The 449,395-nt window shown below is 65.2% G+C and carries 410 protein-coding genes, 4 tRNA genes, 2 pseudogenes and 1 riboswitch (2 of these 417 running past the window's edge); of the genes and pseudogenes, 233 read left to right on the plus strand and 183 right to left on the minus strand.

Going from position 1 to position 449,395, the window contains the following annotated elements; genetic code table 11:
• Together ACEN9P_RS20665 and ACEN9P_RS20670 are read left to right on the plus strand one after the other, a co-directional pair.
• Nucleotides 1-374 carry the end of a hypothetical protein gene (locus tag ACEN9P_RS20665; RefSeq protein ID WP_477663003.1) on the plus strand. The gene continues 469 nt to the left of window position 1, outside the view, so the window shows 374 of its 843 coding nt (coding positions 470-843); the start codon falls outside the window, past its left edge; its stop codon occupies nt 372-374.
• Nucleotides 371-712: a hypothetical protein gene (locus ACEN9P_RS20670; protein WP_477663004.1), complete on the plus strand. Its 342-nt coding sequence runs from the start codon at nt 371-373 to the stop codon at nt 710-712. The genes ACEN9P_RS20665 and ACEN9P_RS20670 overlap by 4 nt, the downstream gene beginning before the upstream one ends.
• A gap of 15 nt (nt 713-727) precedes the next feature.
• Here the strand turns inward: ACEN9P_RS20670 and ACEN9P_RS20675 are convergent, their stop codons facing one another.
• Nucleotides 728-1,441 carry a YebC/PmpR family DNA-binding transcriptional regulator gene (locus tag ACEN9P_RS20675; RefSeq protein ID WP_074575234.1) on the minus strand — a complete coding sequence of 238 codons (714 nt, stop codon included), beginning with the start codon at nt 1,439-1,441 and terminating at the stop codon, nt 728-730.
• Between the two features lie 211 nt (nt 1,442-1,652).
• On the opposite strand from ACEN9P_RS20675, the gene ACEN9P_RS20680 reads away from it, so the two are divergent.
• Nucleotides 1,653-1,961, plus strand: a complete 309-nt coding sequence (locus ACEN9P_RS20680; RefSeq protein WP_477663005.1) for a plasmid stabilization protein — start codon at nt 1,653-1,655, stop codon at nt 1,959-1,961.
• A gap of 91 nt (nt 1,962-2,052) precedes the next feature.
• On the opposite strand, the gene ACEN9P_RS20685 is transcribed toward ACEN9P_RS20680, so the two are convergent.
• The 5 genes from ACEN9P_RS20685 to ACEN9P_RS20705 all read right to left on the minus strand — a co-directional run bounded on the left by ACEN9P_RS20685 (nt 2,053) and on the right by ACEN9P_RS20705 (nt 6,125).
• A complete protein-coding gene (locus ACEN9P_RS20685) occupies nt 2,053-3,042 on the minus strand; it encodes an energy transducer TonB (protein WP_477663006.1) in 990 nt (329 codons plus the stop codon).
• Nucleotides 3,043-3,062: 20 nt separating this feature from the next.
• The gene (locus tag ACEN9P_RS20690) at nt 3,063-3,566 is read right to left on the minus strand and encodes a CreA family protein (protein ID WP_477663007.1); all 504 of its coding nucleotides are present in this window, start codon (nt 3,564-3,566) and stop codon (nt 3,063-3,065) included.
• 119 nt (nt 3,567-3,685) lie between these two features.
• On the minus strand, nt 3,686-4,786 hold the full coding sequence (locus tag ACEN9P_RS20695) for a DNA alkylation repair protein (protein ID WP_477663008.1): 1,101 nt from the start codon (nt 4,784-4,786) through the stop codon (nt 3,686-3,688).
• 35 nt (nt 4,787-4,821) lie between these two features.
• Entirely contained in the window at nt 4,822-5,136 is a 315-nt protein-coding gene (locus tag ACEN9P_RS20700; protein ID WP_477663009.1) for a chaperone modulator CbpM, read from the minus strand.
• Nucleotides 5,133-6,125: a DnaJ C-terminal domain-containing protein gene (locus ACEN9P_RS20705; protein ID WP_477663010.1), complete on the minus strand. Its 993-nt coding sequence runs from the start codon at nt 6,123-6,125 to the stop codon at nt 5,133-5,135. Before ACEN9P_RS20705 ends, ACEN9P_RS20700 begins: the two co-directional genes overlap by 4 nt.
• A gap of 176 nt (nt 6,126-6,301) precedes the next feature.
• On the opposite strand from ACEN9P_RS20705, the gene ACEN9P_RS20710 reads away from it, so the two are divergent.
• Entirely contained in the window at nt 6,302-7,726 is a 1,425-nt protein-coding gene (locus tag ACEN9P_RS20710; RefSeq protein WP_495620327.1) for a coniferyl aldehyde dehydrogenase, read from the plus strand.
• Nucleotides 7,727-7,736: 10 nt separating this feature from the next.
• On the opposite strand, the gene ACEN9P_RS20715 is transcribed toward ACEN9P_RS20710, so the two are convergent.
• A complete protein-coding gene (locus tag ACEN9P_RS20715) occupies nt 7,737-8,615 on the minus strand; it encodes a CAP domain-containing protein (RefSeq protein ID WP_495620328.1) in 879 nt (292 codons plus the stop codon).
• Nucleotides 8,616-8,779: 164 nt separating this feature from the next.
• On the opposite strand from ACEN9P_RS20715, the gene ACEN9P_RS20720 reads away from it, so the two are divergent.
• The 4 genes from ACEN9P_RS20720 (at nt 8,780) to ACEN9P_RS20735 (ending at nt 11,022) form a co-directional block, all read left to right on the plus strand.
• Nucleotides 8,780-8,998, plus strand: a complete 219-nt coding sequence (locus ACEN9P_RS20720; protein ID WP_477663207.1) for a YgaP-like transmembrane domain — start codon at nt 8,780-8,782, stop codon at nt 8,996-8,998.
• Complete coding sequence (locus tag ACEN9P_RS20725; protein ID WP_477663206.1) at nt 8,995-9,546, plus strand: RNA polymerase sigma factor; 552 nt, start codon at nt 8,995-8,997, stop codon at nt 9,544-9,546. Before ACEN9P_RS20720 ends, ACEN9P_RS20725 begins: the two co-directional genes overlap by 4 nt.
• A 112-nt stretch (nt 9,547-9,658) precedes the next feature.
• A complete protein-coding gene (locus ACEN9P_RS20730; RefSeq protein ID WP_477663205.1) occupies nt 9,659-10,405 on the plus strand; it encodes a hypothetical protein in 747 nt (248 codons plus the stop codon).
• 38 nt (nt 10,406-10,443) lie between these two features.
• Entirely contained in the window at nt 10,444-11,022 is a 579-nt protein-coding gene (locus tag ACEN9P_RS20735; protein WP_477663204.1) for a hypothetical protein, read from the plus strand.
• An 11-nt stretch (nt 11,023-11,033) separates the two neighbouring features.
• On the opposite strand, the gene ACEN9P_RS20740 is transcribed toward ACEN9P_RS20735, so the two are convergent.
• Nucleotides 11,034-11,861 (minus strand): AraC family transcriptional regulator, encoded by an 828-nt coding sequence (locus tag ACEN9P_RS20740; protein ID WP_495620329.1) that lies wholly within the window; start codon nt 11,859-11,861, stop codon nt 11,034-11,036.
• 112 nt (nt 11,862-11,973) lie between these two features.
• Between ACEN9P_RS20740 and ACEN9P_RS20745 the strand changes: the two genes are divergently transcribed.
• Together ACEN9P_RS20745 and ACEN9P_RS20750 are read left to right on the plus strand one after the other, a co-directional pair.
• On the plus strand, nt 11,974-13,233 hold the full coding sequence (locus ACEN9P_RS20745; protein ID WP_477663202.1) for an MFS transporter: 1,260 nt from the start codon (nt 11,974-11,976) through the stop codon (nt 13,231-13,233).
• Between the two features lie 105 nt (nt 13,234-13,338).
• On the plus strand, nt 13,339-14,115 hold the full coding sequence (locus tag ACEN9P_RS20750) for a MipA/OmpV family protein (protein WP_074575224.1): 777 nt from the start codon (nt 13,339-13,341) through the stop codon (nt 14,113-14,115).
• A gap of 20 nt (nt 14,116-14,135) precedes the next feature.
• Here the strand turns inward: ACEN9P_RS20750 and ACEN9P_RS20755 are convergent, their stop codons facing one another.
• The 8 genes from ACEN9P_RS20755 to ACEN9P_RS20790 all read right to left on the minus strand — a co-directional run bounded on the left by ACEN9P_RS20755 (nt 14,136) and on the right by ACEN9P_RS20790 (nt 21,930).
• A complete protein-coding gene (locus ACEN9P_RS20755) occupies nt 14,136-15,014 on the minus strand; it encodes a sugar phosphate isomerase/epimerase family protein (protein WP_495620330.1) in 879 nt (292 codons plus the stop codon).
• A complete protein-coding gene (locus ACEN9P_RS20760; RefSeq protein ID WP_495620331.1) occupies nt 15,011-15,925 on the minus strand; it encodes an NAD(P)-dependent oxidoreductase in 915 nt (304 codons plus the stop codon). The genes ACEN9P_RS20755 and ACEN9P_RS20760 overlap by 4 nt, the downstream gene beginning before the upstream one ends.
• Before the next feature lie 4 nt (nt 15,926-15,929).
• Nucleotides 15,930-16,631, minus strand: a complete 702-nt coding sequence (locus ACEN9P_RS20765) for an SDR family NAD(P)-dependent oxidoreductase (protein ID WP_477663198.1) — start codon at nt 16,629-16,631, stop codon at nt 15,930-15,932.
• 11 nt (nt 16,632-16,642) lie between these two features.
• Nucleotides 16,643-17,608, minus strand: coding sequence for a Bug family tripartite tricarboxylate transporter substrate binding protein (locus ACEN9P_RS20770; protein WP_495620332.1), 966 nt, complete (start codon nt 17,606-17,608; stop codon nt 16,643-16,645).
• 65 nt (nt 17,609-17,673) lie between these two features.
• The gene (locus ACEN9P_RS20775) at nt 17,674-18,864 is read right to left on the minus strand and encodes a dihydrodipicolinate synthase family protein (RefSeq protein WP_495620333.1); all 1,191 of its coding nucleotides are present in this window, start codon (nt 18,862-18,864) and stop codon (nt 17,674-17,676) included.
• Nucleotides 18,865-18,874: 10 nt separating this feature from the next.
• Entirely contained in the window at nt 18,875-20,038 is a 1,164-nt protein-coding gene (locus tag ACEN9P_RS20780) for a Gfo/Idh/MocA family protein (protein WP_477663195.1), read from the minus strand.
• A gap of 101 nt (nt 20,039-20,139) precedes the next feature.
• The gene (locus ACEN9P_RS20785; RefSeq protein WP_477663194.1) at nt 20,140-21,120 is read right to left on the minus strand and encodes a tripartite tricarboxylate transporter substrate binding protein; all 981 of its coding nucleotides are present in this window, start codon (nt 21,118-21,120) and stop codon (nt 20,140-20,142) included.
• Between the two features lie 159 nt (nt 21,121-21,279).
• Entirely contained in the window at nt 21,280-21,930 is a 651-nt protein-coding gene (locus ACEN9P_RS20790) for a TetR/AcrR family transcriptional regulator (RefSeq protein WP_477663193.1), read from the minus strand.
• 143 nt (nt 21,931-22,073) lie between these two features.
• On the opposite strand from ACEN9P_RS20790, the gene ACEN9P_RS20795 reads away from it, so the two are divergent.
• Both ACEN9P_RS20795 and ACEN9P_RS20800 read left to right on the plus strand, forming a co-directional pair.
• Entirely contained in the window at nt 22,074-22,382 is a 309-nt protein-coding gene (locus ACEN9P_RS20795; protein ID WP_074575817.1) for a hypothetical protein, read from the plus strand.
• Nucleotides 22,383-22,531: 149 nt separating this feature from the next.
• Nucleotides 22,532-24,250 carry a thiamine pyrophosphate-binding protein gene (locus ACEN9P_RS20800; protein WP_495620334.1) on the plus strand — a complete coding sequence of 573 codons (1,719 nt, stop codon included), beginning with the start codon at nt 22,532-22,534 and terminating at the stop codon, nt 24,248-24,250.
• 95 nt (nt 24,251-24,345) lie between these two features.
• Here the strand turns inward: ACEN9P_RS20800 and ACEN9P_RS20805 are convergent, their stop codons facing one another.
• The 7 genes from ACEN9P_RS20805 to yedA form a co-directional block, all read right to left on the minus strand.
• Nucleotides 24,346-25,983 carry an ABC transporter substrate-binding protein gene (locus ACEN9P_RS20805; protein ID WP_477663191.1) on the minus strand — a complete coding sequence of 546 codons (1,638 nt, stop codon included), beginning with the start codon at nt 25,981-25,983 and terminating at the stop codon, nt 24,346-24,348.
• 135 nt (nt 25,984-26,118) lie between these two features.
• Complete coding sequence (locus tag ACEN9P_RS20810; protein ID WP_495620335.1) at nt 26,119-27,132, minus strand: peptide ABC transporter ATP-binding protein; 1,014 nt, start codon at nt 27,130-27,132, stop codon at nt 26,119-26,121.
• Nucleotides 27,129-28,145, minus strand: a complete 1,017-nt coding sequence (locus tag ACEN9P_RS20815) for an ABC transporter ATP-binding protein (protein WP_495620336.1) — start codon at nt 28,143-28,145, stop codon at nt 27,129-27,131. Before ACEN9P_RS20815 ends, ACEN9P_RS20810 begins: the two co-directional genes overlap by 4 nt.
• Nucleotides 28,146-28,155: 10 nt before the next feature.
• The gene (locus tag ACEN9P_RS20820; protein WP_007873180.1) at nt 28,156-29,055 is read right to left on the minus strand and encodes an ABC transporter permease subunit; all 900 of its coding nucleotides are present in this window, start codon (nt 29,053-29,055) and stop codon (nt 28,156-28,158) included.
• A complete protein-coding gene (locus tag ACEN9P_RS20825) occupies nt 29,052-30,062 on the minus strand; it encodes an ABC transporter permease subunit (RefSeq protein ID WP_477663188.1) in 1,011 nt (336 codons plus the stop codon). The genes ACEN9P_RS20820 and ACEN9P_RS20825 overlap by 4 nt, the downstream gene beginning before the upstream one ends.
• A 424-nt stretch (nt 30,063-30,486) precedes the next feature.
• On the minus strand, nt 30,487-30,945 hold the full coding sequence (locus tag ACEN9P_RS20830; protein ID WP_036840065.1) for an SWIB/MDM2 domain-containing protein: 459 nt from the start codon (nt 30,943-30,945) through the stop codon (nt 30,487-30,489).
• A 108-nt stretch (nt 30,946-31,053) separates the two neighbouring features.
• A complete protein-coding gene (yedA, locus tag ACEN9P_RS20835; RefSeq protein ID WP_477663187.1) occupies nt 31,054-31,977 on the minus strand; it encodes a drug/metabolite exporter YedA in 924 nt (307 codons plus the stop codon).
• Nucleotides 31,978-32,069: 92 nt separating this feature from the next.
• On the opposite strand from yedA, the gene ACEN9P_RS20840 reads away from it, so the two are divergent.
• Nucleotides 32,070-32,561, plus strand: a complete 492-nt coding sequence (locus ACEN9P_RS20840) for an Lrp/AsnC family transcriptional regulator (protein ID WP_007873193.1) — start codon at nt 32,070-32,072, stop codon at nt 32,559-32,561.
• 129 nt (nt 32,562-32,690) lie between these two features.
• Here ACEN9P_RS20840 and ACEN9P_RS20845 read toward each other — a convergent pair whose 3' ends face one another.
• The 3 genes from ACEN9P_RS20845 to ACEN9P_RS20855 all read right to left on the minus strand — a co-directional run bounded on the left by ACEN9P_RS20845 (nt 32,691) and on the right by ACEN9P_RS20855 (nt 34,433).
• Complete coding sequence (locus tag ACEN9P_RS20845) at nt 32,691-33,506, minus strand: sulfite exporter TauE/SafE family protein (RefSeq protein ID WP_007872126.1); 816 nt, start codon at nt 33,504-33,506, stop codon at nt 32,691-32,693.
• Between the two features lie 367 nt (nt 33,507-33,873).
• Complete coding sequence (locus ACEN9P_RS20850) at nt 33,874-34,197, minus strand: cell division protein ZapA (protein WP_477663186.1); 324 nt, start codon at nt 34,195-34,197, stop codon at nt 33,874-33,876.
• Nucleotides 34,194-34,433 (minus strand): DUF904 domain-containing protein, encoded by a 240-nt coding sequence (locus ACEN9P_RS20855; protein WP_074575200.1) that lies wholly within the window; start codon nt 34,431-34,433, stop codon nt 34,194-34,196. The genes ACEN9P_RS20850 and ACEN9P_RS20855 overlap by 4 nt, the downstream gene beginning before the upstream one ends.
• A 46-nt stretch (nt 34,434-34,479) precedes the next feature.
• A riboswitch (cobalamin riboswitch) is annotated at nt 34,480-34,768 on the plus strand.
• Between the two features lie 83 nt (nt 34,769-34,851).
• Here ACEN9P_RS20855 and ACEN9P_RS20860 point away from each other — a divergent pair.
• From ACEN9P_RS20860 to ACEN9P_RS20955, 20 genes and pseudogenes are all read left to right on the plus strand, one after another.
• Nucleotides 34,852-36,792, plus strand: coding sequence for a TonB-dependent receptor domain-containing protein (locus ACEN9P_RS20860; protein ID WP_495620337.1), 1,941 nt, complete (start codon nt 34,852-34,854; stop codon nt 36,790-36,792).
• 18 nt (nt 36,793-36,810) lie between these two features.
• Nucleotides 36,811-38,151 carry a cobyrinic acid a,c-diamide synthase CobB gene (locus ACEN9P_RS20865; RefSeq protein ID WP_495620338.1) on the plus strand — a complete coding sequence of 447 codons (1,341 nt, stop codon included), beginning with the start codon at nt 36,811-36,813 and terminating at the stop codon, nt 38,149-38,151.
• Nucleotides 38,148-38,999, plus strand: coding sequence for an ABC transporter substrate-binding protein (locus ACEN9P_RS20870; protein ID WP_495620339.1), 852 nt, complete (start codon nt 38,148-38,150; stop codon nt 38,997-38,999). Before ACEN9P_RS20865 ends, ACEN9P_RS20870 begins: the two co-directional genes overlap by 4 nt.
• On the plus strand, nt 38,996-39,580 hold the full coding sequence (cobU, locus tag ACEN9P_RS20875; protein ID WP_495620340.1) for a bifunctional adenosylcobinamide kinase/adenosylcobinamide-phosphate guanylyltransferase: 585 nt from the start codon (nt 38,996-38,998) through the stop codon (nt 39,578-39,580). Before ACEN9P_RS20870 ends, cobU begins: the two co-directional genes overlap by 4 nt.
• Nucleotides 39,581-39,585: 5 nt before the next feature.
• Complete coding sequence (locus ACEN9P_RS20880; protein ID WP_495622208.1) at nt 39,586-40,461, plus strand: ABC transporter substrate-binding protein; 876 nt, start codon at nt 39,586-39,588, stop codon at nt 40,459-40,461.
• Complete coding sequence (locus ACEN9P_RS20885; protein ID WP_495620341.1) at nt 40,458-41,549, plus strand: FecCD family ABC transporter permease; 1,092 nt, start codon at nt 40,458-40,460, stop codon at nt 41,547-41,549. The genes ACEN9P_RS20880 and ACEN9P_RS20885 overlap by 4 nt, the downstream gene beginning before the upstream one ends.
• Nucleotides 41,546-42,331, plus strand: a pseudogene (locus ACEN9P_RS20890) (ABC transporter ATP-binding protein); the annotation flags it as partial. The gene ACEN9P_RS20885 and the pseudogene ACEN9P_RS20890, both read left to right, overlap by 4 nt.
• Before the next feature lie 27 nt (nt 42,332-42,358).
• Nucleotides 42,359-42,928, plus strand: a complete 570-nt coding sequence (cobO, locus tag ACEN9P_RS20895; RefSeq protein WP_495622209.1) for a cob(I)yrinic acid a,c-diamide adenosyltransferase — start codon at nt 42,359-42,361, stop codon at nt 42,926-42,928.
• 4 nt (nt 42,929-42,932) lie between these two features.
• Complete coding sequence (locus ACEN9P_RS20900) at nt 42,933-43,796, plus strand: ABC transporter substrate-binding protein (protein ID WP_495620342.1); 864 nt, start codon at nt 42,933-42,935, stop codon at nt 43,794-43,796.
• 21 nt (nt 43,797-43,817) lie between these two features.
• Nucleotides 43,818-44,879: a cobalamin biosynthesis protein CobW gene (gene cobW, locus ACEN9P_RS20905; protein WP_495620343.1), complete on the plus strand. Its 1,062-nt coding sequence runs from the start codon at nt 43,818-43,820 to the stop codon at nt 44,877-44,879.
• 16 nt (nt 44,880-44,895) lie between these two features.
• Nucleotides 44,896-48,714, plus strand: a complete 3,819-nt coding sequence (cobN, locus tag ACEN9P_RS20910; RefSeq protein ID WP_495620344.1) for a cobaltochelatase subunit CobN — start codon at nt 44,896-44,898, stop codon at nt 48,712-48,714.
• Nucleotides 48,711-49,778, plus strand: a complete 1,068-nt coding sequence (locus ACEN9P_RS20915; protein WP_495620345.1) for a magnesium chelatase ATPase subunit I — start codon at nt 48,711-48,713, stop codon at nt 49,776-49,778. The genes cobN and ACEN9P_RS20915 overlap by 4 nt, the downstream gene beginning before the upstream one ends.
• The gene (locus ACEN9P_RS20920; RefSeq protein WP_495620346.1) at nt 49,757-50,449 is read left to right on the plus strand and encodes a vWA domain-containing protein; all 693 of its coding nucleotides are present in this window, start codon (nt 49,757-49,759) and stop codon (nt 50,447-50,449) included. Before ACEN9P_RS20915 ends, ACEN9P_RS20920 begins: the two co-directional genes overlap by 22 nt.
• 33 nt (nt 50,450-50,482) lie before the next feature.
• Nucleotides 50,483-50,878: a DUF1636 family protein gene (locus tag ACEN9P_RS20925; RefSeq protein ID WP_495620347.1), complete on the plus strand. Its 396-nt coding sequence runs from the start codon at nt 50,483-50,485 to the stop codon at nt 50,876-50,878.
• A gap of 65 nt (nt 50,879-50,943) precedes the next feature.
• A complete protein-coding gene (locus tag ACEN9P_RS20930) occupies nt 50,944-51,135 on the plus strand; it encodes a CbtB domain-containing protein (protein ID WP_495620348.1) in 192 nt (63 codons plus the stop codon).
• 20 nt (nt 51,136-51,155) lie between these two features.
• Complete coding sequence (locus tag ACEN9P_RS20935) at nt 51,156-51,989, plus strand: CbtA family protein (protein ID WP_495620349.1); 834 nt, start codon at nt 51,156-51,158, stop codon at nt 51,987-51,989.
• Nucleotides 51,990-52,042: 53 nt separating this feature from the next.
• Entirely contained in the window at nt 52,043-52,711 is a 669-nt protein-coding gene (bluB, locus tag ACEN9P_RS20940) for a 5,6-dimethylbenzimidazole synthase (protein WP_495620350.1), read from the plus strand.
• Nucleotides 52,708-53,727 (plus strand): adenosylcobinamide-phosphate synthase CbiB, encoded by a 1,020-nt coding sequence (gene cbiB, locus ACEN9P_RS20945; RefSeq protein WP_495620351.1) that lies wholly within the window; start codon nt 52,708-52,710, stop codon nt 53,725-53,727. Before bluB ends, cbiB begins: the two co-directional genes overlap by 4 nt.
• On the plus strand, nt 53,724-54,743 hold the full coding sequence (locus ACEN9P_RS20950) for an aminotransferase class I/II-fold pyridoxal phosphate-dependent enzyme (protein ID WP_495620352.1): 1,020 nt from the start codon (nt 53,724-53,726) through the stop codon (nt 54,741-54,743). Before cbiB ends, ACEN9P_RS20950 begins: the two co-directional genes overlap by 4 nt.
• On the plus strand, nt 54,740-56,194 hold the full coding sequence (locus ACEN9P_RS20955; RefSeq protein WP_495620353.1) for a cobyric acid synthase: 1,455 nt from the start codon (nt 54,740-54,742) through the stop codon (nt 56,192-56,194). Before ACEN9P_RS20950 ends, ACEN9P_RS20955 begins: the two co-directional genes overlap by 4 nt.
• Here ACEN9P_RS20955 and ACEN9P_RS20960 read toward each other — a convergent pair whose 3' ends face one another.
• From ACEN9P_RS20960 to ACEN9P_RS20980, 5 genes are all read right to left on the minus strand, one after another.
• Nucleotides 56,195-56,626, minus strand: a complete 432-nt coding sequence (locus ACEN9P_RS20960; protein ID WP_495620354.1) for a hypothetical protein — start codon at nt 56,624-56,626, stop codon at nt 56,195-56,197. It abuts the gene before it with no gap.
• 88 nt (nt 56,627-56,714) lie between these two features.
• On the minus strand, nt 56,715-58,589 hold the full coding sequence (locus tag ACEN9P_RS20965; RefSeq protein WP_495620355.1) for a sensor histidine kinase: 1,875 nt from the start codon (nt 58,587-58,589) through the stop codon (nt 56,715-56,717).
• A gap of 13 nt (nt 58,590-58,602) precedes the next feature.
• On the minus strand, nt 58,603-59,292 hold the full coding sequence (locus ACEN9P_RS20970; RefSeq protein ID WP_495620356.1) for a response regulator transcription factor: 690 nt from the start codon (nt 59,290-59,292) through the stop codon (nt 58,603-58,605).
• A gap of 235 nt (nt 59,293-59,527) precedes the next feature.
• Nucleotides 59,528-61,486 (minus strand): sensor histidine kinase, encoded by a 1,959-nt coding sequence (locus ACEN9P_RS20975; protein ID WP_495622210.1) that lies wholly within the window; start codon nt 61,484-61,486, stop codon nt 59,528-59,530.
• A 12-nt stretch (nt 61,487-61,498) separates the two neighbouring features.
• Nucleotides 61,499-62,194, minus strand: a complete 696-nt coding sequence (locus ACEN9P_RS20980) for a response regulator (protein ID WP_495620357.1) — start codon at nt 62,192-62,194, stop codon at nt 61,499-61,501.
• A gap of 409 nt (nt 62,195-62,603) precedes the next feature.
• Between ACEN9P_RS20980 and ACEN9P_RS20985 the strand changes: the two are divergent.
• The 3 genes and pseudogenes from ACEN9P_RS20985 to ACEN9P_RS20995 all read left to right on the plus strand — a co-directional run.
• Nucleotides 62,604-62,657: pseudogene (locus tag ACEN9P_RS20985) on the plus strand (ESPR-type extended signal peptide-containing protein); the annotation flags it as partial.
• Nucleotides 62,658-62,825: 168 nt separating this feature from the next.
• Nucleotides 62,826-67,694, plus strand: coding sequence for a beta strand repeat-containing protein (locus ACEN9P_RS20990; RefSeq protein WP_495622211.1), 4,869 nt, complete (start codon nt 62,826-62,828; stop codon nt 67,692-67,694).
• A 278-nt stretch (nt 67,695-67,972) separates the two neighbouring features.
• On the plus strand, nt 67,973-68,578 hold the full coding sequence (locus ACEN9P_RS20995; protein WP_495620358.1) for a LuxR C-terminal-related transcriptional regulator: 606 nt from the start codon (nt 67,973-67,975) through the stop codon (nt 68,576-68,578).
• Nucleotides 68,579-68,608: 30 nt separating this feature from the next.
• Here ACEN9P_RS20995 and ACEN9P_RS21000 read toward each other — a convergent pair whose 3' ends face one another.
• Genes ACEN9P_RS21000 through ACEN9P_RS21010 form a run of 3 tightly spaced genes read right to left on the minus strand, consistent with a single transcriptional unit; the run spans nt 68,609 to nt 72,792 of the window.
• Complete coding sequence (locus ACEN9P_RS21000) at nt 68,609-69,286, minus strand: response regulator (protein ID WP_495620359.1); 678 nt, start codon at nt 69,284-69,286, stop codon at nt 68,609-68,611.
• A gap of 8 nt (nt 69,287-69,294) precedes the next feature.
• A complete protein-coding gene (locus ACEN9P_RS21005) occupies nt 69,295-71,505 on the minus strand; it encodes a CHASE domain-containing protein (protein WP_495620360.1) in 2,211 nt (736 codons plus the stop codon).
• A gap of 3 nt (nt 71,506-71,508) precedes the next feature.
• The gene (locus tag ACEN9P_RS21010) at nt 71,509-72,792 is read right to left on the minus strand and encodes an ABC transporter substrate-binding protein (RefSeq protein ID WP_477663162.1); all 1,284 of its coding nucleotides are present in this window, start codon (nt 72,790-72,792) and stop codon (nt 71,509-71,511) included.
• A gap of 523 nt (nt 72,793-73,315) precedes the next feature.
• Here ACEN9P_RS21010 and ACEN9P_RS21015 point away from each other — a divergent pair.
• The 4 genes from ACEN9P_RS21015 to ACEN9P_RS21030 all read left to right on the plus strand — a co-directional run bounded on the left by ACEN9P_RS21015 (nt 73,316) and on the right by ACEN9P_RS21030 (nt 92,168).
• Complete coding sequence (locus ACEN9P_RS21015; RefSeq protein ID WP_495620361.1) at nt 73,316-85,291, plus strand: YDG domain-containing protein; 11,976 nt, start codon at nt 73,316-73,318, stop codon at nt 85,289-85,291.
• 855 nt (nt 85,292-86,146) lie between these two features.
• Nucleotides 86,147-88,783 (plus strand): two-partner secretion domain-containing protein, encoded by a 2,637-nt coding sequence (locus tag ACEN9P_RS21020; protein ID WP_495620362.1) that lies wholly within the window; start codon nt 86,147-86,149, stop codon nt 88,781-88,783.
• 250 nt (nt 88,784-89,033) lie between these two features.
• Nucleotides 89,034-90,713, plus strand: a complete 1,680-nt coding sequence (locus ACEN9P_RS21025; RefSeq protein ID WP_495620363.1) for a ShlB/FhaC/HecB family hemolysin secretion/activation protein — start codon at nt 89,034-89,036, stop codon at nt 90,711-90,713.
• An 879-nt stretch (nt 90,714-91,592) separates the two neighbouring features.
• Nucleotides 91,593-92,168, plus strand: a complete 576-nt coding sequence (locus ACEN9P_RS21030; protein ID WP_477664723.1) for a toxin-activating lysine-acyltransferase — start codon at nt 91,593-91,595, stop codon at nt 92,166-92,168.
• Between the two features lie 648 nt (nt 92,169-92,816).
• Here the strand turns inward: ACEN9P_RS21030 and ACEN9P_RS21035 are convergent.
• On the minus strand, nt 92,817-93,365 hold the full coding sequence (locus ACEN9P_RS21035) for a hypothetical protein (RefSeq protein ID WP_495622230.1): 549 nt from the start codon (nt 93,363-93,365) through the stop codon (nt 92,817-92,819).
• A gap of 342 nt (nt 93,366-93,707) precedes the next feature.
• Between ACEN9P_RS21035 and ACEN9P_RS21040 the strand changes: the two genes are divergently transcribed.
• A complete protein-coding gene (locus ACEN9P_RS21040) occupies nt 93,708-106,478 on the plus strand; it encodes a hypothetical protein (RefSeq protein ID WP_495622212.1) in 12,771 nt (4,256 codons plus the stop codon).
• Between the two features lie 58 nt (nt 106,479-106,536).
• Here the strand turns inward: ACEN9P_RS21040 and ACEN9P_RS21045 are convergent, their stop codons facing one another.
• The 9 genes from ACEN9P_RS21045 to ACEN9P_RS21085 form a co-directional block, all read right to left on the minus strand.
• A complete protein-coding gene (locus ACEN9P_RS21045) occupies nt 106,537-106,875 on the minus strand; it encodes a pentapeptide MXKDX repeat protein (protein WP_495620364.1) in 339 nt (112 codons plus the stop codon).
• Between the two features lie 108 nt (nt 106,876-106,983).
• Nucleotides 106,984-107,778 (minus strand): molybdopterin-dependent oxidoreductase, encoded by a 795-nt coding sequence (locus tag ACEN9P_RS21050; RefSeq protein ID WP_495620365.1) that lies wholly within the window; start codon nt 107,776-107,778, stop codon nt 106,984-106,986.
• A gap of 31 nt (nt 107,779-107,809) precedes the next feature.
• The gene (locus tag ACEN9P_RS21055; RefSeq protein WP_495620366.1) at nt 107,810-108,406 is read right to left on the minus strand and encodes a cytochrome b/b6 domain-containing protein; all 597 of its coding nucleotides are present in this window, start codon (nt 108,404-108,406) and stop codon (nt 107,810-107,812) included.
• A 162-nt stretch (nt 108,407-108,568) separates the two neighbouring features.
• Nucleotides 108,569-110,671, minus strand: coding sequence for an SdrD B-like domain-containing protein (locus tag ACEN9P_RS21060; RefSeq protein WP_495620367.1), 2,103 nt, complete (start codon nt 110,669-110,671; stop codon nt 108,569-108,571).
• Complete coding sequence (locus tag ACEN9P_RS21065) at nt 110,668-111,495, minus strand: COG1470 family protein (RefSeq protein ID WP_495620368.1); 828 nt, start codon at nt 111,493-111,495, stop codon at nt 110,668-110,670. The genes ACEN9P_RS21060 and ACEN9P_RS21065 overlap by 4 nt, the downstream gene beginning before the upstream one ends.
• Nucleotides 111,492-111,977 (minus strand): hypothetical protein, encoded by a 486-nt coding sequence (locus ACEN9P_RS21070; protein WP_495620369.1) that lies wholly within the window; start codon nt 111,975-111,977, stop codon nt 111,492-111,494. Before ACEN9P_RS21070 ends, ACEN9P_RS21065 begins: the two co-directional genes overlap by 4 nt.
• Complete coding sequence (locus tag ACEN9P_RS21075; protein WP_495620370.1) at nt 111,974-112,552, minus strand: hypothetical protein; 579 nt, start codon at nt 112,550-112,552, stop codon at nt 111,974-111,976. Before ACEN9P_RS21075 ends, ACEN9P_RS21070 begins: the two co-directional genes overlap by 4 nt.
• Nucleotides 112,553-112,719: 167 nt before the next feature.
• Nucleotides 112,720-113,370, minus strand: a complete 651-nt coding sequence (locus ACEN9P_RS21080) for a hypothetical protein (RefSeq protein ID WP_495620371.1) — start codon at nt 113,368-113,370, stop codon at nt 112,720-112,722.
• Nucleotides 113,371-113,391: 21 nt separating this feature from the next.
• Nucleotides 113,392-114,039 (minus strand): hypothetical protein, encoded by a 648-nt coding sequence (locus ACEN9P_RS21085; RefSeq protein WP_495620372.1) that lies wholly within the window; start codon nt 114,037-114,039, stop codon nt 113,392-113,394.
• A gap of 225 nt (nt 114,040-114,264) precedes the next feature.
• On the opposite strand from ACEN9P_RS21085, the gene ACEN9P_RS21090 reads away from it, so the two are divergent.
• Nucleotides 114,265-114,831 (plus strand): VTT domain-containing protein, encoded by a 567-nt coding sequence (locus tag ACEN9P_RS21090; RefSeq protein WP_495620373.1) that lies wholly within the window; start codon nt 114,265-114,267, stop codon nt 114,829-114,831.
• Here ACEN9P_RS21090 and ACEN9P_RS21095 read toward each other — a convergent pair.
• The 6 genes from ACEN9P_RS21095 to ACEN9P_RS21120 all read right to left on the minus strand — a co-directional run bounded on the left by ACEN9P_RS21095 (nt 114,812) and on the right by ACEN9P_RS21120 (nt 118,958).
• On the minus strand, nt 114,812-115,057 hold the full coding sequence (locus tag ACEN9P_RS21095; RefSeq protein WP_477662680.1) for a hypothetical protein: 246 nt from the start codon (nt 115,055-115,057) through the stop codon (nt 114,812-114,814). The two genes, ACEN9P_RS21090 and ACEN9P_RS21095, sit on opposite strands and share 20 nt — an antisense overlap.
• Nucleotides 115,054-115,572, minus strand: coding sequence for an O-acetyl-ADP-ribose deacetylase (locus ACEN9P_RS21100; RefSeq protein WP_477662681.1), 519 nt, complete (start codon nt 115,570-115,572; stop codon nt 115,054-115,056). Before ACEN9P_RS21100 ends, ACEN9P_RS21095 begins: the two co-directional genes overlap by 4 nt.
• Before the next feature lie 52 nt (nt 115,573-115,624).
• Nucleotides 115,625-116,356 (minus strand): amino acid ABC transporter ATP-binding protein, encoded by a 732-nt coding sequence (locus ACEN9P_RS21105; protein ID WP_139201082.1) that lies wholly within the window; start codon nt 116,354-116,356, stop codon nt 115,625-115,627.
• Nucleotides 116,334-117,101 (minus strand): amino acid ABC transporter permease, encoded by a 768-nt coding sequence (locus tag ACEN9P_RS21110; RefSeq protein ID WP_074579902.1) that lies wholly within the window; start codon nt 117,099-117,101, stop codon nt 116,334-116,336. Before ACEN9P_RS21110 ends, ACEN9P_RS21105 begins: the two co-directional genes overlap by 23 nt.
• Before the next feature lie 20 nt (nt 117,102-117,121).
• Entirely contained in the window at nt 117,122-117,889 is a 768-nt protein-coding gene (locus ACEN9P_RS21115; RefSeq protein ID WP_477662682.1) for a basic amino acid ABC transporter substrate-binding protein, read from the minus strand.
• 178 nt (nt 117,890-118,067) lie between these two features.
• Nucleotides 118,068-118,958 carry a dienelactone hydrolase family protein gene (locus ACEN9P_RS21120; RefSeq protein WP_495620374.1) on the minus strand — a complete coding sequence of 297 codons (891 nt, stop codon included), beginning with the start codon at nt 118,956-118,958 and terminating at the stop codon, nt 118,068-118,070.
• Between the two features lie 322 nt (nt 118,959-119,280).
• On the opposite strand from ACEN9P_RS21120, the gene ACEN9P_RS21125 reads away from it, so the two are divergent.
• From ACEN9P_RS21125 to ACEN9P_RS21140, 4 genes are all read left to right on the plus strand, one after another.
• Nucleotides 119,281-120,087 carry a DUF2726 domain-containing protein gene (locus ACEN9P_RS21125; protein ID WP_495620375.1) on the plus strand — a complete coding sequence of 269 codons (807 nt, stop codon included), beginning with the start codon at nt 119,281-119,283 and terminating at the stop codon, nt 120,085-120,087.
• A gap of 88 nt (nt 120,088-120,175) precedes the next feature.
• Nucleotides 120,176-120,457 carry an HNH endonuclease gene (locus ACEN9P_RS21130; RefSeq protein ID WP_477662685.1) on the plus strand — a complete coding sequence of 94 codons (282 nt, stop codon included), beginning with the start codon at nt 120,176-120,178 and terminating at the stop codon, nt 120,455-120,457.
• The gene (locus ACEN9P_RS21135; protein ID WP_495620376.1) at nt 120,454-123,279 is read left to right on the plus strand and encodes a 7TM diverse intracellular signaling domain-containing protein; all 2,826 of its coding nucleotides are present in this window, start codon (nt 120,454-120,456) and stop codon (nt 123,277-123,279) included. Before ACEN9P_RS21130 ends, ACEN9P_RS21135 begins: the two co-directional genes overlap by 4 nt.
• A gap of 11 nt (nt 123,280-123,290) precedes the next feature.
• Entirely contained in the window at nt 123,291-124,883 is a 1,593-nt protein-coding gene (locus tag ACEN9P_RS21140; protein WP_495620377.1) for an alkaline phosphatase D family protein, read from the plus strand.
• Here ACEN9P_RS21140 and ACEN9P_RS21145 read toward each other — a convergent pair.
• The 5 genes from ACEN9P_RS21145 to mfd form a co-directional block, all read right to left on the minus strand.
• A complete protein-coding gene (locus ACEN9P_RS21145; RefSeq protein WP_495620378.1) occupies nt 124,880-126,001 on the minus strand; it encodes a 2OG-Fe(II) oxygenase in 1,122 nt (373 codons plus the stop codon). The two genes, ACEN9P_RS21140 and ACEN9P_RS21145, sit on opposite strands and share 4 nt — an antisense overlap.
• 16 nt (nt 126,002-126,017) lie before the next feature.
• A complete protein-coding gene (locus ACEN9P_RS21150) occupies nt 126,018-127,436 on the minus strand; it encodes a TolC family outer membrane protein (protein WP_495620379.1) in 1,419 nt (472 codons plus the stop codon).
• Nucleotides 127,437-127,575: 139 nt separating this feature from the next.
• Nucleotides 127,576-129,435 carry an ABC transporter ATP-binding protein gene (locus ACEN9P_RS21155; protein ID WP_495620380.1) on the minus strand — a complete coding sequence of 620 codons (1,860 nt, stop codon included), beginning with the start codon at nt 129,433-129,435 and terminating at the stop codon, nt 127,576-127,578.
• A gap of 115 nt (nt 129,436-129,550) precedes the next feature.
• The gene (serB, locus tag ACEN9P_RS21160; protein WP_495620381.1) at nt 129,551-130,261 is read right to left on the minus strand and encodes a phosphoserine phosphatase SerB; all 711 of its coding nucleotides are present in this window, start codon (nt 130,259-130,261) and stop codon (nt 129,551-129,553) included.
• Nucleotides 130,258-133,746: a transcription-repair coupling factor gene (gene mfd / locus ACEN9P_RS21165; protein ID WP_477662692.1), complete on the minus strand. Its 3,489-nt coding sequence runs from the start codon at nt 133,744-133,746 to the stop codon at nt 130,258-130,260. Before mfd ends, serB begins: the two co-directional genes overlap by 4 nt.
• A gap of 128 nt (nt 133,747-133,874) precedes the next feature.
• Here mfd and ispD point away from each other — a divergent pair, with 128 nt between their 5' ends.
• Together ispD and ispF are read left to right on the plus strand one after the other, a co-directional pair.
• Nucleotides 133,875-134,606, plus strand: a complete 732-nt coding sequence (gene ispD / locus ACEN9P_RS21170; protein WP_477662693.1) for a 2-C-methyl-D-erythritol 4-phosphate cytidylyltransferase — start codon at nt 133,875-133,877, stop codon at nt 134,604-134,606.
• 56 nt (nt 134,607-134,662) lie between these two features.
• On the plus strand, nt 134,663-135,148 hold the full coding sequence (gene ispF, locus ACEN9P_RS21175) for a 2-C-methyl-D-erythritol 2,4-cyclodiphosphate synthase (RefSeq protein WP_495620382.1): 486 nt from the start codon (nt 134,663-134,665) through the stop codon (nt 135,146-135,148).
• Here the strand turns inward: ispF and ACEN9P_RS21180 are convergent, their stop codons facing one another.
• Complete coding sequence (locus tag ACEN9P_RS21180; RefSeq protein ID WP_477715171.1) at nt 135,149-136,525, minus strand: sensor histidine kinase family protein; 1,377 nt, start codon at nt 136,523-136,525, stop codon at nt 135,149-135,151.
• A 220-nt stretch (nt 136,526-136,745) separates the two neighbouring features.
• Nucleotides 136,746-137,483, minus strand: a complete 738-nt coding sequence (gene ompR / locus ACEN9P_RS21185; RefSeq protein ID WP_007866319.1) for an osmolarity response regulator transcription factor OmpR — start codon at nt 137,481-137,483, stop codon at nt 136,746-136,748.
• 388 nt (nt 137,484-137,871) lie between these two features.
• Between ompR (ACEN9P_RS21185) and ACEN9P_RS21190 the strand changes: the two genes are divergently transcribed.
• Nucleotides 137,872-138,585 (plus strand): SIMPL domain-containing protein, encoded by a 714-nt coding sequence (locus ACEN9P_RS21190; RefSeq protein WP_477662696.1) that lies wholly within the window; start codon nt 137,872-137,874, stop codon nt 138,583-138,585.
• Nucleotides 138,586-138,618: 33 nt separating this feature from the next.
• Here ACEN9P_RS21190 and ACEN9P_RS21195 read toward each other — a convergent pair whose 3' ends face one another.
• Complete coding sequence (locus tag ACEN9P_RS21195) at nt 138,619-139,080, minus strand: multidrug/biocide efflux PACE transporter (protein ID WP_477662697.1); 462 nt, start codon at nt 139,078-139,080, stop codon at nt 138,619-138,621.
• Between the two features lie 130 nt (nt 139,081-139,210).
• Between ACEN9P_RS21195 and ACEN9P_RS21200 the strand changes: the two genes are divergently transcribed.
• Nucleotides 139,211-140,122 carry a LysR family transcriptional regulator gene (locus tag ACEN9P_RS21200; RefSeq protein ID WP_495620383.1) on the plus strand — a complete coding sequence of 304 codons (912 nt, stop codon included), beginning with the start codon at nt 139,211-139,213 and terminating at the stop codon, nt 140,120-140,122.
• 73 nt (nt 140,123-140,195) lie between these two features.
• Here the strand turns inward: ACEN9P_RS21200 and ACEN9P_RS21205 are convergent, their stop codons facing one another.
• Nucleotides 140,196-140,822, minus strand: a complete 627-nt coding sequence (locus ACEN9P_RS21205) for an outer membrane beta-barrel protein (protein ID WP_477662699.1) — start codon at nt 140,820-140,822, stop codon at nt 140,196-140,198.
• A gap of 244 nt (nt 140,823-141,066) precedes the next feature.
• On the opposite strand from ACEN9P_RS21205, the gene ACEN9P_RS21210 reads away from it, so the two are divergent.
• Genes ACEN9P_RS21210 through ACEN9P_RS21220 form a run of 3 tightly spaced genes read left to right on the plus strand, consistent with a single transcriptional unit; the run spans nt 141,067 to nt 144,090 of the window.
• A complete protein-coding gene (locus ACEN9P_RS21210; protein ID WP_495620384.1) occupies nt 141,067-141,912 on the plus strand; it encodes an N-formylglutamate amidohydrolase in 846 nt (281 codons plus the stop codon).
• Nucleotides 141,913-141,958: 46 nt separating this feature from the next.
• Nucleotides 141,959-142,996 (plus strand): histone deacetylase family protein, encoded by a 1,038-nt coding sequence (locus tag ACEN9P_RS21215; RefSeq protein WP_477662701.1) that lies wholly within the window; start codon nt 141,959-141,961, stop codon nt 142,994-142,996.
• A complete protein-coding gene (locus tag ACEN9P_RS21220) occupies nt 142,996-144,090 on the plus strand; it encodes an NAD(P)/FAD-dependent oxidoreductase (RefSeq protein WP_495620385.1) in 1,095 nt (364 codons plus the stop codon). The genes ACEN9P_RS21215 and ACEN9P_RS21220 overlap by 1 nt, the downstream gene beginning before the upstream one ends.
• Before the next feature lie 6 nt (nt 144,091-144,096).
• Here ACEN9P_RS21220 and ACEN9P_RS21225 read toward each other — a convergent pair whose 3' ends face one another.
• Complete coding sequence (locus tag ACEN9P_RS21225; RefSeq protein ID WP_436154227.1) at nt 144,097-144,879, minus strand: 3-hydroxybutyrate dehydrogenase; 783 nt, start codon at nt 144,877-144,879, stop codon at nt 144,097-144,099.
• Nucleotides 144,880-144,997: 118 nt separating this feature from the next.
• On the opposite strand from ACEN9P_RS21225, the gene ACEN9P_RS21230 reads away from it, so the two are divergent.
• From ACEN9P_RS21230 to rimO, 5 genes are all read left to right on the plus strand, one after another.
• Nucleotides 144,998-145,903 (plus strand): alpha/beta fold hydrolase, encoded by a 906-nt coding sequence (locus ACEN9P_RS21230; RefSeq protein WP_495620386.1) that lies wholly within the window; start codon nt 144,998-145,000, stop codon nt 145,901-145,903.
• Between the two features lie 28 nt (nt 145,904-145,931).
• The gene (locus tag ACEN9P_RS21235) at nt 145,932-148,193 is read left to right on the plus strand and encodes a RelA/SpoT family protein (RefSeq protein WP_477662704.1); all 2,262 of its coding nucleotides are present in this window, start codon (nt 145,932-145,934) and stop codon (nt 148,191-148,193) included.
• Between the two features lie 247 nt (nt 148,194-148,440).
• Nucleotides 148,441-148,517: transfer RNA gene (locus ACEN9P_RS21240), tRNA-Val, on the plus strand.
• Nucleotides 148,518-148,790: 273 nt separating this feature from the next.
• On the plus strand, nt 148,791-149,282 hold the full coding sequence (phaR, locus tag ACEN9P_RS21245) for a polyhydroxyalkanoate synthesis repressor PhaR (RefSeq protein WP_051001938.1): 492 nt from the start codon (nt 148,791-148,793) through the stop codon (nt 149,280-149,282).
• 98 nt (nt 149,283-149,380) lie between these two features.
• The gene (gene rimO, locus ACEN9P_RS21250) at nt 149,381-150,790 is read left to right on the plus strand and encodes a 30S ribosomal protein S12 methylthiotransferase RimO (RefSeq protein ID WP_477662705.1); all 1,410 of its coding nucleotides are present in this window, start codon (nt 149,381-149,383) and stop codon (nt 150,788-150,790) included.
• A gap of 132 nt (nt 150,791-150,922) precedes the next feature.
• Here rimO and ACEN9P_RS21255 read toward each other — a convergent pair.
• A tRNA-Leu gene (locus ACEN9P_RS21255) sits at nt 150,923-151,007 on the minus strand.
• 166 nt (nt 151,008-151,173) lie between these two features.
• On the opposite strand from ACEN9P_RS21255, the gene rnr reads away from it, so the two are divergent.
• Nucleotides 151,174-153,486, plus strand: a complete 2,313-nt coding sequence (gene rnr / locus ACEN9P_RS21260; protein ID WP_495622213.1) for a ribonuclease R — start codon at nt 151,174-151,176, stop codon at nt 153,484-153,486.
• Between the two features lie 61 nt (nt 153,487-153,547).
• Nucleotides 153,548-154,105, plus strand: a complete 558-nt coding sequence (locus ACEN9P_RS21265; RefSeq protein WP_074579926.1) for a YggT family protein — start codon at nt 153,548-153,550, stop codon at nt 154,103-154,105.
• Nucleotides 154,106-154,117: 12 nt separating this feature from the next.
• Here ACEN9P_RS21265 and ACEN9P_RS21270 read toward each other — a convergent pair whose 3' ends face one another.
• From ACEN9P_RS21270 to ACEN9P_RS21280, 3 genes are all read right to left on the minus strand, one after another.
• Entirely contained in the window at nt 154,118-155,611 is a 1,494-nt protein-coding gene (locus ACEN9P_RS21270; RefSeq protein ID WP_495620387.1) for an NAD(P)H-hydrate dehydratase, read from the minus strand.
• A 47-nt stretch (nt 155,612-155,658) separates the two neighbouring features.
• Nucleotides 155,659-156,918, minus strand: a complete 1,260-nt coding sequence (locus ACEN9P_RS21275) for a D-amino acid dehydrogenase (protein ID WP_477662707.1) — start codon at nt 156,916-156,918, stop codon at nt 155,659-155,661.
• A gap of 127 nt (nt 156,919-157,045) precedes the next feature.
• Complete coding sequence (locus tag ACEN9P_RS21280; protein ID WP_495620388.1) at nt 157,046-158,398, minus strand: amidase; 1,353 nt, start codon at nt 158,396-158,398, stop codon at nt 157,046-157,048.
• A gap of 169 nt (nt 158,399-158,567) precedes the next feature.
• On the opposite strand from ACEN9P_RS21280, the gene rpsB reads away from it, so the two are divergent.
• From rpsB to ACEN9P_RS21380, 20 genes are all read left to right on the plus strand, one after another.
• On the plus strand, nt 158,568-159,317 hold the full coding sequence (gene rpsB / locus ACEN9P_RS21285; RefSeq protein WP_413329170.1) for a 30S ribosomal protein S2: 750 nt from the start codon (nt 158,568-158,570) through the stop codon (nt 159,315-159,317).
• 125 nt (nt 159,318-159,442) lie between these two features.
• Nucleotides 159,443-160,357, plus strand: a complete 915-nt coding sequence (gene tsf, locus ACEN9P_RS21290; RefSeq protein WP_477662709.1) for a translation elongation factor Ts — start codon at nt 159,443-159,445, stop codon at nt 160,355-160,357.
• A gap of 63 nt (nt 160,358-160,420) precedes the next feature.
• A complete protein-coding gene (gene pyrH / locus ACEN9P_RS21295) occupies nt 160,421-161,131 on the plus strand; it encodes a UMP kinase (RefSeq protein ID WP_036838012.1) in 711 nt (236 codons plus the stop codon).
• Nucleotides 161,132-161,179: 48 nt separating this feature from the next.
• A complete protein-coding gene (frr, locus tag ACEN9P_RS21300; RefSeq protein ID WP_007866405.1) occupies nt 161,180-161,740 on the plus strand; it encodes a ribosome recycling factor in 561 nt (186 codons plus the stop codon).
• Nucleotides 161,741-161,767: 27 nt separating this feature from the next.
• On the plus strand, nt 161,768-162,508 hold the full coding sequence (gene uppS, locus ACEN9P_RS21305) for a polyprenyl diphosphate synthase (RefSeq protein WP_477662710.1): 741 nt from the start codon (nt 161,768-161,770) through the stop codon (nt 162,506-162,508).
• Nucleotides 162,508-163,368 carry a phosphatidate cytidylyltransferase gene (locus ACEN9P_RS21310; protein WP_495620389.1) on the plus strand — a complete coding sequence of 287 codons (861 nt, stop codon included), beginning with the start codon at nt 162,508-162,510 and terminating at the stop codon, nt 163,366-163,368. Before uppS ends, ACEN9P_RS21310 begins: the two co-directional genes overlap by 1 nt.
• Before the next feature lie 7 nt (nt 163,369-163,375).
• Nucleotides 163,376-164,563, plus strand: coding sequence for a 1-deoxy-D-xylulose-5-phosphate reductoisomerase (gene ispC / locus ACEN9P_RS21315; protein WP_495620390.1), 1,188 nt, complete (start codon nt 163,376-163,378; stop codon nt 164,561-164,563).
• A gap of 1 nt (nt 164,564) precedes the next feature.
• Entirely contained in the window at nt 164,565-165,941 is a 1,377-nt protein-coding gene (rseP, locus tag ACEN9P_RS21320) for an RIP metalloprotease RseP (protein WP_495620391.1), read from the plus strand.
• Nucleotides 165,942-165,954: 13 nt separating this feature from the next.
• Nucleotides 165,955-168,252 carry an outer membrane protein assembly factor BamA gene (gene bamA, locus ACEN9P_RS21325; protein ID WP_477662714.1) on the plus strand — a complete coding sequence of 766 codons (2,298 nt, stop codon included), beginning with the start codon at nt 165,955-165,957 and terminating at the stop codon, nt 168,250-168,252.
• Entirely contained in the window at nt 168,252-168,758 is a 507-nt protein-coding gene (locus tag ACEN9P_RS21330; RefSeq protein ID WP_007866425.1) for an OmpH/Skp family outer membrane protein, read from the plus strand. The genes bamA and ACEN9P_RS21330 overlap by 1 nt, the downstream gene beginning before the upstream one ends.
• A gap of 49 nt (nt 168,759-168,807) precedes the next feature.
• A complete protein-coding gene (gene lpxD / locus ACEN9P_RS21335; protein ID WP_477662715.1) occupies nt 168,808-169,869 on the plus strand; it encodes a UDP-3-O-(3-hydroxymyristoyl)glucosamine N-acyltransferase in 1,062 nt (353 codons plus the stop codon).
• The gene (fabZ, locus tag ACEN9P_RS21340) at nt 169,866-170,306 is read left to right on the plus strand and encodes a 3-hydroxyacyl-ACP dehydratase FabZ (RefSeq protein ID WP_007866435.1); all 441 of its coding nucleotides are present in this window, start codon (nt 169,866-169,868) and stop codon (nt 170,304-170,306) included. The genes lpxD and fabZ overlap by 4 nt, the downstream gene beginning before the upstream one ends.
• A gap of 155 nt (nt 170,307-170,461) precedes the next feature.
• Complete coding sequence (gene lpxA, locus ACEN9P_RS21345; protein WP_495620392.1) at nt 170,462-171,256, plus strand: acyl-ACP--UDP-N-acetylglucosamine O-acyltransferase; 795 nt, start codon at nt 170,462-170,464, stop codon at nt 171,254-171,256.
• 5 nt (nt 171,257-171,261) lie between these two features.
• A complete protein-coding gene (gene lpxB / locus ACEN9P_RS21350; RefSeq protein ID WP_495620393.1) occupies nt 171,262-172,464 on the plus strand; it encodes a lipid-A-disaccharide synthase in 1,203 nt (400 codons plus the stop codon).
• Nucleotides 172,436-173,053: a ribonuclease HII gene (gene rnhB, locus ACEN9P_RS21355; RefSeq protein ID WP_477662718.1), complete on the plus strand. Its 618-nt coding sequence runs from the start codon at nt 172,436-172,438 to the stop codon at nt 173,051-173,053. The genes lpxB and rnhB overlap by 29 nt, the downstream gene beginning before the upstream one ends.
• Nucleotides 173,054-173,061: 8 nt before the next feature.
• Nucleotides 173,062-173,856 carry a TrmH family RNA methyltransferase gene (locus tag ACEN9P_RS21360; RefSeq protein ID WP_495620394.1) on the plus strand — a complete coding sequence of 265 codons (795 nt, stop codon included), beginning with the start codon at nt 173,062-173,064 and terminating at the stop codon, nt 173,854-173,856.
• A gap of 265 nt (nt 173,857-174,121) precedes the next feature.
• Nucleotides 174,122-175,303 carry a glutamine-hydrolyzing carbamoyl-phosphate synthase small subunit gene (carA, locus tag ACEN9P_RS21365; protein WP_477662720.1) on the plus strand — a complete coding sequence of 394 codons (1,182 nt, stop codon included), beginning with the start codon at nt 174,122-174,124 and terminating at the stop codon, nt 175,301-175,303.
• Nucleotides 175,296-178,526, plus strand: a complete 3,231-nt coding sequence (carB, locus tag ACEN9P_RS21370; RefSeq protein ID WP_477662721.1) for a carbamoyl-phosphate synthase large subunit — start codon at nt 175,296-175,298, stop codon at nt 178,524-178,526. The genes carA and carB overlap by 8 nt, the downstream gene beginning before the upstream one ends.
• A 147-nt stretch (nt 178,527-178,673) precedes the next feature.
• Nucleotides 178,674-179,150 (plus strand): transcription elongation factor GreA, encoded by a 477-nt coding sequence (gene greA, locus ACEN9P_RS21375; protein WP_074579943.1) that lies wholly within the window; start codon nt 178,674-178,676, stop codon nt 179,148-179,150.
• A gap of 9 nt (nt 179,151-179,159) precedes the next feature.
• Nucleotides 179,160-179,609, plus strand: a complete 450-nt coding sequence (locus tag ACEN9P_RS21380) for a DUF4149 domain-containing protein (protein ID WP_495620395.1) — start codon at nt 179,160-179,162, stop codon at nt 179,607-179,609.
• Between the two features lie 5 nt (nt 179,610-179,614).
• On the opposite strand, the gene folD is transcribed toward ACEN9P_RS21380, so the two are convergent.
• The 3 genes from folD to ACEN9P_RS21395 all read right to left on the minus strand — a co-directional run bounded on the left by folD (nt 179,615) and on the right by ACEN9P_RS21395 (nt 183,791).
• Complete coding sequence (gene folD, locus ACEN9P_RS21385) at nt 179,615-180,460, minus strand: bifunctional methylenetetrahydrofolate dehydrogenase/methenyltetrahydrofolate cyclohydrolase FolD (RefSeq protein WP_495620396.1); 846 nt, start codon at nt 180,458-180,460, stop codon at nt 179,615-179,617.
• Between the two features lie 87 nt (nt 180,461-180,547).
• The gene (locus ACEN9P_RS21390; protein ID WP_007866460.1) at nt 180,548-181,174 is read right to left on the minus strand and encodes a response regulator transcription factor; all 627 of its coding nucleotides are present in this window, start codon (nt 181,172-181,174) and stop codon (nt 180,548-180,550) included.
• Between the two features lie 49 nt (nt 181,175-181,223).
• A complete protein-coding gene (locus tag ACEN9P_RS21395; protein WP_495620397.1) occupies nt 181,224-183,791 on the minus strand; it encodes a PAS domain S-box protein in 2,568 nt (855 codons plus the stop codon).
• 348 nt (nt 183,792-184,139) lie between these two features.
• Here ACEN9P_RS21395 and aceE point away from each other — a divergent pair, with 348 nt between their 5' ends.
• From aceE to lpdA (ACEN9P_RS21415), 4 genes are read left to right on the plus strand one after another with little or no spacing between them, the layout of a single operon-like run.
• Complete coding sequence (aceE, locus tag ACEN9P_RS21400) at nt 184,140-186,863, plus strand: pyruvate dehydrogenase (acetyl-transferring), homodimeric type (RefSeq protein WP_477662725.1); 2,724 nt, start codon at nt 184,140-184,142, stop codon at nt 186,861-186,863.
• Nucleotides 186,864-186,915: 52 nt separating this feature from the next.
• Complete coding sequence (gene aceF / locus ACEN9P_RS21405) at nt 186,916-188,580, plus strand: dihydrolipoyllysine-residue acetyltransferase (protein WP_477701010.1); 1,665 nt, start codon at nt 186,916-186,918, stop codon at nt 188,578-188,580.
• Nucleotides 188,581-188,588: 8 nt separating this feature from the next.
• A complete protein-coding gene (locus ACEN9P_RS21410) occupies nt 188,589-189,179 on the plus strand; it encodes an Ntn hydrolase family protein (protein ID WP_477662727.1) in 591 nt (196 codons plus the stop codon).
• Nucleotides 189,176-190,993, plus strand: coding sequence for a dihydrolipoyl dehydrogenase (lpdA, locus tag ACEN9P_RS21415; protein WP_495620398.1), 1,818 nt, complete (start codon nt 189,176-189,178; stop codon nt 190,991-190,993). Before ACEN9P_RS21410 ends, lpdA (ACEN9P_RS21415) begins: the two co-directional genes overlap by 4 nt.
• Before the next feature lie 59 nt (nt 190,994-191,052).
• On the opposite strand, the gene soxA (ACEN9P_RS21420) is transcribed toward lpdA (ACEN9P_RS21415), so the two are convergent.
• The 8 genes from soxA (ACEN9P_RS21420) to ACEN9P_RS21455 all read right to left on the minus strand — a co-directional run bounded on the left by soxA (ACEN9P_RS21420) (nt 191,053) and on the right by ACEN9P_RS21455 (nt 197,987).
• Complete coding sequence (gene soxA, locus ACEN9P_RS21420; RefSeq protein ID WP_477662729.1) at nt 191,053-191,829, minus strand: sulfur oxidation c-type cytochrome SoxA; 777 nt, start codon at nt 191,827-191,829, stop codon at nt 191,053-191,055.
• The gene (soxZ, locus tag ACEN9P_RS21425) at nt 191,826-192,149 is read right to left on the minus strand and encodes a thiosulfate oxidation carrier complex protein SoxZ (RefSeq protein WP_495620399.1); all 324 of its coding nucleotides are present in this window, start codon (nt 192,147-192,149) and stop codon (nt 191,826-191,828) included. Before soxZ (ACEN9P_RS21425) ends, soxA (ACEN9P_RS21420) begins: the two co-directional genes overlap by 4 nt.
• Complete coding sequence (locus tag ACEN9P_RS21430; protein WP_477662731.1) at nt 192,149-192,625, minus strand: SoxY-related AACIE arm protein; 477 nt, start codon at nt 192,623-192,625, stop codon at nt 192,149-192,151. The genes soxZ (ACEN9P_RS21425) and ACEN9P_RS21430 overlap by 1 nt, the downstream gene beginning before the upstream one ends.
• Before the next feature lie 7 nt (nt 192,626-192,632).
• The gene (gene soxX, locus ACEN9P_RS21435) at nt 192,633-193,091 is read right to left on the minus strand and encodes a sulfur oxidation c-type cytochrome SoxX (RefSeq protein WP_477662732.1); all 459 of its coding nucleotides are present in this window, start codon (nt 193,089-193,091) and stop codon (nt 192,633-192,635) included.
• The gene (locus ACEN9P_RS21440; protein ID WP_477662733.1) at nt 193,088-195,304 is read right to left on the minus strand and encodes a xanthine dehydrogenase family protein molybdopterin-binding subunit; all 2,217 of its coding nucleotides are present in this window, start codon (nt 195,302-195,304) and stop codon (nt 193,088-193,090) included. Before ACEN9P_RS21440 ends, soxX (ACEN9P_RS21435) begins: the two co-directional genes overlap by 4 nt.
• A complete protein-coding gene (locus tag ACEN9P_RS21445; protein WP_074579955.1) occupies nt 195,301-195,804 on the minus strand; it encodes a (2Fe-2S)-binding protein in 504 nt (167 codons plus the stop codon). Before ACEN9P_RS21445 ends, ACEN9P_RS21440 begins: the two co-directional genes overlap by 4 nt.
• Nucleotides 195,805-195,957: 153 nt before the next feature.
• Nucleotides 195,958-197,064 (minus strand): winged helix DNA-binding domain-containing protein, encoded by a 1,107-nt coding sequence (locus ACEN9P_RS21450; RefSeq protein ID WP_495620400.1) that lies wholly within the window; start codon nt 197,062-197,064, stop codon nt 195,958-195,960.
• Nucleotides 197,065-197,075: 11 nt separating this feature from the next.
• Nucleotides 197,076-197,987 carry a glycosyltransferase family protein gene (locus tag ACEN9P_RS21455; protein ID WP_477662735.1) on the minus strand — a complete coding sequence of 304 codons (912 nt, stop codon included), beginning with the start codon at nt 197,985-197,987 and terminating at the stop codon, nt 197,076-197,078.
• Between the two features lie 155 nt (nt 197,988-198,142).
• On the opposite strand from ACEN9P_RS21455, the gene ACEN9P_RS21460 reads away from it, so the two are divergent.
• From ACEN9P_RS21460 to ACEN9P_RS21470, 3 genes are all read left to right on the plus strand, one after another.
• Nucleotides 198,143-198,301 carry a hypothetical protein gene (locus ACEN9P_RS21460; RefSeq protein ID WP_477662736.1) on the plus strand — a complete coding sequence of 53 codons (159 nt, stop codon included), beginning with the start codon at nt 198,143-198,145 and terminating at the stop codon, nt 198,299-198,301.
• 244 nt (nt 198,302-198,545) lie between these two features.
• Nucleotides 198,546-200,252 (plus strand): ShlB/FhaC/HecB family hemolysin secretion/activation protein, encoded by a 1,707-nt coding sequence (locus ACEN9P_RS21465; protein ID WP_495620401.1) that lies wholly within the window; start codon nt 198,546-198,548, stop codon nt 200,250-200,252.
• 61 nt (nt 200,253-200,313) lie between these two features.
• Nucleotides 200,314-204,297 (plus strand): beta strand repeat-containing protein, encoded by a 3,984-nt coding sequence (locus ACEN9P_RS21470; protein ID WP_495620402.1) that lies wholly within the window; start codon nt 200,314-200,316, stop codon nt 204,295-204,297.
• A gap of 65 nt (nt 204,298-204,362) precedes the next feature.
• Here ACEN9P_RS21470 and ACEN9P_RS21475 read toward each other — a convergent pair whose 3' ends face one another.
• A complete protein-coding gene (locus tag ACEN9P_RS21475; RefSeq protein WP_477662739.1) occupies nt 204,363-205,049 on the minus strand; it encodes a C40 family peptidase in 687 nt (228 codons plus the stop codon).
• 284 nt (nt 205,050-205,333) lie between these two features.
• Between ACEN9P_RS21475 and ACEN9P_RS21480 the strand changes: the two genes are divergently transcribed.
• Nucleotides 205,334-206,434, plus strand: a complete 1,101-nt coding sequence (locus ACEN9P_RS21480) for a PQQ-dependent sugar dehydrogenase (RefSeq protein ID WP_495620403.1) — start codon at nt 205,334-205,336, stop codon at nt 206,432-206,434.
• Here ACEN9P_RS21480 and ACEN9P_RS21485 read toward each other — a convergent pair whose 3' ends face one another.
• From ACEN9P_RS21485 to ACEN9P_RS21495, 3 genes are read right to left on the minus strand one after another with little or no spacing between them, the layout of a single operon-like run.
• The gene (locus tag ACEN9P_RS21485) at nt 206,435-206,917 is read right to left on the minus strand and encodes a RidA family protein (protein WP_477662741.1); all 483 of its coding nucleotides are present in this window, start codon (nt 206,915-206,917) and stop codon (nt 206,435-206,437) included. It abuts the gene before it with no gap.
• Between the two features lie 53 nt (nt 206,918-206,970).
• On the minus strand, nt 206,971-207,606 hold the full coding sequence (locus ACEN9P_RS21490) for a LysE family translocator (RefSeq protein ID WP_495620404.1): 636 nt from the start codon (nt 207,604-207,606) through the stop codon (nt 206,971-206,973).
• 51 nt (nt 207,607-207,657) lie between these two features.
• Nucleotides 207,658-208,026, minus strand: coding sequence for a hypothetical protein (locus ACEN9P_RS21495; RefSeq protein ID WP_495620405.1), 369 nt, complete (start codon nt 208,024-208,026; stop codon nt 207,658-207,660).
• Nucleotides 208,027-208,216: 190 nt separating this feature from the next.
• On the opposite strand from ACEN9P_RS21495, the gene ACEN9P_RS21500 reads away from it, so the two are divergent.
• Nucleotides 208,217-209,698 (plus strand): aminotransferase-like domain-containing protein, encoded by a 1,482-nt coding sequence (locus tag ACEN9P_RS21500; protein WP_495620406.1) that lies wholly within the window; start codon nt 208,217-208,219, stop codon nt 209,696-209,698.
• 125 nt (nt 209,699-209,823) lie between these two features.
• On the opposite strand, the gene ACEN9P_RS21505 is transcribed toward ACEN9P_RS21500, so the two are convergent.
• Nucleotides 209,824-210,474 (minus strand): LysE family transporter, encoded by a 651-nt coding sequence (locus ACEN9P_RS21505; protein WP_495620407.1) that lies wholly within the window; start codon nt 210,472-210,474, stop codon nt 209,824-209,826.
• Nucleotides 210,475-210,801: 327 nt separating this feature from the next.
• On the opposite strand from ACEN9P_RS21505, the gene ACEN9P_RS21510 reads away from it, so the two are divergent.
• The 8 genes from ACEN9P_RS21510 (at nt 210,802) to ACEN9P_RS21545 (ending at nt 214,952) form a co-directional block, all read left to right on the plus strand.
• Complete coding sequence (locus ACEN9P_RS21510; protein ID WP_495620408.1) at nt 210,802-211,113, plus strand: hypothetical protein; 312 nt, start codon at nt 210,802-210,804, stop codon at nt 211,111-211,113.
• 21 nt (nt 211,114-211,134) lie between these two features.
• The gene (locus ACEN9P_RS21515) at nt 211,135-211,413 is read left to right on the plus strand and encodes a hypothetical protein (RefSeq protein ID WP_495620409.1); all 279 of its coding nucleotides are present in this window, start codon (nt 211,135-211,137) and stop codon (nt 211,411-211,413) included.
• A complete protein-coding gene (locus tag ACEN9P_RS21520; RefSeq protein WP_495620410.1) occupies nt 211,392-211,643 on the plus strand; it encodes a hypothetical protein in 252 nt (83 codons plus the stop codon). The genes ACEN9P_RS21515 and ACEN9P_RS21520 overlap by 22 nt, the downstream gene beginning before the upstream one ends.
• 169 nt (nt 211,644-211,812) lie before the next feature.
• A complete protein-coding gene (locus ACEN9P_RS21525) occupies nt 211,813-212,037 on the plus strand; it encodes a hypothetical protein (protein WP_495620411.1) in 225 nt (74 codons plus the stop codon).
• A gap of 72 nt (nt 212,038-212,109) precedes the next feature.
• Nucleotides 212,110-212,913: an MlaE family ABC transporter permease gene (locus tag ACEN9P_RS21530; protein ID WP_477662748.1), complete on the plus strand. Its 804-nt coding sequence runs from the start codon at nt 212,110-212,112 to the stop codon at nt 212,911-212,913.
• Nucleotides 212,914-212,936: 23 nt separating this feature from the next.
• Complete coding sequence (locus ACEN9P_RS21535; RefSeq protein WP_477662749.1) at nt 212,937-213,965, plus strand: MlaD family protein; 1,029 nt, start codon at nt 212,937-212,939, stop codon at nt 213,963-213,965.
• Nucleotides 213,962-214,636 (plus strand): hypothetical protein, encoded by a 675-nt coding sequence (locus ACEN9P_RS21540; RefSeq protein ID WP_495620412.1) that lies wholly within the window; start codon nt 213,962-213,964, stop codon nt 214,634-214,636. The genes ACEN9P_RS21535 and ACEN9P_RS21540 overlap by 4 nt, the downstream gene beginning before the upstream one ends.
• Before the next feature lie 10 nt (nt 214,637-214,646).
• Nucleotides 214,647-214,952: a hypothetical protein gene (locus ACEN9P_RS21545; protein WP_495620413.1), complete on the plus strand. Its 306-nt coding sequence runs from the start codon at nt 214,647-214,649 to the stop codon at nt 214,950-214,952.
• 6 nt (nt 214,953-214,958) lie between these two features.
• Here the strand turns inward: ACEN9P_RS21545 and ACEN9P_RS21550 are convergent, their stop codons facing one another.
• Entirely contained in the window at nt 214,959-215,198 is a 240-nt protein-coding gene (locus ACEN9P_RS21550; protein ID WP_007866853.1) for a hypothetical protein, read from the minus strand.
• 151 nt (nt 215,199-215,349) lie between these two features.
• Between ACEN9P_RS21550 and ACEN9P_RS21555 the strand changes: the two genes are divergently transcribed.
• Together ACEN9P_RS21555 and ACEN9P_RS21560 are read left to right on the plus strand one after the other, a co-directional pair.
• Nucleotides 215,350-215,784 (plus strand): nuclear transport factor 2 family protein, encoded by a 435-nt coding sequence (locus ACEN9P_RS21555; protein ID WP_495620414.1) that lies wholly within the window; start codon nt 215,350-215,352, stop codon nt 215,782-215,784.
• Nucleotides 215,785-215,806: 22 nt separating this feature from the next.
• Nucleotides 215,807-216,265 (plus strand): MerR family transcriptional regulator, encoded by a 459-nt coding sequence (locus ACEN9P_RS21560; protein ID WP_495620415.1) that lies wholly within the window; start codon nt 215,807-215,809, stop codon nt 216,263-216,265.
• Here the strand turns inward: ACEN9P_RS21560 and ACEN9P_RS21565 are convergent.
• Nucleotides 216,262-216,822 carry a TetR/AcrR family transcriptional regulator gene (locus ACEN9P_RS21565; RefSeq protein WP_495620416.1) on the minus strand — a complete coding sequence of 187 codons (561 nt, stop codon included), beginning with the start codon at nt 216,820-216,822 and terminating at the stop codon, nt 216,262-216,264. The genes ACEN9P_RS21560 and ACEN9P_RS21565 overlap by 4 nt on opposite strands.
• A 100-nt stretch (nt 216,823-216,922) precedes the next feature.
• On the opposite strand from ACEN9P_RS21565, the gene ACEN9P_RS21570 reads away from it, so the two are divergent.
• The 19 genes from ACEN9P_RS21570 to ACEN9P_RS21660 all read left to right on the plus strand — a co-directional run bounded on the left by ACEN9P_RS21570 (nt 216,923) and on the right by ACEN9P_RS21660 (nt 235,047).
• Nucleotides 216,923-217,390 carry a nuclear transport factor 2 family protein gene (locus ACEN9P_RS21570; protein ID WP_495620417.1) on the plus strand — a complete coding sequence of 156 codons (468 nt, stop codon included), beginning with the start codon at nt 216,923-216,925 and terminating at the stop codon, nt 217,388-217,390.
• A gap of 121 nt (nt 217,391-217,511) precedes the next feature.
• Nucleotides 217,512-218,036 (plus strand): hypothetical protein, encoded by a 525-nt coding sequence (locus tag ACEN9P_RS21575; RefSeq protein WP_477662756.1) that lies wholly within the window; start codon nt 217,512-217,514, stop codon nt 218,034-218,036.
• Nucleotides 218,033-219,289 (plus strand): Hsp70 family protein, encoded by a 1,257-nt coding sequence (locus tag ACEN9P_RS21580; RefSeq protein WP_495620418.1) that lies wholly within the window; start codon nt 218,033-218,035, stop codon nt 219,287-219,289. The genes ACEN9P_RS21575 and ACEN9P_RS21580 overlap by 4 nt, the downstream gene beginning before the upstream one ends.
• A gap of 177 nt (nt 219,290-219,466) precedes the next feature.
• Nucleotides 219,467-219,793, plus strand: a complete 327-nt coding sequence (locus ACEN9P_RS21585) for a helix-turn-helix domain-containing protein (RefSeq protein ID WP_495620419.1) — start codon at nt 219,467-219,469, stop codon at nt 219,791-219,793.
• Nucleotides 219,790-221,142, plus strand: coding sequence for a type II toxin-antitoxin system HipA family toxin (locus ACEN9P_RS21590; RefSeq protein WP_495620420.1), 1,353 nt, complete (start codon nt 219,790-219,792; stop codon nt 221,140-221,142). The genes ACEN9P_RS21585 and ACEN9P_RS21590 overlap by 4 nt, the downstream gene beginning before the upstream one ends.
• 70 nt (nt 221,143-221,212) lie before the next feature.
• The gene (locus ACEN9P_RS21595) at nt 221,213-221,665 is read left to right on the plus strand and encodes a DUF2721 domain-containing protein (RefSeq protein WP_007866882.1); all 453 of its coding nucleotides are present in this window, start codon (nt 221,213-221,215) and stop codon (nt 221,663-221,665) included.
• Between the two features lie 192 nt (nt 221,666-221,857).
• Nucleotides 221,858-222,385 carry a hypothetical protein gene (locus ACEN9P_RS21600; RefSeq protein WP_495620421.1) on the plus strand — a complete coding sequence of 176 codons (528 nt, stop codon included), beginning with the start codon at nt 221,858-221,860 and terminating at the stop codon, nt 222,383-222,385.
• 724 nt (nt 222,386-223,109) lie between these two features.
• Nucleotides 223,110-223,733 (plus strand): isochorismatase family protein, encoded by a 624-nt coding sequence (locus tag ACEN9P_RS21605; RefSeq protein WP_495620422.1) that lies wholly within the window; start codon nt 223,110-223,112, stop codon nt 223,731-223,733.
• Between the two features lie 14 nt (nt 223,734-223,747).
• Nucleotides 223,748-224,101, plus strand: coding sequence for an energy transducer TonB (locus ACEN9P_RS21610; protein WP_477661623.1), 354 nt, complete (start codon nt 223,748-223,750; stop codon nt 224,099-224,101).
• Between the two features lie 169 nt (nt 224,102-224,270).
• Nucleotides 224,271-224,672, plus strand: coding sequence for a DUF2059 domain-containing protein (locus ACEN9P_RS21615; RefSeq protein WP_477661624.1), 402 nt, complete (start codon nt 224,271-224,273; stop codon nt 224,670-224,672).
• 87 nt (nt 224,673-224,759) lie between these two features.
• Entirely contained in the window at nt 224,760-225,263 is a 504-nt protein-coding gene (locus tag ACEN9P_RS21620) for an anthrone oxygenase family protein (RefSeq protein ID WP_495620423.1), read from the plus strand.
• A 367-nt stretch (nt 225,264-225,630) separates the two neighbouring features.
• A complete protein-coding gene (locus ACEN9P_RS21625) occupies nt 225,631-225,975 on the plus strand; it encodes a hypothetical protein (protein WP_477661626.1) in 345 nt (114 codons plus the stop codon).
• A gap of 130 nt (nt 225,976-226,105) precedes the next feature.
• A complete protein-coding gene (gene arr / locus ACEN9P_RS21630) occupies nt 226,106-226,501 on the plus strand; it encodes an NAD(+)--rifampin ADP-ribosyltransferase (protein ID WP_495620424.1) in 396 nt (131 codons plus the stop codon).
• A 229-nt stretch (nt 226,502-226,730) separates the two neighbouring features.
• Nucleotides 226,731-227,657, plus strand: coding sequence for an acrylyl-CoA reductase (NADPH) (acuI, locus tag ACEN9P_RS21635; protein WP_495622214.1), 927 nt, complete (start codon nt 226,731-226,733; stop codon nt 227,655-227,657).
• 30 nt (nt 227,658-227,687) lie between these two features.
• Nucleotides 227,688-229,601, plus strand: coding sequence for a propionate--CoA ligase (locus ACEN9P_RS21640; RefSeq protein WP_495620425.1), 1,914 nt, complete (start codon nt 227,688-227,690; stop codon nt 229,599-229,601).
• 21 nt (nt 229,602-229,622) lie between these two features.
• Nucleotides 229,623-231,095 (plus strand): pentapeptide repeat-containing protein, encoded by a 1,473-nt coding sequence (locus tag ACEN9P_RS21645; RefSeq protein WP_495620426.1) that lies wholly within the window; start codon nt 229,623-229,625, stop codon nt 231,093-231,095.
• A gap of 220 nt (nt 231,096-231,315) precedes the next feature.
• On the plus strand, nt 231,316-231,780 hold the full coding sequence (locus ACEN9P_RS21650) for a (2Fe-2S)-binding protein (protein WP_477661633.1): 465 nt from the start codon (nt 231,316-231,318) through the stop codon (nt 231,778-231,780).
• 11 nt (nt 231,781-231,791) lie between these two features.
• Nucleotides 231,792-233,942, plus strand: a complete 2,151-nt coding sequence (locus ACEN9P_RS21655) for a xanthine dehydrogenase family protein molybdopterin-binding subunit (RefSeq protein ID WP_495620427.1) — start codon at nt 231,792-231,794, stop codon at nt 233,940-233,942.
• A gap of 55 nt (nt 233,943-233,997) precedes the next feature.
• Nucleotides 233,998-235,047: an XdhC family protein gene (locus tag ACEN9P_RS21660; protein ID WP_495620428.1), complete on the plus strand. Its 1,050-nt coding sequence runs from the start codon at nt 233,998-234,000 to the stop codon at nt 235,045-235,047.
• Here ACEN9P_RS21660 and ACEN9P_RS21665 read toward each other — a convergent pair.
• Nucleotides 235,044-237,176, minus strand: a complete 2,133-nt coding sequence (locus ACEN9P_RS21665) for an O-linked N-acetylglucosamine transferase, SPINDLY family protein (RefSeq protein ID WP_495620429.1) — start codon at nt 237,174-237,176, stop codon at nt 235,044-235,046. The genes ACEN9P_RS21660 and ACEN9P_RS21665 overlap by 4 nt on opposite strands.
• A 63-nt stretch (nt 237,177-237,239) precedes the next feature.
• Here ACEN9P_RS21665 and ACEN9P_RS21670 point away from each other — a divergent pair, with 63 nt between their 5' ends.
• The gene (locus ACEN9P_RS21670) at nt 237,240-238,250 is read left to right on the plus strand and encodes a glycosyltransferase family 4 protein (protein WP_495620430.1); all 1,011 of its coding nucleotides are present in this window, start codon (nt 237,240-237,242) and stop codon (nt 238,248-238,250) included.
• Here ACEN9P_RS21670 and ACEN9P_RS21675 read toward each other — a convergent pair.
• The 3 genes from ACEN9P_RS21675 to ACEN9P_RS21685 form a co-directional block, all read right to left on the minus strand.
• Nucleotides 238,247-239,641, minus strand: a complete 1,395-nt coding sequence (locus tag ACEN9P_RS21675) for a FecR family protein (RefSeq protein WP_495620431.1) — start codon at nt 239,639-239,641, stop codon at nt 238,247-238,249. The two genes, ACEN9P_RS21670 and ACEN9P_RS21675, sit on opposite strands and share 4 nt — an antisense overlap.
• A gap of 71 nt (nt 239,642-239,712) precedes the next feature.
• Nucleotides 239,713-241,179 carry a FecR family protein gene (locus tag ACEN9P_RS21680; RefSeq protein ID WP_495620432.1) on the minus strand — a complete coding sequence of 489 codons (1,467 nt, stop codon included), beginning with the start codon at nt 241,177-241,179 and terminating at the stop codon, nt 239,713-239,715.
• Between the two features lie 45 nt (nt 241,180-241,224).
• Nucleotides 241,225-242,559: a surface lipoprotein assembly modifier gene (locus ACEN9P_RS21685; RefSeq protein ID WP_495620433.1), complete on the minus strand. Its 1,335-nt coding sequence runs from the start codon at nt 242,557-242,559 to the stop codon at nt 241,225-241,227.
• Between the two features lie 256 nt (nt 242,560-242,815).
• Here ACEN9P_RS21685 and ACEN9P_RS21690 point away from each other — a divergent pair, with 256 nt between their 5' ends.
• From ACEN9P_RS21690 to ACEN9P_RS21755, 14 genes are all read left to right on the plus strand, one after another.
• Complete coding sequence (locus ACEN9P_RS21690) at nt 242,816-243,199, plus strand: ArsR/SmtB family transcription factor (RefSeq protein WP_477661641.1); 384 nt, start codon at nt 242,816-242,818, stop codon at nt 243,197-243,199.
• A 17-nt stretch (nt 243,200-243,216) separates the two neighbouring features.
• On the plus strand, nt 243,217-244,560 hold the full coding sequence (gene soxC, locus ACEN9P_RS21695; protein WP_495620434.1) for a sulfite dehydrogenase: 1,344 nt from the start codon (nt 243,217-243,219) through the stop codon (nt 244,558-244,560).
• On the plus strand, nt 244,547-245,692 hold the full coding sequence (locus ACEN9P_RS21700; protein WP_495620435.1) for a c-type cytochrome: 1,146 nt from the start codon (nt 244,547-244,549) through the stop codon (nt 245,690-245,692). The genes soxC and ACEN9P_RS21700 overlap by 14 nt, the downstream gene beginning before the upstream one ends.
• Before the next feature lie 129 nt (nt 245,693-245,821).
• A complete protein-coding gene (gene soxY / locus ACEN9P_RS21705) occupies nt 245,822-246,289 on the plus strand; it encodes a thiosulfate oxidation carrier protein SoxY (protein WP_477661644.1) in 468 nt (155 codons plus the stop codon).
• 34 nt (nt 246,290-246,323) lie between these two features.
• On the plus strand, nt 246,324-246,635 hold the full coding sequence (gene soxZ / locus ACEN9P_RS21710) for a thiosulfate oxidation carrier complex protein SoxZ (RefSeq protein ID WP_007871154.1): 312 nt from the start codon (nt 246,324-246,326) through the stop codon (nt 246,633-246,635).
• 64 nt (nt 246,636-246,699) lie between these two features.
• A complete protein-coding gene (gene soxA / locus ACEN9P_RS21715) occupies nt 246,700-247,506 on the plus strand; it encodes a sulfur oxidation c-type cytochrome SoxA (protein WP_477661645.1) in 807 nt (268 codons plus the stop codon).
• Nucleotides 247,507-247,523: 17 nt separating this feature from the next.
• Nucleotides 247,524-248,183: a sulfur oxidation c-type cytochrome SoxX gene (soxX, locus tag ACEN9P_RS21720; protein ID WP_477701019.1), complete on the plus strand. Its 660-nt coding sequence runs from the start codon at nt 247,524-247,526 to the stop codon at nt 248,181-248,183.
• Nucleotides 248,184-248,258: 75 nt separating this feature from the next.
• A complete protein-coding gene (gene soxB / locus ACEN9P_RS21725) occupies nt 248,259-249,977 on the plus strand; it encodes a thiosulfohydrolase SoxB (protein WP_495620436.1) in 1,719 nt (572 codons plus the stop codon).
• 244 nt (nt 249,978-250,221) lie between these two features.
• Nucleotides 250,222-253,110, plus strand: coding sequence for a 2-oxoglutarate dehydrogenase E1 component (locus tag ACEN9P_RS21730; protein ID WP_477661648.1), 2,889 nt, complete (start codon nt 250,222-250,224; stop codon nt 253,108-253,110).
• Nucleotides 253,111-253,161: 51 nt separating this feature from the next.
• Entirely contained in the window at nt 253,162-254,433 is a 1,272-nt protein-coding gene (odhB, locus tag ACEN9P_RS21735; protein WP_477661649.1) for a 2-oxoglutarate dehydrogenase complex dihydrolipoyllysine-residue succinyltransferase, read from the plus strand.
• A gap of 11 nt (nt 254,434-254,444) precedes the next feature.
• Nucleotides 254,445-254,918, plus strand: coding sequence for a hypothetical protein (locus tag ACEN9P_RS21740; RefSeq protein ID WP_495620437.1), 474 nt, complete (start codon nt 254,445-254,447; stop codon nt 254,916-254,918).
• Between the two features lie 5 nt (nt 254,919-254,923).
• On the plus strand, nt 254,924-256,351 hold the full coding sequence (gene lpdA, locus ACEN9P_RS21745; RefSeq protein ID WP_495620438.1) for a dihydrolipoyl dehydrogenase: 1,428 nt from the start codon (nt 254,924-254,926) through the stop codon (nt 256,349-256,351).
• Nucleotides 256,352-256,370: 19 nt separating this feature from the next.
• Nucleotides 256,371-257,474: a cell division protein ZapE gene (gene zapE, locus ACEN9P_RS21750; RefSeq protein ID WP_477661652.1), complete on the plus strand. Its 1,104-nt coding sequence runs from the start codon at nt 256,371-256,373 to the stop codon at nt 257,472-257,474.
• The gene (locus ACEN9P_RS21755) at nt 257,471-258,136 is read left to right on the plus strand and encodes a hypothetical protein (RefSeq protein ID WP_477661653.1); all 666 of its coding nucleotides are present in this window, start codon (nt 257,471-257,473) and stop codon (nt 258,134-258,136) included. Before zapE ends, ACEN9P_RS21755 begins: the two co-directional genes overlap by 4 nt.
• Here ACEN9P_RS21755 and ACEN9P_RS21760 read toward each other — a convergent pair.
• Complete coding sequence (locus tag ACEN9P_RS21760; RefSeq protein WP_477661654.1) at nt 258,122-258,910, minus strand: PP2C family protein-serine/threonine phosphatase; 789 nt, start codon at nt 258,908-258,910, stop codon at nt 258,122-258,124. The genes ACEN9P_RS21755 and ACEN9P_RS21760 overlap by 15 nt on opposite strands.
• Nucleotides 258,911-258,994: 84 nt before the next feature.
• On the opposite strand from ACEN9P_RS21760, the gene ACEN9P_RS21765 reads away from it, so the two are divergent.
• Together ACEN9P_RS21765 and yoaA are read left to right on the plus strand one after the other, a co-directional pair.
• The gene (locus tag ACEN9P_RS21765; protein ID WP_007871178.1) at nt 258,995-259,198 is read left to right on the plus strand and encodes a DUF465 domain-containing protein; all 204 of its coding nucleotides are present in this window, start codon (nt 258,995-258,997) and stop codon (nt 259,196-259,198) included.
• On the plus strand, nt 259,198-261,204 hold the full coding sequence (yoaA, locus tag ACEN9P_RS21770) for a DNA repair helicase YoaA (protein ID WP_495620439.1): 2,007 nt from the start codon (nt 259,198-259,200) through the stop codon (nt 261,202-261,204). The genes ACEN9P_RS21765 and yoaA overlap by 1 nt, the downstream gene beginning before the upstream one ends.
• On the opposite strand, the gene ACEN9P_RS21775 is transcribed toward yoaA, so the two are convergent.
• Nucleotides 261,167-261,991: an outer membrane protein assembly factor BamD gene (locus ACEN9P_RS21775; protein ID WP_477661656.1), complete on the minus strand. Its 825-nt coding sequence runs from the start codon at nt 261,989-261,991 to the stop codon at nt 261,167-261,169. The genes yoaA and ACEN9P_RS21775 overlap by 38 nt on opposite strands.
• Nucleotides 261,992-262,008: 17 nt before the next feature.
• On the opposite strand from ACEN9P_RS21775, the gene ACEN9P_RS21780 reads away from it, so the two are divergent.
• From ACEN9P_RS21780 to ACEN9P_RS21890, 23 genes are all read left to right on the plus strand, one after another.
• A complete protein-coding gene (locus tag ACEN9P_RS21780; RefSeq protein ID WP_495620440.1) occupies nt 262,009-263,043 on the plus strand; it encodes an RluA family pseudouridine synthase in 1,035 nt (344 codons plus the stop codon).
• A 122-nt stretch (nt 263,044-263,165) separates the two neighbouring features.
• On the plus strand, nt 263,166-263,999 hold the full coding sequence (gene scpB, locus ACEN9P_RS21785) for an SMC-Scp complex subunit ScpB (protein ID WP_495620441.1): 834 nt from the start codon (nt 263,166-263,168) through the stop codon (nt 263,997-263,999).
• 3 nt (nt 264,000-264,002) lie between these two features.
• On the plus strand, nt 264,003-265,604 hold the full coding sequence (locus tag ACEN9P_RS21790) for a pseudouridine synthase (RefSeq protein WP_477661659.1): 1,602 nt from the start codon (nt 264,003-264,005) through the stop codon (nt 265,602-265,604).
• 125 nt (nt 265,605-265,729) lie between these two features.
• Nucleotides 265,730-266,155, plus strand: a complete 426-nt coding sequence (gene ndk / locus ACEN9P_RS21795; protein WP_007871196.1) for a nucleoside-diphosphate kinase — start codon at nt 265,730-265,732, stop codon at nt 266,153-266,155.
• Between the two features lie 80 nt (nt 266,156-266,235).
• On the plus strand, nt 266,236-267,384 hold the full coding sequence (gene rlmN / locus ACEN9P_RS21800) for a dual-specificity RNA methyltransferase RlmN (protein WP_477701021.1): 1,149 nt from the start codon (nt 266,236-266,238) through the stop codon (nt 267,382-267,384).
• Nucleotides 267,381-268,199, plus strand: a complete 819-nt coding sequence (pilW, locus tag ACEN9P_RS21805; RefSeq protein ID WP_477661661.1) for a type IV pilus biogenesis/stability protein PilW — start codon at nt 267,381-267,383, stop codon at nt 268,197-268,199. The genes rlmN and pilW overlap by 4 nt, the downstream gene beginning before the upstream one ends.
• Complete coding sequence (locus tag ACEN9P_RS21810; protein ID WP_495620442.1) at nt 268,192-269,238, plus strand: helix-turn-helix domain-containing protein; 1,047 nt, start codon at nt 268,192-268,194, stop codon at nt 269,236-269,238. The genes pilW and ACEN9P_RS21810 overlap by 8 nt, the downstream gene beginning before the upstream one ends.
• Nucleotides 269,239-269,258: 20 nt before the next feature.
• The gene (gene ispG, locus ACEN9P_RS21815; RefSeq protein ID WP_238541138.1) at nt 269,259-270,515 is read left to right on the plus strand and encodes a flavodoxin-dependent (E)-4-hydroxy-3-methylbut-2-enyl-diphosphate synthase; all 1,257 of its coding nucleotides are present in this window, start codon (nt 269,259-269,261) and stop codon (nt 270,513-270,515) included.
• A 5-nt stretch (nt 270,516-270,520) separates the two neighbouring features.
• Nucleotides 270,521-271,873: a histidine--tRNA ligase gene (hisS, locus tag ACEN9P_RS21820; protein ID WP_477661663.1), complete on the plus strand. Its 1,353-nt coding sequence runs from the start codon at nt 270,521-270,523 to the stop codon at nt 271,871-271,873.
• 95 nt (nt 271,874-271,968) lie between these two features.
• Nucleotides 271,969-272,661, plus strand: a complete 693-nt coding sequence (locus tag ACEN9P_RS21825; RefSeq protein ID WP_495620443.1) for a YfgM family protein — start codon at nt 271,969-271,971, stop codon at nt 272,659-272,661.
• Nucleotides 272,658-273,812, plus strand: a complete 1,155-nt coding sequence (bamB, locus tag ACEN9P_RS21830; protein ID WP_495620444.1) for an outer membrane protein assembly factor BamB — start codon at nt 272,658-272,660, stop codon at nt 273,810-273,812. Before ACEN9P_RS21825 ends, bamB begins: the two co-directional genes overlap by 4 nt.
• A 31-nt stretch (nt 273,813-273,843) precedes the next feature.
• Nucleotides 273,844-275,187 carry a ribosome biogenesis GTPase Der gene (gene der / locus ACEN9P_RS21835; protein WP_074574081.1) on the plus strand — a complete coding sequence of 448 codons (1,344 nt, stop codon included), beginning with the start codon at nt 273,844-273,846 and terminating at the stop codon, nt 275,185-275,187.
• 69 nt (nt 275,188-275,256) lie between these two features.
• Nucleotides 275,257-275,508, plus strand: coding sequence for an RNA chaperone Hfq (gene hfq, locus ACEN9P_RS21840; protein WP_007871209.1), 252 nt, complete (start codon nt 275,257-275,259; stop codon nt 275,506-275,508).
• Nucleotides 275,505-276,686: a GTPase HflX gene (gene hflX / locus ACEN9P_RS21845; protein WP_477701065.1), complete on the plus strand. Its 1,182-nt coding sequence runs from the start codon at nt 275,505-275,507 to the stop codon at nt 276,684-276,686. Before hfq ends, hflX begins: the two co-directional genes overlap by 4 nt.
• Nucleotides 276,687-276,743: 57 nt before the next feature.
• Complete coding sequence (gene hflK / locus ACEN9P_RS21850) at nt 276,744-278,162, plus strand: FtsH protease activity modulator HflK (protein ID WP_477661667.1); 1,419 nt, start codon at nt 276,744-276,746, stop codon at nt 278,160-278,162.
• Nucleotides 278,163-278,173: 11 nt separating this feature from the next.
• The gene (hflC, locus tag ACEN9P_RS21855) at nt 278,174-279,076 is read left to right on the plus strand and encodes a protease modulator HflC (protein ID WP_007871219.1); all 903 of its coding nucleotides are present in this window, start codon (nt 278,174-278,176) and stop codon (nt 279,074-279,076) included.
• A 6-nt stretch (nt 279,077-279,082) separates the two neighbouring features.
• Nucleotides 279,083-279,271, plus strand: a complete 189-nt coding sequence (locus ACEN9P_RS21860; RefSeq protein WP_477661668.1) for a DUF2065 domain-containing protein — start codon at nt 279,083-279,085, stop codon at nt 279,269-279,271.
• Nucleotides 279,272-279,388: 117 nt separating this feature from the next.
• Complete coding sequence (locus ACEN9P_RS21865) at nt 279,389-280,579, plus strand: ATP phosphoribosyltransferase regulatory subunit (RefSeq protein WP_495620445.1); 1,191 nt, start codon at nt 279,389-279,391, stop codon at nt 280,577-280,579.
• 54 nt (nt 280,580-280,633) lie between these two features.
• Nucleotides 280,634-281,977 carry an adenylosuccinate synthase gene (locus tag ACEN9P_RS21870; RefSeq protein WP_495620446.1) on the plus strand — a complete coding sequence of 448 codons (1,344 nt, stop codon included), beginning with the start codon at nt 280,634-280,636 and terminating at the stop codon, nt 281,975-281,977.
• Between the two features lie 89 nt (nt 281,978-282,066).
• Complete coding sequence (locus ACEN9P_RS21875; protein WP_074574087.1) at nt 282,067-282,591, plus strand: phosphoribosyltransferase; 525 nt, start codon at nt 282,067-282,069, stop codon at nt 282,589-282,591.
• A gap of 156 nt (nt 282,592-282,747) precedes the next feature.
• Nucleotides 282,748-283,227 (plus strand): hypothetical protein, encoded by a 480-nt coding sequence (locus tag ACEN9P_RS21880; protein ID WP_495620447.1) that lies wholly within the window; start codon nt 282,748-282,750, stop codon nt 283,225-283,227.
• Between the two features lie 126 nt (nt 283,228-283,353).
• On the plus strand, nt 283,354-284,544 hold the full coding sequence (locus ACEN9P_RS21885; RefSeq protein WP_495620448.1) for a PLP-dependent transferase: 1,191 nt from the start codon (nt 283,354-283,356) through the stop codon (nt 284,542-284,544).
• 79 nt (nt 284,545-284,623) lie between these two features.
• Nucleotides 284,624-284,809 (plus strand): hypothetical protein, encoded by a 186-nt coding sequence (locus ACEN9P_RS21890; protein ID WP_477661673.1) that lies wholly within the window; start codon nt 284,624-284,626, stop codon nt 284,807-284,809.
• 82 nt (nt 284,810-284,891) lie between these two features.
• Here the strand turns inward: ACEN9P_RS21890 and ACEN9P_RS21895 are convergent, their stop codons facing one another.
• The 3 genes from ACEN9P_RS21895 to ACEN9P_RS21905 are packed head-to-tail and all read right to left on the minus strand — an operon-like array spanning nt 284,892 to nt 287,742.
• Nucleotides 284,892-285,989 (minus strand): SMP-30/gluconolactonase/LRE family protein, encoded by a 1,098-nt coding sequence (locus ACEN9P_RS21895; RefSeq protein ID WP_495620449.1) that lies wholly within the window; start codon nt 285,987-285,989, stop codon nt 284,892-284,894.
• Nucleotides 285,986-287,053, minus strand: a complete 1,068-nt coding sequence (gene mnmH, locus ACEN9P_RS21900; protein WP_477661675.1) for a tRNA 2-selenouridine(34) synthase MnmH — start codon at nt 287,051-287,053, stop codon at nt 285,986-285,988. Before mnmH ends, ACEN9P_RS21895 begins: the two co-directional genes overlap by 4 nt.
• Nucleotides 287,050-287,742: an arylesterase gene (locus ACEN9P_RS21905; protein WP_495620450.1), complete on the minus strand. Its 693-nt coding sequence runs from the start codon at nt 287,740-287,742 to the stop codon at nt 287,050-287,052. The genes mnmH and ACEN9P_RS21905 overlap by 4 nt, the downstream gene beginning before the upstream one ends.
• A gap of 49 nt (nt 287,743-287,791) precedes the next feature.
• Here ACEN9P_RS21905 and ACEN9P_RS21910 point away from each other — a divergent pair, with 49 nt between their 5' ends.
• Complete coding sequence (locus ACEN9P_RS21910) at nt 287,792-288,511, plus strand: ABC transporter ATP-binding protein (protein ID WP_495622215.1); 720 nt, start codon at nt 287,792-287,794, stop codon at nt 288,509-288,511.
• Nucleotides 288,512-288,542: 31 nt separating this feature from the next.
• Here ACEN9P_RS21910 and ACEN9P_RS21915 read toward each other — a convergent pair whose 3' ends face one another.
• Nucleotides 288,543-290,804 carry a protein kinase domain-containing protein gene (locus ACEN9P_RS21915; RefSeq protein WP_495620451.1) on the minus strand — a complete coding sequence of 754 codons (2,262 nt, stop codon included), beginning with the start codon at nt 290,802-290,804 and terminating at the stop codon, nt 288,543-288,545.
• Between the two features lie 35 nt (nt 290,805-290,839).
• Entirely contained in the window at nt 290,840-291,718 is an 879-nt protein-coding gene (locus tag ACEN9P_RS21920) for a c-type heme family protein (protein WP_495620452.1), read from the minus strand.
• A gap of 207 nt (nt 291,719-291,925) precedes the next feature.
• On the opposite strand from ACEN9P_RS21920, the gene rlmB reads away from it, so the two are divergent.
• The gene (gene rlmB, locus ACEN9P_RS21925; protein WP_477661679.1) at nt 291,926-292,675 is read left to right on the plus strand and encodes a 23S rRNA (guanosine(2251)-2'-O)-methyltransferase RlmB; all 750 of its coding nucleotides are present in this window, start codon (nt 291,926-291,928) and stop codon (nt 292,673-292,675) included.
• A gap of 12 nt (nt 292,676-292,687) precedes the next feature.
• On the opposite strand, the gene ACEN9P_RS21930 is transcribed toward rlmB, so the two are convergent.
• The 4 genes from ACEN9P_RS21930 to ACEN9P_RS21945 form a co-directional block, all read right to left on the minus strand.
• Nucleotides 292,688-293,281: a chromate transporter gene (locus ACEN9P_RS21930; protein ID WP_477661680.1), complete on the minus strand. Its 594-nt coding sequence runs from the start codon at nt 293,279-293,281 to the stop codon at nt 292,688-292,690.
• On the minus strand, nt 293,278-293,853 hold the full coding sequence (locus ACEN9P_RS21935; RefSeq protein ID WP_477661681.1) for a chromate transporter: 576 nt from the start codon (nt 293,851-293,853) through the stop codon (nt 293,278-293,280). The genes ACEN9P_RS21930 and ACEN9P_RS21935 overlap by 4 nt, the downstream gene beginning before the upstream one ends.
• A gap of 146 nt (nt 293,854-293,999) precedes the next feature.
• Complete coding sequence (locus tag ACEN9P_RS21940) at nt 294,000-294,977, minus strand: bifunctional helix-turn-helix transcriptional regulator/GNAT family N-acetyltransferase (protein WP_495620453.1); 978 nt, start codon at nt 294,975-294,977, stop codon at nt 294,000-294,002.
• An 80-nt stretch (nt 294,978-295,057) separates the two neighbouring features.
• The gene (locus ACEN9P_RS21945; protein WP_477661683.1) at nt 295,058-295,417 is read right to left on the minus strand and encodes a cupin domain-containing protein; all 360 of its coding nucleotides are present in this window, start codon (nt 295,415-295,417) and stop codon (nt 295,058-295,060) included.
• Between the two features lie 76 nt (nt 295,418-295,493).
• On the opposite strand from ACEN9P_RS21945, the gene ACEN9P_RS21950 reads away from it, so the two are divergent.
• The 7 genes from ACEN9P_RS21950 to ACEN9P_RS21980 all read left to right on the plus strand — a co-directional run bounded on the left by ACEN9P_RS21950 (nt 295,494) and on the right by ACEN9P_RS21980 (nt 300,803).
• Complete coding sequence (locus tag ACEN9P_RS21950) at nt 295,494-296,342, plus strand: AraC family transcriptional regulator (protein WP_495620454.1); 849 nt, start codon at nt 295,494-295,496, stop codon at nt 296,340-296,342.
• Nucleotides 296,343-296,457: 115 nt separating this feature from the next.
• On the plus strand, nt 296,458-296,922 hold the full coding sequence (locus ACEN9P_RS21955) for a hypothetical protein (protein WP_495620455.1): 465 nt from the start codon (nt 296,458-296,460) through the stop codon (nt 296,920-296,922).
• A 135-nt stretch (nt 296,923-297,057) separates the two neighbouring features.
• The gene (locus tag ACEN9P_RS21960; protein ID WP_495620456.1) at nt 297,058-297,465 is read left to right on the plus strand and encodes a hypothetical protein; all 408 of its coding nucleotides are present in this window, start codon (nt 297,058-297,060) and stop codon (nt 297,463-297,465) included.
• A complete protein-coding gene (locus tag ACEN9P_RS21965) occupies nt 297,455-297,862 on the plus strand; it encodes a hypothetical protein (RefSeq protein WP_477661687.1) in 408 nt (135 codons plus the stop codon). Before ACEN9P_RS21960 ends, ACEN9P_RS21965 begins: the two co-directional genes overlap by 11 nt.
• Complete coding sequence (locus ACEN9P_RS21970) at nt 297,859-298,134, plus strand: hypothetical protein (protein WP_495620457.1); 276 nt, start codon at nt 297,859-297,861, stop codon at nt 298,132-298,134. The genes ACEN9P_RS21965 and ACEN9P_RS21970 overlap by 4 nt, the downstream gene beginning before the upstream one ends.
• A gap of 117 nt (nt 298,135-298,251) precedes the next feature.
• Nucleotides 298,252-298,659, plus strand: a complete 408-nt coding sequence (locus tag ACEN9P_RS21975) for a GNAT family N-acetyltransferase (protein WP_477661689.1) — start codon at nt 298,252-298,254, stop codon at nt 298,657-298,659.
• A 266-nt stretch (nt 298,660-298,925) separates the two neighbouring features.
• Entirely contained in the window at nt 298,926-300,803 is a 1,878-nt protein-coding gene (locus ACEN9P_RS21980; RefSeq protein ID WP_495620458.1) for a PAS domain-containing hybrid sensor histidine kinase/response regulator, read from the plus strand.
• Between the two features lie 13 nt (nt 300,804-300,816).
• On the opposite strand, the gene ACEN9P_RS21985 is transcribed toward ACEN9P_RS21980, so the two are convergent.
• Nucleotides 300,817-301,032: a hypothetical protein gene (locus ACEN9P_RS21985; protein ID WP_495620459.1), complete on the minus strand. Its 216-nt coding sequence runs from the start codon at nt 301,030-301,032 to the stop codon at nt 300,817-300,819.
• Between the two features lie 346 nt (nt 301,033-301,378).
• Between ACEN9P_RS21985 and ACEN9P_RS21990 the strand changes: the two genes are divergently transcribed.
• Both ACEN9P_RS21990 and ACEN9P_RS21995 read left to right on the plus strand, forming a co-directional pair.
• Entirely contained in the window at nt 301,379-301,687 is a 309-nt protein-coding gene (locus tag ACEN9P_RS21990) for a hypothetical protein (protein WP_477661693.1), read from the plus strand.
• A gap of 126 nt (nt 301,688-301,813) precedes the next feature.
• On the plus strand, nt 301,814-302,977 hold the full coding sequence (locus ACEN9P_RS21995; protein WP_477661694.1) for an alpha/beta fold hydrolase: 1,164 nt from the start codon (nt 301,814-301,816) through the stop codon (nt 302,975-302,977).
• A 54-nt stretch (nt 302,978-303,031) separates the two neighbouring features.
• On the opposite strand, the gene fabG is transcribed toward ACEN9P_RS21995, so the two are convergent.
• The 3 genes from fabG to ACEN9P_RS22010 form a co-directional block, all read right to left on the minus strand.
• Nucleotides 303,032-303,775 (minus strand): 3-oxoacyl-ACP reductase FabG, encoded by a 744-nt coding sequence (gene fabG / locus ACEN9P_RS22000; RefSeq protein WP_495620460.1) that lies wholly within the window; start codon nt 303,773-303,775, stop codon nt 303,032-303,034.
• Nucleotides 303,776-303,816: 41 nt separating this feature from the next.
• Complete coding sequence (locus tag ACEN9P_RS22005) at nt 303,817-305,964, minus strand: 3-hydroxyacyl-CoA dehydrogenase NAD-binding domain-containing protein (RefSeq protein ID WP_495620461.1); 2,148 nt, start codon at nt 305,962-305,964, stop codon at nt 303,817-303,819.
• A 118-nt stretch (nt 305,965-306,082) separates the two neighbouring features.
• The gene (locus ACEN9P_RS22010) at nt 306,083-307,291 is read right to left on the minus strand and encodes an acetyl-CoA C-acetyltransferase (RefSeq protein ID WP_477661697.1); all 1,209 of its coding nucleotides are present in this window, start codon (nt 307,289-307,291) and stop codon (nt 306,083-306,085) included.
• Nucleotides 307,292-307,414: 123 nt separating this feature from the next.
• On the opposite strand from ACEN9P_RS22010, the gene ACEN9P_RS22015 reads away from it, so the two are divergent.
• Complete coding sequence (locus ACEN9P_RS22015; RefSeq protein ID WP_477701023.1) at nt 307,415-308,578, plus strand: acyl-CoA dehydrogenase family protein; 1,164 nt, start codon at nt 307,415-307,417, stop codon at nt 308,576-308,578.
• 66 nt (nt 308,579-308,644) lie between these two features.
• Here the strand turns inward: ACEN9P_RS22015 and ACEN9P_RS22020 are convergent, their stop codons facing one another.
• Together ACEN9P_RS22020 and ACEN9P_RS22025 are read right to left on the minus strand one after the other, a co-directional pair.
• The gene (locus ACEN9P_RS22020; RefSeq protein WP_477661699.1) at nt 308,645-309,688 is read right to left on the minus strand and encodes an OmpA family protein; all 1,044 of its coding nucleotides are present in this window, start codon (nt 309,686-309,688) and stop codon (nt 308,645-308,647) included.
• 204 nt (nt 309,689-309,892) lie between these two features.
• Nucleotides 309,893-310,297 (minus strand): GFA family protein, encoded by a 405-nt coding sequence (locus tag ACEN9P_RS22025; protein ID WP_074574115.1) that lies wholly within the window; start codon nt 310,295-310,297, stop codon nt 309,893-309,895.
• A gap of 68 nt (nt 310,298-310,365) precedes the next feature.
• On the opposite strand from ACEN9P_RS22025, the gene ACEN9P_RS22030 reads away from it, so the two are divergent.
• Nucleotides 310,366-310,893, plus strand: coding sequence for a MarR family winged helix-turn-helix transcriptional regulator (locus tag ACEN9P_RS22030; protein WP_495620462.1), 528 nt, complete (start codon nt 310,366-310,368; stop codon nt 310,891-310,893).
• Between the two features lie 22 nt (nt 310,894-310,915).
• Here the strand turns inward: ACEN9P_RS22030 and ACEN9P_RS22035 are convergent, their stop codons facing one another.
• From ACEN9P_RS22035 to ACEN9P_RS22065, 7 genes are all read right to left on the minus strand, one after another.
• The gene (locus ACEN9P_RS22035; protein WP_175456022.1) at nt 310,916-311,086 is read right to left on the minus strand and encodes a hypothetical protein; all 171 of its coding nucleotides are present in this window, start codon (nt 311,084-311,086) and stop codon (nt 310,916-310,918) included.
• Nucleotides 311,087-311,177: 91 nt separating this feature from the next.
• Entirely contained in the window at nt 311,178-312,374 is a 1,197-nt protein-coding gene (locus ACEN9P_RS22040; protein ID WP_495620463.1) for an ROK family protein, read from the minus strand.
• A gap of 16 nt (nt 312,375-312,390) precedes the next feature.
• On the minus strand, nt 312,391-313,188 hold the full coding sequence (locus ACEN9P_RS22045; protein WP_477661702.1) for an ATP-binding cassette domain-containing protein: 798 nt from the start codon (nt 313,186-313,188) through the stop codon (nt 312,391-312,393).
• Between the two features lies 1 nt (nt 313,189).
• On the minus strand, nt 313,190-314,377 hold the full coding sequence (locus ACEN9P_RS22050; protein ID WP_495620464.1) for a sugar ABC transporter permease: 1,188 nt from the start codon (nt 314,375-314,377) through the stop codon (nt 313,190-313,192).
• A gap of 92 nt (nt 314,378-314,469) precedes the next feature.
• The gene (gene xylF / locus ACEN9P_RS22055; protein WP_495620465.1) at nt 314,470-315,486 is read right to left on the minus strand and encodes a D-xylose ABC transporter substrate-binding protein; all 1,017 of its coding nucleotides are present in this window, start codon (nt 315,484-315,486) and stop codon (nt 314,470-314,472) included.
• 265 nt (nt 315,487-315,751) lie between these two features.
• On the minus strand, nt 315,752-316,801 hold the full coding sequence (locus ACEN9P_RS22060) for an Ldh family oxidoreductase (protein ID WP_495620466.1): 1,050 nt from the start codon (nt 316,799-316,801) through the stop codon (nt 315,752-315,754).
• A 305-nt stretch (nt 316,802-317,106) separates the two neighbouring features.
• On the minus strand, nt 317,107-319,065 hold the full coding sequence (locus ACEN9P_RS22065) for a PhoX family protein (RefSeq protein WP_495620467.1): 1,959 nt from the start codon (nt 319,063-319,065) through the stop codon (nt 317,107-317,109).
• Nucleotides 319,066-319,333: 268 nt separating this feature from the next.
• Here ACEN9P_RS22065 and ACEN9P_RS22070 point away from each other — a divergent pair, with 268 nt between their 5' ends.
• Complete coding sequence (locus tag ACEN9P_RS22070) at nt 319,334-320,002, plus strand: DsbA family oxidoreductase (RefSeq protein ID WP_495620468.1); 669 nt, start codon at nt 319,334-319,336, stop codon at nt 320,000-320,002.
• On the opposite strand, the gene ACEN9P_RS22075 is transcribed toward ACEN9P_RS22070, so the two are convergent.
• Nucleotides 319,999-320,346 (minus strand): MoaF N-terminal domain-containing protein, encoded by a 348-nt coding sequence (locus ACEN9P_RS22075; protein WP_477661708.1) that lies wholly within the window; start codon nt 320,344-320,346, stop codon nt 319,999-320,001. The two genes, ACEN9P_RS22070 and ACEN9P_RS22075, sit on opposite strands and share 4 nt — an antisense overlap.
• A gap of 202 nt (nt 320,347-320,548) precedes the next feature.
• On the opposite strand from ACEN9P_RS22075, the gene ACEN9P_RS22080 reads away from it, so the two are divergent.
• Both ACEN9P_RS22080 and ACEN9P_RS22085 read left to right on the plus strand, forming a co-directional pair.
• Entirely contained in the window at nt 320,549-321,277 is a 729-nt protein-coding gene (locus tag ACEN9P_RS22080; RefSeq protein WP_495620469.1) for a glutathione S-transferase, read from the plus strand.
• Nucleotides 321,278-321,448: 171 nt separating this feature from the next.
• The gene (locus ACEN9P_RS22085; protein ID WP_477661710.1) at nt 321,449-322,399 is read left to right on the plus strand and encodes a ferritin-like domain-containing protein; all 951 of its coding nucleotides are present in this window, start codon (nt 321,449-321,451) and stop codon (nt 322,397-322,399) included.
• 103 nt (nt 322,400-322,502) lie between these two features.
• On the opposite strand, the gene ACEN9P_RS22090 is transcribed toward ACEN9P_RS22085, so the two are convergent.
• The 6 genes from ACEN9P_RS22090 to ku all read right to left on the minus strand — a co-directional run bounded on the left by ACEN9P_RS22090 (nt 322,503) and on the right by ku (nt 327,325).
• Nucleotides 322,503-322,832, minus strand: a complete 330-nt coding sequence (locus ACEN9P_RS22090; protein ID WP_477714628.1) for a hypothetical protein — start codon at nt 322,830-322,832, stop codon at nt 322,503-322,505.
• On the minus strand, nt 322,829-323,005 hold the full coding sequence (locus tag ACEN9P_RS22095) for a hypothetical protein (RefSeq protein WP_477661712.1): 177 nt from the start codon (nt 323,003-323,005) through the stop codon (nt 322,829-322,831). The genes ACEN9P_RS22090 and ACEN9P_RS22095 overlap by 4 nt, the downstream gene beginning before the upstream one ends.
• Before the next feature lie 92 nt (nt 323,006-323,097).
• Nucleotides 323,098-323,310 carry a hypothetical protein gene (locus tag ACEN9P_RS22100; protein WP_495620470.1) on the minus strand — a complete coding sequence of 71 codons (213 nt, stop codon included), beginning with the start codon at nt 323,308-323,310 and terminating at the stop codon, nt 323,098-323,100.
• Nucleotides 323,311-323,405: 95 nt separating this feature from the next.
• The gene (locus ACEN9P_RS22105; protein ID WP_477661714.1) at nt 323,406-323,684 is read right to left on the minus strand and encodes a hypothetical protein; all 279 of its coding nucleotides are present in this window, start codon (nt 323,682-323,684) and stop codon (nt 323,406-323,408) included.
• Nucleotides 323,685-323,830: 146 nt separating this feature from the next.
• Nucleotides 323,831-326,392 carry a DNA ligase D gene (ligD, locus tag ACEN9P_RS22110; RefSeq protein ID WP_495620471.1) on the minus strand — a complete coding sequence of 854 codons (2,562 nt, stop codon included), beginning with the start codon at nt 326,390-326,392 and terminating at the stop codon, nt 323,831-323,833.
• A 24-nt stretch (nt 326,393-326,416) separates the two neighbouring features.
• A complete protein-coding gene (gene ku, locus ACEN9P_RS22115) occupies nt 326,417-327,325 on the minus strand; it encodes a non-homologous end joining protein Ku (protein WP_495620472.1) in 909 nt (302 codons plus the stop codon).
• 185 nt (nt 327,326-327,510) lie between these two features.
• Here ku and ACEN9P_RS22120 point away from each other — a divergent pair, with 185 nt between their 5' ends.
• The 14 genes from ACEN9P_RS22120 (at nt 327,511) to ACEN9P_RS22185 (ending at nt 343,269) form a co-directional block, all read left to right on the plus strand.
• Nucleotides 327,511-327,972 carry a CHRD domain-containing protein gene (locus ACEN9P_RS22120; RefSeq protein ID WP_495620473.1) on the plus strand — a complete coding sequence of 154 codons (462 nt, stop codon included), beginning with the start codon at nt 327,511-327,513 and terminating at the stop codon, nt 327,970-327,972.
• Nucleotides 327,973-328,168: 196 nt separating this feature from the next.
• Nucleotides 328,169-329,752: an FAD-dependent oxidoreductase gene (locus ACEN9P_RS22125; RefSeq protein ID WP_495622216.1), complete on the plus strand. Its 1,584-nt coding sequence runs from the start codon at nt 328,169-328,171 to the stop codon at nt 329,750-329,752.
• Between the two features lie 17 nt (nt 329,753-329,769).
• Nucleotides 329,770-329,964, plus strand: coding sequence for a hypothetical protein (locus tag ACEN9P_RS22130; RefSeq protein WP_477714620.1), 195 nt, complete (start codon nt 329,770-329,772; stop codon nt 329,962-329,964).
• Nucleotides 329,965-330,013: 49 nt separating this feature from the next.
• Complete coding sequence (locus tag ACEN9P_RS22135; RefSeq protein WP_495620474.1) at nt 330,014-330,988, plus strand: Bug family tripartite tricarboxylate transporter substrate binding protein; 975 nt, start codon at nt 330,014-330,016, stop codon at nt 330,986-330,988.
• A 43-nt stretch (nt 330,989-331,031) separates the two neighbouring features.
• The gene (locus tag ACEN9P_RS22140) at nt 331,032-331,493 is read left to right on the plus strand and encodes a MarR family winged helix-turn-helix transcriptional regulator (protein WP_477661718.1); all 462 of its coding nucleotides are present in this window, start codon (nt 331,032-331,034) and stop codon (nt 331,491-331,493) included.
• Between the two features lie 24 nt (nt 331,494-331,517).
• Entirely contained in the window at nt 331,518-332,825 is a 1,308-nt protein-coding gene (hmgA, locus tag ACEN9P_RS22145) for a homogentisate 1,2-dioxygenase (RefSeq protein ID WP_495620475.1), read from the plus strand.
• A 29-nt stretch (nt 332,826-332,854) separates the two neighbouring features.
• The gene (gene fahA / locus ACEN9P_RS22150; RefSeq protein ID WP_495620476.1) at nt 332,855-334,129 is read left to right on the plus strand and encodes a fumarylacetoacetase; all 1,275 of its coding nucleotides are present in this window, start codon (nt 332,855-332,857) and stop codon (nt 334,127-334,129) included.
• Nucleotides 334,130-334,197: 68 nt separating this feature from the next.
• Nucleotides 334,198-335,376 (plus strand): cytochrome P450, encoded by a 1,179-nt coding sequence (locus tag ACEN9P_RS22155; RefSeq protein WP_495620477.1) that lies wholly within the window; start codon nt 334,198-334,200, stop codon nt 335,374-335,376.
• A gap of 42 nt (nt 335,377-335,418) precedes the next feature.
• On the plus strand, nt 335,419-335,763 hold the full coding sequence (locus ACEN9P_RS22160; protein ID WP_477661722.1) for an antibiotic biosynthesis monooxygenase family protein: 345 nt from the start codon (nt 335,419-335,421) through the stop codon (nt 335,761-335,763).
• 159 nt (nt 335,764-335,922) lie between these two features.
• Nucleotides 335,923-338,304 (plus strand): YgiQ family radical SAM protein, encoded by a 2,382-nt coding sequence (locus tag ACEN9P_RS22165; RefSeq protein WP_495620478.1) that lies wholly within the window; start codon nt 335,923-335,925, stop codon nt 338,302-338,304.
• A gap of 72 nt (nt 338,305-338,376) precedes the next feature.
• A complete protein-coding gene (locus ACEN9P_RS22170) occupies nt 338,377-339,990 on the plus strand; it encodes a tetratricopeptide repeat protein (RefSeq protein ID WP_495620479.1) in 1,614 nt (537 codons plus the stop codon).
• Nucleotides 339,991-340,084: 94 nt separating this feature from the next.
• Nucleotides 340,085-341,173 (plus strand): rhomboid family intramembrane serine protease, encoded by a 1,089-nt coding sequence (locus ACEN9P_RS22175; RefSeq protein ID WP_477714612.1) that lies wholly within the window; start codon nt 340,085-340,087, stop codon nt 341,171-341,173.
• Nucleotides 341,174-341,321: 148 nt separating this feature from the next.
• Nucleotides 341,322-342,173, plus strand: a complete 852-nt coding sequence (locus tag ACEN9P_RS22180) for a hypothetical protein (protein WP_495620480.1) — start codon at nt 341,322-341,324, stop codon at nt 342,171-342,173.
• A 190-nt stretch (nt 342,174-342,363) separates the two neighbouring features.
• Nucleotides 342,364-343,269, plus strand: a complete 906-nt coding sequence (locus ACEN9P_RS22185; protein ID WP_495620481.1) for a DMT family transporter — start codon at nt 342,364-342,366, stop codon at nt 343,267-343,269.
• Here ACEN9P_RS22185 and ACEN9P_RS22190 read toward each other — a convergent pair.
• Nucleotides 343,266-344,135: a CoA transferase gene (locus tag ACEN9P_RS22190; RefSeq protein ID WP_495622217.1), complete on the minus strand. Its 870-nt coding sequence runs from the start codon at nt 344,133-344,135 to the stop codon at nt 343,266-343,268. The genes ACEN9P_RS22185 and ACEN9P_RS22190 overlap by 4 nt on opposite strands.
• 241 nt (nt 344,136-344,376) lie before the next feature.
• Between ACEN9P_RS22190 and ACEN9P_RS22195 the strand changes: the two genes are divergently transcribed.
• Genes ACEN9P_RS22195 through ACEN9P_RS22210 form a run of 4 tightly spaced genes read left to right on the plus strand, consistent with a single transcriptional unit; the run spans nt 344,377 to nt 345,775 of the window.
• On the plus strand, nt 344,377-344,925 hold the full coding sequence (locus ACEN9P_RS22195; protein ID WP_477661731.1) for a hypothetical protein: 549 nt from the start codon (nt 344,377-344,379) through the stop codon (nt 344,923-344,925).
• 27 nt (nt 344,926-344,952) lie between these two features.
• Nucleotides 344,953-345,168, plus strand: a complete 216-nt coding sequence (locus ACEN9P_RS22200) for a helix-turn-helix domain-containing protein (protein WP_007865201.1) — start codon at nt 344,953-344,955, stop codon at nt 345,166-345,168.
• A 21-nt stretch (nt 345,169-345,189) separates the two neighbouring features.
• Nucleotides 345,190-345,390, plus strand: coding sequence for a hypothetical protein (locus tag ACEN9P_RS22205; RefSeq protein ID WP_074574140.1), 201 nt, complete (start codon nt 345,190-345,192; stop codon nt 345,388-345,390).
• Nucleotides 345,391-345,445: 55 nt separating this feature from the next.
• Nucleotides 345,446-345,775 carry a TfoX/Sxy family protein gene (locus tag ACEN9P_RS22210; RefSeq protein ID WP_477661732.1) on the plus strand — a complete coding sequence of 110 codons (330 nt, stop codon included), beginning with the start codon at nt 345,446-345,448 and terminating at the stop codon, nt 345,773-345,775.
• Between the two features lie 23 nt (nt 345,776-345,798).
• On the opposite strand, the gene pobA is transcribed toward ACEN9P_RS22210, so the two are convergent.
• Nucleotides 345,799-346,968, minus strand: a complete 1,170-nt coding sequence (pobA, locus tag ACEN9P_RS22215; RefSeq protein WP_495620482.1) for a 4-hydroxybenzoate 3-monooxygenase — start codon at nt 346,966-346,968, stop codon at nt 345,799-345,801.
• Between the two features lie 113 nt (nt 346,969-347,081).
• Here pobA and ACEN9P_RS22220 point away from each other — a divergent pair, with 113 nt between their 5' ends.
• Nucleotides 347,082-347,924, plus strand: coding sequence for an IclR family transcriptional regulator domain-containing protein (locus ACEN9P_RS22220; RefSeq protein ID WP_477661734.1), 843 nt, complete (start codon nt 347,082-347,084; stop codon nt 347,922-347,924).
• Nucleotides 347,925-347,939: 15 nt separating this feature from the next.
• Here the strand turns inward: ACEN9P_RS22220 and ACEN9P_RS22225 are convergent, their stop codons facing one another.
• The 10 genes from ACEN9P_RS22225 to ACEN9P_RS22270 all read right to left on the minus strand — a co-directional run bounded on the left by ACEN9P_RS22225 (nt 347,940) and on the right by ACEN9P_RS22270 (nt 356,681).
• Nucleotides 347,940-348,788, minus strand: a complete 849-nt coding sequence (locus tag ACEN9P_RS22225) for a DMT family transporter (RefSeq protein ID WP_495620483.1) — start codon at nt 348,786-348,788, stop codon at nt 347,940-347,942.
• 26 nt (nt 348,789-348,814) lie between these two features.
• Nucleotides 348,815-348,943 carry a hypothetical protein gene (locus ACEN9P_RS22230; protein ID WP_495620484.1) on the minus strand — a complete coding sequence of 43 codons (129 nt, stop codon included), beginning with the start codon at nt 348,941-348,943 and terminating at the stop codon, nt 348,815-348,817.
• A 19-nt stretch (nt 348,944-348,962) separates the two neighbouring features.
• The gene (locus ACEN9P_RS22235) at nt 348,963-349,694 is read right to left on the minus strand and encodes an ABC transporter ATP-binding protein (protein ID WP_413330489.1); all 732 of its coding nucleotides are present in this window, start codon (nt 349,692-349,694) and stop codon (nt 348,963-348,965) included.
• Nucleotides 349,694-350,443 (minus strand): ABC transporter ATP-binding protein, encoded by a 750-nt coding sequence (locus ACEN9P_RS22240; RefSeq protein ID WP_413330488.1) that lies wholly within the window; start codon nt 350,441-350,443, stop codon nt 349,694-349,696. Before ACEN9P_RS22240 ends, ACEN9P_RS22235 begins: the two co-directional genes overlap by 1 nt.
• Nucleotides 350,436-351,458 (minus strand): branched-chain amino acid ABC transporter permease, encoded by a 1,023-nt coding sequence (locus ACEN9P_RS22245; RefSeq protein WP_495620485.1) that lies wholly within the window; start codon nt 351,456-351,458, stop codon nt 350,436-350,438. The genes ACEN9P_RS22240 and ACEN9P_RS22245 overlap by 8 nt, the downstream gene beginning before the upstream one ends.
• Nucleotides 351,455-352,318, minus strand: coding sequence for a branched-chain amino acid ABC transporter permease (locus tag ACEN9P_RS22250; protein WP_477661738.1), 864 nt, complete (start codon nt 352,316-352,318; stop codon nt 351,455-351,457). Before ACEN9P_RS22250 ends, ACEN9P_RS22245 begins: the two co-directional genes overlap by 4 nt.
• 9 nt (nt 352,319-352,327) lie before the next feature.
• Nucleotides 352,328-352,957: a LysE family translocator gene (locus ACEN9P_RS22255; protein ID WP_495620486.1), complete on the minus strand. Its 630-nt coding sequence runs from the start codon at nt 352,955-352,957 to the stop codon at nt 352,328-352,330.
• Nucleotides 352,958-353,150: 193 nt separating this feature from the next.
• A complete protein-coding gene (locus tag ACEN9P_RS22260; RefSeq protein WP_495620487.1) occupies nt 353,151-354,338 on the minus strand; it encodes an ABC transporter substrate-binding protein in 1,188 nt (395 codons plus the stop codon).
• Nucleotides 354,339-354,534: 196 nt separating this feature from the next.
• Nucleotides 354,535-356,112 (minus strand): benzoate-CoA ligase family protein, encoded by a 1,578-nt coding sequence (locus tag ACEN9P_RS22265; RefSeq protein WP_495620488.1) that lies wholly within the window; start codon nt 356,110-356,112, stop codon nt 354,535-354,537.
• Between the two features lie 77 nt (nt 356,113-356,189).
• On the minus strand, nt 356,190-356,681 hold the full coding sequence (locus tag ACEN9P_RS22270; RefSeq protein ID WP_477661742.1) for a flavodoxin domain-containing protein: 492 nt from the start codon (nt 356,679-356,681) through the stop codon (nt 356,190-356,192).
• A gap of 137 nt (nt 356,682-356,818) precedes the next feature.
• On the opposite strand from ACEN9P_RS22270, the gene ACEN9P_RS22275 reads away from it, so the two are divergent.
• The 3 genes from ACEN9P_RS22275 to boxB are packed head-to-tail and all read left to right on the plus strand — an operon-like array spanning nt 356,819 to nt 360,872.
• Nucleotides 356,819-357,706, plus strand: coding sequence for a helix-turn-helix transcriptional regulator (locus ACEN9P_RS22275; RefSeq protein ID WP_477661743.1), 888 nt, complete (start codon nt 356,819-356,821; stop codon nt 357,704-357,706).
• A 40-nt stretch (nt 357,707-357,746) separates the two neighbouring features.
• Nucleotides 357,747-359,438: a 2,3-epoxybenzoyl-CoA dihydrolase gene (boxC, locus tag ACEN9P_RS22280; RefSeq protein ID WP_495622218.1), complete on the plus strand. Its 1,692-nt coding sequence runs from the start codon at nt 357,747-357,749 to the stop codon at nt 359,436-359,438.
• Nucleotides 359,439-359,447: 9 nt separating this feature from the next.
• Nucleotides 359,448-360,872 carry a benzoyl-CoA 2,3-epoxidase subunit BoxB gene (gene boxB / locus ACEN9P_RS22285; protein ID WP_477661744.1) on the plus strand — a complete coding sequence of 475 codons (1,425 nt, stop codon included), beginning with the start codon at nt 359,448-359,450 and terminating at the stop codon, nt 360,870-360,872.
• Between the two features lie 14 nt (nt 360,873-360,886).
• On the opposite strand, the gene ACEN9P_RS22290 is transcribed toward boxB, so the two are convergent.
• Genes ACEN9P_RS22290 through ACEN9P_RS22305 form a run of 4 tightly spaced genes read right to left on the minus strand, consistent with a single transcriptional unit; the run spans nt 360,887 to nt 363,827 of the window.
• Nucleotides 360,887-361,366 carry a DUF4188 domain-containing protein gene (locus tag ACEN9P_RS22290; RefSeq protein WP_495620489.1) on the minus strand — a complete coding sequence of 160 codons (480 nt, stop codon included), beginning with the start codon at nt 361,364-361,366 and terminating at the stop codon, nt 360,887-360,889.
• Nucleotides 361,367-361,412: 46 nt separating this feature from the next.
• Nucleotides 361,413-361,799: a DUF488 domain-containing protein gene (locus tag ACEN9P_RS22295; protein ID WP_495620490.1), complete on the minus strand. Its 387-nt coding sequence runs from the start codon at nt 361,797-361,799 to the stop codon at nt 361,413-361,415.
• A gap of 52 nt (nt 361,800-361,851) precedes the next feature.
• Nucleotides 361,852-363,327 carry a TRAP transporter large permease subunit gene (locus tag ACEN9P_RS22300; protein ID WP_495620491.1) on the minus strand — a complete coding sequence of 492 codons (1,476 nt, stop codon included), beginning with the start codon at nt 363,325-363,327 and terminating at the stop codon, nt 361,852-361,854.
• Nucleotides 363,324-363,827 carry a C4-dicarboxylate ABC transporter substrate-binding protein gene (locus tag ACEN9P_RS22305; RefSeq protein WP_477661749.1) on the minus strand — a complete coding sequence of 168 codons (504 nt, stop codon included), beginning with the start codon at nt 363,825-363,827 and terminating at the stop codon, nt 363,324-363,326. Before ACEN9P_RS22305 ends, ACEN9P_RS22300 begins: the two co-directional genes overlap by 4 nt.
• A gap of 155 nt (nt 363,828-363,982) precedes the next feature.
• On the opposite strand from ACEN9P_RS22305, the gene ACEN9P_RS22310 reads away from it, so the two are divergent.
• Nucleotides 363,983-364,059: transfer RNA gene (locus ACEN9P_RS22310), tRNA-Pro, on the plus strand.
• A gap of 97 nt (nt 364,060-364,156) precedes the next feature.
• On the opposite strand, the gene ACEN9P_RS22315 is transcribed toward ACEN9P_RS22310, so the two are convergent.
• The 3 genes from ACEN9P_RS22315 to ACEN9P_RS22325 all read right to left on the minus strand — a co-directional run bounded on the left by ACEN9P_RS22315 (nt 364,157) and on the right by ACEN9P_RS22325 (nt 365,619).
• Entirely contained in the window at nt 364,157-364,597 is a 441-nt protein-coding gene (locus ACEN9P_RS22315; RefSeq protein WP_413330475.1) for a response regulator, read from the minus strand.
• A 131-nt stretch (nt 364,598-364,728) separates the two neighbouring features.
• Nucleotides 364,729-364,805, minus strand: a tRNA-Arg gene (locus tag ACEN9P_RS22320).
• Nucleotides 364,806-364,914: 109 nt separating this feature from the next.
• Nucleotides 364,915-365,619 (minus strand): glutathione binding-like protein, encoded by a 705-nt coding sequence (locus tag ACEN9P_RS22325; protein ID WP_495620492.1) that lies wholly within the window; start codon nt 365,617-365,619, stop codon nt 364,915-364,917.
• Nucleotides 365,620-365,675: 56 nt separating this feature from the next.
• On the opposite strand from ACEN9P_RS22325, the gene ACEN9P_RS22330 reads away from it, so the two are divergent.
• On the plus strand, nt 365,676-366,362 hold the full coding sequence (locus ACEN9P_RS22330; protein ID WP_074574159.1) for a hypothetical protein: 687 nt from the start codon (nt 365,676-365,678) through the stop codon (nt 366,360-366,362).
• 4 nt (nt 366,363-366,366) lie between these two features.
• Here ACEN9P_RS22330 and ACEN9P_RS22335 read toward each other — a convergent pair whose 3' ends face one another.
• From ACEN9P_RS22335 to ACEN9P_RS22355, 5 genes are all read right to left on the minus strand, one after another.
• A complete protein-coding gene (locus tag ACEN9P_RS22335; RefSeq protein WP_495620493.1) occupies nt 366,367-367,626 on the minus strand; it encodes an acyl-CoA dehydrogenase family protein in 1,260 nt (419 codons plus the stop codon).
• A gap of 59 nt (nt 367,627-367,685) precedes the next feature.
• Nucleotides 367,686-368,777, minus strand: coding sequence for a phosphotransferase (locus ACEN9P_RS22340; protein ID WP_495620494.1), 1,092 nt, complete (start codon nt 368,775-368,777; stop codon nt 367,686-367,688).
• 25 nt (nt 368,778-368,802) lie between these two features.
• The gene (locus tag ACEN9P_RS22345) at nt 368,803-369,528 is read right to left on the minus strand and encodes a Crp/Fnr family transcriptional regulator (RefSeq protein WP_007872449.1); all 726 of its coding nucleotides are present in this window, start codon (nt 369,526-369,528) and stop codon (nt 368,803-368,805) included.
• Nucleotides 369,529-369,678: 150 nt separating this feature from the next.
• Nucleotides 369,679-370,458, minus strand: a complete 780-nt coding sequence (locus ACEN9P_RS22350) for an oxepin-CoA hydrolase, alternative type (RefSeq protein WP_007872452.1) — start codon at nt 370,456-370,458, stop codon at nt 369,679-369,681.
• Between the two features lie 147 nt (nt 370,459-370,605).
• Nucleotides 370,606-372,126, minus strand: coding sequence for a 3-hydroxyacyl-CoA dehydrogenase (locus tag ACEN9P_RS22355; protein ID WP_495620495.1), 1,521 nt, complete (start codon nt 372,124-372,126; stop codon nt 370,606-370,608).
• A 57-nt stretch (nt 372,127-372,183) separates the two neighbouring features.
• On the opposite strand from ACEN9P_RS22355, the gene ACEN9P_RS22360 reads away from it, so the two are divergent.
• Entirely contained in the window at nt 372,184-374,238 is a 2,055-nt protein-coding gene (locus tag ACEN9P_RS22360) for a hypothetical protein (protein ID WP_495620496.1), read from the plus strand.
• Between the two features lie 31 nt (nt 374,239-374,269).
• On the opposite strand, the gene ACEN9P_RS22365 is transcribed toward ACEN9P_RS22360, so the two are convergent.
• The 3 genes from ACEN9P_RS22365 to lexA all read right to left on the minus strand — a co-directional run bounded on the left by ACEN9P_RS22365 (nt 374,270) and on the right by lexA (nt 376,650).
• On the minus strand, nt 374,270-375,277 hold the full coding sequence (locus ACEN9P_RS22365) for a D-2-hydroxyacid dehydrogenase family protein (RefSeq protein ID WP_477661756.1): 1,008 nt from the start codon (nt 375,275-375,277) through the stop codon (nt 374,270-374,272).
• 167 nt (nt 375,278-375,444) lie between these two features.
• Entirely contained in the window at nt 375,445-375,813 is a 369-nt protein-coding gene (locus ACEN9P_RS22370; RefSeq protein ID WP_495620497.1) for a hypothetical protein, read from the minus strand.
• A gap of 132 nt (nt 375,814-375,945) precedes the next feature.
• Nucleotides 375,946-376,650: a transcriptional repressor LexA gene (gene lexA, locus ACEN9P_RS22375; RefSeq protein WP_007872461.1), complete on the minus strand. Its 705-nt coding sequence runs from the start codon at nt 376,648-376,650 to the stop codon at nt 375,946-375,948.
• Between the two features lie 130 nt (nt 376,651-376,780).
• On the opposite strand from lexA, the gene ACEN9P_RS22380 reads away from it, so the two are divergent.
• Both ACEN9P_RS22380 and ACEN9P_RS22385 read left to right on the plus strand, forming a co-directional pair.
• Nucleotides 376,781-377,725: an asparaginase gene (locus ACEN9P_RS22380; protein ID WP_495620498.1), complete on the plus strand. Its 945-nt coding sequence runs from the start codon at nt 376,781-376,783 to the stop codon at nt 377,723-377,725.
• 72 nt (nt 377,726-377,797) lie between these two features.
• Nucleotides 377,798-379,474: a M14 family zinc carboxypeptidase gene (locus tag ACEN9P_RS22385; protein ID WP_495620499.1), complete on the plus strand. Its 1,677-nt coding sequence runs from the start codon at nt 377,798-377,800 to the stop codon at nt 379,472-379,474.
• Nucleotides 379,475-379,529: 55 nt separating this feature from the next.
• Here the strand turns inward: ACEN9P_RS22385 and adk are convergent, their stop codons facing one another.
• The 6 genes from adk to ACEN9P_RS22415 all read right to left on the minus strand — a co-directional run bounded on the left by adk (nt 379,530) and on the right by ACEN9P_RS22415 (nt 383,439).
• Nucleotides 379,530-380,186 carry an adenylate kinase gene (gene adk, locus ACEN9P_RS22390; RefSeq protein WP_413330465.1) on the minus strand — a complete coding sequence of 219 codons (657 nt, stop codon included), beginning with the start codon at nt 380,184-380,186 and terminating at the stop codon, nt 379,530-379,532.
• A 191-nt stretch (nt 380,187-380,377) separates the two neighbouring features.
• The gene (kdsB, locus tag ACEN9P_RS22395; RefSeq protein WP_477661760.1) at nt 380,378-381,136 is read right to left on the minus strand and encodes a 3-deoxy-manno-octulosonate cytidylyltransferase; all 759 of its coding nucleotides are present in this window, start codon (nt 381,134-381,136) and stop codon (nt 380,378-380,380) included.
• Complete coding sequence (locus ACEN9P_RS22400) at nt 381,133-381,315, minus strand: Trm112 family protein (RefSeq protein ID WP_007872480.1); 183 nt, start codon at nt 381,313-381,315, stop codon at nt 381,133-381,135. The genes kdsB and ACEN9P_RS22400 overlap by 4 nt, the downstream gene beginning before the upstream one ends.
• The gene (lpxK, locus tag ACEN9P_RS22405) at nt 381,296-382,288 is read right to left on the minus strand and encodes a tetraacyldisaccharide 4'-kinase (RefSeq protein ID WP_495622219.1); all 993 of its coding nucleotides are present in this window, start codon (nt 382,286-382,288) and stop codon (nt 381,296-381,298) included. The genes ACEN9P_RS22400 and lpxK overlap by 20 nt, the downstream gene beginning before the upstream one ends.
• A gap of 87 nt (nt 382,289-382,375) precedes the next feature.
• A complete protein-coding gene (locus ACEN9P_RS22410) occupies nt 382,376-382,804 on the minus strand; it encodes an ExbD/TolR family protein (RefSeq protein ID WP_495620500.1) in 429 nt (142 codons plus the stop codon).
• Nucleotides 382,801-383,439: a MotA/TolQ/ExbB proton channel family protein gene (locus ACEN9P_RS22415; protein WP_477661761.1), complete on the minus strand. Its 639-nt coding sequence runs from the start codon at nt 383,437-383,439 to the stop codon at nt 382,801-382,803. Before ACEN9P_RS22415 ends, ACEN9P_RS22410 begins: the two co-directional genes overlap by 4 nt.
• A 344-nt stretch (nt 383,440-383,783) precedes the next feature.
• Between ACEN9P_RS22415 and xseA the strand changes: the two genes are divergently transcribed.
• Both xseA and ACEN9P_RS22425 read left to right on the plus strand, forming a co-directional pair.
• Complete coding sequence (xseA, locus tag ACEN9P_RS22420; protein WP_495620501.1) at nt 383,784-385,103, plus strand: exodeoxyribonuclease VII large subunit; 1,320 nt, start codon at nt 383,784-383,786, stop codon at nt 385,101-385,103.
• Between the two features lie 81 nt (nt 385,104-385,184).
• Nucleotides 385,185-385,766, plus strand: coding sequence for a Fe-Mn family superoxide dismutase (locus tag ACEN9P_RS22425; RefSeq protein WP_007872493.1), 582 nt, complete (start codon nt 385,185-385,187; stop codon nt 385,764-385,766).
• 78 nt (nt 385,767-385,844) lie between these two features.
• Here ACEN9P_RS22425 and ACEN9P_RS22430 read toward each other — a convergent pair whose 3' ends face one another.
• Both ACEN9P_RS22430 and ACEN9P_RS22435 read right to left on the minus strand, forming a co-directional pair.
• Nucleotides 385,845-386,339, minus strand: a complete 495-nt coding sequence (locus ACEN9P_RS22430; protein WP_495620502.1) for a DUF192 domain-containing protein — start codon at nt 386,337-386,339, stop codon at nt 385,845-385,847.
• A 95-nt stretch (nt 386,340-386,434) separates the two neighbouring features.
• Nucleotides 386,435-386,758: a cell envelope biogenesis protein TolA gene (locus ACEN9P_RS22435; RefSeq protein WP_477661764.1), complete on the minus strand. Its 324-nt coding sequence runs from the start codon at nt 386,756-386,758 to the stop codon at nt 386,435-386,437.
• 205 nt (nt 386,759-386,963) lie between these two features.
• On the opposite strand from ACEN9P_RS22435, the gene icd reads away from it, so the two are divergent.
• From icd to sbcB, 5 genes are all read left to right on the plus strand, one after another.
• Nucleotides 386,964-388,217 (plus strand): NADP-dependent isocitrate dehydrogenase, encoded by a 1,254-nt coding sequence (gene icd, locus ACEN9P_RS22440; protein WP_413330455.1) that lies wholly within the window; start codon nt 386,964-386,966, stop codon nt 388,215-388,217.
• A gap of 160 nt (nt 388,218-388,377) precedes the next feature.
• The gene (gene clpS / locus ACEN9P_RS22445; protein ID WP_477714569.1) at nt 388,378-388,755 is read left to right on the plus strand and encodes an ATP-dependent Clp protease adapter ClpS; all 378 of its coding nucleotides are present in this window, start codon (nt 388,378-388,380) and stop codon (nt 388,753-388,755) included.
• A gap of 69 nt (nt 388,756-388,824) precedes the next feature.
• Entirely contained in the window at nt 388,825-391,161 is a 2,337-nt protein-coding gene (gene clpA / locus ACEN9P_RS22450; RefSeq protein ID WP_007872500.1) for an ATP-dependent Clp protease ATP-binding subunit ClpA, read from the plus strand.
• Between the two features lie 109 nt (nt 391,162-391,270).
• Nucleotides 391,271-392,728, plus strand: a complete 1,458-nt coding sequence (gene cls / locus ACEN9P_RS22455) for a cardiolipin synthase (RefSeq protein WP_495620503.1) — start codon at nt 391,271-391,273, stop codon at nt 392,726-392,728.
• Between the two features lie 19 nt (nt 392,729-392,747).
• On the plus strand, nt 392,748-394,217 hold the full coding sequence (gene sbcB / locus ACEN9P_RS22460; protein ID WP_495620504.1) for an exodeoxyribonuclease I: 1,470 nt from the start codon (nt 392,748-392,750) through the stop codon (nt 394,215-394,217).
• Between the two features lie 645 nt (nt 394,218-394,862).
• On the opposite strand, the gene ACEN9P_RS22465 is transcribed toward sbcB, so the two are convergent.
• The gene (locus ACEN9P_RS22465) at nt 394,863-395,966 is read right to left on the minus strand and encodes a saccharopine dehydrogenase family protein (protein WP_495620505.1); all 1,104 of its coding nucleotides are present in this window, start codon (nt 395,964-395,966) and stop codon (nt 394,863-394,865) included.
• Nucleotides 395,967-396,120: 154 nt separating this feature from the next.
• Here ACEN9P_RS22465 and ACEN9P_RS22470 point away from each other — a divergent pair, with 154 nt between their 5' ends.
• Nucleotides 396,121-396,552, plus strand: coding sequence for an Lrp/AsnC family transcriptional regulator (locus tag ACEN9P_RS22470; protein WP_477664842.1), 432 nt, complete (start codon nt 396,121-396,123; stop codon nt 396,550-396,552).
• A 35-nt stretch (nt 396,553-396,587) separates the two neighbouring features.
• Here ACEN9P_RS22470 and ACEN9P_RS22475 read toward each other — a convergent pair whose 3' ends face one another.
• The 4 genes from ACEN9P_RS22475 to trhO form a co-directional block, all read right to left on the minus strand.
• Nucleotides 396,588-397,409, minus strand: coding sequence for an alpha/beta fold hydrolase (locus tag ACEN9P_RS22475; RefSeq protein ID WP_495620506.1), 822 nt, complete (start codon nt 397,407-397,409; stop codon nt 396,588-396,590).
• Between the two features lie 26 nt (nt 397,410-397,435).
• Nucleotides 397,436-397,882, minus strand: coding sequence for a DUF2628 domain-containing protein (locus tag ACEN9P_RS22480; RefSeq protein WP_477664844.1), 447 nt, complete (start codon nt 397,880-397,882; stop codon nt 397,436-397,438).
• Between the two features lie 81 nt (nt 397,883-397,963).
• Nucleotides 397,964-398,629, minus strand: a complete 666-nt coding sequence (locus ACEN9P_RS22485; RefSeq protein ID WP_495620507.1) for a glutathione S-transferase — start codon at nt 398,627-398,629, stop codon at nt 397,964-397,966.
• A gap of 8 nt (nt 398,630-398,637) precedes the next feature.
• The gene (gene trhO, locus ACEN9P_RS22490; protein WP_495620508.1) at nt 398,638-399,585 is read right to left on the minus strand and encodes an oxygen-dependent tRNA uridine(34) hydroxylase TrhO; all 948 of its coding nucleotides are present in this window, start codon (nt 399,583-399,585) and stop codon (nt 398,638-398,640) included.
• A 275-nt stretch (nt 399,586-399,860) separates the two neighbouring features.
• Between trhO and ACEN9P_RS22495 the strand changes: the two genes are divergently transcribed.
• Nucleotides 399,861-401,084 (plus strand): extracellular catalytic domain type 1 short-chain-length polyhydroxyalkanoate depolymerase, encoded by a 1,224-nt coding sequence (locus ACEN9P_RS22495; RefSeq protein ID WP_495620509.1) that lies wholly within the window; start codon nt 399,861-399,863, stop codon nt 401,082-401,084.
• Here ACEN9P_RS22495 and ACEN9P_RS22500 read toward each other — a convergent pair.
• From ACEN9P_RS22500 to ACEN9P_RS22510, 3 genes are all read right to left on the minus strand, one after another.
• Nucleotides 401,056-401,934: an alpha/beta hydrolase gene (locus ACEN9P_RS22500; protein ID WP_477714560.1), complete on the minus strand. Its 879-nt coding sequence runs from the start codon at nt 401,932-401,934 to the stop codon at nt 401,056-401,058. The genes ACEN9P_RS22495 and ACEN9P_RS22500 overlap by 29 nt on opposite strands.
• A gap of 62 nt (nt 401,935-401,996) precedes the next feature.
• Complete coding sequence (locus tag ACEN9P_RS22505; RefSeq protein WP_495620510.1) at nt 401,997-402,308, minus strand: EF-hand domain-containing protein; 312 nt, start codon at nt 402,306-402,308, stop codon at nt 401,997-401,999.
• Nucleotides 402,309-402,373: 65 nt separating this feature from the next.
• Nucleotides 402,374-402,907, minus strand: a complete 534-nt coding sequence (locus ACEN9P_RS22510; RefSeq protein ID WP_495620511.1) for a hypothetical protein — start codon at nt 402,905-402,907, stop codon at nt 402,374-402,376.
• A gap of 284 nt (nt 402,908-403,191) precedes the next feature.
• Here ACEN9P_RS22510 and ompR (ACEN9P_RS22515) point away from each other — a divergent pair, with 284 nt between their 5' ends.
• Nucleotides 403,192-403,941: an osmolarity response regulator transcription factor OmpR gene (gene ompR, locus ACEN9P_RS22515; RefSeq protein WP_495620512.1), complete on the plus strand. Its 750-nt coding sequence runs from the start codon at nt 403,192-403,194 to the stop codon at nt 403,939-403,941.
• Between the two features lie 10 nt (nt 403,942-403,951).
• The gene (locus ACEN9P_RS22520) at nt 403,952-405,268 is read left to right on the plus strand and encodes an ATP-binding protein (protein ID WP_495620513.1); all 1,317 of its coding nucleotides are present in this window, start codon (nt 403,952-403,954) and stop codon (nt 405,266-405,268) included.
• Between the two features lie 106 nt (nt 405,269-405,374).
• On the opposite strand, the gene ACEN9P_RS22525 is transcribed toward ACEN9P_RS22520, so the two are convergent.
• Nucleotides 405,375-406,049, minus strand: a complete 675-nt coding sequence (locus ACEN9P_RS22525; protein WP_495620514.1) for a porin family protein — start codon at nt 406,047-406,049, stop codon at nt 405,375-405,377.
• 239 nt (nt 406,050-406,288) lie between these two features.
• Complete coding sequence (locus ACEN9P_RS22530; protein ID WP_495620515.1) at nt 406,289-406,912, minus strand: NADPH-dependent F420 reductase; 624 nt, start codon at nt 406,910-406,912, stop codon at nt 406,289-406,291.
• A 108-nt stretch (nt 406,913-407,020) separates the two neighbouring features.
• On the opposite strand from ACEN9P_RS22530, the gene ACEN9P_RS22535 reads away from it, so the two are divergent.
• The 4 genes from ACEN9P_RS22535 (at nt 407,021) to ACEN9P_RS22550 (ending at nt 410,556) form a co-directional block, all read left to right on the plus strand.
• Entirely contained in the window at nt 407,021-407,950 is a 930-nt protein-coding gene (locus tag ACEN9P_RS22535) for a LysR family transcriptional regulator (RefSeq protein WP_495620516.1), read from the plus strand.
• A gap of 83 nt (nt 407,951-408,033) precedes the next feature.
• Nucleotides 408,034-408,948 (plus strand): ketopantoate reductase family protein, encoded by a 915-nt coding sequence (locus ACEN9P_RS22540; protein WP_495620517.1) that lies wholly within the window; start codon nt 408,034-408,036, stop codon nt 408,946-408,948.
• A gap of 218 nt (nt 408,949-409,166) precedes the next feature.
• Nucleotides 409,167-409,919, plus strand: a complete 753-nt coding sequence (locus tag ACEN9P_RS22545; RefSeq protein ID WP_495620518.1) for an SDR family oxidoreductase — start codon at nt 409,167-409,169, stop codon at nt 409,917-409,919.
• A gap of 232 nt (nt 409,920-410,151) precedes the next feature.
• The gene (locus ACEN9P_RS22550) at nt 410,152-410,556 is read left to right on the plus strand and encodes a cupin domain-containing protein (RefSeq protein WP_495620519.1); all 405 of its coding nucleotides are present in this window, start codon (nt 410,152-410,154) and stop codon (nt 410,554-410,556) included.
• Between the two features lie 12 nt (nt 410,557-410,568).
• On the opposite strand, the gene ACEN9P_RS22555 is transcribed toward ACEN9P_RS22550, so the two are convergent.
• Nucleotides 410,569-412,341, minus strand: a complete 1,773-nt coding sequence (locus ACEN9P_RS22555) for a PEGA domain-containing protein (RefSeq protein WP_495620520.1) — start codon at nt 412,339-412,341, stop codon at nt 410,569-410,571.
• 549 nt (nt 412,342-412,890) lie between these two features.
• Here ACEN9P_RS22555 and ACEN9P_RS22560 point away from each other — a divergent pair.
• Together ACEN9P_RS22560 and ACEN9P_RS22565 are read left to right on the plus strand one after the other, a co-directional pair.
• A complete protein-coding gene (locus ACEN9P_RS22560) occupies nt 412,891-413,703 on the plus strand; it encodes a formate/nitrite transporter family protein (RefSeq protein WP_477663650.1) in 813 nt (270 codons plus the stop codon).
• 63 nt (nt 413,704-413,766) lie between these two features.
• Nucleotides 413,767-415,512: a bifunctional protein-serine/threonine kinase/phosphatase gene (locus ACEN9P_RS22565; protein WP_495620521.1), complete on the plus strand. Its 1,746-nt coding sequence runs from the start codon at nt 413,767-413,769 to the stop codon at nt 415,510-415,512.
• 8 nt (nt 415,513-415,520) lie between these two features.
• Here the strand turns inward: ACEN9P_RS22565 and ACEN9P_RS22570 are convergent, their stop codons facing one another.
• The 3 genes from ACEN9P_RS22570 to ACEN9P_RS22580 all read right to left on the minus strand — a co-directional run bounded on the left by ACEN9P_RS22570 (nt 415,521) and on the right by ACEN9P_RS22580 (nt 418,344).
• A complete protein-coding gene (locus ACEN9P_RS22570; protein ID WP_477663652.1) occupies nt 415,521-416,021 on the minus strand; it encodes a hypothetical protein in 501 nt (166 codons plus the stop codon).
• 329 nt (nt 416,022-416,350) lie between these two features.
• Nucleotides 416,351-417,442 carry a Bug family tripartite tricarboxylate transporter substrate binding protein gene (locus ACEN9P_RS22575; RefSeq protein WP_495620522.1) on the minus strand — a complete coding sequence of 364 codons (1,092 nt, stop codon included), beginning with the start codon at nt 417,440-417,442 and terminating at the stop codon, nt 416,351-416,353.
• A 446-nt stretch (nt 417,443-417,888) separates the two neighbouring features.
• Complete coding sequence (locus tag ACEN9P_RS22580) at nt 417,889-418,344, minus strand: EVE domain-containing protein (RefSeq protein WP_495620523.1); 456 nt, start codon at nt 418,342-418,344, stop codon at nt 417,889-417,891.
• A 433-nt stretch (nt 418,345-418,777) separates the two neighbouring features.
• Between ACEN9P_RS22580 and ACEN9P_RS22585 the strand changes: the two genes are divergently transcribed.
• The 4 genes from ACEN9P_RS22585 to ACEN9P_RS22600 all read left to right on the plus strand — a co-directional run bounded on the left by ACEN9P_RS22585 (nt 418,778) and on the right by ACEN9P_RS22600 (nt 423,360).
• Entirely contained in the window at nt 418,778-420,343 is a 1,566-nt protein-coding gene (locus ACEN9P_RS22585) for a hypothetical protein (protein WP_495620524.1), read from the plus strand.
• 80 nt (nt 420,344-420,423) lie between these two features.
• Nucleotides 420,424-421,281, plus strand: a complete 858-nt coding sequence (locus ACEN9P_RS22590; RefSeq protein WP_495620525.1) for a hypothetical protein — start codon at nt 420,424-420,426, stop codon at nt 421,279-421,281.
• 301 nt (nt 421,282-421,582) lie between these two features.
• Nucleotides 421,583-421,906, plus strand: coding sequence for a metalloregulator ArsR/SmtB family transcription factor (locus ACEN9P_RS22595; protein WP_477714543.1), 324 nt, complete (start codon nt 421,583-421,585; stop codon nt 421,904-421,906).
• A 32-nt stretch (nt 421,907-421,938) separates the two neighbouring features.
• Complete coding sequence (locus ACEN9P_RS22600) at nt 421,939-423,360, plus strand: DUF2867 domain-containing protein (protein ID WP_495620526.1); 1,422 nt, start codon at nt 421,939-421,941, stop codon at nt 423,358-423,360.
• Nucleotides 423,361-423,397: 37 nt separating this feature from the next.
• Here ACEN9P_RS22600 and ACEN9P_RS22605 read toward each other — a convergent pair whose 3' ends face one another.
• The 15 genes from ACEN9P_RS22605 to ACEN9P_RS22675 form a co-directional block, all read right to left on the minus strand.
• Nucleotides 423,398-424,072, minus strand: a complete 675-nt coding sequence (locus tag ACEN9P_RS22605) for an alpha/beta hydrolase family protein (protein ID WP_495620527.1) — start codon at nt 424,070-424,072, stop codon at nt 423,398-423,400.
• A gap of 33 nt (nt 424,073-424,105) precedes the next feature.
• A complete protein-coding gene (locus ACEN9P_RS22610) occupies nt 424,106-424,339 on the minus strand; it encodes a hypothetical protein (RefSeq protein ID WP_495620528.1) in 234 nt (77 codons plus the stop codon).
• Nucleotides 424,340-424,379: 40 nt separating this feature from the next.
• Nucleotides 424,380-424,589 carry a hypothetical protein gene (locus tag ACEN9P_RS22615; RefSeq protein ID WP_495620529.1) on the minus strand — a complete coding sequence of 70 codons (210 nt, stop codon included), beginning with the start codon at nt 424,587-424,589 and terminating at the stop codon, nt 424,380-424,382.
• A 20-nt stretch (nt 424,590-424,609) separates the two neighbouring features.
• A complete protein-coding gene (locus tag ACEN9P_RS22620) occupies nt 424,610-425,887 on the minus strand; it encodes an amidohydrolase family protein (RefSeq protein ID WP_495620530.1) in 1,278 nt (425 codons plus the stop codon).
• A gap of 11 nt (nt 425,888-425,898) precedes the next feature.
• Nucleotides 425,899-426,636: a GNAT family N-acetyltransferase gene (locus tag ACEN9P_RS22625; protein ID WP_495620531.1), complete on the minus strand. Its 738-nt coding sequence runs from the start codon at nt 426,634-426,636 to the stop codon at nt 425,899-425,901.
• On the minus strand, nt 426,636-427,568 hold the full coding sequence (locus tag ACEN9P_RS22630; protein ID WP_495620532.1) for an ABC transporter permease: 933 nt from the start codon (nt 427,566-427,568) through the stop codon (nt 426,636-426,638). The genes ACEN9P_RS22625 and ACEN9P_RS22630 overlap by 1 nt, the downstream gene beginning before the upstream one ends.
• Nucleotides 427,565-428,635, minus strand: coding sequence for an ABC transporter permease (locus ACEN9P_RS22635; protein ID WP_495620533.1), 1,071 nt, complete (start codon nt 428,633-428,635; stop codon nt 427,565-427,567). Before ACEN9P_RS22635 ends, ACEN9P_RS22630 begins: the two co-directional genes overlap by 4 nt.
• Entirely contained in the window at nt 428,632-430,209 is a 1,578-nt protein-coding gene (locus ACEN9P_RS22640) for an ABC transporter ATP-binding protein (protein WP_495620534.1), read from the minus strand. Before ACEN9P_RS22640 ends, ACEN9P_RS22635 begins: the two co-directional genes overlap by 4 nt.
• Nucleotides 430,184-430,627, minus strand: coding sequence for a VOC family protein (locus ACEN9P_RS22645; protein ID WP_477714532.1), 444 nt, complete (start codon nt 430,625-430,627; stop codon nt 430,184-430,186). The genes ACEN9P_RS22640 and ACEN9P_RS22645 overlap by 26 nt, the downstream gene beginning before the upstream one ends.
• A 1-nt stretch (nt 430,628) precedes the next feature.
• Nucleotides 430,629-431,582 (minus strand): 5'-methylthioadenosine/S-adenosylhomocysteine nucleosidase, encoded by a 954-nt coding sequence (locus ACEN9P_RS22650; RefSeq protein WP_495620535.1) that lies wholly within the window; start codon nt 431,580-431,582, stop codon nt 430,629-430,631.
• 24 nt (nt 431,583-431,606) lie between these two features.
• Nucleotides 431,607-432,611 carry a BMP family protein gene (locus tag ACEN9P_RS22655; protein WP_495620536.1) on the minus strand — a complete coding sequence of 335 codons (1,005 nt, stop codon included), beginning with the start codon at nt 432,609-432,611 and terminating at the stop codon, nt 431,607-431,609.
• Between the two features lie 172 nt (nt 432,612-432,783).
• The gene (upp, locus tag ACEN9P_RS22660) at nt 432,784-433,428 is read right to left on the minus strand and encodes a uracil phosphoribosyltransferase (RefSeq protein ID WP_495620537.1); all 645 of its coding nucleotides are present in this window, start codon (nt 433,426-433,428) and stop codon (nt 432,784-432,786) included.
• Nucleotides 433,429-433,482: 54 nt separating this feature from the next.
• A complete protein-coding gene (locus ACEN9P_RS22665) occupies nt 433,483-434,775 on the minus strand; it encodes a URC4/urg3 family protein (RefSeq protein ID WP_495620538.1) in 1,293 nt (430 codons plus the stop codon).
• Entirely contained in the window at nt 434,768-436,075 is a 1,308-nt protein-coding gene (locus tag ACEN9P_RS22670) for a GTP cyclohydrolase II (RefSeq protein WP_477663670.1), read from the minus strand. Before ACEN9P_RS22670 ends, ACEN9P_RS22665 begins: the two co-directional genes overlap by 8 nt.
• 115 nt (nt 436,076-436,190) lie before the next feature.
• Nucleotides 436,191-437,717 carry a helicase HerA-like C-terminal domain-containing protein gene (locus ACEN9P_RS22675; protein WP_495620539.1) on the minus strand — a complete coding sequence of 509 codons (1,527 nt, stop codon included), beginning with the start codon at nt 437,715-437,717 and terminating at the stop codon, nt 436,191-436,193.
• A gap of 78 nt (nt 437,718-437,795) precedes the next feature.
• On the opposite strand from ACEN9P_RS22675, the gene ACEN9P_RS22680 reads away from it, so the two are divergent.
• The 11 genes from ACEN9P_RS22680 (at nt 437,796) to ACEN9P_RS22730 (ending at nt 447,213) form a co-directional block, all read left to right on the plus strand.
• Nucleotides 437,796-438,521, plus strand: a complete 726-nt coding sequence (locus ACEN9P_RS22680) for a YebC/PmpR family DNA-binding transcriptional regulator (RefSeq protein WP_074574214.1) — start codon at nt 437,796-437,798, stop codon at nt 438,519-438,521.
• 14 nt (nt 438,522-438,535) lie between these two features.
• A complete protein-coding gene (locus ACEN9P_RS22685; RefSeq protein WP_495620540.1) occupies nt 438,536-438,817 on the plus strand; it encodes a hypothetical protein in 282 nt (93 codons plus the stop codon).
• Entirely contained in the window at nt 438,814-440,115 is a 1,302-nt protein-coding gene (gene purD / locus ACEN9P_RS22690) for a phosphoribosylamine--glycine ligase (RefSeq protein WP_074574215.1), read from the plus strand. The genes ACEN9P_RS22685 and purD overlap by 4 nt, the downstream gene beginning before the upstream one ends.
• A 52-nt stretch (nt 440,116-440,167) precedes the next feature.
• The gene (gene hemF / locus ACEN9P_RS22695; protein ID WP_495620541.1) at nt 440,168-441,085 is read left to right on the plus strand and encodes an oxygen-dependent coproporphyrinogen oxidase; all 918 of its coding nucleotides are present in this window, start codon (nt 440,168-440,170) and stop codon (nt 441,083-441,085) included.
• Nucleotides 441,082-441,714 (plus strand): nicotinate (nicotinamide) nucleotide adenylyltransferase, encoded by a 633-nt coding sequence (gene nadD, locus ACEN9P_RS22700; protein WP_495620542.1) that lies wholly within the window; start codon nt 441,082-441,084, stop codon nt 441,712-441,714. The genes hemF and nadD overlap by 4 nt, the downstream gene beginning before the upstream one ends.
• A gap of 29 nt (nt 441,715-441,743) precedes the next feature.
• Nucleotides 441,744-442,559: a ribosome silencing factor gene (rsfS, locus tag ACEN9P_RS22705; RefSeq protein WP_495620543.1), complete on the plus strand. Its 816-nt coding sequence runs from the start codon at nt 441,744-441,746 to the stop codon at nt 442,557-442,559.
• A complete protein-coding gene (rlmH, locus tag ACEN9P_RS22710) occupies nt 442,556-443,023 on the plus strand; it encodes a 23S rRNA (pseudouridine(1915)-N(3))-methyltransferase RlmH (RefSeq protein ID WP_007871802.1) in 468 nt (155 codons plus the stop codon). The genes rsfS and rlmH overlap by 4 nt, the downstream gene beginning before the upstream one ends.
• A gap of 127 nt (nt 443,024-443,150) precedes the next feature.
• The gene (locus tag ACEN9P_RS22715) at nt 443,151-443,753 is read left to right on the plus strand and encodes a Maf family protein (protein WP_495620544.1); all 603 of its coding nucleotides are present in this window, start codon (nt 443,151-443,153) and stop codon (nt 443,751-443,753) included.
• 30 nt (nt 443,754-443,783) lie between these two features.
• Nucleotides 443,784-445,283, plus strand: a complete 1,500-nt coding sequence (gene rng, locus ACEN9P_RS22720; protein ID WP_495620545.1) for a ribonuclease G — start codon at nt 443,784-443,786, stop codon at nt 445,281-445,283.
• A 14-nt stretch (nt 445,284-445,297) separates the two neighbouring features.
• Entirely contained in the window at nt 445,298-446,041 is a 744-nt protein-coding gene (locus ACEN9P_RS22725) for a polysaccharide deacetylase family protein (RefSeq protein ID WP_477663678.1), read from the plus strand.
• Nucleotides 446,038-447,213 (plus strand): glycosyltransferase family 4 protein, encoded by a 1,176-nt coding sequence (locus tag ACEN9P_RS22730; protein WP_477663679.1) that lies wholly within the window; start codon nt 446,038-446,040, stop codon nt 447,211-447,213. Before ACEN9P_RS22725 ends, ACEN9P_RS22730 begins: the two co-directional genes overlap by 4 nt.
• Before the next feature lie 13 nt (nt 447,214-447,226).
• Here the strand turns inward: ACEN9P_RS22730 and ACEN9P_RS22735 are convergent, their stop codons facing one another.
• Nucleotides 447,227-448,099, minus strand: a complete 873-nt coding sequence (locus ACEN9P_RS22735) for a glycosyltransferase family protein (protein WP_477663680.1) — start codon at nt 448,097-448,099, stop codon at nt 447,227-447,229.
• Nucleotides 448,100-448,117: 18 nt separating this feature from the next.
• Nucleotides 448,118-449,395, minus strand: partial view of a lipid A export permease/ATP-binding protein MsbA gene (gene msbA, locus ACEN9P_RS22740; RefSeq protein ID WP_495620546.1) — the 3' portion only. Its footprint extends 495 nt past the window's final position; the window shows 1,278 of its 1,773 coding nt (coding positions 496-1,773); its start codon lies off the right edge, out of view; its stop codon occupies nt 448,118-448,120.

The raw sequence follows: 449,395 nt of genomic DNA on the forward strand, positions 1-449,395 counted from the left end.
GGCGCCTGGGCGATTTGCGGCTGGAATGCAGGGTGGGCATGGAGGCCGGCCTGGTCTCACGCAGCGGCGGTGTGGTGGACCGCATTGCCGGCGCGGTGTTCGACACGCCGGCCTATTGCGACAAAAAAGTGCCGCTCTACCTGTTCTTTTCCGAGCGCCCGCTGTTCAGCGTCACACTGGCGGCCGGCGCGCGCCGGGAAGTCCTGCCCCTGGCCATGCTGTACGCCGCCGCGAGCGACGACCCCAAGCTGGACAAGGACCTGCCCGACTGCGACTGCGAAGTGCTGGTGGACCGCACCTACTTCCTGCCGCTGGGCGACCGCAGCTGGCCAGACGACACGCTGGTCGAGTTTGACTACATGGAGGGCGGATGATGGTGCCGGGCAAGCTGCTGGCCTGCATCGGCCTGGCGGTGCTGGCGGGCTGCGCGGCCACGCCTGAGGAAACGCGCCCGCCTTTTCGCGACAGCCAGCTGTCCATGCAGGGCGCGCAGGCCATGGTGATCCCCGGAACCAGCAGCAAAGCCGAGGTCAGCGCCGCGCTGGGCCCCGCCACTGTGGTCCGCTTTGACAGCGGCTACGAAGTCTGGGCTTACCGGGAGAAGCCTCCCAAAAGCGAAATACCGGGCGCCGAGTTTGTGGTCCTGTTCACGCCGGCAGGCGTCGTGCAGAAAACCCGGATACGGCCCCGTTATGAGGTGCCCGCGAACTAGACGGCAGTAGCTGGTTCAGTCGCCCAGGCCCACAAAGATGTTCTGCACGTCATCGTTGGCATCGACGGCCGCCAGGAAGGCTTCGACTTCTTCGAGTTCGGCGGCGCTCAGGCTGGCCGGGCTGATGGGGTTTTTGGCCTTGTAGCCCAGCTTGGCCGACAGCACGGTAAAGCCTTGCGCGGGCAGGGCGCGGCTCACGATGTCCAGGTCGGCGTGGTCGGTCAGAAAGGTTGTCGTGCCTTCTTCATGGCCAGGCTCAAAGTCCTGGGCACCCGCTTCAATCGCGGCGAGTTCGGGGTCGGCGCCGGCAACTTGCGGCTCGGCTTCAATCATGCCGACGTGGTCGAAGTCCCAGGAGACCGAGCCCGAGGTGCCCAGGTGCCCCTTGCGGAACAGCACGCGGATTTCCGAGGCCGTGCGGTTGAGGTTGTCGGTCAGGCATTCGACCATGAGGGGCACGCGGTGCGGCGCGAAGCCTTCATAAATCACATGCTCGAAATGCACGGTGTCGCCGGTCAGGCCGGCGCCTTTCTTGATGGCCCGCTCCAGGGTGTCCTTGGGCATGGAGACCTTGCGGGCCTGCTCCACCACCAGGCGCAGGCGCGCGTTCGAGGCCGGGTCCGCGCCGTTGCGCGCCGCCACCATGATTTCCTTGGCCAGTTTGCCGAACAAGCGGCCCCTGGCATTCGCGGCCAGTTCCTTGCCTTTTGCTTTCCACTGCGCGCCCATGTCTGTTCTTCCTTGCTGTTGTTGTATCCGGGGTGGGCCCTGCGGCAAGGCGTAAATCACACGCCGCGGGACCGGGGGGGTCTCCGGTTATACACCCATACGGCGCGGCCGGGACAGTAGGACGGCACCGACGCGAATTTCAGTCGCTTTCCGCCAGAGTGCCGGTGGCGCGGCGCTAAGTTGGACACTTGTCAACATGAAAGGAGCTGACATGCCAAGAGGTGACAAATCGGCCTATACCGACAAGCAAAAGCGCAAGGCGGAGCACATCGAGGAAGGCTATGAGGACCGCGGCGTCGGCCAGGAAGAAGCCGAGAGGCGCGCCTGGGCCACGGTGAACAAGGAAACCGGCGGCGGCAAGAAGTCCGGCTCGGGTCGCGGCAAGGCGGAAAACCATGCGCCTTCGCGCAAGGGCGGGCGGCTGGGCGGCGCGGCGGCTGCGTCACGCAGCGCGGCCGAGCGCTCGGCTTCGGCCAGAAAGGCTGCGGCGACGCGCAAGCGCAACGCCGCTTCGAAATAGGCTAATAAGCCGATCAAGCGCCCGGCTTACTTGACCGGAACGGCCGCGACGCTGCTGCGCGAAGCCGTTCGGGGGGCGACCGCAGTGAGCCTCAGTAGGGCCGAAGGTGAAGAATCATCTGGCTCGGGACTATTCCGTTTGCGTCCCGCGGCATGATTGATACTTTCTGCAAGGCTCTCAATACCGCCTCATCCCACGCCTGAATCCCACTCGATGCCACCAGTTTTGTTTCCACTATGCGGCCGTCGTCGGCGAGACGCAGTTGCACCTGGGTAGTGGGATTTCCCTGGATGGGACCCGTCAGGACGATATGCGACTTGATGGCCGCCGAGATTTTTGCCCCGTAGCTTTGTGCTGCCGCCAGGTACGGCAAGCCTGCTTTCGTCGTGCCGATCTTGATTTCAACAACCCGGTCTCTGGCTCGACCATCCGCGCTGTCCGCACCGGCTTGCAGCCGCGAGCGCGTGGCGACAGGAATGCTCGGGTCAAGTCCCGCTTCCAGCAGGTAGCGATGTACAAGGTGGCCGCGCGCCTGCGCCAAGCTGTCGGACCAGGGGAGCAGGCTTTCCAGGCTGTCGGTGCCTGTGATCAGCGTGACCGAGTTCACGGCCGAGGATTTGTTGATCGCGGCAATCAGCTCGGCGAGTTTTTCGAAAGCAGTGGGCGGGGGGTAGGCGTCAAAGATGTTGAAAAATACGTCGGCCTCCAGCCTTGCGCTCAAGGCCTGGCCGGCTTCCGGCTTTTTCTGGAGTGCGATAGAGGGAACCCCAGGCAGCGGCAGTGAACTGAGCCTGGCCACGGCCGGTATATAGGTCTCCCGCACGTGTGCGCAGCGAAAGGCAATCTCCCGCAGCGTGTCGAGCGTCGCATCGGGCACACGATCGGGGCTGCAGTCGGCCGCGCTTGCGGGTACCTGTGGTGAGCTCGATGCATTGTCGCCGGCGATAAACAGGCCCCTCTGGATCTTTAGGTCCAGCAACTGGCGTACTTGCTGGTTCTCGTCAGGGAACTGCCCGTGGGCGGCCTGGCAGAAGGCCAGGCACAGCGTGGAAACCAGGATTGGGTGGGAAAGAAGTTTCACGGCTGGGGCGCAAGTCAGGCCTACTTGACCGGGATCACGGTACCGGCCGGCACCGGAACGGCCGTGACGCTGTTTTGCGGCGAGCCTTCTATGACGCGGTCCGAATAGGTCAGGTAGACCAGCGTGTTGCGTTTGGTGTCTATCATGCGCACCACGCGCAGCCTCTTGAAGACCAGCGAGATGCGCTCGCTGAACATTTCTTCCTGCTTGTCCAGTGGCTTGTCGCCAAAGCTGATGACGCCGGTCTGCCGGCAGGCGATGGAGGCCTCGGCCTTGTCCTCGGCCAGGCCGAACGCGCCTTTGAGGCCGCCGGTCTTGGCGCGCGACACATAACAGGTGACGCCGGCGACCTTGGGGTCGTCATAGGCGTCGACCACGATCTTGTGGTCCGGGCCTATGAACTTGAACACGGTGTCCACCGCGCCGATTTCCTCGCCGCCCGCGCCTCCGCAGGCGGACAGGAGCAGCAGCAGGCCCAGCGTGCTGAATGCGGGGCGCAGGTGCCGTAGGTATTGGGTGCTCATGGGATATCCCTCCTGGTATGTGTTGGATGCTGTGGGCTCGCGCGGCCCGGGTTTCTAATGTACAAAACCCGCACGCCGTGCAAACCGCCCCTGTGCAAGAAGGGCAAGCAAATGTCAGCTCAAGGCTTCAAAAGCTCAAAAAAGCCGCTGGCGAGGCGCTCGCCATTGACCATGATGTCCACTTCATGGCGGCCCGCATGGTGCACGCGTGTCGTGAAGTCGCGCACCACCTGGCTGCGCGAAAGGCGCAGGCTCTGGCCCGGCGCCAGGTCCAGTTCCTTGAGCTTGAAGACCTTGGCCGAGCTGCTGCCGGCCTTTTTGACGTAGTGGATGGCGTAGTCCACCACCAGGCGCTGGCTCTGGCGCGAGGTGGACTGCAGCGTGAACGACAGCTCCAGCCGCTCGCCCAGGCTGAGTTTTTTCGGGCAGACGGAAAATCCGCTGATGCTGACGGCCGCCTTTTTGCCCGCGCCAATCACGCCCAGCGCCTGTTTGTCGCCCCGCTTGATCAGCGTGCGCAGCGCATGCCGCGCGACCCACGCGGTATGCGGGTTCTCCAGCGGCCAGCTTTTCAGGCGCCCCAGCACCCACTCGGGGTGCAACTTGGTGATGTCGTTGAGGTGGTTGGCCACCGACTTGCGCACATAGAGGCTGCCGTCGGCCTTGAGCGCCTCCAGGATGGGCGCGGCCAGCTCAGGGTCGGCCATCAAGGCCTCCAGCCTGAAAGACCAGGGCAGGCGAGGGCGGCTGCCTTCGCTGGCCAGGCGCCGCACATGCTCGCTCTGGTCCTTGGCCCAGGTTTTCATCACGGCCAGCGTGCGCTCGGGGTCCTGGCGGATGAACTCGCGGATGGCGAACTCCGAGCTGCCGAAGGCGGTGAAAAATTTGAGCGCCTCCATGGAGGTGTCAAAGTCCTCGCGCCCGTACAGGCCCACATAGTCCGGCAGCACCAGGGTCACAAAGCCGCTGTTGATGCGCGGCGCGAGCTTGCGCAGTATGGCGATGCTTTTGCGGTAGTCGGTGGGCAGCGTGGCGTGCAGGCATTCGCTGGTGCGCCGCAGGCGCTGCATCAGCGACAACGCGTCCAGTCCGGGCAGCGCCAGTGCCAGGAATTGCTTGCCGTCAAAACGCGGGTAAACCGCCGCGGTCTGCGCCGCGATGTGGCGGTAGCGCGCGGGATCGAAGATGTTTTTGAGGGCGGGCGCGGCGGTGTCGGGCATGGCGACCGATTCTGCCACCGCGCGCTTTTCCTGGCTTAAAGGTTTTCCAGCCGGCTTAGCTGCGCGCGCAGGCTGTCCAGTTCGTCCATCAGCTCCAGTGCCAAGGCCGCGCCGGCCGGATTCACGCCCAGGTCACGCTGCAGGCGCACGGCCACCGTGGCGCGGTGCAGGTGCACGCCGGTGAAGCGCCAGACCTCAGGCGCCGGGCCCAGGGGCGCGAGTACGCCTTCCTGCACCAGGTCCATGATGAGTTCCGACTGCGCGGCGCAAGCCCGGCAGAGGTCGTCGAGCGTGAGTTCCTCCTGCTCTTCCAGGATGAAACCGGCGAGGTAGCGAGTGGGGGTGTTCATGCCTTGCCTCCGGGGTTTTGCAGGCCGGCGCGCGGCCTGAAGGCCTTGAACGTCGCCGCCATGTTTTCATACGCTTTCTTTGCCGCCTCCGTGTCGGCGGCCGGCAGGACGACCTGCAGCACAAAATAAAAGTCCCCGGGCGTCTTGGCCGGCAGCCCACGCCCCTTGAGCCTGAGCTTGCGCCCGCTGGCCGAGCCCGGCGGGATTTTCAGCTCCACCTCGCCCGTGGGCGTGGGCGCTTCCACCTCGGCGCCCAGCGCGGCCTCCCAGGGCGCGACGGGCAGGGTCATGTAGACGTCGTGGCTTTCGGCGCGGTACAGGGCATGCGGCAGGAATTCGACGTCCAGGTAGAGGTCGCCGGCGCTGCCCTTGCCGATGCCGGGCGCACCCTGGCCCGCCAGGCGGATGTGCTGGCCGGCGCGTATGCCCTTGGGAATCACGAATTCGATGGTCCGGTCCTGCATCGTCACGCTGGTTTCGTCCTCCACCGGCATGCGCAGCTGCAGCTTGCGTGTCGCGCCGCTGTACGAGTCGCCGATGTCGATCTGGATTTTGGCGTGCTGGTCCTGGCCGTGCATGTCAAAGCCGTGGCCGCCGCGCATGCCGCCAAAGCCGCCCCGGGCTTGCGGCTCGCCGCCCATGCCGCGGAAGATGGCGTCGAAAAAATCGCTGTGGTCAAAACCTTCGGCACCGCCAAAGTGGCCGCCGGCGGCGCCGCCCGAAGCCCGCCCCGGGTTCCAGCCCGGCGGCGGACGGAAGTCCTGCCCGGCCTGGTAGTCAGCGCCCAACTGGTCGTAGGCGGCGCGCTTTTCAGGGTCGCGCAGCACCTCGTAGGCTTCGGCGATTTCCTTGAAGCGCGCCTCGGCGTTTTTTTCCTTGCTGACGTCCGGGTGGTATTTGCGCGCCAGCTTGCGATGGGCTTTTTTGATCTCATCGGGCGTGGCGTCGCGCTCCACGCCCATGACCTTGTAGTAATCCTTGAATTCCATGAAACACTTTCATCAGGGATGGGTTAGCTGCCAGCCATCTTGGCGCATAAACGCCGGCCCGGCTGTCAGCCGAATACGTCAGGTTTTATATAGGGGCGGCGGCCTCAGGGTCAACCCGCAGTCGCGCTGGAGTTGCGCCCCTACTGCGCGGGCCCGGTGCTCCCTATCATGGCCGGATGATTTCCAGCACCCCCCGGACAGCACTTCGCACCCTGTTTGACGCCCAGCACCAGGCCAGCCGCGCACAGGCCGAAGTGCCGCTGGCGCTGCGCCGGGACCGCCTGCTGCGCATACGCGCCTTGCTGGACCAGCACGGCGCCGAACTGGCGCAGGCCGTCAATGCCGACTTCGGCGTGCGCTCGCCGCAGCTCACCGAAATCGCTGACATTTTTGTGCTGCGCTCGCTGCTGTCCAGCACGCTCAGGCAGCTGTCCCGCTGGATGAAACCCGTCAAGGTGCGCACGCCGCTGTATCTGCAGCCCGCGCGCGCCTATTTGCAGCGCCAGCCGCTGGGCGTGGTGGGTGTGATCTCACCGTGGAACTATCCGGTGCAGCTTTCGCTGGGCCCGGTCATCACCGCGCTGGCCGCGGGCAACCGCGTGATGCTCAAGCCCAGCGAACTGACGCCGCGCACCTCGGAACTGCTGGCTACGCTGCTGGGGCAATCCTTTGCACCCGACGAGCTTTGCGTGGTGCAGGGCGACGGCCAACTGGCCGCCGAATTCGCCGGCCTGCCGTTTGACCACCTGTTTTTCACAGGCTCCACCGCCGTGGGCCGCAAGGTGGCCGAGGCCGCCGCCGCCAACCTGACGCCGACCACGCTGGAGCTGGGCGGCAAGTCCCCCTGCATCATCGATGCCTCCTGCGACATCGACAAGGCCGCCATCAAGATCGCGCACGGCAAGCTGCTCAACGCCGGCCAGACCTGCATCGCGCCCGACTACGTGCTGCTGCCCCGGGGCAGCGAAACTGCGTTCGCCGAGGCTTTTGCCCGCGCCGTGGCGACCCTGTTTCCGACCATCGTCGGCAACCCCGACTACGCAGCCATCATCAGCCCGCGCCACCTGGAGCGGCTGCAGGCGCTGCTGGCGCAGGCCGAAGGCGAGGGCGCGCGGGTGCAGGCCATAGCCCCAGGTACGGCCGGCGTGGGTGCGGCGTCACGCCAGATGGCACCGGTGCTGGTGTTCGACGCCCCCGCCGGCTCGAAACTGATCAGCGAGGAAATCTTCGGCCCCATACTGCCGGTGATTCCCTACACGGCCATCGACGAAGCGATCCGCTACGTCAACGCCAGGCCGCGGCCGCTGGCGCTGTACTGGTTCGGCACCGACGCCGGCTCGCGCGACCATGTGCTGGCGCGCACCGTGAGCGGCGGCGTCACGGTGAACGACACGCTGATGCACATCGCCCATGAAAACCTGCCCTTTGGCGGCGTCGGCGACAGCGGCTGGGGCGCCTACCACGGCGAAACCGGCTTCCTGCGCCTGTCGCAGCAAAAACCGGTGATGCTGCAGTCCAAGTGGGCACGCGGGGATTTGTTTTACCCTCCGTATGGCAAGCGCTTCGAGCAGGTCATGGGCTTGCTCAAGCGCCTGATCTAGCGCCTGGCCGTCAAGGCGCCGTCCCAAACACCTGCGCCCAGTAGATGCCCGCGCTGCTTTGCGGGTTCACCACAAAGGCGGCCCCCATTTCGCTGAAATCCGGCGACATGATGTTGGCGCAGTGGCCGGGGCTGTTCATCCAGCCGCGCACGGCCGCATCGGCGCTCAGCTGGCCTGCGGCGATGTTCTCGCCGATGGCATGCCAGGCGTAGCCGGCGCGCGTGGCCCGGCCGTCCACCGTGCTGCCGTCGCGGCCGGTGTGGCTGAAGTAGTCGTGGCGCGCCATGTCGCCCGCATGGGCGTTTGCAATGCCGTACAGCGTGGGGTTCAGCCGCAGCGGCGGCGCCGGCGCAAAAGCCTTGTCGCCGCAGCGCTGCGGCCGGGAGCGCGCTTCGTTGACCAGCGCCAGCACCCGACCCTGCACTTCGCCCGCCTGCGCCGCCGCAGGCGGCGAAAAGGGCGCCGCCAGCACCACCCAGGTTTGTGTGCCGCGCTGGTGGAAGCCTGCCTCCACCAGTTCAGCATGCAGGGCGGCACCGCAAGAGCTGCCGAGTGCTTTTTGTGTCAGGGCCGCGGCCCCGCCGGCGCCGCGCACCGTGATCTGCAGGGTGCTGACGGCGCGGTAGCCCACGGTTTTGAGCGCGCTGTCGAGCTTGCGGCCATCCGCGACCAGCGCCGCGGCCTGCGACAGCGCGGCATCTTCACGCAGCGGGGCGGCCGGGCGGCTGCCTTTTGCGCAACCTTCCTGGCGCAAAGTGTTCAGCGCGTGCAGCAGCGCCGGGTGGCCCTGTGCCGCGGGCTGCGCCTGCGCCGGACCGGTGGCGGCCAGCAGAAAGGCCAGCACCGCGCAGCCAGCCGCGTATGGCCAGGCGCCCTGTGTTTTCCCCAAGCTGCTTTGGATAGGCATGGGCCATGATAGCCAGCCGTGCCACACGCGCGGCACGCGTTCCCGGCATAGCCACGGCGAGCCGATAAGATAATTTTGAAAAATCCGAACCCTTTTTGCGCCAACAGGCCTCTTTGTCAGCATCCACCACAGCCAAGGAGTTCCTGATGTTTTTCCTGCAACGAAATCTTCCCGCCTGGGAGCGGGCTCTGCGCCTGGGCGGCGCGCTGCTGCTGGCCTGCGCCGGCTTGCTGTGGCTGCCGGCAGGCTGGCCCACGGCGCTTGCCCTGGCCAGCGCGGCGGGGCTGGGCCTGACGGGTATCGCCGGCTTTTGCCCCGCTTGCGCACTCGTCGGCCGCAAGCCCGCAGCCAAGGGCAAACCATGAAAGCCAGCGCCCAACTGGTCGACGCCGCGCGCGGCGGCGACACCCAGGCCATTGCCCAGCTGCTCACGCAGTGCCAGCCCGATCTCAAGCGCTTTGCGCGCCGCACCTGTTCCAGCGCCGAGGACGCGGAAGACGCGGTGCAGGCCGCGCTGTGGCAGCTTTACCGCAAGATAGGCGCACTGCGCACCGCCGCGACCTTTGCCGTCTGGCTGTTTCGCATTGTCGAGCGCGAATGCTTTCGCCTGTTTCGCGGCCGCAAGGCCGCGCAGGGCCAGGAGGGCGTCGATGTGGAAGCTGTCGCGGCGCAGGCGCTGCCGCTGGATCTGCGGCTGGATTTGAGCCGCGCCATCGCCGCCTTGCCTGAGGCCTATCGGGAGGTGCTGATCCTGCGCGACGTCGATGAACTCACGGCGCCCGAGGTGGCGCAGCAGCTGGGCCTGGGCGTGGAGGCGGTCAAGAGCCGGCTGCACCGGGCGCGCGCCATGGTGCGCGAGCGCCTGATGGCCAGCGGCTACTGGAACAAGGATGGCGGCATCGGCGGCCAGTGATGAGCACCGGCTACCGATCGTCCCCGGAACGTCCACCGGCGGTCGAAAGCATGGGGTAGCTGTCTTGGCAGCCCCTTAGAATGGCCCCCAAAATAACCTGGAGGGGTGCGCCATGCCTTTTGTCGGATTGGGATTGCATTTCATGGTGGCGGTGTTCTTCGCCGTCCACGCCCTGCGCAGCGGCCAGCAGCTGTACTGGCTGATCATCCTGTTCTCCTTCCCCCTGCTGGGCAGCATCGTCTACTTCCTGGCGGTCTACCTGCCGGACTCGCGGCTGGAACGCGGCGCGCGCAAGGTGGTGGCCGCTGCCGCGAAAACGCTCAATCCCACGCGCGAGCTCAAGGAGGCGCATGCCGCCTTCGACTACACGCCGACCGCGCAGAACCAGATGCGGCTGGCCGCCGCGCTGCTCGAAGCCGGCCAACCCCTGGAGGCCGCCCAGAGCTACGACGCCTGCCTCAAGGGCCCGTTCGCATCCGACCTGGAGATCAGGATGGGTGCCTCGCGCGCTTATTTCGCCTGCGAGCGTTATGCGGAGGCGATTACCCACCTGGAGTTCATTCGCAAGACCGACGCTGGCTTCCGCGCGGAACAGGTTTCGCTGCTGCTGGCCCAGGCGCTGGCGGGCGCCGGCAGGGGCGTGGATGCCAGGGCGGAATTCGAGTCCGCCGTGGAGCGTTTCGGCAGTTTCGAAAGCCGCGCCGAATACGCCATCTGGGCCGCGACCACCGGCGACACCGCCACCAGCGCGCGCCTGCAAATTGAATTGCAGCGCTCCATGGACCGCTGGAACCGGCACACCCGGGAGCTCAACAAGCCCTTGCTGCGCCGGCTGAATGCGGCGTTTGACCGCCGCTGAAGGCCGCATGCCCGGGCCTTGTCGCTGACCGGCATTGCATGCGCCTGGGACGCCCTTCGCTGAAAGTCCGCCTGCTGGTAATGCTGGCGGCAGTCCCCTTGATCACCTGGTTCGCGGTCAGGCCCGTGCGGGTGGTCGCGCCAAGCCTGGTGGGCGTGAGCTGCCTGAATGCGTCGGTCTGCGTCGACGACCCCACCCGGCAGGTAGAGGCCGCCGGCCTGTACGCGGAGGCCGTGGCTTTTGTGCCGGAGCTGCTGGGTCCCTTCAAAAGCAAACCCCGCGTCATTTTTTGCGCGACGCAGGCCTGCGCCGACGCGTTCGGCCTGGGTGCGCGCGCGGCGGTCACTGTGGGCACCTGGGGCACGGTGATAGGCCCGCGCGCCTGGGAATCCTTTTTTGTGCGCCACGAACTGATCCACCATGCGCAGGCCGAGCGCCTGGGCACCTTGCGCCTGCTGTTCAAGCCGCAATGGTTTGTGGAGGGCATGGCCTATGCGCTGAGCCAGGACCCGCGGCAGCCGCTGACCGAGCCTTTTGAAAGCCAGCGCAGGCGCTTCCTGGCCTGGTATGGCGCCGTCGGCAAGCAGGGGCTGTGGCAGGCGGCCCGGGAGCTTTAGGCCCGCTGCGCTTATTTCTGGAAGTGACTGGGCGGCTGCCCCATCGCCGCCTTGAACATCGCGGTGAAGGCGCTGTCGCTGGCATAACCGCTGGCCGCCGCTACGGCGCTGACCGACAGCCCGCGCGTGAGCAGGGGCAGGGCGTGGGCCAGGATGGCTTGCTGGCGCCACTGCTGGTAGCTCAGGCCCAGCTCGTCGCGGAACAGCCTGGCGACGGTGCGCTCGCTGGCGCCGGTGTCCGCCGCCCATTCGGCCAGGGTGGCCCGCTCGGACGGCGCGCGCAGTACCGCCTCGCACAGGGCGCGCAGCCGCTTGTCGCCGGTTTGCGGATGCGGCATGGGCACGCCCAGCGCCTGGATGTCGGCATGCGTGAGTTCGTCCAGCACCAGGCCGCTGAGCAGTTGCTCGCGGGAGGGGGCCAGTGGGTTCCCTGGCGAGGCCGCGTCCAGCGCGCTGATCGACTCGCGCAGCAGCGGCGACACCACCAGCACGCGGCAGCCGCTCCAGCCCTTGGGCGTGGCGCTGGCGTCGATGTAAAGCGTGCGGAACTCGGCGGCCTCCAGCACGGTGATGTGGTGCAGCGCGCCGGGGGCGATCCACACCGCGCGCGAGGGCGGCACGATGTAGGTGATTTCGCCGCCCGCGCCGTCGCTTTCGGCCGTGACCTGCACCACGCCGGTGGCGCAGTAGGCCAGTTGCGCCCAGGCATGGGAATGCGGCTCGAAGTGGGTGTCGGCCGGCATGGAGCGGGCGCGCACGCGCACCGGCCGCTTCGGGCTGGGTGTGAAGCTGTCGGTGTCGCCTACCGGCATCAAGCGAAGGGCGGCGTTACGCGGCATGGTGGATCGCGGCTTGGGCGGCTTGGGCGGGTTGAAGGGGTTTGTCTGAAATTCGATGAATCATGGCTATTTGTCGCATTTCAGCAGGCAAGGCCAATACTACGATAGCGCCATGAATACTTCAAGCACAGCGGCCACGCCCGCCGGCAACGCGATTTCACTCAAACAGGACGCCAGCGTGATCGGCCTGGTCGGCACCGCCCACCTGATCAGCCACTTCAGCCAGCTGCTGCTGGCGCCGCTGTTTCCCTGGCTCAAGGAGGCCTTCAACGTCAGCTATGCCGAGCTCGGCTTTCTGATGACCCTCTTTTTCGTCACCTCTTGCGCGGTGCAGGCCTTGTCGGGTTTTGTGGTCGACAAATTCGGCCCGCGGCCCATCCTGTTCGGTGGCCTCACTTTGCTGGGCCTGGCGGCCTTCGGTTATTCCATCAGCACCAGCTACTGGATGATGGCCGGCTTTGCCGTGATTGCCGGCATAGGCAATGGCGTGTTCCACCCGGTCGACTACACGCTGCTCAACCGCAAGGTCAGCGCGCCGCGCCTGGGCCATGCCTACAGCGTGCACGGCATCACCGGCAGCCTGGGCTGGGCGCTGGCCCCGGCCATGCTGGTGCCGCTGACCTTCGCGTTTTCCTGGCGCGTGGCGCTGGCCTGTGCAGGTGTACTAGCCTTTGTGGTGCTGGCCGTGCTGGTGGCCAACCGCGACAAGCTGACCCTGACCGTGACGGCACCGGCCAAGGGCGCGCCGGCGGCCGACAGTTCGCTGGGCTTTTTGAAGATTCCCGCGGTCTGGATGTGTTTTGCCTTTTTCTTCTGGTACGCGATCGTGCTCAGCGTGGTGCAGGCCTTTGCGCCCGAAGCCGCGCGCCACCTGCATGAGGTGCCGCTGCCGCTGGTTGCCATGTGCCTGACCATCTATATGGTGTGCAGCGCCGGCGGCATGGTGTTCGGCGGTTTTCTCGCCTCGGACCCGGCGCGCTGCGAACGCATCGTGGGTATGGGTTTTGGCGTGGCGGCCGTGTTCGCGCTGTTGCTGGCCCTGGGCAGCTACCCGGCCTGGGTGGTGCCGGTGCTGTTCGGCGTCATGGGTTTTGCCTCGGGCATCGCCGGGCCCTCGCGCGATTTGCTGGTCAAGCGCTCCACACCTGAAAACGCCTCGGGCCGGGTCTACGGCGTGGTCTACGCGGGCCTGGACATAGGCCAGGCCGTTTCGCCGCTGGTCTTCGGCGCCATGATGGACCACGGCCAGTACCGCGGCGTGCTGCTGGGCCTGGCGCTGATGCAGGCGGTGCTGATCGCCAGCGCCTTCAATGTGCGCCGCGTGCGCCGCACGGCGCTGCCGGCGGCGGGCCGGCTGCCCACGGCCGTCTAGAAAGCCGGGGCCGGGCCGCGGCCTGTGTGCGCGGCAGCAACGGTTTTTGGGGGGAGTTGTGCGCACCCGTGGCCTGAAAAGGAGGCCAGGCCTATACTGATTTGCATGACTCTCGATAGGCATGCAACCAAGTTTTCGGCCTGCGCCTTGCTGGCCGCAGGCCTGCTTTTGCCCACGTTGGCCGCCGCACAGATCGCGCCGCTGAAGTACGAATTGACCGGCGACCTGGGCGGCGCCGTCTACGGCACGCAAAGCGTGATCCGCAGCAAGGGCAGTGAAACCCGTTTGCTGCCCTACGGCTTTTTTGACTACGGCCGGCTCGCCGTGCGTGTGGACACCCTGAGCCTGAAGACCGTCAAATTCGGCTACGGCTACCTGGAGTTCGCGGGCCGCGTCAGCCAGGACGGCTGGCGCGCCGACACCGCCGCGCTGTCGGGCCTCAAAGACCGCAAGACCCCGATTCCGCTGGGCATAGGCACTTTCCAGGAAACGCCTTACGGCGCCTTGTTCCTGAACGCCTTTGTCGATGCCAACAAGTCGCACGGCAGCCTGCTGGAAGCCACGTACGCGGCGGAGTTCAAGGTGGGAAGCTGGTCCTTCTTCCCGCAGCTGGGGCTGGAGTACAGCAACGCCAAATACAACAACTACCTTTATGGCGTCAGCGCGGCGGAGTCGGCCGCCAGTGGGTTCTCGGTCTACAACGCCGGCGCCTCGACCTCCCCGGTGCTGGGGCTGGGCGTGGACGTGCCGCTGGGCGAACCCTGGACGCTGACCATGCAGGTGCGCCGCAAATGGCTGGATTCCTCGGTGCGCAACAGCCCGCTGATCAGCCGCCGCACGCAGGATACCGGCTTTATCGCGGTGTCCTACCGCTTCAGGTAAGCGGTCCCTCAAGAGCCCTTCTAAACCGCCGACTTGTGCCGGGCAATGCAGGTATCCAGCACCTCGCCGCTGTCCCGCTGCCACCAGTTGCCCGCCGAAAAAATCTCCACCTCGCTATAACCCGCGAAGCCCTGGGCTTCCACCCAGCCGCGGATTTTCGGGATGTCGATCACGCCGTCGCCCATCATGCCGCGGTCGTTGAGCAAATCGGTGGTCGGCGTCAGCCAGTCGCAGACGTGAAAGGCCAATAGCCGTTCCTTGCCGGCGCGCTGGATCTGGGCTTGAAGCTTGGGATCCCACCAGACGTGGTAGACGTCCACCGCCACGCCGAGCGCGCCGCTTCTGGCGGGGTCCAACGCATCGCAGACGTCCAGCGCATGTTCCAGGGTGTTGATGCAGGCGCGGTCCGCAGCGTACATGGGGTGCAGCGGCTCTATCGCCAGCGGCATGTTGCAGGCCCTGGCGTATTCCAGCAGGGTGGCGATGCCGTCAAACACCTGGCTGCGCGACAGCGCGATGTCCTTGTGCGCAGCCTTGCCGGCCAGCGCGCCGGGCAGGCCGCCCACCACCAGCACCAGGCAGGCGGCGTTCAGCTCGCAGGCTTCGTCGACGGCGCGGCGGTTGTCGTCGTGCGCGGCTTTGAGGCCCGCCGCATCCGCCGCGGGAAACATGCCGCCACGGCAGTAGCCCGAGAGCTGCAGCCCATGGGTTTTGACCAGCTTTGAAATGAGCTGCAGGCCGGCGGCGGCCACCTGGTCGCGCCAGGGCGAGATCGCGCGTATGCCGCGCGCCGCGCAGGCTTCGAGGATGTCCGCCAGCGGCTGCTCGAGACCGCGGTGCTTGCGCACGGTCGCGGTGTTGATGGAGAGCCAGCGATGGTCTTGGGAAAAATTTCTCATGGCGAAGTTTGATTCGGATCGGTGGGAGGTGGCGCGGTCTTGCGCCGGCGCAGTTCGCGGATGATGGCCGCGTTGTCGAGTTCGCCGTCACCGGCGGCGACGGCCGCGCGCAGCAGGGCTGCATGCGTTTCGGACAGCGGCAGTTGCTGCCCGGCGGCCGCGGCGCTGTCAACCATCAAGGCAAGGTCCTTGAGGTGCTGGCGTATGCGCGACTGCGGCGCGAAGTCGCCATCCACCATCATCCGGCCCTTGGCCTGGGCCGCGCCGGACGTCGCCGGGCTGGCCAGCACCAGTGCCAGGAATTGTTCGGGCGCGATACCCAGGCTTTCGGCAAAGACCATCCCTTCGGCCAGCGCCGCGCGGTTCAGGCCCAGCACCAGGTTGGTGGCCAGCTTGGCCCTGGCCCCCATGCCGGCGCCGCCCACGTGGAAACGCTGGCCGGCCATGGCGGCCAGCACGGCTTCGCATTGCCGCAGTGCCTGGGTTTCACCGCCCAGCAGCAGCGTGGCCTCACCCGCGGCAATCTGCTGGCTGGAGCCCGAGAGCGGCGCTTCGATAAAGGCAATGCCGCGCGCGGCCAAGCGAGCGGCCAGCGCCTCAAGTTCATGCGGCATGCCGGTGGAGCAGTCGATGATGCTGCGAACGCCGGGGACGGACAGCAGGCCGGCCGGCCCTTCAACCACGCTGAGCACATCGGCGGTATCAAACACGGCCAGCACCACGCAGGAGGCCGCGCCGGCGACTTCGGCCAGAGATGCGGCGGCAAGCCCTCCCTGGCCCGCCAAAGCGGCACGGGCTTCTTCATGCAGGTCAAAGCCCGTGACCTTAAACCCGGCGGCGGCCAGGCGCCGCGCCAGTGCCGAGCCGACCAGGCCCAGGCCGACAACGCCTATGGAGTTTTCCTTTGCCATGGATTCACGCCGCGAGCGACGCGCCTCCGCAGATCTGGATGTCCTGGCCGGTGATGGCCGCCGCATCAGGCGAGAGCAGAAAAGAGACCAGCGCGGCGATCTCCGCCGGCCGTATCAGCCGGCCAAGCGGCGGCAGTTTGGGCGGGACCGCGGCGCGCGCTGGGTCGGCCAGCATGGCGGTTTCGGTGGCCGCCGGTGACACCACATTGACGGTCACGCCCGAAGCCGCGGTTTCCGCGGCCCAGCTGCGCGCCAGGGCCACCAGCGCCGCCTTGGTCGCCGCATACTGGCTGCGGCCGGCCATGCCGCGCGCCACGCGGCTGCCGACCAGCACCACGCGGCCTGCACCGGCCTGCGCCATGGCAGGGACCACCCGGTTGGCGATGCGCGTGACGGCATCGACATGAAGCTGCCACATCAGCTGTGAATCTTCGCTGGACAGCTCACCGAGCCGGCCCACGCGCAGCACGCCGGCGGCATGGACCAGGGCCTGCACGGTACCCGCCGAGCGCAGGGCGCGTTCCGTGGCTTCAACCTCGCACAGGTTGACCTCGGTGGACGAAAACGCCGGGTGCACGATGCGCGCGGGCGCGATGTCCAGGCCAATCACGTCCCAGCCCCGGTCCAGCAGGGCCTGGGCGATGGCCAGGCCTATGCCCGAGCTGCTGCCCGTCACGAGTGCGCGTTTCACCTCTTCAGCGGCCATGGCGGGAAACCTTATTCGACACGGATGTTGCCGTCCGTGATGATTTTCTGCGAACGCGCCATGTCGGTGTTCTGGAATTTCGCGAAGTCCTCCGGGGTGCCGGGCGTCAGCACCAGACCTTGCTGTATGAGTTTTTCGCGCATCTCGCCGGCCAGCGCCTTGCTGGTCTCGGCGTTGAGCTTGTGCGTGATTTCGGCCGGCAGTCTGGCCGGTGCCCACAGGCCGTACCAGCTGTAAAACTCAAAGCCGGGAATGGTTTCGGCCACCGTCGGCACATCGGGCAGGCTGGCTGCGCGCTTGTCGCCGGTGACCGCGACGACGCGCAGCATGCCGCTCTTGTGGTACTGCAGCGAGCCGAGGATGGGGTCTATAAAGCCGTCGATCTGGCCGCCTATCAAATCCTGGAACGCGGGCGCCGTGCCCTTGTAGGGCACCACGGTGTATTCGATGCCGCCCGCGCGCTTGAGCAGCTCGGTTGAAAGATGGCCCGCCGAGCCTATGGAGCCGACCGCGAAGGTCATTTTCCCGGGATTGGCCTTGGCGTAGGCGATCAGCGATTTCACGTCGGTGACCGGCAGGTTTTTGTTGATGGCCACCGACAGCGGCGCCTTGGCAACCAGCGCGATGGGCGTGAAGTCCTTGACCACGCCATAGGGCACGGACTTCATGGTCATGGGCGCGGTCGTGAAGGTGGAGGCGTTAAAGAGCAGGGTGTAGCCGTCGGCGGGCGCCTGCGCCACCACGCCTGCGCCTATGGTGCCGTTGCCGCCCGCGCGGTTTTCCACCACAAAGGGCTGGCCCAGCTGTTCGCTGAGTTTTTGCGCGAGCTGCCGGCCCACCGCATCCAGCGTGCCGCCGGGCGGGAAGGGGATGATGACCTTGACCGGCCGGGAGGGGTAAGCCTGCGCCGCGGCGCCGAAGGCTGCGGCTGCCAGGCCGGCGGCCAGGGTGGCCTTGAGGAAAGTGCGTGTCTTCATGCTTGTCTCCAGGGTTTGTAATGAGAGGCTGGCGGAAGCTTCTGGCGGCTTCTTTGCTATGTTTCCTACTGAATTCCGTGCAGCGACAACAGCGTCTTCATGCGCTGGGTGGCGAGTTCGGGGTGTTCAAGCAGGTTGGCCGCATCGGCCAGGCGGAACAGTTCCGCAAAGTGCTGCAGCGAACGTGTGCTCTGCTGCCCGCCCACCATGGTGAAGTGGCTTTGGTGGCCGTTGAGCCAGGCCATGAAGACCACGCCGGTTTTGTAAAAACGCGTGGGCGCGGCAAAGATGTGGCGCGACAACGGCACCGTGGGGCCCAGGATGGCGTGGAACTTCTCCACATGGCCCTGCGCCAGTTCGCCGAGTGCGGCGCTGGCGGCCGGTGCGATGGCGTCGAAGATGCCCAGCAAGGCATCGCTCTGGCCGTGCGTCGCTTCCTTGCCGAAGCCGTCGCCGGCAATCAGCTCGGCGTAGTTGAAGTCGTCGCCGGTGTACATGCGCACCCCGGCCGGCAGCCTGCGGCGCATCGCGATTTCCTTGTCCTTGTCGAGCAGCGAAATCTTGATGCCGTCGACCTTGCCTGCATGGGCGTTGATGATGCCGAGCGCGGTGTCCATGGCTTTTTCCACATCGCCGCTGCCCCAATAGCCGGCCAGGGCCGGGTCGAACATGTCGCCCAGCCAGTGCAGCACCACGGGCTGCCTGGCCTGGCTGAGGATGCGGTCGTAGACACGTTCGTAGTCGGCCGGGCTTTTGGCCACGCGGGCCAGCGCGCGCGAAGCCATCACGATGAGCTTGCCGCCCAGCTTCTCAATCGCGGCCATCTGCGCTTCGTAGCCGGCGATGACCTCATCGACGGTCCTGACGTTTTCCAGCACCAGGTGGTCGGTGCCGCAACCGGAAGCGACGAACGCGCCCGGCACGTCCTTGGCGGCGTCCAGCGAGCGGCGTATCAGCTCCAGCGAGGTCGGCCAGTCCAGGCCCATGCCGCGCTGGGCGGTGTCCATGGCCTCGGCCACGCCCAGGCCCAGCGACCACAGGTGGCGGCGGTAGGCGATGGTGGCGTCCCAGTCGATGGCGCAGGCCAGCCACGGGTCCACCGCCGCCAGCGGGTCGGCCACCACGTGGGCGGCGGAATAGGCGATGCGGTTGAACGTCAGCCCCGCGGCGGGTTTGACGGGCGTGCTGCCGCGCAGCGTGTAGGGCTTGAGGCCGCCGCTATCGCCGGCATGGGGCAAGGTCAGTGTCAGTGCCATGGCGTGCCCCTCACACTTTCAGCGGCGGCACGTCTATCCAGCGCCGCTCTTTCCAGCTTTGCAGGGCCGCCTCGACCAGTTGCACGCCCTTGGCGCCTTCGGGCAGCGTCCACTTGTAGGGTTCGTTCTCGACCACGTGGCGGATGAAATGCTCCCACTGGATCTTGAAACCGTTGTCGTAGGTTTGCGAGTCAGGCACTTCCTGCCATTGGTCGAAGAAATTCATCATCTGCTTCTCGTCGGGGTTCCACACCGGGCGCGGCGTGGTCACGCGCGATTGGGCGCGGCAGCTTGAGAGGCCCGCTACGGCCGAGCCGTGTGTGCCGTCCACATGGAAGGTGACCAGGTCGTCGCGGCGCACGCGGGTGGCCCAGGACATGTTCATCTGGGCGATGACCGGCTCACCGTTGTGGCCAGTGAGTTCGGCCGTGGCATAGGCCGCGTCGTCGGCGGTGGCCTTGTAGGGTTTGCCGGCTTCGTCCCAGCGTTCAGGAATATGGGTGGCACCTATGCAGGAGACGGACTTGACCTCGCCGAACAGGTTGTCCAGCACATAGCGCCAGTGGCACATCATGTCCAGGATCATGCCGCCGCCGTCTTCGCTGCGGTAGTTCCAGCTGGGGCGCTGTATGGGCTGCAGGTCGCCCTCGAACACCCAGTAACCGAACTCCAGGCGCACCGACAGCATGCGGCCGAAAAAGCCGGCGCGGCGCAGCATGTCGAGCTTGCGCAGGCCGGGCAGGAAGAGCTTATCCTGCACCGCACCGTGTTTGAGGCCGGACTTTTCAGCCAGGCGGGCGATCTCGACCGCCTCGTTGAGGTTGGTGGCGATCGGTTTTTCGCAATAGACATGTTTGCCGGCGCGTAGGGCCTTGGCCAGCAGGGTGGGGCGCATCTGCGTGGTGCCGGCATCGAAGAAGATCGTGTCGTCCTTGTTTTTCAGGGCTTCGTCGAGATCGGTTCCCCAGCGCGAGAGGCCATGGGCCTTGGCCAGGGCCTCGATCTTTTCGGCGTTGCGGCCTATCAGGATGGGGTCGGGCATGACCTTGTCGCCATTGGAGAGCGTCACGCCGCCCTGTTTGCGTATCGCGACGATGGAGCGGATCAGGTGCTGGTTCATGCCCATGCGTCCGGTGACGCCGTGCATGATGATTCCTAGTCGTTGGGTGGCCATGGGGTCCTTCTCTCTTGGGTTTGGGTAATGCGGCGGCCGCACCCTGGTCCGGCCAGGGGTGTTCAAGGGGGCGGGGAGGCTGCGGGGAAACTTGCCGGGTGTTACTGGGTGGGTTGCATGCCGGCGGCCTTGACCAGCACGGCATTGCTCTTGATTTCGTCCCTGATGTAGGCGTCGAACTGCTCGGGCGGGAGCGTCCATGCATCGGCGCCCAGGGCGGCGAAGCGCTCCTTGACTTCGGGGGTGTTCAGGGCCTTGGCCACCTCGTCGTGCAGGCGGTTGACGATGTCGCGCGGCGTCTTGCCGGGGACCATCATGCCGATCCAGAAATTGAACTCCGAACCCGGAACGCCGGCTTCCGCCGTGGTGGGAACCTGGGGCAGGGCGCTGGCGCGTTTGGGCGAGCCGACCGCAAGGGCGACGAGCTGGCCGTTCTTGATCTGGCCGATCACCGGCGCGATGGGCGAGAAGTAGTAGTCGACACGGCCGGAGATCACTTCGGTCACCGCTTCGCCGGAGCCCTTGAAGGGAATGTTGGTGGCTTCGATTTTTGCGGCGAGCTTGAATTTTTCGGCGTTCAGGTGGGTGGCGCTGCCTTGGCCGGCCGATGCGAAGTTCATGCTGCCGGGCTTGGCGCGCGCGGCGGCCAGCAGTTCCTGCAGCGTCTTGATGTTTTTGGACGGCGACATCACCAGCACATTGGGTGTGCTGGAAATCGGTGTCACGCCCGCGAAGTCGGCCGCGGTGTCAAAGGGCAGCTTGGTGAAGGTCGAGGGGCTGACCGTGTGCGAGGACGAGTGGATCATGATGGTGTAGCCGTCCGGCGCGGCCGTGGCCACGGCCTGCTGGCCTATGGTGCCGCTGGCGCCGCCGCGGTTGTCGATCACCAGCGTCTGGCCCATGCTCTGGCTCATCTTGTCGGTGATGGCGCGGGCAATGATGTCGGTGGTGCTGCCGGCGGCGAAGGGCACGATGACCCGTATCGGCTTGTTGGGATAGGCGCCCTGGGCGCCGGCCGTCAGGGGTGGCAGCGCCGCCAGGCAAGCCAGGCAGGCCAGGGCGGCGCGACGTGTGAAGTTCATGTGCTTTGTCTCCTGAAAGGGGTCATTGAAGGGCTGCCAAAGGCCTGTCCATGCCGCCGGTGTTGTTGGGATACCGGTGCGCAGTTTACGCCTAATTCACCATTAAGTGAATTACGAATTGTAAAAACAGCCTTGTCGCCGCGTCAATGACGGCCAGGATCAGCTTCTAAGGACATACCCTAGGATCACTTCGCACATGTGCGAGAGCCGCTCATGGCGGGCTTTGGGCGCCATCAGGTCGCGCCCGAAGATGGCCGACAGCGTGTGGTTGTTCGACAGGTAGAAATACGACATCCCGGCGATGGACACGTAGAGCTGCACCGGGTCGATGCCGCCGCGAAACAGCCCCTGCGCCCGCCCGCGCTCGAGGATTTCCGCCAGGGTCTGGACCAGCGGCGAGTTCATTTCCTGCACCCGGCTGGACATGGCCAGGTGCCGGCCCTGGTGCAGGTTTTCACTGTTGAGAAGCGTCAGGAATTCGGGGTGGGCGATGTAGTACTCCCAGGTGAATTCCGTGAGGCGGCGTATGGCCTGCGCCGGCTCCATGTCGCGCAGGTGCAGTTCCGTCTCCGCCGCGCGGATGTCGGCGTAGGCGTTCTCCAGCACCGCCAGGAAGAGCTCGTCCTTGCTCTTGAAGTAGTAGTAGATCAGGCGCTTGTTGATGTCCGCGCGCTCGGCGATCCGGTCCACCCGCGCGCCGCCCAGCCCGTGCTGAGCGAACTCGTCGCGGGCGGCCAGCAGGATGGCCAGTTGGGAGCGGTCGGCATCGCGCGAGCGGGGTTCGGCGGGCTTTGTTTTGAGGGGCGGCATGGCGAGAATTTAACTGTTTGGTGAATTAAGGCAAGAAATCTTCCAGCGATAGCGCCGTCGGATGTACACAGGGTGGAAGGGTACCTCCATAATTGGACAGGTACCGGCCATCCGCGCCGGCGCCCTGGGCAAAGGAGATGGCCATGAGCAATTCAGACACGCCTAAAGACGGCGACTTCGCAAACTGGATAGACCAGAAGGCCGAGGCGCTCAAATTTCAGTTGGGTGAAAAATTCCCGGTGCCGCCGCCTGAGCTGCATTCTCCCTCGGTGCATGTGGAGACCGGCCGGCAGAAGCTGGAAGAAGTGCTGCTCGAGCACGAGGAGCCCACGGAAGAGTTTCTCGAAGAGCTCCGGGCCCTGGAAGGGGCGCCGCCGCTCAGTGACGAAGAGCTGGCTCGCCAGGCCCTGGAAGCCGGTGGTGGTGACGGCGACGCGGCAACACCAGAATAAGCACAGCGACCGACCTCCTGGAGGTCTTCATCCCGGCCGGGGCCGCGGAACCGGCTTTGGCAGGCCGCAGGCGCAGCGGCCCCCTCGGGGGCGGCGACTCACACGAAGTGGTGGAGCGTGGGGGCTGTATTCAACGGCACAATAGCCTGATGACTGCACAACTTGCCGGCCATCTTTTAGTCGACTGCCTTCTGGCCCAGGGCGTCACCCACGCATTCGGCGTGCCCGGCGAAAGCTACCTGGCCGTGCTCGACGGCCTGCATGCGCGCCGGGACAAGATTCAGTTCGTCACCTGCCGGCAGGAGGGCGGCGCGGCTTTCATGGCCGAGGCCCACGGCAAGCTGACCGGCCGGCCGGGCGTCTGCATGGTCACGCGCGGCCCGGGCGCCACCAATGCCTCCATCGGCGTGCACACGGCCTTCCAGGACTCCACGCCCATGGTGCTGCTGGTGGGCGACGTGGCGAGTGACTGCCGCGACCGCGAGGCCTTCCAGGAGGTGGACTACTTCAATTTCTTCGGCCCCAGCACCAAGGGTTTTGCCAAACGCGTGGAGCGCATCGACGAAGCCGACCGCATTCCCGAGTACGTGGCACGCGCCTTCGCCACCGCGATGAACGGCCGCCCCGGCCCGGTGGTGCTGGTGCTGCCCGAAGACATGCTGACCCGCATGACGGCCGCGCAGCCGCTGCCGCGCGTGGAGGCGGTGCAGGCCTGGAGCGACCCGGGCTCGCTGCGCACGCTGCGCGAGATGCTGCTCAAGTCCGAGCGCCCGCTGATCATCGCGGGCGGCGGCGGCTGGACGCCGCAGTCGGCGCAGGCGCTGCAGCGCTTTGCCGAAAACTGGAAGCTGCCGGTGGGCAATGCCTTCCGCTTCCAGGACACTTTTGACAACCACCATCCGCTGTACGCCGGCGACGTGGGCATAGGCCTCAATCCCAAGCTGGCCGCGCGCGTCAAAGCCAGCGACCTGATCATCGCCATAGGCCCGCGCCTGGGCGAGATGACGACCGGCGGCTATACGCTGCTGCAGGCGCCCCGCCCCGCGCAGAAACTGGTGCACATCCACGCCAGCGCCGAGGAGCTCAACCGTGTTTACCAGGCCGACCTGGCGATCAATGCCACCATGAATGCCGCGGCGCGCTCGCTGGAGGTGTTGACGGCGCCGGTGAGCGTGGCCTGGGAGGCCTGGACGGCTTCCGCCAACGAGGACTACCTGGAGAACCTCAAGCCCACGCCTTCTGCTAACCTGCCGGGCGACATCGATATGCCGGCCATCGTCGGCCTGCTGCAAAAACATTTGCCGCCTGACGCGGTGCTGACCAACGGCGCGGGCAACTTCGCGAGCTGGGTGCATCGCTTCTTCAAACACCACGGCCTGGTCAAGGGCCACAAGACGCAGCTGGCGCCCACGGTGGGCGCCATGGGTTACGGCGTGCCCGCTGGCATCGCCGCGGCCGTCACGACGGGCCGGGTGGCCTTCACCATCGCGGGCGACGGCGACTTTTTGATGAACGGCCAGGAGCTGGCCACGGCCGTGCAGCACGGCGCCAAAAGCATCATCGTGCTGCTCAACAACGGCATGTACGGCACCATACGCATGCACCAGGAAAGGGAGTACCCGCGGCACGAAAGCGGCTCGCGCCTGAACAACCCGGACTTCGCGGGCCTGGCGCGCGCCTACGGTTATGCCGGCGTGCGCATCACGCGCACGGCCGAGTTCGAGGCCGAATTGCTGGCGGCGCTGGAACGCAAGCAAGGCACGGTGATCGAGGTGACGCTGGACCCGGAAGTCATCACCACGCGCGGCACGCTGTCGTCCATCACCGAAAGCGCGCTGGCCAGGGCGTTGCTGCAGTCGCAGCAGTAGCCCAACCTGTGCTGTGGACATAAAAAAGGCCGGGGTGACCCGGCCTTTTTTTGTGGGCGGCGGCTTCATCGCGAAGCCGCCTTGTGCACCCAGGATTACTCCTTGATGTCCACAGCGTAGAAGTTGTGGCGGCCGAAGGGGCTGTTCTTGTAGCCGATCACGCTCTTGCGCACGGGCTTGAGCTGCACCGCGTGGGCGATGGTGAACCAGGGAGCCTGTTCCTTGAAGATGACCTGGGCCTGCTGGTAGAGCTTGTTGCGCTCCGCGGGGTTGGTCACGGTCTTGGCTTTCAGGACCAGGTCTTCATAAGGCTGGTAGCAGAACTTGGCGATGTTGGAGCCGCTGGCCGACTGGGCCGAAGCGCAGCCGAGCAGGGTGTACATGAAGTTGTCAGGATCGCCGTTGTCGCCGGTCCAGCCCAGCATGCCCATCTGGTGCTCGCCGGCCTGCAGGCGCTTGCGGTACTCGCCCCATTCGAAGCTCTTGATTTCGGCGGTCACGCCGACCTTGACCAGGTCAGCCTGCATCAGCTCGGCAATGCGCTTGGCATTCGGGTTGTAGGGGCGCTGCACGGGCATGGCCCACAGGTCGGTGGTGAAGCCGTTCGGGAAACCGGCCTGGGCCAGCAATTTCTTGGCGGCTTCGGGGTTGTACTCGTCGTCCTTGATGGCGTTGTTGTACGCGGCCATGGTCGGCGGGATCGGGTTCTTGGCGGCGACGCCGGTGCTCAGGTACACGCCCTCGACGATGGCTTTCTTGTTGATCGCCATGTTGATGGCCTTGCGCACGCGCACGTCGTCAAAAGGCTTCTTGGTCGTGTTGTAGGCGAGGTAGCCCACGTTCAGGCCGGCCTGCTCGACGATGGTGACGTTGGGGTCCTTGCGGATCGCGTCCAGGTCGGCGGGGTTGGGGTAGGGCATGACATGGCATTCACCCTTTTGCAGCTTGGCCCAGCGCACCGACGCGTCAGGCGTGATCGAGTACACGAGGTCGTCGATCTTGGCCTTGCCGCCCCAGTACTGCGGGAAGGCCTTGTAGCGGATGATCGCGTCTTTCTGGTACTGCACCAGGTAGAAGGGGCCGGTGCCGACCGGGTCCTGGTCGATTTTTTCCGGCGTGCCGGCCTTGAGCATGGCGTCGGCGTATTCCTTGGACTGCACGGCCGCGTAAGGCATGGCCAGGTTGGCCAGGAAAGGCGCTTCAGGCTTGTCCAGCGTGATCTTGACGGTGAGGTCGTTGACCTTTTCCACCGACTTCAGCAGCTTGGGCATGCCCATGTCGCTGAAGTAGGAGTGGTTGGGGCTGGTGACCTTGAAGAAGGCGTTGTCTTCTTTCCACTGGCGTTCGAACATGAACAGCACGTCGTCGGCGTTGAAGTCGCGCGTCGGCTTGAAGGCCTTGTTGGAGGCGTGCCATTTCACGCCCTTGCGCAGATGGAAGGTGTAGGTCAGGCCGTCGGCGGAAATGTCCCATTTTTCGGCCAGGCCGGGGACGACCTTGGTGCCGCCGTATTCGAATTCGACGAGGCGGTTGTAGACGGGTTCGTTGGCATCGAACGAGGTACCCGTGGTGTTGACGCCAGGGTAGAAGTTCTCGGGGCTGCCTTCAGAGCAGAACACCAGCGTCTTTGCGGAGACGGGTGAAAGTGCCAGCAGCGCTGGCAGGGCGACGGCGCACAGCAATGCGCGCTTGACCGGGCGTAGCCGGCTTGCACTTGGTTTGGTCTGAATCATTTGACGATCCCTTTGGAGGTTAATGCTGCTTCGCAGCGGGGCTTGCGGCCAGATTGCGCAACATTTGTGACGTTGAGCGTTCTGGTCATTAAAAAACGTGGCCTGGAAACCATGCAGGGTGTGCACGGTTTTGGGTCACGCAGTGAGAAAGTTTTCAGCATAGTGGCATGCAACCTGCCGGTCCGCAACTTCGCGCAGCTGCGGCCTTTCGGCGCGGCAGCGGTCGGTGACATGCGGGCAGCGGGTCGAGAAGACGCAGCCGGTGGGCGGGTTCAGCGGCGAGGGCAGCTCGCCCTTGAGCACGATGCGCTGCCTGACGCCGGTGCTGCCGGCCAGGCCTGGCGTGGAGGCCAGCAAGGCCTGGGTGTAGGGGTGCAGGGGCCGGTTGAACAGGGCGTTTTTCTCGCCTTGCTCGACCGCGTGGCCCAGGTACATCACCAGCACATCGTGGGCGATGTGGCGCACCACGCCCAGGTCGTGCGAGATGAACAGGTAGGCCAGGCCCATGGACTGCTGCAGGTCGGCCAGCAGGTTGAGCACCTGGGCCTGGATGGAGACGTCCAGCGCCGAGACCGGCTCGTCGGCCACCACCACCGTGGGGTTGAGCATCAGCGCGCGCGCAATCGCAATGCGCTGGCGCTGCCCGCCCGAAAACATGTGGGGGTAGCGGTCGTAGTGCTCGGGGCGCAGGCCCACCATGGCCAGCATGGCGCGGGCCTTGGCGGCGCGCTCCTCGGCATTGAGGCTGGTGTTGATCTCGAGCGGTGCCTCCAGGATGGCGCCGATTTTCTTGCGCGGGTTCAGCGAGCCGTAGGGGTTCTGGAACACCAGCTGCACGGCCTTGCGCAGGCCCTTGCGTTCTTCCTGGGCGCCGTTCACCGCATCGATGCCGGTGATGGTCAATTCGCCACCGGTCGGGGTTTCGATCAGCGAGACCATGCGCGCCAGCGTCGACTTGCCGCAGCCCGACTCGCCGACCACGGCCAGCGTCTTGCCGGCATGGACCGAGAAGGACACGCCGCCCACGGCCTGCAGGTGGTCGGACTTGCGCATGAAACCGCGGCGGATCTCATAGACCTGCCTCAGGTTTTTGGCCTCGACGACGGGGCCTGTGGGCAGGGTGGGGTTGGTGATGGCAGCGGTGCTCATTGCGCGGCCTCCACCAGCGGGGTGTCGCGTTCGATGTTGGCCTGCCGGCTGGGATCGCCCAGCGGGTAGTGGCAGCGCACCATGCCGTCCTTCCAGGCGCGCAGCAGCGGGCGCTCGTTGCGCGAATGCTCGGTGGCATAGGCGCAGCGCGGGGCGAACAGGCAGCCCTTGGGCCGGTCGTAGAGGCCGGGCACCATGCCGGGAATGGTCGCCAGGCGCGCACTGCCGTCGCTGCGCTCGGGCAGGGCCGACAGCAGGGCTTCGGTATAGGGGTGCTGGGGCGTGTTGAAGAGGGCGTGCGCGGCCTGCTCTTCCATGATCTGGCCGGCGTACATGACCGCGATGCGCTGCGCCATTTCGGACACCACACCCATGTTGTGGGTGATCAGCACCAGGGCCATGCCGCGCTCCTTCTGAAGGCTGCGCAGCAAATCGAGGATCTGCGCCTGGATGGTCACGTCCAGCGCCGTGGTCGGCTCGTCGGCGATCAGCAGGCGCGGGTTGCAGGCGATCGCCATGGCGATCATCACGCGCTGGTTCATGCCGCCCGAGAGCTGGTGCGGGTAGGCCTTGAGCCGGCTTTCGGGAGAATTGATGCCGACCTGCTCGAGCAGCTCTATGGCCTTGCGCGTGGCGGCTTTTTTGTCCATGCCGAGGTGCAGGCGCAGGGTCTCGGTGATCTGGAAGCCGACGGTGAAGCAGGGGTTCAGGCTGGTCGTCGGTTCCTGGAAGATCATCGCCACGTCCTTGCCGATGAGCTTGTTGCGTTCGCCTTGCGACAGCTTGAGGAGGTCGTGGCCGGCAAAGCGCAGCTTGTCGGCCTTGACGCGGCCGGGGTAGGCCACCAGGCCCATCAAGGCCATCATGGTGACGCTTTTGCCGGAGCCGGATTCGCCGACGATGCCCAGGACTTCGCCTTCTTCCAGCGACAGGCTGATGCCGTCGACGGCGTGCATGACGCCGTTTTGCGAGGGGAACTCGACGGAGAGGTTTTCTATTTCTAACAATGCCATACGAAATCTTTCAGCGCTTCAGCTTGGGGTCGAACGCGTCGCGCAGTCCGTCGCCCAGCAAATTGAAGGCCAGCACAGTGATCAAAATTGCGAGGCCGGGGAAGGTGACCACCCACCAGGCGCGCAGCACGAATTCGCGGGCATCGGCCAGCATGGTGCCCCATTCGGGGGAAGGCGGCTGCGCGCCCAGGCCCAGGAAGCCCAGGGCGGCCGCGTCCAGGATGGCGGTGGACACGCCCAGCGAGGCCTGCACGATCAGCGGCGCCGTGCAGTTGGGCAGGATTTCGCTGAACATCAGGCGGATGCGGCTGGCACCGCTCATGCGCGCGGCGGTCACGTAGTCGCGCGAGGTCTCGGCGATCACCGCGGCGCGCGTGATGCGCACGTAGTGCGGCAGCACCACGATGGCCACGGCCAGCATGGCGTTCATCAGGCCGGGGCCGAGGATGGCGACGATCACGATGGCCAGCAGCAGGCTGGGCAGGGTCAGGATGATGTCCATCAGGCGCATCACCGCGATCTCGAAGATGCCGCGGAAAAAGCCCGCGAGCAGGCCCAGCACCGTGCCGACGATGACCGACAGCGCCACCACGGCAAGGCCTATGACCAGCGAGAGGCGGGCGCCGTACATCAGGCGCGAGAGGATGTCGCGGCCTATGGCGTCGGTGCCCAGGGGGTAGGTCCAGGAGCCGCCCGCCTGCCAGGCCGGCGGCTTGAGGAACACCGAGTTGTCGGTGATGTTGGGCGCGTGCGGCGCCAGCAGCGGCGCGAACAGCGCGACCAGCAGCACGCCGACGACGATGGCCAGGCCGATCACGGCGCCGTTGTTGGCGCTGAAGTAGTTCCAGAATTCGCGCAGCGGATGCGGCGGCGCGGGCGCGGTAGCGGGTTTCAAGGTGGCCGTGCTCATCGCTGGTGCCTGATGCGTGGGTTAATGATGCCGTAGGTGATGTCCACCAGCAGGTTGACGGCCATGACGATGGCGCCCAGCAGCAGGATGCCGCCCTGCAGCACGGGGTAGTCGCGGCGGCTGATGGCTTCGATCAGCCACTTGCCGACGCCCGGCCAGGAAAAAATGGTTTCGGTCAGGATGGCGCCGGTGAACAGCACGCCGACCTGCAGGCCGATCACGGTGACCACCGGGATCAGCGCGTTGCGCAGCGCATGCAGGGCCACCACTCGCAGGTTGGACAGCCCCTTGGCGCGCGCGGTACGGATGTAGTCCTCCCCCAGCACCTCCAGCATGGCCGAGCGCGTCATGCGCGCGATCACCGCCAGCGGGTTGGTGCCCAGCACGATCATGGGCAATATCAGGTGCGAGGCCGCCGACCAGAACGCGCCCTTGTCGTCCGAGAGCAGCGAGTCGATCAGCAAAAAGCCGGTGGTGGGCTCGATGAAGTACTGCACCGACAGCCGGCCCGAAACCGGCGTCCAGCCCAGTTGCACCGAGAACAGCAGGATCAGCAGCAGGCCCCACCAGAAAATCGGCATGGAGTAGCCCGTGAGGGACACCCCCATGACGCCGTGGTCGAGTATGGAGTTTCGCTTGACCGCCGCCAGGATGCCGGCCGGTATGCCGATCAGCAGCGCGAACAGGATGGCGCACAGGGCCAGCTCGATGGTGGCCGGAAACAGCGTGAGGAACTCGCGCAGCACGGGCTCCTGCGTGATCAGCGATTTGCCGAGGTCGCCCTTGAGCACGCGGCCGATGTAAATGCCGTACTGCACCATAACGGGCTGGTCCAGGCCGTATTCCTTGAGCAGCTGGGCATGGCGCACCGGATCGATGCCGCGTTCGCCCGCCATGGTTTCAATCGGGTCTCCCGGCACCATGCGGATCAGGAAAAAAGCCAGCAGTGTCATCCCCAGGAAGGTGGGAATGATCAGGCTCAGACGGGTAAAGATGAAGCGCAGCATTATCGCGAGATGGAAAAACGCGGGATGCTAAAGCAGCGTGCAACGCATGCAGGGAAATTTGCGTCGCGAAGGCGACAGGTGGGGCGCGCGGAAATATCCGCCGCCCCGGTCTTCAAATGCAGTGGCATCAACATGGGGAATCTTGTCTTGTCTAGTCAGGCCCGGGGCAGTGCCGCGGGGAATTTTTTATCTTAGCAACATTAGCTTCATTTTTCGGCACTGCCGCCGCCGGCGGGCTACCGAGTAACCCTATGGCATCAGCATGCCTACAGTGGCGCTTGCGGCGCTAATGAAGCCTGCCTGGAAGGCAAAAAGAGTAATGCAGGATGCGTGCCAGAGGGCATGTGCCGCGCCTTGATGCAGGAAGAAGCGGGCACAAAAAAAGGCCGGTGAAACCGGCCTTTTCGAAATCGGCAAAAGCCGATTACTTGACGTGCTTGCCGATCAGGCCAGCCATCTCGAACATCGACACTTGCGCCTTGCCGAAAACGGCGCGCAGTTTTTCGTCGGCGTTGATCATGCGCTTGTTGATCTTGTCCTGCAGGCCCTTGGATTTGATGTAAACCCACAGCTTGCTGACAATCTCGGTGCGTGGCAGAGGCTTGTCGCCCACCACGGCTGCCAGTGCGGGGCTCAAGGTCAGCGCTTTCATGAACGCTGCATTGGGCGTGCGCTTTTTGGCGGGCGCTTTTTTCGCTGCTGGCTTTTTGGCCGCAACCTTCTTGGCGGGAGCTGCTTTCTTCGCGGCTACCTTTTTCGCGGGCGCTGCCTTTTTCGCAGGAGCCTTCTTCGCTGGAGCTGCTTTCTTCGCAGCTACTTTCTTTGCCGGAGCAGCCTTTTTAGCAGGCGCTTTTTTAGCCGGAGCTTTTTTTGCAGTTGCCATGATTGATTTTCCTTCTAGAAGTTGATAAATCACCACCCGGATAACTACTTCCTTGTGGCAATGCGGATGCTACTGGAGAAAAACGCAGTTTCCTAGCGAAAAACCACTTTATTTGCGCCTGGATGTTGCAGATTTACCTCTGAAAATCAGGAAAACGCCCATGAGAATCACGCCGCAGGCGGCCCATTCGCCCCCTGTGACCCGCTCTCCGGCGAAAAAAGCACCCAGGAAAATCGCGATCAAGGGGTTCACAAAGGCGTAGCTGGTGGCCACCGCAGGGGAGGCATTGGCCAGCAAATACAGGTAGGCGCTGAAGGCGATCAGCGAGCCGAACACCACGAGGTAGAGCCAGGCGAGCAGCGCCTCGGGCTGCGCCGGCCAGTTCGCGGCGGCCTCGCGGTGCTCACCCAGTGCAAGAGAAATCAGCATCAACACCGCGCCGCCGCACAACATTTCGCTGGCAAAACCCGCGGGACCGGAGGCCAGCGGCAGGCGCGTGGCGGACAGCACCGAGCCCAGCGACCACAGCAGCGTGGCCCCCGCGATGCAGGCCAGGCCCACCGGCGCCGCACCGAAACTCGCGCCCCGCACCAGCATCAGCACGCCGGCCAAGCCCACCGCCATGCCGATGAACTCCAGCCGGCTGGGCCGCTGGCCCAGCAGCAGGCCCCAGGCCGACACCAGCATGGGCACGATGGCGATGAAGGTGGCGATCAGGCCGGAGCCGATGTGGACCTCGGCCGAGGCCGTCAGCCCCATGCCGCCGCCCAGCATCAGCGTGCCGATGACGGCCGCGTGGACCCATTCGCGCCGGCTGGGCAGCTTGTGGCCGCGCGCCAGCACCCAGGCCATCAGCAGCACACCGGCCGCCAGGAAGCGTGTGCCCATCTGGAAAAACGGCGGAAAGCTGAGCAGCGCGAAGCGTATCGCCAGGTAGGTCGAGCCCCAGACCAGGTAGCAGGCGAGCAGGGCAGGGATCAGCAGCGCCGGCGCCTTGCCGGCGGCGGGGGAGGAGAGGGTGGTGGAAGTCATGCCGGGATGTTAGGTTGCCCTGCGCGCCCGGGCCATGCAAAATTAACGGCAAAACCGCAAGCGGCCTTTGAATTTAAAGCTTGAAACCCACTATGACCGAAACCACCGAATGGGACCACTACGACAGCCGCATCCTCGGCGAGCTGCAGCGCGATGCGCGCATCACCATGGCCGAGCTGGGCCGCCGCGTGCACCTGAGCCAGCCGGCGGTGACCGAGCGCGTGCGCAAGCTCGAGCTCGGCGGCGTGATCAAGGGCTACCGGGCCGAGGTCGACCTGGCCCGCCTGGGTTACGGCATACGCGCCATCGCCCGCGTGGGGCGGGTCGAATACGCCCGCGTGGTCAAGCTGATCGAGCAGACGCCCGAGGTCATCAATGCCTACAACGTCACCGGCGAGGACAGCTGGGTGCTGGAAATCGCGGTGATCGACGTCGCCCACCTGGACGCGGTGGTGACCAAGTTCTGCATCCTCACCGAGACCTCAACGTCCATCGTGCTCAATGCCCCGCGCGAAAACGCCGTCGTGCTGCCGGCGCGGCGTGAAGACATCAAGCCCGTGATCAAGAAGGTTACGGGGAAATAGGCCCATCGGCCAAGCCGCCACCCATACCAGCCAGGGCCGCGGAACCGGCTTTGCCGGGCCGCAGGCGCAGCGCCCCCTCGGGGGGCAGCGCATTACACGGAGCCGAAGGCGAAGTGAAAAGCGTGGGGGCTAACCCCTTATGCCTTTGTAGAGCATGTAGGCCGCCAGGACGTAGAGGATGCTCGCAAACACCCGCTTGAGCTTGCCCACGGGCAGGTTGTGCGCGGCCTTGGCGCCCAGCGGTGCCGTGAGGAAGCTGCACACGGCGATCACCAGCAGCGCCGGCAGCCAGATGTAGCCGAAAGAGTTGGCCGGCAGGTCCTGCACGCTCTGGCCGCTGATCACATAACCCAGCACATTGGCCACGGCGATCGGAAAGCCCAGCGCCGCCGAGGTGGCCACCGCGCTGTGGATGGCCACGTTGCACCAGGTCATGAAGGGTACGCTGATGAAGCCGCCGCCCGCGCCGACCAGGCCCGACAGAAAGCCGATAAAGCCGCCGGCCGCGAACTGGCCCGCCGTGCCCGGCATCTGCCGCGTCGGTTTGGGTTTTTTGTCCAGGAACATCTGCGTGGCGGAGAAACTCACGAACAGGCCGAAGAAGATCGCCAGGTAGGAGCCCTTGAGCAGCGCGAACACGCCCAGGCTGCCGATGATGCTGCCGATTACGATGCCGGGCGCCAGCCGCTTGACGATGTCCCAGCGCACCGCGCCGCGCTTGTGGTGCGCGCGCACGCTGGAGATCGAGGTGAAGATGATGGTGGCCATGGAGGTGGCGATCGCCATCTTGACGGCCAGGTCCGGCGCCACGCCGCGGTTGGACATGATGATGGTGATGAAGGGCACCATCAGCATGCCCCCGCCTATGCCCAGCAGTCCGGCGAGAAACCCGGTGCCCACGCCCAGCAAGGCCAGTTCAACAATCAGGAGGGGTTCAAGCATCATGGGACGTCAGGCATGTGGCCGCGGGCCTGCCGCGCTTCGCGGGAAGCGCTGCGGCACACGGTGGGGTTGGAGGGGGGACGGAGGGCGCAAGGCGATGGCGGGAATAAGGTGTCTGCGAGTGCCACTGGACCGTCATCCTGAACCGGGGTTCAGGTGGGCGAGGGCAGTCGGGTTTCGGGTTCGTCTGACGCGAGACGATCACACCTGCCGGACAATTTACCAAGCCCGTGCTCGTAGAGCATTGGTTCAAGGAAATATAAAGCCCAATACGCATCGCAGACGTCTTCATTGTAGGCCTTCGCGGCCTCGCGCGGGGCGATGTGAAGAGATCCGCGGCGGGATGCGGGGGCAAGCACCGCTGCCGGCTTCAAAGTAGGCGGCCGTCTATGCCCAGGGCGGTGTCCAGACGCTGCAGCAGGGCCGCGAGCTGCGGGCTCTCGGCATTACCGGCAGCGGCCGGCGCTGCCGCCGGCACGGGAGCGGCGCCCGGCGTGCGCTCGGGAAGCTCGAAGGCCAGGTTCAGCGCCGCCAGCACGGCGATGCGGTCACGCGCCTTGATTTTTCCGGCGTCGCGGATCCGGCACATGGCCATGTCGACGCGGTTGACCGCGTCCAGCATGCGGGCGTCGCCGTTTTCGGGGCAGCCCAGCAAATAGCTTTGGCCCATGATCTGTACTTCGAGCTGCTTCATGACTCGCTTCCCGCGGTGGTTTTATGGCCGTGGCCGCTGCTTTCGGGCAGGCGTTCGAGCAGGGCATCGACACGGGCGCGGGCCGCGCCCAGGCGCGACTTGAGGGAGTCGCGCTCCTGCGTCAGCAGGCCGACCTGTTCGGCCAGCAGCTCGTTGGTGCGCTGCAATTCCTCGTAGCGCAGCAACAGGCGCTCGACGCGTTCGGTGATCTGGTCGATTTGGGTTTGGTTCGCCATGGCAAGCCCGATTGTAGGGTTTGCGGCCTGAACTGGGGAAGGGCCGCGTAGAATCGCCCCTGTTGGTGCCCGCAGTGTGGTTCACATGCTGCAGTTCAACGGGAAGCAGGAGAGCGTCAAAGCCAGGCATACCGGGTCAAGCCCGAAGGCCGGCGCCCAGACCTTCAACCTGCGCTGCCCCCGCAACGGTAAAACGGACGAATGCGCTTTCCCGGCCTCACGGCCAGGGCGCATTCAGCTTTCATCATCAGCCACTGAGCGTCTTGAACAAGCGTTTGGGAAGGCGATGGAGGCGGTTCCGTCAGCCCGGATACCGGCCAACAAGGTGAACGCGCACGTCCAGTCCCTGGACTGGGTGTTTGTAACGCTCACACACCGGCGGGGAAGCCGGTGAGGGCCCATTGCTGACTGTTGATTCATGAAAATTGCTCCCCACGCACGCCTGGCCGTGCTCCCGACGGCGCTGGCCGCCGCATTCCCGCTGGCCTCTCTGGCTTTTCTGGCGGCTTCTCCCGCCCTGTCGCAGACCACCCCAGCCGCGCAAACCGTTGTTGCGCCGCAGCTCAAGGAAATGGTGGTGAGCGCCACGCGCAGCGCCCAGCCCATCGGCGACGTCGTTGCCGACGTCACCGTCATAGACCGCGAAACCATTGAACGCGCCGGCCCGGTCGGGCTGGCCGACATCCTGGTGCGTGTGCCGGGCATACAGATCACTCGCAACGGCGGCACTGGCGCGAACACCAGTGTGTTTGTGCGCGGCGGGGAAAGCCGCCACACCCCCGTCTTCATCGACGGCGTGCGGGTGGAGTCGCAGGCGACGGCCGGCGGCGCCTCCTGGAGCAACATTCCGCTGTCGCTGATCGACCGCATCGAGGTCTTGCGCGGCCCCAGCAGCGCCGTCTACGGCTCGGACGCCGTGGCCGGCGTGATCCAGATCTTCACCAAGCGGGGCGAAGGCCCTTTCTCGCCCTCCGTGTCGGTGGGCTACGGCTCGTACAACACCAGCCGGGTCGAGCTTGCCGCCAGCGGCTCGGCGGGCGCTTTCGACTACGCGCTGGGCCTGAGCCAGGGCCAGAGCGATGGTTTTAACGCGCGGACCATCGCCGGCCAGAACCCCGATGCCGACGGCTACAAAAGCCTGGGCGCCAACGCCAAGCTCGGTTTGCAGGTCAATACCGACCACCGCATTGAAGCCAACCTGATGCAAAGCCACACGGACTCCCAGTACGACGGCGGCCCCACCCGCGACTACCGCCGCATCGCCGACCTGCAGACCCTGGGCCTGCAGTGGGAGGCCAAATGGTCCGACCGCTACAGCACCAAGCTGGCCCTGACCCAGGGCACCGACTCCGGCGAAGAGGGCCTGAACGGCTCGACGCCCCAGATTTCCTACGACAAGAGCACCATCAGCACGCTGCTGTTCCAGAACGAATACCGCCTGGGCGCCCACCTGCTGAGTGCCGCGCTGGAAAGCCGTCGGGACGTGTTCCGCCTGGTCGGCTCCGCGGTCATACCGGGGGGCGCGAGTGTGCTCAACAAGAACCGTTCCCTGGACGGCGTGAGCCTGGGCTACGGCTGGAGCGGCGGCGCGCACACCGTGCAGCTCAACGCCCGCCACGACAGGGACAGCGAATTCGGCGGCAAGACCACCGGCTCCGCGGCCTATGCCTTCGCGCTCACGCCGCAGTGGAAGGTGTCCGCCTCCGCGGGGACGTCTTTCCGCGTCCCCACGCTGTACCAGCGCTTCAGCATTTACGGCACCTCGACCCTCAAGCCCGAGTCCGGCCGCAGCGTGGAGGCAGCGCTCAAATACAGCCAGGGCACATCGCAGTACGGCATCACGGTGTACCGCAACCGCCTGACCAACCTGCTGAGCTTTGTCACGGGCAACGGCCCTTGCGTGAACGGCGGGCCGCCGACGGTGCTGGCCAACCGCGGCTGCTATGCCAATACCGCGCAGGCCCAGTACACCGGGCTGACGCTCACGGCGGCCGAGACCGTCGGCAATGTCCGCATCCACGGCTCACTCGATTTGCAGAATCCCAAGAACCGGATCACCAACCGCACCCTGCAGCGCCGCTCGCGCCAGTACGGCACGCTGGGCGCCGAAATGCCGCTGGGCGGCTGGCAGCTGGCGACCGACCTGGTGATGGCCTCGCACGCCTTCGACAGCGAGACCAGCAACGTGGTGCTGCCCGGCTACTCGGTCATGAACCTCAGCGCCACGACGGCGCTGTCCCCCGACTGGAAACTGGTGGCCAAGCTGGAGAATCTGACCGACAAGATTTACCAGACCGCCAACACCTATGCCACCGCCCGGCGTAATCTCTACGTCGGTGTGACCTGGGCACCCCGCTAAACCTTTATCCCTCCATCCATGCCACAAACCGTCCGCTGTCCCGCCATCCTCGTTGCCGCCCCGGCCTCCGGCCAGGGCAAGACGACGGTGGCCTGCGCGCTGGCACGGCTGCATACGCGCCAGGGGCGGCGCGTGCGGGTCTTCAAGTGCGGGCCGGATTTCCTGGACCCGTGCTGGCACGCCCTGGCCAGCGGCGCGCCGGTGTACCAGATGGACCTGTGGATGACCGGCGAGGCCGATTGCCGGGCGCGCCTGCATGAGGCCGCGCAGGAGGTGGACCTGATCATTGTGGAAGGCGTGATGGGCCTCTTTGACGGCGAGCCCAGCGCGGCCGACCTGGCGCAGCGCTTCGGCCTGCCGGTGCTGGCGGTGGTGGATGCCTCGGGCATGGTGGCGACCTTTGGCGCGCTGGCCTTCGGCCTGCAGCACTACCGCCCCCACATGCCCTGGGCCGGGGTGCTGGCCAACCGCGTGGCCAATGCGCGCCATGCGGCCATGCTGCAGGCCAGCGTGGCGCCCGAGCAGTGGCTGGGCGCGGTGCTGCGCGATGCCGCCATGAGCCTGCCCAAGCGCCACCTGGGCCTGACCGTGGCCGCCGAGGTGACGGATGCCATGGAGCGCCTGGATGCCGCGGCCGACGCGCTGGCCGACACGCCGCTGGGCCGGATGACGCTGGAGGATTTGCAGCGCTGGGCGGTGGACTTCGCGGCCCCCGAGACCCCTGCGCCCATAAATCTGGCGCTGAGCGGCAAGACGATTGCCGTCGCGCGCGACGCCGCCTTTTGTTTTATCTACGCCGCCAACCTCGACACCCTGCGCGCGCTGGGCGCCGAGCTGGTGTTTTTCTCGCCGCTGGCCGACGCGGCGCTGCCCGCCTGCGACGCGCTGTGGCTTCCCGGCGGCTACCCCGAGCTGCATGCGGAGACGATTGCCGCCAACACCGCGCTGCGGGACAGCCTGGTCGCGCACGTCGCTGCGGGCAAGCCCGTCTGGGCCGAGTGCGGCGGCATGATGGCGCTGTTTGACACCCTGGTCACGCTGGACGGCCGGCGCCATGCGCAGTGGGGCGTGCTGGCCGGTGAGGTGAGCATGCAAAAGCTGCTGGCCGGCCTGGGCCCGCAGCAGCTGCAACTGGCCGGCGGCACCTTGCGCGGCCATACCTTCCATTACTCGACCACGGCCACGCCTTTGCAGCCCGTGGGCCGTACCTCGCGGCCCGGCACTACCCCGGCGCCCGACGCGGGCGAGGCCGTGTGGCAGCATGGCGCGGTGCGCGCCAGTTATTTCCACGCCTGGTTTCCCTCCTGCCCCGAGGCCGTGGTGGAACTATTCAGCGCGCCTGCCGGAGTGCCCGCATGAGCGCCGACCTGCTGCATTTCAACCCCGGCCCGCAGCGCATCGTCTGCCTGACCGAGGAGACCACCGAGTGGCTCTACCTGCTGGGCCAGGAAGGGCGCATCGTGGGCATCTCGGGCTACACCGTGCGACCCAAACGCGCGCGCGACGAGAAGCCGCGCGTCAGCGCCTTCCTGAGCGCCAAGCTGGACAAGATCATGGAGCTGCAGCCCGACTGCGTGCTGGGCTTTTCGGACCTGCAGGCCGATATCGCGGCCGACCTGGTCAAACGCGGCGTGCAGGTCACCATCTTCAACCAGCGCAGCGTGGCCGAAATTTTTTCCATGCTGTTCCAGCTCGCGGCCATGGTGGGCGAAGCGGAGCAGGGCGCACGGCGCATCGCGCAGATGCAGGACGGCCTGCGCGTCATGCAGGCGGCCGTGGCGGCCAGGGTGGCCGCCGGCGCGCGCCGCCCCAAGGTGTTTTTTGAAGAGTGGGACAGCCCGCACATCAGCGCGATCCGCTGGGTGTCCGAGCTGCTGGGCATCGCCGGGGGCGACGATTGTTTCCCCGAACTGGCCGCGCAGTCTCTCGGCAAGAACCGCATCATCGCGGATGGCGCCGAGATCGTCCGCCGCAACCCCGACATCATCCTGGGCTCCTGGTGCGGCAAGAAATTCCGGCCCGAGAACGTGGTGGCGCGCGAGGGTTGGAGCGCCGTGAATGCCGTGCGCCACCAGCAGCTGTTTGAAATCAAATCCCCCGATATCCTGCAGCCCGGCCCGGCCGCGCTGACCGACGGCGTGGCCAAGATGCACCAGATCATCCTGCAGTGGATGGATGCGGACCAGTCCGGAGCGTTCAAGCCATGAGCGAATTGCACATCGCCCGCAGCGAACTGGTCCTGGGCGGCCAGAAAAGCGGCAAGTCGCGCCGGGCCGAATTGCTGGCTGGGCAGTGGCTCGCGCAGTCTCCCGGCCACCGTGCGGTCTTTATCGCCACCGCCAGGCCCTGGGACGAAGAGATGCGCGAACGTATACGCCGCCACCAGCAGGACCGCGCCGAGCGTCTGCCCGGCATGGCGACCGTGGAAGAGCCGGTTCAGCTGGCCCACGCCCTTGCCCGGCACAGCGCCGCCGACACCCTGGTCGTTGTCGATTGCCTGACGCTGTGGCTCACCAACCTGCTGATGCCCGCGCCGGGCCTGGAACTCAAGGACCCCGCCCAGGCCGCGCGTGAGCAGGCGGCCCTGCTGGCCAAGGCCGTCGCCTCCGCCCCCGGGCCACTGGTGCTGGTCGGCAATGAAATCGGCCTGGGCGTCATTCCCCTGGGCCGCGAAACCCGTGCCTTTGTCGATGCGCTGGGCCTGCTGAACCAGCAGGTGGCAGCCGCCTGCGAGCGTGTGACCCTGATGGCCGCCGGTCTGCCGCTGACCTTGAAAGCCCCTTTGTGAATTTTGTGAAACGCATCGCCTTTCTTTTGTTGCTGCTCAGCCTCGCCCTGGCTTCGCCCGCGCGCGCGCTGCAGCTGACCGACGACCGCGGCGCCACCATCACACTGGCCCGGGCGCCGCAGCGCATCGTCAGCCTGCTGCCTTCGCTGACCGAGACCGTCTGTGAGCTGGGCCGCTGCCAGAACCTGGTCGGGGTGGACCGTTATTCCAACTTCCCCGCCAGCGTGCAAAAGTTGCCCCAGGTCGGCGGCGGGCTGGACCCGAATATCGAGATGATCGTCGCGCTCAAACCCGATGTGGTGCTGCTGGCCACCTCTTCGCGCGCGGGCGACAGGCTGCGGGCCCTGGGCCTCAAGGTGGTGGCCCTGGAGCCCCGCAGCCATGCCGACGTGCAGCGCGTGATGCTCAAGCTGGGCCAGCTGCTCGAAGTGCCCGATGCCGCGCGCATCTGGCGCGCGGTCGACGCCGGCGTCTCGGCCGCGGCCCAGTCGCTGCCGCCCAGCATGCGCGGCACGCGGGTCTACTTCGAGGTCAACCAGGGCCCGTATGCGGCGGGGGAGTCGTCTTTCATCGGCGAGACGCTGGCGCGCCTGGGCGTCAAAAACATCGTGCCGGCCAGGCTCGGGCCCTTTCCCAAACTCAACCCCGAATACATAGTCCGCGCCAATCCCGACCTGATCATGGTCGGCCAGCGCAGCGCCGACGGCCTGCAGGCACGGCCCGGCTGGCAAGGCATGCGCGCGTTGCGCGAGCAGAGGGTTTGCATCTTCCCGACCGAAGAGGCCGATGTGCTGGTGCGCCCCGGCCCGCGCATGGCCGAGGGCGCGCGCCTGATGGCCCGCTGTTTAGCCGATAAAGCACCCAAGGGGGCCAAACCATGATGCAGGCCCGCGTGTGGTGGCTGGTCTGGGCCGGTGTGCTGGGCGCGCTGGCCCTGGTGGCGCTGGGCATCTGCGTGGGCAGCGCCGGGCTGGAGAACCTGATCGGGCCCTTGCTCAATCCCGCGCAGGATCCGCCGCAAACCGCGATGGCGCAGCAAATCATCTGGCAGATCCGCTTGCCGCGCACCCTGGGCGCCTGGGCTGCCGGCGCCTTGCTGGGCCTGGCCGGTGCGGTGGCGCAAGGCTTGTTCCGCAACCCGCTGGCCGATCCCTACCTGCTGGGCAGCGCCTCGGGCGCCTCGCTCGGTGTGGCACTGGCCTTGGCCGCCCTGGGCGGCGGCGCCGGCATGTTGGGAGGATCGGTAGGTGGAAGCATGATGAACGGCGGCGTGGCCGTCAGCGTCTTCTCCAGCAGCCTGTGGGTGCGCCTGGGCCTGACCGGCGCGGCCTTCCTGGGCGCGGTGTTCGCGGTGATGCTCACACTGGTGCTCTCGCGCGGCGTGGGCCATACCCTGCGCCTGCTGCTGGCCGGTGTGGTGGTGGGCGTGGTGCTGGGCGCCATGACACACCTGGTGCTGCTGTTTTCGCCCGAATCGCTGCAGGCCATGCAGGCCTTCATGCTGGGCTCGACCGCTTTTGTCGGTTGGACCTCGTGCGTCCTCATGGCCAGCGTCTGGGGCGTTTGTGTGCTGGCCGCCTGGCTGCTGGCACGCGTGCTCGACGGCCTGAGCCTGGGCGACGCCACGGCCGTCAGCCTGGGCCTGCCGGTGGCGCCCATGCGCGCGGCGCTGGTCGCGGTGCTGGCGCTGGCCACGGGCACCGCCGTGGCACAGACCGGGCTGATCGCTTTTGTCGGCCTGGCGGCGCCGCACCTGGTGCGCTCCGTGGTCAAGACCACCCATGCCCACCTGATGCTGCTGTCCAGCCTGATGGGCGGCGTGCTGCTGATGGCCGCCGACACATTGGCGCGCGGGCTGATGGCGCCGCAGGAGCTGCCCGTGGGCATGCTCACCGCGGTGCTGGGCGGCGGCTACCTGCTGTGGCTGATGCACCGCAGCAGCAGCCTGGGCGGAGGGCGCGCGGCATGAGCACGGTGACCCATCCCATCGCCCTTGGCGCGCAGTCCATCTCGGCCAGCCTGGGCCATGGCGTGCAAAGGCAGCAGGTGCTGCACGGCATAGACCTGGACATCGCCGCGGCACGCTGGACCAGCATCGTGGGCCCCAACGGCGCGGGCAAGTCCACCTTGCTCAAGGCACTGGCCGGCGTGCTGCCGCACAGCGGCAGCGTCGCGCTGCTGGGCCAGCCCCTGCAGCAGCTGCCGCATCGCGAGCGCGCCCGCCAGCTGGCCTGGCTGGGCCAGAATGAAACCTCTGCCGATGATTTGACCGTGTGGGACGTGGCCATGCTGGGCCGGCTGCCGCACCAGGCCTGGCTGGCGCCGCCCAGCGCGGCCGACCGTGCGGCGGTGGAGCAGGCCCTGCGCGCCACCCGCGCCTGGGACTGGTGCCAGCGCGCGCTGGGCCAGCTGTCGGGCGGCGAGCGCCAGCGCGTGCTGCTGGCCCGGGCCCTGGCGGTGCAGGCCCAGGTGCTGCTGATGGATGAGCCGCTGGCCAACCTGGACCCGCCGCACCAGGCCGACTGGCTGGACGTGGTGCGGGCCCTGGTGGCCGAGGGCAAGACCGTGGTCAGCGTGCTGCACGAGATCACCATGGCGCTGCAGGCTGACAGCCTGGTGGTGATGGCCGAAGGCCGCGTCACCCACCAGGGTCCCTGTGCCGACCTGGCGACCCACCGGGCCCTGGAAGATGTCTTCGACGGGCGCATTGCCGTCCACCCCTTGCAAGGGCAGTGGATCGCATTGCCCAAAGTTACCCAACCTCCCAAGAGGGCTCCCATGCAAATTGAAACCCCACCTTCGGCCACCCCCTACGAAAAACCCACCGGCGAGCGCCGCGGCCTGATCCTCATCAACACCGGCCACGGCAAGGGCAAAAGCACGGCGGCCTTCGGCCTGGCCTTGCGCGCCCACGGCCGCGGCAAGGCCGTCAAGGTCTACCAGTTCATGAAGGTGCCCAGCGCGCGTTTTGGCGAGCACCGGCTGTTCGAGCAACTGGGCATCCCGATTGAAGGCCTGGGCGACGGCTTCAGCTGGAAGAGCCGCGACCTGGAGCATTCGGCCCAGCTGGCGCTGGACGGCTGGGCCCGGGCCGAGGCCACCATACGCGCGGGCGAGCACTTCATGGTGGTGCTGGACGAAATCATGTACCCGCTGCGCTACGGCTGGGTTCCGCTGGAAGCCGTGCTGAGCTGCCTGCGCGAACGCCCGCCGCATGTGCATGTGGTGCTGACCGGCCGCAATGCGCCGGCCGAGCTGGTGGAGCTGGCGGATACGGTGACCGAAATGACGCTTATCAAACACCATTTCAAGGCGGGTGTACCCGCCCAACGCGGCATAGAGGATTAAGACCTTGTTCTCCTCCGCTTCCTATTCGGCCATGCGCCTGTTGCCTTCCGCGGCATCGCTGGCAACCCTGGGGCTGCTCTCAAGCCTGGCGGTGGCGCAGGGTGTGCAGCCGGTGTCACGCATTGTCACGCTGGCACCTTCGCTGACCGAGGCCGTGTGCGCGCTGGGCCACTGCGCGCAGCTGGTGGGCACGGACCGCCATTCGACCTGGCCCAATTCGGTGCAGGTGCTGCCCAAGGTGGGCGGCCTGGAAGACGCGCAGATCGAGCGCATCGTCACGCTGCGCCCGAATATGGTCCTGCTGGGCCCGCGCAGCCGCGCGGGTGAAAGGCTCAAAGCCCTGGGCGTGCCGGTCATGACCTTTGACGCGCGCACCCATGCCGACCTCAAACGCATGCTGCTCAAGCTGGGCGACACGCTGGGCGAGCCGGCGCGTGCCACTGAACTGCTGGCCCGCATGGAGGCCGAGCTTGACGCCGCGGCCGCCCGCATGCCCGCCGCCCTGCGCGGGCGCAGCGTGTATGTGGAAGTGGGGGCGGGCTCGTCCGCGGCCAGCGACAAAAGTTTTATCGGTGAGACCGTCGCCAGGCTGGGCCTGGTCAACGTGGTGAGCGGCGAGCTGGGCCTGTTCCCCCGCATCAACCCCGAGCTGCTGCTGCGCCGCCCGCCCGACATCATCATCGGCCCGCGCGCCACGCTCTCCAACCTGTCGGACCGCCCCGGCTGGAGCGCGCTGCCCGCGGTGCGTCAGCAGCAGCTGTGCCTGCTGGACACCGAGCGCATGGACCTGCTGTCGCGCCCCGGCCCGCGCCTGGGCGAGGCCGCGCAAATGCTGGTGGAGTGCCTGGCGGCGCTGCCGCCCCGTTAATTTTTTCAACCGAGACACATCATGCAAACCCGAAAAATTCCCGCCACCATCGTCACCGGCTTCCTGGGCAGCGGCAAGACCACGCTCTTGCGGCATCTGCTGGCCAATGCGCAGGGCCGCCGCATCGCGGTCATCGTCAACGAGTTCGGCGAGCTCGGCATAGACGGCGAACTGCTGCGCGGCTGCGGCATAGGCTGCGACGAGAACGGCGAAGAAAACGGCCAGCTTTATGAACTGGCCAACGGCTGCCTGTGTTGCACCGTGCAGGAAGAGTTCGCGCCGGTCATGGAAAAACTGGCCGCGCGCCGCGACCAGATCGACCACCTGATCATCGAGACCTCGGGCCTGGCCCTGCCCAAGCCGCTGGTGCAGGCTTTCCAGTGGCCCACGCTGCGCAACACCTTTACCGTCGATGCAGTGGTGACCGTGGTCGACGCACCCGCGGTCGCCGCCGGCGACTTTGCCGACGACCCGGTCGCCGTGGACGCCCAGCGCCGCGCCGACGACAACCTGGACCATGAGTCGCCGCTGCACGAGCTGTTTGAAGACCAGCTGGCCACGGCCGACCTGGTGGTGGTGCACAAGACCGACGGCTTGACGGCCGGGCAACTGGCCGGCGTGGAAACCGCGATCCGCGCCGAGACCGCGCCTGGTGTCAAGCTGGTGCAGGCCCAGCACGGCCGCATTGACATCGGCGTGCTGCTGGGCCTGGAGCGCGCGGTGGAAGACGTCATCGACCAGCGCAAGACCCACCACGACGAGGAAGAAGACCACGACCATGATGCTTTCGATTCGGTGCAGGTGGCGCTGGACGTGCCCGGCCGTGACGCGTTGCTGGCGGCGCTGCGCGGCGTGGTGGAGCGCCATGAAATTTACCGCGCCAAGGGCTTTGTGGCCTTGCCCGGTTCGGCCATGCGCCTGGTGGTGCAGGGCGTGGGCAGCCGTTTCGACAGCTACTTCGACCGACCCTGGCGCGACGGCGAAGCGCGGCAATCGCGGCTGGTGCTGATCGGCTCCGGGCTCAATGCCGCGGTGTTGCAGGCCGAACTGGGCGCGGCACTGGCGGCGCCTGTCGCGGCATAACGGCAAATAACACGCCATGCATCTGCTCTCCACCCGCCCCGGAGGCCACGTTGAAGACGGTGGCCAGGGTGTGGTGCGCGTGGAGCAGACGCCCGGCGACATTGTGGTGCTCAGCGCGGCCGACACCACGCTGTCCCTGCTGGCCGACGCGGCGCAGCAGCTGCCCGCAGGCTTTCCCGCGGTGCGCCTGGCCAACCTGATGTGGCTGCGCCAACCCGCCTCGGCCGATATGTATGTCGACGAGGTGCTGCGGCATGCGCGTGTGGTGGTGATAGACCACCTGGGGGCCGCCAGCGACTGGGCTTATGTGGTGGAACGGGTGCGCGAGCTGGCGAGTGCGCGCGGCCAGTGGCTGGCCCTGTTCTCGGGCGATGCCGCTGAAGACCTGCAACTGCTGCTGCGCAGCACCGCCCCGCATGAAGACTGCCGCGAGCTCTGGCGCTGCCTGCGCGAAGGCGGCCGCGACAACGCCCGCACATTTTTTGAGCTGATAGGCCATGCCGCCTTCGGCCTGGGCCCGCGTCCCGCGCCGCCCGAAGTGCTGCCGCCCGCCATGGTCTACCAGCCGCTGGAGAGTCCTCCTTGGCGGGACGGCGCCCCCGCGGCGCTGCTGGTGTTTTACCGCGCCCATCTGCAGGCCGGCAACACGGCAGTCTTTGATGCCATGCTGGCCGCACTGAGCGCTGAAGGCCTCAACACCGTGGCCGTGGCGGTCGATTCGCTCAAGAACCCGGCCAGCCTGGCGCTGCTGCGTTCGCTGGCCGCTGAACACGGCGTGGGCGTGGTGCTCAACGCCACCAGCTTTGCCATTACCGCACTCGACGGCGACGACGTGGACAGCGTGCTGGGTGCGCAGATGGAAGCCCTGGCCGGCGATGCCCCGGTGCTGCAGCTGATCACCGCGGGCTGCTCGCAGGAGCAGTGGCAGGCCGACCCGCACGGCCTGGCGCCGCGCGACCTTGCGATGCAGGTGGTGCTGCCCGAGGTGGACGGCCGCATAGGCACGCGCGCCATCAGCTTCAAAGGCCTGGCCTGGCGCTGCGAACGCACCGAGGTGGACGTGGTGCGCTACCAGCCCGAGCCTGAACGCATGGCTTTTGTGGCCGGGCTGGCGCGCCGCTGGTGCGCGCTGCAAAACAAACCCAACGAGACCAAGCGCGTGGCGCTGGTCCTGGCCAACTACCCCAACGACGACGCCCGACTGGCCAATGGCGTGGGCCTGGACACCCCGGCTTCCACCGTGGCCTTGCTGCGCGCCATGCGGGAGGCGGGCTACGCGACGGGCGAATTGCCCGAAGGCGGTGACGCCTTGATTGCCGCGCTGGTGGCCGGTGTCACCAACAACCTGGACGCCAACCCCATGCGTCCCGCCGGGCAAAGCCTGGCCATGGCGGACTACCTGCAGGATTTCCGCCGCCTGGATGCGGCCAGCCGTGATGCCGTCAACGCGCTATGGGGCCCGCCCGAACAGGACCCGATGGTGCGCGGCGGCCGTTTTATGGTCTCCGGCCATCGCTATGGCCATGTGTTTGTCGGCATACAGCCCGCACGCGGCCGCGACCTGGACCTGGTGGCGACTTACCACGATGCCGACTTGGTGCCCACGCACAACTACCTGGCCTTCTACTTCTGGCTGCGCCGCCAGTTCGCGGTGGATGCCGTGGTTCACGTGGGCAAACACGGCAACCTCGAATGGCTGCCCGGCAAAAGTGTGGCCTTGGGCGCGGCCTGCTGGCCCGATGCCATCCTGGGCCCGCTGCCGCACCTCTATCCTTTTATCGTCAACGACCCCGGCGAGGGCAGCCAGGCCAAGCGCCGCACGCAGGCCGTCATCATCGACCACCTGATGCCGGCGCTCACGCGCGCGGAGACCTACGGCCCGCTGCAAAAGCTGGAGCGGCAGATGGACGAGTACTACGAGGCCCTGTCGCTGGATCCGCGGCGCGCGCGGCGCCTGCGCGAGGACATCCTCGCGCATGTGCTCGCCGAAGGCCTGCATGCCGACCTGGGCTTTGCCAAACCCGCCGACGACGCGGGGCGCGAGGCGCTGCTGCAGCGGCTGGACGCTTACCTCTGCGAGATCAAGGAATCCCAGATCCGCGACGGCCTGCACATCCTGGGCGCATCGCCACAGGGCCGTCAGCAGGTCGACACGCTGGTGGCGCTGGCGCGGTTTCCGGGCGGCGCGGCCGCCGGCCAGCGCAGCCTGCTCGCGGCGCTGGCCCAGGACCTGAAACTGGAGGGCGTGGACGGCTTTAACGCACTGAGCCCCGAGTGGGCCGCGCCCTGGAACGGCCCACGCCCCGCCTTGCTGCAGGCGCAAAGCGAGGAGGCCTGGCGCCATGCCGGCCACACACGCGAGCGCCTGGAGTTGCTGGCCCGCCAGCTGGTAGCCGGCCATGTGGTGGCCGGTGCGGCATGGGATGAAGCCGCCTGGCCGCAGGGCACGCCGGTGCTGCGGCGCATGCGCGAGGTGCTGCGCCCGCGCCTGGACGCCTGCGGCCCACAGGAGATTGCCCAGTGCCTGCGCGGCCTGGCCGGCCGTTTTGTGCCGGCCGGCCCCAGCGGCGCGCCGTCTCGCGGCCGGCCCGACGTGCTGCCCACGGGGCGCAACTTTTATTCGGTGGACACGCGCGCCGTGCCCACGCAGACCGCCTATGCCATGGGCGCGGCGGCCGCCGAACGTGTGGTCGAGCGCCACCTGCAGGACCACGGCGAGATGCTGCGCTGCCTGGGCCTGTCGGTCTGGGGCACCAGCACCATGCGCACCGGCGGCGAGGACATCGCCCAGGCCTTTGCCTTGCTGGGCGTGCGGCCCAAGTGGGCCGAGGGCAGCAGCCGTGTGGTGGACATCGAAGTGCTGCCCATGGCCATGAAGCACCGGCCGCGTGTGGACGTGACCTTGCGTGTGTCGGGTTTCTTCCGCGACGCCTTTCCCAATGTGATAGACCTGTTCGACACCGCGGTGCGGGCCGTGGCCGCGATCAGCGAAGAGGACGAACCCGACGAGGTCAATCCGATCCGCGCCCGTGTGCGGCGCGAAGCGCTGGAGGCGCAGGCCAGGGGCCTGAATGCCGAGGCGGCCGAACGCGAAGCCAGCTGGCGCGTGTTCGGCCCGCGCCCCGGCGGCTACGGCGCCGGACTGCAGGAAGTCATGGCCAGCGGCCGCTGGAATGATGGCGCCGACCTGGCCCAGGCCTATCTGCGCGCCGGCGCTTTTGCCTACGGCCAGGGCGGGCATGGCGTGGCCGCGCGCGGCAGTTTTGAACAGCGCCTGGCCGGCCTGGACGCCGTGCTGCACAACCAGGACAACCGCGAGCACGATGTGCTCGATTCGGACGACTACTACCAGTTCCAGGGCGGCATGGCGGTGGCCGTCGAGGCCCTGACCGGCGAGCCCGCCGCGCTGTACCACGGCGATTTCAGCGTGCCCGGCGCGCCGCGCATACGCACGCTGGGCGAGGAAGTGGCGCGCGTGGTGCGCGCGCGCGCCGTCAACCCCAAGTGGCTGGAAGGCGTGCGCCGCCACGGCTACAAGGGCGCGTTCGAGATGGCGGCCACGGTGGACTACCTGTTCGCCTTTGACGCCACCACCGGCGTGGTGGGCGACCACCAGTACGCGCTGGTGGCCCAGGCCTATCTGCACGACGACACCAACCGCGAATTTCTGCGGCAGCACAACCCGCTGGCCTTGCGCAGCATCGGCGAGCGCCTGCTCGAGGCCATGCGGCGCGGCCTCTGGGAAGCACCGGGTGAGCACCGCGACCGCATTGAAGAGCATTTGCTGGCGCTGGAGCGCCGGCTTGAAGAACACGGAGAAGGACCCCTGGCATGAACCATCCTGAACTGAGCATTCCCGTCGAGCCCGCCGAGCGCGCGGCCTTTCCGTTTACCGCGCTGGTGGGCCAGCCGCAACTGCAGCGCGCGCTGCAGCTCGCGGCCATAGACCCGGGCATAGGCGGTGTGCTGATCAGCGGCCCGCGCGGCACGGCCAAATCCACCGCGGCGCGCGCGCTGGCGGCGCTCTTGCCCGGCGCACCCTTTGTCACCTTGCCGCTGGCCGCCAGCCTGGAGCAGCTGGTGGGCACGCTCAATGTGGAAGATGTTCTGCGCGACGGCCGGGTGCGCCTGGCGCCTGGCCTCCTGGCGCGCGCCCACGGCGGCGTGCTCTATGTGGACGAGGTCAACCTGCTGCCCGACGCGCTGGTCGACGCCTTGCTGGATGCGGCCGCCAGCGGCGTGAACACGGTGGAGCGCGACGGCATTTCGCGCCAGCATGCCGCGCGTTTTGTGCTCGTGGGCACCATGAACCCGGAGGAGGGCGAACTGCGCCCGCAGCTGCTGGACCGCTTCGGCCTGTCGCTGGTGCTGGCCAACCCGGTGGACGCCGCACAGCGCACCGCCATCCTGCGCGCGCGCCTGGGCTTTGACGAAGATCCCGCCGCCCTGGCGCAGCAACATGCGCAGGAGCAGGCCGCCTTGAGCGCCGCGCTGGTGGCCGCCCGCGCCGCGCTACCGAGCCTGGCCTGGTCCGACGAGGTGCTGCAGCATGCGGCGGCTTGCGCGATCGCCGCCGGTGTGGACGGCATGCGCGCCGACCTGGTGATGCTGCGCGCCGCGCGCGCGCTGGCGGCGCTGCAAGGGCGCGGCGAAGTCACGCCGGCCGATGTGGATGCGGTGGCCGAATTGGCGCTGGCGCACCGCCGACCCGAGGGCCGTGCGGCCCAGCCGCCCGGTGCAAGCGGCCAGGCGCCACAAACCCCGCAAGCCCCCGAGCGCCCGCAAGAAAAGCCGCCTGCGGCATCCGTACCGCAAGGCGACTGGGGCGCGCTGCCGGCCCAGCCCGAAGGCACGGCCAAGGTCCAGGCGATCGCGGGGTGGCCGCCAAAAAAAGCCTAGGCCACCGCAGCCGCCGCCCGCGCAAAGGGACCGGCAGCTGGCGGTGGCCTCCCTCGCACACGCCTCTCACAACAGCCGCGACGCCCGCTGCCCGGCAGCGCAGCGCCGCCATCGCCTGGCTGCCCACGGTTGTGGCCAAGGGGCAGTCGCCGCTCAAGCGCGAGCACCTGCGCCGCCAGCCCGTGGCGCTGCGCCCCAGCCGGCTGCATTGCATCGTGCTCGACACCTCGGGCTCCATGCGCCGGCACGGCCGCCTGGCCCTGGCCAAGGGCCATGCCGCGTTCATGATCGAGCAGGCCGCGCGCCTGGGCGACGAGGTGGCGCTGCTGCGCTTTGGCGGGCAGGGCGTGGAACTGCTGCTGCCGCCCGGCCCCGCGCGTGCCGCCGGCAGCCAGCGCCTGCGCCCCGTGGGCGGCGGCGGCGGCACGCCGCTGGCCGAGGCCCTGGCGCAGGCCGGCCGCCTGTTGCAGCGCAGGCTTCAGCGCAACGGTCCCATCGAATGCTGGCTGTGGCTGCTGACCGATGGCCGCACGCTGGAGCAGCCGCTGGCGCCGGCCGCGCAGCATCTGGTGATCGTGGACTTTGACGATGCCAGTAAACCCCTGGGCCGCTGCGCCGCCTGGGCGGCCCGCTGGGGCGCGGAGCACCACCTGGCGCTGCCCGCCGCATAAACCCTCCATTCACTTTGACCGAATCCCACACCGATGCCCGATACCGAAATCATTGTCTGCACCACCTGCCGCCCGGCTGGCGCATCGCGCGAGCTGCCCGCCCATGGCCTGGCGCTGTTCGAAGCCGTGCAGGAGGCGCTGCTGGTCTGCGAGCCGGGCACCGGGCTGCACAAGGGCCTGCAGCTGCGCGGCCTGGCCTGCATGAGCGGCTGCTCGCGCGCCTGCACCGTGACGCTGCAGGCGCAGGGCAAATTCAGCTATTACTTCGGCGACCTGGTCCCCGACGCCGAAACCGCGGCCCAGGTGATTGCCTGCGCGCAATTGCACAAGCACAGTGCCGACGGCAACCTGGCGCGCAACACGCGGCCCGAGCGCCTGCGCGGCGGCATACTCGCGCGGCTGCCCCCCGTCGGCCTGGGCTCGACATGACGGCCCGAATCCATTACGTTTGCATCCATCAAGTTTCTTTTTTCACCCACCCCAAGGAGATCGCCATGACCGAACCGACAACGCTGACCCACAGCCCTTCCGACGTCCTGAACCCCGGCCTGACCGTGCTGCGCCCGCTGCTGGGCGCCGCCGCGCTCGGCCTGGTCGTCCTGTACGGCGTGGCTTTTGCCGAAAGCCCGCTGGCCCACAACGCCGCGCACGACGTGCGCCACATCACCGTCAAACCCTGCCATTGAGCAGCCCCCGGGAGACATCCATGATTTTTCAACGACTGATCTGGGCGGCGCTGGCCACCGCGGTGGTGGTGGGCAGCCTGCAAACCGGCGTGCAGCGCTGGCAGGCCGCTCCGCTGATTCTGGCGGCCGAGGTGTACGAGGAACAAAAGGCCGAGGCACCCAAGCCCGCCGAAGCGCCCGCGGCCCACGTGCACGCCGCGGGCACCGCCCCGCATGAACATGAACATCCGCAAGGTGCCGCCAAGGAATGGGAGCCCGCCAACGGCGCCGAGCGCACCGGCTGGACCTGGGTGGCCAATATGCTGCACGCCTTTAGCATGGCGCTGCTGCTGTTCGCCGTCATGGGCGTGTGGCTCTACCGGCGCGGCGCCGCGGTGGCCTCGCTGCGCCTGGCCGGCGTGGTGGCGGCGGCCGGCTGGCTGAGCTTTCATTTCTGGCCCTCGCTGGGCCTGCATGCGGAAGTGCCCGGCATGGAAGCCGCACCCCTGCAGGCCCGCCAGCTCTGGTGGGTGCTGGCGGTGGCCAGCGCGTCCGGCGCCTGCGCCGTGGCCGGTTTCTCGCGCGCGTCCTGGCGTTGGCTGGTGGCCGCGGCCCTGCTGGCGCTGCCTTTTGTGGTGGGCGCGCCCAAGCTGCAGGGCGATGCCCTGGCCGGCTTCGGCCCTGAAGCCCACGCCGCGCTCGAACAGCTGGGTGCGCAGTTCATCTGGGCCACCACCTGGGTGTCCCTGTCGTTCTGGGTGAGCCTGGGGCTGGCGGGCGGATGGGCTTTCCAGCGCTGGGTGCGCCCGGCTTTGCTGGCGGCGCTGCAGCGCGCCGATGCGCCCGCCGTGGTCGCCGTGCAAGCTCCGCAGTGAGTGCTCCGGCGGGTTCTGTGTCCACCGTCGGGGCGGGCCCGGTCGATCCGGCCGTGCCCGCTCACGCCTTTAGCGCCGCCGAGCAGCAAGCGGTGTACCGGGCCATCCACGAGCGGCGCGACATGCGCCACTTCAGCGGCGGCACGGTGGCCGACGAGCTGCTGCAGCGCCTGCTGTCGGCCGCGCACCATGCGCCCAGCGTGGGCTTCATGCAGCCCTGGCGTTTTATCCGTGTGCGCAGCCGGCCCCTGCGCGAGGGCGTGCATGCGCTGGTTGAGCAGGAACGTGTGCTCACGGCCAAAGCCCTGGGCGAGCGCGAAGACGAGTTCATGAAACTCAAGGTACAGGGCGTGCTGGACGCCGCCGAGGTGCTGGTGGTGGCCCTTCCGCCGGGCCGCGAGCAGCATGTGTTCGGCCGCCGCACCCTGCCCGAGATGGACCTGGCCTCGGCGGCCTGCGCCATCCAGAACCTCTGGCTTGCGGCCCGTGCCGAAGGGCTGGGCATGGGCTGGGTGTCCATCTTTGATCCGCAACAGCTCGCCGCGCTTTTGCGCATGCCCGAAGGCAGCAAGCCGGTGGCCGTGCTGTGCCTGGGGCCGGTGCAGGCCTTTTACGAGCAGCCCATGCTGCAGGCCGAAAAGTGGGCGCGCCGCGCGCCGCTGGCCGACATGGTGTTTGAGGACCTTTGGGGTGCCGCGCCTTCTTCCCCAGAAGCGCCATGATGGCCTGGACCGGCCTCTACCTTTTGCACAGCCTGCCTTATGTCGCCGGCTGCATGGTGCTGGCCCTGGGCCTGGCGCTGTGGATAGACAAGTACATGGGCGAGCCGCCTTCGCCCGTCCATCCGGTGGTCTGGATGGGAAATTACCTCAAGGCCTGCGGCAGCGTGACGGTGCGCCGCGCGCCGCCGGCGGCATTTGTGCTGGGCGCGCTGGCCTGGTGGCTGGGCGCGGCCCTGGTGGGCGCCATCGCCTGGGGCGCGCAGGCGCTGGTGTTCTGGCAACTGGCCGGTTATGCCGCGGCGCCGGCCTGGCAGGCCGCCATCGACACCGCGCTGCTGGTGGTGCTGATGGCCTGGCTGCTCAAGTGCATGCTGTCCTGGCGCATGCTGCGCGAAGAGGTCGGCGCGGTGGAACTGGCGCTGGGCCAGTCGCTGGAGGCCGGGCGCGAGCGCCTCTCGTGGCTGGTGAGCCGCGACACTACGCAACTCAGTGCCAGCCAGGTGCGCGAAAGCGCGATTGAATCGCTGGCCGAAAACCTCAACGACTCGGTGGTCGCGCCCATCTTCTGGTTTGTGCTGCTGGGCCTGCCGGGGGCCGCCGTCTACCGCTTTGCCAACACCGCCGATGCCATGTGGGGTTACCGCGGCATTTACCGGGGCAAGAACTGGGAGTGGGCCGGCAAATGGGCCGCGCGCGCGGACGATGTGCTGTCCTGGCTGCCGGCGCGCCTCACGGCTTTGCTGCTGGCGCTGGCGGCACGCGGCCTGCCTTTTCACGCCTTGTGCCGCGAAGCGCGCAGGACGCCTTCGCCCAACAGCGGCTGGCCCATGGCGGCCATGGCGCTGGCGCTCGGTGTTTCGCTGGGCAAGCCGGGCGTCTACATATTAAATCCCCGGGGACGGCCGCCCGAGGCGGCGGACACCGCGCTGGCCCAGGGCCTGGCCGCCCAGGCGGTGTTTGCGCAGGTCTTTCTTGCCATGGCGGCGATGCTGCTGGTGGCGATGGCGGCGGCATGAGCGCCAAGCCCTCTCGGATCCATGGCGGGCCCGACGGCCTGGGTGTGCCGCTGCATGATTTTTCGACCAACAGCAATGCCTGCGGGCCATGCCCCGCGGCGCTGGCCGCCGTGCGGCAGGCCGACGCCACGCGTTATCCCGATGCCGGCTACACCGCCTTGCGCGCGCGGCTCGCGGCCTTTCATGGGGTGGGCCAGGCGCGTGTGCTGCCGGCCGCGAGCGCCAGCGAATTTATCTTTCGCATCACGGCCCTGGCGGCGGGGCAGGGCGCGCGTGCTGTCTGGCTGCCGCCCCTCAGTTATGGCGATTACGCGCAGGCGGCTGCCGCGCATGGCCTTGCCATCACCAGCAAGCCCGGCAATGCGCAACTGCTCTGGGCCTGTGAGCCTTCCAGTCCGCTCGGGGCTGCGCAGGATGGTTTGAGCGCGCTGGCCGATGGCCGCCAGGAACAGGCGTTGCTGGTGCTGGACCGTGCTTACGAACCCTTGCGGCTCAGCGCCGCGCCCACATTAACGAAGTGGCAACTCGACAGCGTCTGGCAGCTCTGGACACCCAACAAGGCGCTGGGCCTGACGGGCGTGCGCGCGGCCTACGCGATTGCGCCACTGGAGCAAGAGGGCAGCGCCGCCGCACTGGAGCAACTGTGCCCCTCCTGGCCCGTGGGTGCGCATGGCGAGGCCATGCTGCAGGCCTGGGTCGGTCATGAGGCGCAGGACTGGCTGGCTGCCAGCCTCAAGACTTTGCGCGAATGGAAGGCCAGGCAAATCGCCGTCTGCGAATCCCTGGGCTGGCACTGCCTGCCCAGCGAGGCGAATTTTTTCTGCGCGCAGCCGGCCTTGCCTGAGGGCTTGGGCCTGCAAGAGGCGCTGGCCGCGCTGCGCATCCAGGGCATCAAGCTGCGCGACACCACCTCCTTTGGCCTGCCTGGCCATGTGCGCCTGGGCGTGCAGCCGCCCGCTGTGCAGGATGCGCTGCACAATGCATGGCAACAACTCTCTTCTCAAACCCGTTCATGAGCGCAAAAAGTGTGATGGTGCTGGGCACCACCAGCGGCGCCGGCAAAAGCTGGCTGACCACCGCGCTGTGCCGTTACTACGCGCGCCAGGGGCTCAAGGTCGCGCCCTTCAAGGCGCAGAACATGAGCAATAACGCCAGGGTGGTGTCTAAAGGTGAAATCGGCAGCGCCCAATACTTCCAGGCGCTCGCGGCCAGGGCCGTGCCAGACGTGCGTATGAATCCGCTGCTGCTCAAGCCCGAAAAAGACACCCAAAGCCAGGTCGTGCTGATGGGCCAGGTCAATGCCGAGCTCTCGCGCATGGAGTGGCGCGGCCGCAGCGCCTCGGTCTGGCCCGTGGTTTCGCAGGCGCTTGACGAATTGATCGCCGAGAACGATGTGGTGGTGATGGAGGGCGCGGGCTCGCCCGCCGAGATCAACCTCAAGGCCAGCGACATCGTCAATATGCGCGCGGCCCAGCATGCCCATGCATCCTGCTTGCTGGTGACCGATATAGACCGCGGCGGTGCCTTTGCGCACCTCTACGGCACCTGGGCCATGCTGGACGAAGCGGAGCGAAAACTCATCAAGGGTTTTGTGCTCAACAAATTCAGGGGCGACGCCAAACTGCTGGCGCCCGGACCGCAGATGCTGCGGGACATGACAGGCATTCCCACGGTCGCGACGCTGCCGATGTGGTGGCAGCACGGCCTGCCCGAAGAAGACGGTGTGTTTGATGACCGCAGTGTGGCCAGCGGCGCTGTGACCCGAACCGTTGCGGTGATTGCCTATCCGCGCATCAGCAACCTCGACGAATTCCAGCCGCTCAAAAACGTGCCCGGCCTGCGCCTCAAGTGGGTGCGCAGCCCGGCCGATCTTATGGGCGCCGATTGGGTCATATTGCCCGGCTCCAAACACACCAGCGGTGACCTGGCCTGGCTGCGCGCCCAGGGGCTGGACCAGGCCGTGGCCGCGCACGCGGGGCGCGGCGGCGCCGTGCTGGGCATTTGCGGCGGCCTGCAGATGCTGGGCGAGGCGCTGATAGACCCGCACGGCATAGACGGCAATGCGCCCGGCCTGGGCCTGCTGCCGGTGGTCACGGTGTTTGACGAAGCCAAGACCGTGCGGCACCGGCAGGCCGCTTTCACGCCGCTGCGCGGGCTGTGGGCCGGCTTGTCGGGTGTGGGTGTGCAGGGTTATGAAATCCACCACGGCCAGACCGCGCCGCATTCGGCCATGGCGGCGGCCGGTGATATCGCGCATGCGGTGATGCCCGAAGGCCTGGCCTGGCAGAACCAGGCCGGCAATGTGCTGGGCCTGTACCTGCACGGCATGTTCGAGGACCCGCGCGTACTGCAAGCCTTGTTCGGTGCGGCCGTGCCCACGCTGGACTCGGTGTTTGAGGGGCTGGCCGACTACATCGCCGGGCATTTCGCGCCCGGCGTCTTGCAGTCACTGATCATCGACCGCTGATCACTGCACCCGCTTGAGCGGCCCGAAGCAGGCCTCGAGTGACGCGGCCTTGCAGACGATGAACTGGTCCTGTTTGGGGCTGAACTGGATAAAACGAATCACGCTTTCGTCACCGTCCGCATGCAGGTCGCCCGAGCAGTCGCGCTTGCCGTTGCTGCTGGTCACGGTTTCGGTCAGCGGGTAAAAGCCCGTCGTTGTGGGCTTGGCCGGCACCTGGTAGTCGCCCTGGGTGACTTCCTCACCGCTGGTGCCCAGGCGCCTGCCGTCGGTGCGGTATTGCCAGGTTTCGGTGCAGGTCTTGCCGGGCAGGGTCCAGCTCCAGGTGCCCACAATCGGATGGGCTGTGGCGGGGCCAGGGCTGGCAGGCTGGGCCTGCGCGAAGGCGCAGCACAGCAGGGCGGAAAGAATGCATGATCGCAAAAAAAGGTTCATGGCGGCGTGTGGGCTCCAAAGGCTATTCCGCGATTATGAAGACGCGGTGTAAAGCGCCGGCGGGCCGTGCAGCCAAAGCCCTTGCCCGCTACGGGCGTTTTTCCGGCAGCCTCAGCGTCAGCGTGGTGCCCGCGGCCGAGGAGTGCAGCAAGAGCTCCGCGCCTATGGCCTGGGCGCGGCGCTGCTGGTTGGCCAGGCCCTTGCCGCCGCCGGCCAGCGCCTCGCTGATGGAAAAGCCGCCGCCGTTGTCGGCGATGATGACGCTGACATAACCGTCTTCGGCGCCCGTCATCACCCTGATCTGCGTGGCGCGGGTGTGCTTGAGGGTGTTGGTGAAGGCCTCCTGCAGGATGCGCAGTATGTGCAGCGCGTTGCGCGGGTTCAGCCAGTCCAGCGGCGGCACGTCGGAAACCTCCCAGCGCAGCGAGATGCCGGCGCCCGCCAGGCGTGGGCCCAGGCGAAAGCGCAGCGTGGCCAGCAGGAGCAGCAAATCGGCCTCGACCGGCTCCATCGAATCTATGGTCAGCTTGAGGTCGTCTATGCAGCCCTTGAGGACCTCGGCCACCTCGGCCTCGCCGAGCCTGCCTCCCTCGACCACGCGCAGCGCGCTGACCAGCGAGGAGCCCAGGCCGTCGTGCATGTCCTGCGTGAGGCGCTGGCGCTCCTGGCTCAGCAGCTCGCGCTGCTCGACCTCGCGTAGCCTCTCGTAACTCGCTGCGAGTTCGGTCTCGCGGTTCTTGAGGCTTTCTTCCAGCCCGGTATTGAGCTGCTCCACGGTGGCCAGGGCGCCCACATACTGGCGGAACATGATCACCACAAACACGCCGAACAGCAGCATGGCCGCGTAAGGCGTGAGGTAGTAGCTTTCCAGGTCGACCACGTACTTGAGGCGGGCCCAGTCGTAGACGCCGAACACATAGTTGACCAAAAAGGCGGTCGACAGCATCTTCGCGTCCAGCGAGCGGCTGCGCCATGAATGCCACAGCCCGATGACCGCGATGACCGTGGCCATGCTGATCAGCAGCAGGTGGGCATAGGGCCGCAGCGCCAGCAGGCTGGGGAAGACGGAGGCAAAGGGCAGCGTGACGATGGAAAACACCACAGCCATCGCCAGCATCACGCGGCTGGTCCGGGGCATGGCGCGGCCGTGCAGGAACTGCAGGAAATAGTGGGTGACCAGCGACTGCCACATCAAGGCATTGAGGGTCAGCCAGATAAACCAGGCGTCGCTGACGATGAGTTTTTCGGGGCCCAGCTGGAAATGCCAGCGGCGCGTGGCGTTCAGCACCGCCATGGCGAACAGGTAAAGGCTGGCGGGCTGGCGGCGCACCACCCAGACCGCCAGCGAAAACAGCCCCACTGCGAGGAAGGCCGCGCTGCACATAAAGGGCAGCTGGTTGGCCAGCCAGTCGCGCCTGCCGGCCATTTCGACCAGGCTGTCGGAGTCTCCCGCATAGAAGGAAGAAATCCCGGCCTCGGGCGAGGGCAGGCTGTCCAGGCGTATCAACAGGGTTTTCGGCGGCGGGCTGTCGGCGGTCAGGTTCAGCGGCAGCAGCAGCGCGGGGTGGCTGAAGAGGTTCCAGACCGGGCTGCCGGTGGAGCGGTAGCGCAGCCGGCCGTCGGCATACACCGCGATCTGGCCGGCCGCGAGCCAGCGTATCAGGTAGAAATGCTGGGGGCCCTTGCTGCCTTGCAGCTCATCGAGGTGTATGCGCAGCCAGGTGGTGACCACCGGCCGTTTGCCGGTGTCCGAAGCCGCCGGTGTTTCAATCACGCGCGGCAATGCCACCTGTGTCCAGCTTCCGGGCAGGGCGCTGTCGTCGACCGTGGCCGCCAGCGGCTTGAAGCTTGCCGCTTCTTCACGCAGCATCTCGGCCTGGGTGTAGTGCGCGACAGTCCCCGCGGCCCAGGCGGCGGGGCCGCAGGCCAGCAGCCAGGCGCACAGCAACAGCCAGCGAAGCATGCCCCCGCGCACCTCAGGCCGCCAGAATGCCCTGGTTCCTGGCTTCATAAATCGCTTCGGCTCGCGAATTCACATTGAGCTTGCTGTAAATGCGCCGCACATAGGTCTGCACCGTGTGCTGCGACACCTGCATCAGGCGGGCGATCTCATCGGCGGTAAAGCCTTTGGTGATCAGCTCCAGCACTTCCTTTTCGCGGCTGGACAGCACGGCCTGCTCGCCGGCGGCTGGGGCCGGCGCGGCTGCCGGCACCACCGGAGGCGCGGCACGAAAGCGCATCAGGATCTGCCGGGCGATCAGCGGGCTGATCGGGCTGCCGCCGCCGTGCAGGCTGCGGATCTCGTGCAGCATGTTCTCGGGCTCGCTGTCTTTGAGCAGGTAGCCCGATGCGCCGGCTTCTATGGACTGCAGCACATGCGCTTCGTCGCCGAAGGCCGTGCACACCATCACCGCGCAGGTCGGCCATTGCGCGTGCGCCGCGCGTATCACGTCGATGCCCGAGCCGTCGGGCAGGCCCAGGTCCACCAGCAGCACATCGGCGGGCGCGTTTTGCAGGGACTGCAGGCCCTGCGCGCGCGTGCTGGCCAGGCTCATCAGGCGTATGTCGGGCGAAGCCGTGATGGCGGTCACGATGGCGTTCTGGAAAAGGACGTCATCCTCCACGAGCGCCACGTGGATCGGGGACGGGCTTGGGCTGGGCTGCATGTCGGTTCCTGCGTTGGCGCATGCCTTATGCATGCATGGACGTGCTACCCGCGGGACGGGAAGCGGACGGCCGGAAATATTGCCATTGTGCTTCAAGGGCGGGCCATTGCGTGTCCCCATATCTAGGGACAGTTTGGATGCCGTGCGGTGCGGAATTCCGGCCTTGTCGCCGGAAAGAGGGATAACAGCGTATCGGCGGATGACGGTGTTAACGCTTTTGTTGCAATCGGCGGAATCACATGGTTGCGGGGCGCTTTTCCGGCAGGCGCAAGGTTAGCCGTGTGCCGGCTGCCGATGATTCAAACGCCACATCACCGCCTATGGCCTGCGCGCGGCGTCGCTGGTTGGCCAGGCCCTTGCCGCCGTTGCCTGGCGCTTCCTCCACCGCAAAGCCCTTGCCGTTGTCGGTGATGCCGACGCACACCCAGCCGTCGCCCGCGGCGGTGGTTACGCGTATTTCGCTGGCCTGGGCGTGCTTGAGGATGTTGGCGAAAGCCTCCTGCAGGATGCGCAAAATGTGCAGCGCGCTTGAAGGGTCCAGCCAGTCCAGCGCGGGGAGTTCCTGAACTTCCCAGAGCAGCGTGATGCCGGTGCCTTCCAGCCGGGGCTCGAGCCGGAAACGCAGTGTGGCCAGCAGCAGCAACAGGTCGGCTTCAACCGGCTCCATCGAGTCGATGGCGAGCTTCAGGTCGTCCATGCAGTCCTTGAGGGTCTGCTTCACGCGTTCGTCGCTCATGCCGCCGACTTCGACGGAGCGGATGGCGCTGATCAGCGTCGAGCCCAAGCCGTCGTGCATGTCCTGCATCATGCGCTGGCGTTCGTGGCTCAGCATCTGCTGCTGGGCGATCTCGCGCAGGCTGCGGTGGCTGGCTTCAAGTTCGGCTTCGCGCACCCGCAGGCGCTCGGCCAGGCTGGCGTTGACCTGCTCGACCTCCGCAATGGCGCCGGTGTAACGGCGGTACATCACGTAACCGAAGACGCTGAAGGTGATCGCGTTGGTATGCGGGCCCAGATACCAGTTTTCGGGGCTGATGAAATTGTTCTGTACCAACCAGTCGGTCGCGCTGAAGAGCGTGGCCAGCACCGTCCCGATGGCCACTACCATGGCGTCGCGCGAGCGCCCCCAGGCGTTGACGATGCCCGCCATGCTGACGCTCACGCCCATCAGTGCGGCCACCACGTACAGCATGGGCGTGGTCCTCGGCGTGTTGGGCAGGGCCGGCCACAGGGGCAGGGTCAGCAGGGCCATCAGCACGGACGCGGTAATCAGTGCCCGCGTCAGCCACAGTTGCCGGCGTCGGTGCAGCAGGCCGATTGAAAAGTGCACCACCGTGACCAGCCAGAACAGCGAGTTGACGGTGAACCAGGCAAACCAGTCGTTGGCAATCGGGAAGTTCACATAAAAATGCAGGCCCCGGATGAAGGACATGGCCGCCAACACAAAAAACAGCAGGTAGCCCGGCTCATGCCGGCGCCGCAGCCACACCAGCAAGGCGAAGATGCCGACCGCGAGGAAAGCCGAGCTGAACATGCCCGGCAATTCCTGCTGCAGCCATTGGCGGCCGTGGTAGCGCCAGCTGATGGCATCCACCGGGCCCAGCCACAGTGACGACAGCGCCACCTGCGTCGCAGCCGTGTGCTCGATGCGCAGCGTGATCTCGCGCGGCGGGCGGCCATCGGGTGATTTCTCCAGCAGCACCCACAGCGGCGTGTGCGGGCTGTTCCATAACGGGCCTTGCTGCTGTGCGGTGTGTATCAGGTGACCGTCGGCGTACACCGCGAGGGTGCCGTCGGTGCGCACGCGGGCCGCATACAGCGCCAGCGGCGCGGACGATGCCGGGACCGGCGGCACGGTCAGTCGAAACCAGCTGGTGCGTGTGACGGGTGTCACGCCGGCGGATGCTGCAGCCCGGGCCTGTCCCAGCACCGAGACGGGCAAGGCGTGCGGCAGCGCAACGGGCTGCCAGTGGTCCAGCAGGGTTTGGCCGTCCAGGGTGAGCGGTGGCGAGGTGAAGCCCGCATCGGTTTGCACCTGCCAGTCAGCCTCGGTGAGATGCAGGGCCGCCGCGCTGGGGGAAGCACCCGCGCGGGTGTCCGCAGAGTCGCAGGCGACAAGACCCGTCAGCACCGCGGCTGCTGCCAGCAGCGCTACGCGGGGCAAAAAACGCAGGAGCCGGTGGTAATAAAAGGGCATGCGCACGGGCAACTACTGCGACAGAATGCCCTGGTTCCGGGCTTCGTAGATCGCTTCAGCCTTGGAGGTGACCTTGAGTTTGCTGTAGATGCGCCGCACAAAAGTGCGCACCGTGAAGGGCGACAACTCCATCAGCCTGGCGATTTCCACCGCGGTGAAACCTTTGGTGATGTAGTCCAGCACTTCCTTTTCACGCGCCGACAGCAGCGAGGACGCGTCGATATCGGCGGGCGTCGTGCCGGCGCCAGCTGCCGTGCTGCGGCGAAAACGCGCCAGCACCTGCCGGGCGATGATGGGGCTGATCGGGCTGCCGCCGCTGGCCAGGCTGCGGATCTCGGCCGCCATCTTCAGCGGTGAGCTGTCTTTCAGCAGGTAGCCGGCAGCGCCGGATTCGATCGACTGCATCACATGCGTCTCGTCGCCAAAATTGGTGCTCACCATGATGCTGCAGGCCGGCCACTGCTGGGAAGCCGCGCGAATCACGTCGATGCCTGAGCCATCGGGCAGGCCCAAATCAACCAGCAGCACATCGGCCGGCGGTTGCTTGAGCATCTGCAAGCCTTCGGCGCGGGTGCCTGCCGCGCCCACCAGGCGCATGTCAGAAGCGCCCTGCACCACGCGACTCAGCGCTCCGCGAAAGCTCGGATCGTCCTCGACGATGGCGACGTGGATTACGGGCAGGTCTTGTTCAGCGGGAGGTGCATTCATCAGGCGACATTTTGCGACGGTTTCGGTCGCACGACTCGCTATTCGTGTAGATTGTTTGTTCTACATGCAAGCCGGTAACCGGTGGCTGGTCACCGGCAAGGCCTGTTCGCTGTCCCGTCGGTGCCGGAATCAAGCCACCCGGACGATCCATGTGCTATTTTTTTGATAGCGATTGGCGCCCATTTCTGCTGGTCTAAGGTCCAATATTGTGTCCGGGAGGGGGTCCTGAGGATATCTGGGTGTAGCGCATATGTGCGACAGACAGCGACTTTCGTGATTCGTACGATGATTGCCGGTCAGCCAGGCGTTTCACAACAGCCGGGGGCGCTGGCCCGACTGATTGGCGAGCAACCTGGTTCGCTGCAAGTCCCGCCCGTCAACGAAAGCTTCCATGAAAAGCCACGCCAGCATGAACCGTATTTACCGCCTCGTCTGGAACACTGCCCTGAGCCTGTGGGTGGCTGTGGCTGAGAACGCCAGAGGCAAAAGCAAGGGCGGCACGGCTCGCCCAAGTGTGGATTGCAGTTCGGTTCATCAAGGTGATGGCGGGCATGGAGGCGATGGTGGTAGCGGGTTCACGCTTAACGCCGTCTGCAAGGCGGCTCTCGGTGTTCTGTCATCTCTCTTGCTTATGGTTCCGCAGGCGCACGCTGCAGATGCGGCCAATGCGGCCGTCGTCGCCGGCGCAGGCACCGTCGCCACCGCGGGCAATCTCACCACGATCAACCAGGCGACGCAGAGGCTGGCGATTGACTGGACTTCACTGTCCACCCGTGCCAATGAGGCTTTGGTATTCAACCAGCCCAACGCGCAGGCGATTGCACTGAACCGCATCACCGGCAGCAGCCCCAGCGAGCTGCTCGGCAGCCTCACGGCCAATGGCCAGGTGTTTATCCTGAACCCGAACGGAGTGCTGTTTGGCGCCGGCTCCCAGGTCAATGTCGGTGGCCTTGTTGCATCGACCTTGAACATGAGCAATGCCGACTTCATGGCTGGCAACAACGTGTTCACCGGTTCCGGCGGCTCGGTGGTCAACCAGGGCACGCTGAACGCAGGGCAGGGCGGCTACCTGGCGTTGCTGGCCCCCGAAGTGCGCAACGAAGGTGTGATGACCGCTACGCTGGGCACTGCGCTGCTTGCCGCTGGCAACAAGGTCACGCTGAACCTCGACAACGGCAGCCTGCTGGGCTACAGCATTGACCAGGGCGCGATCAATGCCCTGGCCGAGAACAAACATTTGATCCAGGCCAACGGCGGGCAGGTGCTGCTCTCGGCCAGGGCCCTGGACAGCCTGACCACCGGCACCGTGAACAACACCGGTGTGATTGAAGCAAAGACGATGGCCAACAAGGCCGGCCGCATCATGCTGATCGGCGACATGGAACACGGCATGGTCCGTATCGGCGGCACGCTGGATGCCAGCGCCCCCGATGGCGGTGACGGCGGCTTTATCGAAACCAGTGCCGCGAACTTCAAGATCCTGCCGGGCTTCAGGGTCAATACGCGGGCGCCGCAAGGCAAGAACGGCAACTGGCTGCTGGACCCGGCCACGATGACCATCGCGGGCGGCTCCGGTGCGGCGGCCAACACCATTTACGAGGACACGCTTGAAGCCGCGGGTTCCGACATGACCATCCAGGCCACGGATTCGATCAACACGACGGGCAACTTCAGCAATGCCGATGTGGAAATGCCCAGTGGCCTGAACCTCATCATCAAGACCACCGGGGCCAGCGGTACCGGCATAGACCTCACGGGCAGCGGGGACGGCACCGCCCTGACCTTCAAGGTCTCCGGCGGCGGCACGATTAACGTGAACACAGCCTTGGCCTCCCAGTCCATCAAGAGTTCCGGGCTGGCCGTGACCGGCGGCGCCGGCACGATCACCGTCAACTCCGCCGGCGCGCTGGATATCAGCAACGCGGTTGTGCAGACTGCCGGAGGCGCCATCTCGTTGACCGGGGCGGGCCAGGCCGGAAACTCGGGCGTGCTGGTGTCCCAGAGCACGGTGAACGCCGGCACCGGCGCCCTCACCATCAACGGCATCACGGCGGACACGGCGCAGTACGGCATCCTGCTGGACCGTGCCACCCTCATCAGCGGCAATGCCAACATCAACAGCGCCAGTTCAGCCATCAAGCTGGCGGGCAGCAGTTTGACCAGCAGCGGAAACATCAGCATTGACGCATCCAACACCAATTCAGGCAATCACGCGGTCGAGCTGGTCAACAGCGGGGCCACACAGACCAACGTCAGCACCACCGGCGGTGGCACCATAAACATCACCGGCAAGCTCAAGAGCGGCGGCGCCGCTGCTGTCGCCGCCAGCGGTTCGGCGGCAGGTGTGGCCATCGCCAACTCCAACGTGGCAGGCGGCGCCGGCACCGTCACCATCATCGGCGAGTCGGGCTGGGGCACCATCATTGCCCAGGCGGCCCGCGGGGTGCGGCTGGACTCACTGGCCAAGGTCACAGGTACGGGCAACATCGCCGTTACCGGCAATGCACACACCACGTCGACGGCCCACAGCGTCGCCGTTGAGCTGGGCACCGGCTCCGAGGTGTCCAGCACCGGCGGCAACGTGGAGGTCAGGGGCCAGATGCTCAGTGCCCTCGCCGCCGCCGCGGATACCAAGGGCATCATTGCAAAAGGCAAGCTGCAGTCCGGCGCGGCCAGTCGCATCTTGCTCGACGGCGTCGCTGATATGGACGATGGCACGACCGGCATCGGCATCCTGGTCGATGCCGGCGCCGACCTGATCGCGGGCACGGGCGGGCTCTCCGTTTCAGGTGCTGGGCAGGGCCTCTCGACAACGGCAACGTTCACGGGCATCTCCATGGCGGGCGGCAGCCTCAGCTCGACCGGTGCGATCAGCATGGACGGCCGCGGGAATTCGGCGGTGGTACACGCTGCCGGTTCCCAGGGCCTGAGCCTGACCGGCGGCAGCATCAACTCCAACGGCGCGGCCATGTCGCTGCTCGGGTCGGGTATGGCGCCGGCCTCGCCGGCCACCAACTTTGACCTGAACATCAACGGCACCGGCATCAACAGCGGGGGCGGGGATATGGCGCTGCGCGGTGAGCGTGTCAACATCGGCAGCGCCGTCAACGCGGGCGCGGGCAGGGTGACGATCAATACGGTCAGCAGCTTCCGGCCGATCACGCTTGGCGGGGCGTCTGAAACCGCCGCCATGAACCTGAGCAACGACGAGCTCAACCGGATCACCGCTTCGGCGATCGCGATCGGCCGCATCAACAACACCGGCGGCATCGCCATCGGCAACACCGGCGGCGCGATCAACCTGGCCAGCTCGCCGACCCTGAGCCTGATCAACGACAACCTCACGGGCTCGATCACCCAGACGGCGGCCATCACCGTCGCCAACCTCAACGCCAATGCACGAAGCGTCGTCCTGGCCAACACTGGCAACCAGATCAGCCAGGTCAGCGGGCGGGCCTACGGCACGGGCAATTTCCAGGTCCGCTCCGCCTCTGCGCTGTCTGTGGGAACGGTTGACGGAACGGCCGGCATCACCAACTCCGGCACCGGTGCTGTCGCGCTGACCAGCAGCGGCGCCCTGACGCAAACCCAGGCTATCGTCGCCAATACCTTCCAGGCCAGCAGCTTCGGGGGCATGACACTTTCCAACGCAGGCAACCGGATCCAGAATTTCGGCGGCCTCAACAACGGCACATCAGGCGGCATCACCCTTCGCAACACCGCCGCCAACGCCAGCTTCCTGGCCGACATCAACGGCGTCGGCCGCATCGACATCGCCAACACCGGCTCCATCACCCTGGGAGCGGGCTCCTTTTCCAATAACAACAACGCCACAGGCACGACTGCGGGCACCGCCGCCATCAGCCTTGTGGCCACGGGCAGCATCAATACGCCAACTCCCTCATCCCCCGGGTCGCACCTGATGAACGCCAACGGCGGCTCGATCTACCTGGAGGCGGGCAACGGCAGCATAGGCAACAGCGCCGCCAACGCCCTGAGTATTTCAGCGACGGGCCCCATCGTTGCAGTGGCCAGCGGCGCCGGCTCGCAGGTCAACCTGAGCCTGGTTGGCAACAGCGCCCTGGAAAACATCAGCGCGACGAGCGCCGTCAACGTCAGCATCAACGGGGCCGGCAACCTCGCGGTCAAGACGGTGGCCGGCAGCTCGGTCACCCTGGGCGCTGCGGCTGGCGCCATCACCGATGCCAACGGCGCCGCCAACAACATCAGCGCCACCACGCTCAATGCGAATGCCATGAACGCCATCACGCTGGGCACCAACGTGACCGGCCTGCAAACCCTGGCGACCACGGCCGCCGCGGGCGACATCAGCCTCACCGCCGCCAATGCGCTGAGCAGCAGCAACCTCGCCATCAGCACCGATGCCGGGTCCGTGCAGACGGTCAACCTCTCATCAGGCGCCGGTATCACGGTCGACAATGCCTTCGGCAATGCGCAGGACAAGCTCAAGCTGACCACGACTGCTGGCAATATCGCCATCAACGGCGCGCTGACGGCGAGCGAGCTGACGCTGAGCACCGCCGGCACCAGCACCCAAACCGCAGCGATCACCGCCACTGGCCTGGAGCTGCTGGGCGCCGGCACGCACACGCTCAACAACGCGGGCAATGCGGTCACGACGCTGGCGGGCAACACCGGCAATGCAGAGTACACGCAGGCCGGCGCGCTGGCTGTCGGCACGGTCAACACGGCAGGCCTCACCGCCAGCGGGAAGGTGCTGGTGCGCACCACAGGGGCGGCCAGCGACCTCACCCTGAACAACGGCGTGACCTCCGGCAGTGCGACCAATGATTCGCTGGTACTGGCCGCCGGGCGCAACTTTGTGAACAACGCGGGCGCCGGCGCGCTCAACCCAGGAGCGGGCCGCTTCCTTGTCTATTCGACCAGTCCTGTTGCCAGCACCCTGGGCGGCATGGTTTCCACCGGCAACGCTTTTGGCCGCACCTTTGCGGGCAACCTGCCGTCGGACGCCTCCATGACCTCGCTGAGCGGCAACCGCTTTGTCTACAGCTTTGTGCCTACGCTCAATGTGAGCGGCGACAACCAGCGCAAGGCATATGGCGGCGCCGACCCGGTACTGACCTACACCGTCAACAGCGGCCTGGTGGCGGGCGACACCGCGGCCAGCGCGCTGAGCGGCGCCTTGTCGGCGCCCACTGGCGCCGCCGCGACCGGCCCCGCACATGCGATTACGCAGGGCACGCTGGCATCGGCCCTGGGTTACAGCATCGCCTATACCAGCGGCACCTTGACGGTGACGGGTGTGCCGTCCCCCGCACCTTCACCGACGACGCCTTCTCCCGGCGTGGGCGCGGCGCTGGAGGGGGCTTATATGACCGCGCTCAACACCATTGCCGGCACGGACAAACTCCTGGGCAACAGCATCGACAGCGAATCGAAGGTGCTGGATGACGCCGCGCTTATCAAGGCGCTGAATACGGCTGCTGCCGAGGCCGAGGGGCAGGACAAAGCCGAATAGGCCGCGCCGTTTTTGAAGGCCGCTGGCCCCCATCCCAACCTTCCCCCAGAGGGGGAAGGAGTACATGCAGCTCTTACTCCCTCCCCCCGCTGGGGGAGGCTAGGGTGGGGGCTTGCCGCAGTGTCACCAGAACTGGGGACAGACAGTTCAGCGGCCCTTTGCCACAGTAGGGCAGTCATCAAGTCCGGCGCCGGGCCGTGTCCTTGTTGCCCAGGCCTGGAGAAGCTGGATTGAACTGCTGCCCCACCACCGTCTTGCTTGCCGGAGGCGACGCGCTGATGCGTGACGGCCTCAGGATGCTTTTGTCCGGCCAGGCCGGCTTTGAGGTCGTCGCCGAGACCGGCGACGGCGAGGCCGTGCAGGCGCTGGTGCACCGGCTGTTGCCCCAGCTGGTGCTGTTGGACATGGACCTTCCCGGCGCGCCAGGCCTGGAAATCGTGGCCGCCATCAGGGCCGGCTTCGGCGGTGCCGTCAAGGTGCTGCTGCTGACCGGCGAGCTGCAGCCCGCTATCCTCAGGCGGGCGCTATTGGCGGATGCCGACGGCTATGCGCACAAAAGCGAGGACGGCGACGAGTTGCTGTGCGCGGTGCACGCCGTGCTGGCCGGCCACCAGCATGTCAGCCGCGGCATCGCGGCGGTCTTTTTGCCGCGCTCCCTTCGCATGGAGAGGGCCGGTGAAGCGCAGACGGCCACGCCGCGCCAGCGCGAGATCATGTCGCTGGTGGCGCACGGCCTGGGCAACCGCGAGATCGCGAAGCTGCTGGCCATCAGCGTGCTCACGGTGCGCACCCACCGGCAAAACCTGATGGAGAAATTCCGGCTGCACAACGCGGCCGAAATAACCGCCTGCGCTGTGCGGCGCGGCTATTACACGCCGCACTGAAGGGGGCCTGCCGGAGCAAGACCCGGCAGATCAAGCCGGAACGTAATAACCCCTCTGCACCGCATAGGCAGTAATCTCCGCCGCATTCCGCAAAGAAAACTTCTCCATCAAGTTCTGCCGATGCGTCCGTACTGTCAGCACACTGATCGCCAGCAACTCGGCAATCTCGCGGTTGCTCAGGCCGCGCGCCACCAGCGACATGATCTCGCGTTCGCGAGGTGTCGCGACCAGCTTGTCGCCGGCGTAGTCCACCAGCCGCGCGCGCGGCGAAAAGGCCGCGGCGATATTGCGGCTCACATACTGCCGACCGGCCAGCACGGCATGCACAGCCTGCAACAGCTCGGCGCTGTCCTCGCTCTTGTGCACATAGCCGTCGGCACCTGCCGCCAGTGCCTGCCTGACGGAGTCGGCCTGCAGGTCGCCGGTGAGCACCAGCACCTTGACGGCTTCACCCAATTCGGCCTTGATGCTGGCGGCGATCTTCACGCCGTGCTGGCCGGGCAGTCCCAGGTCCAGCAGCAGGAGCTGGGGAGTGAACTGCCTCACCAGTGCTTCGACTGCCATGCCGTCGCCGGTTTCCGCGACAACCTCAAAACCTGGCTGGGTGCCCAGCAGCATCTTCAGGCCGTCGCGCATCAGCACATGGTCTTCCGCAAGAAGGATTCTGGTGGTCGCGATGGTGGAGGGGGTGGAGAGGATGGATGTCATGGTGATGCTCATTGAATGCTTTTCATCAACGCGGCCAGCACGCGCGGCTCCACCGGCTTGTAGAGCAGGCGCAAGCCGTTGCGGGCCGCCTCGGCAACCGTTTCGGCGGAAGTATCGCCGGTGATGATGACGGCGGACACCTGCCGGCCCAGGCGGCGCTCCACCGCCTCGACGATCTCGGTGCCGGTGACGCCATTGCCCAGGTGGTAATCCGTGAGCACCAGTGCCAGCGAGTCCGCCAGATCGGCCGCGGCGTTGATCGCCTCCCCCAGCGTGGCGGCCACACGCACCGGGTGGCCCCATTCGGTCAACAGGCGCTGCATGGACTCGCGCACCTCGGGGTCGTCGTCAACCACCAGCACGCTGCCGGTGAAATGGTCGCGCAGGTCCGCGGGGACCGTGGTCGCGAGCTCGGGCGCCGCCGCGCGCGGCAGCATGACGGAAAACACCGAGCCCTTGCCGGGCGTGGAGCGCACATCGACCTGCCCGCCCAGCAAGCGCACCGAGCGCAACACAATGGCCAGGCCCAGGCCCAGGCCGTGCTCGCGGTCGCGCGCCACATTGGGCACTTGGTAGAACTCGCCGAAGATGCGTGCGCGCTCCTCGTCGGCGATGCCTATGCCGGTGTCAAACACCTGGAACTCCAGCATGTTGCCGCGCGGCCTGCATCCGACCAGGATGCGGCCCTGCTCGGTGTAGCGCACCGCGTTGGCCACCAGGTTGGACAGCACACGCGCGAACACCAGCGGGTCGGTGTCGACCCAGAGGCCACGCGGCGCAAAGACCTTGAAACCCAGGCCCTTGGCCCCGGCCGGCCCGGCGAAGGCGTTGTTCAGTTCCGCCAGCAGTTGCGCCACCTCCACCGGCCGCCGCGCCACTTCCACCGTGCCGCTGTCCAGCCGCGACAAATCAAACAGGCCGTTGAGCAAGCGGCCCAGCCCGTTGAGCGCCAGCTGCAGGCGCTGCGCGATGTGGCTCACTTCCGTGCCGGGGATCTGCGCGCGCCCGGCCATGGCCTGCAGCGTGGCCACGAACAGGCTCAGCGCCTGTATGGGCTGGCGCAGGTCGTGGCTGGCGACCGCCAGGAACTGCGACTTGGCGCGGCTGGCCGCTTCGGCATGCTCCTTGGCGCTACGCAGGTTTTCAGCGGCGCTGAGCGCGCGCAGGCGGCGGCGCAGCAAAACCCAGGTCAGCAGCGCCGCCATCACGCTGGCCGCGGCGCCCAGGCGGGCCACCAGCTGCAGCTTGCTGATGGCGATGGCGGTGGTGAAATTGGGCAGGGAGCGCGCCGTCAGCGTCCAGCCGTAGCCGCCCACCTCCACCTGCTGCGTCGCGTAAAACAGCTTGACGGCCGACTCGCCGCCCACGCGGTCGCTGTAGGTGTCTATCAGCTGGTCATCGTCCTGCCCCGCGCCGTCGTAGACCTCGACGGTGATGTTGGCGCGCTCGCCCAGGATGTTGTCCATCAGGCCGTCCATGCTGAAGGCGGCGTAAATCCAGCCCACGATGTTCGCGCGGCGCTCGGCCAGCGTGCCCTGCGGTTTGCCGTTTTTATAGACCGGCAAATACATGCGGTAGCCGGCCTGGACCTGGGCCGCGTCTTCCTCGGGCAGCCTGACCTTGTTGGACACCGCGATGCCGCCGCTGTCGCGCGCGGCCTCCATCGCGGGCCTGCGCGAGGGCTCGGCGAAATAGTCGGTGCCCAGCGTGCTCAGGAAGGAGGAGCCGGTGGGCTCGAAGTACAGCGCCGAGGTGCTGGCGCCGCTGTCGCCGGGTGCTTGCACCGTGTAGGCCGGGAAGCCCTGGCTGCGCACCGTCGCGATGTGGCGCTCGCGCTCGCTGGTCGGCACGATGAGCGCGAAGCCCATGCCCTGCAGGCCCGGGTGGTTCTGGATGCGCAGGTTGGCGACAAAAGACTGGAAGTCGCCGCGCTGCACCTGGTCGGAGGTGGCGAACAGGCCGTGCGTGGCGCGCAGCGCCTGCTCATAGGCCAGCATGCGCTCGCGGAAAAGGCTGGTGGTCTCGCGCACCCGCGCATCGAACTCGCCCTGCAGCACCTGCTCGATCTCCCGGCGCTCGCGCTCCCAGAAATACCAGGCGGCGGCCAGCGCCAGGCCCAGCACCACACAGGGCAGCAGGTAGCTGAAAAAGCGCAACCGCCTGAGCGCCGCGGGCCGGGCTTTGGGCACGCCGGGTGAAGAAAGCACTTGATCTGCCATGGGTTAACGCTGGTAGGGCAGCAGGATGCGCTCGGCCTCGGCCTGCGCGTCCTTCAGGGCCTGTTGCGGCGTCTTGGCGCCGGTAAGCGCCGCCGCCAGGCCGGCGTTGAGCGCGCGCGTCACACGCTGGTTCTCATGCGTGGAAAGCTCGGCCACGGCCTGCTGCAGCTGGTCGCGCGCGATGGCCGCCTTCGGGAAGTCCATCACATGGTCCCTCATGGTGCGTGTCTCCCAGGCGGCCGGGCTGACGGCGATATAGCCCGAATCAATGCTCCAGCGCGCGGTGCGCTCGGGCGCGACCATCCACTGGATGAAGCGGAACGCGGCTTTTTGCCGCTCCGGCGTGGTTTTGCGGAACACATAAAAATTGCCGCCGCCCGTGGGCGAGCCGCGGCGCGTGTTGCCGGGCAACATGCCCACGCCGAAGTCAAAACCGGCTTTGGCCTTGAGGTTGCCCAGGTTGCCGCTGGTGGTCCAGATCATCGCGGCCTTGCCGCCCAGGAAGTCGTTGGGCGTGCCGCCCCATTCGACGATGCCCGGCGGGTGCACCTTGCGCTCGCGCGACAGGCCTACCCAGTATTGGAGCGCCTCCACCACGGCGGGCTTGTCGAAATAGGTGCGGGTGCCGGCCGCGTTCATGAGTTCGGCGCCGTTGCCCGTGGCCAGCCCCTGGAACAGCCAATAAGGAAATCCCGAGGACGGTATCTGCACGCCCCACTGCGTGGTGTTGCCCTGCGCATCGCGCCGGGTCAACTTGCGGGCGTAGTCGGCCATCTCGGCCCAGTCGGCGGGCGGCCGCTCCGGGTCCAGGCCGGCCTGTTTGAAAAGCTCCTTGTTCCAGTAGAGCAGTATGGTCGAGCGCTGGAAGGGAATGCCCCAGGTCTGGCCGGCGGCACGGCTGTTGTTCATCAAGGCCGGGTAAAAACCGCGCAGCCAGGCCACATCGTCGGCGTTGGCGACCAGGTCGTCGAACGCCACGATGGCATTGGCGTCGATCAGCGTGTACATGTCGACGGCAAACAGCACGGCCGCGTCGGGGGGCGTGCCGCTCTTGTGCGCCGTCAGCGCCTTGACGATGGAGTCCTTGTAGGTGCCGGTGTAGACGGGCTTGACACGGATGTCGGGATGGCTGTTTTCAAAATCGGCCGCCAGCGCCGAAATGCTTTTGGCGACGGGACCGCCCACCGCGATGGGGAAATAAAAAGAGATCTCCGTCGGCTCGGCACGGCCGGCGCCCGCAACAGCCAGCGCCGCCAGCAGCAGCGCGGCTTTCAGAATATTCGACATAGCGCTTCCCGGCCCTCGTTATTGTCTGCCCGCGACTTCCCGCCGGCTTGCCCCGGCGGTGCATGGCTGCCGCCGTTGCCACACAGCATACACAGCACCGTGCAAGCACCATGCCAACAATCATGCGCGTACACCCTCCGGGTCGCAGGCATGGTATGCCGGGCTGGCGTTGCTGTCTGTCCCCAGTTTTGGGGACAAGCCATAGCACTCTCCCCACTATCTCCACCCATCAACCCACCACTACTGCATCGGCAGTATTGCCGCCAACAAGCTTGTTACACAGAATCGCCCGCATGTGATCAGAGTCCATGCCTCCCGCCATCCGGTGAAGAGTTGAAGAGGTAATGAAAGTGCGCGGCCCGAAAGGGAAATTTTCACATGGGCGCGGCCGCGGTGTCCCCATAACTAGGGACATACAGGCGGGGAGTGGACTTTTACGATTTGCACGTTTTGTCACAGGCGTGCGCCTCGCGCGCGCCTGGCCAGTAGTCGCCTTGGTCCTATTTTTTCGGAAGTCCTCATCATGAAAAGCCACGCCAGCATGAACCGCATCTACCGTCTTGTCTGGAACGCCGCCCTGAGCTTGTGGGTGGCTGTGGCGGAAAACGCCAAGGGGCGCAGCAAGGGCGGTTCGGCGCGCGGCAGCGTGCAGTGGGATGACGTAGAGGCGCAAGCAGGAAGTGATGGCGGCGGCGCGGGCTTCAGGCTCAATACCGCCTGCCGGGCGGCATTGGTACTGCTGGCTTCGCTGGCGGTGCTCACGCATGAAGCGCATGCGGCCGATGCGGCCAATGCCAGTGTGTCGGCTGGTAGCGGCAGTGTCTCCACGCTGGGTAACACCACCACGATCAATCAGGCCAGCCAGCGGCTGGCGATTGACTGGACCTCGCTGTCCACCGCGGCCAATGAGGCGCTGCGATTTAACCAGCCGAATGCGGCGGCCATTGCGCTGAATCGCATCACCGGCAGCAGCCCGAGTGAATTGCTGGGCAGCCTCACGGCCAACGGCCAGGTGTTTATCCTGAACCCCAACGGCGTGCTATTTGGCGCGGGCTCGCAGGTCAACGTCGGCGGGCTGGTGGCTTCGACGCTGTCCATGAGCAATGCCGACTTTATGGCCGGCAACCATGTGTTCAGCAACAACGGCGCGAGCGGTTCCGTGGTGAACCAGGGCACGCTGACGGCGGCCAACGGCGGCTATATCGCCTTGTTGGCGCCCGAGGTGCGCAACGAGGGCGTGATAGGCGCGACGCTGGGCACGGCCCTGCTGGCGGCCGGCAACAAGGTCACGCTCAATATCGACAACGGCAGCCTGCTGGGCTACAGCATCGACCAGGGTGCAGTCAATGCGCTGGCCGAGAACAGGCAGCTCATCAAGGCCGACGGTGGGCAGGTGCTGCTCTCGGCCAAGGCCATGGACAGCCTGACCACGGCCACAGTGAACAACACCGGCGTCATTGAAGCCAAAACGATTCAGAACAAGGCCGGCCGCATTTTGCTGATGGGCGACATGGAGGCCGGAACGGTCCATGTGGGCGGCACGCTGGATGCGAGCGCTCCCAATGGCGGCGACGGCGGGTTTGTTGAAACGTCTGCCGCGCATGTCAAGGTGGCCGACAGCGCCAGGATCACTACGCTGGCCGCTGAAGGCAGTGGCGGCCGCACCGGAAAATGGCTGATAGACCCGAACGACTTCACCATCTCCGCCACGGGCGACATGTCTGCCACGGCCGTCCAGGCCGCCCTGACCGGCGGCAATTTTGAAATCGCCACCGCCACCATGGGCACGGCCGGCGGCAACGGCGACATCCATGTCAACCAGGCCATCAACCGGACGGACAGCAACACCTTCACCTTGACCGCTGAGCGCGACATCAATATCAACCAGGCTATCGGGAAAAGCGCTGGAGGCGCGGCTGGTTTGACAATGACCGCCGCGGGCAATATCGGTTTTAACGCCAATGTCACTTCCTCCTCCGGCGCCCTGGCGCTGACGGCCAACGCCGGCGGCGACATCACCGGCGGCGGAACCCTGAACACGAACACCGGCGCGATAGACATGACGGCCGGCGGCAGCATCGGCGACCTGGGGCAGATCAATGCAGGCAGTTTGAAGCTGAAAGCCACCACGGGTGAACTGATCGTGAATAGCGGCGTGGACTGGCGAGCCAGCTCCTTCGACCTGTACGCGGGCACGAACATCCGGGGAAGCGACCCCAACTCCGCCGCCAACGTCATGGTCTTGGGCAACGGCAACTTCACTGCGTCAGCGGGCAACACGGGCAACGGCCGAATACGCGTGAACGCCTCCAGCGGCGCCATAGGCACGCTCAACCTGACTTCGCAGGGAACGGGCGGCGGCGGGCAGATCGATTTCAGCAGCGACTCGGCCGTCGGCAACCCGCTCATCACCGCCGCCCATGACGTGAGCGTCAGCGTGAGCGGCAACCTTGACTTCAACGCCCTGACCCTGACGGGCGTCAACCAGAACGTCAACATGGCGGCCAACGGCGGCACTCTGACGCTGGGTGCCTTTAATGCCGGAACGGGCAACCTGACTTTGTCGGGCGGCTCCATTGCCATGGGCGGCGCCCTGAGCGCCAAAGACCTCAGTCTGAGCGCGACCAACGGCCTGAACATCAACCAGGACCTCACGGCGACCGGCAACCTGGCGCTCGCCGCGAGCAATGCGGCCATCCAGCAAACCGCCGGTGCCCTGGTGGTAGGCGGTGCGACCAGCGTCAACGCCGGCGCGGGCCAGGTCAGCCTGACCGGCGCCAACAGTTTCACCGGCGCGGTCAGCGTCAGCAACCTTGGCGCGAACAATGTCGCCATCAACGCCGGCAGCGGCTCGCTCACGCTGGGCGCCTCATCGGTCGGCAGTGGCACGCTGGCTCTGAGTGCGACCGACGCCGCCGCGGGCGACATCACCATCGCCAACGGCGCAACCGTCAGCGCCAATGGCGGCAATGTGCAGCTCACCGGCCGCGACATCACCTTCAACGGTACAGGCGCTGTCACCACCACGGGCGACGTCTATCTGGCCGGGCGGAACATCCGGCAGGGCGGCACCGGCGTTGCCGTCACGGCCAACAACCTGGCGATACGCTCCAGCGGCTACGTCGGCAACAGCGGCGCTGCGGACAAGCTCAATACCCAGGTGAACAAGCTCTCTGCCGTGGCGCCGGGCGCGATCTCGGTGAGCAACACCGGCGCGCTGACGGTTGACACCGCCACTTTCGCGGGTTCGACGGTTCCGGGCGGCGCCATCGCCGGCGTGAGCAGCACGGGCGGTGCGATCTCGCTGGCTACCGTCGATACGGGCGGGGCGACGGACAACCTGACACTCAACCAGGCCGTGAGCACCATCGGCGGCAGCGCCAACACCATCACGCTGGCAGCCGACGACCACTATGCGCAAAACGCGCTGACGGTGTCCACCGTGGGTGCGAACGTGGCCATCAGTGCGGGCCGTACCCTGACGGCCACGGGCAGCGGAGGCGCCGCCATCAGGACTTCGGGCGCGGCCAGCAGCATGGACACCAACGGCTCGGACGCCGGCAACATCCAGCTCAGCACCAGTGGTGCCAATGGCGGCTCGATCACCGTGACTGGCGACCTCGCCGCGCAAGGCACCAGCGGAAATGCGGGCAGCACCACGGCCAGCAACAATGCCACTTCCGGTGGCAAGGGCGGCAATGTGAGCGTGACCACGGCCACCGCCGGCGCCGGCATCGCCATCTCGGGCAATGTGCTGGCCAATGGCGGCAATGGCAGCGGTGGCGGCACCAACTTTGCCTGGATGTTCGGCACGGGCGGCAACGGCGGCAACATCACGCTGAGGAACACGGGCAACAGCGGCGCCGGCAGCATCAGTGTGGGCAATCTCTCCGCCCAGGGCGGCCAGGCGGGATACATCGGCAATGGCGGCAGCGGCGGCACCGTCCTGGTGACAACGGCCGGCACGGGCGCGGCTTCCATCACCACGGGGACCATAGGCACCTGGGGCGGCAAGTACGTCGCCAACTCCCAGCCCGGCAGCAACGGCGGCAATGCCGGCAACGTCACGCTGGGCACGGTGGGCGCGGGCGCCACCATCCAGTTCGGCAACCTTGACGCGCACGGCGGCGCGGGCTCGCTCAACCGGGTCAACACCAACTACGGCAGCGCGACCATTGTGTCGGGCACCGGCGGCACTGTCAGCATCACCACCACGGGCGCCAATTCCGACATCACCGGCAGCGGCAATGTTTCCAGTTATGTCGAAAATGCCGGTTGCAGCAACGGCGCCACTTGCTCCATAGGCGCCGCGGGCAATATCACCCTGAATGCCAGTAACGGCAGCGTCAGCCTGGCCGGTAACGCCAATGCCAAGGGTGGTAATGCCCTGGGCGGCGCCGCCGTGGCCAACAACGGCGGCGCGGGCGGCAGCGTGACCGTGATTGCCGGCAACGCCAACCACAATGTCTCGATTGGCGGCATTGACGCGACGGGCGGAACCGCCCTGGCCGGCGGCACCGCAGGCGCCAGCAAGGCGGTGGTCGTGACCGCCGCGGACGGCTATGTGCAGCAGGTGCCCGGCAGCTGGTTCAACGGCTCCTCGGTGGCCGTGTCGGCCAACCGCGGCATAGGCGCCGGCACGGGGGCGGGCGACCTGAGCCAGCGCCTGGGCATCATCCCGGTGACGGGAACGGCGCGCAATGCGATCAGCGGCGTCTTCACGGCCACACGCCAGGGCAACACGCGCGTTATCTACGGCGGCGGCAACGTGTCTTTGGCCGGCACCCAGGTGCAGAACCTGTTCACGACGGGCGACATCGACATTGCCACCAGCAATGGCTCGCTCACGGTGAACGGCCTGGGCCGCAACGGCGCCGGCAACATCAGCCTGAGCGCGGGTGGCGGAAACGACCTGACCATCAACACCAGCGGCACGCTGTCGGCCGTCAACGGCAATATCCGGCTTGAAGCCGGGCGTGACGTCATCTTCTCGAACAACGCAAGCGCCCAGACCACGACCGGCGACATTTACGTTTCTGCCGGCGCGAACGTCCAGCAGGCCGGTACCTCCACGGCGTTGACCGCCAACAACCTGGCGGTCCGCGCCGGCGGCTACATCGGTGACGGCGCGGGCGGTGACAACGCGCTCAATACCAGTGTCAATGCGCTCTCGGCCGTGGCCGGCAGCAACATTGGCATCAGCAACAACAATGCGCTGGTAATCGACCAGGTGACGTTTGGCGGTGGCACCGTTCCCGGCGGCGCGATCAACGGTGTGTCGACCACGGGCACCGGCAATGTCGCCGTCGGCACCACGGGCGGCGCGCTGACGGTGACGGCACCTGTTTCCGTGGCCGATGGCACGCTGGCCCTCAGCGGAACGACTGACCTGGCACTCAACAACACCGTCAGCAACCCTACACGCGCGGTGCAGCTCACCGCCGGCAGCGGCAGCATCAGCGGCACGGGCCAGGTGACGGCTGGCGCGCTGACGGCCACCGCGGCCACCGGCATCAGCCTCGGAGCCGATGCGGCGGCACTGACCGCCACCAGCACTACAGGGCCTATCGCCGTGACTTTGGCCAACGGTGGCGGCATCGAAAATGTCGCCACCACCGGCACGGTGGACCTGACGGCCACGGCCGGCAGCCTGGATGTGAAGACTGTTTCCGGTTCAGACGTGACGCTGACCGCTTCGGCCGGTGCGATCACCGATGCCAACGGCGGCACCAACAACATCACGGCCACGACGCTGACCGCCTCGTCGCGGGACGGCATCGCGCTGGGCGCCAACACCACCGGCTTGCAGAGCTTTACCACCACGGGTGCCAGCGGCGACATCGCCGTGGCCACCGACAATGCGCTGGACACCGCCAACTACAGCATCAGCACCGACAGCGGCTCCGCGCAAAACGTCAGCCTAACGTCCAACTCCACCTCGGGCATCACGGTGGGCAATGCCTTTGCCTCCACCAACGACAACATCAGCCTGACCGCCACGGCGGGCGACATCAGCCTGGGCAGCGCCATCGGCGCCGCGGGCCTGGCGCTCAATGCCCAGGGCAGCATCAATGCGCCGGCGGCCATCAACGTCAGCGGTGTGTTTGAACTCAAGGGCGGCACTTTCAGCCAGGTTGGCACCTTGCCCACATTCTCCGCAGGTGACTTCCGCATCAGCGGCGGAACCTTTGTGCGCGCGCTGGGTGGTGACGGCCTGAGCACCAACACGGCCTACCGGATTGCCGACATCTACGGCCTGCAGGGCGCGGGCTCCGACGGCATGCTGGACAAGAACTTCAAGCTGGCCAACAACATTGATGCCAGCGGCACCGTGAACTGGAATGCGAGTGCGGGCTTCAAGCCGATAGCCGCCGGTACGCTATTTACCGGCAGCCTGGACGGCGGCGGCCATGTGGTCGACCAACTGGTCATCAACAGGCCTGGCGACAGCAACGTTGGTTTAGTCAGTTACCTGAATGGCGGGACGGTCTCCAACCTGGGGCTGACGGGCGGCAGCGTCACCGGCAACGGCTCTGTAGGCGCGTTGGTGGGCAGCGTCATTGGGACGATCACCAACAGTCATAGTTCGGCGACCGTGAACGGCATGCAGATCGTGGGCGGGTTGGTCGGCGCGAACAATGGAACCATCAGCAACAGCTATGCAAGCGGCAGTGTGACCGCCGGGAATGATGTGGGGGGCTTGGCGGGAGTCAACAACGGAACCGTGAGCGGCAGCTACGCCACCGGCACCGTGGTCGGTACCAATGCCAATGCCGGCGGGCTGGTGGGATCCAACAACAACGGCGGCACCATCGCCAACAGCTATGCCAGTGGCGCTGTGAGCACCAGCAGCGACAATACGACGGGTGGCCTTGTGGGCACCAACAGCGGCACCATCACCAACAGCTATGCCACCGGCGCTGTGGCGGGAACCTCCAGCGCAGGCGGCTTGGTGGGCTTGGACAACAGCGGCACGGTGACCGGCAGTTTCTGGGACACCCAGACCACTGGCCAGGCCACCACCGCGGGCGGCGGCACGGGCATACTCACGGCGGACATGATGAAGGCCCAGACCTTTATCAACGCCGGCTGGAACGCCAGCAACGTAGGCGGCGACGGAACCATCTGGCGCATCTATGAAGGCAACACCGGCCCGCTGCTGCGCAGCTTCCTGACTGCGCTGAACCTGGGCGACACCAGCTTGACCTACAACGGCGGCACGCAGACGGGCCCCGTCATCGCCGTCGTTGGCGTGTCGGGCAGCAACGCCAGCGGGCGCAATGCGGGCAGCTACCGCACGGGCTATTACTCGAACCAGCAGGGTTACGACATCATCGGCGGCGGGCTGAGCATCGCCAAAGCCGACCTGACGCTGAGCAGCAGCAATGTGACCAAGACCTACGACGGCACGCTCTCAGCCGCCGGCACGGCGGTGGCCGCGGCGGGCACGGCACTGCTGGGCGGCGACACCGCCAGCGGCGGCAGCTTTGCCTTTGCCGACAAGAATGCGGGCACGGGCAACAAGACGGTGACAACGGCCGGCGTGACGGTCAATGACGGCAATGGCGGCAACAACTACAACGTCAGCTATGCCGACAACACGACCAGCACCATCAACAAGGCCAACCTGACGCTGTCCACCAGCAACGTCACCAAGACCTACGACGGCACGACCAGCGCGACGGGTGCAGTTGTGGTGACGGCCGGTACGGTGTTCGCCGGCGACAGTGCCACGGGCGGAACGTTTGCCTTTACCGATAAGAATGCCGGCAGCGGCAACAAGACGGTGACGACAACAGGCGTAACGGTAGGCGATGGCGTGAACAACGCCAACTACAACGTCAGCTATGCCGACAACACCACCAGCACGATCAACAAGGCCAACCTGACGCTGTCCACCAGCGACGTCACCAAGACTTATGACGGCACGACCAGCGCCACAGGCGCGGTGGTGGTAACGGCCGGCACGGTGTTCGCAGGTGACAGTGCCACGGGCGGAACCTTTGCCTTTACCGACAAGAATGCGGGTACCGGCAACAAGACGGTGACGACAACAGGCGTGACGGTGGGCGATGGCGTAAACAACGCCAACTACAACGTCAGCTATGCCGACAACACCACCAGCACGATCAACAAGGCCAACCTGACGCTGTCCACCAGCGACGTCACCAAGACTTATGACGGCACGACCAGCGCCACAGGCGCGGTGGTGGTAACGGCCGGCACGGTGTTCGCAGGTGATAGCGCCACGGGCGGAACCTTTGCCTTTACCGACAAGAATGCGGGTACCGGCAACAAGACGGTGACGACAACAGGCGTGACGGTGGGCGATGGCGTGAACAACGCCAACTACAACGTCAGCTATGCCGACAACACCACCAGCACCATCAACAAGGCCAACCTGACGCTGTCCACCAGCAACGTCACCAAGACCTACGACGGCACGACTGGCGCGACAGGCGCGGTGGTGGTGACGGCCGGCACGGTGTTCGCCGGCGATAGCGCCACGGGCGGAACCTTTGCCTTTACCGATAAGAATGCCGGCAGCGGCAACAAGACGGTGACCACGACGGGCGTGACGGTAGGCGATGGCGTAAACAACGCCAACTACAACGTCAGCTATGCCGACAACACGACCAGCACCATCAACAGGGCCAACTTGACACTGTCCACCAGCAACGTCACCAGGACCTACGACGGTACCACCGGCGCGACAGGCACGGTGGTGGTAACGGCAGGCACGGTGTTCGCCGGCGACAGCACCACCGGCGGAACCTTTGCCTTTACCGACAAGAATGCCGGCAGCGGCAACAAGACGGTGACCACGACGGGCGTGACGGTGGGCGATGGCGTAAACAACGCCAACTACAACGTCAGCTATGCAGACAACACGACCAGCACCATCAACAGGGCCAACCTGACGCTGTCCACCAGCAACGTCACCAGGACCTACGACGGTACGACAGGCGCCACAGGCGCGGTGGTGGTAACGGCCGGCACGGTGTTCGCAGGCGACAGCGCCACGGGCGGAACCTTTGCCTTTACCGACAAGAATGCGGGTGCCGGCAACAAGACGGTGACGACCAGCGGCGTGACGGTGGGTGACGGCGTAAACAACGCCAACTACAACGTCAGCTATGCCGACAACACCACCAGCACCATCAACAAGGCCAATGTGACGCTGTCCACCAGCGACGTCACCAAGACCTACGACGGCACGACCAGCGCGACGGGTGCAGTTGTAGTGACGGCCGGTACGGTGTTCGCCGGCGATAGCGCCACGGGCGGAACCTTTGCCTTTACCGACAAGAATGCCGGCAGCGGCAACAAGACGGTGACCACGACGGGCGTGACGGTAGGCGATGGCGTGAACAATGCCAACTACAACGTCAGCTATGCCGACAACACCACCAGCACCATCAACAAGGCCAACCTGACGGTGACGGCCAATGCGGTGACCAGGACCTATGACGGCACGCTGAGCGCCACGGGTACCGGTACTGTCGCTACCCTGGCAGGTGCCGGAGCGGGTGAGGTTGTGAATGCCGCTGGTAGCCAGGCTTTCCTGGACAAGAACGCTGGTACCAGCAACAAGACGGTGCGCGCCAGCGGCGTGACGATCAAGGACAGCGGCAACGTGGACGTCACGGGCAACTACAACATCGCCTATGTCGACAACACGACCAGCACCATCAACAAGGCGAACCTGACGGTGACGGCCAATGTGGTGACCAAGACCTATGACGGCACCACCAGCGCCACGGGTACAGGCACGGTGGCCGCGCTGGCCGGGGCTGGCGCGGGTGAGGTGGTCGATGCCGCCGGCAGCCAGGCCTTCCTGGACAAGAACGCTGGTGCTGGCAACAAGACGGTGCGCGCCAGCGGCGTGACCATCAAGGACAGCGGCAATGCCGACGTGACGGGCAACTACAACATCGCCTATGTCGACAACACGAGCAGCACCATCAACAAGGCCAACCTGACTTTGTCGACCTCCGACGTCACCAAGACCTATGACGGCACGACCGGCGCGGCAGGTGCGGTGGTGGTAACGGCCGGCACGGTGTTCGCAGGTGATAGCGCCACCGGCGGCAGCTTCGCCTTCACCGACAAGAATGCCGGCACGGGCAACAAGACGGTGACGACCTCGGGTGTCACGGTGGGTGACGGCGTGAACAACGCCAACTACAACGTCAGCTACGCCAACAACACGACCAGCACCATCAACAAGGCCAACCTGACGCTGACGACCAGCGACGTCACCAAGACCTATGACGGCACTCTGGCCGCTTCCGGCACCGCAGCGGTAGCCAGCGGCACCGTGTTCAGCGGCGACAGCATCTCGGGCGGCAGCTTCGCCTTTACCGACAAGAACGCCGGTGCGGGCAACAAGACCGTGACGACCAGCGGGGTGGCGGTCAACGACGGCAATGGCGGCAACAACTACAACGTCAGCTACGCCGACAACACCACGAGCACCATCAACAAGGCCAACCTCACGGTGACGGCCAATGCGGTGACCAAGACCTATGACGGCACCTTGAGCGCCACGGGAACGGGCTCGGTCGGTGTGCTGGCGGGCGCCGGTGCGGGCGAAGTGGTCAACACCGCCGCCACGCAGGTCTTTACCGACAAGAACGCGGGCAGCGGCAACAAGACGGTGCAAGCCAGCGGCCTGACCATCAAGGACAGCGGCAACGTCGATGTCACGGGCAACTACAACATCGCCTATGTCGACAACACGAGCAGCACCATCAACAAGGCCAACGTGACCTTGTCGACCTCCGACGTCACCAAGACCTATGACGGCACGACCGGCGCAGCGGGCACGGTGGTGGTGACGGCCGGCACGGTGTTCGCCGGCGATAACGCCACGGGCGGTACCTTTGCCTTCACCGACAAGAACGCCGGCACGGGCAACAAGACGGTGACGACCAGCGGCGTGACAGTGGGTGACGGCGTGAACAACGCCAACTACAACGTCAGCTATGCCAACAACACGACCAGCACCATCAACCAGGCCAACCTGACGGTGTCCAGCAGCAACGTCACCAAGACCTATGACGGCAACACGACGGCAGCGGGCAGCGCGACCGTGACCGGCGGCACGCTGTTCAGTGGCGACAGCCTGACGGGTGGCAGCTTCGCCTTTACCGACAAGAACGCCGGCAACGGCAACAAGACGGTGATGGCTTCGGGCGTGACGGTGGGCGATGGCGTGAACAACGGCAACTACAACGTCAGCTACGCCGACAACACCACCAGCACCATCAATCCCTTTGCGGTGAGTGTTTCGGGCACGCGCAGCTATGACGGCACGGCCAACGTGGCGGCCGGCGTGCTGAATATCGGCCCGCTGGTGGGCAGCGAAACCCTGGGCATCACGGGCACGGCCACCATGGCCGACAAGAATGTGGGCACCAACAAGGCGCTGACGGTCACCGGCCTGAACCTGGTGGATGGCAGCGGCCTGGCCAGCAACTACACCTTCACGGGCGGCACGCAGCAGGCCAGCATCACCCAGGCCAGCCTGACGGTGGGCAGCAGCAACGTCACCAAGACCTATGACGGCAACCTGTCGGCGGCAGGGGCGGCTACCGTCACGGCGGGTACGCTGTTCAGCGGCGACAGCCTGACCGGCGGCAGCTTTGCCTTTATCGACAAGAACGCCGGTACCGGCAACAAGACGGTGACCACTTCGGGTGTCACTGTGGGTGACGGCACCAACAATGGCAATTACAGCGTCACATACAGCAATAACACGACCAGCACCATCAACAAGGCCGACCTGACGGTGACGGCCACGGGCGTGAACAAGGTGTATGACGGCAGCACGGTGGCCGCGGTCACTTATGGCGACAACCGCGTGGCCGGCGATGTGGTCGGCATCACGGGAACCGCCACCTTCGCCGACAAGAATGCCGGCACAGGCAAGGCCGTCGGCGTGAACGGTATCAGCACTTCAGGCGCCGATGCCGGCAACTACAACCTGCTGAACACCAGCACAAGCACCACGGCCAGCATCACGCCCAAGGCGCTGACGGTGACGGCCAACGGCGACACCAAGCTGTATGACGGCTCGGCTTACCGAGGCGGCAACGGCGTGAGCTACAACGGCTTTGTGGCGGGCGACACCTCGGCTGACATCGGTGGTGCGCTGGCCTATGGCGGCTCCTCGCAGGGGGCCGTGGCCGCGGGCAACTATGTGATCACGCCAGGCGGGTTGAGCTCGATCTCGGGCAACTATGCGCTGGGCTTTGTGGATGGCGCGCTCAGCATCACGACCTCCAATGCCAGCACCGCGGCGCTGGGGAATGCGGCGCTGGTCAGTTCCTATGACGCGGCCTTGCAAGCCGTTGCCGGCCTTGGCGGCTCGTCGGGTGGCGGCTTTGGCGGTGGCGCTGGTGGTTTTGGTGGCGGTGGTTTCGGCGGTGGCGACGCCGCTGCCGATGCGTTGGCGGCGGCTGCTGCTGAAGCCGGCAGGACCGGCGAGGAGTGAAGGCCGGGTCTTGCTCCGGCTGGGCGCGCTCTTCCTCCTCCTCCTTCCTCTTCTTAGGTCTGCTGGCCGGGGGTAGCCCGGCGGCTACTCACTTTTCTTTTGCTTCGCCAAAAGAAAAGTAAGCAAAAGAAAAGGCGACCCTGGTTCCTGCGTCCCCTTCGCTTCGCTACGGGGCAACCTGCGGTGCTCGGTCCAGTCGGGGTCAAAAACAACTCGCCTTCGGCTCAAACAAGTTTTTGCCCTGATCCGTCTGGACCTCCGCTCCTCGGCGCATCCACAAGGGGGTGGGACCGGAATACCAAACAGCCAAATACCTAAGAAACAAGGACACGCCGTGGCGTGTCCTTGTTTGTATTTGTCTTCTTTGTGTTTTTGTCTTCTGTCCCCGTTCCCGATTGCCCCGTCCTGGCTGGGCCGAGGAGCGCAGAGACAAGCGGATCAGGGCCGGCGTTGTCTGAGCGAAGCGAGTTTAGCCGGACCCCGCTTGGCTCGAGCACCGCAGGTTGCCCCGTAGCGAAGCGTAGGGGACCCAGACTGCGGGTCGCCTTTCTTTTGGGTACTTTTGGTGTTTGCGTAACTTCGCTGCGCGAAGTGAGCAAACCCCGCGCGCGCAGCGCGCCTTTGGCGAACAAAGAAAACCCGCTTTGCGGGTTTCGCCAAAAGTGCCTCGCCCGCCGGGGCGAGACCCGGCCAGCAAGCCTCAGCAGAGAGAGATAAAAAGAGAACAAGAGAAGGAGGGGGAGGAGGGGAGGCGCGCCCGCCGGAGCAAGACCCGGCTCAATTTCATTTGTAATGTTCCCCCTCTGGGCGAGCAGCACCAAGAGGCATACCATCGCTGGCAGGCAAGGAGGAATCATGAAAAGCCACGCCAGCATCAACCGCATCTATCGCCTGGTCTGGAACCCGGTTTCCAGCAGCTGCGTTGCCGTGGCGGAGAACGCCAGGGGCCGGGGCAAGGCCGCCGCTTCCCTGGCGATGGCCGGCCTGGCGCTTGCCCTGGCTTGCCTTGCGCAGCAGGCCAGGGGCGCCGATGCGGCCAATGCCAGTGTTGCCGCGGGCACGGGCAGTGTCGCCACGCTGGGCAACACCACGACGATCAACCAAGCCAGCCAGCGCCTGGCGATCGACTGGACCCGCCTGTCAACCCGCGCTAACGAGGCGCTGGTCTTTAACCAGCCAAATGCCTCGGCCATCGTCCTGAACCGCATCATCGGCAGCAGCCCGAGTGAGCTGCTCGGCAGCCTGACGGCCAACGGCCAGGTGTTTATCCTGAACCCCAACGGTGTGCTGTTTGGCGCGGGCAGCCAGGTCAACGTCGGCGGCCTGGTGGCTTCGACGCTCGGCATGGGCAATGCCGACTTTATGGCGGGCAGGCATGTCTTCACGGGTTCGGGCGGCTCGGTTGTCAACAAGGGAAACTTGAACGCGGGGCAGGGCGGTTACCTGGCGCTGCTGGCGCCTGAAGTGCGCAACGAAGGCGTGATGACGGCCTCGCTGGGCACAGCATTGCTGGCGGCCGGCAACAAGGTCACGCTCAAGCTCGACAACGGCAGCCTGCTGGGTTACAGCATTGACCAGGGCGCCATCAATGCACTGGCTGAGAACAAACAGCTGATCCAGGCCAATGGCGGCCAGGTGCTGCTGTCGGCCAGGGCCATGGACAGCCTGACGACCGCCACGGTCAACAACACCGGCGTGATTGAAGCCAGGACGATACAGAACAAGGCCGGCCGCATTTTGCTGATGGGCGATATGGAGAGCGGCACGGTCAATGTGGGCGGGACGCTGGATGCATCGGCACCTACGGGGGGCAGCGGCGGCTTTGTCGAAACCAGCGCGGCCCACGTGAAGGTAGCCGACGGCGCCGTCATCACCACGCTGGCCGCAAGCGGCACGCACGGCACCTGGCTGATTGACCCGACAGACTTCAGCATCGCGGCGGGCAGCGGCGGCCTGACCGGCAGCGGCATAGGCGCGACGACGCTGGGCAACAACCTCAACCTGGGCAACGTTGCGCTGGCAACCAACAATGCGGGCGGCAGCGAGGCCGGCGACATCCATGTCAACGCCGCCGTAACCTGGAACGCCGGCACCACGCTGACCCTGAGTGCCTGGCGCAACATCAACATCAATGCCTCCATCACCTCGCAGCACGCCAACGGCAAGCTGGCGCTGGAGTACGGGCTGGGCGCGCCCAACGCGGGCAACACGGCGACTTACAACGTGCGCGCCACGGTCAACCTGCGGGCCGGAGACAACTTCAGCACCCGGCTGGGCAGCGATGGCGTGACCGTGCCGTACAAAGTCATCACCAGCCTGGGCGCGGCCGGCAGTACCACCGGCACCGACCTGCAAGGCATCAACGGCAACCCCACGGGCAACTATGTGCTGGGCGCCGACATCGACGCGAGTGCCACGGTGAACTGGAACGCCGGCGCGGGCTTTGACACCTTGGGCGGCGTGGGCGCGCCCGGCATTTTCGAGGGGCGTTTTGACGGCCTGAACCACAGGATCAGCAACCTGTTCATCAACCGCCCTGGCGACAACTTTGTCGGCCTCTTTGGCCTCACACAAAGCACCAGCATCCAGAACCTGGGGCTGGTGGGCGGCAGCATCACCGGCGGTGACTTTGTGGGTGCCATCGCGGGGCAGGGCTGCTGCACCACCTTCCGCAATGTCTACAGCACGGCAACGGTGCGGGGCAGCGACTATGTCGGCGGCCTGGTGGGCGAACTCAGCGACGGCGGCATCACCGACGCCTACGCCGGCGGCGCCGTGACGGGCAATGACAGGGTCGGCGGGCTGGTGGGCAGCTCGCTGGACGGCACCATCACACGCGCCTACAGCACCGGTCGCGTCAGCGCCACCGGCATGGTGGGCGGGCTGGTGGGCGAGGAGTTCGGCACCGCGGTGACCCGCGACAGCTATTGGGACATCGACAGCTCGGGCCAGACCGGCAGCGCGGGCGGCACGGGCAGGGCCAGCGGCCAGATGCTGCAGGCCGCCACCTTCAGCGGCTGGGACATCGCCACGCAGGGCGGCACCACGGCCACCTGGCGCATTTACGAAGGCCAGACCGGCCCGCTGCTGCGCAGCTTTTTGCAGCCGCTCACGCTGCCCGATACCAGCGTGGTCTTTAACGGCGCGCGGCAGTCGGGCGTTGGCGCGCCGGGCGTCGCGGCCGCCAGCGGCGTCAACCTCGGCATCTACAGCCCCTGGTCCGGCCAGCAAGGGTTTGACATCACGGGCGGCAGGCTGATCATCCGGCCCGCGGAGCCGGGGCCTGTCTTCGTGATGGACGAGGCCTACCGCAGCGCCATGGTTTACCTGGCCGGCGTGGGCCGCCCGGCAAATGCCCAGGCCGGCCGGGACCCCTGTGCCATGGCCGATGCCTTGTCCGCCGCCGGGGTGGAGGCGGGCGACGAGGCCGGCCAACAGGCCCTGGCCGTGCTGCAAGGGGCTTGCCGTGGTGCAAGGCCTCGAGGCTCCTGATGCGCCTGCGCCAGTGCGCTTTCCACGTCAAAGCCCTGGGCGTTGTCGTCTATGTCGCTAAAAATAGGGACATACAGGCCGGCCGCGCTCTGCGACAGTGCGGGAGCGGCGCATCTGCTGCATTTGCAGTATGGCGGCGCGGTTCGGGAATACAGAAAATCGTGGGATGCCGGGAGGACATGGCTGGCGGCCCTGGGGTGGCGGCCGTTGCCGTGTGAAGCCGCGTGAGCGTTCAATCGAAATGACAAAGATGAAATTCAATTCCTTGCCTCTTTCCACCCTGGCTTCGGCGGTCCTGCTGGCAACGCATGGCGGCGCCTGGGCCCAGACGCCACCCGATGCCGGCCAGGTGCTGCGCGACCTGCGCCAGGCGCCGGGCCTGCCGCCGCAGCAGGCGGCGCCGCTGCAGCGCATCGAGGAATCGCCCGACCTGAGCCAGCAGGGCCAGGCCAAGGTGCTGGTCAAGTCCATCGCCATCACCGGCAACCAGGAAATCCCCACGGCGGAGCTGCAGCCCCTGGTGGCCGGCCTGGTCGGCGCCGAACAGTCGCTGAGCCAGCTCAATGCCGCCGCGCGCCGCATCACCGCCTACTACCGCAGCAAGGGTTTTGCCGTGGCCCGGGCGTTTCTGCCCGCGCAGGACATCACCGACGGCGCCGTCACCATCCGCGTCATCGAAGGCCGCATCTCCAGCCACAAGATCAACAACCAGTCGCTGCTCAGCGATGAGCGCGCCCAGGCCTACCTGGGCCAGGTCAAGGATGGCGACGTCATCAAGAGCGACCAGATAGACCGCGGCCTGCTGCTGCTGCAGGACACGCCCGGCGTGAGCACCTCGCGCGCCACCTTGCAGCCCGGCGCCAGCGTGGGCACCTCCGAGCTGCTGATTGAAGTCAACCCGGCCCAGCCCTACAGCGGCAGCGTGGTGGCCGACAACTATGGCAGCCGCTACACCGGCGAGTTCCGCCTGGCCGGCACCTTCAACCTGGTGAGCCCGCTCAGGATAGGCGACCAGCTCACGGCCAATGTGCTGACCGCCGGTTCGGGCCTCAGTTTTGCGCGCCTGGCCTACCAGCTGCCCGTGGGCAGCGACGGCCTCAAGGTGGGCGCGGCCTATTCCGACATCCACTACAAGCTCGGCAAGGAATTTGAAGCCCTGCAGGCCCACGGCACGGCCACCAGCAGCAGCGTGTTCGCGAGCTACCCCTTTATCCGCAGCCAGTTCAAAAACCTCAGCGGCACGGCCTCGTACGAAGACAAGAGCCTGAAGGACTATGTGGACGGCACCGCCACCTTCACGCCCAAAAAAGTCCGCGTCACCAGCCTGGGCCTGTCGGGCAGCCTGCAGGACGCGCTGGGCGGCGGCGGCATCACCAGCCTGGACCTCAGCATCGCCTTCGGCAACCTGAGCATCAACTCGCCCACTGCCCTGGCCATAGACGCGGCCTCGGCCCAGTCCAACGGCAGCTACACACGTTTCAGCTACGGCGCCAATCGCCTGCAGCGCTTTACCGACAGCACCTTTCTGGCGCTCTCGGTGGCCGGCCAGACCGCCAGCAAAAACCTGGACTCGTCGGAAAAATTCTCGCTGGGCGGCATCAATGGTGTGCGCGCCTATCCGCAGGGCGAGGCCAGCGGCGACGAAGGCTACCGCGCCACGGTGGAACTGCGTCACAACGTCATGCCCAATGTGCAGGCCACGCTCTTCTACGACGTGGGCAAGGTCACCATCAACCGCAATCCCTTCGGCGCGCCGGCCTCCAACAGCCGCAACCTGGCCGGTGTGGGTGTGGGCGTGAATGCCGCCCTGGGCCCGGTGCAACTGCGCTCGTCACTGGCCTGGCGCACCGACGGCGGTTTGCCTACGTCGATCCCCGCATCGGCGGCCAAGCGGCCTACGCTGTGGATGCAGGCCTCGGTCGCTTTCTGATTTAGTTCCCTCCCCCGCTGGGGGAGGGTAGGGTGGGGGCCAGCGGCGTTCCAATCACGCACGGCCAAGCATCAAGCATCGCCAGCCCCCATCCCAACCTTCCCCCAGCGGGGGAAGGAGCAGAAACCAAACTCCCTGACTTCACTCCCTTTCCCTCTGGGACAGGCCAGGGGTGAGGGCTGGCGGCGGCGCTGAAAAGTAGCGCGCGGAAGTCTCCAGCACACGCCGCGCATTGAGCTCCATATCAAAACAGGGCGGCCGCGGCGCCTGCACATAAAAAGGCCAAGGCGCCGCGAGCGCGCGGCCTGTTTGCGGGCGGGCCGGCGGCGTGGCGGCCCGGGGCTGGGGTGGGTGGGAAAGCTGCATGTCTGTCTGTCCTTGGCCCCGGGTGCAGGGCAGTTTTGTTGTTCTCCAAGAGCCTTCATCGTACTGTATGAACATACAGTTATGGCCCCTGATTTACCCCTGGAAACAATGACCCGAGCGCCCGCGGATGGCGCCGGGCGCGCAGCTCCGTTCAGCGCTGCCGGGGTGCCATCCCTTTAAGTCAGTTTTGTGAAAAATTCACAAAAAATCGTTACCACTTTGTCCGCCAAAACACAAAGTGGCCCCCTGATTTTTCCTCGCCTGCCTATTCTTGGTTCATATGAGTAGAACTTAAAAGCTAATAACAAATAGAACCATGGCTTTTGAGTAATGGAAAAGGCGTCTCAATTAAGGATTTGTACAACTTAAGAATGAGATGGGTATTGACCAGGCAGCAAGGAGACCGGCATGAGTACTTTGTTAATACCTCTCTTCTCTGGGGGCCGGTGCTTTCCCCTCCATGCATGGCACGGCGCCTCTGCCGCCCGCCCATCTTCCTGAAGGAGGCCGGCCATGAGCACGCCCCACACCTTCCCCGCGCCCGCCGCTGACAAATTTGCCATCCTCGGCAAGCTGGCCTGGCTCTGGATGAACTCCCCCCTGCACCGCGACTGGACGGTGGACCTGCTCAGCCGCTTCGCCCTGCCGCCCATCGAGCTGGGCCAGTACCTGCTGCTCGAGCGCGGCGGCATGCCCGTAGCCTATTGCAGCTGGGCCCACTTGAGCAGCCGCGCCGAGGCCGCCTACATGCTGGACGCCGGCAATATCCCCCTGGCCGACTGGAATGGTGGCGACCACCTGTGGTTCGTCGACTGGGTCGCGCCTTTCGGCAAGGCCGACTCCTGGGACATGAAAAAGCGGCTGGAAGAAAAATTCCCGACCTCGGTGGCGCGCGCCCTACGCGTCAAGCGGGGCAGCCGCAGCGGACGCGTCATGGAGTTCCGCGGCCGGCACATCGAGCCCCAGGCCGCGCGGCAAATCCTGGCGCGGCATTTTCAGGACTTCCTCGCGCATTTTGATAAAGCGCGAAAGCTGCAGGCAAAAAAACCGGGCGCGGAGGCGCTGCATCCCGACAAAACGGCGGCCTGAGCAGGCCTTGAAACCCGTCATCCATTTGAAACCCGTCATCCCCATCCGGAGGCCGCCATGCCACTGACCAATGCCGAACTGACAGAGCTTCTTCGCAGCGGCCGCTTGCCGCAACTTGGCGAGCACACTGCTCTTGAAATTTTCGCGAAGTTGATGGAGGGGAGCAATCCCTACGGGACCTACAGCATGGTGGATCGCGTGGCGAATGTGTGGGTCCGGACTTATTCAGTGATAGGCCTTGACAGGTTCAGGGCGCGCCTGGACAGGACTGTAGAAAGGCCACCCGGGTTTATTGGTCCCTTGGAGCCCCTGGTGCCGACGAGCTTGCGCGAGGGTTTGAAATATCTATTCGAAATGCAAACCAGCCTGCTGTTTCAGCACTTCTGGACCTTGACGGCGTTCTCCAGCATTGGGTGGGCCGCGAACCGGCCTGGGATGTACTCGGGTTTTGCGGGCGAAAACGACTATCTGACAGACCTGGGCATACTCGCAACGACCCGGGCAAGCATCAATGCCGTCCTCGAAGGCGCGCTGCTGCTTGCGGATGGCTTGCGATACCGGGAAATCATGTCCCCCAAGGCCCTTCCGGAATTTGCAGCGGGAGTTGCAAAACAGAAAGAAGCGTTGAACCTTGCCGATGACGGATTGTCAATAACCCGCAACGAGGTAGACCAACACTACTGGGTCAATGGCAACTATCCGGGTCGCCCGTGGCAGCAAGGGCGCAGACCGACGGTCCTCAATCCGGACGTCCCAGAGCATGTACGTCAAAACTTTCAAGCCGCGGAGGAACATGCCACTAAGTTTAGAGCAGAGGTCAAGAGTTACCTGAAAGAGGCCGAAGAGATCCATCTTGCTGTCGAGAAGCATATCGAAAAAACCAAGATGAACCGCAGCTTCCTCAGCGTTGCCACCTTCACCGGCTTTGTCTTGAATGGGATGCTCGCGACGGCCATGGCATCGATGATGATTGACCATGCGTTGGGGGATCATCCGGAATATAAGGGTGAGCACGGCGACAACAAAAGAGCCGTTGACCAGGCTGTAGGGTCCCTGCTGCTGATCTCGGCCGTGGCCAGTATCTTCACCAACGGACCCAAAGCTATCGCCGCCCTGGGCGCTGGCTTGAAGAGCCAAAACATGCTCCGGGATCAGGACAAGGAGAAAGGTCTTCTCTCCAAATACAAACTCACCCAAGGGCTGGTCAAAGAAAAATACGAGGGACTGAACAAGGTCAACAAAGGATTCGCGATCGCCGGAACCGCGTTTGGAGTTCCCAACGCGCTATTCAGCTTGCTGGCTATTTCGCCCAACCTGGGGAACGATGCCTATAGCTCCCAGGAAAAAGGCATAGTCGCCGCGGAAATGCTGACCCAGGCCACCGCCATGACCGTCATGGTTGGCTCCAATATCTGGTTGGCGCACGTCATCGGGAACGGACTGGAACTGACTTCGCCACTGACTTCGGCGAAAGGAAAGGCCATTGTCAGTGGGTTGAAGTTCCTGGGCCCCTTAGCCGGTGGCGCCGTCGCCGGCATGATGACGGCGTTCAGTCCCCTGGAGATTTATGGCCTGACTCAGCAGTCCAAGTATGCCGACCAAGTCGAAAAACTGGGCAAGAGCATGCTGTCAGCTGGCTATCAGGGCACCGCCATGCTGGCGGACCTTTATCGTGACAAGACCTCTACTGAATGGGGTTTTTTTGCGGGCACCCAGGCTTTGTCGATTGTTGGAACCCTGGCTTTTTATGCGGCATTGGCGACCCCCATGGCGTCCGGTGCGGTCCTTGTCGACTTCGTGGCCGGGATTGTCAGTGGTGTGTTGCAGGGTATCAAGCAGACCGCCCTGGAGGCTATCGCGAGAGACTACATCGACCAAATCAAGCGTAAGGGCGGAAGCCTCAAGTTTTTTGGTGAAGACCTGAAAGCGTCGGCCAATCAGGTCTTCCGTAACAGTGACATGTTCGGGAAATTGCAGACTGCCTTCGATGTCGACCAGGTCGTGGCGGTTTCCAGTCCCAAGCTGACTTCAGCCTCCCTGCAGCTGGCCGCGATCACCAAAAATGGCGCGGATCTGAAAACCGTGGACAGCTTTATCAGAAGTTTCGTGGAAGGCACGGCGGACTGGGGCGAAAAACTGACCTTTAATCCAGAGAGAGGCGAGCTGACACTCTCCGCGACCAGGGAGAGCCAGGTCCTGACCTTTCTCAACCCGCTGCCGGCATCCGGCACGGAGGAGCGCTGGCGTGTGCGAACCGGCAAGAAGGCCTACACCAGCACACTTCGGATGGCGTTCAACACGAGTTCAGACCCCAATAAAAAAGACGTTGCCCTGTGGACGATCACTGATGGCAATGCCTCGAGCAGTGCGTCCAGCACCATGGATCTGCGCAACGTGGTGACCCAGGCCACCAACTTTGACAAAACAAAAACCACCAGCGTCTTGCTTGACGTCAACGGCTACGGAGGGGACGACACCGTCATCGCCGGCGCGGCCAGGCTGAATTTCGACGGCGGCGACGGAATCGATTCCGTCTCGTATGCGGGATTGACAGGCGTGAGCATCAAGGTCCAAACGACTTCGACGGGTTATTCGGTCACCAAAACTCTGGCGCAGACCAAGGCTTACCAGGAGGAGGTCGGCGAGAGCACGGTTGTTTACGGGAAGAGGACCGAGAAAGTCCAGTTCCGGGATTTCAAGTTGGATACCTTGAGCAATCCAACAATCATCGACACGCTGAAGAATGTTGAATACGTCATTGGGGGAGACGGGACCGACATGATCGATGGCAATTCCCAGGGCAATCACATCAGTGCCGGTGAAGGGAATGACACGATCAGGGCCGGCGGCGGTAGTGACGTCGTGGACCCCGGGCGGGGCGCTGACACCGTTAACCTCGGTCGCGGCGACGATTGGGTCCGGCAGGAAATGAAGCGGCCCCGCGACCCGTCCTCTCCCCCGCCAAGCCCGGGGGGCGTGCGCGGCCAGGCTATGGATGCCATGGGCGTCATCATGGATGTGATCGACGGCGGCGATGGTGTGGACACGGTGGACTACAGCATGGACGGCATGGAGGGCCGCGTCCAGGCCGATCTGGCCACGGGAATCGCGACCAGGACATTTCATGGCACGGCTGCCAATGTCGGCGCCAAGGGCCAATATGTTCGTATCTACCACTCGGACAATGAGTCGGGCGCGCTGGTGCTCACGGAGCTGGAAGTGTATGCGGATGGCAGAAATGTTGCCCAAGGCAAGGCCAGTTCCTACGGTGCCGACAGTGGCGGTAACGACAGCACGTACAAAAACAACCCCAATGCGTTGACCAATGGCGCCAAGGGCGGCCTCTGGAACGGCAATAGCAACAGCCTCAGCAACATCGCCTATGCCAACTCTTTGGGTGCCAAGCCCTACATTGAGCTGGACCTGGGGAATGCCTACGACATCGAGCTGCTCATGCTCTGGGGCGTTGGGGACGCTACCGGCAACGCGAATGTTTTCGGCAGGAATAACCCGAGCGACAAGCTGCGCATCTATGTCTCGGCGGCGCCGTTTTCCGCCTCATCGACCTACGACACCCTGGCGGCCGATCCTGCCGTGACCAAGGTCAATGATGTGGACCTCGTGGACAAGACGGAGTCCCCCCTCACCTATACCGACAGCTTGACGGGCGTCGAAAACCTGATTGGCGGTTCGCTGGGCGACAGCCTCGCGGGCAACGTGAAGGACAACGCCCTTGCCGGCGGGGCCGGCCGCGACCGTTTGGTGGGACGCGAGGGCAACGACATGATGGCGGGCGGCACCGGCGCGGACAGCATTGACGCCGGCCCCGGCGACGACGTGATCCTGCAGGACCTGGAGCGCGTCTGCGATACCCTCAACGGGGGAGAGGGCAGGGACCGCGTGGACTACAGCGGCGGCACGGCGGCGGGCTTCATCGACGCCGACCTGGGCGCACAGCGCGTCACCAAGACCGTCGCCATGACCGTCGCCGGCGCCCTCGTCACGGCCAGCGCCACCGATATGCTGCAAGGCATCGAGGACGTGGTCGGTTCTTTGATGGGCGACGTCATTGTGGGCAACGATGGGGCGAATGCCCTGGTGGGCATGGCCGGCACTGACCGCCTGGAGGGCGGCCGGGGTGCGGACACCGTTGATGGCGGCGAGGGCGACGACACCCTGGTGCAGGGCATGGACCGGGCGGGCGACACCCTCGACGGCGGCGAGGGCCAGGATACGCTGCGCTACGTGGTCGATGACGCGGACTGGGCGGTGCGAAACTCGGCAAGTATCGCCGTCGACCTGGGCGAACAAAAAGCCACCAAGGTGTTTTACGGCACGGCCGCCAACGTCGGGTCTGTGAATGCGGCGGGCCAGTACACGGCGTTCACGGGCAGCTATATCCGCATCTACCACACGGATGCCACTTCGGTTTTGGCGCTGACCGGCCTGCAGGTATTTGCGGGCGGGGTGGATGTGGCGGCCGGCCGCGCCAGTTCGATCGGCGTGGACAGCGGCAGCATTGTGGGCGGTGAGGTCAATAACACCCGGGCCCTGACCGATGACACCGTGGGCGGCGCCTGGAACCTGGGGTCGGGAAGCGTCAGCAACCTGGCCTCTGTGGGGGGCACCAAGCCCTATGTGGAACTGGACCTGGGCAGCGCGCAGGCCATCGACTCGATCGCGCTGTGGGGGGTGGATGGCCATGCGGACTGGGGCAACAAGCTGCGGGTGTTTGTGTCGAACGCGGCTTTTGCGGCGTCGGCCACCTACCAGAGCCTGTCGGCCAACGCGGGCGTGAAGAAGGTCGACGTGGCGCAGGTGGACACACAGGCCAGCACCACCTATATCGACACGCTGGCCCATATCGAGGGCGTGGAGATATTCAAGAGGGCGCCCCTCAACAGCCCCGGCAGCGCCGCCACTACCCGCGGCAACCTCACCTTGACCGGAGACGTCCTCGACAACACGCTGGTCGGCGACACGGGCAACGACACCATCGCGGGCAAGGAAGGCAATGACGTGCTGATAGGCTGGATGGGCAAGGACAGCATTGACGGCGGCAGGGGCAACGACGTGATCGTGCAGGATATCGAGGCCTACGTCGCCGGGAGCAACGGCGTGTGGGACGTGCTGGAGGGCGGCGAGGGCATAGACAGCGTCAGCTACAACTACACGGAATTCGCCAACGGAACGCGCCCCGTGATGGGTGCCGTGGGGATTAACGCCAACCTGTCGACGGGTCGGGTGATCAAGTATTCGGGCGCCGGATTCACGGTGTACGACTCGGTGAGCAATATCGAGAACCTGGCCGGCACCGCGCTGGCCGATACCCTGACAGGCTCCGCCGTGGGAAACGCGTTCGATGCGGGCGCCGGCAATGACGCCGTCGACGGCGCGGACGGCAACGATGTGCTGTCCGGCGGCGCGGGGGCGGACACGGTGCATGGCGGCGCCGGCGACGACCTGGTCATGCAGGACATGGAGCGGGGCAGGGACACGCTGTACGGCGACGATGGTACGGACACGCTGGACTACAGCACGGACGGCATGGCCGGCCGCATCGTCGCCAGCCTGGCCACGGGGTTGGTCGAGAAGGTGCTGTACGGCACCAGTGCCAGGGTGGGTGCGATGGGCCGCTACATCCGTATCTACCACTCGGACACGGCAAGCGCGACGCAGGAGGTGGCGCTGACGGGGCTGAAAGTGTATTCGGACGGTGTTGATGTGGCGGCCGGTAAGTCGAGTTCGACCGGTGCGGACGGCGGCAGCGGCAATGCCATCAACAACAATCCCCAGGCCCTGACCGATGGCATAGTGGGTGTTATTTGGAACGGGCTCTCGCAGGTCAGCAGCAATATCGCCTGGGCCGGCGGCGCCAAGCCCTACATCGAACTGGACTTGGGCGGGCCGCAGTTCATCGATTCGATTGCCTTGTGGGGAGTGGCCGGCAACACGGCCTGGAGCAACAACCTGCGCGTCTATGTGTCGGAAGTCCCGTTCACCGCGGCCGCGACGTATGCCGGCCTCGCGGCCGACGGGGATGTGGCCAGGGTCGACGTGGCGGTGGTGGACACGGCCGCCACCACGGCGGTACGGGACACGGTGGCAAGCATTGAGAACGTGACCGGCACGGCGATGGGCGACACCATCACGGGTGACGGCAACGCGAACGCGCTGGACGGCGGTGCGGGCGACGACTCGCTTGTCGGCGGCGCCGGCAACGACACGATGGACGGCGGCAAGGGAAAAGACACGCTGTCGGGCGGCACAGGCGACGACCTGTTCCTGCAGCAGGACATGGAGCGGCTGAGCGACAGCTTCAGGGGCGACGCCGGCACCGACACGGTGGACTACGGCGCCATGAACCTGGAAGGGCTGTCGACCCAGGGCATCCGGGCCGACCTGGCGGCGCAGACCGTCAGCAGGATTTTTGAGGGCACGGCCGTCAATGTGGGGGCGAGGGCGCGCTATATCCGCATTTACCACAACGATGCGGTGGCGAGGGAGTCCACCCTCGCGCTGACGGGACTGAAGGTGTACGTCGCGGGCGTTGATGTGGCCGCCGGCACGTCCAGCTCGATCGGGGCCGATGTAGGCAGCGTGAGTGGGGTCGAGGTCAACAATCCGCGGGCCTTGACGGATGCCGCCCTGGGCGGGGCCTGGAACGGGCAGTCGGGGGCCATCAGCAATATGGCCGTGGTGGCGGGGAACAAGGCTTACTTCGAGCTGGACCTGGGCGATGCGCTGGATATTGACTCGATCGCCCTGTGGGGCCTGCAGAGTGACATTCTTCCTGGGGCGGGACAAAACCTGCGTATCTACCTGTCGGAGGTGGCGTTCGTGTCGTCGGCCACGGCCTATGCCGACCTGGCGGCCAGCGCGGCCGTGACCAAGGTCGACCTGGCGGCGGTCGACACGGCCGCGGCCACGACGGTCGTGGACACGCTGAGCGGCATCGAGAACATCATTGGCACGCCGCTGAACGACACGCTCACGGGCGACGCCAACAACAACCGGCTTGAAGGCATGGGCGGCGACGATGTTGTGTCCGCGGGGGCGGGCAACGACACGCTGGCCGGCGGTGAAGGCAATGACACGCTGGTCGCCGGGGCGGGCACGGACAGCCTCATCGGTGGTGAGGGTGTGGATACGGCGGACTACAGCCTGGGCGGCATGACCGGCGCCATTGTGGCCAACCTGGCCCTAGCGGCGAACCAGGTCACCAAAGTCGTCTCGGGAACAACGTATTTCGACACGCTCAATGGCGTCGAAAACCTCATCGGCACCTCTTACGCCGACACGCTCACAGGCAATGGCAATGCCAACATCCTGTCCGGCGGCGTGGGCTACGACACCATCTATGGCGGGGCGGGCAACGACACCCTGTTCGGCGGCGACGGCACCGATGCCGTTAATGGCGGCGAGGGCGACGATACCCTGAGCGGCGATGCGGGCAATGACAGCCTGGCCGGCGATGCGGGCAATGACAGCCTGAGCGGCGGCGCGGGCAACGATGTCCTGAACGGCGGGGCCGGCAAGGACACGCTGTCGGGCGGCGCGGGTGCGGACCTTGTCAACGGCGATGAGGGTGACGATCTGATCCGGCAGGATTTCGAGAGATTCAATGACCGCCTGAATGGCGGCAACGGCACCGGCAGCGACACGCTGGACTACAGCGGCAACGGCGCGGCCGGCAGCGTCAATGCCAACCTGGGCACCAATAAAGTCTATAAGTTCGTGGCCGGTGCGACCTATACCGACACGCTGAGCGGCATCGAGAACCTGGTGGGCACCGCGCTGGCCGACACCCTCACGGGCGACAACAACGCGAACGCATTGTTTGCCGGAGCAGGAAACGATACCGTCAGCGGCGGCAGCGGCGATGACACACTGGACGGCGGCGCGGGCGCGGACATGGTGAAGGGAGACGACGGCGACGATGTGATCCTCCAGCGGAACATGGAAAGGGCGGCCGACACCTTCAATGGCGGAGCCGGCATGGACACGGTGGACTACAGCGGCGCAAACCTGGCAGGGCTGACGACCCAGGGCATCCGGGCCGACCTGTCGGCGCAGACCGTCACGAAGATTTTTGAGGGCACGTTCGCCGGCGTGGGGGCAAGCGGCCGCTATATTCGCATCTACCACTCTGCGGACATCCACCGCGACTACCGGCAAAGCCTGGTGCTGTCGGAGCTGAAGGTGTACGCGGGCGGCGTCAACGTGGCCGCCGACAAAGTCTGTTCGGTCGGTGTTGACCTTGCCAGCAGTGGCGACGGCGATTACCACAGCAATCGCTACGCGCTGACCGATGGCGTGGCCGGCGGGCCCTATTCCGACAATGCGGGGGACTCAGTCCTCTACAACGCCGTGAGGGTGGATGGCCTCACCGGCTTTATTGAACTGGATCTGGGCAGCGTGCAGGCCATAGACTCAATCGCGCTCTGGGGCCCGTCGGACTTTACCGGCTGGTCCAGCCAGCTGCGCATCTATGTCTCGGAGACGGCGTTTGTTTCGTCGCCCACGGCCTATGCCGACCTCGCGGCCAACCCGGCTGTGGCCAAGGTCGATGTAGGGACGGTGGACTGCGTGGCAACTGCAACGTTCACGGACACGCTGGACAGCATAGAGCGCGTGGTCGGCACGGTGCGAAATGACACCCTGATGGGCGATAACAACGCCAATATCCTGTGGGGTGGCGCGGGCAATGATGTCCTGGATGGCCGCTACGGCAACGACGGGCTTTATGGCGACGCGGGCAATGATGTGCTGTATGGGCGGGCGGGCAATGACACCCTCGACGGCGGCGAGGGCATGGACACGCTGGATTTCAGCACCCCGGGCAACATGCCCGAGGTGTCTTCGCTCCAGGTCAACCTGCTGGCGGGCACGGCCACAGGAGCAGTGTGGGGCACCACGTTCACCGATACGCTGGCCGGCCTGGAGAACGTCATAGGCAGCTGGGACGCCGACATGCTGCGGGGCAGCGACGGGAACAACGTGCTGATAGGCGGCAGTGGGGCGGACACGCTTTGCGGCGAGGACGGTGAGGACCGCCTGCTGGGAGGCGCCGGCGGCGACAGCCTGGACGGCGGTAAAGGCGACGACCTGCTGGACGGCGGAGCCGGCAGTGACACCGTGAACGGTGGCGACGGCGATGACTCCCTTAAACAGATCATGGAGCGCGTCAGCGACACCTTCGACGGCGGCAGCGGCATGGATACGCTGGACTACACCCTGATGGACGACGGCGCCAGGGCGTCGACGGCCATTGTGGCCGACCTGGCCGCGGGGACGGTCCAAAAGGTGATTTTCGGCACCAGCGCCAATATCGGGGCGGAAGGGCGCTATGTACGCATCTACCACACCAGCACGGATTGGAACACCCTACAGACGCTGGCACTCAATGGCCTGAAAGTGTTCGTGGGAGGACAGGATGCGGCCGCCGGGAAGACGAGCAAGATAGGCTACGGCTGGAACTACAGGCCGGACGGCACGATAGACGACAACTCTGACTTCAATGCAGCGGCGCTGACCGACGGCCAGCTGAACGGCCTTGGCAACAACGCCAGGTCAGGCCGTGGGCCAACTGACGTGGCCTATGTAAAAGGCTATATGCCTTTTATTGAGGTCGATCTGGGCGATGTCCAGTTCATCGACTCCATCGCCTTGTGGGGTGTCAGGGGACATGAAGCCTGGAGCAATGACCTGCGCGTGTATGTATCGGTCACTCCGATTGCCGCGAAGGGGCCTGGACCCGATGCGCACACCCCCGACGATACCCGGATCACCCAGGAGGTCGTGCTGGGTGGGGCGATAGACACGCTTCCCGCCACACCCTACCTCGGCTTGTTGGCGGCCGCAACAGGAATCTACACGGACCAGGTGGCGAATGTAGAGAACATCAATGGCACGGAGGGCGACGACCTCCTGGCGGGCGACGCCAAGGACAATGGACTGGCCGGCAATGGCGGCAACGACACGCTCAGGGGCGCGGCCGGGAATGACTTACTGATGGGCGGCAGCGGCAACGACAGCCTAAGCGGCGGCGACGGCAGCGACCGCTTGTCCGGCGGGGCGGGCGCGGATGTCGTCAAGGGAGAAAATGGGGACGACCTCATCATCCAGGACGTCGAAGGCGTCAGCGACACGCTCGATGGCGGCGCAGGCCGGGATGCGGTGGACTACAGCGTGCTTGGCATGGGCGGCGCCATCGTGGCGCGGCTGGACCTGGGGTGGGTCACCAAAGATTTTGGCGGGGTACTCTACACCGACAGCGTGAGCAACCTCGAAGATCTGACCGCCACGGTGCTTGACGACATGGTCACGGGCAACGACCAGGCGAACAAGCTGCTCGGAAACGATGGTGATGACGTGATTGCCGGCGGACGCGGCGACGATATTCTGGCTGGTGGCGCGGGCGCGGACAGTGTGGCGGGAGGAGACGGCAACGACGTGGTCCTGCAGGACATGGAAGACGTCAGTGACATGCTCGACGGCGGCGCCGGTGACAACACGGTGGATTACAGCGCCGGCGAAGCGGTGGGCTTTATCCGCGCCGACCTGGCCGCCGGGACGGTCATCAAGGTCTTTGCGGGAACAAGCGCCACCGACACCGTGATCGGCTTCAAGAACCTGTATGGGACTGGGCTTGATGACTCCATTGCGGGAGACAACAACGCGAATGAGCTGTACGGGAATGCGGGCGACGACGTGATTTCGGGCAAGGGAGGCAACGATGCGCTGGCCGGCGGGACTGGCGCGGACCAGGTCAGCGGCGGCGACGGCGACGACGTGATTCTGCAGGACCTGGACAGGGTGGCGGACACGCTCGACGGCGGCACCGGGAACGACACGGCGGATTACAGCGCGGCCAACCCAGCGGGCCTGACGACCGTGGGCATCCGGGCCGACCTGGCAGCGGGAACCGTCGTGAAGATTTTCCAGGGCGCGGCCGTCGGCGTCGGTGTGAAGGGGCGTTATCTTCGCATCTACCACTCGGACATGGAGAGTGAGGCCCTGGCGCTGGCGCTCACCGGGCTGGCGGTGTATGCCGGCGGGGTGGACGTGGCCGCGGGCAGCCGGAGTACGGTTGTTGCCGGCGCCGATGCCGGAACCCTCGTCAATACCCACCTGCACAGCCCCACCGCATTGACGGACAACAGATTTGGCGGAAGCTACGAAGTGGGTGAGACTGGCAGCAATCTGGCGTATGCCGATGCCGGCGCTACGGGCTCCAGGCCCTATATCCAGGTTGACCTTCGCAGTGTGCAGTCCATCGACTCGATCACGCTGTGGGGGCGCGCGAATGCGACGGCCCAGAGCCAAGAGTCGGAGCAGAGCAATATGCTGCGCGTCTATGTGTCCGAAACAGAATTTGTTTCCTCGGCGACCGCCTATGACGACCTGGCCGCCAACCCGGCCGTCACCCACGTGGATGTGGAGGAAGTGGATACCTTCGCCAGTACGACTTTCATCGATACGCTGAAGGATATAGAACACCTGGCCGGCACGCTGCTGGACGACATCCTCACGGGCGACGGCAAAGCCAATACGCTGGCCGGCGGCGCGGGCAATGACACCGTCAACGGCGGCGACGGCAACGATGTGATGCTGCAGGGCATGGAACGGGGCAACGACGTGCTCAATGGCGGCCCCGGTGTTGACACCGTGGACTACAGCACGGGCGGCATGGCCGGCCGTATCGAGGCCAACCTGGCCAACGGAACAGTCTACAAGGTACTGAGCGGCACCTCGGTTGCCGTCGGCGCGAAGGGGCGTTATATCCGCATCTATCACTCGCACTTGGAGAGCACAACCCTGGCGCTGGCGTTGACGGGGCTGAAGGTGTATGCCGGCGGGGCGGACGTGGCCGCGGGCAACCTCAGCGTAGTTTCGGTTGGCGCCGACGGCGGCAACCTTTACAACGCCATCTTCAATCCCGCGGCGCTGACCGATGGCGTGGTGGGCGGCATCTGGAACCAGCAACAGGGGAACCTGAGCAACCTGGCCCATGTGGGAGGCAACAAGCCCTACCTCGACGTCGACTTGCGCAGCGTGCGAGCCATTGATTCGATCGCGCTGTGGGGGCGCGCGGATGTGCCGGCGGAGAGCAACAAGCTGTATATCTATGTGTCGGAGGTGGCGTTTGCGTCCTCGGAGACCGCGTATGCCGACCTGGCGGCCAACCCGGCTGTCAAGGGTTTTGATGTGGCGGTGGTGGACACGGCGGCAAGCACGACTTTCACAGACACGCTGAGCGGCATAGAGAACGTGACCGGCACACCGATGTATGACAGCCTCACGGGCGACGGCAACGCCAATGAGCTGTCCGGCGGCAAGGGTAACGACACGCTGATCGGCGGCGCCGGTGATGACCGTTACCGGTTTAACCTGGGCGATGGGCGGGACATCATCACGGAAGCCATCGCGCAAACCGGGGGCCGTGACCGCATTGTGTTTGGCGCCGGCATCAGCGCAACTCAGCTTACCGCCAGCCGGGCCAGCGGCCAGGTCACACTCACTGTCACGGCCAGCGACAGCATCCGTTTTGCCGCGCCGGCCCTGGGCAGTTATGCGCTTGAAGAGTTCGAGTTTGCCGACGGCGGCGTGAAGGACGCCGCCTGGCTCCGCATCCTGCTTAACACCGCGCCCGCCGGCGCGAACAAAACCGTCCCCATGTTCGAAGACGGCAGCTACACGATCACCGCCACCGACCTGGGCTTTAGCGACGCCGATGCCGGCGACAGCCTGAGCGCCGTGCGCATCGACAGCCTGCCGGCCGCCGGCAGCTTGACACTCAACGGCGCCGGCGTGGCGGTGATGCAGGTTGTCAGCGCCGCCGACCTGGCCGCCGGCAAACTGGTGTTCAGGCCGTTGGCCAACGCCAACGGCAACAACTACGGGAGTTTTAACTTTTCGGTCAAGGACTCGTATAGCGCCTTTGCCGCAAACCCCAACACCCTGGCGTTCAATGTCACGCCGATCAACGACGCCCCCACAGGTGGAATCACTCTGATGAAGGGCGGTACGGCCGTGACGGGCAGCACGACCGTGCGGCAGGGCGACACCCTGAGCATCTCCAGCACTCTGTCCGATCCGGACGGCCTGGGCGCCTTTAACTACCAATGGCAAAGCTCGTGGAGCGGCGATACCTGGGCCGACATTGCGGGGGCCACGGCTGCCAGCCTCACGCTCACGCCCAACCTGGCCGCCTTGAAGGTACGTGTGTCCGTCAGCTACACCGATGGTGGCGGCACGCCGGAAACCAAGGTCAGTGCGGGCACCTGGGCGGTCAACCTGATATTCGGCACGTCCGGCAACGACACGCTGGATGGCACGCCAGGAGACGACCAGCTCGAGGGCCGGGGCGGAGACGACAGGCTGTTCGCCAGCGCCGGGAATGACATGCTGGACGGTGGATCGGGCATTGACACCGCCGACTACAGCCGCTCTGCCTTCGCCTTCACAGGCGGAATCCGGGCCTCCCTCAATCCCTACTATGCCCCCCTCCAAAGCAACCCCGACCCCACATGGAGTAGCAGGGTCATCAAGGTGGTTTCGGTCGGCGGTGTGGATACCGTTTTCACTGACTACCTGAAAATAAACAGCATAGAGAATCTGGCCGGCACGCCGTTTTCCGACACCTTCCTGGGCAATGGCGATGCGAACGTGTGGTACGGTAGCCGGGGCAACGATACGGTGGACGGCGGTGCGGGCATAGACACGGTGGACTACAGCCGCAACATAAGCTTAGGTGGGGATATAGGTATTCTCATGGTGGATCTGTCCTTGGGCTACGCAGCGAAGATGACTTCCAATGGTTTCAGTTTGGGGGTTGACACACTGGTCGGTGTGGAGTGTGTGGTGGCCACGGACGGCCACGACTCTCTGGTAGGGGATGCCAATGCGAACGTGTTCACTGGCGGAAAGGGCAATGATGCGTACCAAATGGGGCGCGGGGCGGATGTGGTGCAGGAAAACGATGCGACCGCCGGCAACTGGGACATGCTGGTGTTCGGAATGAACGCCGACCAGCTGTGGTTCCGCCGAAGCGGCAACAACCTGAAGATCAGCACCATAGGCACCAACGACGAGGTGACCGTGCGCGACTGGTACCTGGGCGATGCCTACCACGTTGAGGAGATGACGGTTCCTGCGCCAGCAGGCGTGAAATCCCTGCTTCATACCAACGTCGAAAACCTGGTGCAAGCCATGGCCGCTTTCGCGCCGCCACCCGCCGGGCAAACCACGTTGCCGCCGGAGTACCAGGCGGCACTTGCCCCCGTGATCGCGGCCAATTGGCATTGATAAGGTGGTTGGGCCGCGGCGCGTGCGCCGCGGCTTTTTTTCTTCTTGCCTGTTTTTTTTATTTCTTCATCGCATCCTTGCCCATGGCATCTTTCGCCATGGCATCTTTTTGCATGCCGTCCTTGGCCATCGCGTCTTTTTTCATCTTGTCTTTTTTGGCCATGGCCATCTTGTCGCCGTCATGCTTCATGCCGTTTTTCGCCATGGCATCTTTTTTGGCCATCGCGTCTTTGGCCATGGCGTCCTTCTTCATGCCGTCCTTGGCCATGGCGTCCTTGCTGGCCATCGCATCCTTGCCCATGGCGTCTTTTTTCATGGCGTCCTGCGCCAGGGCGCTGCCGCCGGCGGCGAGCAGGCAGGCGGACAGGAGGGCGGCGGTCAAAGTTTGGGTGTTCATGATGGTGTTGTCCTTGATGAAAGAGTGTTGGAAAAGTTGTTGAAGAAAAACGGCGGGCACCCTGAGCTGAATGCCTTATCGCCGGTGTTGCGGGGCACCTGAGCGGGCTCAGCTGCCTCCGAACCAGTTGTAGCCCTGGTCTTCCCAGTAGCCGCCAGGGTAGGTGTTGGTGACAAAAATCGCCTGGATGTGTTTGGGGTTCTTGTAGCCGAGCTTGGTGGGCATGCGCAGCTTCATCGGGAAACCGTATTTGGGCGGCAGCACCTGGCCGTCGTACGTCAGCGCCAGCAGGGTTTGCGGGTGCAGGGCGGTGGCCATGTCTATGCTGGTGAAGTAGTCGTCGGCGCATTTAAAGCCCACGTATTTGGCCGTTGTGTCGGCGCCCACCCTGCGTAAAAAGTGGAAGAAGGGCACACCACCCCATTTGCCGATGGCGCTCCAGCCCTCGACGCAGATATGGCGGGTGACCTGGTCGGCCTGGGGCATGGCGCGCAGCTCGGGCAGCGACCATTTGCGCCTGTCGGCGACCAGGCCGGCGACTTCGAGGCGAAAGCTTTCTTCGTCCACCTCACGCACCTCGTCTTCGCCGTAGTAGGCGTTGAAGGGAAAGGGCCGGGTGATCATGGAATCGGGGTAGGTGGGGGCCAGGCGGCTCGGGTCGAACAGCAGCCCTTGCACGTCGTCGTTGAGGCGCGAGATGCGGCTCAGCGCGGTGTTGACGGATTCGCTGTCGTCGAGCACGCAGCCGCTCAGCATGGCCAGGCCGCCCAGGCTGAGCGAGCCGCGCAAAAAGTTGCGACGGGCGGTCGAGAGCTTGTGGGCCGAGGCGATGCGGTCCACGGCTTCCTTGAGGACGGCATCGCCGTCTATGTGCTGAAGGCGCCTGGGGCGTTGGATGTTCATGGTTGGTTCCTTGAGGTGTGCGGGCCGGTGTTCAGCGGCCGCGCAGCATGTAGACCAGGGTTTTGGGCACCAGGGCCACCATGACCAGGTGCACGGCGACAAAGCCGGCCAGCGCGGCCATGGTGAAAAAGTGGACCAGGCGCGCGCCTTCATAACCGCCCATGAGTTCACGCAGCAGGGGGAATTGCACGGACTTCCAGAGCACCAGGCCAGAGAGCACGATGAGCACGCTGTCGGCCATCACAAAAAGATAGGCCAGGCGCTGCACCATGTTGTAGTGGCGCGGGTCTTCATGGGCCAGCTTGCCTTTGAGGGCGGCCAGCAGGTCGGCCGTGATGCCTTTGATGGACAGCGGAAAAAATTTGCGGAACAGCCGCCGCGTGAAGAGGTTGAAAGCCAGGTAAAGCATGCCGTTGAAGAAGAGCAGCCACATGGCGGCAAAGTGCCACTGCAGCGCGCCGCCCAGCCAGCCGCCAAGGGTCAGGTCTTTGGGAATCGTGAAGCCGAGGAAGGCGGTGGCGTTGTAGATGCGCCAGCCGCTCATCATGAGCAGTACCACAGCCAGTGCGTTGAGCCAGTGCATGGCGCGCAGCCAGCCGGGGTGTATGGCGTTCGGTCTTGTTTTCATCAGGTGCTCCTCGGGGTGCCGCAAGGCCCGGCTGCCTGGGAAGAAGCAGGAAGCCGGGATTTCCGCCGCAGTTTTGCTGCGTGTTGGGCTTTGGTCGGGCGAGCCTGGCGTTTCTTACATGATGGCGAAATTTATTTGCCTGCCGGCTGCGGTAGCCGCTCTTCAGCGTTCGCGCTGCACGGCGAAGTCAAACGAATGGGCCTGGCGCACCAGCACCGTGGTCTTGGCGGGCTCGCGCAGGACCGGGCCCCAGGGCAGGGGAATGTTGTCGGGTGAGACTTCGATGAGGTGTTCGCCGGCCGCGACCGCCGGGAATTCATAGCGGCCCTGGGCGTCGGTTTGCGCGGCATAGCGGCGGTCCAGGATGACGGTGACGCCGGGCACGCCGGCTTCGGAGGCTTCGCGGCTGCCGTTGGCGTCGGCGTCAAAAAAGACGGTGCCGGCCAGGCTGCCGGCGCCTGTCCCGGGCAAGCCGCCCAGCGGGGCGCTCGCCATGCCGGCATGGTCCTGGTAGCGCAGCAGCAGCTGCAGGCTGCGGTTGGCCTGGGGGTTGATGGGTGCTTGCAGTGTCGCGGCGGTCAGGGCCGATACGACCAGGGCCTGCGGGGCTTCCTCGCCGCGCGACTCGGTGTAACGCAGGCTGAGCGACCAGTTGCGGGCCGCCTGCCAGTTCAGGCCTATGTTGGTATTGAGCGATTCGCCGCCGCCGCCGCTGCGCGTGCCGCGCAGGGAAGCGTCCATGGACCACTGGGGCCAGGGCGACAGGGTGGCGAGCAGGCCCCAGACCAGGCCGGTGCCGGGGTTGCTGCCTCCGCCTAAACGCTCCAGGGCCAGGGAGGTGCTGAGCAGGGTGGTCCACAGCGCCGGCCAGCTGTGGTCCACGCCCAGCCGCAGGCTGCGGCTGCCGGATGTTTTGGCGAGGTCGGCGCGCCATTGGGTCTGGCCCCAGTCGCCGCTGCGGTTCCATGAGAGCTGCAGGGCCTGCCCGGGGCTGCTGATGGCGCGAAAGCTCAGGGCCGCGCCCAGGGCGTTGTGGGTGTCCAGCAGGTAGCGGCCGTTGAGGTTGACGAAGGCGCTGCCGCCGGAAGCGATGCTGCCCGCCTGGCCGCCGCTGACGCTGTCGCTCAGCTCGGCGGCAAAACCGGCCTGCCACCTTCGTGTGGAAGTGTCGGCCTGCCAGTACAGGCCTTGCAGGTCGCCGGCCAGGCCCGTCGTGCCCCAGCGCAGCTTGGGTTCGAAGCGAAAGAGGCCGGCCGCCTGGCGCCAGCGTTCGCTGCGCCAGGCGGCGTCCAGCCAGAGGCCGGTGGCGCCGCCGCTGCGGGTGCTGCTGCTTTGCACGAGGTTGCCTTGCAGGCGCAGGCCGCCCACACGCTCGTTGGCCGCGCCATAACCGGGGGCGAGGCCGGATCCCCAGGGGGAGGGGCCTTCCCAGGACGCGGCGGCGAACCAGGCGCGTGTGTCCTGGCTCAGGCCGGAGGTGGCGCTGTCGGGGATGTTTTTGCCCTGGATGAGCTGGAATGCGATGTCGCTGCGTCCAGCGGCTGCGAATGCCGCGCGGGTGGGCAGGCGAAATTGCGCGCCGGCCGAGGTGACAGTGCTGGTGGAGGTTTCAAAGCCGGCGCCGTCCATCCCGCTGAACAGGCCCGCGCGCCCGCTGGCGGCGTTCAGGTCCAGGGTGTCCTGCAGGTACCACTGGCCGCTGAGGCCGTGGATGGGCGTTGTCGGCAGCGACACCCGGCCGGTGCCGCGCGCCAGCCGGGTGGCGATGGTGTTGACGTTGCCCGCGTGGTGGTTGGCGAACCACCCGCCGTCCAGTGGCAAGGCGCGCTGGTCCACGCGCCAGTCGTGTTGGCCTCCCGCGGCCTGGGAGGCGTAGCCGCCCGAGCCCTGCTGCGCGAGCCCTGCATGGAATGAGAGGGCGCCGTGGTTGGGGGTGTCCAGGTATCCGCCGAGGTCGATGGCGCGGGTGGCGGTATTCCCGCCCGATTGCTTGAAGACCGAGTAGTCGGCATGCCAGCTGCGCGGCCAGCCGCTTTCGTTGTAGCTGCTGGCCTTGAGCTGCAGGCCGCCGTCGAGTTCGGGCTGCCCGTCCATGACGCGGTCAAGGTAGGGAACGGGGGAGGGCGAGGCCGCGGCGGGTGTGGCGGCCGTCTGGCCCTGCGCCACCGCCGCCGCCAGGCCGGCGCAGATTGCCGCAAGCGCGCGGCGGCAGCATGGGGGACAAGAATAGAGGAGGGCGGCCGGCGTTTGCGCCTGCCGTGTCATGGCGCGAAGCGCTGTTCGAAGTCCTGCACCTGGCCTTTACCCCATTCAAGCTTGCCGCGCACGGTGACGGGATAGCGGACGGCCGCGGCGCTGTCCGGGTCGCCGGGGCGTGTGGCGCTGAGGGCCACGCTGCGTGTCTCCCCGGGCAGTATGGGCGTGTTGGCGGGGGAAAATTCGAGCGCGGTGTTGGCGGCGTCGGTGCCGGTCAGGAAGCCGCCGATGCGGCCATGGGCCGCGCCGCTGTTGCGCACCTGCAGGACCGGCGTGGGCTGGCCGTTCAGGGTCTGGACGCCGGCGCCGGCGATGCTCAATTGCGGCGCGGCGCCCGCGATGGCCGCATAGACCACGATGCCCAGGCGGGCCGAAAAGGGAATGGGCGGGCCCGATGCCATGCGCGTGAGCTGCTCCTGGCCTTCGAGCAGGATGGCGAAACGGCACTCGCCGGCCGGCGCATCGGCCGGCACGCTGACTTCAAAACGGAAGCGGTAGGGGCGCCCGCCCGCCATGATGAGTTCGCGCCGCTCGATGGCAACCCAGGGCCGGCAGCTGCCGGGCTGCAGTTCGTCGAGAAAGGTGACGGCGTTGTCCATGCCCAGGCGCCAGTCGGCGGTCTTGATGGCCAGGCTGGTGGAGGCGGGCGATGCGTTGGTGATTTCAATGACTTGCCGGCTTCGCTCGCCGGGCTTGAGTTCGAGTTCAAAACGCGGGGGCGACACCGCCAGCGCGAATTCGCCGGCCGCGGCGCAGGGTGCGGCCAACACCAGGGCCAGGTAAAAAAGGCCTGCCGCGCAGTGCCGGGCAAGCGCCAACCGGGGACTGTTCATGGGGTATCCACCTCGAAATAAAACTGCAGGGCCTGCGCTGAAACCAGGGCCCTGCCGTCGGTGCTGAGCGTGAGCTCTATGGTTTCTTCCAGTGATGCCGCACTGGCGAGGCCTTCAAACACCAGCGCGCGCGCGCCGCTTCGCAGGTTGCCCGGCAGCAGACGGCCCTGGGTGCGCCAGCTGGCATGCACGGGCTCACCGGCCACGGGCGCCAGGCCCATATACAGCTTGACGGGCTGGTTCAGCCAGCGCGAGAGGTTCAGGCGCAGGGCCACGCGCAGGCTGGCTTCCACCGAGTTGTCGGCCGCGCGGCCCGGCACCAGCTGCCGCCAGCGCATGGGAACGACACCCTGGCTGACGACGGTGCCGCTGTCATCCACGCGCGCCGTGCCGGCCGCCGTTGATTGCGCGGCACACAGGCAGGCCGCCAGCAGGCAAGGCGCGAGAAAGGTGCCCGCCAGGCGCGGCGGCCGGGCCATCATGGCGCCGTCAGGGTGTAGCTGACCCTGCCGGTGAAACTGCCGGATCCCACCAGCTGGGTGTTCGCGTAGCTGAACTGCAGGCAGCTTTCAAACCAGGTGTTGCGCGAGATGCCCAGCAGGGTTTGCGATGCGCCGCCGACAAATGTGCCGTTGGCAATCGTGGTTCCCGAGTCGGCGGTGCCGGCGGAAACCCAGGACACCGTGCTGAAAGCAATGGTGTTGCCGCTGGCGTTGGTCAGTGAGGCCGGAGCCGTCGCGGTAAGAGCGGCGCTGGAGGCCCCCATACCCGGTGCGCGGTAGAAGCCGCCCACATACACCTGCGCGGGCACCGTGCAGAACGCACGCCCGTTGTAGGGGCTGGCCGTCACGGTGCTGTCGCTGCTCATGGCAAGGGAGCCGCCCCCCAGGCTGGCCGCGGGAACGGTGACGCTCACGCGGTTGATGGTGGTGTTGTTGCCGGGCGTGCCGCCGGAACTGAAGTTGCCCCCTGTCATGGTGCCGGCACCCACTTGCAGAAACAGTGAGCGGGTGCCGGGCGTGATGCTGACGGAAAAGGCCTGGGCACCGGTGCACATCAGCGCGCTGCATAGATAGATGAGCCCGCTCCAGCGGGACTGGCTGGCGCAGCAAGGGGAATGTGCAAAGGCAAGTAGGGCTCGCATGCGCATCGCTTTACGCCGGACTGTCAGCCGGCAAAAGAATGGCCTCGTGAATGGAGGCCATTGGAAGAGGTGGCGAAAACTCAGAGCTGGGTGGCGGTGTAGGTCACGCGGCCGTTTTTGGCGACCGTGCCGCCGTAGGTGCCGGCGGCGGGAATGCCTGTGTTGAGGTAGCTGTAGGTCCACTTGCCTTCGACACGGACCAGGCGGTTGGTGGCGGTCAGGGTGGAGGCCGTGCCTGCACCGCCGGAAGCGCCGGTGTTGAAGGCGGGATGGGTGATGGCCGCGTTGGTGAAGCCAGCGGTGGTGGCGGCCAGGGCGCCGCCCGTGACGCCGATCTGGCTCCAGGGAATGGTCTCGCCGGCGGTACCGGTGGTCAGCGGGCCGGTGGTGGTGGAGTTCAGGCTGACGTTGCCGCCGTTGCCGTAGACCCGCACCGTTACGGCGCCGGCCGTCAGGTCGCCACCGACGCCGGCGATGGCGCCGGCGTCGCCCACATTGGCCGCGGGCACCGTGAATGTCGTTGAATCAATGGTGCCGTCGGTCGCCGTGTTGCCGGAACTGGTGCCGACGCGCAGAAACAGGACTTGCGGAATGACGATGCTGAAGTCCACCCGCCCCGTGGCGGTCGAGCCGGTGGTTGCCGGCGCGGTGTAGGTGGATTCAGCGTGGGCGGGGACCGCCAGCGATGCGGCGAGGCCCAGGGCGCTGAGGGGAAGCAGTATTTTTTTCATGAAGGCTCCTGTTGTTGATGCTTAGAGTTGGGTGGCGGTGTAGGTCACGCGGCCGTTTTTGGCGACCGTGCCGCCGTAGGTGCCGGCGGCGGGCAGGGTGGTGTTGAGGTAGCTGTAGGTCCACTTGCCTTCGACACGGACCAGGCGGTTGGTGGCGGTCAGCGTCGTGGCCGTGCCGTTGCCGCCGGAGGCGCCGGTATTGAAGGCCGGATGGGTAATTGCCGCATTGGTGAAGCCCGAGGTGGTGGCGGCCAGGGCCGCGCCCGTGACGCCGATCTGGCTCCAGGGAATGGTTTCGCCGGCCGTGCCGGTGGTCAGGGGACCGGTGGTCGCCGAATTGAGGCTGATGTTGCCGCCGTTGCCGTAGACCCGCACGGTCACGGCGCCGGCCGTCAGGTCGCCGCCGACACCGGCGATGGGGCTGGCGTCGCCCACATTGGCCGCGGGCACGGTGAAGGTGGTGGCGTCAATGGTGGCGGTGGTCGAGGTGTTGCCGGCGCTGGTGCCGACCCGCAGAAACAGGACTTGCGGAATGACGATGCTGAAGTCCAGGCGTGCCGTCGCGGTCGAGCCGGTGCTTGCGGGACTGGTGAAGGTGGATTCGGCATGGGCCGGCATCGCGATCAGGCCGGCGAGGCTCAGGCTGCTGAGTCCAATGATTTTTTTCATGAAAATTCCTCGGGAGGAATGGAAGGCAAACGGGGATGGCGCAACTGAAAAAACACGGAATCGAGATTAGCGATATTTGTTGCGAAGTTGTAAGCAATGGTCCGTGGAAAGACAATCTTTGCTTTTTGGGGCGCGAGTTTTGCGGCTCGTAGAGCCCGGCTGCGGGGATGGCGGGCGCCTAGAATCGGCTGGAAACTTCCGGCCAACGCGACAAACCCTCCCCAGATGCACCGCTTCAAACGCCTCGTTGCCGTGCTGGCCTTCCTGGGCCTGTTGCTGGCGCTGTTCCAGCTCTCGGGGCTGCGGGACAACTTCAGCCTGGTGTTTTTGCACCAGAAGTTTCTGGACAACGAGGCCAGCGGGCTGCTGATCTTTATTGCGCTGTTCGCGCTGGGCAACCTGGTCCAGATCCCGGGCTGGATATTCCTGGCGGCCGCGGTGCTGGCGCTGGGCGAAGCCTGGGGCGGCGTGGCGACCTATCTCGCGGCGGTGGTGTCCTGCGCTTTCACCTTCTGGCTGATACGCCTGCTGGGCGGTGATGCCCTGCGGCAGATCAAAGGCCGCTGGGTGCAGGGCGTGCTCGCGCAACTCGACGCGCGGCCTGTGGCCGGCATTGTGCTGCTGCGCACCTTGCTGCAGACGGCGCCGGCGCTGAACTATGCGCTGGCGATGTCGGGTGTGAAGTTTCGCGACTATCTATTAGGGACCCTGCTGGGCCTGCCGCTGCCGATCGCGGTGTATTGCGTGTTTTTTGACTACCTGGCGCGGCTGCTCAAGGTGCCGGGGTATTGAGGGGCTTGCGGGGAGCCCGCCGGCGGATGAAGCGAAGCAGAATGGCCAGCGCCAGGACCAGCAAAATCCCGGCGAGGATGAATTTTCCCACCGCCGCGGCGACAGCCGCCGTGGTGACAAACCCGAAGCCGACCACCATCTCGAGCAGGTACAGCCCGCTTTCAAAGAGCTTGCCTAGCCAGCTTTTAGACCAGAACATGTTGTTTGTGCGTTGCGGCAAGCTCAAGCCGCCGCACCCGCAAGCAGGCGCTCATAAACCGCGAGGTCCTGCGCCGAGAAGCAGCAGAACACCACTTCTTCCACGCAGGAGGGTTGTTGCAGGGCTTCGCGCACGCTGGCCACAGCGACCTGGGCGGCCAGTTCGATGGGATAGCCGTAAATGCCGGTGCTGATGCTGGGGAAGGCCAGCGAAGCGACACCTTCGGCGGCCGCGATCTGCATGGAGCGCCTGTAGCAGGAGGCCAGCAATTCAGGCTCGCCGTTGTTGCCGCCGCGCCAGACGGGGCCCACGGTGTGGATGATGTATTTGGCGGGGAGGCGATAACCTTTCGTGAGCTTGGCCTCACCGGTTTTGCAGCCGCCCAGCAGCCGGCACTCATGGACCAGTTCGGGGCCTGCGGCGCGGTGGATCGCGCCGTCGACACCGCCGCCGCCCAGCAGCGATGAATTGGCGGCGTTGACGATGGCGTCAAGCTGCAATTTGGTGATGTCGGCCTGGACGGCCCTGAGGGGGGCGGGCATCGCGCGTCTTCCGGCTGCTTTGTCTGAAGATGCGCGCGAGCCGTCCGCCGGCTTACAAGACCTTGCTCAAAAAGCGCTGGGTGCGCTCTTCCCTGGGGTTGTCGAAGATTTCGGCCGGCGAGCCTTCCTCGATCACCAGGCCTTCGTCGATGAACATCACGCGGTCGGCCACCTGGCGGGCAAAACCCATTTCGTGGGTGACGACCACCATGGTCATGCCTTCTTCGGCCAGGGCCTGCATGACGGCCAGCACCTCGCCGACCATTTCGGGGTCCAGCGCGGAAGTGGGTTCGTCGAACAGCATGATGCGCGGCTGCATGGCCAGCGCGCGGGCAATCGCCACGCGCTGCTGCTGCCCGCCGGAGAGCTGGTTGGGATAGGCGTCTATCTTGTCGAGCAGCCCGACCTTGATGAGCAGCTCGCTGGCGCGGTTGCGCGCTTCCAGGGCGGTGAGCTTGCGCACCTTGGTCGGGGCCAGCGTGATGTTTTCCAGCACGGTCTTGTGCGGGAACAGGTTGAAGCGCTGGAACACCATGCCGATTTCGGAGCGCAGGGCGTCGACGTCGGTCTTGGGTTCATGCACCGAGACGCCGTGCACCAGCACCTCGCCGCCGCTGGCCTCTTCCAGGCCGTTGAGGCAGCGCAAAAAAGTGCTCTTGCCAGAGCCGGACGGGCCTATGACGCAAACAACTTCGGTGGCCTTGATGGCGCAGTCGATGCCGCGCAGCACCGGCGTGTGGCCAAACTGCTTGGTCAGCCGGTTAACGCGAATCACCTCGTCCATAACGAGCCTCCAGTTTCTTGACAAGGTAAGCCAGGCCCAGCGTCAGCACCCAGTACATGACGGAGATGGTGAGGTAGGGTTCCCAGTAGCGTGAGTAGGCGCCGGCGACGGTGCGCGCGGCGTAGGCGAGTTCGGCAAGGCCGATGGCCGAAATCAGCGACGAGTCTTTCAGCAGCGAGATCGCGTTGTTGCCCAGGGGCGGCAGCATGCGGCGAAAGGCCTGCGGCAGCACCACGTGGTACATGGTGCGCGGGAAGGACATGCCCAGCGAACGCGAGGCCTCGACCTGGCCCTTGTCGATGGACTGGATGCCGGCGCGGAAGATCTCGGAGATATAGGCGCCGGCATTGAGCGTGAGGGCCACGATGCCGGAGAGGAAGGCGCCGTAGTTCTGCTTGATGTTGCGCGCGGCTTCACCCGAGATGACCAGGCCGTCGGACGGGTTGATGAACAGCGGCAGCACGGCGAAGTGGATCAGCAGGATCTGCACGAACAGCGGGGTGCCGCGGAAAAAACTGACGTAGACGGTGGCCGGCCAGCGCAGCGCGTATTTGCAGATCGCGCGCGCGGGCGAATGGCGGGACTCCGCCACGCGCGCCATGCCGATGGCCAGGCCCAGCAGCGTGCCCTGCACGATGCAGATCAGCGTGACCATGATGGTCATCTGCAGGCCGCGCCAGAACAGCACGCCGTATTCCGCGATGATGTCGGCCCGAAACCAGCCGAACCAGAGGACTTGCTCCATAGCGGGGAGGTCTCAGCGGTTTATTGCGCGGGCAACGCGGGTGCGTCGGCCTGGAACCATTTTTTGTAGATGGTGGCGTAGCTGCCGTCGGCCTTGACGGCGGCCAGGCCCGCGTTGAGCTTGGCCAGCAAGTCCTTGTTGCCCTGCTTCACGACGATGCCGAAGTATTCCTTGGGAAAGCTCGCGTCGCTGACGGTCTTGAGCTGCTTGTGCTCCTGGGTGCGGAAGGCGATCACGCCGTTGTCGCCGATGGCGGCGTCCAGTCCGTTGTTGGCCAGCTCGGAGATCACCACGGGGGTGCTTTCAAAGCGGCGGATGTCGGGGTTGGTCTTGCCGAACTCGCGGGAAGCCATGTCGTCGCCGGTGCTGCCGGTGACCACGCCGATTTTTTTGCCGGCCAGGTCCTTCAGGCCCTTGGCGGTGCTGTTGCTGTGCACGGCGATCAGCTGACGCGCTTCGAAGTAGGGGGTGGTGAAGTCGTAGGACTGCTTGCGCTTGTCGTTGATGGTGACGCCGGAGATGACCAGGTCCACGTCGCCGTTGTTCAGGGCCGCGAAGATGCCGGTCCAGGGGGTGTTGACGATCTTGATCTGCAGGCCGGCTTTCTGGGCGATGGCCTTGATCATGTCCACGTCGTAGCCGACGATTTCCTTGGTCGGGCTTTCATAGGCAAAGGGGCGGTAGGTGGCGCTGGAGCCGACGACCAGCTCCTTGTTCTGTGCGTGGACAGTACCGAGCGCGAGGGTGAGCAGGCCGGCGGTGGCGGCGATCTTGTGCAGGAAATTCATAGTCAGTGTCCAGAAAAGGAAGGGGAAAAGTGCTTGCCGGCCCGTGGGGGGCGGCGAAAAGCGAAAGTAGCCAATGGTAACGCCTGCAAAAGCCGTGCCCGGCGGCCGGCGGGCAGGGTTTTCGCGAAGAGGGGGACGGGCGGCGGGGAAAAAGCGCCTAAAGGAGCGCCTCCGCGGGTCAGGCCCTGAGTTGCCGGTTGAAAAACGCGATGGTGCGCTCCCAGGCCAGCTTGGCGGCGGCCGCGTCGTAGCGCGGCGTGGTGTCGTTGTTGAAGCCGTGCTGGGTGCCGGGGTACTGGTAGGCGGTGTAGCTGGCGCCGGCCGCCTTCAGGGCCGCCTCGTAGGTCGGCCAGGAGGCGTTGATGCGCTCGTCGACCGCCGCGAAATGGATCAGCAGCGGGGTTTTGACCTTGGCGGCGTCTTCTGCCGGGGGCTGGTTGCCGTAAAAAGGCACGGCGGCGTTGAGCTCGGGCAGGCGGGTGGTCAGGGTGTGCGTCATGCCGCCGCCGTAGCAGAAGCCGACCACGCCCAGCTTGCCGCTGCAGTCGTCCCTGGCCTTGAGCCAGGTGACGGCGGCCACGAAGTCCTCGACGCACTTGCGCTGGTCCAGTTTGGCGAACAGCTCGCGTGCCTTGTCCTCGTCGCCGGGGTAGCCGCCCAGCGGCGTCAGGGCGTCGGGCGCGAAGGCGAGAAAGTTGTCCAGCGCCAGGCGGCGTGTGATGTCTTCTATATGGGGGTTGAGGCCGCGGTTCTCGTGGATGACCAGCACGGCGGGCAGCTTTCCAGTGGCGTTGGCCGGTTTCGCGAGGTAGCCCTTGACGGTGCCGGTGCCGGCGGAAGAGGGGTAGCTGACGGTCTCGGTCTTGATGCGCCGGTCGTCCCTGGCGACCTGCTGCCCCGCGGCAAAGTTGGGGCTCAAGGCGGCCAGCAGGGCCGTGGCCGTCATGCCGGCGGTGGCGAACTTCTGGGCGCGCTCCAGGAAGCCGCGGCGGTCCAGGGTGCCGTGCACATAGGCGTCAAACAGAATCAGCAGTTCCTGGTCAAAGTCCTGGGCGGTCTTCATCGGCATGGCTCCCGCAAAAAAGCCCAGCATAGCGATTCAGGCGCCGCCTGGCAAAGGGTGCCGCGCGCGCGACACGGCGGCGGTGTTGTGCACGGGCCGGTTTGCTATGAAACAGATAGCTGCCGGCGCCCGCGCCGGCTGGGCCGGGAAGCCCTGTTGTGCGCCCGGCCGGTGGAAAGCCGGGAAAAACCTGCTTTAATAGCGGCTTGGGCCGCCGTGGCTTCAATTGACACGGCGGGCTTTCTGTGACTCACTGGGCCGACCGGGGCCACCCAGCCGCGACTGCCTTCAGGCGGCCGCGCCCCAAAATCACGAGGAGAACCGCATCTTGAACCTGATTTCATGGCTGATGGCATTGCTGGGCGTGGCCGTGGGCGCGCTGGCCGGCATCCTTCTGTACGCCCGCTGGTTGCGGCAACAGGCGAGTGAAAGGCTGCGTATCCCCAAAAAATGGCCGCTGGCCGCGCGCGGGATCGTGACCGACGACGAACTTGAGGTCTGGAAATGGCTGCGCAGCGCTTTTCCCGAGCATGCGGTCATGCTCAAGCTGCCGGTGCTGCGCTTCACCATCCCGACCGAAAAAGACAAGGACAAGGAAAAAAACAAGGAAAAGAAGGAGCGCCTGCTTGAATTGCTCAACGGCGTGTACACCAGCTTCACCATTTGCACGCTGGATGGCACGGTGGTGGGCTGCGTCGACCTGCGCGGCAAGCGCGACGTGAGCCGCGCCAGCCGGGAGCTCAAGGAGACCCTGCTGTCCGATTGCGGCATCGCCTACACCACCATCAAGGCCGGCCGGCCGCCCACCGTGAGCGCCATGCGCGCGGCTTTCCTGGGCGAAATCCCCGAGGAACTGATGGAGGAGCACCAGGAAACGCGCGGCGGCGACAGCAGCTTCCACGCCGACCTGGAGTCTTTCACCCGCGAGCGCAAGCGGGCCGCCAAAGACGCCGCGCTCAAGGAACTCAACAAGGAAACCAAGCAGGAGGCCGCCCAGGCGGCCGCCAACCGCGACATCGGTTTCAACCCGGACGGCACAGGCGGCCTTCGCATCGACAAGAACAACCGCTTTGCGACCAACTGGGAAGACTCCTTCATCGAGCCTGCGGACGCGCGGCCGGCCAAGCTCGAATAGGCAGGGGGTTCATGAGCTCGGCCTTCCAGCGGGCGTCGGCCCCGGCACGCCCCCGGCCCCCGCGACCCGTCGCCATGAAAACACCATCGTGAGCAGGCTGGGCCATACCCGGGACAAGATCTACAAGACCGTGGCGCGGCAGCTGCACGGCGTGGTGCCCTGCTGGGTCTGCGGCGAACATGTCACGCCCCAGGCCGCCACGCTGGAACACATCAAGCCCTTGAGTGAAGGCGGCAACAGCCACGTGGAAAACCTCGCCATCAGCCACGAAGTCTGCAACGGCCAGCGGCACGCCGCCGGTGCGGTGCCGGCTTCGGCGGCCGTGCCGGGGCGGGTGCTCAGGCGCGCCGACTCTGGCGTTTCCGCATGAGGCGAGCCTGGTTGCGCGGTGCGTGGCTGCTGCCGGCCGTGCTGCTGGCCAGCCTGGTATTTCCAGCCGCCGCGCAAAAGCCGAAAGCGCCGGCAACGGCAACAGCAAAGGCGCAAGCGCCCGCCGCCACTGTGGCGCAGGCCGACGCCCCTGCCGATACCGGCCATGAACTCGCCATAGGCCGCGAAGGCCGCTATGTGCTGTCGCGTTCTTTCTCCTACCTGGAGGATGCCGGCGGCGAACTGGTGCTGGCCGATTTGCTCAAACCCGAGGCCCAGGCGCGCTTCCAGCCGGTGCCGCAAACCGGCCCGGCCACCAATTTCGGCCTGACCCGCTCGGCCATCTGGCTGCGCGTGACGCTGCGCCCTGAGCGCGACGCGCCGGCCGACTGGATGCTGGAGCTGGCCTACCCGCCGCTGGACCGGCTGGAGCTGTATGCGCCTGACGGCAAGGGCGGCTTCAGCCGGCAGGTGGGCGGCGACCTTTCACCCTTCGCTGAGCGGGCTGTGGTGCATCGCAACCACGTGATGCCTGTGCGCCTCAAGCCCGGCGCCGCTTCCACGCTTTACCTGCGCGTGAGTTCGGGCGGCACGGTGTCGGCCCCGGTGAACCTGTGGCAGCCCGCGGCGCTGTGGCGGCACGACCAGGCGGAGTACGCCACCATCAGCCTGTACTTCGGCCTGCTGATAGGCCTGCTGCTGTACAACCTGCTGCTGTTTTTTTCGGTGCGCGACCGGGCCTACCTGATTTACGTCGCCTTTGTGGCCTGCATGGCCGTCGCGCAGGCGGCGTTGACCGGTTTCGGCGCGCAGTTTTTGTGGCCGGGCCAGCTTTGGTGGAACAGCGTGTCCCCGCCCACCGGCATGGCCGCGACGGCGGTCTTCGGCCTGCTGTTCGCGCGCAGCTTTCTGTCCAGCGCGCTCAGGATGCCGCGCCTGGACCGGCTGATGCAGGCCCTGGTGGCGGGCTGGCTGCTGACCTTGCTGGCGGCGCTGACGCTGCCGTATATCGTGTCGTCGCTGATGGTGACGGTGCTGGCGGTCTTCAGCGTCGTCACCCTGGTGGTCGTGGGTGTGCTGAGCGTGCGCTCCGGCCACCCGGGCGCCAAATACTTCCTGGCGGCCTGGGCGCTGCTGCTGGTGGGCGTGGTGACGCTGGCGCTGCACAACACCGGCGCGCTGCCGTCCCATGCGCTGACGGCCAACTCCCTGCTGATCGGTTCGGCCCTGGAGATGGTGGTGCTGTCTTTCGCGCTGGCCGACCGCATCAACGTCACGCGCCGCGAGAAGGAGCAGGCGCAGGCGCGCATCATGGCCGAGCACGCCATGGTCGAAGCCCTGAGCGTCTCGCAGGAAAATTTCCGCACGCAGCTCAAGGAGCGCGAGATGATCCTGGAAAACTCCATCGTCGGGATCGCCTTCCTGACGCCGGACGGCCGCTTTCGCTGGGCCAACCAGGCCATGCTGGAGGTCTTCGGCGTGGGCAGCGATCAGCTGACCTCGATGGAGCCTTTCTACCTTTCGCGCGAGGAGTACCTGCGGGTGGGCGGCGAGGTGGCCGCCTGCGTGAGCCGCGGCGAGAACTACGAGGCCGAGATCCAGGTCAAGCAGCACGACGGCACGCTGATCTGGGTGTCGCTGTCGGGCAAGGCGGTGAGCGAGCGCGACCTGAGCCAGGGCACGGTCTGGGTCATCATCAACATCACGCGGCGCAAGGAACTGGAAGCGCAACTGGTGCGCACCTCGTCGGAGCGTGAAGCCATCCTCAACAGCGCGCTGGTGGGCATCGTGCTGTCGGTGAACCGCCGCCACGAATGGGTCAACGAGAAATTCGCGCAGATGATGGGCAGCCCGCGCGAGGCGCTGATGGGCCAGCCCTCGAGCTACATCCACCCCGACCTGGCCACCTGGGAGCAGTTCGGCAAGGAGGCGCGCGAGGCGCTGATCGCCACCGGCAGCTATATCAGCGAGCGCCAGCTGAGGCGCCGCGACGGCCAGCTCTTCTGGGTGCAGATGGCCGGCAGTTGCGTGCAGCCCAGGGAACCCGAGTCGGGCGTGATCTGGGCCTTCCTGGACATCACCGAGCGCAAGCAGTCGGAAGAGGACACGCGCGAGGCGCTGGAGCAGCAGCGCGCGCTCAATGAGCTGCGCACCCGCTTCGTGGCCATGACCAGCCACGAGTTCCGCACGCCGCTGTCGGGCATCCTGTCGGCCGAGGAGCTGCTGCGGCATTACGGCAGCCGGCTGCCAGAATCCGAGAAGCTGGAAATCCTCGACAGCATCGCCGCGGGCGTCAAGCGCATGACGCGCATGCTGGACCGCGTGCTGATGCTGGGCAAGGCCGATGCGCAGATGCTGGAGTTTGAGCCGCACCCGCTGGACCTGCAGGCGCTGTGCCAGCAGCTGGTCGAGGAGGCGCGCATGCAGCAGCCCGGCAGCCTGTGCGAGCTGCGCCTGGACTACACGGCCGGAATCGGCCAGGGGCTTTACGACGAGAAGCTGCTGCGCCATATCTTCAGCAACCTGCTGTCCAACGCGGTCAAGTATTCGCCGCTGGGCGGCCTGGTGCTGTTCCGCGTTCGCAGCGAGGAAGACATGGTGATCCTGGAAGTCGAGGACCAGGGCATAGGCATTCCCGAAGACGAACTGCCCCACCTGTTCGAGTCTTTCCACCGCGCCAGCAACGTGGGCACCATCCAGGGCACGGGCCTGGGCCTGGCGATCGTGCGCAACGCGGTCGACATCCACGGCGGCACCATAGACGTGCGCAGCAGCGCCGGTTCGGGCACCACCTTCACGGTGCGCCTGCCGGCCAGGCACTGAAGGCAGCGCGTATGAACACGCCGCTCGTGATCCAGAGGCGCCGGCTGCTGCAGTCGCTGGCGGCGGCGGGTGCCGGCCTGTACCTGCCGGGCAGGGCGGCCGCGCAGACACGGCTGGCCGGCGATCCCTTCACGCTGGGCGTGGCCAGCGGCTCGCCCACCCACGACTCGGTGGTGCTGTGGACGCGGCTGGTGCTGGACGGCGATGAGTCCTTGCGCCTGCAAGCCGGCCCGGTGGCTGTGCGCTGGGAGGTCGCGCATGACGAGGGCTTTACCCGCATCGCGCAGGCGGGCCAGGCGCAGGCCGTGGCCGGGCTGGCGCATTCGGTGCACGTGGAGGTTGAGGGCCTGGAGCCCGACCGCTGGTATTTCTACCGCTTCGCCGTGGGCCATGCCGTGAGCGCCACCGGCCGCACGCGCACCTTCCCCGCGCTGGGCGCCGAGGTGGCGCGCCTGCGGCTGGCCTATGCCTCCTGCCAGCGCTGGGAGCACGGCTACTACAGCGCCTACCGGCACATGCGGGCCGAGGACCTGGACCTGGTGATGTTCCTGGGCGACTACATCTATGAATACCCCAACGCCGGCCAGGCCGTGCGCAAGCCCACCGGCGGCTGGGTGCTGACGCTGGACGACTACCGCGCGCGCTATGCACTGCACAAAAGCGATGCCGACCTGCGGGCCATGCACGCGGCCTGCCCCTGGCTGGTGACCTGGGACGACCATGAGGTGCAGAACGACTATGCGGGGACGTCCCCGGGCTACAGCGGGCCGCCGGTGGCCGATTTTGCGGCCCGGCGCGCTGCGGCCTACCAGGCGTTTTACGAACACATGCCGCTGCGCGCCTCGGTGCTGACCCGCGCCATAGCGGGCCTGGCCGGCGGCGCCGAGATGCGCATTTACCAGCGCCTACCCTATGGCCGGCTGGCCTCGCTCTATATGCTGGACGCGCGCCAGTACAAGGACGCGCAGGCCTGCACGCGTGAGGGACGGGCCGGCTCCAGCACGCTGAACCCGGCCAACTGCCCCGCCTGGAAGCACCCGGCGCGCAGCATGCTGGGCGCGCAGCAGGAAAGCTGGCTGGATGCCGAATGGGGCAGCGCCGCGGCCAGGGCCGGCGGCTGGAACCTGGTGGGCCAGCAGTCGCTCTTCGGCCAGCGCGATTTCCGCCCGGGGCCGGGCCAGGTGCTGTGGAACGACGGCTGGGACGGCTATGCGGCGGCACGCACGCGTTTCACTGATTCGCTGCGCAGGCATGCCGTGGCGAATCCGGTGCTGCTGGGCGGCGATGTGCACGAGAACTGGGTCGGCCACGTCAAGGCTGACTATGCCGACGCGGCCAGCGCGGCCGTGGGTACCGAGTTTTGCGGCACCAGCATCAGTTCGCGCTCGACGGACAAGGCCAGAACCCCCGAGGTCCTGGCCGAGAATCCGCACTTTGTGTTTGCCGACTCGGAACGCAGGGGTTACGGCGTGGTGGAGCTGACGCCGGCCATGCTGACGGCCACGCTGCGTGTGGTCGACGACGTCACGCGCGCCGACAGCGGGGTGCAGACCCTGGCGAGGTTCGCGGTGCAGGCCGGGCGGCCGGTGCTTGAAAAAGCCTAAGCTTTGTAAGTCGCTGAAAGGCCCTTGTCCAGGAAGGCATTGTTGGCCTCGCGCACCTTGGCGGCCTCGTCGTCATAGAGGAAGGGCAGAAAGGCATAGCGCCGTCCGCGCGTCACCGTGGAAACGGCGTGCAGCAACGAGCAGGAAAACACCAGGGCGCCGCCCGCCGGGGGTTTGAAGGACCTGGGGCCGTATTCCGGGAAGCTGACTTCGCCGCCCTCGAAGTCTTCGTTGAGGTTGATGGACACGGCAAAACGCCTGTGGGCCGTCCCGCGGGTGGTGTTGTCGCGGTGGGCGTTGAAATGCGCTTGCTGGTCGGCGCGGTAGCAGCCGATGATGTAGCGCTCCATGCGGGTGGCCTTGAACTGGTGCACCTTGGTGATCTCGGGAATGATGCGGCGCTGTATCCAGGCGCGCGCCGCCTTCACGACGGCGAGGTCGGTGATGTCGTAGTCCTCACGCCGTTTGTGCCCGTGGTCGTGGGCCAGGACGGTTTTGCCGTTCTCCTCGCGCATGAAGCCCGATTCCTGGCCCCCATGGGTTTCGTAAAGGGCGATGAGTTCCCGGCAGAAGCCCGGCGGGAAGACGTTCGGCAGCATGAGGATGGGGGCCTGCAACTCCATGCCCGCGAAGCGCGAGGGCGGCGGCAGGCCGGCCAGGCAGGACAGAAGCGCCTGCATATCGCCGGAACCCGCCAGGGGCAGTACTTTTAATATCCTGAGGGTCGGATCCAGCACAAAACACAGGCGGCGGATGCCGGCCCGCTTTTGCGCCATGTCGGCATCGTGCGGCACCACGCCATAAAGCTCGCTCACCTGCGCGTCAAAGTCCCAGAGGAAGCGGTAGCCGGGATAGCGGTCGGCGACGCGTTTTTCGCTTTCATCGCCCGGGTCCAGGCTGACGCCGAAAAAAGCGCAGTGCGCGTCGTTGAAGATGTCCCGCCGCTCCAGGGCCATTTCTATGGCCGTCCGGCCCAGGGGCTCGGCGGCGCTGGCGAAAAAGCACAGCACGATGTAACGCCCGGCCGCGGCATGGATCGAGTAGCGCGGATTGGCGAAGGATCTTTGCCGGAACCAGGGCGCCGGATCGCCCGCGAGAAGGTTGAAGTATTTGCCCATCTGTTTTCGGGGATTGCTAGGGGTTGCCTGCTTCCAGCAGCGCGTTGATGGCGTTCAGGTCCGCCTCGCCCAGCGTGGCGTTCGCGGCCTTCAGGCGCAGGCCCTGGAGCAGGGTCTCGGCGCGTGCCTTGTGCCAGTCGCGCTGGGCCGCGAACAGCTGCTGCTCGGCATTGAGCACGTCCATGTTGATGCGTGTGCCGACGAGGTAACCCACCTTGTTGGCGTCCAGCGAGCTTTTGCTGGAGGTGATGGCCGAGGCCAGCGCCTCGGTTTGCGCCGCGCCGTTGACGACGCCCGCGAAGGCCTGGCGCGCCTGGGCCACCGCTTGCCGGCGCGCCGCTTCCAGGTCTTCCGCGGCCTTGCCCTTCAGGGCCACGGCTTCGCGCACGCGCGATTGCACACCGCCGCCGGCGTAGAGCGGAATGGTCAGGCTCATGCCGACCTGGGTGGCGCGTGATCGCACCGAAATATCGGACGGGGAGGTGATGCTGCCCGAGGTGAAGTTGCTGCCGTAGGATGCCGTCAGGTCCAGGGTGGGCGAATGCGCCGCCTGGTTTTTGGCGATTTCGTGGTCGGCCACCTCCAGCGTTGCCTGGGCGATGCGCACCTGGATGGATTGTTCCCGCGCGCTGTCCAGCCAGGGCTGCAGGCCCGCCGGCTCCGTGCGCGGCAGGGAGCCGTCCGCGCGCAAGCCCGCCAGGCGGGCATGGGAAATCCCCAGGATGCGCGTCAGCTCGGCCAGCTTGTTCTGCAGTTCATTGCCGGCCACCACCGCCTGGGCGCGCGCCAGGTCCAGCCGGGACTGGGCCTCATGCACATCGGTCACGGTGCCGGTGCCGCCTGCGAAGGTGCGGCGGGCCAGGGCACGCTGCTGCTCCATCGCGGCTGTCTGCAGGTGGGCCACACGCTCGGCCTCCTGGGCGACCAGTATGTCGAGGTAGGCTTGCGCGGTGCGCAGGATCAGCTCCTGTTCGGCCAGCCGGAACTGCGCCTCGGCCAGCAATTCCTGTTGCCCGGCCTGGTCCAGCGCCGCCGATGCGGTGGCGCGCCACAGGGGCTGGCTCAGCTGCAGGTTCCAGCTGCGGGTATGCACGTCGCGCGCCACGGCAGGCAACTCGCTGAAAGAAGCTTGCCCGGCTTGCCGGCTGGCGGCGCCGACCAGGTTGACCGCGGGCAGCAGCGCGGCGCGCGCCTGCGGCACCCGCTCGCGCGCCGCCTGCAGGGTGTAGACGGCGCCGAGGTAAACGGGGTCGCGTGCCTGCGCCTGGCGGTAGACCTCGAGCAGGTCGGCGGCCGGCGCGCGGAAGGAGGCCAGCAGCAGCGGCAAGCCGGCCAGCCACAGCCGGCTACTCCAGGCATTCGGTGCGCGCAGTGGGTTTGATGTTTGACGTGTGAAGCGCGGCGTATGCACCGGCTTTGGTTCGGGGTCCTGCACCTCGACCTCCCTGCTGTAGTGTTCAAATTTGAACCATACGGGAGGCCATGGACGCTTCTGCCGGCAATTGTCCGCAGCCGGACTTTCATTGCGGGAAATACCCGCGCGGAACGCAGCGAACGCGCCGGTGCGCGGGGGTTCAGGCGGCGAGTTCGGCTTCTTCTTCGAGGTTGTCGCTCAGGAAGCCGCCGCTCTGGTGGGCCCAGAGGCGCGCGTAGAGGCCGCCATTGGCCAGCAGCGTGCGATGGTCGCCTTCCTCGACGATGCGGCCCTGGTCCAGCACGATGAGGCGGTCCATGGCGGCGATGGTCGACAGGCGGTGCGCGATGGCGATCACGGTCTTGCCCTGCATCAGGGTGTTGAGGCTGCCCTGGATGGCGACCTCGACCTCGGAGTCCAGCGCGCTGGTGGCTTCGTCCAGCAGCAGGATGGGCGCGTCCTTGAGCATCACGCGCGCGATCGCGATGCGCTGGCGCTGCCCGCCGGACAGCTTCACGCCGCGCTCGCCGACGTGCGCGTCGTAGCCGTGGCGGCCGTGTGGATCGGTCAGGTCGGTGATGAAGTTATCAGCCTCGGCGCGCCGTGCGGCCAGGCGCATGTCGTCGTCGCTGGCGCCGGGGCGGCTGTAGGTGATGTTGTCGCGCACCGAGCGATGCAGCAGCGAGGTGTCTTGCGTCACCATGCCGATGTGGCCGCGCAGGCTGTCCTGGGTAACGTGGGCAATGTCCTGGCCGTCGATCAGGATGCGTCCGCCATCGAGGTCGTAAAACCGCAGCAACAGGTTAACCAGTGTCGATTTGCCGGCGCCGGAGCGGCCTATCAGGCCGATTTTCTCGCCGGGCCTGACGGTCAGCGTGAGCTTATCGATCACGGACTTGTTTTTGCCGTAGCTGAAGTCCACGGCCTCAAAGCGCACTTCGCCGCGCGGCACGTCCAGCGCGGCTGCATCAGGTGCGTCCACGATGGTGTGGGGCCGCGACAGCGTGTTGATGCCGTCCTGCACGGTGCCCACGCTTTCAAAGAGGCTGGTGGTCTCCCACATGATCCAGTGCGACATGCCCTGCAGCCGCAGTGCCATGGCGGTGGCCGCGGCCACCGCGCCCGCGCCGACCTGGCCCAGGTGCCAGAGCCACAGCGAGGTGCCGGCCATGCCCAGGATCAGGCCCATGCTGAGCGTGTGGTTGACGATTTCAAACGCGCTGACGAGGCGCATCTGGGTATAGCCGGTCTTCATGAACTCCCCCATCGCGTCGCGCGCGAAGCCGGCCTCGCGCCGGGTGTGCGAGAACAGCTTGACGGTGGTGATGTTGGTGTAGGCATCGGTGATGCGGCCCGTCATCAATGAGCGGGCGTCGGCCTGCTGCTTGCCGATACGGCCCAACCGCGGCACGAAGTAAAAGAGGCTCGCGATGTAGAGCGCCAGCCAGACCAGGAAGGGCGCCACCAGTTTCGTGTCGAAGGCCGCGGCCAGCACCGTCATGGTGGCGATGTAGACGCCCATGGCCACCAGCACGTCGGCCAGCACGAAGAGCGTGTCGCGCACCGCCAGCGCGGTCTGCATGACCTTGGTGGTCAGCCGGCCGGCGAATTCGTCCTGGTAGAAGGACATGCTGTGCCCCAGCATGAGGCGGTGAAAATTCCAGCGCAGCCGCATCGGGAAGTTGATGGCCAGCGTCTGGTGCTTCACGGTGGTCTGCAGCGCCACGGCCGCGATGCTGGCCACCACGAGGAGCGCAAGCCAGCCCAGCGCAGTGCCGTGCTCGGCCCACAGCTTGGCGGGTGCCGTCGCACCCAGCCAGTCGACGATGCGGCCCAGCATCGCGAACAGCAAGGCCTCAAACACCGCCAACACCGCCGAGAGCAGCGCCAGCAGCAGGATGTAGCCGCGCGCGCCTTCGGTGCAGGCCCACAGAAAGGCCATGAAGCCCTTGGGCGGCAAGGCGGGGTCGGCGTCAGGGTAGGCGGGAAGCTGGCTTTCGAATCGTTTGAAAAAACCCATGGATGTCGGTGTCTTTGGTTTCAGGTGTCTGCTTATAAGGTGTTATGGCTGCAGGAGGGTTGATTTATTGGGGAAGGATTGATGCGCATCGCGCGATGCCGGCCACGCGGGCAGGTCAGCTGAAAAGCTCCAGCAGGCGGTCCAGGCCGCCTTCATTGATGGCCACCATGGCCTGCTCGCGCACGCGCGGCTTGGCGTGGTAGGCCACGGACAGGCCGGCCACGCCCATCATGGGCAGGTCGTTGGCGCCGTCGCCCATGGCGATGGCCTGCAGCGGGTTGATGCCCAGCTTGCCGCAGGTCTCGAGCAGCATTTTTTTCTTTTCCGCGCCGTCGCAGATGTCGCCCCAGGGCTGGTCCACCATGCGGCCGGTGAGAAAACCGTCCTCCACCTCCAGCGCATTGGAGCGTGTGTAGTCGATGCCGAGCTCGTCGCGCACGCGGTCGGTGAAAAAAGTGAAGCCGCCGCTGACCAGCAGCACCTTCATGCCGGCCTGCTTGCAGGCCTTCACCAGCTCCGCCGCGCCGGGATTGAGCTGGAGGCGCTCGCGGTAGACCTGCTCCATGCTGGCCACGCTGACGCCCTTGAGCAGGGCCACGCGCTGGCGCAGGCTTTCCTTGTAGTCGGTGATTTCGCCGCGCATGGCCGCCTCGGTGATGGCCGCCACCTCGGCCTTGCGGCCGGCGGCATCGGCGATCTCATCGACGCATTCGATGTTGATCAGGGTGGAGTCCATGTCGAAGGCGATCAGCCTGAAATCGACTAGCTTGAGCTCGGGTGTGGCGACGTTGACGACGAGGCCGGGGGAGATTTCTGCGGGAGTCATGCGGGCGTGGTTTCCTTGGTGGGTTGTCCGAGTGAACGCAGGACGTCGCGCACCAGCTGGGCGCGGTCCTTGGGGTTTTCGAGCTCGCGCTCTATGCGCAGCTTGTCGTTGCCGGCCAGCCGGATGTGCCGGTTCTTCTGGATCAGCTGCATGATGGCCATCGAGTCGATGGGCGGGTCCTTCTTGAAGGTGATGCTGATGGCGCCGGGCGCGGCATCGACCTTGACCACGCCGTAAGGCCTGGCGATCACGCGCAGGCGGTGCACGTCGATCAGCGTCTGCGCCTGCGCCGGCAGCTTGCCGAAGCGGTCGACGATTTCCTCGAGCAGCGCGTCGATCTGGTCGGTGTTCTTGGCGGTCGCCAGCTTCTTGTAGAAAGACAGGCGCAGGTGCACGTCGCCGCAGTAGTCGTTGGGCAGCAGGGCCGGGGCGTGCAGGTTGATTTCGGTGGTGACGCTCAGCGGCGAGAGCAGATCAGGCTCGCGCCCGGCCTTGAGCGAGGCCACGGCTTCGCTGAGCATCTCGTTGTAAAGCTGGAAACCGACTTCCAGCATGTTGCCGCTCTGGTTTTCGCCCAGCACCTCGCCGGTGCCGCGGATTTCCAGGTCGTGCATGGCCAGGTAAAAGCCCGAGCCGAGTTCCTCCATCTGCTGGATGGCCTCCAGCCGCTGGCTGGCCTGCTTGGTCAGGCCCTCGATGTCGGGCACCATCAGATAGGCATAGGCCTGGTGATGGCTGCGGCCCACGCGGCCGCGCAGCTGGTGCAGCTGTGCCAGGCCGAAGCGGTCGGCGCGGCTCATCACGATGGTGTTGGCGGTCGGCACATCGATGCCGGTTTCGATGATGGTGGAGCACAGCAGCAGGTTGTGGCGCTGGGCGATGAAGTCCTTCATCACGCGCTCGAGCTCGCGCTCGGGCATCTGGCCGTGGGCCACGGCGATGCGGGCTTCGGGCAGGATTTCTTCGAGCTTTTCGCGCCGGTTCTGGATAGTCTCGACTTCGTTGTGCAGGAAGTAGACCTGGCCGCCGCGCTTGAGTTCACGCAGCACGGCTTCGCGGATCACGCCGTTGTTTTCGCTGCGCACAAAGGTCTTGATGGCCAGGCGCCGCTGCGGCGCGGTGGCGATCACGCTCAGGTCGCGCAGGCCTTCGAGCGCCATGCCCAGCGTGCGCGGAATCGGCGTGGCCGTGAGCGTCAGCACATCGACCTCGGCGCGCATCGCTTTCATGGCCTCTTTGTGGCGCACGCCGAAACGGTGCTCTTCGTCGATGATGAGCAGGCCCAGGCGCTCGAACTTCACGTCCTGGCTCAGCAACTTGTGCGTGCCGACCACGATGTCGACCGTGCCGTCGCCCAGGCCCTTGATGGCGGCGCTGATTTCCTTGCCGGAGCGGAAGCGGCTCATCTCGGCGATCTTGACCGGCCATTTGGCGAAACGGTCCACCAGCGTCTGGTAGTGCTGCTCGGCCAGCAAGGTGGTGGGCGCCAGCAGGGCCACCTGCTTGCCGCCGGTGACGGCGATGAAGGCGGCGCGCAGCGCGACCTCGGTCTTGCCGAAGCCCACGTCGCCGCAGACCAGCCTGTCCATGGGGCGCGGGCTGATCATGTCCTGGATTACGGCGTGGATGGCGGCGCGCTGGTCGGCGGTTTCCTCAAAGCCGAAATCGTTGGCAAAGGTTTCATAGTCGCCGGGCGAGTAGCGGAAGGCATGGCCTTCGCGCGCGGCGCGGCGGGCGTAGATGTTGAGCAGCTCGGCGGCCGAGTCGCGTATCTGTTCGGCGGCCTTGCGTTTGGCTTTTTCCCACTGTCCGCTACCCAGCTTGTGCAGAGGGGCTTCTTCGGCGCTGACGCCGGTGTAGCGGCTGATCAGGTGCAACTGGCTGACCGGTACGTAGAGCGTGGCCTTGTCGGCGTATTCGAGGTGCAAAAACTCCTGCAGCAGTGGCGTGCCGTCGGCATTGGTGCCTTGGCCCAGGTCCATGTTGATGAGGCCGCGGTAGCGGCCTATGCCGTGGGCGCTGTGCACCACCGGGTCGCCGACGTTGAGCTCCGAGAGGTCCTTGATCAGCGCCTCGACGTCGCTGACCTGTTCCTGCTTTTTGTTGCGGCGGCGCACGGTGGCGCCGGCGGCAAACAGCTCGGTCTCGGTGATGAAATCGATGCCTTCTTCCAGCCAGCTGAAGCCGGTGTTGAGGGCGGCGGTGGCGATGCCCAGTTTTTCGTCGCTGGCCTGGAAGTCGGCCAGTGAGTCAAAGGCCGGCGGGCTGACGCTGCTGGCGCGCAGGAAGTCCAGCAGGCTTTCGCGCCGGCCTTCGCTTTCGGCCAGCACAAGTACACGGTGGGCGGTGTTGCGCACATGGCCTTTGAATTTGGCCAGCGGGTCTTCGGCGCCGCGCACCACGGCCATTTCACCGAGTTTTTGGAACTGGGCGTTGTCGGCCACGTCTTCCACCGTGGCGCGTATCGCCAGCTGGGCGTAGTCGTTGGCGCGCGCGTAGAACTGCTCGGTGCCCAGGAACAGGGACTCGGGCGGCAGCGCCGGGCGGTCGGGCGCATCGCGCACCAGGCGGTAGCGGTCCTTGGTGTCCTGCCAGAAGCGCTGGAAGGCCGGCTCCAGGTCGCCGTGCAGCACCACGGTGGCGTCATGGCCCAGGTAGTCGAACACCGTGGCGGTTTCTTCGAAGAACAGCGGCAGGTAGTACTCGATGCCGGCGGTGGCCACGCCGTTGCCCATGTCCTTGTAGATGCGGCTCTTGGTCGGGTCGCCGTCCAGCAGTTCGCGCCAGCGGCTGCGGAATTTGGCGCGCGCATCGTCGTCCATGGGAAATTCGCGCCCGGGCAGCAGGCGCACTTCGGGCACGGGGTAGAGGCTGCGCTGGCTGTCGGGGTCGAAGGTGCGGATGCTGTCGATCTCGTCGTCAAACAGGTCGACGCGATAGGGCACGGGGCTGCCCATGGGGAACAAGTCGATCAGCCCGCCGCGCACCGCGTATTCGCCGGGGCTGACCACCTGGGTGACGTGGCTGTAGCCGGCCAGTGTGAGCTGGGCTTTGAGGCGCGTTTCGTCGAGCTTTTGTTTGACCTTGAAATGGAAGGTGTAGCCGGCCAGGAAGCTGGGCGGCGCCAGCCGGTACAGCGCCGTGGTGGCGGGCACGATGACCACGTCGGCGCCGGTTTCCTTGTCGCGCTGCTGGATGCGCCACAAGGTGGCCAGGCGCTCGCTGATCAGGTCCTGGTGCGGCGAGAAGGTGTCGTAGGGCAGGGTTTCCCAGTCGGGAAACAGCGCGCAGCGCAGGTCGGGCGCGAAGAAGGCGATCTCGTCCATCAGGCGCTGGGCCGTGGTGGCGTCCGAAGTGACGATGGCGGTGAGCTTGCCGGCGGCTTTCTCGCGCGTGCCCAGGCGTGCCAGCAGCAGGGCATCGGCGGAGCCGGCGGGCTGGGGCAGGGTGTAGCGTTTGCCGGAGGCGAGTGGGGGTAGCTGCATGAATCGGTGCGACGGTGAGGGCGGGTTCAGTCAATCGGAAATGATTCGGCAAAAGCCAGGCACCCCAAACCATCCGGAGTGGGGTGCCTGCATATTTAGTCTTGGATTTTAGAATCTATGATGAAGTTATGACGACAAGCCCTGCCAATACCCGTCCTGAACCCCGTTTTTTTGTGCTGATCCCCTGTGCGGGGCAGGGAAGCCGGGCCGGAACGGCCAAAGCCAAGCAATACCAGCTGATTGACGGGCTGCCCATGGTGAGGCATACCGTGCAGGCTTTCCGGGCGCTGCCGGATACTTTTGCCGCCGTCTGGGTGGTGATTTCGCCGTCTGACGATGACTTTCTCGAGGTGTTTCCTGATTTCAACCTGGGCAATGAAGTCCTGCTGGTGGGCGGGGGCGCCACGCGGGCGGCGACGGTGCTCAACGGCCTCAAGGCCATGGTGGAGCAGCCCGGCGGCGCGGCCCTGGGCGACTGGGTGCTGGTGCACGATGCGGCGCGCTGCCTGGTCACGCCCGAGCAGATCAAGGCTTTGATCCGCGAATGCCGCAACGATGCGGTGGGCGGCCTGCTGGCGCAAAAGCTGCCCGACACGCTGAAAACCGAACGCGAGGGCCGTGTGGCCTCCACCCTGGACCGCAGCGACAAATGGCTGGCGCAAACGCCGCAGATGTTTCGCATCGGGGCCTTGATCGACGCCTTGCGGCAGGCCGGGGATGCCGTCACCGACGAATCCAGCGCCATGGAGGCGGTGGGCTTTTCACCCCGGCTGGTGAGCGGCAGCGCGCAGAACTTCAAGGTCACCTATCCCGAAGATTTTGCGCTGGCTGAAGCCATTTTTGAGCGGCGCAGGAAATAGCACATGGCGACCCCGTCAACCCCATTCGACCTACTTCTTTTTTGTAAGGCCCCACGATGACCGCCATGAACTTTCGAATCGGTGAAGGCTGGGACACGCATGCCCTGGTGCCTGGGCGCAAGCTCATCATAGGCGGGGTCGATATTCCGCACGCCGTAGGCCTGCTCGGCCATTCGGATGCCGATGTGCTGCTGCACGCGATCACCGATGCGCTGCTGGGCGCGGCGGGGCTGGGCGATATCGGCTCGCATTTTCCGGACACTGACGCGCGCTTCAAGGGCGCGGATTCCTCGGTGCTGCTGACCGAGGTGGGGCGGTTGCTGGCCGAGCGCGGTTGGAAGATCGTCAATATCGACAGCACTGTGATTGCCCAGGCGCCCAAGCTCGCTCCGCACATTGCCGCGATGCGCGGCAATATCGCCGCCGCTTTGGGGCTGGACGCCGGGCAGGTCAATGTGAAGGCCAAAACCGCCGAGAAGCTGGGGCCGGTTGGCCAGGGCCTGAGCATGGAGGCCCGCGCCGTGGTGCTGCTGCAGGGCTGACTAGCTCCGCCGCAGCTTGATGTGCGCGGCCAGTCCGCCCGAACCGGTGTTGGCCAGGCCGAACACGCCGCCCATGCGGTGAACGGTTTTTTCCACGATCGCCAGGCCCAGGCCCGCACCGGTGGCGGCGGTGCGGGCGGCATCGCCGCGGAAAAACGGCCGCGTGAGTTTTGAGAGGGTTTCGGGCGCCACGCCCATGCCGTGGTCGCGCACCTTGATCAGCACCCACTGGTCGCGGGCCTTGGCGGCGATGTCGACCAGGGCAATGCCGGTTTCCGGCGTCTTGCCGTAGCGCCTGGCGTTTTCCAAGAGGTTGGCGATCACGCGGGACAGCTCGACCTCGTCGGCCAGCACCGCCATGTCATCGGGGATGGCGACGGTCACGCGCATGTCCTCGTAGTCGGCCACGGCATAGACCGCGGCATCGACCACCGCATTGAGCGAGACGCGCTCCAGCCGCGGCGGCTCGGGCCGGGCGTAATCGAGGAATTTGTCGATGATGGCGTCCAGCTGGGTGATGTCGGCCGCCATGTGTTCGCGCGCGTCGGGGTCGGTGACGCTCATCTCGGTTTCCAGGCGCAGGCGCGCCAGCGGCGTGCGCAGGTCGTGCGAAATACCGGCCAGCATGATGACCCGGTCCTGCTCGATCTTGGAGAGCTGCTCGGCCATGCGGTTAAAGCCGATGTTGACTTCGCGGATCTCGCTGGTGGCGACCTTCTCGTCGAGCAGGCTGGCGTCGAAATCGCCGTCGCGCATGCGGCTGGCTGCGAAAGACAGCTGCTTGAGCGGCCGGTTGATCAGCCGGGCGATAAAGGCCGCTCCCGCCAGCGACAACACGGCTGCCGTGATCAGCCAGATGACCCAGGTGCTGTTGCGAGACGGGCCTATCTTGGATGGGTCGGTGAGCAGCCAGTAAGAGTCGCCGTCGATGGCAAAGCCCACCCACAGGCCCTTCTGGCCGTTGACGCTGCTGGCTACGACGGTGCCGCTGCCCAGCCGGGCCCTGAGCTCTTCGGCGGTGCGCTCGCCGAGCTCGTCGCTTTCGAACAGCTCGAACTTGTCCTTGGGTTCGCGCGGCGTGATGCGCACGCGCTCTTCGTCGGCCAGGGTCTTGATCAGCGAGACGCGGGCGATGGCGTCGGAATAGCGCAGCGCGGCCCGGCTCAGGTTGACGAGGGAGGCCAGTTGCTGCGCGCTCTGGATGGCGCGCGGCTCGGATTCAAGCGCACGGAAGGTCTGCAGCCAGGCCACGATGGAGCCGAACAGCAGCAGGGACAAAAAGAAAAATGTCCGCCAGAACAGGCTGAAGCCGCGCCGCGGGCGCATCTCCAGCGGTGCCGGTGCGGTTTCAAGAGGGGCCGGGTTGGTGGCGTCCATAAAAAGTGGGTACGTGCCGGGTGGGCGGGCTGGAAATGGACGTTAGCACGATACGCTCGCGTCACGGCGGACAAGCTGTAGCCGCCTGTTGCAGGCGCGCGTCAGTGAATTCTCCAACCAGCATGAGCCGCGGGACTGGCTTTGCCAGACCGCAGGCGGGCGGCCCCCTCGGGGGGCAGCGCATTACACGAAGCCGAAGGCGCAGTGAAAAGCGTGGGGGCTAGTTAGTGCCGTCCGGCACGAACACGTAGCCTATGCCCCAGACCGTCTGGATGTAGCGGGGCACCGCCGCATCGACTTCGATCAGCTTGCGCAGGCGCGAGACCTGCACGTCCAGGCTGCGGTCAAAAGGCTCGAACTCGCGGCCGCGGGCCAGCTGCGCCAGCTTTTCGCGCGACAGCGGCTGGCGCGGATGCCGCACCAGGGTCTTGAGCATGGCGAACTCGCCGGTGGTCAGGGGCAGTTCCTCGCCGTTTTTGTGCAGGGTCCGCAGGCCCATGTCGAAAGAGAAGGGCCCGAAGGTGATGACTTCCTGGTCGCTGGACGGCGCGCCGGGCACTTCGGCGGTGGGGCGGCGGCGCAGCACGGCGTGGATGCGGGCCAGCAGCTCGCGGGGATTGAAGGGCTTGGCGAGGTAGTCGTCCGCGCCGACTTCCAGGCCGACGATGCGGTCCACGTCTTCGCCCTTGGCGGTCAGCATGATGATGGGGGTGCGGTCGTTGGCCGCGCGCAGCCGGCGGCAGATGGACAGGCCGTCTTCGCCGGGCATCATCAGGTCCAGGACGATCAGGTCGACGGCGTCCCGCAGCATGATGCGGTTCAGGGCCTTGCTGTCTTCGGCCAGGATGACTTCGAAACCCTCCTGGGCGAGGTAGCGGCGCAACAGGTCGCGGATGCGGGCATCGTCGTCAAGGATCAGGATTTTGTCGGCACGGGCGTTAGGTTGGGCTTGGGTCATAGTCGTCTGGTAATTTGTAACAGAGCCATTTTGAAGGCTGAAAACACGAGATGTCTCGTTTTTCAGTCGGTTTGACACACTGTTACAAAAGTTGCGGCGCTGTGCAACTGTGAGCGCGGCTGCAGGCCTTGTTGTCGCAATGCTCCTACAGGCATAGGCGAAATCACATGCAAAAATGGGCGGCCGCTTCTGCGCACCTGTTGCTGCAGGGCGTTACCCGCCGTAAACAGAAACCGGCCAAGCCCAAAAACGGGCATAGGCCGTCGTCACCTTGGGGCTCCGAATGACTTGCAAAAGCCATAAAAAGCGCGCCAGCCCTGACGGATGTTTATGGGTTTTTTCTCTTTTTCAGCCCAGCGCTGAGAACACCCCTCGAAAGGTTTTTCTGATGCGAACTCCCACCCTGATCGCCGCATGCGCCCTGTTTGCCGGCGCCGCGCTGGCCTCCAGCGCCATGGCCCAGACCCTGCAGCATGAAACCCTGCAGAACGTGGCCCAGCTGTCGGCCAGCGGTTCCGTCGAGGTGCAGCAGGACCTGCTGTCAATTTCCCTGAGCACCACGCGCGACGGCAGCGACGCCGGCGTCGTGCAGAGCCAGCTCAAGCAGGCCCTGGACAGCGCGCTCACGCAAGCCAAGCAGGCGGCCGCGCCGGGCCAGATGGACGTGCGCACCGGCAATTTCAGCCTCTACCCGCGCTACGGCAAGGACGGCAAGATCAACGGCTGGCAGGGTTCGACCGAGCTGGTGCTGGAAGGCAAGGACTTTCCGCGCATCACCGGCACGGCGGGCAAGATCCAGACCCTCACCATGAGCAACGTGAGTTTTGCCCTGAGCCGTGAGCAGCGCGCCAAAGTCGAGGGCGAGGCCCAGGCCCAGGCGATAGAGCGCTTCAAGGCCAAGGCCGGTGAAATCGCGCGCGGCTTCGGCTTTTCCAGCTACAGCCTGCGCGAGGTCTCCATCAACGCCAACGACCAGGGCAGCCCGCCGCGCCCCCGCATGATGGCGATGGCCAAGGCTGAAATGGCCGATGCCGGCGTCCCGGTGGAAGCCGGCAAGAGCACGGTGCTGGTCAATGTGTCGGGTTCGGTGCAGATGAAGTGATGAAACGGGGCGGCCAGGGCCGCCCCGGACCGCTCAGGCCGCCGAGGCGCAGGCTTGCTGCTTGCGGCGGCGATGGCGGGCGACGACCTTGGCGCGCAGGTGGTCGTATGCCCAGTTGAAGCCGAAGGTGTAGGGCAGGAAAAACAGCACGATCGCGATGTCCAGCACAAAGGCTTCCCACAGGCCTATGTCCAGCCACCAGGCGGCCAGCGGCACCACCGCCATGATCAGGCCGATTTCAAACAGCACGGCATGCACGGCACGCGCCGCCAGGGTGCGTTCAAAACCCATGCGGCGCTGCGCCCGGTCGAACAGGGCGTTGAACAGCATATTCCAGCTCATGGCCATGAGAGAGACCATCAGGGTCAGCAGGCCCATGTGCGCCAGCGAATAGCCGAGCAGCCAGGCGCCCAGGGGCGCGCAGATGGCGATGGCCAGGACTTCAAACCCGAGGGCGTGGAAAAAACGTTCTTTGAGGGATTTCTGCAGACTCACGATGCACTTCACTTTCTGACTGTTCGGGCCCCATCAGCATGGATGCTGGGTGGCCATGAGGGTATTTTCATCGTTATTTCGAATACATTAAAATCAATAACTATCGTAAAAATAGATATAAAACCGTCCTATGCGCCACTCCCCGGAAGCCCTGACCGCTTTTGCCGAGGCTGCCACCCTGGGCTCGTTTTCGGCCGCGGCGCGCAAGCTGGGCAAAAGCCAGTCCACCGTCAGCAGTGCCATCGCCAACCTGGAAATTGACCTGGGCATCACGCTGTTTGACCGCAGCAGCCGCAAGCCGGCCCTGACGGAGCACGGCAGGGTCATGCTGGGCAAGGTGCAGGAAATCCTGGCGGCCAGCGACCGGCTGGACCGCGCCGCCAGCCAGCTGGGCGGCGGCATGGAGCCCAAGCTCAGCGTGGTCTGGTCCGACACCTACCAGTCCGACCGGTTTGAGGAAATGCTGCTGGCGTTCGAGCAGCGCTTTCCGGACCTTGAGTTCGAATGCCTGATTGCCGAGCACGGCGACCTGGTCTCGCTGGTGCAGACCGGCCGTGCGCACATAGGCGTGGTGGCCGCGCAAAACGCCTACCCGCCGGACATCGGCTCGGCCACCATTGCCGAGCAGTCTGAAATCACGCTGTTTGTGGCCACAGGCCACCCGCTGGCCGGCATGAAGGACATCACGCCCGAGCTGCTGGCCGGCTTCAGGGAATTGCGGCTGGATACATATATAGAGGGAGAGCAGGGCGCCCAGGGCCTGCCCCAGTCGCGCCGCGCCTGGTCGGCGCCCAGCTACCTCATGCTGATGGAAATGGCGGTGCTGGGTTTTGGCTGGGCGGCGATTCCGCGCTGGATGGTGACGCGTTTTGCCACCGGCAAGCTCAGCGAGCTCGACGCGCGCGGCTGGCCGCGGCGCGTGCCCGTCGATGCCGTGTGGTCGCGCCAGCGTTCCCTGGGCCGCGCCGGCACCTGGCTGTTGCAGGAAATGCTGGCACCCGCCGGGCCCGCAAATCCGGCCGCGATCGCGGGCGGGATGTGAAAAAGCCCGCAGCCTGGGCGGGCATGCGGGCGGGTGGCGACGGGCGCGGCAAGCGCGCCTGCGTCAAGGCTTGTCAGAAGCGGTAGCGCAGGCCCAGGCTGGTGGTGCTGACGCGTTCCTTGCCGGTGCCGACGAACTTCAGGTTATGTTCGTCCCATGCCAGCACGGCCGACAGGGCCGGGGTAAAAGCCCATTCGGCGCCTATGCCGTAAGACACGCCCCAGTTGTTGTCGCTGCCGGAGGCCAGGCCGGAAGCCGGCGAGGCGGACACGCGGGTGTGCCCGTAGGTCGTTCCCAGCTTGCCCAGCAGGTTGAAGGAGTTGCTCAGCGGCAGGCGTCCGACCAGGCTCAGGCTGATGCCTTGCGCTTCGGTCTGCCCGCCGCCGCGGTTGGCCTTGCCGAAATCGGTGTAGCCCAGTTCCAGGCCGAAGTTGTTGTTGAAGTAGCTGCCGCCGTAGAGGTTGTACGAGGTGTCCTTGTTGTCAGACGGGAAACCGCCGGCACCGCTGGGCAGCGAGAAGTCCGACTGGCCCACGTTCAGGCCGAAATAGCGCGAGCCCGGCGCATAAAAGGAATAGTTGCTGCTGCTCGACATGCCGGTGCTGGAGCTCGAGCTGCTCTGGGCTTGCGCGCCGGTGGCGGCCGCCAGCGCGGCCGCGGCCAGTAAGGTGGCGGAAAAGGTTTTTGTCAAAGATGGCATGGTGCTTCCTTCAATGGATTTCAATGGATGAATGGGCGGCGTCACGCTTGTGGCAAAACGGCCGCAAGTTGTTGATTTCCGTCGTGAAATTTAAGATGCGCCCGGGTGCACTTTTGTGGGTGCAAAAGTTAAATCCCTGTAGGACAAGCGGAAGTTTGCCCGCGGAGTTTGCGCACAGCAGGACGCAGTGGCGCGGCGCAATGCGGGGCTTCTGAGCCGATTTTTGCGGTGCTAAAGTCAGGGCATGCCGCTCATTACCTACCTGCCCGGAAGCACAGCGCTGGTCCTGGATTCTCCCCACAGCGGAACGGTCTATCCGGCGGATTTCCGGCACGCCTGCGAACTCGCCGTGCTGCGCAGTGCCGAAGACACCCATGTCGAAAAACTCTACGACTTTGCCCCCGCGCTGGGCGTGCATTGGGTGGAGGCGCACTTTCCGCGCAGCTACCTCGACGCCAACCGCAACACCACGGAAATGGACGTAAGCCTGCTGGACGGGCCCTGGCCCGGACCGGTGGAGACCGACCCCAAAATATTGTCCAAGGTGCGCCTGGGCAAGGGCCTGATCTGGCGCACCACGGATGAAGGCGTGCCGCTGTACGACCGCAAGCTGGGCGTGGCGGAAATCCAGGCGCGCATAGAGCAGTGCTGGAAGCCCTACCACGCGGCCGTTGCGCGCGCGATTGACGCCGCCCATGAGGCGCACGGCTACAGCATCCACATCAACTGCCATTCCATGCCCGCGGTGGCCTCCAGCAGCGCCACGGATTTTCCGGGCGAGGCGCATGCCGACTTCGTGGTGGGCGACCGCGAAGGCACGACGGCCAGCAAGGCCTTGTCCAGGCTGGTGTGCGAACACCTGAAGGCGCGCGGCTACAGCGTGGCCTACAACCACCCCTACAAGGGCGTGGAACTGGTTCGCCGCTACAGCCGGCCCGCCGAACACCGGCACAGCATCCAGCTCGAAATCAACCGCAAGCTGTACATGGATGAAAGCAGCTTCGCGCTGACACCCGGCGCCGAATCGCTCAAGGCCAGTTTGCGCTCGCTGGTCGAGCGGCTGCTCAACACCGACCCTCGCGCGATGTGAAGCCCGCGGGCCGCCGTCTGCATTTTTGCCCAACCCCTACGCCGCCATGCTTACCTTTTTCAGCGACAGCCACCATGCCCATGCCCCGCAGCACGAATTTTTCCGCGGCGAGCGTGTGCCCTGTTTTGAAACACCGGCGCGCGCCGAATATGTCAAAGCCCGTTTGAGCGAACGCGGCCATGTGCTGCAGACGCCGGATGCCGACAGCCGCGCGGTGCTGGCCCAGGTGCACAGCGCCCGCTACCTCGCGTTTCTAGAGCATGCCTGGCGCGACTGGGTGCAACTGGAAGCCGGCAACGAACAGCGCCAGCCCTTTCCCTCGGTATGGCCGGTGCGCTCGCTGCGCAGCGACGTGGAGCCGCTCAACTTCACCGCGCGGCTGGGCTTGTATTCGATGGACAACGGCACGCCGCTGTCGGCCGGCACCTGGCAGGCCGCCAAGGCCGGCGCGGATGCCGCCGCCAGCGCCGCGGCTTTGCTCACGGCAGGCGAGCGCGCCGTGTTCTGCTGCAGCCGCCCGCCCGGGCATCACGCGGGGCCAGACTTCATGGGCGGCTATTGCTTTTTGAACAACGCCGCGGTGGCCGCCCAGGCATTGCGCGATGGCGGCGCGGCGCGCGTGGCGGTGCTGGACGTGGATTACCACCACGGCAACGGCACCCAAAGCATTTTTTACGACCGTGCCGACGTACTGTTTGTGAGCCTGCATGGCGACCCCATGACCGAGTACCCGTTTTACCTGGGCCATGCCGACGAGACCGGCACGGGCGAGGGCGCGGGCTTTAACCTGAACCTGCCGCTGCCGGCGGGCTGCACGGCGGCGCGCTGGTTCGAGGCGCTGGAAGCGGCCTGCCTGCGCATCGCCGGCTTCAAGCCGCACGCGCTGGTGGTGTCGCTGGGGCTGGACACCTTTGCCGGGGACCCGATCTCCAAATTTGCGCTGCAGCCGGACGACTTCATCCGCCTCGGCGAACGCCTGGGCAAGCTGGGCCTGCCCACGGTGTTTGTGCTCGAAGGCGGCTACGCGGCTGCCGAACTGGGCACCAATGCGGTCAACGTCATTGAAGGTTTTGAAGGCCGCTGATGGACAAAGTCGATTGTGTGGTGATAGGTGCGGGTGTGGTGGGCCTGGCCGTGGCGCGTGCGTTGGCGTTGCGGGGCAGGGAGGTCATGGTGCTGGAGGCCGCCGATGCGATAGGCACGGGCACCAGCTCGCGCAACAGCGAGGTGATACACGCCGGCATCTATTACCCGCAAGGCTCGCTCAAAGCCCGGCTGTGCGTGGAAGGCAAGGAACTGCTGTATGCCTACTGCGCCGAACGCGGCATAGGCCACAGGCGCTGCGGCAAACTGATTGTGGCGACCAGCCAGGCGCAGGTCGCGCAGCTGCAGGGCATACGCGACAAAGCCGAGGCCAACGGGGTGAACGACCTAGTGCTGCTGACGCGCGAAGAAGCGCGGGCGCTGGAGCCGCAGCTCGAATGTGTGGCCGCACTGCATTCACCCAGCACCGGCATCGTCGACAGCCACGGCCTGATGCTGGCGCTGCAGGGCGACCTCGAGAACGCGGGCGGGCTGGTTGCGCTCAATTCACCGCTGGCCCGGGCGGAATGCCTGCAGGGTGCCATCCATCTCACAGCGCAAGACGGTACGGCGCTTGAAGCCACCACCGTCGTCAACGCCGCGGGCCTGCGGGCCCAGCAACTGGCCGGGCGCTTTTCCGGCTTATCCCCGCAGCATGTGCCGCCCAGCCACTACGCCAAGGGCAACTACTTCACGCTGCCCGGGCGCTCACCGTTCAACCGCCTGATCTACCCCGTGCCCGAGGCCGCCGGCCTGGGCGTGCACCTGACGGTGGACATGGGCGGCCAGGCCAAGTTCGGCCCCGATGTGCAGTGGGTGGATTCGCCCGACGACCTGGTGGTGGACCCGGCGCGGGGCGAGGCTTTTTACGCCGAGGTGCGCAAGTACTGGCCGGCGCTCGCCGATGGGGCGCTGACGCCGGGGTATGCCGGTATACGGCCCAAGATCCAGGCGCCCCATGAGGCCGCCAAGGACTTTCTCATCCAGGGGCCCCGCGATCACGGCGTGGCGGGCCTGGTCAACCTCTTCGGCATTGAATCGCCGGGGCTCACGAGTTCGCTGGCGATCGGTGATTACGTGAGCCGGATGCTGTAAAGCCGCTTACTGCGCCGCCCAGCCGCCGTCCATGTTCCAGGCCACGCCGCGCACATTGTTGCCGGCCGGTGAGCAGAAAAACACCGCCAGCGCGCCCAGTTCTTCGGGCGTGGTGAACTGCATCGAGGGTTCTTTTTCGCCCAGCAGTTGTTTGGTGGCCGCCTCGTTGCTGATGTTGCCGGCGGCGGCCTTGGCGTCCACCTGTTTTTGCACCAGGGGCGTGAGCACCCAGCCGGGGCAGATGGCGTTGCAGGTGACGCCCGTGGTGGCGTTTTCGAGTGCGGTGACTTTGGTCAGGCCCACGATGCCGTGCTTGGCGGCTACGTAGGCGGATTTTTCGGCCGAGCCGACCAGGCCGTGGACCGAGGCCACGTTGATGATGCGGCCCCAGCCCTTGCCGCCGTTGGCCGCCAGCATGGCGGGCAGGGCCAGGCGGGTGGCATGGAAGGCGCTGCTCAGGTTGATGGCGATCACGGCGTCCCAGCGCTCGACCGGGAAGTTCTCGACGCGCGCCACGTGCTGGATGCCGGCGTTGTTGACGAGAATGTCGACCTGGCCGAACTGCGCGGCGGCGTAACGCATCATGTCCTCGATGTCGGCGACCTTGCTCATGTCGGCGCCGTGGTAGGCCACGCGCGCGCCCAGCGCTTCCACTTCGGCCTTGGGGCCATCCACGTCGCCGAAGCCGTTGATCACGATGTTGGCGCCCTGCGCCGCCAGCGCTTTGGCGATGCCCAGGCCTATCCCGCTGGTCGAGCCGGTGACGAGGGCTGTTTTACCTTTGAGCATATTGTTTCTCCGGATGATTTACGATGGTTGAACTGGGATCCCGAACCTCGCGCCGTGCACCTGGCGCCGGGCTGATTTCTCAAGCAATTATCAAGCCTTTGAATTGAACCGCCGCACCATGACCCAACCTACGCTGAACTACGTAAACTGCCCCGATGCCGGCGGCGGCCACCGCATGGCTTACTGGCAGTGGGGCCGGCCGGACAGTGCGCACCTGATCGTCTGTGTGCACGGCCTGTCGCGCCAGGGGCGCGATTTTGACGTGCTGGCGCGGGCGCTGTCCGGGCAGGCCGATGTGCGCGTGGTCTGCCCCGATGTGGTGGGCCGCGGTGAAAGCGACTGGCTCAAGGACCCCATGGGCTACCAGCTGCGCACCTATGCGGGCGACATGCTGGCCATGCTGGGCCAGTTGCACGCCCAGGCGCCGGTGGCCTCGCTGGACTGGGTGGGTACCAGCATGGGTGGACTGATCGGCGTGGCGGTGTGTGGAACGCCCAACCTGCCCTTGCCGGTGCCGGTGCGCCGGCTGGTGCTCAATGACGTGGGGCCGTCCATCGAGTGGCAGGCGATTGTGCGCATAGGCACCTACCTGGGCCAGGCCGGCCACTTCGGCTCGGTGCAGGAAGCGGCCGATGCGATGTGGGCGATCTCCCAGAGCTTCGGCCCGCACACGCCCGAGCAGTGGCTGGCGCTGTCGCGCCCCATGCTCAGGCGCGTCTCCGAAGCCGCTGACGCCAAGTGGCGCCTGCACTACGACCCGGCCATCGCCGTACCCTTCAAGCAGGAAACCGAGGAATCCGCGCGCCAGGGCGAGGCCATGCTCTGGCAGCTCTACGACAATATCAAGGCCGAAACCCTGGTGATACGGGGCCGGCAATCCGACCTGCTGAGCCCGCAGACAGCCCTGGCCATGACGCAGCGCGGGCCGCGTGCCCGCGTGGTGGAATTCGAAGGCGTGGGACATGCGCCCACGCTGATCGCGCCCGACCAGCTCGCCGCCGTGACGGGCTTTTTGCTGGGCTGAGGCCGCGCAACCATTTGACTGAAGTTTCATGAAAAGCAATGTGGTCGGGCCCGGTGGCCCGACAGCCTCCCAGGGGGCGAATGCCTCCATCGTGACCGCCACGGCCGACAGCCTGCCCGACCAGCCGCATGCGCTGGCCCGCGCCCGCGCGTTCGCCGAGCCCCTGATCGCCAGCGAAACGCATGACACGGGTGAAAACATCCTCGCCCATGCCGACGCGGTGGCGGCCATCCTGAAGACCATAGGCGGCTCCGAAGCCATGCAGGCGGCCAGCTACCTGGTCTATGCCTGCCAGCATTTGAACAAGCCGCAGGAAGTGATCACCAAGGCCTTCGGCGCCAACTATGCCGCGTTGGCGATGGAGACCACCAAGCTGGTCCAGGTGCAGCGCCAGGCACGTTCGGCGAATGCGAAAGCCCAGCTGCTGGACGACCCGGCCGCGCAGACCGAAAACGTGCGCAAGATGCTGCTGGCGTTTTCGCGCGACCTGCGGGTGGTGATGCTGCGCCTGGCGTCCCGCCTGCAGACCCTGCGCCACTATGCCGCGACGCGCCAGACCGCGCCGCTGCCGCTGGCCTACGAGTCGTTGCATGTTTTTGCGCCGCTGGCCAACCGCCTGGGCATCTGGCAGATCAAATGGGAGATGGAAGACCTGGCCTTCCGTTTCCTGGAGCCGGAAACCTACAAGCAGACGGCACGCCTGCTCGACGAAAAGCGGGTGGAGCGCGAAGGCTTTATGGAAGCCCTGCGCGCGCAGCTGGAGCGCGAACTCAACCAGAACGGCATTGCCGCGCTGGTGCAGGGCCGGCCCAAGCACATCTACAGCATCGTGAAAAAAATGCGCGGCAAGTCGCTGGACTTCGAGCAGGTCTTTGACATACGCGCGCTGCGCGTGATCGCCGCCGATGTGAAGGGCTGCTATGCGGCGCTCGGCTACGTCCATTCGCGCTTCACGCCGGTGGACGGCGAGTTCGACGACTACATCGCCAAGCCCAAGAGCAACGGCTACCAGTCGCTGCACACCGTGGTGCGCGACGAGGCGGGCAGGGCGGTGGAAATCCAGGTGCGCACCCAGGCCATGCACGACCATGCCGAGCACGGCGTGGCGGCGCACTGGGCTTACAAGGAGGCCGGCACCAAGGGCTACGGCGGCGTTTCGGCCAGCAGCGAGTACGACGCCAAGATCGCCGTGCTGCGGCAACTGCTGGCCTGGGAGCGCGACCTCTCAGGCCCGGCGGCCCAGCGCGCGCGCGACGACAAGCAGGGCTTGTTTGAGGACCGTATCTACGTGCTGACGCCTGATGCCGCCATCGTGGAGCTGCCGCAGGGCGCGACCACGGTGGACTTTGCCTACAGCGTGCACACCAGCCTGGGCCACCGCTGCCGCGGCGCGCGCATCGACGGTGTCATGGTGCCGCTCAACACACCGCTGCAAAACGGCCAGACCGTGGAGGTGATCACCGTCAAGGAGGGAGGGCCCTCGCGCGACTGGCTCAACCCCGAACTCGGTTTTCTGAGCAGCCATCGTGCGAAGTCCAAGGTGCGTGCCTGGTTCAACGCGTTGGCCATGGAACAGACCGTGGCCAGGGGCCGCGAGGCCGTGGAAAAACTGCTGCAGCGCGAAGGCAAGACGGCGATGAAGCTGGACGACCTGGCGGCGCAGCTCGGCTTCAAGGCGGCGGATGATTTGTTTGAGGTGGTGGGCAAGGACGAGTTGTCGCTGCGCACGATAGAGAACATGCTCAGGCCGCCCGAACCGGTCCTGAGCCAGGACGATTACGTGCTGGCAAAAAAAGCCCGGGCACCCAACCCGAACGCCAAGAAGGCGGCGGGCGGTGTGCTGGTTGTCGGCATGGGATCCCTGCTCACGCAGCTGGCCAAATGCTGCAAGCCCGCGCCGCCCGACGAGATCCTCGGCTTTGTCACCAAGGGCAAGGGCGTCAGCATTCACCGCAGCGACTGCAGCAACTTCCGCAACATGGCCGCCGGCAGCCCGGACCGTGTGATCGAGGTGCAATGGAATTCGCCCAAGACACCCGACGGCGCGGTCTACCCGGTGGACGTCGCCGTCGAGGCGGCCGACCGGCAGGGCCTGCTGCGCGATATTTCCGAAGTCTTCGCCAAGGAAAAGATGAACGTGATCGGCGTGCAGACGCAGTCGGTGAAAGACAACCGCGGCGGCACGGCCTGGATGACTTTCACCGTGGAAGTGGCGCAATCAGGCCGCCTCAACCAGGTGCTGGCCGTCGTCGCCGAGGTGCCGGGCGTGCGCTCCGCGCGCAGGCGCTGAGTTGCGAGTTGCGTTGGGAATCTGTTTTCACCAGCATGAGCCGCGGAACCGGCTTCGCCGGGCCGCAGGCGCAGCGGCCCCCGAGGGGCTGGAGCCCGCGGCTCCAAGCCTGCCTGCGCAGGCTTGGACGGGCGACAGAGGCGAAGCGTCTCGCGAGCCGCGGCCTGCAAGGCCTCGGGAGCGACACGAAGTGCGCGACCGTGGGGGCCAAATTTACGTGCTATACTGCTAGCTTCGAACAGTCCTTAGGCGCGTAGCTCAGCTGGTTAGAGCACCACCTTGACATGGTGGGGGTCGTTGGTTCGAGTCCAATCGCGCCTACCAATTCCCTCGAAACGGTTCCTGTCCAGGCCTTCGCATCCATGATGCGGGCCCATCACACAGGGTAAACCAAGGGGATTGTGTACATCAGAATTCCTAGAATGTATTGAACCCCGGCGCCTGGTCGCTGGCCGTCATTCAGAGGAGAAATCAGTGCCAAAAAGCAAATCCACCAGCCCGGCATCCGGCCTTCCGCCTTCACAGGGCGATGCGGCTGCCGACGGTAATTCCGGCGCCAGAAGCGGCCGGGCTGCCGGCAAGGCTGCGGCGTCCCGCGTGATCAAGAAGTACCCGAACCGGCGGCTCTACGACACCGAGACCTCGACCTACATCACGCTCACCGAAGTGCGGCAACTGGTGATGGAGAGCGCCGATTTTGTGGTGCGCGATGCCAAGACCAACGAAGACCTGACGCGCAGCATCCTGCTGCAGATCATTCTCGAGGAAGAGACCGGCGGCGCGCCCATGTTCACGGAGGCCGTGCTGGCCAACATCATCCGTTTTTACGGCAACGCGATGCAGGGCTTCATGGGCGCCTACCTGGAGAAAAATGTCCAGAGCTTCATGGACCTGCAGGTCAAGATGGCCGAGCAGTCCAAGGGGCTGACACCTGAAATGTGGGCGCAGTTCATGAATGCGCAGTCGCCCATGATGCAGGGCATGATGGGCACCTATGTGGAGCAATCCAAGAACGTTTTCACGCAGATGCAAGAGCAGATGCAAAAGCAGAGCGAGCAGATGCTGCAAGCTTTTGGCTTGAAAAAGTGAACTGAACGCGGGGCCTTGTGCCCGCGCGAATACAGGCCGTTGAAGGCCATCCGGGGTTCACGGTTCGCCCTGACGCTTACCCTGAGACAATAGACCCCATGAGCGACGTAATTTCCCCCTCCGCCCCTGCCAACGCCAAGGCCGCGCCCCGCGTCGGTTTTGTCAGCCTGGGCTGCCCCAAAGCCCTGACCGATTCCGAGCTGATCCTCACGCAGCTGAGTGCCGAGGGCTACCAGACCTCCAAGACCTTTGAAGGCGCGGACCTGGTCATCGTCAACACCTGCGGCTTTATCGACGATGCGGTCAAGGAAAGCCTGGACACCATAGGCGAGGCGCTGGCCGAGAACGGCCGGGTCATCGTCACCGGCTGCCTGGGCGCCAAGGCCGGCGAGGACGGCGGCAACCTGGTGCGCCAGATGCACCCCAGCGTGCTGGCCGTGACCGGCCCGCACGCCACGCAGGAAGTCATGGATGCGGTGCACCTGAATTTGCCCAAACCGCACGATCCTTTTGTGGACCTGGTTCCCAACGCTTTCGGTGTTGCGGGCATCAAGCTCACGCCCCGGCACTACGCCTACCTGAAAATCAGCGAAGGCTGCAACCACCGCTGCACCTTCTGCATCATCCCTTCGATGCGCGGCGACCTGGTGTCGCGGCCCATAGGCGACGTGCTCAACGAGGCGCGTGCACTGTTTGAGGGCGGCGTCAAGGAATTGCTGGTGATCAGCCAGGACACCTCGGCTTACGGCGTGGACGTGAAATACCGCACCGGTTTCTGGGACGGCAAACCCGTCAAGACGCGCATGCTGGAGCTGGTGCAGGCGCTGGGCGAGATCGCCGAGCCCTATGGCGCCTGGGTGCGCTTGCATTACGTCTATCCATACCCCAGTGTGGATGAGGTGCTGCCGCTGATGGCCACCGGCAAGGTGTTGCCGTACCTGGACGTTCCGCTGCAGCACAGCCATCCGGATGTGCTCAAGCGCATGAAGCGGCCGGCCAGCGGCGAGAAAAACCTCGAGCGCATTGCGCGCTGGCGCGAAATCTGCCCCGAGATCGTGATCCGCAGTACTTTTATCGCCGGTTTTCCCGGTGAGACCGAGGCTGAGTTCGAGCACCTGCTTGATTTCATGCGCGAAGCCAAAATCGACCGTGCGGGATGCTTTGCCTACAGCGCCGTGGAAGGCGCCACGGCCAACGACATTCCGGGCATGCTGCCCATGGAATTGCGTGAAGAGCGGCGCGCCCGTTTCATGGCCGTGGCGGAGGCGGTGTCCAGCCAGAAGCTGCAGCAGCGCATAGGCGCGACCATGCAGGTGCTTGTGGACTCTGCGCCCGCGATGGGCCGAAAGGGTGGTATCGGGCGTTCTTATGCCGATGCGCCCGAGATCGACGGCGTGGTCAAGCTGCTACCGCCCGAAAAAATCAGCAAGACGCTGAAAGTGGGCGAATTCACCCGGGCCCGCATCGTCGGAACCCAGGGCCACGACCTGGTGGCCGTGCCTGTTTGATCAAGCCGACTCACGAGAAACCGGGCTGCAAGGCGGGGCCCGGAAACAAAAAAAGCCACTGGGTCACAGTGGCTTTAATCTTGCTTTCTTCCAGAGCTCGTTTCAGAGTCTGGCAAAGCTGTTTGGTGTATCTGGTGCCCGGGAGAGAACTCGAATCTCCACATCTTGCGATACACGGACCTGAACCGTGCGCGTCTACCAATTCCGCCACCCGGGCACAGCTAGCAGTGTACCATTACTTGAACGCATTCTGAGGCCCCGGCCCACAAATTTTCCTGAAATATTTCGGCTGCATACTCAAAACCAGCAGCCCCAACAAAAAGAGACTTTTTATCAAAACAACTCATTCCCATACGGGCGGATCGTCCGCCCATTCCTCCGGTCTGCTCGCTGAATTCGAGGGCACCGTTTCCGGCCACCGCGACGGCCATGGTTTCGTATTGCGCGACGACGGCGAGGCCGATATTTACCTGCCGCCCAATGAAATGCGCGCGGTGCTGCACAAGGATCGCGTCAAGGCGCGCATCGTGCGGCATGACCGCAAAAACCGGCCCGAGGGCCGCGTGACCGAGATCATCGAGCGCTCCTCCAACCCCATCATCGGCCGCCTGTTGCAGGAAAGCGGCGTCTGGCTGGTCGCGCCCGAAGACAAGCGCTACGGCCAGGACGTGCTGATCCCCAAGGGTGCCACCGGCACGGCCAAGGCCGGCCAGGTGGTGGTGGTGCAACTCACCGAGCCGCCGGCGCTGTTCGGCCAGCCCGTGGGCCGCGTCAAGGAAGTGCTGGGCGAGATCGACGACCCCGGCATGGAAATCGAAATCGCGGTGCGCAAATACGGTGTGCCGCATGAATTCAGCGACGAGGCGCTCGCCTTGGCCCGCGCCTTGCCGGATGCCGTGCGGCCCGCCGACAAAAAGCACCGCATCGACCTGACCGACGTGCCCTTGGTCACCATAGACGGCGAAGACGCCCGCGACTTTGACGATGCCGTGTATTGCGAGCCGGCCAAGGTCGGCCGCGGCAAGGGCTGGCGCCTGCTGGTGGCGATTGCCGACGTGAGCCACTATGTGGAAACCGGCAGCGCCATCGACATCGACGCTTATGACCGCGCCACCAGCGTGTACTTCCCGCGCCGCGTGATTCCCATGCTGCCGGAGAAACTCTCCAACGGCCTGTGCTCGCTCAACCCCAACGTCGAGCGCCTGTGCATGGTCTGCGACATGCTGGTCAACGCCAAGGGCGAGGTCCACGCCTACCAGTTCTACCCGGCGGTGATGTTCAGCCATGCGCGCTTCACCTACACCGAGGTCGCCGCCATCCTGGCCAACACACGCGGCCCCGAAGCCGCGCAGCGCAAGGCGCTGGTGCCGCACTTGCTTGACCTGCATGACGTTTACCAGGCCTTGCTCAAGGAGCGCGGTGTGCGCGGCGCGGTGGACTTTGAAACCACCGAAACGCAAATCGTCTGCGATGAAGCGGGGCGCATTGAAAAAATCGTGCCCCGTACCCGCAACGTGGCCCACCGCCTGATCGAGGAGGCCATGCTGGCCGCCAACGTCTGCTCGGCCGACTTCATCTCGCAGAGCAAGCACGTGGGCCTGTACCGCGTGCACGAAGGCCCGACGCCCGAGAAGAAGGAGATGCTGCGCAACTACCTGAAGGCTGCCGGCGTCGGCATGACCATCGGCGACGACCCGGAGCCCGGCGAGTTCCAGCGCATCGCGCTGGCCACCAAGGACAGGCCGGACGCGCAGCAAATCCACTCCATGCTGCTGCGCTCCATGCAGCAGGCCATCTACACGCCGATGAACAGCGGCCACTTCGGCCTGGCTTACGAGGCCTACACGCACTTCACCAGCCCGATCCGGCGCTACCCCGATTTGCTGGTGCACCGTGTCATCAAGGCGGTGCTCAACAAGGCCAAATACCAGTTGCCGACCCTGCCCACCCCGGGCGAGGCCGAGGCCAAGCTGTCCAAGCGGCTGGCCTCGCGCGTCAAGGAACCCACGCAAAAGCCCAAAAAAGCCAGCGCCGACGAACTCGCCTGGCAGGCCGCCGGCCTGCATTGCAGCGCCAATGAGCGCCGTGCCGACGAAGCCAGCCGCGACGTCGAGGCCTGGCTCAAATGCAAGTACATGCGCGAACACCTGGGCGAGGAGTTCGGCGGCGTCGTCACGGCGGCCACCGGCTTCGGCATCTTCGTCACACTGGACGCGATGTATGTCGAGGGCCTGGTGCATATCACCGAGCTGGGCGGCGAATACTTCCGCTTCGATGAAGCACGCCAGGAACTGCGCGGCGAGCGCACCGGCATCCGCTACGCCATCGGCACGCGGGTGAGGGTGCAGGTCAGCCGGGTGGACCTGGACGGCCGCAAGATCGACTTCCGGCTGGTGAATGAAGGCCAGGACCTGGTCGGCCGCGCCATGAAGGACAAGACCGGCGGCCATGCCACGGAACTACCGGCCCAGGAGCGCGGCGCCGCGCGCCATGCCGCCGAGCCCCGGACCGGCAAGGCCGGCAAAAAACCGGCCGGCAAGCGCACGGAAACCCGCTCCGGCAGCCGTGGCAGCAGTTCGGGCCGCAGCGCCGGCAGCGAGCGCACGCCCAAGTCACCCATCCAGGCGCTGAAGGCCGCCGTCAAGAAGGCCGCCGGCAGCGCCGGGCGCAAGCAGGGCAAGAAGCCTCGCCGCTAGGCGTCCAGGAAATAGCCATGGATTGTTTTCCCCATCTTCTCTCGCGCAGGGCGGGCCGCGCATGCTGATCCGCATCCTGTCGTTTCTTCTTGAAACCATTTTTTTCCTGCTGATTGCCGCGGCCCTGCTGCGCGCCTGGATGAACTGGGTCCGGGTCAACATGAGCGCCCAGCCGGGCAGCTTTGTCATGGCCTTGACTGATTGGCTGGTCAAGCCGCTGCGCCGGGCATTGCCCAGGTCGCTGGCGCAGTCGCGGGTGGACTGGGCCAGCGTGATCGCCGCCGCCGTGCTGGCACTGGCCTATGCCTTGCTGTGGGCCCTGCTGTTCGGGCTGCTGCTGGGTGCGCTTGAGTGGGCGCCCGTGATCCTGCTGACGCTGCTGTCTTTTGCGCTCAAGATGCTGGTGCGCGTGGCGTTGCAAACCCTGTTCATCCTGGTGCTGGGTTTTGCCATTCTTTCGTGGGTGCAGCCCGGCTCCCCGGCCTACGCCTTGCTGGGCCGCCTCACCGAGCCCGTGCTGGCGCCGTTGCGCCGGGTGATCCCCGTCGTGGGCGGGGTCGACATCTCGGCGCTGGTGCTGATCGTGCTGCTGCAGATTGCCTTGATGGTCCTGGTTTAGCGGCCTGGCGATCTAGGCGTTGGCCAGCGCCGACGCCGTCAGCGCCTGCCCGCCGGCGGGCCATTCATCGGCCAGGCGGCCGTGGGCAAACACGGCGCCGCATGCCGCTTCAAAAGCCTCAACTCCCCCGGCCATGCGCGCCCCCAGCATGCCGGCCAGCACATCGCCCGTGCCCGCCGTGGCCAGCAGGGCGTTGCCGCTGCTGTTGATGGCGCTGGCCTGTCCAGGCGCGGCGATCACGGTTCCTGAACCCTTGAGCACCACGACGCACTGAAAGCGCTCAGCCAACTGGCGGGCGTGAACCAGGCGCTTGGCTTGCACTTCTTGGGCGCTGATCTCGGCCAACCGGGCGGCTTCGAGCGGATGGGGTGTGAGCACCGTCGCATAGCCGCGGCGGTGGCGGGCCGCGAGCTGGGTCTGCAGCTGGGTGTCCCCGGCGATGGCGTTGAGCGCGTCGGCGTCCAGCACCAGCCGCGGCGCGGCCGACAGCACCTTGGGCAGCACGGCGCGCACGGCATCGCCGCCGCCGCAGCCGCACACCACCACCTGCCGTGCCAGGTCCAGCGCCTCCGGGGCGCGGAACATCAATTCGGGTTGCTGGGGATCCGTGCTGAGCACCGGGCTGCCGAGCAGTGCCACATACACACGGCCCGCGCCCGCATGCAGCGCGGCCCGCGCGGCCAGCAGGGCGGCGCCCGCCATATGGCTGCGAGTTGTGGATTCCCCGCCCAGCACCGCCACGTCGCCAAAGCTGCCTTTGTGGCTGGCATGCGGGCTGGCATGCCTGGGCGCGCGCGAAGCCCGGTCGGCGCCCAGCAGCCAGGCATTGGGCGCCGGCGCGCCGGCGGTCGCTGTGCCCAGGTCGTCAAACCACACCTGGCCCGCATAGTCGCGGCCGTTCGCGGTGAACAGGCCCGGCTTCAGGGTCAAAAGGCTCAAGGTAAAGACATCTGAGGCTATGGCGGGCCCGGCGTTGAAAGTCCCGGTGTCGGCGTCCAGGCCGGTCGGCAGGTCCACCGCGAGCCGTGGGGCGGTACCGGCCTGCATACGCGCCAGCCATTCCCGCATCAAGGCCGAACCCGTCCGGGCCGGGTCCAGCGTGCCGCCTATGCCTAGTAGCGCGTCTATGCAGAAATCGAAGTCCTCGGGCGGCTGCGCGGCCATGGGCACGCCGGCGGCCAGGGCCCGTTCGCGCGAGGCCTGGGCATCGGGCGGCTGGCCGGTTTTTCCGGGTGGCAGGCCGGTCCAGGTCAGGCTCACGTTTTTGCCCCAGCGGTGCAGGTGCATGGCGGCCTCGAAGCCGTCGCCGCCGTTGTTGCCGGGGCCGCAGGCGACCCAGATACGCCGCGCGTGCGGCGCCAGGGCCAGCGCCAGGCGCGCGACCGACAGGCCGGCTCGCTGCATCAGCGTGTGCGGCGGCAGGCCGGTGGCGGCCAGCCGTTCAAATTCGCGGGTGGCCGCCACGCCGTGAAGCGGCTCGCTGAGGGCACTGGAAATTTTTCGCATGGCCCGATTGTGCGGCCGCGGGCGCAAAAAAGCCCGGCGGACCGGGCTCAAGCCAGGCGCGCGACGCCCAGGCCTTCCATGTCGATGTCGGTGTTTTTGCCGGCCATGAGGTCGGCCAGCGCGCGCGCGCTGCCGCAGCTGAGCGCCCAGCCGCTGGAGCCGTGGCCCAGGTTGAGCCAGAGGCCGGGGATGCCGCTGTCGCCGATGACGGGCGGCCCGTCGGGCAGCATGGGGCGCGCGCCTTTCCATTCCTGCACGCTGGAGCCGGTGTTGGAGAGCTGGGCCGCGCCGGGAAACCAGTCGTGCAGAACCTTGTAAAGGGTTTGCAGCGAGGCGGCGCGCTTGTTGTCCAGCGATCCGCCGATTTCGGCACTGCCGGCCACGCGCACGCGGTTGCCCATGCGCGAAATCGCAACTTTGTAGCGCTCATCCATCAGCGCGCTGCGCGGCGCGTTCAGGGGTTCGCGAATCGGCGCGCTGATGGAGTAACCGTAGACCGCTGCCATCGGGATCTTCAGGCCCAGCGGCCGCAAGAGTTGCGCCGAGGCCAGGCCCGCGCACATGACCACCCGGTCGAAGCCGCGCGGCGTGCTTTCACCGACGATGGCCAGGCTGGCGGGTTGCGCCTGCTCCAGCCGGGCCACCGTGGTGTTGAACTCAAAATTCACGCCCAGGCGCTGGGCCTCGTTCTTCAGCAGCAGCGCGAACTGCCGGCAATTGGCCACCTCATCGTTGGGCAGGTGCACGGCGCCCAGAAAGGGTGTGTCGGGGTTCAGTGCCGGTTCGATCTTGAGGACCTCCTCGGGGCCGATTTCCTTGAAGGCCACGCCCGCGTCGCGCAGCACCGCCAGGCCGGGTTGCACCAGCTTGCTGTCTTTTTCGGAACGCAGCAGCACCATGTAGCCGGGGCTGCCGTCGTATTCGAGCTGCAGCTCGGCCGTCAGGTGGTGCAGCCTTTCGCGGCTGTAAAAAGCCAGGCGCTGCATGCGCGCGCGGTTGGCCAGGTAGGTGTCCAGCTTGCAGGCGCGAAACCACTGCCACATCCACGCGAGTTCGCCGGCCGACAGCGGCAAGCCGAGCTTGACCGGGGCGTGGCGGCTGAACAGGTGGCTGAGGACCTTGCGCGGCATGCCGGGCGCGGCCCAGGGCGTGACGTAGCCGGGCGCGACCAGGCCGGCGTTGGCAAAGCTGGTTTCCTCGGCCGCTGCGCCGCGGCGTTCGAACACCGTGACCTCATGGCCGTCCAGTGCCAGTTCGTAGGCGGTGGTGATGCCGATGATGCCGGCGCCAATGACGGCGATCCTCATGCGAAGGCTCCGCGGCTGCGTGGCTTGGGCGTGGGACGCTTGGGTCGGGAAATCTTGTGGTGCATTGTTTTTTTTATGGATGAGCAGGCCGCGAGCCCGATCAGGAGGGAAGAGGGGTTTGCGGCGGTTATTGTTGTAGCGACTGCGCCAGGGCGGCTTCCACTTGCAGAGCCAGGTCCAGCACCGCGTCGTCATGCAGGGCCGCGTGCCACAGCATCAGGCCCACGGGCAACTGGCCGGGCGCGTGGCAGGGCAGGGAAATCGCGCAACCGTCGAGCATGTTAACCACGGAGGTGTTGCGCAGCAAAAGGCCGTTGACCCTGAAAAACTCGGTGTCGTCATTGAGCAAGCCGGCGATGGGCGGCGCGACCAGGGGTACGGTGGGCGACAGCACGGCGTCAAAGCCGTCCAGGCGCGCTTCCATGCGGCCTATCCAGTCCTTGCGCGCCGCCAGCAGGTCGATGTAGTCGGCCGCGCTCATGGCGGCGCCGCGCAGTATGCGCAGCGCGACACGCGGGTCGTAGCCGGCCTGGTGCTCGGCGATCAGCTTGCGGTGCCAGGCGTAGCTTTCGGCCGCCGACAGGCCGCCGGTGGCGTTGATGGCCGCCAGCTCGGTGATTTCCCCGAGTGGGATCTCCACGATCTTCGCGCCGGCCTCGCGCAAGACCTGCAGGCTGCGTTCAAAGGCCTGGGCCACGGTACGGCTCAGCGCGTCCTGCATCAGCGTGCCGGCCACGGCCAGGCGGTATCCGGACAGGGGCTTGCCGGTCAGTCCGACCTGGCGCGCCGCCAGCACCTCGTGCACGGTGATGGCGTCGCGCACCGAGCGCGTCAGGGCGCTCACGGTGTCCAGGCTGGTCGACAGCGGCACGGCGCCCGCGGTCGGCACCAGGCGGGCCGTGCTTTTGAAGCCGACGATGCCGCACAGCGCCGCGGGAATGCGGATGGAGCCGCCCGTGTCCGAGCCCAGGCCTACCAGGGCGGCGCCGGTGGCCACCGACACCGCCGCGCCTGACGAAGAACCGCCCGGGATGCGCGCCGTGGCCGGGTCGGCCGGATTGGCGGGCGTTCCGTAATGCGGGTTGATGCCCACGCCCGAAAAGGCGAACTCGACCATATTGGTGCGGCCCACCAGTGCCGCGCCGGCGGCCCTGAGCCGGGCCACCGCGGGGCAGTCGGCCTGGGCCGGGGCGGCTTGCGCCAGCACGTTGGAGCCGGCGGCGGTGACCTGGCCGGCCACGTCGAACAGGTCCTTGATGGACACCGGAATCCCGGCAAGCGCCAGTCCGGCATCGCCGGAGGGCGTGTTTTTCAGCGTTTCAGCCGGGTTTGCCGGCGAACCGGGCATAAAAACATGGCGGCAGGCCTCGCTTTGCGCGGCCAGGGCGGCCTGCGCCAGGATGTCCGTGGTTTGCACATGGCCTTCCTGGAGTGCCAGGCGGGCGGCATGGAGGTCGCCGGGGAAGGGGGGCTGGCTCATGGGATGGGAGGGGGCTCAGGAGAGGAGGGCGGAGGGATGTTATACTCGACAGGCTTTGCAAATGACGATTTTGTTGTTTGCAATGCAAATCGCAAATCAGCCACCCAAGGTGTTGTCCCGACAAGGGCGATAAGCGCTGATTTTAGACACAACCTTTTGGAGTATTTTTATGTCGACCACTATGCGCGAAATGCTGGAAGCAGGCGTTCATTTCGGACACCAAACCCGCTTCTGGGACCCCAAGATGGCCCCCTACATCTTCGGCCATCGCAACCGTATTCACATCATCAACCTGGAAAAATCGCTGCCGATGTACCAGGAGGCGATGAAGTTCGCCAAGCAGCTGTCCGCCAACCGCGGCACCATCCTGATGGTGGGCACCAAGCGCCAGGCCCGCGAAATCGTCGCCACCGAAGCCAAGCGCGCCGGCGTTCCCTATGTTGACCAGCGCTGGCTGGGCGGCATGCTGACCAACTTCAAGACGGTCAAGACCTCGATCAAGCGCCTGAAAGAGATGAAGGCCCAGCAGGAAGCCGGCCTCGAGTCCATCAGCAAAAAAGAACAGCTGACCTTCAAGCGCGAAATCGAAAAGCTTGAAAAGGACATCGGCGGCATCCAGGACATGAACGCCCTGCCGGACGCCATCTTCGTGATCGACGTGGGTTTCCACAAAATCGCGATTCTGGAAGCCAAGAAGCTCGGCATCCCCCTGATCGGCGTGGTTGACTCCAACCACTCGCCCATCGGCATCGATTACGTGATCCCCGGCAACGATGACTCCTCCAAGGCTGTGGCGCTGTATGCCCGCGGCATCGCCGACGCGATCCTGGAAGGCCGCGCCAACGCCGTGAACGACGTTGTCAAGGCGGTTTCCGCCGAGAGCTCGGACGAGTTCGTGGAAGTGGACAACGCAGCCTGATAGTTTTCGGCTCTGCGCCAGACGCGAAAAAGGGGCTCGCGTAGCCCCTTTTTCACAACTTAAACACCAAGAAGGGGTGGGCCCTGTCGGCCCGTCCCCGTGAACACGATAAACGGAGAATCAAAATGGCAATTACTGCAAGCATGGTCGCTGAACTGCGCGCCAAGACCGACGCCCCGATGATGGAGTGCAAGAAGGCACTGACCGAGGCAGAAGGCAACTTCGAAAAAGCCGAAGAAATCCTGCGCGTCAAGCTCGGCAGCAAGGCCGGCAAGGCCGCTTCCCGCGTCACCGCCGAAGGCGTGGTGGCTGCGCATCGCGAAGGCGATGTGGGCGCGCTGGTTGAAGTCAACTGCGAAACTGACTTCGTGACCAAGAACGACAGCTTCCTGGCTTTCACCAAAGGCGTGGTCGAAGGCATCGTCAAGAACAACCCAGCCGACGTGGAAGCCGTGGGCGCCATGCCCCTGTCGCTGGACGGTTTCGGCCCCACGGTCGAAGACGTGCGCAAGGGCCTGATCGGCAAGATCGGCGAAAACATGAGCGTGCGCCGCTTCAAGCGTTTTAGCGGCAGCAAGCTGGCTTCTTACCTGCACGGCACGCGCATTGGCGTGGTGGTGGAGTTTGAAGGCGACGAAGCCGCCGCCAAGGACGTCGCCATGCATGTGGCCGCGATGAAGCCCGTGTCGCTGTCCAGCGCCGAAGTTCCCGCCGAACTGGTTGCCAAAGAGCGCTCGGTGGCCGCTGCCAAGGCCGCTGAAGATGCCGCCAAGGCCCAGGCCGAAGGCAAGCCCGTGCAATCCGCTGAAATTGTTGCAAAGCGTATCGAAGGCGGCGTGCAAAAATACCTGAAGGAAGTCAGCCTGTACAACCAGACTTTCGTCAAGAACGACAAGCAGACCGTCGAGCAGATGCTCAAGGAAAAAGCGACCACGATCAAGTCCTTCACGCTGTACGTGGTGGGCGAAGGCATCGAGAAGAAGGTCGACGATTTCGCCGCCGAAGTCGCCGCCCAGGTCGCAGCCGCCAAGGCCGCTTAAGCACTCAGCCTAGCCGGAAGGCCGCTAAACTCCCCTTCACTTCAACCACAGAAAGCCCCTCACATGCCAGCCTACAAGCGAATCTTGTTAAAACTGTCAGGTGAGGCCTTGATGGGGGACGATGCCTTCGGCATCAACCGCGCCACCATCGTGCGCATGGTGGAAGAAATCGCCGAGGTCACCCGCATGGGTGTCGAGGTGGCGGTGGTGATTGGCGGCGGCAATATTTTCCGCGGCGTGGCGGGCGGCTCGGTCGGCATGGACCGCGCCACCGCCGACTACATGGGCATGCTGGCCACCGTGATGAATGCCCTGGCTTTGGGTGACACCATGGACAAGGCCGGCCTCATCGCCCGCGTGATGTCGGCCATCGGCATTGAGCGTGTGGTCGAGCCCTATGTCCGCCCCAAGGCCTTGCAGTACCTCGAAGAGGGCAAGGTCGTTATTTTCGCGGCCGGCACCGGCAATCCTTTTTTCACCACCGACACGGCGGCAGCGCTGCGCGGCGCCGAGATAGGCGCCGAGATCGTGCTCAAGGCCACCAAGGTCGACGGTGTGTACACTGCGGACCCCAAGAAAGACCCGAAGGCCACGCGCTACACCAACATCACCTTTGATGAAGCCATGGGCAAAAACCTCGAGGTCATGGATGCCACCGCCTTCGCGCTGTGCCGCGACCAGAAGCTGCCCATCAAGGTGTTCAGCATCTTCAAGCACGGCGCGCTCAAGCGCGTGGTACAGGGAGAAGACGAGGGAACGCTGGTTCACGTCTGAGCCTGCAGGGCTTGCTTTTTTTCGCTATAAAAATCCGGAGATCCGACCATGAGCATTGCTGACGTCAAGCAGCTGGCAGAGCAAAAAATGCTGCAGTCCATCGACTCGTTCAAGAACGGCCTGACCAAGATCCGCACCGGCCGCGCCAACCCCGGCCTGCTCGACACCGTGCATGTCGACTACTACGGCTCCATGGTGCCGATCAGCCAGGTTGCCAACGTGTCGCTGCTCGACGCGCGCACCATCAGCGTCTCGCCCTGGGAAAAGGGTATGGGCGCCAAGATTGAAAAAGCCATTCGCGACTCTGACCTCGGGCTCAACCCTGCGGCGCAGGGCGACCTGATCCGCGTCCCCATGCCGCCCATGACCGAAGAGCGCCGCAAGGAGCTCACCAAGGTCGTGCGTTCCGAGGGCGAGCACGCCAAGGTCGCGATTCGCAACCTGCGCCGCGATGCCAACGACGGCATCAAGAAACTGGTCAAGGAAAAACTCGCGTCCGAGGACGATGAGCGCCGCGCCCAGGACGACATCCAGAAGTTCACCGACCGTTTCATTGCCGAAGTCGACAAACTGGTCGCCGGCAAGGAACAAGACATCATGGCGGTTTGACGCTTCAGCGTCTGGCCTGAATTGTCCATGGCCACCACCTCCCATCCGGTCCCGCACCACATTGCCATCGTCATGGACGGCAATGGCCGTTGGGCGACCAAACGGTTTTTACCCCGCATCGCAGGCCACAAGCAGGGCGTTGATTCGCTGAGCCGCTGCGTGCGCGCCTGCCTGGAGCGCGGCATCGGCGTGCTGACGGTGTTCGCGTTCTCTTCGGAAAACTGGAACCGGCCTTCCGAAGAGGTGTCGGGACTGATGGAGCTGCTGGCCCTGTCGCTGGCCAAGGAAGTGCCCAGCCTCAATGAAAACGGCGTGCAGCTGCACTTCATCGGCGACCGTGAGCGGCTCTCCGACAAGGTCAAGGCCGGCCTGGCAAAGGCCGAAGGGGATACCTCTGCCAACAGCCGGCTGGTTTTGAATGTCTGCTTCAACTACGGCGGCCGCTGGGACATCGCGCAGGCCGCGCAGAAGCTGGCCAGCCGCGGCGAGGCCATCACCGAGCTGTCGCTGGACCGGGCCATGGCGATGGCGCACGTGCCCGACCCGGACCTGCTGATACGCACGGGCGGCGAACTGCGCATCAGCAACTTCCTGCTGTGGCAGGCGGCCTATTCGGAGCTGCATTTTTCCGACAAGCTCTGGCCCGAGTTCGATGAGGCCGCACTGGATGAGGCGATTGCCGTTTTTCGCACCCGCGAACGGCGCTTTGGCCAGACCTCCGCGCAGGTCAGCGGCCAGGGCAACAACCACAATGCAAAGGCGGCTTGATGCTTAAACAGCGTGTCATCACGGCGATTGTCCTGCTGGCCATCCTGCTGCCCGCACTTTTTTACTCCACCCCCCAGCCCTTTTGCGCCGTGGCGCTGCTGCTGATCGCAGCGGGTGCCTGGGAGTGGGGCCGGCTCAACGGCTACGGGCAGGGCGTTTCGCTGGGGCTGGGCCTTGTGAGCGTGGCGGCCTGCGCGCTGTCCTGGTACGCCGGCCTGCTGGATAAGTCCTTGCCCATGCTCTGGGCCGCCGCCGGCGCCGCCTGGGTGCTGGCCGGCGGCTGGTTGCTGCGCAAGGGCGTGGCCGGCTGGCCGCACATTCCCAAGGCACTGCGGCTTACTGCGGGGCTGGTCGCGCTGTGGCTGGCCTGGCTGGCCGTCGCCCAGGCGCGTGTCGCCGGTATCAATTTCCTGCTGTCCGTGCTGCTGCTGGTCTGGGTGGCCGATATCTTTGCCTACTTCGCCGGGCGCACTTTCGGCGGCCGCTTCAGCAAGGGCAAGCTCGCGCCTTCGATCAGCCCAGGCAAAAGCTGGGAAGGCGTCTGGGGCGGCATGGCCGGTGTGGTCGCGCTGTCGCTCGCCTGGGCCTATGCGGGCACCGCTTCGGGCGGCGCCGGCTTTTGGGGCGAGGCCACGCTTTACAGCCGGCTGGTAGCCAACCACGGTTTGTGGGTCATGCTTTTGGCGGTCATTTTCCTGGCAGCCATGAGTGTGGTGGGCGACCTGGTCGAATCGCTGATCAAGCGCAGCGCGGGCGTCAAGGACTCCAGCGGCCTGCTGCCCGGCCACGGCGGGGTGCTGGACCGCGTTGACGCCCTGTTGCCCACGTTGCCCCTGGCGATGATGCTGGTCACCCTTTAAGTCCGCCATGTCCTTCAGCAAGCAGCGCATCACCGTTCTGGGCTCCACCGGGTCCATAGGCGTCAACACGCTGGACGTGATCGCGCGCCATCCCGAGCGTTTTGAAGTGTTCTCGCTCAGCGCGGCGACCCAGGTCGACCTGATGCTGGCCCAGTGCGCCCAGTTCAAGCCGCGCTATGCCGTGATGGCGAGCGAGCCGCATGCCCGCCAGCTGGCCGACAAGGTCAAGGCCCACCAGTTGCCCGTGCAGGTGCTGTCGGCGCCCGATGCACTGGAAATGATCGCCTCGCATGAGTTGGTGGACACCGTCATGGCGGCCATCGTGGGTGCGGCGGGCCTGGCGCCCTGCATGGCGGCGGCCCGCACGGGCAAACGCCTGCTGCTGGCCAACAAGGAAGCGCTGGTGGTAGGCGGCGAAGTCTTCATGCAGGCGGTGCGCGCCGGCGGCGCCAAGCTGCTGCCCATAGACAGCGAGCACTCGGCCATCTTCCAGTCCCTGCCGGAAGACGCCGCGACCTGGGGCGAGCGCGTCGAAAAAATCATCCTGACCGCTTCCGGCGGGCCCTTCCGCACGCGCGACGCCGCCAGCCTGCGCCATGTCACGCCCGACGAGGCCTGCGCCCACCCGAACTGGGTGATGGGCCGGAAAATCTCGGTCGACTCGGCCACCATGATGAACAAGGCCCTGGAGGTGATCGAAGCGAAGTACCTGTTCGGCCTGGCGCCGCAGCAGATCGAGGTCGTGATCCATCCCCAGAGCATCATCCATTCCATGGTCCAGTACCGCGACACCTCGGTGGTGGCGCAGCTCGGAACGCCCGACATGCGCGTTCCCATCGCCTACGGCCTGGCCTGGCCGGACCGGGTGGTGTCGGGGGCCAAGGCCCTGGATTTCAGGTCGCTGGCCACCATGACCTTCGAAGTGCCCGATGATGCGCGCTTCCCGGGGCTGCCGCTGGCCTGGGAGGTGCTGAACGGCCCCGTGGGCAGCACCGCCGTGCTCAATGCGGCCAATGAGGTGGCCGTCGCCGCCTTTCTTGAAAAACGCATACGTTTTGACCATATTCACCATGTAAATCACGCAACTTTGGAGGCCCTGGCGCCCTCAGAGGTAAGTGATATTGAAGGCCTGCTCGGTCTGGATGGGCAGGCTCGCCGCCTTGCCCTTCGCATTGCCGGACAACTGGAGCCCTGACATGCTGACCCTGGTTTCTTTCGTTGTGACGCTGGGAATCCTGATCGCCGTGCACGAATACGGACACTACCGCGTGGCCGTGGCCTGCGGCATCAAGGTCCTTAAGTTTTCGATTGGATTCGGCAAGCCGATTTACAGCTGGAAGCTCAAGAACAAGTCCACCGAGTTTTCCATCGGCATGCTGCCCCTGGGCGGCTACGTCAAGATGCTGGACGAGCGCGAAGCGCCCGTCGACCCGGGCGAGCGCCACCTGGCCTTCAATACCCAGCCGCTGAAATCGCGTGCCGCCGTGGTGGCGGCAGGCCCGGCGGCTAACCTGCTGCTGGCCGTGCTGCTGTACGCCATCCTCAACTGGAGCGGCCTGCAGGAGCCCAAAGCCGTGCTCGCCAGTCCCGTGGCTGGATCGCTCGCGGAAAAAGCCGGCCTGCGCGGCCAGGAAACAGTGGCGCAGGCGGCTTTTGAAGGCGATGAACTCCAGGACGTCCGCTCTTTTGAGGACTTGCGCTGGCGCCTGACCCAGGGCGCACTTGACGGCCGTGACCTCACACTGGTGCTGGGCGCAGACACAGCCGGCGCCGGGCAAATGGTGCGTTTGCCGCTCAGTCGCCTGGGCGCTCCCGAAGCCGATGCCCAGCTGTTCCGCAAAATCGGCATCCTGGGGCCCTGGACCCGCCCCGTGATCGGGGATGTCATGCCCGGGGGCGCGGCCGAAAAATCCGGCCTGCATGCCGGCGATGTGGTGGTACGCATTGGCGATACCGCCATCGTGGACGGCCAGCATTTGCGTGAAACCATACGGACCTCGGTTCCGGTTTCCAGCACGGGCGGGGCTGCGGTAGCGCCCCAGAACTGGCAGGTCGTTCGCGCCGGCCGGACGCTGGTACTGCAGGTGACCCCGGAGCTCAAGACCGTGAACGGGACGCTGGTGCCCCGTATCGACGCCTATGTGGGGACCGCGCCTGAACTCGTGACGGTGCGCTACGGCTTTGTTGACGGCCTGTGGCAAGGGGCGGTGCGCACCTGGCAGGTGTCCGCGCTCACGCTGCGCATGATGGGGAAAATGCTGACCGGCCAGGCCTCGCTCAAAAACCTCAGCGGGCCGCTCACGATTGCCGACTATGCGGGTAAATCGGCGAGCCTGGGCTGGAGCTATTACCTGACCTTCCTGGCGCTGATCAGCGTGAGCCTGGGCGTCCTGAATTTACTCCCGCTGCCGGTTCTGGATGGGGGGCACCTGATGTATTATCTTTGGGAGGGGATCACTGGCCGAGGCGTGTCTGACGCCTGGATGGACCGGTTGCAGCGCGGTGGCGTTGCGATCCTGCTGGGCATGATGTGTGTTGCCCTGTTTAACGATGTCACCCGGCTCTTGGGCTAATTCCATACATTTCATGCAAAAACAAATAAATCGCTTCAAAGTTCGCGCAGTTTGCGCCATAGCCGCCGGTCTTTTTGCAGCCAGCACCGCCTGGGCGGTTGACCCTTTCACGGTGCGAGACATTCGGGTTGAAGGTTTGCAGCGCGTGGAGCCTGGAACCATTTTTGCGTCGCTTCCCTTTCGTGTCGGCGAAACCTACAACGACGACAAGGGCTCAACCGCCATCCGTGCGCTGTTCGGCCTGGGTCTGTTCAAGGACGTGAGGCTGGAAGTCAGCGGCGACGTGCTGGTGGTGATTGTGGAAGAGCGCCCGACCGTGGCCGACGTGGATTTCGTCGGAACCAAGGAATTCGAAAAGGACGCGCTGAAAAAAGCGCTGCGCGAAGCGGGCGTCGCCGATGGCCAGCCTTTCGACAAGGCGCTTGCCGACAAGGCCGAGCAGGAGCTCAAGCGCCAGTACATCAACAAAAGCCTCTATGGCGTCGAGGTGATCACCACCGTCACGCCGATTGAGCGCAACCGCGTCAACCTGACCTTCAGCGTGGTGGAGGGCGAGGTCGCGAAGATCAAGGAAATCCACATCACCGGCAACAAGGCGTTCAGCGAGTCCACGCTGCTGGGCCTGTTTGACCTGGACACCGGCGGCTGGCTCAGCTGGTACACCAAGTCCGACCGCTACTCGCGCACCAAGCTCAATGCCGACATCGAGACCCTGCGTTCCTACTACCTGTCGCGCGGCTATCTGGAATTCAAGGTCGACTCGACCCAGGTTGCGATCTCTCCCGACAAACAAAGCATTGCCATCACCGTCAATGTGAGCGAAGGCGAGCGTTTTGTGGTGTCGGGCGTCAAGCTCGAAGGCAATTACCTCAACAAGGAAGAAGAGTTCAAGACCCTGGTGAAGATTGAACCGGGCGAGCCCTACAACGCCGACCAGGTGGCCGAAACCACCAAGGCCTTCACCGACTATTTCGGTACCTTCGGATTTGCGTTTGCGCGCGTCGAGGCGGTGCCCGAGATCGACCGCAGCAACAACCGCGTGGCCTTTGTGATCCAGGCTGACCCCTCCCGCCGCGCTTATGTGCGCCGCGTGAACGTGGCCGGCAACAACCGCACGCGCGACGAAGTCGTGCGCCGCGAGTTCCGCCAGTTCGAGTCGTCCTGGTATGACGGCGACAAAATCCGCCTTTCGCGCGACCGCGTGGACCGCCTGGGCTACTTCACCGACGTCAACATAGACACGCAGGAAGTCCCCGGCACCCAGGACCAGGTCGACGTGACGATGAGCGTGACGGAAAAGCCAACCGGCAACCTGCAGCTCGGCGCGGGTTACTCCAGCGCGGACAGCGTCTCCCTGCTGTTCGGCATCAAGCAGGAAAACGTCTTCGGTTCGGGTAATTACCTGGGTGTTGAGATCAATACCAGCAAGTCCAACCGCCAGATTGTGCTGAGCACCATAGACCCTTATTTCACGGCCGACGGCATTTCGCGCACGATCGACGTTTATGACCGCACCTCCAAGCCGCTTTCCGGCCAGGGCGGTGATTACAGCCTGAAAACCCGCGGCGCCAGCATCCGTTTCGGGGTGCCGTTCACCGAGAACGATACCGTCTATTTCGGCAGCGGTTACGAGCAATTGACCATTGTCCCGGGCACCAACCTGCCGGCCAGCTACCAGACCTATGCCAATCAATTTGGTTACAAAAGCGACTCGATTCCCCTGACGATCGGCTGGTCCCGCGACAGCCGGGACAGCTCCCTGGTTCCCACCACGGGCCGCTACCAGCGCGTGTACGGCGACTGGGGTGTGGCCGGCGACATCAAGTTCGTGCGGGCCAATTACCAGATCCAGCAGTACATTCCACTGAACAAGCAGTTCACCGTCGCCCTGAATGGCGAGTTCGGCTGGGGCAAGGGCCTGAACGGCCAGCCCTATCCGCTGTTCAAGAACTACTACTCGGGCGGCCTCGGATCGGTGCGCGGTTTCGAGCAGGGCTCCCTGGGCCCGCGCGATGCGTCCGACCTGGCCATTGGCGGACCGAAAAAACTGACCCTGAACGCCGAACTGGTCGCACCGTTTCCGGGCGCGGGCAATGACAGAACCCTGCGTTTGTTCGGTTTTGTCGACGCCGGCAACGTGTTCGGGGAAAAAGAGCAATACAAGCTGAATGACCTGCGTGTCTCAACCGGCGTCGGCATCAGCTGGATTTCCCCGTTGGGGCCTTTGCGGCTCGCCATTGCCACGCCCCTGCGTAAAAAGCCAGGCGATAGAATAGAGCGGTTGCAATTCCAAATCGGTACATCTTTCTAATGAAGCATCTTTCACACAAAATTTTCCTCGGCCTTGTTGTCGCGTTGGCGGGCTTCTCCGCGAGCGCGCAGGAGTTCAAGGTTGGTGTCGTCAATCTGGACCGGATTTTCCGCGAAGCCAATTCCGCCAAAGCCGCCCAGACCAAGCTCGAGCAGGAATTCAGCAAGCGTGAAAAAGAGCTGAACGACCTGGCGAACCAGCTCAAGACGCTGTCCGACAAGTTTGAGCGCGAGGCGCCCACCCTGGCCGAAAGCCAGCGCAACACGCGGCAAAAACAGCTGGTGGACCAGGACCGGGATTTCCAGCGCAAGCGCCGCGAATTCCAGGAAGACCTGAACACCCGCAAGAACGAAGAACTCCAGCAGGTGATTGAGCGTGCCAACAAGGTCGTGAAAACCCTGGCTGAAACCGAAAAGTACGACCTGATCCTTCAAGAGTCGGTGTACGTCAACCCCAAACACGACATCACCGACAAGGTGATCAAGGCGCTGAACGCTGCCCGTTGATGGCGGGGGTGTTCACCACGACCACCATCGCCAAAACGGCAGGCGCAGTGTGACACTCCGTCTTGCCGATATCGCCCAGTTCCTCGCCGGCCTCAATGCCGAATTGATCGGCGACCCGGGCCTGCAGATTGAGCGGCTCTCCACCCTGGAGGCCGCCGGCCCCCAGGACCTGAGCTTCCTCAGCCATCCCAAATACCTGGCCAAGCTGGCGCAGTCCGCGGCGGCCTGCGTCATCGTGGCGCCGGCCGCGCGGCAGGCCGCTGTGTCCCGGGGCGCCTGCATCGTGGTGGACGACCCCTATCACGCCTTCGCGCTGGTCACCCAGCTCTGGAAGCAGCGGCATGCCCCGCAGGCCGCGCCGCAGATTCACCCCAGTGCCTTCATTGATCCCACGGCTTCGCTGGCCCCCGGCGTGTCGGTGGGCGCGTTTGCCTGCATAGGGGAGGGCGCGGTCATAGGCGAGGGCGCCCGCATCGCCGAGCACTGCGTCATCGGCAGGGGCGCGCAGGTCGGCACCGGCAGCCGCCTGTCGGCGCGCGTCACCCTGGCGGACGGTTGCCGCATGGGTGCGCGCTGCATTGTGCACCCGGGCGCAGTGATAGGCGCCGACGGTTTCGGTTTCGCCTTGCACCAGGGGCAATGGGTCAAGATAGAGCAACTGGGCAGCGTGTTGATAGGCGACGACGTGGAAATCGGGGCCAACACCTGCATTGACCGCGGTGCCCTGCAGGACACCGTGCTCGAAGACGGCGTCAAGCTCGACAACCTGGTGCAGATCGGCCACAACGTGCGGGTGGGCAAGCACACCGCCATGGCGGGCTGCGCGGGTGTGGCGGGCAGCGCCACCATAGGCGCCCACTGCACGGTGGGCGGCGGTGCCATCGTGCTGGGCCACCTGAGCCTGGCCGACCATGTGCATGTGTCGGCGGCGTCCGTCGTGACTCGGTCTATCCTCAAGCCTGGAAATTACACCGGGCTCTTTCCCATCGACGACAATGCTGTCTGGGAAAAAAATGCCGCGACCCTCAAGCAGCTCCACACATTGCGCGAGCGCCTGCGGCTGGCTGAAAAAGCCATTCTGAACTCTGGACACATTGAAGAAAAATCATGATGGATATCCACCAAATTCTCAAGCAGCTTCCGCACCGCTATCCCATCCTGCTGGTGGACCGCGTACTCGAAATTGAAAAAGGCAAAAGCATCAAGGCGCTCAAGAACGTCACGATCAACGAGCCGTTTTTTATGGGCCATTTCCCGCATCACCCGGTCATGCCCGGTGTGCTGATGCTCGAGGCCATGGCGCAGGCCGCCGCCTTGCTGGCCTTTGAAACCCTGGGCGTGACGCCCGACGACAAGACGGTGTATTACTTCGCGGGCATAGACGGCGCGCGCTTCAAACGCCCCGTCGAGCCGGGCGACCAGTTGATCATGGACGTCACCCTGGACCGCATGAAGGCCGGTATTTTCAAATTCAAGGGCGTGACCCGCGTCGGCGACACCGTCGCCTGCGAGGCCGAACTGATGTGCACCATGCGCACCATTGCTTGAATGACCCCCACGCTTTTCGCTTCGCGTAATTCGCTGCCCCCCGAGGGGGCTGCTGCGCCTGCGGTCTGGCGAAGCCAGTCCCGCGGCCCCGGCTTGAAGGGGGATCTGCCCGTGCGGCTTTCGGCCGACCTATTCGCCGAACATTTGAGTTTGTCATGACAGCTATACATTCCACCGCACTGGTTGACCCGCAGGCCCAGCTCCATGAGTCGGTGAGCGTCGGGCCCTACACCATCATCGGGCCGCACGTGAAGATAGGCGAGGGCACCACCGTCGGCGCGCACTGCGTCATCGAAGGCCACACCACCATAGGCCGTGACAACCGCATTTTCCAGTTCAACTCGCTGGGCGCGATTCCGCAGGATAAAAAATACGCCGGCGAGCCCTGTGAGCTGGTCATTGGCGACCGCAACACCATCCGCGAGTTCTGCACCTTCAACATCGGCTCGCCGGGCGACACCGGCGTGACGCGCGTGGGCAACGACAACTGGCTCATGGCCTATGTGCACCTGGCGCATGACTGCTCGGTCGGCAACAACACCATTTTTGCCAACAACTCCCAGCTGGCCGGCCATGTGCATGTGGGCGATTGGGTGATCCTGGGCGGCTTTACCGTGGTCCACCAGTTTGTCAGGCTGGGTGCGCACAGCATGACGGCCATGTGCTCGCTGCTGTTCGCCGACCTGCCGCCTTTTGTCATGGTGCAGGGCCAGCCCGCCGAAGCACGCTCCATGAACTTCGAAGGCTTGCGCCGGCGGGGGTTTTCGCCCGACCGTATTTCCGCCGTCAAGGCCATGCACAAGGCCTTGTACCGTGACGACCTCACGCTGGAGCAGGCGCGCGCGCGCATTGCCGAACTGACCGGGAAGCATCCGGAGGCTGCGCCTGATGTGCAGATGATGCTCTCCTTCCTGGAGCACACCTCGCCGCAACGCGGCATCGTCCGGTAAGGCCTATGTCTCTCGAGACCAGCCCTCTGCCAGCCCGTGGAGAGGCTGGCGGCCCCACGGCAAGGCCCCAGGTGGCCATGGTCGCCGGGGAAACCTCCGGCGATCTGCTGGCGGGCTTGCTGCTTGACGGCCTCAAGGCCCGCTGGCCGGCGTTGTCTTCCAGCGGCATAGGCGGCACGCAGATGGCCAGGCGCGGGTTTGAAGCGGCGTGGCCCAGCGAAAAGCTGGCCGTGCGCGGTTATGTCGAGGTGCTGCGCCACTACCGCGAGATCGTCGGCATACGCGAACAGCTCAAACAGCGCCTGCTGGCACAGCGTCCCGATGTTTTTGTCGGTGTGGATGCACCCGACTTCAACCTGGACCTGGAGGCCGCGCTGAAAGCCCAGGGCATCAAGACCGTGCATTTCGTCTGCCCCTCCATCTGGGCCTGGCGCGCCGACCGCGTCGAAAAAATCCGCCGCAGCGTGGACCACGTGCTGTGCATCTTTCCCTTCGAGCCGGCCCTGCTGGCCGCCCACGGCATCGCCGCGACCTATGTTGGCCATCCGCTGGCCAACGTCATTCCCCTGCAGCCCGACCGTGCCGCCGCCCGGCGCGCGCTGGGCTTGCGGGATGAGGACACCGTGATTGCCATCCTGCCGGGCAGCCGGAAGTCGGAAATCCAGTACCTGGCCCGCAGGTTTTTCGCGGCCGCCGCCCTGATCCGGCGCGCGCAGCCGGCCGTTCGCTTCGTTGTACCCGCCATTCCCGCCTTGAAGGCCGCCATCGAACGCATCGCGGGCGAAGCCGGCATGCGGGACCAGCTGCAAATTCTCGAAGGCCAGTCGCACACCGCGCTGGCCGCCTGCGACTTCACGCTGATCGCCAGCGGCACCGCCACGCTGGAGGCGGCGCTGTTCAAGCGGCCCATGGTCATCGCCTACAACATGAACTGGCTGTCCTGGCAGATCATGCGGCGCAAAAAACTGCAGCCCTGGGTGGGCTTGCCCAATATCCTGTGCCGCGACTTTGTGGTGCCCGAGTTGCTGCAGGACCAGGCCAGCCCCGAAGCGCTGGCCGCGTCCGTCCTGCAGTGGGTGGAGGCAAAATCGTCGGCACCTGACAAAATAGCGGCTGTCGAGCAACGATTCGCCGCGCTGCATACCGAACTGCGGCGGGATACTTCAACATTAGCGACCGATGCGATCCAGCAAATTCTTGAAAGCTGAGCAAACCGCGCTGTCCTGGGACATTCCCGGGCTGGTGGCCGGTGTTGACGAAGCGGGGCGCGGCCCCCTGATGGGGCCGGTCGTGGCCGCCGCCGTCATTCTTGACGAGTTGAACCCGATCAAGGGGCTGGCCGACTCCAAAAAGCTCACGGCCCTGCGCCGCGAACGGCTCTATGACGAAATCCGCGCCAAAGCCCTGTGCTGCTCGATTGCCCAGGCCAGCGTGGAAGAAATCGACAGCATCAACATCCTGCAGGCCACCATGCTGGCCATGAGGCGCGCGGTGGAGGGCCTGCGCCTGAAACCCAACAAGGTGCTGGTCGACGGCAATCGCCTGCCGACGCTGGCGATTTTGTCGGAAGCCATTGTGGGCGGCGATGGGCTGGTGCCCGCCATCTCGGCGGCCTCCATCCTGGCCAAGGTGCACCGTGACCGCTGGTGCGCCGAGTTTCACCTGGAATACCCGCAGTACGGCTTTGCCGACCACAAGGGTTACGGCACGGCCGAGCACCTGGCCGCTTTGCGCGAGCACGGCGCCTGCCCGCAGCACCGCAAGTCCTTCGCGCCGGTGGCCGAGGTCCTGCGGTGAGTTCAGGCTTGGCCCCCTCCGGCGGGGCGTCCACCGAAGCCACGCACCTCACCTCGCGCGACAACCCGCTGATCAAGGACTTGCGCAAGCTGTCCCAGGACAGCACGGCCTACCGCAAGCAGGGGCGCGTCTGGCTGGAAGGCGACCACCTGTGCCGCGCGGCGCTGGCGCGCGGACTCAAACCTGCGCTGGCCGTTTTCGCCGAGTCTTATTGGCCCGCGGCACCCGCGGAATTTACGCGGGCGGCGGCCAAAAGCATCGTGATCCCCGACACCTTGCTGCCCGAGATCAGCGGCCTGGAGTCGCCCGCGCGCATGGGTTTTGTCCTGGGCCTGCCCGCAGTGGCCGGCCTGCGGCCCAATGCGGCCTCGGTGATCCTGGACCGGGTGCAGGACGCCGGCAATGTCGGCTCCATCCTGCGCAGCGCGGCGGCCTTTGGTTTCGGTCAGGTCATCGCCCTCAAGGGCACGGCGGCGCTGTGGTCGCCCAAGGTGCTGCGCGCCGGCATGGGCGCCCACTTTGCCCTGCAGCTGGTGGAAGGACTGGAGCCCGAGGCCCTGGCGTCCCTGGCGGTGCCCATCGTCGTCACCAGTTCGCACCACGGCGGCTTTTTGCACCAGCAAAAACTCCCCATGCCCTGCGCCTGGGCCATGGGCCACGAAGGGCAGGGCGTCAGCGACGAGCTGATGGCCAGGGCGGCGCTCAAGGTCCGCATAGACCAGCCGGGCGGCGAAGAGTCTCTCAATGTCGCCGCCGCCGCCGCGATTTGCCTGTACGCAAGTTCGTCGGTGAAGAACTCTTAATTCCAGCCGGGGCCGCGGAACTGGCTTTGCCAGGCCGCAGGCGCAGCGGCCCCTCTCGTGATGAAAGGGGCAGGGAGATGCCGCAGGCTCACGCAGTGAGCGACCGTGGGGGCCACGGCCTAGGCTATAATCAGTGGCTTTTCAAAACACAGCTTCGCCCGAGCGCATACAAAGCCACCACCCTCTCAAAAGCAGCCTGCAAGAGTCTTGACCGAGACGTATCTTGTGCACGCTTGGGCGAACCGTAACCAACCCGGAGAACCCAGTGCTTTTGTCTCTACAGGGAAACACCCCTCACGCCATCCTGGCGCTCGCAGACGGCACGGTCTTTATCGGCAATTCGATTGGAGCCGCGGGCTCCACGGTCGGCGAAGTGGTGTTCAACACCGCGATGACCGGCTACCAGGAAATCCTCACGGATCCGAGCTACTGCCAGCAGATCGTCACCCTCACGTACCCGCACATCGGCAACTACGGCGTCAATGCCGAAGACGTCGAGGCCGAAAAAGTCCACGCCGCAGGTCTGATCATCAAGGACTTGCCGCTGCTGGCCTCGAATTTCCGCAAATCCATGACCCTGTCCGAATACCTGGTCAAGGAGAAAACCGTCGCCATCGCCGGCATAGACACGCGCCAGCTCACGCGTCTGCTGCGCACCAAGGGCGCGCAAAACGGCTGCATCCTGGCCCTGCCCGCGGGCGAGGCGGTGAGCCAGCCCGCGATCGAAAAAGCCATCGCGGCCGCCCGCGGCGCGCCCAGCATGGCCGGCCTGGACCTGGCCAAGGTCGTCTCGGTCAAGCAGACCTACGAATGGACGCAGACCGAGTGGAAACTCGGCGCGGGCTACGGCGTGCAGATCACGCCCAGGTTCCACGTCGTGGCCTTCGACTTCGGCGTGAAGAAAAACATCCTGCGCATGATGGCCGAGCGCGGCGCGCGCATAACCGTGGTGCCGGCGCAAACCCCCGCCGCCGACGTGCTCAAGCTCAAACCCGACGGCATCTTCCTGGCCAACGGCCCGGGCGACCCGGAGCCTTGCGACTACGCGATCACCGCGGTGCGTGAACTGATCGAAACCGGCATCCCGACCTTCGGCATCTGCCTGGGCCACCAGATCATGGCGCTGGCCAGCGGTGCCAAGACCTTCAAGATGAAGTTCGGCCACCACGGCGCCAACCACCCGGTCAAGGACCTGGACAACGGCCGGGTCAGCATCACCAGCCAGAACCACGGTTTTGCGGTCGATGAGAAAAGCCTGCCCGCCAACCTGCGGCCCACGCACGTCAGCCTGTTCGACGGAACGCTGCAGGGCCTGGCCCGCACCGACAAGCCGGCGTTCTGCTTCCAGGGCCACCCGGAAGCTTCGCCCGGCCCGCACGATATTTCATACTTGTTTGACCGTTTCACCGCGCTGATGGAACAGGCCGGGGAGAAGAAGAATGCCTAAGCGCACAGACATCAAAAGCGTCCTCATCATAGGCGCCGGCCCCATCATCATCGGCCAGGCCTGCGAGTTCGACTACTCCGGCGTGCAGGCCTGCAAGGCGCTGCGCGAAGAGGGCTACAAGGTCATCCTGATCAACAGCAACCCCGCCACGATCATGACCGACCCGGCCACCGCCGACGTCACCTACATCGAGCCCATCACCTGGCAGACGGTTGAAAAAATCATCGCCAAGGAGCGTCCGGACGCCATCCTGCCGACCATGGGCGGGCAGACCGCGCTCAACTGCGCGCTGGACCTCTGGCACAACGGCGTGCTCGACAAGTACAAGGTCGAGCTGATTGGCGCCAAACCCGAGGCCATCGACAAGGCCGAAGACCGCCTGAAGTTCAAGGATGCGATGACCAAGATCGGACTGGGTTCGGCCCGCTCCGGCATCGCGCACAGCATGGACGAAGCCTGGGCCGTGCAAAAGAGCGTCGGCTTCCCCACCGTGATCCGCCCCAGCTTCACGCTGGGCGGCACCGGCGGCGGCATCGCCTACAACTCCGAAGAATTCGAAGTCATCTGCAAGCGCGGCCTCGAAGCCTCGCCCACCAATGAGCTGTTGATCGAGGAATCGCTGCTCGGCTGGAAAGAGTACGAGATGGAAGTCGTGCGCGACACCGCCGACAACTGCATCATCGTCTGCTCCATCGAAAACCTGGACCCGATGGGCGTGCATACCGGCGACTCCATTACCGTCGCCCCGGCCCAGACGCTGACCGACAAGGAATACCAGATCCTGCGCAACGCCTCGCTGGCCGTGCTGCGCGAGATCGGCGTGGACACCGGCGGCTCCAACGTGCAGTTCTCCATCAACCCGGTCGACGGCCGCATGGTGGTGATCGAAATGAACCCGCGCGTCTCGCGTTCCTCGGCGCTGGCCTCCAAGGCCACGGGCTTCCCGATCGCCAAGGTCGCGGCCAAACTGGCCGTGGGCTACACGCTGGATGAGCTGCGCAACGAGATCACGGGCGGCGCCACCCCCGCGAGCTTCGAGCCCAGCATCGACTACGTGGTCACCAAGATTCCGCGCTTCGCGTTTGAAAAATTCCCGGCCGCCGATTCGCGCCTGACCACGCAGATGAAGTCCGTCGGCGAGGTCATGGCCATGGGCCGCACCTTCCAGGAGTCCTTCCAGAAAGCGCTGCGCGGCCTGGAAGTCGGCGTGGACGGCATGAACGAGAAAACCCAGGACCGCGAGGTGCTCGAGAAAGAACTCGGCGCGCCCGGCCCGGACCGCATCTGGTACGTGGGCGATGCTTTCGCACAGGGCATGAGCGTCGACGAAGTGTTCGCGCTGACCAAGATCGACCCCTGGTTCCTCATCCAGATCGAGCAGATCGTCAAGATCGAGCTGGAGCTCGAAACCACCTCGCTCGACAAGATTGACGCCGTCACGCTGCGCGCACTCAAGCAAAAGGGCTTTTCCGATCGCCGCCTGGCCAAGCAGCTCAAGACCACCGACACGGCCATCCGCGAAAAGCGCCGCGCGCTGGGCGTGCGCCCGGTCTACAAACGCGTGGACACCTGCGCCGCAGAGTTCGCGACCAACACCGCCTATATGTATTCGACCTACGAGGCCGAGGGCAGCGAATGCGAAGCCGCGCCCACCGACAAGAAAAAAATCATGGTGCTGGGCGGCGGGCCCAACCGCATCGGGCAGGGCATCGAGTTTGACTACTGCTGCGTGCACGCTGCGCTGGCCATGCGCGAAGACGGCTACGAGACCATCATGGTCAACTGCAACCCCGAGACCGTCTCCACCGACTACGACACCAGCGACCGCCTGTATTTCGAGCCACTGACGCTGGAAGACGTGCTCGAGATCGTCGACAAAGAGAAGCCATTGGGCGTGATCGTGCAGTACGGCGGCCAGACGCCTTTGAAGCTGGCGCTGGACCTCGAAGCCAACGGCGTGCCCATCATAGGCACCTCGCCCGACATGATCGACGCGGCCGAAGACCGCGAACGTTTCCAGAAGCTGCTGCACGAATTGAAGCTGCGCCAGCCGCCCAACGCCACGGCGCGCACCGAGCCCGAAGCACTCGAAAAAGCCGCCGCGCTGGGCTACCCCCTGGTCGTGCGCCCCAGCTACGTGCTGGGCGGCCGCGCCATGGAAATCGTGCATGAGCAGCGCGACCTCGAGCGTTATATGCGCGAAGCGGTCAAGGTCAGCCATGACTCGCCCGTGCTGCTGGACCGTTTCCTGAATGACGCCATTGAATGCGACGTCGACTGCCTGCGCGACCCCGAGGGCCGCACCTTCATAGGCGGCGTGATGGAACACATCGAGCAAGCCGGCGTGCACAGCGGTGACTCGGCCTGCTCGTTGCCGCCGTACTCGCTGAGCGCGGAGACCGTCACCGAAATCAAGCGCCAGACCGCGGCCATGGCTGAGGCGCTGACGGTGGTGGGCCTCATGAACGTGCAGTTCGCGATCCAGAACATCGATGGCAAGGACGTGATCTACGTGCTGGAAGTCAACCCGCGCGCCTCGCGCACCGTGCCCTTCGTCAGCAAGGCCACCGGCATCCAGCTGGCCAAGGTGGCGGCGCGCTGCATGGTCGGCCAGTCGCTGGCGTCCCAGGGCATCAAGGACGAAGTCACGCCGCCTTACTTCAGCGTCAAGGAAGCGGTCTTCCCCTTCGTCAAATTCCCCGGCGTGGACACGATTCTCGGCCCCGAGATGAAATCCACCGGCGAGGTCATGGGCGTGGGCAAGACCTTCGGCGAAGCCTTCGTGAAGTCCCAGCTGGGCGCGGGCACCAAGCTGCCGACTTCGGGCAAGGTCTTCCTGACCGTCAAGAACAACGACAAGCCGCGTGCCGTGGAAGTCGCGCGCGCGCTGGCCGCGCAGAAGTTCGAGCTGGTGGCCACCAAAGGCACGGCGGCCGCCATCCAGGCGGCGGGCATTGCCTGCACCGTGGTCAACAAGGTCACCGAAGGGCGGCCGCACGTGGTGGACATGATCAAGAACAACGAGATTGCCCTGGTCATCAACACCGTCGAAGAGCGGCGCAACGCGATCACCGATTCGCGCCAGATCCGCACTTCGGCGCTGCTGGCCCGCGTGACGACCTACACCACGATTGCCGGCGCCGAAGCGGCCGTGGAGGGCATGAAGTACCTGGATAACCTGCCGGTCTATTCCGTGCAGGAACTGCACGCCCAGTTGGCCTGAAAGGGCCTGAAAGCCCGGGCCCGGCCACCGGTTTTTCCCGGATTTCGCCGAGCCCGATTTGCATTAAACTTGTTTCATTGAAGTTTTGAATTCAAGCGCCGCCGCCAGGTGACTGGTGGCGGTTTCGCTTTTGCAGGAGCAAAAAACATGGCCACCATCCCCATCACCAAACGCGGCGCGGAAAGCCTCAAGGCGGAACTGCACCAGCTGAAAACCGTGGACCGCCCCTGGGTCATCAATTCGATTTCCGAAGCGCGCGCCCAGGGCGACCTCAGCGAAAACGCCGAATACGATGCCGCCAAGGACCGCCAGGGCTTTATCGAAGGCCGCATCCAGGAAATCGAAGGCAAGCTTTCCGCCGCGCAGATCATCGACCCGTCCGAGCTGGACGCGGGCGGCAAGGTTGTGTTCGGCTCCACCATAGAGCTGGAAGACGAAGACACCGGCGACAAGGTGACCTACCAGATCGTCGGCGAAGACGAGGCCGACATCAAGCTGGGCCGCGTCAACATCAGCTCGCCGATCGCGCGCGCGCTGATCGGAAAGGACGAGGGCGACACGGCCGAAGTCCAGGCACCGGGCGGCATCAAGCGCTACGAAATCATTGCGGTGATGTATATCTAGGTTTTACCGATGAAGCAGCGCTTCACCGTGATGGTGGCTGCCCTCTGGTGGGGCAGCCTGACCGCTTTGGGTTTTGTGGTGGTTCCCATGCTGTTCGCCAACCTGGGCACGCCCGCCGCGGCTGGCGCCATGGCCGCCAAGCTCTTTACCGCGCAGACCTGGCTCAGCACGGGCTGCGCTATGCTGCTCTTGCTGGTGCTCAATAAAAAAGACGATGCGGCCCTCGCTTTGCAGGCGCAGGCCGCCATGAAATTCGTGGTCGCCGGCTTGCTGCTGGCCTTGCTGGTGGAGTTCGGCATCGCGTCGCGCATCGTCAGTGCGCGCGCCGAAGGCGGCAACCTCAAGCTCTGGCACGGACTGGGAACGGCCCTCTATGTCGTGCAGTGGCTGTGCGCCGGGCTGGCGCTGTGGCGCCTGGTGCCGGCATCGCAAGCCGGCCAGCCGCCCGCCGCGGACTAAGCGGGTCAGCCGCGCTCAGCGGCTTCCAGTGTATTGACCAAGAGCATGGTGATGGTCATCGGGCCGACACCGCCGGGCACCGGCGTGATGTAGCCGGCGACTTCCTTGACACCCTCAAAATCCACGTCGCCGCAAAGCTTGCCTTCATCATTGCGGTTCATGCCCACGTCGAGCACGACGGCGCCGGGCTTGACCATGTCGGCCGTCAGCACATTGCGTTTGCCGACGGCGGCCACGACCACGTCGGCCTGCAGTGTCATGGCCTTGAGGTCCTTGGTGGCGCTGTGGCAGATGGTGACGGTGGCGTTTTTTTGCAGCAGCATCAGCGCCATGGGCTTGCCGACGATGTTGCTGCGGCCTATCACCACGGCATGCTTGCCCTTGAGGTCGTAGCCAATGCTCTCCAGCATCTTCATGCAGCCGTAAGGCGTGCAGGGCCAGAAGCCGGGCTGGCCGACCATGAGTGCGCCGGCGCTGGCGACGTGAAAGCCGTCCACGTCCTTGGCCGGCGAGATGGCCTCGATAACCTTGTGCGCGTCGATGTGCGCGGGCAGCGGCAGCTGCACCAGGATGCCGTGGATGGCCGGGTCCTTGTTGAGCGCGTCCACGCGTGCCAGCAGGTCGCCTTCGCTGAGGGTGGCAGGGTATTTTTCGAGCACCGAATGCAGGCCGCTGTCTTCGCAGGCCTTCACCTTGTTGCGCACATAGACCTGGCTGGCCGGGTTTTCGCCCACCAGCACCACGGCCAGGCCCGGCGTGACGCCGCGCGCGCGCAGGGCGGCGGCCCGCCGGGCGACATCGGCGCGCAATTGTTTGGAGAGGGCGTTTCCGTCAATCAGCTGGGCGGTCATTTTTGAATCGGGTTTTTAAAGTAAAAACGCCCGCTGGTCCAATCAATACGGGCGTCAAGGGCTATCGGAAGGACAGCGAAAGAGCGGTCAGCCTTTGGGCGCGTTGGACCCCAGGGCAATTTTGAGCAGGTCGGCCACGGTGTTGGCGTTGAGCTTTTCCATGATGTTGGCGCGGTGCGCCTCCACCGTCTTGATGCTGATGCCCAGGTCGTCGGCGATCTGCTTGTTGAGCCGGCCGGCCACGATGCGCTCGAGCACCTGGGCTTCGCGCGAGGTCAGCTTGGCCAGCAGGGCGTCGCGGCTGGCGGACTGCTGGAACTCGCTGAAGGCTTCCTTGGCCTGCTCCAGCATGCGTTCGACCAGGTTGACCAGGGCTTCTTCCTGGAAAGGCTTCTGGATGAAATCCATCGCGCCTTTTTTCATGGTGTTGACCGCCATGGGCACGTCGCCGTGGCCGGTGATGAACACGATGGGCAGCGGCGACTTGCGCTCGACCAGGCGGTCCTGCAGTTCCAGCCCGGTCATGCCGCCCATGCGGATGTCGACGATCAGGCAGGCCACTTCGCGCGGGTCGTAGCGGGAAAGGAAAGTTTCGGCCGAGTCGTAGCAGCGGACGCGGTAGTCCTTGCCCTCGAGCAGCCACTGCAGCGAGTCGCGCACGCCCTCGTCATCATCAACGACGTAGACGGTACCTTTTTTGGGAATCAAGCTCATGCCAAACTTTCTTTCGTGAACTTCTCAAGAGACGGTTCTTGAAGGGCTTTCAGTGAACGCCTGCGTTCCTGGCTGCCGCGCCGTCGCCGGCTGGCGCCGTTGGCAGGATCAGGGGTGTCACAGGGATCCAGAAGGTAAACCGGCACCCCACCACTTCGTCCCCATTGTAGAGGTTCTCTGCCTCCATTCTTCCCTGGTGGGACTCGACGATGCTGCGGCACAGCTTCAGGCCTATGCCCATGCCTTCGGCTTTGGTGGAGTAGAAGGCCTCATAGAGCCGGCCCATGACTTCGGGCGACAGGCCGCGCCCGGTATCGAGCACCGAAAACTCCACCACGGCCTGGTCTTCGATCTGCTTGGGCACCACGCGCAGCTCGACGCTGCGGCGCGCTGTGGGCAGGTGGGCCTGCTCGATCGACTCGGCCGCGTTTTTCATCAGGTTGATCAGCACTTGCTCGATCAGTATGGGGTCCACCATGATTTCAGGCAGGCGGGCCGCGATGTAATGGCTCAGGCGCACATGGTGGCGGCGCAGCTCGATGTCGGCCAGCTCCATGGCATTGCTGACCATGGTGGCCACGTCGGCCGCCATGCGGTTGGGCTCGCTGCGTTTGACGAAGGAGCGTATGCGCTGGATGATCTGGCCGGCGCGATGCGCCTGCTTGGCGGTCTTGTCCAGCGCGATCAGCAGGTCTTCGTTGCTGATCTGCTTGCCCTTGATGCGCGAGACCATGCCGTTGCAGTAGTTGTTGATGGCCGTGAGCGGCTGGTTCAGCTCGTGCGCCACGCTGGAGGCCATCTCGCCCATGGTGATCAGGCGGCTGGCGGTCTGGGCCCGCTCGTTCTGCTGGGCGGCCTGTTCCTCGGCATGGCGCCGCGGCGTGATGTCGGTGGCGATCACCATCTGGGCCAGGCGGCCGTCCACCCAGGTCAGGTAGCGCGAACGCACTTCCAGCCATTTGCTGAGTTCGGGCACGTAGATTTCGGCGTTTTCCGTCTGCGCCGCCGTCAGCGTATCGGTCGGGAAGCCGGCCAGGCCGTCGACCGCGTCCAGCGTGTCGTCGGTGGGCACGGCGCTGGGCACGCCGGCCTGCGCGATCAGGTTCAGGTGGCCCGACACCTCGCCGCCAAACCAGGAGCGGTACAGCTTGTTGGCGAACAGCAGCTCTTCGCTGCCCAGCGGCGCCACGGAGACGGCCGCGTCCAGCCCTTCAAGCACCGTGGTGAAGCGCTCGTAGGAGGCGGTCAGTTCCTCGCGTATGCGCTTGGGCTCGGTGATGTCCGTCATGGAGGTCATCCAGCCGGTCTGCTGGCCGCGCGGATCGATCAGCGGCGAGACGTACATGCGGGCGTCGAAGATCTGGCCGTTCTTGCGCTTGACGCGCACCTCGAAACCGCCCGGCGGCGTGCGGCCGTGCAGCTCGTCGTCCAGCCGCTGCATCAGGGTGTCGATCTCGCCTTCCGGCCAGTGCGGAAACGGCGGCGTGCGGCCCACCAGGTCGCCCTCGGTCAGGCCCGTCATCTGGCAGAAGGCCGGGTTGACGTAAGTGATGCGGCCCTGCAGGTCGAGTGCGCGCATGCCGGTCAGCATGGAGTTTTCCATGGCGCGGCGGAAGTTGGTCTCGGCGATCAGCGCCTGCTGGGCCTGCACGCGGCGGCGCGTGTGGCGCCAGGTGCCCAGCAGCATCCACACCGTGAGCGCGCTCAGCGCGCTGACCAGCCAGAAAAAGCCGCTGCCCACCACGCCCAGCGAGGCGCGGTAGCCCTCGGCGCGTATCAGCAGGCCGTTGCCGACCGGTGAGACCGGTATCTCGTATTCGGCCGCGCCGTCGGACCAGGGCAGCAGCCGGGCCGCGGGATTGCGCGGCGGCGGCAGGTTGCCCGCCAGCACCTGGTTTTTGTCGTCGATCAGGGTCACCGCGTATTTGGCGGTGACCTCGGTCGGCACGCCGAAGCGCAGCAGTCCGTCGATGGAGTATTCGCCCATGATGACGCCGGCGAATTTGCCCTGGTCGTCCAGCGGCACCTGCAGCTGCAGGGTGGGGGCGTTGTAGCCGCCGGCTTCCTTGGGCGTCAGCGGCCGCGAGTACACCGGCTGGCGCAGGTCCCTGGCCAGCTCGTAGGTGCCGTCGGTCTCGCCGACCTTGAGCTGTTCGCCCACGCCGCGCAGCTGGCTGCCGTTGGCGCTGGGTGATACATAGGCCACCTTGATGCGCCGCTTGCTGTCCACCCAGGTCACCGCCATGAGTTCGGGGTACTGGTTGACCAGCGACTCGGCCTGGGTGATGAATTCTTCGGTGTCGACCTCCTTGTTGGAGACGTCGCGGCCTATGCGCATGAGCTGCTCCTGCCGCTCCAGCAGCCGCAGCCGAAGCCGCTGCTGCGCGTATTCCACGTCGCGTTTGACGGCCTGCTGCTCGCGGTCGATTTCCTCGATGCGCAGGTAGCCGAAGGCGGCGATCACGGCCGCCAGAAAGAGCGCGACGGCCAGCAACGGGCCCAGTGTGATGAAGCGGTCCTGGCGCGACGGCGACTGCCGCCGCCACCAGCGGCGCCACAGGGCCAGGGGAGCGGGGGTCACCGCGGATTCGGCGAGGGCAGGGGCTTGCTGGGTCATAGGAGGAATGGTGCAGTTTAAGGGAGATGCCTCGTACGAGGCAGGGTTGTCCCTGATTCTTGAAGGTGAAGCGCGGCGCGGCGATGCGGCGGCCATGCCGCGGGAATGTCGCGTAAGCGGCTTGCCCCGGGCCCATGGATGCGACGTATGCTTACTTTTAAATTTCTTAATGTGAAATCAATAAGCACTATTTGAAATCTCACAAATATTATGAGAAACTAGGGACTTGAATCTAATTTGCGTTTACAACACGTTTAGACCCAAGTTGGACACAGGCACTGTGAGTGGCCGGGCAAGAGGCCGCATCGCAGCGTAAACAAGCTTTATCAGGCTACTCAGGAGACAAAAATGGCTGCCAATCCCACCCAAGCCGGCGACAACTTGCGCGCCGCCGCCAACGACGCACTGGACAAAGACAGCCAGGAAACCCGAGAGTGGATGGACGCCTTGTCCGCCGTCATCGAAAGCGAAGGCCCGGAGCGCGCCCACTTCCTGCTGGAGCAACTGCTGGAGCACGCCCGCCAGAAAAGCATAGACATGCCTTTCTCGGCCAACACCGGCTACGTCAACACCATCGAGACCGACCAGGAAGAGCGCTCGCCCGGCAACCTCGAGATCGAGGAGCGCCTGCGCGCCTACATGCGCTGGAACGCCATGGCCATGGTGGTCAAGGCCAACCGCCTGCACCCCGCCGACGGCGGCGACCTGGGCGGCCACATCGGCTCCTTCGCCTCGCTGGCCAGCCTGTTCGGCGCCGGCTTCAACCACTTCTGGCACGCCGAGAGCGAAAACCACGGCGGCGACTGCCTCTACATCCAGGGCCATGTGTCGCCCGGCGTCTATGCCCGCGCCTACCTTGAAGGCCGCCTGACCGAAGAGCAATTGCTCAACTTCCGCCAGGAGGTCGACGGCAAGGGCCTGTCCAGCTACCCGCACCCCAAACTCATGCCCGAGTTCTGGCAGTTCCCCACCGTCTCCATGGGCCTGGGCCCGCTGATGGCGATCTACCAGGCGCGCTTCCTCAAATATCTGCATGCCCGCGGCATCGCCAACACCGAAAACCGCAAGGTCTGGGCCTTCCTCGGCGACGGCGAGATGGACGAGGTTGAATCCATGGGCGCCATCGGCCTGGCCGCGCGCGAAAAGCTCGACAACCTGGTCTTCGTCATCAACTGCAACCTGCAGCGCCTGGACGGCCCGGTGCGCGGCAACGGCAAGATCATCCAGGAACTCGAAGGCGAGTTCCGCGGCGCCGGCTGGAACGTCATCAAGCTGCTGTGGGGCAGCAACTGGGACCCGCTGCTGGCCCGCGACAAGGACGGCGCGCTGCGCAAGGTCATGATGGACACGCTGGACGGCGACTACCAGGCCATGAAGGCCAATGACGGCGCCTATGTGCGCAAGCATTTCTTCGGCCAGGACCCGCGCACGCTCGAGATGGTCGCCAAGATGAGCGACGAGGACATCTTCAACCTGCGCCGCGGCGGCCACGATTCGCAAAAGGTCTATGCCGCTTTCCACAAGGCGGTCAACCACAAGGGCCAGCCCACCGTGCTGCTGATCAAGACCGTCAAGGGCTTCGGCATGGGCAAGATCGGCGAAGGCAAGAACAACGTCCACCAGACCAAAAAACTGGCCGACGAGGACATCAAGGCCTTCCGCGACCGCTTCAACATCCCCATCCCCGACAGCAAGCTGGCCGACATCCCCTTCTACAAGCCGGCCGACGACACGCCCGAGATGCGCTACCTGCACGAGCGCCGCAAGGCCCTGGGCGGCTACCTGCCGCACCGCCGCGTCAAGGCCGACGAGCAGTTCACCGTGCCCGCGCTGGAGACCTTCAAGTCGGTGATCGAGCCCACGGCCGAAGGCCGTGAAATCTCCACCACCCAGGCCTATGTGCGTTTCCTCACGCAGCTGCTGCGCGACCAGGCCCTGGGCCCGCGCGTCGTGCCCATCCTGGTGGACGAGGCCCGCACCTTCGGCATGGAGGGCCTGTTCCGCCAGATCGGCATCTACAACCCCGACGGCCAGAAATACACGCCGGTCGACAAAGACCAGGTGATGTACTACAAGGAAGACAAGCAGGGCCAGATCCTGCAGGAAGGCATCAACGAGGCCGGCGGCATGAGCAGCTGGATCGCGGCGGCCACCTCCTACAGCACCAACAACCGCATCATGGTGCCCTTCTACGTGTACTACTCCATGTTCGGTTTCCAGCGCATCGGCGACCTGGCCTGGGCGGCCGGCGACATGCAGGCGCGCGGCTTCCTGCTGGGCGGCACCTCGGGCCGCACCACGCTCAACGGCGAAGGCCTGCAGCACGAAGACGGCCACAGCCACATCCTGGCCGGCACGATTCCCAACTGCATCAGCTACGACCCGACCTTCGCGCATGAAGTCGGCGTGATCCTGCACCATGGCTTGAAGCGCATGGTCGAGAAACAGGACAACGTTTACTTCTACCTCACCCTGCTCAATGAGAACTACGCCATGCCCGGCCTCAAGCCCGGCACCGAAGAGCAGATCATCAAGGGCATGTACCTGTGCAAAGAGGGCGCCAAGCTCACGCCGCGCGTGCAGCTGCTGGGCTCCGGCACCATACTGCGCGAATCCATCGCCGCGCAGGAACTGCTCGAAAAGGAATGGGGCGTTGCCGCCAACGTCTGGAGCTGCCCGAGCTTTAACGAACTGGCCCGCGATGGCCAGGGCGCCGAGCGCTGGAACCTGCTGCACCCGGCCGAAAAGCCCCAGGTGTCCTTCGTGGCCCAGCAGCTTGAAAAGCACACCGGCCCCGTCATCGCGTCGACCGACTACATGAAGGCCTATGCCGAGCAGATCCGCCCCTTCATCCCCAAGGGCCGCACCTACAAGGTGCTGGGCACCGACGGCTTCGGCCGCAGCGACTTCCGCAGCAAGCTGCGCGAGCACTTCGAGATCAACCGCCATTACATTGTTGTGGCGGCCCTCAAGGCGCTCAGCGAAGAGGGCACGGTGCCGGTCGCCAAGGTGACCGAAGCCATCAAAAAATACGGCATCAATGTCGACAAGATCAACCCGCTTTACGCTTGAGTTAAAACCCTGACGTAGACGCACAGACGCCTGAAGCAAACGGAGACAAGATATGGCAGTGGTAGACATTCAAGTTCCAGATATCGGGGATTTCGACGAAGTGACCGTGATCGAATTGCTGGTCAAGCCCGGCGACACCGTCAAGGCCGAGCAGTCGCTGATCACCGTGGAGTCCGACAAGGCCTCCATGGAAATCCCCTCCAGCCACGCGGGTGTGGTCAAGGAACTCCGGGTCAAGCTGAGCGACAAGGTCAAGCAGGGCTCGGTCGTGCTGACGCTGGAGGTGGCCGGCGCCGAAGCCGCCGCACCGGCTCCCGCCGCAGCGGCCAAACCGGCCGCCGCGCCGGCAGCCCCCGCAGCCGCTTCGCCCGCACCGGCGCCTGTAGCGGCCCCTGCGGCCTCCGGCCCGGTTGAAGTCCGTGTGCCCGACATCGGCGACTTCAAGGACGTGTCCGTCATCGAAGTGCTGGTCAAGCCCGGCGACACCATCAAGGCCGAACAATCGCTGGTCACCGTCGAATCCGACAAGGCCTCGATGGAAATCCCGTCCTCGGCCGCCGGCGTGCTCAAGGAACTCAAGGTCAAGCTGGGCGACACCGTCAACATCGGCGACCTGCTGGCCATTCTGGAAGGTTCTGTCGCCGCGGGCGCAGCGCCCGCTGCGGCACCGGCCCCTGCGCCAGCACCTGCTCCCGCCGCAGCAGCGGCAGCCGCGCCCGCACAGGCGGTCGCATCGGCTCCCGCCAGCCAGCCGGCCCACGACCCCACCACGGCGCCGCAAGGCAGCCTGCCGCATGCCTCGCCCTCGGTGCGCAAGTTCGCGCGCGAGCTCGGCGTGCCACTGGCCGAGGTCAAGGGCTCCGGTCCCAAGGGCCGCATCACGCAGGACGACGTGCAGGCCTTCACCAAGTCGGTCATGGACGGCAGCATCCGCACCCAGGCGCAGGCCGCCAAGGCCCCGGCGTCGTCGGGCGGCGGTGCCGGCCTCGACCTGCTGCCATGGCCCAAGGTCGACTTCACCAAGTTCGGCCCGGTCGAGCGCAAGGACATGTCGCGCATCAAGAAGATCAGCGGCGCCAACCTGCACCGCAACTGGGTGATGATCCCGCACGTCTGCAACCACGACGATGCCGACATCACCGAGCTCGAAGCCTTCCGCGTGCTCATGAACAAGGAAAACGAGAAAGCCGGCATCAAGATCACCATGCTGGCCTTCCTGATCAAGGCCTCGGTCGCCGCGCTCAAGAAATTCCCCGAGTTCAACGCCTCGCTCGACGGCGACCAGCTGGTGCTCAAGCAGTACTACAACATCGCCTTCGCCGCCGACACCCCCAACGGCCTGGTCGTGCCCGTCATCAAGAACGCCGACCAGAAGGGCATCGTGCAGATCTCGCAGGAGATGGGCGAACTCGCCAAGAAAGCGCGCGACGGCAAGCTGAGCCCGGCCGACATGTCCGGCGCCTGCTTCACGATCTCGTCGCTGGGCGGCATAGGCGGGCGCTACTTCACGCCCATCATCAACGCGCCGGAAGTCGCCATCCTGGGCGTCTGCAAGAGCTCGACCGAGCCGGTCTGGGACGGCAAGGCCTTCCAGCCGCGCCTGATGCTGCCGCTGTCGCTGAGCTGGGACCACCGCGTGATCGACGGCGCCGCCGCCGCGCGCTTTAACGCCTACCTCGGACAGATCCTCGCCGACTTCCGCCGCGTCCTCCTTTAATCCAGAAGATGACAACGCTTGTAGTCGTCAAAAAGGCGGGGCAGGTTGCCATCGCCGCCGACACGCTGGTCACCTTCGGCGACACCAGCCTGGGCCACCGCTTCGAGGCCAACGGCAAGATCTTCAAGGTCGACACGCCCGCCGGCATGAGCTACGTCGGCATGGCCGGGACGGTGGCGCATTTCCCGGTGCTGCGCAAGGCCATGGCGGCCCTGCCCAAGGACCAGCTCAAGCTGGGTTCGCGCGACGAGGTCTTCGACACCTTCGTCAAGCTGCACCCGCTGCTCAAGGAAACGTTTTTCCTGCAGACCAAGGAAGACGACAACGACCCCTACGAGTCCAGCCAGTTCACCGTCGTCATCGCCAATGCCAGCGGCATCTACGGCCTTTACAGCTACCGCGAAGTCTTCGAGTTCAAGGAGTTCTGGGGTATAGGCTCGGGCCGCAGCTTCGCGCTGGGCGCCATGCACGCCGCCTGGGACAAGGCCAAGACCGCGCGCGAAGTGGCCATGGCCGGCCTCAATGCGGGTTGCGAGTTCGACAAGAACTCCGCCGGACCCGTCGACATATTCACCCTTAAATTGAAAGCCTCCAAATGAGCGCATCCAGCCTGGTAGACATCAAGGTGCCGGACATTGGCGATTTTGACGAAGTGTCCGTGATTGAAGTGCTGGTCAAGGCCGGCGACACCATCAAGGCCGAGCAAAGCCTGATCACCGTGGAAAGCGACAAGGCCTCGATGGAAATTCCGTCCTCCGCCGCTGGCGTGGTCAAGGAAGTCAAGGTCAAGCTCGGCGACAAGGTCAAGCAAGGATCGGTCGTGCTGACGCTGGAAGCGTCCGGCGCCGCTGCACCGGCGCCTGCACCTGCACCCGAGAAGAAGGCTGCCGCCCCGGCCGCAGCCGCGCCCGCCCCAACGGCCGCCAGCTTCAGCGGCTCCGCCGACCTCGAATGCGACGTACTGGTGCTGGGCGCCGGCCCCGGCGGCTACTCGGCCGCCTTCCGCGCCGCCGACCTGGGCCTCAAAGTCGTGCTGGTCGAGCGTTACGCCACGCTGGGCGGCGTCTGCCTCAACGTCGGCTGCATTCCCTCCAAGGCACTGCTGCACGTGGCCGCCGTGATGGACGAGGTCAAACATTTCGATAGCCTGGGCGTGAGTTTTGGCGAGCCCAAGCTCGACATCAACAAACTGCGCACGCACAAGGAAAAAGTCGTCGGCAAGCTCACCGGTGGGCTCACGGCGATGGCCAAGATGCGCAAGGTCACCACCGTGCGCGGTGTGGGCCAGTTTGTCGGCGCCAACCACCTGCAGGTCGAAGAAACCGCTGGGGCAGAGGGCCAGGAAAAGACTGGCAAGAAGCAGACCATCGCCTTCAAGAACTGCATCATCGCTGCGGGTTCGCAAGCCGTGCGCCTGCCTTTCATGCCGGACGATCCTCGCGTGGTGGACAGTACCGGCGCATTGGCCCTGAAGGAAGTCCCCAAGCGCATGCTGATCCTGGGCGGCGGCATCATAGGCCTTGAAATGGGCACTGTGTACTCCACCCTGGGCGCGCGCCTGGACGTGGTCGAAATGATGGATGGCCTGATGCAGGGCGCCGACCGCGACCTCGTCAAGGTCTGGCAGAAGATGAATGCGCCGCGTTTTGACAACATCATGCTCAAGACCAAAACCGTGGGCGCCAAGGCGACCAAGGCCGGGATTGAAGTCACTTTCGAAGGCGAGGGCGCCCCGGCGCCTCAGACCTACGACCTGGTGCTGCAGGCCGTGGGCCGCACACCCAACGGCAAGAAGATCGCCGCCGAGAAGGCCGGTGTCAGCGTAAGCGACCGCGGCTTTATCCCCGTCGACATCCAGATGCGCACCAATGTGCCCCACATCTTCGCCATCGGCGACATCGTGGGCCAGCCCATGCTGGCGCACAAGGCCGTGCACGAAGCGCATGTGGCCGCCGAGGTCATCGCCGGTGAACTGCAGGGCAACAAGGAACTGGCCAGCGCCGCCTTCAATGCCCGCGTGATCCCCAGCGTGGCCTACACCGACCCCGAAATCGCCTGGGTGGGCCTCACCGAAGACCAGGCCAAGGCGCAGGGCATCAAGGTCAAAAAGGGCTTGTTCCCCTGGACGGCCTCCGGCCGCGCCATCGCCAACGGCCGCGACGAAGGTTTCACCAAGCTGCTGTTCGACGACAGCCCCGAAGCCCACGGCCACGGCAAGATTCTGGGCGGTGGCATTGTCGGCACGCACGCCGGCGACATGATCGGCGAGATCGCGCTGGCCATTGAAATGGGCGCCGACGCCGTCGACATCGGCAAGACGATCCACCCGCACCCCACGCTGGGCGAAAGCATGGGCATGGCCGCGGAAGTGGCGCACGGCAGCTGCACCGACTTGCCGCCGGCGCGCAAGTAAGCCGCGTATCACGCACAAAAAGCCCGGGCATGCCCGGGCTTTTTGCTTTGAAGGGCGGCTCAAGGCCGCACGCCCGGCGCCTCCATGGCCATGCCTTTGGCGCGCGCCTTGAGGTAGAGCTCCAGTTCCACCAGTTCCTGCGCGCCATAGGCAAAGGGTTCGGCGCGCACGCCGCTCATGCAGCCGCGCAGGCGGCGCTGCAGCGAGCCCATGGCCTGCCATTCGAGGCGGTACACCGGGTAGCCCGTCGGGTGCGCTTCGGGGATCAGGCTGCCGGCCAGGCGTTTGCCGGGCAGGCCGTCGTGGCATTGCGCGCAGGACAGGTTGAGCTGGCCCATGCGCTGCGTGAACAGCTGCTGGCCGCGTTGGCGGAAGGGTTCCAGCCTGGCATCGTCGGGCGGTGCCAGCGGCAGGCTGCGCGATTGCAGTGCGACATAAGCTTCCAGGCCCAGCAATTCCTGGCTTTCGGGGCGCAGCGGCGCGGCCTGCTGGTGCTGCTGGCGGCATTGGTTGATGCGCTGGCTCAGTGTGACGGGACGGCCCAGGACGGCATCAAACGCCGGGTAACGCGCCGCCACGCCGCGCATGCTGCTTGGCGCCGCCGCGTGGCAGCTGAGGCAGGCCTTGCCGCTGGTACCCGCCGGCTGCTTCCACAGTGCCTCGCCGTCCTGCACCCACAGCATGCCGGGGTTGAGCGCGTCGTCTTTCTGCATGGCCTGGGTGGCGGCGCCCATGTCTTCAAAGCCCGAGCGGCGGCTGTCCTTGCCGGCGGTGTTTTGCGCGCAGGCATTTCCAAGGGATAAAGACAGCAGAAGGCAAACCAGGATGCGCGTCATGCCGTGACGGCCAGCAGGATGCTTTCCGCCTGCGAAAAACCGTTGTCGCCTTCCCAGCTGAGCACCAGCGTGCCGCTCTCGGTGGCCACGGTATGGAAGGCGATGTAGGGATTGGCCGAGACGGCCGAAAACAGCTCGGCGCTGAAGACCAGCTCACCGTTGTAGCGGCAGCTGAAGGTCTGGATGATGTTGCGCGGCAAGACCTTGCCGTCCTCGCCGGCGCGAAAGCCGGTTTCCATGGGGTGGCCTATGGTGGCGCGTATCTCTATGACCTCGCCGCGCCTGGCGGTGGAAGGGGCGTTGATCAGGGTACGGGCCATCAGGGATCACCTTCTATACAGGCTGCGAGCGTGACGATGACGTTGACCGTGTGCGACCAGTAGCTGCCGTCGCTCATCTGTGCGACGGCCACCAGCTGCTGCGAGGTGGCCAGCCGTATGCGCGTGCTCACGCTGGCCTTGCCGGTGCGCGGACCCAGCGTGAAGCGGGCCACGTCGCGCTGGGGATTTTTCTCATTGAAGACGGCGATGCTTTTGACATGGTCGGCGGCCGTCATGGGGCTGTCCACCGTGACGGTGATGGGCACCACATTGCCGTTGTCCACCAGTTCGGCAATGTCGAGCTTGACCTTGCCCGCGCGAACCGGCGCGCCCTGGGTGTAAGCCGCCACGGCCACCGCCAGGTCGCCCGCGGCGGCGGACGCGGGACGCAGCACCACCCCCATGGCCAAGCCGGTGGCGCCGGCCAGGATGTGGCGCCGGCGGGGCAGGGCGGGTGGGTGCAGGGGCAGCGTCATGGCCGTCTCAGTTTCGCAGCGTGCGCAAGAAGGCCACCACGTCTTCAATTTGCTGTGGGTTCATGATGGGTTTGCCCTGCCAGGCGGTGCCCACGCGCACCAGGCCCTCACTGCGGTAATAGGCCGGCATCATGCTGGCCGGGTTCAGGCGCTGCGCGTCGGCGATGCGCAGGCGCAGCTGGCCTTCGCTCCAGCGCGAGCCCGCGCCCGCCAGGTCGGGCGCCAGGTTGCCCTGGAAGCGCTCTTCGGGAATCGGCCCGCTGTGGCACAGCAGGCACAGGCCCAGTTGCCGGCTCGCGACGATGGCACGGCCACGCGCCGGGTCGCCGGGTGTGGCCGTCAGTGCCTGCGGGATTGCGTCGCCGACCACCTGCAACGGCGGCTGCGGCTGCGGCGGCTGTTGCGCGAAGCCGGTCCAGGGCGCCACCATCATCATCCCGCCGGCGATGGCGCCTTGCCAGTTCATGCCTTCTTGAGGTCGTGGTTTTTCAGCGGCAGCTCGCGTATGCGTTTGCCCGTGGCCGCGAACACGGCATTGAGCACCGCCGGCGCGGCGACCGCGATGGTCGGCTCACCCACGCCGCCCCAGAAGCCGCCCGAGGCCACGATCAGGGTTTCCACCGCGGGCATGTGCTGCATCTGCACCACGGGGTAGGTGCTGAAGTTGTCCTGCTCCATGCGGCCGTCTTTTTGCGTGCATTCGCCGAACAGTGCCGCGGACAGGCCGTAGGCGAAAGAGCCTTCGACCTGGGCCTCGATCTGCTGCGGGTTGACGGCGTAACCCGGATCGGTGGCCGCCACGATGCGGTGGACCTTGAGCACACCGTCCGGGCTCACCGACACCTCGGCGCAGGCCGCCACATAGCTGCCGAAACCCATGGTCTGGGCCAGGCCGCGGTAGACCTTCTGGCCGCCCACGTCGGGCGGCGCCACGCCCCACTTGACGCGCTCGGCCACCGCGTTGAGCACGGCCAGGTGCTTGGGGTGGTTGCCCATGAGCTTGCGCCGCAGGGCCAGCGGGTCCTGCTTGGTGGCGAAGGCGATTTCGTCGATGAAGGACTCGAGGTAGATGGTGTTCTGGTTCAGGTTCACGCCGCGCCAGAAACCGGGCGGCACGCTGGGGTTGCGCATCGCATGGTCTATCAGCAGGTTGGGAAAGCTGTAGCCTATGGAGGCCTCGGGCCCCGGCGCGTTCAGGCCCTGGAACTGCACCGGGTCCAGCCCGTTGCGGATGTTTTGCGGCGCCACGCCGGCCAGGATGGACTGGCCCGAGATGCGCATGTGCAGGGCCGTGACATTGCCCTGCGCGTCCAGCCCGGCCTGCAGCTTGCATTGCGTCACCGGGTGGTAGCGGCCGTGCAGCATGTCTTCCTCGCGCGTCCACAGCAGCTTGACCGGCACGCCCGGCATTTGTTTGGCGATGTCCACGGCCTGGCGCACCCAGTCGTGCACCGCGCCGCGGCGGCCGAAGCCGCCGCCCAGGTGGATTTTGTAGACCTCGCACTTGGCGACCGGCAGCCCGGCGGCTTCGGAGGCCGCGGCCAGCGCCGCCTCGCCGTTCTGGGTCGGCGTCCAGACCTCGCAGCGCTCGGGCGTCCAGCGCGCCGTGGCGTTCATGGGCTCCATGGTCGCGTGGTTCTGGTGCGGGTAGGCGTACACCGCTTCTATGCGCCTGGCCGCCGAGGCCAGCGCGGCCTTGGCGTCGCCGTTCTGGTTGCCGACCACCGCGTCGTTCGCGTCCAGCCCGGCCTTGAGCATCTGGGCCACGCTGGCGCTGGAGTTGGCGGCATTCGGGCCGTTGTCCCATTCGATGGGCAGCGCGTCCAGCGCGGTCTTGGCGCGCCACCAAGTGTCGGCCACGACGGCCACCGCGCTGTCCCCGACCGCCAGCACCTTCTTCACGCCGGGGCGTTTTTCGATCGCGGCGGCATTGAAGCTTTTGACCTTGCCACCGAACACCGGGCAGTCCTTGATGGCCGCGTTGAGCATGCCGGGCAGCTTGAGGTCGGCGCCGTAGACCTGCTTGCCCGTGACCTTGTCCTGCGTGTCCAGGCGCGCCAGGCGCTTGCCCACGAGTTTCCAGTCCTTCGGGTCCTTGAGCGTGACGTCGGCCGGCGGCGCCAGCCTGGATGCCGCGACCGCGACCTTGCCGTAGCTCACGCTGCGGCCGCTTGGCGTGTGCGTGATGAGGCTGTTGGCGGCGCGGCATTCGGACACCGGCACCTTCCATTCATTGGCCGCGGCCTGCACCAGCATCATGCGTGCGGTGGCGCCGCCCTTGCGCACGTAGTCGTGCGATTCGCGTATGCCGCGGCTGCCGCCAGTGGAGAAATTGCCCCAGGCCCGGTTGCGCGCGAGGTTTTGCCCCGGTGTCGGGTATTCGGTGCTGACTTTCGCCCAGTTGCATTCCAGCTCTTCGGCCACGAGCTGCGCCAGGCCGGTCAGGCTGCCCTGGCCCATTTCAGAGCGCGCGATGCGGATCACCACCGTGTCGTCGGGGCGCACCACGACCCAGGCATTGATCTCCTGCGTGTCGGCGCCTTGGGCCGCGGCCTTGCCGGCGAAGGGAATGTGGAAGGCGACCACCAGGCCGGCCGATGCGCCTGAGGCCAGGAAGCGGCGGCGCGACAGCCGGGGCGATGCCAAAGCGGAAGAGGAGGGCAGGGTGGTGGTGCTCATGTCGTGCTCCCGTCGGTGTGCTGGATGGCGAGCGCCGCACTCTTGGTGTTGCCGCCCGCGGCAACGACCTTGATGGCGGCGCGTATGCGGTTGTAGGTGCCGCAGCGGCAGATGTTGGTCATGGCCTCGTTGATGTCGGCGTCCGTCGGATTCGGCTTGGCCTTGAGCAGCGCCGCCGCCGCCATCACCATGCCGCACTGGCAGTAGCCGCACTGCGGCACGTCCAGCGCCACCCAGGCTTTTTGCACCGGGTGCGAGCCATCAGGCGACAGGCCTTCGATGGTCACGATTTTTTCGGCCGCGCCGACGGTGGAGACGGGCCGCACGCAACTGCGCGTGGGCACGCCGTCGATGTGCACGGTGCAGGCACCGCAGGCCGCGATGCCGCAGCCGTATTTGGTGCCGGTGAGCCCGAGCTGTTCGCGCAGGACCCACAGCAGCGGTGTGTCGTCCTCCACTTCAAACTCACGCACGGTACCGTTGACGTTCAGCTTTGCCATGGATGCGCTCCTCACAATTGAAAGAACCTGGATGGGCCGGAAGATAGTAGCGCCGGCGCATGTCGAATGCACCAGGGACTTCTATACCTGAGTAATGTGCTGACCCCGACAGCCTTGAAAAGTTTGACCGGGTAAACCCTTGTGATGAAGGCCTCAGCTGACTTCCGCCAGCGGCAAGCCCATGAAAGCCGCATAGCGCTGTGCGGCCAGCCGCAGCGCGCTGGCGCTGCCGCGCGGCAGCGGCGCGAAGGGCGCGGCGGAAATGCTGAGCCCGCCTTTTTTGGCTTCCGCCTGCCAGGTGCCGGCCACGCGCCCGCCAAGCAGCAGCGCGGGGCGGAACAGGCCGTTGGGCGTCATGAGCTTGCCGGCATGCGCGGTGTCGATGATGGCCTGGCGGTCGGTGTAGCCCAGCACATATTCGTCAAAACCCGCCAGCAGCTGCAGCAACGGCTTGCCGGCTGGCTGGGCAGGCGCCTGCGTGTGTTTGGACCACCAGACGGTGCCGCCCTCAAACAGTGCATGCGCGAGGCCGGGTGCGGCCATCTCCAGCGCCGCCCGGGCTTCGCCGGCCGCCAGCCCGGACCACCAGCTGAAGTCCGCCAGCGTGGCGGGGCCGTGGCTCGCAAAATAACGTTGCGCGAGTTTTTTCAGCGCGTCTTCGCGGGGCAACTCGGGCTGCGCTGGCAACCACTCATCGAGCAGTGCGTAGCGGGCCTGCTTGCCCTGCGGATCGCCGAGGCAGATCAAGCCCGTCTGCGCCGCGCGGTACAGGATGCGCCCGCCGCGATGGCCCTCGGTGTCTATGCGACGGCGCGCGAGTGACGTGAAAAGTTCCTCGCGCGTCAATTGCTGGCCGCCTTGCAGGCATTGGCGAATGGCCGGCAGGATTTTGCGGAAGGCGGCCTCATCAAGATTCACCTCGCGGTAGGCGGCCGCGGTACGGGTCAGCAAGGCCGGCGCGGCCAGGGCCAGCAGCCAGCGCAGGTCGGCGGCGGCCGTCAGGTGCAGCGTGCCGCGCAAGACCCAGCTGCGCACCACCTTGCGCTGCGCCAGCGCCTCTTCAACGGACGCGTCGGTGGTGGCGGCGTCGTGCGGCATGCGCGATGCGACGGCCCATCGCGAGTGGGCATATTCCTGCGCCTGCACCGCGCCCATCCATTGCACGGCCTGGTCGATCCGCTTGAAGCCGGCTGGCTTGGACGGTGTGGCGGCGAGGCGGTGGCTGGCCAACCGCAGCGCGATCAGCTCTTGCCGTGACATCTCCGCCATGCTCAGGCCATGCTTTCAATCATCGCCAGCATGCGGCTTTGCCAGGCTGCCGGCGAAAAACGCTCGCGCAGCAGCATTTGCGATGCGCGCACCATGGCTTCGCGCCGCGGCACATCGGCCAGCAGTTCCGCGCAAGCCTGCGGCAGGTCTTCAAGTTCCGCCAGCACCATGTGCTCGCCGGGAACGATGCCGAAATCTTCCCAGCCTTCAAAACTGTCGGAGACCACCGCCGTGCCGGCCGCCCAGGCTTCAAAGGTGCGGAACTGGTCGAAGTAGCGCAGCTCGGAATCGGCATGCACATTAAGGCTGATGCGCGCGCCGGCGCGGCAGGCGTCGCGCGCCGTGCCCCAGAGGCCGCTCCGGATGAACTCGGCCTTCAGCGGCCCTGGGCTCGCCAGGAACAGGCGCTCGGCTTCGCGCCGCCTGGCCGTGTCGCCGCCCAGCATGACGATGTCCCGCGTCCTGTCCGTTTCAGGCAGCGGCGCGTGCAGCTGTTTGTCCGCGACCAGGTAGGGCAGGCGCAAGCTTGTGAGGGCTGGGAAGTGCTGGGCCAGATAGCGCTCCATGGACGCATCCATGGCCATCACGGCATGCAGGCCGGGCGCGATCGCGTCGAAGAGTTCGGCCTTGTGCCGGTGCACTGTGGCTGAGGCGTTGCGCGTCAGCGGGTCGAACATCCAGAGCACATGCTTGCCGTGACGCGGCATGCCGTGTTTGGCAAAGCGCTCAAAGGCGTAGATGCCTGCGACAAGCAGGTTGACGTCGCAAGGGCCCACATCGGGCAAGGGCGCATCGGTGCTGTGGCCCAAGTCGATGAACTCGACCTCGTGCCCGGCTTGCAAGAGAACGTCCATCCACAGGCGGATGGCGCGGCCGAACAGCGTGTCTATGTCGGTGTAGAGGTGGATTTGCAATGCAGGTCTCGTTCTTCTTGTTTGCCTTCGCCGTTTAGACATTGAACAGGCTCTTATAGCGCAATTTTGCGACGTGCCAGGGAGAGCGGAACAGCGCGAGTAATTCACTGCGGCCGGCCGGGTAGCTGCTGTGCATCGCAGAGGGCTTTTTCGCATTGGCTGAAACGCTTGTGACGCCGGCCGGGCTCAAAACGGCCGGCGACGGGGTTAACGGCGGCTTTCACAAAAACTTTACACAGCAGTTCAAGTTTTTTCCGGACCATCCGGGCTCGCTCGAGGCTGCGGAAAAAAGCAATGCAGTAAGCCGCAAGTAGCAGAAGACATCCAAAAAAATTCAGAAATCCAGAAAAAAGTCAAAAAGTGTAAGTAACAAGAATTCGTTGCCAAAAATTCAGGGGTGACTTGCTGCCAAACGCGGCTGGTTATTAATCACTTTTTCTTCCTTGTATCGAGTTTCACAATTGGTTACCGTGAACTAATTCACGAAAAATGCTGCTTTATAAGTAAAGCAGTTGGTCCGGAAGTTTGTAACTCTCGATTTTTCAGTGGGATGCAGCAATGAAGCGTACTGATGGCGCAGGCATGCACGAAGTTCTTTCTTTTGCCCTTGCCTTGCATTTGGCACTTCCGGCCGTCGCTCTGGCACAACAGCAGCCCTCCACCATCGATCCGGGGCGCCTTCGCGAACGCTTCGACATCCAGCCCGAAGCCGCGCCCGCGCCCCCGCCGGCACAACTCAAGAGCGAGGCCGCCGAGCCTCTGCCGGATTCGCTCAAGGCCATACGCGTCACGCTCAAGGAAGTCCGCATCGAGAGCGCCACCGTGCTGCCGGGCAATGCGCTGCAGGTGCGCGCCGACAGCTACACGGGACGCGAAATCACGGGCGCGGACGTCCTCGAACTTGCGTCCTCGCTGACCGCGATGTACCGCAACGCGGGCTACATTCTTTCGCTGGTCGTGGTGCCGCCGCAGTCGCTCGCGGACGGCACGCTGACACTGCGCGTCGTCGAGGGTTACATCGCCCGCGTGAACGTCCAGGCCGGGCCGGGCGTGAGCGCCCATGTGCAGGAACAGCTCATGCGCCTGGGCGAAAAGATCCAGGCCTCCAGGCCCATAGAGGGCCCGGTGCTGGAGCGTTACCTGCTGATCGCCAATGATTTTCCCGGCGTGGAACTGCGCAGCGTGCTCGCGCCTTCGCAGGCGCCGGGGGCGGCCGACCTGACCCTGGTTGCCAACGTCAAGACGGTGGAGGGCTTTGCTTCCATCGACAACTACGGCTCCAAATACCTCGGACCCACCCAGCTGACCCTGGGCGTGGTCGGCAACCAGCTGCTGGGCGTGAACGACCAGTGGCGTTTTGTCGGCGTGGGGACCGGCAACTCCGAGATGGCCTATACCCAGCTTTCCTACAGCCAGGTTGTCAGCACCGAAGGCCTGCGGCTTTCCGCCGCTGTCTCCCGCGCGCGCACGCAGCCCGGGGACGTGCTCACGCCGTTTGATGTGCACGGCAGTGCCGACACGGTGTCGCTGTCCGCCGCCTATCCCTTGCTGCGCGGCCGCAACGAAAGCCTGACCGCGCGCGCGGCCTACGACCATTCCGACGTGCACACCGAGGTGCTGGGCACCCGCGTGATCGAAGACCGCATACGCGCGCTGCGCCTGGGCCTGAGCTGGCGCGTGCTGGACAGCCTGGACGGGCAGAACGCGCTGGACGTCGATTTCAGCCAGGGGCTGGGCGGCACGCAGGAGTCCGATGTGCTCAAGAGCCGGGTGGGCGCCAAGGGCGTGTTCAACAAATTCAGCTTTGACTACGAGCGCTCGCAGTTTGTCGGATCGAATTTCTCCTTCACCGTGGGTGTGGGCGGGCAGTGGGCCAACACGCCGCTGCTGTCGTCGGAGCAATACGCGCTGGGCGGGCGGCGCTTCGGCCGGGCCTATGAGCCGGCGGAGCTCGTGGGCGAACGCGCGCTGGCCTTTCGCATCGAGCCGCGCTACGCCGGCGGCGGCGCCGGTATGCCGGGGCTCAAGTCCTGGCAGCTGTTCGGCTTCTACGACATCGGCAAGGTCTGGAAGGTCGGCAGCGTCACGCCCGGAACGCCCGCCAGCCAGAGCCTGGCCTCCGCCGGCCTGGGCCTGCGGCTCTTTCTTGAAAAAAACGTGGTCGCCACGATCGAGGCGGCTTGGCCCTTGACCAAATCCATCGCGAGCTACCAGTCGGGCGGCAAAGACCCGCGGCTGATGGGCTCGCTGCTGGCGCGGTTTTGATGATGTTCACTGGATCCGTCCCTGTTGTGCTTTGTCTTTTTTGCGTTCAAGAGGTGATTCCATGCAAGCCAAACTCCCTGCCCAGCGTCTGCGTCCCCCCGAACGGCGGCGGTCGTCCTTCGCACTGAAAACCCTTCCCGCCGCGGCGGCGCTGTTGTTCGCGCCGCCCGGCTGGACCGTGGACATCGTGGGCGCGGCGGGCTTGCCGCAAAACGGCACGGTGTTTTCGGGCTCGGCTTCGGGCTCGGTGGCGGGCAACCAGATGACCATCACCCAGGCTTCCAACCGGGCCGTGCTGGACTGGGGTTCCTTCAACATCAATCCGGGCAAGTCGGTTGAGATCGTGCAGCCCAACGCTGCGTCGGCCATCCTCAACCGCATCAACGGCGACACCAATGCCACGCGCATCATGGGCAGCCTGTCGGCCAACGGAATGGTGATGCTGATGAACCCCAATGGCGTGATGTTTGGGCCGAATGCCACGGTGAATGTGGGCTCGCTGATCGCCACCACAGGCACGATTGACGCGAACAACTTCATGAGCACCGGTGGCGCGCAGATCACGGGCGCTGCGGGCAGCATCACCAACCAGGGCAGCATCACTGCGCAAGGCGGTATCACCGTGCAGGGCGCCGGCCTGGTGGCATTGGTTGCGCCTTCGGTGAGCAACCAGGGCAGCATCATCGCGACCGGCGGCACGATTGCCCTGGCCGGCGCCACGGCCGCCACGGTGTCTCTCAACGGCGGGCTGTATGAATTCGCCATCGCCGGCGGGGCGACCGGCAGCAGTGTGTCCAACGAGGCCGGCGCCAGCCTGAACGGCGCGACCTTGCGGCTGGGCGTGGGCGACGCGGCCAACCTGCTGTCGGGCGTGATCAACCTCGAGGGGGTGCAGCAGGCCAGCAATGCCATCGTCGTGAACGGCAACGCGGTGGTGCTCAAGTCGGCGCTGCAGGCGCCCAGCGTCAGCGGCAATTCCAACCATATCGACGTCTATGGCGGCGCGCGCATCCAGGATGCGGTGAACATCGCCAAGACCGGCACACCCGGGGCGGGCGCGGCCGTGGACGTGCACGGAGGCACATACACCGAGCAGGTCACCCTGAACAAGGCCAACCTGACGCTGACGGGCATGAATGGGGCCAATATCGACGTGCTCGAGGGAAAAACCGGAGTAGACATCACCGCGAATGGCGTAACGGTTGAAGGCATGCAGGTCACAGGCCCCTACAGCCAGAACTTCGCTGCCGTCAACTGGACAGGCCTGAGCACGACGGGGGTGAGGATTGCGTCAGGCGTGACCGGCGCGACCGTACGCAACAACACCATCAAAAATATCCGAACCGGGATTCAGGTCACCAACGCAACTGCCAATATCACTGGAAACCTGATTGAAAACACCAAGGGCGCCATTCTTGTGCGTTCGAACAATGTGACCATGTCGGGCAATTCCAGAGGGTTGTTGGGCAATGAATGGGACATCGTTTTTCTGGACGGCGTAGCGAACGGCTCCTATTTTGTGTCTCCGCATGTCAGCGAAGCGCAGTATGGGGCCGGCGTGATGGCCATGTCTGCGGCCAACGGTGACATGCATATTCTTGATCGCCGCTACGGCGTCAACGGGCTCCTGGGCTCCACGCCGCAATTTGGCAACCGCTCGCACGTTACCGTCAGTTCGGGCGCTAATTTCACCGCCGCCGACGACTTCAACCTCGGCAATGGCCTTGGTAACGACCGGCAGCCACTGGGCACTATCCAGGCCGGCATGAACGCCGTGGTTGCGGGAGGCACGGTGAATGTGACAGCAGGGACCTATGTCCAGCCCTCAACCCTCGTCATCAACAAGAGCCTGACTCTGTCCGGGGCCGGCGAGTCCGCCACCGTGATTGATTCCCGTGGTGTCAGTGGCTACGGCATACAGGTCAAGGCCGACAACGTGAATCTGCAGAATTTCACGCTTTACGGGCCCAGCGCCAACGTCGCTTCGGCCTACGGCATCAAGGTGGCGCCTGCAGGCGGCGCCTCGGCCCGGCTGCACAACTTCACGATCCGCAACGTGACCAGCCGCGGCGCGGGCCGGGCCGAGCTGGACCTCAACGGCGTGGACGGCGCGACCATCGACCATGTCACGGCCAACGGCGCGCCCGTGGGCAATGACGCGGGCAGCACGCAGGGCGCGGGCATCCAGCTGACCGACAGCGCCAATGTCACCATCAGCAATTCGACCACACGCAACAACGACTGGGGCGGCCTGGCGCTTTACCAGGCCAACCGCTTCTACGACCAGCAGATGAACAACATCACGGTGGCGAGCAACAACAGCTTCACCGAGCGCAACCCGGTCTATATGCAGGACGAGTCGGCCAGCAACAACTTTGGCACGCTCAGCATCGCCGGCTTCGATTTCGCGGTGCGCAACGCCAGCAGCGCGGGCAACAACAACCAGTACACCTGGCTGCAGGCCTCGCAGCAAAACGCGTTTGACTATGCCGTCAACCTGGGCAGCTCCGCCTCCAGCTATGTGCAGGGCTGGAACGGCGCGCAGGCCACGCAGGACTTCCACGTCGGCATTGGCAGCCTGCTGGGCGGCGGCACGCAGGCCCTGTCCATCAACACGGCGCTGGGCAACGCGGGCAACGGCGCCAACATCCGCGTGGGCTCCGGCACCTATGCCGAGAACGTGGTGGTGAACAATCCCTACAACCTCTACTTCAGCGGCAGCACCCTGCACAGCCTGGTGCTCAATGGCGGTGCTGGCGGCTCCGGCATCGCCGGCACGGTGACGGCCGACGGCGCTGGCGGCATTGTGTTCAATGCCGCGGCCAACTTGCTGGGCGACACCACGCTGGCCACCCTGGGCGCCGATATCTCGCTCAACCGCGACATCCAGAACGCCGGCGGGACGGCTCGCGCGCTGAGCCTGCTCGCCGGCTCCGGCACCAGCCGCGGCAATGTGCATATGCTGTCGGGCGGCACCGAGGCCAATGCGCTGGGCCAGTTCGAGGTGGTGTCCAACGCCTTCAGCCTGGACAGCACGCTCTGGGTCAAGGGCTATGGCATCAATGCGCTGGGCAATGTGGCGTTGAGCAACCACACCCTGCGCGGCCAGGACGCCAGCGCCACCAACACCCTGAACGCCGGCGGCGACGTCAGCGGCTCCACCATCAGCCAGGGTGCCGTCCAGGTCACCAGCGGTGGTGACGTCTCGGCCAATGTGACGGCCAGCGAAGTGGCGGTGGCCGCAGTGGGCGACGTCAGCGGCACCACCACCAGCCAGGGCAATGTGCAGATCAGCAGCACCACCGGCGACATCAGCGGCAACATCAGCGGCAGCAATGTGACCGTGCAGGCGCAGGGTGACATCAGCGCCACCACCACCAGCCAGGGCAATGTGCAGGTCAGCAGCACCACCGGCAACGTCAGCGGCAGCATCAGCGGCACCAGCGTGACCGTGCAGGCGCAGGGTGACATCAGCGCCACCACCACCAGCCAGGGCAATGTGCAGATCAGCAGCAGCACCGGCAACATCAGCGGCAACATCAGCGGCAACAACGTGGTCGTGCAGGCGCCGCAGGGCGATGTAAATGTGGTGGTGGTGGCCTCGGGTTCCGCCTCGCTGGCCGGCGACTCGGTGGTGGCCAACGTCGTGGCGCCCGTCGTGTCGGTGGCCGCCGTCGGCGAGGCCCAGGTGACAGGCTCGTCCTCCCAGGTCACGGTGACGGCGACCAGCGGCAGCGTCAGCGGCAATTTCGGGCAGGTGACGAATTCGGGCGGCGGCCTGGTCAACGTCAACGGCAAGCCCCAGGGCAATCAGCAGCTGTCGTCCAATGCTGAAAACAACCGCGTGATCCCGTCCGGCAGCAACCTGGCCGAAGGCGCCCCGGCCGAGCAGCCCGTGCTTCAGCTGGCCAAGGCTGCCGGCCTGGTGGGCGATACCGAGGTGCGCACGGTGCGGAGCTCACCGTCCGGCGCCGGCGAGGCCCTGGACAACGGCCAGGCGGTCGAGCTCGACATGTCGCCTAAAAACGAGCGGGAGAAGGAGTAAGAGAAGGAAGGCCCCGGGGAGATCCGGAGAAGGGCGAAGGGGAGACGGGGCGAAAAAAAACCGGCTCAGCGCCGGTATTGTTCCTGTGTCTGCTGTACCTGCAGGCTGGCGGCGAGCGGCGGGGTCGCGGTTTGCGCGGCCTGGATTTCGGGGACGCGGGCCGCCGCCTGGGAAAGCGGCAGGGCCGCCGTGCGCTCGGTTTCCGGCAGGGGGGTGCCCGTTGCCTGCACGCGACGGGCGCCGTCAAAGCGGCGCTGCCAGTAGCTCACACCCATGCTTTCGACGCGCACTTCGGCGCCGGGTTTGGGAGAGTGGATGAATTTGCCGTCGCCGACATAAATGCCGACATGGCTGAAAGCGCGCCGCATGGTGTTGAAAAACACCAGGTCGCCGGGCTGCAGCTCGTTTTTCTCGATGCGCTGGGTGGCCGCGGCCTGTTGCTCGGCCCGGCGCGGCAGCAGCAGGCCGACGCTTTGTTCGTAGATGGCGCGCACAAAGCCGCTGCAGTCGAAACCGGTTTCCACCGTATTGCCGCCGCGTTTGTAGGGAACCCCCAGGAAACCCATGGCATTGACCACGAGCTCGGACGCTTTGTTGCTGACGCTTTGGCGGACCTGGCCGATTTGCGTGAGCAGGCCTTTGTCGGCCAGCAGCTTGTCCATGTCATCGTTGGAGTTGCCCGGCGCCGCATGCACGCCGGCTGCCAGCAGAGCGGCAGAGGCAATGATGAGGGCAGGGGCAATTTTTCGCATGGCGCCTAGGATACTTGACAGATCTGTCCTACGTCAACCTCAAGTGGCTTCTTGATAAGCTTTACAAACCATTGATTTGTAACGAGTTTATCTACGGGAAAACCCCTTTTTACGCTCCAGGTCCTATGTTTGCATATGAAAAAGGCGCATTGGCGGGCTGCCAGGGCCCGGTGCCGTGGCCCGAACCGCGGCCGCCGGCTCTGGTTTGATTCAGGGAGTGAAATATGAACAAATTCAACGCTGTATCTACAAAGTTTGCTCTTGTTTTAATAGCAATTTTCACGATGGGCGCGCCTGTCCAGGCCCAGGCCGTCCGCCTGGAAACCGTGGCCAGCGGCCTGGAAAACCCCTGGGGCCTGGCTTTTTTGCCGGGCGGCCGTTTTCTGGTGACCGAGCGCCCTGGCCGCTTGCGGGTGGTCGCGGCTGACGGCAGGCTTGGGCCGCCGGTGGCCGGGCTGCCGGAAATAGCCGCCGGCGGGCAGGGCGGGCTGCTGGACCTCATCACCGACAGTGACTTTGCCCGTAACCGCACGGTATTTTTCTGCTTCTCGGAACCCGGCCCCGCCGGCCGCGGTAACAGCACGGCGCTGGCACGGGCGACCCTGAGCACCGACGAGGGCCGGCTGGAAAACCTCAAAATCATCTTCAGCCAGAAGCCCAAGGTGGCCAGCAGCGCGCACTTCGGCTGCCGCATCGTCGAAAGCCGGGCCGCCGCGGGCAGCGCCGCGGACGGCAAGCTTTTTCTCACGCTGGGCGAGCGCTTTTCGCGCAAGGAAGACGCCCAGGCGCTGGACAACCACCACGGCAAGATTGTGCGCATCCACAAGGACGGCTCGGTACCGCAAGACAACCCCTTTGTCGGCAAGGCCGGGGCCCTGCCTGAGATCTGGAGCTACGGCCACCGCAATGCCCAGGGCGCGACGCTGGCACCCGACGGCACCTTCTGGATGCATGAGCACGGACCGCAGGGCGGTGACGAAATCAACCTCCCCAAGCCCGGCGCCAACTACGGCTGGCCCGTCATCACCTATGGCGAGAATTACGGCGGCGGCAAGATAGGCGAGGGCATCACCGAAAAAGCCGGCATGCAGCAGCCCCTGCACTATTGGGTGCCGTCCATCGCGCCTTCGGGCATGGCCTTTTTGAGCAGCGAGCGCTACGGCAAGGCCTGGCAGGGCAACCTGTTTGTCGGCTCGCTCAAGTTCGGCTACCTGGACCGCATTGAGCTGTCGGCGCCTTTTGCCGGCAAGGTGGTGCGCGAAAGCAAGCTGCTCGCCGAGCTCGGCGAGCGCATACGCGACGTGCGCCAGGGCCCGGACGGGCTGCTGTATGTGCTGACCGACAACAGCAACGGAAAACTCATCCGCTTGCTGCCGGGGAACTGATCAGTTCGGCGTGACGGCCGCGATCAGGTCCAGCTCGACCGCCGCGTTCTTGGGCAGTTGCGCCACGCCCACCGAGGTGCGCGTGTGCGTGCCGGCCCCGCCCAGCACCGCATGCAGCAGGTCTGACGCGGCATCGGCCACCTCGCTTTGCTGGCTGAAGTCGGCCGCGGACTGTGTGTACACCGTGACGCGCAGGATTTGCTGGATGCGGTCCAGGCTGCCCAGGCTTTGCCGCAGCAGCACCAGCGCGCGCATGGCGCAGACCCTGGCGGCCAGCTGGGCCTGGGCCAGCGAAACGTCGGCACCAACGCGGCCGGTGACCACCACGGTGCTGCCCACGCGCGGCACCTGGCCGCTGACGTAGACCACGTCGCCGTGCCGCACGGTGGACACGTAGTTGCCGCCTATCTTGAGTTCACCCTCAAAGCTGTAGCCGAGGGCGGTTTCCTGGGCGGCAAAACGGGCATCGCGTGAGTCTTCCATGGGAGAGGCTTTCTGAGGGTGGTTATATAGAGGGGGATGGGAATCCAGGGGAATCAGCTGGGGCTTTTGAGCCGCAGCAGGCTCAGCCCCAGCAGGCCGAAGGCGCCGCCGCAGAGGCGGTTGAACAGCCGGGCCCGGCGCGGCGTGCCGAACCAGCGGTGCGTGTGGCGCGCCAGCAGCACGTACACCATGTGGGAGCTCAGCACACAGGCGGCAAACGCGCTGGTCAGCGCCAGGAACTGCGGCAGCACGGGCGCTTCGGGATGGATGAACTGCGGAAACAGCGCGGTGAAAAACAGAATGCTTTTCGGGTTGGTCAGCGCCACCAGCAGGCCCTGGCGGAACAGCGCGGCATTGCTTTTGCCGGGCTGCGATTGCTCCGGTAGCGGCGTGTCGAACATCGACGTCTTGCTGGTCCACTGGCGCCAGCCGAGGTAGACCAGGTAAACCGCGCCCACGGCCTTGAGCACCGCGAACAGCCAGGCCGAGGTGTGCAGCAGCGTGCCCAGGCCGGCCATCGCCGCGGCCGACACCGAGAACACGCCCAGCACATTGCCCGCCGAGCTCCACAGCGTCTTGCGCGGCCCCCAGGCCACGGCATTGGAGACCGCCAGCAAAATGCCCGGCCCGGGGCTGACCGCGGTCACAAGTGAAATGGTGATGAACAAAAGCCAGGCGGAAGTGGTCATGGGCGTGGGTCAAGAGTGGAGGGAACGAAGATCGAATTTAGCGCGGCGGCCTCAAACCGGCTTGGCGCTGCGGTATCGCCCGCGCGCGGCCTGGGTGATTTCCGACAGCCGGCCCAGCCATTGTTGGGCCGCCGTCGCCAGCCTTTGCGGCAGCGTCACGCGGGCCGGCTGGTTCAGGAGGCAGGCCGCGCCGCCGTGCTGGGCGGTGACCGTGACCCAGCCATCCTCGGCGACGGTGTGTGATTGCCCGGGTTCCAGCGCCGCGGCGTCGCGAAACACCTGCTCGCCCAGCCAGCGCGGCGCACCTGTCACCAGCAGCGTGCCCGAGGTGCTGATCAGCGCGCTGCCGGACTTGCTGTGGAAGAACAGGGATTCACCGGCGTCAAGCTCAAGGTGGCGTGGGGCGGGGCGGTGCTGCATGGCGGCTCCAATCAGGGGTGGTCGGTCGGGGAGGGCATGGCTGCAAGATTAAGGAAAGCGCCCCATTCCCGACAGATGCACATAAGCTCTTTCTGTATCGGTACAGAAGGCTAATTCCTTATCTGTTATGGTCTGGTTTTGCCCCATCTGTGGCTGTGTCGCCGCAGCCCCTTCACGGATCATTCAGCCCATGGACGTGTCACCCCTGGCCCCCGCCCCCGCGCAAGCTCCTTCGCAGCCGCTTTACCTGCGGCTTTCCAGCCATTACCGGCAGGCGATCCAGTCCGGCGTGCTTTTGCCCGGCGAACGCATGCCCTCGGTCAGGGCGCTGACGCGGCTGCACCAGGTCAGCCTGTCGACCGCGGTCGAGGCCTGCCACACGCTGGAGGACGAAGGCCTGCTCGAGGCGAGGCCGCGGTCCGGCTACTTTGTGCTCAAGCGCCGGCGCACCGACCTGCAGCCGCCCAGCGAGCCCGAGTCCGGCCGCAAGCTGGACCCGGCCCAGTACGTCGGCGTGCACGACCGCGTCTCGGACTTTGTCGCCAAATGCGATGTCTACCCGCTGGTCACCAACCTTGCGGGCACCTATGGCACGCCCGCGATGTATCCGGCCGAGGCGCTGAAAAACGCCGCCACGCGGACCCTGCGCAAACACCCCTTTTTGCTGGTGAGCGCGCCCGACTTCCTGCACGACTCGCCGCTCAATGCCGTGCTGGCCAAGCGCGCCCTGGAAGCCGGCATGCAGCTCGCGCCCGAAGACATCCTGGTCACCCACGGCTGCATAGAGTCGCTCAACATCGCCCTGCGCGCGGTGGCGCAGCCGGGCGACACCGTCGCGGTGGAATCGCCCACCTACCATGGCCTGCTGCAAATCCTGGAAAGCCTGGGCCTGCGCGCGCTGGAGATTCCCACCAGCCCGCAGCAGGGCATTTCCGTCGAGGCGCTGGACCTGGCCCTGCGCACGCACGACAGGATTCGCGCCGTGGTGGTCATGCCCAACTTCCACAACCCGCTGGGCAGCGTCATGCCCGATGCCGAAAAAGAAAAGCTGGTGCGCCTGTGCGAGCGCCAGCGGATCGCGGTGATCGAAGACGACACCTACGGCGCCCTGGGCCCCGACGACATTCCCCTGAAGGCCGCAAAGGCCTGGGACCGCGATGGCTCGGTGATTTACTGCGCCTCGCTGCGCAAGACCCTGGCGCCTGGCCTGCGCCTGGGCTGGGTCGCCGGCGGCCGCTGGCAGGCCCGCATCCAGATGATCAAGTACGCGCAAAGCCGCGCCAATGAAGTCCTGGCCCAGTACACCGTGGCCGAGTTCATGGCCTCCAGCGCCTACGACCGCCACATGGCCAGGCTGCGCCGCATGCTCAATGTCCAGCGCGAGCAGATGGCCGAGGCCATCGCGGCCCACTTCCCGGCCGGCACCCGGCTGTCAGTGCCCAGGGGCAGCATGATGTTGTGGGTGGAGTTGCCGGCTGGGACATCGGCGCAGGCCGTCTTCGACATCGCCATACGCCAGGGCATACGCGTCGCGCCGGGTTCGATGTTTTCCAACTCGAAGCGTTTCGACAACTTCTTGCGCATCAGCTGCGGCGAGCCCTTTTCCAGCCAGGTCGACGGGGCGCTGCGCACATTGGCGGCGATTGTCTCGGCCCAAGCCCCAAAGGCCTGACGCTCGAAGGCTTAGAGCCGCTCACAAAACCCAGCGGAGCGGTCCTGGCTAGGCGCGACGCCGCAGACAGTGCATCAGCACGGCAAGGCGGCGCAACAACGCCAGGAGGGTTTTGTGAGTGGCTCTTAGTGCACCGCCGCGTGGCTGCGCTTCACAAAGAACAGGCCCGCGCCCACCGCCATCAGCATGCCGCCGAACACCCGGTTCTGCAGCCGGATCGCGCGCGCATTCCTGAACAGCGTCTGCAGCCGGCTGGCCGCAAAGGCATAGCCGTGCATCACCACGGTATCCACCGCCACCGTGGTCACGGCCATCACCAGCAGCTGCGGCCATAGCGGCCGGCTGGGGCTGATGAACTGCGGCAGCACCGCCACCATGAACAGAATGCCCTTGGGGTTGGTCACATTGGTCAGCAGGCCCGTGAGGAAGCGGCGTTTCGCCGAGAGGCTGTTGCTATCGGCCACGCCGGCCTCGCCATCCGCCGTGAGGCCGTTCGACGAGCGCCACTGCGCCCAGCCTATGTAGATCAGGTAGGCCGCGCCCAGGATTTTGACGACGCTGAAGGCCAGCTCCGACGCCACCAGCAGCGAACCCACACCCGCACCCGCCACCAGCAGGATCACCACCAGCCCGATCTGCAAACCGGCAATCGTCGCGCGCGTGCGCCGCATGCCAAAACTCAGACCATGGCTCATGGCCAGCACGGCGCCCGAACCCGGGGACAGCGCGATCAGGATGGAGGCGAGGAAGTAGGCGGTCCAGGTGTCTAGGGCCATTTTTGAAGCGGTGGTGGGATGAAGAAAGGGAAGGCGGTGAACGCGGCGGGCCGTGAAGCGCCTTGATGGTACACGGAGGAGGTTGGCCCTTGCGGCTGGCGGGTTTGTGTCCGGGGTTCTTTGGGCCCAGGTCTCCGCGCCGGCATGCGAGGCCGCTTATTTAGAAACTTTCAGCCGAACATTGTCCGGTTGCGGACGAACTGGCCCAGATGACCAGTGGTTGATTCGCATAATCCAACAAAAATTCGACCCTGCGTTTGAGGCTAGACGCTGAATGCATCTCGTCTACCGGCAGGCATTGCTTCAAAAAACCAAGTGACGAGAGCTATGAGTGATCACAATATTCAAAAAATCCATGGTGAGATCCGGCAAATCTTGCTAACCAAATGGGATGTTATTGGGGTTGGCGACAATCCGAACTTGCAAGATGAGTACGACAGCTATCTATCGAACATCTTTCACCTCGCTAATCAGCAACAGAGTCCAGAAGTCGCAGTTGAAAAAGAGCTTCAGCGAATTGAGCGTGATCTAGGGATGTTCTGCGAAGCGGAAATTCGTAGAGCTGCTGCGGCAGAAATTGTTCGGCTGGCGCAACATCGATTAGGACGCCGTCTCCAAAACAGTATTGCGTCTTCATAATCGGCCGCAGAATATTTCCTGATGGAACAAGAGTGCCAAAGTGAGAAAAAAATGAGCGATTGGCGTTTGCAGGGGCAGGAAAAGTATCTAAAGGGCGTTGTACTTCAAAGGAAGAAGTACCGGCGCTATAGAGAGGGATGGGAACATGACCACTGTGAATTTTGTGGGGCGGAATTTTCTTTAGAAACACCCGATGCGCTCCAAGCCGGGTATGCAACTCAAGACAATTATCATTGGATTTGTGATGCCTGTTTCGTAGACTTCCAAGACCTGTTTGATTGGAAGGTGCAATCGTCCTGAACGTCAAACTGCCAGTCAAAAAGAAAAATCCCGCATATACGGCTTTTGGTGATGAACGCCATGTGCCGCAGTTCGACGCAAGCAAAAGAGTTCGCTTTTTGATGGTGATGCCACCAGCGGCGAACATTGTCCTTAAATCGGTAATTCCGACAAGCGCGAATTTCCTAGCGATTGATCATGCAGTGTTGAATTGCGCCGAAGTCTGCCCCGAGTTTTCCATCAAATCTTGACTCACACTCTTTGTGAGCAGAATGTGCTCACGATGTGGATGAGTCTTGAGTCAGATGCAAAGTTGGATTAACAGTCGAGGCGGTGAAATACACATGTTCACTAGAGATCTCATGGAGTAGGTGGCCAGTACTGACCTCGGCGGAGAACCTCAAGGAGCCAGGTGTCCGTTTGCTCAGGCTGGAGCTGGACGGCGTAGCCGGTGTGTTGCGCCTGGAATTTGAACTGGATTCCGTGGCCAAGGCTTCCTGGGTGAGCGCGGCGCTGAACGCGGGTTATGAAACCCGGCCCTGGCAGCTGGAAAGCGTGACAGGCGCCGCGGGCGGCAGCCCGGCGGGCTTTGCACCCGCGCCGGCGCTTCGGGGCCTGTGGACGGCGCAGCTCCCCAAACTTTAAGCCCACAACCTACACCCCCACAGGCAAAAGCCGCCTGGACGCCACCGGCCTACCCGCAGGTATCATCCCCGGATGGCTTCCAGGGGATACGCGCAAAGTCGACTCACGCAAACCGGCCGTGCCGCACAGCTGTGGGTGATCGAGTGGTGGCGGCTGGTGCACCTGGGGGCGATCATCCTGGTGCTGACGCTGTCGCCGTCCAGCTACAGCCCGCAAAGCCGGGCGATTCTGGCGCGGCACATCTACGTCAACACCGCGCCGATTCTTTTGTGGTTCACGGTGCTGTGCGCGCTGGTGACGGTGGTGCTGACGCGCATCGTGCTGGTGACGGCGCTCAGCTATGGGCTGTCGCAGTATGCGTTGCAGGTGGTGATACGGGTGCTGGTGCTGGAGCTGATCCCGCTGACGGCCGCGCTGTTTGTGGCGCTGCGCTGCACGATTCCCGACGGCGCCGAACTGACGGCCATGCAGGCCAGCGGCGAGCTCGACGAAATGCGGCGCCAGGGGATTGAGCCGGTGCGGCGCGAGGTGCTGCCGCGTGTGGTGGCGGGCATGTTCTCGGGCATCACGCTGGCGGCGCTGAGCTGCGTGGTGGCGCTGGTGGTGGCCTATATCGCGACCTACGGTTTTGCGCTGTCGGGCCTGGCGGCCTATACCCGGCTGTTCGGCCAGGTGTTCAGCCCGGCGGTGACGCTGATCTTTGTGCTCAAGACATTGTTTTTCTGCCTGGCCGTGTCGCTGATTCCCATGGCCTCGGCGCTCTACGGCATGTCCGAGGCCAGCGTGCGCACCAGTGCCGAGATGCGTGGGTTGGTGCGCATGTTCGCGGTGATCCTGCTGATTGAGGTGGCATCGCTGGTCGGCAATTACTATTGACCCCACAAGAAGAAAACAAACCCATGAGTTCACCCCACGACAATCCCAACCCGCCGCCCGGCAGGCCGGACCCGCTGCAGCCGGCGCGCGAGGCCCAGCAGTCCTCGCCCGCGGAAATCCGCAGCCTGGAGTTCAAGGCCAGGCTGCTGCTGCTCTTCATGCTGCTGCTGGTGTGCGGCTCGGCGCTCTACGTGATGTATGCGCGCGGCGCGTTTGAGTCCACCCAGCGCCTGGTGCTGATCGCCGACGATTCCGACGGCGTGGTGGTCGGCATGGACCTGACCTTCTCGGGTTTCCCCATAGGCCGGGTCAACCGCGTGGAGCTGGCGCCGGACGGCAAGGCCCGCATCCTGGTCGACGTCGCCGCCAAGGACGCCCACTGGCTGCGCACCAGCAGCGTGTTCACGCTGGTGCGCGGCTTGGTCGGCGGCACCGCCATACGCGCCTACACCGGGCTGCTCAACGACCCGCCGCTGCCCGAGGGGGCGGAGCGCACCGTGCTGCTGGGTGATGCCGCCGCCGAGGTGCCCAAGGTGATCGCCGCGGCCAAGGACCTGATCGAAAACCTCAACACCCTGACCGGCGAGGGCGGTTCGGTGGGCGCCAGCCTGGCCAACCTGAAAACCCTGACCGACAGGCTCAACGGCCCGGGCGGGGCGCTCACGGTGCTGCTGGGCAGCGAGGCCGAGGCCAAAAAATTCGCCGCCACCCTGGACCGCACGAATGCCTTGCTCACCAAGCTGGACGGCCTGGCCGCCAAGACCGACACCCAGGTCTTCGGTGACAAGGGCCTGATGCCCGAAACCCGCGCCACCGTGGTACAGCTCAACACCATGTTGGGCGAGGCCCGCACCAGCCTCAAAAAGGTCGATGCGCTGCTGCAGGACGCCCAGGCCGTGACCCGCAATGCCAAGGACGCCACGGCCGACCTGGGCGCGCTGCGCGCCGACGTGGAGGCCAGCCTGCGCAAGGTGGAAGGCCTGATCAACGAGATCAGCCGCAAATGGCCTTTCGCCAAGGATGCGAGCCAGGCGGAGATGAAACTGCCATGAACATCAGCACCCTGAAACCCGCCGTATGGCTGGCCGCCGGGCTGCTGGCCGCCTGCTCCAGCGGACCGCGCGCTCCGGACTGGCAGTTCGAAGCCAAGGGATCGATGGACCGCTCTGTCGCCGCCTATATGGAAGGCAACAGCCGCGTCGAGATGGCCGAGCTGGAGCGCGCGCGCGGCCAGCTCACGCGCTCGGGCCGTGCCGATCTGCTGGCCACGGCCGAGCTGCTGCATTGCGCGACGCGTGTCGCCAGCCTGGTGCTGGACGAGCCCTGCAGCGGCTTTGAAAAACTGCGCCCCGATGCCACCGAGGCGCAGCGCGCCTATGCGGACTACCTCAGGGGCCAAGCGCTGCCGCCGCAGGCCATCGCGCTGCTGCCTGAAACCCAGCGCGCCGCCGCGGCCGGCAATGCGGGCGCGCTGGCCGGCATCAGCGATCCTCTGTCAAAACTGGTGGCCGCCGGCGTGCTGCTGCAAACCGGCAAGGCCGATCCGGCCGTGATCCGCCAGGCGATAGACACCGCCTCAACCCAGGGCTGGCGGCGCCCATTGCTGGCCTGGCTGGGCGTGGAGCTGCGACGGGCGGAGCAGGGCGGCAATACGGCCGAGGCCGACCGCCTGCGCCGCCGTATCGAACTGACGCAAAACACGCCAGCGCCTGCCAAGCCGTGAGGGAAACACTGTGAGTTACCGGCTCAGGCTGTACGCTTATGAAGATGCGTCCGAGGGAGAACTGCAGGCGGCCGAACAGCGCTTTCGCACGGCGCTGGAGGACGCGCTGGGCCATGAAAGCCTGGTGCTGCCGGTCTACAACGCCTATATGCGGCTGGTCGCGACCTATGGCGAGTCACCGGCGGAAGATGTGCTGTCGGCCGACGAACTGGAGGTCTTCAGCCAGTGGCAGGCGGCGGAGCTGGCGGCCGTGACGGCTGCCCTGGGCCCGCACCGTTATATGGGCGATGCGCAGTTCGAGATTCGCCCGGCTTAGACCGGTTCAGGGTGAGCGGCTCAGGCGCGGCGAGGCCAGGGCCTGCAACTGGTCGGAAATCGCCGTCTCCACACCGGGGAGCTGCTTGAACAGCTGGGCTTTTTCCAGCGTGGCGTGCAGCTGCCGCAAATCCTTGCTGCTGGTGGTGGCCTTGATCTGGGCGATGGCCGCCGTCGTGTTGCCGCTTTTGAGCACCGCCAGCATTTTGCTGACCCATTCGCTGGCGGCCGGTCGTTTCTGGTTCATGCGGGCATTGTAGGGTTGGCCTCAAGGCGGCAGTGTTTTTTTCCATGGCAGCGCTTGACCTTGAGTGCACTCAAGGACTTTTAATCCCTGCAAGCCCTCGCGACCTGCGGGGCCCCACGCCCGGTGCGACGGGCATTCCAGGAGATTCCTCATGAGCACAGCATCCACCACCGAAGCCAACCGGCAACGCATACGGCAGGTCATGGCCGAACTGGACAAAGGCAATGGCAAGCCCTTTGTCGAGGCCATGGCCGACGACGTTTCATGGACCATTCCCGGCGACACGCCGTGGTCGCGTACCTACAGCGGCAAGCAGGCGGTCGTCCATGAACTGCTGCGGCCGCTGTATGCCCAGTTCGCCACGCCTTATGTCAGCAGCACACGCCGCGTGATGGCCGACGGCGACATGGTTGTCATCGAATTCGACGGCCGGGTCACGACCAAAGCCGGCAAGGCCTACAACAACCGCTACTGCTATGTCTGCCGCATGGAGGACGGGCGAATCAGGGACTTGATGGAGTACCTGGACACCGCGCTGGTGAACTCGGCGCTGGAGGCGCCGCCATCGCAGGCGCTTGCCGCCTGAGCGGCAGGTTCTATAGTGATGCATGGCTGAAACCTTCCTGATCGGGCAACTCGCCGCACGCACCGGGCGCAGCGTGCACACCATACGCTGGTACGAGGCGCAGGGCCTGATCCCGGGCGTGGCGCGCGACGGCGGGCGGCGCCGCGTCTACGGCGAGCTGCACATCAGCTGGCTGGAGCTGATGGACAGGCTGCGGCGCACCGGGATGTCGATTGCCGAAATGCGCGAATACACCGCGCTGGTCAAGCAGGGCAGCGGCACGCTGGCCAAACGGCAGGCGCTGCTGTCGGCCCACCGGGAGCAGGTCAGGGACATGATTGCCGAGTGGCAGCTGGCGCTCAAGCTGCTGGACAGCAAGATCGATTTTTATGACGAATGGGTGGCTTCGGGCAAACGGCCGGCGGTCAAGGTGGCGCAGCGCGCGGGCACGGCGCTTACGTCCCGGCCCAAGGTGAAAACGCGCCGGCCTGCGAAGGCCTAACCGGCGGGAGCCTCCAGCGCATCCAGCAGTACGCGCAAGCCGGCCAGCGCCGCTTCGCCGCCTTCCATCTGCGCCCGCACGATGGCGCCGTCCACGGCCAGCGCCGCCGCGCCGGCAATGGCTTGCTGGCGCGGGCCGGCCGGCAGCAGGCCGGCAATGGCCTGGCGCATCTCGTTTTTATGGTTTTGCACGATCTGCGCGACGCCGGGCAGGGCGCCCGCTTCGGCCGTGGCATTGATGAAGGCACAGCCGCGAAACAGCGGGTCGGCAAACCATTCGGCCAGCGTGGGCGCAAGCGGCGCCAGGCCGCCGCCGGCTGTTGCGCCGTGCCGCCCCAGGGCATCGACAAACCAGGCCATCCAGCGCTCGTGGCGGTAGTCCAGGAAGGTGCGGATCAGCTCGTCCTTGCTGGGAAAACACCGATAGAACGTGAGCTTGGCCACGCCCGACTCGGCAATGATGCGGTCTATGCCGGTGGCGCGCAGGCCGTCGCGGTAGAACAGGTCGTGCGCGGTCAGCAGGATGCGCTCGCGCGGGGAGGGGGCTGAAACGTCCATGGCCCGATTGTAGACAGGTCTGTCTACCTGTGCCAGAATTCCGGTAAGTAGACAGACTTGTCTACTTTTCTATCCCCACCACCCTTCAAAGGATGCATCCATGGAAACCCGGCCACCGCTCCCGCCCTTCACCCACGACACCGCCGTGCAGAAAGTCCGCGCCGCCGAAGACGGCTGGAACACGCGCGACCCGCAGCGCGTGTCGCTGGCCTACACGGCGCAAAGCCGCTGGCGCAACCGCGCCGAGTTCGTCACCGGCCGCGAGGAAATCGTCGGGCTGCTGTCGCGCAAATGGGCGCGCGAGCTGGACTACCGCCTGATCAAGGAGCTGTGGGCCTTTGGCGGCAACCGCATTGCCGTGCGTTTTGCCTACGAGTGGCATGACGATGCCGGGAACTGGTTCCGCTCCTACGGCAATGAAAACTGGGAATTCGACGAAACGGGCCTGATGGCGGTGCGCCACGCCAGCATCAACGACCTGCCCATCAAGGCGGCAGATCGCAAGTTTCACTGGCCGCTGGGGCGCCGGCCCGACGACCACCCGAGCCTGAGCGACCTTGGCTTGTGAAGGGGTGGGGGCGGGGCTGTAGAATCCGTGTCCCCCATGCGCACCGTGTTGTTTGAAGGCGGTGCGTGACCTGAATTTGCCCCCGGCCTGCCGCCGGGGCGCCCGACCCGAGTGATCCGCCTTGACTGACTCCCACACCCCGCCGGCCGGCCCGGACGACGAATCCGCCCACGACGACCAAGCCGTTCTCCAGGAGCCGCGGCTTTGGCGCGGCGACGGCTGGACGGCCAAGGTCATCAAGAATGAGGACGACGACGGCTGGGCCGTTGCCATGATCAAGGACGGCGAGCCCGAGCCCGCGCTGGTCGGCCCCTGGACCATGGGGCGCGACAAAAAGAATCCCAAGCCGCTGGACGGCCCCGCCTTCAGCACGCTGGTGAAAACCGCCTCGGAATTCGTGCGCAGGCACGAGCAGCAGCTGCACGCCACGCTGCACCAGAGCATCACGGTGACCGCCCATGCGGCGCGTGTCACGGTGACGCTGGACATCGTTCCCGACGAGGACAACCCGCACGGCCTGCTCAGCGCCGCCGACGAGGCCGGTGAACAATTGGCCCAGGTGCGCGTGGCGCCTTCCTTCAAGCTCAACCGCGCCAGCGCCGTGGCCTGGGCTGAAAGCGGCTTCGCCAAGCCGGCCGGCCGGTGAGCGCGCCCCAAGCCTGCGGCATAGACTTCGGCACCTCCAATTCGACGGCGGGCTGGAGCCGGCCCGGCTTGCCCGCGCTGCTGCCGCTCGAGGGTGGCAAACCGACGCTGCCTTCCGTGGTGTTTTTCCATGCCGAGGACGAGCATGTGAGCTACGGCCGCGCGGCGCTGGCCGACTACCTGGCCGGTTATGAAGGGCGCTTGATGCGCTCGCTCAAAAGCCTGCTGGGCACGGCCATGATCGACGACCACACCGAGGTCGGCGGCCGCGCGCTGCCGTTTCGCGTGCTGCTGGCGCAGTTCATCGGCGAGCTCAAACACCGCGCCGAAAGAGCCGCCGACCAGTCCTTCAGCCAGGCGGTGCTGGGGCGCCCGGTGTTCTTTGTGGATGACGACCCGCAAGCCGACAAAAAAGCCGAAAGCACGCTGGCCGAGATCGCCCACGCGGTCGGCCTCAAAGACATTGCCTTCCAGTACGAGCCCATCGCGGCGGCCTTCGACTACGAATCGCAGATCCGGCGCGAAGAACTGGTGCTGGTGGTGGACATAGGCGGCGGCACCTCGGACTTCGCGCTGGTGCGCCTGTCGCCGGAGCGCGCGCAAAAGGCCGAGCGGCGGGATGACATCCTGGCCAGCGGCGGCGTGCACATAGGCGGCACCGACTTCGACAAATACCTGAGCCTGGCCAGCGTCATGCCCACGCTGGGCCTGGGCAGCCGGCTGGTGAGCGGGCTGGAGGTGCCCTCGGCCCAGTACTTCAACCTCGCGACCTGGCACACCATCAACCAGGTCTACAGCAAGAAGTCCTGGACGCAGATCAGCGACATACGGCGCGGCGCGGTCGACAAGGACAAGCTGGACCGCCTGCAGAACCTGGTGCGCGAGCGTGCCGGCCATTGGCTGGCGATGCAGGTCGAGGCGGCCAAGATCGCGCTGTCCGATGCGCCCGAGACCGTCATGGACCTGGGGCGCATCGCCCCCGGCGAGACCCTGACTTTGCACCGGCCCGACTTTGATGGCGCCATCGGCGAACTGGTGGGCACGGTGTCGCGCACTGTCCTGGGCCTGCTCAAGGACGCCGGCGTTGACCCGGACGCCATAGACACGGTGTTCTTCACCGGCGGCTCCAGCGGCGTGCCCCTGCTGCGCGAGCAGATTTCCGCCTTGCTGCCCCAGGCGCGCAGCGTGGAGGGCGACCGCTTCGGCAGTATTGGCGCAGGGCTGGCGCTCGACGCGGTGCGCAAATACGGCTAGCAGCCGGCGGCAAGACGCTGCTGGCAACAGCTGCAGCCTCAAGCTCATAAAACGATATTTAACTATCAGTTCACCATGAAAAGATAGTTAAGTATTGATTTAAAGTATCAAAATAGATAAAATACTATCGTTAATTTAAAAAACGATATTTTTCTATCTATGAAAACATTGTCTGAAATGGCGATCCTCCTTGAAGCGGAGCGGCAGCGCCTGATGCTGGACTACCAGGCCCTGGCCGAAAGGACGGGCCTCACACCCCTGGCGGTACGCAACGTGCTCCAGGGGCGCAGCGCGCCGCGCATCACCACCTTGATGGCGATTGCCGACCAGCTGGGCCTGGAGGTGCTGTTGCTGCCCAAGGTGGCGGCCGCCGGCCTGCAGGCACACAGCGTCCAGGAGCCTGCGCCGCCCGTCTTGTCGCGGGTGGACCGCATCGTGGCCGAGACCTCGCAGCTCGCCGCTGCCGCCGCAGGCGGGAAAAGGACCAAGGGCGAGCGGCCATGAACGTCCTGGCGCTGGATATCTACCTGGGCTCCCTGCGCGCCGGGCTGCTGTTCCAGTACGGCACGGGCAGCACGGCGCTCACGCGTTTCATTCCCGACGAGGCCTTCTGGTCGAATCCGGCATCGCCGGTGTTCTCCTGGGCCGCCACGGACGACGACGCGCAGCGCCGCGAGATTTTCTGGCGCAGCTACGTCAACACCCCGTTCTTTAATGCCGAAGGCGGCCGCCTGCCGGCCTTTTTCCAAAACCTGTTGCCCGAGGGGCCGTTGCGCCGCCACCTGGAGCAACTGCGCGGCTGCGGGCCCAACGACCATTTCGACATGCTGGCCGCCTGCGGCACCGACTTGCCGGGCAATGTCTACGCCTACCCGGCGCACCTCGATGCCCAGGCGCTGGCCGGTGTGGTCACCCAGCACCATGACGCGCTGGAAATGTCCGTCACCGCCGAGCCCTTGCCCGACGCAACCTCGCTGTCCGGCGTGCAGCCCAAGCTCGCGCTGGTGCAGCAGCAGGGGCGCTATGTGGCGCGCACCCGCGACGCGCAGGGCATACACATCATCGCCAAGCTGCCCACGGCGGAGTTTGCCCTGTTGCCCGAGGTGGAGGAGCTCTCGCTGCGCCTGGCGCGGGCCGCGGGCGTGGACGTGTGCGAAGCCTGGCTGGCGCCCCTGGACGAGATCACGGCCGGCCAGCCTTTTGTGCTCGGCGAGAGCCGGCATTTCCTGGCCGTCAAACGTTTTGACCGCGGACCCCAGGGGCATATCCACTGCGAGGATTTCGCGCAGATCCTGCGCATACAGCCCGAAGAAAAATACACCCACCCGGCCGCGAGTTACGCCGCCATGGCCAGGACGCTGCGCGAAGGCATGAGCCTGCCGGCCCAGGTGGGCGAGGGCGCCGCGCAAGAGCTGGTACGCCGCGTCATGGTCAATGAAATGCTGGGCAACTACGACGCCCACGTCAAGAATTTCGGCGTGCTGTACCGCGACGGCCGCACGCCCGAACTGTCGCCGGCCTACGACGTGGTCGCCTATGCGGCCTACCTGGGCGGGCGCGGCCATGCGCTGCGCTTTGTGCCCGGCGGCGAAAAGCAGGCCAGGCTCACGGCCCAGACCTTGCGCAGCTTTTGCAATGCCACCGGCATGTTTGAAACCCGCGTGCGCGGCGTGCTCAATGAGGCGGTGGGAAGGGCTTGCGAGGCATGGCCGCAAATGATTGAGGCCAGCAGCCTGCTGGAGCGGCAAAAGCAAAACCTGCTCAAGCACTTCGAGGCCTGCGACGCGGTGAAGAGCTGGCGGGCCCGGCGCGCGGCGGGCGCCAGGCGCAGGGCGGCGTCCATGCCGCCATGAAACAGCGGCCCTTGCGCAGCCCGCATGACAAAATACCCCATCGCCAACCCATGACGCCCGGAGCCCCTGCATGAATTTCGCGCCCGACCTTGCCACGGTCACCCACGGCATCCAGCTGGCCGTGGCGCCGGTGTTTCTGCTCACCGCCGTCTCGGGCATGATCGCCGCCGTGGCCGGCCGCCTGGCCCGCATCATCGATCGCGCGCGCTTTCTGGAAAACCGGCTGGAAGCCGGCGGCGTCGAAGATACCCGCGCGCAGCGCATGTATGCCGAGCTGCGCGAACTTCGCCACCGCGGCTGGCTGGTCAACATCTGCATCGCCTTGCTGACTTTTTGCGCCATCCTGATCGGCAGCACCATCATCCTGCTGTTCCTCGGCGAGACCAGCGAGTTGCCCACCTTGCGGATCGCGACGGTGTGCTTTCTGTCGGGCGTGGTTTGCTTCCTTCTGGCCCTGGTGTGTTTTCTGGCCGAGACTTTGCTGGCGACTCGATTGCTGAAATTCGCGGAGCCTTCGAGCTAGGGCTGCGCTGCCTGAATGTGAGCAAATGTAGGACGCGGCTTCAGCTTGTTGCCCTACAGGCCTTTTCCTTTCCCGATGGCGAGAATGGGTAAAGCCCCGTCAACGGCCGGGCAAGCCCTCCGTTGAACAGTCAGGCATGCGGCCAACGCCCTGTTTGCTGCAAGCCCTTGTCAAAACCACCGGAGAACCATAATGAAAACCACCACGATGACACGCAGCCTTGCACTGCTGATGGCCGCGACCCTGGCCTGTTCCACGAGTTTTGCCGAGAAACCCGAATGGGCAGGCGGCGGCAAAAACAAAGGCAACAAGCACGAGCAGCAGGCGGAGCAGTCCGACCAGGGCAACCAAGAATCGGGCGGCAAAAAAGCCAAGAAAAACAAGCAGGCCGCCGAGGTCAAGGTCGGCGGCTATTTTGTGCCGCAGCAGCGTGTGGTGGTCCAGAACTACTACGGCAAGCAGTTCAAGGCCGGCCATTGCCCCCCGGGCCTGGCCAAGAAAAACAACGGCTGCCTGCCCCCAGGCCAGGCCAAGAAATACGCCATAGGCCAGCCGCTGCCGCGCGACATCGTGTACTACCCCGTGCCTGCGGCTGTGGTGGTGCAGCTGGGTGCTCCGCCCGTGGGACACAAGTATGTGCGGGTTGCGACCGACATTCTGCTGATTGCGGTGGGGACGAGTATGGTGGTGGATGCCATTCAGGATTTGGGTTCAATTTAGGCTTTTTAGGTCGCTTCTTGTTCCGACGGGCGCTTCCCCTGCGGAGAGCTGCTGGCCGGGGTTGCCCGGCGGCAACTCACTTTTCTTTGCTTCGCCAAAGAAAAGTAAGCAAAAGAAAGGCGACCCTGGTGTCTGCGTCCCCTGCGCTTCGCTCCGGGGCAACCTGCGGTGCTCGGTCCAGGCGGGGTCTCGCTCGAACTCGCTACGCTACGCTTCGCTCAGACAATCGCGATCCCTTATCCGCCTGGACCTCCGCTCCTCGGCGCATACACAAGGGGTAGAGACAAGAAATACCAATACCAAATACCTGAAGAAACAAGGACACGCCATGGCGTGTCCTTGTTTGTATTTGTCTTCTTGGTTTTCTGTCCCCGCTCCCGATTGCCCCGTCCTGGCTGGGCCGAGGAGCGCAGACGTAGGCGGATCAGGGATCGCGCTTGTCTGAGCGAAGCGAGTTTGCGCGAGACCCCGCCGTAGTCGAGCACCGCAGGTTGCCCGTAGCGAAGCGTAGGGACCCAGACTGCGGGTCGCCTTTTCTTTGGTGACTTTCTTTTGGCGAAGCAAAAGAAAGTTACTTGCCGCCGGGCAACCCCGGCCAGCTGAACCAAGAAGAGGAAAGAGGAGGATGAGGAGGAAGAGCGCGCAAGGCCGGAGCAAGACCCGGCCAGCCAACCCTTGCCCTTACATTAACCACCATTCCCCAATTATTTCCAGGAACCCCTCCATGCTGCTCGACGCCGACGACTCCCAACTGGTGCTGGTGGACTACCAGTCCCGCCTCATGCCCGCCATTTTTGAGAACAGCCTGGTGCTGGCCAATGCCGTGAAGCTGGCCCGCATGGCCAGGCTGCTCGAAGTGCCGGTCTGGGGCACGGCCGAAAATCCCGGCAGCCTGGGCCCTCTGGTGCCCGAAGTCCAGGCCGCCATCGCCGCCGCCGGCGGCCGCGTGCTGGACAAGATGTCCTTCAGCGCCGTGGCCGACGGCCTGTCCGACCTGCTGCGCCCGCCGGTGCGCCAGCCCAGCCAGGGCCGCAATGCGCGCAGCCTGCCCAAACACCTGCAAAAACCCGCGCCCGAGCCGGAAGAGGGCCGAAGTACCATCGTCATTGCCGGCTGCGAAGCCCATGTCTGCCTGCTGCAGACCGCGCTTGACCTGCTCGAGGAAGAGTTCGATGTCTGGGTGGTGACCGATGCCTGCAGCTCGCGCAGCGAACGCAACCGCGACGCGGCCTTTGACCGGCTGGCTGGCAACGGCGCCGAACTGGTGACCACCGAGATGGTGGCGTTCGAGTGGCTGCGCACGGCTGAGCATGAGGCCTTCAAGGATGTGCTGGGGTTGGTGAAGTGAGGCAGGCCGGCTTCGTGCTTGCTTATGCCATGCGCTTGTCATGGCTGGTTCTTTTGATGCTTGTGGCGAGCTGTGCCTCCGGCTCGGACGAGATTGTGCAGCCCGCGAGTCAGGCAAATTCGCCCAGGCCTGGATACCCCACCATCTCCAGGCGCCTTGGGGAGCAGGGCCGCGTGACCTTGCGGGTGCAGGTGCTGGCCAGCGGCGACCCCGGCGAGGTGCAGCTTCAGAAAAGTTCAGGCTTTGACAGACTGGACGCGGCTGCGGTGGCGGGCATGAAGAAGTTCAAATTCAACCCCGCACGAACCCGGTCGGGCCGTGCCGTGGATTCGTGGTCTATCCAACCGATCCAGTTCATCCTTGATTGACTGAGCCGTTCATTCACTGCTAAAACTCGCATGTTCCGCACCGTCCCAACACTCCTTCACCTACCCATTCGCCATGCGTAACTCATTCCTTCTTTCCCTGCTGCTGTCCGCCTCCATCGCCTGCTCTGCGGCGCCTGCGTCGACCGAGTCCATCAACACACTTCTCACCGTGACCAAAACCGAGGCGCTCATCGCTGGCATGCACGGCCAGGTTGACCAGATGATGGGCCAGGCGCTGGGGCAAATGCTGGGTGGCCGGCAACTCTCGCCGGAGCAACAACGGATGATCGACGCTGCGCGCAGGGAGTTCTCCATCGTCATGAAAGAAGACCTTTCATGGAGCCGGATGCGGTCGATGTACATCAGCATCTACCAGGAGACTTTCACCCAGGAGGAGATCGACGGGCTGATTGCCTTTTACCGCAGCCCGGCCGGCGCTGCCTTTGTCGACAAAATGCCTCTTGTCATGCAGAAGTCCGCCCTCGCCATGCAGGCGCGCATGCCGCAGCTGATGGAAAAAATGAAAGCCGCGATGCAAAAGGCGATGGCCGAGGCGGGCGTCGCGCGATAGTTTGCAGGCGCGTCGCGCGTGGATTGCCGCCGTGGCCGGGCGGCAGTACAGTAAGCCCTCCAATTCCGCACCGACCTGCGAGGGCCCATGCCATCCACCCACGTCCTGCTGTTTGCCCTGACCTTGCTCGCGGCCCTGGGCAGCGCGCTGATTGCCGGCATCTTCCTGGCGTTTTCCAACTTTGTAATGAAGGCCCTGGCCCGCGTGGCACCGGCCTCGGGTATCGCGGCCATGCAGTCCATCAATGTGGTGGTGCTCAATCCCGGTTTCCTGGGCCTGTTCATGGGCACGGCCCTGGTGTGCGCCGTGCTGGTACTGGTCGCCCTCTGGCACTGGCAGGCGCCCGGCGCCTTCTGCCTGGGGGCGGGCAGCCTTCTTTATTTACTGGGCACCTTCGGCGTGACCATGGCCTTTAATGTCCCGCGCAACAACGCGCTGGCGCGGCAGGATGCGGCCAGCGCCGAGGCCGCCGGCTTCTGGCGCGGCTATGTGGCCGGCTGGACGATGTGGAACCATGTGCGCACGCTGGCGGCGCTGGCCGCGGCGGTATTGCTGCTTTATCCGCTGGTCCGGTTTCCGGCCGGCGCATAGCCCGAAGGGGAGTGCGCTGTGGCGTGTGGGCTGGTTGATGTTGTCCAATCGGGGCCGGCTGATGCCAAGCGCCATGGCAGCGGATGAAAAAACTGTAGTCCGCGCACCTCAAGCTTCTTGGGGCTGACGCTATAGTGCAGGTACCGTATCCTGCTCCCTCAGCTGATCAAGCAGGCAGATGGACTGCAGCGGAGGGGTGCCGGGTTTCATGGGCTTATTGATACCGGCATAAAAATGCGGCGTATTTGCTGCAATGCCAATAAACAAGAGGGTTCCGGGAGGGTTCGATGTCCAAGTTAAACCGCAGCCGCCAAGTTGTATCGCAGGGTTTGCAGATTAAATTACGCTAATTAGCGCATTTGAGACTATGACTTCGCTCGGCGCATTTTTACTTTCCTGGTTTGGTGCAGTTGCGGTCGCGAGCGTCGTTCTTGGCTGCGTCGTTGCGGCATCAAGAAGTGCCAAGGTCAGGTTCGCTTCGATTGTTCTGATCGGTGCCGCGTGGTCTTCGCCATTCTTCGCTCTGTTCCTGAAATTTGTATTCGAGGGAACAGTCTTTGAAATTGGCCCCCCATTCACAAGGCATCGGGGAAATGACGTGGCCTATGTAGCCCTCGCCGTGCTATTTGGCGCAAGCATACTCTGGGCTTCCATTCTGGCGGCGCGCTCCGACGCGGCAAGCCCGGCGATTGCAAAGACACCTGGCGAATAGAGGCATGCGCTTTAAAACGCCAATCGACACGGACCCACTACAGCAGTGGGCGGCTTTGCCGCAAACGGTGGTGGCCTGGTCATCTTCGTCAGGCACCCTCAGCATCGCCCCCGTTTTCCCTTAACAACCCATGGCAGCTTTAGACTCCGGCCCTTTTTTCCATGGCACGAAAGCCCAATTGCAGCCAGGCGATTTACTGAGGCCAGGCTTTACGTCGAATTACGACGAAAGCGTCGTGATGAATCACATTTATTTCACGGCCATCGCCAAAGGCGCGGGGCTTGCCGCGGAAATAGCCAAAGGCAGCGGCGGGCCGCGTGTCTACGTCGTTGAACCCACGGGGGAGTTTGAGAACGATCCCAACGTGACCGACAAGAAGTTCCCGGGTAACCCGACGCGGTCCTATCGAAGCAAGCTGCCTTTAAAAGTGGTGGGCGAGCTTCAATCCTGGGAGCCGTATGACCCGGAGTTCATTCAACAACTGAGGGCCCGCGTAGAGAATGGCATGGGCAAAATCATCAATTAATGTGGGGGCGCCCTGTGAAACAAGTCCTCGCCTCTTCAGCCGGATCTTGAGCTGTTGAACAGGAGCTGTGGGTGCTCGTCAGCCTCCTGAAAGCCCGTTATCCATAATTAAGAATTCAGTTTTGCTGGTTTCTCAGCGTTTCTGGCCCTAAGAGAAGCAACCCTCTGGAGACAACACCGTGTTCAAGTCCCTTTTGCTCAGCAAGTCCGAGGCCGGGTTTTCGGCCGCCATGGCCGACACCGATGAAGCCCAGCTTCCCGCCGGCGACGTGCTGGTGCAGGTCGAATATTCCACCCTCAATTACAAGGACGGCCTGGCCATCACCAACAAGGGGCCGGTGGTGCGCAGCTGGCCCATGGTCGCGGGCATTGACGGCGCAGGCACGGTGCTCGAATCCACCCACGCGGGTTGGAAGGCCGGCGACCGGTTTGTGCACAACGGCTGGGGCCTGGGTGAAACGCGCTGGGGTTTGATGGCCGAACGCGCGCGCCTGCAGGGCGACTGGCTGGTCAAGCTGCCGGCGGCCTTCACCACTCGCCAGGCCATGGCCATAGGCACGGCCGGTTATACCGCCATGCTCAGCGTGCTGGCGCTGGAGGCGCACGGCATTAAGCCCAATGACGGCGAGGTGCTGGTCACGGGCGCTACCGGCGGCGTGGGCAGCGTGGCGGTGGCCTTGCTCGGCAAGCTGGGCTACAGCGTGGTGGCTGCCACCGGCAAGGCCAGCGAAGAGGCTTACTTGAAGCAGCTGGGTGCCAGCAGTGTGATGGACAGGGCCGAGCTCTCGGCGCCCGGCAAGCCGCTGCAAAAAGAACGTTGGGCCGCGGTGGTCGACGCCGTAGGCTCGCACACCCTGGCCAATGCCTGCGCGCAGACGCGCTACGGCGGCGTGGTGACGGCCTGCGGTCTCGCCCAGGGCGCGGATTTCCCGGCGACGGTGATGCCCTTCATCCTGCGCGGCGTGACGCTGTGCGGCATAGACAGCGTGATGGCGCCGCTGGCAAAGCGCCAGCAAGCCTGGGAGCGCTTGGCCCGCGACCTGGACCCGGCCAAACTGGAAGCCATGGTCGAGGAGGTGCCGCTGGCCCGTGCCGCCGAAAAAGCGGCCGACTTGATGTCAGGCAAAGTGCGCGGCCGTGTGGTCGTCAAAATCTGAAGAATCCCAAAAATAAAACGGAGACAAGACATGACGAGTTACGCAGACTTTTACCGCCAGTCCATAGAGCAGCCCGAGGCCTTCTGGACCGAGCAGGCGAAATTGATCGACTGGCACAAGCCCTTCACCCGCGTCTGCAACGACGACAAGCCGCCTTTTGTTCAGTGGTTTGAGGGCGGGCAAACCAATCTGTGCCACAACGCGGTCGACAGGCACCTCAAGGATCGGCCCGACCAGGCCGCGCTGATCTACGTCTCCAGCGAAACCGGTGCCGAAAAAACCTACAGCTTCCGCGAACTGCATGCCGAGGTGCAGCGCATGGCCGCCAGCCTGCTGACCATGGGCGTGGTCAAAGGCGACCGTGTGCTGATCTACATGCCCATGATCCCCGAGGCCGCCTTTGCCATGCTGGCCTGCGCGCGCATAGGCGCCATCCATTGCGTGGTGTTCGGCGGTTTTGCCAGCGGATCGCTGGCCTCGCGCATCGACGATGCCACGCCGCGCGTCATCATCAGCGCAGACGCCGGCTCGCGCGGTGGCAAAGTCGTGGCCTACAAGCCGCTGCTTGACGAAGCGATTCGCCTGGCGAAACACCAGCCCGAAGCCGTGCTGCTGGTGGACCGCGGCCTGGCGCCCATGCCCATGGTGGCCGGCCGCGACCTGCATTGGGAAACCCTGCGCGCCAAGTACATGCACGCCCAGGTGCACTGCGAATGGCTGGATTCCAGCGCCATCAGCTACACCATTTACACCAGCGGTACCACCGGCAAGCCCAAGGGCGTGCAGCGCGACACCGGTGGTTATGCGGTGGCGCTGGCCGCCAGCATGAAACACATCTTCGACGGCCGCGCCGGCGAGACCTATTTTTCGACCAGCGACATTGGCTGGGTGGTCGGCCACAGCTACATCGTCTACGGCCCGCTGATCGCCGGCATGGCCACCATCATGTACGAAGGCCTGCCCACACAAGGCATGGACCAGCAGCCCAACGCCGCGATCTGGTGGAGCCTGGTCGAGAAATACAAGGTGACCGGCATGTTCAGCGCGCCCACCGCGGTGCGCGTGCTCAAAAAGCAGGACCCGGGCCTGCTCAAAAAACACGACCTCTCCAGCCTGCGCGCCTTCTTCCTGGCCGGCGAGCCGCTGGACGAACCCACGGCGCGCTGGATCAGCGAAGGGCTCAACGTGCCCATCATCGACAACTACTGGCAGACCGAATCAGGCTGGCCCATCATCACCATCGCCAATGCCGTCGAAAAAAAGCCCAGCCGCTTCGGCAGCCCCGGCGTGCCCATGTACGGCTACAAGGTCAAGATACTGCACGAGTCTACCGGTGAGGAGCTGACCCAGCCCAATGAAAAAGGCGTGGTCGTCATCGAAGGCCCGACACCGCCGGGTTTTATGCAGACCATCTGGAAGGACGACGCGCGCTTCGTCAACACCTACTGGAAGAGCGTGCCCGGCAAGATGGTGTATTCCACCTTTGACTGGGGCATACGCGACGAGGACGGCTACTTTTTCATCCTGGGCCGTACCGACGACGTGATCAACGTCGCCGGCCACCGCCTGGGCACGCGCGAGATCGAGGAAAGCATTTCAGGCCATGCCGGCGTCGCCGAGGTGGCGGTGATCGGCGTGGCCGACCCGCTCAAGGGCCAGGTCGCCATGGCGTTTGCCGTGCCCAAGGATTCGAGTGCGCTCACCGACAACGCGGCGGCGATGAAGCTCGAAGGCGAAATCATGAAACGCGTGGACGGCGACCTGGGCGCTGTCGCAAGGCCGGCGCGTGTGCACTTCGTATCGGCCCTGCCCAAAACCCGCAGCGGCAAGATGCTGCGGCGTGCGATCCAGGCGGTGTGCGAGGGCAGGGACCCGGGGGACTTGACGACCATGGATGACCCGGCGGCGCTGCAGCAGATTCGGGATCGGGTGGCCTTAAGTTAGTTCACACAAAGAAAGCGCTAGATGTCCGAACTGTTAGAGCTAAAACTTGCCAATAGGCCTGGCGACAACGACCTCTTGGCCTTTATGGGCTTTCCCAATCAACAATTTCCGCAAAGCATCACACCGAAAAGAGTTAAGGAAATTGCTGAAGAGAAGGGGCAGTCTCTTTTGGCTGATCTCATCGCTCGATCAACTGACACCGCGAGTACGCATAGTTTTATCAGTGCTCGTTCGAATCGGCATGGTCAAACAGTAATTTTGAATACACGCGCAAACGTCGTTAAGAGCTATTTAGAGGGGTGCTCAAAGCTGCAGATGTGTATAGATTGTTTTGAATGGATGGAATTGGATAAACCTCAAATCCAAGCAGAGCTATCAGGACTGCAAGTTGTCGGAGATGTTGACGCGAAGGCAAGTGGTCTAAAAGTAAGGGCCCGGGCAACTTCCTTTGATGGAGATTTCAATTTGTCGACGGAGGGAGTCGTCGAATTAATGTTTGAGGGTGCCAACCTCAAGAAGGTTGCCATTAGCTGTCTACCAAATGGGAGTTTATTGATATTCGAAAAAGGTAGTGTTCTAAGCGGTGGGCTCTATATTGCATCCTCAGACGATGGGTCGCGTTCGTCTTCAGGTCGAGGCAAGGTATCGATTTTTAGCAATCCCGGCACTACCCTAGGTGGGGAACTGGTAGTGTCCAGTTGCCTAGTTGATAGCATGGTGTTGAACGGTTGGACGATAAACGAAGACATTCGATTCTCAGACTGCCTCATTGCAAAAATCGGCCTAACATCCGCGACATTGAAAGGGAAAGTATCGTTTAGTCGATGCGATTTCTCAGATGAGCCCGCACTGTTTTTGAACTCATCATTCGGAAAGCCTACCTCGTTCACAAGATGCAGCTTTCGAAAGGCACCTGACTTTCATGGAGCGAAATTGCACCAGAACACCAGATTTTTAAGTTGTACCTTCGACGCAGCTGGAGCAATTTGGAATCCAAAATGCGATTCGGTTGATGTTGCTGCGTATCGGGTACTCAAAGGACATTTTGGGCAACAAAAGGATTCTCGACAGGAAATTGTTTTTTACGCCCTTGAGCAGCGCGCTGAGCGCTATATATCCAAAGCAGACCCTGTGGAAGTGGCGATTTCGTGGGTGCAGGATTTTGTATCTGGCTATGGACAGTCGATTTCTCGAGCAGTTGTAGTTTTTTTTGGATGGAATGCCTTGTTTGCTACAGCGTTCCAAGTTTTGGGAGCAAATTTCATCAAGGTGAAAGCTTCAGGATCAATTGAGAGATTTCCGGGAGTCGCATTGGCTTTGCAAAATGCATTTAATCCATTAGCACTCTTTTCTGAAAAGGGGCTAGTCGAGCTGAACTCTCTTCTGGTGTACCTGATTTCTCTTACTCAGGCGCTCGGGTCGCTGGGCATCGTTGCTTTGATCTTGTTGACTATCCGAGGGAAATTCAGAAAAGGCTCATCTTCTGAGAGCTAAGTTAATGTGGGTACGCTAGCTTGGCCTGACTAAAGAATCGGGTTGTACAAGTTACTCGGATGTCTCATCTTGAGAAAACTTCTCGACACTTTGTTTCAGCCAAGGGTTTCTACCCGGATACCCCCTTGTGCCCGGTCGTAGCATCAGTCGCGCAAGGCCCTCGGGTAGTAGCTGACTGATTTCTGGGGGCCCTGCCATATTCCAAAAAAGGGGACTCCAGATGACAACCAAACTCAACGTGAACGGCCGGGCCGTTTCCGTCAATGCCGAACCCGACACACCCCTGCTGTGGGTGATACGCGATGAGCTGGGCATGACCGGCACCAAGTTCGGCTGCGGCGCGGCGCTGTGCGGCGCCTGCACCGTGCACCTCAACGGCAATCCTGTGCGCTCCTGCCAGACGCCGCTGTCGGCGGCGGCGGGGCAGAAGGTGGCGACAATTGAAAGCCTGTCGCGCAACAACACGCACCCGCTGCAGGTGGCGTGGATCAAGCATGACGTGCCGCAGTGCGGCTACTGCCAGTCGGGCCAGCTGATGAGCGCGGCGGCCCTGCTCACGGCCAACAAGAACCCGAGCGACGCCGACATCGACGCCGCGATGAGCGGCAATATCTGCCGCTGCGGCACCTACCCGCGCATCAAGGCGGCGATCAAGGATGCCGCTTCCACCATGCGCAAAGCCTGAGGAGAACGATCATGACTACCAACACACTGGTCTCCCTTGATCGCCGCAGCTTCCTCAAGACCTCATCGGCCCTGACCGTCGCGGGCAGCGGGCTGATGCTGGGCGTCACGCTGGGCGTGCCCTCGGCCGTGCAGGCCGCCGGCACGCTGTACACCCCGAATGCCTGGGTACACATTGCTGACGACAACACCATCACGCTGATCTCGGCCCGCTCCGAGATGGGGCAGGGCGTCTACACCTCCATGCCCATGCTGATCGCCGAGGAGCTCAACGTCGACATCCGCAAGGTCAAGGTCGCGATCGCGCCGCCGGGCAAGGTCTACACCAATGCCTTGCTGGGCGCGCAGATCACCGGCGGTTCGACCTCGGTGCGCGACGGCTGGGAGAAGCTGCGCATTGCCGGCGCCCAGGTGCGCAGCATGCTGGTCTCCGCGGCGGCGGCCAAATGGAATGTGGACGCTTCGACGCTCAAGGCCGAGAACGGCATGGTCATAGGCCCCAAGGGCAAGAAGGCGACTTACGGTTCGCTGGCCGAGGCTGCGTCCAAACTGCCGGTGCCCGAGAAGGTGGCGCTCAAGGACCCGAAGGACTTCACCGTGGTCGGCAAGCCCACCAAGCGGCTGGACACGCCAATGAAGGTCAACGGCACGGCGGAGTTCGGCATCGACGTGAAGCTGCCGGGCATGGTGTATGCCAGCCTGCAGCAATGCCCGGTGATAGGCGGCAAGGTCACCAGCTTTGACGCCGCCAAGGCCAAGGCCATGCCCGGCGTGATCGACGTGGTGCAGATTCCCGACGGCGTGGCGGTGGTGGCCGACAGCTACTGGCATGCTTTCAAGGCGCGCCAGGCGCTGACGGTGCAGTGGGACGAAGGCCCGGTCGCGGCCATCAGCAATGCCAGCATGCTGGACGGCATACGCAAGGCGGCCGACAGCGGCAAGCCGATTCCCATCGTGGCGCCCAAGGGCGATGCCGCCGGCGCGATGAAGGGCGCGGCCAAGACGCTGAAGGCCGAGTACGTGTCGCCGCTGCTGGCGCATGCCACGCTGGAGCCCATGAACTTCACGGCCGACTACAGGAACGGCAAAATCCTGCTGATAGGCCCGACGCAGTTCCAGCAGGGCGCAGAAGGCAGCGTGGCCGCGGCGCTGGGCATCAAGCCCGAGGACATCACGCTGAAGACCACCTTTCTGGGCGGCGGCTTCGGCCGGCGGCTGGAGCTGGACTTTATCGTGCAGGCGGCGCAGATCTCCAAGGCCGTGGGCAAGCCGGTCAAGCTGCTCTGGAGCCGCGAGGACGACACCACGCACGACTTTTACCGGCCCATGGCGGTCAACCAGCTTTCGGCCGGCCTGGGGGCCGACGGCAAGCCGGTGGCGCTCACCTTCAAGGTGACGTCGCAGTCCATCACGCAGCGCGCCTTCGGCCTGCCCAAGGACACGCTGGACCCGTTCATGGCCGAGGCCGGCGTCATGCCTTACGACATCCCGAACACCCAGTACGACCTGGTGATCCACGACAGCGGGCTGCGCGTGGGCTACTGGCGCTCGGTGAGCCATGCGCTCAATGCCTTTGCCAACGAGAGTTTTGTGGACGAAATGGCGCTGGCCGCGGGCAAGGACCCGTATGCCTACCGCATGTCGCTGCTCGAGAAGCAGCCGCGTTTTGCCAATGTGCTCAAACTCGCGGCCGACAAGTCCGGCTGGGGCACGCCGGCGCCGGCCGGCCGCAGCCGCGGCATCGCGCTGATGGAGGGCTACGACACCTATATGGCCCAGGTGGCCGAGGTGTCGGTCAAGGACAACCAGGTCACGGTGCACAAGATCACGGTGGTGGCCGACCTGGGCCGCATGGTCAATCCCGACACGGTGCAGGCGCAGATCCAGTCCAGCATCGTCTTCGGCCTGTCGGCGGCGCTGAACAACCAGATCACGCTGGACAAGGGCTGGGTGCAGCAGAGCAATTTCGGCGACTACCCGGTGCTGCGCATGCACGAAGCACCGGTGATGGACATTACGCTGGTGCCCAGCACCGAAAAGCCCGGCGGCATCGGCGAGCCGGCGACGGCGCTGGTGGCGCCGGCGGTGGCCAATGCGGTGTTCGCGGCCACCGGAAAGCGGGTGCGCACGCTGCCGCTGAACGACAACCTGGCCAAGGCATGAGGGAATTGGCGATGGGCCGAGGCGTAAATGGGCACGGGCTGCTAGCATCCGGCGCATGGACAACATAGACCTCGAAGTTCTGAAAACCTCCTCGCAGTGGCTGGCCGCGGGCCTGCGCTGCGAGCTGGTGACCGTGCTCAAGACCTGGGGCTCCAGCCCACGGCCCGAAGGCTCCATGCTGGCGATCTGTGAAGACGGCCGGGTGGTGGGTTCGGTCTCGGGCGGCTGCATTGAGGACGACATGATTGACCGGGCGCGCCGCGAGGGCCTGGACCGCGCGCGGCCGGCCATCGTCACTTACGGCGTTTCGGCCGACGAGGCACGCCGCTTCGGCCTGCCTTGCGGCGGCACCATAGAGTTGGCCATAGAGCCGCTGTCGGCGGCCAGCCAGGTGGACGAGCTGCTGCGGCGCTTGCAGGCCGGCGAGCTGGTGGCGCGCCGGCTGGACCTGCATACCGGCGCGGTCACCTTGGGCACGGCCCAGCCCAGCCAGTCCATGCAGGTGTCCGAAGCCGCGCTGGTGACCCTGCACGGGCCGCGCTGGCGTTTGCTGATCATTGGCGCGGGGCAGCTCTCGCGTTTTGTGGCGCAGATCGCCCAGGGCATGGACTACGCCGTGACGGTGTGCGACCCGCGCGAGGAATACCGGGACAGCTGGCAGGTCGACGGCGTGGAGCTGGCCACCGGCATGCCCGACGACGTGGTGCAGGCCATGAAGCTGGACGCGCGCTGCGCGGTGATCGCGCTCACGCACGACCCCAAGCTGGACGACCTGGCGCTGATGGAGGCGCTGCGCTCGCCGGCTTTTTACGTGGGCGCGATCGGTTCGCGCCTGAACAACCAGCGCCGCCGCGAGCGCCTGGCCGAGCACTTTGACATGACTGAAGAGGAACTGGGCAAGCTGCACGGCCCCATAGGCCTGTATATCGGCAGCAAGACGCCACCCGAGATCGCGATTTCCATCCTGGCCGAGCTCACGGCGGTGAAAAACCAGGTGGCCTTGCCGCGCGCTGTGGGCATCGCTGAAGCCAAGGCCCAGGCCGGCCTGGCGCCCACGGGCGAGGTGTGTGAGCTGCCCGTGCCGGCCGGCAAGCCGGCTGTTTAGGCCGGAGCCACATCAAAGGCCGTGGGCGGCAGCCCGGCGCGTGAGCGCTCGGCCATCGCGGCCCAGGCCGATTCCCATTCGCGCACGCGTGCCGGCAGGTCAAACAGCGGCGCCGCGGCCTTGCCCGCCTGCAGGCTTTGCCGCAGCTGTTGCAGGGCCTGCGGGTCGCGTCCCAGGCGCAGGGCTTCGGCCACATAAGCCGGCCGGCTCTCCATCACGCATTGCGGCAAACCCGCCGCGCGAATGATGCTGCCGCCCAGGCGCGAAGCCATGCTCTCGCCGGCGCAGCTGAGAGCCGGAACCCCCATGCGCAAGGCGTCTTCCAGGCCCAGGTTGGCGTTAAAGCGCAAGGTGTCCAGGAACAGGTCGGCATGCCGGAGGCAGGCCAGGGACTGGGCGCGCGTGAGCCTGTGGGTAAAGATGAGGCGGCTTTCATGCACGCCGGTGGCATTGGCCTCGCGCACCAGGTTGGCGGCGATGGCCAGGCTGTAGGCAGGCAGCCACAGCACCGCATCGGGCAGCGAGCGCAGGATTTTCATCCAGGCGGCGAAGCTGGCGGGGTCCAGCATGACCGAGGGCACGGTGGCGCACAGCACCAGCGCGTCGGCCGGCAGGCCGGCTTGCTCGCGGCTGTCCCAGCCGGGTTCCGGCGTCTCGTCATGGGCGGCCAGCCAGCAGCTGTGCGGCAGGCGCACGACGGCGCCGTAGGGCGCGAGGTCCAGCCCGTCGGGGTGCACAAAGCGGTCGGACATGTTGTAGTCGCAGGGCCTTGGCGGGTTGTGGCGGTGCCAGGTGAGCTGGCGCAGCTGCACGGGCGCGACGCGCAGCTCGGGTATCTCGGGCCGGCACCAGGCGGTGTCGAAGGCCATGTCGACAAACAGGTCGAGCTGGTCCAGGCGCATGCGGCCGGCGGCCTCGACGTCCGACATATGGGCGATCTCGGTGACGCTGGCGGCATGCGGCTTGAGCATCTCGGCGTGTGCAAGCTCCGGGTGCCGCGTGGGCGAGTAGACATGGATGGCAAAGCGGCTGCTGTCGTGCAGCGCGAGCTGGCGTTTGAGCGCGTGGGCATGGCGCTCGTCGCGCAGGCTTTGTACCGCCATGCCGACCTGGATGCGCTCGTCGCGCCGGCCCACCGGCGCGGCGCGGCGCGCGAAGGGCGGCAGGGCCGTTTTCACGCTTTCGCTGATTTTCGCGACCGAGACATTGCGCACCTGGGCGAGCTCGTTCTCGTCCATGTCCAGCATCAGGCCGTAGAACTGCGCGTCGCGCCAGTCGCGGCGCCGGCCGGTGCGCAGGCATTCGTCCAGCATCTGGCGCAGCGTGGCCGTGAGGCGTTCGTTCTCCCGCCAGTCGCAGACCGTCATGGCCTCATAGACCTGGCCGCAGTAAAGCTGCCGGGCGTCGGGGAGCTCGCCCTGCGGCAGCCGCAGCTTGTGGTCCAGGTAGGCCGGTGCGATGGCGCGGCCCAGGAAGTCGCGAAAGTAAGCCAGGGTGTCGGCATCAAAGCGCTGGCTGGCTTCGCGGGATGCGTCGAAGTCGCCATTGAAGGCCAGCACGGCCGCGCCGCGTATGCGTATGTCCAGGTCGTGCGGAAAGCGCAGGGCCGCCGCTTCGAGCGCGGCCAGCGCCTCGGGGTAGCGCCGGGCGCCGCACAGGTAGTCGCTGAGGTTGACGTGGTAGGGCGCGTGGCCGGGGTCTTGCGCCAGGCATTTGCGGGCGCAGGCCAGCGCGGCCTCCCACTGGCCCTGCGCGGCGGCCATCAGCCCGACGTTGTTGAGGGCGCGCGCATGCAAGGGGTCCAGCGCCAGCGCGCGCTGGTAGGCCATGCTGGCGCGGGCCAGGTCGCCGCAGCTTTCGGCGGCGATGGCCAGGTTGGCCGCGCCGTCGGCGGTCTGCAGCAGCGCGGCCTCGACCGAGAGCAGCGCCTTGTAGGCGGCCGCGGGCCGGGAGAGCGCGGACAGCAGCGTGGCGCAGGCCGAGGCGGCGTTGACGTCATCGGGTGCCAGCGCCAGGGCCTGCTCAAACGCGATCAGGGCCTGCTCGAGCCGGCCCTCGGCATGCAGCTGCGCGCCGCGCTGCATCCAGCTTTGGCTGTCTTCGGGAGCGCTCGCAGGCGTGTTGTGCATAGCCCGGATTATGTGGCAGCGGCCCCCTGGTCAACGAGGGATCGCAGGGATAATCGGCGCAGCATGAATGCTCCCTCCGCACAGCCCACCACCCTGCACCTGCTCGGACGTTTCAGCGAGGCCTTTACCGGCGCGGAACGCGAGCTGCTGGACATACGCCGCCTGCTGGAGGGCCGCCGGCCGGTCAAGCTCTGGTCCGACGTGCCGCCGCATCCGGCCTACGCGGGGCAGGGCATCGCGACCATACAGCCCTTTGCCCAGCAGTTTCCCCGGGGCGGCACCTTGCTGATCGCCGGCGTGCACATGCGGCCCGGCATCTGGCTCAAGTACGCCGGTTTTGAAAAAATCATCCTGTTCTACAACCTGGCCAACCACGCGCAGCTGTTTGCCGCGATGGAGGCCTTGCGCGACAGCACGGGCCTGGACCCGGAGCTGGTGTTCGTCTCCAGGATGCTGCAGCTCAGCGTGGGCCTGCCCGGCCGCATTGCGCGCAGCCTGATGGACCTGCAGCCTTTTCTCGCGGTGGCGGATGAGCGTTTCGCGCGGGCAGCGGACCGGCCTTTTACCGTGGGCCGCGTCAGCCGCGACGCGCCGGACAAACACCATCCGCAAGACCCGGCGCTCTACCGCATGCTGGCCAGCCGCGGCTTCAAGCTGCGCATCATGGGCGGCACTTGCCTGGCGGATGCATTGCAAGGTGCCGAGGGGATTGAGCTGCTGCCGGCCGGTGCTGAAAGCGCGGCCGATTTTTACCGCTCGCTTGACGCCTTCTTCTACCGCACGGGGGCTTCCACGGAGGCCTACGGCCGGGTGGTGGTGGAGGCCATGGCGGCTGGGTTGCCGGTGGTGGCCCATGCCCGCGGCGGTTATGCCGAAGTCATGGAACACACGGTGTCGGGCCTGCTGGTCCAGTCCCAGGAGGAGGCCTATGACGCGGTGACGCGGCTGGCGGGCGACGCCGGGCTGTGCCGGCGGATGGGCGAGGCGGGCAGGGCGCAGGCGCTGGCCGTGCATGGCCCCGAGGCCACGCAGCGCGAGATCGCTTTCTACCTCGAATCTGCTGCGGCTTCTTAAGGCGCCTGGAAGATCGCAGTGCCGGAATACGAGCCGGCGGGCGACAAGCTGCCGGTGTAGACCAGGCCGGCGCGGTTGGCGTTCGAGCCGGTGAACATGCCCTTGACGGCGCCGCTGCCGCTGGCAAAGCTGGAGCTCGAGAAGTAGACAAAGTTTTCCACCACGTTGCCGAAGGAGGTGTTGATGTTCACGCTGAGCATGGGCCCTCCGGCCTGGACCGGGTCGAAGTTGACCGAGAAGGTCGCGCTGTTGAGCGTTCCGCTGGTGCCGGTGTAGGACGTGGGTGCCGAACCGCCGATCAGGGTGTAGCTGGAGATGCCCACGGTGGTGGGCAGGACCGGCGTGGCCTGGCCCACGATGTAGTGCAGCTGGGCCAGGTTGGTGGCACCGTTCTTGGAGCCGCTGGCCCAGTTGCCCCAGCCGATGAAGTCGTTGTTGGCCATGGAGCCGAATGAGCCGGCCGCAGTATTGACGGTGGGCGTGAAGACGTTGCCTGACGACTCGAATTCGCTGACCTTGCCGGTGTTCATCACGACGGAGGCGGACGCCACCGGGCCGGTGAAGCTGCCGTTGGGGTCGGAGGTGACCGGCGGAAAGTGGTAGTGGGCGACAGCCGTCAGGTTGGTGAAGGTGCCGGTGTTGGGGTCGGGTGGCGGGGGCGGTGGGGGAGGCGCGGACGGCGTGGGGGGGGTTGGCGTTACGGGCCCAACGGACTTGACCAGCTCGGGTTTGCCCTTGTCGTCGACCTTGTCGCCCACGGTGACCGGCTCGCGTTCCGGTGCGGGCGTGGGAACATTGGCCCGCACGTTGGTGCGCACGGGCGCATCCGTGCTGTTGACGACCCGCACCGATTCGCCGGCCGTCAGGCCCACGCAGCCGCCGGCGTTGCAGACCTCGATGGCATCCAGCTCGGTCGTGACGCCCAGCGAACCGTCGGGGTTGTAGCCCACATTGAAGCCGGAGCCGCGTATGCCTATGGTGGCCGTGGTGGTGGTGACCTTGTAGTTTTCGCGGTTGCGCTTGCCGATCAGGCCGGTGATGGCGCGCATGCTGCCGCGCAGCAGGTCAACCAGGAAACGGTCTTCCTTGGGATCGGCCTTGTCGACATAGTTGGCCACCTTGAATTCGGTGTTGGGCTGCAGGGACACCAGGCCGCCGTCGGTGAAGCGCACTTGCGCGCGCCCGCTGGCGCCGGTCAGTATGGCCTGGCCGCTTTCGATGTCCTTGCCTTTGACCAATGCCGTGGTGGCGCCGTCCGCGCGGCGCACGTTGACATCGCCGGAGATGAACTGGGCCACGCCGGCGGAAGGCGCGGCAAAAGCCTGCAGCGGGTAAATGGCGGCCAGCGCCATGGCCAGGGCGGTGTGTTGGAGCTTGATATGCGGGGTCATGGTGGTTTCTCCGGGTATTTTTTGGCGGTTCGCACTGGGCTGCTGTGGGGGAGCTACGGGGGCGGCCCTGCTCAGAGCGGCGGTCTCAGGACCAGGTTGGTCTGCTGGAAAACGGCCGCGCCTGAAACCTGGCCGGTGCTGGGGCCCGTGCCGGTTACCGACGGGGCGCTGTAGACCAGCGCGGCGCGGCTGGCATTGTTGCCGGTGAAAAAGCCGGTGACATTGGTGCCCGAGGTGTTGGTGATTTTCGAGTTGTTGATGTCGACGTTGCTGCTGATGCCGTAGTCGTTGCCGCCGAAGCGCGTGGTGAGGTCCAGGCTGCCATAGCCCTGGCCCGGGCTGTAGGCGCCGAAGTTGGCGACCAGCGAACCGCCGACAAGCTGGCCCGCGCCCAGCAGGCTGGAGAAAGCGGTGCCGCCGGCCAGCTGGTAAGTGCCCTGCATGTTGTCGGCCGGCATCTGGGCCGTCGGCGTCGGCCGGCCCATCACGAAGTGAACGGATTCAATCGCGGTGGTCGAGCCCGACACGATTTTTTGCCCCGTCACCCAGCTGCCCCAGCCGACGAAGTCGGGATCGGACGGCACGCCCAGCGCGCCCTTTTCCATGCTGGTGAGGCCGGGCGTGCTGCGGAACTGGGTCCGGACGTCGCGGCTGTCTATGCTGTCGAAGTCGATAGGCTTGCCGCTCAGAAAGCTGGTCAGCACGGCGGTGCCGGCCTCGGGGTAGTAGCTTTCGACCACCGAGCTGGTCGTCGTGCTGTCGGTGAACGCAACCGCCGCGGCCAGGTCGGTGAACACCTGTTTGACGGGCGCCGGTGTGACGGGCGTCTGCTTGGGAGGGGGTGGAGGAGGGGGAGGGACAACGGTGGGTGTGCCCTTGTCGTCGACCTTGTCGCCCACGGTGACCGGCTCGCGTTCCGGTGCGGGCGTAGGCACATTGGCCCGCACATTGGTGCGAACCGGTGCTTCGGAGCTGTTGATGACCCGCACCGACTCGCCGGCCGTCAGGCCCACGCAGCCGCCTGCGTTGCAGACCTCGATGGCGTCCAGCTCGGTCGTGATGCCCAGGGAGCCGTCGGGGTTGTAGCCCACGCTGAAGCCTGAGCCGCGTATGCCTATGGTGGCCGTGGTGGTGGTGACCTTGTAGTTCTCGCGGTTGCGCTTGCCGATCAGGCCGGTGATGGCGCGCATGCTGCCGCGCAGCAGGTCGACCAGGAAGCGGTCCTGCTTGGGGTCGGCCTCGTCGACATAGTTGGCGATCTTGAACTCGGTATTGGGCTGCAGGGACACCAGGCCGCCGTCGGAAAACCGCACCTGGGCACGGCCGGCCGGGCCCGTCAGTATGGATTCGCCGCTCTCCAGCGGCTTGCCCTTGGCCAGGGGCTCAGCCTTGCCGTTGGTGCGCAGCACGTTGACGTCGCCGGCGATGAACTGGGCGACGCCGGCCGAGCCGGCGGCGAAGGACTGGGCGGGGAAGGCCGCCGCAACCACGACCGACAGGGCGGCGCGTCTGAGGGGAAATTCCCGTCGGGTTTTCATGGGGCTGTCTGGGCGGGGGCGGGCGTGTTCAGTCGGCACCGCGGTTCAGAAATCGCGGCGCACCGTCACCGAGAACAGGCTGCGCTTGTAGTCGGAAATCGCGACGTTGGATTTCACCGAGGTCAGGGCCAGCTGGGGCGTGACGCGCCACAGCTTGGCGGGCACCCAGTTCAGGCCGATGTTCAGGTTCCACTGCTTGTCATGGCGGGTGACGAGGAAGAGCGGGTCGGCGCCGCCGTATTTGCGGTCTTCATAAGCGAGGCTGCCGAACAGCGCCAGCGCGTCCGAAAGCGTTTTCTGGATGCCGGTGCGCAGGCCGACAAGGTCATGGCCCAGTTGCGGTACGCCCGCGGCGTGCTCTTTTTCCGTGCCGACGTAGCCGCCCGCGAAGACCACGATGTTGCTGTCGCGGAAGGCATGGGCATAGGAGGTGCCGACCACCGTGCGGGTCGCGTCGCGCAGCGACTGGCCGGGGTAGCTCAGGTCGCCCCACTGGATGTAGGTGCTCCACTGGCGAAAGCCGTCGATGCGGTAAGTCCATTCGCCGACCAGGCCCAACTGGTCGCGGGCGCGCGAGCCGGCCACGGTGTAGGTCCCGGCCTGCACCACGCCCGAGAACTCGTGTTTGTCGTAGCGGTAACTGGCGCCGAAATTGACATCGACCTGGCCGGTGTTGAAGTCGTTGTATTTGCTGTTGACGCGGGCGTTGCCGTAGACGTTGCCGATCAGCGACCAGCGCGGATCCACCACGTAACGGGCCGACAGGCCGCCGCCCAGGCTCATGAAGGCGTCTTTGGTTTCGACGCCGGCGGGATTGAGCGTGAAGATCAGGCCGCCGAAAGCGGGCACGGCCACGTTCGGGTTGCCGGGGCCGCTGTTGATGTTGGTGTCGTAGCCTACGCTGGCTTCCAGAAAGGGCTTGACCGACGAGCGGGCGGCTTCCTCGGTGCGGTCTATGGCCTGCAGGAACTGGTCGATGGTGGCAGCGGCCTCGGCCGGGATGTTGTCCTGCTTGGTTTCCAGCAGCACTTGCCGCGAGGCCTTGGTGTCACCGACGGAGAACAGCGCGCGGCCGAGTTCGGCGCGTGCCCGGGAGTTGCTGGGCTGCACGGCCAGCACGCGTTCCAGGGCGAATACCGCGCGGGTGTACTGGCCGGTCTCGTTGGCGGCAATGCCCAGCACGGTGTCGAAATCCGGGTCGCCCGCGCGCGCCGCCTCTTGCGGCTCCAGCAGGTCGAAGGCTTTTTGCGCCTGGCTTTGGTCCAGCAGGCTGCGGGCGTTGCTGACCAGTGCGTCGACTTCCGCGTGCGCCGGGCCGTTGGCCAGGATGGCAAGAAGAACAGTGATCCCGCCCGAGAAAAGTTTGTTTTTTGAATACATAAGTATTATTTTATAAAGGTCCCAGGTAACAACCCGTAAGCAACAAAAGTTTTATATCACGCGGGGATGACTTTCAGGGGTTTATTACACCTGCTACAGAGGGAGGAAGTGCGGCGCGGCAACACCTTTTTCGGGCTTTGGCACCGACTTGGTGATATTCACCAATTTCAGGGGGCGGCCAAGGGTATTCACGGGGGACGCCCTCCTGGTTTATCGGAATAATATTAGCCATTGCTTATATTAAGAAGAAGTCACTATGGACGAGATGATCCAGGCCAGTGCCCAGGTGGAACGGGGCCGGGTGTTTGAGCTGGCCGCCGAGCTGTTCGCCGTACTCGCCACGCCCATGCGTTTGCGCGTGCTCAGCGCCCTGTGCGAACGCGAAAAATCCGTCAACGAGTTGCTGGCCGAGATCGACACCACCCAGCCCAATCTTTCCCAGCATCTGGCCGTGCTGTACCGCACCGGTGTGCTGGCCAAGCGCAGGGAAGGCACCCAGGTGATTTACCGGGTGCAAAGCGAAAAAGCCGTGGCGCTGTGCCGCAGTGTCTGCACCCAGATCGCCATCGAACTGGACGAGCCGGGCGCGCTGCCGCCGGGGCAAAGCCTGTCGCCGCGCCCCGGCCTGCAGGACGCCTGAACCGAAAGACGCCACCCATGCTGAACAGATTCCTACAGCGCGCGCCCGAAAACTTTCTTTCGCGCGAGCAGATACAAGAAGTGCGGGCAGGGCGCCGCGGCTTTCTGGGGGGCGCGTTTGCCGCCGGGGCCGGCACCGTGGCCGCGGGCCGGGCCGTCGCGCAGGGCGCGGCGATGCCCGCCGAAGGCGAACCTGAAATCCTGAACCTTCCGCCGCACAGCAAGGGCCTGGGCCAGCCGGTGGCGGCTCGCGGCTACGGCCTGCCCAGCGAGTTCGAGAAAAACCTGCAGCGCCGCGAAAGCCCGGGCCTGACGCGCGTGAGCCAGGCCAGCGTGAGTTTTTGCCCCTTACAGGGCCTGTTCGGCATCATCACGCCCAGCGGCCTGCACTTTGAGCGCCACCACCAGGGCTGGTGGGACATAGACCCCTCCAAACACCGGCTGATGCTGAACGGCTCCGACGAGGCCATGCTCAAGCGCCCCATGGTCTTCAACATGGACGAGCTGATGCGCTTGCCCAGCGTGAGCCGCATGCACTTCATCGAGTGCGGCGCCAACACCGGCATGGAGTGGGGCAATGCCGCCGTCCCGACGGTGCAGTACACCCACGGCATGCTGAGCTGCAGCGAATTCACCGGCGTGCCGCTGCGTACCCTGCTGGAGCTTTGCGGCGCCGACCTCAAGCGCGCCAAATTCATCCTGGCCGAAGGCGCCGACGGATCGGGCATGACACGCACCATTCCCATGGGCCTGGTGATGAGCGGCGAGGTGCTGGTTGCCTACGGGCAAAACGGCGAGATGCTGCGGCCTGAAAACGGCTACCCGCTGCGGCTCATCGTGCCAGGCGTGCAGGGCGTGAGCTGGGTCAAATACCTGCGCCGCATCGAAGTGGGCGACATGCCTTACGGAGCCAAGGACGAAACGATTCACTATGTGGACCTGCAGCCCAGCGGCCTGCACCGGCAGTACACCAGCATCCAGGAAGTCAAAAGCGTGGTCACCTCGCCCAGCGGCGGCCAGGTGCTGCTGCAAAAAGGCTTTCACAACATCACGGGCCTGGCCTGGAGCGGTCGCGGCAAGATACGCCGGGTCGATGTCTCGGTCGACGGCGGGCGCAACTGGATGCAGGCGCGGCTCGAAGGCCCGGTGCTGGCCAAGTGCCTCACGCGTTTTAACGCCGACTTCGTCTGGGACGGCAAGCCGGCGATTTTCCAGAGCCGCGCGGTGGACGAAACCGGGCAGATCCAGCCGAGCTACAACGAGCTGCGCAAGGTGCGCGCCTCGCGCAGCATCTACCACAACAACGCCATCCAGTCGTGGTCGCTGGAAGAAAACGGCGAGGTGAAAAATGTCCAGGTTTAAACGCGCCCGGTGCTCGCTGCTGGTGCTCGTCTGCCTTTGCACGATGGGCACGGCATTCGCGCAAACGCAAGCCGCCGCGCGGCAGGCGGCGCTGGCCGGCGTCGGCCGGACCGCCACTCCCGCCGAAGTCAAGGCCTGGGACATCGACGTGCGGCCCGATTTCAAGGGCCTGCCCAAGGGGCAGGGCTCGGTGCGCCAGGGTGAAGTGCTGTGGGAGGCGCAGTGTGCCTCCTGCCACGGCAGTTTTGCCGAGTCGTCCGAGGTGTTCACGCCGATCGCCGGCGGCACCACGGCGCAGGACGTGAAAAGCGGCCGGGTCGACGGCCTGATGCCGGGCGCCAACCAGCCCAACCGCACCACGCTGATGAAAGTCTCCACGCTGTCGACGCTGTGGGACTACATCAACCGCGCCATGCCCTGGACCGCGCCCAAGACGCTGACGGCCGATGAGGTCTATGCCGCGACGGCCTACATCCTGTTCCTGGGCAATGTGCTGCCGGAAGACTTCACGCTGTCGGACGCCAACATTCGCGAGGTGCAGGAGCGTCTGCCCAACCGCAATGGCATGACGACGGCGCACGCGATGTGGCCCGGCAAGGAACTGGGCGGCACGGCCAGGCCCGACGTGCAGGGCTCGAACTGCATGGTGAACTGCAAGGCCGAAGTGGTGGTCAAAAGCTTTTTGCCCGACTACGCGCGCAACGCCCATGGCAACCTGGCCGAGCAGTCCCGCGGGGTGGGCGAAAGCCGCGGGGTGGATACGACGCGGCCGGCCTCGGCCGCGGCGGCACAATCGGGCAGCGCCGTGGCGCAGGCCGAGCGCGCGCCCGCGGCAATCCCGGTGGCGGCCGTGGTGAAGACGGCGGCCTCCGGCGCCGCGTCCGTGATGCCGCTGCTGCAGAAAAATACCTGCGTGGCCTGCCACGGCATGGACAACAAACTGGTGGGTCCGTCCTTCAAGGATATAGCCAACAAATATAAGGACCGTGCCGACGCGGTGAATTACCTCTCGGGCAAAATCAAGGCGGGCGGGCAGGGCGTCTGGGGTGTGATTCCGATGCCGCCGCAGGCTTTGAGCGCGGCGGAGTCGGCGCAGATTTCCCAATGGCTGGCGCAGGGCGCGGCGAAGTAGAGGCGGCGGGCCGGCGGTGTTTTTTTGAGGCATGCCTGGGAGAAATACCCTCCCGGATTTTTCGGTTTTTGGTGTCCAATCGGGCTAAGTTTTTAAGACATTCAAGTTATATAAAAGAGGAGTTCAACCATGGAACGTCGTGATTTTTTGGCCAGCAGTTCCGGTGCCACGGCGCTGGCGCTGGCAGCCGCCTCGGGCCTGAGCCCGGCCTACGCGCAAAACGCCCCGGGCTGGAACAAGGCCGCTTTTGAGAGCAAATCCCTGGCCGACGCGGCCAAGGCCATGGGCGCCACCAGCGCGCCGGTTGAAAGCAAGGACCTGCTGCTGCAGGCGCCCGAGATCGCCGAAAACGGCAACGTGGTGCGCGTGGGCGCCCAGAGCAATATCGCCAATACCACGCAGATCGCTCTGGTCGTTGAAAAGAACCCCAGCGCGCTGGCCGCCATGTTCGAGATCCCGGCCGGCACCGATGCCAATGTCTCGACCAATATCAAGATGGGCCAGTCCTCCAATGTCTACGCGCTGGCCAAGGCCGGCGACAAGTACTTCTATGCGGTGAAGGAAGTCAAAGTGACCCTGGGCGGCTGCGGCGGCTGAGCCTCGCGACCCTAACGACTGAAAGGAACAAGATATGTCAGACCCAATGCGGATCCGGGCCCAGGCCCAAGGCGATAAAACCACGGTGCGTGTGCTCGTGAGCCATGAAATGGAAAGCGGCCAGCGCAAGGATGCCGCCGGCAAGACCGTGCCGGCCTGGTTCATCCAGAACATCAGCGCCACCTGGAACGGCAAGACCGTCATGAGCGCCCAGTGGGGCACGGCCGTCTCCAAAAATCCCTTTGTGCAGTTCAGCTTCAAGGGTGGCAAGGCCGGCGACAAAATCGCTGTGAGCTGGACCGACAACCACGGCGACAAGCGCACCGACGAGGCCGTCATTTCCTGAGTTCCCCGCCGGTTTGCGCGCCGCGGCCCCGGCCGCCCACAACGATATTTGAGGAGAGAGCACGATGAAATTGAGCCTGTTTGGGCTGGCGGCCCTGGCCGCCGTATCAGCCTTGCCGCTGCCGGCGGCGGCGCAAAAGAGCACGGCCGAAGGCATTGCCGAATACCGCGCCATGCTGGCCGACGGCAACCCGGCCGAGCTCTACGAAGCCAAGGGCGAGGCTCTCTGGAAACAGGCGCGCGGCCCGAAAAACGCCTCGCTGGAAAAATGCGACCTGGGCAAGGGGCCGGGCGTGGTCAAGGGCGCTTTTGTCGAGTTGCCGCGTTTCTTCACCGACACCCAGCGCGTGCAGGACCTGGAGTCGCGCCTGCTGACCTGCATGGAACAGTTGCAGGGCTTTAGCGCCGCCGAGATCGCCAAGACCCCTTTCGGCGCGGGCGAGCAGAAATCGATCGAATCCCTGGTGGCCTATATCTCGGCCGAGTCGCGCGACATGGCGTTCAATGTGCCGCAGTCGCATGCCAAGGAAAAACTGATGTACGAAGTCGGCAAGAAGGTGTTTTACCTTCGCGGCGGCCCGTATGACTTTTCCTGCGCGTCCTGCCACGGCGAGGACAACAAGCGCGTGCGCCTGCAGGACCTGCCCAACCTGACCAAACAGCCCGGCGCCGGCAACGGCTTCGGCGCCTGGCCGGCCTACCGCGTCTCCAGCGGCGACCTTTGGAGCATGCAGCGCCGCCTGAACGACTGCTACCGGCAGCAGCGCTTTCCCTTCCCGGGCTACGCCTCCGATGCCACCATCGCCCTGGGCGTGTACATGGGCGTCAACAGCAAGGGCGGTGTGTCGATCGCGCCCGCCTTGAAACGTTAATCCGGCAGGACATCCCCATGAACACTTCCTACACACAAGCAGCGCTGTCCGCGGCGGGCCTGGCTTTCGCGGCTTTTTTCCTGTCCAGCTGCGCCACCGCGCCCACGGCCCAGCAGGTCGATGAAGCCACCCAGCAGGTGCTCAAAAGCTCCTTCCGCGAGCAGGGCATCGCCAAGATGGACCGGCTGACGCTGGACGCCTCCAACCAGGCCTGCTCGGAAGCGGCCGGCAAGCCGCTGGACGAAAAACTGGCCAAGTCCATTGAAGAGGCCAACCTGCAAACCGTGAAGCCGCCTTCGGACGGCAAGTACCTGGGCAACTGGAGCGAGGGCGAAAAAATCGCGCAGAACGGCCGCGGCCTGACCTGGAGCGACAAACCCGGCGAGGCCAACGGCGGCAGCTGCTACAACTGCCACCAGATCAGCAAGGCCGAGCTGTCTTTCGGCTCCATAGGCCCCAGCCTTTACAACTACGGCAAGCTGCGCGGCGTGAGCAACCCGGCTTCGCCCGAAAGCAAGCCCATCGTGGACTACACCTGGGGCAAGCTCTGGAACGCCAAGGCCTACAACGCCTGTTCCGACATGCCCCGCTTCGGCCACGCGTCCATCCTGAGCGAGCAGCAGATCCGCGACGTGATGGCGCTGCTGCTGGACCCGAACTCACCCGTCAACAAGTGACCCGCGGCGCTCCGGCGCCCGGACCGACCGCAACCTGAAAGCATGCCTGGCGCGCCGGGCAGGATGACCAACGCCATGAATCTCTCCCGCCGCGAATTCGCAAGTGTCATGGCGGCCGCCCTGGCCGCCGGTTTCCCCCTGCAGCGCGAGGCCGGCGCCGCCCAGGCGGCGGGCCTGTACGAGCTGCCGCGCAGCGGCAATGTGCACCTGCTGCACATGACCGACTGCCATGCCCAGCTGCTGCCGATTTATTTCCGCGAGCCCTCCGTCAACCTGGGCGTGGGCGCCATGCGCGGGCAGGCGCCGCACCTGGTGGGCGAGCACCTGCTCAAGGCGGCCGGCCTCAAGTCGGGCACGCCCCAGGCCCACGCGCTGACTTTCCTCGACTTTGAACGGGCCGCGCGCCAGTACGGCAAGGTGGGCGGCTTCGCCCATCTCGCCACCCTGGTCAAACAGCTCAAGGCCGGGCGCCCCGGCGCCTTGCTGCTCGACGGCGGTGACACCTGGCAGGGCAGCGCCACCGCGCTCTGGACGCAGGGTCAGGACATGGTGGACGCGGCCAAGCTGCTGGGCGTGGATGTGATGACCGGCCACTGGGACTTCACCTACGGCGAGGAGCGCATCAAAAAAATCGTCGAACAGGACTTCGCCGGCAAGGTCGATTTCATCGCGCAAAACGTCAAAACCAGCGACTTCGGCGACCCGGTATTCAAGCCCTACGTGATCAAGGAAATGAACGGCGTACCGGTGGCCATCGTCGGCCAGGCCTTTCCCTATACGCCGATTGCCAACCCGGGCTGGCTCACGCCCAACTGGACCTTCGGCATCCGCGAAAGCGAGATGCAGGAGACCGTCAACGAGGCGCGCGCCAAGGGTGCCCAGGCCGTGGTGCTGCTGAGCCACAACGGCATGGACGTGGACCTCAAGATGGCTTCGCGCGTGAGCGGCATAGACGCGATCCTGGGCGGCCATACCCACGACGGCGTGCCGGTGCCCGTCATCGTTAAAAACCCGGGCGGCCAGACCATCGTGACCAACGCCGGCAGCAACGGCAAGTTCCTGGGGGTGCTGGACCTTGAGGTCAAGGACGGCAAGGTGGCCGGCTTCAATTACCGGCTGTTGCCGGTGTTCGCCAATCTGTTGCCGGCCGACGCAGCCATGAACGAGCTGATCGCGAAGGTGAGGGCGCCTTACACCGCCAAACTCGGCGAAAAACTGGCAGTGACAGAAGGCACGCTCTACCGGCGCGGCAATTTCAACGGCAGCTTCGACCAGCTCATCCTCGATGCGCTCATGAAGGTGCGCGGCGCCGAGATCGCGTTCTCACCGGGATTCCGCTGGGGCACCTCGCTACTGCCCGGCCAGGCCATCACGCGCGAGCATGTGATGGACCAGACGGCCATCAGCTATCCCTGGACCACGCTGACCGATATGCGCGGCGACATGATCAAGACCATCCTGGAAGACGTGGGCGACAACCTGTTCAATCCCGACCCGTACTACCAGCAGGGCGGCGACATGGTGCGTGTGGGCGGCCTCACCTATACCTGCGAGCCCGGCGCCAAGATGGGCGAACGCATCCAGGACATGCGCCTGGGCGGCAAGCTCATTGAAGCCGGAAAGACTTACAAAGTGGCCGGCTGGGCGCCGGTGGCCGAAGCCAGCAAAAACGCCGGCCCGCCGGTCTGGGAGGTGGTGGAGAGCTACCTCAAGATGCAAAAAGTCATCAAACCCGTCAAGCCCAACACGCCAAAGCTGCGAGGCGTGGCGGGTGATCCGGGCCTTGCCGCCTGAGTTTTTGCCCCAATCTGTCAAACAGCTGTCAACGCCGGGCATGTGAAGGCTTGTAAAAGTCCATTCAAGATACGCATAACCACGGTCTTTCGGCTGTCACAGTTCGGTGGCACAATCTGGGGTGTTTCTGAAGGCCCTTCCTGCCACAGTCGCATCCGCTAATCGGTCCAGCCGTGTTGCGGAAGGTTAATCAACCAGCTTTAACCAGCTAATGTTTCCTTAAGGGAAACGGAGGTCAGCGGATATGAGTTCCAGCCCGACGGCATCGTCCGTCTATTCAGCCTATCAAGGCAATACCTACCTCTTCGGCGGCAATGCGCCCTATGTCGAAGAGATGTACGAAAACTACCTCGCCAACCCCGGCAGCGTGCCCGACAACTGGCGCGAGTATTTCGACGCACTCCAGCATGTTCCCGCCGTGGACGGCAGCAATGCCAAGGACGTTCCGCACCTGCCGGTCGTCAATGCCTTCGCCGAGCGCGCCAAGCAAGGCCAGACCAAGGTCGTGGTCGCCAGCGGCGCCGACTCCGAAATGGGCCGCAAGCGCACGGCCGTCCAGCAGCTGATCGCCGCCTACCGCAACGTCGGCGCACGCTGGGCCGACCTGGACCCCCTCAAGCGCGCCGAACGCGACAAGATTCCCGAACTGGAGCCCTCGTTCTACGGCTTCAGCGACGCCGACCAGGAAACCGTGTTCAACACCAGCAACACCTTCTTCGGCAAGGACACCATGAGCCTGCGCGAGCTCATGAACGCGCTGCGCGAAACCTATTGCGGCACGATTGGCGCGGAATACATGTACGCCACCGACCAGAACCACAAGCGCTGGTGGCAGCAAAAGCTCGAATCGATCCGCAGCAAACCCAATTTCGCCAAGGAAAAGAAGCTCCACATCCTGGATCGCCTGACGGCCGCTGAAGGCCTGGAGCGTTTCCTCCACACCAAGTACGTCGGCCAGAAGCGCTTCTCGCTGGAAGGCGGTGAAAGCTTCATCGCCAGCATGGATGAACTGATCCAGCAGGGCGGCATCAAGGGCGTGCAGGAAATCGTGATCGGCATGGCGCACCGCGGCCGCCTCAACGTGCTGGTCAACTCCCTGGGCAAGGTCCCGGCCGACCTGTTCGCCGAGTTCGACCATACCGCCCCTGAAGACCTGCCCAGCGGCGACGTCAAATACCACCAGGGCTTCAGCTCCGACGTGACCACCCCCGGCGGCCCGGTCCACCTGACCCTGGCCTTCAACCCCTCGCACCTGGAAATCGTCAACCCCGTGGTGGAAGGCTCGGTGCGCGCCCGCATGGACCGCCGTGCCGACCCGCAGGGCAAGCAGGTGCTGCCCGTGCTGGTGCACGGCGACGCCGCCTTCGCAGGGCAGGGCGTGGTCATGGAAACGCTGGCGCTGGCCGAAACCCGTGGCTACTTCACGGGCGGCACGGTGCACATCGTGATCAACAACCAGATCGGCTTCACCACCAGCGACCCGCGCGACAGCCGCTCGACGCTGTACTGCTCCGACGTCGTCAAGATGATCGAGGCACCGGTGCTGCACGTCAACGGCGACGATCCCGAAGCCGTCGTGCTGGCCACCCAGCTGGCGCTCGAATTCCGCATGGAGTTCCACAAGGATGTCGTGGTCGACATCATCTGCTTCCGCAAACTGGGCCACAACGAGCAGGACACCCCCGCGCTGACCCAGCCGCTGATGTACAAAAAGATCGCGCAGCACCCCGGCACGCGCAAGCTGTACGCCGACAAGCTGGCGGCCCAGGGCATGGGCGACACGCTGGGCGATGACCTGGTCAAGGCCACGCGCGCGGCGCTGGACGCCGGCAAGAGCACCTTCGACCCGGTGCTGACCAACTTCAAGAGCAAGTACGCGGTTGACTGGACCCCTTACCTCGGCAAGAAGTGGACCGACGCCGGCGACACCGCCATCCCCATGGCCGAGTGGAAGCGCCTGGCCGACAAGATCACCGCCATCCCGTCCACCGTGGCGCCGCACCAGCTGGTCAAGAAGGTGTACGACGACCGCGCCGCCATGGGCCGCGGCGACATTCCCGTGGACTGGGGCATGGGCGAGCACATGGCTTTCGCTTCGCTGGTGGCCAGCGGCTACCCGGTGCGCCTGTCCGGTGAAGACTGCGGCCGCGGCACCTTCACGCACCGCCATGCCGTGATCCACGACCAGAACCGTGAGAAGTTCGACACCGGCACCTATGTGCCGCTGCAGAACGTGGCCGACAACCAGGCCCCCTTCGTCGTCATCGACTCCATCCTGTCCGAAGAGGCGGTGCTGGCGTTTGAATACGGCTACGCCTCCAACGACCCCAACACGCTGGTGATCTGGGAAGCCCAGTTCGGCGACTTCGCCAACGGCGCGCAGGTCGTGATCGACCAGTTCATCGCCTCGGGCGAGGTGAAGTGGGGCCGCGTCAACGGCATCACGCTGATGCTGCCGCACGGCTACGAAGGCCAGGGCCCCGAGCACAGCTCGGCTCGCCTGGAGCGCTTCATGCAGTTGTCGGCCGACCTCAACATGCAGGTGGTGCAGCCCACCACGGCCAGCCAGATCTTCCACGTGCTGCGCCGCCAGATGGTGCGCAACCTGCGCAAGCCGCTGGTCATCATGACGCCCAAGTCGCTGCTGCGCAACAAGGACGCGACCTCGCCGCTGTCCGAGTTCACCAAGGGCGCTTTCCAGACCGTGATCCCCGAGAACAAGGAAGAGATCAACAAGAAGGCCGACAAGGTCAAGCGCATCATCGCCTGCTCGGGCAAGGTCTATTACGACCTGGCCAAGAAGCGCGAGGAAAAAGGCGCGGACGACACCGTCATCCTGCGCGTCGAGCAGCTCTATCCCTTCCCGCACAAGGCCTTCGCCACCGAGCTCAAGCGCTACCCGAACGCCACCGACATCGTGTGGTGCCAGGACGAGCCGCAAAACCAGGGTGCCTGGTTCTTCGTGCAGCACTACATCCACGAAAACATGCTTGATGGCCAGAAGCTGGGCTACTCAGGCCGTGCCGCCTCCGCGTCGCCGGCCGTGGGCTACTCGCACCTGCACCAGGAGCAGCAAAAGGCGCTGGTGGATGGCGCCTTCGGCAAGCTCAAGGGCTTTGTGCTGTCCAAGTAAGGCCGGCCACTTCACCATACAGAACACAAGAACGTACACGAAAGAAACAACATGGCTATCGTAGAAGTCAAAGTCCCCCAGCTGTCCGAGTCCGTGGCCGAGGCCACCATGCTGCAGTGGAAGAAAAAAGTCGGTGAAGCAATCGCCATCGATGAAATCCTGATCGAAATCGAAACCGACAAGGTCGTGCTCGAAGTGCCCGCGCCTTCGGCCGGCGTGCTGACCGAGCTGGTGGTTGCCGACGGCGGCACCGTGGTGTCCGACCAGGTGATCGCCAAAATTGACACCGAAGGCAAGGCGGGCGCTGGTGCACCCGCCGCCGCTGCGGCGGCCGCACCGGCTGCCGCGGCAGCTTCGGCCCCGGCTCCTGCCGCCGCTCCCGCAGCGGCGGGCGGCTCCATGGCCGGTGTTCCCATGCCCGCCGCCGCCAAGCTGATGGCCGACAACAACCTGGCCGCCGGCTCCGTGCCGGGCACCGGCAAGGACGGCCGCGTCACCAAGGGCGATGTTCTGGGCGCAACCGCCGGCGGCGCCAAGCCCGCCGCTGCCGCGATTCCCACGGGCGCGCCGACCACGGCCCTGCCGCAGGTCGCGGCTTCGGCCAAGCCCGCCGACCTGGGCGAGCGCCCCGAGCAGCGTGTGCCCATGAGCCGCCTGCGCGCACGTATCGCCGAGCGCCTGTTGCAATCGCAAGCCACCAACGCCATCCTGACCACCTTCAACGAGGTCAACATGGCCCCCGTCATGGAAATGCGCAAGCGCTTCCAGGAAAAGTTCGAAAAAGAACACGGCGTGAAGATCGGCTTCATGAGCTTCTTCGTCAAGGCGGCTGTGCATGCCCTGAAGAAATACCCCGTGCTCAACGCCTCGGTCGACGGCAATGACATCGTCTACCACGGTTATTTCGACATCGGTATCGCCGTCGGTTCGCCGCGCGGCCTGGTGGTGCCCATCCTGCGCAATGCCGACCAGATGAGCTTTGCCGACATCGAAAAGAAGATCGCCGAATACGGCGCCAAGGCGCGCGACGGCAAGCTGGGCATTGAGGAAATGAGCGGCGGCACCTTCTCGATCTCCAACGGCGGCGTCTTCGGCTCCATGCTGTCCACCCCCATCATCAACCCGCCCCAGTCGGCCATCCTGGGCGTGCATGCGACCAAGGACCGTGCCGTTGTGGAAAACGGCCAGATCGTGGTGCGCCCGATGAACTACCTCGCCATGAGCTACGACCACCGCATCGTGGACGGCCGCGAAGCCGTGCTGGGCCTGGTGGCCATGAAGGAAGCGCTGGAAGACCCCGCACGCCTGCTGTTCGACATCTAAGACTGTCGTCGATGCGCCGCCTCGTCGCCTGCCTGGCTTGCACCTTGAGTGTGGGCCTGGCTGCGGCCGCGGCGCCGGCCGGCGACAACTGGAGCGGCCATTACGGGCTGCAGTGGCTCAGCGTTGCGCAGGCAGGGTCCCGGGTGGTACTGGCAAAAGCGCCGGATGCCGACCCCGGGAAGCTGGTTGAACAATACCAGTCGGACCTGGTCCGCTGGACCATTGCCGATATGCGGACCCCCACCGAGACCGTCACTCTGCGCCGCTTCCTGGCGGAGGAGTACGAGGGCTTTGGTTGGGCAGCGCTGCATGCCGCCGGCCGGATTGAATGCCTCGATGCCAGGCATCTGTTTGTCTGCAGGACCACGCCCGGCACGACCGTGAAAATCGGCCGCGATGGCCCCCAGCAAGAAAGCCTGCTGGCGAGCACCGGTGTATTTGGAATCGTCCTCCACGCGGGGGCGTTTGAACTCAAGAAGGAATAGAAAACATGTCTAAACAATTCGACGTCATCGTCATCGGCGGCGGCCCCGGCGGCTATATTGCCGCCATTCGCGCAGCGCAGCTGGGTTTTAACACCGCCTGCATCGACGAGTGGAGAAACGCCAAGGGCGGCCCCGCACTGGGCGGCACCTGCACCAACGTGGGCTGCATTCCCTCCAAGGCGTTGTTGCAGTCGTCTGAGCACTACGAGCAAGCCGGCCACCACTTCGCCGACCACGGCATCGAGGTCAAGGGCCTGGGCCTGGACGTCGCCAAGATGCTGGGCCGCAAGGACACCGTCGTCAAGCAGAACAACGACGGCATCGTCTACCTGTTCAAGAAGAACAAGGTCACCTTCTTCCACGGCCGCGGCTCCTTTGCCGCCGCCAAGGACGGCCTCTACGACGTCAAGGTCACTGGCGCAGCTGAAGAAACCATCTCCGGCAAGCACATCATCGTAGCCACCGGTTCCAATGCCCGTGCATTGCCCGGCGCGCCGTTTGACGAGGAAAACATTCTCTCCAACGATGGCGCACTGCGCATTGGCGCGGTGCCCAAGAAGCTGGGCCTGATCGGCTCCGGCGTGATCGGCCTGGAAATGGGCTCGGTCTGGCGCCGCCTGGGCGCCGACGTGACGGTGCTCGAGGGCCTGCCGACCTTCCTGGGTGCGGTGGACCAGCAGATCGCCAAGGAAGCCCACAAGGCTTTCACCAAACAAGGCCTGAAGATCGAGCTCGGCGTCAAGGTCGGCGAGGTCAAGTCTTCCAAGAAAGGCGTGTCGGTCGCCTATGTGGATGCCAAGGGACAGGCGCAGACGCTGGAAGTCGACAAGCTGATCGTCTCCATCGGCCGCGTGGCCAACACCATTGGCCTGGCGCCTGAAGCCGTGGGCCTCAAGCTCGACGAGCGCGGCGCGGTGGTGGTCGATGATGCCTGCAAAACCAACCTGCCCAATGTCTGGGCCATCGGTGACGTGGTGCGCGGCCCCATGCTGGCGCACAAGGCCGAGGAAGAGGGCGTTGCAGTGGCCGAGCGCATTGCCGGCCAGCACGGCCACGTCAACTTCAACACCATTCCCTGGGTGATCTACACGAATCCCGAGATCGCCTGGGTGGGCCAGACGGAGGAGCAGCTCAAGGCTGCCGGCCGCGCCTACAAGGCCGGCACCTTCCCCTTCATGGCCAACGGCCGCGCGCGGGCGCTGGGCGACACAACCGGCATGGTCAAGATGCTGGCCGACGCCGCCACGGACGAAATCCTGGGCGTGCACATCGTCGGGCCTTTCGCCAGCGAGCTGATCGCCGAATGTGTGGTGGCCATGGAGTTCCGCGCCAGCAGCGAGGACATCGCGCGCATCTGCCACGCGCACCCCTCGCTCAGCGAGGCGACCAAGGAAGCCGCGCTGGCGGTGGACAAGCGCACGTTGAACTTCTGATCTGGTCGGGCACGGGTCCGTGGCTCAACCGGTACGCGCGGCGTATGACGCCGAACTGGCGGCGCGGGGTTATGTCAGCGACCCCGCGCAGCTGCGCGCCGTCGAGGCGCTGGAACGCTGCGCCTCTGAATGGGCGGATTTCAAGGAGCAGCGCTCCAACGCCTTCAAGAAGCTGATCAACCGGCCCGACATTCCGCGCGGTGTCTACATGTACGGCGGGGTAGGGCGCGGCAAAAGCTTTTTGATGGACTGCTTTTTCGGGGCCGTTCCGTTGCGCCGGAAGGTCCGGCTGCATTTTCACGAGTTCATGCGCGAGGTGCACCGTGAACTGCAGGACCTGCAGGGCACGGCCAACCCGCTCGACGAGCTGGGCCGGCGCATTGCCAAGCGCTATCGGCTGATCTGCTTTGATGAGTTCCACGTGGCCGACATCACCGACGCCATGATTCTTCATCGCCTGCTCTCGGCCCTGTTCGAGAACGGCGTGGGCTTTGTCACCACCTCCAACTTCCACCCGGACGAGCTCTATCCCAACGGCATGCACCGGGACCGCGTGCTGCCGGCCATTGAGCTGCTCAAGGCCAACCTGGAGGTCCTCAGCGTCGACAACGGCACCGACTACCGCAGGCGTACTCTGGAGCAGGCCAGGCTCTATCACACGCCGCTGGGGCCCCAGGCCGATGCCGAAATGACGGCAACTTTCAACGCGCTGGCGGAGTCCCAGGATGAAAACCCGGTGCTGCAGATCGAGTCCAGGCAGATCCAGGCCAGGCGCAAGGCGGGCGGGGTGGTGTGGTTCGACTTCAAGACGCTGTGCGGCGGGCCGCGTTCGCAGAATGACTACCTGGAGATCGCGACCCAGTTCCATACCGTGCTCTTGAGTGACGTGCCTTACATGCCCTTACGTATGGCCTCCGAAGCCAGGCGTTTTACCTGGCTGGTGGATGTGCTGTATGACCGGCGGGTCAAACTCATCATGTCGGCAGAAGTCGCTCCCGAGGCGTTGTACACCGAGGGCCCGCTGGTGCACGAGTTCCCCCGCACCGTCTCCCGGCTCAATGAAATGCAGTCCAAGGAATTCCTGGCGCTTGACCGCCGCAACGTGGATACCACCCTCACATGAAAAAATTCGCCGCCGCATGCTTTCTCGCCACCCTGGGCGTGCTTGCGAGCGCGCAACCCGCGGCGCAACAGCCGGCCGCGCCCGCCGAGGCCCCCCGTAGCATCGATGCCGAGCGCGCCAGGATCAGCGCGGAACGCGCCCGGCTGGAGGCGGGTTTCCTGGCCGAAGACGCCGAGTGCTATAAAAAATTCGCCGTCAACAGCTGCCTGGGCAAGGTCAACGAACGCCGCCGCGAAGTGATGGGCGACCTGCGCCGCCAGGAAATCCTGCTCAATGATGAAGAGCGGCGCAACCGCGGCGCCGAGCAGATCCGCAAGACCGAGGAAAAGGCTTCACCCGAAAACCAGCAGGAAGCCGCCGACCGCCGGGCCAAAGCCGCAGCCGACTACCAGTCACGCCTGGAGCGGGAAAAGAAAAAGAACGAGGACCGTGCCGCCGCCAAGGCCGGTGAGCAGGGCAACAGCGATGCCAGCGCCGCCAGGCTCAAGGGCAGCCAGGACAAATCCCAGGCCAGAGTCGGCAAACAGGCCACGGCGGCGGAAGAAGCAAAAAAATACAACGACCGCGTGAAAGAGGCGCAGGAGCGCAAGGCCCAGCACGAAAGCGACCGGCTCAAGCAGACCAAGCCGCCGGCCAAGTCCCTGCCTTTACCCCAGGACTAAGCGGGGCGGTGGCTCAGGCGCCAGGGGTTCGAGCTTGACGATCACCAGCGAGAGGTTGTCGCCGCCGCCGCGCGCACGCGAGCGGGCTTTCTGGATCAGGAACTCGGTGGCTTCGCGCGGTGAGAGCATGGACAGGGCGGAGCCCATTTCGCTGGCGCTGAAATAGTGCCAGACGCCGTCGCTGCAGGCCAGCAGCACGTCTTCCGGGCGCAGCTGGGGGATGAAGTGATGCGTGATGGGTGGAGCGTCTTCAGTGCCCAGGCAGCCCATCAGGATGTTGGACTGGGGATGGACATTGGCTTCCTCCTCGGTGATCTCGCCCTTGTCGACCAGCGTCTGCACGTAGGAATGGTCCACCGTCCGGTGCACCAGTTTGCTGCCCTGGTAGTGGTAGATGCGGGAGTCGCCGGTGTGCACCCAGTGGCAGTCGCCGCCCGGATTGATCAGGAAGGCCGCCAGCGTGCTGTGGGGTTCCTGTTCGGCCGAGATCGCCGTGAGCTTGATCACGATGTGCGCTTCCTCGACGATCTGTTTGAGCATGGCGGGGGCGTCGTCGGTCTCCGGCGCGTAGCGGTCAAAGAGCTGCTTGGCGGTCAGCATGACCTGGTCGGAAGCCTTGCGTCCGCCGCTGCGGCCCCCCATGCCGTCAGCCACGATGCCCAGCATGCAGCCGGGAATCCGCGAGTGGCTGAACAGGTTGACCTGGTCTTGCTGGTAGTCCCGATCCCCTTTATGGATACCGGTGGAAGCTGTGATTCGATAACCTTTGGACATTGTGTGGTCGTTCGGGCGCGAGGCTCGATTTATGGTCGCAATCGACGTATTATCAAGCGAAGCGGCGCGTACGGATAAAAAACCTTGGACTTAAATTTACATTCCCCGGAACGGCAGCTGATTGAACTCAGGATGGAGCATGCGGACCTCAACGCGCTGGTGGACATCGCGGCGCACACCATGCCCATCGACGAACTGCTGCTCAGGCGCCTTAAAAAACGGCGCCTGCAGCTGCGTGACCAGATCGCTCAACTCGAGTTGTCGCTGGACCCCCCCGAGCCCGCCTGATGACGCTTGCGCTTGAAGTCGAAGAGGCTTTTGCGCCCGGCGGCGTGCTGTCGCGGGCGGCCGAGCACTTCACGCCGCGCAGCGGGCAGACCGAGATGGCCCTGGCCGTGGCCCGCGCCATCGAGGGCGCCTACCCCCTGGTGGTCGAAGCCAGCACTGGCGTGGGTAAAACTTTTTCCTACCTGGTCCCGGCGCTGTTGAGCGGCGAGCGCGTGCTGCTATCGACCGCGACCAAGGCCTTGCAGGACCAGCTGTTCGGCCGCGACCTGCCGCGCCTGGTCGAGGCGCTGGGGCTTCCCGTCAGCACGGCCTTGCTCAAGGGGCGGGCCAGCTACCTGTGCCTGCACCGCATGGAGATGGCCCGCCAGGAGGCCTACCTGCCCGACGGTGTTTCCGTGCGCGCCCTGGCCAGGATTGAAGAATGGTCCAAGGTGACGCGCACCGGCGACCTGGCCGAGCTGCCGGGGCTGGACGAACGCTCCCCCATGATCCCGTTGGTGACCTCCACGCGCGAAAATTGCCTGGGTGCCCCATGCCCGCGTTTTCGGGCCTGCCACGTGAACCTGGCCCGCAGGGAAGCCATGGCGGCCGACGTGGTGGTGATCAACCACCACCTGTTTTTCGCCGACCTGGCGGTGCGTGAATCCGGCGTGGCCGAGCTGCTGCCTTCGGTGCGCATCGCCATCTTCGATGAGGCGCACCAGCTCAACGAAACCGGCGTGCAGTTCCTGGGCACCAACCTGACCACCGGCCAGCTGCTGGATTTCGCCAGGGACATGCTGGCCACCGGCCTGCAACTGGCGCGCGGCCTGGTCGATTGGCAGGAGGTGGTGTCCGCCGTCGAGCATGCCGCGCGCGAGCTGCGCCTGTGCGCCGGCAAGCAATACCCCGGAACCAAGCTCAGGTGGGTGGACGAATCCCCCGAGGGCCTGGATGCGGACGAATGGAACGGCGCTTTGCAGGCCGTTCACGCCTCCTGCGAGCAGGCCTGCGCGGCCCTGGATACGGTCAGTGAAATCGCCCCCGACTTTGTTCGCTTGCATGAGCGTGCTACGGAACTGGCCGAACGCGCCCGGCGTTTTGTCCATGCTTGTGAGCCGGGCTGCGTGCGCTGGGCCGACGTGGGCACCCAGCTGCGGCTGGTTGAGTCGCCGCTGGATATTTCCAAGGCCGTCAAAAGCAAGGTGCTGGGTGCGGGCAATGGCACCGATAAAACCTGGGTGTTCACCTCGGCCACGCTGGGTGACGACGACAAGCTCAGCTGGTTCACTCAGCCTTGCGGGCTGGAGGAGGCCGAGGTTTTGCGCGTCGGCAGCCCTTTTGACTATGAACGCCAGGCGGCGCTCTACGTGCCGCCGGCCTTTCCCAAGCCAGGCGATCCCGCCCACACGGTGAAGGTGGCCGAGTCCGCCGCCAGGTGGTCGCGGCACCTGGGCGGCCGCACCATGGTACTGACCACCACGCTGCGGGCCTTGCGCACCATTGGCGACGCGCTCAGGGAGGCTTTCCGGGAGTCTTCCGACATGGAGGTGCTGGTGCAGGGTGCCATGCCCAAGCGCGTGCTGATAGAGCGCTTTCGCGAGGGCAACGCCAACGGCGGCAAGGGCTGCGTGCTGGTGGCGTCGGCCTCGTTCTGGGAGGGCATAGACGTGCCGGGCGACGCGCTGCAACTGGTCATCATCGACAAGCTGCCTTTTCCGCCGCCCAATGACCCGCTGGCTGAGGCCCGCTCCAAACTGCTGGAGTCACAGGGGCGCAGCGCGTTCAATGATTATTTTCTGCCCGAGGCGGCCGTGGCGCTCAAGCAGGGCGCCGGCCGGCTGATACGCCGTGAAACCGACGAGGGCGTGCTGGTGGTGTGCGACAGCCGCCTGGCCTCCATGGGCTACGGCAAGCGCTTGCTGAGGGCGCTGCCGCCCATGCGGCGCCTGGCGTCAGAGCAGGAACTGACGGACAGGCTGGAGGCCCTTACCAGAACTTGTACCAGGGATTGTCTGCAGCCTTGAAGCCTTTGGTGAGGTAGGGGCTCTGCGGATAGTTCTTTTCCATGATGCGGCGGGTGTCGTCGCGCAGCTCGGCCATGCCCAGGGCATCATAGGATTTGTAGAGGATGTAGACGGCTTCTTCCAGTGCGGGCACGTCGCGGTAGTCGGCGATCGCGGTCTGCGCGCGGTTGATGGCAGCCACATAGGCGCCGCGGGAATAGTAGTAGCGCGCCACATGCACTTCCGATTGCGCCAGCGAGTTCACGATATAGCTCATGCGCAGGCGGGCATCGGGCGTGTACTTGGATTCGGGGAAGCGGGTTACCAGCTCCCGGAATGATTCAAACGATTCCTTGGCGGCCTTCTGGTCGCGTTCGGACAGGTCCTGGCGCGAGATGAAACCGAAAATGCCCAGGTTGTCGTTGAAATTGACCAGGCCCTTGAGGTAGAGCGCATAGTCGAAAGCGGGGCTGGCGGGATGCAGCTTCATGAAGCGGTCCAGCGTCGCGATGGCCTGGGCCTGCTCGCCGCCCTTGTACTGGGCATAGGCTTTTTCAAGCTGGGCCTGCTGGGCCAGCGGGGTGCCCGCCGCGCGGCCTTCGAGCTTTTCATACAGGGGAATCGCCTTGTCGTAGGCGCCCGAGCTCGCTTCGTCCTTGGCTTCGGCGTAGATCTTGTTGGGGCTCCAGGTGGCCGTCTTGTCGGGAGCCGGTGTGCTGGAGCAGCCGGCGATCACGAAGGACAGGGCGCAAACGGCTGCAAGAAGCGGCATTGCATTGGGAACAACCGATAATTTGGTGGAAAACATTGCAATCGACCTTCTTGATGACTGATTCAGAACAAAGCAAATTGATTATATCGGCCGCTGCTGCGCCCGAAAGCGTCCTGGACGAGGCCCAGGAGGAGGGGGACACGGCGGCCGAGATGGAATTGCGGCAGGTGACGGTTCCCGCCGAGAGCCACGGCAGCCGGCTTGACCGCGCTTTGGCCGCCATTGTGCCCGAGTTCTCGCGCACTTATCTGCAGCAATTGATCGAAGGCGGCATGGTGAAGCTGGCCGGTGCGCCGGCGACCAAGGCCTCGGCCAAAGTCAAGGCCGGGGATGAACTCCTGATCGAGTTGCGCCCCACGCCGCAAAGCCAGGCTTTCAAGCCCGAGGCCATGGCACTGGACATCGTGTTTGAAGACGCTCACCTGATGGTCGTCAACAAACCGGCGGGGCTGGTGGTGCACCCCGCACCGGGCAACTGGAGCGCAACCCTGCTCAACGGCCTGCTGGCGCATGACTCCCAGGCCGTGTTCCTGCCGCGCGCCGGTATCGTCCACCGCCTCGACAAGGACACCAGCGGCCTGATGGTGGTCGCGCGCCAGCGAACGGTGATGGACCAGCTGGTCGGCCTGATCGCCGCCCGCGAGGTAAGCCGGGAGTATGTGGCCCTGGCCCACGGCGCCTGGCAGGGCGCAAAGACCCGCCAGGTCGACGCCCCCATAGGCCGGGACCCGCGCAACCGGCTGCGCATGGCGGTGGTGGACCTGGAGAAAAACGCCGGCAAGACGGCCTCCACGGTGGTGTCGCTGCTGCAGGGCACCGGCAAGCACTGCCTCGTCAAGTGCAAATTGCATACCGGGCGCACCCACCAGATCCGGGTCCACATGGCGCTTCTGGGCCATCCGCTGGTGTCCGACGAGCTTTATGGCGGGGCACTCGCCGGGGGCCTGGGCCGTCAGGGCCTTCACGCCTGGCGCCTGGCCTTCAACCATCCCGTCACGGGCAAGGCCATGGAGTTCCGGGCCGAGCCGCCGGCCGACCTTCAGGCCGCCATAGCCGGTTTGGGCCTGATATACAATCAAATTCAGTAGTCTCCAGCTACCTGCACCATGGCTCCTGACCAGGAGATTGCGCATGGATGCATGCGCGAACAAGCGCCGAACCTACGTTTTCCCGGCCTTTTTTTCCGCCCTTTTTCGGAACGACCACAATCATGAATACGACGGATGCAAAGCGCGTCCTCGAAACAGCACTTATTTGCGCGCAGCAACCGCTGCCATTGCGTGAAATGGGTGTGCTGTTCAACGGGGTACTGACTGCCGACAGCCTCAAGCTGGTACTTGAAGAATTGCAGAACGACTGGTCGGGCCGTGGCGTGGAACTGGTGCACGTTGCGACAGGCTGGCGCTTTCAAAGCCGGCCCCAGATGCGCGAGTACCTGGACCGGCTGCACCCGGAAAAACCCCCGCGCTACAGCCGTGCAACGCTGGAAACGCTGGCCATCATCGCCTACCGCCAACCCGTGACGCGCGGCGACATGGAAGACATTCGCGGCGTGACGATCAACAGCATGATCCTCAAGCAGCTGGAGGATCGCGGCTGGGTCGAGGTCATAGGCCATCGCGAGACCGTCGGGCGGCCCGCGCTGTACGCGACCACCCGGCAATTCCTGGACGACCTGGGGGTGGAATCGCTGGACCAGCTTCCGGTCATGGAAAGCAACGCCTCAACGCCGGCCGCCATGCTTGAGCAGATCGAGTTCGGCATGGCCGGACTGGCGGACGGCGAGGCGCAACTCGAAGGCCTGGAGCTTGCCGTGCAGGCGCAGGATGCCGACCTTGTGGAGGGGCCAGCCGGCGTGAGCGAATCCCCGGAACCGGACGCCGTGGGCGAAGCCCATGAGCCGGCTGGCGATGCCGAGGCGGCTGACATTGAAATGCCCGAACCCGTGGAAGCGGCTACCGAGGCCTCGCAGCCGCAGGCCCATGGTGATGGCGATGCCGAGGCTTCCGGGCAGGATGACGTCGATTTCCCCGTACGAATGTAAAAAATGACCCAACAAGATCCTCCCGTCTCGCAACCCGTGGAAGTGCCCGCTGGTGAAGACCAGGTCAAGACGCTGCCCCAGGAGCAGCCCGCGCAGGAGGCTCCCGAGCTGATCACGCCGGCGCAAGCCGATGCGCCGCCGCCCGCGCGGCCTGCCAGGGGACGCAACGCCGCCCCCGCCGCCGGCGCGATACGCTTTGAAGACGTGGTGACGGGGCAGTTTGACGCCGACGAAGAAGACGTCGCCCTCGCGCCGCCCAAGCGCGTGCTGTCGCCGCAGCCCGAGACCCCCAAGCTGCACAAGGTACTGGCGCAGGCCGGCCTGGGTTCGCGCCTGGAGATGGAGCAGTTGATCCTGGAAGGGCGGATTTCAGTCAATGCCGAGCCGGCCCACATCGGCCAGCGTATCCAGTTCGGCGACACCGTGAAAGTCAACGGCAAGCCCATCCGCGTGCGCATAGACCCACCGCCGCCGCGCGTGATCGCCTATCACAAGCCCACGGGCGAGGTCGTCACGCACGACGACCCGCAGAACCGCCCGACGGTTTTCCGGCGCCTGCCCAAGCTGTTCCAGGGCAAATGGCAATCGGTGGGGCGGCTTGACCTGAACACCGAAGGCCTGCTGCTGCTGACCAGTTCCGGCGAATTGGCCAACAAGCTGATGCACCCGCGCTTCGGCCTGGAGCGCGAATACGCGGTCCGCGTGCTGGGCGCCCTGAACAACGAAGAGAAAAACCGCCTGCTCGACGGCGTCACCCTGGACGACGGCGTCGCCCAGTTCGGCTCCATCGAGGCCGGCGGCGGCGAAGGCGCCAACTGCTGGTATCGGGTCACGATTTCCGAAGGGCGCAACCGCGAAGTGCGGCGCATGTTTGAGGCGGTCGGCCACGCCGTGAGCCGCCTGATCCGCATCCGTTACGGGGCCATGGTGCTGCCGCGCGGCCTCAAGCGTGGTGCGTTTGTTGAGCTGGACGAGCGCGACATCTGGGCCCTGACCAATGCCGTGGCGCGCTCCGAATCCCGCGCCGATCCACGCGCATCCGCGGCAGGCCCCCAGGCGGGCGCGCCGGGCGGCGAAGGTGGCGAGCCGCGCCAGGGGCGGGGCCCGCGCAGGAACGAGCGGCCGCGCGGCGGGCGCGACCGGTTTGCTGCGCCACCGGCGGAGCTTCCTTCCGGGGCCAATGCGCAGGGCGGTGCCGACCAGGAGCCCGACGACTCGCAGCCGCCGCTTCCGCGAAACGATTCCGCGCCTCGCGGCAACCGGCGCCGTGGCGGAAAAGGCCGCGGCCAGGGCGGCAATGCCGGTCCCGGCCCGCGCAACGGGCCGCCTCCCGGCAATGGCATGCAGGGGCAAAAACGGCGCGACGACCGCGGTGACCGCGGCGACAAGCTTCCCGGCGGCGCCCAGCCCGACCCCATGAAAACCTCGTTCGGCTATATCGGCGCGGACACCTTCACGCGGCAACGCCAGGGCCAAGGCCAGCAGCGCCGCGGCGGCTCCGGCATGGGTGGTGGCGGCAATGCCGGCGGCCAGCGCCGTGGGGGCGGAGGCGGAAACCGGGGTGGCGGCAATCGCGGCGGTGGCAACCGTGGCGGAAACCGCTGAGCACCGCAGAAGCACTTTGAATCACAGGGTTGATCTGCGGTGGAAAGCCCGCAGGTTAAAATCATGGGCTTTATTCAATTTTTGAATAATTTAAAAATCCAAAAAATCTCAGTTAAGGAACTTTCATGGCTATCGAACGCACCCTCTCCATCATCAAACCCGACGCAGTGGCCAAAAACGTGATCGGCCAGATCTACGCGCGTTTTGAAGCCGCCGGCCTGAAGGTTGTGGCCGCCCGCATGGCCCACTTGTCGCAAGGCGAAGCCGAGGCTTTCTACGCCGTGCACAAAGAGCGTCCTTTCTTCAAGGACCTGGTGTCCTTCATGATTTCCGGCCCGGTCATGATCCAGGCGCTGGAAGGCGAGGGCGCCATCCTGAAGAACCGCGACCTGATGGGCGCCACCGACCCGAAGAAGGCCGCTCCCGGCACCATTCGCGCCGACTTCGCCGACAGCATTGACGCCAATGCCGTGCACGGCTCCGACGCCGCGGAAACCGCCAAGGTGGAAATCGCCTTCTTTTTCCCCGGCATGAACGTCTACTCGCGTTAAACCATGTCCGACCCCATGCTTCGCTACCCTTTGCCGGGGCTGTCGCTTGCCTGGGGCGGTTCAGCCGCTTGCCTGCTGCGATGACGGCCAACCTTCTTGACTTCGATCTCGATGGTTTGGCCGCCTTCTGCGAGCGGCTCGGTGAAAAGCGCTTTCGCGCCACCCAGCTTTTTCGCTGGATCCATCAAAAAGGGGCGACCGATTTCACGCAGATGACGGACCTCGCGAAGTCCCTGCGCGAAAAGCTCACCGGTTCGGCCCATATCCAGGGACCCAAGGTGGTCTCCCGCCACGATTCCGCCGACGGCACCGTCAAATGGCTGTTTGACGTCGGTGCGGGCGATGTCATTGAAACCGTTTTCATCCCGGAAACCGACCGCGGCACCCTGTGCATTTCCTCGCAGGCCGGCTGCGCCGTGGGCTGCCGTTTCTGCTCGACGGGCCATCAGGGCTTCAGCCGCAACCTGACCACCGGGGAAATCATTTCCCAGCTGTGGTTTGCCGAACACTTCCTGCGCCAGCACCTGGGCCGCGAAGACCGCGTGATCTCCAATGTGGTCATGATGGGCATGGGCGAGCCCTTGCAAAATTACGGGCAACTGGTTCCGGCCCTCAAGGTCATGCTGGACGACCACGGCTACGGCCTGTCGCGGCGCCGCGTGACGGTCTCCACCTCCGGCGTGGTGCCCATGATCGACCGGCTTGCGGGCGATTGCCCGGTGGCCCTGGCCGTCTCGCTGCATGCGCCCGAAGACGCGCTGCGCGACAACCTCGTGCCGCTGAACAAAAAGTACCCCATCGCGGAGTTGCTGGAGGCCTGCACCCGCTACCAGGCCTCGGCCCCCCGGGACTTCATCACCTTCGAATACTGCATGCTGGACGGCGTGAACGACCAGCCCGCGCATGCGCGCCAGCTGGTGGCGCTGGTCCAGGCGCACGCGGCGCGCGGCCTGTCCTGCAAATTCAACCTGATTCCCTTCAACCCTTTTCCGGCCTCGGGCCTCAAGCGCTCCGACATGCCGCAGGTCGCCGCATTTGCGAAAATCCTGATGGACGCGGGCATTGTGACCACGGTGCGCAAAACCCGGGGAGACGATATCGATGCGGCTTGCGGGCAACTCGCGGGCGATGTGCAGGACCGCACGGGCGTGGAGCAGCGCATGGCCGCCCAGCGGCAGGGTATGCTCGGGGGAATTAAAGTCGTTGTGGCCAAGGGGATGGGTGTATGAGGTTTTTCTCCAATGTGTTCTGGTTGCCGGCGTGCTCGCTGGTCGTGATGCTGGCAGGATGCGCCAACCAGCAAGGCGCTCCCGGGGCGGCTGGGGCTTCCAGCGGCCGCGCCGACATCATCACCGAATCGGATGAGCCCGACGGCCGCCGGCGCGCAAGGCTCAGGCTTGAACTGGCCTCGGGCTATTTCGAGCAGGGCCAGACCAATGTGGCGCTCGACGAAATCAAGCAATCGCTGCAGGCCGACCCGAGCTTCGGGGATGCCTACAACCTGCGCGGCCTGGTGTATATGCGCCTGAACGACACCCCGATGGCCGAGGACAGCTTTCGCCGCGCGCTCGCGCTGAACGCGCGCGATGCGGACGCGGCGCACAACTACGGCTGGCTGATGTGCCAGCAAGGGCGCTACAACGACGCCCTGCGCTTGTTCGGCCAGGCGGTGTCCAATCCCAACTATGGTGGCAGGGCCAAGACGCTGATGACGCAGGGGGTCTGCCAGGTTCGCGCGGGGCAGCGCGCCGAAGCCGAGCAAAGCCTCATGCAATCCTACGAGCTGGACGCGGGCAATCCCGTCACCGGCTACAACCTGGCCCATCTTTTGTATGAGCGCGGCGAATTGACCCGCGCCCAGTTCTACATTCGCCGCATCAACAACAGCGACTTGGCCAACGCCGAGAGCCTGTGGCTGGGCATCAAGACCGAGCAAAAGCTGAACAACCGCAACGCGGTGCTGCAACTGGGCGACCAGCTGAAAAAGCGGTTTGCGCAGTCCCGCGAAGCGGCGGCCTATGAGAAGGGCGCTTTCAATGAGTGAGCTTGACCCGGTACCCCTGGGGCCCTCGAGCAGCGAAGCGGCACCCTCCGGCTTCAGCCACAGCGGCATGCCGGCCCCCGGCGCGACGGCCGGCAGCCTGCTGCGCGAGGCCAGGGAAGCTGCAGGCATACACATTGCCGCGCTTGCGGTGTCGCTCAAGGTCCCCGTGAAAAAACTCGAGGCGCTTGAGCAGGACCGCTTCGACCTCTTGCCCGATGCGGTTTTCGTGCGGGCGCTGGCCTCCAGCGTGTGCCGCACCCTCAAGCTCGACGCCGCCCCGGTGCTGGGCCTTCTGCCCCAGACCAACGCGCCCAAGCTGACCTACCAGGGAACGAGCATCAATGCCCCGTTCCGCTCGCCGGGCGAAGGCCCCGGGCCTTCGATCTGGACCCAGGTTTCCAGGCCGGCCGTCCTGGCGGGCCTGCTCCTGCTGCTGGCGGCCCTGGTCCTGATTTTCCTGCCGGCCGTCAAGCATGACGGCAGCAGCGGCAAAGCCGAAAGCGCCGACGCGACCATGCCGCCGGGCGGTGCTGATGCGGGCAAGCCCCTGCCTGTGGCCATTGCCGGCTCCGGCCTTGCCAAACCTGCCACCCCGGCCGAAGCCTCCAACGCGCCCGATGCAGCCGCCGGCACCGCGGCAACGGCGGCTTCCTTGTCCATCGCGGCGCTTCCGCCGGCGGTGGTCAACCCCGCGCCGCCGGCAGCCAGCGCCTCCGCACCTGCCGCCGCAGCCGTGGCACAGGCAGCTCCTGCGGCACCAGCCGCGCCGGCTCCCGTCGCCGCCGCCTCGCAGCCCATGCCTGCGGGCATCGTGACCTTCAGTGCCAAGGGCGAATCCTGGGTGGAAGTGACCGATGCCAGGGGCACGGTCGTGCTGCGCCGCACCCTGACGGCCGGCGAGGTCGCCGGCGCATCCGGCGTATTGCCCCTGGCCGCCGTGGTCGGCAAGGCCGACCTGACGCAGGTGCAGGTGCGCGGAAAGGCCTTCGACCTGAACGCCGTCGCCAGGGACAACGTTGCCCGCTTCGAGGTGAAATAGTGCCGCAGGCCAGCCTTCCCATTGAATCCGCCTTTCCCAAGGCGCGGCGTTCCCTGCAGGCGCAGGTCGCCTGGGGCTCGCGCATCGTCACCGTCGGCGGCGACGCGCCGGTGCGTGTGCAGTCCATGACCAACACCGACACGGTGGACGCCATAGGCACCGCCATCCAGGTCAAGGAGCTCGCGCTGGCGGGTTCCGAAATGGTCCGCATCACGGTCAACACGCCCGAAGCTGCCCAGGCCGTGCCCTATGTGCGCGAACAGCTTGATCGCATGGGCATAGATGTGCCCCTGATCGGCGACTTCCACTACAACGGCCACCGGCTGCTCACCGACTATCCGGACTGCGCCCAGGCATTGTCCAAATACCGCATCAATCCCGGCAATGTCGGCAAGGGCGACAAGCGCGACCGCCAGTTCGGCCAGATGATAGAAGTCGCCATGCGCTGGAACAAGGTCGTGCGCATAGGCGTGAACTGGGGCAGCCTGGACCAGGAACTGCTGGCCAGCCTGATGGACGAAAACAGCGCGCGCGCGGTGCCCTGGGATGCCAAGCAGGTGATGTACGAGGCCTTGATCACCTCCGCGGTGGAATCGGCCCAGCGCGCCGAGGAAATGGGCATGCCCCGCAGCCAGATCATCCTGTCCTGCAAGGTCAGCGGCGTGCAGGACCTGATCTCGGTCTACCGCGAACTGGCCAGGCGCACGGACCACGCCCTCCACCTGGGCCTGACCGAAGCCGGCATGGGCACCAAGGGCACGGTGGCCTCGGCCACGGCGCTGTCGGTTTTGCTGCAGGAAGGCGTGGGCGACACCATACGCGTCTCCCTGACCCCGCAGCCGGGCGAGGCCCGCACCCAGGAAGTGGTGATCGCCTCCGAAATCCTCCAGGCGCTGGGCCTGCGCACCTTTGTGCCCAGCGTGACGGCCTGCCCCGGATGCGGCCGCACCACCAGCACCACCTTCCAGGAGCTGGCCAAGCAGATTGACGACTTCCTGCGCGCCCAGATGCCTGTCTGGCGCGAGCAATACCCCGGCGTCGAAGGCCTCAAGGTCGCGGTGATGGGCTGCATCGTCAACGGCCCGGGCGAGAGCAAGCATGCCGACATCGGCATCAGCCTGCCGGGCTCCGGCGAAGCACCGGCCGCGCCGGTGTTCATCGACGGCGAGAAAAAGCTGACCCTGCGCGGCGACAACATCGCGCAGGAGTTCCAGGTCATCGTTGAAAACTACATTGAAAAACGCTTTGGCACGCACGCCGTCGCTGAAGCTGTCTGATACCCATGGCTGAAAAAACAATAGCTGCCGCGACGGCGGAGAAGCCCGCTTTGGCGAAGACGGAAAAACTCCTGGCCGTCAAAGGCATGAACGACATCCTGCCGCCCGAATCGGCGCGCTGGGAATGGTTCGAGGCCAAGGTGCGCGCGCTGATGGCGCGTTATGCCTACGCCAATGTGCGCACCCCCATCGTTGAACCGACGGCGCTGTTCGTGCGCGGCCTCGGCGAGGTCACCGACATCGTCGAAAAAGAGATGTACTCCTTCGTGGACTCGATGAACGGCGACAGGCTCACGCTGCGGCCCGAGGCCACCGCCGGCATCGTGCGCGCCATGGTCGAGCACAACGCGCTGTACAACGGGCCCATGCGGGTCTGGTCCGCGGTGACATTGTTCCGCCACGAACGGCCGCAAAAGGGGCGCTACCGCCAGTTCCACCAGATCGACGTCGAGGCCCTGGGCTTTGCCGGGCCCGACGTGGACGCCGAGCAGATCCTGATGTGCCGGGCGCTGCTGCGCGACCTGGGCATTCCCATGGAGCACGTGCGGCTTGAGCTCAACAGCTTGGGCCAGCCCAGCGAGCGCATGGCGCACCGCGCTGCGCTGATCGCGCACTTCGAGGCGCATGCCGAGGTGCTCGACGAAGACGCCAGGCGCCGGCTGCACAGCAACCCGCTGCGCATCCTGGACACCAAGAATCCCGCCATGCAGGCCGTCGTCGAAGCGGCGCCGCAGCTGATGGATTTCCTCGGCGAAGCCTCGCTCGCCCACCTGAACGCGGTGCGCGCGGTGCTCGACGCTGCCGGGCTGGCCTACCGCATCAACCCGCGCCTGGTGCGCGGCATGGACTACTACAACCTCACCGTGTTCGAGTGGATCACCGACAAGCTCGGCTCGCAAGGCACGGTTTGCGGCGGCGGGCGCTACGACGGCCTGTTCGAGCAACTGGGCGGCAAGCCGACGCCGGCGGTCGGCTGGGGCATGGGCGTGGAGCGCATGCTGCTGCTGCTGGAGGCGGTCGGCGTGCTGCCGCCCGACAACGCACCCGACGCCTATGCCATCCTGCCGTCGGCCCAGGCCTTGCCCGCCGCCATGGCCGCCTGCGAGGCGCTGCGCGGCGCCGGCATCAAGGTCCAGATGCACGGCGGCACGGCCGAGGGCATGGGCAGCATGAAATCCCAGTTCAAGAAGGCCGACGGCAGCGGCGCGCGTTATGCGCTGATTTTCGGCGATGACGAACTGGCCCAGGGCCGGGTCGCCGTCAAGCACCTGCGCGGCGAAAAAGACCAGGCCCTGCAGGCCCAGGTCCTCCAGCCGCTGGACGATGTGGCGGCCTGGGCCCATACCCTGCGCGGCTGAAGCGGCCGGCCGCGCCCGGCGGGGCGCCTCTCGCTGGCCTCTACAATCACCCCAACTCAATCCGCGCCGTCACCGGGCAGAACAAGAAGACTTTTATGGCAAAACACCTCGATTTGGAAGAACAGGAACAGCTTGACGAGCTCAAGCACTTCTGGAAACAGTACGGTGACATGATCACCTGGGCGCTGATTGTCGTGTTGGGCGCCTTCGCGGCCTGGAATGGCTACCAGTACTGGCAGCGCAACAAGGCGGCGCAGGCCGCGGTCATGTATGAAGAGGTCGAGCGTTCCGTGCAGTCGGGCGACGTCGCCCGCATAGACCGTTCCCTGGCCGACATGAAAGAGCGTTTCAGCGGAACCGCTTATGCCCAGCAGGCCGGCTTGCTGGCCGCCCGGGCCTACTACGACAAGGGCAATGTCGACGCTTCGCGTGCCGCCCTGAACTGGGTTGCCGAAAAAGCCTCCGACGAGGGCTACCAGGCCATCGCGCACCTGCGCCTGGCGGGCCTGCTGCTCGAGAAGAAGGCCTACGACGAGGCGCTCCAGCAGGTTTCGGGCAGCTTCCCCAAGGGATTCACGGCGCTGGCCGCCGACCGCCGCGGTGACATCTTCGCCGCCCAAGGCAAAAAGGCCGAGGCCAAGGCGGAATATGAGAAGGCCTACAAGGAGCTCGACGAGCGCGCCGAATACCGCCGCCTCGTCGAAGTCAAACTCAATGCGCTGGGTGTAGACCCTGCCGCGCAGGCCAAATCCGTAACCGCAGCATCGACTACCGAGGTGAAGAAATGATCCGTCCGTCCTTCAGGCCCCTGGCCCATGCCGTGCGAGTGCCGGCCCTCATCCTGCTGGCCGCCACCCTGGGTGGCTGCTCGATGTTCGGCAGCGGCCCCGCCAAGCCGCAGCCCGCTGAACTCCAGCCGGTGACGGCCCTGGTGTCGGCCCGCCAGACCTGGACCACGCGCGTCGGGCAGGTGAATTTCCCGCTGGATACCGGTGTTGCCGGCAACAGCGTCGCGGTGGCCAGCGGCGACGGCACCGTCGCCCTGATCGACGCCCAGACCGGCCGTGACGTCTGGCGCCTTGCCCTCAATACGCCTTTGGCGGCGGGCGCCGGCAACGACGGCAAAGTCGTGGCCGTGGTCACCAAGGCCAATGAAATCGTCGCCCTGCAGGACGGCCGCGAACTGTGGCGCCAGAAGCTGGGCGCCCAGGCCTTCACCGCGCCTTTTGTGGCCGGCGCGCGCGTGTTTGTGCTGGCGGCGGATCGCTCGGTCAACGCCTTTGACGGGCAGACCGGGCGCAAGCTCTGGACCCAGCAGCGCCCCAATGAGCCCCTGATCCTGCGCCAGTCCGGCGTGATGCTGGCCGTCGGCGACACCCTGGTGGTGGGCCTGGCCGGCCGCCTGGCGGGCCTGAATCCTTCCACCGGCAGCATCCGCTGGGAAGCCCCGATCGCGACGCCGCGCGGCATCAATGACGTGGAGCGCCTGGTCGACCTGGTCGGGCACGTCAGCCGGCAGGGTGACGTCGTCTGCGCGCGGGCCTTCCAGGCCAGCGTCGGCTGCGTCAACGCCGCGCGCGGCAACCTGCTCTGGACCAAACCCGCCAATGGCGTGCAGGGCCTGGACGGCGACGACCGCTTTGTGTTCGGCGCCGAAGCCGACGGCAATGTGGTTGCCTGGCGCCGCACCGACGGCGAGCGCGCCTGGACCACGGACCGCCTGCGTTACCGCAGCCTGACCGCGCCGCTGGTCGTGGGGCGTTCCATTGCCATCGGCGACTTCAGCGGTTACCTGCACCTGTTGTCGCGCGAAGACGGCTCCCTGCTCAACCGCCTGCCCACCGACGGCACCGCCATCGCCGCCACCCCCGTGCTGGTGGGTAATACGCTGATTGCCGTGACCCAGGGCGGCGGCGTTTACGGCTTCCAGCCCCAATAAAGGGCCTAGCGGCCCCGCCAGAAACTGATTGATGAAACCTGTCATTGCGCTAGTCGGCCGCCCCAACGTGGGCAAGTCGACGCTTTTCAACCGGCTGACCAAGACGCGGGATGCGATCGTGGCCGACTTTGCCGGCCTGACGCGGGATCGTCATTACGGTAACGGCAAGCTGGGCCCGCACGAGTACATCGTGATCGACACCGGCGGCTTCGAGCCCGACGCGGCCTCCGGCATCTACAAGGAAATGGCCAAGCAGACCCGTCAGGCGGTCGCCGAGGCCGATGTGGTGGTGTTTGTGGTCGATGCCCGCGCCGGACTCAACGCGCAGGACCACGACATCGCCAAATACCTGCGCAAGCTGGGCAAGCCCACGGTGCTGACGGCCAACAAGGCCGAAGGCATGACCGAAGGCGTGCAACTGTCCGAGTTCTTCGAACTGGGCCTGGGCGAGGTGCTGCCGGTTTCTGCCTCACACGGCCAGGGCATGCGCACGCTGGTCGACACGGCCCTGGCGCCGCTCAACCTGCCCGACCCGGAAGAAGAGCCTGAGCCGCAGGACCCCTCCGTCATCCGCCTGGCCGTGGCGGGGCGCCCCAATGTGGGGAAATCCACGCTGATCAACACCTGGCTGGGCGAAGAACGCCTGGTCGCCTTCGACCTGCCCGGCACCACCCGCGACACCATTTCGGTGCCGTTTGAGCGGGCAGGGCAGAAGTACGAGCTCATAGACACCGCCGGGCTGCGCCGCAAGGGCAAGGTTTTTGAGGCGATTGAGAAGTTCTCCGTCGTCAAGACCCTGCAGGCCATTGAAAACGCCAATGTGGTGCTGCTGCTGCTGGACGCCACCCAGGGCGTGACCGACCAGGATGCCCACATCGCCGGCTATATCCTGGAAAGCGGCCGCTCCGTGGTGGTGGCCGTCAACAAGTCGGATGCGGTGGACTCCTACCAGCGCGAGCTGCTGGAGCGCTCCATCGAAACCCGGCTGGGTTTTCTGAAGTTCGCCTCCATCCACGCGATTTCGGCCATCAAGCGCCAGGGCCTGGGCCCGGTCTGGAAGTCCATCGTGCAGGCCCATGCTTCGGCCAACCGCAAGATGTCCACCCCGGTGCTGACCCGTCTGCTGCTCGAAGCGGTGCAGTTCCAGCAGCCCCAGCGGTCCGGCGTGTTCCGCCCCAAGCTGCGTTACGCCCACCAGGGCGGCATGAACCCGCCCATCATCATCATCCACGGCAACTCGCTGGAACATGTCACCGAGTCCTATAAACGCTACCTTGAAGGGCGTTTTCGCAAGGAGTTCGACCTGGTCGGCACCCCCTTGCGCATCCAGATGAAAAGCTCGCACAACCCCTTTAAGGACAAGGAATCGGCCTAGGACTACATGACCCGGCGCGAGCGCTGTGGTAAGGTCAGGTTCTATTAACTTTTGAACACGGAAAATATCGTGAGCAATAACAAAGGCCAGCTCTTGCAGGACCCATTTCTCAACACTTTGCGTCGCGAGCATGTTCCTGTCTCCATCTATCTCGTCAACGGGATCAAATTGCAGGGCCAGATCGAGTCTTTCGATCAATACGTGGTTCTGCTTCGCAACACCGTGACCCAAATGGTCTACAAGCATGCGATTTCCACCATCGTTCCCGGCCGCGCGGTGAATTTCGCGACCAGCGAGTCTGAAGAAAGCCCCGCCAGCTGAGTTCGTCCGATGCTCCGGTGAAACCGAAACCCCTTGTGCTTCTCGTGGGGGTGGACCTCGGTTTGCCGAACTTTGATGCTGACCTGCAGGAACTGGGTTTGCTCGCGCAAACAGCGGGCCTGCAGCCGGTTGCGCGCGTCACCTGCAAGCGCAGGGCGCCCGACGCCGCGCTTTTCATTGGCAGCGGCAAGGCCGACGAAATCAAGCTGCTGGCGTTGGACACCGGCGCCACCGAGGTGCTGTTCGACCAGTCCCTGAGCCCGGCGCAGCAGCGCAACCTCGAGCGCCACCTGGACATGCCGGTCAATGACCGGACCCTGCTGATCCTGGAAATCTTCGCCCAGCGCGCGCGCAGCCACGAGGGCAAGCTGCAGGTCGAGCTGGCCCGGCTGCAATACATGTCCACGCGCCTGGTGCGCCGCTGGTCCCACCTGGAGCGGCAAACCGGCGGCGCCGGTGTGCGCGGCGGCCCCGGTGAAAAGCAGATCGAGCTTGACAAACGCATGATCGGCGACGCCATCAAGCGCACCAAGGAGCGCCTGGCCAAGGTCAAAAAGCAGCGGCAAACCCAGCGCAAGCAACGCGAGCGCCGCAATTCCTTCACCATTTCCCTGGTCGGCTACACCAACGCGGGCAAGTCCACGCTGTTCAATGCGTTGGTCAAGGCGCGCGCCTATGCCGCCGACCAGCTGTTCGCCACGCTGGACACCACCACGCGCCAGCTTTACCTGGGCGACGCCGGGCGATCCGTCTCGCTGTCGGACACCGTGGGTTTTATCCGCGACCTGCCGCACGGCCTGATAGACGCCTTCGCCGCGACCCTGCAGGAGGCCGCAGACGCCGACTTGCTGCTGCATGTGGTGGACGGCGCCAACCCCGACTACCTCGAGCAGATCGAGCAGGTGCAGCGCGTGCTTTCAGAGATAGGCGCGGCCGAAGTGCCGCAAATACTTGTCTTCAACAAGCTGGACGCCATTGAAAAGGACAACATGCCCCTGCAACTGCAGGACATGTTCGAACTCAGGGACGCGTTTGAGGGCTCCAGCCGAAGCGCTGAACGGGTGTTTGTGAGCGCCCGGACAGGCGAGGGCCTGCCGCTTCTGCGCGCCTTGCTGGCTGCCTACGCGGCCCATTCGCCGGCCGAGGAAATCCCCCTGGCCGCCGAGGACCTTGCCTGATATGGCGAATTCATTAGGCACAATGTCGGTGTAATGAAAAAAAGTGAGTTTGATCCCATGAATCTGAACCCCGTGCTGCAGACTTTGACGACCTTGCCGGGCCGGCTCAGGCAACGCGCCCAAGGCATGTTCAACCTCAATGATCCGCGCTGGGGCCGGGACGACGACAAGGCCTCGTCCGACGACAGCAAGCCGGAGGCGCCCCGGGACGACAAGCAGCCGCAGCGTCCCCCCAACCGTCCGCAAGGGCAGGGCCCCAACCAGGGACCGCCCGACCTCGACGAGCTCTGGCGCGACTTCAACCGCAAACTCGGCGGGCTTTTCGGCGGCGGCAAAAACAACAACCCCAACCGCGGCGGTTTCGGCCGCGGCAATGGCGGCGGAAATAACGGGGGCTTCCAGCCCGACATGAAAAGCGCCGGCATAGGCGTCGGCCTGATCGCCAGCGTCGCCGTGCTGATCTGGCTGGGCACCGGCTTTTTTATTGTCCAGGAAGGCCAGCAGGCTGTCATTACCCAGTTCGGCAAATACCACTCCACCGTGGGCGCGGGCTTCAACTGGCGCCTGCCTTATCCCGTGCAGCGCCACGAGATCGTCGTCGTCACGCAGATCCGCTCGGTGGACGTCGGCCGCGACGTCATCATCAAGGCGACCGGCCTGCGCGACTCGGCCATGCTGACCGAGGACGAAAACATCGTCGAGATCAAATTCGCCGTGCAGTACCGCCTGAACGACGCGCGCGCTTACCTGTTTGAAAGCAAGGATCCGGCCGCCGCGGTGGTGCAGGCCGCCGAGACCGCCGTGCGCGAAGTCGTCGGCAAGATGAAGATGGACTCCGCGCTCGCCGAAGAGCGCGACCAGATCGGGCCGCGCGTGCGCGCCCTGATGCAGACCATCCTGGACCGCTACAAGGTCGGCGTGGAAGTGGTCGGCATCAACCTTCAGCAAAGCGGCGTGCGACCGCCCGAGCAGGTGCAGTCGGCTTTCGACGACGTGCTCAGGGCCGGCCAGGAGCGCGAGCGCGCCAAGAACGAGGCCCAGGCCTACGCCAACAACGTGATCCCGCGCGCGGTCGGCTCCGCCTCGCGCCTGAAGGAAGAGTCCGAGGCCTACAAGGCCAAGATCGTGGCGCAGGCCCAGGGTGACGCGCAGCGCTTCCGTTCCGTGCTGGCCGAATACCAGAAGGCGCCCCAGGTCACGCGCGACCGCATGTACACCGACGCCATGCAGCAGGTGTATACCAACGTCACCAAGGTGCTGGTCGAGTCGCGCCAGGGCAGCAACCTGCTGTACCTGCCGCTGGACAAGATCATGCAGATGACGGCCCAGGGCGATGCCGCCGTTTCAGGCGAGACCCCGCTGATCCCCGGCTCGGCTTCGTCGTCCACGGTGCCCGCCGCGCCCACCTCCAGCCTGCCACCCATCGATGCCCGTTCGCGCGATTCCGCCCGCTCGCGCGACCGTGAAACACGCTAAGGAAGACGATCGTGAATAGAGTTGGATTTATTGTTTCCTCGCTGCTGGTCGTCCTGGCATTGCTCAGTTCCACGCTGTTCGTGGTCGACCAGCGCCAGTTCGGCGTGGTCTATGCCCTGGGGCAGATCAAGGACGTGGTCACCGAGCCCGGCCTGCACTTCAAGATGCCGCCGCCTTTCCAGAACGTCTCGTACATTGACAAGCGCCTGCTGGTGCTCGACAGCGTCGACGCCGAGCCCATGCTGACGGCCGAAAAGCAGCGTGTCGTGATCGACTGGTACGTGCGCTGGCGCATCACCCAGCCCAGCGAGTACATCCGCAATGTCGGCCTGGACGAAAAAGCCGGCGCCAACCAGCTGAGCCGCGTGGTTCGCAACGCCTTCCAGGAAGAGATCAACAAGCGCACCGTCAAGGACCTGCTCTCGCTCAAGCGCGAAGCGCTGATGGCCGACGTCAAGCGCGAAGTGCTGCAGGCCGTGCAGGGCGCCCAGCCCTGGGGCGTGGACGTGGTCGACGTGCGCATCACGCGCGTGGACTATGTGGAAGCCATCACCGATTCGGTCTACAAACGCATGGTGGCCGAGCGCCAGCGCGTGGCCAATGAGCTGCGCTCCACCGGCGCGGCCGAAGGCGAAAAAATCCGCGCCGACGCCGACCGCCAGCGCGAGGTGACCATCGCCAACGCCTACCGCGACGCGCAGAAGGTCAAGGGCGAGGGCGATGCCGAAGCCGCCCGCACCTATGCCGAGTCGTTCGGCCGCGATCCGCAGTTCGCCCAGTTTTACCGCAGCCTGGATGCCTACAAGGCCAGCTTCAGCAAGAAAAGCGACGTGATGGTGCTGGACCCGTCCTCCGACTTCTTCAAGGCGATGCGCGGCCCCGGCTCAGGCAGCGCCGCACCCGCCAAAAAATAAGCCGGCGTGGACGGCAACACCTTCTGGCTGGCACTGGCCCTGATGCTGGTCATCGAGGGCCTGTTGCCCTTCATCTCTCCCGGCGGCTGGCGCCGCATGTTCGAGCAGATCCTCACCCTGGGCGACGGCCAGATCCGCTTCTTCGGGCTGTGCAGCATCGCGGCGGGCGTCGTCCTGCTGGTGCTGCTGAGCTGATTTCACATCAACAGTCCGGGCACTATTTCTCTCCGGGGGCCTTATCAGCCTCCGGCAAGCCGAAAACCGGCCTCAAGCCCGGTAAAATGCTGTTTTTAACAGCCCACGAAAATCACAATGCCCGCCTGGTCGTCATCATGGCAATTGCCCGATCAAATTGCCGATGTCCTGCCCTCCGAGGCGCGCCACATCGAAGAGCTGCGCCGCCTGTTCCTGGACACCGCCCGCAGCTACGGCTATGAACTCGTCATGCCGCCGCTGCTCGAGCACCTCGAGTCGCTGCTGACCGGCACCGGCGAAGCGCTGGATTTGCAGACCTTCAAGCTGGTCGACCAGCTCTCCGGCCGCACCCTGGGCCTGCGCGCCGACACCACCCCCCAGGTCGCCCGCATCGACGCCCATTTGCTCAACCGCAACGGCGTGGCGCGCCTGTGCTACTGCGGCCCGGTGCTGCACACCCGCGCCGACCGGCCCCACGCCACCCGCGAGCCGCTGCAGTTCGGCGCTGAAATCTACGGCCATGCCGGCCTCGAGGCCGACCTCGAAGCCCAGCAGCTGGCGCTGCAGGGCCTGAAGGCCGCTGGCGTCACGGCATTGAGCGTCGACATGGCCGACGTGCGCATCGTGGGCAGCCTGCTGGCCGGCGCCACCGTCAGCGCTAAGACCCTGGCCTTGATCCACACCGCGCTGGCCGCCAAGGACGCGAGCGAGCTCGACAGCCTCACCGCCAGCCCCAAGGACGGTATTTCCGCCGAAGCGCGCGCGGGACTGAAAGCCTTGCTGCAGCTCTACGGCGACGAAAAAGTCCTGGCCGAGGCCGAAAAAGCCTTGCCGCCCTCGACGGGCCTCAAGGCCGCGCTGCAGAACCTCCAATGGCTGGCCGCCCACACCCGCGGTGAAAGCGGCGAAGTCAAGGTCAGCTTCGACCTGGCCGACCTGCGCGGTTATGCCTATTACAGCGGCACGCGCTTTGCCATCTACGGGCAGGGCGCCGAACTGGCGCGAGGCGGCCGCTATGACGAGGTCGGCGCCGTGTTCGGCCGCAACCGCCCGGCGGCCGGCTTCAGCCTGGACTTGAAGGAACTCGTCAGCGTGCTGCCGCCCCGGCCCCTGAAGGCCGCCATACGCGCGCCCTGGAGCGAGGACGCCGGCCTGCGCGCGGCCATCGCGCGCCTGCGCGCCGGCGGCGAAACCGTGGCCTGCGTGCTGCCCGGCCACGAACACGAAGTCAACGAATTCGATTGCGACCGCGAACTGGCCAACGCTGCCGGTCGATGGGTGGTCCAGCCCCTGAAGAAAGCCGCGTGAGGGCCCCGTGCCCCCGTCCGGCTTGATCCCAACACACCTTAACGAGAATTGAAGATGACAAACAAACAAACCGCAGACGCGGGCCGCAATGTCGTGGTCGTGGGCACCCAGTGGGGCGACGAAGGCAAGGGCAAGCTGGTCGACTGGCTGACCGAGATGTCGCAGGGCGTGGTGCGCTTCCAGGGCGGCCACAATGCCGGCCACACGCTGGTCATCAACGGCGTGAAGACCGCGCTGCACTTGATTCCCAGCGGCATCATGCGCCCGGGCGTGAAGTGCTACATCGGCAACGGCGTGGTGCTGTCGGCCGCCAAGCTGTTCGAGGAAATCGAAGGCCTGGAAAAAGCCGGCGTTGAAGTGCGTTCACGCCTGCGCATCAGCGAGGCCTGCCCGCTGATCCTGCCTTTTCATGCCGCGCTCGACATCGCGCGCGAAGCCTACCGCGAAAAGGGCGGCACCACCAAGATCGGCACCACCGGCCGCGGCATAGGCCCCGCCTATGAGGACAAGATCGCCCGCCGCGCCCTGCGCGTGCAGGACCTCAAATACCCCGACCGCTTCGCCGCCAAGCTGCGCGAACTGCTGGAGCTGCACAATTTCGTGCTGACCGGCTACCTGCACGCGCCGCCCGTCGACTTCGACACCGTGTACGCCGAAGCCATGCGCCATGCCGAGCTGCTCAAGCCCATGATGGCCGACGTCTCGCGCGAACTCAACGACGCCCACCGTGACGGCGCCAACCTGCTGTTTGAAGGCGCGCAGGGCACTTTGCTCGACGTCGACCACGGCACCTATCCCTATGTCACCTCCAGCAACTGCGTGGCCGGCAACGCCGCCGCCGGCGCCGGCGTGGGCCCGGGCATGCTGCACTACATCCTGGGCATCACCAAGGCCTATTGCACGCGTGTGGGCGGCGGGCCGTTCCCGACCGAACTCGACTGGGAAAAACCCGGTACCGTGGGCTACCACCTGAGCACCGTGGGCGCCGAAAAAGGCGTGACCACCGGGCGCAGCCGCCGCTGCGGCTGGTTTGACGCCGCGCTGCTCAAGCGCTCGGCCCAGGTCAACGGCCTGTCGGGCCTGTGCATCACCAAGCTCGACGTGCTCGACGGCATCGACGAGCTCAAGCTGTGCACCGGCTACGAGCTCGACGGCCACATCACCGACATCCTGCCCATGGGCGCCGAGGACATCGCGCGCTGCAAGCCGATCTACGAAACCCTGCCGGGCTGGAGCGAAAGCACGGTCGGCGTCACGGAATACGCCAAACTGCCCGCGGCCGCGCAAAAATACCTGCACCGCATCGAGGAAGTGACCGGCGTGCCCATCGACATGATTTCCACCAGCCCGGACCGCGACCACACCATCCTGCTGCGCAACCCCTACGCCGCCGCTTGAGTGGATACGGGCCGCAGCTTTAGCCAAACAGCCCGCGGCCCAAACCGGCGCAGGCAGCGAATACACCAGGAACATCAGGAGCGCCACCCATGTTGACAGAAGACGGCAAGCATCTCTATGTGAGCTACGACGAATACCACAACCTGATCGAAAAACTGGCCATCAAGATCCACCAGTCCGGCTGGCAGTTCGACACCATCCTGTGCCTGGCCAGGGGCGGCATGCGCCCCGGCGACATCCTCTCGCGCATCTTCGACAAGCCGCTGGCCATCATGTCCACCAGCTCCTACCGGGCTGACGCCGGCATGACGCAGGGCAACCTTGACATCGCCCGCTACATCACCACCCCCAAGGGCGAGATCGCCGGCAAGGTGCTGCTGGTCGACGATCTGGCCGACACGGGCCACACCCTCAACGCCGTGATCCACCAGCTCAAGAACAACTACAAACCCATCACCGAGCTGCGCAGTGCCGTGATCTGGACCAAGGGTGTTTCCACCTTCGAGCCCGACTACTCGGTCGAACTGCTGCCCACCAATCCCTGGATTCACCAGCCGTTTGAAGGCTATGACTCGCTGTCACCCGCGCAGTTGATGGCGAAGTGGAAGATTTAACGGTAGCGGTTCAATCGGTATGACATCGGCCAGCGCCGTATGACGCCAAGTCCGCCAGCCTTGCCGTCCGCTGACGGGCCGCAGCACTGGAGAGCCCTCCGGACCGGGGAAACGAAGTACTGGCTTCTTCCCATTTTTTTTTCGTTAATGGCTGGCATGGGTGCTTTCCTGATGGCCCTGGGCCGGGCGGCACAGTATCAATGGTTGTTTCTGACACTCTCTGGTTGCGGTGTACTGTGCCTGCTCTTCGGCTTGTGGGCGGTGCTGGGGGCTCTCCAGTACAGCGATTTCAACCTGGACGTCAATCAAAAAAGCAAGCGCATCCGCAAGTGGAAAACTTCGGCCTTTAGTCTTCGAAGAAGTGTCGACGAATACCCTTACGATGATTTTCGTGCCGTTCGGTCGATGCAGGAAATCGATGACGACGTCCGCTGGGTAGTGGTGGAACTGCTGTTCAAGGCAGACAAACCGGCCCTTGAGATAGGGCGCTTCAGCCCGGTGTCAGGCGGCTCATCCTATTGGCAGAGAATTGAGAAATCACTGCGCGGCCATCGCGCCGAAAGTCCAGGAGCCGCAAGCTTGCGCCAGGAATTGGCGAAGGCTATGGGCATCACGAATGCAGGCTATTTCGAATGAGTGCGCGCCGCCCGTCGTGATGCGCGGTCCGCGCCTCAAGATGGCAAACCCATGGCGCCCTGACAGCCTACGGGCGTTGCCAGCGGGGCATTGAGCCAGACCGGAAAACTGCCGTAATATCGCTGCATGAGCGATTCTCCATCCGGCATTTCCACCACCCTGATCCACCATCCCTACAAGCCGCCCGCCGGGTTTGACGCAATTCCACCTGGGGTTTACAAGGCCTCCACCATCGCCTTTCCCACCGTCGCCGCGCTGCGCAGCCGCGACTGGAAGCACAAGACCGGCTACACCTACGGCCTGCACGGCACGCCGACCACCTTCACGCTGGAAGAGCGCATCGCCACGCTCGAAGGCGGCAAGCATTGCACGTTGGTGCCCAGCGGCCTGGCGGCGGTGGTGCTGGTCGGCATGGCCCTGCTCAAGGCCGGCGACGAGCTGCTGATCCCCGACAACGCCTACGGCCCCAACAAGACCTTCGCGCAGGGCGAGCTCGCCGCCTGGGGCATCAGCCACCGTTTTTACGATGCAATGAACCCGGCCGACCTGGCCGCCAAGCTGGGCCCGAAAACCCGGCTGGTGTGGATAGAGGCGCCGGGCTCCATCACGCTGGAATTCCCCGACATGCCGGCGCTGGCCGCGGCCGTCAAGGCGCACAAGAACGCGCATCCCGCAGGTATCGTGACCGCGCTCGACAACACCTGGGGGGCCGGGCTGGCCTTCAATGCCTTCGACCTGGGCCTGGACATCTCGGTCCAGGCCCTGACCAAATACCCCAGCGGCGGCGCCGACGTGCTGATGGGCTCCGTGGTTACGCGCGACGAGGCGCTGCACCACCTGGTCCATTTTTGCCACATGCGCGTCGGCTACGGTATAGGCGGCAACGATGCCGAACTGGTGCTGCGCGGCCTTAACAGCATGGCCTTGCGCTACGCCGCCCAGGACGCCGCCACCCGCGAACTGGCCGCCTGGCTGGCCGGCCGGCCGCAAATCGCCACCGTGCTGCACCCGGCCTTGCCCGGCTCGCCCGGCCATGAAAGCTGGAAACGCGATTGCACAGGCGCGGCCTGCCTGATGAGCGCGGTCTTCAAGCCCGAGTTCAGCCCCGAGCGGGTGGACCGCTTTTGTGACAGCCTGAAACTGTTCAAACTGGGTTACAGCTGGGCCGGGCCCATGAGCCTGTGCGCGCCTTACGACATTCCGGCGCTGCGTACCACGCCCTGGCCCCACAAAGGCGGGCTGGTGCGGTTTTCGGTGGGGCTGGAGGCCGTGGCCGACCTGCAGGCCGACATCGCCCAGGCCCTGGAAAAAGCCTGAGCCAAAGCCGTATCAAAAGCCTGGCGTTGCCTGACGGCAATGCAGTACAGTAAGGGTTACCTCCTTACGAAAGCACGCAGTGGCAACTCCCAATTACTCTTACGAAAAGCGCCAGAAAGAGCTCGCGAAAAAACGCAAAAAAGAAGAAAAGCTCAAGCGCAAGGCGGAGGGCAAGCAGGATGATGCGGCCGACGACGGGAACGATGTACCGCCCGCCGACGGCGACGCGCCGGCCGGTGTGCCACCCACCGACCCGGCGCCCTGAACTTTCAGGCTTGATACACCCCCAAAACCCGGCACACCCAGCGTGTAGCCGGGTTTTTTGTTGCCGGCCGCTGCCTTATTTCTTATTTGGGCAACCAGCCCAGCTCCCTGGCATGCAGGCTTTGCACATACAGCCTGTCCGCCGTCTCCGTCACGGCGGTGGTTTCGGGATAGGCGCCCGAAGGGTCCTGCAGGTCGGCCACCACTTTCCCGTCTTCCGTGAACGCCACCACATGGCCGTAGGCCTTGGGAATAGGCCACCAGGCGCGCGGCAGGCGAAGCGTGAGTTTGCGCATAAAAGGCTTGCGGGCCATGCCGTCAATCTTCGGGTTGCGCGGCTTGACCAGGCCCACCCAGACCTTGCCGTCCAGGCCGCGCATCAGGTTGTCGGGGTAGCCCGGCAGGTTGTCAAACAGCGGCTTGAGGCCGGCGCCGGGCTGGCCGATGTCCTGCTCCCGCGCATCCACCGGCAGTTTCCAGATGCGGTATCTGCCGGTTTCGGCCACAAACAGCGAGCGCTCGTCCTGGCTCAAGGCCACGCCGTTGGCAAAACTCAGGCCTTTTGCCACGACGCGTGTGGCCTGGGTCGCCGGGTCGTATTCAACCACCCGGCCCGTGGCGGACTGCTCCAGGATGTCGAGAACGCTGGCTTCGAAGGTGCCGCCCCAGTCCCGGGCGCCAAAACGGGTGGACGCATCGCTGAAGTACACCTTGCCGTTGCGGGCCACCACCACCGCGTTGGCATACAGAATCGGCGTGCCCGCGGCCTTGTCCGCCAGCAGCGTCACTTTTTTGTCCGGCGCAATCGACAGCAGGCCCCTGAAGGCGTCGGCGGCGATGATGTTGCCGGCCGCATCGAAGTCAAAGCCCAGCACGCGGCCGCCGGTGTTGACCACCACCTCCTGGCCGCTGCCATCCGGATTCATCCGCAGGATCGCGCCGCTGGCCACCGCGGCGTAGAGTTTTCCGTCGCGGGCCGCGACCAGGTGCTCTGGGCCTTCCTCTGTCCCCAGCGGGATGGTTTTCAGTTTGGCGAGTTTGTCGTTGGCCGCGAATGGGCCGCTGTAGCCGGGTTCGGCGGGCGCTTCCCAGCTTTGCGGCGTGATGGGCACCGGCCACAGGCACAGGTAGGCGGCCAGCCCGGCCAGGGCGACGCCGGCGGCGGCAAGGATTTTTTTCATGTTGTTGTCTCCTCCTGAAGAATGGCTCTGGCCAGCGCCGCCATGGTCTGCCTGGACCGGTCGGCCGCGTTGAGCGGGGTGGCTTTCGGGTACTGGCTGAAGTTGCGCTCCATGGAGCGCGCATAGCCCGGGTCGTAGTGCAGGGTGAGCAGCTCGCGCACCACCGAGGCCGCATCGCCGGCGCGCGCGCGGGCCTGCCAGTCCTGCACCGTGGCCTTGCCGCGCACCTCGGTCAAGGCGCCCAGCCGCTCGCAGAAAAACGCGGTGTCCTTGACGAAGAAGTCATAGTCCTCGAGCAGCAGCGCCACGCGCTCGTCCTCATGCAGGCGCAGGTCCAGGCAGGGACTGGCCCGCATGGCGGTCATCAGGCCTTCGGGCACCGCCACATTGCCGACTTTTTTACTTTCGCTTTCCACATACACCGCCCTGGCCGGGTCGAAGCCGCGCAGGGCGGACCAGATAGCGCTGTCAAAGGCCTTCTGGCTGGGCTGCTCAAGGCCGGGAATCGCGCCCAGCACCGAGCTGCGGTGCCTGGCCAGCGCCTCCAGGTCCAGCACCTGGGCGCCTTCGGCCGCCAGGGCTTGCAGCAGCCGGGTCTTGCCGGAGCCGGTGGGGCCGCACACCACGCGGTAGCGAAAGCGCGCTGCCAGCCGCGGCAGGTCGGCCACCAGCGCCGCCCTGAAGGCCTTGTAGCCGCCGTCGACCAGCGTGACCCGAAAGCCGATCTGCTCCAGCACCAGCGCCAGCGCGCCGCTGCGCTTGCCGCCGCGCCAGCAGTAGAGCAGGGGTTGCCATTCCCGGGGCTTGTCCAGCACCTCGCGCTGTATGTGTTCGGCGATGTTTTTCGCGACCAGGGCCGCACCCAGTTTTTTGGCCTCGAACTGGCTGATCTGCTTGTATTTTGTGCCGACGATTTTGCGTTCCTCGTCGTGCAGGCTGGGCCAGTTCAGCGCGCCGGGCAGGTGGTCCTCGGCGTATTCACCCTCGCTGCGGGCGTCGATGATGTCGCAGTAGCGGCCCAGGCCGGCCAGCGCTTCCTCGGCGGAAATGCGGTCCAGGCTCACTTGAGCAGTTTCTTGAGTTCAGGCCACACATTGGCCAGCATGCGGGGCTGCGACTGCTCGTTGGGGTGGATGCGGTCAGCCTGGAAAGCGGCCACCGGGTCGGCGGCGTCGGCGATGCCCTTGAGGAAAAACGGCACCAGCGCCACTTTTTCGGCCTTGGCGACCTTCGCGAACAGGCCCGAAAAATTCGCCGCATAGGCGCTGCCGTAGTTGGGCGGCACCTGCATGCCGACCAGCAGCACCCGCGCGCCGGCTTTTTTGGCGGCCTGTGTCATCGCGCTGAGGTTTTGCTCGGTCATCTCCAGCGGCAGGCCGCGCAGGGCGTCGTTGCCGCCCAGCTCTATCACCACCACGGCGGGCTTGTGCTGCGCCAGCAGGGCCGGCAGCCGGGAACGGCCGCCCGACGTCGTGTCGCCGCTGATGCTGGCGTTGACGACCCTGGTGCTTTTCTTTTCGCCGGCGAGCTGCTTTTCCAGCAGCGGCACCCAGCCGGTGCCGCGCTTGAGACCGTATTCGGCGCTCAGGGAGTCGCCGACGACCAGCAGCGTCTCGCCCTGGGCGGCGGAGGCGGGCGCCTGGGCCCGCACGGCCGGGACCGCGCCCAGCGCGGCGGCGGCCAGCAGCGCTGCCAAAGGTTTTACCAGGCGCCTGGCCGTTTGGACGGCAAGCTTGGTAAAGTCGGATTTCATATTTTCTGACAAGGCTGACATGTTTGAACCTGCGGTGAGTGATGCTTCCATGGGCTCTACGGCGCCCGGCTTTCCCGGCGCGGCTGCAAGGTCCCAGGCAGCTTCAATTATTTCCGTGGAGCATGTTTTCAAGTCGGTCACCGACTCCACCGGCACATTGGCCATTTTGCGCGATATTGACTTCGCGCTCGCGGCGCGCGAAACCGCCGCCATTGTCGGTGCTTCGGGCTCGGGCAAAAGCACCTTGTTGTCCATCATCGCGGGGCTGGACACGCCCACCGAGGGCACCGTCAAGCTGGCCGGGCAGGACCTGTTCGCCCTCAGTGAGGACGACCGCGCCGCCCTGCGCGCCCAGAAGGTCGGTTTTGTGTTCCAGAGCTTCCAGCTCATGGGCAACCTGACCGCGCTGGAGAACGTCATGCTGCCGCTGGAGCTGTCGGGCGCCAGGAACGCGCGCGCCCAGGCCACCGAGATGCTCAAGCGCGTCGGCCTGGGTGAGCGCCTGGGCCACTACCCCAAGGTGCTGTCGGGCGGCGAACAGCAGCGTGTGGCGCTGGCGCGGGCCTTTGTGGTGCAGCCGGCGGTGTTGCTGGCCGACGAGCCCACCGGCAGCCTGGACTTCGCCACCGGCGAGACCGTCATGTCGCTGATGTTCGAACTCAACCGCGAACTCGGGACCACCCTGGTGCTGGTGACGCACGACCAGGGCATTGCCGCGCGCTGCGAGCGGCGCATCACCATAGACGCGGGACGGGTTGTTTCGGCCTGAGCCGCCTGGGCCGGGCAGGCAGGCGCCGGGCTCAACGCAGTTTTTGCGCCGCGGCCAGGAATTTCGCCCGGTCGTCGGGCTTGTCGATCTGCAGCGCCAGTGCCTTGGCCAGGCCGCCCAGCGTGGTGTGGCGCGCCGACTCCTTGCGCACCAGGGTCTTGGCCAGCGGGCCTATGTACAGGCTCAGCATGCGTTCGAGCTGGGACTGCAACTCGGCGCTGAAATACTGCACATTGATGGAGGTCGAGGTCGCGGACGGTCCCGAAGGCGATGACAGTCCCGAGGGTCGGCTCATGTCCTGGTGCCGCAGGCCGGACACCGGCATGGACAGCACGCGGCTGGGCACGCTGGTGCCGCCGGTGGCGCTGGTAACACCGGTGCGCGGGCCCGAAGCCCCCAGCGGCGTTGAATGCACGGGCGCGCTGGCATTGCGCGGCCGCGCAAAGGCTTCGCGCGCCGTGGCGTCCGGGATGGAGACGGCCAGCAGGTCGCGCAGGCCCTGGGCACTCACCGTGCGCGGCACGGACTTCTTGACCAGCACCCGGGCCAGCGGGCCGATCAGCTTGGCCAGCTCGGTTTCGATCTCGTGCACGACTTCGGGCGTCAGCGAGGCCAGCGCGGCGAAGGAGGCCGTGTGCTCGAATTCCAGGTTGCGCGCCGCGGGCGCCGCCGGGACGGCATTCGGGTCCAGCACCGCGTAGATCTCGTGCGAGCGCAGGTGCTTGTCCATGTGCGGGCCGAGGTAGTCGAAATGGCCGGCCGCGCTGTCGGTGATGCGCGAGATCACGTCGTAGTAGGCGCGCGAGACCACCACCTGGTTGGGCCTGGCGAAATCCATGATGCGCTGGGCCACATTGATGCCGTCGCCCACCACGTTGACCCGGTTGTTGATGTCGAACACCATGCGGATGGGGCCCAGGTGCAGGCCCACGCGCAGCGACAGCTTGCGCCCGTACTTCTGCGCCAGCAGGTCGCGCAGCAGCAGGGCCGACTGCAGTGCCTCCTCGGGATCGCCCAGGAAGCAGATGGCCGCGCCGTCGCCAGTGTCTATCATGATGCGCGACGACTCTTTCACGCCGCCTATGGCCTTGGTGATCAGTTCGTTGAACAGCGACTTGACCACCACCTGCTGGTCCACCGAATAGGTGGAGTAGGACACCAGGTCCAGGAACATGATGGTGCCCAGCACGTTCTTGCGCAGGTTCTCGGCGCTGTTGAGCGGGATGGACTGCGAATTGGCGGCGTAGGCGAGCAGGGCGCTGTCGGGCGGCGCGGTGACCGTGCTGGTCTCAACGGGCGCCGGCACGGGCGCGGCCGGGGGCGTGGCGGGCGCCAGCACGCTGGCCGCGCGCAGGGTTTGCGTCTTGACGAAGTCCGAGCTCAGCAGCGCCTGGCGCAGCGCCGCGATATCCTGCGGCCGCTGGGTTTCGTTGGGCGTCATCGCCCAGTCGATGGCGCGCAGCAGGGGCGCGCCGAAAACCACCGCGCTGGCGGTGTCGGCGGCCTTGGGCATGCTGTCCTCGCGCACGCGCGAGGCCGACTCCATGGGCTTTTGCCCGGTCGTCATCCAGTACATCACCGCGCCCAGCGAATAGACATCCGTCCACGGCCCCTGGTGGCCCTTGCTGTGGTATTGCTCGAAGGGCGCGAAACCCGGGCTCACGATGTTGGTCATGTCCTGGTTGCCGGTCAGGCGCCTGGCCGCGCCGAAGTCCAGCAGCACCGGCGTGCCGTCGGCGCGGATGTAGATGTTGTCCGGCTTGATGTCGCGATGCAGGAAGTTCACCTTGTGCACCGCCTCCAGGCCGTCCATCAGTGGGTAGACGATTTTCAGCAGGCCCTGCTGGTCCAGTGCGGGCTGCTTGGCCAGCCAGCGCTTGAGCGGGTCGCCCGACTCGTACTCCATGACGATGTAGGCGGTGCCGTTTTCCTTGAAGTAGCGCAGCACCCGCACGATGTTGGGATGGCGAAACGAGGCCAGCGCGCGGGCTTCGTCCAGGAAGCGCTCCAGGCCCCACTGGAACTGGCCCTTGTTTTCGCCGGAGCGGACGTGGACCGACAGGTCGGCCGAACGCACGGCCAGGTCGCCCGGAAAATACTCCTTGATGGCCACCGGCAACTGCAGGTTGATATCCTGCGCCAGGTAGGTGATGCCGAAACCGCCGCCGCCCAGCATTTTTTCAATGCGGTATTCAAAGACGGTCTGCCCCGGCGCCAGGGCGGCCACATCCCCGCTTCCCGGGGCGTCGGGCCGCACGGGCAGGGTTCGGGTCTTGTCTTCGGGCTCGGTCATGCGTCCGGCATTGTGGTGGGCGGGTGATCGCTCGGTCAGTCGCCGCGGTCAATCATCTGCATGGCTTTTTCCAGGCTGCGGCGCATGCGGTTGAAGGAGCTGCCCAGCACCGCCACCTCGTCCTTGCCCCCGTCGGTGAATTCGGGCACCTCGAAGTCGCCGGTGCTGACCTTGTCGGCCGCCTGCGACATGCGGCGTATGGGCCGCACGATGAGCCAGCTCAGCATCAGGTTGAGCACCACGAAGACCACCACGAATACCGCGGCCAGCGAGGCCATGAAGGTCTTGAAGGTGCGCTCGGCGTTGCGGATGGGAATCTCCATGGGCACCGTCACCACCTGCGCGCCTATGATTTCATTGTGTTTCCAGCCGAAGCCGTTGGCCTCGCCGTAGATCTTGATCATGCTGGCCGGCGCGGCGGCCGGCACACTGTGGCACTGCAGGCAGGCCGCGTTGGTGATCTGTATGGGCTTGGCGATATACAGCAGCCGGCCCGTGGCCGCGGCGCGCTCCGAGATCAGCTCTTTCGAGTCGGCGTTCTGGCGGAACTGCTGGACGATGTCGGCTTCCCAGTCGGTGGCGCGGTCGCGCGGGTTGGTCGGGTTCAGCGTCGCTTCCTTGTAGCCGTAGTCCCGGTACTTCTTCTGGATGTGGCCCAGGGTTTCGGTGGCGGCGTAGGCCGGCACGGTTTGCGGCAGGAAGACCTCCTCGAGCTGCTTCTCCAGGTGCGGCTTGATCTGCTCGACCGTGTAGGCGCGCACCGAGAGGGCGGTGTCCATCATGAGCCGTGCATTGCGCAGGACTTCCTCGCGGGCGTTTTCCTGCAGCAGCTGGCGCGATATGAACCCGGCGGCGCCGAAGCCTGCCAGGAACACCACGATCAACACCAGATTAAATTTAAGCCTCAATCCCATAGTGCCCCCAACTGTGCGCGTGATTGCGGAAACGTCCTGCCCTGCAGGATCAACAAATTGTTACTATTTTAGACTTACCCAGCCCGCATTGTGACCGCCGGTCGGCCCCTGTGCACCGGTAGTAATGCCTAAGAAGCTATTAACGCTCTAAACAGGGCTCCGTGGCGACCGTCAACAGCTTGCAGGGCTGCAGTGATAATCCCTTGCATGTCATCTACCCCCAAAGTCCTTTTTGGCTTCCATGCTGTCGGCGTGCGCATCAAAACCGCGCCCAAGTCCGTTCTGGAGGTGTTTTTCGACGCTTCGCGCCGCGATGCGCGCATGCGCCAGTTCATGGACCGGGCCCGCGAGGCCGGCATACGGCTGATCGAGTCCGACGGCCTGCGCCTGGCCAAGATGTGCGGCAGCCACGGCCACCAGGGGGTGGTGGCCCGGGTCGACGCGCTGGCCCAGGTCAAGTCGCTCGATGAGCTGCTCGAGCAGCTCGAGGAGGCCGGTGTTGCCCAGCCGCTGCTACTGGTGCTGGACGGCGTGACCGACCCCCACAACCTGGGCGCCTGCCTGCGCGTCGCCGACGGCGCCGGCGCCCATGCCGTGATCGCCCCCAAGGACCATGCGGCCGGCATCAACGCCACCGTCGCCAAGGTGGCCAGCGGCGCGGCCGAGACCATGCCTTATTTCATGGTCACCAACCTGGCCCGCACCCTGGGCGAGCTCAAGGAACGCAACATCTGGTGCATAGGCACCAGCGACGACGCCGAAAAAACCATTTACGACGTGGACCTGAAAGGCCCGGTCGCCCTGGTGCTGGGCGCCGAAGGCGAGGGCATGCGCCAGCTCACGCGCAAGACCTGCGACGAGCTGGTCAGCATCCCCATGCGCGGCGCGGTCGAAAGCCTCAATGTGTCCGTGGCCAGCGGCGTCTGCCTCTACGAAGCCTTGCGCCAGCGGCGCTGAAGCTCGCCCGCCTCAGACCAGCCCGTACCAGCCCAGCAGCGCGCCCGCGCCCAGCAGCCACAGCAAATGGATGCGGGTGCGCCAGACGATGATGGCCGAGGCCGCCGTCAACAGCCATACCGGCCAGTCCTTCAGCGAACTGCCGTTGGCGCCGGCCAGAATCCAGCTGGTGGCGATCAGCAAGGCCACCACGATGGGGCCCATGCCCTGCTTGAAGGCGCGCACCGCCCGCAGCTCGCGGTTGCGATGGCCCCACTGCGCGGCCGTGTAGGTCAGCGTGGTGCTTGGAATCAGGATGCCCAGCAGCGCCAGGAACACGCCCAGCAACCCGCTGAGCATGCCGCCGGCGTTCAGGCCCACATTCCAGCCCATCAAGGCGATGAACAGCACATTGGGCCCGGGCGCCGACTGCGCGATGGCGATGGAGGCGTTGAACTGCGCGTCGGTCAGCCAGTGCTGCTTGTCGACCAGGAAACGGTGCATGTCGGGCGCGGTGCTGATGGCGCCGCCCACCGAGAGCAGCGACAGCGAGAGGTAATGCAGGAACAGGTCAAACCATTCGCGCGCGCCAAAGGCCAGGTGCAGTGTTTGCAGCGGTTCGTTCATGGCGCGAGCTTTCGGTAGGCCAGCACGCAGGCCGCCAGGCCCAGGCTCAGCAGCACATAAGCCAGCGGGATGCGCAGCAGCGCGATGGACACAAAACACAGCAGGCCCAGGCCTATGCACAGCCGCAGGCCCAGCACGTTTTTCTTGAGCGCGCCGAAAAGCTTGAGGCCGGTCGCGCCTATCAGCCCGGCCGCCACCGCGGCCATGCCGCGCAGCGCGCCCGCCACGCCGGGGTGCCCGGCGAACTGGGCATACAGCACCGCCAGCAGCAGCACCAGCACCAGCGGCACCGTCAGCATGCCGGCCAGCGCCGCCAGTGCGCCCTTGAGGCCGAAATAGCGCCCGCCCACCATCAAGGACAGGTTCACCACATTGGGGCCCGGCATGATTTGCGCCACGGCCCAGTCCTCGATGAACTCTTCACGCGTCATCCAGCGTTTTTTCTCGACCAGCTCGCGCTGCACGACAGCGAGGACGCCGCCGAAACCCTGCAGGGCCAGCAGCGTGAATGAAACAAAGAGGTCGGTGAGGGATTTGGGTTGCGGATGCTCTTGCGCGGGCAGGGGGCTCATGCGCCGATTATCGCCGCGCATAACGCAATCCCCGGTGAGCGCGCAAGAAGCCGACGCGCTTCATCTGCTATTCAAACAATAGCCCGCTCTTCGTGGTTCACGAGGCCCCCGGGCTGAAAACCTCCGGAACTTTTAAGGCTGTAGCCTTAAAGCTTTAGCGCCCAGGTCTCGCCCACCAGCTCGTGGCCAAAGCCCTGGTAGGGCTCGCTCTTGACCAGCTTGAAGCCGCGCTTGGCATAAATCGCACGCGCCGCCGCGAGGCAGCTGTTGGTCCAGAGCACCATTTTTTTGTAGCCCTTGCCGCGCGCGAAGGCGATGCATTCGTCCGACAACCGCCCGCCCAGGCCCAGGCCGCGCGCGCCCGGCGTGAGGATCAGCATGCGCAGTTGCGCCACCGTGGCCGACTTGCGCACCACAAACACCGCGCCTACGCGCTCGCCGTCGAGTTCGGCGATCCAGCACTTCTCCCAGTCGGGCTGGTGATTCTTGAGGTACTTGCCCGCGATGTCGGCCACCAGCGCTTCGAACTCGCTGTTCCAGCCGTATTCGCGCGCATAGATTTCGCCATGCTGCTGCACCACCCAGCCCATGTCGCCGGGCCGCGGGTCGCGCAGCACCACGGTGCGCGTCGCCGCGGCCTCACCTGGGCCGGCCAGCAGGCGCTGCACCGTGCCCATCGCGCTCACCACCTTGTGCTGGTCCTCAGGCGCCAGCGGGGCCAGCAGGGCGGCCGCCTCGTCGCGCGACTGCTGCTGCAGCGGCGCGAACACCTTGTGCCCGGCCTGCGTCAGCTTGAGCAGGCTTTGCCGCGCGTCGGCCGGCGAGGGCACGCGCGCCAGCCAGCCCTGGCTTTCAAAGCGCCGCAGGATGCGGCTCAAATAGCCCGCATCCAGCGACAAATCGCGCCCCAGCTCGGTCGCGGTAGGCTGGTCGCGGTGGGCCAGCTCGTAGAGCACCCGCACCTCGGTCAGCGAGAACTCGCTGCCCAGGTAAGGGTCCAGCACGCCTATGCGCTGGGTATAGAAGCGGTTAAAGCCGCGTATCGCCTTGATGTACGCCGTGGCGGCGACCGGTGCGGCCGCGGTGACGGACGTGGGGAGGGTGGGGGAGCTTGATAGAGCCATGCCAGCTATCGTCAAGCAATTGGTTGACAAAGTCAAGTAATTGGATTCCCCCAAATGCCCTCGATCCCGAAAACCCGGCTTCAGATCACCCTGCGCGGGGCCGCCGTGGCCGCGTCGCCGCTGTTGGGCGCGCCCGTCGGTTCTATCAGCAGCAGCTGCGCCTCCTGTGCCGCGCGCGGCCGGTGCCGCACGCCGCGCGGCACCACGTAAAGCTGGCCGGGCTTGAGGATCACGGTAGGGCTGCCTTCGATGTCGATGTGCAGTTCCCCCTTGAGCACCAGAAAGAAATCGTCGCTGTCGGGGTGCGAATGCCAGCTGTACTCGCCCTGCACCTTGACCACCATCACGTCGTGGCCGTTGAATTCGCTCACGGTGCGCGGCTGCCAGTGGCCCTCAAAGCTCGCGAGCTTGGCCTGCAGGTCTATGGCGTCTGTTTTCACGGAAAACTCCTCTTGCGTTGTGTCGGAAGAAAGGAGTCTGCTTGTCCGCGCCTGCCGCGTCTTGTACGATTGTTTCATGCACCATGCCCAGCCACCCACTGCCCAGGACTGGGCGCGCTTTCGTCCCGGCGCGCTGGCCGGCGTGACGCAGATGAAGGCCCACTTCACTGAACATACGTTTGAGCGCCACAGCCACGAAACCTATTCCATAGGCGTCACCGCCTCCGGCGTGCAGACCTTCCACTGCGGCGGCACGCTGCACGCCAGCCTGCGCGGCGACGTCATCCTCTTCAACCCCGACGAGCCGCACGACGGCCAGCGCGGCACCCAGGAGGGCTTTGGCTACAGCATGCTGTATGTGGCGCCGCAGGTGGTCGATGAATGCCGCGACAAGGAGGCCGGCCTCGACATGGCCGCCTACTTCCGCCAGCCCGTGGTGCGCGACGCGGCCATGGGCCGCGCGCTGGCGCGAGCCATAGGCGCGGCCGGCCAGGCCCAGGAGTCGTTGCGCGCCGAAGAACTTACGCGAGACGTGCTGGTGCGGCTGCTGCAGCGTTACGGCGAGCGGCGCAGCGCGGGCGAGGGCGGCAAGGCCGCCGGCGCGGCCCGCATGGCCCGCATACGCGACTACCTGCGCAGCCGTTACGACCAGGACATCACGGTGGACGCCCTGGCGCGCGAGGCCGGCCTGTCGCGTGTGCACCTGACCCGTGCCTTCGCCCGCCAGTTCGGCGTGCCGCCGCACATTTACCTCAATGCCGTGCGCCTGGAACGCGCCCAGTCCGCCATGCTGGCCGGCCGGGGCCTGGCCGAAGTGGCCGCCGCCTGCGGCTTTGCCGACCAGAGCCATTTCAGCCGGCGTTTCAAGGGCAGTGTGGGCTTGGCGCCTGGGGCCTGGTTGCGGCAGATGAAGCATGGGCGCTAGCCAAACCATGCCACCCTAGTCCATTGTGAGGAGGCCGTTCACGGCCCGCGCCCCTAGAATCGCATGCAGGAGTGGCCCTTCCATTCTCAAGAAGCGATCCAGGAGGAGTTTGCCGATGCGTTCAGTTCCCCTCATTGCGGCAGCGGCCGTGTTGCTCGCGGCCTGCGCGAGCCAGCCCTCTGCGGAATTCATGGATAAGGCCGCCGGCGAGCGAATCTATGGTGTGGTGGTCTCACTGTCGGACGTCCCGGACAGCGACATCTTGGCCGGCAGTGCATGTGTGCGGCGTGACATTGTGTGTGCCATGTCCCTGCGGGCCAGGGAGAACCAGTACGCGGCGCTCGCTGTCTCCGGCCGCAATGTGGTGGGCAAGGTCCTGGTCCCGACCAGCATGGGGTTTAGTCCCGGGGACATCTTGCAAGCTGAGGTCTCGCGCGACCCGGCTCGCCCGTCCAGGTATACCGCCATGGGTGTGAGGTCACCTCAGCGCAGCCCCAACTGCGATTGGGTGGATGGCAGTGTTTCCGCGGGCAAGGGTGGTGTCGTCTGTTTTGGCTGGTCTTATAAAAGCCTGCTTTGACCCGCGCACGCAGATGGTGGCGGAAGATCAGTTCACACAGGTGCGCCCGGCGTCAAAGTGTCCATTGCGGTCATTGCCAAGGCGTGACGGCGTCGCTTCCTGAATCGGCCAAGCCATCAAGCGTAGTGCCCAAATATGTACGACACCCATTTCCTGCCAAGCGCCATCTTCCTGCTTTCAGCGCTTGGCATTGCGGCCTATCTTCTGTACGCGCGGCGCCATCCGGCTGCTTCCCGCGTCGAGTTGGCGATGCGGCAGTTTCTTGACAGCGTTGTCCACGCCGGGGACGCGCGTTTCGCATTTGAAGGCCGTCACGCCGTCATCGTGCGCAAGGATGAAGATACAAGCAACGGCGAGCACACAAGCTATATCCTGACCATTTATGCCAGAAACCCCTATGGCGAATACTTCTCTTTCAGATCGGATGGCCACAAGCCCTCCGTCCGCCATCTGGAGCATCGCCTGGCGCGCATCATCCTGAAGCATGAATACCTGGCCCCCGAGGCGGCGGGCCGTTCCAAGGGGACAGCGGATGAGAATTGATTTCTCCAGAAGTGCGGACCAGGTTGTCAAAGACCTGACCCGCAATGAGACCCTCTTTATCCTTGCCGGCATGGCGATTGCCTTTGCTGCCGAGGTGCTCCACGCGTATTGCATGCCCAACGTTTCGATCTGGACCGTGCGTGGCCTGTTCTTTCCGGTTATCAGCGTGGCCTCGCTTCTGGCCATGGTGTCTTCCATCGGCATGCAGAACTCACTGAAAGAGCGCGGAGCCCCTCATGCCGTGGAAAGCCGCAGGCAATGCGTTCAGTTTTTGATTAACGCCAACGATATCGAAGGAATGCGGCTTTTGAAAGGCGTTGGAATTGCGGCCAATATTTATTGCGCTGCCTTTGGCATCATTGCAGGGATCTGCATCGCATCTTTTGTGAATCCATGATTGACGCCTTCGCCGTCCTCTGCTGCTTTATCGGCGGCCTGTTCCTCTTTGGCGCCTGGAAGCTGCTGATTTCCAGGCATGAGCCGGACATCCAGACCCAGCCCGTGAGCTGGACGGACATCCTTCTGGAGTTGCTCACGGACGGCGGCTGGATAGAGTTCACCGCCGTGGATCGCTTTACCGCGGTCTTTGTGCTGTTTCTGATTGGTATGTTTTTCCTCTGGAGCGGGCTGTATATCGGGCTGGCATGGGGCGATGTCGTTGTGGTGTGATGCCGAAACGCACCAGGTGCGAGGCCGCCTGTTCTGGTGTCTTTGGCCGAAAGCTGTCCATTGCGGCGATGGCCGAGGCCGGATAAAACGATGACGACAAACTCTATCCCTTTGCCCATGACAAACATCACCGTTGAATACCGCCACAACTACCCGCTGGACCCGCTTGACGTCGTGCGCGTCTTCGACCAGTCCGGCCTCAAGCGCCCGACGGGCGACCTGCCCCGGATCGCGCGCATGTTCTCCGTGCCCAGCCTGGTGCTGTCGGCCTGGGTGGGCGATGAGCTGGTGGGCCTGGGCCGCTCGCTGACCGACTACGCTTATTGCTGCTACCTCTCGGACCTCGCCGTCGACAAAAAGTACCAGGGTGCCGGCATAGGCAAGGAGCTCATCCGGCGCACGCGGGCCGTGATTGGCGACCAGGTGTCGCTGATACTGCTCTCCGCGCCCGACGCCATGTCTTACTACCCGGCGCTGGGCTTTGAGCCAGCCAGCAGTGCGTTTCTGATCCGGCGAAAGTACTAAGGCCAGGCACTGCAGCCGGCCCGCAAGCGCTTACGGGCTTTGGAACGCGGCGTTCTCCTACAGAATGTTACTTTTGGCTTGACTATATTGAAGTGGCGACCCCATCCGGGGGCCGCACTCACTCCTCTGGATTTACCAGTTCAAGGCCCGGGCCACCCGGGTTTCTTTTTGTCCGGGCCCTTTGTGATGCCGTATTTGTACGCAGCCAGCTCAAGCTTCATGCCGCACACCTGCGAGCCGATGGCCGGGGCGGGAGACCGAGCGCCGTGAGCCAGCATACCGTCCTGCCCGTGGATTCCGTCAGCATCGAACGCTTTCGCCTGCTGGTCGATTCCGTGGTGGACTACGGGATCTTCATGCTGGATCCGGACGGGCACGTGGTGTCATGGAATGCAGGCGCAACCCGCATCAAGGGCTATACCGCCGATGAGGTGATGGGGCGGCATTTCTCCATGTTTTACACGGACGAGGCCCGGGCTACCGGCTGGCCCCAGCAGGAACTGGCCTTCGCCAAAAAGAGGGGCCGCTTCGAGGACGAGGGCTGGAGGGTGCGCAAGGACGGCTCGCGCTTCTGGGCCAATGTGGTCATCACCGCGCTGACCGATCCGGACGGGACCCATGCGGGATTCGCCAAGGTGACCCGCGACCTCAGCGAAAGGCGCAGGCAGGAGCAGGCCCTGCGCGAAAGCGAAGAGCGGCTGCGCCTGATGGTGGAGGGCGTGCAGGACTATGCGATCTTCATGCTGGACCCCGAGGGCATCATCCAGAGCTGGAACACCGGCGCGCAGATCCTCAAGGGCTATACCGCCGTCGAAGCCATAGGCCGGCACTTCCGCATGTTTTACCGGCCCGAGGAACTGGCGCTGGGCATGCCCGAGAACGAGCTGAGGGCGGCGCTGGAAAAAGGCCGCGCCGAAGAGGAGGGCTGGCGCGTGCGCAAGGACGGCAGCCGGTTCTGGGCCAATGTGGTCATCACGGCCATCCGCGATGCCGAAGGGCAGTTGCGCGGCTTCGCCAAGATCACCCGCGACATGTCCGAGCGCCGGCGGCTCGAGGAGCTGGAGCGCTCCAGCCGGCGCATGAATGAATTCCTGGCCATGCTCGCGCATGAGCTGCGCAACCCGCTGGCACCCATACGGAACGCCGTCACCGTGCTGCAGCTTGAGCCCGCGCCCAGCCCGGTCGTCAAAAACAGCCGCGAGATGATAGACCGCCAGCTCACTCATATGACACGGCTTGTCGACGACCTGCTGGACGTCGGGCGCCTGAGCACGGGCAAGATACATCTCAAGAAAGAAAACGTGCTCTACAACCAGGTCCTGAGCCGGGCCGCGGAGGCCATGCGTCCCATGATGGACGCCAGGCACCACACTTTCTCCCTGGAGCTGCCGCGGGACGACGTCTATGTGGACGCCGACAGCATACGGCTGACCCAGGTGATCCAGAACCTATTGACCAACGCGGCCAAGTACACGCCGTCGGGCGGGCGTATCACGCTGCGCTGCTGGACGGAAGGCGCTCAGGTGTGGACCGAGGTGCTAGACACCGGGCTGGGCCTCACGAAGACCGCGATCCAGGAGATTTTTGAGTTGTTTTCCCAGGGCGACATGCAGTCGGCCGCCAAGGAAAGCGGCCTGGGCATAGGCTTGACGCTGGCCAAGTCGCTGGTGGAAATGCATGGCGGCGTGCTCAGCGCCGAGAGCGAGGGCCCCGACAGGGGAAGCCGCTTCAAGTTCTCAATTCCCGGGGCCAGCGCAGGCAGGCCGGTGACGGCCGATGAGCCCGCCAAAAAATTCCTGGTTGTTGACGACAACCGGGATGCGGCCGACAGCCTCGCGGAAGTGCTCCGGCTCCTGGGGCATTCGGCCAAGGTTGCTTACAACGGGCCCGACGCGCTGGAGATCGCAAAAACCTACAGGGCGGACGCCGCGCTGGTCGATATCGGCATGCCGGGCATGAATGGCTTTGAAGTCGCCAGCGAGCTGCGCGGTTTGCCTTACGGCCCGGGCATACTCATTGCGGCCATCACGGGTTACGGCCACGAGGACGACAAGAGCCGGACCCTGGCCGGCGGCTTTGACTGCCACCTGGTCAAGCCTGTCGATTTCCCGGCCCTGGAAGACCTGATCCAGCGCCTGGACTGAGCCGGCAAGGCGCCTAGCGGGGCAGGGGCGCGTCCGCCAGCAGCCTGCCCATGGCCTGCTCGAATGCGGCGTCTTCCCTGCATTGCTCGATTTCCGCGGCCGTCGGCGCGGGGCCGGTACCCTGCTGGTGCGCGACCATCTTCGCCGCCAGGCTGTTGTGGCGCTGCTCACGCGCGGCACTGTCGGCGTGCCGGGTTTTCTCGAGGGCGGCATCCCCGGGAAGGGGCAAACGGGTGGGCAGAACGGCGGGCATGTGTTTCCTTGGGTGTTGACTGAATACTGACAGGTCAGGCGCCCGCGCGCCATGTCATTTTGCACAGCTTGAGTGAGTAGTTTCCCGAGAGGCCGACGCGAGGCTCTTGGGCGCGCAATATGTCACGGTGCTGGGGTATTCATCACTTTTCGGACCGCTTCGGATTAAGCCGGCGGCGGCCCGGCTCCAGTTTTGAAGCAAAAACAGGAACTAATTTCGGTGAAAAATTCCCTTTACTCCCGCGGCTGTTGACGCGCTCCTGCCATAACGCATCATCCTCCCATCGCTGACTCACCACCATGCAGGACCCAGATCACAAGCCATGGGCACGTTTACTTCCCAGCCGGAACTTCCTGAAAAAGTAGCGCTCGCTTTTGTCGATGCCACGGCGGCGCGGTGGTCGATCCCGCAGGTTGAACTCTATGAAAAAGAGGCCCTGGTGATGGTGACGGTTGAAACACTGCCATCAGACGGGAAAGAAGTTGATGTGGCCGTCAAACAAGCCGTTGCGCGGGCGCTCAACAAACTGATCCCCCCTGACTCCGACCACAAGCTGGGGCTTTGGATGGTGGTCTTTTGTTGCGAGGGCCATGTGTATGACACGATTCATCCGAGTGAGTTTAATGATTGAACAAGTCGTGAATTCCGGTCTCCCGTAAGCATCCCGACATCACTCATCAGTCCTCTATTTGTAGGGTGTGCGTGATTCCTTCTCCCTCTAGCATCACATCAAACAGAACTTCCGGGAGGGGTAAAAATGCGCAGATTCGCTGTATGGACGCTGTTCGTGCCTTTGCTGTTCGCTGGTTGTGCGATTTCTCCGCAAGAGCCGGGAACCGTGCTCATCCGTCCTTCGAATGAGAAGCACTATCTTGTTACCACGCTGGAATCGCAAAAAGCAGCGCTGAGCCAGCAGGCGCTGATGCATTGGGAGTATGCGGTGATGAGTGAGAATGCCTATCACCGAAGTGATGTATTCCCGATAGGCGAGGCGCAGCGGGAGCGCCTTTCCCTCTGCAACACCGAAAAGATGAGCGCGGAAAAATTGCTCGCCATTGTCAAGCGAGCCGATCCTCGAGAGAAGTTCGCGGAATTCGCAAGCGACGGAGCGCAGACTTTGTTGGCGCGGGCCAAATGGACCGAGTGGAAAGATTTTTTCATGTCGGACGAAACCTGGTGCGCGGCTGTCCGGGAGGGACTGGCCTTCAAGGTTTACGAGCGCGCGGACCCGCTGGATGGCGTGCCCGTTGTCGTTATCAGCTTCAGGGGGACGGTGTTCAACTATGGTGTCAACTGGCGCGCGAATCTGCGCTGGTTCGGGCAGCAGCTTACCGACTATCCCGATGCCAATGAGGTCGTCCGTACCATGGTTGCAGACGAGTTCGCGGCAGAACTGATCCGCAGGCACCCCGGATTGCTGGAGAAAAAGGATGGCCTTCGAATTGTCATAACGGGACACTCGCTGGGTGGAGCGCTCGCCCAGCAAATGGCATATGCATTTCCACCCGCCAGGTTTTCTCTTGAACAATATCCGTCTCTCAGGACCACAAAAGTCGTGGTCTTTGACTCATCGCCCGTGAACGGTTGGGTCTCTGTTGATCCGGGACTTCGGGAACGCAATGCAGGTGGGCTGGAGGTGACGCGGGCCTTTCAGCACGGCGAGGGCCTGGCCTATCTGAGGCTGGTACTTGGGTATTTTTATCCAGTATCGGATGGCCGTTGTGATCTCGAAGGGAAGAACTGCCGGGAGCCAAAAATCAGCGAGGTACGGTATTTCGTTGAATGCCCTCCCAAGCAAGTCAGTCAAGAGGGAAAGAGCTTGCTGTCGATCTTGAGCGTACCGGTTGAGAAACACTCGATGCAGCTTCTGGCTTGCGGGATCGCAAGCGCTGCGGGGCAAAAACCCTCAAATTATCCTTAGCTTGCCGATTGGTACGCTTGCAGGGAGAGGGCGAAGAGCATCCGTTTGCGCCCTTTAAACCGACATCCCCCCAGACACCTCGATCACCGCCCCATTGACATAACTCGCCTCGTCGCTCGCGAGGAAGGCGTAGACATTGGCAATCTCCTCGGGCCGGCCCAGGCGCTTGAGCGGTACATGGGCTTCCATTTCCTTGAGGACTTTTTCGGGGATGGTGTCCAGGATGTGTGTGGCGACAAAACCCGGCGCGACGGCATTGACGCGCACGCCCTTGGGGCCCAGTTCGCGGCTCCAGGTTTTGGTGAAACCGATCACGCCGAACTTGCTGGCGGCATAGTTGGTCTGGCCGAAGTTACCGTAGATGCCGACGACGGAGCTCGCATTGAGGATCACGCCGCTGCCCTGGGCCACCATGGTGTCGGCCACGGCCTGCGCGCAGTGAAAAACGCCGCGCAGGTTCACGTCGATCACTTTGTCGAATTGTTCCAGCGTCATTTTCTGCAGGCGCGCGTCCTGGGTGATGCCGGCGTTGTTGACCAGCACGTCGATACGGCCGAACTGGTCTTTGACCTTGCCGACCACGGCGTCGACCATGGCGCGCTGGGTCACGTCCATCACAAATCCAACGGCCTGGGCGCCCAGGCCCTGGCACTGTTTGACGCCGTCATCGACGCCGGCCTGCCTGACGTCGCAGACGATGACGGTTGCGCCTTCTTTCGCGAACTTGAGGGCGGTGGCCAGGCCTATGCCCTGGGCGGCGCCGGTGATGAGGCTGATCTTGTTCTGGAGTCTTGGCATGAAATGGTCGGGTGAGGTGAATAAAAAGGGGAGGGTGCCGTTCAATACACCGGCTGGTGTTTGCGGATCGTATCCTTGACTGTATCGGCCAGCGCAAAGCCAGGCCCGAATTTGGCGGCCAGCTCGCCGCAGCGCGCGATAAAAGTGTCAATACCCATGCCGTAGATGAATTGCATGGCGCCACCCGTCCAGGCCGGAAAGCCGATGCCGAAGATGGAGCCAATGTTGGCGTCGTGCACGGTGGTGAGCACGCCTTCGCTGAGGCAGCGGGCAGTCTCCACGGCCTGGCGGTAGAGCAGGCGGTCCTTGAGTTCCTGGATGTCCCAGGCCATGCCGGGTTTCTCGAACAGGGGCTTGAGTTCGGGCCATAGCTGCTTTTTCGCGCCGGGCTCGCTGGGATAGTCGTAGAAGCCGCCACCGGCCGCGCGGCCCGGGCGCTTCAATTCCTTCACCATGCGCTCGACCAGCAGCTCGCCCGGCGTGGCGGTATAGCGCTTGCCTTCGGCGCTGAAGTCGGTGCGGGTCTGGTCCAGCACGTGCACGCTCAGCGAGAGTGCGGTTTCATCGAGCACGGCCAGCGGGCCCACCGGCATGCCGGCCTGGATGCCGGCGTTCTCGATGGCTGCGGCCGGTATGCCTTCACCCAGCATGGCTGCGCCTTCCATCACAAAGGTGCCGAAGGTGCGGCTGGTGTAAAAGCCGCGCGAGTCGTTGACCACGATGGGGATCTTGCCCAGGGCCTGCACATAGTCGAAGGCGCGGGCCACGGTTTCGTCGTCGGTCTGCTTGCCGCGGATGATCTCGACCAGCTTCATTTTGTCGACCGGGCTGAAGAAGTGGATGCCTATGAATTTTTCGGGTTTGTCGCTGGCCGTGGCCAGGCTGGAGATCGGCAGGGTGGAGGTGTTGGAGGCAAAAAAGCCGCCGGGTGCGAGCAGGGGTTGGGCCTCCTGCGTGACCTTGGCCTTGAGGTCGCGCCGCTCGAACACGGCTTCGATGATGAGTTCGCAGCCGGCCAGGTCGGCGGCCTGGCCGGTCGCGGTGATGCGCGCCAGCAGGGCACTTTGTTCGGCGGCCGTCATGCGGCCTTTCTCGACGCGGGGCGCGGTGATCTTGCTGCTGTAGGCCTTGCCGGCCTCGGCCTTCTCCTGGCTGACGTCCTTGAGCACGGTGTTGATGCCCCGGCTGGCCTGGGCATAGGCGATGCCCGCGCCCATCATGCCGGCGCCCAGGATGCCAACCTTGCCGGGCCTGAATTTCGGCATCCGGGGCGGGCGCGACTGCCCGCTCCTGATGGCGTTCATGTTGAAGAAAAAGGTGTTGATCATGGCCTTGGCGTTGCTGCCGGTCATGAGCCTGGCGAGGTAGCGGCTTTCGATGCGCAAAGCGGTTTCCAGGTCCACCTGCGCGCCTTCGACCATGCAGGCCAGGATGGCTTCGGGCGCGGGGTAGAGGCCGCGCGTCTGCTTTTTGAGCATGGCGGGCGCGACGCTGAGGGCTGCGGCGATCTTGGGGTTGGCCGGTGTGCCGCCCGGGATTTTGTAGTCCTTCGCTTCCCAGGGGTGCTGCGCCTGGGGGTTGGCGGCCAGCCAGGCCAGGGCCTTGGCGCGCAACTCGCCCGCGTCGGCCACGAGTTCATGCACCAGGCCCAGCTCCAGCGCCTGGCGCGGGCCAAAGGTCTTGCCTTCGACCAGGTAGGGCTGCGCGCCCATCAGGCCCAGGTGGCGCGTCATCTTGGTCACGCCGCTGGCGCCGGGCAGCAGGCCCAGGGTCACCTCGGGCAGGCCGAACTGGGTCTTGGGGTCGTCCACCGCCACGCGGTAGTGGCCGACCAGCGCGACCTCCCAGCCGCCGCCCAGCGCCGTGCCGTTGAGGCAGCTGGCCACGGGAATGCCCAGGGTCTCCAGGGTGCGGAAGTTTTTCTTGACGCGTTCGACTTCGGCATAGGCCTTGGGTGCATCGGCCGGCGTGAGGCGCATGACCGCTTTGAGGTCGGCGCCGGCAAAAAAGGTCGATTTGGCCGACGCCAGGATGATGCCCTTGAGCGATGCCTTGTCTTTCACGACCTGGGCGGTGACTTCGCCGAGGTCCTCCTGCCACTGCAGGCACATGGTGTTGACGGGGGAGTTGGGCTCGTCAAAGGTGATGCTGGCAATGCCGTCGCTGACTTCGTAGTGGATGGTATTCATAGGAAAGGCCATGAAAGAAGGATTTTCGCGAGGAACACCGCGGAACCGGCTTTGCCGGGCCGCTGGTGTTGCCCCCTCGAGGGGGAGGCGGCTGCGTAGCAGACGCTACGGGGGGGAGTCATATCCTTTCCACAATGGTCGCGATGCCCATGCCGCCGCCCACGCACAGTGTGGCCAGGCCGTAGCGCAGCTTGCGCCTGTGCAGCTCGTCGACCAGGGTGCCCAGGATCATCGCGCCGGTGGCGCCCAGCGGGTGGCCCATGGCGATAGCGCCGCCGTTCACATTGACCTTGTCATGCGGCACCTTCATCTCTTTCATGAAACGCATCACCACAGCGGCAAAAGCCTCGTTGACCTCGAACAAATCGATCTGGTCCACAGAGAGGCCGGCCTTGGCCAGGGCCTTGCGCGTGGCCGGCATGGGGCCGGTCAACATGATGGTCGGGTCGGCGCCGCTGAGGGCGGCAGCGACGATACGGGCGCGCGGCTTGAGGCCGTGGGTTTTGCCGGCGGCCTCGGAGCCCACCAGCACGGCAGCCGCGCCGTCGACGATGCCGGAGGAATTGCCGGCATGGTGCACATGCTGTATGCGTGCGACCTGGGGGTAGCGCTGCAGCGCCACGGCGTCAAAACCCATGTCGCCCAGCTGGTCGAAGGCCGGCTTGAGCGAGGCCAGGCCTGCTAGCGTGGTCTGCGGCTTGATGAATTCGTCCTCGCCCAGGATGGTCTGGCCCAGGAAGTCCTTGACCGGCACGATGGAGCCGGCGAAGTAGCCGGCGGCGCGGGCCTTGGCTGCGCGCTGCTGGCTTTCGAGCGCGAAGGCGTCCACGTCGGCGCGGCTAAAGCCTTCGAGCGTGGCGATCAGGTCGGCGCCTATGCCTTGCGGCACAAACAGCGTGGCGCTGTTGGTTTCGGGATCTTGCGCCCAGGCACCGCCGTCGGCGCCAATCGGCACGCGGCTCATGCTTTCAACGCCGCCGGCCACTACCAGCTCTTCCCAGCCGGAGCGCACCTTCTGCGCGGCCAGGTTGACGGCCTCCAGGCCCGAGGCGCAAAAGCGGTTGACCTGCACGCCCGAGGCGCGGAAGTCCCAGCCGGCCTTGAGCGCAGCCACCTTGGCGATGACGGCGCCTTGCTCGCCCACGGGCGAGACCACGCCCATGACCACGTCGTCGACGGCGGCGGTATCAAAGCCGTTGCGTCGCTGCAGGTCGGCCAGCACGCCGGCCAGCAGGTTGACGGGCTTGACCTCATGCAGGCTGCCGTCTTTTTTGCCTTTGCCGCGCGGCGTGCGGATGGCGTCATAGATAAAGGCTTCGGTACTCATGGGGTTTTCCTCGGGGGAGGGCAGGGATGATTCGGAGGCGGGCAGGGAGGCTCATGCAGTATATTCATTTCACAAAGCAGACGCTTTGTATAAATACTCCAGGTTTTCCCCACAGGTGACACCATGATCGAACGCAGCCTTTTCAGCTCCGACCACGAAGCCTTTCGCGACGCCTTCCGCCGCTTTATGGACAAGGAAATCGCGCCCTTCCACGAACAGTGGGAAGAGCAGGGTTATGTGGACCGCAAGGTCTGGAACAAGGCCGGCGAAAACGGCTTTTTGTGCATGACCATGCCCGAGGAATACGGCGGCGCCGGCGCCGACAAGCTGTATTCGGTGGTCCAGATGGAGGAACTGGGCCGCGGCGGCTTTACCGGCATCGGCTACAGCCTGCACAGCGAGATCGTCGCGCCTTACATCCTGCATTACGGCACCGAGGCGCAGAAGAAAAAATACCTGCCCAGGCTGGCCAGCGGCGAGATGGTGGGCGCCATCGCGATGAGCGAACCCGCGGCCGGCTCGGACCTGCAGGGCGTGAAGACCACGGCGCTCAAGCAGCCCGACGGCAGCTATCTGCTCAACGGCAGCAAGACCTTTATCACCAACGGCTGGCATGCCGACCTGGTCATTGTGGTGGCCAAGACCGATCCGGCCGCCGGCGCCAAGGGCACCAGCCTGATGCTGGTGGAGCGCGGCATGCCGGGTTTTGAGACCGGCAAGCGCCTCAAGAAGCTGGGCATGAAGGCGCAGGACACTTCGGAGCTGTTCTTCACCGACGTCAAGGTGCCGGCCGAAAACCTGCTGGGCGGCCAGGCGCATGAGAACCGCGGCTTTATCTGCCTGATGGAACAACTGCCCTGGGAGCGTATGCAGATCGCCATCACCGCCGTGGCCTCGGCCCAGGCCGCGATCGACTGGACGCTGGCCTACGTGAAGGAACGCAAGGTCTTCGGCCAGCCGGTGGCCAGCTACCAGAACACGCGCTACACCCTGGCCGAATTGCAGACCGAGGTGCAGGTGGCGCGCGTGTTTGTCGACAAATGCGCGGAACTGGTGGCGCAGGACAAGCTGGACACCGCGACCGCCAGCATGGCCAAGTACTGGTGCACCGACCTGCAGTGCAAGGTCATGGACGAATGTGTGCAGCTCTTCGGCGGCTACGGTTATATGTGGGAATACCCGATCACGCGCGCCTATGCCGATGCGCGCGTGCAGCGCATTTACGGTGGTACCAATGAAATCATGAAGGAAGTGATTTCACGGGCCATGGGCCTGGGCGCGAAATAAACATTTGCGCAGCGCAAAAGCAAAAGCCGGCAGGCGCCGGCTTTTGCGAAGGCTGAGGCGCGGACTTTAGTTGACGCGGCGCTCGATGACGATTTCCTCGACTTCCACGCGGCGGTTGGGTGCCAGGCAGGCGATCAGGTCCTTGAGCTTGCGGTCATGGCAGGTCACGACGGGGTTGCTTTCCCCTTTGCCGACGGCGGTCAGGCGGCCGGTGTTGACCCCTTTGCTGCCCAGGTAGCTCTTCACCGCGTCCGCGCGGCGCTGCGACAGTTTAAGGTTGTAAGCGTCCGAGCCGATGCGGTCGGTATAGCCGGTCACGGTGATGTTGCCGTTGAAATTGCCGCCCATCAGGGTTTGCGCGATCTGGTCAAGCTTGGGTTGCGGGCTTGCCAGTTCGGCGCTGTCAAAGGCAAACAGTTCGGTGGCCGACAGCGTCACCTTCTCGAAGCGTGCCGGCGCCGGAGGAGGAGGTGGTGGCGGTGCGGTGACCGTTGGCTCGGGCGCCGGTGGCGGGGTGTACTGCGCGGTCACGGGACGCGCCGGCTTGTCGAAGTAGTAGCTCAGGCCGACATTCACGGTGTTGGTGTTGGCGTGGTCAAAGCCGAAGGTGTTGCCGCGAAGGTAGGTGCGGGTCCGCCTCAGGTCTGCCTGCATGAACCACTGGTCGGACAGCCCCAGCTGAAAGCCCAGGCCCAGGTTCAGATAGGGCGAAGTCTTGCTGGTGTTGGGCAATTTGTCCCGCTCGGCGCCAATGCCGGCCAGCAGGAAGGGCCTGAAATTGCTGCTGCGGTTGAACATGTACAGCCCGTCCACGCCCAGCGTGTCCTGCTCAAAGCGCCGGCCGTTGTTGTTGGCGCGGGCGATGCTGCCGCCTATCTGCATGTCCCAGGAGGGGGACACCGCCTTGCCGAAACGCAGGCCAAGGCCGCTGAGGTTCTTGTTGCCGTTGAACCGCGAGTCCGGGTCTACCACGGTGACCTGCGGCATGATGTACCAGGACGGGTTGGGGATGTCGTACATCGAGGGCGTGGTTTGCGCCATCAGGGCGCCGGGACTGAGGCAGGCCAGCAGGGTCGCTGCGGCAAGGGGCGCGAGATGGTTGAGCTTCATGGTTTCTCCGGAAAAGGGCGGTTTAGGTGTTGGTTCTTACGCCCGGCGTTTGTTTGTCCGGGCGTGTTGCAACACTACGCTTGCAAATTCCGCCGTATGTGAGACGTGGCGACTAGATGTCATGAGACAGCGCCTACGTCGCATGGCATAACCTGCACGGCGCACAGCCGTGCCGGCTGTGCGGGCGGGTTTTCTGCGCGGCTCTTACAGGTGCCGCGTTTCGGCGGGTTTGTTCCACCAGGCGTTGTTGCGCCCATCGGCGTAATTGACCGGCGCGTTGATGAGTTCCTCCGGCTCGGCATTGTCCAGGGCGGCGATGTTGATGGACACGTAGTCGCCGCCGATCTGCTCGATGTAACCCCGGCCGAAAGGGCGCACGCCGCAGTGCTTGCAAAACAGGTGATGGCCGCTTTTGGTGCCGAACTGGTAGTCGCTCAGTTCGCTTTCGCCGGCGAGGAGCCGGAAGGCGTCGGGCTTGATGATGGCGCCCCAGTTACGGGTTTTGGTACAGATAGAGCAATTGCAGCGGCCCGTGCCCTTGCTGAGGTCGATGTCGGCTTCAAAGCGGACGGCGCCGCAGTGGCAGCTTCCGGTATAGGTTTTCAGCATGGTGGCATTCCTTTCAGGCGGGCAGGTTGATGTTGGTGGTGATGGGGTGAATATGACAGAATGTTGTCATGTCTGGAAGTATAGTTAAACGACAGCATGCTGTCAAATCGGGGGCCGCCGCAGGCGAGGTCGAGCGCACGCCGGCCGCCAATACCCTGAGCTGGCTGGTGGTGCAGGTGATGCAGCTCAACGGCCTGTTGACGGCGGCCGGCGACGCGCTGGCGGCGCCGGCCGGGCAGACTTCGGCGCGCTGGCAGGTGCTGGCCTCGGTGGAGGATGCGCCGCTGTCGGTGGCGCAAATTGCGCGGGCCATGAATCTGACGCGGCAAAGCGTGCAGCGCGTGGCGGATTTGCTGGTGGAGGAGGGCCTCGCCGCCTATCAGGACAACCCGGCCCATGCGCGCGCCAAGCTGCTGCGGCTCACGCCCAAGGGCCGTAAAGCGCTGGGCACCATACAGTCGGGCCAAAAACGATGGGCCAATGCCCTGGCCGCGGGTATGGATGAAAGCCAGTTGCGTGCCGCGAGCGCCGTGCTGGGCCAGTTGCAACAGGCCTTGAGGGCGCAGGAAACCTTGCCGGAGTCCCCTCAGGAATAGCCGGGGACAGCCGTGCCTGCGCTTAGGACGGGTCTTTGCTGCGCGTGCGGCTGACAGCGCTGAAGATGCCTATGCCCAGGAAGATCAGCGCGCCTATGCCGATGTAAAGATGCGGCACGCCGGCTTCCACGGCGCCCCAGATGACACCGGCCAGGAAGATCACGAACCCGAGCATGTAAAGCGCAAAAGACATTTTTTTCTCCACAAAATGTTGTGCACCCACTGTGCGCGCCCAGGGGGTAGCACCCTATCGGGGAGAAGCGCTGATGCGTGTCAGCGCAGGCCTACCGCTCGTGAACGGGCTCGCCGGAAGTGTGCGGCGCCTGGTAAAGCGGCTGGCCCCGACCCGGGCGGCCATTGCCCACAATGCGGCCTGACGGATGCATGGGGCGCAGGTACTGGTGCAGCACCAGGGCGGCGGCCCCGACCGCTGAAGCGAGCAGGCCGTAGCGCGCGACACGCACCGTGGGAGCACTGACGCCGGCATCGGTGGCGTAGTTTTGCAGCGTTTCCTGGGCAACCTTGACCATGTCGGGAAAGCGCAGGCATGAGGAGCCGCCCACCACCAGCACGCTGGGGTCAAAGGTGGTCCACAGGTTCTGCAGCAGCACGCCCAGGTAGTGCCCTGACCGGCGGGCATCCGCCAGCTGGCCCAGGGCGCCCGAGCCGATGAAGGCCTCCGCGCATCCGCGCCGCCCGCAGGAGCAGGCGGGCCCATCGAGCTCCAGGACGCTGTGGCCGATCTCACCGGCCATGCCCCGCATGCCGGTGAACAGCCTGTCGTTGAGCACAATGCCCGCGCCCACGCCCACGTCGCAGCTCACAAAAATCAGTGAATCCTTGCCGTCGTTCTCGGAGAACTCGTATTCGCTCAGCGCGGCGGTGTCGGCTTCGTTTTGCACATGCACCGGTACCGGCGGCAGGCCGGCCTGCGTCAGCGCCTGGGTGATCTGCGGCAGGAAGTCCACGTTGCGCCAGCCCAGGTTGGGGGCAAAACGCAGCACGCCCGTGGTTTCGTCAAACGCGCCCGGCAGGCCTATGCCCACACCCGAGAGTTGCGCGCCGCGCGACACCAGTTGCGCCTGGGCCATGACCACGAGGCCGGCGACCTGGCAGCAGACGTCTTCGGGCCGGGTGGTGCGCAAAGGCTCCTGTGTCGACCACAGCACCTTCCCCAGCAGGGACACGCTTGCCACACGCACCGTGTCGACCGCCACTTCCACGCCGATCAGGCCGCGCGACTGGCCGTCGATCTGCAGGGGCGTGGAGGGCCGTCCCACACCGTTGGCGGCGGCCATGCTGATCTCACTGAGCCAGCCTTCGTCAATGAGTTCGCGCACCAACAGGCTGACGGTCGACTTGGTCAAGCCGCTGTGGTTGGCCAGTTGCGCGCGCGAGCGGCTCGGCTGGTTGCGCAGCAGGCGCATCAACACGCTGCGATTGATACGCTTGACGAGTTGCTGGTCGCCTGTGGTTTTCATGGACGATGGCATGGTATCAGGCGCTACGGTGCGGGGCCTGTTCGCGCCCTGGCGGCGGCTTGCCGGCGATGATCATGCCGAGGATCTGGTCCTCGTCCAGGTCGGCCGTGCGGTAGGTGCCGACCAGGCGGCCGTTCTTCATCACCGAGACGCGGTCGCTGAGCGAAAACACATCGTGCATGTCGTGCGTGATCAGGAAAATGCCCACACCTTCGGCCTTGAGCTGAAGCACCAGGTTGGCCACCATGGCGGACTCTTCCGGGCCCAGGGCGGCGCAGGGCTCGTCCATGATCAGGATGCGGGCATTGAAATAGATGGCGCGCGAGATGGCCACCACCTGGCGCTGCCCGCCCGACAGGCGCCGCACCGGGGTGTGGATGTTGGTGAAGTTTTTATTCAGGCGGCCAAACACCTTGCGTGCCTGTGCCTCCATGAAGTAGTCGTCCAGCGTGTTCCAGGCCGTCATTTTTTCGCGGCCCAGGAAGAGATTGGCCACGGCGTCCAGGTTGTCGGCCAGGGCCAGCGTCTGGTAGATGGTTTCTATGCCTTCCCGCTGCGCGTCGGCCGGGGTCCGCAGGTTCACTTTCTGTCCCATCACGTGGATCTCGCCCGAATCGACGGGGAAGGCGCCGGCCAGCATTTTCATCAGGGTCGATTTGCCGGCGCCGTTGTGGCCCAGCACGGCGACCACTTCGCCCGCATACAGGTTCAGGTTCACGCCGTCGACGGCGTGAACGCCGCCAAAGGCCTTGCGGATGTCCTTGAACTGGACCAGGGGTTCATTGGTGGGTTGCATGGTTGGCGTGGTTTGCATGTCAGCTTTCCTGCGCCCACTTGCGGTAGAGCACGTCGAACACCACCGCCACAATCAGCACCTGCCCGATGATGACCATGCGTTTCCCGATGGAAACATCCAGCAGCAGCATGCCGCTGTCCAGCGACTGCATGATGAGCGCGCCCAGCACCGAGCCGATGATGGTGCCGCTGCCGCCGGCCAGCGCGGTGCCGCCTATCACGGCCGCGGCGATCACGAACAGCTCCATACCGGTGCCCAGCGAGTTGGTGCCGGCGTTCAGGCGGGCCACCGACACGATGGCCGCGATGGTGATGAGCACGCCGAGCAGCGCGAACAACATGAGCGTGACCCGCTTGACGGGTATGCCGACCAGCACCGCGGCGTCGGGGTTGCCGCCCATGGCGTAGACGTAACGGCCAAAACGGGTGCGCCGGGCGATGAAGGACATCAGCACCGCCACGGCGGCCCAGATGAGCACGGGTATCGGGATACCTTGGGGTGCGTCCTTGTTGGTGACCTGGTAGCTGTTCATGGCCGCGGCAAATGCGGCCAGCAGGGCCACGGGCGCGGCCACCAGCAGAACGTCCACCCACACGGGCTGCTGGGGCATCCCGTGGCGTGCCGAGGCGCGGCGGCCCAGGACCCTGCGGACCACCAGCACCAGGCTGACGCAGGCGGTGAGGACCCAGGTGGCGGTCACCCCGATGCCGCCGTCATAGCCGCCGCCCAGCTGCAAAAAAAACTCGTCGCTGACCGGCTGGGTCTTGCCGTCGGCCACCAGAAAGGCCGCGCCGCGCAAGGACATCAAACCGCCCAGCGTGACCACAAAAGACGGCACGCCCAGCATGGCCGTCAACCACCCCTGGTACACCGACACCACGAGCGCCGCGGCCAGCCCGGCGAGCGACGCCGCCGGCCAGGACCATCCCAGGGTGTATTGAAGGTAGGCGATGAGCACGCCGACAAAACCGATCACCGAGCCGACCGACAGGTCGATGTGCCGCGCCACGATGATCAGCACCATGACGGTGGACACGATGCCCACCACCGCGGTTTGCTGGGCGATGTTGTACAGGTTTTCAGGCGACAGGAAAATGCCGCCCGACAAGGCCTGGAACACGCCCGCCAGGGCAGCGAGCACGCCGCCCATGAAGACCAGCCGCCAGTCGATGTCGGTGTCGCGCGGGATTCGAAAGGGCAGTTGCATGGTTTTTGGGGTGCGGCGCTCCCGGGCAACCTACAGGCCGGTTGCCTTGCCCGCTTGCGCGGAACGGGGAGCGGGTGCCTGGAAGGCCTGTATTACTTGCAGCCGGCGACGTTGCCGGTGACGCCCTTGCAGAGCTCGTCTTTTTTGATCCAGCCGGCCTTGAGCACCACATCGAGGTTGTCGCGGGTGATGGGCACGGGTTTCAGGAACTGGGCTTGCAGGGCGATCTTTTTCTCGCCGCCGTTCCAGGAGCTTGCGCCCTCGACCGGTTTGCCGGCACCGAGATTGACCGCCGCACTGGCCGCCTGTTTGCCGAGGTCGCGGGCATCCTTCCAGACCGATACGGTCTGGGTACCCACGGCCACGCGGTTCAGGGCGGCAAAGTCGCCGTCCTGGCCCGACACCGGCACACCCTTGAGCCCCTTGGCGCTCAGCGCCGCCACCACGCCGCCGGCGGTGCCGTCATTGGAGGCGACCACGGCGTCGACCTTGCCGCCGGTCTTGGTCAGGATCTGTTCCATGTTTTTCTGCGCGACTTCGGGCTTCCAGCCCTCGGTGTATTCCTCGCCCACGATCTTGATGTCGCCTTTCTTGACGGCGGCGTCTATGACTTCCTGCTGGCCTTCGCGCAGGAAATTGGCGTTCGGGTCGGTGGGGGAGCCCTTGATCATCACGTAGTTGCCCTTGGGCTTGGCCTTGAACACGGCACGGGCCTGCATGCGGCCGACTTCCTTGTTGTCGAAGGTGATGTAGAACACGCCGGGCGCCTCGATCAGGCGGTCGTAGGCGATGACGGGCACTTTCTGTTTGGCGGCCTTGTTCACGGCGGGCAGGATGGCGTCCTTGTCCATGGCCAGCACGATCAGCACCTTGGCGCCCTTGGCCATCAGCCCGTCAATGTCCGCCAGCTGTTTTTCGGGAGAGCCCGCGGCATCCGCGCTGATGTACTTGGCGCCCAGCTTTTCAAGCTGCGTCTTGATGGCGGCCTCGTCGGTTTTCCAGCGTTCTTCCTGGAAGTTGGACCAACTGACGCCTACCGTCACCTGCGCAAATGCGCCGGCGGCGGCCAGGCTGAGTGCGATGGCAGTCAGGGAAGCTTTGAATTTCATTGAGTGTCTCCGATAGTTTTTGCCCAGTCAGGCATGTGTTTTTGAGCTCAGATCAATCCCGGTGGTCGTCCCACTGCCTACGCAGCACTTTGGAATTAGTTTGGACGACGCACTAATTATGTGAAGCTGAAAAATTCCCCGTCTAGGGACAAACCCCTGGCATGCGGAGGCCCCGCGGGATTTTGGAAAGCTTTTGTAGTAGGACCGGGCCCCGAACCGGCAAGCGCCGGCCGGCCGGACCGGTTTCTGCCGGAAAGCCCGCGCTTTAAGGGACGGCGACCGGCTCCGCCACGCCGAGCTTGATGGCCCAGCTGGAGAGCGCGGGCAGTATGGACGGGTAGAGCGCCACGCCATCCTGCTTTTGCTTTGCCGCCAGCGCAATGCCTTTTTCGCCGGGCGTGCGCACGGCCTTGCCTGCATGCGCGGGGCGCGAGGCGCGGCAGGCATCGGCGACGTGGCCGGTCTGGCGTTCGAAGGCCTGCAGGCCGGCGAAGGCGCGCGGGTCCAGAATCTGCAGGAACACCGTGGCGCCCCAGCCTTCCTGGGGGTCGGCGCGGCCGTGGCCGGCCAGGCCGCCGGTCAGGGCCTCGACCAGCAGCGTGAGGCCATAGCCCTTGTGGCCGGAGTCCATGCCGCCCAGCGGCAGTATGGTGCCCTTGGGTTCTTCAAACAGCACCGAAGGGTTGTCGCTGGCCGCGCCATGGCCGTCCATGACCCAGGCCGCGGGCAGGCGTTTGCCTTCCTTGTGCAGGCGGTTGGTCATGCCATTGGTGGTGGCCGAGGTGGAAACGTCCATGAGCATCGGCACGCCGCCCGTGGGGATGCCGGCCGAGACCGGGTTCGGCGTGAACACCGCGTCCAGCCCGCCGAAGGGCGCGACGCTGGCGGTGTTGGGATCGGAGCAGGTGAGCAGCATCAAGAGGCCCTGGTCGGTGGCGCGCTTGAGGTAGGCGGCCAGGCAGGCGATGTGGTGGCTGCGGCGTATCACCACGGTGCAGCTGCCCTGGCTGGCGGCGCGTTCGGCGGCCAACGCCATGGCTTGGAGCACCAGCCAGGGGCCGGGCAGGCGGCGGCCGTCCCAGGTCAGGGCGGCGGGGTGGTCGGCCAGCACGCTGGGCGTACCCCGCTTTTCCATGGAACCGGATTCGAGCTCGCCCAGGTAGCCGGGCAGCAGGGCCAGGCCGTGGGTGTTGTGGCCCATGAGGTCGCCCTCGACGAGGATTTCGGCCACGGCCGTGGCCTTGGCCGGCTCCAGCCCGGCGGCGGTCAGCAGGGCTTGCGCGTAATGGATCAGGTCGTCGTGGCGGTAGTGCATGGTGTTCCCGGTGGGCGGTCGCTGCCCGGGCAAGGTCGCCGCGGGCTTTCCGGCATTCTAGGGAAGAACGGTGTAACGATGCACAAGCTGACGCACCGATACCGGCGCGCCAATGCGGTTCGCCCTGAGGCTGCCGAAAAGCTCGGCAACTCAGGGCGAAGGGTGATGAGGTTGATCGCAGTCTGTATAGAGCTGCTCACAAAACCCAGCGAAGCGGTCCTGGCTAGGAGCGTCGCCGCAGACAGTGCTGAAGGCACGGCAAGGCGGCGCAACAACGCCAGGAGGGTTTTTGAGCGGCTCCGCGCTTAACCCAGCTTGATGCTGCTCGGGTCAGCAGTGAGATAGCCCACGGCCGCGCCGTAGCGGTCCTTGTAGTTCGCGCGCACCAGCGGGTCCAGCGTGGCCTGCACCTTGCCATGTAGCGACGGGATCCAGTCGCCGGCGTGCTGGAAGTTGCTCATGATGTAGGTCCAGCCGTTGAGGTCGTCCACCACATGCAGGCCGGTGGCCTCAGCGCCCGAGGGCATGGACATCAGGCGCGACAACTGCTTGGTGTCGACGTTGTAGGCCCAGATGAAGTTGTTGACGTGGGTGCTGCTGTCTTCACCGATGAAGAGGGTGCGCATTTTTTCCGAGAACTTCAGGTTGTCGGGGTTGGACACCATGTTGGGGTTGGCCTTGTTGCCCAGCGCGTCGCCGGCGATGTCTTCACCGACCAGCAGGGCCTTGGTGTGCACCGGCATCCATTCGCTGTTGATGGCGTTGCCTGCCGAGTCCTTCTGGCCGCCGTCCAGCTTGTGCATCATCACGCCGCCGGCGATCAGGGCCTTGTCGAGCGCGATGCCGCTGGCCGCGTTCCAGCCCTTGCCGGTCTTGACCATGGAGTCCTGCATATTCTGCAGCGCCGAGTAGGCGATCTTGTCCTTGATGTTGACGGTGGTGCCTTCCATCTTGGAAAAGCCCATGCTGCCGCCCATGAGGTAGGCATAGCGGTGGGTTTCGAGGAAGGCGGCGGCTTTTTCCATGCCGGGCTTGACCTTGATCCAGTTGGCGTTGCCGTTGTAGAAAACCTTGGTGAAGCTGGCGTCGGACGGGTCGGTTTTGTGCACCGTCATGATGTCGGACGGCTTGAGCGTGTCGGCCATTTTTTCGATTTCGGCGCTCGTGGCATGGCCCAGCTTGATCCAGGAAATCTTCGCGCCTTCAGCGGCGGGGTCGACCGAGAAGCCGCTGCCCAGCTTGCCGACGTAGAGCGTGCCGGAGGACAGGTCTTTTTCGCGGTCGGCCACAAAGACGAAGAGGCCGCTGTTGGTGGCGTCGTCGCCCATCAGCACGGTGCGCATGTCGGGCATGACCTGGACCAGCTCGTGCGAGATACGGCCCAGGTTGTAGTGTTTCTTCACCGTGCCGGTACCGTCGGGGTGCACGGTGACTTCGGGCAGGTGGCCGTAGTGGTAGGGGTTGGCCTTGGTTTCGTCGCCGTAGACGTTCTTGCTGAACTTCTTGAACTGCGAGCTTTCGGCCGCGAAAGGCGCGTCGGGCTCGTACTCTTCGCTGGAGAGGTGGGTGTTCCAGGGCGAGAGGCTGGCGCCGCAGGTGATCCACAGGCCGTGCGCCTTGGACATGTCGACATTGTGGTACTTCACGAGGCTGAGCTTGCCGGTGGCTTGGTCCTGGTCCAGCGTGAGCACCGCGATGGGCGAGGGCAGGTTGCCGTAGGCGTCGGCACCGGCCTGGTCGCGCGTGGTGTATTCAAACTGCACGACGGCGAAGACTGCCTTGCCCTTGACGCCGGGCACGTTGGCATTCGGCAGGCCCAGCAGCGAGGTGCCGTCGGGCGAGTCGGAGAACATCTGGCGTTCCTTGCCGGGCACCGAGCGGTCGATGATGGGCTGGTTGTTGATGTCCACATAACCGCCGCTCAGGATGGTGCCGCCCTTGCCGTCCGGCACCATGTCGCCGGTCACGAAGAAGGGCTGGTAGGCCAGGCGATAGCTTTGGGTGCTGTTGTCCTTGAGCCGGACCTGCAGGCTGGAGCCCACGGTGGTGGTGGCCATGGCGGCCGTGTCGGCCAGCGAAGGCGCGGCCATGGAGGTGAAGCTGGAAGACAGGTAATTGCCCGCTCCAGCCGGGCCGCTGCCGGTGGCGCAGCCCGACAGCAGGGTGCTGGAGGCCAGTGCCCCCAGCGGCAGCATGGGCGCGGTCGCCAGGAACTTCAGGGCGGTGCGGCGTGAGGGAAGGGAAGGGGTGGCCAGGTCGGACATTGTTGTGTGTTCCAGTTTCAGGTGGGGAATGATGCGAAGCGGCGGTGTGCCCGCGCCGAAGCGCAGGGCAGGGCCGCTGCGCTGCCGGAATCTTAGGAAGCTTGTGTGACAGTTTCTTGAAACGGGCTGCCACAGAAGATGGCGGGCAGCGGGGACGGCGGGGGATTAACCACGCACCGGGTACTTGAATATCCCGGGGTAAGCCGCAAGCTGGCTGGCGACGGGCCAAAATCGGCCTGCCCAGAACAGCAACTCCCAAGGCCTTCCCATGACCACCCAACTCAAGATCGATTTTGTGTCCGACGTTTCCTGCCCCTGGTGTGTCATAGGCCTGAAGTCGCTGGACCAGGCGCTGGAGCGCGTGCGCGGCGACATCCAGGCCGAGCTGCATTTCCAGCCCTTTGAGCTCAATCCCAAAATGGCGCCCGAGGGCCAGGAGATCACCGAGCACATCACCGAGAAATACGGCATCACACCCGCCCAGGCCCAGGCCAACCGCGAGAACATCCGCGCGCGCGGCGCCCAGGTCGGCTTCAAGTTCAGCATGGCCGACGAGCCCGGCGGCGGGCGCAGCCGTATCTACAACACCTTCGACGCGCACCGCCTGCTGCACTGGGCCGAGCTTGAAGGCGCGGACAAGCAGAAGGCGCTCAAGGAGCTGCTGTTCAAGCGCTATTTCACCGACGGCCAGAGCCCGGCCTCACACGAGGTGCTGGCCAAGGCGGCCGCCGAAGCGGGCCTGGATGAAACCCGCGCGCGCGAGGTGCTGGCTTCCGGCGAATACGCGCGCGAGGTGCGCGAGCGCGAACAGTTCTACCTGACGCAGGGCATCCATTCGGTGCCAGCCGTCATCATCAACGACCGCCACCTGATTTCCGGCGGCCAGCCTGTGGAAGTGTTCGAACAGGCCCTTCGGCAGATCGCGGCGGGGGGCTAGGCGCGGCTGTCGCCCAGCACCTCGAAGCTTCCGGACTGCTGGACCCAGTCCTTGCCGTTGGAGGCAAAGCCGGTGGCCGCGCCGGTCTTGAGGTTGAGCGCCACCGTCAGCGTGTAGCCGCTTTCCTTTGAGAGGTAAGACACCACATGCACGTCATCCGACATTTTGACGGCGGCGCTGGCGCTTTCGAGGTGGTCTTTGGCGCCTGGGCTGGCACTGCGCCAGGTGAGGGTGCCGTCGCTGGCGAACGTGTGTTCAAAGGTATGGCCCTTGGTCGGGCCGTCCCGGAAGGTCCAGCGCAGGGTTTTGCCATACAGGGATGCGGGGAAGGTGGAAGTGGTCATGAGGGGCTCCAGAAAATGGCCTTGATTGCCGTGGTGGGCCGGCCTGGATGGATGGCTGCAGTTTCAACTTAGGCCGGCCCAAAACGGCGGCTTGTCGGAAGGGGGCGAAATCTTCGTAGGACAAGGGCACGCCGCGGCCTTTGCCGTGGATTCGAGCCTGGGCTTCACGCAGAATGAAACGACCTCACCGGAGTTGTCATTCATGGCTTACGAACTTCATTACTGGCCCACGATCCAGGGCCGCGGCGAATTTGTCCGGCTCGCGCTGGAGGCCGCCGGCGCCGACTACGTGGACGTGGCGCGCGGCTGCGAAGGCGAGGGCCAGGGCATTCCCGCGATGATGCATTTCATCGAAAGCGCCGACGTGCGCCAGCCGCCCTTCGCGCCGCCTTTCCTGGTGGACGGCAAGACCATCGTCGGCCAGTCGTCGGCCATCCTGCTCTACCTGGGCCCGCGCCTGGGCCTGGTCGGTAAAAGCGAAACAGCGCGCCTGTGGACGCACCAGATCCAGCTCACGATTGCCGACGTTGTGGCCGAGGCGCACGACACCCACCACCCGGTGGGCACGGGCCTTTATTACGAAGAGCAGAAGAAGGAAGCGCTCAGGCGCGCCAGGGAATTCAGGACGGCGCGCATCCGCCAATTCCTGGCCTGGTTTGAAGCCGTGCTGGCGCGCAACCCGCGCGGCAGTGCGCAACTGGTGGGCGCCAGCCTCAGTTATGCCGACCTCTCGCTGTTCCAGCTGGTGGAGGGATTGCTATATGCCTTCCCCAAGGCCGCCCGCCGTGCATTAAAAAACGCACCGCATGTGATGGCGCTGCACGACCGTGTGGCAGGGCACAGGCGCGTGGCCGCCTACCTGGCCAGCGAGCGCCGCATTCCCTTTAACGAGGACGGCATCTTCCGCCGCTACCCGGAACTCGATGCCTGAGCCGCCGGCATTTTGTGCGCGGCGCTCTCCTACATGCCTGTCTGTGCTTGCCTGACCGCCGGGTCTTGCAGCGCACGCGACCATGGTTGCCAGTGTCCGGCCACACAGCAAGCACAAGCACAGTGGCGCGGATCTCTTTCAAATCTGCGTTCGACGCAAAGGAGACACACCATGGCCAAAGAGCATGATCCCAACCTTGATCCCATCAGCAAAGAGCCCGGCGCGCACCCGGTGGGCACCGGCATAGGCGCGGCCATGGGCGGCATCGCCGGGGGCGCGGCCGCTGGCGCGGTGGCCGGCCCTGCGGGAGCCATTGTCGGCGGCGTGGCCGGTGCGATCGCCGGCGGCATGGGCGGCAAGGAAGCCGCCGAGGCCCTGGACCCGACGGCCGAAGAGGCTTACTGGCGCGACAGGCACACGCTGGAGCCTTATTACGAAAGCGGCCGCCCTTTCGACGACTATGCGCCCGCCTATCGGCTGGGCGTGGAAGGCCGGCGCGATTACCCGGGCTCTTTCGAGGAAACCGAAATGCGCCTGGCGGACCGCTGGGATACCTACCGGGGACGCTCGACCCTGGATTGGGCTAAAGCCCGGCACGCCAGCCGCGCGGCCTGGAACCGCGCGCACGAGCGGCTCAGCGCCTTTGAAACTGCAGCCACTGCCGGCGTGGCGGACGACGAAGAAATCATCGACACGCTCAACGACCTGCTGGAATCCTGCCGCGACGGTGAATACGGTTTCCGCGAATGCGCCGAGCATTCGCGCGCGGAAGACATCAAGGTCTTGCTGCACCGCCATTCCGGCGAATGCCGCGCCGCGGGCCTGGAGCTGCAGACCCTGATACGTCAGCTGGGCGGCAAGCCCGACGAGGGCGGATCGGTCAGCGGCGCGCTGCACCGCGGCTGGGTTTCCGTGCGCGCGACGCTGAGCGCCTACAGCGACCAGGCCATGCTCAATGAGTGCGAGCGCGGCGAGGACGCCGCCGTGGCGCGCTACCGCAAGGCCCTGAAACAAAACCTGCCGCAGGCCATCAAGAGCGTGGTGGAGCGCCAGGCCCAGGGTGCGCAGCGCAACCATGACCAGGTCAAAGCCTTGCGCGATGCGCTGAAGGCCTCGAAATAAGGCCACGGTTACAGAAAAGATATTTAGCGTTTCTTGCCGACACTCGAGGTTCGGCAAACCGGGGGCGGCGCAGGCTGCCCCTTTTTTTTCGCCTGGATTGCGGCTAGTTCTTGAGGCGGCTGGCGCAGTCCACTTGCGCATCGAGCTGCATGCCGCCGCGCGAGTAGTCGACATCGGTGACCTTGCAGCCCGAGTGCTGCTCTATGGCCTGCAGCAGGGCGGCGCGCCCGGCGGGTGTTGTGGAGATGGGGCCGGCAGTGGGTGAGCTGGCTATCCAGGTGCCGGCGGTCAGCGCGCTCACCAGGTAAGTCCGCCCTTCGACGGTGACGCGTTGCGCGGCGGGGTCTGCCCGCATGCCGGCGCAGGCTACCAGGCCTGCACCGCACAGCAGGGCCCAGCTTGCGATGGGCGCGGCATGCCGGAAAGCCTTCATGCGGACGCGCGCGTGCCGCGCAGCACTACCGGCGGTGCCGCCGGCAAGGCCTGTGCTGAGGTATTCGCGGCTTTGGGTTCAGGCACTTTGGGAGGGGCTTTGGGCGACTTGGCGTCGGGGCAAGCCGACAAAAGCAGCAAGCCGGCCAGTGTGAAGGGCAAGAGGGGCTTCATGGTGTCTCCAGGCGCATGCTGTTGCGCTGCCTGAAATGATAGGCCGCGGGCCCGCGCAAGGCCAGTGCCGCAAGGCAAGTCGCGGCGGCCACCTACAGGTGGCGGCGCGGATGCGCGCCTGCCACGCCCATGCGTTGCAGTGCTTCGCTGAGGCTGCGCGCGGGCTGCGCTGCCGTGCACTGCTGCTGGGTGGGTGACGGCCTGGCTTTGGGTGTCGCGGCATGCTGCCTGGCCCGTTCCGCCGCCAGCCGGCGGCCTTCGGTCTGAAGGTAAAGCGTCAGGTCCATTTCATCGGGCTGGTTCATGGCTGCCTCGCAAGTCCCGTCCTGGGGACGCAAAAAAGCGGAGGCGCATGGCCTCCGCTGGCTGTCTTCCTGGCTGCATGGCGCGCACGGCGCCATCAGTTGTTGCTGCGGCCCGATTGCCGGCTGCCCGAATCTTCGGGCTGCATGTTTTCATCGCGCTCCGACTGCTTTTGCGGATTGTCCCGGGCGCTGCCGTGCTGGCCCTGCTGCCCAGGCTGGCGCTGGTTGCCCTGGCCCTGGTTCAGCTGCGCATCGCTGGACTGGTTGATGTTCTGCCGGTCCTGCTGGCCGGGCTGCTTGCGTTGGCCTTGTTGCTGCTGCTTGTCCTGGGCTTGGGGGCTGTTCCTTTTTTGATCACTCTGCTTGGAAGGCATACAGGTTCTCCTTGAAAGATGGCTGTGTTGAATGCGAAATGACGGCATGAAACCGCCACGAAGCCAATGTAAAACTGCATCCGCATTCGCCTTGTCGGGCCGTGGGCCCTGCGTGTGTAGGAGGCGGATGACAGCCGGCTGGACCTTCATTTGGCCCGCGCTGCCGGTTTGAAGCCGAGCCGTTTCATCGCGGCGGCCAGGCCCATGCGCGAGGCCTCGTAGGCGTGCCAGGGCTGGTTGCCGACGGCCAGGCGGGCGCCCAGCGTCTGCGCCGTCCAGTGCGCGCCGCCGGTCAGCGATTCCAGTTCGTCCCAGGCCACCGGCACCGACACGCCCAGGCCGGGCCGCGCGCGCAGCGACCAGGCCGACACGGTGGTCGCGCCGAAGCCGTTGCGCAGGTAGTCCGGGAAAACCTTGCCGACCCGATTTTTGGGGCCGCTCTTGGCGGCAAAGCGCTGGGGGATCACGGCGGCCAGGTGCAACACCAGCGCATGCGAGAAGTCCTTGACCGTGTCGAAGTCGTATTGCCGCTTGAGCGGCACCACCACGTGCAGGCCCTTGCCGCCGCTGGTCTTGAGGAAGCTGGCCAGCTTGAGTTCGTCGAGGAAGGCGCGCACCAGCTGCGCGGCCTCCTGCACCTGCGGCCAGGCCACGCCTTCGCCCGGGTCCAGGTCCAAGGTCATGCGGTCCGGCTTGTGGATGGCACGCGTGGTGGCGTTCCAGGTATGGAATTCGAGCACATTGAGCTGCGTGGCGGCCAGCAGGGCGGGGGCGGAGGGGACCTCCAGCAGCGGCCCGTGGCCGGGGTCGAGCGCCGGATCCAGCAGCTTGATCCCGGGTATGGAGGTGGCCTCGGCATGCTTCTGGAAGAACAGCTCGCCGCCTATGCCCGAAGGCGCGCGCACCAGTGCGGTCGGCCGTGCCTTGAGGTGGGGCAGCATCAGCGCCGCGACCTGCGCGTAGTGCTCGACCACGTTTTGTTTGGTGAAGCCGGTGCTGCTGTCGATCACGCGGTCGGCGTGGGTCACCCGCAGGGACTTGAGCGCGGCAGGCGTGGATTTTTTCGCGGGATTCACGGCGGCGCCTTTCTGGCCGCTTTTAAGGGCGGCGGGTTTTTCACGCAGGATGCGGCTGGCGGGCTTGTCGCTGCGCAGGCCCTGGAACACCGAGTGGCGGATGTGGCCGCCGTGCGTCCATTCGCCAAAAGCGATTTCGGCCAGCAACTGCGGCTTGACGAACTGGCCCTTGACGCCGGCAGGCAGTTTTGCGAAGGGGCTGCGTTCCGTGTGGATTTTTTCCAGCCGCGCCTTGAGGTCCTTGAGCACCTTGTCGTTAAAGCCGGTGCCGACGTTGCCGGCGTACTTCAGTGCGCCGTCTTCGTCATGCACGCCCAGCATCAGCGCGCCCAGGCCGGTGCGCGAGCCCTTGGGGGCCGTGTAGCCGCCTATCACGAACTCCTGGCGCAACTGCGTCTTGAGCTTGATCCAGTCCGGCGAGCGGCGCGAGACGTAGGCCGAATCCACGCGCTTGCCGATCACGCCTTCCAGGCCGACGCGCCGCGCCGATTCAAGCAGGTCTTGCGGCGTTTCCTCGAACGTGTCGCTAAAGCGTATGGTCTCTTGCGGATGGCGGGTGACCAGCGCGCACAGCAGTTCGCGGCGCTGCGAAAGTGGCAGCCGGCGCAGGTCCAGCCCGTCAAAGTAGGGCAGGTCAAACACGTAGTACACAATGCGGGCCGTGCTGGCGTGGTCAAAGGCGTTTTGCAGCGCGCCGAAATCGGGCAGGCCGTGCTCGTTCATCACCACGATCTCGCCGTCCACCCAGCCCGAGGGAATCTCCATCGCGGCTACGGCCTCGACCAGCCTGGGCAGTTTGTGCGTCCAGTCATTGCCGTTGCGTGTCATGAGGCGAACCGAGTCCCCGTCTATGCGGGCCAGCAGACGGTAGCCGTCGTACTTGATTTCATAAGCCCAGCCTTGCGGGTCGGTGGGCGGGGCCGCCACCAGCGTGGCCAGTTGCGGGGCCAGAATTTCGGGCAGCTTCGCCTCGACAGCGCCTTCCGGAATATCGCCGGCGATGCGCGCGCCGGCCTTTTCTGCTGCGGCCTTGCCCGGGGCCTTGCCGGGTTTTTCCGCGGCATCGCGCGGCAGGGGGCGGCCCGAGAGCACGCTGTTGGGCAGGGCTTTGAGCACGTCGTACTCTTTTTCCGGGCGGGCGTATTCGTCCTGTTCCTTGATCAGCAGCCACGGCTCGTGGCTTTCATCGCCACGGCCGTGCATGCGCACCAGGGTCCAGCCGCCCTTGAGCTTTTCGCCGTGCAGCTCGAACTTGAGCTTGCCGGCCTTGAGGCTTTTTGTGGGGTCGCCGTGCGGCGTCCAGAGGCCCCGGTCCCAGACGATCACGTCGCCTGCGCCGTATTGTCTGGCCGGAATGCTGCCCTCAAACCCCGCGTAGGAAATCGGGTGATCTTCGACACGCACGCCCATGCGCTTGACGGCCGGGTCCAGGCTGGGGCCTTTGGGCACGGCCCAGCTTTTGAGCGCGCCCTGCAGCTCCAGGCGGAAGTCGTAATGCAGGTTGCGCGCGTCGTGTTTCTGGATCACAAAGCGCAGGGACTTGTCCGAGCGCGTGCCGCCTTCCGCAGGCTCGGGCGTGCGCGAGAAGTCGCGCTTGGCGCGGTAGCTTTTGAGGGAATCGCGGTCGTCCATGGCTTGGGCTGCGCGTGGGGCCGCCTAGGCAGCGCGCCGCCTTGCGGGGGAGTGCACCCGGGTTTTGGCCGCGGGTTTTTTGCGTGCGGGCGCCTTGGCGGCGGCCTTGGCCTTGGGCGCATCGCCGCCGCCCTTGCGCAGGCTGCGCTGCAGCAACTCGGTCAGGTCAATGATCTTGGCGCCGGAACGGGCTTCGGGCTCCCCGGATTCCTCCGGCTGCACCACGCTCTCGAGCTTGCCTTCCTTGGCCTTGCGCTTGACCAGCGCCATGATGTCGTCCTTGAAGGAGTCGGTGAACTGTTTGGGGTCCCATTTGCCGGTCATGTCGTCCACCAGCTGTTTGGCCATGGCCAGCTCCTTGTCGGACAGGCCCGCGGCCTTGGCGCCCATGGGCGGCAGGTTCAGCTCTTCCAGCGAGCGGATGTCGGCGCCCCAGCGCAGCAGGTTCAGTACCAGCGCCGGGCCCGACGGCACCAGCACGGCCAGGTGCTGCTTGGTCTGGATGATGACGCGGGCAATGCCCACGCGCTGTGTCTTCAGCAGGGTGTCGCGCAGCAGGGCATAGACTTTTTGCCCCTTGTTGATGGGCGCGACGTAGTAGGGCCGCTCCAGGTAGACAAAGGGAATCTCGGTGTTGGGTACAAAACTTTCAATCTCTATGGTCTGGGTGGTCTTGGGGTAGGCCGCGGCGATTTCTTCTTCGGACAGCACCACGTACTGGCCGTCCTCGTACTCCACGCCCTTGACGATGTTCTCCTTGCTGATCTCCTTGCCGGTGCGCTTGTTGATGCGCTTGTAGCCCACCGGGTCCATGCTGCGCTTGTCCAGCCAGTCGAAGTCCACACCGCTTTCCGACGTGGCCGAATGCAGCGCAACGGGGATGTGGACCAGGCCGAAGGCGATGGCGCCTTTCCAGAGAATGCGAGATGCCATGGTGTGTTTATCTTTCTTGCGAGTGCGCTATCACGGCAGTTTCTGGTTCACACGCAGGCAGGCGTGTCGGCTTGCGCTGGGGTGTGGGCGTCGTCCGGAACCGACTGTTCGCATGGGGTTTGTCCTACGGGTGCGGGCGCGGTGCGACACGCACAATCGGCTGCAACTTTTCAAGGAGCCGACCCATGCTTTCACGCCGTACCGCCACCCGACTGTCCCTGGCCGCCCTGGCGGTGGTCGCTGCCGCCATCACCGGCTGCGGTGTGATGAACAAGCAATCCAGCCTGGTCGCTTTCACCACGCAGCTTCGCGGCGCCAATGAAGTGCCCGCCAATGCCAGCCCCGGCAGCGGCTCGGTCGATGCGGTGTTCGACCCCAGCACCAATCTGCTTCGCTGGAAGGTCAACTACACCCGTCTCACCGGGCCTGCAACGGCCGGGCACTTTCACGGCCCCGCCGCCATTGGCGCCAACGCCGGCGTGGCTCTGGGATGGGCCAGCCCCCTGAAGAGTCCCATGGATGGCAGCGCAACGCTGACAGCCGCCCAGGCCGCCGACCTGATGGCAGGCCGGTGGTACGCCAATATCCATACGGCGGCCTATCCCGCCGGCGAAGTGCGCGGGCAGATGACGATGGTGCGCAACTAAGACTCTGTTCGGGCTCCGGGGCCCGTTGTAAAGGTCTCCGGTAAATGGTTGCGGGCGCAACCGGATTGATTTATAGTTGCGGACGCAACAATAAATAAACCGGGACAAGCACATCGTGACCAAGCCTTTTTCTTCGGATTCCCCTGGGTGGCCGCGCCGTGTGCCGGTGCTGATTGCCGGCGGCGGCCCGGTGGGCATGACGCTGGCGGCGCTGCTGGCGCGCCACGGCGTCGCCAGCCTGGTGGTGGAGGCCGACGACAGCTATTGCGCCGGCAGCCGCGCCATCTGCATGTCGCGCCGCTCCCAGGAAATCTTCGGCTGGATAGGCGCCGACAAGCCCTTGGTGGACAAGGGCCTGTCCTGGGTGGGCGGGCGCAGCTACTTTCGCGACCAGGAAGTGCTGCACTTCCAGATGCCCAGCGAACCCACGCAGCGCTACGCGCCCATGGTCAACATCCAGCAGTTCTACGCCGAGGAGTTCGCCCACAAGGCGGTGCTGGCGCAGGGCGGCCTGGTGGACGTGCGCTGGTCCAGCAAGGTGAAAGCCGTGCGGCCCGAGGCCTCCGGCGCGCAGGTGGACATCGAAGCGCCGGACGGCGCGCGCACGGTGCAGGCCGACTGGGTGGTGGCTTGCGACGGCGGCCGCAGCACGGTGCGCGAGCAACTGGGCCTGCAGCTCGAAGGCACGCAATACGAAGGCAAGTATGTGATCGTCGACGTGGTGCAGAAAACCCGCCGCGCGGTCGAGCGCCTGGCCTGGTTCGACCCGCCGTCCAACCCCGGCTCCACCATCCTGATGCACCGCCAGCCCGACGACGTCTGGCGCATCGACTACCAGATCCGCGACGACGAGGACCCGCTGGAGGCGGTGAAGCCTGAAAACGTGCTGCCGCGCGTGCAAAGCCACCTGTCCATGATCGGTGAGGACCAACCCTGGGAGCCGCTGTGGATTTCGATTTACAACGCCAAGTGCCTGACCTTGCCCAGCTACCGCCGCGGCCGTGTGCTGTTTGCCGGTGACGCAGGCCACCTGGTGCCCATCTTCGGCGTGCGCGGGCTCAACTCCGGCCTGGACGATGCCGGCAACCTGGCCTGGAAACTTGCGTTGGTGCAGCAAGGCCATGCGGCCGATTCGCTGCTGGACAGCTATTCGAGCGAGCGCGTGCAGGCCACGCGGGAGAACATCGTCTACGGCGCCAAGAGCACCGAGTTCATGGCGCCGCCCAACCACGGCTTCCAGCTGCTGCGCGAAGCGGCGCTGCGCCTGGCCACCGAGGACGCGGCCGTGGCCTCGCTGCTGAACCCGCGCCAGTCGATGCCGGTGGAGTATGTGGGCTCGCCGCTGAATCTGGCCGCGCAGGAAAGTGCTTTTTCCAGCGGGGCGTGTGCCGGTATGCCCGCACCGGAAGCCAAGCTGCGGGGCGCCGGGGGTGCGGTACATCTCACGTCCTGCTTTGGCTCTTGCTTCGTGCTGCTGTATTTCAGCGCGAAGGGCGAGTTGCCGGGTGATATCGCCGCCCTCGCGACCGACGGCCAGGACGGCCCGGCTTCCGTCAAGCTGATATGCATCACCGGCCAGGGCGAACCCGGCGCCAACACTTTGCTTGACGACCTCAACCAGGCCCGTGAACGCTACGGCGCAGGCGGCGGCTCGGCCTTCCTGGTGCGGCCCGACGGCTACCTCATGGGCCGCTGGAAATCCGCTTCGACGGCCGACATTGCTGCTGCTCTGAAGCCCTTCCAGCAACAGCTTGCCGCCGGCGCGGCCCACGCGTCATGACGATTCCGGAGACAGCCATGAACCCCTCACAGACCCAAATCGCCGAGCTGGACCAGGCCTACACCGCGCTCGCGGAAGCGACCGCCCGCGTGGGCGAGGCGAGGGCGCCGCTGTTCCTGGCAACGCTGGCGCTTGCCTTGCTGAGCCGCCAGGCCGACGTCGCCGACGCCCTGTTGCTGATCGCCCAGGCCGAGCGCCTGGCCGCCACCTGATTTTCGACCCCCGCCTTTTTCCATAACTTATTAATTCCCTGGAGACACAATGCCCCGCCTTCCCGCTTCCCTTCACCGTTGGCTCGCCGTCCTGGCATTCGCCGCCACGGCCGCTTCCGCGCAGACGTATCCCACGCGCCCCATCGAATGGGTCGTGCCTTACCCCGCGGGCGGCGGCTCCGACGTGGTGGCGCGCGCGCTGACCGAGGCCATGGGCCAGGCCCTGGGCCAGCCGCTCGTCATCAACAACAAGCCGGGCGCCGCCACCAACATAGGCGCCGAGTACGTGGCCCATGCCAAGCCTGACGGCTACACCGTGCTGACCGGCGACACCGCCACGCTGGCGGCCAACCCGGCGCTGTACACCAAGCTCAGCTACAGCGCTGAAAAAGACCTGGCGCCCATAGGCCTGCTGGCGCGCTTCCCGATGATCCTCGTCGTCAACCCGGCCGTGCCGGCCAAAAACCTGGCCGAGTTCACGGCCTGGGCAAAAAACCAGAAGGGCGGCGTGAGCTACGCCACGCCAGGTGCCGGCAGCCCGCACCATCTGGCCACTGAGCTGTTCCGCGGCAAGACCGGCATCAACATGGTTCATGTGCCTTACCGCGGCGCCGCGCCTGCCGTGCAGGACGTGGCGGGCGGCCAGGTGCCCTTCATGTTTGTCGATACCGCCAGCGGCATGGCTTTTATCAACGCCGGACGGCTGCGCGCCATCGGCATCGCCAGCCCGCAACGCGTGAAGAATTTCGAATCCATTCCCACGCTGGACGAGCAGGGCCTCAAGGGCTTTGAGGCCTATGCCTGGCAAGGCCTGGCCGCGCCGGCCGGCACGCCCGATGCCGTGGTCGCCAAACTCAACAAGGCCCTGGTGGACGCGCTGAATTCCACGCCGGTCAAGGCACGCTTCCAGGTATTGGGCCTGGAGCCCACGCCCAGCACGCCGGCGCAGATGGCCAGCTATTCCAAGGCCGAGCGCGAAAAATGGGCGCAGGTGATACACGCCAGCGGCATCAAACTGGACTGAGTGCGCTGAGAATGGAGTTTTAAGCCAACGAGGTGGAACGCCGATGATCAAGCTCGACAGAACCCTGACCTACCGCCTGCATTTGCTGCACAAGCTGACCGACCTGGAAAGCCAGCGTGCCTATGTGGCCGGGGCCGGGCTGTCGATGAGCGACGGGCGCTGCCTCACGGCGGTCGGCACCTTCGCGCCGCTGTCGGTCAACGACCTCGCACAAAAGGCCAACCTCAACAAAGGCCAGGCCAGCCGGGCCGCGCAGTCGCTGGTGGAGCAGGGCCTGGTCGTCAAGACCGCCAGCCCGACCGACGGCCGCGGTGTGGTGCTGACCATGACACCCAAAGGCAAGGCGGCCTGGCAGCGCGCCATGAACGTGGTAGGCCGGCGCAACCACGATATTTTTGGTGTGCTGAGCGGGGCCGAACGCGAGCAGCTCAGCGATTTTTTCGACCGCTTGATTGCCAAGGCCAGGGCCGACGGCGGCGCGGTTGAAGACACCGGCGAAGAATGACATGGGAATTTTGGAGAAACCGCGATGAACACGAACACCCCCTTGCGCTACCAGTCCGGCTTCGGCAATGAGTTCGCCAGCGAAGCCGTCGCAGGCGCCTTGCCCGAGGGCCGCAACAGCCCGCAGCGCGCGCCGCACGATTTGTATACCGAGCTGATCTCCGGCACGGCCTTTACCGCGCCGCGCGCCGAGAATCGCCGCACCTGGCTGTACCGCCGCCAGCCCTCGGTGGTGGTGGGGGGTTACCAGCCCTATGCGCAGCCGCAGTGGACCACGGGCGCGGCGGGCGGCGTGGCCGTGCCGCCCGATCCCCTGCGCTGGAACCCGTTTCCGATTCCCGCGGAGCCGCTGGATTTTGTCGACGGCCTGCGCACCGTGGCGGCCAACGGCGACGCCGAGGCCCAGACAGGCATGGCCGCGCACATGTACGTCGCCAACCGGTCCATGGCGCGGCGCGCGCTGGTCAATGCCGACGGCGAAATGCTGCTGGTGCCGCAGCAGGGCCGGCTGCTGCTGACCACCGAGCTCGGCATCCTGGACGTGAAGCCTGGTGAGATCGCCGTGCTGCCGCGCGGCATGGCCTTCAGCGTGGCCTTGCCCGACGGCGCCTCGCGCGGCTACATCTGCGAGAACTACGGCGCGCATTTCCGGCTGCCCGAGCTCGGCCCCATAGGCTCTAACGGCCTGGCCAATGCGCGCGATTTCCTCGCGCCCGTGGCGGCTTTTGATGCCGGCGATGAGGCTGGAAAAAGCTATGAAGTCGTCAAGAAATTCGGCGGCCGTTTGTGGTCGGCCACGCAGCCGAGCAGCCCCTTCAACGTGGTGGCCTGGCACGGCAACCTGGTGCCCTGCAAGTACGACACGGCGCATTTCATGACCATAGGCTCCATCAGCTACGACCATCCGGACCCGTCCATCTTCACCGTGCTGACCTCGCCCTCGGACACGCCGGGCACGGCCAACTGCGACTTCGTGATCTTCCCGCCGCGCTGGCTGGTGGCCGAGGACACCTTCCGCCCGCCCTGGTACCACCGCAACCTCATGAGCGAGTTCATGGGCCTGGTCTACGGCCAGTACGACGCCAAGCCCGAAGGCTTCAAGCCCGGCGGTGCCTCGCTGCACAACTGCATGGTGCCGCACGGCCCCGACACCGAGGCCTTTGAAAAAGCCAGCGCGGCCGATCTCAAGCCGCACAAGCTGGACAACACCCTGGCCTTCATGTTCGAAAGCCGCTATCGCTTTGTGCCCACGGCCTATGCCATGCAGGGCGGGGCGCTGGACGCCGCTTATGCCGGCTGCTGGGCCGGGCTCAAGGACCAGTTCAAAGGCTGATGCCGTCCCTCCATTTTTAAAAGCTCACCATGACCGCCCCTCTGAACGCCACCCATGATCCCCAGCTGCGCAGCTGGGTCGCCTCCGCCAACAAGACAGGCACCGACTTTCCCATCCAGAACCTGCCCTTTGGCACTTACAGCCTCACGCCGCAGGGCGAGCGCCGCATAGGCGTGGCCATAGGCGACCAGGTGCTGGACCTGCGCGCGACCGGGCTGATCGATGCTGGCGACATGAATGCGCTGATGGCGCAAAGCCCGCAGGCGATGAGCGCGCTGCGGGCCGCGATTTCGCAAGGCCTGGCCGAGGGCAGCGCGCAGCAGGGCGAATGGGCGGGCTTGTTGCACGGCCAGGACGCGGTCACGCTGCACCTGCCTTGCCGCATAGGCGACTACACCGATTTCTACACCGGCATCCACCATGCGACCACCGTCGGCAAGCTGTTTCGCCCCGACGCACCGCTGTTGCCCAATTACAAATGGGTGCCCATTGGCTACCACGGCCGCGCATCGTCCATAGGCGTGAGCGGCCAGCAATTCCCGCGGCCCAAGGGCCAGACCAAGGGTCCCAACGAAGAGCTGCCGCTCCTGCGACTCAGCCACCGGCTCGACTATGAGCTGGAGCTCGGCGTGTTTGTGGGGCAGGGCAATGCCGTGGGTGAACCGGTGGCCATGGAGCAGGCCGAGGCCCATGCCTTTGGCCTGGTGCTGCTCAACGACTGGTCGGCGCGCGACGTGCAGGCCTGGGAATACCAGCCGCTGGGCCCCTTCCTGTCCAAAAATTTCGCGAGCACCATCTCGCCGTGGATAGTCACCCTGGAGGCACTCGCGCCGTTTCGTGCGGCCTTCACGCGACCCGAGGGCGACCCGCAGCCGCTGCCTTACCTCGACTCGCCGGGCAACCGCCGGCAGGGCGGCCTTGATGTGCAACTCGAGGTCTGGTTGCACACGCAGGCCATGCGCGACGCCGGCCTGGGCCCCGAGCGCCTGTCGCAGTCCAATTACCGCGACGCCTACTGGACGGTGGCGCAAATGCTCACGCACCACACCGTCAACGGCTGCAACCTGCAGCCCGGCGATCTGCTGGGCACGGGCACGCTGTCGGGCCCGCAGCCCGAGCAGGCCGGCTCGCTGCTGGAGCTCAGCGCCGGCGGCAAGAAAGCTGTGACGCTGGCCAATGGCGAGACGCGCACCTTCCTCGAGGACGGCGATGCCATCATCCTGCGCGCCTGGTGCGAGCGCGAAGGCTACCAACGCATAGGCTTTGGCGAATGCCGCGGGCAGGTGCTGCCGGCGCGTGCTTAAGTTCAAGGCGCTGATGCTTCGTTCGTCAGCGAAGCATGGGGCGGGTGTTTGCGGCAAAAATGCCTGCCATGAACCCCGAACCGACTCCTGACAACATCCTCGCGGCGTCCGCCCACCGCAATCCCTATCCTTTTTACGCAGCGCTGGTTGCTGGTCCGGCACTGGTGTTTGATGCGCCACGCAAACTCTGGATAGCGAGCAGTGCGGCCGGTGTCAAGGCCGTCCTGGGCAATCCGGCCTGCCGCGTGCGTCCTGTTTCTGAGCCCGTACCAGCGGCCATCGTCGGTTCGGCGGCCGGTGAGGTCTTCGGCCACCTGGTGCGCATGAATGAGGGCTTGCGGCATGACGCGCCCAAGCTGGCGCTGCAGCGTTTCGTGGCCGCAGTGGACCTGGAGCGCGTGCAGGCCAGAACCCAGGTGCTGGCCTTGCAAGCTGCCGGGGAGGGCGTATTGCGTGGCGAGGCCCTGTCGCGCTGGGCTTTTGAAGTCCCCGTGATGGCGGTGGCAGACCTGCTGGGCTTTGGCGAGGTCGAGCTGCCGCAGGTGGCGCGCTGGATGGCCGATTTTGTCGCCTGCCTGTCGCCGCTCAGCACGCCGGCCCAGCTCGCGGTGGCCGGCGAGGCCGCCTCGGCCTTGCTGTCGCGTTTTGCGGAAGGGGTGCAGGCCGCCAGCGCCCAGCCCGGCAGTGCCTTGGCGCGCCTGCAACAGGAGGCGGCGCAGGCCGGTTGGCATGACGCGCGGGCGCTGCTGTGCAATGCGGTGGGCCTGCTGTCGCAAACCTATGAGGCCACGGCCGGCCTGATCGGCAACAGCATCACGGCCCTGGCCACGCATCCCGGCCTGCTGGACGCCATGACCCGCGGACCCGCAAAGCTGCTGCAGATGGTCCAGGAAGTCAGCCGCTATGACCCGTCCATCCACAACACGCGCCGCTTTGTGGACCAGGCCACGGAAGTCTCGGGCGTTTCGCTGCAGGCCGGCGATGTGGTGCTGGTGCTGCTGGCCGCCGCGGGCCGCGACCCCGCATGCAACGCCAGGCCCGACGAATTTTTGTTGGAGCGCCCGGATCGCCAGGTGCCTGGCTTTGGCCATGGTGCCCACCAGTGTCCAGGCCAGGCGCTGGCCTGCGTAGTCGCGGCGGCTGCCATCAAGGCCTTGCTGGTCTCGGGGCGGCTCAAGGATGCCGCATCATTTCGCTGGGACTACCGTCCCTCCATGAATGCCCGGATTCCGGTTTTCACCGCTTGATGCGAGCATCACAGCAAGCCCTACAGCAACAAGAAAGCCCCCATGATCGCGATTATTTTTGAAGTCCAGCCCGCCCAGGGCCAGAAGCAGACCTACCTCGACATCGCCGCGGCGCTTAAGCCCCAACTCGAAAAAATCGACGGCTTTATCTCGATTGAACGCTTTGAAAGCCTGAGCACGCCAGGCAAGCTGCTGTCGCTGTCCTTCTTTCGCGACGAGGCGGCCGTGCTGGAATGGCGCAAGCTGGAAAGCCACAGGCAGGCGCAAAGCCGCGGGCGCGGCGGCGTGTTTGAGAACTACCGGCTACGCGTGGCCCATGTGCTGCGCGATTACGGCCTGAATGAGCGCGACGAGGCGCCGGCCGACAGCCGGCAGGTACACGGCTGATTTGGGCTGATTCAGGGCCGTAGAGGGGCCAATCGCCCCGATAAACCACACCGGGCCGCCGCGCCAAGGCCTTTGTAGGGCTTAAATGCTGATTTAAGGGGCAAAACTCAGGGTAAACCTTAGAATAGAGGGTTACCCAAAGGGTTAACCACAGCCCCCATGAACGCCCCCGTCGACGTCTCCTTCTTCACGCGCGCCGCCAAGCCGCTGACCAGCTACCGCAAGTACTGGGCGGCCCGCTTCGGCACGGCCAAGTTTCTGCCCACCAGCCGGGCCGAGATGGACGCGCTCGGCTGGGACAGCTGCGACATCATCATCGTCACGGGCGATGCCTATGTGGACCACCCGAGTTTCGGCATGGCCGTCATAGGCCGCATGCTCGAAGCGCAGGGCTTTCGCGTGGGCATCATCGCTCAGCCCGAGTGGCACAGCGCCGATCCTTTCCGCGCGCTGGGCAAGCCCAATTTGTTCTTCGGCGTGACCGCCGGCAACATGGATTCGATGATCAACCGCTACACGGCGGACCACAAGATACGCAGCGACGACGCCTACACCCCCGGCGACGTGGGCGGCAAGCGCCCCGACCGCGCGGCCCTGGTGTATTCGCAGCGCTGCCGCGAGGCCTACAAGGACGTGCCCATCATCCTGGGCGGCATAGAAGGCTCGCTGCGCCGCATCGCGCATTACGACTACTGGTCCGACAAGGTGCGCCGCAGCGTGGTGGTCGACGCCAAATGCGACTTGCTGCTTTACGGCAATGCCGAGCGCGCCATCGTCGAAATCGCCCACCGCCTGGCCGCCCGCGAGTCGGTCGCCAGCATCACCGACGTGCGCGGCACGGCCTTCATACGCCGCAGCGGCGACGAAAGCGCCCAGGGCTGGTTTGAGATCGACTCCACCAGCGTGGACACGCCGGGCCGGGTCGAGGCCCACGTCAACCCCTATTTGATGATTTCCGACCAGGCGCGCGAGCAGGGCGCCAGCTGCGCGCGCGAAGACGAAGCGGCCGAGGTGGCGGCCAAGGCCGAAACAGCCAGCTCCGCGGCCAACCCGGCCATCAAGCCGCTGACCTTTGTGGCCAACCCCAATCTCCCGTCCACCGTGCACACCGCGCAGGGCAAGATCAAGGTCCCGCCGCGCGACCGCTCGGTGATACGCCTGCCGTCCTACGAACAGGTCAAGAGCGACCCGGTGCTGTATGCCCACGCCAACCGTGTGCTGCACCTGGAAACCAACCCCGGCAACGCCCGCGCGCTGGTGCAGGCCCACGGCGAAGGCGCCACCGCGCGCGACGTCTGGATCACGCCGCCGCCCATCCCGCTGACCACGGCTGAGATGGACTATGTGTTCGACCTGCCTTACGCCCGCTCGCCGCACCCGCGCTACGCCGACGAGAGCGGCGGCCACGACGGCGCGACCAAGATCCCCGCGTGGGAGATGATCCGCTTTTCAGTCAACATCATGCGCGGCTGCTTCGGCGGCTGTACCTTCTGCTCGATCACCGAGCACGAAGGCCGCATCATCCAGAGCCGCTCCGAGGACTCGGTGATCCGCGAGATCGAGGCGATACGCGACACCGTCAAGGGTTTTACCGGCGCGATCTCCGATCTGGGCGGGCCCACCGCCAATATGTACCGCATAGGCTGCAAGTCGCCCGAGATCGAGGCCGCCTGCCGCAAGCCGTCCTGCGTGTACCCGGGCATCTGCCCCAACCTCAACACCAACCACAACCCGCTGATCAAGATGTACCGCCGCGCGCGGGCCTTGAAGGGCGTGAAAAAAATCCTCATCAGCTCCGGCCTGCGCTACGACCTGGCCGTGCAAAGCCCCGAGTACGTGAAGGAGCTGGTCACCCACCATGTGGGCGGCTACCTGAAAATCGCGCCCGAGCACACCGAGCAGGGGCCGCTGACCAAGATGATGAAACCCGGCATCGGCAGCTATGACAAGTTCAAGCAGATGTTCGAGAAGTACAGCCTCGAAGCCGGCAAGAAGCAGTTCCTGATCCCGTACTTCATCGCGGCCCACCCGGGCACCAGCGACGAGGACATGATGAACCTGGCGATCTGGCTCAAGAAGAACGGCTTTCGGGCCGACCAGGTGCAGACCTTCTACCCCAGCCCCATGGCCACGGCCACGGCCATGTACCACACCAACAAAAACCCGCTGCGCAAGATCACGCGCGACAGCGAGACGGTGGACATCGTACGCGGCGAACGCCGCCGCCGGCTGCACAAGGCCTTTTTGCGCTACCACGATCCCAACAACTGGCCGGTGCTGCGCGAGGCGCTCAAGGCCATGGGCCGGGCCGACCTGATCGGCAACGGCAAGCACCACCTGATCCCGACCTTCCAGCCGCTGACCGACGGCAGCTATACCAGCGCGCGGCGCAAGAATTCGACGCCGCTGGCGGGCAAGAGCGCCGGCCCCGGGGTAGCCTTGAAGAGCACCACCCCGGTCAAGGGCCGCATGCTGACCCAGCACACCGGGCTTCCGCCCCGGGTGACCGGTTCAGCCAAACCCCGCAAGACCGGGCGTTAGAAAGCAAGCGCGGCACGTCCCATCCTCCTAGAATGCCTGATGAGAATAAAAGGGCTATCCGGGAGGGGATCCATGCAGGCAGGCTCCAGAAAGCGGTTCATCGCGGCAGGATTGCTGTGCGTGGCCGGCATGGGCGTGCTCGCCCAGACCCAGCAAACATACCAGGCGCAGGTGCAGGCGGGGCGCGTGCTGTCCGCTGATGAGCAGCAGGTTCTGCTGCTGGTCAATGAGTCCGCTGCCTTGCTCGACCAGGGCCGCACCGAACCCGCGGCCGCCACCGCCCGGCGGGCGCTGGAACTGGCCAAAACAACCCGCATGCGCGACGTCGAGGCGCTGGCCTTGCACAACCTCGCGCGGCTGGAGTTCAAGGGTGGCCAGCACGAACTCGGCCTGCGCCTTTTGCGCCGTACGCTGCTGCTGTATGAGATTGAAGGCAATCTGGGCGGGCAGGGAACAATTCGCCTGGAGATGGCCGAGATGCTCAACCAGTCGGGCCAGGTCGAGGCTTCAAGGGCGCAGGCCGATATTGCCGGCAAATTGTCGGCCGCCGCCGGCGACCGCCTGGGTGTGCTCAACGCCACCAGCTTTGCCGTGCGGACCCATGGCGGCGACTCCGCGACCAAGGAGGCCCAGGTCGAAAGCCTGCTGTCGCAATCGCAGGCCCAGGGGGCGCCTCTGGCCGAGGCCACCGCATTGCGCCAGCAGGGCCGCCGGGCGATGGAGGAGGGCCGGCTGCAGGAGGCGCGGCAGATTTTCGATCGAGCCCTTGCCCGCTCCCTGACCGCCTTGAATCCGGAAGCGGAATCCTATTCGTTGCTGGCGCTCGGTGAAATTTCCGCCGCGCAGTACAAGCTGCCTGAAGCACAGGCCTTTTACCAGCGTGCCCTGGCCGCGGCGCGTAAAAGCAAGGACGCCGGCGCCGTGGGCAATGCCTTGCTCAAATCCGCGCTGCTGCAGGGGCTGATGGACAACGCGGCGCTCATGCGCGAGCAGGCGACGCAGGCGCAGGCCGCTTTCAAGGCCGATGGGCAGCTCGTGGGCCAGGGCCTGGCCAGCGAAGCGCTGGGCGATGCCGAGTGGATGGATGGCCGCAGGCCGCAGGCCGAGGTCTTCTACCGCGAAGCCATCAGGGCCGGCGAAACGACCAAACAGCCGGTGAACGAGGCCAGCGCGCGCCTGCGCCTGGCTTCGCTGCTGCGTCCCAATGCTTTCCAGGCGGCAAAGACCGAGGCCGAGCGTGCCATCGAACTCTACCGGGCGGCCGGCACGAAATCGGGCATCGCCCAGGGCGTGTTCGAGCTGGGGCGCATTTACGGCGCGGCCAACGATGTCGGTAAAGGCCTGGAGATGGTCCAGCACAGCCGTGATTTGTTTGCGCAGATCAATCGCCAGGACAAGACGGCCATGGCCGACCTGATGATTGCGGGCGGCCAGCGTTACGCCGGCAAGCTGCCCGAAGCGCTGGCCGCCGTGCGGCGCGCCATTGACGGTTTCGGCAAGGCCGGCATGCTCGCGGACCAGGCCAAGGCCGAGCAGGAGCACGCGGACATACTGGCAAGAATGGGCGATGCGCAAGGCGCGGAAGCGGCATTGCAGCGCGCGTTGCTGCTGGCCCGGCAGGGCGACAGGCCCAAGCTTGCCGAGGCCGTCCAGCGGGCACTGGACACGATGAAGAAAGGGGGCTGACGTGGCGATACCCTTTGACGACACCCGGCCGGATACGCGGCCCGCAGCCCTCGATGCGGCGGCCTCCCCCAGGCATGCGTGGGCCTGGGCCACCTTGCTGGTTCTGCTGGCGATGCTGGGCCTGACCGCCACGGCGCTCTACAGCTCCGGCACCTGGTTTGCTCTTGGCAATGACGCCCTGCTGAAATGGGGCGGCAATTCCGCCACGACCACCCTGGACAGCGGTAACGCATGGCGGCTCGTCGCGTCCAAACTGCAACTGGGGTCCATGATCGGCGTCGCTGCCTTTATTCCCTTTTTCTGGGTGGTCTCGAGGGCCTTCGAGCGCACCTATGGCGCCCTGAGCCTGTTGCTGTCGTTCGTGCTGGTGTCGGCGCTGTGCAGCGTGGCGACGCTTTATGTCCGCGACTTCGCGACGGTGAGTGTGGGCGCCGGCGGGCCGGCCCTGGGCCTGGGCTTGTGCCTGCTTATTGCCATGGGGCGGGGCCTGGAGGGTGCGCCGCGCAGGCGCGACTTTTCCGTCTTCAAGGCCCTGGCTTTGTTACCGCTGCTGGGCCTCCTGGGCTTTGCCGTCGCCAAGGGCTCCGCGGATTTCGGTTCACTGCTGTGCGGGCTGTGCTGCGGCGCCGTCATGGGCGTGCTGCTCCGGCCGACGGCCGCCAAGGCGAGTGCGGGGCGCGGCAGCCGGCTTGCGGCTGTTGCGGCATCCGTGGTTGCGGCCGCCGCCATTGCCGCCGGGACGCTTTATGCGCCCAGGCCGCCGTACTACTGGTCGGAGATGGTGGCTTTGCAGCAGGCCGCGCGTGAATACGAGTCGCAGATCAACCCGCTCAACGCGCGCTTCGAAACATTCATGAACAAGGCCCTTGACGGGGATATCCCGCCCAAGGAGCTGGTGCCCGAGATGGCGGCGGAGCTGATTCCCGCCTGGCGGGCGATTGAGCAGCGCTGGAGCGCGTTCACGATCAACCCGGCGATGCCGGACGCCGCGATACTGGCCTCGATGAAGCAGTATCCGCAGAGTCGCCGCGCCTTCCTGGAGGCCACGTTCAGGGGCTGGACCACCGGCGATGAAACCGCTTTTATTGAAGCGGCAAAACACAAGGCGATGCTTGAGCAGGCCCGTTTGGCGCTGATAGGCGCGCCGGGCGCCAGGGCGGAGCCAAAGCCGGCAAAGCCTTGATAGCCGGCCTGCGCCGTGCCCCGGGACCGTCCCTGGTTGCGGCGGGAGAGGCCCTCAGCCCGGCGCGTTCCCGGGAAACAATTCTTCCGGCAGATCTTTCTGGCAAGATGGCCTGGCATTCCCTTCGATCCAGAACCCGGAGAGACCCATGCTCATCGCACGCAGAGCCCTCGTGGCTTTCACCATGGCTGCCGTCACGGCCTGCGCCTGGCTGGCGCCGCTGGACGCGCCGGCCATGCGGCAGGTTGATGCCGGCCTCAAGCGCGCGCTGGTCAGCTTTGCCACGGCGCGGTTGCTCAATGCGGTGATCTCGGTCGCGCAGGGCACCGAGGCCTCGGTGCAGCCCTTCGGCGTCGGTATCACCTTCACGCCCGGGCAGATCCTGGACCCGGTGAACGACCTGGTGGAGCAGTTCTCGCACCTGATGCTGGCGGCCAGCGTCGCCTTCGGCATCCAGAAGGCGCTGATCAGCATAGGCAGTTACTGGCCGGTGTCACTGGCCTTAAGCTCCGCGGCACTCGCCTGGTGGTGGCTGCATTTGCGCAGGGCGCGGGTGCCGCCCTGGCTGTCCAGGCTGCTGGTGATTTTGCTGATGCTGCGTTTTGCCGTGCCGGTGGTGACGCTGGGCAGCGACCTGCTGTGGCAAAAATTCCTGGCGGCCGATTACGCGGCCAGCCAGCAACTGATAGACAGCGCGACAGGGCAGGCCGGGCAGCTCAACCCCACTGTTGCCGCACCCGACAATCGCGGCCTGGTCGAGAGCATGAAAGACTGGCTGGCGAAAAACGGCGACGTGGGCAAACATGTCGAGAACCTCAAACGCGCGGCCGAGCAGGCCACCGAGCACATCATCAAGCTCATCGTGATCTTTGTGCTGCAGACGCTGGTGATTCCCTTGCTGCTGCTTTGGGCCTTGTATGCCTTCGTGCGGCAGGTGTTTGAGCGGCCTGCGCGGGCCGGCCTGGTTTACGGCGGCGCCTCCGCTTCGTCTTCGCTATGATGCAAGCCATGCATCTCCAGCTTTCTCCCCCCTCCGTCACTCTGTGATGCAGCCGGCTTGATGCCGGGCTGCGCCCTTGGGCCGTGCCTGTTCCGCCTGGAGCAGGCGCGCGGCTTTGAGTTGACGCGCCTGCCTGCTTTTTGTTGCGGCGATCCCGCTTGCAGCAGGCGCACGGACGGAGAAATTTTTCATGAAAACCCAAACATCGGCCGCCCTGGCCTGGGGCGGTGTCCTGCTTGCGGGCGTCTTGTGGGGCGTGGGCGCCCTGGTCGCCCAGTCTGTGATGGCCGGGGGCATGGCGCCCTATAGCCTGTCCCTGGCGCGATTCGCGCTGGGCTTGCCGCTCTTGTGGTGGTGGCACTGGCGGCAGCTGCCGGCCGCGCCGCGCACTGCGCAGTGGCGGCACCTTCCCCGGCGCGGCAAAGCCCTGGTCATGGGCACCGGCCTGGCCATGGCGCTCAACGTCACGAGCTGGTTTATCGCCATGGGCCACATAGGCGCGGCTCTGCCCACGGTGATCTCTATTTGTTGCGCACCCGTCATCGTCGCGCTGCTGTCGGTGCTGCGCGGTTATGAACGCGCGAGCGGCCGGTTGCTGCTGGCGCTGGGCCTGGCCTTGGCCGGCGTGGGCCTGATCGCCATGCCCGGCGAAGGCTTGAGCCTGCCGCAGCATTACATGGCCGGCCTGGCCTGGTCGCTGGCCTCGGCCGGGCTGTATTCGCTGGTGGTGCTGGGCAATGCGCGCATGCCCGCGCAGTTGCCGGCCGTCACCGCCTCGGCCTGGAGCATGAGCGCGGCGGCGCTATTGATGCTGGGCCTGGCGCTTTCGCAAGGTATTACCTGGCCGCAACACACGACCGCCTGGCTGCAGGTGGGCTACACCGGCATCTTCACCACCTCGATCGCCTACCTGGCTTTTGCCTGGGGCGCGCGGCGCCTGTCGCCGACCGCGACGGTCATCGGCACCCTGGTCGAGCCGCTGGTGGCCGCCGTCGCGGCGGCCTGGCTGTTTGCCGAGCCGCTGAGCGCGCAGCAGGGTGTGGGCGCCTTGCTGCTGGGGGCGGCGATGGTGGTGCTGGCGCGCCGCGGTGCTTAAGCTGTCAGCGTGTGCAGCGGAATGTCTTTCTCCACCGCCAGCGCGTCCAGCTCTTTGCGTGTCCTGCCTTTGAGCCAGGCTTCAATCGCCGCATGCGTGGCCGGCGCGAACATGGCCTTCATGCCGGAGGCCTGCACGCCCGCGGCGGCGCACAGGCTGGCCGCGAAATGCGGCTCCAGCGCCGCGAGCGCCACGCGGCCGTCCTTGCAGGCGTAGAGGCGGTAGCCCGCATGGCCGCCACCCACGGCCGCGCCGGGCTGCGTGAGGCCCCAGCTGCGCGGCAGGGCCAGGTAGCCGGCGGCGGCAGAGAGGGCGACCTCGAGGTAAGCGCCCTTGCCCTTGGCGCGCTGGTGCAGCACGGCTTGCAGCACGGCTTCGCTGGCCATCAGCGAGCCGCCCATGTCGGCGTACAGCGTGGCGGGCAGGTCCAGGCCAGTGAGCAAATTGTTTTCGGCCAGGTAGGTGAGGTCGTGGCCGGGCTCTTCGGCGCGCTCGCCCGGGCTGCCGACGATGGCGACCTGGCTCAGCTGCGGGTGCTGCTTGTGCAAGGCCTTCCAGCCCAGGCCCAGCTTGGCCAGCGCCGAGGGCCTGAAGGAGGTGAGCAGCACGTCGGTTTTTGCGAGCTCGCGGTGCAGCAAGGCCTGGCCGCGCTCGGTCTTGAGGTCGGCCGTGGCGGTGCGCACGCCGGCGTGCAACGCTGCGTAGGCGGCCGGGTTGTAGAGCTTCATCGGGTCGCCCGAGGGCGGGGGCGGCTCCAGCTTGGCGCAGCGCGCGCCCATCTGCCTGCAGCGCATCAGCGCCGCCGGGCCGGGCAGGTTGAGCGCCAGGCTCAGCACGCGCACGCCTTTGAGCGGCTGCAGGGGGATAGGCGAGGCGGGCGGGGAGGGGTTTTGCGGGCGGCGGGCGGTTTGGAGCTGGGCATGGTGTGGGGACAATTTACCCCAAAGCCCTGCGGCCGGTGTCCAGGGTTGTCGCCTAAGCGTTGAAATGAGTCTAAATTATTTCTGTTTTAAAGACATTAATTATTGTTTTACAGAAATTATTCTGCGACACTGAGGCCCTCTTCACAAGACAAGAGGTGCTCCCTTGAAACACACAGCAACTCCCTTGGCCCCCTCCGGGCCTGATGTGCAGGGCCTCAGCAGCGTGCTGGCCTGGGCTTGTGCCTTGCTTGCGGTGGCATTGCCGCTGGCGGTGGCCTACCACCTGCTCAGCGTGCCGGTGGAAAGCCTGCTGATGCGCGCGGGCGTGTCGTCGCAAGTCGCGCAGGCCGCGGCCATGGAGGTCACGCTGGGGCAAAAATGCCTGTCCGTGCTGTTGGGTGTGGTGCCGGTGTGCTGCGCGTCTTATGGGCTGATGTGCGCCATGCGCTGCTTCTCGGGTTTTTCGCAGGCGGAATATTTCAGCCTGCGCACCGTCAAATACCTGCGCGGTTTTGCCGCCGGCATTTTTGCGTCGGTGGTAACTGGTGTACTGTCGTCCACGCTTGTCACCCTGGTGCTGACCTCGGCGGTGCCGGCCGGCCCGCGTGCGCTGTCGCTGAGCCTGGGCAGCAACGAGTTGCTGACCCTGCTGTTCGCCGGCATGGTGTGGCAGATCGCCGCCGTGATGGCCAGGGCGGTGGCGTTGGCTGAAGAGAACGCGCAGTTCGTTTAACTCTTCTTCGTTTTTCTTCTTCCGCGCGTGCCCATCGTCGTCAAACTCGATGTGATGCTGTCCGAACGCAAAGCCAAGTCCAAGGACCTGGCCGCCTACGTCGGCATCACCGAAGCCAACCTGTCCCTGCTCAAACAGGGCAAGGTCAAGGGTGTGCGTTTTGACACGCTGATGCGCATTTGCGAGTTTCTCGATTGCCAGCCGGGGGACCTGCTGGTTTCCCGGCCGGACGATGCCGCTTGATTTGCTTGTTCAGGAACATCCATGAAACGCCTTGCCATCGCCGCGGCCCTGGCCGCTTTGCTCAGTGCCTGCGCTGATATCAATTGGGAGCAGACCGCGAAGGAGTCCCTCAAGTCCGCTTGCCGGGGCGCGAGCAACTGCAGCATTCCCTGCGACCGCAACAACCCAGCCACCTTCAACGACCCGCAGTGCATCGCGGGCGGCAGGCGTCCATCGCCATAATGGCCGTCATGAAACCTGCACAAAAACTCTCCGCAAGCGCGGCGGAGCTGACAGCATGAGCGCCAGCGCCGAATTTGTCAGCTATGTGCGAGAACTGCTGGCGCCGCTCGGAGATATCCGCGATGGAAAGTTTTTTGGCGGCCATGCGATGAAGCATGGTGGAAAGCAGTTCGCCATGGTCATGGGCAACACCCTGTACTTCCGCGTGGATGACGGTTCACGGCCGGCGTACGAGAAGAAGGGCTCCAAGCCTTTTAGCTACTCCACCAAAAACGGCGTGGTGCAGGTGCGCAAGTACTACGCCGCGCCCGCCGAGCTGCTCGATGACCCGGCGCAGTTGCTGGCATGGGCCCGGCAGGCGATCAGCGCGGCGCGCGCGGCCTGACAAGCACGCCGGACTGGCTGAACTTAAAGCGGTAAACCTACATAGTTTTCGGCCAGGGCCGTTGAAGCCGCCGGCGAATGGATCAGGTAATCCAGTTCCGCCTCCTGCAGCTTGTGGCCGAATTCGCCGCCATCGGGAAACTGGTGCATCAGCGAGGTGAACCACCAGGAAAAGCGCACGGCCTTCCAGACGCGGTGCAAACAAGTTTCTGAATAGTTGTTGATACCCGCTTCGTCGCCGGCATAAAAATCGGCGAATGCGCGGGCCAGGTAGCGTACGTCGCTGGCCGCCAGGTTCAGGCCCTTGGCGCCCGTGGGCGGCACGATGTGGGCCGCGTCACCGGCCAGGAAGAGCCGGCCGAAGCGCATGGGCTCGGCCACAAAGCTGCGCAGCGGCGCGATGCTTTTTTCAATCGAGGGGCCGGTCACCAGGCTTTCGGCGAGTTCGGGCGCCAGGCGGCGGCGCAGCTCGTCCCAGAAGGCGTCGTCGCTCCAGCGCTCGGCCTTGTCGTCCAGGGCGCACTGCACGTAGTAGCGGCTGCGCGTGTGGCTGCGCATGCTGCACAGCGCGAAGCCGCGCGCGTGGTTGCTGTAGACCAGTTCCTCGGCCACGGGCGGGGTCTCCGACAGCACGCCCAGCCAGCCGAAGGGGTAGACGCGTTCGAAGGTTTTGAGCGCACCGGCGGGCACGCTGGCCCGGCTCACGCCGTGAAAGCCGTCGCAGCCCGCGATGAAGTCGCATTCGACCTCGTGCGCCACACCGTGCTGCACATAACGCACCTTGGGCCGCGTCCCGTCGAAGTCATGCAGGCTGACGTTGTCGGCCTCGTAGGCGGTGGCCAGGCCGGCGGCGGCGCGCGCATTCATGAGGTCGCGCGTGACCTCGGTCTGGCCGTAGACCATGACGCTTTTGCCGCCCGTGAGCTTTTGCAGGTCTATGCGGTGGTGCGAGCCGCCAAAGCTCAGCGAGATGCCGCCGTGCACCAGGCCTTCGGCATGCATGCGGCTGCCCACGCCGGCTTCGTCCAGCAGGTCGGTCGTGCCTTGTTCGAGCACGCCCGCGCGTATGCGGCCCAGCACATAGTCCTGGCTGCGCTGCTCGATCACGATGGCGCTGATGCCGGCTTTATAAAGCAGTTGGCCGAGCAAATGCCCGGCGGGGCCACCGCCCACGATGGCTACCTGTACACGCATGTCTTGTCTCCGATGAATCCGTCAGCCTTGAGGGTAGGCCGGCGCGTGCGGAACCGCCAGCGGCACAAAACGCCTTTGCACGATGTGTGGCCTGTTTGTGCGATGATCGCGCAATGGTCACTTCCCGAAGCACTGCGAAACCCGGCGCTTTCCCGATCGCCAAGCCCGACCTGATCGAGGGCATGGCCAAAGGCATGGCCGTGCTCGAGAGCTTTGACACCCAGCGCCAGCGCCTCAATGCCACGCTGGCGGCCGAGCGCGCCGGCATCACGCGCGCCGCGGCGCGCCGCCACCTGCTCACGCTCACGCACCTGGGCTACCTGGAAACCGACGGAAGCTACTTCTGGCTGGCCCCCAAGGTGCTGCGCTTTTCGGGCAGCTACCTCGCGACGGCGCGCCTGCCGCGCGCCATCCAGCCCACGCTGAACCGGCTGGCCGCGCAGGCCCAGGAGTCGTTTTCGGTCGCGGTGCTGGACGGCGACGAGATCGTCATCATCGGGCGCAGCGGCTTTGAGTGGAAAGCCTCCGGTGACCCCAAGGCGGCGCCGGCCCGGGTGCTGGCCTACGGCCTGCACCTGGGCGCGCGCCTGCCCGCGCATGCCACGTCCACCGGCCGCGTCCTGCTGGCCGCCAAGTCCAAAAGCGAGTTCAGTGCCTGGCTCAAGGCAAAAACCGAGCACGGCAGCCTGGCGCGGCTGACCTTGCACACGACCACAGACCCGCGCAAGCTCAAGGCCCTGGTCGAGCAGGTGCGGCTGGACGACTACTGCCTGGCCAGCGAAGAGCATGAGCTGGGCGTGCACGCGCTGGCCGTGCCGCTGCGCGACATGCAGGGCCGCACGGTGGCGGCGCTCAATGTGGTGTCCTCGCCGCAACGGCTGCGGCCTGAGGTGATGCGGCGCGAACTGCTGCCCTTGCTGCTGGATGCGGCGAGGGAATTGCGCTTGCTGCTTTAGATCGTCAACAGGCTCTTAGCTTTTTGGCCGCGAAGGGCGTGCGGCCAACGCAACGCCGCCCAGAATGGCCGCGCAGCAGGCCGCGAGCGCCCAGCCCAGCGGCTCTCCAAGAAAGACGACGCCGCCCAGCGCGGTGATGGCCGGCACTGAAAGTTGTACCGAGGCCGCCGTAGTGGCAGGAAGCCGCTTCACCGCCGCGTACCAGATGATGTAGCCCATCCCGGAAGTGATCGCACCAGAGGTCACCGCATACGCCGCCCCGCGCATGTCCCAGATCAGTTGAGGGAACATCAACCCGGCTAACAACAGTGCCAGCGGTGTGGCGCGCAGGAAGTTTCCTGCGGTGGCCCGCGTCGCATCACCGGCGCGTTTTCCGCGCAGCGAATACACCGCCCATGCCATGCCGGCCAGCAGCATCAGCAAGGCCGATGGCAAGCTTGGTGCGGCGGCGCCGGGCAGCAACAGCGCGATAAGGCCCGCCACGGCAATTGCCAGGCCAACGCTTTGCCTGGCGTCCAGCCGTTCGCCGCGGGCCAGCCCGGTGCCCAGCATCGTGAGTTGCACCGAGCCGAACAGCAGCAGCGCGCCCGTGGCTGCCGGCAGGCTGACGTAGGCCAGAGAAAATGCGGCAGCGTACACGAACAGCGCACCGGCCGATGGCCAGTTGCCGGTCGCCGTAACGCCGCGCCACGAAATGAAAAGCCAGAGCACCAGCGCACCCGAGGCGATGCGAAGCGCCGTAAAGCTGGCCGCGTCGATCGGCGTGCTGCGCAGTGCGAGGCGGCACAGGAGTGAGTTGCCCGCAAAGGCGAGCATGGCCAGCACGGTGAGGCCCAGCGCTGAGGTGGTCGGTGATACCTTCATGCCGCGCTCCCTGACGAGCTGTAGGTTCAGGCCGGCGCCGCGTCGCGCTCGCGCATCTGTGCCTTGAGCTTGTCGACTTTGCCGACCAGCAGCGGCCCCCGGGGCCGGATGGAAGAGCGCCTGGGAATCCTGTTGTTGGCCAAAGTTTCAGTCATACCGTAGATGACTTCCGATTCATACGCCCAGGTATTGCGCCAGCAGCTCAGGCTTGGCATGCAGCTCGGCCGAGCTGCCTTCAAACACCACCTGGCCCTTGACCAGGATCACGTTGCGGTCGGTGATCTGGGTGACGTGCTTCCAGTTCTTGTCGACGATCACGCTGCTGATTCCGGTCTCGCGGATCAGGCCGCAGATGCGCCAGATGTCGCGCGCGATCAGCGGCGCCAGGCCTTCGGTGGCTTCGTCCAGGATCAGCACGTCCGGGTTGGTCATGAGCGCCCGGCCTATGGTCAGCATCTGCTGTTCGCCCCCCGAGAGCTGCTGGCCGCCATGGCCCAGGCGTTCCTTCAGGCGTGGAAAGGTCTCGAGCACACGCTCGTAGGTCCAGTCGCGCTGGCCCTGGGTGCCGGGGCGTGCCGCCATCTTGAGGTTCTCGACCACGCTGAGGTTGCCGAAAATGCCGCGGCCCTCGGGCACATAGGCGATGCCCAGGCGGGCGATTTCGTAGGGTGGGGCGCCCGTCATGGGCCGGCCGTTGATTGCGACCGTGCCTGAGCGCGGCTTGACCAGGCCCATGATGCTTTTGAGCAAGGTGCTCTTGCCCATGCCGTTGCGGCCCATCAGGCCGATCGTTTCGCCGCGCGCGACGTGGAAGTCAATGCCGCGCAGCACGTGGCTGGCGCCGTAATAGGTGTTGATGTCCTGGGCGCCGATCAGGATGTCTATCTGTTTCTCGGGGGCGTTCATCAATGCTCCTCGCCAAGGTAGGCCGCCTGCACGCCGGCATCGGCGCGGATTTGCGCCGGCGTGCCGCTGGCGATCACCTGGCCGTTGACCATCACGGTGAGCTTGTCGGCCAGGGTAAAGACCGCGTCCATGTCGTGCTCGACCAGCAGGATGCCGTGGTTTTTCTTGATGGCCAGCAGCAGGGCGACCATGCGTTCGGCCTCGGCCACACCCATGCCGGCCAGAGGTTCGTCGAGCAGCAGCACCTGTGGCTCGGTGGCCAGGGTCATGGCGATCTCAAGCTGGCGCTGCTCGCCGTGGCTGATGGTGCCGGCAATGCTGTGCTTGCGGTGTTGCAGGCCGGCCAGCTCCAGCGCTTCTTCCGCGCGGGCATTGACCGCCGCGAAGCCGGTGGCGCGCTGCAGCCAGCGCGCGGCATTCGGCGCGCGCGACTGAGAGGCCAGCCGCACGTTTTCCCAGACGCTGAAGGGCAAAAAGATATTGGTCTTCTGGTAGCTGCGGCCCAGGCCCTTGCCCGAGATTTTCTCGGGCGTCCAGCCGGTCACGTCCTGGCTGCCCAGGGTGACGCTGCCCGATGTGGGCGGCAGGTCGCCCGAGAGCAGGTTCGTCAAGGTGGACTTGCCCGCGCCGTTGGGGCCGATCACCGCATGGATGTGGTTGCGCCAGAGGCTGATGGAGACGTCATTGACCGCGGCCAGCCCGCCGAAGCGCTTTGTCAAATTCTTCGCAGAGAGCAGCACTTCACTCATGGCCGGCCTCCGACTTGGATTTGCGCTGAGTGAATTTTTCGACCAGGCCCAGGATGCCGCGCGGCGCGAAGACCACCAGCAGCACGATGAACAGGCCCATCCAGAGCTGCCAGTGCTTGCCGAGGTTCACGCTTCCGATGGTCGGGAGATCCTTGAACACATGCAGCAGGTATTCAAACGCGAAGGCGCCGACGATGGCACCGGCGAAATTGCCCATGCCGCCGAGGATGACCATCATGATGGCGTGCGCGCTCATGTGAAAACCCATGAGCTCGGGGTTGATGTAGCCGGTCTGCGTGCCCCACAGGTAGCCGGCCAGGCCCGCGAGCGCGCCGGCCAGCGTGAAGGCCGAGAGCTTGTAGCCGAAGGTGCCGAAGCCCATGGCGCGCATGCGGTGTTCGTTGACGCGTATGCCGGCCAGCGTGCGGCCGAAGGGGCTCCAGAGCAGGCGGCGCAAAAAGGCGTACACCAGCAGCATGGCGCCCAGCGTGAAGTAGTACAGCGTGAGCTTGCTGTCCAGGTCGAAGGGCGTCCAGCCGAAGACGGCCGCGCTGGGCTTGAAGTTGATGTAGAGCCCGTCGGAGCCGCCCAGGGCCTTGTTGTCGAAGAAGAGGTAGAACACCATCTGCGCAAAAGCCATGGTGACCATGATGAAATAGATGCCGTGCGTGCGCACCACAAAAAAGCCGATGATGAGCGCGGCCAGGCCCGAGGCCAGCACGGCCACCGGCAGCGTCCACCACAGGCTCACGGGTGCGCCCGCGGGCGTCAGAAAGGCCAGCGCGTAGCCGGCCAGGCCGAAGTAGGCCGCATGGCCCAGCGACACCAGGCCGCTCACGCCCTGCAGCAAATCAAGGCTCATCGCAAAGATGGCCATGATCATCATGCGCGTGACCATCTGGGTGTAGAAGTCGGTGCCGACAAAAGGGAAGGCGGCCAGCGCGACCAGCCCCAGGCCCAGCGCCACCTGCACGCCGCGTGGCAGGATTTCGAGGTTTGCTTTTGCTGAGCTCATTGTTTAAACAGTCCTTCTGGCTTCCACAAAAGGACAGCAGCCATCAACATATAAACCAGCATGCCCGCCATGGAAGGCAGCAGCACCTTGCCAAAGGTGTCGACCAGGCCCACCAGCAGGGCCGAGATCAGCGCGCCGCGCACCGAGCCTATGCCGCCTATCACGACCACCACAAAACACATGATCAGCACCTGGGAGCCCATATTGGGATAGACGCTGGCGACAGGCGCGGCGATCATGCCGGCCACTGCCGCCAGCCCCACGCCCAGCGCGAACACCACGGCATGGATCAGCTTGATGTTGATGCCCAGCGATTCGGCCATGTCGCGGTTGAAGGCGCCGGCGCGGATTTTCATGCCCAGCCGGGTCTTGGAAATCATGAAATACAGGCCCAGGGCCAGCGCGATGCAGACGCCCGACATGAAGAGCCGGTAGACCGGGTAGGAGAGGTTCTCGGTGAGCGGCACCGAGGCGCTGAGTACGTCGGGAATCGTGACGCCGTGCACGTCGTCGCCCCAGAGGATGGAGCGCACTTCCTCAAAGATGTAGATCAAGCCGAAGGTCAGCAGCACCTGGTCCAGGTGGTCGCGCTTGTAGAAGTGGCGAAACAGCAGCCACTCCAGCGCCAGGCCGAAGGCGACCGAGAGCACCGCGCCCATCATGATGGCCAGCGTGAGGCTGCCCGTCAGCGTGCTGAGCGACCAGGCCAGGTAGGCGCCCAGCATGTAAAAACTGCCGTGGGCCAGGTTGACCACGCCCATGATGCCGAAGATCAGCGTGAGGCCGGCGGCCAGCATGAACAGCAGCAGGCCGTACTGGACGCTGTTGAGCAGCTGGATAAGGAAGTTGGCTAAATCCATAAATCAGGTTTATGTGTGGCGACGCGTGAACAACAAGAGGCTGCCCATCAGGGTGAAGAGGCCGCCCGATACCCGGTTGAACCAGCGCACGGCGCGGCTGGAGCGCAGCAGCGGCGCGATGCGCGAGACGCCCAGCGCGCAGCAGGTCAGCACCGTGAACTCGAAGGCCATAAAGGTCAGGGCCAGGATGGCGAACTGCGGCACAAAAGGCGCGGCCGGGTTCAGGAACTGCGGGAAGAAGGCCGCGAAGAACAGCACGGCCTTGGGGTTGCTGGCGCCGACCAGGAAGCCGCGCAGGAAAAACGAGCGGCGCTGCGGGGGGCTGTCGTCTTTGGCCGCGCCGTCGAACACGGCCGCCTCGCTGCGAAAGGTCTTGATGCCCAGCCAGATCAGGTAGGCCGCGCCGATGAGTTTGGCGACCGTGAAGGCGGCTTCAGACGCAGCCAGCAGCGCGCCCAGGCCCATGGCCGACAGCAGCATGACGCACAGCACTGCGGCCACGCTTCCGGCCACCGAAGTCATGGCCTTGCGCGGGCCATGGTTGAGCGCATTCGTCATGCACATCAGCATGGTCGGGCCTGGCGTGAGGATCAGCAGCGCGACGGCTGCGACATAGAGGAGGTAGGTGGTGAGCGTCATGGGCTTGAAGATAGCATTGCCAGAAGCCAGCCAGCAGGGTCCGTGCCAGCTATTTTAAAAAACGGGACGGAGCAGAAGCCCTGATCCTTCCCTGCCAGCAGGGGCCGCGGAACCGGCTTTGCCGGGCCGCAGGCACAGCGGCCCCCTCGGGGGGAAGGGAGCTACACGCAGTGAGCGACCGTGGGGGCCACATTCAACCCATCTTGCAGCCGGCGCCGGAGTCTGCGAGCGCCTTGGCCGCCACGCCGATCACCTTGTTTTCCTTGTTCTCGACCACACGCAGGTACATGTCCTGCACCGGGTTGTGCGAAGGGCTCATGGTCCATTTGCCGCGCGGGCTGTCGATGACGGCGCCTTCCAGGGCCTTGTAGAGGGCCGGCTTGGCGCTCAGGTCGCCCTTGACGGCGTTGGCTCCCTGGATCAGCAGCAGGCCGGTGTCGTAGCCCTGGACGGCGTAGACGTCGGGCTGCATCTTGAATGTCTTGGCGTAGCTCAGGCGGAACTGGCCGTTGCGCTGGGTCGGCAGCGAGTCGCTGTAGTGCATGGTCGTGATGATGCCGTTGGCCGCGGGGCCGGCGGCGTCGAGCACGCCTTCGGTCAGAAAGCCGGAACCGTACAGCGGAATCTTTTCCTTCAGGCCCGCGGCGGCGTAGTCCTTGATGAACTTGGCGGCACCGCCGCCGGCGAAGAAGCAGGCCACGGCGTCAGGCTTGAGCGCGGCGATTTCGGTCAGCAAGGCCTGGAATTCGACTTGCGGGAAGGGCAGGCCCAGTTCCTTGACGATGGTGCCGCCCGCGGCGGTGTAGCTTTCCTTGAAGCCTTCAAATGCCTCGTCGCCGGCCGCGTATTTCCAGGTGATCCAGACGGCCTTTTTGTGGCCGCGGTCCACCATGGCCTTGCCCAGGGCGCGTGTCGGCTGCGAGTTGGTGAAGGAAGTGCGAAACACATTGGGCGCGCACAGGCTGCGCGTGGCGGCATGCACGCCGGCATTGGGGATCAGGCTCAGCACGCCGCTGTCGCGCGCGACCTTCTGGATGCCCATCTGCACGCCCGAGTGCACCGTGCCGACCAGCACGTCGACCTTGTCGCGCTGCACCAGCTTGTTGGCGTTTTCAATGCCCTTGGACGGCTCGGACTCGTCGTCCACCTTGAAGAATTCGATCTCGCGGCCGCCCAGCTTGCCGCCTTGTTCGTTGATCGCCATGCGAAAGCCGTTTTCGATGGCCACGCCGAGCTGCGCGAAGGTGCCGGTATAGGGCAGCATGAAGCCCACACGCACCTTGCCGGACTGCGCGCGCACGATTTCGGGGAGCAAAAGACCGGTGGAGGCCGCCCCTATCATGGCGGCGCTGCGGGTCAGTACAAGTCGGCGTGAAGTCATGGAATAGCTCCTGGTTGAGGCTGAAAACTGTTAGACGAATAGTAAGCGTGCGTTGTGTGGCCGGCCCTAGTGTAAAACCCGAGATTGAGGATTAAATTGTTTACATCTAAAGCAATGACTGTGCCTGGTTTGGGCCGGTTTGCACTTTTTTTCGGTGCTCTGTGCCGCACGCCGGGCTCTTTTTGCGCGAGGCGATTCAGTGCGGCTGGCGCAGCTTGAAGCGCTGGATCTTGCCGGTGGCCGTCTTGGGCAGTTCGCTGACGAACTCTATCCAGCGCGGGTATTTGTAGGGCGCGAGCTGCTGCTTCACATGGGCCTTGAGCTCATCCATGGTGGCGCTCTGGCCGGCCTTGAACACCACATAGGCCTTGGGCTTGACGAGCTCGTCGGCGTCGGCCACGCCTATCACCGCCACCTCCAGCACGGCGGGATGCGTCATCAGGCAGGCCTCGACCTCGAAGGGCGAAACATAGATGCCGCCGACCTTGAGCATGTCGTCGCTGCGCCCGCCGTAGGTGTAGAAGCCGTCGGCGTCGCGTGTGTACTTGTCGCCGCTCTTGGTCCATTCGCCGGCGAAGGTGGCTTTGGTCTTGGCGCGGTTGTTCCAGTACATGATGGCGGCGCTGGGGCCGCTGATCTGCAGCTCGCCGATCTCGCCGTCGGCGCACTCGCGGCCGTCGTCGCCCATGATGCGCAGGGCATAGCCCGGGACCGCCTGGCCGGTGGTGCCGTAGCGCACCTGGCCGGGCCGGTTGGACAAAAAGATGTGCAGCATCTCGGTGGAGCCTATGCCGTCCAGGATTTCGCAGCCGTACTGCGCCGTCCATTTTTTCCCGATCTCGGCGGGCAGGGCTTCGCCCGCGCTGGTGCATACGCGCAGGCTCAGTTCGGACTTCACCGGCCGCGCCGGGTCGGCCAGCAGGGCGGCATACAGCGTGGGCACGCCGTAGAAAATCGTCGGCCGGTATTTTTTGAGCAAGGCAAAGACATCGGCCGGCGTCGGGCGTGCCGGTAGCAGCACGGTGGTGGCGCCCACGCTCATGGGAAAGGTCAGCGCATTGCCCAGGCCGTAGGCAAAAAACAGTTTGGCGGCGGAATACACCACGTCGGATTCGCGTATGCCCAGCACACCGCGGCCGTAAAGCTCGGCCGTCTGGATCAAATGGCTGTGCAGGTGCACCGTGCCCTTGGGCGTGCCGGTGGAGCCGCTGGAATACAGCCAGAAACAGGCGTCGTCGGCGCAGGTGGCGGTGACGGTGGGCGTGGCCGGCGCCGCGCGCAGCAGGCCGGCCAGGCTGGCGTGCGGCGCGCAGTCGTCGACGCCGGCGACAACCACTGTTTTCAGCGTGTCGATTTTTCCGAGCAGCGGCTCGAAGGCCGGCAGCAGGGCGTGCGAGACGATCAGGCCCCGGGCGCGCGAGTCGCGCAGCATGAACTCGAAGTCCTGCGTGGTCAGCAAGGTGTTGGCCGCGATGGGCAGCACGCCCGCGAGTATGCAGCCGAGGAAGGCGACCGGCCACTGCGGCGTGTCCAGCATGGCCAGCAGCACCCGGCTTTCGGGCGTGAAGCCCTGGGCGCGCAGGGCATTGGCAAAACGGTGGGATTGTTCGGCAAGTTCGCCGTAGCTCAGTTGCTCGCCGCTCAGCGCGTCCATAAAAGCCACTTTGCCGGGGCGCGTGGCGTTGCGCGCCAGCAGGTCGTGCGCCGCGTTGTAGTCGCGCGGGATGCTCACCCGGGGCGGGCTTGCCGAATGGTCTGCGCTGCTTGTTTGCATGCTTGTCTCCAGATTGCTGTTATTTTGGTAGCTGCTTGCGCACGCTGATCAAGCGCTACGGGGTCTTCTTTTGTACGTCAGGCGGTGGCGGGGCTGGCCCCCAATGTCTGCAGGGCGCCGGTGAGCCACTGGCGGCACCACTCGGTGCCTTCGGTTTCCGGCATGGTGCCGCTGCTCGCGTCATGGCACCAGATATCGCCTATGCGCTGCGCGCCCAGGTCCTGCAGGCGCTCGTCGAACTTTTTGCCGCCGAAGCAAAAGGTCTGCATATAAGTACGGTCGCCCAGCGCAATCACGCCGTAGCGCACATGGCCGAGGAATTGCGGGTTGCTGCCCAGTGATTCATAGAGGGCGCGCGCATTGTCGGGCACGTCGCCCGAGCCATAGGTGGAGCTGCAGATGAGATAAAGTGCATCTTCGGCCTTGGCCGCATCGAAGACGCTGATGTCCAGATTGTCCATCAGCTCGACCTCAATATCACTCACCAAATCCGCGCAATCCATCTGGATCGCTTGTGCGACATAGTCAGCGGTGCTGGTCATGGTGCCTACAAGGATTTTGAGTTTCATCAAAAAGTCTCCAGAAAAAAGATGCAATAAACTGCTTTACATCAAGTTAAAGTGAAGTATACTGCAATTAATGTGGGGCGCAACGGTAAAAGTTGCATAAAGACCTAATTTTTTCAAACGGGTGTCTCTTGGAAATCATGTCTGAACAGGAATCGAAAGCCACGCTCAGCGAACTGGGCGCCCGCGTTCGCGCCTGGCGTGCCCGCCGCGGCATGACGCGCAAGCAACTGGCTTCGGATTCGGGCCTGAGCGAGCGCTTTCTGGCTGACGTGGAAACCGGCAAGGGCAATGTCTCCATCAATTCACTCGAAGCGGCGGCCCGCGCGCTCAACATCTCCATCCTGGAACTGCTGCAGGACGCCCCGCGCCCGGCGCTGGCCCGTGTGCAGGGCCTCTTGACACGGCTCGACGATGCCCAGCTGGACCAGGCCTACAGCCTGTTGGGCAGTACCTTTGGCCTCAGCGATTCGCTGGGCCGTGAGCGGCGCGTGGCGCTGATAGGCTTGCGCGGCGCCGGCAAATCCACGCTGGGCAGCCAGCTGGCGGCCGAGCGCGGCGTGCCTTTTATCGAGCTGGACCGGGAAATCGAACGCGAGGCCGGCACCAGCATGAACGAAATCCTGCTGCTGCACGGGCAGGCCGGCTACCGGCGTTATGAGCGGCGCGCGTTGTTCCGCATCGCCGAGGACCACCCCGAAGGCGTGGTCATGACCACGGGCGGCAGCATCGTCAGCGAGCGCGAAACCTTCGACCTGCTGCAAAGCCGCTTTTATTGTGTCTGGCTCAAGGCCAGCCCCGAAGAGCACATGGCCCGCGTGGTGGCCCAGGGCGATATGCGGCCTTTTGACACGACCCGCGGCGCGACCGACGAGGCGATGGAAGACATACGCCGCATCCTCTCCAGCCGCGAAGCCCTCTATGCCCGCGCCGACGCCGTGGTTGATACCGCCGCGCGCACACTGAAACAAAGCCTCAAAGACCTGGAACGCGCCGTTCCCAAAACACCTGTTCGCGACCAGCAGTAAAGCAGTAACAGACCTAACTGGAGACAACCCCATGAACGCCATGACAGAGCCGCTTTTATTCAAACAGGTCATTGCCGGCCAGGAGCGCGAGCTCGTGAGCTTTTCCACCCACCCGGGCAAATACCAGCACTGGACGTTGAGCGTGGAGGGCGACGTTGCACGCCTGAAGCTCGACATCAATGAAGACGGCGGCATCAAGCCCGGCTACAAGCTCAAGCTCAACAGCTACGACCTCGGCGTGGACATCGAGCTGCACGACGCCATCAACCGCGTGCGCTTCGAGCACCCGGCTGTCAAGGTGCTGGTGTTCGAGTCGGGCAAGGAAAAGATCTGGTGCTCGGGCGCCAATATCTACATGCTGGGCCTTTCGACGCACGGCTGGAAGGTCAACTTCTGCAAGTTCACCAATGAAACCCGCAACGGCCTGGAAGACTCCTCTCGCCATGACGGCCTCAAGGCGATTGCCGCGGTAACCGGCGCCTGCGCCGGCGGCGGCTACGAGCTGGCCCTGGCCTGCGACCGCATCATCATGGTGGATGACCGTTCCTCCACTGTCAGCCTGCCGGAAGTGCCCTTGCTGGGCGTGCTGCCCGGCACCGGCGGCCTGACCCGCGTGACCGACAAGCGCAAGGTGCGCCGCGACCTGGCCGACATTTTCTGCACGACCTCCGAGGGCGTGCGCGCCGACCGCGCCAAGGACTGGAAGCTGATCGACGCCCACGCCAAGCCGCAGCAGTTCGGCGAACTGCTGGCCGCTGAAATCCAGGCGCTGCGCGCGCAGTCTGCGCGGGCCGGCGCCAAGGGCATAGAACTGACACCGCTCAAGGCGCTGATCGACGACAGCGGCTACCACTACAGTGTGGTCGATGCGCAGGTGGACCGCGAAAAGCGCATTGCCACACTGACGGTGAAGGCACCCGCAAGCCCCATTGAGTCCACGCCCGAAGCGATTGAAGCGGCCGGCGCCGGCTGGTACCCGCTCAAGCTGCAGCGCGAGCTTGACGACGCCATCCTGAACCTGCGCACCAATGAACTCGAAGTCGGCACCTGGGTCATCAAGACCGCCGGCGATGCCGGCCAGGTCATCCGCATGGATGAAGTGCTGGCCAAACTGAAGGACCACTGGCTGGTGAAAGAAACCACGGGCGCGCTGCGCCGCACGCTGGCGCGGCTGGACGTCACCAGCCGTTCGCTGATTGCGCTGGCCGATGCGGGTTCGTGTTTTGCCGGTACTTTTTATGAGCTGGCCCTGGCCTGCGACCGCATCTACATGCTCGATTTGCCCGACGCACCCGACAGCGCACCGGCGCTGCAACTGAGCCCGGCCAACTTTGGCTGGTTCCCGGCCGTCAACGGCCTGACGCGTTTGCAGACACGCTTTTGCGAAGACGAGGCCACGATTTCCCAGCTGCAAAAACTCGGCGACAGCCCGCTGCGCGCCGACCAGGCGCTGGCGCTGGGCCTGGTGACCCTGACGCCCGACGACATCGACTGGGAAGACGAGATCCGCATCATGCTGGAAGAGCGTGCTTCGCTCTCGCCCGACGCCATGACCGGCATGGAAGCCTCGCTGCGCTTCCCGGGCAAGGAAACCATGGAGACGCGCGTGTTTGGTCGCCTCTCGGCCTGGCAGAACTGGATCTTCATTCGGCCGAATGCGGTGGGTGAGGACGGTGCGCTGAAATTGTTCGGGACTGGCAAGAAGGCCAAGTTCGACTGGAAACGGATTTAAGGAAACATCATGAGCACCATAGACCTCCAAGCTCTGATCCCCAACAACGTCCATCTGGGCGAAAACCGCCAGCTCCAGCGCGCGCTGGAGCATTGGCAGCCGGCTTTCCTGAACTGGTGGGATGAGATGGGCCCCAGCGACTTCAAGGCCAAGGAAGTTTATTTGCGCACCGCCGTGGGTGTGGACGCTTCGGGCTGGGCCAGCTACGGCTACACGCCCATGCCTGACTACCGCTGGGGCATCTTCCTGGCTGACAAGGAAGAGGGCCGCAAGATCGGTTTTGGCGACCACATGGGCGAAGACGTCTGGCAGGACGTGCCCGGCGAATACCGCTCCACCTTCCGCCGCCTCATCGTGACCCAGGGCGACACCGAGCCGGCTTCGGTCGAGCAGCAGCGCCTGCTGGGCCACACCGCGCCTTCGCTGTACGACCTGCGCAACCTGTTCCAGGTCAATGTGGAAGAGGGCCGGCATCTCTGGGCCATGGTGTATTTGCTGCACGCGCATTTCGGCCGCGATGGCCGCGAGGAAGCCGAGGAACTGTTGATGCGCCACAGCGGCGACGCCGACAAGCCGCGCATCCTGGGCACCTTTAACGAGCCCATGGACAACTGGCTGAGCTTCTTCATGTTCACCTATTTCACCGACCGCGACGGCAAGTTCCAGCTCAAGTCATTTGCCGAGTCCGCCTTCGACCCGCTGGCCCGCACCACGCGCTTCATGCTGACCGAAGAGGCCCACCACATGTTTGTCGGCGAGACCGGCGTGGGCCGCGTCATCAAGCGCACGCTGGAAGTGATGAAGGAACTGGACACCGACGACGTCGCCACGCTGCGCAAGGCCGGCGTGATCGACCTGCCCACCATCCAGAAGTTCATGAATTTCTGGTTCACCTCCTCGCTGGACCTGTTCGGCTCGGAAGCCTCGTCGAACGCCGCCAACTACTTCAGCAACGGCATCAAGGGCCGGCCCGACGAAGCCAAGTTCGCCGACCACCTGGAGCTGGAAACCGAGATGAGCATCGTGGTGCCTGACGGGCAGGGCGGCCTCAAGAATGAGACCATCTCGACCCGCAACGGCATGAACGAAATCACGCGCCTTGAATACGTCAAGGACTGCAATGTCGGCGTGACGCGCTGGAACATGGGCATCAAGCGCGCCGGCGTGGACTTTGAACTGACCCTGCCTTCGACGCGCTTTCGCCGCGAGGTCGGCGCCTGGGCCGGCAATTTCACCGACCCGCTGGGCAAGCCGATCAGCGCCGCCGATTTTGAAGCCAGGAAAGACCAGTGGCTGCCCACGGCGGCCGACACGGCTTTTGTCAAAAGCCTGATGAACCGCGTGACCGAGCCCGGCAAGATGGCCGCCTGGATCGCGCCGCCGGATCGCGGCATCAATGCCAACCCGCTGGAGTACGAGTACGTGAAGTTGTGAGCGGCTGGGCGGGTTCAGGGCCGGGCTTTATGGGCTTGAAGCCTGCCCGCGGCTGATTGCCTGCCGCCTGCTGCCGCTTGCAGGATGCCGGCTCTTCCGAGCCCGAATGCCGGCATGTTGACATAGACGTTTTCGTAGCTGCCTGCCGAGGCCGCATAGGTTTCGTGCCAGATGCCCACCGAGCCATCTGTGCCCACCGCTTTGTTGAACGCTTGCCAGGCGGGCAGGTGCTGGGCCTGGCGGTCCTTTGCGTAGGCCTGTAGCCGCTCCATCGAGCGCCAATACTGCACCAGGATGATGGTCCTGGAGAACCACATCTCCGCATGCAGCAAACCCAGTTCGGGCTGTTGGCGCAACTCCTTGATCATGCGTGGCATGGCCCCCGCGACAGGGAGCCACTTGTGCAGCTTCAGCGGCTGGTTGATGCGCATGCCGATGAGGAACACCACAAAGTCGCCTTCGACGGTGGCGGTGAGTCGTTCACGACGGATCATGGTTTCCTTTATTGAGTGTCAAAGGCCTCAAAGGCCGTTTTCCCCTTCAGGCAATGCTTGCGCCTCTTTCCTGGAGCAATCCACGCAGCAGCGAGCGGTGGCAGCGCGCCTCGTTCTCGCAGTAGCAGCCCACCGCGAAGCTGGCCTGGTGCGACAGCGCCGCCAGCAGGTCCAGGTTGCGGCTGGCATCGGGCTCGTTCATCTCGGCCCGGTATTTTTTGCTGAAGGCGGCCCAGTCCTTGTCGGACTCCACGCTCTGGCCCAGCTTCATGGTCTCCACGCTGGGCGCGAGATTGGGGTACCAGACGTCGTACCAATCCTGCGAGGCGAATTCGGCCTTGGGCACGCCGCGCGGCGGCCTGCGCACCGTGCCTATGCGCAATCCCTCGTTGGCGCTGCGGGCTGTGCCCAGCCTGACGATCTTCACGGCCATGGCGGTCTCCTTTTTAGCGACGGGTATTCAGAGGACCCTATTTTGAAGCGACTCAGGGTGCGGCCGGGGCGGTGGCCGCGCCTGGCTCCAGGGGTTCGGCGCCCGACATCTCCCGCATCTGGCGGGCAATTTCATCATCGGCCATGGGCGCCTGCGCGGAGGCCGCGGGGGAGGGCGCATCCAGCCAGTGCACGGTGGCTGGAAACGCGAATACCGCCGCCGTGAGTGCAATCTGGACCAGCAGCATGGGCCACAGCGCACCCAGCAGGCGCCGGCTTGAAATGGCCGGCAGGCCCGAGCGGGAGCGAGCCATCAGCACCGCGTAACCCATGGGCGGGATCAGGAAACTCAGCTGCAGCACCAGGAGCAGCAGCACCGCCGCCTGCTGGGCGTCGCCCAGGCGCGCGATGAGCGCGGGCGCGACGATGGGGACGATGACAAAAATCATCTCGAAGGCATCCAGCACCCAGGCGCACAGGGCCACCAGCAGCAGCACCAGCGCCGCCGTCACGCCCGGCGGCAGTGTGGAGCCCAGCAGCAGGCCGTTAAGCCAGCGGTCGGTGCCGAATATGCGAAACACCAGGCTGAAGGTGGTGGCGCCGACCAGCAGCGCGAACAGCGCGCCGCTGAGCTTGAGCGTGTCGGCCAGTACCAGCCGCCAGCCGGAGGCCGACAGCGAGCGGCCCATGAGGGCCGAGGCGACCAGCAGCATCGCGCCGGTGGCCGCCGCCTCTACCGCGTAGAGCTTTCCGGTAAAGACGCCGGCCAGCAGCACAAGGATGGTGCCGCCCGCGGCCAGGGCGATGGCTGTCTGTGACCGGCTGGCGGGAGCTTGTGGCGGCGTTTCCTTGAGCTTGCGTGCCTGGCGCCAGGCCACCAGGGCCCAGAGCGCCAGCACGCACAGGGCGGGCAGCAGCGCGGCATGCATCACGTCCTGGGTGTTGATGATGCGCTGGCCGGCCTGCAGGTAACCGGGCAGCCGGCTGGCTTCCAGGTGAGCCAGCATCATGGCGTCGCCCAGCAGCAGCAGCACCAGCGAAGGCGGCACCACCACGCCTATGGTGGCGGCCACGCTGATGATGGAGACGGCCCGGGCGGTGTCCAGGTGCGCCATGCGCGGGGCCACCAGGCGCGAAAGCAGGGCCGAACTGGAGGCGACCGAGCCGTTCATGGGGGCGATGAGGGCGCCCACGCCCAGGGCCGAGAGCGCATGCGCGCCGGCCAGCGGGCGGAACAGCCGCAACAGCGCGGAAAAGAGGGAATCGGCCACCGTCAGGCGCTGCAGCAGCACGCCCATAAAGACATACAGCGGCATGGCCTGCAGCAAATCGTTTTCCAGCAGGCCCAGTGTGCGCACAGGCAGAGCCTGCAGGATTTGCAGGTCGAAGGCGCCCGCCGCCAGGCCCAGCACCGCGAACAGGCTGGACACGCCTATCAGCAAGGCCCAGACCGGCAGGCCGGTGGCGAGAATCAGCGCGCCCAGCGCCAGCAGCATCCACACGCCTGCGAGGGGGCCGGCGAGGCTCATGGCGAGCCCGGCGCGCGGCCGTGCGGCAGCAGTTCCAGCAGGCCTTCGGCCAGCACCAGCAGAAGCATCAGCACCATGGCGAGCTTGATCACAAAATAACCCGGCGTGAGCGTTTCACCAAACCGTTCAAAAGAAGCCACCGAGGCCGCCACCAGCGGCCAGCCGGCCCAGAGCATGAACAGCGCCCAGGGCGTGACGCAGGCGAGCAATGCCCAGGCATGCCAGCGCGGGCGGGATGCGCCGCTCGGATGCGGCTGCAGGGAGGCCAGGTGGGCGTGGCTTCTGGAGGCTGCGGTCACGGCCACCGCCACATACAGCGCGAACAGCACCTGCGCCGCGTCGTTGGCCTGGCGCGAGTAGGCTTGCACGAGTTCACGCAGCGGCCATTGGGCCAGCAGCAGCGCCGCCAGCGGCAGCACCAGCAGACCGAGCACCGCGGTCATGCGGGTCAGGCCTTTGTCCACCCCGGACACGGCCCTGGCGATGGCCTCCATCCTCATGCGGCCCCAGGCTTGCCGCGGCAAACCTTTACGTCAGGCCGGTGCGGACCAGGCTGGGCAGCGCGGCGAAGTTTCATGGTGCGATCCAGTGAATGGAAAAAATGAGGACGGCCGCGGGAAAGTGTAGCGGGTTCGGGCTATAATATTTGACTAGTCGGAGTGTGGCGCAGTCTGGTAGCGCACCTGGTTTGGGACCAGGGGGTCCAAGGTTCGAATCCTTGTACTCCGACCATCATTTCCCCGCAAAAAGCCCACGCCAGTGGGCTTTTTCATGTCCGCCTGGTTTATCTCAAAAGCAGGCCCGGGCCTTGGGTCCCGGGGGGCGCACCTCAGGATTTGAGCGGCCCGAAGTTGGACGTGCGCCAGTATTCGCGCACCTGTTCCAGCTTTTCCTGGAAATCCCGAAAATGCAGCGGCTTGCGCACATAGCTGGCGAGGCCGCCCTGGATTTCCTTCACGATCGGGGAGTATTTGGGCTCGGAGGTCAGGATGACGACGGGCACAAAAAAGGTGCGAGGGTCGCCGCGCATGCGCTGCATGACTTGCGCGCCGCTGAGCCCGGGCAAATTCAGGTCCAACATGACCAGCTCGGGCGGCTGGTCGGACGGCCGGCCGCTGTAGGCACCTTCGCAGAAAAGGTAGTCCAGGGCTTCCTTGCCGTCGCGGGCGACGATGATTTCATGGTCGGCGCCGTTTTCCTGCAGCGTCACCACCGTCAACTCGACGTGAGCGGGGTTATCCTCCACCAGCAGCATGGTTGGTCTGGGCATGTTTGCTCGCCTCCTTGGTTTTGACGGCCTTCGGGCTCGCGGCCGTAACCCCGAATATATACCTCCAGCCTTGGTCGGCGGTGTCAGCGAAGTTTGCGGATAGCGGGTGAGCGCGCGGCTGGCGCCATGTCTGGCCTGCCCGGAGGGGATCGAACCCCCGACCCTCAGCTTAGAAGGCTGATGCTCTATCCAACTGAGCTACGGGCAGTCTGTGTGTGCAAGCCGGGGCAAGGCCGCGCAGCGGCGGCCGCCGTTTCCAGCTCGTCGCGAATCATACCTTCAATCGCCGGCCGCCGGCCCGGCCGGCGGGCCCCGACTCAGCGCTTTTCGTACTGCGTTTTGCCGAACAGCACTTCCCGCGCCTTGTCGTCGGTGATGGGCTTGCGCAGCTCGGCCAGCACCTTGACGCCGCGCTGCACGGCGGGACGCTCGCTGACCAGGTCGAACCATTTTTTGAGGTGCGGGTAGTCGGCCCAGTCTATGCCGTGATTTTCCCAGTTGCGCAGCCAGGGGAAGATGGCGACGTCGGCAATGCTGTATTCGTCGCAGGCGATGAAGCCGTGGGTGGACAGCTGCTTGTCCATCACGCCGTAAAGGCGCTTTGTTTCATTGGTGTAGCGCTTGATCGCGTAGTCAATTTTTTCGGGCGCATACTGACGGAAATGGTGGGTCTGTCCGATCATGGGTCCGACACCGCCCATCTGGAACATCAGCCACTGCAGCACCTGGAACTTCAGGCGGTCGGTTTTCGGCAGCAGCTTGCCGGTCTTGGCGGCCAGGTAAAGGAGGATGGCGCCGGATTCGAAGACGGAGATGGGCTGACCGTCGGGGCCCACCGGGTCGACCAAGGCCGGGATCTTGTTGTTTGGGCTGATGGCCAGGAATTCGGGCTTGAACTGGTCGCCGGTGCCGATGTTGACCGGAATGGCCTGCCAGTCACGGCCCAGGACCAAGCCACACTCTTCCAGCATGATGTGGACTTTATGGCCGTTGGGTGTGGGCCATGAGTAAACATTGATCATCGGGGTGTCCTTGACTACTATGATGGTCGCTGCACTTTAAGAGAAAAGCGAAAACCATGTTCGAGCGGCTGAAGAAAGTCTTTGTTGCGGGTAAGGCGGATGCCGGCGATGCGGCCACGTCGGATGAAGCCGTGTCCGAATGGGCCGGGACCCGCGGCTTTTCTTTCACCGGCATGGGGCAGGGCAAGGGTTTTGCGCTCAAGGGCAATGTGGGCGGCAAGCCATGGAAGATGGAGCGCGGCCGCCCATCGCGCGACTACATCCGCGGCGAGGAACTGCGCGCCCGGGGCGAGATCAAGGTCAACGACGACGTCACCGTGCTGGTCATGAACCGGGCCCTGAAGGACGCGCTGGAAAAAAAGGCCTACCAGGCCTATACCGACACCCTGCAGACCACCGCCGACCCCAACATGCCGGAAGAGGTGCGCTGGCTGGCTATGTACCCCGAAGTCGGCTGGGAAAGCCTGCCCAAGCCTTTCTGGGAACGCTACGCGGTGATGGCCGACCACCGCTCCAATGCGATGGCCTGGCTGGACCCGCAGCTGGTCGAGCTGATGATGTCCTGGCCCGAGCCGGCACCCGACCCGCAGGTACCCTTTATCCTGATGGTGCTGCGCGGCAAGGCCTATCTGCGCATGCAGTACACCCCGGCCGACATGCCCACGCTGGAGCACGCGGCCCTGATTTTCACCACGGCCTGCGAGTCGGCAATCGCCGGCCTGTCCAACGACCTGACCTTGTGAGGCTTCAGCCGCCGCGCGTGATCGGCATTTCCACTTCGCCGGGCATCAAAAGATGCTTGGCCAGTTCCAGCTTGGCCAGCGAGGCGCGGTGCACCTCGTCCGGGCCGTCGGCCAGGCGCAGGGTGCGCTGGCTGGCATAGGCATAAGCCAGCGGGAAGTCGTCCGACACACCGCCGCCGCCGTGGGCCTGTATGGCCCAGTCGATGATCTGGCAGGCCATATTGGGCGCCACCACCTTGATCATCGCGATCTCGGCCTTGGCGACCTTGTTGCCCACGGTGTCCATCATGTAGGCGGCCTTGAGCGTCAGCAGGCGGGCCTGCTCAATCATGCAGCGCGCCTCGGCAATGCGCTCGTGCCAGACCGACTGACTGGCAATCGGCTTGCCGAAGGCGACGCGGCTGTTCAGGCGCTTGCACATCAGTTCCAGCGCGCGCTCGGCGATGCCTATGCTGCGCATGCAGTGGTGTATGCGCCCGGGGCCCAGGCGGCCCTGGGCGATTTCAAAACCGCGGCCTTCGCCCAGCAGCAGGTTGGCGGCGGGCACGCGCACATTCGTCAGGCGCACCTCCATATGGCCGTGGGGTGCGTCGTCGTAGCCGAACACCGACAGCGGACGGATCACCGTGATGCCGGGCGCGTTGGCCGGCACCAGGATCATCGATTGCTGCTCGTGGCGACCGGCGTCGGGGTTGGTCTTGCCCATGACGATGTAGACGGCGCAGCGCGGGTCGCCCGCGCCGGAGGACCACCACTTGAGGCCGTTGAGCACGTAGTGGTCGCCGTCGCGTTCAATGCGGCACTGGATGTTGGTCGCGTCGGAGGAGGCGACCTCAGGCTCGGTCATCAGGAAGGCCGAGCGGATCTCGCCCTTGAGCAGCGGGTCCAGCCACTGGTCCTTGTTGGCCTCGGAGCCGTAGCGGGCGATGGTTTCCATGTTGCCGGTGTCGGGCGCCGAGCAGTTGAAGACCTCGGCCGCAAAAGGCACGCGGCCCATGATTTCGCACAGCGGCGCGTACTCGAGGTTGGACAGGCCTTCAGGGGCGCGCGGCGAGTGCGGCAAAAACAGGTTCCACAGGCCGGCCGCGCGGGCCTTGGGCTTGAGTTCTTCGACCAGCTTTGTCGGCACCCAGGCATTGCCCTTGGCGCGGTTCTCGGCGATCTCGCGGAAGAAGCGCGCCTCGTTCGGGTAGATGTGCTCGTCCATGAACTTGAGCAGGCGCGCCCGCAGTTCCTGTACCTTGGGGGTGTAGTTGAAGTCCATGAAATCTCCAGAAGGGGTGTGGGGCGGTGTTGTTGTAAAGGGGAGGGCTGAGGCTGTTGTCAGCCCTGGCTCTTGAGGGCAAAGCCCCAGGCCATCTTGGCCAGCAGCGGCGCGCCGGCGGCCGAACTGACGGCCTGGGCGCTGGAGGCGGTCCCGGTTTCGACCCGCTTGGCAATGCCCTGCAGGATGGCCGCGATGCGAAACAGGTTGTAGGCCATGTAGAAATTCCAGTCGGCCTTGAGCGCTTCGGGCGTGGCCAGGCCGGTGCGCTCGCAGTAGCGGCGTATGTACTCGGATTCGGTGGGGATGCCCAGGCTTTCGACATCCAGCCCGCCTATGCCGCGAAAGGCCCCGGGCGGGATGTGCCAAGCCATGCAGTGGTAGCTGAAGTCGGCCAGCGGATGGCCCAGGGTGGACAGTTCCCAGTCGAGCACGGCCAGCACGCGCGGCTCGGTGGCGTGGAACAGCAGGTTGTCGAGCCGGAAGTCGCCGTGCACGATGGAGACCAGGCTTTCATCGCGCGCACTGGCCGGGATGTTGGCCGGCAGCCATTGCATCAGGCTGTCCATTTCGGCGATGGGCTGGGTGATGGAGGCTGCGTACTGCTTGCTCCAGCGGCCTATCTGGCGCTCGAAGTAGTTGCCGGGCTTGCCGTAGTCGGCCAGGCCCCGCTCGGCGAACCTCACCTTGTGCAGCGCGGCGACCACGCGGTTCATCTCGTCGTAGATCTCGCCGCGCTGGGTTTTGTCCATGCCGGGCAGGGACTGGTCCCAGAGCACACGGCCTTCGACGAACTCCATCACGTAGAAGGCGCGGCCAATCACGGACTCGTCTTCGCAGAGGCAATACATCTTCGGCACCGGCACATCGGTGCCCTGCAGGCCTTGCATGACCTTGAATTCGCGCTCCACCGCATGGGCCGAAGGCAGCAACTTGGCCACCGGCCCGGGTTTGGCGCGCATCACGTAAGACGCGCCTGGCGTGAGCAGCTTGTAAGTCGGGTTGGACTGGCCGCCCTTGAAGATTTCCGCCGTCAGCGGGCCCTTGAAGCCGGGCAGGTGGCTGCTGAGGTAAGCGGTGAGCGCGTCGAGGTCAAACGCATGGGCGCCGGACACGGCTCGGGTGCCGACAAAGTGGTCGAAGTTGCTCATGCTCAAAGGGCTTGCCCCTGTGTGTTTATTTTTCGATTTCGGCTTCGGAAATGCGCATCAAGGCTTGCCGGTTGCGCACCACCAGGCCGCCCGGCTCTATGCGTATGGCTTCCTCGCGCTCCATGGCCTTGAGTTCCTGGTTCACGCGCTGGCGCGAGGCGCCCAGCAACTGGGCCAGTTCCTCCTGTGCCAGCTGCAGGCCTATGCGCACTTCGCCGCCATCCGCCAGGCTGGGCACGCCGTAGCTGCGCACCAGGTGCAGCAGCTGCTTGGCCAGGCGCGCGCGCAGGGGCAGGGTGTTGAGGTCTTCCACCAGGCCGAAGAGCTGGCGTATGCGGCGCGCATGCAGGCGCAGCAGGGCTTCGTAGAGCTCGACGTGCTGGCTTAATATCTTGCGCAGGTCGGCGCGCGAGACGCACAGCAGCGTGGTCTCGCCATGGGCATAGGAGTCGTGGGTGCGCCGCTCGCCGTCGAAGATCGCCACGTCGCCGACCCAGAGGCCGGGCTCCACATAGGTCAGGGTCACCTGCTTGCCCGAAATCGAGGTCGAGCTCACGCGAATGGCACCGCGCGCGCAGGAGATCCATTCTTCCGGCACATCGCCGCGGGCGCTGATGAGTTCGCCGTCTTTGTAGCGTTTGACGTAGGCGCATCGGAATATGTCGTGCCTCAGGGATGGGGACAGGGATGAAAACCAGCGGCCGTTGTTGATGGCCTCTCGTTCCTCTATCGTAAGAATGGGATCGTCCATGGTCTGTCTTTTGAGTGACTAACAAGACGTCCATTGTCGCTTGAGGGACCCGTCCGGCGCCAGCGGGCTGTCGCATGGGTGTCGCCCGGCGAGTGCCGGGGAGTGGCTGGGCCGGGCGGCCTGCGACCGGCCTGCCCGCAAAAGGCCTGCCTAGCGGTAGTGCGGCGTGCGCTTGTTCAGGAAGGCGTCTATGCCTTCGCCGGCATTGGCATCGTGCAGGTTGCGCACGAAGTGGTCCTGCTCGCGGGCCAGCTGCTGGTTCAGCGTGTTGCCGGCCGCTTCGTTGATGAGCTCCTTGATGCTGGCCAGCGCGTTGGGCGCGCGCGCATTGAGGCTTTCGGCCAGTTCCCGGGCCTGGGCCAGGGCTTCGCCGGGGGCTGTGACCCGGTTCACCAGGCCGAAGTCATGCAGCCGGCGCGCCCCTATGCGTTCGCCGTTCATCAGCAGTTCGCTGGCCAGCGCGCGCGGCAGGGCGCGCGCCAGCGCCCAGCTGCCGCCGCCGTCGGGCGACAGCGCCACGGTGCTGTAGGACATCACAAACACGGCGTTGTCGGCCGCCACCACAAAATCACAGGCCAGCACCAGCGAAAAACCGGCGCCGGCGGCCGCGCCTTCCACGGCGGCGATCACCGGCTTGGGGTAGGTGCGAATCGAGTCAATCCAGTTGTGCAGGCCTTCTATGCTCTGCGCCTGCACCTCGGGCGCCTCGCGGCGGTTGGCCTCCAGCCGCTGCAGGTTGCCGCCCGCGCAGAAAATCGCGCCTTCGCCGGTGATGACCACGCTGCGGATGTCGGGATTGTTCTCGGCGGCGTTCAGGGCTTCAATGCCGGCGGCATAAATGTCGGGCCCCAGGGCGTTCCTGAACTCCGGGTTGCTGATCGTCAGGATAAGGGTCTGGCCCTCGCTGGTACTCTTGATTGCGCCTGCCATGTCACTTGTTCCAATGCGAAAGAAGGGGTAGCTGGAGAGCGGATTCCCACGTCAGTGGGGGCCGCGGAACTGGCTTCGCCAGGCCGCAGGCGCCGCCCCCTCGAGGGGGGAAGGTGCTACACGAAGTGAGCATCCGACGGGGGTGTTTCATTCTTCCTGATGCATGAGGCTAAGCCCGATGGCGCCGCGGCGGCGCAGCCAGGGGGAGGGGCGGTAGCGCTGGTCGCCGTAAACGGTTTGCATGTTGAACAGCACTTCCAGCACATTGGTGGGGCCGTAACGGTCGCCCATGGCCAGTGGGCCCAGGGGGTAACCGAGCCCAAGCGTCACGGCGGTTTCCAGGTCTTTCGGGCTGCAGATGCCCTGCTGGCAGATGTCGCTGGCGATGTTGACGATGGTGGCCACCACGCGCTGGGTGACGAAGCCGCCGCTGTCGCGGATCACGCTGACCGCCTTGCCGTCGCGGGCGAAGAGGGCGTGCGCGGCGTCGCGCATGTCGCTGCGTGTGGCCGGGTTGGTGGCCAGCACGCGGCGCTTGGTGGCCGCGTCGTCGATCAGCATGTCGATGCCGACGGTGCGGGCCGGGTCCAGGCGCTCGACCACGGCGACCGTGGTGATGTCAAAGCCCAGCGGCGCCACCAGCGTCAGGGCCTGCGGCGAGGCGGAGGCGCCGGTTTCGATTTTGGCGCCCAGGTTCTTGAGCAGCTGCAGCAGTTCAGCGCGGCGCGAGGCACGGGGCGAGACCCAGACCGGCGGGAGTTCGGTGACCTGGGGAGGCGCGGGTTCGGCGGGCACCTGCATGGCGCCGTCCGCGTAGCGGTAAAAGCCTTCACCGGTTTTGCGGCCCAGCATGCCGCCGGCCAGGCGCTGCGCGGTGATCACGCTGGGGCGGTAGCGCGCCTCTTCGTAGTACTGGTGGTAAATCGACTCCATCACCGGATGGGAGACGTCGAGCGCGGTCAGGTCCATGAGCTCAAAGGGGCCCAGCTTGAAGCCGGCCTGGTCGCGCAGGATACGGTCTATGGTGGCGAAATCGGCGACGCCTTCGCTGACGATGCGCAGCGCTTCGGTGCCGTAGCCCCGGCCCGCGTGGTTGACGATGAAGCCGGGCGTGTCCTGCGCCTGCACGGGCGTATGGCCCATTTGCCGGGCGTATTGGCTCAGGCCCTCGCACACGCCGGGGCTGGTTTTCAGGCCCGCGATCACCTCGACCACCTTCATCAGCGGAACCGGGTTGAAGAAGTGAAAACCGGCCAGGCGTTCGGGGTGCTTGAGCGCCGCCGCGATGGCGGTCACGGAAAGCGAAGAGGTGTTGCTGGCCAGTACCGTTTGCGCGGGCACCAGGGCCTCCAGTTCGGCGAACAGCGCGCGCTTGACATCCAGGCGCTCGACGACGGCCTCGACGACAAGGTCGCAGCCCGCGAGATCGGCCAGAGTGCCGGCGAGCACCAGGCGGTCCTTGTGCGCGGCGGCCGTTGCGGCTTCGAGGCGGCCTTTTTCAACCAGCTTGTCCCATTGGGCGCAGATGGCTTCGCGCGCTTTTTCGGCGGCGCCCGCTTGCGCGTCCATCAGCCTGACGGTGCTGCCGGCCTGCGCGGCGATCTGGGCAATGCCGCGTCCCATCGCGCCAGTGCCAACTATTCCCACATTTGCAAAATTTACTTTCATGGCCGAATTATGGCTGAGCGTCTTCAGCGAAGGCGCGTGGCAAAATTCGCCCACCCCATGAAATCCGCCGAGAAGTCTCTGAAATGCCTGCTTGGCGCTTTGTTGATGGTGCTTGCCGCCAGCACGCTGGCCGCGTCCCTGGGCCGCGTGCGCGGTGCGGCCATCGTGGGCGGTCCGCTCGACGTCACGCTGAGCGCGCAACTGGAAGGCACCGAAAACCCATCCTCCGTCTGCCTGTCGGCCGAGGTGTTTTTCGGCGACAGCCAGATTTCCCCCGACAAGGTACGCACCTCGATCTCGCCGGGCGCCGGTGCCGGCGAAGTCCTGGTCCGTATCCGCACGACTGTCGTGCTCGATGAGCCGGTCGTGACGCTGTACGCGCGTGAGGGCTGCCTGCAGAAAAATTCGCGCAAATATGTGTTGCTGGCCGAGATGCTGGGCGACAACAGCGTCCCGGTACCCTCGACACTCGCGCAAGCGGCGGCTGTTGCGGCGGCGGGTACGGCGGCACCATCCCTAGCCGGGACGTCGAAGGCCAAGCCGCAAACCCGCACCAGCACCGCGATGGCCTCTTCTTTGGCCATGCCACCGGCCCGCACGGCTGGCAAACAGGCACCAAAACAGGCACCACCCCCAGCGCCGGTGCGCAAACCGGGGCCACGCCTGCAACTGGCCCCCATAGACCTGGCCGCCGAACGCGACCCCGTGCTTCGCGCATCGCCCGAGTTGCTGACCCTGCCTTCCGCCGATGCCCAGCAACGAGCCTCCGCGGCCGCACTGTGGCAGGCGCTTAACGCCCAGCCGCAAGACATGGCGCGTGACAGCCAGCGGCTCAAGTCCCTGGAATCCGACGTGGCCGCGATGCTGGCGCAAAGCCGCAAAACGGAATTGGCCGTGACGGACCTGCGCGGCCAGCTGGAGCAGGCGCGCCAGGAGCGCTACAGCAACTGGCTGGTGTATGCCCTGGGTGCCGTTTTGCTGCTCGCGTTGCTGGCGGCCGGCTTTTTCTGGCGGCGCGATCGCCAGCACGCGCTGCGTCTGAGCCACTGGTGGGACAAGGAAGCCGGCCAGGGCAAGCCCAGCGGTTTTACGGATGAGACGGGGCCGGCCTCCCGGTCCGCCGGCCTTGCGCCTGCGCCTATGCCGGCGGTGGACCTGGATCTGGATGCGCTTCAATTTGAAAGCACGCGCAAGCTGCCCGCATCCAGGCCGGCTGAGCCCGTGGACCGTCCCGAATTCCTGCCCAGCCTGGGCGGTTTGAGCGGCATGCCCCGCATCGTCAATGCCGAAGAGCTGTTCGATGTCCAGCAGCAGGCGGATTTTTTCGTCTCGCTGGGCCATCCCGACAAGGCTGTGGATGTGCTGCGCCTGCACATCATGGACAACGTGGAAACCAGCGCGCTGGTCTATCTGGACCTGTTCGACCTCTACCACAGCCTGGGCCGCAAGGACGACTACGACGCGCTGCGCAAGGACTTCCACCGCATGTTCAATGCCCAGGTGCCCGCCTTCGACGACTATGCGATGGACACGCACGGCCTGGAGTATTACGTGGCGGCCCTCTCGCGCATCGAGTCGCTGTGGCCCACACCCAAGGTGCTGGATGTGCTGGAAGAGTCGATCTTTCGCAAACCGGATTCGCGCAGCGAGGTTTTCAGCCTTGCAGCCTACCGTGAGCTGCTGCTGCTTCACTCCATCGCCAAGAAGATTGTTACCCGGCCCGCCGAGTCCGGGGAGGGCGCCGGTGCGCCAGTACCCAGGATGCCCAGCCTGACTGCCGCCCTGCCGCAGGCGAGCAGCTTTGGCCCGACCAACATCCTGCCCCTGTCCGCCCGCTTGCAGGAGGCGCCGCCGCCGCTTCCGGTTGCGCTTCCGGTCGCCGGGGCTGGCGCTTTTTCCACGGAAATTGCGCCAAGCCTGGACTTGACGCGGCCACCCGTTTCACCGAGGCTGGGGCTGGACATTGACCTGAGCCAGGAGGAATCCGGCGACGCCCTTGCGCCGCTGCCTGCCATCGCCATGATGGACATGGCGCCCGAAGCCGGCGATTTCAGCAACCTCATCGAGTTCGACCTCGACGCGCCGCCCTCCAGGCCGGGCCCCAAAGCCTAGTTCGGCCCCGCCTCAGGGGAAATACACCGCCTCAGCGCCGCACTTGCAGGGCGCCGGGATTGACGATGTTGGTGGGCGTGCCCTTGATGAAATTGACGACGTTGTCGAAAGCTGCGCCGAAGTACATCTCATAGCTGTCTTGCTCCACATAGCCGATGTGCGGCGTGCAGATGCAGTTTTCGAGGCGAAGCAGGGCGTGGCCCTGCAGGATGGGCTCGGATTCAAACACGTCGATGGCCGCCAGGCCGGGGCGGCCGCGGTTGAGCGAGGCAATCAGCGCCTCGGGCTCTATCAGTTCGGCGCGCGAGGTGTTGACCAGCAAGGAGGTGGTTTTCATGCGTGACAGGTCTTCCAGCGTGACGATGCCGCGGGTTTCATCGTGCAGGCGCAGGTGCAGGCTCAGCACATCGCTTTGTTCGAAAAACTCGGCTTTGCTGCCGGCGACTTCGTAGCCGTCGGCCTGGGCCCGTTCGCGCGAGGCCTCGCGGCCCCAGATGATGACCCGCATGCCGAAAGCCCGGCCGTAGCCGGCGACGATTTGCCCGATCTTTCCGTAGCTCCACACGCCCAGGGTCTTGCCCTTGAGGACGGAGCCTATGCCGAAATTAGGGGGCATGGAGGCCGACTTGAGGCCGGCCTGTTGCCAGGCGCCGTGCTTGAGGTGGGCCACGTAATGGGGGATGCGGCGCATGGCTGCCATGACCAGGGCCCAGGTCAGTTCGGCCGGTGCCGTGGGTGAACCGGTGCCTTCGGCCACCGCGATGCCGCGCTCGGTGCAGGCCGCGACGTCGATGTGGCCTCCGACACGGCCGGTCTGCACGATCAGCTTGAGTTTGGGCAGTTTTTCAATGACCTGCCGGCTGAGCTGGGTCCGTTCCCGGATGAGGACGATGACGTCGGCATCCTTGAGCCGGACGGACAACTGGCCTATGCCTTTGACAGTGTTGGTATAGACCTTGGCGGGGTAAGCCTCCAATTTGGCAGCGCAGTTCAGTTTTCGCACTGCGTCCTGGTAGTCGTCGAGGATCACAATATTCATGCCGATATTGTGCCTGCAAGATTTTTCTTGCTTGCGGGAAGGGCTACCCGAACAGGCTCATTTTGTATCGCCAGGAAACCTGCTACGGTATTTCAGCCTGGCGGTAGCGCACTGCGCGGGCTCATGGGCCTTTGCCGCAGGGGGCGAGTGTGGGCCGGGCTTGCTGTTTACTGCAGCGCGGCTTCGCGCTGGGCCATGCGCTCAAGCTCCGCGCAGACGTCGGCCATGCGGCCCGAGATAACCATGCGGCCGGCGCAGGCCGGGCCGACATTGGCGTCGAATTCGCGCACGACGCGCAGGCGGCTGGGCGCAGGGCGCTTGGGCATGGCCTTGCCGGCCGGGGTGGTTTCGCGCGGGGCCGTTGCGGCACCCGAAGAAAAAGGCAATGCCAGCTGGCCGCTTGCGCGCTGGACACGTGCAGGGGCGCCATACCGGCCGGACCTGGTTTGCGCGGGCACAAACCAGGCAGCCAGCGCCTGCGCGGGGGCCAGCAGGATGGACAGAAGGGGTGAATGTGAAAAACTGACGATTCCCATGATGAACTCCTGTATGAGAGAGGTTTACACAGGCAGGATTTCGGACCGGCGAGAGGCCGGCAGGGCCGCCGCACCAGGGTGTTGGCCAGAAAGCCAAACGCCCGCCACCTGGTGCATGGCCGATTGGATGGCTTACATCAGCATGGTGTTGCGTATCAAACCGACGGCCAGGCCTTCGAGTTCAAACGGTTCACCGGGTTCGACCACGATGGTCTTGAAGTCGGGGTTTTCGGGCAAGAGCTCGATCAAGTTCTTGTTGCGGCGAAAGCGCTTGACGGTAACTTCATCACCGAGGCGGGCCACGACGATCTGGCCGTTCTTGGCTTCCTTGGCCTGTTTGACGGCCAGCAGGTCGCCGTCCATGATGCCGACGTCGCGCATGCTCATGCCGCGAACCTTGAGCAGGTAATCGGGCTGGCGCTGGAACAGGCCGCTTTCAAAATAATAGGTTTGTTCGATATGTTCCTGCGCGAGAATCGGGCTGCCAGCAGCAACCCGCCCTACCAGAGGTAGGGCGAGTTGGGCCAGGCTTTGCAACGGCAGGGAAAACTGTTTGGTGCGCGATTCGTTGATGGAGCGCAGGGTGTCGCCGCGCAGGCGTATGCCGCGGGAGGTGCCACTGACGAGTTCAATGACACCTTTGCGGGCCAATGCCTGCAGGTGTTCTTCGGCGGCATTGGCGGACTTGAAACCCAGTTCGTTGGCGATTTCGGCGCGGGTGGGTGGTGCGCCGGTGCGCGCGATGGCGCTCTGGATCAGTTCCAGGATTTGTTGCTGGCGCGCCGTGAGCTTGGGACCTTCGGAGGGAAAATGCGGGAAATCGGCGAGGATGCTCATGGCGGGACTCCTTGGTTCTTCAGTCAGGTCAAGAGGCCGGGGCTGTCACCCGTTTAGCCGTATCGACCTGTTTTAATATCCAGTACCTGTATTTTCATCCAGTTTTTAAAAGATTGCAAGATCACTTTCCATGCATCCTCAAAATATTGTGATTCTGGGCACCGGCGGCACGATTGCCGGCCGGGCCGCCAGCGTGTCGGACAACATCGGCTACACCGCCGCCCAGGTGGGCGTTGAAGAGCTGCTGGCCGCGATTCCGGCCCTGGCGCAAGCCGGTTCAGTGCTTACCGAGCAGGTGGCCCAGGTCGACAGCAAGGACATGACTTTCGCCGTATGGGCCAAATTGGCCGCACGCGTCAGCCATTACCTGGCGCAGCCCGATGTCCAGGGCATCGTCATCACGCACGGCACCGATACGCTCGAAGAGACCGCTTTTTTCCTGCAAGCGCTGCTGGCGCCGGCCAAACCCGTGGTGCTGACCTGCGCGATGCGTCCGGCCACGGCGCTGGTGCCCGACGGGCCGCAAAACCTGCTCGACGCCGTGGCCGTGGCGCGCCACGCGGGGGCGCAGGGGGTGGTCGCGGTATGCGCCGGCGTCATCCACGGCGCGGCGGATGTGCAGAAGGTGCATACCTATAAGCTCGATCCTTTCAGTTCGGGCGACGCCGGCCCCATAGGCTACGTGGAGGAGGGCCAATTGAGGCTGCTGCGCGGCTGGCCGCAAGCCGAAGCGGCGCGCGCGCAAGCCGCCGCCAAAAGCATTGCCGCCCTGGGCGGCGCCGTGCCCCGTGTCGAAATCATCATGAACCATGCCGGCGCCGGCGGCGCCATCGTGCAGGCTTTGCAGGCGCAGGGCGTGCAAGGCCTGGTGGTGGCCGGAACCGGTAACGGCAGCCTGCACCATGAGCTGCAGGCCGCCTTGCTCAAGGCCCAGGCTGACGGCGTCAAGGTGGTTCGCGCCAGCCGCTGCGCCGCAGGGCGGGTGCTGCCCACCCCGGCTGACGCGATTCCGGATTCGGAAGGCCTGAGCCCGGTCAAGGCCCGCGTGAGCCTGATCCTGCAGTTGCTGGCCTGAATCTCTCCGGGACTGGCTGCGCAGGCGCGCCGGCCCCGAACTTCCATTCCTTTTTGACCTCGCGGACACCCCATGCAAACCCCGTATGAACTCGGCAACCAGAACCAGACCACCACCTGGGAGGCCTGCATCCGGTTTTATGAGGCGCTGGCCCGGCGCTGCCCGACCGTGTTGCAGTTCTCGCAGATTGGCACTTCCGACGCCGGCGTGCCCATCCATGCCGGCATCGTCAGCGCCGACGGCGTGTTTGACCGTGAGCGGATCCGGCAGGCGGGGCGTGCCGTATTCTTCAACAACAATGGCATACATCCCGGCGAGCCCGAGGGCATAGACGCCTGCATGGCGCTGGTGCGCGACCTGTGCCTGGAACCCGAACGCCTGGCTGCGATGGGCACGGCGGTCTACCTCTTCATCCCGGTCTACAACGTCGACGGCAGCTGCAACCGCGGCGACGCCAGCCGCGTCAACCAGGACGGGCCCGAGTCCTTCGGCTTTCGCGGCAACAGCCTGCATCTGGACCTGAACCGGGATTTCATCAAATGCGACAGCCTCAACGCGCAGCTGTTCAATCGCTTCTTCACGGCCTGGGACCCGGACGTGATGGTCGACACCCATACCTCCAACGGCGCGGACTACAGCTACACCATGACGCTGATCCATACCCAGGCCGACAAGCTGGGCGGCGGCCTGGGCGCTTTCCTGCGGGACAGCATGCTGCCGGTGATCTACCGCGGCATGGAGGAGCGCGGCTGGCCGACCTGCCCCTATGTGAACCCGGTGCAGGTGAGCCCGGACCAGGGGATTGCCGACTTCCTGGAGGTGCCGCGCTTTTCGACCGGCTACGCGGCGCTGAACCACACCATAGGTTTTATGCCCGAGACCCACATGCTCAAGCCGTTCAGGGACCGCTATGAGTCCATGCGCGCGCTGCTGGATGTGACCTTGGCTTTTACGGTGGCCAACGCGCCGCAGATCCAGGCGCTGCGGCGGCAGGCCCGGCAGGCGGCGGTCGGCAAGACCCTTTGGCCGGTGCGCTGGAAAGTCGATGAAACCCGCCGCTCACGCCTGCGCTTCAAAGGCTACGCCGCAGTGCACTCGCCCAGCCTGCTGGGCAATTACCAGCGCCTGGCCTACGACAGGGACCAGCCCTGGGAGCGCGAGATCGATTACTTCACCCACTTTGCCGAGGAGGCCGTTGTGCGCGCGCCGCGGGCCTACGTGATCCCGCAGGCCTGGCGCGCGGTGGTCGAGCGCCTGGACTGGAACGGCGTGCGCATGGAGCGTATCGCCGCTGCCCGCACGGTGCAGGCCCAGGTCAGCCGCATCCAGGCCGTGCAGAGCCGGCCCGGCGCCTATGAGGGCCATATGTTCCACGATGAGATCACGCTGGAAACCAGTCTGCAGGCTGTGGAATTGCAGGCCGGCGACTGGTGGGTGCCTTTGGACCAGGACAAGGCGCGTTATGCCGTCGAAACCCTGGAGCCGCAGGCGCACGACAGCTTTTTCCGCTGGGGATTTTTCAACAGCATCCTCGAAAAGAAGGAGCACTTCTCGGACTATGTGTTTGAAGACATGGCGCTGCAGCTGCTCAAGGACGAGCCCGAGCTGCGCGCGCGCTTCGAGCAGTGGAAGGCCGCCAACCCGCAGCTGCTGTCCGACCCGAAACAGGTGCTGGGCTTTATCTTCGAGAACTGCGCGCGTTATGCCGAGCCGCAATGGCGGCGCTACCCGGTGCTGTCGATTTTTTGAAGTGCCATGAAAAAAGCCGTCGCGAGGACGGCTTTTTTGTGGGCCCGCAAGCTGCTTAAGCGGACAGGGCCTCGAAAGCCCGGGCCGTGATCTGGTCGACCGTGCCCATGCCGCTGATGGCGCGGTATTTGGGCGCCGCATCGGGCGCGACCTTGGCCCAGCTCGAGTAGTAGTCCACCAGCGGGCGGGTCTGGGCGCTGTAGACCTCCAGCCGCTTGCGCACGGTTTCTTCCTTGTCGTCTTCGCGCTGGATCAGCGGCTCGCCGGTCACGTCGTCCTTGCCCTCGACCTTGGGCGGGTTGAACTTGACGTGGTAGGTGCGGCCCGAGGCCGGGTGCGAACGGCGTCCGCTCATGCGCTCGATGATGGCCTCGAAGGGCACGTCGATCTCCAGCACGTAATCGAGCCTCACGCCGGCCGATTTCATCGCGTCAGCCTGCGGGATGGTGCGCGGAAAACCGTCGAACAGAAAGCCTTTGGCGCAATCGGCCTGGGCGATGCGTTCCTTGACCAGGTTGATGATCAGGTCGTCGCTGACCAGCGCGCCGGCATCCATGATTTTTTTGGCTTCGATGCCCAGGGGCGTGCCGGCCTTGACGGCCGCGCGCAGCATGTCGCCGGTGGAAATCTGGGGGATGCCGTACTTCTGGCAGATGAAGGTCGCTTGCGTCCCCTTGCCCGCGCCAGGCGCGCCCAACAATATCAGTCTCATGGATGTCCTCGGATTTTATGAATTCGTGAAGTCAGCCCCAGGCCGGCGCGCCGGTCACCCGCTGGGGTTGCTTGGCAGATGTGAAGGGCTGCCAGCACGTCCTGCAGGCCTTCCACTTGCGTTTTTCCCAAGGATAGCACGCACCCCTGACAGCAACTTACAGGGCGGGGCTTTGCCGGCAGGGCGCGGGCTCAGGAAAACAGCTTGCGGGCGCGGTCCAGGTCTTCGGCCGTGTCCACACCCGGGCCTGGCGCGTCGTCGGTGATGTGCACCGCGATACGGTGGCCGTGCCACAGGGCGCGCAGCTGTTCCAGCTGCTCCAGCTGCTCCAGCGGCGCCTGGGGAAGGCGGGGAAACTCGCGCAGAAAGCCCACGCGGTAACCGTAAATGCCGACGTGGCGAAGCGGCTTGGGCAGCTTGCTGCCGGCTTCCCACCAGGCTTTGCCGGCGAAGTCGCGGCCAGCGGGGATGGGTGAGCGGCTGAAGTAAAGCGCGGTGTGGCGGGCGTCCAGCACCACCTTGACCACGTTGGGGTTCTGCAGGTCCGTCAACTGGTCAATGGAATGCGCGGCGGTGCTCATGGCACAGTCGGGCCGCTCATTGAGCAGGCGCGCCACCGCGTTGATCAGCGCCGGGTCTATCAGCGGCTCGTCCCCCTGGACGTTGACCACGATGTCCCCGTCCGCCAGGCCCAGCACGCCGCAGGCCTCGGCCAGCCGGTCGCTGCCGCTGGGATGGTCGGCGCGGGTCAGCACGGCCGTGACACCGAAGGCCGCGCATTTTTCAACGATTTCGTCGCTGTCGGTCGCCACCACGGTGCGCAGGGCAGCGCTTTGCATGGCGCGCTGGGCCACGCGCACGACCATGGGCGCGCCGCCTATGTCGGCCAGGGGTTTGTTGGGCAGGCGGGTGGAGGCCAGCCGGGCCGGGATCAGGACAGTAAAGCTCACAGGCCGAGCTCTTCGTCTGTCAGGGTACGCGCTTCATTCTCGAGCAGCACCGGCAGGCCGTCGCGCACGGGGTAAGCCAGCCGGGCGCTGCGGGAGACGAGCTCCTGTTTTTCCCGGTCGTAGTCGAGCGGGCCTTTGGTCACGGGGCAGACCAGCAGTTCAAGCAATTTGGTGTCCATGCGTCGATGGTAATGGAGAAAGCCGGGGCGCCAGCAGCGCGTCAAAGGCGGCGAAGAAGGCCGGTTCAGGCGAAAACACCAGCGGCACGGCCAGCAGGTCCAGCCCGGCAGCGGCAGGCAGGGCAAACAGCTTGACGGCGTCTTTTTCGGTGCACAGCACGGTGCGTCCCTGCAGCCCGGCCAGGTCCGCTTCGCTGAACTGATGGTGGTCGGGCAGGGCGATGCAGGCTTCCAGCATCAGGCCGCGGTCCCTGAGCATGCTGAAAAACGCCTGCGGGTTGGCGATGCCCGCCAGCGCGGTGACCGGCCGGCCGCGCAAGCCGTCCAGCGCCACCTGCCCGCCACCGGCCGACCAGGCCTCGCCGGCCAGTTGCCGGCTGGATTGGAAGCCGTCGAAGGCGGGGCGCTGTCCGGTGTGCAGCACCAGGTCCAGGCCTTGCCGCTTGCGCGCGGGCCAGGGTTCGCGCAGCGGGCCCGCCGGCAGCAGCCAGCCATTGCCCGTGCCGCGGTCGTCAAATGCGGCGATCTCGATGTCGCGCTTCAGGGCGTAATGCTGCAGGCCGTCATCGCAGATCACCACGGCGGTTTCGGGATGGGCGGCGAGCAAGGCCCGCAGGGCTTGCGCGCGCTGCCTGGCGACAAATACCGGCGCGCCGGTGAGCCGGTGGATCAGGGCCGGCTCGTCGCCCGTTTGCGCGGGCGGCGCGGCGGGCGTGACTTCCATGCAGTCGGAAGCTGTACGCCCATAGCCGCGCGACACCACACCCACCGCCACCCGCTGCGCCTGCAAGTGCCTGACCAGGGCGATCACCAGGGGGGTTTTGCCGGCGCCGCCGGCAATCACATTGCCGACCACCACGACGGGAACCCTGAAGCGCTCGGAGCGCAGGATGCCGCGGCGGTACAGCGCACGGCGCAGGCGCGCCAGCAGGCCGTAGCACTGCGCCAGCGGCCAGAGCAGGCATGCCAGCATTCCACGGCTGAGCCAGGCGTTTTGCAGAAGTTGTTTCACGGCCGTTTCGCGGGGAAGGGCGGCTGTCGGGGCCGGAAAAGCCGGGGCTTATTTCGCCCCGGCCATCGCGGCACTTTGGGTGGCAAAGGTGATTTGCGTCAGGCCCTGGCGGCGCGCCGCCTCCATGACGGTGATGACCGCCTGGTGCGTGGCGCTGGCATCGGCGCTGATGATGATGACGCTTTCCTTGCCGGCCTTGGCCGCCTCGGTCAGCGCGGCGCCCAGCGCCTCTATGCCCCGGCCTTCGACCAGGCTCTTGTTGACCATGTAGCGGCCGTCGCTGCTCACGGCGACGATGACTTCCTTGGGATAGTCGCGCTGCTGCTCGGCATCGGCCACCGGCAGCTTGACCTGCAGCTCGGTGAACTTGCTGTAGGTGGTGGACAGCATCAGGAAGATCAGCACCACGAGCAGCACGTCGATGAAGGGGATCAGGTTGATCTCCGGTTCATCGTGGGGATGCGGGCGGAAGTTCATTTGCGCAGGGTGTTGAGGTGGCGCACGAAGCGCTCGGCGGCCAGTTCCATGGTCAGCAGGTAGCCATCCACGCGGGCCCGGAAGTAGCGCCAGAAGATCAGCGCCGGAATCGCCACCATCAGGCCGAAAGCCGTGTTGTAGAGGGCGATCGAAATACCCTGCGCGAGCTGCGCCGGGTTACCGCCGCCGGCACCGCTGACACCACCGCCGCCGCCCTGGGAGCCGAAAATTTCAATCATGCCGATCACTGTGCCCAGCAGGCCCAGCAGCGGCGCGGCGGAGGCGATGGTCGCCAGGGCCGCCAGGTAGCGCTCCAGCTTGTGCGCCGCCTGGCGCCCGGCGCCTTCCAGGATGGAGCGCAGGTCGTCCTCGCTGATGCGCGGGTTGGTGTTCAGCGCGCGAAAGCCGCTGGCCAGCACTTCGCCGAGCACCGAGTTCTGTTCGAGCTGCGCCACGACATCGGGCGAAGGAATGGAAGCGCGGGAAACGGTGATGGCTTCGTCAAGCAGTTTGGGAGGGGCGACTTTACGGATTTTGAGGCTGGTGAAACGCTCGATAACCAGGGCAAGAGCCAAGACGGAACAGGCAACCAAGGGCCAAATCGGCCAGCCTGCGGCTTGTATGATCGAAAACAATGCACATCTCCAAGCAGATAATTTGTGGTGGATTATGGCTTACAGATACTGCAGCGCCGCATGGCGCGCGGCACATCACTCACGAATGTTTTCAAGATGCTGTTTTTGTCGGACATAGCCCACAGAACTTGTGGATAACTTTGTGAGCAAGTAAGGGCGATGCGCCCGCCAAGCCGCGCCAAATCGCGGATATGACAGAACGATGAAAATTTGAGCAGAATTAAGTTATTCAAAATCAATGAGTTACACGAATTTATCGCGTCATCCGCAGGAAACAGGGCCTCGCGCCCACGCAGGACGTCGCTCTGTGGAGTACTACCCTCAGGAAATCAAGGGGTTTAGCCATGTTTGAGCCAGCCGCGCGTTCCGAGAGGCCTTTTCCGGCGGGACGCGAGGCCGGTGTGCGTATCTGGCCTGTGGGCTCCTTGCTGCGCGCGATTGCCGACAGCCTGGAAGCGCGTTTCAACCCGGTCGCCGTGCAGGGCGAAATCAGCGGCTTTTCGCGCGCCGCCAGCGGGCACTGCTACTTTTCCCTCAAGGATGAACAAGGCCAGATTCGCTGCGCCATGTTTCGCCGCGCGGCCGGCTTGCTCGATTTCGCCCCGCGCGACGGCCAACTGGTGGAGCTGCGAGGCCGCCTGGGCGTGTACGAGCCGCGCGGTGAACTGCAGCTGGTGGTGGAGTCCATGCGGCAGGCCGGCCAGGGCAACCTGTTCGAGCAATTCCTGCAGCTCAAGGCCAAACTGGAGGCCGAGGGCCTTTTCGACCCGGGCCGCAAGCGCCCCTTGCCCCAGCTGCCGCGCGCGATAGGCCTGGTCACTTCGCTGGGCGCCGCGGCCCTGCACGACGTGGCGACCGCGCTGCAGCGGCGCGTGCCGCACATTCCCGTGGTGATTTACCCGGCCAGCGTGCAAGGCGGGCAGGCCGCGGGCGAATTGCGCGAGGCCTTGCACAAGGCCTATCAGAGGCGTGGCCAGGACCGGGTGGACGTGCTGCTGCTGGTGCGCGGCGGCGGCGCGATGGAAGACCTGTGGGCCTTCAACGACGAACAGCTCGCGCGGGCCATCGTGGCTTCGCCGGTGCCGGTCATCAGCGGCGTGGGCCATGAAACCGATTTCACGATTGCCGATTTTTGCGCCGACGTGCGGGCACCGACGCCCACTGCCGCGGCCGAGCTGTGCGCGCAGCCGCAAAGCCTCTGGCTCAGCGCGCTGGATCTCGCCGGCTCGCGCCTGCAAAACGGCGTGGACCGGCAGCTGCAGTCGCACAACCAGCGGCTGGACTGGGCCGCGTCCCGGGTCAGCCGGCCCTCCCACCTGGTGACGCGCCAGCATGCGCGGCTGGCCGGCTTGGGGCAGGGCCTGAACCATGCGGTGCGCTCGGCCCTGCAGCATGAGCGGCTCAGGCTTCAATCCCTGGTGGGCGACTTTCCGCGCGAGGTGCAAGGAAACCTGCTGCGCGGCCGCCAACGCCTGGAGCGCGCGCAGCTGCGGCTGGAACTGCTGGATCCCAAGCTGGTCCTCCAGCGAGGTTATGCCTGGCTGGCCGACCTGCAGGGGCAACCAATCACCAGCCCGGGAGACACGCACGAAGGCCAGCCCGTGCGCGCTACCCTTGCCGGCGGCGAGGTCGATTTGACCGTCACGGCGCGCCGGCTGATTTAGTTTTTACAATGGCCCGGACAGCGTTTCACAAGCGCGTTCAAACCGTTCAACAACAGTTTATTCATCACCACGAGGAAAATCATGGAACACAAGCTCCCACCACTCCCTTACCCGATCGACGCATTGGCGCCGCATTACAGCCAGGAAGCCTTTGAGTACCACCATGGCAAACACCACAACGCCTATGTGGTGAACCTCAACAACCTGCAAAAAGGCACCGAGTTCGAGTCCATGACACTCGAAGAGATCGTCAAAAAATCCAGCGGCGGCGTCTACAACAACGCGGCCCAGATCTGGAATCACACCTTTTTCTGGAGCTGCATGAAGCCCGCCGGCGGCGGTGAACCCGGCGGCGCGCTGGCCGCGGCCATCAACGCCAAGTTCGGCTCTTACGCCGCTTTCAAGGAAGCCTTCGTCAAATCCGCCGTGGGCAATTTCGGCTCCGGCTGGACCTGGCTGGTCAAGAAAGCCGACGGCACCGTGGATATCGTCAACACCGGCCCGGCCGGCACCCCGCTGACCACCGCCGACAAGGCCTTGCTGACGGTGGACGTCTGGGAACACGCCTACTACATCGACTACCGCAACCTGCGCCCCAAGTTCGTGGAAACCTTCCTGTCCAACCTGGTCAACTGGAGCTTCGCCGAAGCCAACTTCGCCTGATTGGGGTTTGCGGCGCATCCAGCGCCCGCAAAAAAGCCGGCTTGAAGCCGGCTTTTTTGTTTTGGGCGAACGGAAAAATCAGCGCCTGGCCTCAAAAAAGGGGCCGCCCAGCTTGCTGCCGGCCTTGATGCCTTTTTTGGCGAACCAGCCCTTGTTCATTTCCAGCACATAGCGCACCGGCTGGGCCGAGCAGTGGGCGTCCGTGGTCTGCGGCTTCATGTCGGCCAGGTTCACGATGGTGCCGTCGTCCGCCACAAAGGCCGCCGTCAGGGGCAGCACGGTGTTTTTCATCCAGAAGCATTGCTGACTGGGCTGTTCGAACACGAAAATCATGCCTTCCTGCTGCGGCATCTCCTTGCGGAACATCAGTCCGATTTGCCGCTGCTCGGGCGTGAGGGCCACCTGTGCATCAATCAGGTGCATGCCGGCCGACAGCTTGACGCGCTGCAGGTTCATCTGCGGGCCGTCCTGGGACCAGGCGCACAGCGGGGAGAGCAGGGCGGCCAGGGCAAAAGTGCCGGCCAGGACCCGAAATGCCTTGCCCAAAGAGAAGGCGCCAGGGGTTGAAAACATAGAATCACCACGCATGAAGTTGACCTGCCAGCATAAACGACGCGCATAAAAAATGCCCGCACGCGGCGGGCATTTTGACCGAAGTCACCAGGAAATTACTTCTTGGCTTCAGTCTTCTTGGCGGCAGCGGCTTCAGCCTTTGCCTTCTTGGCTGCAGCAGCTTCGGCTTTCTTGGCGGCCTTGGCTTCAGCTTTTGCTTTCTTTTCAGCAGCGGCTTTTTCCTTCTTGGCGGCAGCAGCGGCAGCTTTTTCTTCTTTGGTGGGCTTTGCTGGCTTGGCAGCGGGAGCGGCGGATGCTGCGGGAGCAGCAGCGGGTGCGGCTGCGGCGGCAGGAGCGGAAGCAGGCTTGGCAGCGGGAGCTTGTGCGTAGGCACCAACGGCGAAGAGGCCAGCGATCAGAGCAGCGAGGATTTTGTTCATTTGGAATTTCCTTGAAAACGTTATTGGAAAAAATACCCCGAACTTCTCGGAGGCCCTTCCGTAACGGAGCCCCTTCACCGGCCGTTGACACAAGCCCCCAAATTCTTTTCCCCCCTGGATTTACGGCTAGAATTTAGGGGTTTTTACCTAACCTGCTACACGGCGTACCTATCCTCGCCACAGCGCCCACCGGAGACTTTCCTACATGTACCAGCACATCAAAGTGCCTTCCCAAGGCAAAAAAATCACTGTCAACGCCGACAACTCCCTGAATGTGCCTGACGAACCCGTCATTCCGTTCATCGAGGGCGACGGCACCGGCGCCGACATCACGCCGGTCATGTTGAAAGTGGTCGATGCTGCTGTTGCCAAGGCTTATGGCGGCAAGAAAAAGATCCACTGGATGGAAGTCTATGCCGGCGAAAAGTCCACCAAGGTCTACGGCCCCGACGTGTGGCTGCCTGAGGAAACCCTGCACGCCGTGCGCGACTACGTCGTCTCGATCAAGGGCCCGCTGACGACGCCCGTGGGCGGCGGCATCCGCAGCCTGAACGTCGCGCTGCGCCAGGAACTGGACCTCTACGTCTGCCTGCGCCCCATCCAGTACTTCGCGGGCGTTCCTTCCCCCGTCAAAGAGCCGCAGAAGACCAACATGGTCATCTTCCGTGAAAACTCGGAAGACATCTACGCCGGCATCGAGTTCGAATCCGGCAGCGACAAGGCCAAAAAACTCATCAAGTTCCTGCAGGACGAGATGGGCGTCAAGAAGATCCGCTTCCCGAACACCTCCGGCATCGGCATCAAGCCGGTTTCCAGCGAAGGCACCGAGCGCCTGGTGCGCAAGGCCATCCAGTACGCCATCGACAACGACAAGCCCAGCGTGACCATCGTGCACAAGGGCAACATCATGAAATTCACCGAAGGCGGCTTCCGTGACTGGGCTTACGCCCTGGCCAAGAAGGAATTCGGCGCGGTGGAAATCGACGGCGGCCCATGGATGAAGTTCAAGAACCCGAAAACCGGCAAGGAAATCACGGTCAAGGACAGCATCGCCGACGCCTTCCTGCAGCAGATCCTGCTGCGCCCCGCTGAATACAGCGTGATCGCCACCCTGAACCTGAACGGTGACTACGTCTCCGACGCGCTGGCGGCCCAGGTCGGCGGCATCGGCATCGCCCCCGGCGCCAACCTGAGCGACACCGTCGCGATGTTTGAAGCCACCCACGGCACGGCGCCCAAGTACGCCGGCAAGGACTACGTCAACCCCGGCTCCGAGATCCTCTCGGCCGAGATGATGCTGCGCCACATGGGCTGGACCCAGGCCGCCGACCTGATCATCAGCTCGATGGAAAAATCCATCGAGTCCAAGAAGGTCACCTATGACTTCGCGCGCCTCATGGAAGGCGCGACCCAGGTCAGCTGCTCCGGTTTCGGCCAGGTCATGATCGACCACATGTAAAGCGGGCCCAGCCCTCTATTTTGAAGCCGCCCGGGAGCAATCCCGAGGCGGTTTTTTCATGTCCGCGAAATAAGCAAAAAATCACGCTTGAATGTCGCGTTCCCGCCACCAATTTCCCTATCAGGCGCACTGGGCTATATCGGTGGCTAGAATGAATTCCATGGCAACCAAGTCTCCCAAATCCCCCAGTACCCCGGCGCAACCCCAGGTACCCGCCGTCAGGCCGGACAACGGCGCCGGAGGGGATTCGGTCGTGCTGGAGCGCCGGCCGCAAAAAACCAAGCCGCCGCAGATGTACCAGGTGGTGCTGCTCAACGACGACTACACCCCCATGGAGTTCGTGGTGGTGGTGATCCAGGAGTTTTTCAACAAGGACCGGGAAACCGCCACCCAGATCATGCTGAAGATTCACCTGGACGGCAAAGGCGTCTGCGGGGTCTTCTCCAAGGATGTGGCCGCCACCAAGGTCGACCAGGTCACCGAGGCCGCGCGCAAGAACGGCCATCCGCTGCAGTGTGTCAGCGAGCCCATTGAATAATCGCGAATCCGGCCAATATTTGAACTATCAGTCAGTTAAGTTAACCCAAGCAAGCCGAAAGGAAGATCAATGATTGCCCAGGAATTAGAAGTCAGCTTGCATATGGCGTTTGTCGAGGCGCGCCAGCAGCGCCACGAGTTCATCACCGTCGAGCACCTCCTGCTTGCCTTGCTGGACAACCCCAGTGCCGCGGAAGTGCTGCGCGCATGCTCCGCCAACGTGGATGATCTGCGCAAGTCGCTTGCCAACTTCATCAAGGACAACACCCCGCAGGTCGCCGGGACCGACGACGTCGACACGCAGCCCACGCTGGGCTTTCAGCGCGTGATCCAGCGCGCCATCATGCACGTGCAGTCCACCGGCAACGGCAAGAAGGAAGTCACCGGCGCCAATGTGCTGGTCGCCATCTTCGGCGAAAAAGACTCGCACGCCGTGTATTACCTCCACCAGCAGGGCGTCACCCGCCTGGACGTGGTGAATTTCATCGCCCACGGCATCAAGAAGAGCGACCCACCCGAGCCCGCCAAGGCCGGCGAGAGCGCGGCCGAGAACGAAGAGGGCGGCGAGAAGAATGAAAAAGCCTCTCCGCTCGAGCAGTTCACCGTCAACCTGAACCAGCTCGCCAAGGACGGCAAGATCGACCCGCTGATCGGCCGCCAGTACGAGGTCGAGCGCGTCATCCAGATCCTCTGCCGCCGCCGCAAGAACAACCCGCTGCTGGTCGGCGAGGCCGGCGTGGGCAAGACCGCCATCGCCGAGGGCCTGGCCTGGCGCATCACGCAGAAAGACGTGCCCGAGATCCTGGCCGAAGCCAATGTCTACTCGCTGGACATGGGCGCCTTGCTCGCGGGCACCAAGTACCGCGGCGACTTCGAGCAGCGCCTGAAGGGCGTGCTCAAGGCGCTGAAGGACAAGCCCAACGGCATCCTCTTTATCGACGAAATCCACACCCTGATCGGTGCCGGTGCGGCCTCGGGCGGCACGCTGGACGCGTCCAACCTGCTCAAGCCCGCGCTCAGCTCGGGCCAGCTCAAGTGCATAGGCGCGACCACCTTCACCGAATACCGCGGCATCTTCGAAAAAGACGCGGCCCTGTCGCGCCGCTTCCAGAAGGTCGACGTGGTCGAGCCGACCGTGCAGGAAACCGTCGACATCCTCAAGGGCCTGAAGTCGCGCTTTGAAGAGCACCACAGCGTCAAGTACGCCGTGGCCGCCTTGCAGGCCGCGGCCGAGCTCAGCGCCAAGTACATCAACGACCGCCACCTGCCCGACAAGGCGATTGACGTCATCGATGAAGCCGGCGCCGCCCAGCGCATCCTGCCCGCGTCCAAGCGCAAGAAGATCATCAGCAAGGCCGAGGTCGAGGAGATCGTGGCCAAGATCGCGCGCATCCCGCCGGCCAACGTGTCCAACGACGACCGCGGCAAGCTCAAGACGCTGGAGCGCGACCTCAAAAGCGTGGTGTTCGGCCAGGACAAGGCACTCGACGTGCTCGCGTCCGCCGTCAAGATGGCGCGCTCGGGCCTGGGCAAGGACGACAAGCCGATCGGCTCCTTCCTGTTCTCCGGCCCCACGGGCGTCGGCAAGACGGAAGCCGCCAAGCAGCTGGCCTACATCATGGGCATCGAGCTGATCCGCTTCGACATGTCCGAGTACATGGAGCGCCATGCCGTGAGCCGCCTGATAGGCGCGCCCCCGGGCTATGTCGGTTTCGACCAGGGTGGCCTGCTGACCGAGGCCATCACCAAGAAGCCGCATGCCGTGCTGCTGCTCGACGAGATCGAGAAGGCGCACCCGGACATCTTCAACGTGCTGCTGCAGGTCATGGACCACGGCACGCTGACGGACAACAACGGGCGCAAGGCCGATTTCCGCAATGTCATCATCGTCATGACCACCAACGCCGGTGCCGAGACGATGAACAAGGCGACCATCGGCTTTACCAACCCGCGCGAGTCCGGCGACGAGATGGCTGACATCAAGCGCCTGTTCACGCCCGAGTTCCGCAACCGCCTGGACGCGACCGTGAGCTTCAAGGCGCTCGACGAAGCCGTCATCCTGCGCGTGGTCGACAAGTTCCTGCTGCAGCTCGAGACCCAGCTGGCCGAGAAGAAGGTCGAAGTCACCTTCACCGATACGCTGCGCAAGTACCTCGGCAAGAAGGGCTTTGACCCGCTGATGGGCGCGCGCCCCATGCAGCGCCTGATCCAGGACACGATTCGCCGCGCCCTGGCCGACGAACTGCTGTTCGGCCGCCTGATAGACGGCGGGCGCCTGACCGTCGACATGAAAGTGACGGCCGACGAAAAAGGCGTGGAAACGGGCGAAGTCGAGCTCGACATCCAGCCTTTGCCCAAGAAAGAGGGCAAGGCCAAGCCTGAAGCCGAGGCGGCGGAAACCAACTGAAGCAAACCCGGGCGTCGAATTCCCGGCACCCATCCAAAAGGCCGGTAGCATCACGCTATCGGCCTTTTTTCATGTCCGCCAGCGCCGCCAACCCTTTCAGTCCCCCGCCTTGACGCTCCCCGAACTCAGCTCCGAATGGAAAACCGGCCTTTCCCTGGCCTGGAGCCTTTACATCGCGGTGCTGTCCATCTGGATCGTGATGCAAAAGCGCGCCCCGGTGTCCACCATGAGCTGGATACTGTCGCTGGCCCTGCTGCCTTTCGCGGGCTTTGTCATTTATTACTTCCTCGGGCCCCAGCGCCTGAAAAAACAGCGCCTCAAGCGCCTGCGCAGCCGCGCCGGCGAGCGCGCGGGCGCGGACCTGGCCCTGCTGCGCGAGGCCGCCGCAAAAGCGCCCGCGGCCCTGCGGCAGATGGCGGCGCTGGGCACCGCCGCCTGCGGCTTGCCGGTGTCCAGCGCGACCTCGGTCAAGCTGCTCTCGGGCGGCGTGCGCACCTTTGACAGCATCTTCAAGGCCGTGCGCGGCGCGCGCGACCACGTCCACCTCGAGTACTACATCTTCGAGCCCGACCAGATAGGCACCCTGCTGCGCGACCTGCTGGTGGAAAAAGCCGGGCAGGGCGTCACCGTGTGCCTGCTGGTCGACGCGCTGGGCTCCAAGCGCCTGGGCAGCAAGTTCCTGGCGCCGCTGCTGGCCGCCGGCGGGCAGGTCGCGTTTTTCCACGACACCCGCATAGGACGGCGGCTGCGCCCCGTGACCAACTACCGCACCCACCGCAAGATCGTGGTCTGCGACGGCAGCATAGGCTTTACCGGCGGCGTCAACATCACCGACGAGGAAGACCGGCGCGCCCGCCGCGACGCCTACCATGACGTGCACCTGCGCATAGAAGGCAGCGCCGTGCGCTGGCTGCAGACCACCTTCCTCGAAGACTGGGCCTACACCACCGGCGAGCCGCTCAAAGGGGGGCAGCGCGACCTGCCGCAGCTGCTGCCGCAGCTGCAGCCCGGGGCCGAGGCCGGCGACATCCCGGTGCAAATCGTCACCAGTGGGCCCGACACCACGCTGGAGCCCATACACCGCATGCAGGTCGCGGCCATCAACGCCTCCACCCAGCGCGCCTGGCTGACCACACCGTACTTCGTGCCCGGCGAGCCGGCCCTGATGGCGCTCACCAGCGCCGCACTGCGCGGTGTCGACGTGCGACTGCTGCTGCCGCGCCGCAGCGACAGCTTTATCGTCAGCGCCGCCGCGCGTTCCTATTACGACGAGCTGGTCGCCGCCGGCGTCCAGGTCTGGGAATACAAGGCCCGCATGCTGCACTCCAAGACCCTGGTGGTCGACGACAACTGCGCCATGGCCGGCACCGCCAACTTCGACAACCGGAGCTTTCGCCTGAACTTCGAGGTCATGGCGGTGGTCTACGGCCCGGCGCTGGCCGGGCCGCTGGCCGAGCAGTTTGAAACCGACCTGCGCAGCGCAGCCGCCGTGCGCGCCCACAGGCCGCAGCGTTTCCTGATGCGGCTGGCCGACGCCACGGCGCGGCTGTTCTCCCCCTTGCTTTAAACCCTTTCCGAGACGCTCCATGGCCTCCCACACCTTTCTCTGGCACGACTACGAGACCTTCGGCATCAACCCGCGGCGCGACCGGCCCGCGCAGTTCGCCGGCATACGCACCGACGCCGAGCTCAATGAAATCGGCGAGCCGCTGATGCTCTACTGCAAGCCCGCCAGCGATTACCTGCCGGATCCGGAGTCCTGCCTGCTCACCGGCATCACGCCCCAGCTGTGCCTGGAGCGCGGCGTCGCCGAGTATGAATTCGCCGCCCGCATCGAGGCCGTGCTGGCCCAGCCCGGCACCATAGGCGTTGGCTACAACACCATACGTTTTGACGATGAAGTCACGCGCCACCTGTTCTGGCGCAACCTGATAGACCCTTATGCGCGCGAGTGGCAGAACGACTGCGGCCGCTGGGACCTGCTGGACGTGGTGCGCATGGCCTACGCCCTGCGGCCCGAAGGCATTGCCTGGCCGCGCAAGCCCGATGAGCGTTTTCCGGACGACCCCAAGGTGACCCGCCCCAGCTTCAAGCTTGAAGACCTGGCCCGCGCCAATGGCTTGATGCACGATGCGGCGCATGACGCGCTGTCCGACGTGCGCGCCACCATCGCGCTGGCGCGGCTGATACGCCAGGCCCAGCCCAAGCTTTTCGACTTTGCCCTGAGCCTGCACAAAAAGGACAGGGTCGCCGCCGAACTCGGCCTGCCCACCAGCCCGCAGACGGCCCAGCCTTTTTTGCACATCTCCGGCATGTTCCCGCCCGAGCGCGGCTGCCTGGCCGTCATGTGGCCGCTGGCCACGCACCCGACCAACAAGAACGAGCTGCTGGCCTGGGACTTGTCACAAGACCCCGCCGAGCTGCCGCTGCTGGACGTCGCCACGCTGCGCCAGCGCCTGTTCAGCCGCTCCGCCGACCTGCCCGAGGGCGTGCAGCGCCTGCCCATCAAGTCGGTCCACCTCAACAAGTCGCCCATGGTGGTGCGCAAGCTCGCCACCTTGACGCCCGAGATGGCGGCCCAGTGGGGCGTGGACATTCCTGCGGCCCTGCGCAACGCCGAAAAAGCCGCAGGCCTGCCCGACATGAGTGCCATCTGGCCCGAGGTCTTCCAGCGCCCCAAGGAGGGTACGCCCGACGTCGACGAAGACCTTTATGGCGGTTTTGTCGGCAACGCCGACCGGCGCCGCCTGAACCAGCTGCGCGCGCTGTCGCCCGCCGAACTGGCCCATAGCCGCACCGGCTTTGACGACGACCGGCTCGAGGAAATACTGTTCCGCTACCGCGCCCGCAATTTTCCCGAGACCCTGTCGCCTGAAGACGCCGAACGCTGGGAGGCGCACCGGGTCGCCTGGCTGCTCGAAGGCGAGGGTGGGGCGCGGAATGTGGATGCGCTGTTTGCCCGGATTGATGTTTTGTCGGAGACGGCGGATGAGCGCGGCGAGGAAATATTGGGCGCGCTCTATGAATATGCGGAATTTGTAGCGCCTGAAGTTTAGGTGCCGGGTCTTGCGCCGGCGGGCGCGCTTCCTTTGTGTTCTTTGCTGAGACCTGCTGGCCGGGGGTTGCCCGGCGGCAAGTAACTTTCTTTTGCTTCGCCAAAAGAAAGTCACCAAAGAAAAGGCGACCCGCAGTCTGGGTCCCCTGCGCTTCGCTACGGGGCAACCTGCGGTGCTCGAGCCAAGCGGGGTCCGGCTAAACTCGCCTTCGGCTCAGACAACGCCGGCCCTGATCCGCTTGTCTCTGCGCTCCTCGGCCCAGCCAGGACGGGGCAATCGGGATCGGGAGCGGGAACCAAACACCAACAAGGACACGCCATGGCGTGTCCTTGTTTCTTCAAGTATTCAGGGTTTTGTCTTCGGCTGTTCGGTATTCCTGTCCCCACCCCTTGTGTATGCGCCGAGGAGCGGAGGTCCAGACGGATCAGGGCTGGCGTTGTTTGAGCCGAAGGCGAGTTTAGCCAGACCCCGGCTGGACCGAGCACCGCAGGCTGCCCGTAGCGAAGCGGAGGGACGCAGACACCAGGGTCGCCTTTTCTTTTGCTTACTTTGCTTTTGGCGAAGCAAAAGAAAAGTGAGTTGCCGCCGGGCAACCCCCGGCCAGCAGAACTAAGAAGAAAGCGCACCGCCGGAGCAAGACCGGCCTCAAGCCGCGGCGCGTTCCGCCGCATGCTCCGCATAAGCCCTGCCAAAGCGGTTGGCCAGAAAATCCCCCAACGCAATCTCCTCCTGCCGCACAAACCCCCGCGCCGGCAGTTTGCCCGTAGCCAGCAAATCCAGCACGGCGCAGATACCGGAAGCCGTGGTCACCTGGATCGCGCTGCGCAGCACGCCGTCCACCACCTGGCTATAGACCTTGTGCGCATAGGTTTCCTGCATCAGCCGGCCTTCGCGCTGGCCGCTCACGGTGACAAACACGATGACCACGTCCTGCAGAGTGACGGGCAGGGCGTTTTCCAGCAGGTCCTTGAGCACATGGCGGCGCTCGCGCAGGCGCAGGTCGTTGAGCAGCACCTTCATGATGGCCGCGTGGCCCGGGTAGCGTATGGTCTTGTAGTTGAGGTGGGTGACCTTGCCCTGCAGCGTTTCGCACAGCGTACCGAGCCCGCCTGAGGTATTGAAGGCCTCATAGGTCACGCCGTCCAGCGAGAATTCCTCATGCTCGGCCAGCGGCGGCACCTGGCGCAGCACGCCTTCGACAATCGCCTCGCAGGGCTCGCAGTACTCGTTGATGACGCCGTCGGTGCTCCAGGTCAGGTTGTAGTTGAGCGCGTTCGACGGGAACTGCGGCAGCGCGCCGACCCGCATGCGCACGCTGTGCAGGCTGTCAAAACGCCGGCACAGGTCGGCCGCGACGATGGAGACAAAACCCGGTGCCAGGCCGCACTGCGGGATCAATGCCGTGCGCGCGCCGGCGGCGGCCAGTTCCTTCACGCGCCGTGTGCTCGCCACGTCTTCGGTCAGGTCCAGGTAGTGCACGCCTTGGGCCACGGCGGCCTCGGCGATTTGTGTGGTCAGGTGGAAGGGCGCCGCGCTGAGCACCGCATACTGCCCGGCCAGCGCGGCGCGCAGGGCCGCCGGCTTGCTGATGTCCAGCGCCAGCCGCTGCACGCGCGGGCCGGTCTTGATGCCCGCCAGCGCCGCCGGCGAGGCATCGGCCACCGTCACCGAGTAGTCCCGGGTGGCGCCCAGCAGCGCGGCAATCGCCGAGCCGATTTTTCCGGCGCCTGCGACCATGATCTTCTTCATAAGGCTCTCCTTGGGGAATGTGCCCCGGTGCGAGGCATGGTCCATTGTGGAAGCCCAGGCAGGCAGTTACCAGTATCAATTCAGACAAAATAACGCCATACTTTAGATAAATAAGCTATCTAAATACGCGATTTAACTATCTTGGAGGGATGCCATGCAACTCGACGCCATAGACCAGACCCTGCTTGCCGAACTGCGCGACAACGCGCGCTGCCCCATGGCCTTGCTCGCGCGCAAAGTCGGGCTGTCGCGCACGGCGGTGCAGGCCCGCATCACGCGGCTGGAACGCGACAAGGTCATCACCGGCTACGGTGCGCGCACTGGTGAGGCCTATGAGCAGTCGCAGGTATCGGCCCATGTGATGCTCACCGTAGGCCCCAAGCTCACGGGCACGGTGGAGGCGGCACTGCGCAAGATTCCCGAAGTGCGGTCCCTGCTGTCCATCAGCGGCACCTACGACATGATCGCCATCGTGCAGGCCGGCTCCATCGAAAGGCTGGACGCATTGATAGACGGCATAGGCCTGCTCGACGGGGTGGAGCGCACGCATACCTCGGTGGTGCTGTCCACGCGTATCCAGCGCTAGCGCCGAGGAGGGCGCGACCGCCTGGTCATGCCGACTTACAGCTGCTGGAGGTATCGCGCCAGCGCCGGGTTGAACTGTTGGGGCGCTTCAAGTGGCGGCAGGTGTGCCGTGCCTGGGATCACCAAGCCCTGGGCCGCGGGTATGCGCCGTGCAAGCAATTCGGACCTCTCCTGCAAGTTCGGCAGGTCAAGATCGCCCCACAGCACCAGCGTAGGCGCCTGGATCGCCTCCAGGCGTTCCCACGCCGCGGGCTCCTCGGACGCCGCACCGGGGCTGGCGGCACGCAAGGCGGTGCCGTTCATCGAAAGAAAAAGCCGGCGAGCCTCGCCGCTGACCCGATTTGGCGGGCTTAAGGGACCGTCCAGCCAAAGACGTGCCTGGAGTTCGTTCTTGGCATCGAGGTCGCCCCGCGCCGCGGCGTCGCTGATCGCATCCATCAATGCCCTGACCGGATCGCCATATCGTGCCGCTGGCGCGCCACTGACGCCGGGCGCAACAAGAACCAGGCCGCCGACCCGGTCCGGCCGGGCCAATGCCGCGTCGATGGCAACACGGCCTCCTAAAGAACAGCCGACCAACACCGCCCGGTCATAGCCCAAGGCATCCATCACCGCCCACAGGTCGGCCACATTGGAATGCGGCCTTGGGTACAAGGTGCGCGATGCCCCGAAGCTCCGGCGGTCATAGCTCGCGACCGGATGTGTTGTGGCCAGCCAGTCCCACTGGCTTTGCCACATGCGGCTGTCCGCGACGTTGGCGTGCAGGAAAAGCACTGGCATGCCGGTGGCGCCATGGTTTGCCTCGTGCGCCACGGCCAGCATGGCGCCTTGGACTTCAACCGAAGTCATGGTCTTCATGGCCAGGGGTTTTGGTGAAGGGAGCCCTACCACCAGCCGTTTTGCCCGAGCACCATCTTCTTGTAGTAATCGATCTTCGCGCGCACAGCGAAAATGGCCGCGACCCCATAACCCAGGGAGCTGCCGAAGCGGCCCAGGCCAGCCCATTCCAGCAGCATCCCGAGGATCACCACAAGCACCAGGCACACCACAAACAGGGTGATGGCTTTTTTCCACATGCCCTTGGCCAGGTAGTAGAAAGGGCCGAACAGGAAAGGCAGCAGGCCGAAGCCGATCTTCATGCGCTCGCCGAAGCTCAGGGCCTTGAACTGCGGCAGCTTCACGCCACCGGCTTTCTCGATGATCCGGAAGCGGGTCTTCCAGGTGTCGGAAACAGGCAAGCTGTCGATGTCCGAGGCGATCAACGGCTCAGCCACATCGCTGACGGGCGCCTGCGGCGGCGCAAAGGGATTGGGTTGCGTGGGCTGGTTCAAAAAAATCCTCCCGGTAGTGGCTGGCATGGCCGCAGGCGCTGCCGGCTGTGGTCCGGTCTGGGCGTCGCTGTGTGCTTTATATCAGCATTGAACCTGGGCGCTCGTGTCCCGCCACGGCGCATGCTTGCCCATCACGCCCGCATACAGCGCACCCGCCTCAAAGCCCGCCAGCCAGGCCTGCAGCCTTGGCCAGGCTTGCGCGGCGAACCAGGCGGCATCGGTATGGGCGAACTGGCGCACAAAGGGCAGCAGGGCCATGTCGGCCAGGCTGGCGCGCGCGCTGAACAGCCATCCGCTGCCCAGCATGCCGTCCAGTTTCGCCAGCCAGGCCGCGCCTTCCGTCCTGTGCAGCAGCGCAAACGCCTGCGCGTCACCGGCCGATTCATCGGGATAACGGTTGGGGTATTTGTAGCGGTCCAGGTGGCGCTTGAACTCGCCGTCGTTGCCTGCGACCAGCGCGAGCATCTCGTCCATGGAGGCATGTGGCGGCGCAAGCCAGCTTTGCGGGTCATGGCGCCGCAGCGCCCACAGCATCACGTCCAGGCTTTGGTCTATCACCGTGCCATCCGGCAGCACCAGTACCGGCACCGTGCCCTTGGGCGAGGCGGCCAGCAGCTCGGCCGGCTTGTCGCGCAGCACGACTTCGCGCAATTCGTAGGGCTCGCCGCTCACGGCCAGCGCCAGGCGCGCGCGCATCGCATAGGGACAGCGGCGAAAGGAATACAGGACGGGCAGGGCGCCGCTCATGGCCACAGTCAGGCGCCGGGCTGGCGCACGCCTATGTGCGCGGCCTGGCGTTTTTCGGCCAGCTCGACCTGGCGCTGGCGTTCGCGGTAGCCGGCTTTCTGTTCGTCGCTGGTCTTGGCGTGGCAGTGCGGGCAGCTCACGCCGAGTTCATACAGCGGCGAGCGGCGGTCTTCTTCGCTGAGCGGGTCGCGGCAGGAGCGGCACAGCGTGAAGCCGCCGGGCTTGAGCCCGTGGCCCACCGAGACGCGCTCGTCAAACACAAAACATTCGCCTTGCCAGCTGCTCTGCGCCTCGGGCACGGTCTCCAGGTATTTGAGGATGCCGCCTTCGAGGTGGTAGACCTCCTCAAAGCCCTTGGAGCGCAGCAGCGCGGTGGATTTTTCGCAGCGTATGCCGCCTGTGCAGAACATCGCCACCTTGGGCTTTTTGCCGTCACGCGCGGCCAGCTTGCCGCCTTCGGCCATTTCGCGCTCCACCCAGCCGGGCAGCTCCGAAAAACTGCCGGTGTGCGGGTTGATCGCACCCTTGAAGCTGCCTATGGAGACTTCATAGTCGTTGCGCGTGTCGACCAGCACCACGCCGGGCTCATGGATCAGCTGGTTCCAGTCCTGCGGCTTGACGTATTCGCCGGCCATCAGCGCCGGGTGGACCTCGGGCACGCCCATGGTCACGATCTCGCGCTTGAGCCGCACCTTCATGCGGTAGAAGGGCATCTGTTCGGCCCAGGCCTCCTTGTGCTCCAGCTTCGCCAGGCGCGGGTCGGCGCGCAGATACGCCAGCACCGCATGAACCCCCTCAGGCAATCCCGCAATCGTGCCGTTAATGCCTTCAGCGGCCAGCAGCAGCGTGCCCTTGACGCCATGCGCCTCGCAATGCGCGAGCAGCGGCGCCTGCAGTGCGGCGAAGTCCGGCAGTTCAACAAATTGGTAAAGGGCGGCGGTCAGGAAACGGGACATGAAGAAAAAGGCGGGTAAACAGGTCAAGAGTGCCCCAAAAAGGCATTTTCAGCGGCGTAAGCCAAGTCTCCAATGGTAACGGGGAGGGCTTTCGCACCCTGACAGCTGGATTTTGTGACGAAAGGCACTTTATTTAAGCCAGGCGGCATCGCTTTACGCCCCTGACCGATAGACATTTTGCTGCAATGCAGCAAAATAACCGTGTACTTATAAATCGCACGCCGGCCCGGCCATATCGCGCCGTCCTCCATGACTCCTCAACTCCACCGCCCTTCATGTCAAAAAGCCTGAGCAGCCTCTGGTTGAAAAGCATGCGCCGCGTCAGCAAAGTCCAGCAGGCGGAGGGATTGCGCCTGTTCAAAAGCCTGTTGCCCAAGGCCGTGCCGGCCGGCAGGCCGCGCAAGCCCCAGCTCAAACTGGTCAAGCCTGCCGCGGCCCAGCCCACCCGGAAAGCGCGCCGGCCTACGGCGGCGCAGGCGCGCGCGGCCGCCGGCCTGCCCGGCACCTGGCGCAAGGCCTGGTTTACCTTGCCGGGGGACGGCCTCTACACCGATGCGCGGCGCATGATGTACTGGCTTTACCTACCCGCCGCCGCCGCCGCCGCCGCGGCCGGGGCGTCTGACGCTCCTGTGGCGCCGCGCCCGCTGGTGGTCATGCTGCATGGTTGCCGGCAGACGGCGGCCGACTTCGCGGCGGGCAGCCGCATGAATGCGCTGGCCGAACGCAAGGGCTTTGCGGTGCTTTATCCGCAACAATCGGCTGCGGCCGATGCCCATCGTTGCTGGCACTGGTACAGGCAGGCCACGCAGCGGGGCGAGGGTGACGTCGAAGTGATTGCCGCGATGATTGCCCAGGTGCAGAACAAGCACGGGCTGGACGCCTCGCGCACCTACGTCGCGGGCCTGTCGGCCGGCGCCGCGCTGGCTGCCATCGTGGCCTTGCGCCACCCGCAGCTGATCGCGGCCGTGGGCATGCACTCGGCGCCGGTCTTCGGCACCACACATTCACCCTTCAGCGCCTACCGCGCCATGCAGCACGGCTCGGGCTCGTCCTACGGCGCGGCCGCGCGTTTCTTTGCCAGCCAGCAGCCGGAATTCCCGGGCATGCCGGCCCTGCTGATCCACGGCGACCACGACAGCGTGGTGCGGCGGGTCAATGCCGACCAGCTGGCCGCGCAGTTTGAAATCATCAACGGCCCGGTCCTCGCCGAGGGAGCGTCACGCGAGGGGCCTGTGGTGCGCCGCCATCCCGAGCGCCGCGGCGGCCGGCGGCCGCGCCATGCCTACCAGACTTCCACCTGGTACGCGGGCCGCAAGCCGCAGCTTGTCAAATGTGATGTCGACATGCTGGGCCACGCCTGGAGCGGCGGCGATGCGAGTCTCGAATTCAACGAACCGCATGGGCCCGATGCCTCGCTGCTGATGTGGACCTTCTTCAGTTACCACCGCCGCGCGCCGGTATTGCCTCAGCCTAAGGACGAGGCAACAGGCCCATCATGAAGCCGTCGACGGCCTCGGTGTAGGCGCCGGGCAGGCCCAGCGTACTGTTGACCTGCTCATGCGTGAGGTCCTGCGGCAGCACGCTCGCGCGCACGCCCTTGGCCGCAACCTTGGCGGCAAAATCGCGCGACTGGGCGCAGGAACCGTCGGCCCGCTGCGTCGAGCACACCAGCAGCATGGGCGTGGCGTCCGCTGCCAGCACGCTGCTGGGTGACACGCTGCGCCAGTAAGCCGGGTCGGCGCCGAAAACCTTGTCGTAAAAACCCATGTGGCGCGCCCGCATGATGCGCTCCAGGTCCAGCGCCGCGCTGTCCAGCGCGACCGTGCCCAGCCAGGGATGGGCGCCGGCCTCGCGCGCCAGCGCCGGCGAGGCTGCCAGCAACGCCACCAGGTGCGCGCCGGCCGAATGCCCCATCAGGATGAATTTCGCCGGGTCGCCGCCCCAGGAGGCCGCCAGACCTTGCGCCTTGGCCAGCGCCGTGGCCACGTCGCGCGCCTGCAGCAGGGGATCGGCCTGCGGCATCAGGCGGTAGCCCACCGAAACAAAGACATAACCCTTCTGTTTGACCCAGTAGGCCACCTTGTTCTCCACCACCTTGGGCATGGCCTTGTTGCCCACCATCCAGGCGCCGCCGTGCACCATCACGATGACGGGCGCCTTCGCGATGCTGCCCGTGGCTGGGGGCGGCAGGTAGACGTCCATGCGCTGGCGCTCGTCCTGGCCGTAGGGCAGGTCGGCGATGCGGCGCACGCCCTCGGGCAGCGCCGGCGCGGCCAGGCTCAAGGTGGCGGACAAAAGCAGCGTCGCGACAAGGCCGGCGCGCTGCGCCCGGGTGGCAAGAAGCGTCATGAAAAATCTCCAGTCAATCAGCGTCCGGTGGGACGGGAAGAACGCAAAACCACGCATGCGGCTCAGCCGGCCGGCTTGCGCGAGCCTTTTTTCGACACCACAAAGGTCTCGATGTCGGCCAGCGAAATGGCGCCGGTATGGCGGGTGTCGATGGCATCGAAGTTTTTGTACACCTTGGGCATTTTGGCCTGCGCTTCTTCGCGTGTCAGCTTGCCGTCCTTGTTGGTGTCGGCCGCGTCAAAGCGCTTTTGCAGTTCGGTGCGGGCTTTTTCCAGGCGGCCGGCGTTGGGCGACTGTGTCTGGGCATGGGCCGCGGCGCCCAGTGCCAGCAGCCCCATGATGGAAAGAGCGCGGAGGTTGAAGGTGGGGGTCATGAAAGTGCTCCAGATAAAGGTTGGAAGGTTTGGAAGAATCCGCTTCGGTGGAAGGCGAGCCTCGTTCAGCGCGAGGGGCAGCTCATGGCCGTACCCGTGGCGTCATAGCAGGTGGTGCTGCGCGTGACGCCGGTGGCCTGGTTATAGGACGCCGTGCTTTGCACGCTGTTGCCGGTGGCGGCGCTGGTGGCCGTGGTGTTGCGGCTGGCGTTCACGCTGCCGTCGGCGGTTTTGCTGCTGCTGCCGCTGCTTTCCACGCTACCTTTGGCGCCGGTGGCGGCAAAGCTGCCACTGCGCTCGGCCGAGCCGTCCGCGCTGCGGCTGGCCTGGCCGGTACGCACGGCGGTGGCACCCTTGGGACCTGTGGCGGAGGCATCGACCGCGGTGCTGGCATTGCCTTGCCCGTCGGCGGTCGTGCTGCGGTTGCGCACCCGTGTGCCGCCGTTCGGGCCCTGGCGGTTGACGGCCGTGGTGGCGGTGACGCCGCCGTCGGCATTGGCTCGCACCACGCGGCGGGCGGACGCTTCGGCATGGGTAGCGGAAAAACCCGCGGCCAGCAGGGCACAGGTCAGGGCGGTGGCGGAAAGCGTGGTTTTCATGGCGAACTCCTGGAAGTTTGAACTGGGGTTTGAGGGCTTTCGGCACTGTGCAAACCTCGTATTGCAGCGCCGTGACGCCACTGTGGCCGCCAGATGTGAACCACGCATGGCGGCAATCGGCCTCTTGATGACAAGGCATGAACAAACCCCGGCTTTGTCATCGTTTGTCATGATTTGCCGGACGGCCGGCCTCGCGCGGGCCGCTACCATGGGGGCATCTTTCTTGCGTCGGGATGATTTCGTATGCTTGTTTCCAAGGCGTTTTTCCGGACGGGTCCGTCACCATGAGCGAGCCGCTGGCCAGGGTCCTGGTGGTCGACGATGAGGCCGACCTGCGCAGCCTGCTGCAGCGCTACCTGGGCGACCAGGGCTATGCCGTGCGCACGCTGGAAGACGCCAAAACCCTGGACACCCTGCTGGCGCGTGAGCGTTTTGACGTGCTGGTGCTCGACGTGATGATGCCGGGCGAAGACGGCCTGGCGGTGTGCCGGCGCCTGCGTGCCCAGGGCGAAACCATTCCCATCGTCATGCTCACCGCCCGCGGCGACCCGGTGGACCGCATCGTCGGGCTGGAAATGGGCGCCGACGACTACCTTCCCAAGCCCTTCAACCCGCGCGAACTGCTGGCCCGCATCCAGGCGCTGGTGCGCCGCCAGCGCATGCTGGGCGCGCACAGCGGTCCGTTGCCCGGCCGGGGCACGGTGCGCTTCGGCGACTTCACCCTGGCGCTCGATGCGCGCCGGCTGGACAAAAACGGTGACGACGTGCCGCTCACCACCGGCGAGTTCAGCCTGTTGCAGGCGCTGGCCCTGCATCCCAACCGTCCGCTCGGCCGCGACAGGCTGATCGAGCTGGCCTACGGCCGCGACCACGAAGCCACCGACCGCAGCATTGACGTGCAGGTCATGCGCCTGCGCAAGCTGATCGAAGCCGACCCGTCGCAGCCGGCGCACATCCAGACGGTGTGGGGCGTGGGTTATGTGTTTGTTCCCGAAGGCGGCGCGGCCAGACACGGCAAGGCGGGCAAGCCATGAGGCTCTTTGTATGACGCTGTTTCCACGCAGCCTGTTCGGGCGCAACGTGCTGCTCATCGTGGTGCTTGTTGTGGTGGGCCAGCTGGCCAGCGCGTTGCTGGTGCGCCAGCTGATCGTCAAGCCGCGGCTGGCGCAGCTGTCGGTGGCGGTGGCGCGCAACGTCGGCGCCATCCGCGCCGGCCTGGCCGCCATGCCGCCGGCCCAGCGCGAGGCTTTTGTCGCGCAATTCAACCGCCGTGCCATGCAGGGCATTGCGGAGGACGAGGAGGGCGGCGGCCGCGGCCAGCGCCTGCTCCTGAGCCGGCTTGAGCGGCGCTTCGTCAATGAAGCTTCCCGCGGCATTGCGCTGGAAGGCGAGGGCTCCGAAATCATCTGGCGCCGCGAAGCCGGCGGCAGCCTGGCGGTGCGGCTGCGCCTGGACGGTGCCGACCATTGGGTGACCTTGCCCGGCGTGCTGCCGGCGCGCGAATTCACCGGTGCGTGGATCGCGGCCTCGCTTACCAGCACCTTGCTGGCTTTGCTGGGCGCGCTGCTGATCCACCGCCACCTGAACCGGCCCCTGCGCCGCGTGGTGGCTTCGGCGCACACGCTGGCCGGCGGCGGCAGCCCCCAGCCGCTGCCCGAAGACGGCCCCACGGAAATCGCCGACCTGAGCCGCAGCTTCAACCAGATGGTGCGCAGCCTGGCCCAGGCCGACGACGAGCGCGCGCTGATGCTGGCGGGGGTGTCGCACGACCTGCGCACGCCGCTGACCAAGCTGCGCCTGGGCATAGAGATCCTGCGCGACAAGGCCGACGAAGAACTCATGGCCCGCATGACACGCGGCGTGGAAGAAATGGACGCCATCATCGGCCAGTTCCTGGACTTTGCCCGCAGCACCGAAAGCGAAGCGCCGGCATCCGTGTCGCTGGATGCGCTGGCGGCCGAGGTGGCGGCCGCCTCGGCCGGCCACGGCATGCCGGTGGCGCTGGAGGCCGGCAACCCGCCGCCCGTGCCCCTGCGCCCGCGCGCGATGCACCGTGTTCTCACCAACCTCGTCGAAAACGCCTGGCGCCACGGCCTGCCGCCGGTCGTGATCGCCACCGGCAGCTTGGGCGATTCGGTCTGGCTAGAGGTGACGGACCACGGCGCCGGCATTGCCGCCGCGCAGGCCGAGGCCTTGAAGCAGCCTTTTCGCCGTGCTGAAAGTACCCGCGGCGGCCCGCCCGGCGCCGGGCTGGGCCTGGCCATCGTGGACCGCATCGTGCGCGCGCATGGCGGCAGGTTTGAACTGCTGCCGGCCGCCAGCGGCGGCCTGTGCGCCCGGATCAGCCTGCCGCGGGCCTGAGGCTTCGCCTGCGCCATGCGACCGCCCAAGACAAAAACAAAAAAAGCCGGCGCGCAGGCACCGGCCTTGGGATCACCCTGCCTTCAGGGTGTTTTCAAAAATACGCTCAGAGGAAGTGGTAGCGCAGGCCGAAGTTGACCTGGTTCACCGCGCTGCTGCCGGTAGACGAAGTGCCGACGCGGTTGTAACGCACCAGCTCCGCCGTGGCATCCACATTCGGCGAGATGGCATAGGCCACGCCGGCGCCCAGCGCCAGCGAGGTGTTGGAGCCCGTCGTCGAGACGTTGGCGGTGCTGCCGGTGGCCGAAGCGGTATCCAGCGAGGTATGCCACTGCTCCACACCGGCGCGGCCGTAGACCGACCACTGCTTGTCCAGCGGCGCAATGCCCAGCACATGCAGGCCAAAGCCGTGCGCCTTCCAGGTGCCCGAGGCGCTGTCCGCCGCCGGCGATGCGATGGCCGACTGCAGGTCCGTCGAGCCTATGCGGTCATAGCTGGCCTCAAATGCCAGGTTGGGGTTGAGGCGGTAGCCCAGCCGCAGGCCGCCCGAGGTGCCCGGCGTGCCGGTCGAGGTGCTGCTGCCCAGCCCCTGGTTGGCCAGGGCGCCGTCAATGCTGCCCCCCAGGCCGGGCGCGCGGCTGGCGGCGATATTGCCGCCGATGTAGACATCCTGTGAGTTTGCCGCCAGCGGCGCCGCCTGTGCCGGTTGCGCCAGTGCGGCGCCCAGGGACAGCGCAGCGGTGGACAGCCACAACAATTTGGATGAATGGGTGAACTTCATGTTTTCTCCGGAAAAAGCCGGCGCATGGCACCGGCAGCTTCTGACCTGCCTGGGCGGGCAACAAGTGCCCTTGTTCAGCCCAGGCCGCGCAGGACCCTGCGCACCGCCATTGAGCGATGGCTGGGTATAGCGGCGGTCTAGCACCGGTAAACCAACGGTAAAAAAATTGTGACTTTACGCAGTGCTGCACACCGCACCGGGCCTGTTCCGTCAGCGACGGGTCAGGCCCGGCGTGGCCCTCAAGCGAAATGCACGAGGTTGAGAATCGGCAGCGGGCCGCCCGGGAACTGCGCCAGCCGTGCGCCCACGGCCAGCGCGCCCAGGTCTATGCCCGAGAAGCCGAGCCGGCCGATCAGCGCGGCCACGGTGGCTTTGGCGGCTGCATCGTCGCCCGAATAAAACATCACACGCTTGCCGCCCCGGTCGGCCGGGTCGGTGGCCAGCAGTGCTGCGGCCAGGTGGTTAAAAGCCTTCACCACGCGTGCGCCGGGGACGAGGTCCGCCACTATTTCGCTCGACAGGCGGCCGTTCAGTTCGGCGGGCTTGAACAGCGGCGCCTCGATCGGGTTGTTGGTGTCGATGACGATGCGGCCGTCGAAATCGGGCAGGCCGGCCAGTGCGGCCGGCAGGCGGCCCCAGTTGACGGCGACGAACACGATGTCCTTGGCCGCGGCTTCTTCACGTGTGCCCGCCGTGATGCCGGGAAGTCCTTGCACCAGGTCCTTGAGCGAATCGGGGCCGTGGCTGTTCGAGAGGGTGGCGGGGATGCCATTGCGAGCCAGGATGGTGGCGACGGCCGAGCCGATGGCGCCGGCGCCGATGATGCCGATGGTGGCGGCGCTGGTGTTGACGGGGGTAGACATGAATTCACTCCTTGGGTTGTTGATGGAGTGAATGATGGGATTTCGATTGCCTTTTGATAAGCCTGTAATGACTTGAATTATCTTCAAGCATCGCTTTAAGATGCGGCGATGGAAACTTTGGCCAACCTTGAATCCTTTGTGCGCAGCGCCGAGGGCCGCAGCTTTTCCGAGGCCGCGCGGCGCCTGGCGCTGACGCCCGCGGCCGTCAGCCGCAATGTCGCCATGCTGGAGCGCAACCTCGGTGTGCGGCTGTTCCAGCGCTCCACGCGCAAGCTCACCCTGACTGAAGCCGGCGAGCGCTTCCTGGCATCGATAGGCGGCAACCTCGATGCTTTGCAGTCGGCCATTGCGGCCCTGGCCGATGACAGCGGCGCGCCCGCCGGCCCGCTCAAGGTCAGCATGTCGCCGACTTTTGGCGTTGAACACATACTGCCGCTGCTGCCGGCCTTTCTCGCGCGCTACCCCCTGGTGCGCCCCGACTGGTATTTCGAGAACCGCCCGGTCGACCTGATCGCCGAAGGTTACGACGCTGCCATCGGCGGCGGCTTCGAACTGGCGCCCGGCGTCGTGTCGCGTCCCCTGGCACCTATCCACCTCATCGCCGTGGCTTCACCCGCCTATATGGCCGGCCGTCAGTTGCCCACTGACCCTGCAGGCCTGGCCGGGCTCAGCGGCATCGTCATGCGCTCCAGCGCCACGGGCCGGCTTCGCCGGTGGGTGATGCGCGACGCGACCGGCACCGAAATGCCGGCCGTCCAAGCCGAGTCGGTGCTGGTCAACGATCCCACCGCCATGCGCGCCGCGGCCCTGATGGGCCTGGGCGTGACCTTGCTGGCCGTGCCCGACGTGTTGCCGCAGCTCGAACGCGGCGAGCTGGTCAGACTGCTGCCGCGCTGGTATGTGGATGCGGGCGCCATCTCGATTTACTACGCCACGCGCAGCCAGATGCCCGCCAGGACCCGTGTTTTCATTGATTTTGTCGCCGAAGCCTTCGAGCGCGGGCAATTGGGACGGCGCTTTGCCGGCAGCCTGGGTTAGGGGCTCCGTGGGGGCGCCTGCAGACACGGCGGACTTCCACCACAATCGCTGTCTTCACATCTCCCTCGCATCAGAAGGCAGTCATGACCCAATCCCTCAAAGTCGCCGTGATGGGCGCAGGCGCCGTCGGTTGTTATTTCGGCGGCATGCTCGCGCGTGCCGGCCATGAGGTCGTGCTGGTCGCGCGGCCCCAGCATGTGGCGGCGATTGAGCGCGACGGACTGCGCATGGAAACCCGCATGTTCGACGAGCATGTGCGCCTGGCCGCCAGCAGCGACCCGGCTGCTGTCAAAGGCGCCGACCTGGTGCTGTTCTGCGTCAAGTCCACCGACACCGAATCGGCCGGCGCGTTGATGCGGCCGCATCTCAAGGCCGACACCCTGGTGCTGTGCCTGCAAAACGGCGTGGACAATGCCGACCGCCTGCGCGCGGTGTTGCCGCAGCATGCGGTGGCCGCCGCCGTGGTCTATGTGGCGACTGAAATGGCCGGCCCCGGCCATCTCAAGCACCACGGCCGCGGCGACCTGGTGATCGAGCCTTCTGCCCTCAGCGACAGCGTGGCGCAGGCTTTGATTGCCGCCGGCGTGCCCACCGAGATCTCGGCCAATGTGCGCGGCGCGCTGTGGGCCAAACTTATTCTCAACTGCGCCTACAACGCCGTCTCGGCCATTGCCCAGCTGCCTTATGGCAAGACGGTGCAGGGCGTGGGCGTCATCGACGTCATGCGCGACGTGGTCGCCGAATGCCTGGCGGTCGCCAAGGCCGAAGGCGTGCAGGTGGCCGGCGACGTGCATGCCGCCGTCGACAAACTGGCCGGCAGCATGCCCAAGCAGTACGCCTCCACCGCACAGGACCTGGCGCGCGGCAAGCCCACCGAAATCGACTACCTCAACGGCCTGATCGTCAAGCGCGGCGAGGCGCTGGGCGTGGCCGTGCCCGCGAACCGGGTGTTGTGGGCCATGGTCAAGCTGCTAGAAGGAAAAGCCGCAGCGGCCTGAGCAGCGATCTGGCCGATATGGCGGGTGGAGCCTTCCAGCAGCCGGCGGGCCCCCATCCCTAGCTTCCCTCAACGGGGGAAGGAGCAAGAGGCAGAAGGCAGGAGTGAGGGCAGGGCGCAGGCGTCACAAACCGGCAGCGTCAATCGTCATAGAGGCAGGTGGTACTCAATTTCGAGCCACTCAACCTCCACCTCCACTCCGGACCAGAAAGCACACCCATGAAAATCGTCGTCATCGGAGGCTCAGGCCTCATCGGATCCAAACTCGTCAACATCCTTCGCCAGCGCGGCCACCAGGCCATCGCGGCATCGCCGGCGTCCGGTGTCAACACCCTCACAGGCCAGGGGCTGGCCGAGGTCCTCGCGGGCGCCCATGTGGTGGTCGATGTGGCCAATTCGCCTTCATTTGAAGACAAGGCCGTGCTGGAATTTTTCCAGACCTCGGGCCGCAACCTGCTGGCGGCCGAAGCGGCTGCCGGTGTTTTGCACCACATCGCACTCTCCGTCGTCGGCACTGACAAGCTCGCCGCAAGCGGTTATTTCCGCGGCAAGATCGCCCAGGAAAAAATCATCAGGGCCAGCAGCATCCCTTACACCATCGTCCACTCCACCCAGTTCATGGAATTCCTGGGCGGCATCGCCCAGTCGGGCACCGAGGGGCAGACGGTGCGGCTGTCGCCGGCCTTTGTGCAACCCATCGCGTCCGACGACGTGGCCGCCGCGATGGCCGACTTCACGCTGGGCGCGCCGGCCAACGGTACGGTCGAGATCGCCGGCCCGGAAAAGGTTCGCCTTTCGGACCTCGTCCAGCGCTTCCTGACGGCAAGCAATGACCCGCGCAAGGTCGTCGCCGACCCGCAGGCACGCTACTTCGGCGCCGAGCTCAAGGACGACACCCTGGTGCCGGCCGGCAAGGCGCGTTTGGGCGCCATAACTTTCGAGGACTGGTTCAAATCCCAGCCCGCGAAATAAGCCGCTACTCCTTCCCCCTCTGGGGGAAGGCTGGGATGGGGGCTCCCCGGTGCCTGTTCCACGCCGGCCTCGCAATCGGTCGCCGCTGGCCCCCATCCCTACCTTCCCCCAGCGGGGGAAGGAGCAAGAGTGAGGGCAGGGCGCCGGTGTCACAAACCGGCGCCGCCAATCGTCATAGAGGCAGGTGCACCTCAATCCCGAGCCACCCCTGCAACCCTATGAAGAAGCCATCATGAACAAGACCAGCATTTCCCTGTTTCTCGCCAGCGCCGCCTTGCTTGCCCAGCCCGCCACGGCCGCCGGCCCCGAGGGCGTGACCGTCAAGCCAGTCATGGCCAAGGACCTGTCCGATCTTCCCGGCAAGGAAGGCCTGATGATCACGGTGGACTACGCCCCCGGCGCCGCCGACCCGGTGCATCGCCATCACGCGCATGCCTTTGTCTATGTGCTCGAGGGCTCCATCGTGATGCAGGTCAAGGGCGGCAAGGAGGTCACCTTGACGGCCGGCCAGAGCTTTTATGAAGGCCCCAAGGACATCCATACCGTGGGCCGCAACGCCAGCGCCACCCAGCCCGCGAAGTTCCTGGTGCTGCTGCTCAAGAAGAAAAAAGCCGAGGTGCTGGAGCTGGTGAAGTAGGCAGCGGATCAGTTACTTTGATCGGCCCATCGTAGGGCCGTCTTTACCGCAAGGCCCCAAGAGTTTGACTTCAGTCTTGATGCTGACCACACACTTGTACTCAGGATTGATATTGGTGGCTTCCTTCTGGCAGGTGATGCCGCTGTCACTGAGGTAACGGGCCGGATCACCGACCATGTTTTGGGTGAGCGCCTTCGCACCGTTGATCTCTTTTTGCAGGGCTGCCCTTGCGACGGCTTCGGAGTAATCGTTGCTGTTTGCGCGATTTTCAAAAATGCAGACGGTTCTTTGGGTAACTGCGGGTTGCTGGCTGCTGCCATCTCGCTCTGCAACACCTGTCGAAGATATTTGCTGTGCGCGTGTGATGCCAGAAGGACTTGTCCGGTTTAACGCAGAAGTTTGTACGGCTGCAAGCGGGGCCGCCAGGTTTGCTGCCTTGGCCCCGTAATAGTTGTTGGCAATCACCGTCCCCAGTTGAAGCAACTGCATCATGTTGTTCAGCCCGGCCCCCTGTTCGGCTTTGGCTTGTGCCTGGGCAATCCGCTCGTTTTCGGCAGTTTGAGTTGCCTGGGACCATCCAGCCGCTTGCGCATCGCCTTGCTGAACTGCCTTCTCGTACCAGGACATGGCCATCTGCGGATTTTTGGGAACACCACGCCCTGATTCATAGTGAAGTCCCACCATTTTGCTGGCATAGCCCGATCCGGCCTCTGCCGCCTTTTTATACCAGTAGAGGGATTTTTCGGGGCTGTAGTGAAGGCGGCCCGGCGTCGCGCCCCAATGGATTTCTGCGATCCTCAGCATCGAATGGATGTCACCGGCACCGGCGGCCAATGCATAGCCGTCCAAAGCATTTTTATACCAGCGATCCGATTCCGCTCGCTCAGTCTCCCCTAACAACATGCCCAAGGTTTCCATTGAACTGAAGTCACCTGCATCAGCAAGCTTGGTCAGGGCGCTGATGGCCTGCGCATGCCACCGTTGCGACTCCTCAGGATTCTTGGGATGGGCCCAGAAGCGATAGTAATACCCGAGCCAAACCATGGATCCAATGTCGCCGGCATTCGCGGCTTTCAAAAGCACGGGGGCCGCCTGGTCCTCGCTTACTCCAGCCCTTCCGGCACGCATGCGAGCGCCTAGGTCAGTATCAGAAAGCGCCCGGACACTTCCGGCCAGAACGGCTTTCTTGAACAAAGCGTCGCTCTCCGCAAAATTGGGCGAAACGGCCAGTCCCATTTCGTACATGCGGCTGAGTTGATAGGCCGCGTCGGCGTTTCCGGCGTCCATGGCTTTTCGGTACCAGTTGAGCGCCTGGTCGTAATTTTTAGGGACGCCTTTGCCAGCCTCGTAATAAGCACCTAGAGCCAGCATGGCCGAAGCATCGCCCGCACCGGCGGCCTCACGCAAAGCGGCTGTCACCTTGGTGTCGCCTGACGGAGTTTTGGCACTGGCGCCCTTGTCTCCAACCTTTTCGGCCCCGGTGGGCCGTGCAGCGACGAGTACGACCTCTATGGTTTTGAGCGAATCCGGAGCAACGCGGACGTTTTGCTCGAATGTCCGTTCAGGCCCTGCTTTTCCCGCTTTTTGGACCCGCAATCTGAGTGTTCCCGATGGCACTTGCAGTTCGACCGGACACTCCCCCCGGAACTTCCCATTGATCAAGACTTCGGCGCCGGCATCATTGCCTTCGCACACGACGCGAAGTACGGGATTCGCGGCCATGGTGGACGTGCAGACCAACATTGAAGCGACGACCGCGCACGCCAGAAACGATGTAACCCTCATTGAGCGCTCCTCCAGATCACGTGATGTGTTTGTTTTCCAGGAATCAGGTATCGCCCGGCTGCTTTGGGTGAACCCGCAGCAATGCCGTGCAACAGGTCAGGATGATAGTGGCTTTGAACCTAGCAACGGCTTGGTCCCGAGCCGGTGCCTGCGCCTATCCATGAGCAGATTGTTGCGGGCCCTGGCGAGCTGAGGGACGACCTCTCCAGGCCCCCTGAAAGCGACGCTGCACCCGCTACTGCAACATCGGGCAGGATGTAACCAGCACCAAAATATTTGCCCCTTACTATCGAAATGCCCAATTTTGGGGCGACCCAGTCGCCTCCGCAGTGCTTCCGAGGCCGGCAAGGCGGGCTTTGTGGTGCATTTTTAGCGGCACGGTATGTGCTTCCACCCATCAGGTCAGGCTAACGAAGGCCTGCGCAGGGGACAGCGAGCTTCGCGGTGCCCAATCGATCTGAATGGATAACGGCGTCCACTTCGATCTTCATTTTTTGAAGATATCGAAGTGGACTTTTTTTTTGGCAAAACATGACTTAGAGGGATCGTATGGCTTATCTAGTGCCTTCGGAATTTGTGACCAAGATGGTGGACGCGGGGGAGTCCAAGATATTCATGTCCACCCGCGACACCGTTATCCGGGCCTATATGGCCGGCGCCATCCTGGCCCTGGCGGCCTGGTTCGCCGTCACCATCAATGTGCAGACCGGCCAGCCCCTGCTGGGCGCCGTGCTGTTCCCGGTGGGTTTTGTCATGCTCTACCTGTTCGGCTTTGATTTGCTGACCGGCGTCTTCGTGCTGTGCCCGCTGGCGCTGATCGACAAGCGCCCGGGCGTCACCCTCAAGGGCGTGCTGCGCAACTGGGGCCTGGTCTTTACCGGCAACTTCCTGGGGGCGTTCACGGTGGCCGTGATGATGGCCATCTACGTCACCAACGGCTTTTCCACCGAGCCCAGCGCGGTCGGCAAGGCCATAGGCGTGGTGGGCGAGAACCGCACGCTGGGCTACCAGAAGTACGGCGCCAACGGCATGCTCACGCTCTTTGTGCGCGGCATGCTGTGCAACTGGATGGTGTCGGCCGGCGTGGTCGGCGCGATGATCTCCACCCAGGTCAGCGGCAAGGTGATCGCGATGTGGATGCCCATCATGCTGTTTTTCTACATGGTGTTCGAGCACTCCATCGTGAACATGTTTCTGTTCCCCTCGGGCCTGCTGCTGGGCGCGCATTTCACCATCATGGACTACCTGATCTGGAACGAAATTCCCACGGTGCTGGGCAACCTGGTGGGCGGCCTGGCTTTCACCGGCCTGACGCTGTACGCTACGCACGTTAAAACCGGACCGGCTCGTAACTTCAAATAATCCGCTTCCATAACAAAAGCCCTCGCGCAGGCCAGTTGCGCGAGGGCTTTGCCGCCACCCCCTATGCCCTCTGAACTGAAGATCTCGGCAGGCCAGTATTCGGACAAGGGCCGCAAGGAAAGCAACCAGGATTTCCACGGCATCTACGTGCCGCAGGAGCCGCAGCTCAGCGCCAAGGGCATCGCCATCGCGCTGGCCGACGGCATCAGCAGCAGCGCCGTCAGCGACGTCGCCAGCCAGTACGCCGTCACCGGTTTTCTGGAAGACTATTACTGCACCTCGGAAGCCTGGTCGGTCAAGACATCGGCCGAGCGCATCCTGAGCGCCACCAACTCCTGGCTGCATGCGCAGACGCAAAAAAGCCCTTACCGCTACGACAAGGACAAGGGCTATGTGTGCACCCTGAGCGCCATGGTCATCAAGTCGGCCACGGCGCATATCTTTCATGTCGGCGATTCACGCATTTACCGCCTGCGCGGCAAGGCACTGGAGCAACTGACCCGCGACCACCGCGTGTGGATCGCCCAGGGCCAAAGCTACCTGGGCCGCGCGCTGGGCTTCAAGCCCCAGCTGGAGATTGACTACCAGACCCAGCAGGTGGAGCAGGGCGACCTCTTTTTGCTGGCCACCGACGGCGTGTACGAACACGTGAGCGAGCACGACATGGCCGCCATCATTCGCAGCCATGCCGATGAAGCCGGCGGGCTGGACGTAGCCGCGAAGTCCATTGTTGAAAAAGCCTTTGAACGCGGCAGCGGCGACAACCTCACGGCCCAGATCGTGCGCGTCGATGCGCTGCCCCGCCGTGAAGCCGGCGAGATGCTTCAGCAGCTCTCAGGCCTGCCGCTGCCGCCCATGCTCGAGGCCAGGGCGCAGTTTGACGGCTACACCATTGTTCGCGAAGTGCAGGGCAGCAGCCGCAGCCATATCTACCTGGCCACCGACAACGACACGGGCGCGCTCGCCATCCTCAAAACCCCGTCCATAGACCTGGGCGGCGACCCGGCCTACCTGGAGCGCTTCCTGACCGAAGAGTGGATCGCCAGGCGCATCAACAGCGCCCATGTGCTCAAGCCCTATGTGCCGACCCGAAAGCGCCACTATGTCTATGTGGCCACCGAATACATAGACGGGCAGACGCTGGCCCAGTGGATGATCGACAACCCCCGGCCCGCGCTGGAGTCGGTACGCGGCCTGGTCGAGCAGATCGCCAAAGGCCTGCGCGCCTTTCACCGGCTGGAGATGCTGCACCAGGACCTGCGGCCCGAGAACATCATGATCGACAACACCGGCACCGCCAAGATCATCGACTTCGGCGCCACCCGCGTGGCCAGCCTTGCGGAGCTTGACGGTCCCGGCGGGCGGGATGACATCCTGGGCACGGCCCAGTATTCAGCGCCCGAGTATTTCCTGGGCGAGGGCGGCACCACCCGCTCCGACCTCTTCTCGCTGGGCGTCATCACCTACCAGATGCTGACCGGGCGGCTGCCCTATGGCGCCGAAGTCGCCAAAAGCCGCACGCGCGCCGCGCAAAACCGGCTGCGCTACGACTCCGCGCTGCGCGACGACCGCGAGATCCCGGCCTGGATAGACGATGTGCTGCGCAAGGCCGTGCACCCCGACCCGGCCAAACGTTATGGCGAGCTGTCGGAGTTTGTGTATGACCTGCGCCACCCCAGCCAGGCCTTTATGCACAAGACGCGCCAGCCCCTGCTGGAGCGAAACCCGTTGGCGTTCTGGAAAGGGCTGTCGCTTGTATTGGCCGTGGTCATTGTGGTGATGCTGGCCCTGAAATCGACGACCGGTTAGCCCGGGTCTTAACGGATGCCGCCGTAGTCCGCCAGCAGTCCGGGCAGCGCCCGGTCGGCGATCTGCAACTGCTCGGGGCTGAACTGGGCCAGCAAGACTTGCGCGGTGGCATCCAGCGTCGCCAGCATGTTGGAGCGTCTTTGCGCGTCGGCCAGCAAATACTGGAAGGCGTCTTTCGCGGTCTGTTCGTCCACGATGCGCGGGCCGGCCGGGCCGCTGGTCGCCATGTCCAGGAAACGCCCGCGGAAATTCTCCCAGGCCGGGCCCTGCTCGCGGGTGATCTGCAGCGCCACCCGCAGGTCAAACAGCCGGCGGCTGACCTGCTCCCAGCGCGACTGCACGCGTGGCGCCTGCGGGCCTTCCGCCTGGGCCTCGCCGGGGCGATGGGGGCGTGCGCCCCCGGTGTTGTACGGGCCCCCGGTGCTGTATTGGGCATGGCTGGCGCAAGCCAGACCCGCCAGCAGCAGGGCCGCGGCCCCGGCTCGCCAGTGTGCCGATGAAATATGCATGTCCTCTTCCTGTGATGGTTTGCGCGCAGCCTGCGCCCGGCTATTTCAAAGCGCTTGCGCGTCCGGCTTGTAGTGTCGCGGTAAAGCCGGCGTAAATCTGCACCATTCCAGGAAATGAATCATCCGCAGATGCCTTGTTTTCAATCTGCGTAAATCTGCGTCATCTGCGGATTTGAATGTGTTCCCAGCTGCCGCGGCTTGGAAACAGGGCCTCTGCGGGCGCGGCCGCTTCTCGTTTGCCTTATTTGCGCCAATGTGCGCTATCTGTGGATATAAATCATCCGCAGATTACGCAGATTTACACAGATTAAAGACAAAGCATCCGCGGATCAGCTGTCCGCCCGAATACCCCGCAGCATGATGATGCCGCCCAGGTTACGCGTGTCGGCGCGCATGCGGGTGCGCAGGCCTTCGGCCGTGGAGGGCGCCGGCTGCCAGCCCACCGTGATCAGGCGCTGGCGCGTGTCGCCCGTCTTGAGCGCGTCTATCACCGCCGCGCCCAGCTTGTCGCGCACCGCGGCAGGCAGCGAGGCCGGGCCGGCCAGCGCGGTGAAGAGCTCCATGTCCGCGCCCATGATGCCCACCTCGCGCAGCGTCGGCAGCTCGGGCGCCAGCATGCTGCGCTGCTCCGAGGTCACGCCTATGACCTTCATCTTGCCGGCCTTGACCTGCTGCATCGCCAGGCCAGGCGGCAGCAGCGCCGCCTGCAGCTGGCCGCCCAGCATGGCCGTGATGATCTGCGGGTTGCCGGGGTAGGGCACATGCATCACGCCCAGGCCGCCGCTGCGGCTTTTGATCAGCTCCATGCCCAGGTGGCCCGGCGTGCCCGCGCCCGGCGAGCCGTAGTTGGCCTTGTCGCCCTGGTTGCGCAGCCAGGTCAGCCACTCCTGCGGCGTGCTGCCCTGCGCGAAATTGCTCACCACCATCACCATGGGTGTCGTGCCTATCAGCGCGATGGGCGCCAGGTCCACGGCGGGGTCGTAAGGCGCCATCGGGTTCAGCAGCTTGGCGATGGTCAGCTGGCTGTTGTTCATCACGCCAAAGGTGTGCATGTCGGTCGCCTTGGCCACCTGGTCGGCCGCGATGATGCCCGAGGCGCCGGCCTTGTTCTCCACAATCACCGGCTGGCCCAGGGTTTTTGACAGCTGCTCGCTGATGGAGCGCGCCGACAAATCCTGCACCGATCCCGGCGGAAAGCCTATCAAGAGGCGTATCGGTTTGGTCGGCCATTCGATGGCCACCGGTGCCGCGGCGGCAGGCTTTGCGGCCGCGGGCTTGGCGAGGGCCAGCTTGCCGCTGGCCGCGTTGCCTTGGGAGGAGTTGGCCTGGGCCCAGGCGCCGGACGATGCCGCCGCCAGCAAAGCCGCCTGGGTGACTGCCTGGGTGATGGCCAGCGCGCGCCGTGAGAGAAGTCGTGTCATGAAAAGCCCTCTGTTGGAGTGAAAAAACTGACCGCTGTGGGACTCATGACCAGACAAGTGATGGCAACTGCCGCGCCCCGGCATGCCCGCATGGCCGTGCCCGCAGCCAATGCTGCGGGCCCGTCCACCGCTCCCCCTCTTGCTGTCGATCCCGCCCCTGTGATGCGAACCATTGTGTTGAGCCGCCCGTGTAACGGTCAACCTGTTAGCCCTGACAGGGTTTGGCGGCAAAAGAGGTGTGGGCGGGGAGGGCGGGCGTGATGAGACGCTATGTATACAGACGAAATGCCGGCCGGGGCGGCCGGTGTCAGGAATGACAGTGGCTAGTTGGGCCGCGGCCGGGTTGTGGCGTGTTTGTCACGCGCGCAACCGCGAAGTGTGATGCCGGTTTTGGTGCACCCTAAGCCATTGGTTTGCCCACCGCCCGCGGCATGAAGAACTAAGGCTTAGCGCCCGACAATCGCCTTCCAGTGCCTCGGCTCCACCGGCGTGATCGACAGCCGGTTGCCCTTGCGCAGGATGATGAGATCCTCGAGTTCGGGCCGCGCGCGCAGCTCGGGCAAGGTGATGTTGGGAATCTTCTTCACGACCTGCACATCGACCAGCAGCCAGCGCGGCTCCTCGCGTTTGGACTTGGGATCGTAGTAGGGCGACTTGGCATCGAACTGTGTAGGGTCAGGGTAGGCCGTCGACGCCACACGCGCGATGCCCACAATGCCGGGCTCCGCGCAGCTCGAGTGATAAAACAGCACGCCATCCCCGACCTTCATCCCGTCACGCATGAAGTTGCGCGCCTGGTAGTTGCGAACGCCAACCCAGGGGACCGTCGAGTTTTTCGCCGCGAGCGCGTCATCGACCGAGCATTCTTCGGGTTCGGATTTCATGAGCCAGTAGGTTGTCATGGGGTTGCGATGCCAATGATTTAAATGCCGAAAGGCAAGGGCGCCTACCTACTGGATGCAAGCGAAAGCGGACCGCACCTGTTTGGCTTTATTGTAAATGTGTCGCTGCAGTAAGAATGTCATTGGCGACGATCTTGCGTCAGAACACCGCATGTCAGCCTAGATTGACATCCTACATTTGGAGGAGGACGAGAAGTTCGTGAAAAGCAATACTGCAACTGGTTCATACTTGGTCGTCATTGCATCTGCTAGCACGGAAGAGGTCATTACCGACCTTCTTCAAAATATTATTCTTCGGCCGATGCTTTAAGTGTCTTCCGTTTCAATCGGAAGTGAGATGCGCATGACCGTCCATTGGATCCAGCCTTGATCCGTGTTAATTCGATCAATACCTGAACCAACTACTCGAATTCTTTGCAGTGGGGATGCTTAAATGCGAACGGTCTACGCCACTACTCTCGAAATAAAAGATTCGGCCGAAATACCGACTGCGTTGGATTATGTAGGTAGGTGGATTCACGATTGGTACCGTCGTGAACGGGTGCCTATCAATGTTGCGGATAACCTAGCTACCGGGGATCTCTCAATGGAGCCCATGGAGGGGCATCGACTCTCGATTCGGCACCATACCGCGGCCGGTGACCCACGTTCCAGGCTGGCGGATATTGTTTGGGCGTATCCCGATCAATATGATCCGAGTTTGGGTTGGGTTGTATCGATTGCAGCAATTAATGAGCCAAGCGGTTTGACTCTGTCACTTGATCTTGCAGTAACCGGCCTCCAATTGATGTTTGCGCCAGCAAATATCAAACTTGGCTCTCCTCGGGTTATACGTGATATCTCTCGATTGCGTTCAGTGCGGATCGCAGGGCACCCCTACAACGTGACGCCCGAGGTCATCGGTGCAGAGGAGGTCGAAGCATTGGTTTCTGAGTTGAATGACCCGTCTCGACCTTTTCCCATCGTCCTCGTTTCCAGAGGCCTGCTGGACGATCGGCCTTTGGTTGACACTTCAAATTTGGCAGAGCGGCTCGCAGGGGTAGCAAAAGTTTATGAGCTGGCTGACAAATGGGCCTCTTTTCGTCTCACTGAATTGCTAACTAACCCGCTATCTTGCTTCGGCGGAGCGGTGCGCTTGTATTGGCCTCGATTTAGCAATACCTCGGATCCGTTTCTCCATCCTCTATGGATGCCTTGGCAGTTTAAAGGTGCTTCGTCCGAGCGAACGCTTTCCGAACTTGTAAATCTCACCCTTGACGCTGCGGCGTTCAGGCATATTGAGCCTCCAGCAATTTCGCGACTGCGACAACTGTCGGCCCGTGAGCAACGTGAGGCCAATCGTGCTGACAGTAGTACCTCAACAGACCAATTGTTAGAAGACTTGGTTTCTGTGGAGAGTCAGCTTAAGGATCTCCAACAGGCTCATGCTGCTCTTTCTCAGGAAAACGAAATACTTCGGGGCAATGCAATGGCGCTTGCGGCGCATTTTGGCCGTTCAAATTCAACCGCTCAATCTGAGGTTGTTGTGGAGGATGACACCATAGCAATGGAGGAAGCTCCCAAATCAGTCTCGGACGCGGTAAGGCTTGTTGAGGAGCGTGCGAAGTTCATCACATTCATTGAGTCGGCCCAATCTTCCGCCGCCGAATCACCGTTTCGTCATCCAGACCGGGCATATCAAGCGCTTATGGCAATCGAGGAGGTTACCGCCATCTGGGCTAGTGGAATCAATACGGGAAAGTCCATCGGATCGATGCGAGATTTGTTTAAGAAGCGCGGATTCGAGTATGCGGACGATGTTTCGCAAACTTCAAAGGGGAAGTGGGGTAACGAATATGTAGCGCATCACAAAGGGCGAGAACTCGATATTTCACCGCACATCACCATCGGCGCGAAGCAAGCTGACTCATGCTTATCTGTTCACTGGGCATGGGACAGAGACGAGCTAAAAGCGGTGATAGCACACGTTGGGCGTCATAAAACCAATACTAAGACGTAGGCATAAATCCTTCCTCCGGCAGCCTGTGCAGGGCCGTTTCATTACCCTGACGTGCCGTTTGCTTAAGCTGCGAACTCGAAATGAACTCAATTCAACAGGTTTTTCATCTCCCTTATTTTGAGGATCTGACACGCCTTGCCGTCTTTCGTTGTAAGAGAATTCACGCCTCCTACGGGCGAAACATTCAGGATCTACCCAAAGGTAAGACTTCTTGGTGGAAGCTTAAGAGCGGGCAGACATTTGGTGGCGTCGTTATTCTTTTGGATGCGGCGGATCCCAATCTCGTAGAAGTGTGGGCGGGACGTTCTTTAGGTCCGAACTCAGGCCGCCTGCAACCGACGAATGCCGAAGGCCGCTGGGCTTTGCGTGTTGAGGATGCATTCCAGCTCCTGGGGGTGATTGCACTGAAGCAGGTGAAGTTGTTTCTAGGCAAACAGCCTGGCAATGGCGTGACCTATATTGACCGTATCCCCATTCCCACACAACAGACTTCATCTCGTCCTAAGGTGCTGGAGAATAAGGAGCGCGGGTTCAGAGAGGAATTTTCCGGAGATCGAGCAACTATCACTCCGGGGTGCTACACCCCAAACTCAATTCATGGACGGACTATCAGGGCTTTTTACCAATGGCTATGCACCAAAGGATATAAGGATCTGGACAACAAAGCGGGCTTGTGGGACATGCACGGGTTCGCCCCGGATGGGGCGGCGCACTTGTTCGAACTGAAAACTAACGCAGATACCACTAGTGTCTACACCGCGCTGGGACAACTCCTGTTATATGAACTGACTGTGGGGGCAAGCCGAAAAATAATGGTGCTTCCTGACTCGCCGCAGAGTAGGGCAGCTTGGAGCACCAAGCTCAAGCAGTTGAACATCGGGTTGATAAGTTTTGCTGAGCAAAGGGGCCGCTACGAATTTTTTGAAATTCTTCAGTAGCCTCGCATGTGCATGGGGTTGATGGCATCCGAATCTCGCCGGCGGCTGGCATCGTGTCAAGTCAAGTAAGGATTCAACGGAATCCCGCCACCATTGCTGGTCCGGCCCTAGCTTGAAGATCGCAGAATGCGAATGGAGTGCGTTGGGTGTCTCAGTGCTGATCCGGCCCACATAGCCAACGATCTAGCATTTGCGCAGGTTGTCGCCTTAGACCAAAGCCTCAGGGAAATTCCTGTTTGACAGCGCAGAACTTCTTGAATAAAGTCATTAACAAATAAGTTAATAATTAAACAAGAAGCAAATGGCCGCCTCCCTCGACAAAATCTTTGAAGCCCTCGCCTCGGGTCCCAGGCGCCAGATCCTGGCCTACCTGACCGAGAAAGAGCTCAGTACCACTGAGCTGGCTGAGCGCTTTGCCATGAGCACGCCGGCGATTTCGCGCCATCTCTCGGTGCTGGAAAACGCCGGCCTGGTGAGCAGCGAGCGCAGCGGCCAGTTTGTGCTCTACAAGCTCAACGGCGACAGCCTGGTCAACAGCCTCACGGGCTACGCCTTTGAACTCTGTCCGGTCGCGCGGCCCCTGAAGCGGGAGCGCGCCCCGGCGAAAACACAAAAGGCCAAGTAAGTAGCAAAAGCAAAAACAGGAGAGAGGGACTCATGCTGAATCTCACGCAGGTAGTTGAAACGTTTCCATCGGTTCGCATTCCATCCGAATCGGGCGGCCTGGCCGTCGAGGTGTCCTTGATCGCGCAGATAGGCCATGGCGCCGGCAACCATCTGTTTGCCAGCGTGGCCTCCCGGCAGCGGCAGCACAGCGCCTTTGTCGACGAACTCGATGAGCCCTCGGCCAAGCTGGGCGGCACCGATTTCTCCAAAGGCGACGCCACCTCGCTGTACTCGTTTGTGGTGGGCCCCAAAGGCCATCCATTTCATCGTCATGCGGGCCACCGCATCTTCACGGCGGTGTCGGGTAGCGGCGGGGCGCAGCTGCGGTTTTCGAGCGCGTCGGAGCAGCAAATCCATGAAGACCCGCACAACTTCATGCGCGCGCTGCGTTTTGTGAACATACCGCCGGACTGCCTGTTCACCGTGCGCTTCGGCGGTGAGACCTGGCATCAGTTCGCGCCGCTTTCGCGCAACTCCCTGCATCCGGTGTTTTTTGCGCTGTCTTGCCATACCAATGAGCTGGGCGGCAATTTGCCGGAGGCCCTGAAAGAAAAAGTGCTGAGCAACGAGGCCAGCATCCCGGCGTTGACGGAGTTGTTGCCCGATGCGGTGAAGGCGCTGCTTCAGGCCAAGGACTTCAAGGCCGATGCCGTGCCGACTACGACCTTGTCACTCGACGCCCCACCCGGGACCTTCCATCGTGTGGTCTGCAATACCGTGCGCAGCGGCGCGGGCGTGATGCGCGGCCTGTGGGGTTCGTGGAAAGGGGCCTCAGGCTTTCTGTCGCATGGTGGCTCCGCCCGAAGCGTGAAAGAGCTCAGCAGCCCGCCGGCCGATTCCTTGCTGCTGGAGCAGTTGAGCGGCTTGCGCATCCACCATGAAGACACTTTTCGCTTGCGCGTGACCGGCACCAACTTCGGGAACACCAGTGCCACGAACCTGCTGGCCGCGGTACTCGAGGGTTTTATGCTTAACGCACCCAGCGGAGTGTCCAACCTGATGGCGCTGCGCAACGTGCTGGTCAAGCCCCTGGGCCTGCGTACATCGCCCTTGGGTTGCCCGGTTTCATCCCTGTTGTCGCCGGACACCAGCAACCTGTTTGCGAACCGTTATCCGGTGCTGGATCAGAGCACCAACGCCGCCGACAGCAAGGCGCAGGTCATCCTGGGCGCCAACGACAAACATTTGCTGTTCAGGTCTTGCGTCAGCGTGGAAATCGTCGACAAGCACCATGTGGATGTGATGCTGGGCACGCGGGTCCATTGCAAGAATTTCTTTGGCCGCTTTTACATGGCTGCGATTGACTATGTGCATCGCCATTACGTCACGCCCACCATGCTGCGGCTGGCGGTGGAATATGCGGTGGTGCAGGAAAAAGAGTCGCCTGCACCCACCAAACTGGTGACGGCTTAAGGTGCCATCGTCCGGTCGCTGACGACCTATTGCAACGCTAGCGCTTTGTCATCCACGCGGCCATGGTGTCGCACAGTTCCTCGCGCACCTGCGCATCGGTGCGGCCTGAACGTACCAGCACATGGAAGGCGTGGTCGGCACCCTCCACGACATGCAGGCCTGCCTTGTTGCCGAGCTTTGCCGTGGTCTGCTTGATCAGGTCCAGGTCGGCGAGGCCATCGCGTGTGCCTTGCAGAAAAAGCATGGGCAGCTTGACGCCCACCAGGTGCGCGGCGCGTTCGGTAGAAGGCTTGCCGGCCGGGTGCAGTGGAAAGCCCAGCAGCACAAGGCCCTTCAGGCCGGGCAAGGGCTCAGCCGCCTGCACCTGCGTGCTCATGCGCCCACCGTAGGACTTGCCGCCGGCAAACAGCGGAACACCAGGCATATGCCGCGCCGCTTCTCCGACCGCTGCCCGAACCGCCGCATGCGCCACGGCGGGGGAGTCCGGGCGTTTCGAGCCTTGCTCCATGAACGGAAAATTGAAGCGCAAGCTGGCGATGCCGCGTTCCGCGAGACCCTGGGCGATGGCCTCCATGAAGGCGTGCTTCATGCCCGCGCCGGCGCCATGGGCAAACACATAACAAGCCTTGGCGCTGGCGGGCGTCTGCAGCAGGCCGGAAATGGTGCCGCCCGACGCGAGCGCAATGGTCAGTGGAGTGGGGTGTGTCGGCATCAAGGGGAAGGGTGCTGGATGGTGCCGTCCCGGTCAGTGCGCAAGATCGGCCACCAGCTTGTCCGCCGCCTGAACCGCCTCCTCGCGCGTGGGCCAGGTCCTGTCGGTATCGTGCAGGGGGGCCAGCGATTCAACATGGACAACATCGATATACCAGGGGCCGTCAGGGAAATGGCACAGCCTGGCCATGTAGTGCCTGCCGTTGGCGACGCCGGGGACGTATTCCTCGATCGGTTCTGGTTCTTCTTCGGGTACTTCCGGGTTCATTGCTTTCTTTCCAAATCCTGATTATCCGTAAGCCACCCAGCTAATCCTTGAGATCCACCTTGAGCGCCGCGAGTTTTTTGGCGTAAGCATCCCTGCGTTTTGCCGCTTTTTCCGCGGTCTCGACGGCCATCTGGATCGCCTTGGGGCCTTTGGTGGCAACTGTTTTGATCAATCCGAATTTGTGGGCAGCCTCTGCCTGCGCCTTCCTGTACGTGGCGATGAGCTCGGCATGGGCAATGGGTGAATTCACGGGGTACTTCTTGACGGGCTCTATCGGGAAACCACAAAACCAGTCGTCGCCGGCCGGCCCGGCAGCTGCAGTTGGGTCGAGACTTCGGGCGTCTGCGCCAGCAGTGTTCCCTTCTTCCACACCTTGAGCCGATTCGCCCGCAAACGAATCGCCTCCACAGCATCCCGCGCCTGCAGCAGCACAAAACTCGCATCGCAGCCCACCTCCAGGCCGTAGCCCTGCAGGTGCATGACCTTGGCGGCATTGACCGTCACCGCGTCAAAACACTGGCGTATGCCTTTCTGGCTGGTCATCTGCGCCACATGCAGGCCCATGTGGGCGACTTCCAGCATGTCGCCCGAGCCCATGCCGTACCAGGGGTCCATCACGCAGTCGTGGCCGAAGGCGACATTCACGCCGGCGGCCATGAGTTCGGGTACGCGGGTCATGCCGCGGCGTTTGGGATATGTGTCGTGGCGGCCTTGCAGGGTGATGTTGATCAGGGGGTTGGCAATGACACTGACACCGGACTCGGCGATCAGGGGCAGCAGCTTGGAGACGTAGTAGTTGTCCATGCTGTGCATGGAGGTGCAGTGGCTGCCATTGGCGCGGCCTTGCAGGCCCAGGCGCTGCGCCTCAAACGCCAGGGTTTCGATATGGCGTGACAGCGGGTCGTCGGATTCGTCGCAATGCATGTCGACCAGCAGGCCGCGCTCGGCGGCGATCTCGCAGAGCAGCCTGACGCTGGCCGCGCCCTCGGCCATGGTGCGTTCAAAGTGCGGGATGCCGCCCACCACTTCCACACCCTTGTTCAGCGCGCGTTTCAGGTTGTCGACACCGCCTTTTGTGCGCAGCACGCCGTCCTGCGGGAAGGCGACCAGTTGCAGGTCTATATAGGGCGCGACCTGTTTTTTGACTTCGAGCAGTGCGTCTACCGCCAGCAGGCTGGGGTCGCTGGTATCGACGTGGCTGCGTATGGCCAGAAGGCCCTTGGCGACGGCCCAGTCGCAGTAGGCGAGGGCGCGTTCCATGAGGGCCTCGGCCGTCAGCAGCGGCTTGAGCTCACCCCACAGCGCAATGCCTTCGAGCAGCGTGCCGCTTTCATTGACGCGCGGCAGGCCGTAGCTCAGCGTGGCGTCCATGTGGAAGTGGGGGTCGACAAAGGGCGGGCTGAGCAGGTAGCCGCCGGCGTCGACTGTTTCGCGGGCCGGTGCCTGCAGGCCGGCTTCGACGGCCGTGATCTTGCCCATTTGCACGGCGATGGAGATGCCGGTGCGGCCGTCGGGCAGGGCGGCGTTGGTGATGAGAAGGTCTAGCATGGCGTGGCCTTTCAGCTGCGGTGTTGCTGCGGGTCCGCGGACCAGCGCGCGCGGGGCAGGCGGTAGATGCAGCAGCGCCGTTCAGGGCTGTCCGCGGGGTAAGCCCAGTGGTCGAACTCGTCGCCAGGGCTTTCCTGCATGCCCAGGCGCTGCATGACGGCGCGCGAGCGGGTGTTGCGCAGCGTTGTCATCGCGACAATCTCCTGCAGGCCCAGGGACTCGAAGCCGGCGCGCAAGGACAGGCGTGCCGCCTCGGTCGCCAGGCCCAGGCCCCAGAAGCGCTGCGCCAGCCGCCAGCCGACTTCCACGCAGGGGCCGAAAGGCAGTTCCGGGTCGGGAATATGGAGGCCGGTAAAGCCCGCGAATTGCGGCGCCGCTGCGCCTTCGGCCAGGTAGTCCATGGCCCAGAAGCCCCAGCCGCGCTCCTCGATCTTGCGGCTCATGCGGTCTATCCAGGCGTCGCTCTGCGCGCGGCTGAGCGGCGCCGGGAAGTGGCGCATGACCTCGGTATCGGCCGTCATGGCGGCAAAGGGCTCGCGGTCGGCGTCCGTCCAAGGGCGCAGCCGCAGGCGCGGGCTGGCCAGCAGGGCCGGCGCGATGACGGTGGCATTGCCGGGGGCCCAGGCAATGGGCTCGGCTTCCAGGCCACCGGCCAGGGCCTCCTGCAGGAGCTGGCGTTCGGCCTGTTTACGGGCGGTTTTTTCATTGAGGAAAGCCGGGTCTGTGCTTTCTGTTTGGCGGCTGCGCATCAGCGCTCTCCCTTGCGATAAGGTTTCATCAGCGCCTGAGGATACGCCGCCTTGCGTGCCACCAGCACCAGCGCGAGTATGGAGAGCAGGTAGGGCAGCATCAAATACACCTGGTAAGGCACGTTGACCAGGCCGGACGTCTGCAGGCGCAGCTGCAGCGCATCAAAAAACGCGAACAGCAAGGCACCCAGCAAGGCCTTGCCGGGCCGCCAGGAGGCGAACACCACCAGCGCCACACAGACCCAGCCGCGGCCGTTGACCATGTTAAAGAAAAAGGCGTTAAAGGCCGAGAGCGTGAGGAAGGCGCCGGCCACACCCATCAGGGCCGAGCCGGCGACGATGGCGGCCGTGCGTGTGGCCGCGACCGAAACACCCTGGCCTTCGGCGGCCTGCGGGTTCTCGCCGACCATGCGTATCGCCAGGCCGGCCGGCGTGCGGTACAGCAGCCAGGCGACCAGCGGCACCAGGGCCAGGGCCAGCAAGGTGAGCGGGGTTTGCGCGGCCAGCACGCTCAAACCCGTGCCGTCCAGCCAGTGCATGGGCGCAAACGGCGTGACGGTGGGCGGCGTGTCGACCTTGGGGAAACTCACGCGGTAGCCGTAATAGCTCAGCGAAGTCGCGAGCAGGGTAATGCCCAGGCCGGCGACATGCTGCGACAGCGCCAGGCCCACGGTCAGGAAGGCGTGCAGCAGGCCGAATACCGCGCCGGTCAGCGCGGCCACCACCACGCCCAGCCACAGCGGTGCGCCGCCATAGACGGCCAGCCAGCCGCTGAAAGCACCCGCGACCATGATGCCTTCGATGCCGAGGTTGAGCACACCGGCGCGCTCGCAGAGCAGCACGCCCAGGGTGCCCAGGATGAGCGGCGTGGCGATTCTCAGGACGGCAATCCAGAAGGGAGCGGCGGTGAGGACATCCAGCAGTTCAGTCATGGCTTGCGCCCCCACACCAGCTTGTATTGCGTCATCAAGGTCGCGACCAGCACCGAAATCAAGGAAGCCGCCACAATCACATCGGCAATATAGGTCGGCACACCGACCGCGCGGCTCATGGTGTCGGCACCTACCAGCACCCCGGCCACAAACACCGCGGCGGCGACCACTCCCAGGGGGTTGAGGGCGGCCAGCATGGCAATCACGATGCCGGTGTAGCCATAGCCGGGCGACATGTCCAGGGTGACATAGCTGGTGCGGCCGGCCACCTCGATGGCGCCGGCCAGGCCGGCCAGCGCGCCCGAGAGCAGGGCGACCAGCACCACGGTGCGCGTGACGGGCACACCGGCAAAGGCCGCGGCCCGGGTGTTGGCACCCATGGCGCGTATGTCAAAACCCAGCACCGTGTACTTGAGCAAAGCCCACAGCGCGACGGCGAGGCCCAGGGCCCAGAACAGGCCGGTGTGTATGCGGGTCTGTTCAACCAGTTTGGACAGCTCCAGCTCGCCCAGCAGCGCCACGCTTTGCGGCCAGCCCATGGCGGTCGGGTCTTTCATGGGGCCGTCCAGCATGGCCGAAACAAACAGCAGCATCACAAAATTGAGCAGCAAAGTGGTGACGACCTCGTCGACGCCCAGCCGCGCCTTGAGGAGCGCCGGCCCGAGCAACAGCAGGGCGCCGGCCAGCGCGGCTGCCAGCAGCATAAGGCCGAACAGCAGCCAGACGGGCAGCCCAAAACCCGTGCCGCCATGCAGGCCGCCCACGGCCACGGCGGCCAGCGCGCCGGCATACAGCTGGCCCTCGGCGCCTATGTTGAAGAGCCGCGCCTTGAAGGCCACGGTGGCGGCCAGGCCGGTCAGGATCAGCGGGATGGCGCGGGTCAGGGTTTCGCTGAGCGCAAAGACCGAACCAAAGCCGCCCTTGAACAGCAGGCTGTAGGTCTGCCCCAGCGGCGCGCCGGCCCACAGCACCAGCAGCGCGCTGACCAGCAGGGTGAAGGCGATGGCCGCGATAGGGGCCAGCAGCAGGGCGACTTTGGAGGTTTCGGTGCGTTTCTCCAACCTCATGGCTGTGCCTCGTGGGCGGCTTGGGCGCCCGCCATGGCCAGGCCTATGGCCTCTCGCGTCCAGGCTTCGCCGGGCAAGGCCTCGGTGAGCCGTCCCGCGTGCATCACGGCCACACGGTCGCCCAGCGCGATGACTTCGTCGAGGTCGTCGGAGATCACCAGCACGGCCGCGCCGGCATCGCGCGCGGCAATCAGCTGCTGCTGCACATAGGCGACTGCGCCTATGTCCAGGCCCCAGGTCGGCTGGTGGGCAATGATGAGCCGGGGTGGCTGCGCTGTGGCTTCGGTTGTGGGAGAAACCAGCGCCCGCCCGAGGATCAGCTTTTGCATATTGCCGCCCGAGAGGGACCTGGCCGCCGTCTGCGGCCCGCCGCCGCGCACGTCAAACTCGCGCACAATGCGCGCCGCATGGGCTTGCGCGGCCTGGCGTTTGACCCACAGCGCTTTGGAAAACGCCGGGCTGCGCAGGCGTTCCGATACGGCGTTTTCCCAGACGCAAAGGTCGCTGACCACACCCACGCCATGCCGGTCTTCGGGGATGCGCGCCACGCCTTGGGAAACCAGCCAGGCGGGCGAGGCTTTTAAAGGTTGGCCCTGCAAGGTCACCGTGCCCCGGCTGGCCTGGCGCATGCCGCACAGCAGCTCGGCCAGCGCGAGCTGGCCGTTGCCCGAGACACCGGCAATCGCGACGATTTCACCGGCCTTGAGCTGCAGCGAGACGCCGTCCAGCCGGTCGCGGCCGGCGTCGGCCGTGCTGACGGCATCCAGCGTGCAGACCGCCGCGCCCGTGGCCGGCGCGGGCCGGCGCTGCGTGGCCGCGACGGCATGGCCCACCATCCATTGCGCAAGCTGGGCCTGGCTGGTGCCGGCGGCCGGCGCCTGGGCCACCAGCTTGCCGGCGCGCAGCACGGCCACGCGCTGCGAGACACGCAGCACCTCGGCCAGCTTGTGGCTGATAAAGATGATGGACAGGCCCTGGGCCACCATCTGGCCCAGGGTGGCGAACAGCGCCTCGCTTTCCTGCGGCGTCAGCACGGCCGTGGGTTCGTCGAGGATCAGGATGCGCGCGCCGCGGTACAAGGCCTTGAGGATCTCGACGCGCTGGCGCTCGCCGACCGAGAGGCTGCCGACCTTTGCGTCGGGTGCGACCGGCAGGCCAAAGCGCTGCGCCACCTCCAGCAATTTGGCGCGCGCGGCGCCGCGGCGCGAAAACAGCTGCCACAGCGGCTCGCTGCCCATCATCACGTTGTCGAGCACGCTGAGGTTGTCGGCCAGCGTGAAATGCTGGTGCACCATGCCTATGCCGGCCTCGAGCGCCGCGCGCGGGTTGCCGGGCGGCAGCGGCTTGCCGAAGATTTCTATGCGGCCTTCGTCGGCCGTGTAGTGGCCGAACAAAATGGACACCAGCGTGGACTTGCCGGCGCCGTTCTCGCCCAGCAGCGCGAGGATTTCGCCGGCCTGCAAGTCCAGCGAAATCGCGTCATTGGCAAGCAGCGGACCGAAGCGTTTGCTGATGTTGGCAAGGCGCAGCACCGGCGGCTGGGTGTTCTCAGCCGAGGGATGTCCAGTGGTCATGCCGGTCACGCCGCTCCTGGCGGTAGTTGGTGATTTCCAGACGGAGGCCATCGGGGTCGCTGAAGAAGGTCGCCCAGTAGTCCGGTGCGTATTCGCCGTGCTGGTGCGGCTCGCTGGCGTTGATGCCTGAGGCCTGCAGCAGCCGGGCGCATTCGACCACGTCTTCGACCGTGTCCACGCGCAGGCAAAAGTGGTGAAGGCCGGGCGAGTAGGGGTCGTGCGCGGCTTGGGAGCGGGCCGGCCGCAGGACATAACCGAAGTAGCGGTTGAAATACTGGATGTGCGGGTCACCGCCAATCGTGAAGGTGTTTTTGCGGCAGCGGAGCACCGTCAGCATGAGTTTGTCGTAGAACGCTTCCGACGCTGCCATGTCGCTCACGGCGATGTAGATGTGGTCGATCCCGGTGAGTTCGGGCATGCTATTTCCAGGCTGCGAGAAATGCCAGCAGCACTTTTGCCGAATTGTCGGCGGCGATACCCATAAAGGTCACCATCTCATTGGCGCCTTCGCCGCCGCCGGCCAGGTCGCTGAGGGAGCGGAAGGCGATATAGGGCACGTTGTTGCTGTAGGCCACCATGCCGACGGCGGCGGTTTCCATGTCCAGCACATTGGCGCCAAAAGTCTTGAAGGCGTATTCGCGGAAGGCGGCGTTGTCGACAAAGGCCTGGCCGGAGACGCCGTTGCCGCCGACCCGGAGCTGCGGCTTGTGTGTCAGGCAGACGCCGGCCTTGCAGGACTCCAGCGCGAGGGGCCCCAGGCCGCGCGCCGTTTCCAGCATCCTGGGGTCGACGGTGAACCAGAACTTGCGCACCGGCGCCGGGCTGGCGGCGGTGCGGGTTTCGACGGGGCGCGGGTGCAGCATGCCGAAGGGCGCCAGGGTCTGGGCTTCCATGCGCGGCGGGATGGTGTAGCGGCCGGGCGCGGTTTCGCGCGCCATCAGCACCTCGAGGTACTGGCCCCACTGGGCCGGCACGCTGACGTCGCCTATGTGCAGGCTGGGATCCACGCCGCCGGCAATGCCGCTGAAGACGATGCTCTGGATGTTGAAGCGGTCCAGCACCAGCTGGGTGTTCATGGACGCATTGACCATGCTGATGCCCGAGAGGAACAGCACGACCGGTTTGCCCTGCAGGGTGCCGGTGCTGAATTCGACGCCGTTGATCCGATGCCGCGCCGGGGTTTGCAGCTGCCGCAGCAGCAGGGTGAGTTCGGGCTCGAAGGCCGAGATCACCGCGATGCGCGGGGTGTCGTCCAGCCGGACCGGCGTGCCGGTGGTGGCGCAGCCGGCCAGGCCGAGGGCCAGCAGCCCGGCGATGGCAAAAGCCGCCAGCCGGGACGGGAGCATGCGCCGCAGGCAAACAAGGACATGCATACGGCGCTACTCCAGAGCTCGGGCTTATTTGGTGCTGGACTTGGGCTGGCTGTCGTCGACCTTGACGCTGTATTTGCCGTCGAGGATGTCTTTTTCCTTGGCCTTGACCTTGGTGACGATGGCGGCGGGGACTTTCTTCTCGAAAGTGCCCAGCGGCGCGAGTTCGGAGCCCTTGTGCTTCATCATCGAATACGGGCCGTAGTCCTCGGCCGTGAACTTGCCTTCCTTGACGAGCTTGATGGCGCGGTCAATGCTGGGCTCCATATTCCACAGCGCCGAGGCGACCACGGTGTCGGGGTATTTGTCCTGGGTGTTGATGACGTTGCCGATGGCCAGCTTGCCTTTTTCCTTGGCCGCGTCACTCACGCCAAAGCGCTCGGCGTACATCACGTCGGCGCCTTTGTCGATCATGGCGAAGGCGGCTTCCTTGGCCTTGGGCGGGTCAAACCAGCTGTTGATGAAACTCACGCTGAACTCGACCTTGGGATTGGTTTCTTTCGCGCCGGCCATAAAGGCGTTCATCAGGCGGTTGACCTCGGGAATCGGGAAGCCGCCCACCATGCCTATCTTGTTGCTCTTGGTCACGCCGCCGGCAATCATGCCCGTCAGGTAGGCCGGCTCCTGGATGTAGTTGTCGAACACCGAGAAGTTGGGCGCCTGCGGCTTGCCCGACGAGCCCATCAGGAAAGAGACCTTGGGGAAGTCCTTGGCGACCTTGCGGGCCGCGGCCTCGACGGCAAAGGCCTCGCCGACGATCAGCGTGTTGCCGGCGGTGGCGTACTCGCGCATCACGCGCTCGTAGTCGGCGTTGGAGACGTTCTCGGTGGCCTTGTATTCAATCTCGCCGCGCGCCTCGGCGGCTTTGAGCGCCTTGTGCAGGCGGCTGACCCATTGCTGCTCGAACGGCACGGTATAGAGCGCGGCAACCTTGATCTTGGCCTGGGCGAACGCCAGGCCGGGCAGGGCGATGGCGGCCGCGGTGGCGAGCAGGACGAGTTGGCGGCGCTTGAAACGGGCAGCTTGAAACATGGGACTCTCCGGGTTGGTGGGTTCAGGAAAAACAGCGGCAAAAAATCAAGAGATCACCGGCCTCCGCTTTTTCAAGCAGGGGCCGCGGAACCGGCTTTGCCGGGCCGCTGGCGCCGTCCCCTGCAAGGGGAGAAGGCGCTACACGCAGTGAGCGTCCGACAGGGGTGTTCATTTATTTCGTACCAAAGATTCTGTCGCCTGCGTCACCCAGACCGGGAAGGATGTAGCCGTGGCTATTCAGCTCGCGGTCAATGGCGGCGGTGTAGATGGGTACATCGGGGTGCGCGGTCTGCAGCGCCTTGATGCCTTCGGGGCAGGTCAGCAGACAGACAAACTTGATGGACTTGGGATTGAGTTCCTTGAGCCGCTCGACGGCCGCGATGGCCGAATTGCCGGTGGCCAGCATGGGGTCGACGACGACGATGTCGCGCTCTTCCATGTCGTGCGGCATCTTGAAGTAGTACTCGACGGCCGTCAGCGTCTTGGGGTCTCGGTACAGGCCGACGTGGCCCACGCGCGCGCCGGGCACCACGCTGAGCATGCCTTCGAGGATGCCGTTGCCGGCGCGCAGGATGGAGACAAACACCAGCTTCTTGCCGTCTATGACCCTGGAGGTGGTTTTTTCGAGCGGGGTTTCGATCTCGATCTCCTGCATGGGCATGTCGCGCGTGACCTCATAGGCCATCAGCATGCTGAGCTCGTTGAGCAGGGTGCGGAAGGTATTGGTGGAGGCGTCCTTGCGGCGCATCAGGGTGAGCTTGTGCTGCACCAGGGGGTGGTCTACCAGGTGGACTTTGTCGCTGCGGGTGGTCGTCATGTGTGTGTATGCCTCTTCATTCTTGTGCCTTGCCCGGTTTGCAGAGCGGAAATCTCAGAAAACCGTGCCGTCGCTTTCGATGTTCAGGGGCGGCAAACCCTGATGCAATTGCTGTGCCAGTGCGCGCCCCGCGGCCCAGGTGCCGCCTTCGAGCACGCGGGCCAGCGGCATCTGTTCGGCCGTCAATCCTAACTGCTCGCGCACCATGGGCGCGAGTTCGTCGAGCAGGGCCACGGTCAGCGCGCGCCATTCCACAATCAATTCATCACCGGCCTGGTGCAGGCGCTGGGCCTGGGCCGGGTCCTTGAACAGCAGCACGCCGGCGTCCAGGAACAGGCCGCCATTGCGGTACTCGGGCAGGCCGGTCAGGGCGTCCAGGCCGTTGACCTGCACGCCGGCCCATTCAAAGGGCTCGAGCAGCGAATAGGTGAGCCACTGCGAGAGTTTGTGGAAAGGCATCCAGCCCTGGCTGGGCCCGCTGTCAGCCTCGCCGGCTGCCAGGTGGCGCCAGCAATCGCCCAGCGGGATGTTGCCCAGCATGTTCTGCGCCGGCCAGATGGCCGACAGGCCGGTCAGCAGGATGGACAGCAGCTCATGCGCCTCGACGGTGTTTTTGCCGGGCAGCACCAGCACTTCAAACAAATGCCCGGGGCGGCCGCGCGGGCCGAAGAGCGCGGGCTGGTCCTGCAGGGCCTGGCCCAGGCGGCGCAGCAGCGCGGCGCGGCCTTCCAGGCCCACCAGCGGGTTGCTTTCAGTGACCTGGAAGGCGGCGGCCAGCTGTTCGGCCGTGACGGCCTTGAGGCCGGCGGCATCGGCCTGCAGCGGGTACTGCGGGTCGCTGGAGAACATGCCGGCCATAAAAGCATGGAAGCTGGCCACGCCCAGGCCTTCGGAGCGGCTGTATTCGCAGCCGGGCCGCTCGCCCTGGGCGGCTTCAAGGTAGCGCCACTGCGGGCCGGCGCCGGCGTCCAGCAGCACGCTGACCAGGGCCAGGTCTATTTGCGCGCGCGCGCGGCCGGCCGGCGTGGCCGAGGCCAGGGCTTCATTGAGCAAAGCCGGGCGCTGGATGCCGCCGGCCTCGAAATGCCGCCAGCGCGAGTGGTAGGGAATCTCCAGGCTGGGATAGCGGGCGCGCGTGATTTCGGCGACCAGGCTGGCGGCGGTGGCCATGGCGCCGTCGTTGACGCTGAACCAGGCTGATTCGCCGCGGCGCGCGCGTGCCAGCAAGGCGCGGGCGCGCGAACGTATGGTGGCGGTGGAGCGCAACTCGGCGGCGGCACCTATGCCGCGCAGGTTGCCGGCGATGGTGTAGTTGGCGTTGGCCGGTGGCGTGTTGGCTTCAGGCATCCAGCCCCCGGCCCTTGGCTTTTTTGAGTTCCTCGGCGTCGGGCACAACGCCGGGCGTGAAATAGCCGGCGGCCATCTTGGCGTCCATCTCGACCTGGGCGTCGGCCGGGATCAGGCCCTCGGGGATGTTGACGCGCTCGACGACTTCGATGCCGGCGCGCGTGATGGCGTCGTATTTCATGTTGCTCATGGAGACCAGCCGGTGGATCTTGCGTATGCCCAGCCAGCTCAGCACGTCGGGCATCAACTCCTGGAAGCGCATGTCCTGCACACCGGCCACACATTCGGTGCGGGCGAAGTACTGGTCGGCGGTGTCGCCGCCGACCTGGCGCTTGCGGGCGTTGTAGACCAGGAACTTGGTGACTTCGCCGAGCGCCCGGCCTTCCTTGCGGAAGTAGGCCACCAGGCCCACGCCGCCGCGCTGCGCACCCTGTATGCATTCCTCAATCGCATGCGTGAGGTAGGGGCGGCAGGTGCAGATGTCGGAGCCGAAGACGTCCGAGCCGTTGCACTCGTCATGCACGCGGGCGGTCAGTTCGATCTCGGGATTGGCCAGGTCGCGCGGCTTGCCGAAGATGTAGGCGGTGAGGCCGCCTATGGGCGGCAGGAACACTTCCAGGTCGCTGCGTGTCACCAGTTCGGGGTACATGCCGCCGGTTTCCTCGAACAGCACGCGGCGCAGATCGGTTTCGCTGCAACCGAAGCGCCGCGCGACCTCGGGCAGGTACCAGACCGGCTCGACCGCGACCTTGGTGACCACGGCCGCGCCGCCGGCCGTGAGGTATTTGCCGTCGGCCTTCAGGCGCCCGGACTGCAGGGCTTCTATGACCTCGGGCAGGATCACATGGGCTTGCGTCACCGCGATGGTGGGGCGTATGTCGTAGCCGGCGGCCAGCTCGGCCGAAAAAACGTCGGCGACCGTGGCGCCCCAGGGGTCCATGGCGGCGATGCGGCCGGGCTCGCTCCACTGCGGGTAGGGGCCGATGATGTCGGTGGGCGAGGTGTTGGTGAGGTCGGCCTTGTGTTTGGCCGACAGCGCGCCCGAGGCGACGGCCAGCGCGCGGTAGACGCTGTAGGAGCCGCTGTGCGTGCCGATGACGTTGCGGTGGCTGCGCTTGGTGGTGGTGCCGACCACCGGCCCGCGTTCGGCCGGTGTGGCCGCGCCCCAGTGGATGGGCAGCGCGCCGAAGCCGCCTGCGTGGGAGGTCAGCCGGATGTGGGAAGCCGGGGAGGGGCTGGAAGCGGTGGGCGGGGAACCGGAAGGCGAGCCGGACGATGGGGCGGCAACTTCAGCAGGCATTGCGTATCCTTCAAAAAAACCAATGTAGCGATGCGTGCCGGGCTTGACAAGCCTGCCGCTCGCCGGAGGTCGTTAATTCGCGACAGGCGGCGCGCCCTTTGGGCCGCGCCCGGTGTCAGCGTTTTTTGCCGCCGAAGATGCTGCCCAGCACGCCGCGAATGATCTCGCGGCCCACGGCCGAGCCCATGGTGCGCACGGCTGACTTGGCCATGCTTTGCGCCAGGCCGTCGTGTTTGCCGCCGCGCGGGCCGGTGGTGCCGAAGAGCACGTCATTGAGCCCGCCCAGGATGCCGCCGGAATCGCTGGTGCCGGCCGCACCGCCCTGGGGCGCCTTGCCGGCTTCGGTGGCCGCCACTTCGGCACGGCCCTTGATTTTTTCGTAGGCCGATTCGCGGTCCACGGCTTTTTCATAAACGCCCGCGACCAGCGAGCCCTGGATCAGCGCCTGGCGCTGCTGCGGCGTGATGGGGCCGATCTGGCTGCCGGGCGGCAGCACATAAGCGCGTTCGGTGACGCCGGGCCGGCCCTTGGCGTCGAGCAGGCTGACCAGCGCCTCGCCCACGGCCAGCTCGGTGATGGCGGTCTCGATGTCCAGGCCGGGCTTTTGCCGCATGGTCTGGGCCGTGGCCTTGACGGCCTTCTGGTCGCGCGGCGTGAAGGCGCGCAGCGCGTGCTGCACGCGGTTGCCGAGCTGGGCCAGCACCGAGTCGGGAATATCGAGCGGGTTCTGCGTCACGAAATACACGCCCACGCCCTTGGAGCGCACCAGGCGCACCACGAGTTCTATGCGCTCGACCAGCACCTTGGGCGCTTCGTTGAACAGCAAATGCGCCTCGTCGAAGAAAAACACCAGCTTGGGTTTTTCGGGGTCGCCGATTTCGGGCAGCTGCTCGAACAGCTCGGACAGCATCCACAGCAAAAAGGTGGCATACAGGCGCGGCGAGTTCATGAGCTTGTCGGCGGCCAGGATGTTGATCACCCCCTTGCCGTCCACCGTCTGCATGAAGTCGCTGATATTGAGCATGGGCTCACCGAAGAACTTGTCGCCGCCCTGGCTTTCGACCTGCAGCAGGCCGCGCTGGATGGCGCCCACGCTGGCGGCGCTGACGTTGCCGTACTGGGTGGTGAATTCGCTGGCGTTGTCGCCCACATACTGCAGCATGGCGCGCAGGTCTTTGAGGTCCAGCAGCAGCATGCCGTTGTCGTCGGCGATCTTGAACACCAGGTTGAGCACGCCGGCCTGGGTCTCGTTGAGGTTGAGCATGCGGCCCAGCAGCAGCGGCCCCATGTCGGAGACGGTGGCGCGCACCGGGTGGCCTTGTTCGCCGAAGACGTCCCACAGCGTGGCCGGGCAGGCCAGCGATTCGGGAACCTCTATGCCGCGCTCCTTGAGGACGGCGGCCAGTTTGGCGCCTACCGTGCCGGCCTGGCTGATGCCGGTGAGGTCGCCCTTGACGTCGGCCATGAAGACCGGCACGCCGATTTTGGAGAAGTTTTCGGCCAGGGTCTGCAGCGTGACGGTCTTGCCGGTGCCGGTGGCGCCGGTGATCAGGCCGTGGCGGTTCGCCAGGCCGGGCAGCAGCTCGCACTGGGTGTCGGCATTGCGGGCGATGAGCAGGGGGAGGGCGGTGGTTTCGGCCATGGGGGTGTACGGTGGGTGAAAAAGTAAAATGCGGTTTGTAGATTAAATCAATTAATCACCGAATAAAGGGTTTCTGTCGTGGCTGGTCATAGTAAATGGGCGAATATTCAACACCGCAAGGGCCGACAGGACGAAAAACGCCAGCGTATCTGGACGCGCGTGATGCGCGAAATCATGGTCGCGGCCCGCATGGGCGGCGGCGACCTGGGCACCAACCCGCGGCTGCGCCTGGCGGTGGACAAGGCCAAAGCGGCCAACATGCCCAATGAAAACGTCAAATACGGCATCGCCAAGGCCACCGGCAGCCTGGAAGGCGTGCATTACGAGGAAGTGCGCTACGAGGGCTACGGCATAGGCGGCGCGGCCATCATCATCGACTGCATGACCGACAACAAGGTGCGCACCGTGGCCGAGGTTCGCCACGCGTTTTCCAAGCACGGCGGCAATATGGGCACCGAAGGCTCGGTGGCCTTCCAGTTCAAGCACTGCGGCCAGATTATTTTTGCGCCCGGCACCAGCGAGGACAAGATCATGGAAGTGGCGCTGGAGTCCGGCGCTGACGACGTGATCACGCATGAGGACGGCGCCATCGAGGTGCTCACGCCCTACACCGGCTTTGAGGCCGTGCGCAACGCGCTGGAGGCCGCCGGCCTCAAGCCCGAGATCGCCGAGGTCACCATGCGCGCCGACAACACCATAGAGCTCAGCGGCGAGGACGCGCGCAAGATGCAGAAGCTGCTTGACGTGCTGGAGGACCTGGATGACACCCAGGACGTGTTCCACAACGCGGTCCTTGAAAACTGAAAGCCGGGAGTGGGATGATGGATGATTCCGAACGGCTGGCCCGCATCGAAACCCTGCTGCAGGAGGGCAACCGCCTGCGCAGCGAGGCGATCGCGCTGCAAAAGGAATCGCTTGAAATGCAGAAGTCGCTGGTCGACGAAACCCGCGCCAATATCGTGAAAGCCGGCAAAGTCAACGACCAGGCGCTTGACATCCAGCGGCGCGCCAGGGTGGCCGCCAAGGTTATTTTCGGCATCGTATTTATTCTTGTTGTGTACCTCAGCTATTTGCTGTTTTTTAGATTGAACCTCCCGTGAAAGTTCTTGTTATTGGCGGCGGCGGCCGTGAGCACGCGCTGGCCTGGAAACTGGCGCAGTCCCCGAAAGTCCAGGCGGTGTATGTCGCGCCCGGCAATGGCGGCACCGCGCTCGATGCGCGGCTGGAAAACATCGCGATCACCGACGTGAAGGCGCTGCGCGAATGGGCCACGGCCGAAAAAATCGCGCTGACCGTGGTCGGCCCCGAGCAGCCGCTGGCCGCCGGCGTGGTCGATGAGTTCCGCGCGCACGGCCTGCGGGTTTTCGGCCCGACCAAGGCGGCCGCGCAGCTCGAAAGCTCCAAGGCTTTTTCCAAGGCCTTCATGAAGCGCCACGGCATTCCCACGGCCGAATACGAAACCTTTAGCGACGCGGCCGCGGCCCACGCCTATGTGGACGAAAAAGGCGCGCCCATCGTCGTCAAGGCCGACGGCCTGGCCGCCGGCAAGGGCGTGGTGGTGGCCATGACGCTGCAGGAAGCGCATGAGGCCATCGAGTTCATGCTCGCGCCCAACCCGGACTTCAACCCATTGGGCGTCACGCACAACGAAGGCGGCGCGCGCGTGGTCATCGAGGAGTTTTTGCAGGGCGAGGAAGCCAGCTTCATCGTGATGTGCGACGGCAAGAACGTGGCGGCCATGGCCACCAGCCAGGACCACAAGCGCCTGCTGGACGGCGACGAAGGCCCCAACACTGGCGGCATGGGCGCTTATTCGCCGGCCCCGGTGGTCACGCCCGAGGTGCATGCCCGCGCCATGCGCGAGATCATCCTGCCGACCATCAAGGGCATGGAAAAAGACGGCATTCCGTTTACCGGCTTTCTGTATGCCGGCCTGATGATCGACGCCGAGGGCAAGCCCAAGACGCTGGAATTCAACTGCCGCATGGGCGACCCGGAAACCCAGCCCATCATGATGCGGCTCAAGACCGACCTTTATGACGTGATGATGGCCGCGACCTCGGGCACGCTGGACCAGATCGAGCTCGATTGGGACCGCCGGCCCGCGCTGGGCGTGGTGATGGCCGCGCACGGCTACCCGCTGAACCCGCGCAAGGGCGATGCCATCCACGGCCTGGTCAAGCCCGCCGACGCGCCCGAGGACGCCATGGTGTTCCATGCCGGCACGCGCAAGGAGGGCGACGCGACGCTGACCGCGGGCGGCCGCGTGCTCTGCGTGACGGCGCTGGGCAGCACGGTAAAGGCCGCGCAGCAGCGCGCCTACGAAGTCGCCCAGGGCATACGCTTTGACGGCGCGCAGTACCGCAAGGACATAGGCTGGCGCGCGCTCAAGCCCTGACCACTGCACGGGGGCCGCTGTGCGGCCTCCGTACCCCGGGGAACACCTCAGCATGACCGATATTTCAAGCGTTAGAGACTTTCTGCTGGCGCTGCAGCAGCGCATCACCGGCGCCATTTCCGCCATTGACGGCCAGGCCTTTGTGGCCGACCGCTGGCAGAAGGAGCCGGGCGAGCCCTTGCAGGGCAACGGCCTGACCATGATCCTGGAGCAGGGCGCGGTGTTCGAGCGCGCCGGCTGCGGTTTTTCGCATGTGCGCGGGCCCAAGCTGCCGCCCTCGGCGACGCAGCACCGGCCCGAGCTGGCCGGCGCGCCCTTTGAGGCCCTGGGCGTTTCGCTGGTATTCCACCCGCGCAACCCTTACGTGCCGACGGTGCACATGAATGTGCGCATGCTGGCCGCGGCGCCGGTTTCCAGCCCCGATGCGCCGGTCTGCTGGTTCGGCGGCGGCATGGACCTGACGCCGTATTACGGCTTTGAAGAGGACGCGGTGCATTTCCACCAGACCTGCAAGGACGCGCTGGCGCCTTTCGGTGAGGACAAATACCCGCGCTTCAAGCAGTGGTGCGACGAGTATTTCTACCTCAAGCACCGGCAGGAGCAGCGCGGCACAGGCGGCGTGTTTTTTGACGATTTCCAGGAATTGGGCCCGGATCGCAGCTTTGCCCTGATGCAGGGCGTGGCCGATGCCTTTTTGCGGGCCTACCTGCCCATTGTGGAGCGGCGCAAGGACACGCCTTACGGCGAGCGCGAGCGCGAATTCCAGCTCTACCGGCGCGGCCGCTACGTGGAATTCAACCTGGTCTGGGACCGCGGCACGCATTTCGGCCTGCAGTCGGGCGGGCGCACCGAGTCCATCCTGATGTCCATGCCGCCGCTGGCGAGCTGGTCCTACCAGCGCGGCGTCGAGGCCGGCAGCGCCGAAGAGCGGCTTTACACCGAGTTTTTGCCGAGGCGGGACTGGGTTTGAACACGCAGCCGCTTCCGCCGGGCAGGCGCATAGGCGTTTTCGGCGGTGCTTTTGACCCGCCGCACAATGCCCATGTGGCCCTGGCCGGGGCGGCGATCGCGCAGTTCGGGCTGGATACGCTCTATGTGGTGCCCACCGGCCATGCCTGGCACAAGTCGCAGGCCTTGAGCGCGCCGGCGCACCGCCTGGCCATGGCCAGGCTGGCGTTTGAGTCCATCCCCCATGTCCAGGTGGACGAGCGCGAGGTGCAGCGCCCCGGGCCGACCTTCACCATAGACACGTTGCTGGCGCTGCAGGCCGAGAACCCGGGCGCCCGGATTTACCTGTTTATAGGCGCCGACCAGTTCGCCGCCTTCCGGCAATGGCACCGCTGGCAGGACATCCTGGATATTGCTATAATTTGTATAGCTGGCCGTGCACAATCCATGCCGGCCCAGCCTCAGTTTGAGGCCTATGAAAGCCGCAGCAGCCGTTTTACGCTGCTCGATCTCCCCCTGATGCCCGTGAGCGCCACCCAGATCCGCCAGTTGACGGCCTCGGGCGCGGCGACGGCAGGGGAAATTACCCGCTTGGTTCCTGAAGCCGTTGCACGTTATATTTCACTGCACCAGCTGTACCGTTCCCATTAATTCCTTACCTTATCGAAGCACATCACTGCATGACCTCCACCACCGCCAAAACCTCCGCCGCCGCCGACAAAAAGGATGTGCAGAAATTGCAGCGCGCCATCATCGATGGCCTGGAGGACGTCAAGGCGCAGGACATCCAGGTCTTCGACACCGAGCACATCACCTCGCTGTTCGAACGTGTGATCGTGGCGTCGGGCAGCTCCAACCGCCAGACCAAGGCGCTGGCCGCCAGCGTGCGCGATGCGGTGCGTGATGCGGGTTTCGCCAAGCCGCGCATCGAGGGCGAAGACAACGGCGAATGGATCATCGTCGACTGCGGCGCCGCCGTGGCGCACATCATGCAGCCGGCCATACGCCAGTACTACCACCTCGAAGAAATCTGGGGCGACAAGCCCATCAAGCTCAAACTGGGCGCGCCCGCGCCGCTGGTGAAGGCGTCCAAAGCCGACGCCGAGCCCGAGGCCAAGCCCAAGGCAAGCCGCGCCGGCGCCAAAACGGCAACCAAGCCGGGCGCCAAGACCGCGGCCAAATCCGCGGCAAAAGCACCGGCCAAGGCGCCCGCCAAAACCGCTGACTCCAGCTATGTGGGCCGGGTCGGCAAGAGCAACGACTGGACCGCCAAGCGCAATGCGACCGCGACGGCGGCCGAACCCGCCGCCAAACCGGCCCGCGCCGGCGCCAAGGCCGCGACCGGCAAACCGGCCGCCAAGCCCGCGGTGAAGACGCCCATCATCAAGGTGCCGGCACCCAAAAAGGTCGCCGCGCGCAAGACGGCGGCCAAAACAGCCGCCAAGACCGCGGCCAAAAAACCCGCCACCAGGAAAACCGCTCCCCGGAGCAAATGAGGCTGACGATCGTAGCCGTAGGCCAGAAGGTGCCCGACTGGGCGCAGACGGCCTATGAGGACTACGCCAAACGCTTTCCGCCGGAAATCAAGGTCGAGCTCAAGGCCGTCAAGACCGAGCCGCGCGCCTCCAAGACCCTGGACAACCTGCTGTCCGCCGAGCGCGGCCGCATAGAAGCCAGCATCGCGCGCGGCACCCGTGTCGTGGCGCTCGATGAACGCGGCACGGCCGTCACCACCGTGGCCCTGGCCGAAAGGCTGAAAGCCTGGCAGCTGTCGGGCGACGACGTGGCCATCGTGATAGGCGGGCCCGACGGGCTGGACGCCGGCTTCAAGCAGGCCGCGCACGAGCGGCTGCGCCTGTCGGACCTGACCTTGCCCCATGCCATGGTGCGTGTGCTGCTCATTGAGCAGCTTTACCGGGCCTGGAGCATCACGATTAACCATCCTTATCATCGCGAATAATGGCCCCCACGCTTGTCGCTTCGCGTACTGCGCTGCCCCCCGAGGGGGCGCTGCGCCTGCGGCCCGGCAAAGCCGGTTCCGCGGCCCCTGCTGGTCTGAATACCCGAATACCTGAATAAGCTCTTGTATGGCTGAATTTATCTACCTCGCCTCCCAAAGCCCGAGGCGGCGGCAACTGCTGGAGCAGCTCGGCGTACGCCACGAGCTCCTGCTGCCGGACGCCGGTGAAGATGCCGAGTCGCTGGAAGCGGTGCTCAAAAACGAAGCGCCTGCGGCCTATGTCCGGCGCGTCACCGGCCTCAAGCTCGATGCGGCAGTCGCCCGCATGAAGCGGCGCAAGCTGCCGCCGGCGCCCATACTCTGCTCGGACACCACGGTGGCCATGGGGCGGTTGATTTACGGCAAGCCGGACGACGCAAAAGACGCGGCCCGCATGCTGCGCGAGCTCTCGGGCGGCACGCACCGCGTGCTGACGGCTGTGGCCGTGCAGGCCGGGCGACGCCGCTTCGAGGCGCTGAGCAACTCGAAGGTCAGTTTCGACGAACTGACGCCCGCCGAGGTCCGCAGCTACGTCGCCAGCGGCGAGCCCATGGGCAAGGCCGGCGCCTATGCGGTGCAGGGCAGGGTGGCCCAGCACATCAGCCGCATAGACGGCAGCTACAGTGGCATCATGGGGCTTCCGCTGAGGGAAACGGCGCTTTTGCTGAAAGCCGCCGGTATTCGCTTCTAGCCTTCGAACCCCACACTTTTCAGGACCCCCATGCAACAAGACATCCTGATCAACTGGTCGCCCCAGGAAACCCGGGTGGCGGTGGTCGAGCACGGCGCGGTGCAGGAGCTTCACGTCGAACGCACCCTGGAACGCGGCCTGGTCGGCAATGTCTACCTGGGCAAGGTCGCCCGCGTGCTGCCCGGCATGCAGTCGGCCTTTATCGACATCGGCCTGGACCGCGCGGCCTTTCTGCACGTGGCCGACCTCATGAGCAGCATCAACAGCCGCCATGCCGACAGCGACGCACAGGCCGCCGGCGGCCTCACGTCGCCGGCCATGGCTTCGCTGCAGCCTATCGAAAAGCAGCTCTTTGAGGGCCAGGCGGTGATGGTGCAGGTCCTCAAGGACCCGATAGGCAGCAAGGGCGCGCGCCTGACGGCGCAGATCAGCATCGCCGGCCGCCTGCTGGTGTTCCTGCCGCAGGACAACCACATCGGCGTCTCGCAGAAAATACCACCCCGCCAGCGCGAGGAGCTGCGCCAGCGCGTGCAAGCCCTGGCCGGCGACATGGGCGGCGGCTTCATCCTGCGCACCAACGGCGAAGACGCGACGGACGCCGAGCTGGCCGAGGACATCACCTACCTGCGCAAGACCTGGGCGCGCATCAAGGACGCCTCGCTGCGCATGCCACCGGCCTCGGTGCTGCACCAGGACCTGAACCTGCTGCAGCGCGTGCTGCGCGACCTGGTGGTGGAGGGCACGCAGACCATACGCATAGACTCGCGCGAGCAGTTCGACAAGCTCAGGACCTTCGCCGCGGAATTCATGCCGGCCACCGAGCAGAAGCTGCAGCACTACGGCGGCGAGCGGCCGATCTTCGACCTCTTCAACATCGACGAGGAAATCGCCAAGGCCCTGGGCCGGCGTGTGGACCTCAAGTCGGGCGGCTACCTGATCATCGACCAGACCGAGGCGCTGACCACGGTGGACGTGAACACCGGCGGTTTTGTCGGCGCGCGCAATTTCGACGACACGATCTTCAAGACCAACCTGGAAGCCTCGCAGGCCATTGCGCGCCAGCTCAGGCTGCGCAACCTGGGCGGCATCGTGATCGTCGACTTCATCGACATGATCAAGGAGAACCACCGCGAGGCGGTGCTGGCCGAATTCCAGAAGCAGCTGGCGCGCGATCGCATCAAGACCACGGTCAACGGTTTTTCGGCGCTGGGCCTGCTGGAGATGACGCGCAAGCGCACGCGCGAATCGCTGGCGCACCAGCTCTGCGAGCCCTGCAGCGCCTGCATGGGCAAGGGCGTGGTCAAGACCGCGCGCAGCGTGACTTACGACATCCTGCGCGAAATCCTGCGCGAGGCGCGCCAGTTCAACCCGCGCGAATTCCGGGTGGTGGCCTCGCCCAAGGTGATAGAGCTTTTCCTCGACGAGGAAAGCCAGCACCTGGCCAGCCTCAGCGATTTCATCCGCAAGCCGATTTCCCTGCAGGCCGAGGCCGCGATGGCGCAGGAGCAATACGACATCGTCCTGCTCTGATTTTTTCTTTCTTCATGCCGACCCTGAACCGCCAACCCATTCCCATCCTGGTCTACCACCAGATCGCCGAGGCCCCGCCCAAGGGCAGCAGCCCGTTTCGCGGGCTCTATGTGGCGCCCGCGGCTTTCGCGCGGCAAATGGCCTGGCTCAAGCGCCTGGGCTACACGGGCCTGTCCATGGGCGGCCTGATGCCTTATTTGCGCGGCGAGCGCAGCGGCAAGGTGGTGGGCATCACCTTTGACGACGGCTACCGCAACAACCTGACCCATGCGCTGCCGGTGCTGGTGAAACACGGGTTTTCGTCCACCTGCTACGCGGTCGGCGGGCTGCTGGGCAGGACCAACATCTGGGACGAGCGTATCGGCATCCCCCAGACGCCGCTGATGGACGAGGGCGAGATCCGCCAGTGGGTGGCCGGCGGGCAGGAGATAGGCTCGCACACCCACAGCCACGCCAACCTGCTGGAAACCGACGAAGCAGGCTGTGTCGAGGAAATGGTGCTGGGCAAAAGCGGGCTGGAGGCCGTCACGGGCAGTGCGGTGGCGCATTTTTGCTATCCCTTTGGCCACTTCAATGCCGGCCATGTGGAAATGGCGCGGACGCTGGGCTTTGCCACTGCCACCACCACCCAGCGCAGCCGCTGCCATGAAGGCATGGACCTGCTGCGGTTGCCGCGGGTGCCGGTGCTGCGCTCGACCACCTTGCCGGTGTTCTGGCTCAAGGTCGCCACGGCCTACGAAGACCGCCGGAAAAAATGAGCCAGCCATTGCCCCGGAAACTGCGCATCGCCGTTTTCAACCGGACTTTCTCGCCGACGGGCGGCGGCGCGGAGCGTTATTCCATCGCCCTGGTCGAGCAGCTGTCGGACCGGCACGAAGTACATGTGTTCGCGCAGGAAATCGACCACCAGTGGCCGGGCGTGACGTACCACAAGGTTTCGGCCCCGCTGCGCAAGCCGCGCTGGATCAACCAGCTGTGGTTTGCCACGGCCAGCTGGTGGGCGACGCGAAGCGGCTTCGACATCGTGCATTCCCACGAAAACACCTGGCATGGCGAGGTGCAGACGGTGCACGTGCTGCCCGTCAAGCACAGCTTGTTCCAGGGGCGCCGCGGTGTGCGCCGTGTCCTGCGCTGGATCAAGGTCGTGACCAGCCCGCGCCTGCTGGCCTACCTGGGGCTGGAGCGTGCGCGTTATGCGCCCCAGCCGGGCCGGCAGGTGGTGGTGACTTCCGAAAGCCTGCGTCCCATCATGGAGGCCGCCTACCCGGCCAGCCGTGCCGCGCTGTCGGTGGTGACGCCGGGCATCACGATGCCGCAGCTGCCCATCAGCGCTAGCCGCAAAAGCGAGGCGAGGGCCAAGCTGGGTTTGCCGGCCGCGGGCACCTGCCTGCTGTTTGTCGGCAACGATTACCGCAAGAAGGGCCTGGAGGGCCTGCTGCGGGCCCTGGCCCAGTTGCCGGGCGAGGTGGTGCTGGCGGTGGTGGGCAACCCGGCCCACATCGCGGAATTCCGCGCGATCGCCGATACGCTGAAGCTGGGCGCGCGCGTGGCCTTCCTGGGCGCGCTCAAGGACGTGGGCCCGGCCTACGAGGCGGCCGATGCCCTGGTGCATCCCACCTTCGAGGACACGTTTGCGATGGTGGTGCTGGAGGCCATGGCCCACGGCCTGCCGGTGGTGGTCAGCGGGGCCCGTTACTGCGGCATTGCCGGGCTGCTGGCGCAGGGCGCCAATGCGCTCTTGCTCGATGACCCGCGCGACGCGGGCGAGCTGGCGCGGGTGCTGGGGGACTTGCTGGGCCAGCCGGCGCTGCGGGAAAGCTTGTCGCGCGGCGCCGTGGCCTTTGCCGAGCGCTACCAGTGGCGCGAAATCGCGCTGCAGCAGGAGGCGTTGTATTTTTCAGCCGTCGCGGCCAAGGGTTCGCCGCGCTGAATGGCGTACGGCTTCAGGCGACGAGCTTGAAGTGCTTGCGGCTGAAGTCCAGCCCGGTCAGCGTCTCCACCTGGCGCATGAAGTGGTACTTGTTTTCCTTGGGCGTGGGTTTGTAGGCCGGATCTATGTTGAGCACCGGCTCGGCTTCCGTTGCCAGCCATTGCTTCACCGCCTCGGGGTGGGTGCCGGTGAAAGGGGCGAGGGCACGGCGGTCAAACTGGCTGTAGGTGATCTGCGCGGCCCGGGCTTCGCCCCAGTACTTGCTGACCTGGTCCAGTTTTTTCTGCATTTCCTCGTTGCGGCGTATCCAGCCGTAGTGGTAGATGTGGGCGTTGGCCAGCGCGGCCTGCGGGTTGCGCCCGCGCTTGTGCCGGGTGGTGACCAGCCAGTACTGGCCGTCGGGCGCGTAGCTGCGTATGGTGTTGCGGATCAAACGGCATTCGCGGCGGTACCAGCCGGGGCTGATGGAGATCCAGTCGGGCGAGCCGTAAAAGTGGAGGTAGTCAAAGACCAGCGCCTCGACGGCCGGGTTGTTGTGATGGCGCTCGACGCTGGCGCGTATGGCGGCCAGTTCACCCTCATGCACGACTTCATCGCCTTCCAGGTAAAAAGCCCAGTCGCCGGTGCATGAGTACTGCGCGATCATTTTTTGCTGGGCATAGACAAAACCGCGGTCGGCCATGCGCTCGTTCCACAGGGTCTCGATGATGCGGATTTTCGGGTCCTGGATGGCCCTGACGCGCTCCAGCGTGTCGTCCTCGCCTTTGCCCACGGCCACGACGAATTCATCGACCAGGGGCAGCAGGGAGCGTATCGAGGCCTCAAAGGGAAAGCCCAGGCCCACGCCGTTGCGAATAAAGGTAAAGCCGCTGATGGAGACTGGCATCGATAGGATTCCGTTGTTCTAGGCGGCGCCCTGGAAGCCCAGGCGGTAAAGGTGGGCGTAGGCGCCGTTATTCTGGAGCAGCTCGGCATGGCTGCCCTGCTCGACGATGCGGCCGGCGTTCATCATGATGATGCGGTCGGCGTGCTGGATGGTGGACAGCCGGTGGGCGATGATCAGCGAGGTGCGGCCCGCGGCCAGCCGCTGTATGGCCTCCTGCACGGCTTTTTCCGATTCGGTGTCCAGGGCCGAGGTGGCTTCGTCGAGGATCAGCACGGGCGCGTCCTTGTACAGCGCCCGGGCAATCGCCAGGCGTTGGCGCTGGCCGCCGGACAGCTGCATGGCGTTGTGGCCCAGCACCGTGTCTATGCCTTGCGGCAATTCCTCGAGCAGCTGGCCCAGGTTGGCCGCGGCCAGGCAGCGCACAACTTTGTCGCGGTCAAAGGACTGGCCCAGCGCGACGTTGAAGGCCATGCTGTTGTTGAACATGACGACGTGCTGGCTCACGAAGGCGAACTGCGAGCGCAGGGAGGCCAGGTTCCAGTCCCGCAGCTCGGTGCCGTCCAGCTTGATGCTGCCGGCGCTGTAGTCGACAAAGCGCGGCAGCAGGCTGGCCAGGGTGGTCTTGCCGGAGCCGGATGATCCCACCAGGGCCACGGTTTCGCCGGCGCGTATCGAGAGGCTCACCTGGTCCAGCGCCGGCGGCGCATCCGGCTTGTAGACCACGCTCACGCCGGACAATTCGATGTCCCCGGCGGCCCTGGCCTGGGCGAAGCCGCCGCTGCTTTCGTCCTCGACCAAGTCGACCAGGTCCAGCCCGCGCTCCAGCGCCGCCAGGCCGCGCGTGATGGGCGTGGCGCCGTCGGACAGGCTTTTGATGGGGGCGATCAGCAGCAGCATGGCCGTCACAAAGGCCACGAAGCCGCCCACCGTGGTGGTGTTTTCCGAGCCCTGGAGCAGGGCGATGGAGATGACCGCCGACAGGGCCATGGCGGCCAGCACCTGGGTGATGGCGCTCATGCCGGCATAGGCGACGGTGGATTTGATGGACAGGCGGCGCAGCGTGTTGCTCAGCGCCTCGAAGCGGGAAGCCTGGCCGGCCTGCGCGCCGTGCAGGCGCACGTCGCGGTGGGCCAGCACGTTTTCTTCCACGACGTAGGCCAGGTTGTCGGTGGCCACCTGGCTTTCGCGGGTCAGGCGGTACAGGCGCCGCGTCAGCAGCTGGATCACCAGCGCGACCGCCGGGAACAGCAGGGAGACGATGAGCATCAGCTTCCAGTTGAGGAACAGCAGGTAGGC

The sequence above is a fragment of the Polaromonas sp. Polasp52 genome, assembly GCF_059491565.1.

Excerpts from the sequence above, each read along its gene's own strand:
- ACEN9P_RS22160 (WP_477661722.1), top strand. The coding sequence starts at position 335,419 with ATGATCGCGATTATTTTTGAAGTCCAGCCCGCCCAGGGCCAGAAGCAG.
- ACEN9P_RS22170 (WP_495620479.1), top strand. The coding sequence starts at position 338,377 with ATGCAGGCAGGCTCCAGAAAGCGGTTCATCGCGGCAGGATTGCTGTGC.
- boxB (WP_477661744.1), top strand. The coding sequence starts at position 359,448 with ATGAGCACCATAGACCTCCAAGCTCTGATCCCCAACAACGTCCATCTG.
- ACEN9P_RS20975 (WP_495622210.1), bottom strand. The coding sequence starts at position 61,486 with ATGCCCTTTTATTACCACCGGCTCCTGCGTTTTTTGCCCCGCGTAGCG.
- ACEN9P_RS21885 (WP_495620448.1), top strand. The coding sequence starts at position 283,354 with ATGAGCGATTCTCCATCCGGCATTTCCACCACCCTGATCCACCATCCC.
- ACEN9P_RS22015 (WP_477701023.1), top strand. The coding sequence starts at position 307,415 with ATGATCGAACGCAGCCTTTTCAGCTCCGACCACGAAGCCTTTCGCGAC.
- ACEN9P_RS20705 (WP_477663010.1), bottom strand. The coding sequence starts at position 6,125 with ATGGAATTCAAGGATTACTACAAGGTCATGGGCGTGGAGCGCGACGCC.
- ACEN9P_RS20860 (WP_495620337.1), top strand. The coding sequence starts at position 34,852 with ATGAAAATTGCTCCCCACGCACGCCTGGCCGTGCTCCCGACGGCGCTG.
- ACEN9P_RS22595 (WP_477714543.1), top strand. The coding sequence starts at position 421,583 with ATGGCCGCCTCCCTCGACAAAATCTTTGAAGCCCTCGCCTCGGGTCCC.
- mfd (WP_477662692.1), bottom strand. The coding sequence starts at position 133,746 with ATGCAGCTACCCCCACTCGCCTCCGGCAAACGCTACACCCTGCCCCAG.
- ACEN9P_RS21490 (WP_495620404.1), bottom strand. The coding sequence starts at position 207,606 with ATGACCACTTCCGCCTGGCTTTTGTTCATCACCATTTCACTTGTGACC.
- yedA (WP_477663187.1), bottom strand. The coding sequence starts at position 31,977 with ATGACTTCCACCACCCTCTCCTCCCCCGCCGCCGGCAAGGCGCCGGCG.
- ACEN9P_RS21005 (WP_495620360.1), bottom strand. The coding sequence starts at position 71,505 with ATGGCAGATCAAGTGCTTTCTTCACCCGGCGTGCCCAAAGCCCGGCCC.
- ACEN9P_RS22260 (WP_495620487.1), bottom strand. The coding sequence starts at position 354,338 with ATGACTTCACGCCGACTTGTACTGACCCGCAGCGCCGCCATGATAGGG.
- ACEN9P_RS20700 (WP_477663009.1), bottom strand. The coding sequence starts at position 5,136 with ATGAACACCCCCACTCGCTACCTCGCCGGTTTCATCCTGGAAGAGCAG.
- ACEN9P_RS22335 (WP_495620493.1), bottom strand. The coding sequence starts at position 367,626 with ATGGACTTCAACTACACCCCCAAGGTACAGGAACTGCGGGCGCGCCTG.
- cobO (WP_495622209.1), top strand. The coding sequence starts at position 42,359 with ATGCAAATTGAAACCCCACCTTCGGCCACCCCCTACGAAAAACCCACC.
- ACEN9P_RS21075 (WP_495620370.1), bottom strand. The coding sequence starts at position 112,552 with ATGTGCACCGGTGCCCAGGCCTTTTCCGTCAGCATCACGCCCGGCACC.
- ACEN9P_RS21330 (WP_007866425.1), top strand. The coding sequence starts at position 168,252 with ATGAAGCATCTTTCACACAAAATTTTCCTCGGCCTTGTTGTCGCGTTG.
- ACEN9P_RS21600 (WP_495620421.1), top strand. The coding sequence starts at position 221,858 with ATGAAAACCACCACGATGACACGCAGCCTTGCACTGCTGATGGCCGCG.
- ACEN9P_RS22665 (WP_495620538.1), bottom strand. The coding sequence starts at position 434,775 with ATGCCTGAAGCCAACACGCCACCGGCCAACGCCAACTACACCATCGCC.
- ACEN9P_RS21065 (WP_495620368.1), bottom strand. The coding sequence starts at position 111,495 with ATGAACAGTCCCCGGTTGGCGCTTGCCCGGCACTGCGCGGCAGGCCTT.
- ACEN9P_RS22430 (WP_495620502.1), bottom strand. The coding sequence starts at position 386,339 with ATGTTTTCAACCCCTGGCGCCTTCTCTTTGGGCAAGGCATTTCGGGTC.
- ACEN9P_RS21205 (WP_477662699.1), bottom strand. The coding sequence starts at position 140,822 with ATGCCATCTTTGACAAAAACCTTTTCCGCCACCTTACTGGCCGCGGCC.
- ispC (WP_495620390.1), top strand. The coding sequence starts at position 163,376 with ATGTCCTTCAGCAAGCAGCGCATCACCGTTCTGGGCTCCACCGGGTCC.
- lexA (WP_007872461.1), bottom strand. The coding sequence starts at position 376,650 with ATGAGCATCCTCGCCGATTTCCCGCATTTTCCCTCCGAAGGTCCCAAG.
- ACEN9P_RS21280 (WP_495620388.1), bottom strand. The coding sequence starts at position 158,398 with ATGAGCCAGCCCCCCTTCCCCGGCGACCTCCATGCCGCCCGCCTGGCA.
- ACEN9P_RS22670 (WP_477663670.1), bottom strand. The coding sequence starts at position 436,075 with ATGCCTGCTGAAGTTGCCGCCCCATCGTCCGGCTCGCCTTCCGGTTCC.
- carB (WP_477662721.1), top strand. The coding sequence starts at position 175,296 with ATGCCTAAGCGCACAGACATCAAAAGCGTCCTCATCATAGGCGCCGGC.
- ACEN9P_RS22180 (WP_495620480.1), top strand. The coding sequence starts at position 341,322 with ATGCTCATCGCACGCAGAGCCCTCGTGGCTTTCACCATGGCTGCCGTC.
- ACEN9P_RS22210 (WP_477661732.1), top strand. The coding sequence starts at position 345,446 with ATGAGCGCCAGCGCCGAATTTGTCAGCTATGTGCGAGAACTGCTGGCG.
- rnhB (WP_477662718.1), top strand. The coding sequence starts at position 172,436 with ATGCGATCCAGCAAATTCTTGAAAGCTGAGCAAACCGCGCTGTCCTGG.
- ACEN9P_RS22505 (WP_495620510.1), bottom strand. The coding sequence starts at position 402,308 with ATGACCCCCACCTTCAACCTCCGCGCTCTTTCCATCATGGGGCTGCTG.
- ACEN9P_RS21810 (WP_495620442.1), top strand. The coding sequence starts at position 268,192 with ATGAGTGAGCTTGACCCGGTACCCCTGGGGCCCTCGAGCAGCGAAGCG.
- fabZ (WP_007866435.1), top strand. The coding sequence starts at position 169,866 with ATGATGGATATCCACCAAATTCTCAAGCAGCTTCCGCACCGCTATCCC.
- ACEN9P_RS21380 (WP_495620395.1), top strand. The coding sequence starts at position 179,160 with ATGAAGCAGCGCTTCACCGTGATGGTGGCTGCCCTCTGGTGGGGCAGC.
- ACEN9P_RS21995 (WP_477661694.1), top strand. The coding sequence starts at position 301,814 with ATGCGCAGATTCGCTGTATGGACGCTGTTCGTGCCTTTGCTGTTCGCT.
- ACEN9P_RS21700 (WP_495620435.1), top strand. The coding sequence starts at position 244,547 with ATGTCCAGGTTTAAACGCGCCCGGTGCTCGCTGCTGGTGCTCGTCTGC.
- pilW (WP_477661661.1), top strand. The coding sequence starts at position 267,381 with ATGAGGTTTTTCTCCAATGTGTTCTGGTTGCCGGCGTGCTCGCTGGTC.
- ACEN9P_RS21955 (WP_495620455.1), top strand. The coding sequence starts at position 296,458 with ATGCGTTCAGTTCCCCTCATTGCGGCAGCGGCCGTGTTGCTCGCGGCC.
- ACEN9P_RS22540 (WP_495620517.1), top strand. The coding sequence starts at position 408,034 with ATGACCCAATCCCTCAAAGTCGCCGTGATGGGCGCAGGCGCCGTCGGT.
- ACEN9P_RS22410 (WP_495620500.1), bottom strand. The coding sequence starts at position 382,804 with ATGAACTTCCGCCCGCATCCCCACGATGAACCGGAGATCAACCTGATC.
- ACEN9P_RS21070 (WP_495620369.1), bottom strand. The coding sequence starts at position 111,977 with ATGATGGCCCGGCCGCCGCGCCTGGCGGGCACCTTTCTCGCGCCTTGC.
- ACEN9P_RS22240 (WP_413330488.1), bottom strand. The coding sequence starts at position 350,443 with ATGAGTGAAGTGCTGCTCTCTGCGAAGAATTTGACAAAGCGCTTCGGC.
- rng (WP_495620545.1), top strand. The coding sequence starts at position 443,784 with ATGCAACAAGACATCCTGATCAACTGGTCGCCCCAGGAAACCCGGGTG.
- ACEN9P_RS22360 (WP_495620496.1), top strand. The coding sequence starts at position 372,184 with ATGAAATCCGCCGAGAAGTCTCTGAAATGCCTGCTTGGCGCTTTGTTG.
- ACEN9P_RS21915 (WP_495620451.1), bottom strand. The coding sequence starts at position 290,804 with ATGACCGAGCCCGAAGACAAGACCCGAACCCTGCCCGTGCGGCCCGAC.
- ACEN9P_RS20915 (WP_495620345.1), top strand. The coding sequence starts at position 48,711 with ATGAACCATCCTGAACTGAGCATTCCCGTCGAGCCCGCCGAGCGCGCG.
- ACEN9P_RS22270 (WP_477661742.1), bottom strand. The coding sequence starts at position 356,681 with ATGAAACTCAAAATCCTTGTAGGCACCATGACCAGCACCGCTGACTAT.
- cobU (WP_495620340.1), top strand. The coding sequence starts at position 38,996 with ATGAGCGAATTGCACATCGCCCGCAGCGAACTGGTCCTGGGCGGCCAG.
- ACEN9P_RS22025 (WP_074574115.1), bottom strand. The coding sequence starts at position 310,297 with ATGCTGAAAACCTATACCGGAAGCTGCCACTGCGGCGCCGTCCGCTTT.
- fahA (WP_495620476.1), top strand. The coding sequence starts at position 332,855 with ATGACCGCCCCTCTGAACGCCACCCATGATCCCCAGCTGCGCAGCTGG.
- ACEN9P_RS21825 (WP_495620443.1), top strand. The coding sequence starts at position 271,969 with ATGGCAAAACACCTCGATTTGGAAGAACAGGAACAGCTTGACGAGCTC.
- ACEN9P_RS21115 (WP_477662682.1), bottom strand. The coding sequence starts at position 117,889 with ATGAATTTCCTGCACAAGATCGCCGCCACCGCCGGCCTGCTCACCCTC.
- ACEN9P_RS22620 (WP_495620530.1), bottom strand. The coding sequence starts at position 425,887 with ATGCTAGACCTTCTCATCACCAACGCCGCCCTGCCCGACGGCCGCACC.
- ACEN9P_RS21680 (WP_495620432.1), bottom strand. The coding sequence starts at position 241,179 with ATGAAAACCCGACGGGAATTTCCCCTCAGACGCGCCGCCCTGTCGGTC.
- ACEN9P_RS20865 (WP_495620338.1), top strand. The coding sequence starts at position 36,811 with ATGCCACAAACCGTCCGCTGTCCCGCCATCCTCGTTGCCGCCCCGGCC.
- ACEN9P_RS22035 (WP_175456022.1), bottom strand. The coding sequence starts at position 311,086 with ATGTCTTTTGCGCTTTACATGCTCGGGTTCGTGATCTTCCTGGCCGGT.
- ACEN9P_RS22555 (WP_495620520.1), bottom strand. The coding sequence starts at position 412,341 with ATGAGGGTTACATCGTTTCTGGCGTGCGCGGTCGTCGCTTCAATGTTG.
- ACEN9P_RS22630 (WP_495620532.1), bottom strand. The coding sequence starts at position 427,568 with ATGACTGAACTGCTGGATGTCCTCACCGCCGCTCCCTTCTGGATTGCC.
- ACEN9P_RS22435 (WP_477661764.1), bottom strand. The coding sequence starts at position 386,758 with ATGAACAAAATCCTCGCTGCTCTGATCGCTGGCCTCTTCGCCGTTGGT.
- ACEN9P_RS22525 (WP_495620514.1), bottom strand. The coding sequence starts at position 406,049 with ATGAAGTTCACCCATTCATCCAAATTGTTGTGGCTGTCCACCGCTGCG.
- ACEN9P_RS22605 (WP_495620527.1), bottom strand. The coding sequence starts at position 424,072 with ATGCCGACACACCCCACTCCACTGACCATTGCGCTCGCGTCGGGCGGC.
- ACEN9P_RS22640 (WP_495620534.1), bottom strand. The coding sequence starts at position 430,209 with ATGACCACTGGACATCCCTCGGCTGAGAACACCCAGCCGCCGGTGCTG.
- bamA (WP_477662714.1), top strand. The coding sequence starts at position 165,955 with ATGCAAAAACAAATAAATCGCTTCAAAGTTCGCGCAGTTTGCGCCATA.
- ACEN9P_RS22715 (WP_495620544.1), top strand. The coding sequence starts at position 443,151 with ATGGCTGAATTTATCTACCTCGCCTCCCAAAGCCCGAGGCGGCGGCAA.
- cobN (WP_495620344.1), top strand. The coding sequence starts at position 44,896 with ATGCATCTGCTCTCCACCCGCCCCGGAGGCCACGTTGAAGACGGTGGC.
- clpS (WP_477714569.1), top strand. The coding sequence starts at position 388,378 with ATGGCAACCAAGTCTCCCAAATCCCCCAGTACCCCGGCGCAACCCCAG.
- ACEN9P_RS22685 (WP_495620540.1), top strand. The coding sequence starts at position 438,536 with ATGATGGATGATTCCGAACGGCTGGCCCGCATCGAAACCCTGCTGCAG.
- lpdA (WP_495620438.1), top strand. The coding sequence starts at position 254,924 with ATGTCTAAACAATTCGACGTCATCGTCATCGGCGGCGGCCCCGGCGGC.
- ACEN9P_RS22385 (WP_495620499.1), top strand. The coding sequence starts at position 377,798 with ATGCAAACCCCGTATGAACTCGGCAACCAGAACCAGACCACCACCTGG.
- ACEN9P_RS22065 (WP_495620467.1), bottom strand. The coding sequence starts at position 319,065 with ATGTCCGACCTGGCCACCCCTTCCCTTCCCTCACGCCGCACCGCCCTG.
- ACEN9P_RS21100 (WP_477662681.1), bottom strand. The coding sequence starts at position 115,572 with ATGCCCGCCCCCCTCAGGGCCGTCCAGGCCGACATCACCAAATTGCAG.
- ACEN9P_RS22535 (WP_495620516.1), top strand. The coding sequence starts at position 407,021 with ATGGAAACTTTGGCCAACCTTGAATCCTTTGTGCGCAGCGCCGAGGGC.
- ACEN9P_RS22090 (WP_477714628.1), bottom strand. The coding sequence starts at position 322,832 with ATGAAGGCTTTCCGGCATGCCGCGCCCATCGCAAGCTGGGCCCTGCTG.
- ACEN9P_RS21760 (WP_477661654.1), bottom strand. The coding sequence starts at position 258,910 with ATGTCCAAAGGTTATCGAATCACAGCTTCCACCGGTATCCATAAAGGG.
- soxA (WP_477662729.1), bottom strand. The coding sequence starts at position 191,829 with ATGACGCGCATCCTGGTTTGCCTTCTGCTGTCTTTATCCCTTGGAAAT.
- tsf (WP_477662709.1), top strand. The coding sequence starts at position 159,443 with ATGGCAATTACTGCAAGCATGGTCGCTGAACTGCGCGCCAAGACCGAC.
- ACEN9P_RS21410 (WP_477662727.1), top strand. The coding sequence starts at position 188,589 with ATGACAACGCTTGTAGTCGTCAAAAAGGCGGGGCAGGTTGCCATCGCC.
- yoaA (WP_495620439.1), top strand. The coding sequence starts at position 259,198 with ATGACGCTTGCGCTTGAAGTCGAAGAGGCTTTTGCGCCCGGCGGCGTG.
- ACEN9P_RS21080 (WP_495620371.1), bottom strand. The coding sequence starts at position 113,370 with ATGAAAAAAATACTGCTTCCCCTCAGCGCCCTGGGCCTCGCCGCATCG.
- sbcB (WP_495620504.1), top strand. The coding sequence starts at position 392,748 with ATGGCCTCCCACACCTTTCTCTGGCACGACTACGAGACCTTCGGCATC.
- ACEN9P_RS20970 (WP_495620356.1), bottom strand. The coding sequence starts at position 59,292 with ATGCAGCCCAGCCCAAGCCCGTCCCCGATCCACGTGGCGCTCGTGGAG.
- ACEN9P_RS20720 (WP_477663207.1), top strand. The coding sequence starts at position 8,780 with ATGTTTTTCCTGCAACGAAATCTTCCCGCCTGGGAGCGGGCTCTGCGC.
- ACEN9P_RS22245 (WP_495620485.1), bottom strand. The coding sequence starts at position 351,458 with ATGAGCTCAGCAAAAGCAAACCTCGAAATCCTGCCACGCGGCGTGCAG.
- clpA (WP_007872500.1), top strand. The coding sequence starts at position 388,825 with ATGATTGCCCAGGAATTAGAAGTCAGCTTGCATATGGCGTTTGTCGAG.
- ACEN9P_RS21910 (WP_495622215.1), top strand. The coding sequence starts at position 287,792 with ATGGGCTCTACGGCGCCCGGCTTTCCCGGCGCGGCTGCAAGGTCCCAG.
- soxB (WP_495620436.1), top strand. The coding sequence starts at position 248,259 with ATGAATCTCTCCCGCCGCGAATTCGCAAGTGTCATGGCGGCCGCCCTG.
- ACEN9P_RS21755 (WP_477661653.1), top strand. The coding sequence starts at position 257,471 with ATGAAAAAATTCGCCGCCGCATGCTTTCTCGCCACCCTGGGCGTGCTT.
- ACEN9P_RS22625 (WP_495620531.1), bottom strand. The coding sequence starts at position 426,636 with ATGCGCAGCCGCCAAACAGAAAGCACAGACCCGGCTTTCCTCAATGAA.
- ACEN9P_RS20870 (WP_495620339.1), top strand. The coding sequence starts at position 38,148 with ATGAGCGCCGACCTGCTGCATTTCAACCCCGGCCCGCAGCGCATCGTC.
- hisS (WP_477661663.1), top strand. The coding sequence starts at position 270,521 with ATGGCTGAAAAAACAATAGCTGCCGCGACGGCGGAGAAGCCCGCTTTG.
- ACEN9P_RS21270 (WP_495620387.1), bottom strand. The coding sequence starts at position 155,611 with ATGCGAAAAATTTCCAGTGCCCTCAGCGAGCCGCTTCACGGCGTGGCG.
- ACEN9P_RS21650 (WP_477661633.1), top strand. The coding sequence starts at position 231,316 with ATGACAACCAAACTCAACGTGAACGGCCGGGCCGTTTCCGTCAATGCC.
- ACEN9P_RS22465 (WP_495620505.1), bottom strand. The coding sequence starts at position 395,966 with ATGAAGAAGATCATGGTCGCAGGCGCCGGAAAAATCGGCTCGGCGATT.
- ACEN9P_RS22635 (WP_495620533.1), bottom strand. The coding sequence starts at position 428,635 with ATGAGGTTGGAGAAACGCACCGAAACCTCCAAAGTCGCCCTGCTGCTG.
- ACEN9P_RS20710 (WP_495620327.1), top strand. The coding sequence starts at position 6,302 with ATGATTTCCAGCACCCCCCGGACAGCACTTCGCACCCTGTTTGACGCC.
- ACEN9P_RS21055 (WP_495620366.1), bottom strand. The coding sequence starts at position 108,406 with ATGAAAACAAGACCGAACGCCATACACCCCGGCTGGCTGCGCGCCATG.
- soxX (WP_477701019.1), top strand. The coding sequence starts at position 247,524 with ATGAACACTTCCTACACACAAGCAGCGCTGTCCGCGGCGGGCCTGGCT.
- ACEN9P_RS21530 (WP_477662748.1), top strand. The coding sequence starts at position 212,110 with ATGGCTTCCAGGGGATACGCGCAAAGTCGACTCACGCAAACCGGCCGT.
- ACEN9P_RS20995 (WP_495620358.1), top strand. The coding sequence starts at position 67,973 with ATGCGTGACGGCCTCAGGATGCTTTTGTCCGGCCAGGCCGGCTTTGAG.
- ACEN9P_RS21060 (WP_495620367.1), bottom strand. The coding sequence starts at position 110,671 with ATGACACGGCAGGCGCAAACGCCGGCCGCCCTCCTCTATTCTTGTCCC.
- ACEN9P_RS22125 (WP_495622216.1), top strand. The coding sequence starts at position 328,169 with ATGACGCTGGCGGCGCTGCTGGCGCGCCACGGCGTCGCCAGCCTGGTG.
- ACEN9P_RS20755 (WP_495620330.1), bottom strand. The coding sequence starts at position 15,014 with ATGAGAAATTTTTCCCAAGACCATCGCTGGCTCTCCATCAACACCGCG.
- ACEN9P_RS22365 (WP_477661756.1), bottom strand. The coding sequence starts at position 375,277 with ATGAATATTGTGATCCTCGACGACTACCAGGACGCAGTGCGAAAACTG.
- ACEN9P_RS22475 (WP_495620506.1), bottom strand. The coding sequence starts at position 397,409 with ATGAAGACCATGACTTCGGTTGAAGTCCAAGGCGCCATGCTGGCCGTG.
- ACEN9P_RS21905 (WP_495620450.1), bottom strand. The coding sequence starts at position 287,742 with ATGAAATCCGACTTTACCAAGCTTGCCGTCCAAACGGCCAGGCGCCTG.
- odhB (WP_477661649.1), top strand. The coding sequence starts at position 253,162 with ATGGCTATCGTAGAAGTCAAAGTCCCCCAGCTGTCCGAGTCCGTGGCC.
- ACEN9P_RS20725 (WP_477663206.1), top strand. The coding sequence starts at position 8,995 with ATGAAAGCCAGCGCCCAACTGGTCGACGCCGCGCGCGGCGGCGACACC.
- ACEN9P_RS21470 (WP_495620402.1), top strand. The coding sequence starts at position 200,314 with ATGCAAGCCAAACTCCCTGCCCAGCGTCTGCGTCCCCCCGAACGGCGG.
- ACEN9P_RS22140 (WP_477661718.1), top strand. The coding sequence starts at position 331,032 with ATGATCAAGCTCGACAGAACCCTGACCTACCGCCTGCATTTGCTGCAC.
- ACEN9P_RS22530 (WP_495620515.1), bottom strand. The coding sequence starts at position 406,912 with ATGTCTACCCCCGTCAACACCAGCGCCGCCACCATCGGCATCATCGGC.
- ACEN9P_RS21535 (WP_477662749.1), top strand. The coding sequence starts at position 212,937 with ATGAGTTCACCCCACGACAATCCCAACCCGCCGCCCGGCAGGCCGGAC.
- ACEN9P_RS20730 (WP_477663205.1), top strand. The coding sequence starts at position 9,659 with ATGCCTTTTGTCGGATTGGGATTGCATTTCATGGTGGCGGTGTTCTTC.
- ACEN9P_RS22645 (WP_477714532.1), bottom strand. The coding sequence starts at position 430,627 with ATGCCCGAACTCACCGGGATCGACCACATCTACATCGCCGTGAGCGAC.
- ACEN9P_RS22075 (WP_477661708.1), bottom strand. The coding sequence starts at position 320,346 with ATGACCACTTCCACCTTCCCCGCATCCCTGTATGGCAAAACCCTGCGC.
- fabG (WP_495620460.1), bottom strand. The coding sequence starts at position 303,775 with ATGCCAAGACTCCAGAACAAGATCAGCCTCATCACCGGCGCCGCCCAG.
- ACEN9P_RS20750 (WP_074575224.1), top strand. The coding sequence starts at position 13,339 with ATGACTCTCGATAGGCATGCAACCAAGTTTTCGGCCTGCGCCTTGCTG.
- icd (WP_413330455.1), top strand. The coding sequence starts at position 386,964 with ATGTACCAGCACATCAAAGTGCCTTCCCAAGGCAAAAAAATCACTGTC.
- ACEN9P_RS21595 (WP_007866882.1), top strand. The coding sequence starts at position 221,213 with ATGAATTTCGCGCCCGACCTTGCCACGGTCACCCACGGCATCCAGCTG.
- ACEN9P_RS21515 (WP_495620409.1), top strand. The coding sequence starts at position 211,135 with ATGGAACAAGAGTGCCAAAGTGAGAAAAAAATGAGCGATTGGCGTTTG.
- ACEN9P_RS22340 (WP_495620494.1), bottom strand. The coding sequence starts at position 368,777 with ATGAGCAACTTCGACCACTTTGTCGGCACCCGAGCCGTGTCCGGCGCC.
- ACEN9P_RS20695 (WP_477663008.1), bottom strand. The coding sequence starts at position 4,786 with ATGCCCGACACCGCCGCGCCCGCCCTCAAAAACATCTTCGATCCCGCG.
- ACEN9P_RS22590 (WP_495620525.1), top strand. The coding sequence starts at position 420,424 with ATGAACTCAATTCAACAGGTTTTTCATCTCCCTTATTTTGAGGATCTG.
- ACEN9P_RS21015 (WP_495620361.1), top strand. The coding sequence starts at position 73,316 with ATGAAAAGCCACGCCAGCATGAACCGCATCTACCGTCTTGTCTGGAAC.
- ACEN9P_RS22315 (WP_413330475.1), bottom strand. The coding sequence starts at position 364,597 with ATGCCCAGACCAACCATGCTGCTGGTGGAGGATAACCCCGCTCACGTC.
- ACEN9P_RS22550 (WP_495620519.1), top strand. The coding sequence starts at position 410,152 with ATGAACAAGACCAGCATTTCCCTGTTTCTCGCCAGCGCCGCCTTGCTT.
- ACEN9P_RS20675 (WP_074575234.1), bottom strand. The coding sequence starts at position 1,441 with ATGGGCGCGCAGTGGAAAGCAAAAGGCAAGGAACTGGCCGCGAATGCC.
- ACEN9P_RS22070 (WP_495620468.1), top strand. The coding sequence starts at position 319,334 with ATGACCACCCAACTCAAGATCGATTTTGTGTCCGACGTTTCCTGCCCC.
- ACEN9P_RS21935 (WP_477661681.1), bottom strand. The coding sequence starts at position 293,853 with ATGAGCCCCCTGCCCGCGCAAGAGCATCCGCAACCCAAATCCCTCACC.
- ACEN9P_RS21265 (WP_074579926.1), top strand. The coding sequence starts at position 153,548 with ATGCTGATCCGCATCCTGTCGTTTCTTCTTGAAACCATTTTTTTCCTG.
- ACEN9P_RS20855 (WP_074575200.1), bottom strand. The coding sequence starts at position 34,433 with ATGGCGAACCAAACCCAAATCGACCAGATCACCGAACGCGTCGAGCGC.
- ACEN9P_RS21555 (WP_495620414.1), top strand. The coding sequence starts at position 215,350 with ATGAGCACAGCATCCACCACCGAAGCCAACCGGCAACGCATACGGCAG.
- ACEN9P_RS22520 (WP_495620513.1), top strand. The coding sequence starts at position 403,952 with ATGACGCTGTTTCCACGCAGCCTGTTCGGGCGCAACGTGCTGCTCATC.
- ACEN9P_RS21940 (WP_495620453.1), bottom strand. The coding sequence starts at position 294,977 with ATGGCTCTATCAAGCTCCCCCACCCTCCCCACGTCCGTCACCGCGGCC.
- ACEN9P_RS22545 (WP_495620518.1), top strand. The coding sequence starts at position 409,167 with ATGAAAATCGTCGTCATCGGAGGCTCAGGCCTCATCGGATCCAAACTC.
- rlmB (WP_477661679.1), top strand. The coding sequence starts at position 291,926 with ATGTCATCTACCCCCAAAGTCCTTTTTGGCTTCCATGCTGTCGGCGTG.
- ACEN9P_RS22095 (WP_477661712.1), bottom strand. The coding sequence starts at position 323,005 with ATGAAGCCCCTCTTGCCCTTCACACTGGCCGGCTTGCTGCTTTTGTCG.
- trhO (WP_495620508.1), bottom strand. The coding sequence starts at position 399,585 with ATGTCCCGTTTCCTGACCGCCGCCCTTTACCAATTTGTTGAACTGCCG.
- lpdA (WP_495620398.1), top strand. The coding sequence starts at position 189,176 with ATGAGCGCATCCAGCCTGGTAGACATCAAGGTGCCGGACATTGGCGAT.
- ACEN9P_RS22350 (WP_007872452.1), bottom strand. The coding sequence starts at position 370,458 with ATGGCAGGCGCAATCAAGAGTACCAGCGAGGGCCAGACCCTTATCCTG.
- ACEN9P_RS21865 (WP_495620445.1), top strand. The coding sequence starts at position 279,389 with ATGCCCGCCTGGTCGTCATCATGGCAATTGCCCGATCAAATTGCCGAT.
- ndk (WP_007871196.1), top strand. The coding sequence starts at position 265,730 with ATGGCTATCGAACGCACCCTCTCCATCATCAAACCCGACGCAGTGGCC.
- soxX (WP_477662732.1), bottom strand. The coding sequence starts at position 193,091 with ATGAACTGGCAAGGCGCCATCGCCGGCGGGATGATGATGGTGGCGCCC.
- ACEN9P_RS22230 (WP_495620484.1), bottom strand. The coding sequence starts at position 348,943 with ATGACTGAAACTTTGGCCAACAACAGGATTCCCAGGCGCTCTTCCATC.
- ACEN9P_RS21310 (WP_495620389.1), top strand. The coding sequence starts at position 162,508 with ATGCTTAAACAGCGTGTCATCACGGCGATTGTCCTGCTGGCCATCCTG.
- ACEN9P_RS20935 (WP_495620349.1), top strand. The coding sequence starts at position 51,156 with ATGATTTTTCAACGACTGATCTGGGCGGCGCTGGCCACCGCGGTGGTG.
- ACEN9P_RS22325 (WP_495620492.1), bottom strand. The coding sequence starts at position 365,619 with ATGATCAATGTTTACTCATGGCCCACACCCAACGGCCATAAAGTCCAC.
- ACEN9P_RS20845 (WP_007872126.1), bottom strand. The coding sequence starts at position 33,506 with ATGATGCTTGAACCCCTCCTGATTGTTGAACTGGCCTTGCTGGGCGTG.
- ACEN9P_RS22050 (WP_495620464.1), bottom strand. The coding sequence starts at position 314,377 with ATGCAACTGCCCTTTCGAATCCCGCGCGACACCGACATCGACTGGCGG.
- rlmH (WP_007871802.1), top strand. The coding sequence starts at position 442,556 with ATGAGGCTGACGATCGTAGCCGTAGGCCAGAAGGTGCCCGACTGGGCG.
- lpxA (WP_495620392.1), top strand. The coding sequence starts at position 170,462 with ATGACAGCTATACATTCCACCGCACTGGTTGACCCGCAGGCCCAGCTC.
- ACEN9P_RS20775 (WP_495620333.1), bottom strand. The coding sequence starts at position 18,864 with ATGGCACTGACACTGACCTTGCCCCATGCCGGCGATAGCGGCGGCCTC.
- ACEN9P_RS22580 (WP_495620523.1), bottom strand. The coding sequence starts at position 418,344 with ATGACAACCTACTGGCTCATGAAATCCGAACCCGAAGAATGCTCGGTC.
- ACEN9P_RS22205 (WP_074574140.1), top strand. The coding sequence starts at position 345,190 with ATGAAACGCCTTGCCATCGCCGCGGCCCTGGCCGCTTTGCTCAGTGCC.
- ACEN9P_RS22185 (WP_495620481.1), top strand. The coding sequence starts at position 342,364 with ATGAAAACCCAAACATCGGCCGCCCTGGCCTGGGGCGGTGTCCTGCTT.
- ACEN9P_RS21655 (WP_495620427.1), top strand. The coding sequence starts at position 231,792 with ATGACTACCAACACACTGGTCTCCCTTGATCGCCGCAGCTTCCTCAAG.
- ACEN9P_RS20760 (WP_495620331.1), bottom strand. The coding sequence starts at position 15,925 with ATGGCAAAGGAAAACTCCATAGGCGTTGTCGGCCTGGGCCTGGTCGGC.
- ACEN9P_RS22380 (WP_495620498.1), top strand. The coding sequence starts at position 376,781 with ATGCATCCTCAAAATATTGTGATTCTGGGCACCGGCGGCACGATTGCC.
- ACEN9P_RS22675 (WP_495620539.1), bottom strand. The coding sequence starts at position 437,717 with ATGGCCGAAACCACCGCCCTCCCCCTGCTCATCGCCCGCAATGCCGAC.
- rpsB (WP_413329170.1), top strand. The coding sequence starts at position 158,568 with ATGTCGACCACTATGCGCGAAATGCTGGAAGCAGGCGTTCATTTCGGA.
- ACEN9P_RS22235 (WP_413330489.1), bottom strand. The coding sequence starts at position 349,694 with ATGAACGCCCCCGAGAAACAGATAGACATCCTGATCGGCGCCCAGGAC.
- ACEN9P_RS21660 (WP_495620428.1), top strand. The coding sequence starts at position 233,998 with ATGGACAACATAGACCTCGAAGTTCTGAAAACCTCCTCGCAGTGGCTG.
- cbiB (WP_495620351.1), top strand. The coding sequence starts at position 52,708 with ATGATGGCCTGGACCGGCCTCTACCTTTTGCACAGCCTGCCTTATGTC.
- ACEN9P_RS21780 (WP_495620440.1), top strand. The coding sequence starts at position 262,009 with ATGACTGATTCAGAACAAAGCAAATTGATTATATCGGCCGCTGCTGCG.
- ACEN9P_RS21550 (WP_007866853.1), bottom strand. The coding sequence starts at position 215,198 with ATGAACCAGAAACGACCGGCCGCCAGCGAATGGGTCAGCAAAATGCTG.
- ACEN9P_RS22370 (WP_495620497.1), bottom strand. The coding sequence starts at position 375,813 with ATGGGAATCGTCAGTTTTTCACATTCACCCCTTCTGTCCATCCTGCTG.
- ACEN9P_RS21235 (WP_477662704.1), top strand. The coding sequence starts at position 145,932 with ATGAAAAGCAATGTGGTCGGGCCCGGTGGCCCGACAGCCTCCCAGGGG.
- ACEN9P_RS22725 (WP_477663678.1), top strand. The coding sequence starts at position 445,298 with ATGCCGACCCTGAACCGCCAACCCATTCCCATCCTGGTCTACCACCAG.
- ACEN9P_RS20790 (WP_477663193.1), bottom strand. The coding sequence starts at position 21,930 with ATGCCGCCCCTCAAAACAAAGCCCGCCGAACCCCGCTCGCGCGATGCC.
- ACEN9P_RS21475 (WP_477662739.1), bottom strand. The coding sequence starts at position 205,049 with ATGCGAAAAATTGCCCCTGCCCTCATCATTGCCTCTGCCGCTCTGCTG.
- ACEN9P_RS20980 (WP_495620357.1), bottom strand. The coding sequence starts at position 62,194 with ATGAATGCACCTCCCGCTGAACAAGACCTGCCCGTAATCCACGTCGCC.
- ACEN9P_RS21875 (WP_074574087.1), top strand. The coding sequence starts at position 282,067 with ATGTTGACAGAAGACGGCAAGCATCTCTATGTGAGCTACGACGAATAC.
- ACEN9P_RS21440 (WP_477662733.1), bottom strand. The coding sequence starts at position 195,304 with ATGAGCACCACCACCCTGCCCTCCTCTTCCGCTTTGGCATCGCCCCGG.
- ACEN9P_RS20840 (WP_007873193.1), top strand. The coding sequence starts at position 32,070 with ATGACCGAAACCACCGAATGGGACCACTACGACAGCCGCATCCTCGGC.
- ACEN9P_RS22425 (WP_007872493.1), top strand. The coding sequence starts at position 385,185 with ATGGAACACAAGCTCCCACCACTCCCTTACCCGATCGACGCATTGGCG.
- hflK (WP_477661667.1), top strand. The coding sequence starts at position 276,744 with ATGAATCTGAACCCCGTGCTGCAGACTTTGACGACCTTGCCGGGCCGG.
- ACEN9P_RS21970 (WP_495620457.1), top strand. The coding sequence starts at position 297,859 with ATGATTGACGCCTTCGCCGTCCTCTGCTGCTTTATCGGCGGCCTGTTC.
- ACEN9P_RS22510 (WP_495620511.1), bottom strand. The coding sequence starts at position 402,907 with ATGAAAACCACGCTTTCCGCCACCGCCCTGACCTGTGCCCTGCTGGCC.
- ACEN9P_RS21560 (WP_495620415.1), top strand. The coding sequence starts at position 215,807 with ATGGCTGAAACCTTCCTGATCGGGCAACTCGCCGCACGCACCGGGCGC.
- ACEN9P_RS21010 (WP_477663162.1), bottom strand. The coding sequence starts at position 72,792 with ATGTCGAATATTCTGAAAGCCGCGCTGCTGCTGGCGGCGCTGGCTGTT.
- uppS (WP_477662710.1), top strand. The coding sequence starts at position 161,768 with ATGGCCACCACCTCCCATCCGGTCCCGCACCACATTGCCATCGTCATG.
- ACEN9P_RS21180 (WP_477715171.1), bottom strand. The coding sequence starts at position 136,525 with ATGGACGCCACCAACCCGGCCCCTCTTGAAACCGCACCGGCACCGCTG.
- ACEN9P_RS21025 (WP_495620363.1), top strand. The coding sequence starts at position 89,034 with ATGAAATTCAATTCCTTGCCTCTTTCCACCCTGGCTTCGGCGGTCCTG.
- ACEN9P_RS21110 (WP_074579902.1), bottom strand. The coding sequence starts at position 117,101 with ATGGAGCAAGTCCTCTGGTTCGGCTGGTTTCGGGCCGACATCATCGCG.
- ACEN9P_RS22305 (WP_477661749.1), bottom strand. The coding sequence starts at position 363,827 with ATGAGGATGGAGGCCATCGCCAGGGCCGTGTCCGGGGTGGACAAAGGC.
- ACEN9P_RS21590 (WP_495620420.1), top strand. The coding sequence starts at position 219,790 with ATGAACGTCCTGGCGCTGGATATCTACCTGGGCTCCCTGCGCGCCGGG.
- ACEN9P_RS21540 (WP_495620412.1), top strand. The coding sequence starts at position 213,962 with ATGAACATCAGCACCCTGAAACCCGCCGTATGGCTGGCCGCCGGGCTG.
- ACEN9P_RS22275 (WP_477661743.1), top strand. The coding sequence starts at position 356,819 with ATGTCTGAACAGGAATCGAAAGCCACGCTCAGCGAACTGGGCGCCCGC.
- ACEN9P_RS20735 (WP_477663204.1), top strand. The coding sequence starts at position 10,444 with ATGCGCCTGGGACGCCCTTCGCTGAAAGTCCGCCTGCTGGTAATGCTG.
- ACEN9P_RS22290 (WP_495620489.1), bottom strand. The coding sequence starts at position 361,366 with ATGATCCGTCGTGAACGACTCACCGCCACCGTCGAAGGCGACTTTGTG.
- ACEN9P_RS20770 (WP_495620332.1), bottom strand. The coding sequence starts at position 17,608 with ATGAAGACACGCACTTTCCTCAAGGCCACCCTGGCCGCCGGCCTGGCA.
- ACEN9P_RS22040 (WP_495620463.1), bottom strand. The coding sequence starts at position 312,374 with ATGAAAACCACAGGCGACCAGCAACTCGTCAAGCGTATCAATCGCAGC.
- ACEN9P_RS21500 (WP_495620406.1), top strand. The coding sequence starts at position 208,217 with ATGGACGTGTCACCCCTGGCCCCCGCCCCCGCGCAAGCTCCTTCGCAG.
- upp (WP_495620537.1), bottom strand. The coding sequence starts at position 433,428 with ATGACGACCACCCGCAGCGACAAAGTCCACCTGGTAGACCACCCCCTG.
- ACEN9P_RS21155 (WP_495620380.1), bottom strand. The coding sequence starts at position 129,435 with ATGGGTTTTTTCAAACGATTCGAAAGCCAGCTTCCCGCCTACCCTGAC.
- ACEN9P_RS22255 (WP_495620486.1), bottom strand. The coding sequence starts at position 352,957 with ATGACGCTCACCACCTACCTCCTCTATGTCGCAGCCGTCGCGCTGCTG.
- ACEN9P_RS21880 (WP_495620447.1), top strand. The coding sequence starts at position 282,748 with ATGGGTGCTTTCCTGATGGCCCTGGGCCGGGCGGCACAGTATCAATGG.
- ACEN9P_RS21395 (WP_495620397.1), bottom strand. The coding sequence starts at position 183,791 with ATGACCCAGCAAGCCCCTGCCCTCGCCGAATCCGCGGTGACCCCCGCT.
- ACEN9P_RS21090 (WP_495620373.1), top strand. The coding sequence starts at position 114,265 with ATGCACCGCTTCAAACGCCTCGTTGCCGTGCTGGCCTTCCTGGGCCTG.
- ACEN9P_RS21020 (WP_495620362.1), top strand. The coding sequence starts at position 86,147 with ATGAAAAGCCACGCCAGCATCAACCGCATCTATCGCCTGGTCTGGAAC.
- ACEN9P_RS21895 (WP_495620449.1), bottom strand. The coding sequence starts at position 285,989 with ATGAAAAAAATCCTTGCCGCCGCCGGCGTCGCCCTGGCCGGGCTGGCC.
- scpB (WP_495620441.1), top strand. The coding sequence starts at position 263,166 with ATGAATACGACGGATGCAAAGCGCGTCCTCGAAACAGCACTTATTTGC.
- frr (WP_007866405.1), top strand. The coding sequence starts at position 161,180 with ATGAGCATTGCTGACGTCAAGCAGCTGGCAGAGCAAAAAATGCTGCAG.
- ACEN9P_RS22165 (WP_495620478.1), top strand. The coding sequence starts at position 335,923 with ATGAACGCCCCCGTCGACGTCTCCTTCTTCACGCGCGCCGCCAAGCCG.
- ACEN9P_RS22560 (WP_477663650.1), top strand. The coding sequence starts at position 412,891 with ATGGCTTATCTAGTGCCTTCGGAATTTGTGACCAAGATGGTGGACGCG.
- soxZ (WP_495620399.1), bottom strand. The coding sequence starts at position 192,149 with ATGGCCCGTACCCTGATCAACGCCCCTTCCACCGCCAGGCGCGGCGAG.
- ACEN9P_RS20825 (WP_477663188.1), bottom strand. The coding sequence starts at position 30,062 with ATGCTGCGCTTCATCTTTACCCGTCTGAGCCTGATCATTCCCACCTTC.
- ACEN9P_RS22060 (WP_495620466.1), bottom strand. The coding sequence starts at position 316,801 with ATGCACTACCGCCACGACGACCTGATCCATTACGCGCAAGCCCTGCTG.
- ACEN9P_RS21585 (WP_495620419.1), top strand. The coding sequence starts at position 219,467 with ATGGCGATCCTCCTTGAAGCGGAGCGGCAGCGCCTGATGCTGGACTAC.
- ACEN9P_RS22400 (WP_007872480.1), bottom strand. The coding sequence starts at position 381,315 with ATGGACACCAAATTGCTTGAACTGCTGGTCTGCCCCGTGACCAAAGGC.
- ACEN9P_RS21485 (WP_477662741.1), bottom strand. The coding sequence starts at position 206,917 with ATGGAAGACTCACGCGATGCCCGTTTTGCCGCCCAGGAAACCGCCCTC.
- ACEN9P_RS21665 (WP_495620429.1), bottom strand. The coding sequence starts at position 237,176 with ATGCACAACACGCCTGCGAGCGCTCCCGAAGACAGCCAAAGCTGGATG.
- ACEN9P_RS21465 (WP_495620401.1), top strand. The coding sequence starts at position 198,546 with ATGAAGCGTACTGATGGCGCAGGCATGCACGAAGTTCTTTCTTTTGCC.
- rlmN (WP_477701021.1), top strand. The coding sequence starts at position 266,236 with ATGACGGCCAACCTTCTTGACTTCGATCTCGATGGTTTGGCCGCCTTC.
- ACEN9P_RS22500 (WP_477714560.1), bottom strand. The coding sequence starts at position 401,934 with ATGACGCTTCTTGCCACCCGGGCGCAGCGCGCCGGCCTTGTCGCGACG.
- ACEN9P_RS20785 (WP_477663194.1), bottom strand. The coding sequence starts at position 21,120 with ATGAACTTCACACGTCGCGCCGCCCTGGCCTGCCTGGCTTGCCTGGCG.
- ispF (WP_495620382.1), top strand. The coding sequence starts at position 134,663 with ATGACCGCCATGAACTTTCGAATCGGTGAAGGCTGGGACACGCATGCC.
- ACEN9P_RS21045 (WP_495620364.1), bottom strand. The coding sequence starts at position 106,875 with ATGAACACCCAAACTTTGACCGCCGCCCTCCTGTCCGCCTGCCTGCTC.
- ACEN9P_RS22085 (WP_477661710.1), top strand. The coding sequence starts at position 321,449 with ATGGCCAAAGAGCATGATCCCAACCTTGATCCCATCAGCAAAGAGCCC.
- ACEN9P_RS22355 (WP_495620495.1), bottom strand. The coding sequence starts at position 372,126 with ATGAAAGTAAATTTTGCAAATGTGGGAATAGTTGGCACTGGCGCGATG.
- ACEN9P_RS20955 (WP_495620353.1), top strand. The coding sequence starts at position 54,740 with ATGAGCGCAAAAAGTGTGATGGTGCTGGGCACCACCAGCGGCGCCGGC.
- pobA (WP_495620482.1), bottom strand. The coding sequence starts at position 346,968 with ATGCGTGTACAGGTAGCCATCGTGGGCGGTGGCCCCGCCGGGCATTTG.
- der (WP_074574081.1), top strand. The coding sequence starts at position 273,844 with ATGAAACCTGTCATTGCGCTAGTCGGCCGCCCCAACGTGGGCAAGTCG.
- soxY (WP_477661644.1), top strand. The coding sequence starts at position 245,822 with ATGGAACGTCGTGATTTTTTGGCCAGCAGTTCCGGTGCCACGGCGCTG.
- ACEN9P_RS22600 (WP_495620526.1), top strand. The coding sequence starts at position 421,939 with ATGCTGAATCTCACGCAGGTAGTTGAAACGTTTCCATCGGTTCGCATT.
- ACEN9P_RS22495 (WP_495620509.1), top strand. The coding sequence starts at position 399,861 with ATGTCAAAAAGCCTGAGCAGCCTCTGGTTGAAAAGCATGCGCCGCGTC.
- ACEN9P_RS21950 (WP_495620454.1), top strand. The coding sequence starts at position 295,494 with ATGCACCATGCCCAGCCACCCACTGCCCAGGACTGGGCGCGCTTTCGT.
- ACEN9P_RS22010 (WP_477661697.1), bottom strand. The coding sequence starts at position 307,291 with ATGAGTACCGAAGCCTTTATCTATGACGCCATCCGCACGCCGCGCGGC.
- ACEN9P_RS20850 (WP_477663186.1), bottom strand. The coding sequence starts at position 34,197 with ATGAAGCAGCTCGAAGTACAGATCATGGGCCAAAGCTATTTGCTGGGC.
- soxA (WP_477661645.1), top strand. The coding sequence starts at position 246,700 with ATGAAATTGAGCCTGTTTGGGCTGGCGGCCCTGGCCGCCGTATCAGCC.
- ACEN9P_RS22655 (WP_495620536.1), bottom strand. The coding sequence starts at position 432,611 with ATGTTTCAAGCTGCCCGTTTCAAGCGCCGCCAACTCGTCCTGCTCGCC.
- ACEN9P_RS21505 (WP_495620407.1), bottom strand. The coding sequence starts at position 210,474 with ATGGCCCTAGACACCTGGACCGCCTACTTCCTCGCCTCCATCCTGATC.
- ACEN9P_RS21990 (WP_477661693.1), top strand. The coding sequence starts at position 301,379 with ATGGGCACGTTTACTTCCCAGCCGGAACTTCCTGAAAAAGTAGCGCTC.
- ACEN9P_RS21390 (WP_007866460.1), bottom strand. The coding sequence starts at position 181,174 with ATGAGCTTGATTCCCAAAAAAGGTACCGTCTACGTCGTTGATGATGAC.
- ACEN9P_RS20740 (WP_495620329.1), bottom strand. The coding sequence starts at position 11,861 with ATGCCGCGTAACGCCGCCCTTCGCTTGATGCCGGTAGGCGACACCGAC.
- ACEN9P_RS22470 (WP_477664842.1), top strand. The coding sequence starts at position 396,121 with ATGCAACTCGACGCCATAGACCAGACCCTGCTTGCCGAACTGCGCGAC.
- ACEN9P_RS21565 (WP_495620416.1), bottom strand. The coding sequence starts at position 216,822 with ATGGACGTTTCAGCCCCCTCCCCGCGCGAGCGCATCCTGCTGACCGCG.
- ACEN9P_RS21215 (WP_477662701.1), top strand. The coding sequence starts at position 141,959 with ATGCTTACCTTTTTCAGCGACAGCCACCATGCCCATGCCCCGCAGCAC.
- ACEN9P_RS21085 (WP_495620372.1), bottom strand. The coding sequence starts at position 114,039 with ATGAAAAAAATCATTGGACTCAGCAGCCTGAGCCTCGCCGGCCTGATC.
- ACEN9P_RS20805 (WP_477663191.1), bottom strand. The coding sequence starts at position 25,983 with ATGATTCAGACCAAACCAAGTGCAAGCCGGCTACGCCCGGTCAAGCGC.
- ispD (WP_477662693.1), top strand. The coding sequence starts at position 133,875 with ATGACGACAAGCCCTGCCAATACCCGTCCTGAACCCCGTTTTTTTGTG.
- ACEN9P_RS20830 (WP_036840065.1), bottom strand. The coding sequence starts at position 30,945 with ATGGCAACTGCAAAAAAAGCTCCGGCTAAAAAAGCGCCTGCTAAAAAG.
- xylF (WP_495620465.1), bottom strand. The coding sequence starts at position 315,486 with ATGAAATTCAAAGCTTCCCTGACTGCCATCGCACTCAGCCTGGCCGCC.
- arr (WP_495620424.1), top strand. The coding sequence starts at position 226,106 with ATGGCAGCTTTAGACTCCGGCCCTTTTTTCCATGGCACGAAAGCCCAA.
- ACEN9P_RS20990 (WP_495622211.1), top strand. The coding sequence starts at position 62,826 with ATGGTTCCGCAGGCGCACGCTGCAGATGCGGCCAATGCGGCCGTCGTC.
- rsfS (WP_495620543.1), top strand. The coding sequence starts at position 441,744 with ATGACCTCCACCACCGCCAAAACCTCCGCCGCCGCCGACAAAAAGGAT.
- ACEN9P_RS21230 (WP_495620386.1), top strand. The coding sequence starts at position 144,998 with ATGACCCAACCTACGCTGAACTACGTAAACTGCCCCGATGCCGGCGGC.
- ACEN9P_RS21050 (WP_495620365.1), bottom strand. The coding sequence starts at position 107,778 with ATGAACATCCAACGCCCCAGGCGCCTTCAGCACATAGACGGCGATGCC.
- boxC (WP_495622218.1), top strand. The coding sequence starts at position 357,747 with ATGACAGAGCCGCTTTTATTCAAACAGGTCATTGCCGGCCAGGAGCGC.
- ACEN9P_RS22225 (WP_495620483.1), bottom strand. The coding sequence starts at position 348,788 with ATGAAGGTATCACCGACCACCTCAGCGCTGGGCCTCACCGTGCTGGCC.
- ACEN9P_RS20780 (WP_477663195.1), bottom strand. The coding sequence starts at position 20,038 with ATGGCCACCCAACGACTAGGAATCATCATGCACGGCGTCACCGGACGC.
- ACEN9P_RS22030 (WP_495620462.1), top strand. The coding sequence starts at position 310,366 with ATGTCTGGAAGTATAGTTAAACGACAGCATGCTGTCAAATCGGGGGCC.
- ACEN9P_RS22570 (WP_477663652.1), bottom strand. The coding sequence starts at position 416,021 with ATGCATATTTCATCGGCACACTGGCGAGCCGGGGCCGCGGCCCTGCTG.
- ACEN9P_RS22330 (WP_074574159.1), top strand. The coding sequence starts at position 365,676 with ATGTTCGAGCGGCTGAAGAAAGTCTTTGTTGCGGGTAAGGCGGATGCC.
- ACEN9P_RS22105 (WP_477661714.1), bottom strand. The coding sequence starts at position 323,684 with ATGCCTTCCAAGCAGAGTGATCAAAAAAGGAACAGCCCCCAAGCCCAG.
- ACEN9P_RS21120 (WP_495620374.1), bottom strand. The coding sequence starts at position 118,958 with ATGCCGATGAAGACCGCCCAGGACTTTGACCAGGAACTGCTGATTCTG.
- ACEN9P_RS21220 (WP_495620385.1), top strand. The coding sequence starts at position 142,996 with ATGGACAAAGTCGATTGTGTGGTGATAGGTGCGGGTGTGGTGGGCCTG.
- ACEN9P_RS21870 (WP_495620446.1), top strand. The coding sequence starts at position 280,634 with ATGACAAACAAACAAACCGCAGACGCGGGCCGCAATGTCGTGGTCGTG.
- ACEN9P_RS21510 (WP_495620408.1), top strand. The coding sequence starts at position 210,802 with ATGAGTGATCACAATATTCAAAAAATCCATGGTGAGATCCGGCAAATC.
- ACEN9P_RS20965 (WP_495620355.1), bottom strand. The coding sequence starts at position 58,589 with ATGCTTCGCTGGCTGTTGCTGTGCGCCTGGCTGCTGGCCTGCGGCCCC.
- ACEN9P_RS21570 (WP_495620417.1), top strand. The coding sequence starts at position 216,923 with ATGGAAACCCGGCCACCGCTCCCGCCCTTCACCCACGACACCGCCGTG.
- ACEN9P_RS21675 (WP_495620431.1), bottom strand. The coding sequence starts at position 239,641 with ATGACCCCGCATATCAAGCTCCAACACACCGCCCTGGCCATGGCGCTG.
- ACEN9P_RS21685 (WP_495620433.1), bottom strand. The coding sequence starts at position 242,559 with ATGTATTCAAAAAACAAACTTTTCTCGGGCGGGATCACTGTTCTTCTT.
- ACEN9P_RS21140 (WP_495620377.1), top strand. The coding sequence starts at position 123,291 with ATGAACACGCCGCTCGTGATCCAGAGGCGCCGGCTGCTGCAGTCGCTG.
- ACEN9P_RS20800 (WP_495620334.1), top strand. The coding sequence starts at position 22,532 with ATGACTGCACAACTTGCCGGCCATCTTTTAGTCGACTGCCTTCTGGCC.
- ACEN9P_RS21670 (WP_495620430.1), top strand. The coding sequence starts at position 237,240 with ATGAATGCTCCCTCCGCACAGCCCACCACCCTGCACCTGCTCGGACGT.
- greA (WP_074579943.1), top strand. The coding sequence starts at position 178,674 with ATGGCCACCATCCCCATCACCAAACGCGGCGCGGAAAGCCTCAAGGCG.
- ACEN9P_RS21040 (WP_495622212.1), top strand. The coding sequence starts at position 93,708 with ATGACGGCGTTCAGTCCCCTGGAGATTTATGGCCTGACTCAGCAGTCC.
- ACEN9P_RS21790 (WP_477661659.1), top strand. The coding sequence starts at position 264,003 with ATGACCCAACAAGATCCTCCCGTCTCGCAACCCGTGGAAGTGCCCGCT.
- serB (WP_495620381.1), bottom strand. The coding sequence starts at position 130,261 with ATGACTCCCGCAGAAATCTCCCCCGGCCTCGTCGTCAACGTCGCCACA.
- ACEN9P_RS22250 (WP_477661738.1), bottom strand. The coding sequence starts at position 352,318 with ATGGATTTAGCCAACTTCCTTATCCAGCTGCTCAACAGCGTCCAGTAC.
- hmgA (WP_495620475.1), top strand. The coding sequence starts at position 331,518 with ATGAACACGAACACCCCCTTGCGCTACCAGTCCGGCTTCGGCAATGAG.
- ACEN9P_RS22100 (WP_495620470.1), bottom strand. The coding sequence starts at position 323,310 with ATGAACCAGCCCGATGAAATGGACCTGACGCTTTACCTTCAGACCGAA.
- soxC (WP_495620434.1), top strand. The coding sequence starts at position 243,217 with ATGCTGAACAGATTCCTACAGCGCGCGCCCGAAAACTTTCTTTCGCGC.
- ACEN9P_RS20670 (WP_477663004.1), top strand. The coding sequence starts at position 371 with ATGATGGTGCCGGGCAAGCTGCTGGCCTGCATCGGCCTGGCGGTGCTG.
- ACEN9P_RS21135 (WP_495620376.1), top strand. The coding sequence starts at position 120,454 with ATGAGGCGAGCCTGGTTGCGCGGTGCGTGGCTGCTGCCGGCCGTGCTG.
- ACEN9P_RS21645 (WP_495620426.1), top strand. The coding sequence starts at position 229,623 with ATGTCCGAACTGTTAGAGCTAAAACTTGCCAATAGGCCTGGCGACAAC.
- ACEN9P_RS21480 (WP_495620403.1), top strand. The coding sequence starts at position 205,334 with ATGGGCGCGCCTGTCCAGGCCCAGGCCGTCCGCCTGGAAACCGTGGCC.
- ACEN9P_RS21625 (WP_477661626.1), top strand. The coding sequence starts at position 225,631 with ATGACTTCGCTCGGCGCATTTTTACTTTCCTGGTTTGGTGCAGTTGCG.
- ACEN9P_RS21275 (WP_477662707.1), bottom strand. The coding sequence starts at position 156,918 with ATGAGGATCGCCGTCATTGGCGCCGGCATCATCGGCATCACCACCGCC.
- ACEN9P_RS22485 (WP_495620507.1), bottom strand. The coding sequence starts at position 398,629 with ATGAGCGGCGCCCTGCCCGTCCTGTATTCCTTTCGCCGCTGTCCCTAT.
- ACEN9P_RS20810 (WP_495620335.1), bottom strand. The coding sequence starts at position 27,132 with ATGAGCACCGCTGCCATCACCAACCCCACCCTGCCCACAGGCCCCGTC.
- ACEN9P_RS22130 (WP_477714620.1), top strand. The coding sequence starts at position 329,770 with ATGAACCCCTCACAGACCCAAATCGCCGAGCTGGACCAGGCCTACACC.
- ACEN9P_RS22120 (WP_495620473.1), top strand. The coding sequence starts at position 327,511 with ATGCTTTCACGCCGTACCGCCACCCGACTGTCCCTGGCCGCCCTGGCG.
- ACEN9P_RS21775 (WP_477661656.1), bottom strand. The coding sequence starts at position 261,991 with ATGTTTTCCACCAAATTATCGGTTGTTCCCAATGCAATGCCGCTTCTT.
- adk (WP_413330465.1), bottom strand. The coding sequence starts at position 380,186 with ATGAGACTGATATTGTTGGGCGCGCCTGGCGCGGGCAAGGGGACGCAA.
- ACEN9P_RS21450 (WP_495620400.1), bottom strand. The coding sequence starts at position 197,064 with ATGTCACGGCAAGAGCTGATCGCGCTGCGGTTGGCCAGCCACCGCCTC.
- ACEN9P_RS21225 (WP_436154227.1), bottom strand. The coding sequence starts at position 144,879 with ATGCTCAAAGGTAAAACAGCCCTCGTCACCGGCTCGACCAGCGGGATA.
- ACEN9P_RS21920 (WP_495620452.1), bottom strand. The coding sequence starts at position 291,718 with ATGGGATTGAGGCTTAAATTTAATCTGGTGTTGATCGTGGTGTTCCTG.
- ACEN9P_RS21740 (WP_495620437.1), top strand. The coding sequence starts at position 254,445 with ATGCGCCGCCTCGTCGCCTGCCTGGCTTGCACCTTGAGTGTGGGCCTG.
- ACEN9P_RS20815 (WP_495620336.1), bottom strand. The coding sequence starts at position 28,145 with ATGGCATTGTTAGAAATAGAAAACCTCTCCGTCGAGTTCCCCTCGCAA.
- rimO (WP_477662705.1), top strand. The coding sequence starts at position 149,381 with ATGAGCGACGTAATTTCCCCCTCCGCCCCTGCCAACGCCAAGGCCGCG.
- ACEN9P_RS21495 (WP_495620405.1), bottom strand. The coding sequence starts at position 208,026 with ATGCAGCACCGCCCCGCCCCACGCCACCTTGAGCTTGACGCCGGTGAA.
- ACEN9P_RS21960 (WP_495620456.1), top strand. The coding sequence starts at position 297,058 with ATGTACGACACCCATTTCCTGCCAAGCGCCATCTTCCTGCTTTCAGCG.
- ACEN9P_RS20960 (WP_495620354.1), bottom strand. The coding sequence starts at position 56,626 with ATGAACCTTTTTTTGCGATCATGCATTCTTTCCGCCCTGCTGTGCTGC.
- hemF (WP_495620541.1), top strand. The coding sequence starts at position 440,168 with ATGACCGATATTTCAAGCGTTAGAGACTTTCTGCTGGCGCTGCAGCAG.
- ACEN9P_RS20765 (WP_477663198.1), bottom strand. The coding sequence starts at position 16,631 with ATGGCCGCTGAAGAGGTGAAACGCGCACTCGTGACGGGCAGCAGCTCG.
- lpxK (WP_495622219.1), bottom strand. The coding sequence starts at position 382,288 with ATGCTGGCATGCCTGCTCTGGCCGCTGGCGCAGTGCTACGGCCTGCTG.
- ACEN9P_RS22005 (WP_495620461.1), bottom strand. The coding sequence starts at position 305,964 with ATGAATACCATCCACTACGAAGTCAGCGACGGCATTGCCAGCATCACC.
- ACEN9P_RS20745 (WP_477663202.1), top strand. The coding sequence starts at position 11,974 with ATGAATACTTCAAGCACAGCGGCCACGCCCGCCGGCAACGCGATTTCA.
- ACEN9P_RS20680 (WP_477663005.1), top strand. The coding sequence starts at position 1,653 with ATGCCAAGAGGTGACAAATCGGCCTATACCGACAAGCAAAAGCGCAAG.
- ACEN9P_RS21965 (WP_477661687.1), top strand. The coding sequence starts at position 297,455 with ATGAGAATTGATTTCTCCAGAAGTGCGGACCAGGTTGTCAAAGACCTG.
- ACEN9P_RS22080 (WP_495620469.1), top strand. The coding sequence starts at position 320,549 with ATGGCTTACGAACTTCATTACTGGCCCACGATCCAGGGCCGCGGCGAA.
- folD (WP_495620396.1), bottom strand. The coding sequence starts at position 180,460 with ATGACCGCCCAGCTGATTGACGGAAACGCCCTCTCCAAACAATTGCGC.
- ACEN9P_RS21930 (WP_477661680.1), bottom strand. The coding sequence starts at position 293,281 with ATGAACGAACCGCTGCAAACACTGCACCTGGCCTTTGGCGCGCGCGAA.
- ku (WP_495620472.1), bottom strand. The coding sequence starts at position 327,325 with ATGGCATCTCGCATTCTCTGGAAAGGCGCCATCGCCTTCGGCCTGGTC.
- ACEN9P_RS22735 (WP_477663680.1), bottom strand. The coding sequence starts at position 448,099 with ATGCCAGTCTCCATCAGCGGCTTTACCTTTATTCGCAACGGCGTGGGC.
- ACEN9P_RS22585 (WP_495620524.1), top strand. The coding sequence starts at position 418,778 with ATGCGAACGGTCTACGCCACTACTCTCGAAATAAAAGATTCGGCCGAA.
- bamB (WP_495620444.1), top strand. The coding sequence starts at position 272,658 with ATGATCCGTCCGTCCTTCAGGCCCCTGGCCCATGCCGTGCGAGTGCCG.
- ACEN9P_RS20885 (WP_495620341.1), top strand. The coding sequence starts at position 40,458 with ATGATGCAGGCCCGCGTGTGGTGGCTGGTCTGGGCCGGTGTGCTGGGC.
- ACEN9P_RS22265 (WP_495620488.1), bottom strand. The coding sequence starts at position 356,112 with ATGCAAACAAGCAGCGCAGACCATTCGGCAAGCCCGCCCCGGGTGAGC.
- rseP (WP_495620391.1), top strand. The coding sequence starts at position 164,565 with ATGCTGACCCTGGTTTCTTTCGTTGTGACGCTGGGAATCCTGATCGCC.
- ACEN9P_RS21640 (WP_495620425.1), top strand. The coding sequence starts at position 227,688 with ATGACGAGTTACGCAGACTTTTACCGCCAGTCCATAGAGCAGCCCGAG.
- ACEN9P_RS20690 (WP_477663007.1), bottom strand. The coding sequence starts at position 3,566 with ATGAGCACCCAATACCTACGGCACCTGCGCCCCGCATTCAGCACGCTG.
- ACEN9P_RS20950 (WP_495620352.1), top strand. The coding sequence starts at position 53,724 with ATGAGCGCCAAGCCCTCTCGGATCCATGGCGGGCCCGACGGCCTGGGT.
- ACEN9P_RS22650 (WP_495620535.1), bottom strand. The coding sequence starts at position 431,582 with ATGCATGTCCTTGTTTGCCTGCGGCGCATGCTCCCGTCCCGGCTGGCG.
- pyrH (WP_036838012.1), top strand. The coding sequence starts at position 160,421 with ATGCCAGCCTACAAGCGAATCTTGTTAAAACTGTCAGGTGAGGCCTTG.
- xseA (WP_495620501.1), top strand. The coding sequence starts at position 383,784 with ATGTTTGAGCCAGCCGCGCGTTCCGAGAGGCCTTTTCCGGCGGGACGC.
- ACEN9P_RS21445 (WP_074579955.1), bottom strand. The coding sequence starts at position 195,804 with ATGGCAAAGCTGAACGTCAACGGTACCGTGCGTGAGTTTGAAGTGGAG.
- aceF (WP_477701010.1), top strand. The coding sequence starts at position 186,916 with ATGGCAGTGGTAGACATTCAAGTTCCAGATATCGGGGATTTCGACGAA.
- ACEN9P_RS22135 (WP_495620474.1), top strand. The coding sequence starts at position 330,014 with ATGCCCCGCCTTCCCGCTTCCCTTCACCGTTGGCTCGCCGTCCTGGCA.
- ACEN9P_RS22155 (WP_495620477.1), top strand. The coding sequence starts at position 334,198 with ATGAACCCCGAACCGACTCCTGACAACATCCTCGCGGCGTCCGCCCAC.
- ACEN9P_RS21690 (WP_477661641.1), top strand. The coding sequence starts at position 242,816 with ATGGACGAGATGATCCAGGCCAGTGCCCAGGTGGAACGGGGCCGGGTG.
- aceE (WP_477662725.1), top strand. The coding sequence starts at position 184,140 with ATGGCTGCCAATCCCACCCAAGCCGGCGACAACTTGCGCGCCGCCGCC.
- ACEN9P_RS20820 (WP_007873180.1), bottom strand. The coding sequence starts at position 29,055 with ATGAGCACGGCCACCTTGAAACCCGCTACCGCGCCCGCGCCGCCGCAT.
- ACEN9P_RS21975 (WP_477661689.1), top strand. The coding sequence starts at position 298,252 with ATGACAAACATCACCGTTGAATACCGCCACAACTACCCGCTGGACCCG.
- ACEN9P_RS21190 (WP_477662696.1), top strand. The coding sequence starts at position 137,872 with ATGCGAACTCCCACCCTGATCGCCGCATGCGCCCTGTTTGCCGGCGCC.
- cobW (WP_495620343.1), top strand. The coding sequence starts at position 43,818 with ATGCAAACCCGAAAAATTCCCGCCACCATCGTCACCGGCTTCCTGGGC.
- ACEN9P_RS22045 (WP_477661702.1), bottom strand. The coding sequence starts at position 313,188 with ATGCAAACCACGCCAACCATGCAACCCACCAATGAACCCCTGGTCCAG.
- ACEN9P_RS21210 (WP_495620384.1), top strand. The coding sequence starts at position 141,067 with ATGCCGCTCATTACCTACCTGCCCGGAAGCACAGCGCTGGTCCTGGAT.
- ACEN9P_RS21145 (WP_495620378.1), bottom strand. The coding sequence starts at position 126,001 with ATGGGCAAATACTTCAACCTTCTCGCGGGCGATCCGGCGCCCTGGTTC.
- ACEN9P_RS22610 (WP_495620528.1), bottom strand. The coding sequence starts at position 424,339 with ATGAACCCGGAAGTACCCGAAGAAGAACCAGAACCGATCGAGGAATAC.
- ACEN9P_RS22565 (WP_495620521.1), top strand. The coding sequence starts at position 413,767 with ATGCCCTCTGAACTGAAGATCTCGGCAGGCCAGTATTCGGACAAGGGC.
- ompR (WP_495620512.1), top strand. The coding sequence starts at position 403,192 with ATGAGCGAGCCGCTGGCCAGGGTCCTGGTGGTCGACGATGAGGCCGAC.
- ACEN9P_RS21105 (WP_139201082.1), bottom strand. The coding sequence starts at position 116,356 with ATGGACGAGGTGATTCGCGTTAACCGGCTGACCAAGCAGTTTGGCCAC.
- ligD (WP_495620471.1), bottom strand. The coding sequence starts at position 326,392 with ATGGACGACCGCGATTCCCTCAAAAGCTACCGCGCCAAGCGCGACTTC.
- ACEN9P_RS21200 (WP_495620383.1), top strand. The coding sequence starts at position 139,211 with ATGCGCCACTCCCCGGAAGCCCTGACCGCTTTTGCCGAGGCTGCCACC.
- lpxB (WP_495620393.1), top strand. The coding sequence starts at position 171,262 with ATGTCTCTCGAGACCAGCCCTCTGCCAGCCCGTGGAGAGGCTGGCGGC.
- ACEN9P_RS21000 (WP_495620359.1), bottom strand. The coding sequence starts at position 69,286 with ATGACATCCATCCTCTCCACCCCCTCCACCATCGCGACCACCAGAATC.
- ACEN9P_RS20925 (WP_495620347.1), top strand. The coding sequence starts at position 50,483 with ATGCCCGATACCGAAATCATTGTCTGCACCACCTGCCGCCCGGCTGGC.
- soxZ (WP_007871154.1), top strand. The coding sequence starts at position 246,324 with ATGTCAGACCCAATGCGGATCCGGGCCCAGGCCCAAGGCGATAAAACC.
- ACEN9P_RS20930 (WP_495620348.1), top strand. The coding sequence starts at position 50,944 with ATGACCGAACCGACAACGCTGACCCACAGCCCTTCCGACGTCCTGAAC.
- ACEN9P_RS22295 (WP_495620490.1), bottom strand. The coding sequence starts at position 361,799 with ATGGCCGTGAAGATCGTCAGGCTGGGCACAGCCCGCAGCGCCAACGAG.
- ACEN9P_RS21605 (WP_495620422.1), top strand. The coding sequence starts at position 223,110 with ATGCTGCTCGACGCCGACGACTCCCAACTGGTGCTGGTGGACTACCAG.
- ompR (WP_007866319.1), bottom strand. The coding sequence starts at position 137,483 with ATGACCCAAGCCCAACCTAACGCCCGTGCCGACAAAATCCTGATCCTT.
- ACEN9P_RS22220 (WP_477661734.1), top strand. The coding sequence starts at position 347,082 with ATGGTCACTTCCCGAAGCACTGCGAAACCCGGCGCTTTCCCGATCGCC.
- ACEN9P_RS21620 (WP_495620423.1), top strand. The coding sequence starts at position 224,760 with ATGCCATCCACCCACGTCCTGCTGTTTGCCCTGACCTTGCTCGCGGCC.
- ACEN9P_RS21430 (WP_477662731.1), bottom strand. The coding sequence starts at position 192,625 with ATGACGCTGCCCCTGCACCCACCCGCCCTGCCCCGCCGGCGCCACATC.
- ACEN9P_RS22730 (WP_477663679.1), top strand. The coding sequence starts at position 446,038 with ATGAGCCAGCCATTGCCCCGGAAACTGCGCATCGCCGTTTTCAACCGG.
- acuI (WP_495622214.1), top strand. The coding sequence starts at position 226,731 with ATGGCCGACACCGATGAAGCCCAGCTTCCCGCCGGCGACGTGCTGGTG.
- ACEN9P_RS22345 (WP_007872449.1), bottom strand. The coding sequence starts at position 369,528 with ATGGACGATCCCATTCTTACGATAGAGGAACGAGAGGCCATCAACAAC.
- ACEN9P_RS22300 (WP_495620491.1), bottom strand. The coding sequence starts at position 363,327 with ATGAGCCTCGCCGGCCCCCTCGCAGGCGTGTGGATGCTGCTGGCGCTG.
- ACEN9P_RS20795 (WP_074575817.1), top strand. The coding sequence starts at position 22,074 with ATGAGCAATTCAGACACGCCTAAAGACGGCGACTTCGCAAACTGGATA.
- ACEN9P_RS22575 (WP_495620522.1), bottom strand. The coding sequence starts at position 417,442 with ATGACACGACTTCTCTCACGGCGCGCGCTGGCCATCACCCAGGCAGTC.
- ACEN9P_RS21730 (WP_477661648.1), top strand. The coding sequence starts at position 250,222 with ATGAGTTCCAGCCCGACGGCATCGTCCGTCTATTCAGCCTATCAAGGC.
- ACEN9P_RS22020 (WP_477661699.1), bottom strand. The coding sequence starts at position 309,688 with ATGAAGCTCAACCATCTCGCGCCCCTTGCCGCAGCGACCCTGCTGGCC.
- ACEN9P_RS21030 (WP_477664723.1), top strand. The coding sequence starts at position 91,593 with ATGAGCACGCCCCACACCTTCCCCGCGCCCGCCGCTGACAAATTTGCC.